This window comes from Pseudomonas sp. Leaf58, assembly GCF_003627215.1.
Taxonomy (GTDB): Bacteria; Pseudomonadota; Gammaproteobacteria; order Pseudomonadales; family Pseudomonadaceae; genus Aquipseudomonas.
This window is the reverse complement of the sequence record NZ_CP032677.1, coordinates 745,172-1,203,688: the sequence shown is the minus strand read 5'-3', so window position 1 is coordinate 1,203,688 and position 458,517 is coordinate 745,172. Positions and strand designations below refer to the sequence as shown.

Below are 458,517 nucleotides of genomic sequence, written 5' to 3'. Positions count from 1 at the left end.
GAAGGTGCGCGAGCGCGGGTCGGCCGCCGGTGACAGCTCGCGTATGCGCCCCTGGAAGCGCTCTTGCGGGTGCGACCACAGCTCCACGCTCACCGGCTGGCCGACAGCAAAACGGGCGAACTGTTGTTCCGGCAGGCCGATGGCCACTTCCCGCTCGCCGTCGGCGGCCAGGGTAAACACCGTTTGCCCGGCGGCAACCACCTGGCCCACTTCGACCTGACGCTTGGCGATCACCCCGGCCTGCGGAGCGCGCAGCACGGCGTATTCAGCCTGGTTACCGGCCACATCGAACTCGGCCTTGGCCTGCTTCAGGCGGGCTAGACCGGCGCGGTAGAGGTTTTCGGCATTGTCATACTGGGAATGGCTGACCATTTGCCGGTCCAACAGCTTCTGGTAGCGATCGCGCTCGGCGCGCACCAGCGCCAGGTTGGCCTCGGCGGCGGCCAGTTGGGCGCGGTTGGCTTCCAGCTGCAGGCGCACGTCCTGTGGGTCGAGCTCGGCCAGTGGCTGGTCGGCCTTGACCCGCTGGCCCTCCTCGACCAGGCGCTTGCTAACCTTGCCGCCAATGCGGAAGGCCAGCTCCGGCTCGAAGCGCGCACGCACTTCACCGGGGTAACTGTCGGCAGCGGCTTCGGCCGGCTGCGGTTGCACCACCAGCGCCGGGCGGGGCGCGGCAGGCGGGGCGGCTTGCTGGCCGCAAGCAGCCAGAAGCAGTGCGGCAGCGGCGGGCAAAGCGATGGACAAGGCATGGCGCAACATGATGAATCCTTTCCGATGTGCACATTCAATATTTGTACTGACGGGTATATTAAGTCAGCGACGCGGTGCCGGGAAGGGTGTAGGGTGGCTTTTTGCAGGCGTGGCTTTTCACCTTACCCAAGATTCTTTTCATCCAGATTGGACTCACGGTATCAGGCTTGTGGTGTGCTGAGCTGGAACTGATCGTCCGGGCCGTAACTGAATAACAAAAACCACCTCAGCTTGCAGTGCATCTTGGTAACGGACAGACAGCTAATTGCCTTCCAGCACCGACGCCTTAACTTCAGGAGTGTCAGCTCAGCCTTTGGCTACTGGGCGTTTGCTGGCCGGATCCGTATCAATTACGCCCCGCCCAACTGAGTGCTACCAAGGGAATCGGTAGATGGGCTTCAGAGCGCAGAATTCAGAATTCTTATTATTAACAAATAGCCAGACAACTTTATGGCCGGCTCATTTTTCTTAAATCCAACCTCCCAGCGACACACATAAGCCACAGTTCAACAAACGAAAGCTTGATATACAACACGCACAATTAAACGGTTACCCTTCTCACTATCTATTTACTCAATCACCGCTTGCAACCTCGTCATGGCAAACACTTGAGCACCTTATGATGACGAAACTTTTACCGCAAAACCATTACGTTAGACGCTCCTCGAGACACACCCTACGGAACAGCAGCCTATCAGCAGGTGCTTGGTAGCACAGGCAACTCATTAAGATATTCTTTCCAACTAAAGGAAAACTCTACGGATGCCTATCGCCCCCTTTTTCACTTATCGCCAGCCTCAATCAATTAAATAAGAATCGTCTTATGTTTATGTGCGCCACCCTACCGTATCGTGCTCTGGCATTTCGTATCAACTCCCCTTAACCAACATAAGGACATCATAATGAAAAAGCTTTCCCTGGCACTCTTGACCCTGTCTATCCTTTCTGCATCGGGCAGTGTACTGGCTGAAGAACCACCAACTCCAACTAAAGGTGGCAGCGGCAAAATCACCTTCACCGGCAACATCAACAACGACGCCTGTACAGTGGACGGCGCCAATGCTGATCGCTCGATCGCTGTGGATATGGGCAACGTATCGATCAAAGACATGGGGAGTGTTGAAAGCCCGGCGTCTGGCCGTGTAACCACCAGTGCCTTCAATCTCAACGTAAACTGCAATGCGGGCACAAAAGTCTCGATGATTTTCAATGCCAAAGATGGCACGGGCCTGGTCGCCGGCAAGGGAGTCCTAGCTCTGAAGGCAAGCAGCGCCAGTGCAACTGGCGTGGCTATCGCCTTGCTCGATAGCAATGGCAATCTGATCGATCTGGAAAAGAGCCCTAAGATCCAGAGCACTATGCACGGCACCGAAGCTGCGGGTGGTGATACCGAACTCAACTTCTCCGCCGCATACGTGACCACAGGCGCCAAGGGCACCGCTACTGCCGGTGATGGTTCCGCTAGCCTGCCGTTCATCCTGCAATACGAATAAGTCGCAGCGCCTGAACTGTTTTGCGCGAGGCCGTTAGGCCTCGCCGCTGATCTTTTAATACCCCTTTGAATTAAACGGTACACACTATGTTGCGTCGTTCTATTCCCGCATGTCTAGGGTTAGTCAGCATACTCATGGCAAGCCAGGCTATGGCCAGTATTTCGCTGAGCGCCACGCGGATTATATTTGATGGCAACCACAAAGAAGCCAACGTCACCGTGCGCAATGGCGGGAAGGATGTGCTGATTCAATCGTGGGTCGACAACAATGACACCAAGCGCAGCGTACCTTTTTCCGTTACCCCGCCTCTAGTGCGCGTGTTCGCACAGGGACAACAGTTGCTACGCGTGCTGTATGAGGGTGCTGGCATGCCCTCGGACAAAGAATCGGTGGTCTGGCTCAATGTCCAGGAAATTCCCCACGCTGCGCCTGGTGCCAACACCCTGCAACTTGCTGTGCGCCAGCGCATCAAGATTTTCTTTCGGCCTACCGGCCTAACAGGCAATGCCCTGATAGCGCCGACCGAATTGCAGTGGCAATTGCTGCGCCAAGGCGACAATACTTTGTTGCAGGTTATTAATCCAACTTCTTATCACGTATCGATGTCTGACGTAAAACTTGAGACAGATAACAAAACAGAATTAGCAGCTGATTCAGCCATGGTAGCGCCCGGCGAAATGATGACGTTCCGGGTCAAAAAACTCATCAACCACAACAACGTGCGCTTGAGCTTCGGCAGCATCAATGATTATGGCGCACAAAATCATTACACCACAACATTAGCAGACGGCCAGAGCAATACTGCCACCGAAGCGCCGCGAAAGTTCTAACGATTACCGCCAAAGCGTTAACGCCGTGTTCTCGCCATTCGGGATGAAACAGGTTTCCTCGCATGTCTTTCTCTTCCAGCAACAAGCCAACTTATTGCGCCACCCCACGCGCGCGCGCTGCAACTGCTTGCCTGTCGAAGTTGAGCACACTGTCGCTGGCGGTATTTACCGCGCTCCCCGCTCTGGCTGGGCAGAGCGGCAGCGAAGAACAACAACTGTTCGCCTTCAATACTACCTTTCTGCAAGGCGCACCGTCCTCGGTTGACTTGCAACTACTGCTGTCTGCCAACAACGTATTGCCCGGTAACTACCGGGTCGACCTGTACAGCAACGAAGTGCTGGTGGGGCGACGGGATATAGATTTCAACCGCAACCCGACCAGCGGCCGTGTCGAGCCGTGCCTGACTCTGGAGTTGTTGCAACAGTTGGGTATTGACCTGGACAAACTCCAGGCCCAGGGCAAGTTCGACCCGAGCAAACCGCAAAGCTGCTACGACCTGCCGGCGCTGATAGATCAGGCCAGCGTGCGCTATGATTCCGCCCGCCTGCAATTGGCGACCAGCGTACCGCAGGTAGCGATGAAGCGCGGTGCTCGCGGCTACGTCGACCCTGCTTTATGGGATGCTGGTGTACCGGCTGCGTTTATCAACTACCAGTTCAACAGCAGCCGCAGTGCCGGCGATGCCGAAACGCGCATCGTCAACAACCTGGGCCTGCGAAACGGAATCAACCTTGGTGCCTGGCGCTTTCGTAACGAGTCGAACCTGACCAATAGCACCGGTAGCCCGAGCACCTTCAGAAGCAACCGCAGCTACCTGCAGCATGACGTCACGGCCATCAAAGGTCAGTTCAGCGCCGGTGATATTTTCAGCGACGCCGATCTGTTCGACAGCGTGCGCTATCGTGGCGTAAAACTGGCTTCGGACGAAGGCATGCGCGCCGACAGCGAACGAGGCTACGCGCCGATCATCCGTGGCGTGGCGCAGACCAATGCTACTGTAGAAATCCGCCAGAACGACTACATCCTGTACACCGCCAGCGTGCCACCAGGACCGTTCGAGATCAGCGACATCTACCCATCCGGCTCTAACGGCGACCTGCAGATCACCATCATCGAAGCGGACGGCCGCCGCCATGTAACCACCCAAGCTTTTTCGAGCTTGCCTATCATGGTTCGCGAAGGCCAGATCAAATACAGTGTCTCGGCCGGTCGCTACAACAGCAACGCCGACGGCATGGCTACGCCAAATATACTCAGCAGCACGCTGGCCTACGGCATAAACAGCCAGCTCACCGGGATCATTGGCGTACAGGCCAGCGACAATTACAAAGCGCTGTCGCTTGGCGCTGGCAAAAACACGCTGCTAGGCGCCGTATCCCTCGACGTCACTCATTCGAACAGCCGTACCCAGGGGCAAACAACCCAGGGTAATAGCGTGCGCGCCTTGTACGCGAAAACCTTCACGGGTACCGACACCAGCTTCACTCTCGCGGCGTATCGATACTCCACCGAAGGGTTCCGCACGCTGACTGACCATATTCAAGACTTGAGCACCGATCCCAAGCAACGCTCGAGCAACGCGAAGACCCGCACCGACCTGACCATCAACCAGAACATGGGCCGTGACCGCGAACTCGGCAGCCTTTATGTCAACGCCAGCGACCAGCGCTACTGGAACCGCAGCGGCTCGCAGAGCTATTCGGCCGGTTACAGCAATAACTGGGGGAATGCCACCTTCAACGTCGGCATCACCCACACAAGAGACATGGGCTCGCGTTACAGCTCTCCAAACAGCGATACCCAACTCAACCTGTCGGTATCTTTCCCGCTAGGTAGCCGTGCCCGTGCTCCGCACGCGTTCGTCACCACCAGCACGCAAAAAAGCGGCGATAGCACTCAGGTCGGCGTGAACGGCTACCTGTCCGAAACCAGCGACACTTTCTATTCGGTTCAGGGCGGCAACAGCAGCTCCGGCGGCAATAATGCCTCGGTCAACCTGAACACACGCACTTCAGTGGCCGATATCAACTTGGGCTACAGCCAGGGCCGCGGCTACGATTCGCAAAACCTCAACGTTTCCGGCTCGGTAGTTGCCCATGAAGGCGGCATTAACCTTGGCCAGACCGTCGCTGAAACCTTCGCCCTGGCCCAGATACCGGGTGTCAAAGGCGCCAAGATCAGCAGCTACAGTGGCGTTGAGACTGGGCGCAACGGCTATGCAATCATACCCAGCGCGCAACCTTATCGGGTGAACTGGATCAGCCTGGATACCCGCGAACTGGGCGGCGACATCGAAATTGACAATGCGACCCAGCAAATGGTGCCGCGTCGCGGGGCCGTGGTGGTAGCACGTTATACCGGCAAGAGCGGACGGCGGGTGCAATTCGAGCTGATTGACGAACAGGGTAGTAGCATTCCGTTCGGAGCCTCGCTTGAAGATGAGCGAGGTAAACAACTGGCCATCTCCGACCCCACCGGAAAGGCGCTAGTGCTGCTGCAAGAGGACCAGGGCAATTTGACCATCAAGTGGGGCGAGCGCCAGTGCAGCGCACCTTATAACCTGCCTGAGCGGAACAAGGCACTGAACTACGAAAACCATCGCTTGATGTGCCAGCCCCTGACGATGTAGTGCGCCATAAATGATGGCCAATCGAAGCCAGCGACGTTTAGCACCAGGCAATGTAAAGCGGTAGCCAAGACAACACTGCACATCCGATCGACTGGCGCGACAAAGCGCCAGTATGCCCACAACGCGCCGCAGTTTTTAAGGTTCGTCTTATATCTACGTGCCCAAATTGAAACTAGAGTCGCGTGATGCGACTGAAAAGCTATTTGCGAAGAATCAACCCCCTCCTCTCCAACCCAGAAGCAGCGCGTCGGCTACTGCGGCTGCTCGCGCTCGTGTTGTTGGCGGGCATACTGAGCGGCATCTACAACTTTTTGATGTTCACGTTCAACGCTGAAGTATCGCGCCGCCGTGGCTACATGAGCACTGAGATTGCCGAGGCGCACACATTCTTCACAAACCGTGAAGCCTTGCTGGAAAGCCTGAGTTTGTCGGCGGTGCACCACCCGGGTAGCGTATTGGTCGATCTGGCCCCAGTTGATGAGGTCCATTTGCAACTGGACGAATGGAGCCTTTGGTTGACGCAGCGCATGCGTACCTACCTAGAAGAAAAACGTGTCAACCTGCTGTACATCAGCACCGGCCTTCAGCCGCAAGTACACCAGCTCTACAGCGTTCAACCTCAGGCGCACATCCCATCGTACCGCGTACTGGCCAAACTGCAAAAAGCCGAGCAAACATCACTAGACGAATTGTGGTTAGATGACCGAGAAGGCCAACTTTCGCATCTCTTCGTTTTCATTCGACTGGATAAACGGGCCCCAAGCTCAGGCTGGTTAGGCCTCGAAATCGACACCCATGCACTTTCACCTTCATTGACAGATGAAAGTGCCGGGGAATTCATGATGCTCAATGCTGACGGCATGCTGGTCTTTACCAGTAGCTCCGATCCGATGCTACAACAACGGGCATTCGATCATTACGGTAGCGATTTCTTCGGATTTGTCGGTAGCGGTTGGCTGCCGGAATATCTGATCATCAGTAAAAAATTGAATTCAACCGACTGGAAACTCGTGTATTCGATCAGCCTTCTGGATATTTTGAGAAGCCTATGGAAGCAATTACTGGGAGCGACTGTTTTCTGCCTGATCAGCCTCGCACTCACTGGGCTAATGACACGTCGTCTCGAACAGCGCTTCATTACCCCAACCATACAGCGTATCCGCGCGCTGATAGAAAGCGAAATATTCAACCGCGACGTCATCGAAACAGCGCCAGTTGCACTGTGTGTGCTGCGGCGCACCGACGGCCAGGTTGTACTTGAAAACCATTTGGCACAACAATGGCTGGGCCAAGATGAAAACAATAATGAAAGAAGCCGGCGATGGATTCGACAAGCCTTCGACCGAGAATTAAATGACTTCAGTGAATACTTCGAAAACGATGAAGGACGCCACCTCTATCTCACCTCCGCACGCACTCGCTATAAGGGTGAAGAAGTATTGCTATGCGCAGTCAGCGACATAACGGCTCGAAAGCAGATCGAATCAGCGCTGGAACAGGCCAAGTGCGCTGCCGATATTGCAAATGAAGCCAAGACGCAATTCCTGGCGACAATGAGCCACGAAATCCGCACGCCACTTTATGGTGTACTTGGGACCCTGGAACTTTTATCGCGCAGCCCTCTGGGCACCCAACAACGGGATTATGTACAAGCCATCGAAAATTCCTCGCGCATCTTATTACAGTTGCTTTGCGACGCGCTGGATTTATCAAAAATCGAGTCAGACCAACTCGAAATGGAGCTTCAGGAGTTTTCCATTACCGGCCTTGCCTTCGAGGTCATCCAAGGCTTCAGTGCTACCGCCAAAAATAAAGGCCTGCAGCTGAACTGCTATCTGGACCCAAGACTGCCTGATCGTTTGATGGGCGACATAAACCGCATTCGGCAAATTCTCAATAATTTGCTAGGTAACGCAGTCAAATTTACCGATTGCGGCTCGGTGATACTTCGAGTGAAAGCTTCGAGCCTTGATGAGGAACATTCAAGTTTGCTCTGGCAAGTGTCAGATACTGGCAAAGGCATTGCCCAGGAAGACCAAGGTCATATTTTCGAGCCTTTTTACCAAACCGGAAACCATACTCAAGGAATTCTCGGAACAGGTTTGGGCCTGTCTATCTGCCAGCGCTTGACACAGCTAATGGACGGCCAGTTAAGTCTGGTCAGTGAACTGGGGCTGGGTAGCAGTTTCACTCTGTCCTTACCGCTAAAACTAGCCCCTGCTGGCGAGCTCTCAAGCAAAGACCCCTGCAAGCTGCTACCTGAGCGGATACACGTTGTGTCACCGGTACCGGAATTAGCCAAGACCATCTCCGGATGGCTTTGCCGATGGGGCGCGCGCGCCCAAACTGGCGTCCCATCGGCTGCCAAAGCGAGCGCCGACGAACTGTTGATAGAGGTGCATCCCGGGGTCATCAAAGAGCGGTTGGTCGCCGAGTGGCATGGCCCACGAATTCTATCCAGTGCCTACGGGTGCCGAGAGATTGATAACGCCCCTCGTGTAGGGTATGTAAATTTCAACAACCTGGAAGCCCTATACCAGACAGTTAGCCGCGCTCAAGGCATGCGCCCTCCCGACAATGCAGCCCTGGCTGCCCCTGTCGGTATATCCCCTCTCAAATTGCACATACTTGTCGCCGAAGACAATGTAATCAATCAGCTAATCCTGCGTGACCAGCTTGAAAAACTTGGCTGCACTGTGAAGTTGGCCCATGATGGCGTGCAAGCAATACAGTGCTGGCAGAGAGAGCGCTTTGATCTAATTATTACCGATGTGAACATGCCACACATGAACGGCTACGAGCTGGCACGAGATCTTCGGCTACAGGGCTGTTCGCTGCCGATTATAGGTGCTACTGCCAACGCTCTGCGCGAAGAAGAGGAATTCTGCTTATCTGCCGGCATGGACCGCTGCTTGATTAAACCCTTCAATCTGAAAGCACTATTCGACTGCTTGGTGCATTATCGAGAAAACTAACTTGAATCCTATTAGTATCCTGATCGTTGAAGACCATGCATTCCTGCACGCCTATCTGCAACACCTGTTCAGTGAACTTGGTACGTTCAGCACCGATGCGGTACAGGACGGGCATCAAGCTCTGGAACGACTGCATAAACGTGATTATGATTTGGTCCTGACAGATCTTATGATGCCAGGCATGGATGGCGTGCAGTTTATTCAGTATCTGTCGAAAATAAGTAACAAGCCTGCTTTGGCGATCATGAGCGCTGCTTCCGAACGACTGATTCTGGCGGCGAGCCTGGCCGCACGAAATCACGGCCTTGACGTGCTGGGCACGTTTCCCAAACCAATCAAAGCCACTGATTTATGCCGCTTGGTCGACCGGCTTAAAATGAGGCGAAAGGCCGCTAGGCAAGCTGCGCCTTCGCCGCTCGCACTAGACCGCCAGACACTCATCTGTGCACTAAACAATTTTGATTTTCAACCTTGGTTTCAACCTCAAAAAAACCTGAAAGATGGCACCATCGTTGGGGCGGAGGCATTGGTACGCTGGGTACAGCCTTCGCAAAAAGTGCTATTGCCAGGTAGTTTTTTGCCATCTATACAATCCTTGGGTCTGGAGGAGCACCTGTTATGGGTCGTTCTGAAGCAGGCCATACACACTCAGGCCTGCTGGCGTGCGCTCGGCCATGACATTACAGTCTCGATAAACCTACCTACTCATCTACTCGACAATCAGGACCTCGCTGACCGCCTACTGGATTTCGTTAAGTATCACCAAGGAATTCCTAGTAAGCTATGCTTCGAGCTGATGGAATGCTCTGTACCCAAAAACATGGGTAATTTTTTCGCAGGGGCGTGCCGCCTGCGGATGAAAGGCTTTGGCTTGGCCCAGGATGACTTCGGCAAAGGATACAGCTCGTATAAACACTTGCTTTCGACGCCTTTTACCGAATTGAAGGTTGATCGGGCACTCGTACAGCGTTGTGATGAGAGCAACACCCGGATAGCTGCCCTGGCCAGCATTGTCGCCCTAGGTCGCGAGCTTGGATTGACCGTTGTGGCTGAAGGTGTCGAAACGCGTCATGAACTCGATGTTTTACGTAAAATCGGGTGCAATAGAATACAGGGATTTCTGATATCTGATGCCGTTCCCGCCGAGCAGTTGACGCGGTTACTGCACATCAATGGCACTCCAGCCTGCAAATGAAGCTCATTAGCTGCAGCACATGCCGAGTCCTGGAGCATGCCCATCCGCCACGGCGCACCCGGTCTCGAGTCTCCAATTGTCGATGAAACACGAAAAAGCCCAACTGGAAAACCTCGCGCGCAGTTCCTCGCGCTTAAACATGAGCATGACGATTCTGCTCGGACTGACCTTGGTGCTGGCAGGGTTCAGCGCATGGTCCATTAAACGCCTGATCGGAGAGTACAATGATCTGGTCAGCATACACTTCACTCGTCTAATGGTGGACATTCGAGAGCAGGATAGCTTCCTCAAGGCCTTGGTAAGGCAAAGCCTAAAAGAGGGGCTGCTTGATCATCAACGCATTGAGCACACCGCCTTTACGCCGCTACCCGAAATGGGGCCAAATATATTTCAAGGTCAGGCCTTCCCGTTCTCCCTGCCGTTCACCGTTAAGCTTGATGGCCCCACTTTTAGAGCCAGCGACGCCGAGGAAGTATTCAGTCAAGGTGCAAATCTTGCTGATTTTTATACTACTTTCTGGTCCGCGTCTCATTATAGTTCGCCTCAAATGTTCCTATTTTCGCCTGAGCGTGGGTACGCTATCGCGATACCGGCTGCCGGACGTGGCGGCATTACAAACGTGGAGGGTGATATTCCTTTCATCGATATCATCAGACAGGTCGATATACGGCGGCCCTTGATGGACGAGACAAGTGCAAATGGTGAAATCGCCTGGCGCAGTTATGCCGAATCGACGAGTTACACCCCCCCTGGTCGAGTAGTCGCCTACACCTCCATCTCGCCAACCAGCGGTATGAATGGTAAACGTACGTTTGTGGCTGTCTCACTCGTTGACCTAAGTCAGGTCAATGTTTACGAGCAAATTATGGCCCGGTCGCTATATGACGGTCTCACATTATTCGGTCCTTCCGGAGCGGTCCTGATAGGCCAGAGGTCTACACTGTCGGACTTACACCATGGTGTGAATTTCACACTAGCGGGCTTGGTATTCAAACTGTACGAGCCAACCTTAGGCGGCTGGACCGCTGTCTATACCGTCACTTATCAGCATATCTTCCACTATGCGTTCTGGTCTTTGGTTACTCTGGGCATTACGTTGCTAGTCATTACCGGAATGGGCCTAGCTGCGAACCGCTGGTACCAGCGAAACGTCATCTTTCCAGCTCGCGACGCACATGAAACCATTGTTGAAAGCGAAGCCTTCAGTCGCGCGGTTATCGATGCCGCGCCGACGGGGTTGTGCCTGGTCCGTAGTGCTGACCATGAAGTGCTTCTGGAAAATCAGCGGGCCCAACAATGGGATTCGAAGGAGCTTACACGCATACTAGCCTCACAACCCGATAGCTCCAGTACAAATGAGCATCGCTTGCAAATCAGTGGTCGTTATTTACAGGTCGGATTCGTATCCACCCGCTACCATGGCGAAGATGTTCGTTTGTATGCGTTCAATGACGTAACCCGCCATGTAGAAGATGCGCAAGCGCTTGAAGATGCAAGGCGGTCAGCCGATGCTGCCAATGAGGCCAAGACATTATTCCTCGCAACTATGACCCACGAGATCCGCACCCCATTGTATGGGGTATTAGGGACGCTTGAACTACTCGGTCTCACCCACCTGGACCTGCGTCAGCAAACCTATCTGCAGACAATCCAGCGTTCTTCGGCGACCCTGTTCCAACTGATCAGTGATGTGCTGGACGTCTCGAAAATCGAGTCTGGGCAGATGGCCCTGGAAACGACGGCATTCTGCCCACTGGACATCATCCAAGACACGATGCGCACCTACTCCGCGCTTGCTGCGCACAAGGGGCTGTTGTTCTATGCGTGCACAGATCCTCACCTGCCCGCTCAGATAGTGGGCGACCCAATACGCATCCGCCAGATACTTAACAACTTTCTAAGCAATGCCATCAAATTTACCGATGCCGGCCGGGTCGTTCTACATACCCGGGTAATCTCTTTCGAACACGAACACGTCTGCCTGGAATGGCAAGTCATTGACAGTGGTATAGGTATTTCCAAAACACAACAAAACAGATTGTTCGAATTGTTTTTCCAAGTGCCGGAGGCATCAATCGAGGGTGGAGCAGGCTTGGGCTTATCTATCTGTGGACGGCTGGCCGAGATGATGGATGGCGACATCAAGGTGGTCAGCGAGCCAGGCTTGGGCAGTAGCTTCTCATTTAACGTCCGCTTACCATTAGCCCAAGGCAAATTTCATAATTGCGCTCTTACTCCACCCGATCCATCTCCGGTGTATGTACGCGCACCAATACCACAGCTGGCCGAGTCTTTCGTAGGCTGGCTGCAGCGCTTGGGCTATACCGCAATGCTCACGATTCCAACGGAGGAACACTATAATCCCGAAGCTCTGCTAGTAGACATGCTCGACTGTTCGAAAGTCGCTACATGGAATGGTCAGCGCATTTGCGCCACTGGCGATGGGCCAGTCCTCGGTACACTCACCGAAAACGGTTGGCGAGTCGAAATGCACGATGTACGGGGAATCGCTCGTCTAATCGACTGCATCCGTCAAGGTCGTTGTTCAAACGACGAAGCACTGGCTCCACAGCTTCTCACCTCACTCGATCTGCAGATTCTCGTGGCAGAAGACAATCCAATAAATCAGGCTATCTTAAAAGAGCAACTCGAGGCGCTGGGTTGCAGTACGGTCGTCGCAGCAAATGGCGAACAAGCGGTGCAATACTGGCAACCAGGGCTGTTTGACGTAGTTTTGACTGATGTGAACATGCCTCTCATGAATGGATATGAATTGGCAAGAGCACTGCGCCAAATCGATACACAGATACCAATCATCGGCGTAACCGCCAATGCATTGCGTGACGAGGGCCAACGCTGTTTTGAAGCGGGCATGAATGCCTGTATAGTAAAGCCGCTAGACATTCAGACTCTGCGCACCCACTTGATCAGCTTGTGCCGGCCGGCCCAGCACGACGACCCGGGCAGGGCCTATCTTGAAACCGCGCAGGCTTACCCCTCAAATGTTGACATAGTGCAGCTATCCCCAGCGATGCGCGAACTGTTTGCAAGTACTATGCATGACGATATGCAGAAGTTACGTCTAGCCTTGGAGCAGAGGAATAGCCAACGCTTGAGCGAACTCATGCACAGTATTGCTGGCGCCTTGGGAGCGGTCCAGGACATCTCCCTAGCCAACCAATGTTGCGCATTGGAAATCAAGCTGGCCGACACGTTGCTGGATGATGACCTGATCGAGAGCGTGCGCGCGCTGCTGGACAAGTTATCGAGAATGTTGAGCAACCTCACATAATTAATATCTTGATCCGTCTTCCGGCGGATATCAAGCTCACAACGTATGGCGGTTTCATGAAAAAATTGAAAGTCATCGTCGCTGACGATCACCCCATTGTACTGCTGGGTGTCAGAGAACTGGTCGAGCGCCATCCAAGCTTCAGCATTGCCGGGGAAGCCATTTGCTCACAAAGCCTTGTGGATAAGCTAAGCCAGCAGCCCGTAGACTTGGTAATAACCGACTACAACATGCCGGCAGACTCGCCTTATGGTGATGGCCTAAAACTAATAACCTATCTTAAGCGCACTTACCCGAGATTGAAGATCTTGGTCCTGACCATGATTTCAAACGCACTTATACTAGAGCGTCTACACGAACTTGGCGTCTCTGGGATTATTCAGAAGAACCAGCTGCATACTGAAATAGAAAAAGCACTCAATGCGATCGCCATGCATCGCCCATACCATACTCCTGACACACCGAGAAATTCGGTGCTATCGACCTCAACCACCATTGACGAACGGATAAACAGCCTGTCACTCAAAGAGCATGAAGTGTTGCGACTATTCGTATCAGGACTAAGTGTGAGTGATATTGCTCAGCTCCAGAACAGAAGCAGAAAAACAATCAGCGCGCAAAAAATCTCTGCGATGCGAAAGCTGGCTGCACACAGTGATCAAGAACTACTCGCCTATTGCCAAGAACAACAAATATTTAACTGAAACTCAATCACAATGGGTGGCTTAATCGGCGGTCTTCGCTAGCTGGATGCTCTGGTTCTGGCCTGAGCAGTTGGCATCAGAGCCCCGCATGTGGCTAAGCGTGCTGGGTGGCTCAGCAGTCCCTTCAAGAAATCGTGGCTTGAGCACGAACCTGCACAAGCGAAGGATAGGTACTCGATTACCTGAGCAACTCGACGTATTGGCTTCCGGTGCGCGAAGTCCGCCACTAAGAATCTGCTCAGTCGAAGGGTGATTGTATGGAAGTTCGAGCTGGCATTTACATGCTATAGGGCTACCTGATAGCAGCCCTGTTTACAGTCCTCACTTTCGGGGGAAGGGGGATCATCGCCTTATTGATAGTACATATCTATCTGCGCTTCTGCTTTGAACTCCCCCGGAATCGGCGTTCCGCGCCATATCAGATCTGCCCGAAGGTCGATTCTGCTTTGTCCACTGGTTGTTAGATTCGCGAGTTTGAACCAACTGTTGTACGGAACGGGAGAATTATTTTCCTCGCGGACTAGCGAAATGCCAACAGAATTATTATTGCTCGGCACCAAAAGGTTGTTAATGACGCTGCCTGTGACCGGCCTGAAGCGAGCGTTGACGGTGTAGGGAGTATCGCAAGTCTTCACCAGGTCAAGTTTGAAGCTGGCTGAACTTGCAACCTGGCCTGTTACCGCGGTACTGGAGAGAGCGCGGCGAAAGTTGATAACACTAGGAATAATCATTAGCTCCGGCGAGCAGGGGATAAAACGGATATTGCTCAGCCCGCTGATGATATAGTTAACGTTCGTATTGGGATTGTTATTTAGACCGCTTTTACCATCCAACTGAAAAACTCTATATTCACTCAGCTGGATGGCTTTTCCAGAACTTGGCGTAGGGCCAAATTTTTCGATGAATATAGTGAATTTTAGAGGGAATTTCGCCCAATTTCCTTTGCACGACCAGATGCTGGTACAGCCATACCAGGAGTCGTAACCGGTTTCAACTCTTGTCTTGCTCTGGGTGTAGGATACGCCCTTATAGCGCAGACCAATCCGTATACCGGAACCAATATCGACTGCGGCAGGGTTCGTATATAAATAGATATTTTCGGCGCTGCCCGAGTTCCACTCATCATTACACTTAACATTGGCCGTATACTCTTCTGACTCCCAAATAATCGTTCCGTCTGGCGCATCGGCTGGTATAGCAAGTGCAGTATTTAATGACTCCCTTATCACCGCTGAACCATCGCTCTGATTCTTGCAAGTAAGCGCGAAAGCAGGGACAGGACTAACGCTTCCTATAAACAGGAGACATACCAGGGTTTTTTTGGCTAGAAACATAAAATACTCCTGGAAATAAGATGAAAATTGCTGAAAACGGAATCATTGAAGCTGTACACTGTGATAATTTTGCAGACCGCCGTCGGTTATTTCCTTGAAGCTTATACGGCTCAAATACTCAAAAGCTGAGACGGGAACCTCCAGCATGCGGGTTTCACCAGGGGACAAAAACACGTAGTCAGCAATTTTCTGCCGAGACGTGCCCGCACCTACTTCAAGGTCAATCAAAGAGACGTGAAACAAACTGGGATTATTGACTTGAATCTTTTGATGCTGGAGTCTTTTCCAAACTAGCTTTGGTATCGCGTCGCTCGTGGAACCTACAAGTCCAGGAGGGCGGTAGAACAACTTCAACCGCTGACGAACTGCGAATTGGATATTTCCTGACTGCTCTGAGTGCTCTGGCTTGGGTGGGATATCCATAATATTCAGCCAAACTACAGACTCTTTATTCTCGGGCAAACCCCATCCGGCATAAAATACACGGAGTAGGTGGCGGCCATTAGGTTCGAGATACACCAATGGTTGTGCAACCGCAAAGGGAATATCGCTTTTGTCGTTGTCTTCTTCTTCGCTGACCCAGCTCTGTACCAAGGCACCTCGCTCACTCTTGTTTAGGATGCTGATACTGGCCTCTCTTGCCGAGCCGGAATAAATCAATCGAGTCCCCTCCACTATCAGCGCTGCTCTGGCACTGGGTAAGACCGTACACATCGTCAAAAAAAACGCTAACGGTATCCGCAAAGAGCTTTTTGCACTGGAGCGCCGTGAGTCGTTGAGCATGGGCAAACGTCGGTTCCTGCAAAGTGGAGGGTGATCCAGCTGAGGTTAAGGTTCCGAGGTAGACCTGTCTTTCAGACAGTTCTTAAAATACGTGTTGCGCTCGCCCACAGTGTGCAACGTCGTCAGAACAGTTTTTTGTTGTTTAGCGCCAGCCAACTAGGGAACCTGCGCCGATGTCGAGTTCGCTAGCAAGCGCAAGCAGACCCGCAAGGAGTTGTTCCTGATCAAGTGAGTCAGGTGGTACCGTGGAAGGGCTTGATTGCCCTAGACGAGCTGCACGACCCAATGGCTTGAGCCTTGTGGCGCCTGACCCGTTAAGATGAGCGACTCTTCAACCAGATGCAGACCACAATGTCCAACGACGCACCCATCGGCCCGGGCCGGCCCAAGGACTTGGCCAAACGCGAGGCGATTCTCGAAGCGGCCAAGTCGCTATTCCTCAGCCTTGGTTACGCCAACACCAGCATGGATGCGGTCGCTGCGGCGGCAGGTGTTTCAAAGCTCACCGTGTACAGCCACTTCACCGACAAGCAGACACTGTTCTGCTCGGCGGTCATGGCCACCTGCCAAATCCAGTTGCCCGACCTGCTGTTCGAGTACCCCGAGGGGGTGCCAGTGGACGAGGTACTGCTGACCATCGCCCGTGGTTTCCAGGCGCTGATCAGCAGTGATGAAGCGGTCAAGCTCAGCCGCCTGATCATGGCCCAGGGCAGCCTGGACCGCAGTTTTGGCGAGTACTTCTACGAGGCCGGGCCCAAGCGCGTGCTGGCAGGTATGGAAGCGCTGCTGCGCGGTGCAGATGAGCGCGGGTTGCTGCGTATCGACAACCCCCTGCGCGCGGCGGAGCACTTCTTCTGTTTGGTCAAAGGTGCCCCGGATTACCGGTTGTTGCTGGGGTGTGCGGGGCCGCTGCAAGGTGAAGAAGCCGAGGCGCATGTGCGCGAGGTGGTGGGGGTGTTCGTGCGGGCATTCCAACCCTGAAGCCTATGCGGACATCGGGAGCACTGTCTTGATCAAAACCTGAATGCTTGCGCGATTACTGTGGGAGCGGGCTTGCCCGCGAACACCGGCAAAGCCGGTGCCATTCACCACGTTGCCTGCTTCGCGGGCACACCCGCTCCCATAATGACCGCGCTGGCCGGCCACATCGGGACAGGTCAGGCCTTCAGGGCCTTTTTCGGGTAGATGTCATACCGGCTCGACTTGCCCTCCAGGCTATGGCTTGGCTTCGGCCCGTCGATGATCGGCGCCTTGCGCGGGCGCTTCACCACCACCCGGTGGCTGGCCAGCGCCAGGGCAGCTTCGAGCAGGGCCGGGGCGTCCAGGTCATCACCCACCAATGGCCGGAACACGCGCATTTCCTTTTTCACCAGTGCACTCTTGTCCCGGTGCGGGAACATCGGGTCGAGGTAGATCACCTGCGGCGCCTCGCCTTCCCAGGTGCGCATGCGCTCGATGGCGTTGCCAGTCAGCAGGCGCATGCGCCCAACAATAGGCCCGACCTCTGCATCCGACCGTGCCCGCGCCAAGCCATCTTCCAACAGCGCAGCAATCAGCGGCTGGCGCTCGATCAGGGTCATCTGACAGCCCAGGCTGGCTAGCACGAACGCGTCCTTGCCCAGCCCGGCAGTGGCGTCGAGCACCTGCGGCCGTACGCCTTGGGCAATACCCACGGCCTTGGCGATCATCTGCCCGTTGCCACCGCCAAACTGCCGCCGGTGCGCGGCCTGGCCTTCAACAAAGTCCACCCGTACCGGCCCCGGGGCCTGCGGGCCCAACTGCTGGATTTGCAAACCATCGGCGCCCACCTGCACGGCAAACTCGGCGGCATCGTCCTGCAGCGGTAGCTCAAGGCGCTCGGCCCACGCAGTAGCTTGCGCCTCGAATTCAGCCGACAACGCCTCGACCCGGATACCTGTGCCCTGCTCTTCCATCACTCACACCTGAAAATGTTAACCCAGCCCTTAATGAATCAGCAGCCACGGCCGATACAGGCAATATCCCGCTATTCTGCCAGAGCGCAACGCGCAAGACTGCCATGACAGATACTCTTCCCATCGGCTTGACCTACCTGTCGCCTGTCGGCAACTACGGTCGGCAGAATACCCAGGCACTCGGGGGCGTCAGCCACCTGTGGCAGGATTTCTTTGCCCGGGCCATGGCCGAGCAGCAGGAAGAGCCCGCAGACACTGTCAGCCAGTCGTTGGTGCAGTACGACCAGGCAAGCGGCGAGCCCATCGGCGGCGCCCGGGCGCTAGCCCTGATTGACGCGCAGCGCGCCTGCCCGGTACAGGACACCGTGGTGACACCGCCAGAGCCGCTGTTCCTGCCCAAGGCAGAACTGGAGGCCAAGCTACTGCCAGCGGCCCCCGAACCGTTCAGCGCCGTCGAGTTGATCGAGCAACAGCGCCAGCTCGATATCAACAACAACTGGCTGCGCCCGGTGGTGATGAGCCAGGGCCAGCCGCTTGCCGAGCCCGGCCCCGGCCCTGCCCCACGGTCGCTGTTCCTGCCCATCGCCGAGTTCGAGCCCCACCTGCTGGAGGCGGCACCCGAACCATTCGACGAACCCACCCTGGCCGAGCAGCAGCACGACCTGGCATTCGACCTGCACTGGGCGCGCCCGGTGGTGCTGAACAACGTGCGCGTTCACGCCTGATCAGCGGCAGATCTGCCAGCGCCCCATGTCCAGGTGAAAATGGTTGCGGTGCGCAGCGTTGTAGTCCGGCCCCAGCACCGTGCTGAAACTTTCGCAGGCCGCCTGCTGCACCTGACGCAAGAATTCAGCCTTTTGCCCACCCGCAGGCCAATCCCGCGCCAGCACAATGCGCTGGCCGTCCTGCATGCGAAAACCGCTGATATCCAGGGCATTGGCCGTGGCGTGCTGGCTCAAGCGGCCCTGCTTGCGGTGGTACATATTGCGGCAGGCAAAACTGCCCAGGTGGTCGACCTGCGCCACCGGCTGGCCCAGCACCCGTTGCGCCACCGGCTGCAAGCCATGGTTTTCAAACAGCGCGTAAGCCACCGCCAGCGGGCAACTGGCCAGAAAGCTGCTACTGAGCCGCGCTTGGCCGCCTTGGATACGCCACACATTCTGCAACGGGCAGTTGGCCGAAGGCGGGCTGTCGGCTTGTGCCTGGTAGCGCAGGTGGCTAGCTTCCAGCGCCTGGCGGCACAACGCCGGGTCATCGCGCAGCCGCGACAGTTTGTAGGGGGTCAGCAGGTTGGGGGCCTGGCGCACGTCCAGCGGTGCCCACGGGTTCCACGTGGCGGGCAGGCGCCAGCCGAAGTGCCAGACCAGGCCGGCCAGCAGCAGCAAGCCGCCCAGCAGCGCCAGCACAACCCGCATCAGCGGCGGAACAAGTCGTTGAGCTGGGCGAACGGCAGTGCCTGCTCCCCGTAACCAAACGTGCCCTCATCGCGAATTTCCAACGCGGCCCGGTGAAAAGCCCCTAGCGCGGCACGGGCCAAGGATGAGCCGACGCTGATGCGGCGTACGCCCAAGTCCTGCAATTGGTTGACGCTCAGCGGCACGCCGGCCAGGCCCATCAGCACATTGACTGGCCGTGGCGCCACCGCCTGCACCACCGCGCGGATTTCTTCGACAGTGCGCAGCCCGGGCGCGTAGAGCACGTCGGCGCCGGCCTCGGCATAGGCCTGCAGGCGCCGGATGGTGTCGTCCAGGTCCAGGCGACCGTGCAGCAGGTTTTCCGCCCGCGCGCACAAGGTGAACGGGAACGGCAAACTGCGCGCCGCCTGCACCGCCGCGCGAACACGCTCTAGCGCTAGCCCGAAGTCATAGATGGGTGCTTCGCGACGGCCACTGGCATCTTCGATAGAGCCGCCCACCAAACCGGCCTCGGCGGCGCGCAGGATGGTTTGGGCACAATCCTCGGGCAGGTCAGCAAAGCCGTTCTCCAGGTCGGCGGCCACCGGCAACGGGGTGGCATCGGCGATCACCCTGGCGTTGTCCAAGGTCTCGTCCAGGCTCAAGGCGCCTTCGGCGTCCGGCCGGCCTAGGCTGAAGGCCAGCCCGGCACTGGTAGTGGCCAGCGCCTCGTAACCCAGGCTAGCCAGTAACTTGGCCGAGCCAGCATCCCACGGGTTGGGGATGACGAAGGCACTGTTGCGCTCGTGCAGGGCCTTGAAGGCTTCGGCTCGCAGAGTTTGCACATCCATGGTTCAACCTCCGGCAGTCAGGGACAGGTCAGAGTAGCCCCAGTTGTTCGACCTCGGGGGCGCGCGGCAATTCCGGCAGTGCGGCAAGCCCCGGCAGGCGCCGCATCAGCCTCTGGTGAAAGCGTTGCGCCAGCGCCGCCGCCAGGCGGTTGTCGGAGGTATGCAGGAAGATGTAAGGATTGCGGCCCTCCTCGACCCAGGCAGCCACCTTGGCCACCCAGGGGGTAAGGAAGGCCTCGTTGGCGTCAAGCTGCGGGTGGCCGATAAAACGTACCTGCGGATGCTGGCTGAAGGCTGCGGGGCGCGGCGGCACCTTGGGCTTCTTCGCTTGTGCATGCAGTACCGCGGGGTCGCGCGAGGTGCAACTGAACAGGGCACGCGGGTCGAGGCAGATACGCTCTACGCCGCGTTCGTGCAGCAGGCGGTTGAGCAGCCGCTCCTCCTCCCCCTTGGCAAAAAACGCCTGGTTGCGCACTTCCACGGCGACCGGCACGGCGATGTGGTCGAGGAAGTGGCAAAGCTCGCCCAGCCGTGCGGGGCCAAACTGGGCCGGCAACTGCAGCCAGTACGGCGCTACGCGCTGACCCAGCGGGGCCATCAGGCGGGTGAAGTCGAAGGCAGGCTCAAGCTGGTCACGCAGGTCGCCCTCATGGCTGATGTCCCTGGGGAACTTGGCAGTAAAACGAAAGTGTTCGGGCATCACCTGTGCCCAGCGCGCGAGGGTGCCTGGGGCAGGACGTGCGTAGAAGGTGGTATTACCCTCGACAGCGTTGAACACCTGGCTGTAGTAACCAAGCATTTCACTGCTATTGGCGTCGGCGGGGTATAGGTAGTCGCGCCAGGCGTTTTCGCTCCAGGACGGGCAACCGAGAAAATAAGGCAGGGGTGATGGCGTCATGCCTCAAATGTACAGGTCGAGCCCCAGTACTTCCATGTCCCAGTCGGTAAAACCGGCAGTGCTCAGGTAGCTGGCCAGCGCGTTGGCGGTGCGCCGGTCACGGGCGCGGGGAAAGACCATGTCTTGCTGCCGGGCTGGCAGGCCAGCGCTGCGACGGCGGGCGGTGGCTTCCTGCGGGACGGCTTCAGCCTCTTCGATCACCTCGGCATCGTCGATCGCATCGTCACGCACCGCTGCCTTGCGCGGCGTGCGTTTGACCGGATAAGACTGGGGTGAGAAACCGTCGATACGCATGGCATGAGCACTCAGGACCAATGATGGCAATCTAGCAGCATCAGGGGTCCATCGCTAATGCTTTAGTGCTAACTGGACCACAGACCGCGCAAAAGGTTTTGGGTCACCATCGCTAACCGACGAACAGCACTCAGTGCTTCTTGGGTGTGGCTACGTTATCGCGCAGGTACACCGGTTGCGCCTGCTCGGCGGCCACCGCTTCGCCGCGGGCCCAGGCAAAGCTGGCCAGGCTGAGAATGTCCAAGGCGTTGGGCAAGGCACTGGCATTGCTGGCCGCCACCTGCACGGCCAGGCGCTCGGCGTAGCCCCAGCCGGTACCGGCGCCGAACCATTCGCCGCTGCAGCCAACTGGCAGCGCCACCTGCTCGGGCGGCAGTACCGCCTCCGCGCCGACCAAGCGCATTTCACCGGCCGTGGCCTGGTAGCAGCCCCAGTACACTTCATCCATGCGCGCATCGATGGCGGCCGCCACCTGCTGCACGCCCTGCTCGCGCAATGCGCCCTGCGCCAGTGCAGCCAGGTTGGATACCGGCAGCACCGGGCGTTCGAGGGCGAACGCCAGGCCCTGGACCACGCCAATGGCAATGCGCACACCAGTGAACGCGCCCGGGCCACGGCCAAAGGCAATGGCATCCAGCGCATTCAGGGCTACGCCAGACTCGGCCAGCAGCTGCTTGATCATCGGCAGCAGCTTCTGGGCATGCATGCGCGGGATCACCTCGTAATGGCTGGTTACCTTGCCGTCATGCAGCAGCGCGACGGAACAGGCTTCGGTGGCGGTATCCAGGGCCAGCAGGGTGGTCATTGAACGGGTATCCAGGTGCTAATGAAAAGAGCGGCATTATAGAGCAGCTACGGCGTTGTGTCCCCAAAGGGCCGCTGTGCGGCCCAAAACGACAACGGCCCGCTAGCGGGCCGTTGTCGAGGTGCGTCAGGCGCTGGATCAGCTCAGGGCTGCCAGGACCTTGGCAGTGATGGCGTCGACCGAGCCGACACCTTCGATGTGGCTGTACTTAGGCTTGCCGGCATTGGCAGCCGACAGCTTCTGGTAGAAATCTACCAGTGGCTTGGTCTGGCTGTGGTAGACCGACAGGCGATGACGAACGGTTTCTTCCTTGTCATCGTCGCGCTGGATCAGCTCTTCGCCAGTCTCGTCGTCCTTGCCAGCCACTTTTGGCGGGTTGTACTGAACGTGGTAGGTGCGGCCCGAAGCCAAGTGCACGCGGCGGCCAGCCATACGGCCAACGATTTCCTCGTCGTCCACGGCGATTTCGACCACGGCGTCGATGTCGACACCAGCAGCGACCATGGCTTCGGCTTGCGGGATAGTGCGTGGGAAGCCGTCGAACAGGCAGCCGTTGGCGCAATCAGGCTGGGCAATGCGCTCCTTGACCAGGCTGATGATCAACTCGTCGGAGACCAGCTGGCCGGCATCCATGACTTTCTTCAGTTCCAGGCCTAGCGGGGTACCGGCCTTTACGGCGGCACGCAGCATGTCACCGGTGGAAATCTGGGGGATACCGAACTTTTCGGTGATGAACTTTGCCTGAGTACCTTTACCGGCCCCGGGAGCTCCCAGCAGAATTACGCGCATCTCGTGCTCCTCAAATTTTGTTATGAAATTCAATGGATTCGGCGACCAGGGCCAAGTCCGGAAAATCGGGTATGACCATAAATCGGTCAGAAGGCTGCTCAAGATACACAGCGCCCGGCAGCCAGACAAGCGTCCCAAAGTTGCAGGAATGCGCCACCTACGGCTGGCCTGGCAGGCGGTTGCGCCCGGCGCAACCACCCTTCCCGTTCACTTGCAGGGCCTGCACGGCGCACCGGCAGGCCTGCCTTGGCACACGCTCAGCCGGTGTTGCGCAAGCCGGCGGCGATACCTGCCACGGTCACCAGCAAGGCCTGCTCCAACGGGCTGTCCAGAGCGGCTTCGCGGCTGCGCGAGCGGGCCAGTAACTCGGCCTGCAGGCGGTGCAGTGGGTCCAGGTAGGTGTTGCGCAGGCGGATGAATTCCAGGGTCTCGGGGCTGTGCGCGAGTAGCACCGGCTGCCCGGTCAGGCCCAGCACCACCTGGCAGGACTGCGACAATAGGTCGCGCAGGTGCGCACCCAAAGGCAGCAAGTGCGGTTGCACCAGACGTTCGTCGTAGGCTTCGGCAATTTGCGCATCGGCTTTGGCCAGCACCATCTCCAGCATGTCGATGCGGGTGCGGAAGAACGGCCACTGCTCGCGCATCTGCGCCAGCAACTCACCCTGGCCGCGGGCCAGGGCATTATTAAGCGCCGTTTCCCAGCCCAGCCAAGCCGGCAGCATCAGGCGGGTTTGGGTCCAGCCGAAAATCCACGGGATCGCCCGTAGGCTTTCGATACCACCGGCGCGGCGCTTGGCCGGGCGGCTGCCTAGCGGCAGGCGCCCCAGTTCCTGTTCCGGTGTCGACTGGCGGAAGTACTCGACAAAATCAGGGTTCTCCCGCACCACGCTGCGGTAGGCCTTGACGCCGTCGGCAGCCAGCTGGTCCATCACCGCGCGCCAAGCCGGCTGCGGCGGTGGTGGTGGCAACAAGGTGGCTTCGAGTACGGCGGCCAGGTACAGGTTGAGGTTTTGCTCAGCGATGCCCGGCAAGCCGAACTTGAAGCGGATCATCTCGCCTTGCTCGGTGGTGCGAAAACGCCCCGCCACCGAACCCGGTGGCTGCGACAGGATCGCCGCATGCGCCGGGCCGCCGCCGCGGCCTACCGTGCCCCCACGGCCATGGAACAGCAGCAGCTCGACCTGATGCTCGGCGCAAATGCGCACCAGGTTTTCCTGGGCCCGGTACTGCGCCCAGGCGGCTGCCGTGGTACCGGCGTCCTTGGCCGAGTCGGAGTAGCCGATCATCACTTCCTGCGGGCCGCGCAGGGCGGCACGGTAGCCTGGCAGGCCGAGCAGGCGCTGCATCACCGGGCCGGCGTTATCGAGGTCAGCCAGGGTCTCGAACAGCGGTACCACGCGCATCGGGCGGGTCAGGCCGGCTTCTTTGAGCAGCAGTTGCACGGCCAGCACGTCCGACGCGGCACCGGCCATGGAGATGACATAAGAGCCCAGCGAGGCCGCCGGTGCTGCAGCAATTTCCCGGCAGGTCGCCAGCACCTCGGCGGTATCGGCTTGCGGCTTGAAGTGCGCGGGCAGCAACGGCCGACGGTTTTTCAGTTCGGCCTGAAGGAAGGCGATGCGCTGTTCTTCATCCCAATCGGCATAGCGCCCCAGGCCCAGGTAGTCGGTAATCTCGGTCAGCGCATCACGGTGACGGGCGGCGTCCTGGCGCACGTCCAGGCGGCCCAGGAACAAGCCGAAAGTAACGGCGCGGCGCAGGCAGTCGAGCAGCGGGCCTTCGGCGATTACACCCATGCCGGATTCGTGCAAGGACTGGTAACACAGCTCCAGCGGCGCGATCAGGTCACGGTTGTCCAGCAGCACCTCGGCGCTGGCCGGCTGGTGGCTGGTCAGCGCCGAATGCGCCCAGGCGCGCGTTGCCCGCAAGCGGTCGCGTAGCTGCTTGAGCACAGCGCGGTAGGGTTCGGCGCTATCGCCGACCCGCTCGCGCACAGCGTCGTTGGCCTGCTGCATGGACAACTCGGAAGCCAGTGCATCGATGTCACGCAGGAACAGGTCGGCGGCCATCCAGCGCGCCAGCAGCAAGACTTCACGGGTGACAGCTGCGGTCACGTTGGGGTTGCCGTCACGGTCACCGCCCATCCATGAGGCAAAGCGAATCGGTGCGGCTTCCAGTGGCAGACGCAGGCCGGTGGCCTCCAGCAGGGCCTTGTCCACCTTGCGCAGGTGGCTGGGGATGGCGTGCCACAGCGAGTGCTCGATCACCGCGAAGCCCCACTTGGCTTCGTCGACCGGGGTTGGCCGGGTGCGCCGGATCTCTTCGGTGTGCCAGGCCTCGGCGATCAACCGGCGCAGGCGCTCGCGCACCTGCTGGCGTTCGGCTGGGGTCAGGTCGCGGTGGTCCTGGGCGGCCAGTTGGCCGGCGATGGCATCGTACTTCTGGATCAGCGTGCGCCGGGCCACCTCGGTGGGGTGTGCGGTCAGCACCAACTGGATATCGAGCTTGGCCAGCTGCCGGGCCAGGGCATCATTGCTGTGGCCGGCCAGCTTCAGGCGCGCCAGCAGCTCGGGCAGTACCCGCGCCTCGAAAGGCTCGGGCTGGCCGGCGTCGCGGCGGCGGATCAGCTGGTACTGCTCGGCCATGTTGGCCAGGTTGAGAAACTGGTTGAAGGCCCTGGCCACAGGCAGCAGGTCTTCTTCGCCGAGGTCGGCCAGGGTCGAGCTCAGTTGCTCACCGGGGCCACGGCGGTCGGCCTTGGCACTGTGGCGAATGCCCTCGATTTTCTGCAGGAATGCCTCGCCATGCTGCTGGCGAATGGTGTCGCCCAGCAACTCACCCAGTACATGGACATCTTCACGCAAACGCACATCGATATCGGTCATTGGCCCACTCCGTTGCATCCCTTTCAGCCTCAGCGCCTGCACGGGGGCGCGGTATCGTCCAAGAGTGCCCACAGCCGAGCGACGATGGCAAGCCGTGATCGGCCAAAGCAAACTAAAGTGAAAGCACAGTACTCCCCTGCCATGCAGCCTTAGCAGGCGTTGATTGAGGTCATCATGAAAATTCGTGAACTCGCCCAGCACTGGGAACAGAATGCCGCCGGCACACTCAGCCGCACAGGCCATGTGTTGCACCTGGACCTGGAGTCCGAGGCACGCCTGGCCGCGCTGATAGACATGTACCCCAAGCGCACCGCCGAGGAACTGCTCGGCGAACTGGTGGCAGCCGCCCTCGAGGAGCTGGAAGCCAGCTTCCCTTATGTGCAGGGCCGGCAGGTCATCGCCACCGACGAAGAAGGCGACCCGCTGTACGAGGATGTTGGCCCTACGCCGCGCTTTCTGTCCCTGTCGCGGCAGCACCTGCACAGCCTGAGCAACAGTGCTGCTGATAGCGAATAGCGTGTGCCCGCTGTGCAGGGCTTGGGTTTTACAGCGCCTGTGAGATCGAGCGCCGCCCGCGCGGCGCTTCGCGGGGCAAGCCCGCTCCCACATTTGTTTCGGGCCAGTTACTCCTGTAACAGGCCCACGCGCCCCTTTGGCGCATGACTCGATATCGAGCCGTACAAACCAAGCAGACAGAGGTGACCTGACAGGAATGACTGGCCCGAAACAAATGTGGGAGCGGGCTTGCCCCGCGAAGCGCCGCGCGGGCGGCGCTCGATCTCACAGGCGATGCAAAACCTGAGGCATGAATACCCAAATCCAAGGCATCAACCAAAACACTCCTCCCCTGAGCAGAATTTTTCTGAACTATCCGAAAACCGCCTCAGTCCCAGCCAATAGCCATCACGCTAAAACCCTGCACACCTGCCGTTGTGCACCGTTGAGCTGAAGCGCACGGATTTGTCAGGGAATAAGCGATGGACTGCTACGGACATCGTCGTAAACAGGAGTGACCCAATGGAACTGACCACCAACAAAATCCGCACTTGCAAACCCTCATCCACTCAGGTGCGCGGGTTCAAGCTGGCCGCGCTGGCCCTGGGCAGTAGCCTGGTCCTGGCCGGCTGTGCAGGCAACCCGCCCACCGAGCAGTACGCCGTCACCCAGTCCGCCGTGAACTCCGCCGTTAGCGCTGGCGGCACCGAGTTTGCCGCCGTGGAAATGAAAGCGGCTCAGGACAAGTTCAAGCAGGCCGAGATCGCCATGCACGATAAACAGTATGACGACGCCAAACGCCTGGCCGAGCAGGCCGAATGGGACGCCCGTCTTGCCGAGCGCAAGGCCCAGGCAGCCAAGGCCCAGAAGGCCGTACAGGATGCCCGCCAGGGCGTTCAGGACGTACGTGAGGAAGGCCTGCGCAGCGCTCAGTGAGCCCAGCCACGCCAACCTTAGCCTTCGCACACGATTAAAGGATGAACACTATGCGCAATTACGTCATGATCCCCGCCCTGCTGGCCCTGAGCGTCGGCCTTGCTGCCTGCTCGCACGACCCGAATGCCAACCTCGAATCGGCCCGCAGCAACTTCTCCTCCCTGCAGAGCGACCCGCAATCGAGCAAGGTCGCGGCGTTGGAAACCAAGGACGCCCAGGATTGGCTGAACAAGGCCGACAAGGCCTACATGGAGCGTGAAGACCAGAACAAGGTCGACCAGTTGGCCTACCTGACCAACCAGCGCATCGAAGTGGCCAAGCAGACCATCGCCCTGCGCACCGCCGAGGCCGACCTGAAAAACGCCTCGGCCCAGCGCGCCCAGGCCAAGCTGGACGCCCGCGACGCACAAATCGCCAAACTGCAGGACAGCCTCAACGCCAAGCAGACCGACCGCGGTACGCTGGTCACCTTCGGCGACGTGCTGTTCGACTTCAACAAGGCCGAACTCAAGAGCAACGCCTACCCGAACGTCACCAAGCTGGCACAGTTCCTTCAGGAAAACCCGGAACGCAAGGTGATCGTCGAGGGTTACACCGACAGCGTCGGCTCGGCCAATTACAACCAGACCCTGTCCGAGCGCCGCGCCAACAGCGTGCGCATGGCGCTGGTGCGTGCCGGCGTCGACCCGGCGCGCATCGTTTCCCAGGGCTATGGCAAGGAGTACCCGGTAGCGAGCAACTCGAACAACTCGGGGCGTGCGCAAAACCGTCGGGTGGAGGTAACTATCTCCAACGACAATCAGCCGGTAGCGCCACGTTCGGTGAGCCAGGTGCAGCGGTAAGGCTGGCTGAAACGACAAGCCCCGCGATCGATGCGGGGCTTTCTTGTGCCTGTCCCGGCCCTTTCGCGGCTAAAGCCGCTCCCACAGAGAACGCGCAAAACTCGAAACCGGCGCGGTCCCTGTGGGAGCGGCTTTAGCCGCGAAAGGGCCAGTGCAGACAATAGAGGAGCCGGCTCACTGCACTTGCTGCGGGGTGTCCTCGCCCATGCAGCGCACCGCACGCTTGCGGTTGTCCACCAGCACGCCGGTCAGGCCTTTTTGCTGGGTATCGAACAGCACCAGCACGCCATCCACGCACTGCGCCACCTGCGCCGCAGGGTCCAAGGAAACCTTGTAGTCCTCGCCCGGGAGGGTCTTGAGCATGGTGAAGTCCTGCAGCAACAGGGCATCCTCGGGTTTGGCGAAATGCAGGTAACCGTAATACCACAAGGCCCCCACCGTCACGATGATGCTGCCGACACCGGTCAGGATCAGCGGGATGGCGTTGCGTTCTTCACTCATTGCTTGTTCTTCTCGTCAGGGTAGTTGGGCACTTCGGCAAGCCGCCGCAGGCCGTTGAAATGGCTGGGGTCATCGAGGAAACGCAGCATCACCTGGCGCCAGGTCGGGTCAGCGAAGGTCTGCACATGGCCACCACGGGTCAGTTGCAGCACGCGCGGCGCTGGCGCGTGCTGGTACAGGCGAATGCCGTTGTCCATGGGCACCAGGGTGTCGTCGATGCTGTGGAAGAACAGCTTGGGCGGGTTGCTCAGCTGCTCGACCGAGCGGATTGCGCTGTCACCGTCCGGCACCAGCCACGACAGCGGCACCTGCAGCGGCCAGGTCATCCACGACGTGCTGAGGGCAAAACGCCCGACCGCACGGTAGCTGGCCGGCACACCGTCGAACACCAACGCGCTGAAGCGCTGGCGCTGCTCGGGGTGGGCCGCCAGGTAGTGGATGGCCATGGCCCCACCAAGGCTCTGCCCCAGCAGCGCCAGCGGCTTGCCCTTGGCCTCGGGCGCCTGGTCCAGCCAGGCGATGGCCGCGGCGATGTCCTCGTACACTGCAGGCAGGCTCGGCGCGCCTTCGGACAGGCCATAGCCGCGGTAATCGACCATCAACACTTGGTAGCCCTGCTCCGGCAGCCAATAGCTGCCACCCAGGTGCCCAGGCAGGTTGCCACCGTTGCCGTGCAGGTGCAGCACCGTCCCCTTCACCTCGACCCCAGGCTTGGCCGGCAACCACCAGCCGTGCAGGCGAATGCCATCGGCAGTGGTCAAGGTGACGTCGCGGTACTCGAGCTTGGCTCGCTCAGGTGTGAACGCCTGGCCACGCTCGGGGTAGAACAGCAGGCTGCTGCAACCGCTCAGGCCCAGCAGCACCGAGCCCAAGGCCAGCAGGCGGCAGCACTCAGAGAATGTTCGCGTAGTCAGCTTCAATACGGTCCAGGCTCAGGTGGTTGAGGAAGTTGGAGAAGCACATCCAGGCCGACAGCGCGTTAAGGTCGCGGAACTGTTCGGGCAGGTACTTGGGCGGCTCGACCAAGCCTTCCTCGACCAGCTGGCGCAAGGTACGCATGTCTTCCAAGGTGGTCTTGCCACAGAACAGCAGCGGGATCTGTTCGAGCTTGCCCTTCTTCACGGCCAACTGAATGTAGTTGTAAACCATGATGAAGCCCTTGAGGTAGGACAAGTCCTTGGTAAATGGCAGGCCATTAGGCACCGAACCGCGGAACACCCGGCTGGCATTGCTGTAGCTCTGCGCCATCTCGAAGCCCTGCTCGCGGAAGAACCCGTAAACCTGCATGAAATCGGCGCCCTCCTCGACCATGTGAATGGCGCGGGTGCGGTTGGTGAGCTTGCGCAGGCGGCTGGGGTACGAGGCGAAGGCGATCACCTCCATGAGGATGGCCAGGCCTTCCTGGGTCACCGTCGACGACGGTGGGCCCTTGGCCAGGAAGGTGCAGATCGGCTGGTTCAGGCCGTTGAGCGTGGTGCCGACGTGCACCAGCCCTTCGTGCACCTCCAGGGCGCGCACGTCGCGGGCGTTGAACATGGCGTCGGCGCGCACCTTGATATAGTCGGCCCCGGCCGCGGCATCGGCAACGATGCCGTCGGACTCGAACACGCGGATGGTTTCTTCGGCTTCACCGAACACCTTGTTCAGCCGCCGCTGGAGGATGTCGACGGCCTCCTTGGCAGTCAGGTTCTTCGGCTCGTCCTTGAGGTCGCCACGGCCATCGATGTTGTTCAGGTAGTCCGACAGCATCAGGCCGAGGTCGGCAAGGGTCGGGTCACCGGCATGGAAGGCATCCGAGGCAGCGCCGTACAACTCTTGGGAGATCAGGCCGAAATCCTCGGTGCCACGCGCTTCGAGCATGCGCACCACCATGCGGTATTCGCGGCACATGCGCTTCATGATCTGGCCGACCGGGTTGAACTGGCCGAGCTGACGAATGATGTCGCGCTCGATGCCCTGGAACTCGGCCTTGACCGCGCTGGAGTCGAACGACAACGGGCGTGATTGGTAATAGGCGCGGTCGACGGCTGGCGGCTCCTTGCCCTTGGCTTTGAGGAAGCCCTGGCGAATATTGTCGTCCCACTTCACCGCGTCCAGAACCCGGATGGGGGTTTGCGCCGCAACGATGCGGTCGGACAAGGCGCGGATGGTTTGCTGGTATTCGTCCACCGGGGGACTCCTTATTGGAACAAAGTGCCAAGCCTTGCTTTGCCTGTACCGGCCTCTTCGTGGCTAAAGCCGCTCCTACAGGGGTATCACAGCCCTCAAGCCTGATGCAGCCCCTGTGGGAGCGGCTTTAGCCGCGAAGAAGCCAACGCCGTCATTTGCCGGAGCGCTGGAACCGCGCCACCTCGACGAACAGGTCGGAGTTGGCCGGGTCGTCCAGGTAGGCCAACACCCGCGCCGAAGGGCTGTCGATCAGCACGCCGTCGCCGTTGTCTTCCGGCACCTCGGTGCTGCGCCCGGTGAGTTCCTTCTTGTCCACCGCTTGCTGCACCTGCTCGACATCCAGGTTGTAGACCACCAGTTCCTTGCCATCGACGATGTCGAAACCGCCAATCAGGAAGTTGCCACCCAGGCGCTTGGGCACGCCCGCCGACAGGTACCAGCGGTTGCCATGGCGCGACACGGTGAACACGTACTCCTCAGGGGCCTTGCCCTTGGCCGTGGCCACCGCCTTGTAGGCATCGCCACCACTACGGCTGATGGTAAGTTTCAGCGGCTCGCCCCAGGCGTCCTTGCTGCTCCACTTGCCGAGCAGGGCCTTGGGCGCTGCCTGGTTGCTGGGCAACGGCTCGTGGAAGGTCACCAGACAACCGCCCAGCAGTAGGAATGACAGCGTCAACAACACCACACGCCAGGCTTTCATCAGGTTCTCCTTGAAAAGTCGGTCTCGGCTCAGGCCGACGCCAGCACCAGCTGCAGGTATCGGGTAAGCATAGCGAGCATCTGCCCATCGGCTTGCACGTTGGCATCCGTGAGCAGGCCCTGATATTCCATCTGCTCGATAATCGCCGTCAACATTTGCGCGTCTTGTTCTGGTTGCCGCGAGCCCACTACCTGCAGCAATTGCCGGGTGCCATGCAGCAGGATCTGCTCATGGGCGCACACCAGCTCGGCCAGGCGCGGGCACAGCAACGCCTCTTGGCGGAAGGCCTGCTCGGCCATCAGGAAGTCACGGCGGTTGAGTAATTGCCGCTGGACGTAGTCGGCGGTCATGCGCGCCACTTCATCCGCCAAACGCGCCCGCGCCTGCGGGCTGCCATCGCCCTGGGCGAGCATTTGGCGCAGCACCACTTCGGTGTTGGCCCACAGTTTGGCCATGTAGGCGGCGCTGCGCTCGACGTACTGGGCAAAGGTATCGGTGAGCAGGTCCTCGATGTCCTTGAAGTAGTAGGTGGTGGCCGACAGTGGCACACCGGCCTCGGCGGCCACGGCGCGGTGGCGCACACCGCGTACGCCATCGCGTACGACGATGCGCATGGCAGCATCGAGGATCAGTTGGCGGCGCTGTTCGCTGCCTTGGCGGGCAGTCTTGCGGCCTTGGTATTGCACGCTTTCGGCGACGGCGGTGGCGATGCCGGCGGCGCCTTGGTGAGGCATGGCGGGTGTCACGGGGGTACCTCATGGACAGTGTTTCGTCAGTGCTGGCCCTTTTGCGGCAAAACCCGCGCCTACAAGGACCGCACAGCATTCAGGCCCTGCGCAACCCTTGTAGAAGCGGCTTTAGCCGCGAAGAGGCCAGTACTGACAACATAAAGCTTCAGGCAAGAAAAAGCCGCCTCGAAAGGCGGCTTTTTCAATTCACTCAGGCCTGCGGACGCATGTGCGGGAACAGGATCACGTCGCGGATCGACGGCGAGTTGGTCAGCAGCATCACCAGGCGGTCAATGCCAATGCCTTCACCAGCGGTTGGCGGCATGCCGTACTCCAGGGCGCGAACGAAGTCGGCGTCATAGTGCATCGCTTCGTCGTCACCGGCGTCCTTCTCGGCCACCTGGGCCAGGAAGCGCTCGGCCTGGTCTTCGGCATCGTTGAGCTCGGAGTAGGCGTTGGCGATTTCACGGCCACCGATGAACAGCTCGAAACGGTCGGTAACAGCCGGGTTGTCGTCGTTGCGACGGGCCAGCGGCGACACTTCGAACGGGTACTCGGTGATGAAGTGCGGCTGCTCCAGCTTGTGCTCGACCAGCTCCTCGAAAATCATCACCTGCAGCTTGCCCAGGCCTTCATGGCCCAGCACCTTGGCACCGGCCTTCTTGGCGATGTCGCGGGCGCGGTCGACGTCCTGCAGGTCGGCAGCGGTCAGCTCCGGGTTGTACTTGAGAATCGAGTCGAACACCGACAGACGCGCGAACGGCTCGCCGAAGTGGAACACCTTGTCGCCGTAAGGCACATCGGTGCTGCCCAGTACCAGCAGCGCCAGCTCGCGGAACAGTTCCTCGGTGAGGTCCATGTTGTCGCGGTAGTCGGCGTAGGCCTGGTAGAACTCAAGCATGGTGAATTCTGGGTTGTGACGAGTCGAAACGCCTTCGTTACGGAAGTTGCGGTTGATCTCGAACACTTTCTCGAAGCCACCTACCACCAGGCGCTTGAGGTACAGCTCCGGCGCGATACGCAGGAACATGGCCATGTCCAGCGCATTGTGGTGGGTTTCAAATGGCTTGGCTGCGGCACCACCTGGGATGGTTTGCAGCATCGGCGTCTCGACTTCGAGGAAGTCACGCTCGATGAGGAACTTGCGGATGTGCGAGATCACCTGCGAACGCACACGGAACGTGTTGCGGGTGTCTTCGTTGACCATCAGGTCGACGTAGCGCTGGCGATAGCGCTGCTCGGTATCGGTCAGGCCGTGGTGCTTGTCGGGCAGCGGGCGCAGCGACTTGGTCAGCAGGCGCACGTTGGTCATTTCGACGTACAGGTCGCCCTTGCCGGAACGGGCCAGGGTGCCTTCGGCGCTGATGATATCGCCCAGGTCCCAGGTTTTGACCGCGGCCAGGGTTTCTTCTGGCAGGGTCTTGCGGTTGACGTAGACCTGGATGCGACCGGTCATGTCCTGGATGACCATGAACGAGCCACGGTTGAGCATGATGCGGCCGGCTACCTTGACCGGGATCGCTGCAGCTTCCAGTTCTTCCTTGGTCTTGTCCGCGTACTGTTTCTGCAGGTCGTTGCAGTAGCTGTCGCGACGGAAGTCATTGGGGAAGGCATTGCCCTTGGCGCGCTCGGCGGCAAGTTTTTCCTTGCGCAGGGCGATCAGGGCGTTTTCTTCCTGTTGCAGGTCTTGCGCTTCGGTCTTCAGGTCGCTCATTTCGTCATTCTTTCCATCAGGTGTTCGTTGCCCCTTTCGGGCAGGGCACGCGGTACCGGCCCCAGGCCTGGTACCGCGGCGGTTGGGTGCGGCTTACAGCCCCTGCTTGAGGCTCGCTTCCAGGTACTGGTCGAGGTCGCCGTCCAGGACCTTCTGGCAATCGCTACGCTCGACGCCGGTACGCAAGTCCTTGATGCGCGAGTCATCCAGTACGTAGGAGCGGATCTGGTGGCCCCAGCCGATGTCCGACTTGCTGTCTTCCAGCGCCTGTGAAGCGGCGTTGCGCTTCTGCATCTCCAGCTCGTACAACTTGGCCCGCAGCATTTTCATGGCGGTGTCTTTGTTGGCGTGCTGCGAGCGTTCATTCTGGCAGGCCACCACGGTGTTGGTCGGCACGTGGGTGATACGGACCGCCGAGTCGGTGGTGTTCACGTGCTGGCCACCGGCACCGGAGGAGCGGTAGGTGTCGACGCGCAGGTCGGCCGGGTTGATCTCGATTTCGACCTTGTCGTCGATTTCGGGCGACACGAACACCGCCGAGAACGAGGTGTGGCGACGGGCACCGGAGTCGAACGGGCTCTTGCGCACCAGGCGGTGGACACCGATTTCGGTGCGCAGCCAGCCGAACGCGTACTCGCCCTTGATGTGCACGGTGGCGCCTTTGATGCCGGCGACTTCACCTTCGGACAGCTCGATGATGGTGGCATCGAAACCGCGCTTGTCGGCCCAGCGCAGGTACATGCGCAGCAGGATGTTGGCCCAGTCCTGTGCTTCGGTACCACCGGAACCGGCCTGGATGTCCAGGTAGGCGTTGTTCATGTCCATCTCGCCGCTGAACATGCGACGGAACTCAAGCTGGGCCAGGGATTCTTCAAGGGCCTGCAGCTCGGTCTCGACGTCGCTGACGGCGCCTTCATCACCTTCCTCGACCGCCATGTCGAGCAAGTCTTTGCAGTCGGCCAGGCCGTTGGACATCTTGTCCAGGGTCTCGACGACCTGCGCCAGCATGGCCCGCTCGCGGCCCAGGCTCTGGGCGTACTCGGGCTTGTTCCAGACGTTAGGGTCTTCCAGCTCGCGGTTGACTTCGATCAGGCGGTCATGCTTGTGATCGTAGTCAAAGATACCCCCGAATAGACTGGGAACGCTCGGTGAGGTCCTTGATGGTGTTCAGGATCGGTTGGATTTCCATGGGCGGGCGGCTCTCGTGCGAATTCGGTGAAAAGCCCGCGAGTATAACCGAGTCCACCGCACGGCGGCAGACCCGCCGGGCGGTAGAAGTGGTATCGGCAGAACCCTATTGAGCACAGGGCCTCATCGCCGTTGAGGCCCTGTCAGGCGATACCAACCTGGTTGCGCCCACCATCCTTGGCCTGGTATAGGCCCTTGTCCGCCGCCGAGATCAGCTGCCGGCAAACACTGCCGATGGCAGGGGTTTGGGTGGCCAGGCCGATGCTCACGGTCAGGTGTGAGCCGGCCACCGGGGCGGTGTGCGGGATGCCCAGGCCGAGCACGGTCTGGCGCAGCTTCTCGGCCACCAGGCGGGCTCCGCCGGGCGAGGTGTTGGGCAGCACCAGGGCGAACTCCTCGCCGCCATAGCGCGCCGGCAGGTCGGTGGGCCGCGAGCACGAGCCGCGCAGCGCTTCGGCGACCTGGCGCAAGGCCTCGTCACCGGCCAAGTGGCCAAAGCTGTCGTTGTAAGCCTTGAAGTAATCCACATCGATCATCAGCAGCGACAACTGCTGCTGCTCACGCATGGCCCGGCGCCATTCCAGCTCCAGGTACTCGTCGAAGTGGCGGCGGTTGGACAACCCGGTCAGGCCATCGGAGTTCATCAGCCGCTGCAGCATCAGGTTCGAGTCGAGCAACTGCTGCTGACTGACGCGCAGGGCACGGTAGGCCTCGTCCCGTTGCAACAAGGTCAGGTAGGAGCGCGAATGGTAGCGGATGCGCGCTACCAACTCGATATTGTCCGGCAACTTGACCAGGTAATCGTTGGCCCCGGCGGCAAACGCCGCGCTCTTGACCAATGGGTCTTCCTTGGTCGACAGGACGATGATCGGGATGTCCTGGGTAGCCGGGTTGTTGCGGTACTCACGAACCAGGGTCAGCCCGTCCAGGCCAGGCATGATCAGGTCCTGGAGGATTACCGTGGGCTTGATGCGCATGGCCTGGGCCACCGCCTGGTGCGGGTCGGCGCAAAAGTGAAAATCGATGTTCTCTTCATTGGCCAGACCACGCCGCACCGCCTCGCCGATCATGGCCTGGTCGTCGACCAGCAGCACCATCGCCGAGTTTTCGTTGGTGGTGGCAAAACCTTCGATCGGTAAATCATTCATACCTGTTCACCCGATCACTGCCGGCCAGGCGGCGTGATTCAATACACATCGTCATTTTGCGAAAATTTCCATCAAGCGCCCGGCGATTCGCTCCAGCGGGCGAACTTCCACTGCGGCATCGATGGCCACGGCGGCTTTAGGCATGCCGTACACCGCACTGCTGGCCTGGTCCTGGGCAATGGTCAGGAAGCCCTGCTGACGCATCAGCTTCAGGCCTTGGGCCCCGTCGCGGCCCATACCGGTGAGCAACACGCCCACCGCATCACCGCTCCAGTAACGCGCCACACTCTCGAAGAACACATCGATCGAGGGCCGGTAGATTTCATTCACCGGTTCGGCAGTGTAGGCCAGTTGGCCATTCTGTAGCAGGCGAATGTGGTGGTTGGTGCCGGCCAGCAACACCTGCCCCGGCTGCGGCGGCTCACCTTCACGGGCCAGGCGTACCGGCAGGCCGGCAGCGCTGCTAAGCCATTCGGCCATGCCTGCGGCAAACACCTGGTCCACATGCTGGACCAGCACGATAGCGGCCGGAAACGCCGCCGGCAGGCTCTTGAGCAGCACTTCGAGGGCTGCCGGGCCACCCGCGGACGAGCCGATCGCCACCAGCCCACGGTGCGCGGACGCCGCCCGCACTGGCGCGGCGACCGGGCGGGCGGCCGGTGCACGCTGCTGGCCAATCAACCAGCTTATGTTGAGGATCTTGCGCAGCAGTGGCGCTGCTGCTTCACGCGGATCGCCCGCCCCCAGCGCTGGCGTATCGACCACATCCAGGGCGCCGTGGCCCATGGCCTCGAACACCCGGTGCACGTTCTGTTTACGGTCGACCGTGACGATGACGATGGCGCACGGGGTTTCGGCCATGATTCGCCGGGTCGCCTCCACGCCGTCCATCACCGGCATGATCAGGTCCATGAGGATCAGGTCCGGCAACTGCTCGCTGCAGCGCTGCACCGCCTCGGCGCCATTGCTGGCGACCCACACCACTTGGTGCGCGGGCTCCAGGGCGACCGCCCGGCGCAGCGCCTCGACGGCCATGGGCATGTCATTGACGATGGCGATCTTCATCCTTGAGCACCTCCAATCAACTCAACTACAGCATCCAGCAACGCATCGTCGTGGAAACTGGCCTTTGCCAAATAGTAGTCGGCTCCGGCATCCAGGCCACGCCTTCGGTCTTCCTCGCGGTCCTTGTAGGACACCACCATTACCGGCAGCGATTGCAGGCGCTGGTCGCGGCGCACCAGGGTGACCAGCTCGATGCCGTCCATGCGCGGCATGTCGATGTCGGTGATCAACAGGTCGAAGTCCTCGCCGCGCAGGGCGTTCCAGCCGTCCATGCCGTCCACCGCCACGGCCACCTCGTAACCGCGGTGGCCCAGCAGCTTGCGCTGCAGCTCACGCACGGTCAGCGAATCGTCGACCACCAGGATGCGCTTGCGGACCACGCCACGCGCGCCACTGCTGCCGCGCGCGATGCGCTCCAGGCTGCCCGTACTGAGCAGTTTCTCGAGCGAACGCAACAAGTCCTCGACATCAACGATCAGCACCACCGAGCCATCATCGAGCAAAGCGCCGGAGGATATGTCCTGCACCTTGCCCAGCCGCGGGTCAAGCGGCATCACCACCAGCACCCGCTCGCCTATCAGGCGCTCCACGGCCACGCCATACAGTTGCTCGCGCTCTCGGATCACCACCACCCGCAGGCTACTTTCCTCAGTTTGCCCAGCCGGGCGGTTGAGCAGCTGGCTGGCCGCTACCAGGCCGATATGCCGGCCTTCGTGCCAGAAATGCTGGCGCCCTTCGATCTGCACGATCGCTTCGGCAGCCACTTCCAGCGTGCGTTCGATATGGGCCAGCGGGAAGGCATAGGCTTCGCCACCCACTTCGACCACCAGGCTGCGCACTACCGACAGGGTCAGCGGCACCTGCAGGTGGAAGCGGCAGCCCTGCCCGGCCACCTGGGTCAGCTCGATCGAACCGCGCAGCTCACGGATCATATGCTGCACCGCATCCAGGCCCACACCACGCCCAGACACCTCGGTGACCTTGTCACGCAGGCTGAACCCGGGCAGGAACAGAAACGTCAGCAGCTCTGCCTCACTCATCCGCGCCACCGTGTCGGCGGGCGACAGCGCCCGCTCGACGATGTTGCTGCGCAAGCGCTCCAGGTCGATGCCGGCGCCATCGTCGATCAACTCCAGGCTGAGCATGCCAGCCTGGTGCGAGGCACGCAGGCGAATCACGCCCTCCTCTGGCTTGCCTGCCAGCAGGCGCCGCTCCGGCAGCTCGATGCCGTGGTCGACGGCATTGCGCAACAGGTGGGTCAGTGGCGCTTCGAGCTTTTCCAGTACATCGCGGTCGACTTGAGTCTTATCCCCTTCCACCAGCAACCCCACCGGCTTGCCCAGCGAGCGGCCAAGGTCACGGACCATGCGGCTCTGGCCGGTCAACACATCGGCAAACGGGCGCATTCGGCAGGCCAGCGCGGTGTCGTACAACAGTTGCGCGCGCTGGCTGGCCTGCCAGCCGAATTCGTCGAGGTCGGCAGCCTGCTGCTGCAAAATCTGCTGGGTTTCCGCCAGCAGGCGCTGGGTTTGGGCCAAGGCTTCGAGTACCTCGCTGCTCTGGCCACTGTCCTCCAGTTGCAGGCGCAAGCTGTCGAGTGCCTGCATGCCCTGGCCATGCATGCGCTTGAGGCGCTGCAGGGTGGCCAGGTAAGGCTTGAGCCGCTGGGTTTCCACCAGCGATTTGCTGGACAGGTCGAGCAGGCTGTTGAGGCGATCGGCGGTTACCCGCAATACCCGCTCCGCGCCCTCACCGGCGCGCTTGCCGGCCCTGCGCCGCGGGGCCGGCTCGGGTTCGGGCGGTGGCTCGAGGAGGTCAGCGGGCAGCGACAATGGCGCGGGCAGTACGAGGGGTAGCGATGTTGCTGGCAGCGCGGGCACAGCAGGGGTTGCGGCAGGCATGGCCGGCGCACCCGGGTCGAGCAGGCTGGCCATTTGCGCGAGGAACACCGGCAGGGTCGCCTGCGCCCCGGCATCCCCCGGCGTGGCGATGCGCATCAGCAGGTCGGTGCCCTGCAGCAGGGCGTCGATATGCTCGGCGCTCAGGCGCAAGCGGCCTTCCTGGGCGGCTACCAGGCAGTCTTCCATGACGTGGGCGACGCTGACGCCAGCGTCCACCCCGACGATCCGTGCGGCGCCCTTCAAGGAGTGGGCGGCGCGCATGCAGGCCTCGAGCTGGTCGGCCTGGGTGGGGTTGCGCTCCAGCGCCATCAGGCCGGCGCTGAGCACCTGGGTTTGTGCCTCGGCCTCCAGGCTGAACAGTTCGAGCAACGATGCGTCGCGCATTTGCTCTGGGGTCATGACAGGCTCCGCTGCACGGCAGAAAGTAAGTGTTGATCGTCCAGAACCCGCACGCTGCGGCCACGCCATTGCAGCACTGCGGCGGTGAAGTGGGTGGCGTCCTGGCCGCTGCCAAGCAGTAGCGGGTCGAGCCGGTGAATGCCATCAATTTCTTCGACCGCCATCACTACCGGCCCGCCTTCAGCCGCCAAAATCAGCATGCGCGGCAACGCCCGGCCGCCACGCTGCTCGGCGCCGCTGGCCTGCACGCCCAGCAGGTCGGCCAGCGACAGGCACGGCACCAGCGCACCGCGCACGTTGGCCACGCCCTGCAGCAACCGCGAGCGCTGGTGCGGCAAGGAATGCACCGCCTGCAGCGGGGCGATTTCGGCCAGGCAGGCGGTGGCCAGAGCCAGCCACTCTTCGCCCAGGCGAAACAGCAGCATGGAGCGGCCGGTGTTTTCCTCGACAGGCAAGGCCACCGCCGCCTGGTGCTCCTGCATCAGCGCGTAGCGGTCGAGCAACCGCGTCGCCGCGGCGGCATACACCTCGCAATTGCGGCAGTGAACATGCCGCGGCAGCAACGGGCACTGCTTGTCACCATGCACACCGATGCGGTTCCAGCAATCGTCGATGTGCGCATCTTCTTCGGCGAGCAACTGCATCGCAGAGGTACCCTTCATCGTTCAGGCTCCCGGCCAACCCGCGCGGCACGTTCCTGCAGGCGCCGGGCACCGGCCAAATCGCCCTGGGCCGCCAGCAAGGCCGCCAGGTGCACCAGCGCCTCGGGGTGCTGCGGCTCCAGGTACAGGGCTTTGCGATAGTGGCTCAGCGCCTGCTGCGCATCGCCATCGGTATCGCTGAGCAGCCCCAGCCAGTAATACACCTGCGCCGAAGGCGCGAACTGGCCCAGGTAACGCTGGCATTCGGCACGCGCCTGCTGGCTGGCGCCGGCATTGGCAAGCCGGGCAATACTGGCCAGCAACTCGCTGGCTTCCTCGCGCTTTTGCTCGCGCGCTGGCGCTGGCCTGGCGGCCACAGGCAGCACACGCAGTGGGCGTGGCAACGCAGCGCTCGGCGGCGGATAGGCCGGCGCTGCCATGGCCGGCAAGGTGCGTCGCGCTGGCTGGGGCGGGGCCAGCGCGGCGTCACCGCCCTGCTGGCGCACGTAAGCGAATGACTGGGCAATCCCCAGCGGGCGCATGCCCAACCGCGCCAGCAAGCTGCCTTCGGCTGGGCCGATGAACAACACGCCCTGCGGGTGCAGCAGGCGCTTGAGCACTTCGAACACTCGCTGTTGGGTAGGCACGTCGAAATAGATCAACAGGTTGCGGCAGAACACGAAGTCGTACAGGCCATCGCGGGTGGCCAGCCCTGGGTCGAGCACATTGCCCACCTGCAGGCTGACCTGTTCGCGCACCCGTTCATGCAGGCGGTGGCCTTCGTCGACGGCCTCGAAGTAGCGCTCGCGAAAGCCCAGCTCATTGCCGCGGAAGGCATTGCGCCCATAAACGGCTTGCCCGGCCTTGGCCACCGAAAGGGGGCTGATGTCCATGCCGTCGATCAGGAACGCCCCTGGCGCGATGCCAGCGTCAAGCAGGGCCATGGCCAGCGAATAAGGTTCCTCACCGGTTGAGCATGGCAGGCTGAGCAAGCGCAGCGGGCGTGCACCGGCCAGCTCGGCCAGGCGCTTATGCGCCAGGCTGGCCAGGGCAGTGAAGGATTCGGGATAACGGAAAAACCAGGTTTCCGGGACGATGACTGCCTCGATCAGCGCCTGTTGCTCATCCATCGACTGCTGCAGGCACACCCAGTAATCGTCCAGGCCCGTGGCGTTCACAGCCTCGCAACGCTGGCGCAGTGCACGCTCGACCATGGGCGCCCCAACCGACTCCACGTCCAGGCCAATGCGCTCGCGCAAGAAGCGGAAAAAATGCTGTTCGTTCATCTCGGCATCCCTGTCGGGGCATCGGCGTACAGTAGCCGATGCACGGCGTCGGGCAGCAGGTCATCGACTTCGATGCGCTGCAACAGGCCCTGGTCATCCTGACGCACCGGGCCCAGGTAAGGGGCTTCGCCGCTGTCCACGCCGTAAGGTTGGAACTCGTCGGGGTGGCAGCGCAGGGTTTCGGTGGCCTGTTCCAGGATCAGGCCAAGCTGCAGGCCGCCGCGGTAATGCACCAGCACCAGGCGCGTACTGGTACGTTGCGCCGCCGGCTGGCCAAAGCTCAACGCCGCCAGGTCGACCACCGGCACCAGCCAGCCACGGTGCGCAAGAAGCCCCGCCACCCAGGCCGGCGCCTGGGCGATGGGCTTGAGCGGCTGGCGCGGCAGCACCTCGATCACCTCGTGCACGCTCAGGGCAAAGCGCTGTTCCTGGATGCGAAACTGTAGGTACAACGCCCCCTTGGCGCTGCCCGCCCGCGCAGCGTGCGGTTGCAAGTGGTTCATCGCAGTCAGACTTTGAAGCGCGACACGCCGCCGCGCAAACCGGCGGCCACCTGGCTCAGCTCATCGATGGCGAAACTGGCCTGGCGTAGCGACTCGACGGTCTGGGTGCTGGCATCGCTGAGCTGCGCCAGCGCCTGGTTGATCTGCTCGGCACCGGTAGCCTGGGCCTGCATGCCTTCATTAACCATCAGCACGCGCGGCGCCAAGGCCTGCACCTGGTGAATGATCTGGCTGAGCTGCTCGCCCACCTGCTGCACTTCGAACATGCCACGGCGCACTTCTTCGGAGAACTTGTCCATGCCCATGACCCCGGCCGACACTGCCGACTGGATTTCGCGCACCATCTGCTCGATGTCGTAGGTGGCTACGGCGGTCTGGTCGGCCAAGCGGCGCACTTCGGTGGCCACCACGGCAAAGCCACGGCCGTACTCGCCGGCCTTTTCCGCTTCGATGGCGGCGTTGAGCGACAGCAGGTTGGTCTGGTCGGCGACCTTGACGATGGTCACCACCATCTGGGTGATGTTGCTGGCTTTTTCGTTGAGGATGCCCAGCTTGGCGTTGACCAGATCGGCGGCGCCCATTACCTGGTGCATGGTTTCTTCCATGCGCGCCAGGCCCTGCTGGCCAGAGCCGGCCAGGCTGGAGGCTTGGTCGGCGGCCGAGGTGACTTCGGTCATGGTGCGCACCAGGTCACGCGAGGTAGCAGCGATTTCCCGCGAGGTGGCGCCAATTTCGGTGGTGGTGGCGGCCGTTTCGGTAGCGGTGGCCTGCTGTTGCTTGGAGGTGGCGGCAATTTCGGTCACCGACGTGGTCACCTGTACCGACGAGCGCTGGGCCTGGGCGACCAGGTTGGCCAGGGCCTCGGCCATTTCGTTGAAGCCACTTTCGATGGCGCCGAACTCGTCCTTGCGGTCCAGGTTCAGGCGCATGCTCAGGTCGCCCGAGCGCAGTTTGTCGAGGGCATGGACAATGCGCTGAACCGGCGCGGTAATGGCGCGCAACAGCAACAGGCCGCAAATACCGGCGGCGATAATCGCCAACAGCAGGGAAACGATCATGCTGCCCTTGGCCGTGCTCACGGCGCCGACAATTTCGGCGGTGTCGGTGGCGGCGGAAGCACGGTTGTGGTCAATCACTTCGTTCAGCAGCTTGCGGCCGTCCGTCCAGGCCGGGGTGAGCACCTCGGTGATCAGCCGCTGGGCTTCGGCGTAGTTGTGCTGGCGATAGGCGTCCAAAACCTGATCAACAATCTTGAGGTAGTTGGCCTCCATCTGGACGAAGGTGTCGAAGCGCGCCTGGTCGTCATCGTCCTGTATGGTGCTTTGGTAGCTGGCCATGTGCTGCCTGAGCCGGTCCTGAAAACTTTTGAACAGCTCCGCGTCGGCCGAAGTGAATTCACGGTGGTTGGACAGGCCCACCAATTGCTGGCTGTTGACGTAGCCGTCGACCCAAGCACTGCGGAGCATCGAGCTGTAGTAGAGGCCGGGGATACTGTCGGTGCCCACCGCTTGCTCAGCGGAAGCGATGGTTACCAACCGCGAGTAGGCGGCCACGATCATCAGCAGCATGATGGCGATGATCACGGCGAAACTTGCCAGGATCCGTTGGCGCAAAGTCCAGTTCTTCACATTCAGCCCTCAGGAATTCACAACGAGCGGGAAAAATCGCCGAAGTATAGCCCAGGCTTCCTACGCATTTGCGGCTGAAATGTGGAGTTATCAGGCATCCTTGCTGATAGACAGGCCACTGGGGCTGCTGCGCAGCCCTTCGCGGGCGAGCCCGCGCCTACAAAGGCAGCACAACCTTCGAGCAGCGGGCGGCCCCGTTCGCCGCAATCACTGGCCGGCGGCAAGCCTTGCCTGGCTTTCCAGCTCTTGGCGCAGGGCTGGGTCCAGGCGCAGTTGGCGGGCCAGTTCATCCAGGTAGGCACGCTCCATGAAGTTTTCCTGGTCGACCATCATCACGCTGGCCAGGTACATCTCGGCGGCCATCTCCGGGGTTTGTGCGGCACGCGCCACTTCGGCCGGGTCCAGCGGCTTGTTGAGCTCGGCATGCAGCCAATGCTGCAGTTCGCGGTCGCTGTCCAGGCGGGTGAATTCGCCCTCGATCAGCGCCCGCTCGCGCTCGTCGATATGGCCATCGGACTTGGCCGCCGCCACCAGCGCCCGCAGCACGGCCTGGCTGTGCTGCTCGACCTGGGCTGGCGGCAGGCGGTCGACGGTTTGCGGCTCGGCGCCAGCCAGCTGCTGGTTGGCCTGCCAGTTGCCGTAGGCTTTGTAAGCCAGCACGCCCAGTGCCGCCAGGCCACCGTAAGTCAACGCCTTGCCACCGTATTTGCGAGCCTTCTTGCTACCCAGCAAAAGGCCCAGAGCGCCCCCACCCAACAGCCCGCCACCCGCACCGGACAACAGCCCGCCAAGCCCGCTGGGAGCACTCCCTGGCTTGCTGCTGCCGCCCTGTTTTTCTAGTAATTGCTGGCCGGACTTGAGGAGTTGATCGAGCAGGCCCCGGGTATTCATGCGCGTGTCTCCACGTAAGAAAATTCAAGCGCCAGAGTAAGGCTTGGCAGACCACACGCCACTGTGGATTTGCTTCCGGATGTTGCATTAGCGGGCAAAAAGCCAACTAGACTCGATATCGCCAATACTTCGCGCCACCGTTGAAAACTGCCCCGACCAAGATCTCCAAGAAGAGGGAACACCATGTCAGTGCACGACACCGCATTGCTCGGCGCCATCACCGCTGCCGTGCTGGCCAGCGCCAGCCTGCAGGCTGCCGAAACGCCCAAGGCCCTGGGGCCCGGCGAGGGGCGTTTGGACATCGTTGCCTGGCCCGGCTACATCGAGCGCGGTGAAAGCGACAAGGCCTACGACTGGGTCACCGGCTTCGAGAAGCAAACCGGCTGCAAGGTCAGCGTCAAGACCGCCGCCACCTCGGACGAAATGGTCAGCTTGATGACCAAGGGCGGCTACGACCTGGTCACGGCCTCGGGCGATGCCTCGCTGCGGCTGATCGCCGGCAAGCGGGTGCAGCCGATCAACACCGCGCTGATCCCCAACTGGAAGAACATCGACCCACGCCTGCAGAACGGTGGCTGGTACGTGGTCGACAAGCAGGTCTACGGCACCCCGTACCAGTGGGGGCCAAACGTACTGCTGTACAACACCGACGTGTTCAAGCAGGCGCCCACCAGTTGGGGCGTACTGTTCGAGCCGCAGAACCTGCCCGACGGCAAGCCGAACAAGGGCCGCGTCCAGGCCTACGACGGGCCGATCTACATTGCCGACGCGGCGCTGTACCTGAAGACGGCCAAGCCGGAACTGGGCATCCAGGACCCCTATGAGCTTAACGAAGCCCAATACACAGCCGTACTGGAACTGCTGCGCCAACAGCAACCGCTGATCCACCGCTACTGGCATGACGCCACGGTGCAGATGAGCGACGTGAAAAACGAAGGCGTGGTCGCCTCCAGCTCCTGGGGCTACATGGTCAATGGCCTGAAGGCCGAGAAGCAGCCTGTGGCCTCGACCATTCCCAAGGAAGGCGCGACCGGCTGGGCCGACACCACCATGCTGCACAGTGAGGCCAAGCACCCCAACTGTGCCTACCAGTGGATGGATTGGTCACTGCAGCCGAAGGTACAGGGTGACGTCGCGGCTTGGTTCGGCTCGTTGCCGGCGGTGCCGGCGGCGTGTACCGGCAGCGAGCTGCTGGGCGCCGACGGTTGCAAGACTAACGGTTTCGACAACTTCGACAAGATCGCCTTCTGGAAAACCCCGCAGGCCCAGGGCGGCAAGTTCGTGCCGTATAGCCGCTGGACCCAGGATTACATTGCCATCATGGGTGGGCGCTGACGTTGCCTGAATGTCTGCCCGACCTCTTCGCGGGCTCGCCCGTTCCTACAGGTTCATCACCGCCTGCGAGGGTGGCGCTGTACCTGTAGGAGCGGGCTTGCCCGCGAAGAGGCCGGCACAGGAGAAATATCGTTGTCCGGAGCCCGCGCATGCCCCTAGCCGTCCAGTTCACCCAAGTTTCCCGCACCTTCGGCGAGGTCAAAGCCGTCGACCAGGTCAGCATCGACATCATCGATGGCGAGTTTTTCTCCATGCTTGGCCCTTCCGGCTCGGGCAAGACCACCTGCCTGCGCCTGATCGCCGGCTTCGAGCAACCCAGCAGCGGCTCGATCCGCATCCACGGCGTCGAAGCTGCCGGTGTGCCGCCCTACCAGCGCGACGTCAACACGGTGTTCCAGGACTACGCACTGTTCCCGCACATGAACGTACTGGACAACATTGCCTACGGCCTCAAGGTAAAAGGCGTGGCCAAGGCCGAACGCCGCAGCCGCGCCGAGGAAGCCCTGGCGATGGTGGCCTTGGCCGGCTACGGCGCGCGCAAGCCGGCGCAGCTGTCCGGCGGCCAGCGCCAGCGCGTGGCCTTGGCCCGGGCGCTAGTCAACCGACCACGGGTACTGCTGCTGGACGAGCCATTGGGCGCGCTGGACCTGAAACTGCGCGAGCAGATGCAGGGCGAGCTGAAAAAGCTGCAGCGCCAACTGGGCATCACCTTCATTTTCGTCACCCACGACCAGACCGAAGCGCTGTCAATGTCCGACCGGGTAGCGGTGTTCAACCGCGGCCGTATCGAGCAGGTCGACACACCACGCAACCTGTACATGCAACCGGCCACCACCTTCGTCGCCGAATTCGTCGGCACCTCCAACGTGGTGCGCGGCGAAATAGCCATGGCGCTGAATGGCAACCCAGCGCCCTTCTCTATCCGCCCCGAACACATTCGCCTGGGCGAGCTGGCCACGGCCAGCGACCACGTGCAGGTCAGCGGCCTGTTGCGCGATATCCAATACCAAGGCAGCGCCACCCGCTACGAGTTGCAACTGGACAGCGGCCAGCTGCTGGCGGTGAGCCAGGCCAATGACCGCTGGCAGGCACAGGCACAGGCCTGGCAAGCCGGGCAACGGGTAGCGGCGCACTGGCCGCGTGAAGCCATGACCGTGTTGCAGGAAACCGAGGGCCGCTGACATGAGCACATTGCGCGGTTTGTCCAACCTGCTGTACCGGCGCCCCAACCTGTACCTGGCCCTGCTGCTGGTCGCGCCGCTGACCTGGTTTGGCGCGATCTACCTGGGCTCGCTGCTGAACCTGCTGTGGCAAGGTTTCTATACCTTCGACGACTTCACCATGGCGGTGACCCCGGACCTGACCCTGGGCAACTTCGTCGCCCTGTTCAACCCGTCAAACTTCGACATCATCCTGCGTACCCTGGGCATGGCGGTGGCCGTATCACTGGCCAGCGCGGTGCTGGCCTTCCCCATCGCCTACTACATGGCGCGCTATACCAGCGGCAAGACCAAGGCGTTTTTCTACATCGCGGTGATGATGCCGATGTGGGCCAGCTACATCGTCAAGACCTACGCCTGGACCCTGCTGCTGGCCAAGGGCGGCGTGGCCCAGTGGTTCGTCCAGCAGCTGCACCTGGATGCCCTGCTGCAAACCGTGCTGGCGCTGCCCGGCGTGGGCGGCAGCACCCTGTCAACCTCGCACCTGGGGCGTTTCATGGTGTTCGTGTACATCTGGCTGCCGTTCATGATCTTGCCGATCCAGGCCTCGCTGGAGCGCCTGCCGCCGTCGCTGCTGCAGGCCTCGGCAGACCTCGGCGCCCGGCCCGGGCAAACGTTTGTGCAAGTGATTCTGCCGCTGTCGATCCCAGGCATTGCCGCCGGCTCGATTTTCACCTTCTCGCTGACCCTGGGCGACTTCATCGTGCCGCAACTGGTCGGCCCGCCCGGTTACTTCATTGGCAGCATGGTCTATGCCCAGCAGGGGGCGATCGGCAACATGCCGATGGCTGCCGCGTTCACCCTGGTGCCGATCGTGCTGATCGCGGTGTACCTGTCCATCGTCAAGCGCCTGGGGGCCTTCGATGCACTCTGAAAAAGCCTCGATCGGGCTGCGCCTGGCCGCTTGGGGCGGGCTGGTGTTTCTGCATTTTCCGATCCTGATCATCTTGCTGTACGCCTTCAACACCGAAGACGCGGCGTTCAGCTTCCCCCCCAAAGGCTTTACCCTGAAATGGATCGCCGTGGCCTTCGCCCGGCCCGATGTACTGGAAGCGATCAAGCTGTCGCTGCAGGTGGCCTGCCTGGCCACGCTGATCGCCCTGGTGCTCGGCACACTGGCCTCGGCGGCGCTGTACCGGCGCAGCTTTTTCGGCAAAGAAAGCATTTCGCTGATGCTGATCCTACCCATCGCCCTGCCCGGCATCATCACCGGTATCGCCCTGCTCTCAGCGTTCAAGCGTTTGGGGATCGAGCCTGGGGTATTCACCATCGTGGTTGGCCACGCCACGTTCTGCGTGGTGATTGTCTACAACAACGTGATCGCCCGCCTGCGGCGGACTTCGCAGAGCCTGATCGAAGCTTCGATGGACCTTGGTGCCGACGGCTGGCAAACCTTCCGCTACATCATCCTGCCCAACCTTGGTTCGGCGCTGCTCGCCGGCGGCATGCTGGCCTTTGCCCTGTCGTTCGATGAAATCATTGTCACTACCTTCACCGCCGGCCACGAACGCACCCTGCCAATCTGGCTGCTCAACCAGCTCAGCCGCCCGCGCGACGTGCCGGTGACCAATGTGGTCGCCATGCTGGTGATGCTGGTGACCATGCTGCCGATCCTTGGCGCCTATTACCTGACCCGTGGCGGCGAAAGCGTCGCGGGCAGTGGCAAATGACCCCGGAGGAGTCCCCGATGCAAACGCAGATGCTCATCAATGGCCAGCTGGTCGCTGGCGAAGGCCCGGCCTGGACCGTGCTCAACCCGGCGCAGGGCACTGCCCTGGCGCAGATCAACGAAGCCAGCGAGGCCCAGGTGGACAGCGCCGTCCGCGCCGCCGACCAGGCCTTCGACAGTTGGTCGCAAACCAGCCCCAAGGACCGCGCGCAAACCTTGCTGGCGCTGGCTGACACCATCGAAGCCCATGGTGATGAACTGGCCCGGCTGGAGTCGCAAAACTGCGGCAAGCCCCTGAGCGCCGCACTGAATGACGAGATCCCGGCGATTGCCGATGTGTTTCGCTATTTCGCCGGCGCGTCCCGCTGCCTGGGCGGTTTGGCGGCGGGCGAATACCTGCCGGGCCACACCTCGATGATCCGCCGCGACCCGCTAGGCGTGGTCGCCTCCATCGCACCGTGGAACTACCCGTTGATGATGCTGGCGTGGAAGATCGCCCCGGCCCTGGCTGCCGGCAACACGGTCGTGATCAAGCCCTCCGAGCTGACCCCGCTGACCGCCCTGCGCTTGGGCGAACTGGCCCAGGACCTGCTGCCACCGGGGGTGCTGAACATCCTCTTCGGCCGTGGCCAAACCGTCGGCAACCCGCTGGTCAACCACCCTAAGGTACGCATGGTGTCGCTGACCGGCTCGATCCCCACCGGCACGCACATCATCAGCGCCACCGCCGACAGCGTGAAACGCATGCACATGGAACTGGGCGGTAAGGCTCCGGTACTGGTGTTCGACGATGCTGACATGGATGCGGCCATCGACGGCATCCGCACCTTTGGCTTTTACAACGCAGGCCAAGACTGCACCGCGGCCTGCCGCCTGTATGTGCAGGAGGGTATCTACGAGCGCTTCGTCGAGCGCCTGGGTGAAGCCGTAGCCAGCCTCAAGCCGGGCTTGCAGGAAGCCGAAGACACCGAATTGGGCCCCCTGATCAGTGCTCAGCACCGTGACAAGGTGGCTGGGCTGGTACAACGGGCCGTTGCCCAGCCACACATTCGCCTGGTGACCGGCGGCAAGGCCATTGCGGGTGACGGCTTCTTCTTCGAGCCGACCGTACTGGCCGATGCCCTGCAGGACGACGAGATCGTGCGTAACGAAGTGTTCGGCCCGGTGGTGTCGGTCACCCGCTTCACCGACGAGGCGCAGGCGCTGGAGTGGGCCAACGACTCCAACTACGGCCTGGCTTCATCGGTATGGACCCGCGACACGGGCCGCGCCCACCGCCTGGCGGCGCGCCTGCAGTATGGCTGCACCTGGGTGAACACCCACTTCATGCTGGTCAGCGAAATGCCCCATGGCGGGCAGAAACACTCGGGGTATGGCAAGGACCTGTCGATGTATGGGCTGGAGGACTACACCTGTGTGCGGCATGTGATGATCAAGCATTAGTACACATGCTAAATCTACTGGCCTCTTCGCGGGCAAGCCCGCTGCTACAGGGTGTGATGTACCTGTAGGCGCGGGCTTGCCCGCGAAGAGGCCAGTACAGGTAAAACCTAGTCGCGCAGGTCCGACTCGTGAATTGGGTTGGCCCGGCTGGTCGCACGCTGGTATTGCGCCGGCCAAGTGGCCTTGTTACCGCCCAGGTCGTCATCGGCATGCAGCGGCCAGTACGGGTCGCGCAGCAGTTCGCGGGCGAGGAAGATGATGTCGGCCTGGCCGGTGCGCAGAATGTGCTCGGCCTGGGCCGGTTCGGTGATCATGCCCACGGTGCCGGTGGCAATTTCCGATTCCTTGCGCACGCGCTCGGCGAAGCGGGTCTGGTAGCCGGGGCCGGTGGGGATTTCGGCGTTGACCGACGTGCCACCAGACGATACGTCGATCAGGTCGACACCCAAGCTCCGCAGGCGGCGGGCCAGTTCGACGGTTTCATCCGGGTTCCAGCCATCCTCCACCCAATCGGTCGCCGATACCCGCACGAACAGTGGCAGCTCGGCAGGCCAGACCTTGCGCACGGCCTCCACCACCTGCAGGGTCAGGCGAATACGGTTTTCGAAGCAGCTGCCGTATTCGTCGCGGCGCTGGTTGCTCAGTGGCGACAGGAACTGGTGCAGCAGGTAGCCATGGGCGGCGTGGATTTCCACTACCTTGAAGCCGGCACTCAAGGCACGCTTGGTCGAGGCGACGAAGGCGGCGATCACATCCTGGATCTCGTCATGGTTCAACTCGCGCGGTGCCGTGTGTTGCGGGTCGAAGGCGATCTTCGACGGCCCCACCGGCTGCCAACCGCCCTCTTCAGGCTTGACGCTGCCTTGCTTGCCCAGCCACGGGCGATAGGTGCTGGCCTTGCGCCCGGCGTGGGCCAGCTGGATACCGGGTACGGCGCCTTGGGCGGTGATGAAACGTGTGATGCGTTGCAACGGGGCGACCTGGGCATCGTTCCACAGGCCCAGGTCTTCAGCGGTGATGCGGCCATCGGCGGTCACGGCCACGGCTTCAGTGATTACCAGGCCAGCACCACCCACGGCGCGGCTGCCTAAGTGAACAAGGTGCCAGTCGTTGGCCAGGCCATCGACAGCGGAATACTGGCACATCGGCGAAACGGCGATGCGGTTGGGCAGGGTCAGCTGACGCAGGGTGTAAGGCTCGAGCAGCAGGCTCATGAGGGCACCTCCCAAGGACTCCAATGGTGATCCGGCCCGGACACTCAATTGCACGTCCCTGGCCCGGGTCCGGTCATTAATCAGACTAGACCAGAATGATGGGGCGGAAGGTTCCCTGGGATTTTGGGTAGGCATCTAGCAACCCGTGCGATGGCCACAGTCAGCGCGGCTCCATATGCGCAATCATCAACTGCACGCTTTCATTACCACGAAACTCGTTCACATCCAGCTTGTAGGCCAGTTCCACCCAGCGCACCGTCGGGTTCGGCCACACTTCGCGGTCAATGCCAAAGGCAATCCCATCCAGCCGCAGCGACCCGCACTCGCTCTTGAGCACCACCTTCAAATGCCGCTCGCCCACCACGCGCTGCTCCACCAGCTGGAACACGCCATGGAACAGCGGCTCGGGGAAGTGCTGGCCCCAAGGCCCGGCATGGCGCAGGGCCTTGGCCAGGTCGAGGTGGAACTCTTCCACCGCCAGGCTGCCATCGGACAACAACCGGCCCGTCAGGTCTTCTTCGCGCAGCTGGCGGCGCACTTCTTCGTCAAACGCCTCGGCAAATGCAGGGAAATTGGCCTCGGGTAACGATAAACCGGCGGCCATGGCGTGGCCGCCGAACTTACTGATCAGTTGTGGCTGGCGCGCTGCCACAGCATCCAGCGCATCGCGAATATGAAACCCCGGCACCGACCGCGCCGAGCCTTTGAGCATGCCGTCACCGGCGTCGGCGAACGCGATGGTCGGCCGGTGATAACGCTCCTTCAGACGCGAAGCCAGAATACCAATCACACCCTGGTGCCAGTCGCCATCGAACAAGCACAAGCCGTACGGCATCGACTCGACCGGCAAGTCCTTGAGCTGGGCCAGCGCCTCGCGCTGCATACCCTGTTCAATGGACTTGCGATCCTGGTTCAGGTCGTCCAGTTGCTGGGCCATGTCCTGGGCCAAAGCCGCGTCTTCGCACAGCAGGCATTCGATGCCCAGGCTCATGTCATCCAGGCGCCCGGCAGCATTTAGCCGCGGGCCGAGGATGAAGCCGAGGTCGGTTGAGGTGATACGCCGGTGATCGCGGCGAGCCACTTCAAGAATGGCCTTCAGCCCTGGCCGGGCGCGACCGGCGCGGATACGTTCCAGGCCCTGGTGCACCAGAATGCGGTTGTTGGCGTCTAGCGGCACCACGTCGGCGACGCTGCCCAGCGCCACCAGGTCGAGCAGCTCGCCGATGTTCGGCTGTGGTTGCGCTTGGTAGCGCCCGAGGCTGCGCAAGCGCGCACGCAGGGCCATCAGTACGTAGAAAATTACCCCTACCCCGGCCAGCGCCTTGCTCGGGAAGCTACAACCCGGCTGGTTGGGGTTGATAATGGCGTCGGCGTCGGGCAACTGCGCGCCCGGCAGGTGGTGGTCGGTGACCAGCACCTTGAGCCCGGCGGCCTTGGCGGCCGCCACACCTTCGACGCTGGAAATGCCGTTGTCCACGGTGATCAGCAGCTGCGGCTGGCGCTGCAGCGCCACTTCGACGATTTCTGGGGTCAGGCCGTAGCCATATTCGAAGCGGTTGGGCACCAGGTAATCGACATGGGCCGCACCCAGCAGACGCAGGCCCAGCACGCCGACGGTACTGGCGGTGGCACCGTCGGCATCGAAGTCACCGACGATGAGGATACGCTGGCGCTGGTCGAGGGCTTCGACCAACAGGTCGACACCAGCCTCGATGCCCTTGAGCTGCTGGTACGGCAGCAGGCGCGCCAGGCTTTTGTCCAGTTCGGCTTCGCTCTGCACGCCGCGCGCGGCGTACAAGCGGGTCAGCAAAGGGGGCAGGTTACCCAGGAATGGCAGGGTCGACGGCAGGGGGCGAGGTTCGATACGCATGGGTTGCTTCAGCCACGCTCACCGAGCAGCCACTGCAGTTGTACTTCATGCTGGCCACGGTCGTCGGTCACGAATACCGTACCTTCACTGATCATCACGTCCCACTTGATACTGCGCGGCATGTCGGTCGCCAGGGTTTCCAGGACCTCTTGCGGCACCGCGGCAATGCTCAGGTTCTTCAGGTTTTTGACCGCACCCACCACTTTGCCCTCCCACACCCGCAGGCTGCCGTAGGCCAGCAGGCTGGTGCGTTCGGTGCGCCGTGAGCACCAGGTCAGGCGGTCGGCATCCGGTTGGCCGACCTCAATCCAATGCAGCACGCGATCGTCCAGGCTTTTTTCCCACAGCGCCGGTTCATCGACATCCGACAGACCGCGGCCAAACGACAGGTTTTCGTTGTACCAGAGCGCATACGCCAACAGACGAACCGCCATACGCTCTTCGGTTTCCGAAGGGTGGCGGGCGATGGTCTGCTTGACGCTTTGGTAGACGTTACGGTCGAGGTCGGTCAGATTCAGTTCGAACTTGTAGGTGGTGGACGGCTGGGCCATGGTCGACGGGCTTCGTGCAAAAGAAAAGTGCCACAGTCTAACCCATCCACACCTTCCATGCGCCGCAGCAGTACCCGGCGAAACCGACGTGTGATAAAACCACGGCTCTGCCCAGCTGCCACGGATGCCCCATGTCGACGCCCAGCAAACCCCTTACCGGCCTCAAAGTTGTCGAACTCGGCACCCTGATCGCCGGGCCGTTCGCCTCGCGTATCTGTGCCGAGTTCGGCGCCGAGGTGGTCAAGGTCGAATCGCCCGATGGCGGCGACCCGCTGCGCAAATGGCGCAAGCTGTACGAGGGCACATCGCTGTGGTGGTTCGTGCAGGCCCGCAACAAGCAGTCGCTCACCCTCAACCTCAAGCACCCTGAGGGCCGCGAGATTCTCAAGAAGCTGCTGGCCGAGGCCGACATCCTGATCGAAAACTTCCGCCCGGGCGTGTTGGAAAAACTTGGCTTGGGCTGGGACGTGCTGCATGCGCTCAACCCACGCCTGGTGATGGTGCGCCTGTCGGGCTTTGGCCAGACCGGGCCAATGAAGGACCAGCCAGGCTTCGGTGCCGTTGGCGAGTCGATGGGCGGCCTGCGCTACATTACCGGCTTCGACGACCGCCCGCCGGTGCGCACGGGTATTTCCATCGGTGACTCGATTGCCGCCCTGTGGGGGGTGATCGGCGCGCTGATGGCGCTGCGCCACCGGGAAGTGAACGGCGGCCAGGGCCAGGTGGTGGATGTGGCGCTGTACGAGGCGATCTTCGCCATGATGGAAAGCATGGTTCCGGAGTTCGATGTGTTCGGCTTTATCCGCGAACGCAGCGGCAACATCATGCCGGGCATTACCCCCTCCTCCATCCACACCAGCGCCGATGGCAAGCATGTGCAGATCGGTGCCAACGGTGACGCGATCTTCAAGCGTTTCATGCTGGCTATTGGCCGCACCGACCTCGCCGATGACCCAACGTTGGCCACCAACGATGGCCGCGACCTGCGCCGCGACGAGCTGTACGGGGTGATCGACCGCTGGGCCAACAGCCTGCCGCTGGAGCAACTGCTGCAGGTGTTGAACACCGCCGAAGTACCGGCCAGCCGCATCTATTCTGCCGAAGACATGTTCAACGACCCGCAGTACCTGGCACGCGAAATGTTCCTGCAGGCCAAACTGCCGGACGGCAAACCCTTCCGCATGCCGGGCATTGTGCCCAAGCTGTCGGACACTCCCGGTTCCGCCGAGTGGGTCGGCCCGGCGCTGGGCGAACACACCGAGGCATTGCTTAGCGGCCTGGGCTATGACGCGGCAGCCATTGCAGGCTTGCGCGCGGCAGGCACGGTCTGACCCCTGGCGCTGCCGCCCATGCCTACTGCCCGTCGCCTACGCCAACTGGTCCTGTTGTGCTGGCTGCTACCGGCCTTGTTGCTGCAGCCTGCCAGCGCCAAGGAACGCATTTTCTGGCTGGTGCGTGACCTGCCGCCGTTTACCGTTTTTGAAGGGCCGCAACAAGGCCAAGGGGTGATCGACCAGCTATTGCCCCTACTGATCGAGCAGATGCCCGAGTACGACCACAGCATCGTGCGGGTCAACCGCGCGCGCGGCATCCAGATGCTGCAGGACCCGAACAGCTTCACCTGCGACCCGACCCTGCTGTGGACCGCCGAACGCGCCGAGTACGTGCGTTTTTCCATGCCGTCCTTAGGGGTGCTCAGCGGTGGCTTGGTGCTCCGCAAGGAAAACCAAGCACTGGTGGCGCGGTACCTCGAAGACCAGGAGGTGGACCTGCATGGCCTGCTGAGCAACAACACACTGAAGCTGGGGATCGTCGCCGAGCGCAGCTACGGCACGCAGATCGACAGCATCCTGCGCCAATTGCCCGACAGCGCGCTCAGCCGCCACTACGGCAATGAAGCCACCGCCAACCTGCTACAGATGCAACAGCTGGGGCGCCTGCGCCTAGTACTCGGCTATTGGCCTGAAGTGCGCTACCTGATCCAGCAGCAAGGCGGGTCGCTGGCTGACTACCAGTTTCATCCGGTGCAGGGGGTTGAGCGCTATCAGTTTCTCCATGTGGGGTGTTCCGACAGCGAATTGGGGCGCGCGGCGGTTGCCCATATTGATCAGTTGCTGCCTGCCTTGCGCCGGGATGTATTGCCGGGGTTGTATGCGCGCTGGCTGGACCCTGCACTGCAGGAAGACTATCTGCAAGAAAGCCGGCGCTTCTTCGAGGAAAAGTAGCTGCGGACCACGCAGTCCGTGGTGGGCGCGACGCAAGGCCGCGCCCCAAAAGGGCAAGCTGTAGATGCAAAAAAGAAACCCCGGACGCTGGGGAAGACGCCCGGGGCCAAGCGAAAGCCCTTGGGCTTCCAGTGGCAACCTAGCCAGCGCCGGAGCAAAGCACTGGCTGGCTGCCCCTACAGCGTCTGATAAGCCACTCAGGCAAAGGTTCCCTGGGGTGGCTGGCGCTGCTGCAGTGCTGCGATCACACAAGGCTGCAACCGCCCTTCGGCTATTTGCAAGTCACGGTGCAGGCCATCTACCACATCGATCAACAGGCGGTGCTCGTGCAACTGCCGCTCGTTGACCGTGCGCCGCAAGGTGATGCCGGCGAGGTGGTCGTGAACGGTCAATTGGCGATTACCCTGGGCATCGGCGATGCCAAGGTGGGTCTGGTAGGGGGCCAAGGCTTCGTTGAGCAGTCTGCAGATTCTTTCCATCCGGATCACTCGCTGCGTGGTGGGAGATAGAGAAACTGACCAACAGACGCAGCGGAAAGTTCGTTACACCGCGGCTGCTTCAGTGAGCATGCGGGGTGCACGTGACAGTTTGAATACACCGCCACGGGCGCACTTGCAGTGCTTGCAAAGCACGCTGCAGCTTGGGCGTCGACAGAGGCCAGGGTAGTTCGGCGAGCACCCACATGCCGTGGTCCTTGGCTGCTTGGGCAAGGTTTTGACGCGTGGGGCTGGCCTGGCCGACAAACAGCAACGCGCGGGCACAGTGCTGCTGTGCGAGCAAGGCAAGCCCGGTACCGGTTGGCATGGCATGATCGAGGATCAGTAGGTCGGGACGGCATTCAGCGACAAGGCAGGCGTCGAGGTCGGCGCTGGTTTCGCTGATGCGCACATTGAAGATGCCCTGGGCGTTCAGCGCCTGGTGCAGGAGGATCTGGTGGGATGGGCGAGCCTGGTGAATCAACACGTAGGGCTGGTGCATGAGCCGCTCCTGATGGGAGGACCGGCTAATCTAGGCGTTGCTCTAGGCGTGCCTGAATAGGACCTTTCTGATAAGGCTGACGGAAAAGTCGAAGAATCAGGACTGCTTTGCAGCCCATCGCTGGCTGGCGGCGATGGGCCGCAGAGCGGCCCCAATTTTTACAGCGGCTTGCCGCGGTTACCATGCTGGCTGACAAAGCCCTGTACAGCCTTCAGGTCATTGGCCAGCACCGTGCAACGCTCTTCACGGCTAAACAGGTCGGTGAGGTGCGCCGGCAACTCCAGTGCCTTACCTACACCGGCCTTCTCCACCGCTTCCGGGAACTTGACCGGGTGCGCGGTACCCAGCACCACCATCGGCGTGTCCAGGCTGCGGCGGCACTCGCGGGCGGCCTTGACGCCAATTGCAGTATGCGGGTCGAGCACTTCCCCAGTGGCCGCGAACACCTCGGCGATCGTCTCGCAGGTTTGCTCGTCGCTCACAGCCAGCGAGTCGAACAGCTTGCGGGCTTCAGTCCAGCGGTCTTGCTCGACGCTGAAACCGCCGCCTTGCTTGAAGTTGTCCATCAGCTCGGCAATTGCAGCACCGTTGCGCCCGTGCAGGTCGAACAGCAGGCGCTCGAAGTTGGACGAGACCATGATGTCCATCGACGGCGACAGGGTCGCGTGCAGGGTTTCCTTGACGTACTGGTTGCCGCTCATGAAGCGGTGCAGGATGTCGTTGCGGTTGGTGGCGACGATCAGCTGGCTGACCGGCAGGCCCATGTTGCGCGCCAGGTAGCCGGCGAAGATGTCGCCGAAGTTGCCAGTCGGCACCGAGAACGCCACCGAGCGCGCTGGGCCACCCAGCTGCAGGGCTGCATGGAAGTAGTAGACGATCTGGGCCATGATCCGCGCCCAGTTGATCGAGTTGACCGCTACCAGGCGGGTGCCCTTGAGGAACGACTGGTCGGCGAAGCTGGCCTTGACCATTTCCTGGCAGTCATCGAAGTTGCCTTCGATGGCGATGTTGTGGATGTTGTCACCGAAGATAGTGGTCATCTGCCGGCGCTGCACTTCCGACACGCGCTGGTGCGGGTGCAGGATGAAGATGTCGACGTTGTCGCAACGGCGGCAGCCTTCGATGGCGGCGGAGCCGGTGTCACCGCTGGTGGCGCCGACAATCACTACGCGTTCGTTGCGCTTGGCCAGCACATGGTCGAGCAGGCGGCCGAGCAGCTGCAGGGCAAAGTCCTTGAACGCCAGGGTTGGGCCGTGGAACAGCTCCAGCACCCACTCGTTGCTGTTCAGCTGACGCAGCGGGGCCACCGCGGCATGGGCGAACTCACCGTAGGTTTCTTCGAGGATTTTCTTGAAGTCAGCGTCGGCGATGCTGCCTTCGACGAACGGGCGCATCACGCGGAAGGCCAGTTCGTGGTACGGCAGACCGGCCCACGAAGCGATTTCTTCCTGAGTGAAGCGTGGCAGGTTTTCTGGGACGTATAGCCCGCCGTCACTGGCCAGGCCAGCCAGCAGCACATCTTCGAAATTCAGGGCCGGTGCCTGGCCGCGAGTACTGATATAGCGCATGGGTGCAAAACCTTCGATGCTGGGGCCGGGGCCGCGCTGGCGGCCCGACGGCAAAATTTGTTAATTGAGCTGTTCGACGCGGATGCGCACGACCTTGCCAACTACGTCCTGCAGGGCTTCCAGCGCGACAATGGCGTCGTTAATACCCCGTTCGACCACGCGATGGGTCAGCAGGATCATCGGCACCAGGCCGTCTTGCTCCTCAGCTTCCTTCTGCATGATCGACTCGATGTTGATGCCACGCTCCGACAGAATGCTGGCCACCTGGGCCAGCACGCCTGGATGATCCTTGGCCTGGATGCGCAGGTAGTAAGCGCTTTCGCAGGCTTCGATCGGCAGGATCGGATGGGCCGACAGCGAGTCCGGCTGGAAGGCCAGGTGCGGTACGCGGTTTTCCGGGTCGGAGGTCATGGCACGGACCACGTCGACCAGGTCGCCGACCACCGACGAAGCGGTAGGCTCCATACCGGCACCGGCGCCGTAGTACAGGGTAGAACCTGCGGCGTCACCGTTGACCATGACCGCGTTCATCACACCGTTGACGTTGGCGATCAGGCGGTCGGCCGGGATCAACGTTGGGTGTACGCGCAGCTCGATGCCTTCGGCGGTGCGACGGGCCACGCCCAGATGCTTGATGCGATAGCCCAGGGCCTCGGCGTAGTTCACGTCAGCGGTGGTCAGCTGGGTGATGCCTTCGGTGTAGGCCTTGTCGAATTGCAGCGGGATGCCAAACGCGATCGAGGCCAGGATGGTCAGCTTGTGCGCGGCATCGATGCCTTCGACGTCGAAGGTTGGGTCGGCTTCGGCGTAGCCCAGCGCCTGGGCTTCGGCCAGCACGTCCGGGAACGCACGGCCCTTCTCACGCATTTCGGTGAGGATAAAGTTGCCGGTACCGTTGATGATGCCGGCCAGCCAATTGATGCGGTTGGCCGACAGGCCTTCGCGAATGGCCTTGATCACCGGGATGCCACCGGCCACGGCCGCTTCGAAGGCGACGATCACGCCCTTCTCGCGGGCCTTGGCGAAGATTTCATTGCCGTGCACGGCGATCAGCGCCTTGTTGGCGGTGACCACGTGCTTGCCGTTTTCGATGGCCTTGAGCACCAGGTCGCGGGCCACGGTGTAGCCACCGATCAGCTCGATGACAATGTCGATCTCCGGGTTGCTCGCAACTTCGAACACGTCAGCGGTAATGGGGGTACCGGTAATCTGGCAGTTCGGGTTCGGCGAGCGCATGGCGATCTGTGCCACTTCAATACCGCGCCCGGCACGGCGGGCAATCTCCTCGGCGTTGCGCTGAAGTACATTGAAGGTTCCGCCACCGACGGTCCCCAACCCACAGATGCCTACTTTGACCGGTTTCACTGTGAACTCCCCATTGAACGGCCGACACGTTTGCCGACCGTGAAACATGCCGTCACCCCATGACGACGGCGTACTGAATTGGTTTACTTGGCAAGTGCCAGCTTGGCAACCTGCGGTGCCGGCTGGTAGCCCGGAATGACCTGGCCGCTTTCCAACACGATCGCCGGCGTGCCGTTGACACCGATCGACTGGCCAAGCTCGAACTGCTTGCCGACTGGGTTGGCGCACTTGGCGGCCTTGATTTCTTCACCCTCGACCATCTTGTCCATTGCCGCACGGCGATCGCTGGAGCACCACACCGCCTGCAACTGTTGGTCACCCGCCGAGCCGAGCCCCTGGCGTGGGAAGGCGACATAGCGCACTTCGATACCACGGCGGTTGAGCTCAGGCACTTCGGCGTGCAGCTTGTGGCAGTACGGGCAGGTGGTGTCGGTGAATACGGTGATGTGCGACTTGGTCTCGCCCTTGGCAGGATAAACCACCATCTCGGCAGCTGGAATGCCGTTGATGAGCTTGGCGATACCCAAGCGCTCGGTCTTCTCGGTGAGGTTTACCGGCTTGCCGTCCTGGATCTGGAACAGGTAGCCCTGCATCACGAACTGGCCGTCGCCACTGGCGTACAGCACACGGCCGCCCTGCAGCTTGACTTCATACAGGCCACTGACCGGGCTGCTGGCCACGCTTTCGACGGGCACCTCCAGCTCGAGGTTCTGCAACGATTTACGAATGGCCTGCTCGGCACCGGCATTGCTGTCGGTTGCCGCGGCAACCGCCAAGGTACTGGCCAGCGCCAACATGGCGGCGGCGAAAAACTGGGTCACGCGCATGGGAACTCCTGAAGGCGGACAGGGACCGGAAGGCGCCACCTGGGGAAAATACCCGGTGACTGTGCGGCCCTTGGTGCAAACCGCCCAAGCCTACCACATCACACACCCGGTGAAGGGCCCCGCAAGGACCGGTCGATGAAACATGAAAAACATTCATCCACGCGGGTGATGCTGGGCGTGCAGTTGCTGCAGGCGGGCCTTGGCGACGTGGGTGTAGATCTGCGTGGTCGACAGGTCGCTGTGGCCCAGCAGCATCTGCACCACCCGCAGGTCGGCGCCGTGGTTGAGCAGGTGGGTGGCGAAAGCATGGCGCAAGGTGTGAGGCGACAGTGACTTGTCGATGCCGGCCACTTGGGCGTGGTGCTTGATGCGGTGCCAGAAGGTCTGTCGGGTCATCTGTTCGCCGCGCAAGCTGGGGAACAAGACGTCGCTGGGGCGGCCATTAAGCAATTCGGCGCGGCCGTCGCGCAGGTAGCGCTGCAACCATAGCACTGCCTCTTCGCCCATGGGCACCAAACGCTCCTTGCTACCCTTGCCCATCACCCGCAGCACGCCTTGGCGCAGGTTGACTTGGTCGAGGGTCAAGCTGACCAGTTCGGTAACACGCAGGCCGCAGGCGTAGAGCACTTCGAGCATGGCGCGGTCACGCTGGCCGATGGCTTCGCCCAGGTCCGGAGCTTGCAACAAGGCTTCGACGTCGGCTTCGGACAGCGACTTGGGCAGTGGTTTACCCAGTTGCGGCATGTCGACTTGCAGGGTCGGGTCGATGGCCACCAGCTTTTCCCGCAGCAGATAACGGAAGAAACCGCGCAGGCCCGACAGAAAGCGTGCGGTAGAGCGTGGTTTGTAGCCCTGGTCGATGCGCCAGGCCAGGTGGTCGAGGATCAGCTCGCGACCGGCGTCGGGTAGGCTGACCGAACGCTCCTGCAACCAGCCATTGAACAGGGCCAGGTCGCTGCGGTAGGACACGCGCGTGTTGTCGGACAGGCCCTTTTCAAGCCACAGGGCGTCAAGAAACTGGTCGATCAGGGGGTGGTCTAGGGCGGGCATTCGGGGCTGCTGGGTGTTGGAGATGGGGCTAGTGTTTCACAGCAGCTTAGGGGTTGTCTGTACTGGCCTCTTCGCGGCTAAAGCCGCTCCTACAAGGAAGGCTCAGGCATGAAGGCCGCGCGCGAAGAGGCCGGAGCATGAGAACTCAAGCCTGTGGCAGCACCGGCACCGGGCGCTTGTCTTCATCGATGGCAACGAAGCTGAACACCCCGTGGATCGCCCGCTCGCGCCCGTCCAGGTACATGTTCTCGACGAACACATCCACCTGCACCTGCAAACTGGTATTACCGACCTTGATTACCGTACCTACCAGCTCGACGATCGAGCCCGCCGGGATCGGGTGCTTGAAGTCGATGCGGTCGGTGGACACCGTTACCAGCGGCAGGCGACAGAAGCGGGTGGCAGCGATGAACGACACTTCGTCCATCCAGGCCAATGCAGTGCCGCCGAACAGGGTGTTGTGGTGGTTGGTGGTATTGGGGAACACCGCCTTGGTCACGCGGGTCACCGACAGCTCGGTGCGGCGCTGGATTTCCTGGTCTCGGGTAGTCATGACAAATCACATCTTTTTCGGGGTTTCAAAACGCAAAAAAGCAGCCCGAAGGCTGCTTTTTTCTCGCTAGGCGGCCTTGGCCACCGGGCAAACTGTACTCAGGACAGTTTTTCCTTGATGCGAGCGGCTTTGCCGGACAGGTCGCGCAGGTAGTACAGCTTGGCTTTACGCACGTCACCACGACGTTTCACGGCCAGGCTGTCGATTTGCGGGCTGTAGGTCTGGAAGGTACGTTCTACACCAACGCCGCTCGAGATCTTGCGCACGGTGAAGGCGCTGTTCAGACCACGGTTACGCTTGGCGATAACAACGCCTTCGAACGCCTGCAGACGGGAACGCTCACCTTCCTTCACTTTAACCTGGACGACAACGGTGTCGCCTGGTGCGAAGGTTGGGATTTCCTTGCTCATCTGCTCGGCTTCGAGCTGCTGGATGATCTTGTTGGTCATGCTGTGCTCCTAAGATGGATACGCGATCCACCATCGATACGTTTAACTATCGTCCCGCTCGTGGAGATATTCCTCGAGCAGCTTCTTCTCTTCTCCAGAAAGTGAGCGACTTTCCAGAAGATCGGCGCGTCGTTCGAAGGTCCTACCAAGGGACTGCTTCATCCTCCAACGCCGGATATGTGCATGGTTGCCACTTAGCAACACGTCGGGAACACGCTGATCCGCATACACCTCAGGTCGGGTGTAATGCGGGCAATCGAGCAGACCGTCGGTAAAGGAATCTTCCTCCGCCGAGTCCACATGCCCTAAAGCTCCGGGCAGCAGCCGCGTAACCGCATCGATCAGAACCATGGCCGGCAGCTCGCCACCGGAAAGCACATAGTCACCAATCGACCACTCCTCATCGACATGAGCCTCGATAAAGCGCTCGTCGATGCCTTCATAACGACCGGCGATCAGGATCAACGATTCCTGTTCGGCCAGGCCTTTGACCGCCTGCTGAGTCAGCTTGCGGCCTTGCGGCGAAAGGTAGATCACCTTTGCCGATGCTCCGGTCGCTTGCCTGGCGCTAACCAGTGCGTCTTCCAGAGGCTTGATTTTCATCACCATGCCCGGACCACCGCCAAACGGCCGATCATCTACCGTATGGTGACGATCTGTGGTGTAGTCCCGCGGGTTCCAGCACGTTACCTGAAGCAACCCCTGTTTTACCGCGCGGCTGGTAATGCCGTACTCGGTGATGGCCGAGAACATCTCGGGGAACAACGTGATGACGTCTACGCGAAGGTTACCCATCGTTTAGAAGTCCGCGTCCCACTCAACCCGCATCACGCCTGCTTCCAGATCGACTGCCAGCACGCATTGCTCCGTATAGGGCAACAGACGCTCGCGATCATCCAGGCTGCCTGCGCACGGCTTGACCACCATTACATCGTTCGCACCGGTCTCCAACAGGTGATCGACCTTGCCGAACAGCTGTTCGTCCTGGTTGATGACCTTCAAGCCCTGCAACTGGTACCAGTAGTACTCGTCGACGGGCAGGTTGGGCAAAAGGCTCCGCGCAATGCAGATTTCGTGACCACTCAGAAGACGGGCTTCATCACGATCATCGAGGCCTTTCAGTTTCACGACCAGGCCCTTTGGGGAGCCACGACCGCTGACCAGCTCGACCTGCTTTACCTTGCCTTCGTGCCGAAGCGTCCAGCGCGGGTAATCCAACAGGTTTTCAACCGGATCGGTAAAGGAATACACCTTCACCTCGCCGCGAACGCCGTGAACCGAAAAAATCTTGCCAACGACGATGAGGTCGTCAGCCTTTTCTGGCGTCGCGTTCATACTAATTAGGCAGCAGCCTTGGCAGCGTCCTTCAGCAGCTGAGCAACGCGCTCAGACGGCTGTGCACCCTGGCTCAGCCAGTAGGTAACGCGCTCTTGGTTGACCGACAGCTTGACTTCGGCGCCCGATGCGATCGGGTTGAAGAAGCCTACGCGCTCAACGAAACGGCCATCACGGGCGTTACGCGAGTTGGTCACGGTCAGGTGGTAGAATGGGCGCTTTTTCGAGCCGCCACGGGCAAGACGAATGGTTACCATGTGAACATTGTTCCTATAGTCGGTACAGCAAATCTGAATGCCAAATAGGCACACGGGTGCCCAAAAGGCCGCATATTCTCAGGGAATACACGGACATTTGCAAATGACTTTTTCGGCAAGGCCTTGCCTTACCGATCAGATTTGCTGGTTAAGCCGCGAAATCCACGGCCGTTGGCCCGCCGTAGCGGGGTTCTGGGCGCCTGCCTCTGCAGAGGCAGGCGCCCGAATCAGGTGTTACAGCTTCGGCATGCCGCCGCCTGGCAGCATCCCGCCCAGGCCGCGCATCATCTTGGCCATGCCGCCCTTTGCAGAGAACTTCTTCATCATCTTCTGCATCTGCTTGTGCTGTTTGATCAGCCGGCCGATGTCCTGCACCTGGGTACCGGAACCCAGGGCGATACGGCGCTTGCGCGAACCGCTGATCAGGTCGGGGTCGCGGCGCTCGGCCGGGGTCATGGAGTTGATGATCGCTTCCATCTGCTTGAACTGCTTCTCGGCCGCGCCCTGGGCGTTGCCCATCTGCGACAAGTTGACCCCGCCGATGCTCGGCAGCTTGTCCATCAAGCCGCCAAGGCCGCCCATGTTCTTCATTTGTTGCAGCTGGTCGCGGAAGTCTTCGAGGTCGAAGCCCTTGCCTTTCTTAAGCTTCTTGGCCAGCTTGTCGGCCTTGGCCTTGTCGATGTTCTGCTCGGCCTGCTCGATCAGGCTGAGCACGTCACCCATGCCGAGGATGCGCGAGGCGACACGGTCGGGGTGGAACGGCTCGAGGGCCTCGGTCTTCTCGCCCATACCAATGAACTTGATCGGCTTGCCGGTAATGGCCCGCACCGACAGCGCCGCACCACCACGGGCATCACCGTCGACCTTGGTCAGCACCACGCCGGTCAGCGGCAGCGCCTCGCCAAACGCCTTGGCGGTGTTGGCGGCGTCCTGGCCGGTCATGGCATCGACCACGAACAGGGTCTCGATCGGCTTGACCGCGGCGTGCAGGGCCTTGATCTCGTGCATCATGTCGGCGTCGATGTGCAAACGGCCGGCGGTGTCGACGATGACCACGTCGATGAACTTGAGCTTGGCTTCGCGAATGGCCGCTTCAGCGATGGCCACCGGTTTCTGGCTGATGTCGGACGGGAAGAAGGTAACGCCGATGTCGTTGGCCAGGGTTTCCAGCTGTTTGATCGCCGCCGGGCGGTAGACGTCGGCGGACACCACCATCACGCTCTTTTTCTTGCGCTCTTTAAGGAAGCGCGCAAGCTTGCCGGCGGTGGTGGTCTTGCCCGCACCCTGCAGGCCGGCCATCAGCACCACGGCGGGCGGGGCGGCATTCAGTGCGAGGTCTTCGTTGGCCGCGCCCATCAGGCTTTCCAGCTCAGCCTGGACGATTTTCACGAACGCCTGGCCCGGGGTCAGGCTGCGCGACACTTCGGTGCCGACCGCACGGTCCTTGACGCTGTTGACGAAATCCTTGACCACCGGCAGGGCAACGTCGGCTTCGAGCAGGGCCATGCGCACTTCGCGCAGCGTGTCCTTGATGTTGTCTTCGGTCAGCTTGGCCTTGCCGGTGACATGGCGCAGCGTCTGTGACAGGCGGTCGGTCAGGTTTTCGAACATGGTGATCCTTTCAGGCCCAGTAAAAGCCGAGGTTTGTCAGGTGCCCAAGGGGAATGCATACCCGCGGGGCACAGCAAGGCGGCGATTATAGCGAAGTGCGGCGGCGGCGCACACCTTGGCTTCCGAGCGGCATGCTGCAAGCCTCAAGAAAAGCAGCCCTACCGCGCATCGGCCCTCGCTTGTGGCTTGCGGCTTCCAGCTTGCAGCTCACTATGCCAAACTCCGTCTCTTTAAAGGCTCGCCATTCAGGACTTATGTTCTCCTCACCCAGCCTCATCCCCAACCTGATCGCCGCCGGCCTCTATATAGCTGCGGCCATATACCAGGGCTCGCACCTGGCCCAGAACCGTAAGGCCGACAAACGGCTGCTTGCCCTGCTGGGTGCCGTAGCGGTGCTCGCCCAGGCCGGAGCGCTGTTCTTCCAGCTGCTCACCCCGCTGGGCCTGAGCCTGGACTTCTTCAGTGCTGCCAGCCTGATCGCCGTAGCGGTCATCACCCTGACCCTGCTGGCGTGCTTGCGTATACCGGTGGAAAACCTGCTGGTGCTGCTGTTCCCGCTGGGCGCGGTGACCGCGCTGCTGGCCCAGTTCGCGCCCCCCGGCACGGTGCCACTGATTAACGAAGAGCCGGGCATCCTCGCGCATATCCTGCTGTCGATCCTGGCCTACGGGCTGTTCACCATTGCGGTGTTCCAGGCGCTGCTGTTGCTGCTGCAGGACCGCCAGCTGAAAAACAAGCACCCGTCCGGCATGATCCGCAACTTCCCACCGCTGCAAACCATGGAAAGCCTGCTGTTCGGCTTCCTTTGGGCTGGCTGGTGCCTGTTGTCGTTGTCGCTGATTTCCGGCTGGCTGTTCCTCGACAACCTGTTCGCCCAACACCTGGTGCACAAAACCTTGCTGGCCTGTGTCGCCTGGGTGGTGTTCAGCGTGCTGCTGTGGGGCCGCACCCGCCTGGGCTGGCGAGGGCACATGGCCATCCGCTGGACGCTGGCCGGTTTCTGCCTGCTGATGCTGGCCTATTTCGGCAGCAAGCTGGTTCGCGAATTCATCCTGCATATCTGACTGCGGCCCATGGACACCCTGCCCTACGCACCGCTACTGGGTACCTTGGCACTGGCGCTGCTCTGGGCGGCGCTGTTCACCGCCGTGGATGCCGCCCGCGTGCAGCTCAATGGCTCGTTGCGCAATGGCGACGATGGGCACCCACCCTTGCAAGCCCAGGCGCTGGTACTGTGCGCCAGCCTCGGCAAATTGCTGGTACTGGGCCTGGCCTGCCTGATCGGCCAGCGCTACAGCGGTGAGCACGGCTTCTGGCTGGCCGGCCTGGGCGCCTCTTTGGCCTTGCTGGTTTTTGCCGAGTTCTTGCCTCGGCGCCTGGCCCGGCGCAACCCGCAGGCACTGGTGAGCCTGGGTGTCAGCTTGCTGAAGGCGCCCCTTGCGCTGCTGCAACCCTTTGCCTGCCTGCTCGACGGCTGCGCCAAGCTGATCTTGCGGCCGTTCCGGGTGCAGCCGACAGCGGTCGCCCTGCACCCACAGGAAAACGACCACTTCGACGAGGACGAAGAGCGCGAGCCGCCCCGGCACAGCCTGCTCGACGGCCTGCAATCGCTGGACAAAGTTACCGTCAACGACATCCTGGTGCCGCGCAACGAAGTCGATGGCATCAACCTGGACGAGCCACTCCAGCGCATCATCGAGCAACTGATCGTCAGCCGCCACACTCGCCTGCCGGTCTACCACAACGATATCAACCAGGTAGAGGCGATCCTCAATACCAAGCTGATCAGCCACCTGCTACCCAAAGCCGAGCTCACCCTCGAAGCCCTTCATGGCGCCTGCTACGAGCCGTACTTCGTCCCGGAAAGCACGCCCCTGCAAATGCAACTGCTGAATTTCCACAAACAGCAACGCCGCCTGGGCGTGGTGGTGGACGAGTACGGCGAGGTGCAGGGCATCGTTACCCTGGAAGACATCCTCGAAGAGATCGTCGGCGAGTTCGAGGACGAGCAGAGCCTTGAGAACCCGCATGTTCACCCACAGCCCGATGGCACCTTCGTCATCGACGGCACCGCTTCGCTGCGCGAGATCAACCGCACCCTGGGCTGGCACCTGCCCTGCGACGGCGGGCCAAAAACCCTCAACGGGCTGGTCACCGAAGCGCTGGAGAGCATCCCGGAAAGCGCCGTTTGCCTGAAGATCGGCCGCTATCGCCTGGAAATCCTCGAAACCGAGGACAATTGCGCCAGCAAGGTGCTGGTGTGGACCGTGAGCCGATAGCTATACTCGGGTCACGCTTACCCAGCCCCGCCGTAACGCCTGCTACCCGCACTCGGCGCCCCACGGCCAGTCCGCTCCACTGACACGCCCTGCGGTCCTGCTTCAACACCCCGAACAGTGCCCGCGCCCGCCCCTACCCCCCTGGGGCTATCGTCAGTCGGGCGCACACAACAACAAAACGCTCCGGCGCCCGCGCAAGCGTGCCTGCCCTTTGCAGCACACCGTCGCGAGGCTAACCCATGGAGCCGGACCAGACTGTTAGGGACCTACTTAATGACTACCAGCAGCACCTATGCCCAAGCGCCCACCGCGCCGGTGAATTCGCCCGCGCGGGTAGCCACTGCCAGCTTCATCGGCACCGCCATCGAGTTCTACGATTTCTACGTTTACGCTACCGCCGCTGCCCTGGTAATCGGCCCGGTGTTCTTCCCCTCCGAGTCGGGCACCGCGCAGATGCTGGCGGCCTTCCTCACCTTCGGCATCGCCTTCCTCGCCCGGCCGCTGGGCTCGGCACTGTTCGGCCACTTTGGCGACCGCATCGGCCGCAAGTCGACCCTGGTCGCCTCGCTGTTGCTAATGGGCGTGTCCACCACGGCCATCGGCGTGTTGCCCGGCTATGACAGCATTGGCGTGTGGGCGCCGATCATTCTCTGCCTGCTGCGCTTTGGCCAAGGCCTGGGCCTGGGTGGCGAATGGGGTGGTGCGGCCTTGCTGGCCACCGAAAACGCACCCGCAGGCAAGCGTGCCTGGTTTGGCATGTTCCCGCAGCTTGGCCCCTCCATCGGCTTCCTGGCCGCCAACGGCCTGTTCCTGACCTTGGCGTTGACGCTCAGCGACGAACAGTTCCGCGACTGGGGCTGGCGCATTCCGTTCTTGCTCAGTGCCGCGCTGGTGCTGGTAGGCTTGTATGTGCGCCTCAAGCTTGAAGAGAGCCCGGTGTTCGCCAAAGCCGTAGCGCGCCAGGAGCGCGTGAAAATGCCGGTGGTAGACCTGTTCGCCAAGCACTGGTGCCCGACCCTGCTCGGCGCTGCCGCGATGGTGGTGTGTTATGCACTGTTCTACATTTCCACGGTGTTCTCGCTGAGCTACGGCGTGACCACGCTGGGCTACAGCCGCGAGACGTTCCTAGGCCTGCTGTGTTTCGCCGTGGTGTTCATGGCCCTGGCTACGCCGTTGTCGGCCTGGCTCAGTGACCGTTACGGGCGTAAGCCGGTGTTGCTGGTTGGCGGCCTGCTGGCAGTCGCTTCGGGCTTTACCATGGAGCCGCTACTGACTTCGGGCTCGACCACTGGCGTAGCGCTGTTCCTGGCCATCGAGCTGTTCCTTATGGGCGTGACCTTTGCGCCAATGGGGGCCTTGCTGCCTGAGCTGTTCCCTACTCACGTGCGTTATACCGGCGCTTCGGCGGCGTACAACCTGGGCGGCATCGTCGGGGCCTCGGCAGCGCCGTTCTTTGCCCAGAAGCTGGTGAGCATGGGTGGGTTGAGCTGGGTGGGGGGGTATGTGTCGGCGGCGGCGGTGATCAGCTTGATTGCTGTGCTGTGCCTGAAAGAGACCCGCGATAGCGAGCTGTAAGCCTCAAGCCTCAAGCTGCAAGAGATGCGCATCCTCTTGCAGCTTGCAGCTTGCAGCTTGCAGCTTGCAGCTTAGAACTCGACCTTGACCGCCTGCGCAGCGCGGGTCGCCTTGGCCCGCGCCAGTTCGACCGACTCGTCACGTGCCAGGCACACGCCCATGCGCCGGGTACCGTTGATTTCCGGTTTGCCGAACAGGCGAATAGCGGTGTCCGGCTCGCTCAGGGCAGCGCCCAGGTTGGCGAAGCTGGTCTGCTGCGATTGGCCTTCCGGCAAAATCACCGCCGAAGCCGACGGGCCGAACTGGCGCACGGTCGGAATCGGCAAGCCGAGAATGGCCCGAGCATGCAGGGCGAACTGCGACAGGTCCTGGGAAATCAGGGTCACCAGGCCGGTGTCATGCGGGCGTGGCGAGACTTCGCTGAACCACACCTGGTCGCCCTTCACGAACAATTCCACGCCAAACAGGCCGCGACCGCCCAGGGCATCGGTGACCGCCTTGGCCACGCGCTGCGACTCGGCCAGCGCCTTCGGGCTCATGGCCTGCGGCTGCCACGACTCCTGATAATCGCCCTTCTCCTGACGGTGGCCGACCGGCTCGAGGAAAGTGGTGCCGCCCGCGTGGCGCACGGTCAGCAGGGTGATTTCGTATTCGAAGTCGATGAAGCCCTCGACGATCACCCGGCCCTTGCCGGCACGGCCGCCTTCCTGGGCGTAGTCCCACGCCTTCTGCAGATCGGCATCGCTGCGCAGCAGGCTCTGGCCCTTGCCCGACGAACTCATTACTGGCTTGACCACGCATGGGTAGCCGACATCGGCCACGCCCTTGGCGAAATCTTCATAAGTGTCGGCAAAGTGGTACGGCGACGTTGGCAGCTCCAACTCTTCGGCGGCCAGGCGGCGGATGCCTTCTCGGTTCATGGTCAGCTGGGTGGCGCGGGCGGTGGGCACCACGTTGAAGCCTTCGTTTTCCAGCTCGACCAGCGTGGCGGTGGCGATGGCTTCGATTTCCGGGACGATGTAGTGCGGCTTCTCGGCCTCGATCACTGCACGCAGGGCAACGCCATCGAGCATGTTGACCACGTGGCTGCGATGCGCCACCTGCATCGCCGGGGCATTGGCGTAGCGGTCGACGGCGATCACCTCGACGCCCAGGCGCTGCAGCTCGATCACCACTTCCTTGCCCAGCTCGCCACAGCCGCACAGCAGTACACGGGTCGCGGTGGGCGACAAAGGGGTTCCGATACGGGTCATTTCAGGTCCTCGAAGGCATCCGGGGCCACACCAAGCTTGGCGCCGCCCGCTGAAAAAGGACCGCTATTCTACACCATCAGCCCGCCGCGGCAGCCCGCCGGGCACGAAATGCCATGGCCAACCACACAGCGGTGACACCGGCGAATTTCGACGCCATGGCAGTACCGATCACGGCTGGGGTCAGGGCACCGATCATGCCGAAGAAGATGAAGGTATCCACTGGGATGCTCAGTGCCGAGCTCAGCCACAGGCGGTCGCGCAGTGGCCGACGGGTGATGCTGAACACCAGCCAGTCGATCAGCTCGGAGATGAAGAACGCAGTGGCGCTGGCCAGGGCGATGGCCGGTTCCGAGGTGACATAAGACAGCACCAGAGCCACTAGCATGGCCACCAGGGCGCCGTGGCCGAAGCGGGTTTGCACCATGTCACGCAGGATGAACACCAGGCCGCCCCAGGCGGACCAGATGATGTCCAGGTGCGGGGCACTGGAGAAGGCGTAGTTGATCAGCACTACGCTGCTGATATAGGCAATTAGATAGAACATGGCGGGTAGTCTGCGGGCAAGCCGCACAGATTACCGTTGGCTTGTTCGCGGGTAAACCCGCTCCTACAGGGCTGCGCGTCGGCCTACAGGATGAGGCCGGCCTCTACTGCCCGTTGATGGCACAGCTTCAGCACCGCCCGGCGCTCGTCGTTGTCCATCCGCCCCCAGCGGCCAATTTCCGCCACACTTCGCTGGCACCCGGTACAGATATCCTGCTCGTCCAATGCGCAGATGCTTACGCACGGCGAGGCCACCGGCCGCTCTACAACGTCACTCATGGTCTACCACCAACTCCTGCGCATAACGCTGGGCATTGTGTACGTAATGCGCGGCGCTGGCTTCGAGCATGCGCTTCTGCTGCTCGGTCAGTTCGCGCACGACCTTGCCCGGCGAGCCCATCACCAACGAACCGTCTGGAATTTCCTTGCCCTCGGCAATCAGCGCGTTGGCGCCGATGATGCAGTGCTTGCCGATACGCGCACCGTTAAGGATCACCGCGTTGATGCCGACCAGGCTGTAGTCGCCCACCGTGCAGCCATGCAGCATGGCGTTGTGGCCGACGGTGACGCCCTTGCCCAGGGTCAGCGGCGAGCCCATGTCGGTGTGCATCACCGTACCATCCTGCACATTGCTACCCTCGCCGATGTCGATCAGCTCGTTGTCGCCGCGCAACACGGCGCCAAACCACACGCTGGCATGGGCCTGCAGGCGCACATTGCCGATCAGCGTGGCGTTGGGTGCAGCCCAACTGGTGGGGTGGCTCTCGACCCGCAGGTCGCCCAGGCGGTATTTCATGGTTGCTCCTCAGGCTGCAACGCAGACGGCAGGGTAAGGCCCCGCTCAGTTTTCGATGTATCGCTCAGGGGGCTGGTGCAGGCTGATGCCGGCATCGAACAGCAGGTTGACCAGCTCGACGATCATGATCGCCGACAACCCCCAGATTTTGTATTCGCCATAGCGATAGCTGGGCACATACCAACTGCGACCCTGGTAATCGATACGGTGTGTATGGTCGCGCGGGTCTTGGCGGAAGAACTCCAATGGCACGGTAAATACTGCCGCGATCTCGGCATCATTGGCGCGGTATTCGACAAAATCAGGGATGAGCCCGACGAATGGTGTCACTTTCAGGCCATGCAACGAAATCAATGGGCTGAGTGGGCCGATCACTTCCACCAGCCCCGGCGGCAGGCCTATTTCCTCTTCCGCTTCGCGCAAGGCGGTGAACACCAGGTCCGGGTCTTCCGGGTCGCGGCGGCCACCCGGGAAGGCGACTTCGCCGCCATGGGTGGACAGGCCCTTGGCGCGCAGGGTCAGGACCAGTTCGGGCGCTTCGCTACGGGTAATGGGCAAAAGGACCGCCGCTTCGGGGAACCGTCGGTCGGTTACCAGTGATGCGGGTTGGTGGTTGCTCATTCGGCGAAGTAGCTCGTCCAGCATTGCGCACGCTCGTATCCAAGGCCTGCCTTGCATGATGCACCAAAGCCGCGAAGCACCCAAGCCCCGTGCGCTTGCGGTGACCTGGCTGTCGCGCCAAGATAAGCCTGAGCCAAAGGAACCCCACATGAAATTTTGCAGCGCGTGCGGCCAGCCGGTCACTCAACGCATCCCCGAGGGCGACAGCCGCCTGCGGTATGTTTGCGGGGCCTGCCAGACCATCCACTACCAGAACCCCAACATCGTTGCCGGTGTGTTGCCCACCTGGGGCAGCCAGGTGCTGCTGTGCCGGCGCGCCATCGAGCCGCGCCGGGGCTTCTGGACCCTGCCCGCCGGGTTCATGGAAAACGGCGAAACCCTCGACCAGGCCGCCCGTCGCGAAACCGTCGAAGAGGCCTGCGCGCGGGTCGGGCCCATGAGCCTGTACCAGCTGTTCGACCTGCCGCACATCAACCAGGTGCATGTGTTCTTCCGCGCCGAACTGGCGGACCTTGGGTTCGCTGTGGGGGTCGAAAGCCTGGAAGTGCGGCTTTTCGAAGAACATGAGGTGCCGTGGGGCGAGCTGGCTTTTCGCACCGTCACACGCACACTAGAATGCTACTATCGCGACCGCATCGGGCAGCACTACCCCATAGGCCATGAATACCTGCCGCCGATGAACGTCTCGACCACTACCTAGAAGCCTTTAGAGATACCCTTACATGCGCTGGTTGCTTGCCCTTTTTTGCCTTTGCGTTACCTCGGTGTCCCAGGCGGCCTTCACCGAGACCATCCTCCGCAAGCCACAGCCGGCAGCGCAAACCCTGTCGCCCTCGCAGCAGGCCATGCAACCGCTGATCGACAAGGTGCTGGTGATCAAGTCCGAGCGCCGCCTGCAACTGATCAGCCGTGGCGAGCCGCTGAAAACCTACCGCATCTCGCTGGGCAAACAGCCCAAGGGCGCCAAGGAACGCGAAGGCGACAAAAAAACCCCCGAGGGCCTCTACTGGCTGGACTGGCGCAAGCAAAGCGACCGCTTCAACCTGGCCATGCACATCAATTACCCAAACATCAGCGATGCGGCCCGGGCGACCCGTGAAGGGGTGAGTGCCGGCAGCATGATCATGATTCATGGCACGCCGATCAACGACGATTACCCGGAATGGTACTTCCATACGCTGGACTGGACCGATGGCTGCATTGCCATGCGCAACCGCGACATGCAGGAAGTATGGGACCTCGTACGGGACGGGACGTTGATCGAAATTCGGCCTTGATAGCGGGCCTTTCAACTGACGCTGTAGGAACCTTCCCACCCTAAAGCACGAACGAGCCTTACAAGCGCCTAGGCTGGGTACTGCATCCAGGGCGAGCACTTAATTTTTAGCATTGCCGCAGACGAGTACGAAATCCGTACATCATTTGCGGGGTGCTTCAATGCGGTGCCACATTCGCCTCTGCGCCGGTTGGGCGCTCACCTGCAGCCTATCAGTGTTACTGGTCGCGCCCCAGGCGCTGGCCGACGACCCCGCCAGCCAGCAACTGCGCGATCAGCAGCACGGGCTGCGGCAGCTAGAACAACAACAGCGGCTGGACCGCTGGCAGCGCCAGCCCTCCCCAGCGGAAAACCACGACGCCACCGCCCCCCTTGCGCACAACGAGCGCTGCTGGGACATCGACGGCGTACGCGTGGCCGGCAATCGCCTGCTGTCCAACCCGTCGTTGGCGCCAACCATTCGCAGCCTGATCAGCCCGTGCATGGGCCTTGCGCAAATCAACCGGCTGCTGAAAGCCATCACGCAACGCTACGTGCAAGCCGGTTACCCAACCAGCCGGCCTTACCTGCGGCAACCGCCTCAACAAGGTGCACCGCTGGACCTGGTCATCGTCGAGGGTTTCGTCGAGTCCATCGAGCTGGCCGGCCCCGAGCTGCCCCTGTCGCTCTCCGGCGCCTTTCCCGGCCTGCTCGGGCAGCCGTTGTACCTGCCAGCCTTGGAACAAGGCCTCGACCAGCTCAACCGCCTGCGTGCCTATGACCTGACGGCCGCCTTGCTGCCCGGCGAACTGCAGGGGGGCACCCGGGTTGTGCTGCAACCGCACAAGGTGGCCTCGCGTTGGCACCTGGACAGCCGCTTCGACAACCGCGGCAGCGAGCTGACCGGGCGCCACCGCCTGAACCTTGGCTTCGGCCTCGACAGCCCGCTGGGCATCAATGACGACCTGCGCCTGTCGCTGACCAGCACGGTGCTCGATGCGCCTGGGCAAAGCCAAGGTATCTCGTTGTACTACAGCGTCCCCTACGGTGCCTGGGCCTTCGCGCTCAGCGCCAGCCAGCTGCGCTACCAGGCGCCCCTTCCCCACAGCCACCAGGTAGCCGACGGCAATAGCCGCTACCAGGGTTTGAGCGTCGAACGGGTACTGTGGCGCAATCAGCAAGGCATGCTCAGCGCCAGCGCCCGGTTGGACCGCAAGCAACTGACCAACCGCAGTGCGGGCGCGGTGATCGTCCAACAGAGCCCCACCCTGGTCTCCGTGGAGGCAGGTATCAACCTGCTGTGGCTCGAAGGTGGCTTGTGGAATGGCTTTGTCGGAGTCGCCCAGGGGGTGGACGCCTTTGGCGCCGACCGCTCGCCGCTGGGCGCGGAACGCTTGCGCCCAGATTTTCGCAAGTACCGCGCCAACCTGCTGCACCTGCGTCAGGGCCCGGCCGACCGCCCATGGCGCTGGCAGAGCGAGCTGGGCCTGCAATACAGCAGTGACCCGCTACCCGCCGTCGAGCAGTTGCTGGCCAGTGACGACTCGGCTGTGCGCGGGTTTCGCCTGCGCACCTACTCCGGCGCCAGCAGCGCTGTCTGGCGCAACACCGTCGGCCAGCAGCTGCCCGGCGCCTGGACCCAACCCTTGCAAATACGCCCCTACGTTGGCCTGGACCTGGGCTGGGCCCGCACCGCCAAAGGCAAGCCCTCCCAACGCCTTGCCGGGGCTACCGCCGGCGCCGAACTGAGCCTGCCTGGCAGCCATCTGCGCCTGGGCTACCAACGCGCCCTGTACGCCAGCGACCTGCATCGCCCACAACTGGAGCCCGGCTTCTGGGTAGTGGAGTGGGCGCTGAATATCTGATTCACCCACAACAAAGAGAACGAGAAAATGCAAACACTCTCGCAGTCACCGTGCATCCGCCCAGACGCTTTGCGCTGGGCCATCTTCCTCGCCTTGCTCGGCCCCGCCACTGCCCTGGCCCAGGGCGGCCTGGAAGCAACCAGCGGCCCTGGCGGCACGCCCGTGATCAACGACGGCCACGGCGTCCCTGTCATCGATATCGTCGCGCCAAACAGCCACGGGCTGTCGCACAACCAGTTCCTCGACTACAACGTCAATCACCCTGGGGTGGTGCTGAACAATGCCACTCAGGCCGGGCACTCGGAGCTGGCCGGCGCCCTGGCAGCCAACCCACAATTTCAGGGCCAGGCCGCCGCGACCATTCTCAACGAGGTGGTCAGCCGCAATGCATCGCTGATCGAAGGGCCACAGGAAATCTTTGGCCGCCCGGCCGATTACATCCTGGCCAACCCCAACGGCATCACCCTCAACGGCGGTAGCTTCATCAACACCACCCAAGCCGGTTTCGTAGTGGGCACGCCGCAGTTCGAGGACCAACAACTCAAGTACCTCGACACGCTCAATGCCAGCGGTACCTTGCAGGTGCTCGAGGGCGGCCAGAGCAACGCCAACGGCGCCCTTGAACTGATTGCCCCGCGAGTGGACAGCAAAGGGCTGCTCATGGCAGGCAAAGCGCTCGCTATCACCGTCGGTCGCAACCGCATCGACAGCACCAGCGGCGACATTGTCGAGCACTTGCCGGGCACCCCGTCGAGCATCGATGCCAGCCTGTTCGGTGCCATGCGCGCCGGGCGCATTCGCGTGGCGGCGCCACAGGTGCTCGGCATCGAGGGCGTCGAGATCCGCTCGGCCGGCGCCCTGCAGGTCGGCGGCAAAGCCGACCAGCCCGCCGAACTGCACAGCACACGGGGCGACTTGCGGCTAATGGCCACCGACGACCTGACGCTCGACACCATCGATGGGCAAGCATTGCGCATCGAGGCCAGGGCCGGCAACAAGCTGACCCTGGACGCCACCGCCCGCGACCAGATCGAGCGCGACAGCGACAGCTGGAAAAAGAAGTTTCTGTTCGTCACCCGCGAAACCTACGACAGCAAAACCACTACCAGCCAACGCAATCAACAAGGCAGCCAATTACAGGGCAGCGACAGTGTGCTGCTGCAATCCGGCGGCGACATGCGCTTGGTCGCCGCTACCGTGACAGCAGGCAATCAGATGACCCTCGACAGCGGCGCCAACCTGGACATAATCGCCGGCATCGACAGCCAGCGCACCGAACAGCAGGTGCGCCATCGCAAGGACTTGTGGCGCGGCGATAGCGACATTGACCAGTACCAGGAAACGGCACGCGGCAGCACCCTCGATGCCCTGCACCTTACGGTCAAGGCAAGCGGTGCAGTCAATGTGAAGGGCAGCAACTTGCACAGCCGCGGCGACATGCTGATCGCGGCCAAGCAGGCGGACATCGACACCACCACCCTGCAGCAGCGCGGTACACGGCGCAATTACCGTGGCGACCTGGTGTCCGGCAGCTTTTTTGGCGATCGCAACGGCAACGATACCCAAGGCGATGCCGTCGCCGGCAGCAGTATCAGTGCCGATGGCAAGCTCAGTGTGACAGCCGACCAGGTCACCATCAAAGGCAGCACCGTGCAGGGTAAACAGGACGCTGTGCTCTACAGCAAGGACGGCTCGCTGGCCATCGAGGCAGACCATGGCAACACCACGTCCACCGACCACGCACGCGATAGCAAGCTGTTCGGCTTGATCGGCAGTGACCGCAAAACTACCGACCGTAACCAGCAGGTGCTGGTCAGCGACGTCAGCTCGGCCAGCAACCTGCGCTTGGCCAGCGCCAAAGAAATGCGCCTCCAGGGCGCCAAGGTCGAAGCTGGCGGGCAGCTGCAGGTGGACGCCAAAGGCGACCTGCTGATAGCCAGCACGCAAGCGGTCGCTGAGCGTGAAAGCCGCGAGCAGCAACGCAGCTTCACCGCCAGCGCCCAGCAAACCCAGGACGCCGAGGATGGCAAACCCGAGTCCCGCCAGTACTCGGCCGGGGTGGCCTATGACGTTGCTACCACCAGCCAAAAGCAGCGCACGAGCGATCAGGTTGCCAGTGAGCTCAAGGGCGCCTCGGTGCACCTCGGCAGTGGCGCTCACCTGCAGGTCAATGGCTCCACGGTAACGGCCATCGCCGGCGACCTCAATGTGCAGGCCAAACAGGTGAGCCTGGGCGCAACCCGCAATGACCGCGACGTGACCAACAGCACCACACGCAGCGGTGGCGGCTTGACGGTGACTGGCGGCATCGACCGGCTGGGCAGCGTGGTGGAAGGCCATCACCCGCGCCAGGTGCATACCGAACGCGACAGCAAGGTCCAGCGCAGCACCTTGCAGGCCAGCGGAAACCTGAAGCTTGGTAGCGACAAGCTGGTGACCGAAGCCGCGCGCGTCGAGGCCGGCAAAACCCTTCAGGTAGCCGCCAAAACCATCGACAACCGGGCCGTACAGAATACCGAGGAACGCGAACAGCAACGCAGCAACTGGGCGGGCAGCCTCGGCGCCAGCGTCGAGTACCGCGACCTTACCCGCCCCATCGAGCGCCTGGTGCTGGGCGAAGAAGCCGCGCGCTTCCAGCAAGCCTCGCCTGAGGACGCCATGGCGCCACCCAGCGTTGGCGCAGACATGAGCGCAGAACATCTCAAACGCCTGGAAAACCAGCGCCGTGGCTTTGCCCATGTGAGCGAGTTGTCCGCGGCCAAAGTCGAGGTCAAGGCCGACAGCATCGCCGACCAAGGCACAGCCTGGCGCGCCAACGCCGGCACGCTGCAGATCGACGCCCGGCAACACCACCTGCAGGCCGCCGAGAGCTCCCAGGCTACTACCGTACAACGCCTGGCCTATGGCGGCGATGCGCGCCTGGACACCAGCACCGGCGAAGACCTGAATGTTCGCGCCGCTGGCAAAGGCGGCTCGCAGGCCAAACAGGACAGCGCCAGCACCGCCGTACCCGGCAGCCTGTATGGCCAACAGGGTATCCAGGTGCAGTTGGGCAGCGATGGCCGTTATGAAGGGGCGCGCATCGATGGCGGCGAAGGCAGCGTGGTCATGCACAGTGCCGGTTCGCTGGCATTACCGCAGGCAACCGACCATGCCCACCAGCAGTCTCGTCAGCTCGACGGCAATGCCTGGACCAAAGTCGGCAACCGCCCGGGCAGCACCGGTGTCGATGGCCGGGGCTACCTCGACCACGGCCAGGCGCTGGGCACCCAGAGCAAGGCCCAGGTGGCCCAAGTCGACGCCAAGGGCCAGGTACAACTGACCAGTGCCGGCGACCTGTTGCTTGAAGGCACCCGCATTGGCAGCCGCGCGGCCAAGACTGGCGACATCCTGGTACACAGCGGCGGCCGGCTGCAGGTCAAGGCCGCCAGCGATACCCAGCACGCCACGGGCACCAACCTGGGCGGCGGCCTGGAGCTGGCGGTCAAGGCTGGCAACACCAACGGCGGTGCCATTGGCGGCCACTTCAGCCACGGCAAGCAGGACCAGGATGCCCGTCAGGCTGTCGATGCCCGGTTTGTCAGCAACGGCAAACTGACGTTGAGCAGCAGCGCCCGCGAGGATATTGCCGTGCATCTGCAAGGCCTGCAGGCCAAGGCCGAACAGATCGCCCTCGACGCTTCGAACGGCGGCATGCGGGTGGAAGCGTCGGCTAACCAGGAGCGCCGCAACGACCTCGCCATCACTGCCGGGGCCGGTTTCGACATGGCCAAGGGCGCGCTCGACACCCGCGGCCTGCACGGCCGCGTCAAGGTCGACCTCGACAAGCGCGATAACCAAACCTGGAACGCCAGCAACCTGCGCGCCGAACGCATCGCCCTGCGAAGCCGCGGCGACAGCCACATCGAAGGCGCCAGCCTGGAGGCCGGGCATATCCGCGGCATGATCGATGGCGACCTGCGCATCGCCAGCCGCAAAGACAGCATCGATACCCTGAGCGTGAGCGGCGATGCCCGCCTGAGCCAGGAGAAAAACCCCCAGGGTTACGTCAACGCGGTCGGCGCGATGGCCGGACCATTGGCGGGCAAGGTCAAGGACAAGGCCGGTGCCACCCTGGGCAAGGCAGACCCAGGGCTGTCGCCAACGTTCAGCCTCGACGTGTCGCAGGTACAACGCGACAGCGTCGGCCAACAGGCCACGCTCAAAGGTAGCGACGGCATCGACCTGCAAGTCGCTGGCAGCGCTCACCTGGTAGGTGCACGCTTGCAGTCGGCCAAAGGTGATGTGGCGCTCGACGCCCACTCGGTGACCCGCGAAACGCTGAGCGGCAATGACTACCGCCGGGACCTGTCGATCGACGCGTCCAACTCAGCGGTGGACCTGGGCACGGCATTGGCCGAGTTGGCCAAGGGCAAGGGCGCTGCGGAGGGGGAAAATGCGCTGGACCTGGGGTTATTGAGGACCAGTGGCCATAGCCGCAGCGAGCAGTGGGCTTCGACTGTGCAGGGCAAGAAAAATTGAGACATGGGCGCGGCTAGTCAGGCCGCGCCTTCCTGCCAGGGCACCCGCTCACCATCCGATCAGCTCAGGCGATAAATGCGAAATCGCTCTTTGTTTTAAAGCCCGCTTTAATATTTCTGCCAATGAATCGTCATATTTGCCCACTAAAGTCGCGCTTTTCTCTAACTCAGCCAACATAAGGACGCCCTGATGAGTCGAGATACCGGCGACAACCTGAAGCGGAACCACAGCGGCAACGTGCCGATGGCCACCATAATGGACGCCTACCTCAGCCGCCGCAGCGTGATGCGCGGTAGCCTGGGCGCCGCCATCGCCATGATCGCCGGTACCGGGCTGACAGGTTGCTTCGACGGTGGTGGTTCCGAGCACGATGATCCGGTCAGCGAACCGCCGGTGCCCCAGCCCCCAGTGACAGCACCGGAAGTGCCGAAACTGGCGCTGGGCTTCCAGTCCATCCCAGGCTCACGCACCGATGCGTGCGTGGTTGCCGCCGGCTACAGCGCTTATGTGCTGGCGCCATGGGGCACGCCGATCAACAGCAACGGCAACCCGTGGAAGTCCGACGGCAGCAACACCTCGGCTGACCAGGCCAACGCCATGGGCATGCACCACGACGGCATGCACTTCTTCCCCATCAACGGCAGCTCCGAAGACGGCCTGCTGGCGATCAACTTCGAATACATCGACACCGCCGCCCTGCACCCGGCCGGCCCTACCACTGATGTGAACGGCAAGCGCCCGGTCGAGGAAGTGCGCAAGGAAATCAACGCCCACGGCGCCGGTGTGGTGCGCCTGCAGAAGGCCAACGGCCGCTGGCAAGTGGTCGACAACGACCCGTTGAACCGCCGCTTTACCACCGCCTCGCGCATGGAAATCACCGGCCCGCTGCGTGGCACCGAGCACGTCAAGAGCAAATACTCCCCCGCCGGTACCCACTGCCGCGGCACCAACAACAACTGCGGCAACGGCTACACGCCATGGGGCACCTACCTGACCTGTGAAGAAAACTGGCCGGGCATCTTCGTCAACAAGGGCACCCGCCCCGAAGACCAGCGCCGCATTGGTGTGGGCACCTCCAGCGGCCAGTACCAGTGGGAAACCGCTGCTGGTGACAGCACTGAAGTGGCCGACGAGTTCGCCCGTTTCGACGTAACTGCGAAGGGCGCCAGCGCCCTCGACGACTACCGCAACGAAGCCAGCACCTACGGCTACATCGTCGAGATCGACCCCTACAACAGCAGCACCCTGGCTACCAAGCGCACCGCGCTGGGCCGCTTCCGCCATGAAGGCTGCTGCCCAGGCCTGCCCGTCGCTGGCAAGCCGCTGGTGTGGTACATGGGCGACGATTCCAACAACGAGTACTTGTACAAGTGGGTATCCACCGCCGTCTGGGACGCCGCCGACGCCACCCCAGCCGACCGCCTGGCAACCGGCGCCAAGTACCTGGACCAGGGTAAGCTCTACGTGGCCCGCTTCAATGCTGACGGCACCGGCGTCTGGCTGCTGCTGGACGTGGCCACCACGACCACCGGCGGCAGCACCCTGGGCGCGCTGTATGGCAACCTGCCGGGCATCATCCTCAATACCCGGGGTGCGGGCGATGCGGTGGGTGCAACGCCGATGGACCGCCCGGAATGGACCACGGTCAACCCGCTGAATGGCGATGTATACCTAACCCTGACCAACAACAGCGCACGCCCCCCGGAAAAGGTCGATGCTGCCAACCCACGCGGCCCGAACCGGCACGGCCACATCATCCGCTGGCACGACAGCGACGACCAACTGAGCTTCACCTGGGACATCTTCGTGTTCGGCGCCAACGCTGCCGGCAGCGCCGACATCAACCGCTCCGGCCTGACCGAACTGAACCAGTTCGCCAGCCCTGACGGCATGAGCTTCGATAGCCGTGGCGTGCTGTGGTTCGAGACCGACAACGGTGAGAGCAGCGTGACCGACTACACCAACGACCAACTGCTGGCGGTAATCCCCACCAACCTCGTGGGCGTCAGCGGCAAACAGGTGCCGGTAAACGCGCAGAACCAGGTGGACCTGCGCCGCTTCTTCGTTGGCCCTAATGACTGCGAGGTGACTGGGATTACCTTTACCCCGGACAACAAGACGCTGTTCGTCAACATCCAGCACCCGGGTAACTGGCCGTATACCGACAAGGCCACTGATGCCACTCCGGCAGGCGCCACGGTAAGGCCGCGAGCTGCGACAGTAGTGATTCAGCGTATTGATGGCGGGGAGATCGGCACCGTCTGACAGGGTGCCCGTCAGTTGGCCTTGTGCTGGCTTGCCCGCGAAGCCACCGGCACCCGCACCTGCTGTTGCCTGCCACCCATTCGTGCCTCTGCGCCGACTAAAAAATTTCAGTCAACACCCGGGTTGTTGCAGACAGATGGCAGTGCCCGTTCGTCATGTGCCCGTCATCTGCACGAGGCAGGATTGTCGTTCCTTTTCATGGCCTTACAGGAGTGGTCGCAATGGGTGGCATTGGAATCTGGCAACTGGTGATCGTATTGCTGATCGTCTTGCTGCTGTTTGGTAGCAAGCGCCTCAAGGGCTTGGGCAGTGATGTCGGCGAAGCGATCCAGGGTTTTCGCAAGTCCATGGGCGGTGACCATGACACCCGCGCCCCCGGCCACACGCAGGTCCAGCAGCAGTGCCCGCTGACCGGCCCAGCTGCCCAGCAGCAACAGCAACCGGACCGCCAGGCCTGATGGCGGGATGAACCGGCCTATTCGCGGGCAAGCCCGCTCCCACAGGGATCTCACACTATGCAGCACCTGTGAAATCCCTGTGGGAGCGGGCTTGCCCGCGAATAGCCTTGCTGCGCTCTAGAACTCGGCGAGCCGCCAAACCTCATAGGCTGGCGTCTCGTACGGATGGCTTTGCTTGAGCGCAACGACGACCTGGGTGATTAGGTCGTCAGCCACCACCAGCTCCACCTTCCACTCCTCGACCACCTCGACCTGGCCGGTTTGCCCGAGGTACGGCTGGCTGCCGTGCAACGGGCGAAACTGGCCTTGGCCCAGGGTTTGCCAGGCGCATTGGTCATAGTCGCCGATACGCCCACCACCTGCGGCGAACACGGCAGCCTTGACCACTTCGACATGGCTGGGCGGGACGAAGAAGGCGAGCTTGTACACGCCTTAGTTCACCCAAACCCGTGCGTTACGGAACATACGCATCAGCGCGGCGTCTTCTTGCCAATCATCCGGGCGCCAGGAGTTCTGTACAGCACGGAACATACGCTCCGGGTGCGGCATCATGATGGTCACACGGCCATCGCGGCTGGTGAGGCCAGTGATACCGCGCGGCGAGCCGTTCGGGTTGGCTGGGTAGGCTTCGGTGACCTTGCCGTGGTTGTCGACGTAGCGCAGCGCCACGCAACCGGACAGGTCGGCTGCCAGCAAGGCTTCTTCGCTGGCGAACTCGGCATGGCCTTCACCGTGGGCGATGGCGATCGGCATGCGCGAACCGGCCATGCCCTGCAGGAAGATCGAGTTGGACTTCTGCACTTCGACCATGGCCACCCGTGCCTCGAACTGCTCCGAGCGGTTGCGCACGAAGTGCGGCCAGTGCTCGGTGCCCGGGATCAGTTCGTGCAGGTTGGACATCATCTGGCAACCGTTGCACACGCCCAGGGCGAAGCTGTCGGTACGCTCGAAGAAGGCCTGGAAGGCATCGCGGGCGCGGCTGTTGAACAGCGCCGACTTGGCCCAGCCTTCACCGGCACCCAGCACGTCACCGTAGGAGAAGCCACCGCAGGCAACCAGGCCCTTGAAGGCTTCGAAGTCGACACGGCCAGCGAGGATGTCGCTCATGTGCACGTCGATAGCGGCGAAGCCGGCGCGGTCGAAGGCGGCTGCCATCTCGACCTGGCCGTTGACGCCCTGCTCGCGCAGGATCGCCACTTGCGGGCGGATGCCCTTCTTGATGTACGGTGCGGCGATGTCGTCGTTGACGTCGAAGCCCAGCTTCACCGACAGGCCCGGGTTATCTTCCTCGAGCAGCAGGTCGAATTCCTGATCGGCGCAGTCGGCGTTGTCGCGCAGGCGCTGGATCTGGTAGCTGGTTTCGGCCCACTGGCGCTGCAGCATGCGGCGGTCGTCATCGAACAGCACTTCGCCGTTCAGGCTGATGGACACTTCAGCGTTGTTGACCGGCTTGCCGATCACCGCAACGCAACCTTCGCCCAGGCCAGCAGCGCTGAACTGTGCCAGTACGTCCGGGGTGGCATCCTGGCGAACCTGGATCACTGCACCCAGCTCTTCGTTGAACAGGATGGCCGGCACGTCGCCCTTGCTGTCGGTCAGCGGGTCGAGGTGCAGGTCGAGGCCGCAGTGGCCGGCAAAGGCCATTTCCAGCACGGTGGTGGCCAGGCCGCCGTCAGAACGGTCGTGGTAGGCCAGCAGGTGGCCATCTTCGTTCAAGCCCTGGATCACGGCGAAGAAGGCTTTCAGGTCCTCGGCGTCGTCGACGTCTGGTGCCTGGGCAGCGATCTTGCCGTAGGTCTGGGCCAGGATCGAGGCGCCCATGCGGTTCTTGCCGCGGCCCAGGTCGATCAGGATAAGGTCGGTTTCGCCCTTGTCCATGCGCAGTTCCGGGGTGAGGGTTTTGCGGATGTCGGTGACCGGGGCAAAGCCGGTGATGATCAGCGACATCGGCGAGGTGACGCTCTTGTCGACGCCCTCTTCACTCCACTTGGTCTTCATCGACATCGAGTCTTTGCCGACCGGGATGGTAATGCCCAGCTCCGGGCACAGCTCCATGCCGACGGCCTTGACGGTGTCGTACAGGCGAGCATCTTCGCCTGGGTGACCGGCGGCGGACATCCAGTTGGCCGACAGTTTGATGTCGGACAGTTTCTCGATGCGCGAAGCGGCCAGGTTGGTCAGGGTCTCGCCAATCGCCATACGACCGGACGCCGGAGCATCCAGCAGGGCCAGCGGGGTACGCTCGCCCATGGCCATGGCTTCACCGGTATAAACGTCGAAGCTGGTGGCGGTGACGGCGCAGTCGGCCACCGGTACCTGCCACGGGCCGACCATTTGGTCGCGGGCAACCAGGCCGGTGATGGTGCGGTCGCCGATGGTGATCAGGAAGCTCTTGCTGGCCACAGCCGGGTGGTTGAGCACGCGCTGGACGGCGTTGTCCAGGTCCAGTTCGCTCGGGTCGAAGTCATCGCCCAGCTCGGCTTCACGGGTAACCGAACGGTGCATGCGCGGCGGCTTGCCCAGCAGCACGTCGAGCGGCATGTCCACCGGGGTGTTGCCGAAGTGGCTGTCGCTGACGGTCAGGTGCGGCTCTTCAGTCGCTTCCCCCACCACGGCGAACGGGCAGCGCTCACGTTCGCAGATGGCCTGGAAACGCTCGAAGTCGACCGCGCTGACGGCCAGCACGTAGCGTTCCTGCGATTCGTTGCTCCAGATTTCGTGCGGGGCCATGCCCGGCTCGTCGTTGGGCACGTTGCGCAGCTCGAAGCGGCCACCACGGCCACCGTCGTTGACCAGCTCGGGGAAGGCGTTGGAGATACCGCCGGCGCCGACGTCGTGGATGAAGGCGATCGGGTTAGCATCGCCCAGCTGCCAGCAGCGGTCGATGACCTCCTGGCAACGGCGCTCCATCTCAGGGTTTTCACGCTGTACCGAAGCGAAGTCCAGGTCTGCCGAGCTGGCACCGGTGGCAACCGACGAAGCAGCACCGCCGCCCAGGCCGATCAGCATGGCCGGGCCGCCAAGCACGATCAGCTTGGCGCCGACGGTGATCTCGCCCTTCTGCACGTGGTCTTCACGGATATTGCCCATGCCACCGGCGAGCATGATCGGCTTGTGGTAGCCGCGCACTTCTTCACCGTGCGGGGTGTTGATGGCTTGCTCGAAGGTGCGGAAGTAACCGGTCAGGGCCGGGCGACCGAATTCGTTGTTGAACGCCGCGCCGCCCAGAGGGCCTTCGATCATGATGTCGAGGGCATCGACGATGCGCTCAGGTTTGCCGTAGGCCTTTTCCCATGGCTGTTCGAAGCCTGGGATACGCAGGTTGGACACGGTGAAACCGGTCAGGCCAGCCTTTGGCTTGGCGCCACGGCCGGTAGCACCCTCGTCGCGGATTTCGCCGCCGGAGCCAGTGGAGGCGCCGGAGAACGGGGCGATGGCGGTTGGGTGGTTGTGCGTTTCCACCTTCATCAGGATGTGCACCGGCTCCTGCACCGCACCGTACTGGCGGGTTTCAGGGTTCGGGAAGAAACGGCCAGCAACATTGCCGACGATGACCGAGGCGTTGTCCTTGTATGCCGACAGTACGCCTTCGCTGTGCATCTGGTAGGTGTTCTTGATCATGCCGAACAGGCTCTTTTCCTGAGCCTGGCCGTCGATGTCCCAACTGGCGTTGAAAATCTTGTGGCGGCAGTGCTCGGAGTTGGCCTGGGCGAACATCATCAGTTCGATGTCGTTCGGGTTGCGCGCAAGGCCTTGGAAGGCATTGACCAGGTAGTCGATCTCGTCTTCGGCCAGGGCCAGGCCCAGGTCGATGTTGGCCTTGGCCAGGGCGTCGCGGCCGCCCGCCAGGATATCGACCGAGGTCATCGGCTTGGGCTGGGCGTGGCTGAACAGGTCAGCGGCCTGCTCCAGCTGGCCGAGCACACGCTGGGTCATGCGGTCGTGCAGTTCGGCGGCGATCAGGGCGACGTCAGCGTCGCTCAGGGTGCCGGCAACGTAGTAGGCGATACCGCGCTCCAGGCGCTGGATCGACTGCAGGCCGCAGTTGTGGGCGATGTCGCTGGCCTTGCTGGCCCAAGGCGAAATGGTGCCCAGGCGCGGCACGACCAGGAACAGGCGACCGCTAGGTTCCTGTACCGGCACGCTCGGGCCGTACTTGAGCAGACGGCCCAGCACCTGCTGCTGCTCGGCGGTCAGCTCGCCGTCGACATCGGCGAAGTGGGCAAATTCGGCATACAAACCAGTAACAGCGGGGACTTTCTGGCTCAGTTGCTCGAGTAATTTACCGTGGCGAAAGGCAGAAAGGGCAGGAGCGCCGCGCAGGATCAACATCGTCGGGACAGCCTCAGGAAGGGGTGTGCTTAGAGGCCGTGCATTCTAGCCTAATTCGAAGGGTTTCGGCACCCGCTCTACACCACGGCTGCCGGGCGGCGGAACCGGACTTCGGAGTCAAATTTTCGAGGGGTTCGCCTTGAGTAATTCAGCGCCTGGGAGATCGAGCGCCGCGCGGGCGGCGCTCGATCTCCCAGGCGCTGAACCTCTAAAGGCAAGCCCCCACAGCACAGAACCCGCTACCAGACAAGCTAACAGTTGTCGAGATATGGCACGGCCAGTCCTTTGCGTATACTGCAACCTATGTTCGCCCACACTGCTTTGCGCCAGCGTTGCGCCAAATGGCTCCTCGCAACCGGACTCTTTCTGCTGCTCGGTGCCTGCGTTGAAAAACCCAGCACCCTCGAGCGCGTGAAGGAGGATGGGGTGCTGCGCGTAATCACCCGCAACAGCCCGGCCACCTACTTCCAGGACCGCAACGGCGAAACCGGCTTCGAATACGAGTTGGTCCAGCATTTCGCCGAAGATCTCGGCGTTAAGCTGCAAATCGAGACTGCCGACAACCTCGACGAACTGTACGGCTCCCTCGGCAAGCCGTCCGGCCCGGTGCTGGCGGCGGCCGGCTTGGTCAGCAGCGAGCGGCGCAAGGCCCAGGTGAGGTACTCCCACCCTTACCTGGAAGTGACCCCACAAGTCATCTACCGCAACGGCCGCCCGCGCCCCACCAACGCCAAGAGCTTGGTCGGCAAGAAAATCATGGTGCTCAAGGGCAGCAGCCACGCCGACCAGTTGGCCGAACTGAAAAAACAGTACCCTGGCCTGGATTACGAAGAGTCGGACGCCGTCGAGGTGGTCGACCTGTTGCGCATGGTCGACGAAGGCCAGATCGACCTGACCCTTGTCGATTCCAACGAACTGGCAATGAACCAGGTGTACTTCCCCAACGTGCGGGTCGCCTTCGACCTGGGCGACACCCGCGACCAGCGCTGGGCGGTGGCGGCAGGCGAAGACAACAGCCTGCTCAACGAGATCAACGAGTTCCTCGACAAGGCGCAGAAGAACGGCACCTTGCAACGCCTGAAGGACCGTTACTACGGCCATGTAGACGTACTGGGCTATGTCGGCGCCTATACCTTCGCCCAGCACCTGCAGCAGCGCCTGCCCAAGTACGAGAAACACTTCAAGAGCTACGCCAAGGTCGAGCAGGTGGACTGGCGCCTGCTGGCGGCCATCGGTTACCAGGAATCGATGTGGCAGCCGGAGGTCACCTCCAAGACGGGCGTACGCGGCCTGATGATGCTGACCCAGCGCACCGCCCAGGCCATGGGCGTGTCCAACCGCCTGGACCCGAAGCAGAGCATCCAGGGCGGCGCCAAGTACTTCATGAAGATCAAGGAAGAGCTCGACGACAGCATCCAGGAACCAGACCGCACCTGGTTCGCCCTGGCCGCCTACAACGTCGGCAGCGGCCACCTGGAAGACGCACGCACCCTGGCCAAGCGCGAGAAGCTCAACCCCAACAAGTGGCTGGACGTGAAAAAGATGCTGCCGCGCCTGGCGCAGAAGCAGTGGTATCGGCAGACCAAGTACGGCTACGCCCGTGGCGGCGAGCCGGTGCACTTCGTGGCCAACATTCGCCGTTACTACGACATCCTCACCTGGGTGACCCAGCCACAGCTCGAAGGCCAGGTAGCCGAGGGCAACCTGCATGTGCCTGGGGTGAACAAGGACAAGCCGGCGGAACAGTCGCCGCCGATGTAAACCTTTCAGCTTGCGCGGTCTTTGCTGGCTGTACGTGCATCTTCGCAGGTAAACCCACCCCTACAGGAAACCTTGAGCCCGTGTAGGAGCGGGTTTACCCGCGAAGAGGCCGGCGCAGGTTAGCCCTTGGCCCGGCGCGCCTTGAAGAAGTCGCTGAGAATCTGCCCGCACTCCTCCGCCAGCACCCCACCCTCCACCATCACCCGGTGATTGAGGAAGCCCTGGCCAAAGAACTGCCCCTGGCTCTGCACGATCCCCGCCTTGGGCTCCAGCGCGCCATACACCACCCGCATCACCCGCGAATGCACGATCAGCCCCGCACACATGCTGCACGGTTCCAGGGTCACGTACAGGGTGCTGCCAGGCAGCCGGTAATTACTGGCGGATTTCGCCGCCGCCCTGATTGCCACCATCTCGGCATGCGCACTCGGGTCACTGTCGATGATCGGCCGGTTGAACCCTTGCCCGATCACCTGCCCATGCTGCACCAACACCGCGCCCACCGGCACCTCGCCCATGGCCGCGCCCTCGGCGGCCAAGGCCAGGGCCAGGCGCATGAATTCCTGATCGCGGCTGCGATCGATGATCTGCGGACGCATCAGACCACCGTGATCGCGGCCATCAGGCCGGTTTCCATGTGGTCGATGACGTGGCAATGGAACATCCAAGTCCCCGGGTTATCCGCCACCAGCGCCACTTGGGCGCGCTCGTTCTTACCCAGCAGGTAGGTGTCGGTAAACCACGGCTCCTTGATATCGTGGCGGTTGGAGGCGATCACCTTGAAGCTCATACCGTGCAGGTGGATCGGGTGCTGGTACTGGGTCATGTTTTTCAGCTCGAAGATGTAGCTCTTGCCCTTCTGCAGCGTGGCGATCGGCCGGTCGGCGCAGGTTTTGTCAGTGATATCCCAAGCCTGGCCGTTGATTTGCCACATGCTCGACGGTTTATCCTGGTCCGTGGTGACAGCAACTTTGGCTGCCCACTCGAAATTGAAGTTAAGCTTTTCGGCATTCTCCAGGTCCGGCTCGGCGATCGGGTTGGGCGGCAGCGCCGGCGGCCAGTCACTGGGCGCGTCGTTGCTGGCCACCGAACGCAAGGTGCCCAGGCGCACGAAACCGTCACGCAGGGAAATCTCCTCACCGGCCTCGGGTATTCGAATGGCCAGGCAGATACGCATGCCGGGGCCGAGCCAGTAGTCGTCCTTCAGTGGCCGCGGCGTGATCGGATTACCATCCAGCGCATACACCCGCGCCTCGCAGTTGCCTTTGAGGTTGATGCGGTAAGTCCAGGTGTTATCCAGGTTCAGCAGGCGTACCCGTACCACCTGGCCGGCCGGCAACTCGGTGACCGAGTCAGCCTGGCCATTGATGGTGATCAAACGCCCGGCCGTGCCATTGCGCGCGGCCTCGCGCGGGATACTGAAGGGCAGCCAGGCGCCCTGCTCGTCCACGTGCCAGTTTTTCAGGCTTAGCGTGCGCTCATGCTGGAAGCCGGTCGGCTCGCGCTCCTCGACGATCAGCGGGCCGACCAGGCCGCGCCCCAACTCCTCGGAGCTGCTGACATGCGGGTGGTACCAGTAGCTGCCGGCATCCGGCACGCGGAACTTGTAGTCGAAGTACTCACCTGGCTTGACCGGCAACTGTGAAACATACGGCACGCCATCCATTTCCAACGGCAGGCGTATGCCGTGCCAATGAATGGTGGTCTCGACCGGCAGGTGGTTGATGAAGCGCACCCGCAGCCACGTGCCCTGGCGCACGCGCAGTTCGGTGCCCGGTGCAGACGGGCCGAAGGCCCAGGCTTGGGTCTTGAAGCCCGGTACTAACTCGACGTCAAGGGGCGCGGCGATCAGCTCGTAATCATGCCCGGCATTGTCGTCTTCGACCTTGCCCAGCCAGTAACGCGCCGCGCCACCGGCGCCCAGGCCAACCACAACCAGGCCGGTCAGGCCCTTGAGCATTTGTCGACGGGTGAAGGACATCGCTGCGGGTACCTCGTGTTCTGCGCAATCAAGCTGCCAGCATGGCTGGCAATGAAGGGCGAATACGATACACCTGCAAATGCGAAAGATTAAGTGAAGTGTTGTATTGCCTGTGCCGGCCTCTTCGCGGGTAAACCCGCTCCTACAGGGATCGCAGAAACAAAAAGGGCGCCTTGCGGCGCCCTTGTGGCTCAACTTATTCCCACTCGATGGTGGCCGGCGGCTTGCTCGACACGTCGTAGGTAACGCGCGAGATGCCTTCGATTTCGTTGATGATACGGCCGCTGACGGTTTCCAGCAGCTCGTACGGCAGGTGTGCCCAACGCGCGGTCATGAAGTCCACGGTCTCGACGGCACGCAGGGCCACGACCCAGGCGTAGCGACGGCCATCGCCAACAACACCAACCGACTTCACTGGCTGGAACACCACGAATGCCTGGCTGGTCTTGTGGTACCAGTCAGCCTTGCGCAGCTCTTCGATGAAGATGTGGTCGGCGCGACGCAGGATGTCGGCGTATTCCTTCTTCACTTCACCGAGGATACGCACACCCAGGCCCGGGCCCGGGAACGGGTGGCGATAGACCATGTCGTACGGCAGGCCCAGCTCCAGGCCGATCTTGCGTACTTCGTCCTTGAACAGCTCACGCAGTGGCTCGACCAGCTTGAGGTTCATTTCCTCTGGCAGGCCGCCGACGTTGTGGTGCGACTTGATCACGTGGGCCTTGCCGCTCTTGGCGCCAGCCGACTCGATCACGTCTGGGTAGATGGTGCCCTGGGCGAGGAACTGGATGTTGTCCAGCTTGCTGGCTTCGGCATCGAAGATGTCGATGAAGGTGCGGCCGATGATCTTGCGCTTCTTCTCCGGGTCGGCTTCGCCTTCCAGGTTGTCGAGGAACTGCTTTTCAGCGTCGGCGCGGATTACCTTGACGCCCATGTTCTCCTTGAACATGGCCATCACCTGGTCGCCTTCGTGCAGGCGCAGCAGGCCGTTGTCGACAAACACGCAGGTCAGCTGGTCGCCGATGGCGCGGTGCAGCAGCGCGGCAACCACCGAGCTGTCGACGCCGCCAGACAGGCCCAGCAGGACGTTGGCCGAACCCACTTGCTCACGCACCTGGGCGATGGCGTCTTCGACGATGTTGGACGGGGTCCACAGGGCTTCACAGCCGCAGATGTCTTGCACGAAGCGGGACAGAATGCGACCGCCCTGCTTGGTGTGGGTCACTTCCGGGTGGAATTGCACACCGTAGTAGCCGCGGGCATCGTCGAACATGCCGGCGATCGGGCAGCTCGGAGTGCTGGCCAGCACGTGGAAGTCAGCCGGCATCTGGGTGACCTTGTCACCGTGGCTCATCCACACGTCCAGGCCCAGCACGCCGTCAGCGTCAACGTGGTCTTCGATGCCGTCGAGCAGGCGGCTCTTGCCGACCACGTCTACGCGGGCATAACCGAATTCACGCAGGTCGGAACCTGCGACCTTGCCGCCCATCTGCTCGGCCATGGTCTGCATGCCGTAGCAGATGCCCAGCACCGGTACGTTCAGGTCGAACACGGCCTGCGGGGCACGCGGGCTATTGGCTTGGTGGACCGACTCGGGGCCGCCGGCGAGGATGATGCCGCGCGGGTTGAATTCGCGGATCGCTTCATCGGCCATGTCGAACGGGTGCAGTTCGCAATACACGCCGATTTCGCGCACGCGGCGGGCGATCAGCTGGGTGTACTGCGAACCGAAATCGAGGATCAGGATGCGGTGAGCGTGAATGTCGAGGGCCATGACTCAATCTCGTCAGTGGAAATCGGAAACGACGCGGGGCTGTCGTGACAGCCCCGCATGCTTATATTGCTGGAAGCCTCAGCCTACGCGGTAGTTAGGGGCTTCTTTGGTGATCTGCACGTCATGCACGTGGGACTCGGCCATGCCGGCACCGGTGATGCGCACGAATTCCGGCTTGGTGCGCATCTCTTCGATGGTTGCGCTGCCGGTGTAACCCATGGACGAACGCAGGCCGCCCATCAGCTGGTGGATGATCGCAGCCAGGGCGCCCTTGTAGGGAACGCGGCCTTCGATGCCTTCCGGTACCAGCTTCTCGGCGCCGGCCGAGGAGTCCTGGAAGTAACGGTCGGACGAGCCTTGCGCCTGTGCCATGGCGCCCAGCGAGCCCATGCCGCGGTAGGCCTTGTAGGAACGGCCCTGGAACAGCTCGACTTCACCCGGTGCTTCTTCGGTACCGGCGAACATCGAACCCATCATCACGCAGGAAGCACCGGCAACGATGGCCTTGGACAGGTCACCGGAGAAGCGGATGCCGCCGTCGGCGATCAGTGGGACGCCAGTGCCTTCCAGTGCTGCGGCAACGTTGGCGATGGCGCTGATTTGCGGCACGCCGACACCGGCAACGATACGGGTGGTGCAGATGGAGCCTGGGCCGATACCGACCTTGACGGCGTCGGCGCCGGCTTCAGCCAGGGCCTTGGCAGCGGCGCCGGTGGCGATGTTGCCGCCGATCACCTGCACTTGCGGGTAGGTTTCCTTCACCCAGCGCACGCGATCGATCACGCCTTTGGAGTGACCGTGGGCGGTGTCGACTACCACCACGTCAACGCCAGCAGCCACCAGGGCGGCAACGCGCTCACCGGTGTCCTTGCCGGTGCCGACGGCGGCGCCAACACGCAGGCGACCCTGGTCGTCCTTGCTGGCCAGCGGGTAGGCCTTGGCCTTTTCGATGTCCTTGACGGTCATCATGCCCTTGAGGTTGAACTTGTCGTCAACGATCAGGACTTTTTCCAGGCGGTGCTTGTGCAGCAGCTCGCGGACTTCGTTTTTGTTGGCGCCTTCGCGGACGGTGACCAGACGCTCTTTCGGCGTCATCACGTCGCGAACCTTGGCTTCCAGACGGTTTTCGAAGCGCACGTCACGGGAGGTGACGATGCCGACCAGGTCGCCGTTCGCCAGCACCGGCACGCCGGAGATGTTGTTCAGGCGGGTCAGCTCGAACAGGTCGCGCACGGTGGCGTCGGCGTCGATGGTGATCGGGTCCTTGACCACGCCAGCCTCGAACTTCTTGACCTTGCGAACTTCGCTGGCCTGCTGCTCGATGGTCATGTTCTTGTGGATGATGCCGATGCCGCCTTCCTGGGCCATGGCAATGGCCAGGCGCGCTTCGGTCACGGTATCCATGGCGGCGGAAACCAGCGGAATGTTCAGCTCGATGCCACGGGTCAAACGGGTCTTGAGACTGACTTCATTAGGCAGTACCTCGGAATAACCTGGTACAAGGAGGATATCGTCGAAGGTCAGGGCTTCTTGGCTGATACGCAGCATCGCGGGGGCTCCCGGGCGGGAAAAATGGAAGCGCGCCATTATACTCATGCACGGCGCGCCGCTCAATGCAAAATAAGGGCCTTCGGTCAGCCTTGTGGCAGTTTTACCTGCACAACCGCCACTGGCTGGTCGAGCCAGTCGGCGAAGCTGTCGAGAAAGGCCTGGGTAAACCCGGCCTCGCCCCAGTTGTTGAAGATGAACCCCAGGTTGGAAAAGGCACATGGCTGCAGGTAAATGAAGCCATTGATGTCATCTTCGAAGCCGCACAGCGGGCAGGTGAAGTTGTCGCTCACCGCCGGCATCCACTCTTCCAGGCTGTCGAACAGGGGCTCGCCGACCTCGCGCCGGCACTCTGGGCAGCCGGCTTCTTCCAGGAAACCCTCGGTGGGCGTGTAGATGCAGCGTTTGAGCATCACCTCCAGGCCATTGACCTGCTCGCCAAAGGGCAGTTTTTCCGGATGCAGGGCCACTTTGCGCGCCCCTTGGGCCAAGGCGTGGGCCATGCGGTTACCGGTGCGACCACAGGTGGTCAATTGCTCCTCGACGATTTTCTCGCGCACCAACCAGCGCAGGATGGCCCGCGAACGGGCTTCATGCGAGGGGACGGTGGACAGCTTGGGGACGATGATGCTTTGGGTGTTCATGAACGAAGCAAGCCTGAAAAACTGCGGTAATGACGCAATTCTACCGCCTGCTCAGGCACTCAGGTAGCGACCGATAAGTGCCAGGCCACTGGCTAGCACCAGCCAGGTGACCAGGCGCACGAAGGCTTCGCGGGACAGCCGGTGGGTCAACCTGCGCCCTACCCAGAGGCCGATGAACATGACCGGCAACAGGCAGCCGGCGAGTAACAGCAGGCTTTGGTCGGCATATACGCCGGCGATCAGGAACAGTGACAGGCGCACCACCGTGCTGCAACTGATTAGCGCGCTCTGCGTGGCGCGCACCTGCTCCTTTACCTCCAACCGTGCGCTCAGGTAGAGCGCATAAAGGAACCCTCCACTGCCGAACATGGCGCCGAACAAGCCACCGGCGGTGCCCATCGGCACCGCCCAGAAGCCAGACAGACTGGCCGGCCGCACCTTCACCGCCAGCCCGTAAAGCGCATATGCCGTGACGAACACCCCCATCAGCAGCAACAACAGGTCGGACTTAAGCTGCAGCAAGAACACCACGCCCAGTGCGCAGCCTACGGCCATGAACGGCAGCAACCGCAGCAGCTCGCCGCGCACCACATCGCGGCGCGACGGCAATAGGTTGCCGAAGGCGGCGACGAAGTCCAGCAATACCAGCAGCGGAATGATCTGCGACAGCGGCATGAAGTGGATCAGCACCGGGCCGGCCACCAGTGCAGTACCAAAGCCGGCAATGCCAAAGACGATATAGGCGGCACCGACACCGAGCAAGATAGGCAGCCAGTCAAGGCCGGAGAACGATAGCTGGGCGAGCATGGCAACAGTTCCTGGGAAGACAGGCAAAAGGTTAGCCAGCTATGAGCCATGCCGACTAATATGCTTTTATCGCCATAGCTATCTGGAAAAGGCATGACATGACGTCGATTCGCCAGCTGCGTTATTTCGTGGAAATCGCCGAATGCGGCAGCTTCAGTGGTGCCGCCGAACGGCTGTACATTGCCCAGTCGGCACTCAGCCGGCAGATCAAGGAGCTGGAGCAGCACCTGGGCACGCCGATGTTTGAACGCACCGCTCGCCTGCCGCGCCTGACGCTGGCCGGCCAGGCCTTCCTGGAACGGGCGCGGCGTTTGCTGGCCGACCTGGCGCAAGCCGAACGGGTGACCCGCGACATTGGCGAAGGGCTGCAAGGCAGCCTGCGCCTGAACCATTCCAGTACGGTGCCGTTGACCGGCCCGTTGCTGGCTCGCCTGGGCGCTTACCTGCGGGACAACCCTGGGGTTGCGCTGGAAATTGCCCAGCAGTCGTCGGAGGCGCAGCTGGCGGATATCGCCGCCGGGCGCCTGGATATAGGCCTGTTGCGCTTACCAGTGCTGCGCCAGCATGAAGGCGTGGTACTGCATGAGTTGTTCAGCGAACCGTTGCTGCTGGCGGTCGCCGCCGACCACCCCTTGGCCAGCGCGCCACAAGTGACATTGGCGCAGTTGCGGGAAGAACGCTTCATTTCCATCCCGCACCGGGACCGTGGCGGGCTGAGTTACCTGTCGGCTTCGTTGTGCATGGAGGCAGGCTTTTTCCCCCAGGCGGCGCAGGTGTTGTCGCGCAAAACCACCCAGCTGCAATTGATTCAAGCCGGGTTCGGGGTGGCGTTGCTGCCGGAGTGCATGCGCGAGATTGCCCCAGCGTCGGTCAGCTTCGTGGCGCTGGAGGGGGGCTGCGAGAGCACCGTGGCACTGGCTTGTCGGCGTGATGCGGGGCAGATGGTTAGCCAGTTCGTAGCGGCGATGCAGGGCTGACAGGCCCCATCGCCGGCACAGACAACCGGGGCGGATGTCCTTTATGATGCCCGCCATGATCAGAGACCCCTTCGAACGACTCGGCCTGGACCGCGAAGTCCTTACCGTCAGCCAACTCAACGGCCGCGCCCGCGTGCTGCTGGAAGACGTGTTCCGCAGTGTATGGGTGGAAGGCGAGATTTCCAACCTCGCCCGCCCGGCGTCCGGCCACCTGTACTTCACCCTCAAGGACAGCGGCGCCCAAGTGCGTTGTGCGTTGTTCCGGCAGAACGCCACGCGGGTGCGGCAAGCGCTGCGCGACGGCCTGGCAGTGCGGGTGCGCGGCAAAGTTTCGCTGTTCGAAGGGCGTGGCGACTACCAACTGATTCTCGACACGGTCGAGCCGGCCGGCGATGGCGCCTTGCGCCTGGCCTTCGAGGCGCTAAAGGAAAAGCTCAGTGCCGAGGGGCTGTTCAGCGCCGAAGGCAAGAAGCCGCTGCCGGCCCACCCGCAGCGCATTGGCATCATCACCTCGCCTACCGGTGCGGTGATCCGCGACATCATCAGCGTATTCGGCCGCCGTGCCCCGCAAGTGGAACTGAACCTGATTCCCACCGCAGTACAGGGCCGCGAAGCCATTGCACAGATCGTGCGCGCTATTCGCTTGGCCGACAGCCTCGGGTTCGATGCGCTGATCGTGGCCCGGGGTGGCGGCTCGCTGGAAGACCTCTGGTGCTTCAACGAAGAAGCCGTGGCACGGGCCGTGGCCGCCTGCGTCACCCCGATCGTCAGCGCCGTAGGCCATGAAACCGATGTGTCGATTTGCGATTTCGTCGCCGACGTACGCGCCCCCACACCATCTGCTGCCGCCGAACTGCTGGCCCCCGATAACAGCGGCCTGCAGCAGCGCCTGGATGGCCTGCAGCGGCGCCTGCTGCTGCGCATGCAAAACCGCCTGACCCACGACCGCCTGCGCCTGGAGTCGCTGACCCGGCGCCTGCGCCACCCGGGCGAGCGCCTGCGCCAGCAGGCCCAGCGCCTAGACGACCTGGACATGCGTCTGCGCCGCGCGTTCATGCTTAGCCTCAACCAGCGCCACGAGCGCCTGGCGCGCCTGGACACCCGCCTGGCGGCGCAGCACCCCGGGCGCACCCTGAAACTGCTGGGGCAACGCCTGGACAGCCTGGCCGAGCGCCTGCCACGGGCCATGCGCGAGGTCCTCAAGGACCGCCGCCAGCGCTTCCAGGCCCAGCTACAGACGCTGCAGGTGGTCAGCCCGCTGGCCACCCTCGCCCGTGGCTACAGCATCTTGCTCGACGAGCATGGCCAGGCCATCCGCAGCGCCGAACAAACCCGCAACGGCCAGCGCCTGAGCGCCCGCCTGAACGACGGCGAGCTGCTGGTGCGGGTCGAAGATAACCACCTGACTCCGGTCACCCTCTCACTTCTGGACTGACACATGCCCCGCCTGCTCGCGCCCCTGCTTGCCCTTTCGCTTCTGCTGCTGGCCGGCGCTGCCCAGGCCAGCTACATCACCCGCGCGCTGAACAAGCCGGTGCCTGGCGGCGTCGCGGTGGTTGACCTCGGCCCCGCCGCCAGCGCGCCCAGCGCCCGCTTCGACGGCAAGCCGGTGCTGGTGGTGAAGGAGCAGGACAACTGGCTGGCCATCGTCGGCATCCCGTTGACCCAAAAGCCTGGCACCGCAGTACTGAGCCAGGGTGAGCGCAGCCTGCCGTTCAGCGTAGGCAACAAAAAGTACCCCGAGCAGCGCATCACCCTGAAGAACACCCGCCAGGTCAACCCGAACCCGGCCGACCTCAAGCGCATCGACCGCGAACTGGCCGAACAGATCAACGCCTACCGCAGCTTCAGCCCAAGCCTGCCGAGCAACCTGATCCTCGACAAGCCGGTCAGTGGCCCGCTGTCGAGCAAGTTCGGTGTGCGGCGCTTTTTCAATGGTGAAGAACGTAACCCGCATGCCGGGCTCGACTTTGCGGTGCCAGCCGGTACGCCAATCAAGACCCCGGCCAATGGCAAGGTGATTCTGGTGGGGGATTACTTCTTCAATGGCCGCACGGTGTTCGTCGACCATGGGCAAGGCTTTATCAGCATGTTCTGCCACATGTCGAAGATCGATGTGCAGGTCGGCCAGCAGTTGCGCCGGGGCGAAGTGGTCGGCCGGGTGGGCTCGACCGGGCGGGCTACCGGGCCGCACATGCACTGGAATGTCAGCCTGAACGATGCACGGGTGGACCCGGCGATTTTCATTGGCGCGTTCCAGCCTTGAGATGTGTGTTGGCAGTGCTGGCCTCTTCGCGGGTAAACCCGCTCCTACAGGGTTCGTGCCGCATCTGAAGGCTGCGCTGTCCTTTGTAGTAGCGGGTTTACCCGCGAACAGGCCAGCACTGCCACCCCAATTCCAGTCTGTTGCGCCATCGAAAAATACCGCGCAACAAACAATAACCAAGCACCATATTCCAGCCATAAAATCTCGCCTAATAGCTTTTTTTAAGCATTCCTCTCAATTTTTGGCGAACGCTTGCCATCCCCCACCCCACTGGTTAAGTTTGAAGGCATGAAAACCTTCAGCACCCTCATTCTGCTCCGACAACATCGCAGCCTCTGCCTGGTCAGCGCCCGACTACCAGGCTGAATCGCGTCGCCTCGCCCTTTCATCTCGTTATCGCTCGGCAGGCCCGATCTCGGCCGCACACAAAAGGATTGCTTCCATGACCATGCTCAAAGACCCTTCGAAGAAATACCGCGCGTTCCCGACCATCGACCTGCCTGATCGTACCTGGCCGTCGAAGTCCATCACCGCCGCGCCGATCTGGTGCAGTTCCGACCTGCGTGATGGCAACCAGTCGCTGATCGAGCCGATGGATTCGGAGAAGAAACTGCGCTTCTGGAAGACCTTGGTGCAGGTTGGCGTGAAGCAGATCGAAGCGTCGTTCCCATCCGCTTCGCAGACCGATTTTGACTTCGTCCGCACGTTGATCGAAGACGGCCACATCCCGGATGACACCACCATTCAGGTCCTCACCCAAGCTCGTGAAGACCTCATCGCGCGCACCTTCGAGTCGCTGCGCGGGGCCAAAAAGGCCATTGTTCACCTGTACAACGCCACCAGCCCGTCGTTCCGCCGCATCGTCTTCAACCAGGACAAGCAAGGCGTGAAGGACATCGCGGTGAACGCGGCCAAACTGTTCGTCAAATATGCCGCCCAGCAGCCGGAAACCCACTGGACCTTCCAGTACTCGCCGGAAACCTTCAGCGCCACCGAACTGGACTTCGCCAAAGAGGTCTGTGACGCGGTGATCGAGGTGTGGAACCCGACGCCCGAGCACAAGGTCATCCTCAACCTGCCGGCGACCGTAGAAAATGCCACGCCAAACATCTACGCCGACCAGATCGAGTGGTTCTGCCGCAACGTCAACCGCCGTGACAGCGTGATCATCAGCCTGCACTGCCACAACGACCGTGGCACTGGCATCGCCGCCACCGAACTGGGCCTGATGGCTGGCGCCGACCGTGCCGAAGGCTGCCTGTTCGGCAACGGCGAGCGTACCGGCAACGTCGACCTGGTGACCCTGGCGTTGAACCTCTACACCCAAGGCATTGACCCGCAACTGGATTTCTCCGACATCGACGGCGTGCGCAAGGTGGTCGAAGAGTGCAACCAGCTGCCGGTGCACCCGCGTCACCCGTATGTCGGCGACCTGGTCCACACCGCATTCTCCGGCTCGCACCAGGATGCCATCCGCAAGGGCTTCGCCAAGCAGCAGGACGGTGAGCTGTGGGAAGTGCCCTACCTGCCAATCGACCCGGCCGACATCGGCCGCAGCTACGAGGCGGTGATCCGCGTCAACAGCCAGTCGGGTAAAGGCGGCATTACCTACCTGCTCGAGCAGGAATACGGCATCAGCCTGCCGCGCCGCATGCAAATCGAATTCAGCCAAGTGGTACAAGGTGAAACCGACCGCCTGGGCCTGGAAATGACCGCTCAGCAGATCTACAGCCTGCTGCACAAGGAATACCTCCAGGCTAACGCCCCGTATGCACTGGTCAGCCATCGCCTGCAGGAAGAAAACGGCCATAGCGCCGTGGAAGTGGAAGTCGCCGGTGAAGGCGAGACCACCCTGCACTGGCGCGGCAAGGGCAACGGCGCACTGGAAGCGCTGGTAGCCGGCCTGCCGATTGCCGTGGAAATCATGGACTATAACGAGCACGCCATTGGTGCAGGCACCAACGCCAAGGCGGCGGCGTATATCGAACTGCGCGTGGCCGGTGGCCGCCCAGTGCACGGTGTGGGTATCGATGAAAACATCACCACCGCCAGCTTCAAGGCCCTGTTCAGTGCGCTGAACCGCTCGCTTAGCCAGCAGGAAGCCAAGGCGGCCTGAGCCCTCGCATGATGAATGAGAAAGCCCGCATCGTTTGATGCGGGCTTTTTTGTTGGCCTTGTCCCGGCCTCTTCGCGGGTAAGCCCGCGCCTACAGGCGTTTTGCAGCCCCTGTAGGAGCGGGCTTGCCCGCGAAAGGGCCAGTACAGGCAACACAACAATTGCAGGCAAAAAAAGGGGCGCCGACCAAGCGCCCCATAAGCCGTAAAGCACACAACAAATTCAGTTAGCGTCCAGCAGCGCCATCGCCTCCGCACTGCACGCTTCGATCCGCGCCCAGTCACCGTTCTTGATCCAGCTGCTGTCGAGCATCCATGTCCCGCCCACACACATCACATTGGGCAATGCCATGTAGTTGCGCACATTGGCGGGGTTCACGCCGCCGGTTGGGCAGAAACGAATGTCGCCGAACGGGCCGCCAAAGGCCTTGATCGCCGCGACGCCGCCGCTAATCTCTGCCGGGAACAGCTTGAAGCGGCGATAGCCCAGGGCATAGCCCATCATGATCTCGGACGGCGTGCTGATACCCGGCAGCAGTGGGATTTCGCTGTCCACGCCAGCCTCGAGAATGTCCTGGGTAATACCCGGGGTAACAACGAATTGTGCGCCTGCGGCTTCAACGGCGGCGAACATGCTGCGATCGAGCACGGTGCCGGCGCCGACACACAGCTCCGGGCGCTGTTCGCGCAGCACCTGGATAGCCTTTAGGCCATGCTGCGAGCGCAAGGTTACTTCCAAAGTACGGATACCGCCGGCAGCCAGGGCATCAGCCAGCGGCAGGATGTCTTCTTCGCGGGCGATGGTGATCACCGGCAAAATGCGCGCTTTTTCGCAGATGGCGTCGATCCGTGCGGCCTTGTCGGCCATCGAGAGCATAGGCTGTGGGCGTTCGAGGGTGGTCATGATTGTGGATCCTTGGCTCATGGGCACCAGTAGATGTCCAGGGGGTCGTGAAGAAAAGCACGAATCGGCATTTCAGTAAGGTCGTTGCCAGCCAGCGCAGCGCGCAGGGTAGCGAGTTTGCTCTGCCCTTGTACGGACAGCGCGGTGAAAGCGGCGCTGGCAAGCAGCGAGCGAGTCATCGACAAGCGCTGGTGCGGCACGCTCGGCGCCAGCAAGGGCAGGCAGCGGCGTGGGCAGGACAGGTCGAGGCCTGCCTCCAGGTTGGGGCTGGCGGGGAACAGCGAGGCGGTATGGCCATCGTCACCCATGCCCAGCACCAGTACGTCGATCGGCGGCAGGTTGGCCAAGGCCTGATCGGCCTTGGCCGCCGCGGCATCGAGGTTCTCCGCCTGCTGGTACAGGCCAACGAAACTGGCCTTGGCCGCCGCGCCCTTGAACAGGTGGCGAGCGAGCAGGCCGGCGTTGCTGTCGGCGTGCTCGACCGGCACCCAGCGCTCATCGGCCAGGCTGACGGTGACCTTGGCCCAGTCCAGCTGTTCGCTGGCCAGCTTCTCCAGGAACGGCACCGGGCTGCGGCCACCAGACAGCACCACACAGGCCTGGCCCTTGGCGGCAATGGCTGCGCGCAGGCGTTCGGCCACATCATGGGCCTGGGTTGCGGCCAACGTTTTGGCATCTGCCAGTGCGTGCACCTTCACAGTTACTGGCAGTTTCAGTTCAGATATCCCCATACCACGCCCTCCCATCGCGTGTGATCAGTGCAATCGAGCTCATCGGCCCCCAGGAGCCCGCTGCATAAGGCTTGGGCGCATCGCCCGCGTTACGCCAGCCGGCGATCAACTGGTCGCACCACTTCCAGGCATATTCGATTTCGTCCTTGCGCACGAACAGGTTCTGATTGCCGCGCATGACCTCGAGCAAAAGCCGCTCGTAGGCATCCGGAATCCTTGTACTGCGCCAGGTGTCGGAAAAATTCAGCTGCAACGGGCCGCTGCGCAGTTGCATGCCCTTGTCCAGGCCCTGCTCCTTGGTCATCACCCGTAAAGAAATGCCTTCGTCCGGTTGCAGGCGGATGATCAGCTTGTTACCGATCTGCAAACGCTGTTCCGGGGCGAAGATGTAATGCGGCGTTTCTTTGAAGTGAATGACGATTTGCGACAGCTTTTGCGGCATGCGTTTGCCGGTACGCAGGTAGAACGGCACGCCCGACCAGCGCCAGTTGCGGATGTCGGCACGCAGGGCGACGAAAGTTTCGGTGTCGCTCTGGGCGTTGGCGTTGTCTTCTTCCAGGTAACCCGGTACCGGCTTGCCTTCGCTGTAGCCGGCGATGTACTGCCCGCGCACCACACGGGTGCTCAACCCGTCGCCAGTGATCGGTGCCAGTGCCTTTAGCACCTTTACCTTCTCGTCGCGAATGGCATCGGCGGACAGTTCGCTGGGCGGGTCCATGGCGATCAGGCACAGCAGCTGCAACAGGTGGTTCTGGATCATGTCGCGCAGCTGGCCGGCCTTGTCGAAATAGCCCCAACGGCCTTCGATACCCACCTTTTCAGCGACGGTAATCTCCACATGGGAGATGGAATTCTGGTTCCACTGGGTTTCGAACAGGCTATTGGCAAAGCGCAGGGCAATCAGGTTTTGCACCGTTTCTTTGCCCAGGTAGTGGTCGATGCGGTAGACCCGGCTCTCGGGGAAGAACCGCGCCACGGCATCGTTGACCCGGCGCGACGACTCTAGGTCGTGGCCGATGGGTTTTTCCAGCACCACCCGAGTACGCGCGGCCAGCCCGGCCTTGTCGAGGTTTTCGCAAATGGCCCCGTACACCGCCGCAGCGGTGGCGAAGTAGGCGATCAGCGGCAATTCACCGGGCAATTGCTCGGCCAGGGCTTGATAACCTTCGGGCTGGAGGAAGTCCAGGTGCTGGTAGCCCAGCCGGGCAAGGAATCGGCCGAGTGCAGCGGGCTCGATATCGGCCTCGGGCACATGCCGGCGCAAGTGCGCTTCAATGGTGTTCAGGTGATCCTGTGCACTACCGGCCTCGCGGGCCAGCGCCAGCAGACGGGTATCCGGGTGCAACAGGTTGGCCCGGTCGAGCTGGTAAAGCGCGGGAAACAGCTTGCGCAATGCCAGGTCGCCGAGGGCGCCAAACAGGGCAAAGGTGCAAGGTTCTACACTGATCGAAGCCATGATGTTGGTTCTTTCCTAAAGTTGGTCTAGGAATACCGCTTTCAGATACGGTTTTCAAGGGTAAATGTAGTAAAAACCACAACATTACACACAAGTGTTACAGACAAGTGGTACGCCAACCGCGCCGACAGTACGATAGACGACCGTGCAAAAAGCCTGCTGCTACCACAGCCGGCTGTCTTCCCGACCCAAGGACACACCCATGGACCGCGTGCGAAACCTCCTGGAACAGATCCAGGGACGCCTCGACGAGCTGAACAAGGCCGAACGCAAAGTCGCCGAAGTCATCCTGCTCAACCCGCAACAAGCCACCCGCTTCAGCATCGCTGCGCTGGCCCAGGCGGCCAAGGTCAGCGAACCAACCGTCAACCGCTTCTGCCGCTCGTTTGGCGTCAGCGGCTACCCCGAGCTCAAGCTGCAGCTGGCACAGAGCCTGGCCAGCGGCGCTGCCTACGTCAGCCGCGCAGTGGAGGCCGACGACGACCCGGCGGCCTACACCCAGAAAATTTTCGCCAGTGCCATCGCCTCGCTCGACAGCGCCTGCCAGCAACTCGACCCGCAGCAAGTCAGCCGTGCCGTGGACATGATGATCCAGGCCCGGCAAATCCACTTCTTCGGCCTGGGCGCCTCGGCCCCAGTGGCTCTGGATGCACAGCACAAGTTCTTCCGCTTCAACCTGGCAGTGTCGGCCCACGCCGACGTGTTGATGCAGCGCATGCTGGCCTCGGTGGCGCACACCGGCGACCTGTTTGTGATCATTTCCTACACCGGGCGTACCCGCGAACTGGTGGACGTGGCCCGCCTGGCCCGGGAAAACGGGGCTTCGGTGCTGGGCTTGACCGCCGCCGGCTCGCCATTGGCCAATGCCTGCAGCCTGAGCCTGCATATTCCGCTGCCGGAAGACACCGACATCTATATGCCGATGACCTCGCGGATCATCCAGCTGACCGTGCTCGACGTGTTGGCCACGGGCATGACCCTGCGCCGCGGGGTGGACTTCCAGCCGCACCTGCGCAAGATCAAGGAAAGCCTCAACGCCAGCCGTTACCCAATCGAGGACGACGAACTCAACTAAGCCGGTGCGCCTGCAGGCGCAGGTGCGCACGCTGCCCTGGTGCCAGGCTTAAACCCTCGCCACTGCCGCTGGCAGCCTCGACGCAGACGAAGCCAAGGCATTCACGGCCAGTCACGCCCAGCAGCGGGCGGTTGCCCGGGTGCCAGACCACGGTGTCGTCGCTGTCACCGGTGTCGATGCACAGCTCGCGCTGCCAGGCCGAGTCCTGCAATTGCACCCGCGGCGTGCCGGGGTAAACCTTTTGGCAGCCGCCCTTGAGTTTCAGTGCGCCGTCTTCACGGCAAACCTGGCGGTTGAGGCGGTCATAGCCTTCAATGTCTTCGAGCCCAGACAGCGCTATCTCAGACACGTCACTGATCCGCCAGTAGGCCAGCAGCGCATGGCTCAGCTGGCACGGTTCGCTGTCTTGGTGCTCGGTGCTCAGGCTCAGTTCCATGCGGCTACCCAGCCGCGCATGCAGGTCGACCTGCCAGTCGCACAGCTCCAGCCGCCATTTCAGGGTCACGCCCTCCTCGTCCTCGCGGCTGTCTACCAGCTTCCAGTCCAGCAACCGCGCCCAGCCATGCGCCGGCCACAGGTCTTCGCTGGGGTGGCGGCCATACCACGGCCAGCACACCGGCACGCCCCCCCGTATCGCGCCCACCTGCGGCCATTGCTCGGCGCACCACAGCCAGGGCCGTTCACCCGCTGGCTGAAAATGCAGCAGCTGCGCGCCCTGGCGGCTGAACACTGCCTGGCAACGGGGATGATCGATGATCAGCACATCGCGCTGCTGGTAACGCTCCCACCCGAATGTCGGCCGCGGCCGCTGCGAGGTGAAGAAGCGATGGAGCGGATGTTCGGGCATGGTTCAGAGCTCTTGTTGTTTGAGATAGCGCTGTCTCGGCCTATCCCCGACAACCACTGCAAGCCAGTGGGTGCCGGGAACCGAAAATGGATTGGCGTAAATTTACAACAATTGCCCTCAGAATGACGACTGAATCTTCAAACCTGCGACCAGCGCGTTGTCCACCTCATCCACCCCGCCGGGGCTCTTGATGTACTGCAGGTTGGGCCGCACGGTCAGCCAGTTGGTGACGTGGAAGCCGTAGTACAGCTCGGCGTTGTACTCGGTGCGCTGCAGCGGCACGAAGCCTGGGTTGTCGTAATCGCCGATGCCGCTCTGGGCGTTGAGCAGTTCGGCGCGCTTTTTCACGTCGTCATTCACATGAATTCGGGCCACGCCGAAGCCGATGTCATCCTTGGGCCGCGCATCGAAGGCACCCTTGTACACCACCCCCACCTGCTGGTAGTTGTCGACTACGTTGGTGGCCTTGTCGTGCACGGTGAAGTTGGCGAACAGGCTGAGGCCACGGTTGATGTCGCCACCATGGGCGGTGACTTGCTGCTGCGCCACCACCCACCAGCCATGCTTGCTGGAGTGCGACTTGAAGGCTTCGCCGGTCAGCGCCTGCGGGTTGCCATTGACGTCGTCGAACACATCGTCGGCCTTGGCCGTGCTGTAGTAGTAACCCAGGCGGTACTCGCCCGGCAGGCCGTTGACCTGGGGTGACCACACCGCCTCCACCGGCAAGATCGCGCCCTTGGTACCGCTGCCGCTGAGCTTGAAGCCATTGCCGGTTTCCAGGTTCGACGGGTTCTGCTCGAAGGCACCGACCTGGACGAAGAATTCCGGGGTGATGTTGTATTTGACCCGCAGTGCCCACTGGCTGACCGGCCAGTTGTACCAGATGCCGCCCACCCAGTTACCCACTTGCGAGCCGCAGAACGCCAGGTTCTGGAAGTCGCAGGGGAAGCTGTTGAAATCCTCGCCCTCGCCGAAGCGGCCAAATTTCACATCCAGCGCACCGTCGAAGTACTTCTGCTTGATCCACATCTGGGTCAGGCGCCAGGTCTGGCCGCGGCCCCACACTTCCTGCACCGAGCTGAACTGCCCGGCGCGCGGGTCGCTGATGCGATCGTTGGACAGGTTGCGGCCGCTACGCTCGGTGATCGCCAGCTTGAACTCGGCATCGTGCCAGCCAAGGATTTTCTGCAGGTCCAAGTGTGCACCCAGGGCAAACTGATCGCTGTAGCGCGCGGTCTTGTCGTCGTTGTAGCCGCCGTGCAGGTTGCCGGCCACCTCACCGACATAGTCGAGGGTGAAGTCATAGCCCTTTTCCAGCAGTTCGGTGCGGGTCCCCCCCCAATCGCCGGTCATCCACTTCGATTCGCTGGAAAAGGCCTCGGCAGCCTGCGCGCCGCTGCTACCGACGATGGCAAGCAAGGCCAACGAGCCCAATGTCCTGATGCGTTTGCGCTGTTCCATCCCTTTGCGTCCTCTTTTTCTTATTGATGGTGTAGACGAGTTAACGGCCTTTGAAGTGGGCCACGTTGTCCTTTACGGTTGCGGCAGTAGTGGCCAGATGCACGCGCTCGCCGCTGGCGGCGTCGAACAGCAGCACCCGGGCTGGGTCGAATTGCAGGTTCAGGCTGTCGCCAACCCGGCACGCCACATCCGGCGCCAGGCGGCAGCACACCTTGGTCTGGTTGAGGGTGACGAACACCAGCAGGTCTGGCCCGGTGGGTTCGGTCACCTGCACCTCGGCGCGGATGCCGGGCAGGCCGTTGCCCTCTGCGGCGCCCAGGGCGATCTGCTCGGGGCGGATGCCCAGGATGATCTCGCGGCCATCCAGTTCATCAGCGCCCATCCCCAAGGGCAGCTCGCAACGCGCCTGGCCGCTGTCGAGCAGCGCCAACAGGCGCCCGTCCTGCTGCGTGAGGCGTACCGGGATAAAGTTCATTGGCGGCGAACCGATAAAGCTGGCGACGAACTGGTTGGCCGGGTCGTTGTAGATCTGCTGCGGGGTGCCGAACTGCTGGATGATGCCGTCCTTCATCACCGCCACCTTGTCGCCCAGGGTCATGGCCTCGATCTGGTCGTGGGTGACGTACACGGTGGTGGTCTTCAGGCGCTGGTGCATCAATTTCATTTCGGTACGCATCTCGACGCGCAGCTTGGCATCCAGGTTGGACAGCGGCTCATCGAACAGGTAGATCTTCGGCCGCCGCGCCAGCGCCCGGCCCATAGCCACGCGCTGCTGCTGGCCGCCGGACAGCTGCGCCGGTTTGCGCGCCAGCAGGTGCTCGATCTGCAACAGCTTGGCCACCCGCGCCACCTCCTCGTCGATGGCGGCCTGGGGCAGCTTGCGGATCTTCAGCCCGAACTCGATGTTCTCGCGCACGCTCATGGTCGGGTACAGTGCGTAGGACTGGAACACCATGGCAATGTCGCGGTCCTTGGGGCTCATGCCGCTGACGTCTTGTTGGTCGATGAGGATCGCACCGCCGGTGATCTGCTCCAGGCCAGCGATACAGTTCATCAAGGTCGATTTGCCGCAGCCCGACGGGCCGACCAAGATCAGGAACTCGCCATCCTTGATCGACAGCTGTATGTCCTTGAGGGTGTCCGGCAGGCCGCTGCCGTAGGTTTTGTTGACATTGCGAAGTTCAAGCGTTGCCATGACTTACCCCTTAACCGCGCCAGCCGTCAGCCCGCGGACGAAATATTTGCCTGCCACCACGTAGACCAGCAGGGTTGGCAGGCCGGCGATCATCGCCGCCGCCATGTCGACGTTGTATTCCTTGGCCCCGGTGCTGGTGTTGACCAAGTTGTTCAGGGCCACGGTAATCGGTTGTGAATCACCGCTGGAAAACACCACCCCGAACAAGAAGTCGTTCCAGATCTGGGTGAACTGCCAAATCAGGCAGACCATGATGATCGGCGTGGACATCGGCAGGATGATGCGGCGCAAGATGGTGAAGAACCCGGCACCGTCCAGGCGTGCGGCCTTGACCAGCGCATCGGGGATGCTCACGTAGAAGTTGCGGAAAAACAGCGTGGTAAAGGCCAGGCCGTAGACCACGTGCACCAGCACCAGGCCAGCCGTGGTGCTGGCCAGGCCAAGCTTGCCGAGGGTGAACGAGGCCGGCAGCAGCACGGTTTGAAACGGCAGGAAGCAACCGAACAGCAGCAGGCCGAAAAACAGCTGCGAACCGCGAAAACGCCACATCGACAGCACATAGCCGTTCAGCGCGCCGATGGCGGTGGAGATCAGCACCGCTGGCACGGTGATCAGGATCGAGTTCCAGAAGTAACCGCTGACCGTACCCCAGGCCTTGACCCAGCCGATGGCGGTAATGACTGTCGGCCAGCTCAGCAGGTTGCCCGTGCTGATGTCTTCGGGGGTTTTGAAGCTGGTCAGCAGCATCACCACCAGCGGCACCAGGTACAGCAGCACGGCAAGCAGCAACAGCGCGTGGATGGCGATGCGGCTGGGGCTCAGCGCCGGTTTATCGACAGGGCTATGCATGGCGTTTGCTCCGCAGCTCCGAGTACAGGTAAGGCACAAGAATCGCCAGGATTGCCCCGAGCATGAGAATGGCGCTGGCCGAGCCCATGCCCATCTGGCCGCGGCTGAAGGTGAACGAATACATGAACATCGCCGGCAGGTCGGACGAATACCCCGGGCCGCCGGCAGTCATCGCCGCTACCAGGTCGAAGCTTTTGATGGCGATGTGCGAAAGGATCATTAGCGCGCTGAAGAACACCGGGCGTAGGCTGGGCAGCACCACCCGCCAGTAGATGCGCGGCAGGCTGGCGCCGTCGATTTGCGCGGCGCGGATGATCGACGGGTCGACGCCACGCAGGCCGGCGAGGAACATCGCCATGATAAAGCCCGAGGCTTGCCACACGGCGGCGATGACCAGGCAGTACACCACCCGGTCGGGGTCGATCAGCCAGTCCAGGCGAAAGCCCTCCCAGCCCCAGTCGCGCAGCAGCTTGTCCAGGCCCATGCCAGGGTTGAGCAACCACTTCCAGGCAGTGCCGGTGACGATCATCGACAGCGCCATGGGGTAGAGGTAAATGGTGCGAATGAAACCTTCGCGGCGGATACGCTGGTCCAGCAACACCGCCAGCAGGACGCCGATGACCAGGCTAATGCTGATGAACAGGCCGCCGAACAGCAGCAGGTTCTTGCTCGCCACCCACCAGCGGTCGTTGTCGAATAACCGGGCGTATTGTGCAAGGCCGGCCCACTTGTAGGTGGGCAGAAAAGTCGAGGTGGTGAAGGACAGGACCAAGGTCCAGAGGATGTAGCCGTAGAAGCCCACCAGGACGATGAACATGCTCGGCGCCAGCACCAGCTTGGGCAGCCAGCGCTGTAGCGCGTCCAGGGGTGAGGCCCGCAGTTGGGCGGTAAGTGTGGTCATGGTTCACCTCAAAGGCGCCGCACTCCCCTGTAGGAGCGGCCTTGCGTCGCGATAGGGCTGCAACGCAGCCGCAAAGGACTCAAGGTCGACACCTACCGGAAAGATCGAGTGCGCAGGTTTTGGGGCTGCTGCGCAGCCCTATCGCGACACAAGGCCGCTCCTACAACGAAGATCGCGTCTGCTTTACTGGGCAGCCTTGATCGCCGCTGCCAGCTTCTTCGCCGCATCGGCCGGGTCGGCCTTGGGGTCGTTGATGTAGTTGGTCACCACATCGAAGAACGCGCCCTGCACGGCCAGCGTGGTGGCCATGTTGTGCGCCATGCTCGGCTGCAGGCCGCCCGTTTTGGCGTCGGCCAAAAAGTCCTTGGCGGAGGTTTGCGCGCAGGCGTCGAAGCCGTGCTTGCCCATGTCGGCCAGCATGTCGTTACGCACCGGGATCGAGCCTTTGTTGGTGCTGAAGACCTTCTGGAAGTCCTCGCCCAACACCTTGCGGGCAATGTCCTGCTGGCCGGCAGACGTGCCAGCATTGTTCTGCTTGAACACCACCAGCGAGTCGATGTTGTAGAGGAAGGCCTTGTCGGTACCGGGGAAGGACACGCACTGGTAATCCTTGCCAGCGGTCTTGTTCGCCAAGGTCCATTCGCTCTTGGCCCAGTCGCCCATGATTTGCATGCCGGCCTTGCCGTTGATGACCTTGGCCGCTTCCAGGTTCCAGTCCTGGCCTTTGCCATCCGGGTCCATGTAGGTGGCAACCTTTTTCAGCGCGGTCAGCGCCTCGATCATCTGCGGGCCGGTCAGGGTCGTGCTGTCGAGGTCGACCATGGCCTTTTTGTAGCCGTCCACGCCCATCACCGCCAGCACCACGTTTTCGAACACCGTGCTGTCCTGCCACGGCTGGCCGCCATGGGCCAGCGGGATGAAACCGGCAGCTTTCAGCTTATCGGCGGCGGCGAAGAATTCGTCGAGGGTGACCGGCGCCTTGGCGATGCCGGCCTTCTTGAATACGTCGGGGTTGATCCATAGCCAGTTGGTACGGTGGATGTTCACCGGCACGGCGACATAGTCACCGTCGTACTTCACGGTGTCGGCAACTTTCTGATCGAGCAACCTGTCCCACTGCTCGTCCTTGGCCACGTCCTTGAGCACATCGGCGTCGAGCAGGCCGGTGGCCGCCCACTCATGGATGTCCGGGCCCTTGATCTGCGCGACACCTGGCGGGTTGCCGGCCACTGCACGGCTTTTCAGTACGGTCATGGCCGTGGCACCACCACCGCCAGCGACAGCGCCGTCCTTCCAAGTGAAGCCATCTTTTTCAACTTGTGCCTTGAGCACGTCCACCGCGGCCTTCTCACCACCAGAAGTCCACCAGTGCACCACCTCGACAGTGCCTTTGGAGTCGGCAGCATGGGCACTCAGCGGGGCTACAGAGGCAGTTATCGAGGCAACGGAGATCGCGCCAGCGAGACGGAGCATGGAATTCATCGAAGCACCTTTCTTGTTGTTATGCCGTGCAAGTCGATCGCTTGCGTTGCATGAAGTCTAAAGCCGGCGGGGTTGGGTGGGGTGTCACGAAGGACGGTGGGATTGTCACCAGGTAGTGACATTTTGCGGGCCCGCGAACAGGCCAGCACAGGCAAGGCGAAAACTCAGTCCATACCTCGCGGCAGGTACAACGTCACCCGCAAGCCGCCCTCACGCAGGTTGAGCAAGCTCACCTCACCACTATGGCTGTGGGCGATGTTGCGCGCGATCCCCAGCCCCAGCCCGTACCCCTGCTGCTGCCCAGCCAGGCGGAAATGCGGCTCGAACACTTGCTCCAGTTGTTGCTGCGGCACCCCCGGCCCTTGGTCATCCACCTGCAGGACAAACCCCTCGGCACTGTCGATGATGCGCAAGCGTGCGCGCTCGCCATACTTGATGGCGTTGTCGATCAGGTTGCCAATGCAACGCCGCAGTGCCAGCGGTTTGCCTGGGTAGGCTGCCTGTGCCCGCCCCTCTAGGGTGATACGGCCGTCGCGCAGGTAAGGCTCAGCGAGGATTTCCAGCACCTGGTTAAGGTCGACCGGTTCGATGTTTTCGTGGATGTCGGTGTCTTTCACGCACTGCAACGCACCTTTAACCAGCAACTCCAGTTCATCCAGGTCCTGGCTGAACTTGGCCTGCAGGTGTTCGTCCTCCAGCAGTTCGACGCGCAGCCGTAAACGGGTGATCGGCGTGCGCAGATCGTGGGAAATGGCACTGAACAGCTGGCTGCGCTCGGTCAGGTAACGGCTGATACGTTCGCGCATGCTGTTGAACGCCCGCCCCACCTCGATTACCTCACTGCCGCCACCTTCGGCCACCGGCGCCACATCCGCACCTAGCGACATCTCCCGCGCGGCCCGCGCCAGGCGCTTGAGCGGCCAGCTTTGCCAGTGCACCAGCAAGCCAATGAACAACAGCAACAAGGCGGTAGTGAGTACGATGAAACCAATTTGCTGACGCGGCAGGCGCTCGGCCTCCAGGCTGGTATATGGCTCGGGCAGCAGCGAGGCGATGTACAACCACTCGCCCTCATCGAGGCGAATCTGCGTAACCAGCACCGGCGGGTTCAACGGCTCCAGGGTGAGCGAGTAGTGCGCCCAGGAACGGGGCAGTTCGTCGAGCTTGAGGCCGCTGTTGAAGATGCGCAGGTCATCGGGGCCGACGAACTCGACGGAAATTTCCATCTGCGAGCCGAGCCGCTCGTGCAGCACCTGCTGGAACACCTCGATCACCGCCTGCTTGCGCGGGGTGATAGGCAGCACCGGCATGTCCAGCGGTTTGGCGTTGAGCGACACGAAAAAGCGCGTACCGCCCATACTGCGTAGCTGGTCGAGCACCATTGGCCGGTAGGCCACCGGCAACGAACGGAAGTAGCTGACGCTGGCGCTCATCGAATGGGCCAGGCTACTGGCGCTGGCGCGTAGGCCCTGCAACTGGCTGGCACGCAATTGGGCCACCCAGATGATACTGGACAGGCCTTGGGCCAGCAGCACTACCAACAAGGTAAGCAACAGCATGCGCCCCAGTAGCGAGCGCGGCAGCACGCGCCAGCGCCGCTCAGGAAGCACTGCAGACATGGGCAGCCAACAGGTAGCCACTGCCGCGCACGGTGCGGATCAGCCGGGGTGGTTTAGCGGTATCGCGCAGGCGCTGACGCAGGCGGCTGACTGCCATGTCGACGATGCGGTCCAGCGGCATCGGCTCGCGGCCACGGGTGGCATTACCGATGGTGTCGCGGTCGAGGATTTGCTGGGGGCGGTCGAGGAACAGCTTGAGCAGGGCGAAGTCGGCGCCAGAGAGAATCACCTCCTCGCCGTCGCGATGGAACAGGCGGTGGCTGACCGTGTCCAGGCGCCACTCGTCGAAGGCCAGCACCGCCCCACCCGGCGCCGCTTGGCCGAACTCGGCGCGACGCAGCAAGGCCTTGATCCGCGCTTGCAGTTCACGGGGGCTGAACGGCTTGCCCAGGTAGTCGTCGGCGCCCAGCTCTAGGCCGATGACCCGATCGGCTTCGTCTGAGCTGGCGGTAAGCATGATGATTGGCACCCGCGCCTGACGCGGGTGCTGACGTACCCAGCGGCACAGGCTGAAGCCGTCTTCGTCGGGCAGCATGACATCGAGGATGACCAGGTCGCAGGGGGTGGTTTCCAGGGCGCGGCGGAAGCCTTGGCCGTCGGCTTCGGCATGCACCTGGAAGCCCGAGCGGCTCAGGTAGGTTTGCAGCAGTTCGCGGATTTCCTGGTCGTCGTCGACCATCAGGATCGATTTACCGGCAGTGCTCAAAGTGGTCCTTCCTCTTGTTGTTTGCAGGTCTTTTTGCCTGCTACGGGGTGTTGCCTTCTGGGGCTGCTTTGCAGCCCATCGCGGCCCCCTTCAGCTAAGGGTGATCCAGCGCCTGCTGCAACGCTACACCAGCCCCCAGCAACCCGGAAAACTCCGCCGTCACCAGCCACACCGGCACGCCAGCGAAATAGCCACTCATGCAGCCCTTGTCGGCAAAACTCGCAGCAAACCCACTGCGCAAGAACAGCTCGGCAAACCGCGGGATCACGCCGCCGACAATATAGACCCCGCCCCGCGCCCCCAACGTCAGCACATTGTTACCCGCGACGCGGCCAAGGAACCGGCAGAACTGCTCGATCACCGCCAGCGCCCGAGGCTCGCCGCCCAGCGCGGCATCGGTAATATGTGCCGGGGTCTTGTGTCGAGGTATGTCGCCATCCAGCGCGCAGATGGCCTGGTACAGGCGCAGCAGGCCGCCGCCACTGAGCACGGTCTCGGCGCTGACGTGGCCCATTTGGCCGTGAATGTGTTGTTGAATTGCCGCTTCGCGTGCATTGCCTACCGGCAGGTCGACATGCCCGCCCTCGCCCGGCAGGGCTTGCCAGTGTCGCTCGCCCAGGCGCAGCAGCGTGCCCACGCCCAGCCCGGTGCCTGGGCCGATGACCAGGGCCGGGCGCGCCCGGTCTGCCTGGCCCGGGCACACTTCGCGGAACTCGCCTGGGCGCAGGCGGGTCATGCCCAGCGCCATGGCGGTAAAATCATTGATCAGCAGCAGCCGCTGCACCTGCAATGCCTGGCAGAACGCCGTGCGGCTCAGGCGCCAGTGGTTGTTGGTGAAGCGGAACTCATCACCATCGACCGGCCCCGCCACCGCCAGGCACACCGCCGCCAGGCCGCCACGGCCGATGCCGTGGCCTTCCAGGTAGGCCTCGATGGCCTGCTCTGGGCAGGTGTAGTCCGCGGTGGCGAAGACTTTCACTTCATGCAGCTGGTTGTCACGCCACAACGCAAAACGGGCATTGGTGCCGCCGATGTCGCCAACCAGCAGGTCCTTCATTTGAGGTTCTCCAGGGCCGAGGTGAAGGCACTGGCACCCTGCTCTGCCGAGCTGAACGCCATGCGCATGAAGCCGAACAGCTCGCGCCCGCAGCCCAGGTCGTTGCCTTGGGGCGCTGGCGGCAGGTTACGGCTGGCCAGCTGTTCGGCTGACACCATCACCCGCAGCGTGCCTTCGACACCATCGACCCGCACGATATCACCATCGCGCACCCGCGCCAGCGGGCCGCCATCATAAGCCTCGGGGCACACGTGGATGGCCGCCGGGATCTTGCCCGAGGCACCCGACATGCGCCCGTCGGTGACCAGCGCCACCTTGTAGCCACGGTCCTGCAGCACACCGAGGAACGGCGTGAGCTTGTGCAGCTCCGGCATGCCGTTGCAGCGCGGGCCCTGGAAGCGCACCACGGCGACGAAGTCGCATTCCAGTTCGCCGGCCTTGAACGCATCAGCCAGCGACTGCTGGTCGTGGAATACCCGCGCCGGGGCCTCGACCACCTGGTGCTCGCGGGCAACGGCAGACACCTTCATCACCCCACGGCCAAGGTTGCCCTCCATCACTCGCAAGCCACCTTCGGCCGAGAACGGCCGCGCCACTGGGCGCAGGATGCTTTCGTCCAGGCTGTGCTGGGGCCCTTCACGCCATACCAGCTTGCCGTCGTCGAGGAACGGCTCCTGGGTGTAGCGGCGCAGGCCGTGGCCAGCCACGGTGTTGACGTCTTCGTGCAGCAGCCCGGCATCGAGCAGCTCGCGGATCAGGAAGGCCATGCCGCCCGCGGCCTGGAAGTGGTTGATGTCGGCTTTGCCGTTGGGGTAAACGTGCGACAGGGTTGGCACCACCTCGGACAGGTCGGCCATGTCTTGCCAGGTCAGCTGAATACCCGCTGCCTGGGCAATCGCCGGGATGTGCAGGGTGTGGTTGGTCGAGCCACCAGTGGCATGCAGGGCGACAATGGCGTTGACCAGCGCCTTTTCATCGACGATTTCGCCCAGCGGCATGAAGCTGCCGCTGGCCTTGGTCATGCGCGTGACCTGTTGCGCGGCCTCGGCCGTGAGCGCGTCGCGCAGCGGCGTGTACGGGTTGACGAACGAGGCGCCCGGCAAGTGCAGGCCCATCACTTCCATCACCAACTGGTTGGTGTTGGCGGTGCCGTAGAAGGTGCAGGTGCCAGGGCTGTGGTAGGAGTTCATCTCCGATTCCAGCAACTCTTCGCGGCTGGCCTTGCCCTCGGCGTAGCGCTGGCGCACGTCGGCCTTCTGCTTGTTGGAGATGCCGGAGACCATCGGCCCACCGGGCACGAAAATGGTCGGCAAGTGGCCAAAGCGCAGCGCGCCCATCATCAGGCCGGGGACGATCTTGTCGCAGATACCCAACATCAGCGCGGCGTCGAACATGTTGTGCGACAGCGCCACAGCGGTGGACATGGCGATTACTTCACGGCTGGCAATGGCCAGCTCCATGCCCGGCTCGCCCTGGGTTACGCCATCGCACATGGCCGGTACGCCACCGGCGAACTGGCCAACCGAACCGACCTCACGCAGGGCTTGTTTGATCTGCTCGGGGAAGTGCAGGTACGGCTGGTGCGCCGAAAGCATGTCGTTGTACGCCGAGACGATGGCCACGTTGGCCGCGTTCATCAAGCGCAGGGTTTGCTTGTCGTCGCTGCCACAACCGGCCACGCCGTGGGCGAAGTTGGCGCACTGCAGGCTGGCACGCATGGGGCCTTCACTGGCCGCGCCACGAATCAACTGCAGGTAGCGTTCGCGGGTGGCACGGCTGCGTTCGATCAGCCGCTGGGTGACCTCAAGGATGCGCGGATGCATGTACTGGACTCCAAGCTAATTGTAAGGGCGGTTTACCCGGCATTTCCCCTCCAAACGATTGCGGCCTAGGCTCAAGGTAGAGGAGCCCGCTGCATCGATGGTGGCATGTAGCCTAACCACTCGTTGTATGTTTAAACAAAATACTGCCACTAAAAAGGCTTGTTTTCTATCCGCCAGTGAATAATCTTGTAATTCCAACAACAAAACCGTTTCAGTGAAGCTCCTTTTTGCCACAGGTTTCACTCGGACTGCCAGAGGTACTGCCATGACCCTACGCATCGCTATCAATGGATTCGGCCGCATCGGGCGCAACGTCCTGCGCGCACTGTATACCCAAGGCTACCGCCAGGACCTGCAGGTCGTCGCCATCAATGACCTGGGCGACAGCGCCATGAATGCCCACCTGCTCAAGTACGACAGCGTGCATGGCACGTTCGACGCCAGCGTCGAGGCCGACCATGAGAGCCTGACGGTCAATGGTGACCGTATCGCGGTCAGTGCCATCCGCAACCCGGCCGAACTGCCCTGGAAGGCCGAAGCGATCGACGTAGTGTTCGAGTGCACCGGGCTGTTCACCGACCGCGCCAAGGCTGCCGCGCACCTGGCCGCAGGCGCTGGCAAGGTGATTGTCTCGGCACCGGCCAAAGGCGCCGATGCCACCGTGGTGTACGGGGTTAACCACGACGTCCTGCGGGCCTCGCACCAGATTATTTCCAACGCCTCCTGCACCACCAACTGCCTGGCGCCGATTGCCCAGGTGCTGCACCGCGAGTTCGGCATCGAACAAGGCCTGATGACCACCATCCACGCCTACACCAATGACCAGGTACTGACCGATGTGTACCACGGCGACCCGTACCGTGCGCGTTCAGCGACCCAGTCGATGATCCCCAGCAAAACCGGTGCCGCCGAGGCCGTGGGCCTGGTGCTGCCGGAACTGGCCGGTAAGCTGACCGGCATGGCGGTACGGGTGCCGGTGATCAACGTGTCGCTGGTGGACCTCACCGTCAACCTCAAGCGCGAAGCCACGGCCGAGCAGGTCAACCAACTGTTCCTCGAAGCCAGCCAGCATTCCAAGGTATTGGGCTACAACGCCTTGCCGTTGGTTTCCTGCGATTTCAACCATAACCCGCTGTCGTCGATCTTCGATGCCAACCATACCCGGGCCAACGGGCGCATGCTCAAGGTACTGGCTTGGTACGACAACGAGTGGGGGTTCAGCAACCGCATGCTGGATAACTGCCTGGCGTTGTGCAGCGCCCGCTGAGCATGGCGTGGCATTTTTGCCGCCTGTGAGATCGAGCGCTGCGCGGGCGGCGCTCGATGTCAACCACAAAAAACCTCCGTCCTACGCCCTCCCCACTCACAATCTTTACCTTTTCCTAACATTTCCGCGCTTGACCTTCGATACAGATGATAAGCATTATCATTAACCATTCGTCGGCCAGGTCCCCCCGTGAGTCAGTCCCGGTTCAACTCCGTCTTCCTCGTCCAGCGCCTGCCCCTGCTGCGCACCCTGCAGCGCATGGTGGGCAACCCCAGCACAGCCGAGGACTTGCTGCAAGAAACCTACCTGCGGGTGTCCCGCGCCGTGGGTGAGCGGCCCATCGAACACATTGAGCCGTTCGTGTTCCAGACCGCCCGCAACCTGGCCCTTGACCACCTGCGCACGCGCCGGGTGCAGGCGCGCCTACTGGTCGACGACGTACCCGACGACGTTCTGCATAGCGTGGCCGCGCCAGCCACCAGCAGCGAAGATGCCGCCCATGCCCAACAGTTGCTCAAACACCTGAGCGTCAGCCTCAACCAGCTAAGCGAGCGCCAGCAGCGCATCTTTATCCTCAGCCGCCTGCACGGCGCCACCTACCTGGAAATCGCCGAACAACTGGCTGTGTCGCCTAGCACGGTACAGAAAGAGTTGAAGCTGATCATGGCGATCTGCATGGGTGTTGCCGACCGCCTCAAGTGAGCTGCTCACTAACGAGCGGCTTCGCAAAGCCCTTGCCACACCCCGCCCTAGCCTTGATCATTCGCCAAAAAGCCTTCAAGGATTCCCCGTGACCGACTGCCCCGCCCCTCGCCCGTCACCCGCTGGGCCCAGCGCCCGTGCTCGTGCCATGGACGAGGCGCTGGACTGGCTGGTGCGCCTGCAATGTGCCGATGACCAGAGCACCCAAGCCTTCGAAGCCTGGCTGGGCGCAGCGCCGGAAAACGCCGAGGCCTATGTCGAGGCGGAAGCACTGTGGAACGGCGCGCCCTTGCACCAGGCGGCCAGGCAACTGCACCAGCAACAGCGCCGCTCGTGGCGCGGGCGTCTGCGCAGCCACTGGAAACCCCTGGCCACTGCCGCCGTGCTGCTGGTGGGGCTGTTCACCGTTGGCAACCTGCCGTTGCGCCTGCAGGCCGACCACCTGACCGTGGTCGGTGAGCGTCAGCGCTTGCAGTTGGAAGACGGGGCAAAAGTGCTGCTCAACACCAATTCGGCCTTTGCCAGCGACAGGCGGAATGGCCAGCAGGTCGCCCGGTTGCTTCAAGGCGAAGCCTATTTCCAGGTCCCTGAGGATGTGCTGCTACCGCTGGAAGTGCAGGCCGGGCCGTTACGGGCGCAGGTGCGCGACACCGACTTTGCCGTGCGCTACCTCGACGGCGAGGCACAGTTGCGGGTGCAGCGCGGCGATATCGACCTGCAGGGGGCCCGCGACCAGCGCATCCGCCTTAGCGCTGGCGACAGCATCAGCGTTGGCCCGCAGGGCTTTGGCCAGCGCCAGCGCCCTGACATGCACAAGGACCTGGCCTGGGTCGACGGCCGCCTGGTGTTCGAAAACTGCCCGCTGAGCCAGGTGCTGGCCGAAGTGCGGCGCTACTATCCGGGCTGGATCATTAACTCCAACGCGCAACTGGCAAAGGTTACGGTCACCGGTAACTACCGCCTCGACCAGCCGCTGGAGACCCTCCGCGCACTGGCCCACATCACCTCTGCACAACTGCATGAGTACCCGGCACTGGTCATCCTGAACTAACCGCACAACTATTTTTACGCGACCGCGCTGCCCCGCCCGTCTCGTTATAGCCAATGCAACTGATTCTTGTTTAAAGGCAAGAACAGCCAGCACCTATAACAGCCCGCGCGTCAGGGAGCGCTTTCGATGTCTACAGGTCAAATTCGCCCTTCCACCCTTCCCCGCCGTACAGGGCAATTGTCCCTGCTGACCCTGGCCTTGCTCGCCAGCGGTGCTTGCAGCCTGCCTGTGCTGGCCGCCGAGCCGGCCCAAGCCAGCAGCCCACGCAGCGGTGACTACCGCTTCACCATCGGCCAGCAGCCGCTGGTGTCAGCGATCAATGCCTTCAGCCAGGTCACTGGCTGGCAGGTCGGTTTCAGCGCCGAACTGGCCGACGGCGTCGCCTCGCCAGGGGTGCAGGGCTCGCTGTCAGCGGACGCCGCCCTCAAGCGCTTGCTGCACGGTACCGGGTTGAGTTTTCGCAAGATCAGCAACGCCAATGTGGTGCTTGAACGCCAAACCGGCAGCAACGTAATTGCCTTGCAGCAGGTCACCGTCAGCGCCACCCGTAGCGCCCAAGACGTCAGCCAGGTGCCCAGCACCGTCAGCGTGCAAACCCGCGAGCAACTGGACCGGCAGAACGTCAACAATATTCACGATCTGGTGCGCTACGAGCCGGGTGTATCGGTGGCCGGCACCGGCCAGCGTAGTGGCCTTAACGGCTACAACATCCGCGGCATCGACGGTGAACGCATCCTCACCCAGGTCGACGGCGTGTCGATCCCTGACAGCTTCTTCTACGGTCCCTACGCCCAAACCCAGCGCAACTACGTTGACCCGGAAATCGTCAAACGCGTAGAAATACTGCGCGGCCCGGCCTCGGTGCTGTACGGCAGCAATGCCATCGGTGGCGCAGTCAGCTACTTCACCCTCGACCCGGACGACATCATCAAGCCTGGCAAGGACGTCGGTGCACGCTTGAAGACCGGCTACAGTTCGGAAGACGAAAGCTGGCTGACCTCCGCCACCATCGCCGGCCGCGAAGGTGATTTCGACGGCCTGCTGCACCTCAGCCAACGCAACGGCCACGAAACCGAGACCCACGGCAGCCACGGCGGTGATGGCCTGTCGCGCACCGAAGCCAACCCGATGGATGTGCGCACCACCAACGTGCTGGCCAAGCTAGGCTGGAACTATGCCGACGATGCGCGGCTGGGCTTCACCTACGAGCGCTACAAGGATGACCGCGACCAGAACGTCCTCAGTGCCGTGGGCGGGCCGTTCAACCAAGGTACTGCGCTAGGCATGTATCGCAGTCGCACCGGCAACGACACCGTTACCCGTGAGCGGTTCGGCCTCAACCACGCGTTCGGCCTGGACTCGCCAGTGGCCGACCAGGTCAACTGGAGCCTCAACTACCAGCTTGCCAAGACTGACCAGCGTACCGAGGAAGTCTACTTCCCCTTCAACCGCACGGTGCTGCGCACCCGGGACACCACCTACAAAGATCGCCAGTGGGTATTCGACGTACAGTTGGACAAGTCATTCAGTGTCGGCCAAACCGATCACCTGCTGACCTACGGCACTACGCTCAAGCACGAGAAGGTTACCGGCTCGCGCAGTGGCACCGGTACCTGCCTGGTGGTTGGCGGCGCCTGCCGGGCCGTCGGCCAGGTCAGCAGCAGCGACTCGCAGGCCCTGGTCAGCGACTTCCCGGACCCGACCGTGAACACCTACAGCCTGTTCGTGCAGGATGAGATCCGCTGGAACAACTGGACCTTCCTGCCGGGCGCACGCTACGACTACACGCGCATGGAACCCACGTTCACCGAGGCATTCCTGCGTGGCCTGGCCACCTCCGGCAGCGGCCCGACCGAGCAGGACGACGCGGACAAAAAATGGCACCGCGTCTCGCCCAAGTTCGGCCTCACCTATGCCTTCAACGACAATTACACCTGGTACGGCCAGTACGCCGAAGGCTTCCGGACACCGACCGCCAAGGCCATGTATGGCCGCTTCGAGAACGTGGGTGAAGGCTACCGCGTGGAAGGCAACCCGAACCTTGAACCTGAGAAAAGCAAAAGCTACGAAACCGGCCTGCGGGGCAACTTCGACGCCGGTAACTTCGATGTGGCGGTGTTCTACAACAAGTACCGCGACTTCATTGACGAAGACGCTGTGCAAAGCGCCAACCTGGCGCAGACCTTCCAGGCCAACAATATCGAGCACGCCACCATCAAAGGTGCCGAGGTCAAGGGCCGCCTGAACCTCGACCACTTCGGCGCGCCGCAGGGCCTGTATACCCAGGGTTCGATTGCCTACACCTACGGCCGCAACGACGACAGTGGCCAGCCACTCAACAGCGTCAATCCGCTGAAGGGGGTGTTCGGCCTGGGTTACGAGCAACAACACTACGGCGCTCTGCTGAGCTGGACGCTGGTCAAGCGCAAGACCCGCGTCGACGACAGCACCTTCTACTCGCCCGATGGCTCGACGTCCAAGTTCCGTACCCCGGGCTACGGCGTGCTGGACCTGACCGGCTATTACAAAGTCAGCGACGACGTCACCCTCAATGCCGGCCTGTACAACCTCACCGACAAGCAGTACTGGCAGTGGGATTCGGTACGCAGCTACGACGGCCAGGGTGAAGCGGGTGTAACCCAGCCGGCCAACCTCGACCGCCTGAGCATGCCGGGGCGCAACTTCGCTATCAATGTGGTCTGGGATATCTAAGCCCTTGCGCCTGTACCGGCCTCTTCGCGGGCAAGCCCGCTCCTACAGCGTGCGCAGTCCCTATGGGAGCGGGCTTGCCCGCGAAGAGGCCGGTGAAAATAACCCCAAACAGCAGTTTTTTTACGCTGCCGCCCGCGCTGTTTCGTCTTGTTTCTAGCCCTCCCTTTTTTCCAAGGACACCCCCATGACCGAACGCCCAGCCCTGCGCTCCCAGCGCCTGAACCAGATCACCCACGCCCCGCACGCCGAGTTGGATGCGCTGGTCAAATCCCACGCGCCCTTCGACAGCCGTGACAGCTTTGCCCGCTTCGTCGTCGCCCAATACCTGTTCCAGTCCGAGCTGCAAGCCCTGTACAACGACCCGCAACTGATCGCCATCGTCCCCGACCTGGCCGAGCGCTGCCGTGCCGAGCAGGCCCGCCTGGACCTCGCCGACCTCGACACCGAAGTACCGGCAGCCGTGCCGGGCGCCGTGGGCAACCTGGGCCTGGGCGAGGCAATGGGCTGGATCTTCGTCTCCGAAGGCTCCAAACTGGGCGCTGCGTTTCTGATCAAGCGTGCACTGGCCCTGGGGCTGTCCGACAGCTTCGGTGCCCGTCACCTGGGCGAACCGGCCGGTGGCCGTGCCGAAGGCTGGAAGCAGTTCACCCGCATCCTCGATGGCCTCGAGCTGCCGGCCGACCAAGAGGCCGCTGCCGAACGCGGTGCGGTAGCCGCCTTCGAGCGCTTCACCGAACTGCTCAAGCACGCCTATGCTGCAGATGCGGCGCTGGTTTGATACGCCGTACCCGGCCACCGTACCGGTGGCCGAACCGTTTTATGCAGTGAGACCATGACCCGACCCGCCCGCTCGAAACTTGCCCGCCTGCTGTATGCGATCCTGGCTTACGTGAGCCTGGGCGTGGGCCTGGTCGCGATCGTCATCCCCGGCCTGCCGACCACCGAGTTCATCTTGCTGGCCGCCTGGGCAGCGACGCGCAGTTCTCCGCGCCTGTCCGCCTGGCTGGAAAACCACCGGTTGTTCGGGCCAATTTTGTACAACTGGCGCAACGGCAAAGTGATCCAGCGGCGGGCCAAGGTCAGCGCGACGCTCAGCATGCTGGTATGTGCGGGGATCATGCTGACGTTTCTCGACCACCACTGGCCTGTGTTTCTGGCAATCTTCGGCATGGCCTTGGGCAACCTGTGGATCTGGTCACGGCCCGAACAGCCGTGCCCTCCTGCGTCACAAGCTCAGCAGCCCTGAATACAGGGCATAGGCTGCCAACGCCGCACCCGCCAGCACAGCCGCGAAAATCAGCTTTTCCCAGACGGTGAACAGCGTTTGCCCTTGCTCGTGCTTGGCCCTGGCGAACAGGATCACGCCCGGCGCGTACAACAGCGCCGACAGCAACAGGTATTTGAGCCCGCCGGCATACAACAGCCACACCGCATACAATAGGGCAACCAGCCCCACTATCAGGTCCTTACGGCGCAGGGCCGGCTGCCCACCGTAACTTTCCCCCCGCACCGCCAGCAGCACGGCATAGGCCGCCGACCATAGGTAAGGCACCAGGATCATCGACGAAGCCAGGTAGATAAGGCTGGTGTAGGTACCGGCGGAAAACAAAGTGATCAGCAGGAAACCCTGGATCATGCAGTTGGTCAGCCACAGGGCATTGGCCGGCACGTGGTTGGCGTTTTCCTTGGCCAGGAAGCGCGGCATGGTCTTGTCCCGCGCCGTGGCGTACAGGATCTCGGCGCACAGCAGCGCCCATGACAGCAATGCACCGAGTAGCGAAACCGCAAGGCCCAGGCTGATCAGCAAAGCGCCCCAAGGCCCGACGATATGTTCCAGCACCGAGGCCAATGACGGGTTCTGCAGCCCGGCCAGCTCCGGCTGGGTCATCACCCCCAGTGACAGTACGTTGACCAGCACCAGCAGTGCCAGCACCCCCAGAAAACCAATCACCGTCGCCTTGCCCACATCCGAACGGCGCTGGGCCCGCCCGGAATACACGCTGGCGCCCTCGATACCGATGAACACGAATACGGTCACCAGCATCATGTTGCGCACTTGCTCCAGCACGCTACCGAACTGCGGGTTGCTCAAGCCCCAGATGTCACGGGTAAAAATATCGGCACGGAACGCAAACGCTGCGATCACCACAAAAATCAGCAACGGCACCACCTTGGCCACGGTGGTCACTTGGTTGATGAACGCCGCTTCTTTGATGCCGCGCAGTACCAGGAAGTGCACCGCCCACAACAGCAACGACGCGCAGCCGATGGCAATTGGCGTGTTGCCTTCGCCGAACACCGGGAAGTAGAACCCCAGTGTGCTGAACAGCAGCACGAAGTAACCGACGTTGCCCAACCAGGCGCTGATCCAGTAGCCCCAAGCCGAGGAGAAACCCATGTAATCGCCAAAGCCAGCCTTGGCGTAGGCGTACACCCCCGAATCGAGCTCTGGCTTGCGGTTGGCCAAGGTCTGGAACACGAACGCCAGCGCCAGCATGCCAATGGCGGTGATGCCCCAGCCGATCAGCACTGCGCCCACGTCGGCACGCGCCGCCATGTTCTGCGGCAACGAAAAAATCCCGCCGCCAATCATCGAGCCGACCACCAACGCGATCAGCGCACCCAGGCGCAGCTTCTGTCCCGGTTCGCTCATGAGCCTTCCTTTTTTTGCGCGCTGTCATGGGTTTGAAACAACCTTGCAGGCCATATACACGCTGTTACTTATAATACTCCTGCCCCCTCTAGCTATAGCACTCATAACTACTTTGTCTATGCGCCCCTGCCTAAAAAACTAGCAGCTAACCGGCAACTAGAAAAGCACCTAATAAAACTCGAAATTCTTGTGAAAAATTTGCGAATGCGGCAAAAGCGGCTAGCTTCAAGCATCGCAGGCTGAACAGAGCGTTTGCTCTAGAAGGACATGGAGGTGCCAGCGCGCAAGGCCTACAGCAAAGCTGTCGGCACTCTCCAGGGAGCACCGTGAAGGAATTTTCCTACTTCACGTCGCCAGGAGCTGACCTAAGTCAGCGAATGGCAACGGCGTCAGATTTATTCTGGCGTCAACTTTCTCCTGGCAGGAGTTGTTAAATGTCTGATTCATCCGGAAAGCTAAAACTCGGCGCGTTAGTTGCACTTGTAGTCGGTTCGATGATTGGTGGCGGGATCTTCTCGCTGCCGCAAAACATGGCCGCCAGCGCGGGGGTTGGCGCAGTACTGATCGGCTGGGCCATCACCGCGGTCGGCATGCTGACCTTGGCGTTCGTGTTCCAGACCCTGGCCAACCGCAAGCCTGACCTGGATGGCGGGGTATATGCCTACGCCAAGGCCGGTTTCGGCGATTACATGGGCTTCTCCTCGGCCTGGGGCTACTGGATCAGTGCCTGGCTGGGCAACGTCGGCTACTTCGTGCTGCTGTTCAGTACCTTGGGCTATTTCTTCCCAATCTTCGGTGAAGGCAACACCCCGGCGGCCATCATTGGCGCGTCGGTGCTACTGTGGGCGGTGCACTTCCTGGTGCTGCGCGGCATCAAGGAAGCAGCGTTCATCAACCTGGTCACCACCGTGGCCAAAGTGGTGCCGCTGGTGCTGTTCGCCCTGATCTGCCTATTCGCCTTCAGGCTCGACATCTTCACCGCCGACATCTGGGCGCTGGGCACACCAGAACTGGGTAGTGTGATGAATCAGGTGCGCAACATGATGCTGGTCACCGTGTGGGTGTTCATCGGCATCGAGGGCGCGAGCATCTTCTCGGCGCGAGCCGAAAAACGCTCCGACGTGGGCAAGGCAACGGTGATCGGCTTCGTGACCGTGCTGCTGTTCCTGGTGCTGGTCAACGTGCTGTCGCTGGGCATCATGACTCAACCGGAACTGGCCAAGCTGCAGAACCCCTCGATGGCTGCCGTGCTGGAACATGTGGTCGGCCACTGGGGGGCAGTGCTGATCAGCGTCGGCCTGGTCATCTCGCTGCTCGGGGCCCTGCTGTCGTGGGTGCTGCTGTGCGCCGAAATCATGTTCGCCGCCGCTAAAGACCACACCATGCCGGAGTTCCTGCGCCGCGAAAACGCCAACCAGGTGCCGGCCAACGCCCTGTGGCTGACCAACGCCATGGTGCAGATCTTCCTGGTGATCACGCTGTTCTCCAGCAGTACCTACCTGTCGCTGATCTACCTGGCCACCTCGATGATCCTGGTGCCCTACCTGTGGTCGGCGGCCTACGCCTTCTTGCTGGCACTGCGCAGTGAAACCTACGAACAAGCCCTGGCCGAGCGCAAGAAAGACCTGATCATCGGTGGTATCGCCCTGCTGTACGCCATCTGGCTGCTGTACGCCGGCGGCGTGAAATACCTGCTGCTTTCGGCCCTGCTCTACGCACCTGGCGTGATCTTGTTCGCCAAGGCCAAGCGCGAGGTGGGCCAGCCTGTCTTTACCAACGTGGAAAAACTGATCTTTGCAGCCGTGGTCATCGGCGCCCTGGTGGCAGCCTTTGGCTTGTACGACGGCTTCCTGACCCTGTGACCCACGTTTTCGTTCAATTGGAGGAATGAAACCATGTCCGCTGAAAAACAGAAGTACGGTGTCCACTCCGAAGCCGGCAAACTGCGCAAAGTGATGGTTTGCTCGCCGGGCCTGGCGCACAAGCGCCTGACGCCGAGCAACTGTGACGAGCTGCTGTTTGACGATGTAATTTGGGTCGACCAAGCCAAGCGTGACCATTTCGACTTCGTCACCAAGATGCGCGAGCGTGGCGTGGATGTGCTGGAGATGCACAACCTGCTGACCGACATCGTCCAGCAGCCCGACGCCCTGAAGTGGATCCTCGATCGCAAGATCACCGCCGACACCGTCGGTGTCGGCCTGACCAACGAAGTGCGTAGCTGGCTCGAAGGCCTGGAACCGCGTCACCTGGCCGAATTCCTGATCGGCGGCGTGGCAGGCCAGGACCTGCCGCAGAGCGAAGGCGCCGATGTGGTCAAGATGTACAACGACTACCTGGGCCACTCCAGCTTCATCCTGCCGCCACTGCCCAACACCCAGTTCACCCGCGACACCACCTGCTGGATCTACGGCGGGGTGACGCTGAACCCGATGTACTGGCCGGCACGCCGCCAGGAAACCCTGCTGACCACCGCCATCTACAAGTTCCACAAGGAGTTCACCGGCGCTGACTTCCAGGTGTGGTACGGCGACCCGGACAAGGACCATGGCAATGCCACCCTTGAAGGCGGTGACGTGATGCCGATCGGCAATGGCATCGTGCTGATCGGCATGGGCGAGCGCACCTCGCGCCAGGCCATCGGCCAGCTGGCACAGAACCTGTTCGCCAAAGGTGCGGTCAAGGAAGTCATCGTCGCCGGCCTGCCGAAGTCCCGTGCCGCCATGCACCTCGACACCGTGTTCAGCTTCTGCGACCGCGACTTGGTCACGGTCTTCCCGGAAGTGGTGAAAGAGATCGTGCCCTTCATCATCCGCCCGGACGAAAGCAAGCCCTACGGCATGGACGTGCGCCGCATCAACAAGTCGTTCATCGAGGTGGTGGGCGAACAGCTGGGTGTACAACTGCGCGTGGTCGAGACCGGCGGCAACAGCTTCGCTGCCGAGCGCGAACAGTGGGATGACGGCAACAACGTGGTGGCCATCGAACCGGGTGTGGTCATCGGCTACGACCGCAATACCTACACCAACACCCTGTTGCGCAAGGCCGGCATCGAGGTCATCACCATCAGCGCCGGCGAACTGGGCCGCGGCCGGGGCGGTGGCCACTGCATGACCTGCCCAATCATCCGCGACCCAATCGACTACTAACGACCATTACCCCCGGCCGCCCTCACGAAGCGGCGGCCGGTGCGTTCACCAAACTCAAGGAGAAAAGTCATGGCGTTCAACATTCACAACCGCAACCTGCTCAGCCTGGAACACCACACCACCCGCGAGCTGCGCTACCTGCTGGACCTGTCCCGCGACCTCAAGCGCGCCAAATACACCGGCACCGAGCAACAGCACCTGAAGGGTAACAACATTGCCCTGATCTTCGAGAAAACCTCTACCCGTACCCGCTGCGCCTTCGAAGTCGCCGCCTATGACCAAGGCGCCAACGTCACCTACATCGACCCTAACTCTTCGCAGATCGGTCACAAGGAGAGCATGAAGGACACCGCCCGCGTACTCGGGCGCATGTACGACGCCATCGAGTACCGTGGCTTCAAGCAGGAAATCGTCGAAGAGCTGGCCAAGTTTGCCGGCGTGCCAGTATTCAACGGCCTGACCGACGAATACCACCCCACCCAGATGATCGCCGACGTGCTGACCATGCGTGAAAACAGCGACAAGCCGCTGCACGACATCAGCTACGCCTACCTGGGCGATGCCCGCAACAACATGGGCAACTCGCTGCTGCTGATCGGTGCCAAGCTGGGCATGGACGTGCGCATTGCCGCGCCCAAGGCGCTGTGGCCGCATGACGACCTGGTCGAGCGTTGCCACAAGTACGCCGAGGAAAGCGGCGCCCGCATTACCCTCACCGAAGACCCAGTTGCCGCGGTCAAGGGCGTGGACTTCGTGCACACCGACGTGTGGGTATCGATGGGCGAGCCGATCGAAGCCTGGGGTGAGCGTATCAAGCAGCTCAAGCCTTACCAGGTGAATGCGCAGTTGATGAAAGCCACTGGCAACCCGCGGACCAAGTTCATGCACTGCCTGCCGGCGTTCCACAACTCTGAAACCAAGGTGGGCAAGCAGATTGCCGAACAGTACCCAGACCTGGCCAATGGCATCGAAGTGACCGATGACGTGTTCGAGTCGCCGGCCTGCATCGCCTTCGAGCAGGCGGAAAACCGCATGCACACGATCAAGGCGATCCTGGTGTCGACCCTGGCCGACCTCTGAACCTCAGTAGCTGCAAGCTACAAGCTGCAAGCTACAAGAGAAGCGGCGCACTCCGATCCGCCTCTGATTGAAGCTTGAGGCTTGCAGCTTGCAACTAACTACACAAGGACATTCCCCATGCGTATCGTTGTTGCATTGGGCGGCAACGCCCTGCTGCGCCGCGGCGAGCCAATGACCGCTGACAACCAGCGCGCCAATATCCGCACCGCCACCGAACAGATCGCCAAGATCCACCCTGGCAACGAGCTGGTCATCGCCCACGGCAACGGCCCGCAAGTCGGCCTGTTATCTCTGCAGGGCCTGTCCTACAAGCCCGACGAGGCCTACCCGCTGGATGTGCTGGGTGCCGAGACCGAGGGCATGATCGGCTACATGATCGAACAGGAACTGGGCAACCTGCTGGCCTTCGAAGTGCCGTTCGCCACCTTGCTGACGCAAGTGGAAGTGGACGCCAACGACCCCGCCTTCCAGGACCCGACCAAATTCATCGGCCCGGTCTACGCCAAGGAAGAGGCCGAGCGCCTGGCCAAGGAAAAAGGCTGGGTGGTCAAGCCCGACGGCGACAAATACCGCCGCGTGGTGGCCAGCCCGAAACCCAAGCGCATCTTTGAAATCCGCCCGATCAAGTGGCTGCTGGAAAAGAACAGCATCGTGATTTGCGCCGGCGGCGGTGGCATCCCCACCATGTACGACGAAAACCGCAAGCTCAAAGGCATCGAGGCGGTGATCGACAAGGACCTGTGCTCGGCCTTGCTGGCAGAGCAGCTGGATGCCGACCTTCTGATAATCGCCACCGACGTCGATGCAGCCTACATTGACTGGGGCAAACCCACGCAGAAAGCCATCGCCCAGGCACACCCCGACGAACTCGAACGCCTCGGTTTTGCCGCCGGTTCCATGGGGCCGAAGGTGCAGGCCGCGTGCGACTTTGCCCGCAACACCGGCAAAGTGGCGGTGATCAGTTCGCTGGAAAACATCGAAGACATCGTCAAAGGCACCGCCGGCACACGGGTTTCCACCGCCAAGCCGGGGATCAGCTACCGTTGAATGCAGTGGGCGGGCCTACGGTGCCCGCCATTTTCGACCTTCCAAAGGAGCTTGCCATGGCCCAGTACCACCCTGGTCATGTACACATCGAGCGCACCGCGCTGAACAAGAACGACCACAGCTATGACCTGAACATCGAATACGAGGCCGCGTCGGATCCCAGGGAAGGCAGAGGCATCCAGTTCACCATGCATGGCAGCATCGAGGGCAAGCCGGTAGAAGAAAAGTTCTTCCTGGCCAAGGACCAAGTGTTACCCAGCTTCCTCATGCTGCTGACCCGCAAGGCCCAGTCGTACCTGACGCCGCCGAAGAAATTCGAAAACCTGAGTTCGCCGCACAAGCTGTATGACTATATGTTCGCGGACATTCGCGCAAAACTCGATGTGAAGTCGGGCGACCCGATCAAGCCTGAGCATCTGGAGTAGTTACAGGATTCTGGGGCTGCTTTGCGCCGCACAAGGGCCGCAAAGCAGCCCCAGCAATGTTGAGGCATACTAGCGCCCTCTCCCAGCCACAACCTCACCTCCCCATGCGCATCCACGTCAGCTTCATCGACCGCGTCGGCATCACCCAGGAAGTCCTCGCCCTGCTCGGTGCCCGCAACCTCAACCTGGACGCCGTGGAGATGGTCCCGCCGAACGTCTACATCGATGCCCCCACCCTTAGCCCCGCCGTGCTCGAAGAACTGCACGACGCACTGTTCGAGGTCCACGGCGTGCAATCGGTGGATGTGGTCGACATTCTTCCTGGCCAACGTCGTCACCTGCAGCTCGATGCCCTGCTGGCGGCGATGAGCGACCCGGTGCTGGCCGTGGACAGTGCCGGTACGGTGCTGCTGGCCAACCCGGCACTGATCGCGCTGTGCGGTCGCGAATCTGCTGGGCGCTCGGTGGGTGAACTGTTCGGCGACGCGGCGCTGCTGCAAGCCCTGCTGGACAACAACTTCCATTTACCCATGCGCGAGATGCAGCTTAACGGCCAAAGCCTGCTGCTGGACGCCATGCCGATCACCAACGCCGGTGGCCTGTTGACGCTGTACCCACCCAAGCGCATGGGCGAACGCCTGTCGGCCCTGCACCACGACCACGCCGAAGGCTTCGATGCCTTGCTCGGCGAGTCGCCGGCCATCCGCACCCTCAAAGCCCGGGCCCTGCGCGTGGCGGCGCTCGATGCACCGTTGTTGGTGCATGGCGAAACCGGCACCGGGAAAGAACTGGTAGCCCGCGCCTGCCACGCCATCAGCAGCCGCCACGCGGCGCCATTCCTGGCCCTGAACTGCGCCGCGCTGCCCGAGAGCCTGGCCGAGAGCGAACTGTTCGGTTACGCCCCGGGCGCCTTTACCGGCGCGCAACGGGGTGGCAAGCCCGGGCTGATGGAACTGGCCAACCAGGGCACGGTGTTCCTCGATGAAATCGGTGAAATGTCGCCGTACTTGCAGGCCAAGCTGCTGCGTTTTCTCAGCGATGGCAGCTTCCGCCGGGTGGGTGGCGACCGCGAAGTGAAAGTGGATGTACGCATCATCAGCGCCACCCACCGTGACCTGGAGCGTATGGTCGCCGACGGCAGCTTCCGCGAGGACCTGTTCTACCGGCTCAACGTACTCAACCTGCAGGTGCCGCCACTGCGCGATCGTGGCCAGGACATCCTGATGCTCGCGCATTACTTCATGCAGCAGGCCTGCACGCAGATCCAGCGCCCGTCTTGCCGGCTAACCCCCGCCACCCATTCGGCACTGCTGGCCAACCCCTGGCCGGGTAATGTGCGCCAATTGCAGAACGTGATTTTCCGCGCGGCGGCCATCTGCGAGGGCAACTTGGTGGATATCGGTGACCTGGACATCGCCGGCACTTCGGTAGCCCGAGGCCAGGATGGCGAAGTCGCGAGCCTGGAGCAGGCGGTGGGTGACTTCGAGCGGGAACTGCTGCAACGCTTGTATGCCAGTTACCCGTCGACCCGGCAACTGGCGGGACGTTTGCAAACATCACACACCGCGATTGCACAACGTTTGCGCAAGTACGGCATTCCGGGCAAAAGCTAAACCTTTACGCCGCCAGGTTTCAGAATAACCCTACGGGCCTGGCCAATACTTCATCGAGCACTGCTGCGAAAATGGCGTTCATCCCTGTTGCTGGAAAGAACGCCTCTTATGCTGGAACTCGATTTCTACGGCACGCTGGTCGCCGCTTCTCTCGTCCTGTTATTAGGGCATGGCCTGGTGACGCGTGTCGCCCTCCTGCGAACTTACAATATTCCCGAACCGGTTGCCGGCGGGCTGGTCGTTGCGCTCGTTTTACTAGGGCTGCGAAGTGTCGAGCTGAAAGTACAGTTCGATACCTCCCTCCAAGCTCCGTTGATGCTGGCCTTCTTCGCCACCATCGGGCTGAACGCGGACTTCGCCAGCTTGAAAAAAGGCGGACGTGTGGTCGGCATTTTCCTGCTCACGGTAACCGGGCTGCTGCTGGTACAGAATGCCATGGGTATCGGCCTGGCCACGGCGTTGGGGCTAGACCCACTGATGGGGCTGCTGACCGGCTCGATCACGCTGTCCGGCGGCCATGGGACCGGCGCCGCTTGGGGCACCACTTTCAGCGAAAAATATGGCCTGGCTTCGGCCTCGGAACTGGCCCTGGCATCCGCCACCTTCGGCTTGGTGCTGGGTGGCCTGATCGGCGGCCCGGTCGCCCGCCTGCTGATCAAGCGCGTACACACGCCGGGTGTCGAACCGACGATGGCGCACCTGCCCAAAGGGTTTGAGGTACCCGGGAAGGAGCGCTTGATCACCCCCTTGTCGTTTATCGAAACCTTGGCGCTGATCGCGGTGAGCCTGCTCGGTGGCACGCTGTTGAACGGCCAACTTCTCGGCACCGCGTTCGAGCTACCGACCTTCGTCTGCGTCTTGTTTGTCGGGGTGTTGTTGCGTAACGGGCTTTCAGCGTTGGGGCTTTATCAAGTATTCGAGCGCGAAGTTTCGGTGCTCGGCAATGTCAGCTTGTCGCTGTTCCTGGCCATTGCGCTGATGTCGCTGAAGTTGTGGGACCTGGCCGCGCTGGCCCTGCCCTTCCTGATTATTCTGGCGGCGCAAACGTTGCTCATGGCACTGTTCGCGGTATTCGTCACCTTTCGGGTCATGGGCAGTAACTACGACGCCGCGGTACTGGCAGCCGGGCATTGCGGGTTCGGCTTGGGCGCTACGCCAACCGCCATTGCCAACATGCAGGCCGTGACGCATCGCTTCGGCCCTTCGCAATTAGCGTTTCTGGTAGTGCCGATGGTGGGAGCGTTCTTTATCGACATCATCAATGTCGTGGTGATCAAGCTGTACTTGGCGCTGCCATTTTTTGCAGCCTGAACCTTGGGCAGCGCTGACGCAGGCTATGGCGTCGAGGATTACTCAGCGTCAGGAAGGCGAGGAATAGTCTGGCCGTTGGCTATGGCACTGGCTTCAAGCTTTGCACGCTCTGAATCCAGAAAACCATAGGTGGCTTGCAGCGTGGCGATCTTCGCTTTAATTTCGGCCATCTTGCTGGCGACCAAGAATGCGCCTTGCGCGCAATCGATCGTATTACCCCGCTTGGCCGCAAGGATGTCGCCGATTTCCGCGAGTGTAAAACCTACGCCCTGGGCACTTTGAATAAAGGCCAAGTCAACTACCGTCTGATCGCTATAGCTGCGGTAGTTGTTGGCTTGGCGCTGGGCCGCGATAAGCCCGAGCTGCTCGTAATAACGCAGTGCATGGCGGCCGACCCCACTCCGGCGCTCCAATTCTCCAATGTTCACGGTAAAAACTCCTTGACTGTAGAGCTGGCTCTATACCTTAGCCTGCGTCAATCATCCAAACAAGGAGTCAGACATGAGCGTGGAATGCTTGGTTACCGGCGGCAGTGGCTTTGTGGGGCAACATTTACTGGCCCGTCTAACGGCGACGGGGCACAAGACCTGGGTGTTAATGCGCAGCCCGGAAAACCTTGAGCAGCTCAAAGAACAGGTAAGCCAACTGGGCGGTAACCCTGCGTATATCCATGCCGTTGAGGGAGATATCAGCAGGGAGGGCCTTGGCCTCAGCGAAGCAGACCAGCAACGCGTGGCTTCGGCCGCCGTGGTCTTTCACCTCGCGGCACAGTTCTCCTGGGGGCTGACCATGGAGCGCGCCCGCGCAGTCAATGTACAAGGGGCGCTGAGAGTCGCCAGGCTTGCGGCGAGCCAGCGCAGCCGCTTGCTGATGGTGGGCGGCTATATGCTGCAAAACCTTACCCACCTGGCGAGTATCGGAGTTGATCATGAGCACCCGGAAAACACCAATTGGCCCGCCGTGTATGAGCGTGTAGGTGGCTACGAAGGCAGCAAGCTGGAGTCCCATTTTGCAGTCATCCGCTATATGCAGGAAGTGGCTGCGGATTACGCCATCGTTCATCCTGCTACGGTGTGTGGCCATAGCGAAAGTGGGCACATTCTCGAAGGGCAACCTTTGGCCGAACTTATTCGAAATCTGGCGCTGGGCCGTTTCAAGGCTATCCCTGGCTCCCCCAGCCATTGGTTGCCAATGGTCAGCGTCGATTACCTGGTGACGATGATAACCTGCGTGGCGTTCGACCCCTCAATGGCCAACCGGCAGGTGCTGGCGCTCTATGAGCAGACACCGAACTTACAAGGTGTGCTCAAGCAGTTGGCAGCAACGCTGAAAGTAAAGGCGCCCCGCCGTCATGTCGCGATAGGCGTGCTCAGGTGGCTATTGAAAATTCCCGGGTTGGCAGCCCGACTGGCGATCAGCGCCGAGACATTGAATTTTATTCAGACGCAGCGTTTCGACATGAGTAACAGCAAGCAACTGGAACAGAAGTATCAACTCACCCACCCCGACATGGCACGAACTTTGGAAAAGACGGTGCACTGGGTCAAAGGCTACTTACCCAATTGAAGCAACTCGGGGGCGACCCACTATTGTAATTTATGGGACACCCCAACAGTTCAGGTGCTATATTTTTACACCGTGATCAGAGAGTTAATTTTTGACCGTTCGGTTAGTTAAGAGGGTGTCAAAGCCTAGCGTCAGGATCGCGACTTTTGTTCCTGACCACAGACAAGAACAAGCCGCAAGAGAAACCGGAATCTCAGTCAGGTATTGACGTGAAGCGTGACATCTATCTCGTTGTTCTACTGCTATTGATCATCGGTTGTTCTCTCGCGTCGTTAACGCTGTGGAAGGTCATGGCCTCTCGCGAGCGCGCCCTGGAAGATGTCAACACCCATGGCCTGAACCTGACCCAGGCCCTGTCCACCTATTCGGAAGGTATTGTCCGTCAAAGCTCACTGCTGTTGCTCGGCCTGGTCGAACGCCTGGAAACCGAGGGTGCCGGGCCTGCACAAATCGAACGGCTAAGTCAGTTGGTCAAGCGTCAGCACCCCTTGATGTTGCAGATGAGCGGCATCACCATCTACGCGAAAGATGGGCGCTGGCTAATGTCGTCTAACCGCCCGACACCGGTAGGCGCCAACAGCAGCGACCGGGCCTTTTTCATCCACCACCGCGATGACCCGTCCCGCGAGCCCTTTATCGGCCTGCCCATCCGTAGCCGCGCCACCCATCAATGGGTAATCACCATCAGCCGGCGCTTCAACGATGACCGCGGCGAGTTCGCCGGCGTGGTTGCCGTGACCCTTGGCGTGGAGAACTTCTTGCAGCTTTTCGGCAAGCTGGACGTCGGCCATGACGGCGCCATCGGGCTGTCATTTAGCGACGGTTCGATGCTGGTGCGCTATCCGTTCCGGGAACAGGACATGGGGCGCAATTTTTCGAAGTCGCCGATCTTCGCCAAGTACCTGGTCGACCAATCGGTGGGCACTGCGTCGTTCACCTCCAGCCTGGACGGCGTGGAGCGCCTGTATGCATTTCGCAAGAGTGACAAGCTCCCCTTGGTGACAACCGTAGCGCTGGGCAAGCATGAGGCACTCGCAGCCTGGCGGTTCGAGGCACTGTTGTCTTCGTTGGTGGTGTCTGCGCTGCTCGCCCTGACAGGTGCCATTGGCTGGCTGCTGATTCGTGCCATGAGCCGGCGGGACGCGATCGAAAGCGAGCTTCGACTGACCCAACAGCAGTTGCTGGACAGCAACCAGCAGCTCGAACGCCAAGCGATGCACGATTCGCTGACGGGGCTTGCCAACCGGCGCTGCTTTGACGAGACGCTGGCCCAGGAGATCCGCAGGGCCCATCGCAATAGCACGGCGCTGGCGTTGCTGATGATCGACATCGACCATTTCAAAAGCTTCAACGACACCTACGGGCATCCGGCTGGGGACGCCTGCCTACAGCAGATGGCAGTTCTGCTTTCTGCCTGCATCCGCCGCCCTCACGACCTGCTCGCCCGCTACGGGGGGGAAGAACTGGCGGTGATCCTGCCCGATACCGACAACGACGGAGCGGCCGTCGTCGCCAGGTTGATGCTCGAGCGTTTGGCCTTGGAATCTATCCCCCACAAAGGCAGCCCTTTTGGGCACATGACCGTCAGTATCGGCATCGCTTGCGCCGATGGAACGGACCTCGACAGCTCGGCATCGCTACTTGAACGCGCCGACCAAGCGCTCTATATCGCCAAGCAAACGGGCCGCAATCGCCTGCATGCCGAACGAGAGAAGGTATAGCAGCAAACGTGCCGGTGTTAATCCAAACACAAACCTAGGCCGCTGCTGCCCAAAGACCAATGACAAGGAATGTAATAATGCAATCTCACTTCGGCAAAGGCGTCCTCTTTGCACTCTGCGCCGCTGCACTGAATGCGACAATTGGCGTACTCAGCAAGGTGTTAATGAGCAGTGGCTTCAGCTCCAGCAGTATCGCCTTGATAAAAACCGTACTTGGCTGCCTATTACTGTCCGGCTTGCTGCTGTTTCTCAAGCGGCCCGAGCATACGGCTAAGTGGCTCCCGGCAGCGGTTTGTGCCTTTCTCGGCATTTTCGTGTTGTTCCACTTTGAAACCGCTGCCTATAGCCATTACGCCGCGGCCGGGGTGGTGGTGATTTTGATGGCTAGCGCATCCATTTCTTCGATATTACTGGGCCGGCTAGTCCTGAAGGACCCAATCACCGCCAACGCAACGGTAGGCGCCGGCTTGACCATAGCCGGTATTGCAGTGATTTTTGGCGCCGACCTGGGCCAAGGCTTCACCCTGCAAGGCGCAGTGCTCGCAGCAATTGGGGGCTGCGGTTATGGCGCATTTTCAGTTGCGATGAAGCGTATGGGCGTTTCTGGGGGCCTGCACTTCACGCGGCAACTCTTGTTTTTCGGCAGTCTTTACCTGCTGATGCCAGCGGCGACCGATGGGTTCATCGTGGGGGAGTTGTCGCTGGTGGCGGCCCTGGCATTGTTGGCGCTGGCTGCGTTGCCGACCATTCTCGGTTTCTTCTGTACCACCAAAGCCATCGAATATTTAAAGCCGTCCCAAGTTCAAGCATTGGAACTGACTGAACCGCTGTTTGCCGCACTGTTGGCGTTCGTCATCCTCAATGAGGTACCGCGCGACACGTTGTACGTAGGGGCTGGGTTGATTCTCGCGGGGTTGGGTTTTTCCAACGAGCTGATCCGTCTAGGCAAAAAAGCGCCACAGCCATCCGGCGTGTAATGGGTATTTACCGTAGGCACTCGGGAGCCCAGCGTAAGCGCCGGGCCAACCCAAGGTACTTCTATCGCTCACTTGGCATCTGTTCACCAGCACGCTGGCGATAGACCGCCGCACTCCAATACTGGCTGCCATTACGCGCTTGCCGCGTCCATCCGTCTGCCGTTAATTGCTTGGCAATCATTCGATTCATAACACCGTGACCCACCAGTAAAACGGGCCCTTCGCTGGCAAGGGATTGCAATCGCTGCGCGGCCATGCGGGCGCGCACCCTCGCCGTATCAACCGATTCGACATGGCGTGAGTAACCGCACAACCATAACACCCGCAGAATAAAGGCCCAGGTAAACGGCGATAGCCGCGGCAGTTTCCAGCGGGCATAAGGCAACTGCGCTTCACAGAACAGCGCGTCGACAAGTGTCGGCTGCAAACCGAGCGCTTGCAGGGAGCTCAGCGCACGGGGGGCACTGCTAGAGACAATCACCGTGGCGGTGGCGGCGAGTTGCAGGCTGGCATCCGGGACGGGCTGTTTGGTAATTTCAGATTGGTCGTACTGTTCGATCCACTTTTTCATATCCAGCGCCGACATCTTGTCGGTTGCGCCCAGCTCTGGCTGGCCGTGACGCATCAAAATTATTTCCCTACTCACAGTACCTTTACGTCCTTGGCTTGGTTGGCAATGAATGCACATAAGTGCCGCCGCGGAACGCGGCCCAGCGTGGTTTAAAACCAGCCGTGATCACGGTACCACGCCACGGTATCGGCGATTGTCAGCTCTAGCGCTCGGAAGCTCAGGCCAAGCTCCTGTTCACTCTTGCTATGGTTGAAGCGGGTACGGTCCCGCTCTCTCACCAAGAGCCGCACCGTGGCCATACTCAGCAAAATGGGCTGGCGGGTCAGCCGCGCGTACACCTCCTGCACAGCCGCCAAGCTGTACAGCAGGGTGAGCGGTAGCCGCCGGACGGGGGGGCGAACACCCGCTATACGCCCTAGCACAGGCACCAACTCGGGCATGGTGATATGCCGGCCCGCCGCTAGATAGCGCTCGCCTCGTCGCCCGTGCTTGGCCGCGGCAATTTGTGCCAGCGCCACATCGCGGGCATCGACAAGCGAGAAGCTACCTGGGATCAAGCCGGGCAACTTGCCGTGCACAACGTCGTTGACCAACTGCCCCGAGGAGGTCGGCCCCATGTCGGCAGGCCCCCACATCCAGCCAGGCAGCACCATACAAGCATGCATCTCGGGGTAAGCCTTTAGAAACGATAGGACCGCACGGTCGGCGAGGATCTTGCTACGGTAGTAGTCATCCGCGTCGGCTTCGGCCCGCAGGCAGGATTCATCGATGGAGGTGCCCGGTGCGCCGTCGAGCACGGCAATGGATGAGGTATGAACAAAACGGCGTATGCCGGCGCGGTAGGCGTGGTCTAGTAGCCGCTGCGTACCCGCCACGTTAATCCGTTCGAGTTCTTTCCAGTGGCTGCCGCCCTTGTAGTTGTCACGGAAGTACGCCGCGGTGTGAAACACCGTATCGCAACCCTGCAGCGCCGCTGCGAACCCGCCGACATCGGCCATGTCCCCAACCACCAGTTCCACACCCGGCAGATCTTTGAACTGCTGTTCACCTTTAGCTCTTGAGCGGACCAGGCCTTTGACCGCGTAACCACCCGCGACCAATTCACGCACCAGGTTGTTGCCCAGCAAACCGGTTGCTCCGGTAACGAAAGCGCTGCGCATGGCTCAAGCCTCACCCTGTACGGCTAACGGCATCAACACGGCACTGTCGAAGAACGCCTCTTCACGGATGGCCAGCCCATTTTTGAAGGTGAAGTGGGCGGCGTAGTGCACGGTAATGCTCCGGCCATGGGCTGGAATCACCCGGGTTGGAAGCACCAAGGGCGCGGCGAAGGTGCCGGTGAGTACGGCCGTTAAAGCCAAACGATCGTCACAGACCATGAATGGGCTGAAGGTCACGTGAGCATCAGGGATCGCTTCGAACAGCGAATGCTCTCGTTTGCGCATCGCTTCGCGACCGCTTTGCGCGCCCATGCTATCGAGGTAGATGAAGTCTTCGCCAACCAACGCAAGCATCGCCTCCACATCACGGCGATTGAAGGCGTTTGAGGCGCGCTGCGCATAGTCGTAGGCGTTAGCAGTCATACAGTCCATTCCATTCGTTTCGAAGGCCTGCAGATATACCTGTGACAACTCGCCGGAAAAACAACGCCTACTGCATAATGGTTTTGCACATTCGCAGACCAGGGATGATAGGGCGCATGGCGTTGGAGGCAAATTGGGACGATCTTCGTCTGCTGCTGGCAGTTTCGCGGCGTGGAAGCTTTCTTCAAGCCGGCCAGTTGCTAGGTATTGCCGCATCCACGGTGTCCCGGCGCTTGACCCAACTTGAGGTCGCGCTAGGCGAACCGCTGGTTGAGCGGGGCGTTGAGGGCTGTTGGTTGACCTCGAGGGGCCAAGCCCTGGTGGAGGTTGCCTTGGCTGCAGAAGCTGGCTTAAGGCGTCAAACCGCTGCTGGGCTAGCCGAGGTGCCCACTGAGTTGGAAGGCACGGTGTTGGTCAGTACCGGGGAAGGGTTCTCGTCTTACGTGTTGGAGGCAGCAAGCCGCTTCACGGCATTGCACCCGCGTTGCTCGGTAGAGCTGGTGGTAACAGCCGACTTCCACAAAATCGTCCGCGGTGTGGCAGACATTGCCGTACGTACAGCCCACCTGGGTGAGCCGTCGCTGATTTATCGACCACTAGGCCGGCTTGCCTACGGCGTCTTTGCCAATGCGGTTTATTTGCAGCGATTTCCAGCGGTAACCGCAACGACTGCGCACACTATTGCCTTGTTACCGCCGCTGGACACATTGCCGCAAATGCGCGCGGCAAAAGCAGGTGGCCTAGGCCACGCGCAGTTCAGTGTGAACTCATTCGCCGCGCAACTGGAATCCGTCAGGCGAGGCATGGGTGTTGCCGTCCTGCCCCGGATACTGGCGAACGATCTGATCAGGCTGTTCCCGGACCTTCACCTACCCGATATGCAGGTTTATCTGGTGACCCGACCTCAAGCATTGAAGCAGGCCCATATCAGGTGCTTTTTTGCCATTTTGGAGCGGGTACTGTGCGAAGCACTGTCCTTGGAACATTGTCAGGTTTAGCCGGTTAGGCCACTGCCCTATCCAAATGGAGCGAATTCAATACGTCGTAATGAAAACAATACATACGACAGCGAGGGCGTACTGCAAGGGTTTGATCACCCAGTTCTTTTCAGAACCGTCGATTATGTATCGATTTCGTTCCACTTAACGCGACCGGCAATCTTGAAATTAGTATAACTATTTGTTTTTTATAGTTTTTTTAATGATGGCTAATTTATTGCTAGGAGGTTAGCAACCCCAAGAGCGCGGAGCCACCGCGCCCAACGCCCTGCTTCCCGAGGATTCCCCATGAGCGAGTTGCGTTTCACTGAAGATCACGAATGGCTGCGCGTCGAAGCCGATGGCAGCGTCACCGTGGGCATCACCGCCTACGCCCAGAACGCCCTTGGCGATGTGGTTTTCGTGCAACTGCCAGAGTTGCAGCCGTATGAGAAAGGCAGCGAAGCGTCCACCGTCGAATCGGTCAAGGCCGCCAGCGGCGTGTACATGCCCCTGACTGGCGAAGTGGTGCAGATCAACGACCAGCTTGAAGACAGCCCGGAACTGGTCAACGAAGACCCGATGGGCGAAGGCTGGTTCTTCCGCTTCATCCCTGCCGATGCCGGCGCCGTAGCTACCCTGCTCGATCAGGACGCCTACGACCGCTTGATCAAAGCCAACGACGACGCCTGAGGATCCCCGCCATGACCATCAACCTCGGCACCGCCAACGAATTCATCGCCCGTCACATCGGCCCACGCGCTGACGACGAGCAGGCCATGCTGGCCACCCTCGGCTTCGACTCGCTGGACGCCATGAGCGCCGCAGTCATCCCCGACAGCATCAAGGGCACCAGCGTACTCGGCGCGCACGACGGCCAGAGCGAAGCCGACGCACTTGCCGCACTCAAGGCCATCGCCGGCAAAAACCAGCTGTTCAAGAGCTACATCGGCCAGGGCTACTACAACACCCATACCCCGGCGCCGATCCTGCGCAACCTGCTGGAAAACCCGGCCTGGTACACCGCCTACACCCCGTACCAGCCAGAAATTTCCCAGGGCCGCCTGGAAGCGCTGCTGAACTTCCAGACCCTGATCAGCGACCTGACCGGCCTGCCGATCGCCAACGCCTCCCTGCTCGACGAAGCCACCGCCGCGGCCGAGGCCATGACCTTCTGCAAGCGCCTGTCGAAGAACAAGGCCAGCCACGCCTTCTTCGCCTCCGTGCACTGCCACCCGCAAACCCTCGACGTGCTGCGCACCCGTGCCGAGCCGCTGGGTATCGAGATCGTGGTTGGCGACGAGCGTGAACTGGGCGATGTCAGCGCCTTCTTCGGCGCCCTGCTGCAATACCCCGCCAGCAACGGTGAAGTGTTCGACTACCGCGACGTGGTGCAACGCTTCCACGCCGCCAATGCCCTGGTCGCCGTGGCCGCCGACCTGCTGGCCTTGACCCTGCTGACCCCGCCGGGCGAATTCGACGCCGACGTGGCCATCGGTAGCGCGCAGCGCTTCGGCGTGCCGCTGGGCTTCGGTGGCCCGCACGCGGCCTACTTCGCCACGCGTGATGCATTCAAGCGCGACATGCCGGGCCGCCTGGTCGGCGTGTCGATCGACCGCTTTGGCAAGACCGCTCTGCGTCTGGCCATGCAAACCCGCGAGCAACACATCCGCCGCGAAAAAGCCACCAGCAACATCTGCACCGCCCAGGTGCTGCTGGCCAACATCGCCAGCATGTTCGCCGTGTACCACGGCCCGGCCGGCCTCAAGCGCATTGCCGAGCGTACCCATGCGCTGACCGCGATCCTGGCCTCCGGCCTGAAGACGCTGGGCGTACACGTGGTGGGCGCCAGCGCCTTCGACACCCTGACCCTGGCCACCGGCAGCAGCACTGCCAGCCTGCATGAACAAGCGCGCACCCAGGGCATTAACCTGCGCCAGGTCGACGCCACCCACCTGGGCCTGTCGCTGGACGAAACCAGCAGCCAGGCTGACGTCGAGTGCCTGTGGCAGCTGTTCGCGGGCGACCAGGCCCAACCTGACTTCGCTACCCTGGCCGCCAGCAGCGGCTCGCTGCTGCCTACCGCCCTGCTGCGCCAGTCGGCCATCCTCGAACACCCGGTATTCAACCGCTACCACAGCGAAACCGAGCTGATGCGTTACCTGCGCCGCCTGGCCGACAAGGACCTGGCGCTGGACCGCAGCATGATCCCGCTGGGCTCGTGCACCATGAAGCTGAACGCCGCCAGCGAAATGATCCCGGTCACCTGGGCCGAGTTCGGCAACCTGCACCCGTTTGCCCCGGCTGAACAAAGCCAGGGCTACCTGCAGATGACTACCGAGCTGGAAGCCATGCTGTGCGCCGCCACCGGCTACGACGCCGTGTCGCTGCAGCCCAACGCGGGTTCGCAGGGCGAGTACGCCGGCCTGTTGGCCATCCGCGCCTACCACCGCAGCCGTGGCGAAGGCCACCGCGACATCTGCCTGATCCCGTCGTCGGCCCACGGCACCAACCCTGCAACCGCGCACATGGCCGGCATGCGCGTGGTGGTCACCGCCTGTGACGACCGCGGCAACGTCGATGTCGAGGACCTGCGCGCCAAGGCCATCGAGCACCGCGAGCGCCTGGCCGCGATCATGATCACCTACCCGTCGACCCACGGTGTGTTCGAGGAAGCGATCGGCGAAATCTGCGCGATCATCCACGACAACGGTGGCCAGGTGTACATCGACGGCGCCAACATGAACGCCATGGTCGGCCTGTGCGCCCCGGGCAAGTTCGGCGGCGACGTGTCCCACCTGAACCTGCACAAGACCTTCTGCATCCCACACGGCGGTGGCGGCCCGGGCGTCGGCCCAATCGGCGTCAAGTCGCACCTGGCAGCGTTCCTGCCAGGCCATGCGCAACTGGAAAACACCGCGGGTGCGGTGTGCGCCGCACCGTTCGGCAGCGCCAGCATCCTGCCGATCACCTGGATGTACATTCGCATGATGGGCGGTGCCGGCCTCAAGCGTGCCTCGCAGATGGCAATCCTCAACGCCAACTACATCGCCCGCCGCCTGGAAGAGCACTATCCTGTTCTGTATACCGGCGGCAATGGCCTGGTAGCCCACGAGTGCATCCTCGACCTGCGTCCGCTGAAGGACACCAGCGGCATCAGCGTCGACGACGTGGCCAAGCGCTTGATCGACTTCGGCTTCCACGCCCCGACCATGTCCTTCCCGGTGGCCGGCACGCTGATGATCGAACCGACCGAAAGCGAGTCCAAGGAAGAACTGGACCGCTTCTGCGACGCGATGATCCAGATTCGCGAAGAAATCCGCGCGGTCGAGAACGGTAGCTTGGACAAAGACGACAACCCGCTTAAAAACGCCCCGCACACGGCGGCCGAGCTGGTTGGCGAATGGGCCCATGGTTACAGCCGCGAGCAGGCGGTATACCCGCTGCCGAGCCTGGTGGAAGGCAAGTACTGGCCGCCGGTCGGCCGCGTCGACAACGTGTTCGGCGACCGCAACCTGGTGTGCGCCTGCCCGTCGATCGAGAGCTATCAGGAGGCCTGATAGCCGCTGCCCCGCCACCTACCCTTGGGTGGCGGGCTCTGTGGGGGCGGGTTTACCCGCGAATGCGGCAGTGGCTTCACCGACGTATTCGCGGGTAAACCCGCTCCTACAGGGTTCACCGTCCGCCCCATAAACTTGGCAGGAGGTCATCATGTCTTTGAGCGTCTTCGACCTGTTCAAGATCGGCATCGGCCCCTCCAGCTCCCACACGGTCGGCCCAATGCGCGCTGCCGCGCGTTTCGCCGAAGGGCTGCGCCGCGATGGCCTGCTTACCCAAACCGCCAGCGTCAAGGCCGAGCTGTATGGCTCGCTCGGCGCTACCGGCAAGGGCCACGGCAGCGACAAGGCCGTGCTGCTTGGCCTTGAAGGCGAACACCCCGACACCGTCGATACCGACGCCATCCCCGCCCGCCTGCAGGCCATCCGTGACAGCGGGCGCCTGGCTTTGCTCGGCGAGCACACCATCGCGTTCATCGAGAAGCAGCACTTGGCGATGATCCGCAAGCCGCTGGACTACCACCCCAACGGCATGATTTTCCGCGCCTTCGATGACGCCGGCCTGCAAATCCGCAGCCGCGAGTACTACTCGGTGGGGGGTGGTTTCGTGGTCGACGAAGAGGCCGCCGGCCACGACCGCATCGTCGAGGACAGCACGGTGCTGGTCTACCCGTTCAAGACCGCCAAGGAATTGCTCGGCCATTGCAGCGCACACAACCTGTCAGTCAGCCAGGTGATGTTGGCCAACGAGGCCGCTTGGCGCCCGGAAACGCAAACCCGCGCCGGGCTGCTGCGCATCTGGCAGGTGATGCAGGATTGCGTGCAAGCCGGCTGCCGGCACGAAGGCATTCTGCCCGGCGGGCTGAAGGTCAAACGCCGGGCACCAGCGCTGTACCGCCAGCTGAGCGGCCACCCCGAAGCCAGCCTGCGCGACGCCCTGTCGGTACTCGATTGGGTCAACCTCTACGCGCTGGCGGTGAACGAGGAAAACGCCAACGGCGGCCGCGTGGTCACTGCGCCTACCAACGGTGCGGCGGGCATCGTCCCGGCGGTGCTGCACTACTACATGCGCTTCGTCCCGGGTGCCAGCGAGGACGGGGTGGTGCGCTTTCTGCTCACCGCCGCGGCCATTGGCATTTTGTACAAGGAAAACGCCTCCATCTCCGGCGCCGAAGTGGGCTGCCAGGGCGAAGTCGGCGTGGCCTGTTCAATGGCCGCTGGGGCGCTCTGCGAAGTGATGGGCGGCAGTGTGCAACAGGTCGAAAACGCCGCCGAAATTGGCATGGAACACAACCTGGGCCTGACCTGCGACCCGATCGGCGGGTTGGTCCAGGTGCCTTGCATCGAGCGCAACGCCATGGGCTCGGTGAAAGCGATCAACGCGGTGCGCATGGCCTTGCGCGGCGACGGGCAGCACTACGTGTCGCTCGACAAGGTCATCCGCACCATGCGCCAGACCGGCGCCGACATGAAAAGCAAATACAAAGAGACCGCCCGTGGCGGCCTGGCCGTCAACATCATCGAATGTTGACCCGACAACAACAGCAAGGAGTCACCGATGTCCGAAACACTGCTCAAGACCCCACTGCACGCCCTGCACCTGGAACTGGGTGCGCGCATGGTGCCGTTCGCCGGCTACGACATGCCAGTGCAGTACCCGCTGGGCGTGCTCAAGGAACACTTGCACACCCGCGAGCAGGCCGGCCTGTTCGATGTCTCGCACATGGGCCAGATCATCCTGCGCGGCAGCGATGCCGCCAAGGCCCTGGAAAGCCTGGTGCCGGTGGATATCATCGACCTGCCGGTGGGCATGCAGCGCTATGCCATGTTCACCAATGAGCAAGGTGGCATCCTCGACGACTTGATGGTGGCCAACTTGGGTAACGACACCCTGTTCCTGGTGGTCAACGCCGCCTGCAAGGAGCAGGACCTGGCCCACCTGCAAGCGCACATTGGCAACCGTTGCGACGTGCAGCCACTGTTCGAGCAACGCGCCCTGCTCGCCCTGCAAGGCCCGGCGGCGGTCAAGGTACTGGAGCGCCTGGCCCCGGACGTGGCCGGCATGACCTTCATGCAGTTCCGCCCAGTGCAACTGCTGGGAGAAGACTGCTTCGTCAGCCGCTCGGGCTACACCGGGGAAGACGGCTACGAGATCTCGGTACCGGTCAATGCGGCCGATGCCCTGGCCCGCCGCCTGCTGGCCGAACCCGAAGTGCAGCCAATCGGCCTGGGCGCACGCGATTCGCTGCGCCTGGAAGCTGGCCTGTGCCTGTATGGCCACGACATGAACAGCGAAACCACCCCGGTCGAAGCCAGCCTGTTGTGGGCGATTTCCAAGGTGCGCCGTGCCGATGGCGCGCGTGCCGCCGGCTTCCCGGGCGCCGAAGCCATCTTCGCCCATCAACGCGATGGCGTGGCGCGCAAACGTGTGGGTTTGTTGCCGCAGGAACGTACGCCCGTGCGCGAAGGCGCGGATATTGTCGATGCTAACGATAAACGGGTAGGCAAAGTGTGCAGTGGCGGCTTTGGCCCGACACTCGGTGCACCTGTCGCAATGGGTTATATCGATAGTGAACATACTGCAATCGACACCCCACTGTTTGCTGTGGTGCGGGGCAAGAAGGTTGCCTTGAAAGTCAGCAAAATGCCTTTCGTGGCACAGCGTTACTACCGAGGCTGAAGCCGCTTTGTGAAGGTTGTGAGCAGGTTCGAAATATTCGTTTTCGAACCTACTCAATAACTTTTGAACATAGCGCCAGACCAGACGCCATGCCGTTTCCGACAAGTCTGTCGGCGGTTGGCAAACGGCTGATTTTCCATACGACCAAGGGCTTGTTTTTCGCTCAGGAGTTGGCGTAGAGTCACTGGACTGTGTTTGCATGGGTCGCAACAGTTCGTGACCTGGGCCAGTAGCCGAGATTTGCTACAACCCGTTCGACGTCTCTTACTTCCTGCAACCCAGCCCAGTAATCTTTTGCTAACTAATTAATGCAAAAGAAACTGTCATCAAAATTCAAGCTTCATAGGAAATAAGACAATGGCTGAGCGTCAGAACGGTACCGTCAAGTGGTTCAATGACGAAAAAGGTTACGGTTTCATCACCCCAGAAAGCGGTGCTGATCTGTTCGTGCACTTCCGCGCTATTGAAGGCAACGGCTTCAAGAGCCTGAAAGAAGGCCAGAAGGTCACCTTCGAAGCCGTTCAGGGCCAGAAAGGCCTGCAGGCTGACAAAGTCCAGGTCCTCGGCTAAGCCGAACCCGACTTCGAAGAAAAGCCCCTGCCAAGTGCAGGGGCTTTTTTTTGCCCGTAGAATAGCGGCTTCGTCTTTTGGAGTCGTCCTGCATGTCCAAGCCTTCGCTCACACCCCAGGGTGACTTTCCGCCAGCCGGCCTGGGCCGGCGCCTGGCGGCGATGTTCTATGACTTTTTGCTGTGCACGGCGCTGCTGATCGTGACTGCTGGCGCTTACAAGCTGATTCAGATGGCGATCATCGGCGAAGCCCGTATGCGTGAGCTGACCGAGGCCGGCGCCCTGGATGGCGACCCGCTGCTGTCGACGGTGCTGCTGTTTGCCTTGTTCGGCTTCTTTGCCAAGTTCTGGACCCATGGCGGGCAGACTCTGGGTATGCAGGTGTGGGGGGTGCGGGTGCAGAACGCCGATGGCTCGGCCATCAGCCTGTGGCAGGCGCTGTTGCGCTTTGTGGTGTCGATTGCTTCGTGGCTGTGCCTGGGGCTGGGCTTTTTCTGGGTGCTGGTCGACAAGCGCAAGCGCGGTTGGCATGACATCTATTCCGAGAGCCAGCTGGTGCGGGTGCCGAAGCAGAAGAAATGAATTGAGTGTTGTGTTGCCTCTTCGCGGGTAAACCCGCTCCTAAACGGATCGTGCGGCTCTTGAAACTTGCGCTGTACCTGTAGGAGCGGGTTTACCCGCGAAGAGGCCGGGGCAGGTAAAGCCCATGAAAAAGCCGACCCTGGGGTCGGCTTTTTTGGGCAGCTCAGGCTATCAACCCGCCCGGCGCAACAACCACACACCCGCCAGCGCACAAATGCCCGCCGGGATCACCACCGCCAGCAGCGGCGGGAAACCGAACACTTGGCTCGACGGCCCCAGCAGGTCCTGGCCGATGCGGAACACGAAGCCCACCAGCACACCGGTGAACACGCGCTGGCCGAGGGTCACCGAGCGCAGTGGGCCGAAGATGAACGAAATCGCCATCAGTACCAGCGCCGCGGTCACCATCGGCTGCAACACCTTGGTCCAGAACGCCAGCCAGTAACGGGCGTTGTTCAGGCCCTGATCGGACAGGTAGTGGATGTAATCCCACAGCCCGGTGATGGAGAGCGACTCCGGCGCCAGGATCACGGTATTGAGCAGTTGCGGCGTGAGCGAAACGTCCCAGCGCTCTTCCGGCGTCGTGACCACTTCGGTGTGGTCGCCCCGGAAGAAGGTGGTGCGAACATCGCTCAGTTGCCAGTGATCGTCGTTGTACTGCGCACGGCGGGCGAAACTGGAGGTGACGATCTTGCGCTCGCTGTCGAAACGGTAACGGGTCACCCCCAACAGCAAGCCATTGGGCTGCACGGCGTTGATGTGCACGAATTCTTCGCCCTGGCGGTGCCACATGCCGCGCTTGGAGCTCTGCGCCTCGCCACCACCCTGGGCCAGGGAACGGTCGGCCTGGGCCTTGTTCTCGGTTACCGGGGCGACGTACTCGCCAATCAGGACGCCGACCAGCATCAACACCAGCATCGGCTTCATCACCGCCCAGACGATACGGCCGATGGACACCCCGGCGGCGCGCATGATGGTCAGTTCGCTGCTGCTGGCCAGGCTGCCCAGGCCGATCAGGCAGCCAATCAGCGCGGCCATCGGCAGCATTTCGTACAGGCGCCGTGGGGCGGTCAGCAGGACAAAGTTGCCCGCCTCCATCACCGTGTAGGTATCACTCAGGTCGCTCATCTCATCGATGAAGGCGAACAGAGAGGCCAAGCCGAGGATGATCCCCAGCACGGCCAGAATGGCCAGCAGCACGCTCTGGCCGATATAGCGGTCGAGCTTAGCCATGGGCCACCTCCGCACGGCGGGCGGCCAGCTTCAGACGCAGCGGCTCCCAGTACATCAGCCCCAGGCCGATCAACAGGAACAGGCCATGCACCCACCACATGCCCAAGGCGATCGGCAATTTGCCCTTCTCGAGGGCGCCGCGTACGGAAATCAGCATTGTCAGGTAAGCCATGTACAAAAGAATTGCCGGCAGCAGCTTGAGGAAGCGGCCCTGGCGCGGGTTGACCCGGGATAACGGCACCGCCAGCAGGGTCACGACGAACACCAGAATGGGCAACGACAGCCGCCATTGCAGCTCGGCGCGCTCACGCAAGCCCTCCTGGCCGAACAGTTGCGAGGTAGGGATGGCTTCGCGCTCGGTCACTTCTTCACTGACTTCCGGCTTGGGCAACAGCACGCCATAAGTGTCGTACTTGATCGCCCGGTAGTCGGCCTGGCCAGGGTTGCCGTCGTAGCGGTAGCCGTTCTCCAGGACCAGGTAGCGGTTACCGTCCGCCTGGATTTCCTGGTGGCCTTTTTCGGCAACCAGCACCGAGGGGGCGCGGTCTTTGGTCTTGTCCTGGTTGAAGCGCTTCTCGGAAATGAACACCCCGCCCAGGTTGACGCGATCGTCCGACAACTGCTCGGTATAGGTCACCCGCGAACCGTCGCGCAGGGTCTGGAAGCGCCCGGGCACCAGGGTATCGAACTCGGTCAGGGCGTCCTGTTGGCTGATGATCTGCTGCACCTGGGCTACGCCCAGCGGCGCCAGGCTCAGGCTCAGCCAGGCCACCAGCACGGCCACCAGGCCAGCCGGAGCCATGGTCAGGCCCAGCAGGCGCTGCTGGCTCATGCCAGTGGCCGACAGCACGGTCATCTCGCTTTCCAGGTACAGCCGCCCGTACGCCAGGAGAATACCGAGGAACAGCCCCAGCGGCAGGATCAGCTGCAGGAAGCCCGGCATGCGGAAGCCCATGATCAGGAACAGCACGCTCGGGTCGAGCACGCCTTGGGCGGCCTGGGCCAGGTATTTGATGAAACGCCCGCTCATGATGATCACCAGCAGCACTGCGCTGACGGCGCTCAAGGTCACCAGGACCTCGCGGGACAGATAACGAAAGACGATCAAACCAGACACTCCTGGGTTGTCAGGGCGGACTGCCATTCAATGGCGCCAAACAATGACTTAGTACATCCAAGACCAATGCCGGTTCGCCAAAGGCGAACCTCCATGTAAAGTGCGCGCATTATCCTGTGATTGGTCGCCCCTGTCACTTGGCCGCGCATGAAGGCGCATATCGGGGTTGTCAGCGCGCTTGCCGCAGGCTCAAACTGGCAGCTTTTCCACTGGTGCGCGACGACGCGGCCAGGCCCGTCCAGAGCGCTGGAGCACACAGCGCCATACGTATCGATCATTCGGGGACCCTGACATGGAACTGGTTGTAAAAAGCGTAGCTGCTGCATCTGTAAAAACTGCCACCCTGGTTATTGCGGTAGCGGAAAACCGCAAGCTTGGCGCCGTCGCCAAGGCCGTCGACGAGGCCAGCGAGGGCGCCATCAGCGCCGTACTCAAGCGTGGCGACCTGGCCGGCAAGCCGGGCCAGACCCTGCTACTGCAGAACCTGCCGGGCCTGAAAGCCGAGCGCGTGCTGCTGGTGGGTAGCGGCAAGGACGAAGCTCTGGGCGAGCGCGCCTGGCGCAAACTGGTCACCAGCGTTGCCGGCGTGCTCAAGGGGCTGAACGGCGCTGATGCGGTGCTGGCCCTGGACGACATCGCAGTCAGCAACCGCGACGCCCACTACGGCAAGTACCGCCTGCTGGCCGAAACCCTGCTCGACGGCGCCTACGTATTCGACCGCTTCAAAAGCCAGAAGGCCGAGCCGCGCGCCCTGAAAAAGGTCACCCTGTTGGCCGGCAAGGCGGGCCAGGCTGAGGTCGAGCGCGCCGTCAAGCACGCCAGCGCCATTGCCACCGGCATGGCCTTTACCCGTGACCTGGGCAACCTGCCGCCCAACCTGTGCCACCCAAGCTTCCTGGCCGAGCAGGCCAAGGACCTGGGCAAGGGCCACAAGGCGCTGAAGGTCGAAGTGCTGGACGAGAAGAAAATCAAGGACCTGGGCATGGGCGCGTTCTACGCCGTGGGCCAGGGCAGCGACCAGCCGCCTCGCCTGATCGTGCTCAACTACCAGGGCGGCAAGAAGGCTGACAAGCCATTCGTGCTGGTGGGCAAGGGCATTACCTTCGACACCGGCGGCATTAGCCTCAAGCCCGGTGCCGGCATGGACGAGATGAAGTACGACATGTGCGGCGCCGCCAGCGTGCTCGGCACCCTGCGTGCCGTGCTCGAACTGCAGCTGCCAATCAACCTGGTATGCCTGTTGGCCTGCGCCGAGAACATGCCGAGCGGCGGCGCCACCCGCCCGGGTGACATCGTCACCACCATGAGCGGCCAAACCGTCGAAATTCTCAACACCGACGCCGAAGGCCGCTTGGTGCTGTGCGACACCCTGACCTACGCCGAGCGCTTTAAACCGCAGGCAGTAATCGACATCGCCACCCTGACCGGCGCCTGCATCGTTGCTTTGGGCAGCCACACCACCGGCCTCATGGGCAACAACGACGACCTGGTCGGCCAGTTGCTCGACGCCGGCAAGCGCGCCGACGACCGTGCCTGGCAGCTGCCGCTGTTCGACGAGTACCAGGAACAACTGGACAGCCCGTTCGCCGACATGGGCAACATCGGCGGGCCCAAGGCTGGCACCATCACCGCTGGCTGCTTCCTGTCGCGCTTCGCCAAAGCCTATGACTGGGCGCACATGGACATTGCCGGTACTGCCTGGGTCAGCGGTGGCAAGGACAAGGGCGCCACCGGCCGCCCGGTGCCCCTGCTGACCCAGTACCTGCTGGACCGCGCTGGCGCCTGACGCCGTGACGCCGGTGGCGCCCCGCGCGCCACTGGCCGGCGAAACCACCATGAGCAAAGTCGACTTCTACATCCTGCCCACCGACTCGCTGTCGGCGCGGCTCGATTTCGCCTGCAAGCTGTGCGAAAAGGCCTGGCGCCTTGGCCACCGGGTCTACCTGCACTGCCAGGATGCCGAGCAGCGCAGCGAGCTGGATCAACGCCTGTGGCGCTTCAAGGGCGAAGCCTTCGTGCCCCACGACCTGGCGGAGGTACAAGCCGATGCCAGCGTGGCATTGGGCCTGGCCGCCGACAATGCCGGCGATCACCACGGCCTGCTGATCAACCTGGGCGCCAGCGTGCCGGGCTTCGTCAGCCAGTTCGAGCGGGTGGCCGAAATCGTCGTCGAAGAGCCTGGCATCCGCCAATCGGCCCGTGAGCGGTTCCGTTTCTACCGTGAACAGGGCTATGCTCTGCAAGACCACCGCTTACAGCGACTTTGACGACGATGGACAAACCCTCCGCCCTACCCGAATCCGCCCATCTGCTCGATGACCTTGAGTCAATTCGCCAGTTGCTTGGCGACGCCGACCTGCAACCACCGCTGCTGACCGAGACGGTGGAGCAGATTCCGCTGTTGCGCGAAGAAGCGCACCCTGCGCCTGCCGCTGAACCTGTGGCCAGCGAGCCAGTGGAAGACTCGCAAACGCGCCGGCAAGACACCCTGCTGCACCTGGAAAGCGAGCTGCGCGCGGCGGCGCAAATGATCATGCAGGATGTGATCAACGACTTTACCCCGCATATCGAGAACGAGATCAAGCGCCGGCTGGATGCGCGGATCGAGCGGCTGATCAAACGTTCCGAGTAAAACAGAAAGTCGGCGGAGCCTTCTTCGCGGGCAAACCCGCTCCTACAGGACCTGCGCAAGCTTCGAGACTTGCGCCGTACCTGTAGGAGCGGGTTTACCCGCGCATAGGCCACCTCTGCCCTGCCAGATAGCAGCAGCTTGTCGCCTGCGGCCCCCAGCTTGGTTATACTTCCCGGCTTTCCCGAATAAATGCACAGGGTCCCGCCGCGCATGGATAAGACCTACCAGCCGCACGCCATCGAAACTTCCTGGTACAACACCTGGGAGTCCGAGAACTATTTCGCCCCACAAGGTGCAGGCGAGTCCTACACCATCATGATCCCGCCGCCGAACGTGACCGGCAGCCTGCACATGGGCCACGGTTTCAACAACGCGATCATGGATGCCCTGATCCGTTTCCGCCGCATGCAAGGCCGCGATACCCTGTGGCAGCCAGGCACCGACCACGCCGGTATCGCCACGCAGATGCTGGTCGAGCGCCAGCTCGAAGCCAAGGGCCAGAACCGGCATGACCTGGGCCGCGAAAAGTTCCTGGAAAAAGTCTGGGAATGGAAGGACCAGTCCGGCGGCAACATCAGCCGCCAGATCCGCCGCCTGGGCTCGTCGGTAGACTGGAGCCGCGAGCGCTTCACCATGGACGATGGCCTGTCCGAAGCCGTAAAAGAAGCCTTCGTGCGCCTGCACGAGGACGGCCTGATCTACCGCGGCAAGCGCCTGGTCAACTGGGACACCAAGCTGCACACGGCCATCTCCGACCTCGAAGTGGAAAACCATGACGAGAAGGGCCACCTGTGGAACCTGCGCTACCCGCTGGCCGACGGCGCCAAGACCGCCGAAGGCAAGGACTACCTGGTGGTTGCCACCACCCGTCCAGAAACCCTGCTGGGTGACGCCGCCGTGGCGGTCAACCCGAACGACGAACGCTACCAGGCACTGATCGGCAAGTTTGTCGAACTGCCGCTGGTGGGCCGTCGCATCCCGATCATCGCCGACGACTACTGCGACCCTGAGTTCGGTACCGGCTGCGTTAAGATCACCCCAGCTCACGACTTCAACGACTACGAAGTCGGCAAGCGCCACAATCTGCCGTTGCTGAACATCTTCGACAAGAACGCCTTCGTGCTGGCCAGCGCCCAGGCCTTCAACCTCGACGGCAGCGTCAACGAGCAGGTCGACACCAGCCTGCCAGCCCAGTACGCCAACCTTGATCGTTTCGTCGCGCGCAAGCAAATCGTCGCCGACCTGGACGCACAAGGCTTGCTGGTGAGCATCGACGACCATGCCCTGAAGGTGCCAAAAGGCGACCGTTCGGGCACCGTCATCGAGCCATGGCTGACCGACCAATGGTACGTTTCCACCAAGCCACTGGCCGAGCCAGCCATCGCCGCCGTGGAAGATGGCCGCATTCAGTTCGTGCCCAAGCAATACGAAAACATGTACTTCTCCTGGATGCGTGACATCCAGGACTGGTGCATCAGCCGCCAGCTGTGGTGGGGCCACCGCATCCCGGCGTGGTACGACGAGGCCGGCCAGGTCTATGTCGGCCGCAACGAGGACGAAGTGCGCGCCAAGCACAAGCTGGGCGCCGACGTGGCCCTGCGCCAGGACGACGACGTGCTCGACACCTGGTTCAGCTCGGGCCTGTGGACCTTCTCCACCCTGGGCTGGCCGGAGCAGACCGAGTTCCTCAAGAAGTTCCACTCCACCGATGTGCTGGTGACCGGCTTCGACATCATCTTCTTCTGGGTTGCGCGCATGATCATGCTGACCATGCACCTGATCAAGAACGAAGACGGCACCCCGCAGGTACCGTTCAAGACTGTGTACGTGCACGGCCTGGTGCGTGACGGCCAGGGCCAGAAGATGTCCAAGTCCAAAGGCAACGTACTGGACCCGCTGGACATCGTCGACGGCATCACCCTCGACGCCCTGCTGGAAAAACGCACCAGCGGCATGATGCAGCCGAAGCTGGCCGAGAAGATCGCCAAGCAGACCAAGGCTGAGTTCCCCGAAGGTATCGCCAGCTACGGCACCGACGCCCTGCGCTTCACCTTCTGCTCGCTGGCTTCTACCGGCCGCGACATCAAGTTCGACATGGGCCGCGTCGAAGGCTACCGCAACTTCTGCAACAAAATCTGGAACGCTGCCCGCTACGTGCTGGACAAGGGCGAAGACTGCGGCCAGAACGGCGAAGCCTACGAGCTGTCGCTGGCTGACCGCTGGATCATCTCGCAGCTGCAGCGCACCGAAGCCGAAGTGACCCGCCAGCTGGAGCAATTCCGCTTCGACCTCGCCAGCCAGGCGCTGTACGAGTTCATCTGGAACCAGTACTGCGACTGGTACCTGGAGCTGTCCAAGCCGGTACTGTGGGACGAGAACGCCCCGGTCGAGCGCGCCCGTGGCACTCGCCGCACCTTGGTGCGCGTGCTGGAAGTGGCGCTGCGCCTGGCGCACCCGTTCATGCCGTTCATCACCGAAGAAATCTGGCAGCGCATCGCGCCGCTGGCCGGCATCCAAGGCAAGACCATCATGCTGCAGCCGTGGCCGGTGGCCAACGAAAGCCGCATCGACGCTGCCGCCGAAGGTGACATCGAGTGGCTCAAGGAGCTGATGGTCGGCCTGCGCAACATCCGCGCCGAGATGAACATCGGCCCGGGCAAGCCACTGCCGCTGTTCCTGAAAAACGCCAACGCCGACGACCAGCGTCGCCTGCAGGAAAACGAAGCCCTGCTGAAGAAGCTGGCCAAGGTCGAGTCGTTCACCGTGCTTGGCGATGCCGACGAGGCACCGCTGTCGGCCACCGCCCTGGTCGGTGACCTGCAAGTGCTGGTGCCAATGGCCGGCTTGATCGACAAGGATGCCGAGCTGGCGCGCCTGAACAAGGAAATCCAGCGCCTGCAGGGTGAAGTGGCCCGCGTGGGGGGCAAACTGTCCAACGCCGCCTTCGTCGACAAGGCACCGCCTGCAGTGATCGACAAGGAGCGCGCCAAGCTGGCTGAGTCCGAGCAGGCCCTGGCCAACTTCACCGAGCAACATGCGCGGATTGCTGCGCTGTAATCAAAAGTGAAGCCATAGCGGGCTGCTTAGCAGCCCATCGCCGGCAAGCCAGCTCCCACAGGAAAGCGCTGTACCTGGGGGAGCTGGCTTGCCGGCGATGCTTTTCAGGACCCAACGATGACCCAGAAACCCACCCTGCACCCGCGCAACCGCCACCAAGGCCGCTACGACTTCCCCAGCCTGATCAAGGCCCACCCTGACCTGGCGCGCTTCACCATCACCAACCCCCACGGCAAACCCAGTATCGACTTCGCCAACCCCGAAGCGGTGCGGGTGTTCAACCGTGCCTTGCTCAAGGCCCAGTACGGTATCCAGCACTGGGATATCCCCGCTGACTACCTGTGCCCACCCATTCCCGGTCGCGCCGACTACATCCACGTTGCCGCCGACCTGCTGGCCGATGACAATGCCGGCGAGATCCCCAAGGGTGCCCAGGTGCGCGCACTGGACATCGGCGTGGGCGCCAACTGCATCTATCCGCTGCTGGGCCACAGCGACTACCGCTGGCGCTTCCTCGGTTCAGACATCGACCCGCTGGCCCTGGCGTCGGCCAAAGCCATCGTCCAGGCCAATGGCCTGGGCAAGGCCATCAACCTGCGCCAACAGACCAACCGTGCGCACATCCTCAGCGGCCTGCTGCAGGAGGACGAACGCTTCGACCTGACGCTGTGCAACCCGCCCTTCCATGCCTCGCGCGACGAAGCCACCCGGGGTAGTCAGCGCAAGTGGAAGAACCTCGGCAAGCAAGACCCCAAGCGCAAGCTGCCGGTGCTCAACTTCGGTGGGCAGAACAATGAGCTGTGGTGCGAAGGTGGCGAGATCCGCTTCGTCACCCAACTGGTTGGCGAAAGCGTGCAATACGCTGAGCGGGTACTGTGGTTTACCACCCTGGTATCCAAGGCCAGCAACCTGCCAGGCATCGAAGCCGCGCTGAAGAAGGCCGGCGCCAAGGCCGTGCGCATTGTCGAAATGGGCCAAGGGCAGAAACACAGCCGCATGGTCGCCTGGAGCTTCCAGGACGACACTGCGCGCCAGGCCTGGCACGCCCGGCGTAAACCACAGGCATAAAAAAACCGCGCCCGGGCAAGCCGGGCGCGGTTTGCTCAACGCTGCAACAATTACTTGTTGATGGCGTCGGTCAGCACTTTGGCTGGAACGAACTTGACGACTTTCTTGGCAGCGATTTCGATGGCAGCGCCAGTCGAAGGGTTGCGGCCGGTACGGGCAGGACGCTCGGAGACTTTCAGCTTGCCGATGCCTGGCAGGGTGATTTCAGCGCCGTTTTCCAGTTGGTCGGCAACGATCTGGCCCAGTTGCTCCAGTGCGTTCTTGGCGGTGGCTTTTGGCGCGGCGATCGATTCGGCGATGTCGGCAATCAGTTGGTCTTTGGTCAATGCCATGGTGATGTTCCTTCCCTATCAAATTCGATGGTTATGCAGCGAACGACGACGTTATCGGGCCAGCCCCTGAAAGTGGAGGGCCGCGCCAATCGCGTATGTAGATACGTAAATCGGCGTTTGGTTCGACACGACGACAGCACGCTGCCAGCAATGCGCCACAGGAGGGGGCACAAGACCGCGCAAAGCTACCACAGGAGCGGATAAATATCCGCTGCGCACTTCGATTTAATGCAGGTTTTTCGGGGGTTTTAGCCTAAAACGCACAAAACTGAACAAAAAACGAACAACCGGCATTTCTGCCAACATCCGGCCACTGCATCACCTGGTGTCTAGGTTAAACTGGGCGCCTTTTGCAGCTCGCCGAGAATTTCATGCCAATCCGTCATTGCATCGTTCACCTGATCGACAAGAAGCCTGATGGCAGCCCCGCCGTGCTGCATGCCCGCGACTCAGAACTGGCCGCCTCCGACGCCATCGAAAACCTGCTGGCCGACCTCAACGACAGCTACAACGCCAAGCAAGGCAAGGCCTGGGGCTTTTTCCACGGCGAGTCGGGCGCCTACCCGCTGAGCGGCTGGCTGAAGCAGTACCTGGACCAAGAAAAGGACTTCACCGCCTTCAGCCGCGTGGCTGTGGAGCACCTGCAAAAGCTGATGGAAGAGTCCAACCTGTCCACCGGCGGCCACATCCTGTTTGCTCACTACCAGCAAGGCATGACCGAGTACCTGGCGATCGCCCTGCTGCACCACAGCGAAGGCGTGGCAGTGAACGCCGAGCTCGACGTGACACCTTCGCGTCACCTCGACCTTGGGCAGCTGCACCTGGCGGCGCGCATCAATCTCTCGGAGTGGAAGAACAACCAGAACTCCAAACAGTACATTTCGTTTATCAAAGGCAAGAACGGCAAGAAGGTTTCCGATTACTTCCGCGACTTCATCGGTTGCCAGGAAGGCGTCGACGGCCCAGGCGAAACGCGCACCCTGCTCAAGGCTTTCAGCGACTTTGTCGAGAGCGAAGACCTGCCGGAAGAATCCGCCCGCGAAAAAACCCAGACCCTGGTCGAATACGCCACTACCCAGACCAAGCTGGGCGAACCGGTCACGCTGGAAGAGCTGTCCAGCCTGATCGACGAGGACCGGCCAAAGGCGTTCTACGACCACATCCGCAACAAGGACTACGGCCTGTCGCCGGAAATTCCCGCAGACAAGCGCACCCTCAACCAGTTCCGCCGTTTCACCGGCCGCGCCGAGGGGCTGTCGATCAGCTTCGAGGCGCATCTGCTGGGAGACAAGGTGGAGTATGACGAGGCAGCAGGGACTTTGATCATCAAGGGGCTGCCGACCACCCTGGTCGATCAGCTCAAACGCCGTAAGGACTGATAACCCCGGGGCTGCTGCGCAGCCCATCGCCGTAAGCCAGCTCCCGCAGGTACTGCGCAGGCCTTGAGGTCTTCACGGTCGGGGGGGGCGTTGGCTTGCCGACGATCGGGCGCGAAGCGGCGCTAGATCGCGGTAGAGGCGCCATAAGATGCCACCAGCGCCTCCTTGGCCGACTTGCGCAGCCGCTTCACCAGCCGTTCCTGGCGCAGGGCCTCGCCCTTGTCCGGCCATTGCTCCACATACACCAGTGCCTGGGCCGGGCTGGTCTTGAAATAACGTGCGCCCTGCCCTTTCTGATGCGCCAGAAAGCGCCGCTGCGGATCATCGCTGATGCCGCAATACAACGAACCATTGGCGGCCCGCACCAGGTAGACATACCAAGGTTTGCCAACAGCGGTTTCGACCACTTCGCTCAGCCCTGAGTCTGCTGGAAGGCGCGCAACCCCTTGAACGCCTGCAGGCGTACCTTGTTCTGCACCAGCGGCGACCAGCCCAACAGCATGCCGGGCACGCCCAGCGCCTGCCGCGACCAGCGCCACAGGTCGAAGTGGTCATCATGCTGGCAAATCAGCCCATCGCGGATCACGAAACGCGCCTGGATATCGTTGACCACCGTGCGGCCGGTTTGGCTGAACAGGTAGGTGGCCACCCAGTGCGCCCCACCAGTGCGCTCATCGGCGCGGACGTTGTCGAAGGTCAGGGTGAAGTCCTTTGCTCGCGAGGTCAGCATTCGCCACATATCGCCAGCATCCTTACCGCGCAGGGTGCCGAATACCGGGTCGCTGAAAACGATATCGTCGCTGTAGCAGGCCACCATGGCCTCGGCGTCCAGGCGCTTGAAGGCCTGGTAAAAACGGGTAATCAGGTCGCGGTTGGCGTCGCTCATTGGGGGCTGGTCCGTCCTGGGGGTAGAAAGCAGCACGATAATCTGCCCCGCTTTCTTATACCAGTACCGGCCCTATCGCCGGGGCTGCCAACATCAGCTTCAAACTCTTTCGCTGGTCACCTGCACGTGCAAAGCCCGCCCAGCCCCTAGCCCGAACACGATGGCGCCAAGCCCCAACACGGCAAAGATCCAACCCACTGCCGCCCAGCCCCCGGTCAGGTCATGCACCAGGCCCACCGCGAACGGCCCCAACGACGCCAGCGTGTAGCCCACCCCTTGGGCCATGCTCGACAGGTTCGCCGCCACGTGGGCATCCTTCGAGCGCAGCACGATCAAGGTTAGCGCCAGCGCAAAGGTACCGCCCTGCCCCAGGCCCAACACCACCGCCCAACCCCAAAGCCCGGAAAGCGGTGCGTACAGGCAGCCGAACAAGCCAGCCAAGGTAATCAACATGACCAGCACGATCGCCAGGCGCTGGTCCTTGCCGCGCGTGGCCAGCCAAGGCGCACTGAGCGAGCTGACCAACTGCACGATCACCGAGCCCGACAGCACCAGCCCCGCCTCGGTCGGGCTCAGGCCACGGCCAATCAGGATCGACGGTAACCAGCCGAAGACGATGTAGGCCAGCGACGACTGCAGGCCCATGTAAAAGGTCACCTGCCAGGCCAGCGGGTCACGCCACAGGCCACGCACCCGATAGGCCACCTTGTGCAGGCCATGGCCATGGCGGGCTTGCGGCAGCCATACCAGCATGGCCAGCAGGGCCGGCAGCACCCAAAAGCCCAGCCCCAACGCCCAGCTGCCGTTAAAATGCTGGGCCAAAGGTACTGTGGCACCCGCCGCCATGGCCGCACCCAGGCACAAAGCCATGGTGTACACCCCAGTCAGCGCGCCAGCGTGCTGCGGGAAGTCGCGCTTGACGATACCCGGCAACAACACGCCAATGATCCCGATACTGGCCCCCGCCATCAGGCTGCCGAGAAACACCCCGGTTGCCCCTAGGCTGCTGCGTAACACAATACCCAGTGCCAAGGTTACCAGGATGCCGAGGATCACCCGTTCGCTGCCAAAGCGCCGCGCCAGCAGCGGCGCCAAGGGGGCGAACAAGCCCAGGCACAGCACCGGCAAGGTGGTCAGCAAGCCTGCCTGCGAAGCATTGAGCCCCAGGCCTTCGGCTACCTGGCCCAGCACCGGTGCCATGCTCGACAGTGCCGGGCGCAGGTTCAACGCCACCAGCACCAGGCCGAGCAACAACAGCCAGGGCCGCTGCAGCGGCGGCGGCTGGTGCTGGACCTGCTCGTCGTCAGCCTCGGCGTCTATCAGCAACTCATCGAGGTTCCGCTCGCTCGGCGGGGTATTACGGGTGATGGATTCAGCCATGGCCTTCTCGGGGTCAGGATTCGATAAGGGTGCGGCTCAGGCGCTTGGCCCGCTCCGCATCACGTTGCTCGATGGCGTCGAGGATCTGCCCATGCAGGTCGAACGTGGCCTGGCAGCGTGGCACGGTCGCCATGTTGTGCTGCAGCGCGGCAGCCACCACCCCGGAAAAGTACCGGTACAGCTCGCTCAAGGCGGGGTTGTGGGCTGCATCCACCAGCCGCTGGTGGAACACCAGGTCACAGGCCACATAGGCATCGACATCACCGTGAAAGTGCCCAGCACTGTTGGCCAAAGCGTCATGCAGGGTTTGCAGGTCGGCATCCGTACGGCGCAAGGCGGCCAGGCCGATGGCCTCGGCTTCGAGGATGTGACGGGTTTCACGGGCCTGCTCGGCGGTGCAACGGGACATCGCCTGCACGGCCTGCAGCGGGTCCTGGGCCGTGCGCAGATAACTGCCGTCGCCTTGGCGGACTTCCACCAGGCCGCTGAACGCCAGCACGCGCATCGCTTCACGCACGGTATTGCGGCTGATGCCCAACTGCAGGGCCAGTTCCGGCTCGGTAGGCAAACGCTGGCCGACCAGCCAATCGCCCAGCACGATACGCTCGCGCAGGCGCTCAACCGCCAGTTCGACCAGGGAGCGCTTGGTCAACTCGGTACGCATTACACTCACCCAATCATCCGATGAATTGGCGCAGCTTACTGGATCTCGAGCGAATCGGTAAAGCCAGCGTTCTTGGGGCTGCTACGCAGCCCATCGCCGGCAGCTCCCACAGGGACGCGCAGGGTTTGAGGGCGATGGGCCGCAACGCGGCCCCAGGATTTCAGCTTTGATGCAAAGATTGCTGGGGCGGCGTGCGGCAGTTGGCGATACCGTCAGTTCAACGCATCGAGCAGCGCTTGGTTCATCTCTGGCGTGCCGATGGTAATGCGCAGGAACTGGGCGATGCGCGGCTGTTTGAAGTGGCGCACGATCACGCCCTGCTCGCGCAGGCGTGCTGCCAGCTCGCCGGCATCCTGCTGTGGGTGGCGGGCGAAGATGAAGTTGGCCGCCGATGGCAGCACTTCGAAGCCCTTGGCCTGCAGCTGCCCGACCAGCACCTCGCGGCTGTCGATCACCTTGCGGCAGGTTTCGTCGAAATACGCGCGGTCTTCAAACGCCACCGCTGCACCCACGATCGCCGCACGGTCCAGCGGGTAGGAGTTGAAGCTGTTCTTGATCCGCTCCAACGCCTCGATCAGGTCCGGGTGGCCCACTGCCAGGCCAACCCGCAGCCCAGCCAGCGAGCGCGACTTCGACAAGGTTTGGGTAACCAGCAGGTTGTCGTAGCGGTGCACCAGGCTGATGGCAGTTTCGCCACCGAAGTCGATGTACGCCTCATCGACCACCACCACCGAATCGCGGTTGGCCTGCAGCAACTGCTCCACCACCTGCAGCGGCATCAGGCAGCCGGTCGGTGCATTGGGGTTGGGGAAGATGATGCCGGCGTTGGGCTTGTTGTAGTCCTCGATGCGGATCTGGAACTGTTCATCCAGCGCTACTTGCTCGAAGGCGATGCCGTACAGGCCGCAGTAGACCGGGTAGAAGCTGTAGCTGATATCCGGGAACAACAGCGGTGCATCGTGCTGGAACAAACCGTGGAAAATGTGCGCTAGCACCTCATCCGAGCCGTTGCCGACAAACACGTGCGCCGGGGTAACCCCGTAGTACTCAGCCACCGCCTGCTTCAGCCGGTCACCGTTCGGGTCTGGGTACAGGCGCAGGTTGTCGTTCAGTTCACCGCGCATGGCCTCCAGCGCCTTGGGCGACGGGCCATAGGGGTTTTCGTTGGTGTTGAGCTTGACCAGGCGGGCCAGCTTGGGCTGCTCGCCCGGCACGTAAGGCACCAGGTCCTTGACGAAGGGGCTCCAGAATCGACTCATGCTCAGTTCCCCTTCTCTTGGGACAGGATACGGTATTCAGCGCTGCGGGCATGGGCGGTCAGCGACTCGCCTCGGGCCAGGACCGAGGCCGTGTGGCCCAGCTCGGACGCACCCTCCTCGGAACAGAAGATGATCGACGAACGCTTCTGGAAGTCATACACCCCCAGTGGCGAGGAGAAACGTGCGGTGCCGGAAGTGGGCAGTACGTGGTTGGGGCCAGCGCAGTAGTCGCCCAGCGCTTCACTGGTGTGGCGGCCCATGAAGATCGCGCCAGCGTGGCGAATGTGCGGCAACCAAGCCTGCGGGTCGGCCACCGACAGCTCCAGGTGCTCCGGTGCGATACGGTTTGCCACTTCCATGGCCTGCTGCATGTCACGTACCTGGATCAGCGCGCCACGGCCATTGATCGATTTTTCAATGATCTCGGCACGTTCCATGGTCGGCAGCAACCTGTCGATACTGGCAGCAACGCGATCGAGGAACGCGGCATCCGGGCTGACCAGAATGGCCTGGGCGTCTTCGTCGTGCTCGGCCTGGGAGAACAGGTCCATGGCGATCCAGTCCGGGTCGGTCTGGCCGTCGCACACCACGAGGATTTCCGATGGGCCGGCAATCATGTCAATGCCCACCTGGCCGAACACGTGGCGCTTGGCGGTGGCGACGTAGATGTTGCCCGGGCCGACGATCTTGTCCACCTGCGGCACGCTTTCAGTACCGTAGGCCAACGCGGCGACGGCTTGAGCGCCGCCCACGGTGAACACACGGTCGACACCGGCGATGCAGGCAGCCGCCAGCACCAGCTCATTGACCTCGCCACGCGGGGTCGGCACCACCATCACCACTTCTGTCACCCCGGCAACCTTGGCCGGGATGGCGTTCATCAGCACCGACGATGGGTACGAGGCCTTGCCACCCGGCACGTACAGGCCAGCGCGGTCCAGCGGGGTTACCTTCTGGCCAAGCACGGTGCCATCGGCTTCGGTGTACTGCCAGGAGTCCTGCTTCTGCCGCTCGTGGTACATGCGCACACGGTTGGCGGCCTTTTCCAGGGCTTCGCGCTGGGCCGGGGTAATGCGGGTCAGGGCCAGTTCCAGGCGCTCGCGGCCGAGGATCAGGTCATCGATGCTGTTGGCGGCAACGCCGTCGAAACGCTGGGTGAACTCCACCAGTGCCGCATCGCCACGCTCGCGCACGGCCTTGATGATGTCGAGCACGCGCTGGTTGACCGCGTCATCGGACACACTTTCCCAGCTCAGCAGATGATCCAGATGTCGGGCGAAATCCGGATCAGCAGCGTTGAGACGGGCAATTGCAGTGGACACGGTCATGGCGAGGGCCTCGATTATTAGCGAATGCTCAGGCGCCCTAGGCTACCAGTCCATCCGCGCGGGCACCCGAGAAAAATGGCTATGACGCGGATAGACGGGCGCGACAGCGAAGGTCGCGCGCAGGTGTCAGCCGCGGTGTCGCGATTCGACCGCTTGGCGCAGCGTGTCGATCAGGCTTTGGATGCGCGCGTGCTGCATTTTCATGGAGGCCTTGTTGACCACCAGGCGCGAACTGATCGTGGCGATCAGTTCCTGGGGTTCCAGACCGTTGGCACGCAGGGTATTGCCGGTGTCGACCACGTCGATGATCTTGTCGGCGAGGTTGATCAGCGGCGCCAGCTCCATCGAGCCATACAGCTTGATGATGTCGACCTGGCGGCCCTGTTCGGCGTAATAGCGCTTGGCTACGTTGACGAACTTGGTAGCCACGCGCAAACGGCCCTTGGGCTCAGGTGCGCCGACCACGCCAGCAGTCATCAGCTTGCACTGGGCAATCTGCAAGTCCAGGGGCTCGTACAGGCCCTGGCCGCCGTACTCCATCAGCACGTCCTTGCCGGCCACACCCAGGTCGGCAGCACCGTGCTCGACATAGGTCGGCACGTCGGTGGCACGCACGATCAGCAGGCGCACATCGTCCTGCGTGGTAGGAATGATCAGTTTGCGGCTCTTGTCCGGGTTCTCGGTAGGCACGATACCGGCCTCGGCCAGCAACGGCAGGGTATCGTCGAGAATACGGCCTTTGGAAAGCGCGATGGTCAACATTGGAACGTCGGTCCTTAAGCGGCTACTGCCAGCCGGGCGTATGTTGCCCGACCACATTCAATTCGTTAGGCACTGGCTGTGGATGCCGGCAAGCCCGCCCCACAGCCAGTACCAGCGGGCTACTAACCCGGTACGCGGCGGATCTTCGCGCCGAGCATCTGCAGCTTCTCTTCGATGCACTCGTAACCACGGTCGATGTGGTAGATGCGATCGATGAGGGTATCGCCTTCGGCAACCAGCGCCGACAGCACCAGGCTGGCGGAAGCACGCAGGTCGGTGGCCATTACCGGGGCACCTTTCAGCGCCTTGACGCCAGTGACGATGGCTGTGTTGCCTTCGACCTGGATCTGCGCGCCCATGCGGTGCATTTCATACACGTGCATGAAACGATTTTCGAAGATTGTCTCGATCACTGCGCCAGTACCTTCGGCAATGGCGTTCAGCGAGACAAACTGTGCCTGCATGTCGGTCGGGAACGCCGGGTACGGGGCGGTACGCAGGTTGACGGCTTTTGGCCGCTTGTTGTGCATGTCCAGCTCGATCCAGTCTTCACCGGTGGTGATGTCGGCGCCGGCTTCCTTGAGTTTTTCCAATACGGCTTCAAGGATGGTCGGGTCGGTGTCCTTGACCTTGACGCGGCCACCGGTTACGGCAGCAGCGACCAGGTAAGTGCCGGTCTCGATACGGTCCGGCATCACGCGGTAGTTGGCCGAGCCCAGGCGTTCAACGCCATCGATGGTGATGGTGTCGGTGCCCGCGCCTTGAACGTTGCCGCCCATGGCGTTGATGAAGTTGGCCAGGTCGACCACTTCCGGCTCACGCGCGGCGTTCTGCAGCACGCTGCGGCCCTTGGCCAGGGCTGCGGCCATCATGATGTTCTCGGTACCGGTGACGCTCACGGTATCGAAGAAGAAGTGCGCACCGCGCAAGCCACCTTCAGGCGCCTTGGCCTTGATGTAGCCAGCTTCGACTTCGATCTTCGCGCCCATGGCCTCGAGGCCACGGATGTGCAGGTCGACCGGGCGCGAGCCAATGGCGCAACCGCCCGGCAAGGCCACTTCGGCTTCACCGAAACGGGCGACCATCGGCCCCAGTACCAGGATCGAGGCGCGCATGGTCTTGACCAGCTCGTAAGGCGCCACCAGGGTCTTGATGGTGCGTGGGTCGATCTCCACCGCCAGCTTTTCGTCGATCACCGGCTCGATGCCCATGCGGCCGAACAGCTCAATCATGGTGGTGATGTCGTGCAGGTGCGGCAGGTTGCCCACGGTGACGGGGCCATCGGCCAGCAGGGTCGCCGCCAGGATTGGCAGGGCTGCGTTCTTCGCGCCCGAAATGCGGATCTCGCCGTCAAGGCGAGCGCCGCCAGTAATAATCAGTTTGTCCATTGGAATCTCGCCGCCAAGTTGGCTCAGGTGCGCTCAGCCCAGGCTGCGCTGCTGAAAAATTTCATGGTTACCGCATGGATGCTGCCATTGGCGATCCACGGATTCAGGTGAGCATAGATCGCCTGCTGGCGTTTGACCGGGCTCAAGCCAGCCAACTCGTCGCTGATCACGTTCAACTGGAAGTTGCAGCCTTCGCCTTCAACTTCGACCCGGGAACCCGGCAATTTCTCTTCAAGGAAGCTTTTAACTTCTACGGCCTGCATGCTCAACCTCAATCGGCGCCCGATGCGCACGGGTCGGCCATCATACAAAAAAGCCCCCCGCCTGCGAAGCCCAACGAAGGCTTCGCTGACCGAGGGGCCATCACCCGCTCAGGGCCATCAGCTTGCCAGCACCTCGTCGAGGTCATAAACCCCGGCGATTTCGCGCATGTCATCAGGCATGCTGCGCACCTGGCAGCCCTTGCCGGCAGCCTGTGCATCCCGCATGAAAGCCAGCAGCAGCGACAGGCCAACGCTGGTGGAATGCTGCACCTGGGAGCAGTCGAGCACCAACTGCGCCTCGCGGCAAGCCGCGATCAGCGCCTTGCCCTGCTTGCGCAGGACTGGCCCGCTGCGGTAGTCCAGCACACCCGCCAGGCACAACACGCCCGGTGCGGCCATGCTTACGCCGGCCTCACTCATTTGACGGTCTTCTCTGGCGAGACGTCGGCAGCTTGCTTGGCCTTGGCCACTTCACCGGCCCAACCGTCGATGGTTTTGTCCAGGTCGTTGCCATTGCGCTGCATGGCATCGGCGAATTGGTCACGGAACAACTTGCCGATGTTGATGCCGTTGACGATCACGTTACGCACCTTCCATTCGCCACCGATGTTTTCCATGGTGTATTGCACCGGGTACACCGCACCGTTGTTGCCGGTGACCTTCATGCCCACGCTGGCGCGCTTGCCGTCATCGGCCTTGGCCGGGTCGACGGTGATGCCCTGGTTGTTGTATTCGAGCAGGGCGTTGCCATAGAACTGCAACAGGCTGCGCTTGAAGTTTTCCTGGAAGCGCTGCATCTGCGCAGGGGTGGCCTTGCGCGAATACTTGACGGTCATGATGCTGCGGGAAATGCCGTCAGCGTCCACTACCGGGCCAAGGATACGGTTCAGCGAATCGTAGAAGGCGTTGGGGTTGGTCTTGTACTGCTCCTTGTTCGCCTTGAGGTCGCCGAGCAGTTCGGTGGTGGTGCCCTGAATCACGTCGTGGGGCGATTGCGCGGCCATGGTCAGCAGGGGGAAGGCCGCCAGCAGGACCAGCAGGCCACGTCGCAGGATGGAAATCATGGAAACTCCTTAATTAGCCGGTTGCGCTTCTTTCGGTTCCTTGCCAACGGAGTTGAGCAGGAACTTGCCAATCAGATCTTCAAGCACCAGTGCCGACTGGGTGTCGTGGATGGTCGCGCCGTCCTTGAGCACTTCTTCTTCACCGCCCACGCTGATGCCGATGTACTTCTCGCCAAGCAACCCAGCGGTCAGGATCGAAGCAGTGGAGTCGTTCGGCAGGTTGTCCACCGACTTGTCCAGTTGCAAAGTCACCCGACCGGTGTAGGAATCACGGTCCAGATCGATGGCGGTGACCTTGCCGATGGTCACACCGGCCATGGTCACTTTAGCTCTGACCGTCAAACCGGCGATATTGTCGAAGTAGGCATAAACTTTATAGGTATCGCTGCTCGGGCTGGCCGACAGCCCGCTGACACGCAGGGCCAGCAGCAGCAGCGCCAGGATCCCGGCCAGGAGGAACAGGCCGACACCGATTTCCAGGGTGCGGTTTTGCATCAGAAATCTCCAAACATCAAGGCGGTCAGAATAAAGTCCAGACCCAGCACTGCCAACGAGGCATAGACCACGGTCTTGGTGGTGGCACGGCTGATCCCTTCTGAGGTGGGTTCACAGTCGTACCCCTGGAATACGGCGATCCAGGTTGTGACAAAGGCGAATACCAGGCTCTTTACCAGCCCGTTAAGCACGTCATCGGTGAAAGAAACACTGTTCTGCATGTTGGCCCAGAACGAACCCTCGTAGACGCCAAGCCAGTCCACCGCCACCCACGAGCCACCCCAGATACCAACCACACTGAAGATCAGCGCCAGCAGCGGCAACGAGATGAAACCGGCCCACAGGCGTGGCGCAACGATGTACTTGAGCGGGTCGACGCCGATCATTTCCAGGCTCGACAGCTGCTCGGTGGACTTCATGTTGCCAATCTCGGCGGTCAGTGCCGAGCCGGCACGGCCAGCGAACAGCAGCGCCGTCACCACCGGGCCGAGCTCGCGCAGCAGGGTCAGGGCAACCATCTGCCCTACCGCCTGCTCCGAGCCGTACTTGGTCAGGATGCTGTAGCCCTGCAGCGCCAGCACCATGCCGATGAACACACCGGACACGACCACGATCGCCAACGACAGCACGCCCACCGAGTACAGCTGCTTGGTCAGCAGCTGAAAACCGCCGCCAATGCCGCCGCGCCCGACCAGTGCATGGAACAAGAACAGGCAGGAACGCCCCAGTACCGCCAGCACGTCGATCGCCGAGCGGCCCAGCAGGCGCACCCGCTCGAGTAAGGATTTTCTGCGCATCAACGCGCCCCCAACAGGTCGGCGCGGTAATCAGGCGCGGGAAAGTGGAAAGGTACCGGGCCGTCCGGGTCGCCCTTCATGAACTGGCGAATGCGCGGGTTGTCCGAGCCCATCAGTTCGTCAGGCGTGCCCTGGCCAAGCACCTGGCCATCACCCACCACGTAGATGTAGTCGGCGATGCTGGCGGTTTCGGCCAGGTCGTGGGAAACGACGATGCTGGTGATGCCCAGGGCATCGTTGAGCAGGCGGATCAGCCGCACCAACACCCCCATGGCAATCGGGTCCTGACCGACGAACGGCTCGTCGTACATGAGAATCTGCGGGTCCAGGGCAATCGCCCGCGCCAGCGCCACACGGCGCTTCATGCCGCCAGACAGCTCGTCAGGCATCAGGTCGATGGCACCGCGCAGGCCTACGGCCTGCAGCTTCATCAGCACGATGTCGCGGATCATTTCGTCCGACAGCTGAGTGTGCACGCGCAACGGAAACGCGACGTTCTCGAACACATCGAGGTCGGTGAACAACGCGCCGCTCTGAAACAGCACGCCCATTTGCTTGCGGGCGTCGAACAGGTCGCTGCGCGACAGCGTCGGCAGGTTTTGCCCGGCAACCCATACCTCACCGCTGGATGGGCGCAGTTGCGCGCCCATCAGCCGGAGCAACGTGGTCTTGCCGCAACCCGATGGCCCCATGATACCGGTGACCTTGCCGCGCGGGATGCGAATGTCGACGTTGCTGAAAATGCTGCGCGAACCGCGTTTGAAGGTAACCCCCTTCAACTCGACCGCGTAGGCGCTATCCACACTCATCTAGACTCCTTGCTAGTGCAGCCTCGTCCTAATGGACGCCGGCCTTCGTCTGGAAGGCACACGCGCCCCCTGGCTGGCCGAATAGCGGCGAACTATAGCACCGCTCACAGCGCCTCCCCAAGGCCGGGCAACGAGTCGTTCAGCCCTACGACAGGCATGAAGGACATTCGCCACGGCAATCGAAAGGGTGAGGGTTTCTTTCATTGCGGCTATAATCGCCGCCTTTTTACCAGGCATTGCTTTTTTGACATGAGCCAATCCAGCGAGCTGATCCAATCCGCCCAGCGCACCTTGCGCCTGGAACTCGAGGCCGTCGAGGGCCTGCTGGCGCGTATCGATGAAAACTTTGTCAAAGCCTGCGAGCTGATCCTGGCGATCAAGGGACGGGTTATCGTGCTTGGCATGGGCAAGTCCGGGCACATCGGCAACAAGATTGCCGCCACCCTGGCAAGCACAGGCACCCCGGCGTTTTTCGTCCATCCCGCGGAAGCCAGCCATGGCGACATGGGCATGATCACCCGCAACGATATCATCCTGGCCCTGTCGAACTCCGGCAGCACCGCCGAAATCGTTACGCTGTTGCCGCTGATCAAGCGCATGGGCATCCCGCTGATCAGCCTTACCGGCAACCCTGACTCGGTCCTGGCCCAGGCTGCCGAGGTTAACCTCGATGCCCGCGTCGCCCAGGAGGCATGCCCACTCAACCTGGCCCCCACCTCCTCCACCACGGCCTCGCTGGTGCTGGGCGACGCCCTGGCCATCGCACTGCTCGAAGCCCGTGGTTTCACGGCGGAAGACTTCGCCTTTTCGCACCCAGGGGGTGCGCTTGGGCGGCGCTTGCTGCTCAAGGTCGAAAACATCATGCACGCCGGCGACGACCTGCCACAGGTCCAGCGCGGCACCTTGCTGAAGGACGCCTTGCTTGAAATGTCCCACAAAGGCCTGGGCATGACCGCCATCCTCGAAGCGGATGGCAAGTTGGCCGGGATCTTCACCGACGGCGACCTGCGTCGCAGCCTGGACCGCAACATCGACGTGCACACCACGCTGATCGACCAGGTAATGACCGTGCATGGCAAAACCGCACGCGCCGAAATGCTCGCAGCCGAAGCATTGAAGATTATGGAAGACCACAAGATCAACGCACTGGTTGTCGTAGACCAGGACGACCGGCCTACCGGCGCCCTGAACATGCACGACCTGTTGCGCGCTGGTGTAATGTAAGGAGCGATGGAATGAGCCAGAACCTCATGCAGCGCGGCAAGGCCATCAAGCTGGCGGTGTTCGACGTCGATGGCGTACTGACCGATGGCCGCCTGTACTTCCTCGAAGACGGCAGCGAGTTCAAGACCTTCAACACCCTCGATGGCCAGGGCATCAAGATGCTCATGGCGTCGGGCGTGACCACGGCGATCATCAGCGGGCGCAACACGCCGGTGGTCGAGCGCCGCGCCAAAAACCTCGGCATCCCGCACCTTTACCAGGGCCGCGAGGACAAATTGGTGGTACTTGACGGCCTGCTGACCGAACTGGGCCTAAGCTATGAACAGGTCGCCTACCTGGGCGATGACCTGCCTGACCTGCCGGTGATTCGCCGGGTCGGCCTGGGAATGGCGGTGGCCAATGCCGCACCCTTTGTTCGCCAACACGCCCATGGCGTGACCCAGGCTCGCGGTGGCGAAGGCGCCGCCCGTGAGTTCTGCGAACTGATCATGCAGGCCCAGGGCACCCTGGACGCTGCCAACGCCAATTACCTTTAAGGCTGCCCATGTCCAGCAAGAAAGTTCGCAATATCGCGCTGCTGGCGGTGATCGCCGCCGTGCTGGTAGCCATCGGCTACTGGAATGTCAGCCCGGAAAGCTTCCTCGACCAGCCGGTGGCCCAGGTCGATGAAAGCGCCATCGACTACTATGCGATCAATGCCCACAGCGTGCAGTACCTGCCTGACGGCAAGCTGCAATATGAAATGACCGCCGACAAGGTCGAACATATGAAGGCCAGTGAAATCACCTTGGTGACCACACCGGACCTGCACATGTACCGCGGTACCCAATACCCCTGGCACGTCCAGAGCGAGCGTGCCGAGGTAAACCCGGACGGCACCGAGGTCGAATTGATCAACCAGGTACGCGTTGCACGCACCGACGAAAAGCAACGCGAAACCATTATCACCAGCTCACGCATGACCGTATTCCCGCAGAAGCAATATGCGCAGACCGAGCAAGCCGTTAGAATCGACGGCGCCGGTGGCACAACCACGGGCAAGGGCATGAAAGCGTATTTGAAAGAAGGCAGGATGGACCTGCTCTCTAACGTAAGAGGACAGTATGAGGCTCGTTAAAACCCTCCCCCTTTTGCTCAGCCTGAGCGCTGCACTGGGAAGCGCGAGCGCCTTCGCCCTGCCGAATGACCGTGACCAGCCGATTCGTATTCAGGCCGACAACGCGCACCTGGACGACAAGCAAGGCGTGGCCACCTATACCGGTGACGTGATCATCACCCAAGGGTCGATGATGATCAAAGGCAATACGGTGACCATGACGCGCGCCACCAATGGTGACATCGACGTTGTCACCTCGGTAGGCAACCTGGCCTACTTCGAGCAGCAGCAGAGCACTGACAAGCCTGACAAGATGAAAGGCTGGGCGGTGACTATTCAGTACCAAGCACAGAAAGACACCGTGATCCTCACCGATCGCGCCAAGGTCGAGAACGAGGGCAACACCACCGAAGGCGAGAAAATCGTCTACAACACCAAGACCCAGGTGGCGACTGCCGGGCGAGGTGGCAACGTCACCCAACCACGTCAGCGTATCGACATGGTGATCCAGCCCAAGAAGAAGGCCGAGTAAATGGCAACCCTCAAAGCCCAGCACCTGGCCAAGAGCTACAAGGGGCGGCAAGTCGTACGTGACGTCAGCCTGTCGATCGACAGCGGCCAGATCGTCGGCCTGCTCGGCCCCAACGGCGCCGGCAAGACCACCTGTTTCTACATGATCGTCGGCCTGGTCCAGGCCGAGCAGGGTCGCGTACTGATCGACAACCTGGACGTCAGCCACCAGCCCATGCACGGTCGCGCCCGCGCCGGCATCGGCTACCTGCCGCAGGAAGCCTCGATCTTCCGCAAGCTGTCGGTGGCCGACAACATCATGGCTATCCTCGAGACCCGCAAGGACCTCGACCGCGATGGTAGGCGCAAGGAGCTGGAAAGCCTGCTGCAGGAATTCCACATCAGCCACATTCGCGACAACCTCGGCATGAGCTTGTCCGGCGGTGAACGCCGCCGCGTCGAGATTGCCCGGGCCCTGGCGACCGCACCCAAATTCATCTTGCTGGACGAACCGTTCGCGGGTGTAGACCCGATTTCGGTCGGCGACATCAAGCAGATCATCCATCACCTCAAGGCCAAGGGCATCGGTGTACTGATCACCGACCACAACGTGCGTGAAACACTGGATATCTGCGAAACCGCCTATATCGTCAATGATGGCCGGTTAATCGCCGAAGGCGATGCCGAAACCATCCTGGCCAACGACTTGGTTAAAGAGGTTTACCTGGGCCACGAGTTCCGGCTCTGACCCCAGCACGCGCCTGGAGTACTGGCGAATCGCCCTGAAACCGGGGTTAAGTTGTTACGGTACTCTAGGCAAACGCTACAATTTAAGGCATAAAACTTGCTTGATCTGGCGCCTCGGCGCCCTCGTGTAGTGGATGGCGCATGCGCGCCGGCGAACAAGGTATTAGCCCCAGCCATGAAACCATCGCTCGTCCTAAAAATGGGCCAGCAACTGACGATGACACCGCAGTTGCAACAGGCCATCCGCCTGCTCCAGCTCTCTACCCTGGACCTCCAACAGGAAATCCAGGAAGCGCTGGAGTCGAACCCGATGCTCGAACGTCAGGAAGACGGCGAAGACTTCGACAACAGCGACCCGATGGCGGACAACGCCGAGAACAAACCAGCCGCCGAAGCCCAGGACAACAGCTTCCAGGAAAGCACCGTCAGTGCCGACAACCTGGAAGACGGTGAGTGGGGCGAACGTATTCCCAACGAGCTGCCGGTCGACACTGCCTGGGAAGACATCTACCAGACCAGCGCCAGCAGCCTGCCGAGCAATGATGACGACGAGTGGGATTTCACCACCCGTACATCAGCCGGCGAAAGCCTGCAAAGCCACTTGCTGTGGCAGCTCAACCTGGCACCGATGTCCGACACCGACCGCCTGATCGCCGTGACCCTGATCGACAGCATCAACGGCCAGGGCTACCTGGAAGACACCCTCGAGGAAATCTGCGCCGGTTTTGACCCCGAGCTGGATATCGAGCTGGACGAAGTCGAAGCGGTCCTGCACCGCATCCAGCAGTTCGAGCCGGCCGGCGTCGGCGCCCGCACCTTGGGCGAATGCTTGCTGCTGCAGCTGCGCCAACTGCCCGCCAATACCCCGTGGATGAGCGAAGCCAAGCGCCTGGTCAGCGATTTCATCGACCTGCTTGGCGGCCGTGACTACAGCCAGTTGATGCGGCGCATGAAAATCAAGGAAGACGAGCTGCGCCAAGTCATCGAGCTGGTGCAAAGCCTCAACCCGCGCCCCGGTTCACAGATCGAGTCCAGCGAGCCTGAGTACGTAGTGCCCGACGTCATCGTGCGCAAAGACAGTGAGCGCTGGCTGGTGGAGCTGAACCAGGAGGCCATCCCGCGCTTGCGCGTCAACCCGCAATACGCCGGGTTTGTGCGCCGCGCCGACACCAGCGCCGACAACACCTTCATGCGTAACCAGTTGCAGGAAGCGCGCTGGTTCATCAAGAGCCTGCAAAGCCGCAACGAAACCCTGATGAAGGTCGCCACGCAGATCGTCGAGCACCAGCGTGGCTTCCTCGACCACGGCGACGAAGCGATGAAACCGTTGGTACTGCATGACATCGCCGAAGCGGTGGGCATGCACGAATCGACCATTTCACGGGTTACCACGCAGAAATACATGCACACACCGCGCGGTATCTACGAACTGAAATACTTTTTCTCCAGCCACGTCAGCACCTCCGAAGGCGGAGAGTGCTCGTCCACGGCGATCCGCGCGATCATCAAAAAACTGGTTGCAGCGGAAAATCAGAAAAAGCCATTGAGTGACAGCAAGATCGCTGGTTTACTGGAGGCACAAGGCATCCAGGTAGCCCGTCGCACCGTCGCCAAGTACCGCGAGTCCCTCGGCATTGCACCGTCGAGCGAGCGCAAGCGACTGATGTAGCCCCTGAGATGAGCCACAGCGTTTGCGGGGCAGGTGCAAGACCTGCCTCTTTATGCACGGGCAACAAAGGAGAAGCTGTATGCAAGTCAATATCAGTGGACAGCATGTAGAAGTCACCCAACCACTGCGCGATTACGTGCTTGAAAAACTCGCTCGCGTGGAAAGTCACTTCGATAAGATCACCAACGTGCAGGTCATCATGAAAGTCGAGAAGTTGCAGCAGAAGGTCGAGGCGACCCTGCAGATTCCCGGCGGCGAAGTGGTTGCCAACGCCGAACACGAAGACATGTATGCAGCGATCGACGCCTTGGCTGACAAGCTCGACCGCCAACTGAAAAAACACAAGGAAAAACAGCAAAGCCTGCTGCAAGGTGCAGCTGCCCGCTGATCCCCCTCATCCATGATCCGACTTGAAACCATCCTGACCCCCGGCCGTTCCCTCGTGAACGTGCCGGGCGGCAGTAAGAAGCGCGCCCTGGAAAAGGTCGCCACCGTCATCGCCGACCAAGTGCCAGAACTGGAGATGCAAGACGTCTTCGAAAAATTGGTCGCCCGGGAAAAGCTCGGTTCGACCGGTTTCGGTAATGGTATCGCCATTCCGCACTGCCGGCTTGAAGGTTGTTCTGCTCCGGTCAGCGCCCTGCTGCACCTGGAAGCACCTATCGACTACGACGCCATCGATGGCGCGCCTGTGGACCTGCTGTTCGTACTGCTGGTGCCAGAAGCCGCCACCGATGCCCATCTGGAACTGCTGCGCCAGATTGCCAGCATGCTCGATCGCAAAGAGGTGCGTGATCGCCTGCGTGCGGCCACCAGCAGCGAGGCCCTGTTCCAGGTTGTCCTGGACGTACAGAACGAGCACTGAACATGCGCCTGATCATCGTCAGCGGCCGGTCCGGCTCCGGCAAGAGCACCGCCCTCGATGTCCTGGAAGACAACGGTTTCTACTGCATCGACAACCTGCCTGCCGGGCTGCTACCGCAGCTGGCGGAAAGCGCGCTGATCAACACCGAGCTGCAGCAACCCAAGGTCGCCGTGTCGATCGACGCGCGCAACCTGCCCAGCCACCTGACGCGCTTCCCCGAACTGCTTGAAGAAGCCCGTGCCCGGCATATCCACTGCGACGTGCTGTACCTGGATGCTGATGAAGACACGCTGCTCAAGCGCTTCTCGGAAACCCGCCGACGCCACCCGCTGACCAATGCCAATCGCTCGCTGGCAGAGGCGATCCGCGTGGAGAGCGACCTGCTGGGGCCGATTTCCGACCTGGCCGACCTGAAGATCGACACCACCAACCTGAACCTTTACCAGTTGCGTGATTCGATCAAGCTACGCCTGCTCAACCAGCCCGAGCCTGGTACCGCATTCCTGGTCGAGTCGTTCGGTTTCAAGCGCGGCATGCCGGTGGACGCAGACCTGGTGTTCGATGTGCGCTGCCTGCCCAACCCCTACTGGAAGCCCGAGTTGCGCGAGCACTCCGGCCTTGAGCAACCGGTAATCGACTACCTGGCTGCCCAGCCGGATGTCGAAGACATGTTCAACGACATTTCCAGCTACCTGCTCAAGTGGCTGCCCCGCTTCGCCGCCAGTAATCGCGCCTACGTCACCATCGCGATTGGCTGCACCGGCGGCCACCACCGCTCGGTATACATCACCGAACGCCTTGGCCAGTTGCTGCAGCAATCCCTGAAAAACGTCCAGGTCCGCCACCGCGACCTCTAGCCCAAGGATCCGCCCCACCATGCCCGCCCGTGAAATCACCATCATCAACAAGCTGGGGCTGCATGCTCGGGCGGCAGCCAAGTTTGTCGGCGTTGCCGGCCGTTTCCCCTGCCAGGTGCGGGTTGGTCGTGCACCGGACAAGCTGGTGGATGGCAAAAGCATCATGGCGGTTATGATGCTTGCGGCCGGCAAAGGCACCCAGGTGCACCTGCATACCGAAGGCGAGCAGGACACCGACGCCATGGACGCGCTGGTCGAGTTGATCAACAACTTCTTCGACGAAGGCGAATAAGCGAGCGCGTGTCTGCGAACACCGGCGCAGCCGGTAGCAGGCACCGCGTTGGTTTCTTCGCGGGCATGCCCGCTCCTACATCCAACGTTGTAGGCGCGCGCGTGCCCGCGAAGGGGCCGGTACTGGCAGTAGACTAGCTACCGGCAACCGTCATTCGCTCAATCAACACCGACCCCGTGTGGATATTGCTGCGGGTCTCCAGATCGCTACCGATCGCGACAATCTGTTGGAACATGTCTTTCATGTTGCCAGCAATGGTCACTTCCTGCACCGCGTGCTGGATCTCGCCATTTTCCACCCAGAACCCCGCCGCGCCACGGGAGTAATCCCCCGTCACCATGTTCAGGCCATGCCCCATCAGTTCGGTTACCAGCAGCCCGCGGCCCATGCGCCGGATCAGCGCCGCCTGATCTTCGACACCATGGCTGACAAACAGGTTATGCACGCCGCCGGCGTTGGCGGTGCTTGGCAGCCCCAGCTTGCGCCCGGAATAAGTACCCAGCAGGTACGACACCAGCTCGCCCTTGTCGACGAATGGCTTGGCATAGGTCGCCAGGCCGTCACCATCGAATGCCGCACTGGCCAGTGCACGCGGAATGTGCGGGCGCTCGTCGAGGGTCAGCCAGGCGGGGAACAGGCGCTGGCCGAGGGTCCCCTCAAGGAATGACGATTTGCGGTACAAGTTGCCACCGGAAATGGCCGACAGGAAGCTGCCAAACAGGCCACCAGCCAGCTCGGCCGAAAACAGCACCGGCACCTCGCAGGTCGGCACCGGCCGCGCACCCAGCCGGCTGGCGGCACGTTGCGCAGCACGCACACCAATGCTGCGAGGGTCGGCCAGCAGGTTGCCCTGGCGGTTCACGTCGTACCAGTAGTCACGCTGCATCTGCCCATCGCCTTCGGCGATCATCACGCAGCTTAGGCTGTGCCGGGTCGACGCGTAGCCACCGATGAAGCCATGGCTGTTGCCATACACGCGACAGCCCTGGTGGGTATTGAAGGTGGTGCCATCGGCGTTGAGGATGCGCGGGTCGGCGTCGAACGCCGCCGCCTCACAGGTCAGGGCCATCTCGATGGCCTTCTCGGGCTCCAGATCCCAGTCGTGGTACAAGTCCAGGTCTGGAATCTCGCGGGCCATCAGTGCCGCGTCGGCCAGGCCGGAACATTCGTCCTCGGAAGTATGCTTGGCAATTGCCAAGGCTGCGGCGACGGTTTCACGGATCGCTTCAGGGCCGCTGGCCGAGGTGCTGGCCGACCCCTTGCGCTGGCCGACATAGAGGGTGATACCAAAGCCCTGGTCGCGGTTGAACTCAACCGTTTCGACCTCACGCTGGCGTACTGTGGTGGACAAGCCCTGCTCCAGCGATACTGCCACTTCGCAGGCGCTGGCCCCCTGGCGGCGCGCTTCGGCGATGATCGCCTCGACCTGCTCCTGCAATGCTGGCAGGTCTTTTGGACCTACGCTCTGGACTGCACTCATGGTTCTCTCCACTCAAATTCTGCGTTCGGCGAGGGTCATTCTACGACCGGGCCGGACAAGCGGCCCCCGACTGGTTATCATGGCGGCGATTTCTAGCGGACTGCCACCATGGTTGATTCAAACGACGACGCCTTCGACGGCGAAAAAAGCAAAACCCAGATCAAGCGCGAACTGCATGCGCTGGTCGAACTCGGCGAGCGCCTTACCACGCTCAAGGCCGATACCCTGGCACGCCTGCCGTTGACCGACGAGCTGCGCAAGGCCCTGGCCGAGGCCAGCAAGCACACCGCTCATGGTGCCCGCAAACGCCACATGTCGTTTGTCGGCAAGCTGATGCGCGTGCAGGACCTGGATGCCATCCACGCCTTGCTCGAGCAGATGGACAGCTCGACCCGCCAGTACAACGAGCGTTTCCACGGCCTAGAGCGCTGGCGTGACCGGTTGATCGATGGTAACGACGAAGACCTCGAGCGCTTCGTTAACGAATACCCGGAAACCGATCGCCAGCAGATGCGCTCGCTGATACGCCATGCCCAGCACGAGAAGGCGCGGAACAAGCCGCCTGCAGCTGCGCGCAAGGTGTTCAAGTACATCCGCGACCTCGACGAGTTGCAGCGCGGGTTGCGCTGAGCCTTGTCGTGAGGCCCTGTGGGAGCGGGCTTGCCCGCTCTCACATCGGCCCCCGAAGCCATCACGCCCCAGTACCGCCTACGGTAATTGCATCCAGCTTCAAGGTAGGCTGGCCCACCCCGACTGGCACCGACTGCCCGTCCTTGCCGCACGTCCCTACCCCGCTGTCCAGCGCCAGGTCGTTACCGACCATCGATACCCGGCTCATTGCCTCCGGCCCATTGCCGATCAGGGTCGCGCCCTTGACTGGTGCGGTAATCTTGCCGTCTTCGATCAGGTAGGCCTCACTGGTCGAGAACACGAACTTGCCACTGGTGATGTCCACCTGGCCACCGCCCAGGTTGGCGCAGTAAATACCCTTCTTCACTGACGCGATGATTTCCTGCGGGTCGCTTTCGCCGGCACGCATGTAGGTGTTGGTCATGCGCGGCATCGGCAGGTGCGCGTAGGATTCACGCCGGCCGTTGCCGGTCACCGCCATGCCCATCAGCCGCGCGTTCAGCTTGTCCTGCATGTAGCCCTTGAGTACACCGTTCTCGATCAGCGTGGTGCACTCGGTTGGGGTGCCTTCGTCATCGACGCTCAGTGAGCCACGGCGGCCTTCCAGCGTACCGTCGTCGACGATGGTGCACAGCTTCGATGCTACCTGCTGGCCAATCCGGCCACTGAACGCCGAACTGCCTTTGCGGTTGAAATCGCCTTCCAAGCCGTGGCCGACAGCTTCGTGCAGCAGTACGCCCGACCAGCCCGAACCGAGCACAACCGGCAAGGTGCCGGCAGGCGCCGGGATCGCCTCCAAGTTAACCAGCGCTTGGCGCAAGGCTTCCCGGGCATAACCCATGACCTTTTCCTCGGTGAAGAACCGGTAGTCGGTACGCCCGCCACCGCCGTGCCCGCCGCGTTCGCGACGGCCGTTTTGCTCGACGATGACACTGACATTGAAGCGCACCAGCGGGCGCACATCGGCAGCGAGGCTGCCATCGGCCGCAGCGATCAGAATGCGCTCCCAGACCCCGGCCATGCTCACGCTGACCTGCTGGATACGCGGGTCCAGGGCGCGCGTAGCGACGTCGACGCGCTTGAGCAGCTCGACCTTCTCGGCGCGGGTCAGCACCGCCAGCGGGTTATCCTGGGCATACAGCGCAGCCACCTCCTGGCTACGGAAAGCCTGCACGGTGCCGTTTTGCCCGGCGCGGGAAATTGAACGGGCGGCGCGGGCGGCGGAAGTCAGCGCTTCGAGGTTGATTGCGTTGCTGTAGGCAAAACCGGTCTTTTCACCGGACTGGGCGCGCACGCCCACGCCTTGGTCGAGGTTGAAGCTGCCCTCTTTGACGATGCCGTCTTCCAGCGCCCAGGTTTCCGAAATCTGGCCCTGGAAATACAGGTCGGCGGCGTCGATGCCGGGGCCGGCCAACTCACCCAGCACGCTCTGCAGGCTGTCCAGGGTCAAGCCGCCTGGGGCCAGGAGCTGCTCGCTGACGGTGGATAACATCTGGCTCATAGTCACTCCGAGGTGTGCGCAGGCCGCAACGCGCCCTGCGAGAAAAAGCGCCGGTGCGATACCACCGGCATGCGCGCCCGGATGGACGCCTGTTCGTCAATGTCGCGCTCGGCGAGCAGTACCGCTTCGCCTTGCGCTTGTTGCGCGACGATACGCCCCCAAGGGTCGACGATCGCCGCATGGCCATGGGTTTCCCGTGGGCCGGGGTGGGTACCGCCCTGCGCCGCAGCCAACAGATAGCACTGGGTTTCGATAGCACGGGCACGCACCAGCACCTCCCAGTGCGCCGCCCCCGTTACCGCAGTAAAGGCAGCGGGCGCGGTGATCAGTTCCGCACCGGCAGCACGCAGTGCGCTGTACAGTTCGGGGAAGCGCAGGTCGTAGCACACGCTCAGCCCGAGCCGCCCCAGCGGTGTATCGGCCACCACCACCTGGGCACCATGGGCGTAGTCGTCAGACTCGCGGTAACGGCCACGGTTGTCGGCAACGTCCACATCGAACAGATGCAGCTTGTCATAGCGTGCCGCCACCTCGCCGTGCTCGTCGATCAGCAGCGAGCACGCATGGGCCTTGGCCTCGGGCTGGCCAATCGGTGGCAAGGGCAAGGTACCGGCGACAATCCATAACTTGAGGTCGCGGGCGGTCCGTTTCAACCATGGCAGGATCGGCCCAGCGCCCAATGCTTCGGCGCGGCCGATGGCAGCGGCGTCCTTGCGGCCCATGGCAGCGAAGTTTTCTGGCAGCACGGCCAGGCGTGCGCCGCCGAACGCGGCCTGCTCCAGCAGAGCACCGGCACGCTGCAGGTTGGCCAACACATCGTCCTGGCTGACCATCTGGATTACCGCTGCCTTCATGGGCACTCCTAGCGGGATTTCTCGAAAGGTTTCACAAATGTGATTCTAGGCTCTTTCCATGGTCCTTCGACACGGTAGTTCACACTGGCAAAGCGCGACACGCGGTCACCGATCAACCGGTCAACCAGGAACAGCGCCCCACCCACGGCCGGCGCGCCAACGATCAGCGCCGCCAGCGGCAGGTTGTTGGTTACCGGCAAGGTCACCTGCAAATTGGCATCGACCCGGTCACGCACCATGTCCAGGGTGCCATCGAGCTCGAAGTTGCTCGACGGGCCGGTCACGCTGATCGGCTCGCGGGTCACATAGACGCCGCTGCTGGCAACCAGCAAGCCTTTGACCCGGTCATAGGCCAGGCCTTTGTCGAACAGGTCGGAGAAGTCCAGGCGCAGGCGCCGACCGATAGAGTTGAAGTTGAGCAGGCCAAACACCCGCAGCGCCTGAGCGCTGCCTTCGACCTCGACGAACTGGCCGGTGCGCAGCGCCGCGTCCATGCTGCCGGAAAACCGCTCCAGGCTCACCGCAGCCGGCGAGCCAGGCCAGCGACCATCGACATCCAGGCGGAAGTCACGGCTGGTCACGGTCGGGGCAAAGCCCCAGGCCTTGAGCACATCCGCCAGATTCTTGCCGTCCAGGCGCCCTTTGTACCAACTGCTGGCGCTGCCCGGCTGGCCTTCCCAGCCGCCACCGCCATCGATACGCAGGCCTTTGAAGTCAAGGTCGATATCACTGGCGGTAACGCCCTGCGCAGTCGGCCGCAGCTTGAGTGACGCGCTGCCGAACAGGTCATCGCCGCGGTACAGTTTGTCGATGCTCAGGTCCAGCGCCGGTACCTTGCGCGGATCGAACGAGGCCAGCGGGTCCGGGCCCTCTTCAGCCTGCTTTTCTGCAGCGCTGGCAGCGGGCAGGCGCAGGGTTTGCAGGCGCACGACCATGGGCGCGGTTTTGGTATCCGGCAGCCGGGCATTGCCGATGACTTCCTTGCTATCGAGGCGCAAATCCCAGGCCGCGCCGCCGCGGGCCAAGCGCACCACAGCCTGGTTCAGGTCCATGCCAAACGCTTTCAACTGGCCGATGCTCAGGTCGACGCTTTGCAGGTTCTGCCGAGCACTGCCGCCCGGGTCGTCGCCAGCCAACCGTGCCGCCTGCTCTTGCCAGGGCGCCAGGTCCAGCGCCTCGAGGCGCCCGCGCACCCGCAGGCCTTGGGCGCCAGGCACCTGGGCGTCACCTGCGCCCAGCAGCAACTCGCCACGGCCCTGGTTCAGCTTTTCGGCCGGCGCAGCGTAGGCAAAGCGGGCAAAGTCGCTGTACGCAGCATCAAAGCGCCGCTCCGCGCCCTGCAGGTTCATGCTAAAACGGCTGTCGCGGGTTTCTGCTGCTGTTTTGCCGAACGGAGCCGGCAGGTCGATGGCCAGGCCCTTGAGGTTGGAGGCGACGCTCAGGCGGTTATCCCGGCTACCAAGGCTGACCTGCAATTGGTACGGCAAGTCGCCGGAAGCCGGCAGGGCCTGGTTGAACTGCAGCCAGTCGGTCAGCGCTTTGAGCGGCACTTGGCCATTGGCGTTGATGCGGGTCTGCATCTGCCCTGGCTGGCCTTCGGCGGTGATCTGCGCTGTCACCGGCTTGCCGAAGGCCTGCAGGCTGATGCCCTTGCCGCTCAGGCCCTTGTCGAAATCGAAACTGAAGTCGCCCTTCAGGCGGCTCAACTCCAGGCTCGGCGGCGCGACCTTCAAGCGCGCATCATGGGTGGCGAAGTCCACCAGCACTTTCGGCCGCTGCCCGTGGGCCAGCGGGATGTCGAGTTTGAGTTTACCCTTGAGCGGCCCCTCGCCTTCCCAGCCGGCGAAGATCTCGCCCGTGCCGATAGGGGCTTCCCTGAGGATTTTCAAGCCATCGCCCAGGCCGCCGTCAAAGTCGCCATCGAGGTACAGGTGGCTGTGCTGGCCCTCGTCGACATGCGGGATATTGACATTCACATCGCTGACTTTGGTGTCGAGCAGTACGCCACGCTGGGCCTTGATGCGCACACCGCTGTCCTCGATCAACACATCGCCATCCACGTGTTGCACCTGCGGCCAGCCCGGCTGGAAATCCAGGGCCGCATCACGCACCTTGAAGAACAAGCTGATGCTGCGGGCTTCCGGTGCAACGCCATGGTTCAGCGAGCCTTGGTACTGGAAGTAGCCTTCGTCCACCGTGCCTTTGACGATGGCGCTGCGCAGCCATTCGTCGAGGGCCGGGCTGAGCACCTCTGGCAAGTACTTGGCCGTGTAGCGGCCATCGCCCTCGGTCAGGCCAACGCGCAAGTCCATGTAGTCTTCACGGCCTTCGTCGAACAACAACCGAATGAGGAAGTCACCGGCGATCTTGCCCTCCTCGCCCAGCACCTTCAGGTAGGGCGCAACCAGGGTAAAGCCTTCCTTGTCCAAGGCCCAGGTCAGGCGCGCATTGGCCTTTTGGTAATGCCAGGGTTTGGCGAAGATTGGGTACAAGTGCAGCATGAAGGCGTCGGTATCCAGGCGCAGTTCACCGTGGCCCAGGTCACCGCTGATGCTGCCGCTGACATTACCGGCAGCTGGGGCATTGTGATACGCATCAAAACCGACCTTCTCCAGGTTGGCTTCGAACTGCAGACGCTGGTCGCCTTCGGCCTTGGGCCGGGCCTGCAACCGCACATTGCGCAGCGCACCGGTCACTTGCAGGCCATCGATCACGGCCATGACCTGGTCCGGCAGCGGCGCCAAGGCATGGATCAACGGGGTCAAGGGCGTGAGGTCGAGGCGATCGGCCTGCACCTGCCAGCGTTCATCGGCAGCGTTTTCGCCAGGACGCTGCTGCAACTGCAGGTGCGACTCCCAACGAGTTTTGCCGATGTCCATGGCCAGGGAGTCGAGCACCACATCGAAGCCTTGATCGCGGCGCTGGAACCAGGCTGCTAGGGCCAGGTTGTTCAATTTGACAGCCTTGCGCCCGGCATAGGCGCCTTGCAGCTCAGGTGCATTGAGGCGTACCACCGCCTGCTGCAACTGCCCCTTGCCCCAGTCGACCCAAAACTCGCCGCCTGCACGCAATGCATTAGCTTGCCACTGGCCCAGCAGGCGTGGCGGTAGCCAGCGCGCCCAGTCACTCTGGGGCAGGCTCAGGTAGGCTTCGACCTCACCGTCGCGCCAGGCATCAGCCGACGCACGGCTGCGCAGGCTCAGCGCCAGGGGCTGGCCATCGGGCAGGGTCGCGCGCAGATCCAAGGCCTGCCGCGAAGCCCCGGCCTGCAAGCCGGCGCTCACATAAGTCAGCGTCAGCGGGTCGCGCTGCCAGGGGTGCAGGGTAACTTGGCTGTCGAACACATCGATGCGGCCCAGCTGGCGTAGGCGCTGTAGCAGCGCAGCAGGGTCGAGCGGCGTGTCGTCCTTCTTCGGTAGGCCTTCGAGCTGCCAGGCGCCCTGCTCGTTCTCTCGCAGGATCAGTTGCAGGCCGCCCAGTTGAATGCGTGCCAGGCGTACTTCACGGGCAGTAAGGCTGGCCCAGACGTCGGGTACCACCTTGACGTCGTCCAGGCGCAGCGCCGTTGCCCCCTCGCCCAATTGCAGGTCGCGCACCTGCAGCACCGGCGCCAGGCCGCTCCAGCGGCCTTCCAGCGCACCGACGTGCACCGGCAGGCCCAGCGCTTGTTCAGCCTTGCTTTGCACATCGGCGCGATACTCGGCCACCAACGGCACCAATTCGCGGCCCAAGCTCACATACAGCGCCACCAGTACCGCCAGCAGAGCGCAAATGCCCAGCCCCCAGCGGGTCAAGGCAACAAGAACGCGAGTCAGACGTCCCATAGCCGTGGCCCTCCAAGTCGTTTATCCATGATGGCCGGTGATGCCGCTTTTGCCAGCTCGGCCCACCCGCACCGCGTTTCAAAAAGCCTCAGAGCAACACCACATCGTACTGTTCCTGCGAATACATCGACTCGACCTGGAAGCGAATGGTTCGGCCAATGAAGGCTTCCAGCTCGGCCACATTGCCAGACTCCTCATCCAGCAGCCGGTCGACCACCTTCTGGTTGGCAAGCACGCGATAGCCCTCAGCCTGATAGGCTCGCGCCTCGCGCAGGATCTCGCGGAAGATTTCGTAGCATATCGTCTCAGGGGTTTTCAGCTTGCCGCGCCCCTGGCACGCCAGGCACGGCTCGCACAGCACCTGCTCCAGGCTTTCCCGCGTGCGCTTGCGGGTCATCTGCACCAGGCCCAGTTCGGTAATGCCGATGATGTTGGTCTTGGCGTGATCGCGTTCCAGCTGCTTTTCCAGGGTTCGCAGCACCTGGCGCTGGTGTTCTTCATCTTCCATGTCGATGAAGTCGATGATGATGATGCCGCCGATGTTGCGCAGGCGCAGCTGCCGGGCGATAGCAGTGGCGGCCTCGAGGTTGGTCTTGAAGATAGTCTCTTCAAGGTTGCGGTGGCCGACGAACGCACCGGTGTTCACATCGATAGTGGTCATCGCTTCAGCCGGGTCAACCACCAGGTAACCGCCGGACTTGAGCGGCACCTTGCGCTCCAGGGCGCGCTGGATTTCGTCCTCGACCCCGTACAGGTCGAAAATCGGCCGTTCACCTGGGTAATGCTCAAGGCGGTCGGCGATTTCCGGCATCAGCTCGCCAACAAACTGCGTGGTCTTCTGGAAGGTTTCGCGCGAGTCGATGCGAATTTTTTCGATCTTCGGGTTGACCAGATCGCGCAGGGTACGCAAGGCCAGGCCCAGGTCCTCGTAGATGACCGTGGGCGCACCACACGTGTTGATCTGGGTACCGATCTGCTCCCACAGGCGGCGCAGGTAGCGGATGTCCTGCAGGATCTCTTCCGCGCGTGCGCCTTCGGCGGCGGTGCGCAGGATGAAGCCGCCGGCGTCCTTGATGTTCTCGCTTTCCATGCAGTTGCTAACCACCTGCTTGAGGCGATCACGCTCGGCTTCGTCCTCGATTTTCAGGGAGATACCCACATGGCTGCTGCGTGGCATGTACACCAGGTAGCGGGACGGGATGGAAAGCTGGGTGGTCAGGCGCGCGCCCTTGGTGCCGATCGGGTCCTTGGTCACTTGCACCACCAGGGCCTGGCCTTCGTGCACCAGGGCCGTGATGTTCTCGACCGCCGAGCCTTCGCGCTGGGATATTTCCGAGGCATGGATGAACGCGGCGCGCTCCAGGCCAATGTCGATGAAGGCCGCCTGCATGCCCGGCAGCACGCGCACCACCTTGCCCTTGTAGATATTGCCGACGATGCCGCGGCGCTGGGTGCGCTCGACGTGCACTTCCTGCAGTACCCCGTTTTCCACCACCGCCACGCGTGACTCCATTGGGGTGATGTTGATCAGGATCTCTTCACTCATGGCAGGCTCTCGTCAAAGATTTTTTGTAATGATGGATCGGGTCTGCAGTGCTGGCTACCGCGGGTTTGTTACCTCTGGCGTATGCACAGGCGATTGCCAGCAGGCGATACCGAATTGGCCGAGCAGTTCTGCCGTTTCACTGAGGGGCAAGCCGACTACCGCCGAGTAGCTGCCGGAAAGCTCGGTGACGAACACTGCGCCCAGGCCCTGGATGGCATAGCCCCCGGCCTTGTCTGCAGGTTCACCGCTGGCCCAGTAGCGCTGCGCCTCATCCGCACTGATTACCCGGAAGCGCACCTTGCTGGTAACGCACAGGCTGTGCACACGCTGGCCATCACTGAGGGCGACCGCAGTCAGCACCTGATGCTCGCGGCCCGACAGCTCGGCCAGCATGGCCAGGGCATCTTCGCGGTTTTCCGGCTTGCCGAGAATACGCCCGTCGAGCACCACGGCGGTGTCTGCGCCCAGCACCACAGCTTCTTCCAGTGCCGCGGTGCTGCCCTTCGCGGGCATGCCCGCCCCCACAGGGGCGGCGCCGCCCTCAGGAACAGCATCGGACCTGTGGGAGCGGGCATGCCCGCGAAGACCCTGCACTGGGTCCTTCAGGCTGGCCAGGCCGGCGGCGGCCTTGGCCCGGGCCAGGCGTTCGACGTAGGCCGAGGCGCTTTCGCTGGGCAGCGGGGTTTCATCGATGGGGGCGCTGACGACGTTGAAGGGTACGCCGATCTGGGTCAGCAGTTCACGACGACGGGGCGAGCCAGAGGCCAGGTAAAGCGGGGGCATGCAGACATCTCCCTGTCAGTCGCGGCGTTGCCGTCAGTTGATATGTAGGCGTCGGCGCAGGTCGCGCAGGGCGAAGCTGATCCACGGCCAGAGCAAGGCACTGATCACCGCCGACCAGACCAGCGCCAAAGTGGGCAGGCGGTTGCCGGTGAGCGCGCTGAGCCACAACTGGATCAGTTGGGCGATGCCGAAGATCACCAGGATCACCAGGCTCTGCTGCCACATGGGGAACATGCGCAGGCGCTGCTGCAAGGACAACACCAGGAAGGTGATCAGGGTGAGGACCAAGGCGTTCTGCCCCAGCAGGGTGCCATACAGCACGTCCTCGGCCAGGCCCAGCAAGAAGGCGGTGGTCATGCCCACCTTGTTCGGTACCGCGAGGGTCCAGAACGACACCAGCAAGGCCAGCCACATGGGCCGGAACACTTCCATGAATTGCGGCAGGGGCGAGACGCTGAACAGCAGGCCAATGGCGAATGTCAGCCAGATGACCCAGCCGTTGTTGCGGCGTGATACAGCCATCATTGCCTCCGGGGGTGAGCGGTTGCGGCAGGCGCCGCGGCCGGCGTGGCGGGCACGGGCGCGGCCGCCGCGGCAGCAGGCTGCGGTGCCGCGGGTGTTACCGGCGTGGCAGGTGCGCTTGCAGTGGGGGCAGCCTGCTCGCCACTAGCGGCCGGCTGGGCAGGCGCCGCAGCGCCCTTGCGGTCAGCTTCTTCCTGGGCGATGGCGGCATCGGTGGCGCGCTGCTCCGGGCTACGCCGGTCGCTGAACACCAGCAGCATGTAGCGGCTGCGGTTGAGCGCGGCAGTGGGGATGGCGCGAACGATGGCGAATGGCTGGCCGGAATCGTGGATCACTTCGTTGACCGTGGCCACCGGGTAGCCGGCCGGGAAACGTTGGCCCATGCCAGAACTGACCAACAGATCGCCTTCCTTGATGTCGGCAGTATCGGCCACATGGCGCAGTTCCAGGCGCTCCGGGTTACCGGTACCGCTGGCAATGGCGCGCAGGCCGTTGCGGTTGACCTGCACCGGGATGCTGTGGGTGGTATCGGTCAGCAGCAGCACCCGCGAGGTGTAGGGCATCAGCTCGACCACCTGGCCCATCAGGCCGCGGGCATCGAGCACTGGCTGGCCGAGGAACACGCCATCACGCTCGCCCTTGTTGATCAGGATGCGATGGGTGAACGGGTTGGGGTCGACCCCAATCAGCTCCGCCACTTCGACCTTTTCGTTGACCAGCGCCGAGGAGTTCAGCAATTCGCGCAGACGCACGTTCTGCTCGGTCAGGGCGGCCAGCTTTTGCAGGCGCCCCTGCAGCAGCAGGGCTTCGGTCTTGAGCTTTTCGTTTTCGGCGATCAGTTCGGTACGGCTGCCGAACTGGCCGGCCACACCTTGCCAGGCACGCTGCGGCAGATCGGTGATCCAGTACGACTCCATCAGCACCATGCCCATCTGGCTGCGCACGGGTTTGAGCACGTCGAAACGCGCGTCGACCACCATCAAGGCGACCGACATCACCACCAGAACGAGCAGGCGAACGCCCAGCGAAGGGCCCTTGGAGAAAAGCGGTTTAATGGGCCGTTCCTCGTGGACGACTCAGGAGGTCATTGGACATGGGACAACGCACCAGCCTGGTTGCGGATTGACGGAAACGGCGCCCTAAACGGGCGCCAGCCCAGCACATACAGGTAGCACTGTGCGTACTACCTGTAAACCGGGCGCTCGTGAACAGCGAGCGGGATCACTCGCTGGAGAGCAGGTCCATCGCGTGCTTGTCCATCATTTCCAGGGCGCGACCGCCGCCACGGGCAACACAGGTCAGCGGGTCCTCGGCGACGATCACCGGCAGGCCGGTTTCCTGGGCCAACAGCTTGTCCAGGTCACGCAGCAACGCGCCACCGCCGGTCAGCACCAGGCCACGCTCGGCGATGTCCGAAGCCAGCTCGGGCGGCGATTGCTCCAAGGCGCTCTTGACCGCCTGGACGATGGTCGCCAGGGACTCCTGCAGCGCTTCGAGCACTTCGTTGGAGTTCAGGGTGAAAGCACGCGGTACGCCCTCGGCCAGGTTACGGCCACGCACGTCGACTTCGCGAACTTCGCCGCCCGGGTAGGCGGTACCGATTTCCTGCTTGATGCGCTCGGCGGTGGATTCGCCGATCAGGCTGCCGTAGTTGCGCCGCACGTAGGTGACGATGGCTTCGTCGAAGCGGTCGCCGCCAACACGGACGGATTCGGCATAGACCACGCCGTTCAGGGAGATCAGCGCGATTTCAGTGGTACCACCACCGATATCGACGACCATCGAACCGCGGGCCTCTTCGACCGGCAAGCCGGCACCGATAGCGGCGGCCATCGGCTCTTCGATCAGGAACACTTCACGGGCACCAGCACCCAGGGCCGATTCGCGAATGGCGCGGCGCTCGACCTGGGTCGACTTGCACGGTACGCAGATCAGCACACGCGGGCTAGGCTGCAGGAAGCTGTTCTCGTGAACTTTGTTGATAAAATATTGCAACATTTTTTCGCAGACGCTGAAGTCGGCGATGACGCCGTCCTTCATCGGACGAATGGCAGCAATGTTGCCAGGCGTACGGCCCAGCATGCGCTTGGCTTCGGTACCGACGGCGACGACGCTTTTCTGATTGCCATGGGTACGGATGGCAACAACCGAGGGCTCATTCAGGACGATACCGCGCTCACGCACGTAAATAAGGGTGTTGGCAGTACCCAGGTCGATGGACAGATCGCTGGAAAACATGCCACGCAGTTTCTTGAACATGGGAAAGTGACCCTGGGAAAGCGTGGGTAAAAAAGTGCGGCAAACTCTAACAATGGCAGGGATTTTGGGCAAGGAGCCAATATGTTAAATTGGCTGTTTTTCCGAGCACGCCAGCAGATGATCGCGGCCGTTAGACCGCCAGAAAGCTGACATGTTCCTCACCGCGGACCCAAATTCCGTTCTTTGTTTCCCTTGGAGATCCCCATGGCGCTTGAACGCTGCGACGTGGAAAAGATCGCCCATTTGGCCCGCCTGGGGCTGAATGATGGCGAACTGCCACGCATTACCGACGCCCTGAACAGCATTCTCGGGCTGGTCGACCAGATGCAAGCGGTCGATACCACCGGCATCGAGCCCTTGGCCCACCCCCTGGAGGCCAGCCAACGCCTGCGTCCCGACCAGGTTACCGAAAGCAACCAGCGCGACACCTACCAGGCGATTGCACCATCGACCGAAAGCGGTCTGTACCTGGTTCCCAAAGTCATCGAGTAAGGGATAGAGCCTGCCATGCATCAATTGACCCTGGCCGAGATCGCCCGCGGACTCGCCGACAAGTCGTTTTCCTCCGAAGAGCTGACCGGCGCGCTACTGTCGCGCATCAAGCAACTCGACCCACAAATCAACAGTTTCATCAGCGTCACCGAAGACCTGGCCCTGGGCCAGGCGCGTGCCGCTGACGCCCGTCGCGCCGCAGGCGAAACCGGCGCACTGCTGGGGGCCCCGGTGGCCCACAAGGACCTGTTCTGCACCAACGGCGTACGTACCAGCTGCGGCTCGAAGATGCTCGACAACTTCAAGGCGCCATATGACGCCACGGTGGTTGCCAAGCTGGCCGAAGCCGGCATGGTTACTCTGGGCAAGACCAACATGGACGAATTCGCCATGGGTTCGGCCAACGAATCCAGCCACTACGGCCCGGTGAAGAACCCCTGGAACCTCGAGCACGTCCCGGGCGGCTCGTCGGGCGGTTCGGCCGCGGCCGTGGCTGCACGCCTGCTGCCAGCCAGCACCGGCACCGATACCGGTGGCTCGATCCGCCAGCCGGCGGCGCTGACCAACCTCACCGGCCTCAAACCGACGTACGGTCGCGTGTCGCGCTGGGGCATGATCGCCTACGCCTCCAGCCTCGACCAGGGTGGCCCGCTGGCCCGCACCGCCGAAGACTGTGCCCTGCTGCTGCAAGGCATGGCCGGTTTCGACGCCAAGGACTCCACCAGCATCGAAGAGCCGGTGCCGGACTACAGCACCAACCTCAATGCCTCGCTGCAGGGCCTGCGCATCGGCCTGCCGAAGGAATACTTCGGTGCCGGCCTGGACCCGCGCATCGCCGACCTGGTCCATGCCAGCGTCAAAGAGCTGGAAAAGCTCGGCGCGGTGGTCAAGGAAATCAGCCTGCCGAACATGCAGCACGCCATCCCGGCCTACTACGTGATCGCCCCAGCTGAAGCCTCCTCCAACCTGTCGCGTTTCGACGGCGTACGCTTCGGCTACCGCTGCGAAGACCCAAAAGACCTCACCGACCTGTACAAGCGCTCGCGTGGCGAAGGCTTCGGCGTGGAAGTGCAGCGGCGCATCATGGTCGGCACCTACGCCCTGTCGGCCGGCTACTATGACGCCTACTACGTGAAGGCGCAGCAGATTCGCCGCCTGATCAAGAACGACTTCATGGCCGCCTTCAACGACGTCGACCTGATCCTTGGCCCAACCACGCCAAACCCGGCCTGGAAGCTCGGCGCCAAGAGCAGCGACCCGGTCGCCGCCTACCTGGAAGACGTCTACACCATCACCGCCAACCTGGCGGGCCTGCCAGGCTTGTCGATGCCAGCCGGCTTCGTCGATGGCCTGCCGGTCGGCGTGCAACTGCTGGCGCCGTACTTCCAGGAAGGCCGCCTGCTGAATGTCGCGCACCGCTACCAGCAAGTGACCGACTGGCACACCCGCGCCCCCAACGGCTTCTGAGGAATTCACACATGCAATGGGAAGTTGTGATCGGGCTGGAAATCCACACTCAGCTCGCCACCCAGTCGAAGATTTTCTCCGGCAGCGCCACCACCTTCGGTTCCGAGCCGAACACCCAGGCCAGCCTGGTCGACTTGGGCATGCCCGGCGTGCTGCCGGTGCTGAACCAGGAAGCCGTGCGCATGGCGTGCATGTTCGGCCTGGCCATCGATGCCGAGATCGGCAAGCGCAACGTGTTCGCACGCAAGAACTACTTCTACCCCGACTTGCCCAAGGGCTACCAGATCAGCCAGATGGAGCTGCCGATCGTCGGCAAGGGCCACCTGGATATCGCCTTGGAAGACGGCACCATCAAGCGCATCGGGGTCACCCGCGCGCACCTTGAAGAAGACGCCGGCAAGAGCCTGCACGAAGATTTCAGCGGCGCCACCGGCATCGACCTGAATCGTGCCGGCACCCCGCTGCTGGAAATCGTCTCCGAGCCTGACATGCGCAGTGCCAAGGAGGCCGTGGCCTACGTCAAGGCGATCCATGCGCTGGTGCGTTACCTGGGCATCTGCGACGGCAACATGGCCGAAGGCTCGCTGCGTTGCGACTGCAACGTGTCGATCCGCCCGAAAGGCCAGGCCGAGTTCGGCACCCGCTGCGAGATCAAGAACGTCAACTCGTTCCGCTTCATCGAGCGCGCGATCAACAGCGAGATTCAGCGCCAGATCGACCTGATCGAAGACGGCGGCAAGGTGGTACAGGAAACCCGCCTGTACGACCCGAACAAGGACGAAACCCGGTCCATGCGCAGCAAAGAGGAAGCCAACGACTACCGTTACTTCCCCGACCCAGACCTGCTACCGGTGGTGATCGAGGACAGCTTCCTTGAAACCGTGCGCGCCGGCCTGCCAGAGCTGCCGCCACAGAAGGTCGAGCGCTTCCAGAGCCAATACGGCCTGTCGGCCTACGACGCCAACGTGCTGGCATCCAGCCGCGAACAGGCAGATTACTTCGAAGAGGTGGTAAAGATTGGTGGCGACGCCAAGCTGGCTGCCAACTGGGTCATGGTCGAACTGGGCAGCCTGCTGAACAAGCTGGGCATCGAGATCGACCAGGCGCCGGTCAACGCCGCGCAATTGGGTGGCATGCTGCTGCGTATTCGCGACAACACCATCAGCGGCAAAATCGCCAAAACCGTGTTCGAGGCCATGGCCGCCGGTGAAGGCGATGCTGACAGCATCATCGAGAGCAAAGGCCTGAAGCAGGTCACCGACACGGGTGCGATCGACAAGATGCTCGACGAAGTGCTGGCGGCCAACGCCGAGCAGGTCGAACAGTACCGTGCGGCCGACGAGGCCAAGCGCGGTAAAATGTTCGGCTTCTTCGTCGGCCAGGCCATGAAAGCCTCCAAAGGCAAGGCCAACCCGGGGCAAGTGAACCAATTGCTCAAAGCCAAGCTCGAAGGGTGATGTAAAAAAGCGGCGAGGGCTCTGCCCTCGATCGCCGGCAAGTCAGCCCCCACAGCTACAGCACCGCCCTCAAGGGCCGTGGGGCGGCTGTGGGAGCTGGCTTGCCGGCGGTGGGCCGCACAGCGGCCCCACTTCCAGTATCGGAGCATTCACTTGCTAAAACGATCCTTGGGCACCCTCGCCCTCTTCTCCCTGCTGGCCGGCTGCGCCAGCCATGACATCGACCCGCGCGGCTACGACCAGACGGGCACCGCTTCCTATTACGGCTCGCGCCACCACGGCAAACGCACCGCCAGCGGCGAACCGTTCAACCAGCACGGCCTTACCGCCGCCCACCGCAGCCTGCCCTTCGGCACCCGCGTACGGGTCACCAACACGGCCAACCAACGCAGCGTGGTGGTACGCATCAACGACCGTGGCCCACACACCCGTGGCCGTCTGATCGACCTGTCACGCGCAGCAGCAGAAAAAATCGGCATGCTCCGTAGCGGAACGGCGCGCGTGCGAGTACAAGGGCTTAGCGACTGACGCGACAGGAGTCCGACCATTTTCGACCTGGCCACCCTTCCTACCTTTAGCCTGCTGCAACTGGGCATTGCCCTGCTATTGCTGGTAGCTGGTGCTGAGTTGCTGGTGCGGGCAGCCCTGCGCCTGGCGCAACGCCTTCACGTACGCCCGCTGATCATCGGCCTGAGCCTGGTGGCGTTCGGCAGCACCGCGCCACAGCTGACTGTCAGCCTGCAGGCCGCCTATCAAGGCGCGCCGGATGTGGCGGTGGGCAGCGTGATCGGCAGCAACATCTTCAACGTACTGGTCATTCTCGGCCTGGCTGCATTGGTCATCCCACTGCGCGTGTCGCGCCAACTGGTGCGCTTGGACCTCCCATTGATGATCGTCGCCAGCGGCTTGGTCTACGCGCTGTCCGCCAACGGCCACTTGGGCCGCGCCGAAGGGGTATTGCTGCTACTCGGCCTGGCCGGCTACCTGATGACACTCTGGCATCAGTCGCGCCACTACGCCCGCACTTATCCCGCCCCGGGCACCGTCACAAGCGGTGCCGGGCGCTTCTGGTCGGGGACGCTGCTGCAAGTGCTGGCCGGCTTCGGCCTGCTGAGCCTGGCCGGCCACCTGCTGCTGGAGGCCGCCGTGGAGGTCGCCACCGACCTTGGCCTGTCCGAGCGCATCATTGGCCTGACCGTCGTCGCCATCTGCACCTCGCTGCCGGAACTGGCCGCTGCACTGATCGCCGCCCTGCGTGGTGAGCGGGAAATCGCCGTGGGCACGGTGATCGGTAGCAACCTGTTCAACCTGCTGGCGGTATTGGGCCTGACCGCGCTAATAACCCCCGAACCGCTATCAATCTCGCCCAATGCCCTGGCCTTCGACCTGCCGGTGATGCTTGGCGTTGCCGCGCTGAGCCTGCCAGTGTTCTATTCCGGTTACCGAATTACCCGCGCCGAAGGCCTGGTGTTCCTGTGCCTGTACCTGGCCTACGGCCTGCATGTGGCCGCGTTTACCATGGGCATGCCACTGGCCGGTCGCCTGGAGCGGTTGATGCTGTTCTATGTACTGCCGGTGCTCGCCATGGTGTTGCTGTACACCACCGTGCGTGCCTGGCGCCGCCAACACTAAGGAAAACAACATGGCTGATAGCAACAAGACCGGCGAGCAGATTCGCCGCCAGGTAATGGGCGATGCCTTCGTCGACCGCGCCCTGAGCAATGCCACCGACTTTACCCAGCCGCTGCAGGACTTCGTCAATGAACATGCCTGGGGTAGCGTGTGGGCGCGCGATGGGCTGCCGCTGAAAACCCGCAGCCTGATTACCCTGGCCACGCTGACCGCACTCAAGTGCCCGCAAGAGCTCAAGGGGCATGTGCGTGGCGCATTGAACAATGGCTGTACGGTGGAGGAGATTCGCGAGGCGCTGTTGCACTGCGCGGTGTATGCAGGGGTGCCAGCGGCGATCGATGCATTTCGTGCGGCGCAGGAAGTGATCGACAGTTACCAATAGGTTGCCGGTACCGGCCTCTTCGTGGGTTTACCCGCGAAGAGGCCGGGCCTGCCTTGCTTATTTAGCCTGGCGGGCCTTCTTCAGCTTGAAGGCCACCCACAGCACGGCAATCCATCCTGGGATCAGCATCACCGAAATGCGAATCGGCGGGGTCAGGTACATCACCACCAAGATCAGCACGATGAATGCCAGGCACAGGTAGTTGGTAAGCGGGTGCCCCCAACTCTTGTAGAAGGGGGTAATGCCGGCCGCCAGCTTGGCCTTGCGGAACTTCAGGTGGGTAATGCTGATGCTCGCCCAGTTGATCACCAATGCCGACACCGCCAGGGCCATCAGCAAACCAAAGGCCTCCCCCGGCATCAGGTAGTTGATCAGCACGCACAGGCCAGTCGCCAAAGCCGATACACCCAGCGCGGTCAGCGGCACGCCGCTGCGGCTTACTTTCAGCAATTGGCGTGGCGCATCGCCCTGGCTGGCCAGGCCAAACAGCATGCGGCTGTTGGCGTATACGCAGCTGTTGTACACCGACAGCGCGGCCGTCAGCACCACGATATTGAGGATGGTCGCCACCAGGTCGCTGTCCAGCTCGTGGAAGATCATCACGAACGGGCTACCGCCCTGCACCACCTTCTGCCACGGGTACAGCGACAGCAATACCGCCAGTGCCCCGATGTAGAAGATGAGGATGCGGTACACCACCTGGTTGGTAGCCTTGGGAATGCTCTGCCGCGGGTTATCGGCTTCGGCAGCGGTAATACCCACCAACTCCAGGCCACCGAACGAGAACATGATCACCGCCAGGGCCATCACCAGGCCGGTGACGCCGTTAGGGAAAAAGCCACCGTACTGCCACAGGTTGGCCACGCTGGCATCCGGGCCGCCATGGCCACTGGTCAGCAGCCAGGCGCCGAAGCCGATCATGCTGACAATAGCCACCACCTTGACCAAGGCGAACCAGAACTCCATTTCGCCATAGACCTTCACCTGCGTCAGGTTGATCAGGTTGATTACCACGAAGAAGATCGCCGCCGTGGCCCAGGTAGGGAAGTCCGGCCACCAGTACTGCACATAGATGCCCACCGCTGTCAGCTCGGCCATGCCGACCAGCACATAGACCACCCAGTAGTTCCAGCCCGAGACAAAGCCGGCGAACTCGCTCCAATACTGGTGGGCGAAGTGACTGAAGCTACCGGCTACTGGCTCTTCCACCACCATTTCACCCAGCTGGCGCATGATGAAGAACGCCATCAGGCCGGCAACGGCATAGCCCAGCAGCACCGAGGGGCCAGCCAGCTGAATGGTCTGGGCGATGCCCAGGAACAACCCGGTGCCAATGGCCCCGCCCAGCGCGATCAGCTGGATATGACGATTCTTCAGCCCGCGCTGTAACCGTTCGGGCGTGCTCTGGTCTTGCATGAAGTGTCCTTTAGTTCAGTGAGGCAGTGTTATTGCTGTTGTTTGCAGTCAAGGATCTAGATCCATCCGCCCCACTGCAAGATGAAAATACCAATATTCGTGGTGATCGCTGCCATTAGCGTGGTAATCACGATAATTGACGCCGCCAGCTGATGGTTACCGTTGGCCGCCCGCGCCATCACGTAGCTGGCCGCGGCCGTGGGGCTGCCGATGTACAGGAACAAAATGCCCAGTTCGGCGCCGCGAAAGCCACACAGCCAAGCACCAAGGGTACCCAACAGCGGCAGCCAGACCATTTTCACCAGGCTGACATCGAACGCCAACCTGCCACTGTCGCGCAGGGCAGCCAACGATAGGGTGCCACCGATACAGATCAGCGCCAGCGGCAAGGTCATCTGCGCCAGGTAGTCGCCCGAAGTCAGCAGCCAGTTGGGCAGCGGCACCTGGCCGTAAGCCATGGGTGTGGCCAGCAGCACACTGATGATCAGCGGGTTGCTGAAGATGCTCTTGCAGATGCTCCACGGGTCGGATTTGAGGTCTGGGCTGTAAACCGCCAGCACCACCGCCGACAGCGAGTTGTACAGGAGGATGACCAGGCCGGCGAGTACGGCTCCCAGGGAGATCCCATAGTCGCCATACAGGCTGGCGGCCAGCGCCAGGCCAATGACGCCGTTGTTGCCGCGGAACGCGCCCTGGGTATAGATGCCCCGGTCCGCCAGCGGGCTGCGCCAAATGGCCAGGCCCCAGGCAATGGCGAAGCCGACCAGGGTGGCAACGATGAAATAGAGGAGTACCCCGGGTTTGACCGCTGCCCCTAGGTCGGCGTGGTAGATGCCGAGGAACAGTAGCGCCGGCATGCAGACGTTGAATACCAGTTGCGAGGCAACGCGGTTGAAATTGTCGTCGATCAGGTGAATGCGTTTAAGCAGCACGCCCATGAACAGCATGGCGAAAACCGGTGCCGTGATGTTCAGCGTCTGGATAAGAAGGGCGAGCATGCGCAAGCGATCCTGAAAGGGGTTGCCATTAGGGGGCTAATGATACGCCAACATGTCAGGAATTGCGGAGATCGCGGGGGATTATCAAGAAGTTTCTGTCAGGACCAACCTCTTCGCGGGCAAGCCCGCCCCTACAAAACCTGTAGGAGCGGGCTTGCCCGCGAAGAGGCCACCGCCGAATCAACGGCGAACCGGGCGCTTCTGCAATTTGCGCTGCAAGGTCCGACGGTGCATGCCCAACGCCCGCGCAGTCGCCGAAATATTGCCCTCATGCTCGTTGAGCACGCGCTGGATGTGCTCCCACTGCAAGCGGTCGACCGACATGGGGTTTTCCGGCACCAGGGTATCCAGGTCGGTGTGTTCGGAAAGCAGCGCCGCCAGCACATCGTCGGCGTCGGCAGGTTTGCACAGGTAGTTGCAGGCGCCCCGCTTCACCGCTTCCACGGCGGTGGCAATGCTCGAGTAACCGGTCAGGATCACCACGCGCATTTCCGGGTCCAGCTCCAGCAACTTGGGCAGCAGCACCAGGCCGGAATCGCCGTCCATCTTCAGGTCCAGCGTGGCGTAGTCCGGCAGGTCCTGCTGGGCCAGGATCAGCCCCTCCTCGGCAGAGCCGGCCGTGCTCACTCGGAAACCCCGACGGCTCATGGCACGGGCCATGACCCGGGTGAAGGTGGCATCGTCATCCACCAGCAGTAGGTGCGGCAGCTCTTCGCTTTCGACCTGGTTTTCTTCGCTCATCATTCATCTCCTCGCTTACCGTAGGGCAGGCGCAGTTCGGTCAGGGTGCCACCCTGTTCATGACTATAGAGTTTCACCGAACCGCCCGCACGGGTCACGCTGGCCTTGCTCAAGAACAGGCCAAGGCCGAAGCCTTTGCCCTTGGTGGTAATGAAGGGCTTGCCGATGGCTTCGGCAATGGCCGGCGGCACGCCTGGGCCGTGGTCGCGGATGCTGATGACGATGTCATGGGTGTCCCAGTCCAGGCGCACTTCCAGGTCATCGGGGCAGGCATCGGCTGCATTGTTCAACAGGTTAAGCAGCGCCTGGGTCAGGTCTGGTGGCGGGATCAGGCGGGGCACCTGGCCGTCACGCAGGCGCTGGAAGCGGTAGCTGGCTTCCGGGCGCATCAGGTGCCAGCGGTTCAGCGCCTCATCCAGCCAGGCGGTCACATCTTGCTCGACGATGGCCAGGCGGCGGTTGGCTTCGGCTGCCCGCACCAGCTGCTGCAAGGTCTCTTTGCACAGCTTCACCTGGTCCTGCAGAATTTGCAGGTCTTCCTGCAACAGCGGGTCGGTGTGGTCCTGGCGCATCTCGTTGATCAGCACGCTCATGGTCGCCAACGGCGTACCCAGCTCATGGGCAGCGCCGGCAGCTTGGGTGGCCACAGCCAGCAATTGTTCGTCGCGCAGGCTCTCTTCACGCCGTTCGGAGCGCAGCTGCTCCTGGCGACGCAACTCTTCGGCCATGCGCGCGGCAAAGAAGGTGATCACAGCGGCGGCCAGGGCGATGCTCAGCCACATGCCGTAAACCTGCATCTTGTCGCGGGCCATTGGCAGGCCTTCGAGCGGGTAGAACTGCACCAGCAGCAAGCTGTAGGCGGTTAGGGCGATACCCGAGAGAATTAGCGAATACAGCCACGGCAGGGTCACCGCAGCAATCGCCAGCGGCACCAGGTAGTAGGACACGAACGGGTTGGTCGAACCGCCGGAGTAATACAGCAAGGCACTGTGGATCAGCAGGTCACAGGCCAGCTGCAGGGCGTACTCCATTTCGGTGACCGGCAGCGACAGGCGCAGGCGCAGGGCCGTGAACGCGCACAGCAGCGAGGACAAGGCCAAGGTGCCGGCCAGCGACAACCACGGCAATGGCAGCAGTTCGGTCCAGTAGGCGACGCCCACGGAGCCGGCCTGGGCAGCCAGGACCAAGACCCGAATGACGGTCAGGCGCCAGAGGTTCTGGCGAGTAGCAGACAACGGTTGTACGGCAGCGAGCATGAGCTCTCCTGATGAGTGCTCCAGAAAATCGGCTGGAGTATACCGAAGCCGGGCGCCTCGCTGCAGCGATGCGGCAAAGCGCCACACTTTGTCACAGCTTGATGATGGCACTTTTGAACCCACTACACTGTTGCCGGTCTGATCGGCCATGCGTGGAATGGATGGCCACAACCCACGCCTTTAATTGCCAAGGAGTACCTTATGCACATCCCACGTCGCGGCGCCGCCCTGATCCTGTCCTGCGGCCTGCTCGCCAGCCTGCCGGTGCTGGCTGCCGATGAGCCGCGCTACAACCAGGTCTCGCTGCGTGCCGAGGTCAGCAAGGAAGTACCGCGCGACCTGATGGTGGTGACGGTGTACAGCGAAGCGCAGAACACCGACCCAGGCAAGCTCGCCAAGCAGATCACCGAAACCATGAACACAGCGCTACAGCAGGCACGCCAAGTCAAGGACGTGAAGATCAGCCAGGGCAGCCGCAACAGCTACCCGGTGTATGACAGCAAAGGCCAGACGATCACCGGCTGGCGCGAGCGCGCCGAACTGCGTCTGGAAAGCGCTAACTTCCCAGCCCTGTCGCAGCTGACCGCCGACCTGCTGCAAACGCTGAAAATGGGCGGCATGGACTTCTCCATCGCCCCGGCCACGCGCAAGGCCAGCGAGGACGAACTGCTCAAGGACGCGGTGAATGCCTTCAAGGCCCGCGCACAACTGGCCACCGAGGCGCTGGGCGGCAAGGGCTATAAAGTGGTCAGCCTGAACCTCAACAGCAGCGGTTACCCACGCCCCTACCTGCGCAGTGCACCGATGGCGATGAAGGCTATGGGGGCTGACGAGGCGGCACCGGCACCAGATATTGAAGCCGGAACCAGTGAAGTGAGCATGAATGCTGATGGCTTGATCGAAGTGCAGATGCCATAACAGATCCACGAAACACTTGTGGGTGCGGGCATGCCCGCGAAAAACCACCTCGGCGGATGGCACGGGCTTCGCCCGTGTTCGCGGGCGTGCCCGCTCCCACTGGGACCGCCCCTCAAGCTAAGCATTTTCAGACACTTCCTACGCACCTAAAAGGTGCTTCCTACATTTATCCCCGCTCCGCAAAATTCTGCAAAAAGCCATCATTTTGCCCACGCAAACGTTTAACTTCGACGAAAGTTACACCGATGCGACATCCATGTACGATCGTGCCACTTTTCCGGCGCCAACTATCCTTCTGCGTATTGCATTGGGAACACCCCCTGCATAAGTATCCGCAGGTCGGCTCACGAGGCCACCTCATCCGAAAAATGACAACAATGAGGCCACCATGCTCAAACACGCAGTCATTCCGTTCCTGCTTGGCGCAGGCTTGCTTTCCGGCGCACCGTCGGCACTCGCGGCATCCAACCTGGTGTTCTGCTCCGAAGGCAGCCCGGCCGGCTTCGACCCAGGGCAATACACCACAGGGACTGACTTCGACGCCTCGGCCGAGACCGTGTTCAACCGCCTGACGCAGTTCGAGCGCGGCGGCACTGCAGTCATCCCGGGCCTGGCGACCCAGTGGGAAGTATCCGACGACGGCAAGGCGTACACCTTCCACCTGCGTGAAGGGGTCAAGTTCCACACCACCGACTACTTCAAACCCACCCGCCCGTTCAACGCCGACGACGTGCTGTTCACCTTCAACCGCATGCTCGACACCAACCACCCGTTCCGCAAGGCCTACCCCACCGAGTTCCCGTACTTCACCGACATGGGCATGGACAAGAACATCGCCAAGCTGGAGAAGCTCGACGAGCACACGGTGAAGTTCACCCTCAACGAGGTGGACGCCGCGTTCATCCAGAACCTGGCCATGAGCTTCGCCTCGATCCAGTCCGCCGAATACGCCGACCAGTTGCTCAAGGACGGCAAGGCTGCCGACATCAACCAGAAACCGATCGGCACCGGCCCGTTCGTATTCAGCAAGTACCAGAAGGACGCGCAGATCCGCTTCAAGGGTAACAAGGACTACTGGCAACCCGATGACGTGAAGATCGACAACCTGATCTTCGCTATCACCACCGATGCTTCGGTGCGCATGCAGAAGCTGAAGAAAAACGAATGCCAGGTCACCCTGTTCCCGCGCCCGGCCGATATCCAGCCGCTAAAGCAGGACCCCAAGCTACAAATGCCGCAGCAGGCCGGCTTCAACCTCGGCTACATCGCCTACAACGTGATGGACAAGGTCAAGGGCAGCAACCAAGCCAACCCGCTAGCCCAACTGAAAGTCCGCCAGGCGCTGGACATGGCCGTGGACAAGAAAAAGATCATCGAGTCGGTTTACCAGGGCGCCGGCCAGCTGGCAGTCAACGGCATGCCACCGACCCAGTGGTCCTATGACGACAGCATCAAGGACGCCGCCTTCGACCCCGAGAAGGCCAAACAACTGCTCAAGGAAGCCGGCATCAAGGAAGGCACCGAGATTACCCTGTGGGCCATGCCGGTGCAGCGCCCCTACAACCCCAATGCCAAGCTGATGGCCGAAATGCTGCAATCCGACTGGGCCAAGGTCGGCATCAAGGCCAAGATCGTCAGCTATGAATGGGGTGAATACATCAAACGCTCCAAAGGTGGCGAACAAGGCGCCATGCTGATTGGCTGGAGCGGTGACAACGGTGACCCGGACAACTGGCTGGGTACCCTGTACGGCTGCGATGCCATGAACGGCAACAACTTCTCCAAGTGGTGCTACAAGCCCTACGACGATTTGATCAAGCAGGCCAAGGCCACGTCCAACCAGGCCAAGCGCACCGAGCTGTACCAGCAGGCGCAGCACATTCTCAAAGAGCAGGTGCCGATCACCCCGATCGCCCACTCCACCGTGTACCAGCCCATGAGTGCCAAGGTGAAGGACTTCAAGATCAGCCCGTTCTCGCTGAACTCCTTCTACGGCGTCAGTGTGGACAAATAGGCTAGCCAGGGCACCCGCCAAACAGCGGGTGCCCCACCAACTTAACCCGCTCTTCATGCCGTCCCGCCGCTATCCGCAGCGGGGTCGGCGAACTGTTGCCGCCATTCTTACCCCGAGGCGGTGCAAACAGACGTAAAGGACTTGCCATGCGCCACGCCGCCCGCCTTTCCACCCTGCTGGCCCTGGGCCTGTTCAGCCAATCCCCGGCCGTGTTGGCCAACAACCTGGTGTTCTGCTCCGAAGGCAGCCCCGCCGGCTTCGACACCGCCCAATACACCAGCGCCACCGACAACGACGCTGCCGAACCCCTGTACAACCGCCTGGTCGAGTTCGAGCGCGGCGGCACCGCCGTGCACCCGGCCCTGGCGACCGCCTGGGAGGTGTCCGACGACGGCCTGCGCTACACCTTCCACCTGCGCGAAGGGGTGAAGTTCCACAGCAACAAGGCGTTTAGCCCAAGCCGCGACTTCAATGCCGACGACGTGCTGTTTACCTTCAACCGCATGCTCGACAAAGGCCACCCGTTCCGCCAGGCCTACCCCACCGAGTTCCCCTATTTCGTCAGCATGGGGCTGGACAAGAACATTGCCCGGGTCGAAAAAACCGACCCGATGACCGTGGTGTTCACCTTGAACAAAGTTGACGCCGCGTTCGTCCAGAACCTGGCCATGAGCTTCGCCTCCATTCTTTCCGCCGAATACGCCGGCCTGCTATTGGCCAGCGGCCGCCCCAGCGCCATCAACCAGCAACCGATCGGCACCGGGCCGTTCGTGTTCCAGCGTTACCAGAAGGATTCGCAAATCCGCTACAAGGGCAATCCGCACTACTGGGCGCCGGATGAGGTGAAGCTCGACAACCTGGTGTTCGCGATCAACACCGACCCCTCGGTGCGCATCCAGAAGCTGCGCCGCAACGAATGCCAAGTCACCCTGCACCCGCGCCCGGCCGACCTGCCGGCGCTCAAGGCCGACAGCAAGCTGCAGGTGCTGCAACAGCCTGGCTTCAACCTCGGCTACATCGCCTACAACACCCAGCACCCACCGTTCGACCGCCTGGAAGTGCGCCAGGCGATGGACATGGCGGTGAACAAGCAGGCGATTCTCCAGGCGGTGTACCAGGACTCCGGCCAACTGGCGGTCAACGCCATGCCGCCCACCCAGTGGTCCTATGACAACAGCCTCAAAGATGCGCCTTACAACCCGGACAAAGCCCGGCAACTGCTGCAGCAGGCGGGGGTCAAGCCAGGCACCGAAGTCACCTTGTGGGCAATGCCCGTGCAGCGCCCCTATAACCCCAACGCCAAGCTGATGGCCGAGATGCTCCAGGCCGACTGGAACAAGCTCGGCTTCAAGGTGCGCATCGTTAGTTACGAATGGGGCGAGTACCTCAAGCGCATGAAAAGCGGTGAGCACGACATCGCCCTGATCGGCTGGACCGGTGACAACGGCGACCCAGACAACTGGCTGGGCACCCTCTACAACTGCGATGCCATCGGCAGCAACAACTACTCGCTGTGGTGCGACCCGCAGTACGACAGCCTGGTCAAGCAGGCCAAACAGGTGACCGACCGTACGCAGCGCACTGCCCTGTACCAGCAGGCCCAGCAGCGTCTCAAGCAGCAAGTGCCGATTACCCCAGTGGCGCATTCCACGGTCAACCAGCCACTGAGCGTCAAGGTTTCCCAATTCAATGTCAGCCCGTTTGGGCGCAATGATTTTTCCGGTGTGAGTGTTGATTAGGCATTAGCCGGTACCGGCCTCTTCGCGGGTAAACCCGTCCTACAGGGTTCTCCACAAGCCTGGGGTGTGCACATCCCCTGTAGGAGCGGGTTTACCCGCGAAGAGGCCGGCACAGGCAACACAACTACCCGATTTAGCCCGGAGACCCCGGGCAACCCTGGCAACACCGCAGCAAGAAACCCGGCCCACAAGGTCGGCATAACTAGAAAAGAAAGGGAGCTTCAACCTTGAGAGTATTCACCTTGACTGCACTGGCGTTATCGATCAGTGCCTTATCCACCGTGACCCAGGCCGACCCGCACAGCCAGGAATACGTCCCGCTCACCCTCAAAGACAGCAGCGAACAGGCCCAGGCCAGCGGTTTCATCGGCGGCCAGAGCCTGTCCGGCAGCACCCGCAACTGGTACGCCCGTGAACGCGCGGCGCGCGCCCCGCTGTGGAAGTACTACAAGAGCGACGGCACCCGCCACGACACCCACAGCCGTGACAACTGGGTGCAGGGCAGCATCCTCAACTACAGTTCCGGCTTCACCGAGGGCACCGTCGGTATCGCCGTCGAGGCGGCTGGCTACAACGCCATTGCCCTGGAGCAAGGCCGGGCCGCGATCGCCGGGCCGAACAACCGTACCCTGACCCACAGCGACGGCGACCCGGTCGGCCAGTGGAGCAAGCTGGGCCTGGGCAACATCAAGGCGCGCGTGTCCAACACCACCCTCACCGTCGGCCGCCAATCGGTGGACACGCCGATGATCGCCTACATCGGCAACCGTGCCCTGCCGTCCAGCTTCCAGGGTGCATTCCTGCACAGCGCCGAATTCGACAACCTGAGCTTCGACCTGGGCACCTTCGACCGCGTCTCGCCACGTACCGAACAAAGCCTCAGCAAGTTCCGCAGCGAGTACAGTGCCACCGGCGTGGAAACCGACCGCGCCAGCACCACCGGCATCAACTACCAGCCGTTCAAGAGCCTGACCACCAGCCTGTACGCCACCAAGGTTGACGACTTCTGGAACCAGTACTACTTCGGCGCCAACCATGTGCTCGGCGACAGCGCCGTGCTCAGCCTGAGCACCGGCCTGAACTACTACAAGACCGTCGACGCCGGCAGCCAGAAAATGGGGGAAATCGACAACGACACCTACAGCCTGTCGTTCGGCCTAACCCACCAGGCCCATACCGTCAGCGCCTCGTGGCAGCAGGTCAACGGCAACGAATACTTCGACTACCTGCACGAAACCAATGGCATCTACCTGGCCAACTCGCTGCTGTCGGACTTCAACGGCCCCAACGAGAAATCGCTGCAGCTTTCCTACGTGCTGAACATGGCGCCCTACGGCGTACCGGGGCTCAAGTTCAACCTGTACAACGCCCGCGGCTGGGGCATCGATGGCACCCACTACCGCGGTACCGCCTATGACGTCAACGGCCTGGATGGCGAAACCCACTACGAGTGGGGCATCGGCACCAGCTACGCGGTGCAGAGCGGGCCGCTGAAAGACACCAGCATCCGTGCCACCTACACCGCGCACCGCGCCAGCAAGGCCCAGGGCGATGGCAGCCTGGACGAGTTCCGGGTCGTTACCACCATTCCATTCAACATTCTCTGACCGCTGGCGCCACGGCCCACTTCGCTACGGGCCGTGGCGGCTACGCTGGGTCAATGCAAGCAGGGAGACTTCCACCCATGCACAGAGCTTTCATCAAACGGCTACCGCTACGCCTGGCCCTGGCCGCGCTGGTGCTGGGCAGCGTCACGCAGCTAGCGGCCAAACCGCTGGTGGTGTGCACCGAAGCCAGCCCGGAAGGGTTCGACGTGGTGCAGTACACAACGGGGGTCACGTTTGATGCCACCTCCGAAACACTGTTCAACCGCCTGGTCGACTTCAAGCCCGGCACCACCGACATCCAGCCGGCACTGGCCGAAAGCTGGGACATCTCGCCAGACGGCCTGACCTACACCTTTCACCTGCGCAAGGGAGTGAAGTTCCACACCACCGACTATTTCAAGCCAACCCGCGACTTCAATGCTGACGACGTACTCTGGAGCCTGAACCGCCAGTTGGACCCGAACCACCCATGGCACGACAAGACCAGCGTCGGCTACCCGTACTTCGAAAGCATGGCCTTCAAGAGCCTACTCAAGAGCGTGGACAAAACCGACGACCATACGGTGGTCATCACCCTCACCCGCCCAGAAGCGCCGTTCCTGCGTGACATGGCCATGGGGTTCACTTCGATCTATTCCGCCGAATACGGCGACCAGTTGCTCAAGGCCGGCAAGACCGCAGAGCTGAACAACAAGCCGATCGGCACAGGTCCGTTCATCTTTCAGCGTTACAACAAGGACGCCCAGGTCCGCTTCAAGCCCAATCCGGACTACTTCCGTGGCAAGCCACCGGCCGACGCCCTGGTTTTCGCCATCGCCACCGACAGCAATGTGCGCCTGCAGAAGCTGCGCGCCAACGAGTGTCAGATCGCGCTTTACCCCAAGCCGGAAGACGTACCGTCGATCAAGGCTGACCCCAAACTCAAGGTGGCCGAGATCGAAGCACTGGTCACCGGCTACATCGCCATGAACACCCAGCACAAGTACCTGAACGATGTGCGCGTGCGCAAAGCCATCAACATGGCCTTCGACCGCCAAGCCCACGTTGACCAGTTATTTGGCAAAGGCAACGCACTGGTGGGCGTGAACCCCTACCCACCGACCATGATCGGCTACAACAGGAACAACCAGAACCCGCCGCGTGACCTCGACCAGGCGCGCGCCCTGCTGAAGGCGGCTGGCGTACCGGAGGGCACGGTCATCACCCTGTTCACCCGCAACGGTGGCGGCATGACCAACCCGAACCCGCGTCTGTCAGCCGAAATGCTGCAGGCCGACCTGAAGCAGATCGGCCTGAAGCTGGACATCCGCGTGATGGAATGGGCCGAAATGCTGCGCCGTGCCAAGAAAGGTGAAGCCGACCTGGTGTCTACCGGCTGGGCCGGCGACAACGGCGACCCGGATAACTTCCTGGGCCCGCTGCTCAGTTGCGAGGCCGCCACGAACGGCGAGAACTACGCCCGCTGGTGCAATTCTAAATTCCAGACGCTGATCACCCGCGCCCGCGAAGTGATCGACAACGATGAGCGTGCAAGGCTCTATAGCGAGGCATTGAAAGTGTACGATGACGACCAACCCTGGATCAGCATGGCCCACCCGAAGGTATTCGCGGTCATGCGTGACAACGTGGAGGGCTACGTCATCAGCCCTCTGACCAACAACAACTTCGCCACTACCCAGGTGAAGTAGAACAACAACGACCGCCGGCAACCCACACGGGGACCGGCGGCGCTGCCGCAGCGCGCTGCTTGCCGCGCGGCCTGATGAGGTAACCCCGACAATGTTGAGTTTTATTGCCCGGCGCCTTGGCCTGCTGATACCGACCTTCTTCGGTATCACCTTGCTGACCTTCGCGCTCATACGCCTGATCCCCGGCGACCCGGTGGAAGTGATGATGGGCGAGCGCAGGGTCGACCCCGAAATGCATGCCCAGGCCATGGAGCGCCTGGGCCTGAACAAGCCGCTGCCGGTCCAGTACCTGGACTATGTCGGCAAGTTGGCCCAAGGTGACCTCGGTGAATCGCTGCGCACCCGCGAGAGCGTGTGGAGCGAGTTCCTCACCCTGTTCCCGGCCACCCTCGAACTGGCCTTCGCCGCCCTGCTGTTCGCCGGCATCTTCGGCCTGTTGGCCGGGGTGATTGCCGCGCTCAAGCGCGGTTCGCTGTTCGACCACGGGGTGATGGGCATATCGCTGGCCGGCTACTCGATGCCGATCTTCTGGTGGGGCCTGATCCTGATCATGTTCTTCTCGGTAAGCCTGGGCTGGACCCCGGTGTCCGGGCGCATCGACCTGCTCTACGACATCGAACCGAAGACCGGCTTCATGCTCATCGACACCCTGCTCAGCGACGAACAAGGTGCGTTCAAGGATGCCGTGATGCACCTGATCCTGCCGTCCATCGTGCTGGGTACCATCCCCCTGGCGGTGATCGCCCGCATGACCCGTTCGTCAATGCTCGAAGTGCTGCGCGAGGACTACATCCGTACCGCCCGCGCCAAGGGCCTGTCACCGGCCCGGGTAGTGTTCGTGCATGGCCTGCGCAACGCGCTGATCCCGGTGCTGACCGTGTTCGGCCTGCAGGTCGGTACGTTGCTGGCCGGTGCGGTGCTGACTGAAACCATCTTCTCCTGGCCGGGCATCGGCAAGTGGCTGATCGAAGCCATCGGCGCCCGTGACTACCCCGTGGTCCAGAACGGCATCCTGTTAATTGCCTGCCTGGTGATCCTGGTCAACTTCGTCGTGGACATCCTCTACGGCCTGGCCAACCCACGCATCCGTCATCAGCGCTGAGGCCCCCGCCATGACTAGCCCGATTCCAAACTCCGTCACCCCGGCCAGCCCGGTGGACCAGAGCCTGCTCTACCCCTCACCGTACAAAGAATTCTGGCAGGCCTTCGCGCGTAACAAGGGCGCGGTAATGGGCCTGGCTTTCATGTGCCTGGTGGTGTTCTGCGCGCTGTTTGCGCCATGGGTCGCCCCGCACGATCCGAGCGAGCAATACCGCGACTTCCTGTTAACCCCACCGGTATGGCTGGAAGGCGGCAACTGGCAGTTCATCCTCGGCACCGACGAACTGGGCCGCGACCTGCTTTCGCGGTTGATCCAAGGCGCGCGCCTGTCGCTGCTGATTGGCCTGTCGTCGGTGGTAATGTCGCTGCTGCCGGGCATCCTGCTGGGCCTGCTGGCTGGCTTTTTCCCGCAGCTGCTCGGCCCGTCGATCATGCGCCTGATGGACGTGATGCTGGCCCTACCCTCACTGCTGTTGGCGGTGGCCATCGTCGCCATCCTTGGCCCTGGCCTGATCAACACGGTGATCGCCATCGCCATCGTGTCGTTGCCCTCCTACGTGCGCCTGACCCGTGCCGCGGTGATGGGCGAGCTGAACCGCGATTACGTGACCGCCGCACGCCTGGCCGGTGCCGGGCTGCCACGGCTGATGTTCGTCACCGTGCTGCCCAACTGCATGGCACCGTTGATCGTGCAGGCCACCCTCAGCTTCTCCTCGGCCATCCTCGACGCTGCCGCCCTAGGCTTCCTCGGCCTTGGCGTACAACCGCCTACCCCCGAGTGGGGCACCATGCTGGCTTCGGCCCGTGACTACATCGAGCGCGCCTGGTGGGTAGTCAGCCTGCCCGGCCTGACCATTCTGCTCAGTGTGCTGGCAATCAACCTGATGGGCGACGGCCTGCGCGATGCGCTGGACCCGAAACTCAAGAACGCCGCCTGAGGAGAACGCCATGTCACTGTTGCAGATCAACAACCTGAACGTGCGCTTCGGCGACGCCCATGCAGTACCGGTGGTCGATGGCCTGGACCTGGCCGTGGACGCCGGCGAAATCCTGGCCATCGTCGGCGAATCCGGCTCGGGCAAGTCGGTGACCATGATGGCCCTGATGGGCCTGATCGACGCCCCCGGGCGCATCACCGCCGACGCGCTTACCTTCGACGGCACCAATATGCTCAAGCTCAGCGGCCGTCAGCGGCGCAAGGTGGTGGGCAAGGACATCGCCATGGTCTTCCAAGACCCGATGACCGCGCTCAACCCCAGCTTCACCGTGGGCTACCAAATCGAGGAAGTGCTGCGCCAGCACCTGGGCCTGAAGGGCAAGGCCGCGCGCCAACGTGCCCTGGAGCTGCTGAAAAAAGTCGAGATCCCGGCAGCGGAAAGCCGCCTGGACGCCTACCCGCACCAGTTGTCCGGCGGCATGAGCCAGCGCGTGGCGATTGCCATGGCGATTGCTGGCGAGCCCAAGTTGCTGATCGCCGACGAACCGACCACCGCGCTGGACGTGACCATCCAGGCTCAGATCATGGAGCTGCTGGTCAACCTGCAGAAAGAGCGCAACATGGCACTCATCCTGATCACCCACGACTTGGCCGTGGTGGCCGAAACGGCCAAGCGGGTGTGCGTGATGTACGCCGGCCAAGCCGTCGAGGTGGGCCAGGTGCCGCAGCTGTTCGAGGTGCCCGCGCACCCTTACAGCGAAGCGCTGCTGGCGGCGATCCCCGAACACAGCATCGGCGCCGAGCGCCTGGCCACCCTGCCTGGCATAGTCCCCGGTCGCTACGACCGCCCCGTCGGTTGCCTGCTGTCACCGCGCTGCCCGTACGTGCAGGACAACTGCCGGCGCCAGCGCCCGCCCCTCGATCCTCAGGCCCATAGCCTGGTGCGTTGCTTCTACCCGTTGAACCAGGAGGTGGCGTGATGGCCGTCGTTCTATCCGCCCGGGAGCTGACCCGGCATTACGAAGTCTCCCGTGGGCTGTTCAAAGGCCACGCACTGGTTCGCGCGCTCAATGGTGTGTCGTTCGAACTGGAGGCCGGCAAGACCCTGGCCGTGGTCGGCGAGTCCGGCTGCGGCAAGTCGACCCTGGCCCGCGCCCTGACACTGATCGAAGAGCCGTCGTCCGGCTCGCTGCAAATCGCCGGCACCGAGGTGAAAGGCGCCAGCAAAGCCGAGCGCAAGCAACTGCGCCGCGACGTGCAGATGGTGTTTCAAAGCCCCTACGCCTCACTCAACCCGCGGCAGAAGATTGGTGACCAGTTGGCTGAGCCGCTGCTGATCAACACCTCACTGAGCAAGGCCGAGCGGCGCGAAAAAGTGCAGAAAATGATGGAGCAGGTTGGCCTGCGCCCCGAGCATTACCAGCGCTACCCGCACATGTTCTCCGGTGGCCAGCGCCAGCGTATCGCCCTGGCCCGGGCAATGATGCTACAGCCCAAGGTGCTGGTGGCGGACGAACCGACCTCGGCGCTGGACGTGTCGATCCAGGCCCAGGTGCTGAACCTGTTCATGGATTTGCAAAAGGAGTTCAACACCGCCTACGTGTTCATCTCGCACAACCTGGCGGTGGTGCGGCATGTGGCCGATCAGGTGCTGGTGATGTACCTGGGGCGGCCGGCGGAAATGGGGCCGAAGGGCGATATCTACGAAAAGCCGCTGCACCCATATACCCAGGCGCTGCTGTCGGCGACACCGGCGATTCATCCAGACCCGCTGAAACCGAAGATCCGCATCGTCGGGGAGCTGCCTAACCCGCTTAACCCGCCGGATGGGTGCGCGTTTCACAAGCGCTGCCCGTATGCCACTGAGCGTTGTGCGAAGGAGGTACCGGCGTTGCGACAGGTCAGTACCCGGCAGGTGGCTTGCCACTATGCCGAGCAGTTTCTCTAAATTGGTGTGAAATTCATCGCGGATAAATCCGCTCCTACAGCGCTACCTTTGTAGGAGCGGATTTAGCCGCGATGGGCCGCAAAGCGGCCCCAAAAAAATCTCAATGCATAAAGAACCAGATCAGGATGATCACCGGAATCGGCACCCCAATCATCCACAGCAATATCGAGCGCATGGCGTTTCTCCTTGTTCGATGGTGAACAAACCGCTGCACGCGTCATGCCATTGGTATCAAAAAATTACATTCATATGAATCAACGGCTTACCCCATAAACCGCTTGCCTAAACCGTGCAATTTGCCAGATTCTCGCCCTTGCACCTGGGTGTTCTGCAATGCACTATCAGGCGCATGACCGCCACCACCCTACCCGACGGCCCCGAGCAAACCCCGCTCACCGCCGACACCGTGCTGCGCTACCACCTGTGCTGGAAGCACCGCGACCTCGACGGCGTCATCGCGCTTTACCACCCCGACATCCAGTACCACGATTTCTTCCAGAACCGCGTGCTCCGCTACCAGGAACTGCGCGACTACGTGCGTGCCTGCCTGCCCCACGAAGCCGGCGAGGACATCGTCCACAGCGACCGTATCCGCGTCGATGGCTGCACCGCGTTCATCCAGTATCAAGTCACGGTGCAGGGTGGCGATGGCCTGGTGGCGTTCCAGTCCAGCGAGGCGATCACCGTCAAGGACGGCCTGATCTGGCGGGTCAACGAATATGCCACGCTGGTCCGCCAGCGCGGCAGCGGCCACGCCAGCACAGGCCCGCGCCCGGCCACCAGCCGCCTGGGCCTGTCGCCAAGGCAGCTGTCGACCATGGCCCAGGACCTGGAGCATTACTTCCAGCGCCAACGCCCGTACCTGGACCCGGAGCTGGACCTGCAACAGGTGGCCGACGCCAGCGGCTACAGCCGCAACCAGATCTCCTACCTGCTTAACCAGGTGCTCGGGCAAAGCTTCTACCGCTACGTCAACCAGGCGCGCCTGCAACACCTGATGGCCAGCCTCGACGACGACAGCGTCGCAGTACCGATCGACGACCTGGCATTCAACGCCGGTTTCAACTCACTGTCGGCGTTTTACAAGTGCTTCCGGGAACACACCGGGCTCACGCCCAAGGCGTACCTGAAGCAAATTTCCCTACGTGCACGCATGTAAGACAGCGGCCCGCCGCCCCCACTAGGATCGCCCACAGACCTTGACGGATGTGGAGCCGAACCCGATGCAACCCCTGCGCACGCTCAGCCTGTGGATGGACCAGCTAGACGAGCCACTGTGCGCCCGCCCGGCCCTGCGCGAAGACCTGGTAGCGGATGTGTGCATCATCGGCGCCGGCTACACCGGCCTGTGGACCGCTTACTACCTCAAGCGCCAAGCGCCGCAACTGACCATCGCGGTGATCGACGCCAACATCGCCGGCTTCGGCGCCTCGGGGCGCAACGGCGGCTGGCTGATGGGCAACCTGCTGGGCGAAGACCGCTTGCTCGCCACCCTGTCACCGCAACAGCGCCGCACCAGCATTGACCTGCTGCACGGTATTCCCGATGAAGTGCACAGCGTATTGCAGCGCGAAGGCATCGATTGCGACTACCGCAAGGGCGGCGTGCTGTACTGCGCCGCGCGTTACCCGGAACAGGAACGCAGCCTGCGCGCCTACCTCGACGGCCTGTACCGCCAAGGCATGACCGAGGATGACTACCGCTGGCTACGCCCCGAGCAGTTGGACGCCCAACTGCGGGTCAGCAACGCCTACGGCGCCATCTACAGCCCGCACACCGCGACCATTCAGCCGGCCAAGCTGGTGCGAGGCCTGGCCCGGGCGGTGCAAGCGTTGGGCGTAACGATCTACGAAAACACCCCGGCCATCGACTGGCAACCCGGTGAGGTGCGCACCCCGCTGGCACGCATTCGCTGCCAGTGGGTGGTGCCCGCCGTGGAAGGCTATGCCGCCAGCCTGCCACCGCTGGGCAAGCACCAGTTACCGGTGCAAAGCCTGCTGGTAGCCACCGAGCCGCTACCGGAAGCCACCTGGGCGCAGATCGGCCTGAGCCAAGGCCAGGCGTTCAGCGAAAGCAGCCGCCAGGTCACCTACGGCCAGCGCACCGCTGACAACCGCCTGGTATTCGGCGCCCGCGGTGGCTACCGCTTCGGCGGCCGCCTGCGCGAAAACTTCAACCTTGACCCACACGAAATCGAACTGCGCCGCTACTTGTTCGGTGAGCTATTCCCACAGCTGAAGCACGCCCGCATCACGCACACCTGGGGCGGCAACCTGGGCATGGCGCGGCGCTTCCACCCACACATGCTCTGCGACCGCCAGCGCGGTATCGCCCTGGCCGGCGGTTACGGCGGTGAAGGCGTCGGTGCCACCAACCTGGGCGGGCGCACCCTGGCGGCGCTGATCCTCAACCAGCACAACCAACTGACCGCGCAACCTTGGGTGCTCGACAACCGCCCGGTCTCGAGCCTGGCCAGTTGGCCGCCCGAGCCCTGCCGCTGGCTGGGCTACAACGCGATCATCCAGAGCTTCGTCCACGAGGACCAAACCCTCGCCAACCCCGCCAGCGCGCCCTGGAGGCGGCGCCTGGCCAGCTCGCTTGCGGACTTCATGGAAGGCTTCATGCACTGACTTCCCACTCACCGACACAGGATTTACCGGTCATGAGCATTACCCAGTTCAAGAACACCGACAGCGCCGTGCTCGACAGCTCCAACCCGGTCGCGGTACCGCTCGGAGCCCCCGTGGCGTTGACCTCGGTCACCTGCGTGGAACGCAGCGACGGCGTCGAAACCGGCATCTGGGAGTGCACCCCCGGGCGCTGGCGGCGGCAGATCGTGCAGCAGGAGTTCTGCCATTTCATCAAGGGCCGCTGCACCTTCACCCCCGACGGTGGCGAAACCCTGGTCATAGAAGCCGGAGACGCATTGATGCTACCGGCCAATAGCACCGGCACCTGGGACATCCAGGAGACCGTGCGCAAGACCTACGTACTCATCTTCTGATCCGCTGATCGCCTGCCTTCGATAACAACAGACAAAGCAAGGTATCCCGATATGCGCACGCTCCTGTTCGCCCCCCTGCTGCTGGCCGCCAGCGTGGCCAGCGCCGCCGAAACGGTGAAGATCTACAACTGGTCCAGCTACGTCGCCCCCGACACGCTGAAGAACTTCCAGCAAGCCAGCGGCATCGTGCCCACCTACGACGTATACGACAGTAACGAAACCCTCGACGGCAAGCTGATGACCGGCAACTCAGGCTACGACGTGGTGTTCCCCTCCAACCACTTCATGGCCCGGCAGATCCAGGGCAAGGCCCTCAAACGCCTGGACAAGTCGCAGCTGCCCAATTGGCAAAACCTCAACCCGGTGCTACTCAAGGCGCTAGAGGTGAACGACCCGGGCAACCAGTACGGCTTCCCGTACCTGTGGGGTAGCACCGGCATCGGCTACAACATCGACAAGGTCAAGGCGGTGCTCGGCGAAAATGCGCCACTGGACTCGTGGGACCTGATCTTCAAGCCCGAATACATGAGCAAGCTGAAAAGCTGCGGCGTCGCAGTGCTGGACAACGGCCCCGAACTGCTGCCGATCGCCCTGCATTACCTCGGCCTGCCGCACCACAGCCAGAACCCGGCGGATTACGACAAGGCCAAGGCGTTGCTGATGCAGGTGCGCCCGTACATCAGCTACTTCCACTCATCGAAGTACACCGGCGACCTGGCCAATGGCGATATCTGCGTGGTGGTGGGCTTCTCGGGGGATGTGCTGCAGGCGAAAAACCGCGCCGAAGAGGCGAACAACGGGGTGAAAGTGGGCTATTCGATACCCAAGGAGGGCGCGCCGATGTGGTTTGACATGGTCGCCATGCCAGCCGATGCGCCGGATGAAAAGGCCGGGTATGCCTACATGAACTATCTGCTGCAACCGGAAGTGATGGCCAACATCAGCAACCATGTGCAGTACGCCAACGGCAACCTCAAGGCGGACGGGCTGGTGGAGCCGGCGATGAAGGGGAATACGATGATTTACCCGAGCGCGGACGTGATGGGCAAGCTGTATGCGCTGGAGGCGATGCCGGCCAAGATCGACCGCATCAGGACCCGGGTCTGGACCAGTATCAAGGCAGGCAACTGACCTTCGTCAGTTGCAAAGCCTCAAGCTGCAAGCGGCAAGAAAAAAGCGGGCCAATTCGGGCCCGCTTTTTCTTATAGCTTGCCGCTTGAAACTTGCCGCGGCTCTTAGTGGTGCTCGCGGGTAGCGCGGAACTTGATGTCCGGCCAACGCTCTTCCATCAGCGCCAGGTTGACCCGGGTCGGCGCCAGGTAGGTCAGGTGCCCACCGCCGTCAATGGCCAGGTTTTCCATGGCCTTGTTCTGGAATTCCTCGAGCTTCTTCTTGTCGTCACAGCCGATCCAGCGCGCCGACCATACGGTGATTGGCTCGTAGGCGCACTCGACCTTGTACTCTTCCTTCAGGCGGCTGGCGACCACGTCGAACTGCAGCACACCGACCGCACCGAGGATGATGTCGTTGCTTCGCTCAGGGAAGAACACCTGGGTCGCACCCTCTTCAGCCAGCTGCTGCAGGCCCTGGCGCAGTTGCTTGGATTTCAGCGGGTCCTTCAGGCGCACGCGGCGGAACAGCTCTGGGGCGAAGTGCGGGATACCGGTGAAGCCCAGCGCCTCGCCTTCGGTGAAGGTGTCGCCAATCTGGATGGTGCCGTGGTTGTGCAGGCCGATGATGTCGCCGGCATAGGCCTCTTCCAGCTGCTCACGCTCGGAAGAGAAGAAGGTCAGCGCATCGCCGATGCGCAAGTCCTTGTTGATACGCACATGGCGCATCTTCATGCCCTTTTCGTACTTGCCCGAGCAGATACGCATGAAGGCGATGCGGTCGCGGTGTTTCGGGTCCATGTTCGCCTGGATCTTGAACACGAAACCGGTGAACTTCTCTTCCACGGGCTCCACGGTACGCTCGTGGGCAACACGGCCCAGCGGGCGCGGCGCCCAGTCGACCACCGCATCGAGCACATGGTCGACACCGAAGTTGCCCAGCGCGGTACCGAAGAACACCGGGGTCAGTTGACCGTTGATGAACTCTTCCTGGTTGAACTCGTGGCAGGCACCCTGCACCAGCTCCAGCTGGTCAACGAACGAATCGTACTGGTCGCCCAGGTGCGCGCGGGCCTCGTCCGAGTCCAGGTTCTGGATGATCTTGGCTTCGGTGCGTTCGTGGCCATGGCCCGGGGTGTACACCACGATGTAGTCACCGGTCAGGTGGTACACGCCCTTGAAGTCGCGGTAGCAACCGATCGGCCAGGTGATCGGCGCGGCCTTGATCTTCAGCACAGCTTCGATCTCGTCCAACAGCTCGATGGGGTCGCGGATGTCCCGGTCGAGTTTGTTGATGAAGCTGACGATTGGCGTGTCGCGCAGGCGGCACACGTCCATCAGGGCGATGGTACGTGGCTCTACACCTTTACCGCCGTCGAGCACCATCAGCGCCGAGTCCACCGCGGTCAGGGTGCGGTAGGTGTCTTCCGAGAAGTCTTCGTGGCCGGGGGTGTCGAGCAGGTTGATCATGTGCTCGCGGTACGGGAACTGCATCACCGAGGTGGTGATGGAGATGCCGCGCTGCTTCTCCATTTCCATCCAGTCGGAGGTGGCGTGGCGGTCGGACTTGCGCGACTTCACGGTACCGGCGACGGCAATGGCCTTGCCCATCAGCAGCAGCTTTTCGGTGATGGTGGTCTTACCGGCGTCGGGGTGGGAAATAATTGCGAAAGTGCGGCGCTTCGCGACTTCGGCGGCCTGGTTGGTCATGGGAAATCGCCTGACTGGGGGATTTAAAAAGGGGCGATATCATACCTGAAGTTGGGCCTGGACCAAAATCGGCTGAATGAGTGGTTGCAGGTCCGGCCTCTTCGCGGGCAAGCCTGCTCCTACAGGCACTGCACACGGTTTCAGGGCAATGAAGATCCCTGTAGGAGCGGGTTCACCCGCGAAAGGGCTGGCCCAGGCACTACAAAATTTTCAGGCAATCGATTTATCACGACAACAGGCCGCATGGCAGTTATTTCAACGCCTACAGCGCACTTACCCGCTATTTTATCTCGCCATCATTACAGCCAACCAGTGATTAGCGCTGGCCAAATGCCGCTTCAGGTGGGAACCTTTACACCCACGGAGACGTCCACTCCCCTGCAACCCGCTTCGGTTGGGGGCTGGTTTCATCAGCATTTTCGGGCCCGACGGGGTTCGGCTCATGGCCTGATCGCAGCCTTCGGCGTGCGTCACGCTGCTACTCGCGAACACACCAGCCGCCGCCAGGATTGGCCGGCTCTCAAGCAGTGTGCTCGCCGACTACACAAGGAGTCCGCCTGTGGCTAAACGCTACGGTAAAGGGCTGTTGGGATGCGCCACCGTGCTCGTCATCCTGGCCCTGCTGGTCCACTGGATCGGCATCGACACGATCGCCCGCTATCGCGACGATCTTGGGTTCTACCTGCAAGCGCACCTGGTGCTGGTGCTGGCTTCGATGGCGGCGGCGTTGGCCGTGGGCATACCTGCCGGCATTGCGCTCAGTCGACCGCACCGGGTCGACAAAGCCGAGCGCTTCATGCAGCTGTTCAACGTTGGCAACACCATCCCTCCCCTGGCCGTTCTGGCCATCGCGCTCAGTATCCTGGGCATCGGCGCCGGGCCTGCGATCTTCGCGCTGTTCCTCGCCTCCCTTCTGCCCATCGTGCGCAACACCTACGAGGGCCTGAAGAACGTCCCCGCCTCACTCAAGGAAGCCGCAACCGGCATCGGCATGACCCCGCGCCAACAGCTGTGGCAAGTGGAGTTGCCCAACGCGGTGCCAATCATTGTCGGCGGCGTACGGGTGGCGCTGGCGCTGAACGTGGGCACCGCACCGCTGGCCTTCCTGATCGGCGCCAACAGCCTGGGCAGCCTGATCTTCCCCGGCATTGCCCTGAACAACCAGCCACAGCTGTTGCTGGGGGCCGCCTGCACCGCACTGCTAGCACTGGTGCTGGACGCCGCCGTGAGTTTTACCAGCAAGCGCTGGTTGGAACGTGGCCTGGCCCAATAAGGATAGGGAACGTATGAACAAGACAATCGCCTTGCTGCTGGGCGCGGCCCTGCTGTTCGCAGGATTCACCCAAGCAGCGGAAAAACCACTGGTGCGCATCGGCGCGCGGGTGTTCACCGAGCAAACCGTGCTCGCCGAAATCACTGCGCAATACCTACGCGCCAACGGCTTCGACGTGCGCGTCACCAGCGGCCTGGGCAGCAACATCGCGCGCCAGGCTCAGGAAACCGGCCAGCTCGACCTGATGTGGGAATACACCGGCGTGTCACTGGTGTCGTACAACCACATCGACGAGCGCATGCCCAGTGCCGAAGCCACCTATGCACGGGTGAAGGCACTGGACGCGAAAAAAGACCTGGTCTGGCTGACCCCGTCGAATTTCAGCAACACCTACGCACTGGGCCTGCCCAAGCAAGTGGCCGCGGCCTACCCGCAGGTCAACACCATCAGTGACCTCAACCGGGTATTGCGTGATGAGCGCCAGCGTAGCCACCTGGTGGCGCTGGATACCGAGTTCGCCAACCGCCCTGACGGCCTGGTTGGCCTGCGCGAGATGTACGGCCTGCCGCTGGACCGGCGCAACATCCGCCAGATGGACAGCGGGCTGGTGTACACCGCCATGCGCAACAACCAGGTGTTCGCCGGCCTGGTGTACACCACCGACGGGCGCCTGAACGCCTTCGACCTCAAGCTGCTGGAGGACGACAAGCACTATTTCCCTGACTACACCGCCGCACCAGTGGTGCGCAAGGCCGTGCTCGACGCCAACCCGCAGCTGGCCGGCCTGCTCAAGCCGCTGGCCGAACAGCTGGATGACCAAACCATGCGCCGGCTCAATGCCAAGGTTGACGTCGAACACCAGAACCCGACCGCAGTGGCCGCCGCGTTCCTGCGCGAGCACCCACTGCACAGCGAGGTACAGCCATGAGCCTGCTCGACACGTTCGCCCACCTCGACTGGGCCCAGGTGCTGCAACTGACTTGGCAGCACATCATGCTGGTAGGCGTTGCCGTCAGCCTGGCAATCCTGGTTGGGGTACCGCTGGGTATCCTGATGACCCGTTTCCAGGCGTTGGCCGGCCCGCTGCAAGCCAGCGCCACCGTGCTGCTGACCATTCCGTCGATTGCCCTGTTTGGCCTGCTGCTGCCGTTCTACTCCAAATTTGGCCAGGGCCTGGGGCCACTGCCGGCGATCACCGCCGTGTTCCTGTATTCGCTGCTGCCGATCATGCGCAACACCTACCTGGCCCTGACCAACGTCGAGCCCGGCATTCGTGAAGCCGCACGCGGCATCGGCATGACCTTCGGCCAGCGCCTGCGCATGGTCGAGTTGCCCATCGCGGTACCGGTAATCCTCGCTGGGGTGCGCACCGCCGTGGTCATGAACATCGGCGTCATGACCATCGCCGCCACTATCGGTGCCGGCGGCCTCGGCGTACTCATCCTTACCTCCATCAGCCGCAGCGACATGTCGATGCTGCTGGTCGGCGCAGTGCTGGTCAGCTTGCTGGCGATCATCGCCGACCTGCTTCTGCAAACCTTGCAACGTGCCCTGACTCCAGAAGGACTGCGCTCATGATCGAACTGAACAACCTCAGCAAAACCTTCAACGTCAACGGCAAGGACGTCAAAGCCGTCGACGCGGTAAGCCTCACCGTCAACGAAGGGGAAATCTGCGTGTTCCTCGGCCCTTCGGGCTGCGGCAAGAGCACCACGCTGAAAATGATCAACCGCCTGATCACGCCCACCTCTGGCCAGGTGTTCATCAATGGCGCAGACACCACTGGGCTGGACGAAGTGACCCTGCGCCGGCACATCGGCTATGTGATCCAGCAAATTGGCCTGTTCCCCAACATGACCATCGAGGAGAACATCACCGTGGTCCCGCGCCTGCTCGGCTGGGACAAGCACAAGTGCCATGAACGCGCCCGCGAACTGATGCACATGATCAAGCTGGAGCCCAAGCAGTACCTGCAGCGCTACCCACGCGAGCTGTCTGGGGGCCAGCAGCAGCGCATTGGGGTGATCCGCGCCTTGGCAGCAGAAGCGCCGGTGCTGTTGATGGACGAACCGTTCGGCGCGGTCGACCCGATCAACCGCGAGATGATCCAGAACGAGTTCTTCGAGATGCAGCGGGCCTTGAACAAAACCGTGATCATGGTCAGCCACGACATCGACGAAGCGATCAAGCTGGCTGACAAGATTGCCATCTTCCGCGCCGGCAAGCTGCTGCAACTGGACCACCCGGACACCTTGCTGGCGCACCCGGCGGATGAGTTCGTAAGCAATTTCGTCGGCCAGGACAGCACCCTCAAGCGCCTGTTGCTGGTGCGTGCCGAAGATGCGGCGGACAACGCGCCGTCGGTAAGCCCGCAAACGCCAGTAAGCGATGCGCTGGAGTTGCTCGACGAGCACGACCGCCGCTATGTGGTGGTGACCGATACGCAGAACAAGGCGCTGGGTTATGTACGCCGGCGCGACATGCACCGCCAGCAAGGTACCTGTGGCGACTTCCTGAGGCCGTTCAATGCCACGGCATCGCACGATGAGCATTTGCGCATCCTGCTGTCACGCATGTACGAGTTCAACCGCGCGTGGTTGCCGGTGCTGGATGCCGAGCAGGTGTTTCTGGGTGAGGTGACGCAGGAATCGATTGCGGCCTACCTGAGCTCGGGGCGTTCGCGGGGGGCCAAGACCAGCATCGTTTCGCCGGCTGAGGCGGTGACTGCATAACTGCCGGGGCAATTCGCGCCCCTTCGCGGGCAAGCCCGCGAAGAGGGCTACGCAAATGTCAGAACCCTACACTGGCCTGCACATAGAACGTCCGCGGCTCACCCACATAGATGCCGGCGTTGTTGTCGCTGGAGCGGGTGAAGTACTGCTTGTCGAACAGGTTCTTCACCCCCGCCGCCAGTTTCAGGTTGGACAACTGCGGCCCGAACTCATACCCACCACGTGCATGCCAAGTCACGTAACCCGGTATGTCGCCGTACTGCCCATCGGCACTTGGCTCGGTGATGTAGTCACCATTGAAGCTGCCATCGGCGTTAATCCCGGTACCCGGCGCGCGCTGCTTGGATTGGGCATAGGCATCCAGGTTCCAGGTCCAGCGGTTGACCGTATAGCGCACCCCCGCAGTAGCCACTTGCCGTGAATAGAACGGCAGGTCACGGCCCTTGAAGCCAGGAATGTCCCCTTCATAAGTAGCGCGGGTATAGGTGTAGCCACCGTTCACCGACAGCCCGTCCAGGCGCGGGTCCAGCCCGGCCAGATCGTAGCGCACCGAGGCCTCGATACCTTGGTGCTTGGTCGCGCCGAGGTTGGTCCAGCCCACATCGTTGCTGATGTACTGCAACTCGTCATCAAAGTCGATGTAGAACGCCGTCAGCTCACCGGCAAAACCGCCGTTGTCGTAGCGCGTGCCAACCTCGTAGGTCTTGGCCTTTTCCGGTTCCAAGCCATTGGCCGTGCTGTTGCCAGTACCACCCTGGCCCAACTGGAAGTACTGCAGGCTGCCGAACGAGGTCTCGTAATTGGCGAACACCTTCCACGCATCGGAGAGGTGATACATCACGCTCAACGCCGGCAGCGGTTCGTTGCTGGTAATGCTGCGTTTTTTCTCCGCTACCGGCTGGCCGTTAGCGCCAATCACCGGGCGGTCGCGCCAATCGGTATTGATGTGCTCGAAACGGATGCCCGGGGTGATGGTCCAGTTACCCACGTCGATTTTGTCGTCGATGTAGTAGGCGCTGGCTTCGGTACCACCGCTGCGGTCCTGAAACACATGGCCGTCGGAGGTCGGGGTGGGCGTCGGCACGTTGTCGACCAGCGCCAAGCGGGTCGACTGCTCACGCATCGCTTCCTTCAAGTAGCGGTAACCGACACTGACTTCCTGAGTGGTCGGGCCGGCGAAGAAGATGCGCGACAGCCGTGGTTCGATGGCGAAGGTGTGGTAGTTGCGCGGGTATGACGACAGGGTCTTCATGTCGCGCGCGGCAATGGCACTGCCACGGAAGCTGTCGGTGTAGTAAGTGAGCACTTCAAACTGGGTGGCGTCGTCGATCTGCCGTTGCCACTTGAACGACACGTCTTTGCGCCGGCCGGCAAAGTAGTCGTAGTCGCGCAACGACTGGTACGGGTTGCTGTCGTACTGGGCCTGGGTCAGGCCGCCGGGCATGTCGGCGCGGCCATCATAGTAGTGGAAGTTGAGCCAGAACTCGTCGACGTCGGTCGGCGCCCAGTGGGTTTTGAGGATCACGTCGTCGATGTCATTGCCGTTGTTGCTTTCGCGGTAGCCGTTGCCATTCACCCCGGTGTACAGCAGCGCCACACCCATGCCGTTGTCCGCCGTGCCGCCGACGAAGGCCGACTCGGTGTGCTTCCAGCCGCCGCGCTGAGAGGTCTCCAGGGTGGTGGACAGTTCGGCCGAGGCCTTTTCCGGGATCGCCCGGGTAACGAAGTTGATCACCCCGCCGACGTTCTGCGGGCCATAGCGCACAGAACCAGCGCCACGCACCACGTCGATGCTGTCGAGGTTGCCCGAGGAAATCGGCGCCATCGACAGCTGCGGCTGGCCATACGGCGCGAAAGCGGCTGGGATGCCATCGATCAGTACCGTGGAGCGTGGCGACAGGCGCGAGGTTAGGCCGCGCACGCCGACGTTCAGCGACAGGTCACTGCCGCCGGTGCCGTTGGAATCCTGCACCTGCACACCGGGGATGCCGCGCAGCACATCGCGTACGTTCATTGCGCCCTTCTCCACCATCGCCTCGCGGCGCACCACGGTGCGCGCGCCGGGGTGGTTCTGCACCACGCTCTGCTGGGCATCGCCCAGCCAGTCACCAACCACCTTGATGTCGGTAGGCGCCAGCTCGAGGCTGCCGGTGGTGAGGGTGCCATCGGCCGGGGCCGGTTTGATTACCACGGTGCCCTGGGACATCTCGTAGGTCAGACCGCTGCCTTGCAGCAACTGTTGCAGTGCCTGCTCGGGCGCCAGCTGGCCGGCCACCGCCGGAGCCTGCTTGCCGGCCACCAGTTCGGGGCTGAAGAACAGCTGCAGGTTGGCCTGCTGGCTAAGCTGGTTCAGCGCCGAAGCCAGCGGCTGAGCCTGGATTTGGACGGTATTGGCGGCCTCTGCGGCCTGGCTTGTGCCGGCCACGGCACTGACCGCTAGGGCCAGCGCCAGGGTGCGCAAGCGTGGGAAGGGCTTGTTGTTGTTCACGTCGTCGAAACATCCTGGAATACGGAATAAACGCCAATCGCATGCAAATGGAAATGCTTGGCAGTTGCAGCTGGCGGAGAAGACGAACGAGCGGAAAAAAACCTGAATCTATTTCGCGATTATTTCGCGGGAGCCGTCTTCATGAGCCTTGATGGCCACCGGCAGGATGCTCGGCAAGGCGCGCAGCAGGGCGTCGGTATCGCCGGTGCTGAAGGTGCTGGACAGGCGCATCTGGGCCACTTTGCCAGGGGCGACCCGCAATGGCTGGCCGCGGTAACGGGACGCTTCGGCGACCACCTCGGCGAGGGTGGCGTTGTCGAACACCAGCTTGCCCTGGCGCCAGGCGGTCAAGGCAGCGGCATTCACCGCATAGGGCGCAGACACCCGGCCTTGTGCATCGATATGCGAGCCCTGGCCAGTCGTCAGCTGCGCCAACGAAGCGTCCTTGCCCTGCACCCGTACCGAGCCCTGCTCTACCGCCACACGGGTGCTGGCCGGGTCAAGGCGTACGTCGAAGCGGGTACCGGTAACGGTGACGCTGCCTTGCGCGGTGTCGACCACGAACGGCCTGCTGCTGTCATGGGCGACGGTGAACATCACCTCACCCGCGCGCAGGCGGATACGCCGCTGGCCGGCGCTGAAGTCAACCTGCACTTGCGTACCACCGTTGAGCTCTAACTGCGAGCCATCCGGTAGCTCGACTTGGCGGCGTTCATCGAAAGCTGTCTGCAAATTGCCTTGGTGATTCAGCGACTGATAATGCCAGCCGGCCCAGCCCAGGCCCAACGCCATTACCATCACACTGGCGGCCAGGGCCCGGTGCAGGAAGCGTCGACGCGGCAACTGGCGCATCGGTGCCGGGTGACACAGCGCTTCCAAGCGCTGGCGCGGGATGAAGGCGGCGGCCTGCCACAAGCGCGCGAGTGTTTCGTACTCTTCCCGGTGCCGCGCATCGCCTTCCAGCCAAGCACGCAACTGCGTCTGTAGCCCGGCATCTCGAGGCGCATCCTGCACGCGGGCAAACCATGCGGCCGCCTGCTCGCGGACGGTGTCGGTACCGTGCTGATTCATCGAAAAGGTCTCCTGACTCATTCTGCCGACACATCCAAGTGCTCACGCAGATGCCGGAGCGTGCGGATCATATACTTTTCCACCATGTTCTTGCTCAACCCCATGCGCTCGGCGATCTCGGCCTGGGTCAGGCCTTCAAGCTTCTGCCAGATGAACACCTGGCGGCAGTTGAGCGGCAACTCGGCCAGCGCTCGCTCGACGCTGTCGGCCAACTCCAGAGCATGCACGTAGGCCTCCGGGTCACTGCCGGCCACACCTTGCTCGAATGCTTCCAGTTCAAAGGCCTGGCGTCGGTCTTCGCGGCGAAAACCGTCCACGGCAATGTTGCGCGCGGTCTGGTGCAAGTAGGCCCGCGGCTGCGTGACCTGCCCGCGTGGGTTTTCCAACACCCGGACAAAGGCATCGTGGGTGAGGTCCTCGGCCTGCTGTCGACTGCGCAGCTTGCGCGTCCAGGTGCCGATCAGCTCATGGTAGTGGTCAAGGAAGCCTTTGTGTCCAGCCACGGTCAGGGGTCATCAGGGAGGCCAATAAGGGTGCGAATAGTAATGTTTCTCATCAATAACGGCAAATCCGCCAGTCGGTAACAAAAAATTTATGGGTGATTTCCTGTACGTGGGTACCAGGAAAATGTGGCCATAAATATGAACACCTGAGGCCTTTTCGTCGGCAAGCCCGCTGCCCCAGGAACCCCGTGGTGCCTATAGCAGCGGGCTTGCCGGCGAAGCGACCGGCAACGTCCATTCCACAATTTTTTACGTTTGAAACACCGTAGGGAACATCAGCCAGTCACACGAGTCGGTTATTCAAATGGCTGGTCGTCGATCCACGTCGATCACGCCCGGATTACCTGTTGATTCTGCATTCTTCACGCCCTACAGTGCGCGCCGAACGTCCATGCTGGAAACGATCCATCCGGCTCAAGTACTGAGTAGGCGAACCAAAGTGGGGATACGGAGGACGTTCAGTTTGCAGCCACTTAATCTTTCAGTTTGCCCATGGAGTCCCTGAGCATGTCGATCCAGGTCGAAGACTATTTCGCGCGTGACACCTTCCAGAAAATGAAGGCGTTCGCCGACAAGCAGGAAACCCCTTTCGTACTCATCGACACCCAGATGATCAGCAAGGCCTATGACGACCTGCGCGCGGGTTTCGAGTTCGCCAAGGTGTACTACGCAGTCAAGGCCAACCCAGCCGTCGAAATCATCGACCTGCTTAAAGAGAAAGGTTCGAGCTTCGACATCGCTTCGATCTACGAGTTGGACAAAGTGCTGGGCCGCGGTGTCAGCGCTGACCGTATCAGCTATGGCAACACCATCAAGAAGTCCAAGGACATCCGTTACTTCTACGAGAAGGGCGTGCGTCTGTATGCCACCGACTCGGAAGCCGACCTGCGCAACATCGCCAAGGCCGCCCCAGGCTCGAAAGTGTACGTGCGTATCCTCACCGAAGGCTCCACCACTGCCGACTGGCCGCTGTCGCGCAAGTTCGGTTGCCAAACCGACATGGCCATGGACCTGCTGATCCTCGCCCGCGACTTGGGCCTGGTGCCTTACGGCATCTCCTTCCACGTGGGCTCGCAGCAGCGCGACATCAGCGTGTGGGACGCAGCTATTGCCAAGGTCAAGGTGATCTTCGAGCGCCTGAAAGAAGAAGACGGCATCGAGCTGAAGCTGATCAACATGGGTGGTGGCTTCCCGGCCAACTACATCACCCGTACCAACAGCCTGGAAACCTACGCCGAAGAAATCATCCGCTTCCTGAAGGAAGACTTCGGTGACGACCTGCCGGAAATCATCCTTGAGCCAGGCCGTTCGCTGATCGCCAACGCCGGCATCCTGGTCAGCGAAGTGGTGCTGGTAGCGCGCAAATCGCGTACCGCCGTCGAGCGCTGGATCTACACCGACGTGGGCAAATTCTCCGGCCTGATCGAAACCATGGACGAAGCCATCAAGTTCCCGATCTGGACCGAGAAGAAAGGCGAAGCCGAAGAAGTGGTCATTGCCGGCCCAACCTGCGACAGCGCCGACATCATGTATGAAAACTACAAGTACGGGCTGCCGCTGAACCTGGCCATCGGTGACCGCCTGTACTGGCTGTCGACCGGTGCCTACACCACCAGCTACAGCGCAGTGGAATTCAACGGCTTCCCGCCGCTGAAGGCTTACTACCTGTAATGCACAACGGGGCCGCAAGGCCCCGTTTTCATTTGTGCTTTCCTGCACCGGCCTTATCGCCGGCACAGGCAGCCTCACGCCCCACGCCGTTCGATTTCTTCGGCATAACGTGCCGCAAAGGCCATCAATACCGGCCCCGCTCCCTGCAAGGTCACCAGCGCAGCGCGCAGGAAATTCAAGTTGCCCTCGACCCGCGCCCGCTCCAGCCAGGGCCCCGCCTCCGCCACCTGACCGCGCTCGACCAGCACCAGCGCCAAGCTGAACATGCCACGGAAATCCCCCGCCTCGGCTGAACGCCGATACCAGCGCAGCGCCCGCGCCGGGTTGGGCGCAGTGGCAATGCCCTGCTCCAAATAACGCCCATACAGGTTCATCGACTTGGCATGCCCCAGGTGCGCGGCCTTCTCGTAACACATCAGCGCCTGCGCCTGATTGGCCGCTACCCCACGCCCGGTAGCCAGCAGGTTGCCCAGGTTATACAACCCCCAGTCCAGCCCCGCGTCAGCCGCACGTGCATAGTGAATGGCCGCCTGGGTCAAGCTTGGCTCGCCACCCCAGCCATGCTCCAGGCAACGCCCGAGCATGTTGTGCGCCATGGCGCTGCCACCCTGCGCGGCGATGCCGAACCAGCGCCGGGCCACGCCGGCATCCGCTTCGATACCGCGCCCGTCGAGCAGGATCTGCCCCAACAACAACTGTGCCTCGACCGCGCCCTGCCCTGCTGCTGCCAGAATCGCCTGGGCGGCTTTGCCAGGGCTGTCCTCGAGCATGGCCTGCAAACCGGCCACATCCACCACTTCTTCACGCCGCAACTGATAGGACACGGCTCAGACCTCAGCCCAGCGGCGCAGCAGGTTGTGGTAGGTACCCGTCAGCTGCAGCAGCGAAGGATGGTCCGGTACATCGGCGGTGAGCTGCTGGATGGCATTGTCCATCTCGAACAGCAGCGCCCGCTGGCTGTCCTCGCGCACCAGGCTCTGGGTCCAGAAGAATGCCGCGTAACGCTGGCCACGGGTCACCGGGTTGACCTTGTGCAGGCTGGTGCCCGGGTACAGCACCAGGTCACCGGCGGCGAGCTTGACCTGCTGCACGCCATAGGTGTCCTGAATAACCAGCTCGCCGCCGTCGTAACTGTGCGGGTCGCTGAGGAACAGCGTCGAGGACAGGTCGGTGCGCACCCGCTCCGGGCTGCCCTTGGGCTGGCGCAGGGCATTGTCGATATGAAAGCCGAAATTACCGCCTTCGCGATAGCAGTTGATCAGCGGCGGGAACACCTTGTGCGGGAGGGCCGCCGACATGAACCGTGGGGTTTTCCACAGGCGCTCGATCAGCGCGCTGCCGATCTCCTTGGCCAGCGGGTGGCCTTCCGGCAGCTGCAGGTTGTGCTTGGCCTTGGCCGACTGGTAGCCGGCCGTGACCTTGCCATCGGCCCAGTCGGCCTGCTCCAGCGCCTCGCGGATACGGGCCAGTTCATCGACGTCGAACAGGCCAGGGATGTGAAGCAGCATGGCAGCAGCACCGTCAGCAAATGTGAAGGGGCCAATGATATTGATTCCCTTTTGCACTTCACAAGTCCCATTCGCCGCTTAAGACGTTTCAGCTTGATGAAACCGTAAAGGCAAAATGTAAAGAATGTAAATTCTTCACAAATGGTAACCGCTCTCAATTGTGACTCACAATCGCTTACATTAACATCCGTCGCATTAACACCTTGGGGAAGGTCCTAAGCAATGCGCCAGTACGTACCATCTGCAGTGAGCTCACCACGCCTGATCGTATCCGCCATCGGCGTTGCCCTCAGCGCCTCGTCGGCCTACGCCGCCGACCCGGCCGCCAGCAGCGCGATCACCCTCGACGCCACTAGCATCAATGGCAAGGCGGAACAGGCCAGCACCGACTACAAGGTCGAGAAAGCTTCCTCGCAGAAGTACACCGCGCCGCTGGTAGACACCCCGCGCTCGGTTACCGTGATCCCGCAGCAGGTGATCAAGGACACCAACGCCCTGACCCTGCAGGATGCCCTGCGCACCGTGCCGGGCATTACCTTCGGCGCTGGCGAAGGCGGCAACCCGCAAGGCGACCGCCCGTTCATCCGCGGCTTCGACGCCCAGGGCGACACTTATTTGGACGGCGTGCGTGACACCGGTGCGCAAACCCGCGAAATCTTCGCCATCGAATCGGTGGAAGTGGCCAAGGGCCCTAACTCGGCCATTGGTGGCCGTGGCGCCGCTGGCGGCACCATCAACTTGGTGAGCAAGCGCGCCCACTTGGGCAACTCGCTGGACGGAGCCTGGACCTGGGGCAGTGACCAGACCCAGCGCTACACCTTCGATGGCAACTACCAGTTCAGCGATAGCGTGGCTGGCCGCCTGAACCTGATGACCCATGAAAGCAACGTTGCTGGCCGCGACAAGGTCAACTACGACCGTTGGGGTATCGCCCCGTCCCTGGCCTTCGGCCTGGGCACGCCGACCCGCGTCAACCTCGATTATTACCACCTGGAAAGCGACGACCTGCCAGATTCGGGCATCCCGTACACCATCCCGACCGGCGGCAGCACTGCCCGTACCTCCGCGCACCCGAGCAAGCCGTATGACGGTGGCGACAGCGACAACTTCTATGGCCTGACCGGTCGCGACTTCCGCAAGGCACGCGTGGACATCGCCACCTTCGCCATCGAGCACGACCTGACCGACTCGCTGACCATCAAGAACACTCTGCGTCACGGCAACAGCATGCAGGACTACATCCTCACCCAGCCCGATGACAGCAAGGGCAACGTCAACAACGGCAGCGTCTGGCGCCGTGCCAACAGCCGTGTAGGCAACACTGCCACCACCACTAACCAAACCGACCTGTTCGGCGAGTTTTATGTCGGCGGCCTGAAGAACAGCTTCTCGACCGGTATCGAGCTGAGCCGTGAAGAGAGCAAGCGGTCGAGCTATACCGTCGACACCGACACCGTGCCAGGCGGCACCGCCAACACCAACTGCACCCCTGGCATGATCGGTGCCACCAGCGGTTACAACTGCACCTCGCTGAGCAACCCGAACCCGGATGACCCTTGGAACGGCAGCATCGCCCGCGACTACGCAGGCACCGACACCAAGAGCAACACCCGCGCGATCTACGTCTTCGACACCCTTGAGCTGTCGCCGCAGTGGCTGTTGAACATGGGCCTGCGTTATGACCACTTCGACACCCAGTACCGCAGCCACGACGCCACTGGCGCCACCGCGGTGAACAGCAAGGGCGTGGTCGCCAAGGGTAAAGACACCAGCGAGTTCGTCACGGGCCAGCTGGGCCTGGTATGGAAACCTGCTGAAAACGGCAGCATCTACGTTTCCTACGCCACCTCCGCTACCCCGCCGGGTGCGATGTTGGGCGAAGGCACTGAGGGCAACCCACTGGGTAACACCACCGACCGCGGCGGCAACCTGCTGAGCAGCGACCTGGAGCCGGAAGAAACCACCAACTACGAAATCGGTACCAAGTGGGACTTGCTCGACCAGCGCCTGTCCTTGGCCGCCGCGCTGTTCCGCACCGAAAAGGACAACGCCCGTGTGCAGGTGGACACCACCACCTACGAGAACGTCGGCGAAACCCGCGTGCAGGGCATCGAGCTGTCGGCCAGCGGCAAACTGACCGAAAAATGGCAAGTGTTCGCCGGCTACACCTACATGGAAGCTCGCCAGATCGACGGCGGCGCGGTGGGCAAGGTTAACGACGGCAACCAGCTGCCGAACACTCCGAATAACAGCGCCAGCTTGTGGACCACCTACTCCATTACCCCAAGGCTAACGATCGGTGGCGGTGCGTTCTACATGGATGAGGTATACGGCAGCGTGGCCAACACCACCGTGGTCGACAGCTACGTGCGCTACGACGCCATGGCCGCCTACAAGCTGACCAAGAACGTCGACCTGCAGTTGAACGTGCAGAACCTGACCAACGAGGTGTACTACGACAAGACCTTCTCCACCCACTTCGCCAACCAAGCGGCCGGGCGGACAGCACTGTTGACCACCAGCGTGCACTTCTGATGTCTGGGCTGGGTTGAGCTGTTGAATGGGCTGCGCCTGTGCCGGCCCTTTCGCGGGTAAACCCGCTCCTACATCAGGGGCGTGTGACCAGGCTGCGGTTTGCCGGTGTAGGAGCGGGCTTGCCCGCGAAGAGGCCGGCACCGACAACACCAGCCTGACAACTAGCCCCCGCCCCGTTCATTGCCTATGAGCGGGGCGTTCGCGTATCAAGGCATAATGCACGCCGCGCAGGTAGCGGCAGCCATTCAAGGTGAGAGACGTGGTGAAGAAGACGCTGTTCCAATTGCACTGGTTCTTTGGCATCACCGCGGGCCTGGTGCTGGCCTTGATGGGTATCACCGGTGCCTTGTACTCGTTTCAGGAAGAACTGCTACGCGCGTTCAATGCCGATGTACTCAAGGTAGAGGTACGCGCCGAAGGCGTGCTGCCCCCGGCCGCGCTGGTTCAGCGGGTCGAGGCCCAGCAACAGGACAAGGTGGCGATGCTGTGGGTGGACATACGCGATGGCAATGCCGCGCGGGTCTTCTTCACGCCAGCCCCGGGCGAACGCCGCGGCCAGCTGCGCTATGCCGACCCGTACACCGGCGAACTCAAGGGCGAAGTGGCCGGGCAAGGCTTCTTCAACCTCATGCTCAACCTGCACCGTTTCCTGGCCATGGGCGATACCGGCCGGCAGATCACCGGTGCTTGCACACTGATGCTGGTGTTCTTCTGCCTCTCTGGCTTGTACCTGCGCTGGCCGCGCAAGGCACTGGACTGGCGTACCTGGCTAACCTTCGACTGGGCCAAGAAAGGTCGCGCTTTCAATTGGGACCTGCACGCCGTGGCTGGCACTTGGTGCCTGCTGTTTTACTTGCTGTTCGCCCTGACGGGGCTGTTCTGGTCCTACGAGTGGTACCGCGAAGGCCTGAACAAGCTGCTGGCCGACGCCCCAGCCGCCGGCCAACAGCAAAAACGCGGCGAAGGCCGTGGCCGCCACGGGCCGCAGAAAAGCGACAACAACGCCCCGCCGCTGGTGGTCGACTACGATGCGATCTGGGCCAACCTCAAGGCCGCCGCCGGCCCGAGCCTGGCCATGTACAACCTGCGCCTGCCACCGGCTGGCGGCCAGCCGGCCAACCTGTTCTACCTGCTGGACGACGCCGACCACCCACGCGCCTTCAACACTCTGGTGCTGGACCCGGCCACCGGCCAGGTGAAAAAACATGACCGCTACCGCGACAAGTCCTTCAAGGCCCAGCTGCTGCAGAGCGTCTATGCCCTGCACGTGGGCGAATACTTCGGCCTGCCGGGGCGCATTATCGTCACCCTCGCCAGCCTGACCATGCCGCTGTTCTTCGTCACCGGCTGGCTGCTGTACCTCGACCGCCGCCGCAAAAAGCGCCAGGCACGCACTGCCCGTGGCAACGTTGCCAGCAGCGACGCCAGCAGCGACGGCTGGCTGATTGGTTTTGCCAGCCAGAGCGGCTTTGCCGAACAACTGGCCTGGCAGAGCGCCGGCCAACTGCAAGCCGCCGGGCTGCCGGTGCAGGTGCGCGCCCTGGCAGAACTGGGTGAAAACGACTTGCGCCAAGCCCGCCGCGCGTTGTTTGTGGTCAGCACCTTTGGTGACGGCGAGGCGCCTGACAGTGCACGCGGCTTCGAGCGCAAAGTACTCGGCCAGCCCTGGGCGCTGAGCAACCTGAGCTACGCCGTGCTCGCCCTTGGCGACCGCCAATACCCGCACTTCTGCGGCTTTGCCCGCCGCCTGCAAGCCTGGCTAGGTGAGCGTGGTGCCAGCAGCGCGTTCAGCCCGGTGGAAGTGGACAATGCCGACCAGGCCGCCCTGCAGCAGTGGCAACAGGAACTGGCGCAACTGACCGGTGCCCAGCCGGTGGCCGCCTGGCAGCCACCGAGTTTTGGCAACTGGTCGCTGGTGCGCCGCGAGTTGCTCAACCCGGGCAGCCTAGGCCAGCCGGTGTACCTGCTCGGCCTGCAACCGGCACAACCCGCCAGCTGGGAGGCCGGTGACTTGGTGGAAATCCTGCCACTCAACGGCCAGGCACGGATCGATGCGTTTCTCCACGGCATGGCCTTGGCCCCCGGGGCCAAGGTGCAGGTAAATGGCCTGAGCGAAACCCTTGCCCAGGCCCTGGCCGGTCGCCAGCTGCCGGCCCGTCGCGATCACCTGATCGGCTTGCAGCCACAAGCGCTGGTCGACGCACTGGTGCCGATCGGCAGCCGCGAATACTCGATCGCCTCGATCGCCAGCGATGGCGTGCTGGAGCTGATCGTGCGCCAGGAACGCCACACCGATGGCCACCTAGGCCTAGGCTCCGGCTGGCTCACCGAGTACCTGCCACTGAACGGTACGCTGAGCCTGCGCCTGCGGCGCAACGGCGCCTTCCACCTGCCCGAAGCTGCTGCACCAATGATCCTGATCGGCAACGGTACTGGCCTGGCCGGCCTGCGTAGCCTGATCCGCGCACGAGTGAATGTTGGGGAGCAACGCAACTGGCTGCTGTTCGGCGAGCGCAACCGGGCGCATGACCTGCTGTGTGGTGACGAGCTTCAAGGCTGGTTGGACAGCGGCGACCTGGCACGCCTGGACCTGGCGTTTTCGCGGGATCAGGCCGAGAAGGTGTATGTGCAGGATGTGTTGCTGCAGCAGGCCGATGAGTTCAAGCGCTGGGTGGCGGATGGCGCCTGTGTGTATGTTTGCGGCAGCCTGCAAGGGATGGCGGCGGGGGTCGACGCAGCGCTTAATGGCATTCTCGGAGCAGCGGTAGTACAGCAGCTGATCGAGGATGGGCGGTATCGGCGAGACGTGTATTGATCGAAAATTGATGTAACCAGCACCGGCCCCTTCGCGGGTATACCCACAGGTACAGCACAGAATTCGAAAGCTGTGAGGATCCTGTAGGAGCGGGTTTACCCGCGAAGAGGCCGGTAGCGGGCTGTCAGTGCAGCTCGAAGGTATCGGCATCCAGGTTGGCCGGGAACTTGGCCCGGTACGCCGCCAATTCCGCCGCACTCAGCACCGCAGTAAACACCCCATCCGCCTCCCCGGCACTGAGCAGGCTCTCGCCCTGGAAGTCCAGCACCTGGCTGTCGCCGGAATAGGCAAAGCCCTTGCCGTCCGTGCCCACTCGGTTGACCGCTGCCACATAGCACAGGTTCTCGATACCCCGCGCCGGCAGCAGGCGGTTCCAGTGCTGGCGGCGCGCGGCGGGCCAGTTGGCGGTGTACAGCAGCAGGTCGGTGTCCTGGGCGTCGCGGCTCCACACTGGGAAGCGCAGGTCGTAGCAGATCAGCGGGCGAATCCGCCAGCCCTTCAATTCGAACTGCACCTGGCGCTCGCCCGGGGTGTAATGCTTGTGTTCACCGGCCATGCGGAAGAGGTGGCGCTTGTCATAATGCAAAATCTCGCCGTCCGGCCGCGCCCACAGCAGGCGGTTGCGGTGGCTGCCATCGGCGGCCTGAATGATCACGCTGCCAGTAATCACCGCGTTGTACTTCTTCGCCTGAGCCTTAAGCCATTTGTAGGTTGGGCCATGCTCCGGTTCGGCCAGGCTTTCCGACTGCATCGAGAAACCGGTGGTGAACATTTCCGGCAAGATTACCAGGTCCACCTCGCCCGCCTGCTCCAGCAGCACCTCGAAGTGCGCATAGTTGGCCTCACGGTCGTGCCAGGCCAGGGTGGTCTGCACCAGGGCAACTTTCAGGTTTGGCAGTTCACTCAGATCGCGCATAGTTTTTCCGCTGCCTGACGCAGCGTCTCCTCTCGTTTGGCAAAGCACAGGCGGACCAGGCGTTGCTCGGGGATGGGTTGCTGGTAGAACACCGACACCGGGATGGTCGCCACGCCGTGCTCACGGGTCAGCCACAGCGACATGTCAACATCGTTCAGGTCCGGGCGGATCTGCGAATAGTCCACCAGCTGGAAATAAGTGCCCGCCGTGCGGGTAAAACTGAATCGCGAACCCTCCAGCAAGCCGCAGAACAGGTCGCGCTTGGCCTGGTAGAAGGCCGGCAATTCGTCGATATGCTCGGGGTGCGCAGCCATGAAATCGGCCAGGGCGCACTGCAATGGCGTCACGCCGCAGAAGTTGACGTACTGGTGCACTTTGCGCAACTCGGCGCTCAGCGCGGGCGGGGCGATCACGTAACCGGTCTTCCAGCCGGTGACGTGGTAGGTTTTGCCGAATGAGCTGACCACGAAGGCGCGTTGATACAGCTGCTCATGGGCCAGCACGCTGGCGTGGCGCACGCCGTCAAACAGCAGGTGCTCGTAGACTTCGTCGCTGACCAGGTAGATATCGCGGTCGGCGATAAGGCGGGCGAGCTGGTCAAGGTCTTCGCGGGTGATCAGCGCACCGCTGGGGTTATGCGGCGAATTGAGGATGACCATGCGTGTGCGCGGGCTGAGGGCATCGCTGAACGTCTGCCAGTCGATACGGAAGTCGCCATCGCTCAGTTGCACATGCACGCAGCGGCCACCGGCCAGTTCCACGGACGGCTCGTAGCTGTCGTAGCAAGGGTCGAAGACGATCACTTCGTCACCGGCATGGACCACCGCCTGGATGGCACAGAAGATCGCCTCGGTGGCGCCGGGGGTGACGGTCACTTCTTGGTCGGCATCCACCCTGGCCCCGTACAAGCGTTCGACCTTGGCCGCCACTTGCTGGCGCAGCGCCGGCAAGCCGGTCATCGGCGAATACTGGTTATGCCCGGCAGCCACATGCCGGCCGACTGCGTCGAGCAGCGCCTGTGGGCCATTGAAGTCGGGGAAGCCCTGGGACAGGTTGAGCGCGCCAGTCTGCATGGCGAGCTGGGACATGGTAGTGAAGATGGTCGTGCCGACATTCGGCAGTTTGCTGCGGATCATGAAGCCCTCTTTCCTGGGGTGTATCCGGCACGGGGTAGAGTCCGAGCATAGCGGATCGAGCGGTCAGGAAAAAGGTTGAAACGATGGGGGTATTGCGCTGGGTCAAAGGGGCTCTTCGCGGGTTCACCCGCGCCCACAGGGACCTCACAGATTTCAAATACTGTGCAGTACCTGTGGGAGCGGGTTCACCCGCGAAGAAGCTGACGCGGAATCAGCGCTTGTCGCGGCGCTTCTTCTCGGCCTTCTTGTGGTGCGACATCAAGCGGCGTTTCTTGTTGACCTGGCGGTCGGTGAGGGTGTTCTTCTTGCCCTCGTACGGGTTCTCACCGCCCTTGTACTCGATGCGGATCGGCGTACCAACCAGCTTCAGCACACGGCGGTAGGTGTTTTCCAGGTAGCGCGAGTACGACTTGGGAATGCTCTCGGTCTGGTTGCCGTGGATCACGATCAGCGGCGGGTTGGCACCACCGAGGTGGGCGTAACGCAGCTTGATGCGGCGGCCGTTAACCAGCGGTGGCTGGTGCTCGCTGACAGCATCTTCGAGGATCTGCGTCAGGCGGCTGGTTGGCCAGCGGGTCACAGCAGAGGTGAACGCGGCCTGCACCGACTTGTACAGGTTGCCCACGCCGGTGCCGTGCAAGGCGGAGATGAAGTGGATGTCGGCGAAGTCGACGAAGAACAGCCGGCGCTCCAGCTCGGTCTTCACGTAAGCGCGCTCACCCGGCTCCATGCCATCCCACTTGTTCAGGGCGATGACGATGGCGCGGCCGGCCTCGAGGGCGAAGCCCAGCAGGTTCAGGTCATGGTCGACCACCCCTTCACGGGCGTCCATTACGAAGATGACGACGTTGGCGTCCTTGATCGCCTGCAGCGTCTTGACCACCGAGAACTTCTCGACTTCCTCGTGGATCTTGCCGCGCTTGCGCACCCCGGCGGTGTCGATGAAGGTGTACTTGTCGCCATCACGCTCGAACGGGATGTAGATACTGTCGCGGGTGGTACCCGGCTCGTCGTACACCACCACGCGCTCTTCGCCGAGCATGCGGTTGACCAGGGTCGACTTGCCCACGTTCGGGCGGCCGATGATGGCAATTTTGATACCATCTTTCTCGCTCGGGCCTGGAATGCGAACAGCTTCTTCGCCTTCGGCGACGTCCTGCTCGAGCGCTTCTTCGTCGGCGTCACGCGGTATATGGCCGAGCAGCGATTCCATCAAGGCGTTGATACCACGGCCCTGCGAGCCGGCTACCGGAATCGCGTTACCCATGCCCAACGGCGAGAACTCGGCGCGGGCGATGTCCGGGTCGATGTTGTCGATCTTGTTGGCTACCAGGATGGCCGATTTGTTGCGCTTGCGCAGGTGGTCGGCAATCATCTGGTCGGCCGCGGTCATGCCGGCACGGGCATCGACCAGGAACAGCACATAGTCGGCTTCTTCGATGGCCATGAGCGACTGCTCGGCCATTTTCTCGTCCATGCCCACTTCGTCGCCGGTGATACCACCGGTGTCGATCAGGATGAAGGAGCGACCCTGCCAGCTGGCATCACCGTACTGGCGGTCACGGGTCAGGCCCGACAGGTCACCGACGATGGCATCGCGGGTTTTGGTCAAGCGGTTGAACATGGTGGATTTGCCGACGTTCGGGCGGCCCACCAAGGCGATTACGGGAACCATTCGGCTCTCCACTCTTGAATTCTTGAAAATGCAAAGGCCGCTGCAAGGCAGCGGCCGGAGTTCGGGCGGCGTGTCCTACGCCGCGGCTTGAAACCCGCCAAGGCTTCAAGCATAGCTTCAGCGGATGGTCAGTGCCTCGAGCTTGCCGCTGTTGCCAAAGACGTAGATGGTGTCGCCGACCACAAGTGGGCGGGCACGCAGGCCATCACTGTCGATTCGCTCACGGCCGACGAAGCGGCCATCGACCTGGCTCAGCAGGTGCAGGTAACCCTCGAAGTCACCCACCGCCACGTAGCTGGAGAACACTTCAGGTGCCGACAACTGGCGGCGGGCCATGCTGTCGTTGGTCCACAGCGCGCTGGACGAGCGCTCGTCGACGCTTTCTACAGTCCCCGAAGCTTCGCTGACGTAGACGTTACCGAAGCCCTGAGCGACACCCACATAGCTGGAGGCATCGCGCTGCCACAGCACACGGCCGCTTTCCAGGTCCAGGCCCGCAACGCGGCCCTGGTAGGTGCTGACGTACAGGGTACCACCAGACAGCAGCATACCGCCGTCAATGTCGACGACACGGTCCAGCTCGGAACGACCCTGCGGAATCGCCACGCGGCTTTCCCACACCGGCACGCCGTTGTTGATGTCCACCGCCACCACCTTGCCGGTGGACAGGCCAGCAACCGCCAGGCGGTTAGTAGCGATCGGCGCACCGGTGCCACGCAGGGTCAGCACGGCCGGGGTATTTTCGTAGATCCAGCGGCGGTCGCCAGTGGCGGCATCCAGGCCGATCAGGCGGTCGTCCTGGGTCTGCACCACCACCACATCACCGTTGTTGGCAGGCGGGGCCAGCACTTCGCTGGTCACGCGGGAGCGCCAGCGCTCCTCACCGGTGCTGGAGTCCAGGGCAATGACTTCACCCTTCAGGGTGCCAAGCATGACCAGGCCATAGCCAACGCCGACAGCGCCGGATACCGGCAGCTCGAGGTCCTGCTTCCACACCACGTCGCCGCTGATGCGGTCGAGGGCGAAAACTTCACCGTTGACGTCAGACGCGTAGATACGGTCGTTTTCGATGGCCGGTACCAGGGTGTTGTAAGTTTCACCCTGGCCGTCACCGATCGAACGGCTCCACTGCTTTTTCAGCACCACTTCCTCGGTGAACTTGGTCAGCTCGGCCGGGGGCAGTTCCTTCTTGCTGTTGCTGCTGCAACCTGCGGCCAGTACGGCCAGGGTCAGCACTGCTGCATGTTTCCAACCGATCACTTACGCGTCCCCTTTGGCCAGGTCATCCAGCTTCAATTGCAGGCCACCGACCGCCGCCTCATCGGACAACGCAGCCTTGGCTTTCTCGTAAGCGCTGTGCGCGTCGTCGGCGCGACCCAACTGCACCAGCAGGTCACCCTTCAATTCTTCACGGCTGGCCAGGAAGGCTTTTTCGGCGTCGCCGTCGAGCAGTTTGAGGGCGTCCTCGGCCTTGTTCTGGGCGGCCAGCACACGTGCCAGGCGCTGGCGCGAAATTTCACCCAGGGTGACGTCGGCCGGCTTGTCCAGCACGCTCTTCAGCTCGGCAGCAGCGTCGTCGAGCTTGCCGCTCTCGACCGCGACCTTGGCCACGAACAGGCTGCCGTACTGGGCATAGGCGGTACCGCCGAACTCGCTCTTGAGCTTGCCGGCCAGTTCCGCGACCTTGGTCGCATCCGGTTGGCCGGTCGGCGTCAGGCTGGTTTCCAGCAAGGCCTGATACAGCTGCGAGGCACCTTGCGACTGATTGTTCTGGTATTTGTGCCAGGTATTCCAGCCCAACACCACCACGCCAGCCAGCAGGGCACCGGTCAGCAGCGGCTTGCCGTTGCGGTTCCACCAGTCCTTGACCCCTACCAGATCATCATCGGTACTCGACACCCCAATACTCCTTTTCGCCTATTCGCTTGTTGAACCGCGTTACGCCTGGGCGATCGCGGTTTCCAGGTGCTCAGCCAGAGCATCCCAGGCAATGTTCTGTTGTTCGCCCTGGCCACGCAGGGGCTTGACGCCGATCTCTTGCTTGGCCAGCTCGTCGTCACCGAGGATCAGGGCGAACAGCGCGCCGCTCTTGTCGGCTTTCTTGAACTGGCTCTTGAAGCTGCCGCCACCGGCGTTGACCGCCAGGCGCAAGCCCGGTAGGCGATCACGCAGGCCTTCGGAAAGGCGCAGGCCAGCGATTTCTGCCTGCTCGCCAAAGGCACACAGGTAGACGTCGATCTGGCGGCTGATGGACTCGGGCACCTTGCCCAGGGTTTCCAGCAGCAGAATCAGGCGCTCGATGCCCATGGCGAAACCCACGCCGGTGGTCGGCTTGCCGCCCATCTGCTCGACCAGGCCATCGTAGCGGCCACCTGCGCACACGGTGCCCTGGGCGCCGAGCTTGTCGGTCACCCACTCGAACACGGTCTTGCTGTAGTAGTCGAGGCCGCGCACCAGCTTGGTGTTGATCACGAACGGAATGCCGGCGGCGTCCAGGCGGGCCTTGAGGCCCTCGAAGTGTACGCGCGATTCTTCGTCCAGGTAGTCTTCCAACTTCGGCGCGCCAATCAATACCGCCTGGGTATTCTGGTCCTTGCTGTCGAGGATGCGCAGCGGGTTGCTCTTCAAGCGGCGCTGGCTGTCTTCGTCCAACTGCTCCAGGCGTGCCGACAGAAACTCGACCAACGCATCACGGTAGCGCGCGCGGGCTTCGCTGGTGCCCAGGCTATTGAGCTCGAGCTTGACTGCGTCCTGAATGCCCAGCAGGCCCCACAGGCGCCAGGTCAGCATGATCAGCTCAGCGTCGATGTCCGGGCCGTCCAGGTTGAACACTTCGACGCCAATCTGGTGGAACTGGCGGTAGCGGCCCTTCTGTGGGCGCTCGTGGCGGAACATCTGGCCGATGTACCACAGCTTCTGCACCTGGCCGTTGCCGGTGATGCCATGCTCGAGCACGGCACGCACGCAGGCGGCAGTGCCTTCGGGGCGCAGGGTCAGCGAATCGCCGTTGCGGTCCTCGAAGGTGTACATCTCTTTTTCGACGATGTCGGTCACTTCACCGATAGAGCGCTTGAACAGCTCGGTGAACTCGACGATGGGCGTGCGGATCTGGCTGTACCCGTAGGTGTCCAGCAGGCCGGCCACAGTGCCTTCGAAGTAGCGCCACAGCGGCGACTGTTCAGGCAGGATGTCGTTCATGCCACGGATGGCTTGCAGCGATTTGCTCACGAATAATCCTTACGAATTCTGTGTGTCAGCCACGGGCGATCAGCGCCGCGTCGGCTTCGGCCTTTTCGGCCGCTTTCTGGCGGATGAGTTTTTCCAGCTCATCGACCAGGTTGTCATTGGTCAGTTTTTGCGCAGGCTTGCCGTCGATGTAGATCAGGTTGGGCGTACCGCCGGTCAACCCAACATGGGCTTCCTTGGCTTCGCCCGGGCCGTTGACCACACAACCGATTACCGCCACGTCCAGCGGCACCAGCAGGTCCTCCAAGCGCCCTTCCAGCTCGTTCATGGTCTTGACCACATCGAAGTTCTGCCGCGAGCAGCTTGGGCAGGCGATGAAGTTGATGCCACGCGAGCGCAGGTGCAGCGACTTGAGGATGTCGTAGCCGACCTTCACTTCTTCGACCGGGTCGGCCGCCAGCGAGATACGGATGGTATCGCCAATGCCTTCGGCCAGCAGCATACCGAGGCCGACAGCGGATTTCACCGTCCCCGAACGCAGGCCACCGGCTTCGGTGATGCCTAGATGCAGCGGCTGCACGATCTGCTTGGCCAGCAGGCGGTAGGCTTCGACGGCCATGAACACGTCAGAGGCCTTGACGCTGACTTTGAAGTCCTGGAAGTCCAGGCGATCGAGGTGCTCGACGTGGCGCAGGGCCGACTCTACCAGCGCGGCTGGGGTCGGCTCGCCGTACTTCTTCTGCAGGTCTTTTTCCAGGGAGCCGGCGTTGACGCCGATACGGATCGGGATGCCACGGTCACGGGCGGCATCGACCACGGCACGCACACGGTCTTCACGGCCGATATTGCCCGGGTTGATACGCAGGCAGTCGACGCCGAGTTCGGCTACGCGCAGGGCGATTTTGTAGTCGAAGTGGATGTCGGCGACCAGCGGCACACTGACCCGTTGCTTGATCTTGCCGAAAGCTTCGGCGGCGTCCATGTCTGGCACCGATACCCGCACGATGTCCACGCCGGCATCGACCAGGCGCTGGATTTGCGCCACGGTAGCCGCCACATCGTTGGTGTCGGTATTGGTCATGCTCTGCACCGCGATGGGGGCATCACCACCCACCGGCACATTGCCAACCCAGATTTTGCGGGATTCGCGACGTTTGATCGGAGATTCACCGTGCATGGCTTACTGTCCCAACTTCAGGCGAGCGGTCTCGCCACTTGTGAACGGGGCAACATCGACGGCTTGGCCGTTGTAGCTGATCTGTGCACCACGGGCAAAGCCCAGGCGTACCGAGAACGGCGGTTTGCCGGTCAGCTCGAGGTTGTCCCCCTTGCGCTTGACGGCGCTGAACAACACTTTGCCGTTGCCGTCACTCACCTGGGTCCAGCAATCGGCGGTGAACTGGATGGCAACTTTGGCGCTGCCCGCCGGCACCGCGGCGGGTGCGGGTGCAGGTGCAGGTGCAGGTGCAACGGGGGCCGCAGCGGCCAGCGCCGGCGCAGCCGGTGCTACCGGGGCAGGCACAACGGCAGGCGCGCTGGCGGCTGGCTGTGCAGGCGCCTGCTGGGCGGTTGCCGGGGCTGGCGCTGCGCCGGCGACGGGTGCCGGGCTGGCTACTGCCGGTTCGGTGGCAGGCTGCTCGGGTGCCGCCTGCTCCAGCGGCAGCGGCGCGCTTTCGGGCTGCTGGCCTGCGGAAACGGCTTGGTCTTCAGGCTCATCGAGCGGGTGAATTTGAGTGGTGCCGTCGGCGCTTTCGACTTCGACGTGTTCCAGGGCGATCTTGGCCAGGTCCTTGCCACGCAGGCTGCCTTGGTCTTGCCACCAGACGAAGCCGCCGCCGACCACTGCCACCAGCAGCAGCAGGCTGACGCCGCGCAGGATGTTGTGCGACAAGCGAACCGGCTCTTCGATGCGGCCCAGCGAGTGCACGTCGCTGCCTTTGGCATGGGTGCCAGTGTAGCGGTCGAAGGCCTCTACCAAGGCGGCTTGGTCCAGCTCCATCAGCTTGGCATAGGCGCGGATGTAGCCACGGGCAAAGGTATGCCCGGGCAGCTTGTCGAAGGCGCCGGTTTCCACGTGGTTCAACGAACTGACAGTGAGGTTGAGCTTGCGGGCCACCTCGGCTTGTGACCAGTCCCGTTTCTCACGGGCCTGGCGCAAAAGCTCACCGGGGTTCTGGCCAGGCGCTACTGCTACTTCGGGATGCGCGGCGTTCATCGTTGCTCCGACAGGTATTGCTGATATTCCGGCGTACCGGGATAAAGTCGTTGTAATTGCTGGCCCAGCTCGGCCAGTGTGCCCTGCTCGTCGAATACTCGAGCAAGGCGGCTGCCCAGCAGCAGGCTACGGGCATCGTGGTCGCTCAACTGGCTGAAACGATCGTAGTAGTCCCGGGCTGGCACATAATGCCTGTTTTCGTAGGCCAACTCAGCCATTTCCAGCAACGCTCTCGGTTGCCGTTGGTTGAGTTGCAAAGCTTTTAGCAGATACGTGTGCGCCTGGTCGCGGCGCTCAAGTTTCAACGCGGTCAGGCCCAGGTTCTCGTACACACGTGAACGCTCAGGATACAGGGTATCGCCGCTGGCTAGGCGAAACATCTGCTCGGCCTCGGCAAATCGCCCTTGAGCATAAAGGAAACTGCCGTAATTGTTGCGAATTCGCGTGTCGCCCGTGCGTGCCTGCAGCGCCTTGCCGAAGTGGCTTTCGGCCAGCGCCGGTTCGCCTTCGGCCTGGAACACCAGCGCAAGGGCGGCGTGCGCATCGGCATCACGGCTGTCCAGGGCCAGGGCTTTGCCCAGCGGCGCCTTGGCCTGCTCGGTCAAACCCTGTTGCAAATAACCCAGCCCAAGCTGCACGTAGGCCCGACCCGCCTCTACCCTGCCCTGTCGGCTGGCCAGAGGGTCGCCTGCGCCGCCCGACACGCAGCCAGCCAGCAGCGAAAGCGCAAGGATCGATAGCGCGGCGCGCAGGCTCATGGGCAAAGTCCCGGTCAGTGGCTAGCGGTGCTGTCTTGCAGCTCAACGTCTGCGGAAAGCTGGCGCACGGCAATGTAGCGTTCGCTGCGGCGGGTGCGGTCGTTGACCTGGCCGACCAGCTGGCCACAGGCGGCGTCGATGTCGTCGCCACGGGTGGTGCGGGTAGTGACGTTGAAGCCACCGTGGTGCAACAGGTCCTGGAAGCGGCGAATGGCGTTATTGCTTGGCCGCTCGTAGCCGGAATGCGGGAACGGGTTGAACGGGATCAGGTTGATCTTGCACGGTACGTCACGCAGCAGTTCGATCATCTGCGCGGCATGCTCAGGCTGGTCATTGACGTCCTTGAGCAGGGTGTACTCGACGGTGAGCACGCGCTTGCCACCCAGCGTGGACATATAGCCCATGCACGATTCCAGCAGCATTTTCAGCGGATACTTCTTGTTGATCGGTACCAGCTTGTTGCGCAGTTCGTCGTTCGGTGCGTGCAGCGACAGGGCCAGCGACACGTCGATGTGCTTGGCCAGTTCGTCGATCATCGGCACCACGCCCGACGTGGACAGGGTGACGCGACGCTTGGAAATGCCATAGCCCAAGTCATCCATCATGATTTTCATGGCAGCGATGACGTTGTCGAAGTTCAGCAAAGGCTCGCCCATGCCCATCATGACCACGTTGGTAATAGCGCGGTCGACTTTGGCAGGAACGGTCCCGAAGGATTTGTTGGCAAGCCACACCTGGCCGATCACTTCAGCGGCGGTGAGGTTGCTGTTGAAGCCTTGCTTGCCGGTGGAGCAGAAGCTGCAGTCCAGGGCACAGCCGGCTTGCGACGATACGCACAAGGTGCCGCGATCGTCGGTGGGGATGTAGACGGTCTCGACGCAGCTGCCAGAGGCAACGCGGATCACCCACTTGCGGGTGCCGTCGGCGGAAATGTCTTCACTGACCACTTCCGGTGGGCGAATTTCGGCAACAGCCTCGAGCTTTTCACGCAAGACCTTGCCGACGTTCGTCATGGCGGCGAAATCATCGACGCCAAAATGGTGAATCCATTTCATCACCTGGCCGGCACGGAAGCGCTTCTCCCCGATTGAGTCGAAGAATTGTTCCATTTCCGGCTGGGTCAGACCCAACAGGTTGATTTTGCCAGTAGATGTCGTCATGGATTCACCCTCACCCGTAAGCTTTCGCTTAGCGAGTGGTTACCTCGGTAGCAGCGAAGAAGTAAGCGATTTCGCGAGCAGCAGCAGCTTCGGAGTCCGAACCGTGAACGGCGTTGGCGTCGATCGACTCGGCGAAGTCAGCGCGGATGGTGCCGGCAGCAGCTTCTTTAGGGTTGGTAGCGCCCATCAGCTCACGGTTCAGAGCGATGGCGTTTTCGCCTTCCAGAACCTGAACAACGACTGGGCCGGAAGTCATGAAGGCAACCAGGTCGGCGAAGAAGCCGCGCTCGCTGTGCTCAGCGTAGAAGCCTTCGGCTTCGGCTTTGGACAGTTGCTTGATTTTCGAGGCAACGATTTTCAGGCCAGCTTCTTCGAAGCGAGTGGTGATCTTGCCGATGACGTTTTTGGCAACAGCGTCAGGCTTGATGATCGAGAAAGTACGTTGAACAGCCATGGAAAACTCCAGAATATGAGTGTTACGAAAAATTAAACCCGCGAATTATACGCGGGTTCTGGGGGATTGCCTAACCTGCAGATGACGCTTAGTCGGCTTCGTCGATCCAGGCGGCCTGGATTGCCTCGAGCACTTTCTCACCGCCGCGTGACGGATCGTCGCTGAACGCTGGCAATGCCAACACCCAGCGGTGCAGGTCGACGAAATTTACATAACGAGGATCGACCTCCGGCTTGCTTTCTGCAAGCTGGATTGCGATTTCAAGTACATCAACCCATTTCAGACTCATGTACAGGCCCTCAGTGCGGTGCTTCGGCAGCGTGGTTGAGTGAATACTTGGGGATCTCGATGGTCAGGTCCTGATCACCGACGACCACCTGGCAGCCAAGGCGCGACTGCGCCTCCAGGCCCCAGGCCTTGTCCAGCATGTCCTCTTCCAGCTCGTCGGCTTCTTCCAACGAGTCGAAGCCCTTGCGCACGATGCAATGGCAAGTGGTGCAGGCTTTGACGCCGCCGCAGGCGCTTTCCATCTCGATGTGATGGTCGTGGGCCAGTTCCAGGATGTTGGTCCCGGGCTTGACCTCCACGCTCAGCCCTTCGGGGCAGAACTTCTCGTGCGGCAGGAATGTCACCAGCGGCATCGGTTACTCCTCGATCTCATTCAGGTTGCGCCCGGCCAGTGCGGCTTTGACCGTCGAATCAAGGCGACGGGCGGCAAATGCGTCGGTCACCTGCGACAGACGCTTGGTCTGTTGCTCGATGGCTGCGCCATCGGTGCCGGTCAGCAAATCACGTAGTTCCTGCATCTGGTATTCGATGGCGTCGCGCTCGTCGCTGCTGAGCAGGCGCTCGCCGTCGGCGTCCAGGGCGCCCTGTACCGCTTCAAGCAGGCGTTCACCGTCCACCTGGTGCTCGCGCAACTGGCGGGCCTGCTTGTCGGAACCTGCGTGTTCGAAGGAGTCCTTGAGCATGCGGGCGATTTCGCCGTCGGTCAGGCCGTAGGATGGCTTGACCTGGATGCTGGCCTCAACGCCCGAGCCCAGTTCACGGGCCGCGACGCTGAGCAGGCCGTCGGCATCAACCTGGAAGGTGACGCGAATTTTTGCCGCACCGGCAACCATCGCCGGAATGCCGCGCAGCTCGAAGCGCGCCAGTGAGCGGCAGTCGCTGATCAGCTCGCGCTCGCCCTGCAGCACATGAATCATCATGGCCGTCTGGCCATCTTTATAGGTGGTGAACTCCTGGGCGCGCGCTACCGGAATGGTGGTATTGCGGGGGATCACCTTCTCCATCAACCCGCCCATGGTCTCGAGACCGAGCGACAACGGGATGACATCGAGCAGCAGCAGCTCGCCACCTTCGCGACGGTTGCCGGCCAGGGTATCGGCCTGGATGGCGGCACCGATGGCCACCACCTGGTCGGGGTCGATCGAGGTCAGCGGGGTGCGGCCAAACAACGTGCCCACGGCTTCGCGCACACGCGGGACGCGGGTCGAGCCACCGACCATGACCACGGCGCTGACCTCTTCCAGCTCGACGCCACTGTCGCGCACCGCGCGGCGGCAGGCCTTGAGGCTACGAGCGACCAGCGGTTCGATCATGGCCTCGAAGCCGGCGCGGCTCAGCTCACCCTGCCAGGCACCATGGCTAACGCTGACCACGTCGGCGTCGGTCAGGGCTTCCTTGGCGGCGCAGGCAGTTTGCAGCAGCGTGCGCTGGGTGGCCGGGTCGAGGTCGGACGACAGGCCGGCCTGTTCGATGATCCAGCCAGCGATCGCGTGATCGAAATCATCACCACCCAGGGCTGTATCGCCACCGGTGGCCAGCACTTCGAACACGCCAGCCGTCAGGCGCAGGATGGAAATATCGAAGGTACCGCCGCCCAGGTCATAGATGGCCACAACGCCTTCGGCGTTCTGGTCCAGGCCATAGGCCACGGCGGCAGCGGTCGGTTCGTTGAGCAGGCGCAACACGTTCAGGCCGGCCAGGCGCGCAGCGTCCTTGGTGGCCTGGCGCTGGGCGTCGTCGAAATAGGCCGGCACGGTGATCACCGCGCCCACCAGCTCACCGCCCAGGGTAGCCTCGGCACGCTCGCGCAGCACCTTGAGGATGTCGGCGGACACTTCTACCGGGCTTTTCGGGCCTTGCACGGTATCGATGAACGGCATGTGCGACTCGCCGCCAACAAAGCGGTACGGCAGCTGTTCGCCCAGTTGCTTGACGTCGGCCAGGCCGCGCCCCATCAGGCGTTTGACCGAAAGCACGGTGTTCAGCGGGTCGCTGGAAGCGGCGTCACGCGCAGCCTGCCCCACTTCGTTACGCCCTTCGAGGTAGCGCACCGCGGACGGCAGAATGACGTTACCCTGCACGTCGGGCAGGGGCTCGCTACGGCCGCTGCGCAGTGCGGCGACCAGAGAGTTGGTGGTACCCAGGTCGATCCCCACCGCCAGGCGGCGCTGGTGCGGCTGGGGGCTTTGACCGGGTTCGGCAATCTGCAGTAGGGCCATGCTTATCTGAATACCTTAGGTGCCATCACGGGCAGCACCGGGTTAATCGTCGAGGCGCTCTTCCAGTTGGCGCACTTCTTGGGCGAGCTTGTCGAGGAACTGCATGCGGCGCATCAGGCGTTCGGCCTTTTCCCGCTCACCCGGGGCATCCCAGCAAGCGGCAAAGTCCTCGTTCAGCGTGTCTTGGGCAGCCTTCAGGCGCTTCTTGAACACACCAACACCGTCAAGGTCGGCTTCGTCCTGCAACTCTTCCAGTTCTTCACGCCACTGCATTTGCTGCATCAAAAAGTCCGGGTCGCGGACGGTGACTTCCTGAGGCACTTCGTGGCCGCCAATGGCCAGCAAATAGCGGGCACGACGCGGCGCGCTGCGCAAGGTCTGGTAGGCGTCGTTGAGGGCTGCGGACTTTTCCAGTGCCACGCGCTGCTCACGCTCGGAGGCGTCGGCAAAACGATCGGGATGGACTTCGCGGGCCAACTCGCGATAGCGAGTGGCCAGCTTGTCTAGATCCAGGCGGAAGCTAGGCTGGAGGTCAAACAATGCGTAGTGACAAAGAGTACCCACAGTTCAGCCTCAAACGTTGAAGCTTTCGCCGCAGCCACACTCACCGCGCACGTTGGGGTTGTTGAACTTGAAGCCTTCGTTCAACCCTTCCTTGACAAAGTCCAGCTCGGTGCCGTCGAGGTAGACCAGGCTCTTGGGATCGATGATCACCTTGACGCCATGGTTCTCGAACACCTGGTCCTCGTCCGCCAGTTCGTCGACGAACTCCAGCACGTAGGCCAAGCCCGAGCAACCGGTGGTGCGCACGCCCAGGCGAATGCCCTCACCTTTGCCGCGCCCATCAAGGGAGCGGCGAATGTGGTTGGCGGCGGCTTCTGTCATGCTGATAGCCATCAGAACTCCTTACCTCGCAACAGGCGGCTTAGATCAAGCCTTTCTTCTGCTTGTAATCGCGTACAGCTGCCTTGATGGCATCTTCGGCGAGTACCGAGCAGTGGATCTTGACCGGCGGCAACGCCAGTTCTTCGGCCAACTGGGTGTTCTTGATGGTTTCGGCTTCGTCCAGGGTCTTGCCCTTCATCCACTCAGTGGCGAGGGAGCTGGAAGCGATGGCCGAACCGCAGCCATAGGTTTTGAACTTGGCGTCTTCGATAACGCCCTGCTCGTTGACCTTGATCTGCAGGCGCATCACGTCACCGCAGGCCGGAGCGCCGACCATGCCGGTACCGACATCCGGGTCTTCGGCGTTCATCTTGCCGACGTTGCGCGGGTTTTCGTAGTGGTCGATGACCTTTTCACTGTATGCCATGGTGCAATTCCTTCCTCATCAGGGAGCCGCTCTTGCCGGCGACTGCTTAGTGGGCGGCCCACTCGATCTTGGAGATGTCAACGCCGTCTTTGTACATGTCCCACAGCGGCGACAGCTCACGCAGTTTGTTTACGGCCTCGCAGACTTTCTGCGCGGCGTAGTCAACTTCTTCTTCGGTAGTGAAGCGGCCGAAGGAGAAGCGGATCGAGCTGTGCGCCAGCTCGTCGTTGCGGCCCAGAGCGCGCAGTACGTACGACGGCTCGAGCGACGCAGAGGTGCACGCCGAACCGGACGATACAGCGATGTCCTTCAGCGACATCAGCAGCGACTCGCCTTCGACGTAGTTGAAGCTCAGGTTCAGGTTGTGTGGCACGCGGGCGGTCTGGCTGCCGTTGACGTACAGCTCTTCAAGGTTCGAAACCTGCTTGAAGAAGCGGTCGCTCAGGGCCTTGATGCGTGCGTTTTCAGCGGCCATTTCCTGCTTGGCGATGGCGAAGGCTTCGCCCATACCGACGATCTGGTGGGTCGGCAGGGTGCCCGAACGCATGCCGCGCTCATGGCCACCGCCGTGAATGATGGCCTCCAGGCGTACGCGCGGCTTGCGGCTGACGTACAGCGCGCCAATGCCCTTCGGGCCGTAAACCTTGTGCGCCGAGAACGACATCAGGTCGACTTTCAGCTTTTGCAGGTCGATTTCTACCTTGCCGGCCGACTGCGCGGCGTCAACGTGGAACAACACACCGCGCGCACGGGTCAGTTCACCGATGGCGGCGATGTCGTTGATCGAGCCGACTTCGTTGTTCACGTGCATCAGCGAGACCAGGATGGTGTCGTCGCGCAGCACTGCCTCGACCATGGCCGGGGTAACGATGCCGTCTTCGCCCGGTTCCAGGTAGGTGACTTCGAAACCTTCACGCTCCAGCTGGCGAGCAGTGTCCAGCACTGCCTTGTGCTCGATCTTGGAGGTGATGATGTGCTTGCCCTTGGTCTGATAGAAGTGCGCGACGCCTTTCAGTGCGAGGTTGTCGGACTCGGTGGCACCGCTGGTCCAGACGATTTCGCGCGGATCGGCGTTGATCAGTTCGGCAACCTGACGGCGACCGTTCTCAACCGCTTCTTCGGCTTTCCAGCCAAAGACGTGGGAGCGCGAAGCCGGGTTACCGAAGTTCCCGTCAACCAGCAGGCAGTCGGCCATCTTCTGGGCCACGCGCGGGTCGACCGGGGTGGTCGCGGAGTAATCGAGGTAGATCGGCAACTTCATTTGTCTCTCCTATCAGGCGGTGGCGTCGCTCGTCGTCCCAGGGGGATCAATCGACGGCGGACGTCTCAATCTTGTCCAGCTGGGCGGATCGGCCTGCGACACGACGCAGGTCCTGGCGCTGAGCGACTTCCTGCACCTCACGGCGCATGACGAGGTCGGCCAGGCTGATGCCGCTGAGGAATTCATGGATCTGCTGGCTGAGGTCGCACCACAGGTGGTGGGTCAGGCAGGTATCACCGGCATGGCAGTCCCCGAGGCCCTGGCAGCGGGTGGCATCGACCGATTCGTTGACCGCATCGATAACCTGGGCCACCTGGATGGTTTCCATGCCCCGCGACAGCTGATAACCACCGCCTGGACCGCGCACACTGGAAACCAGGCTGCTACGGCGCAGCTTGGCGAACAGCTGTTCCAAATAAGAGAGGGATATGCCCTGGCGCTCGGAAATGTCGGCCAAAGACACCGGCCCATGCTGCGCGTGCAACGCCAGGTCGAGCATGGCGGTCACGGCGTATCGGCCTTTGGTAGTCAGTCGCATGGCTATTGGGTACCACGGGAGTTTCGGGATGTGTGCGAGTATGCGATTCCCGAGCATTTAAGTCAACTATTAGACCTAGTGCTTTAGTCGGGTTTGTACTCGGGAGGCGGCGCGATTGTAGCAGACGAGGGGCGTGCGCACACGCCCCGTATGTCACTATGATTTCAACGCGGCGCAATCAATGCGACTGAGTGTCGCGCTGGGCCACCTGGGCAAGCTCTTTAAAGGCGTCCTCTGGCAAGGCCGGCAGCTCTTTGGCGCAATAGTCGCTGCCCATCTTGGTCAAGGCACCGCACATACCCTCCAACCGCTCGTCGACCGCCTGCAGGTGGTCGAGCATCTGGCCGATGGCGCGAGCCACCGGGTCGGGCATGTCGCCGCTGACACCATAGGCATCGAAGCCGATTTTCTCGGCCATCGCCTTGCGCTTGGCCTCGACCTCGTTATCTTCACTCTTGACGATGATCCGCCCGGGGATGCCCACCGCCGTGGCGCCGGCTGGCACCGCCTTGGTCACCACCGCATTCGAGCCGATCTTGGCCCCGGCACCGACCGTGAACGGCCCTAGCACCTTGGCCCCCGCCCCTACCACCACGCCGTCCTCCAGCGTGGGATGGCGCTTGCCTTTGTTCCAGCTGGTGCCGCCCAGCGTGACCCCCTGGTAAAGGGTGACATCGTCGCCGATCTCAGCGGTTTCACCGATGACGATGCCCATGCCATGGTCGATGAAGAAACGGCGACCGATGGTGGCACCAGGGTGGATCTCGATGCCGGTCAGCCAGCGACCGAAGTTCGATACCAAGCGGGCTAGCCACTTGAAGTCACGCTTCCACAGGGCATTGCCCAGGCGGTGCAGCCAGATGGCATGCATACCCGGGTAGCACGTCAGCACCTCGAAGGCGTTACGCGCAGCCGGGTCGCGGTGGAATACGCTTTGAATATCTTCACGCAGGCGTTCGAACATCTGTCAGTCCTTCCGTTTATGCGGCTCGCCCCGGACCACTTTCTGGGTCTCGGTGAGGATGCCGCGCAAAATGCTCATTTCCGTACGCTCGACCGCCACCCGCCCATATAGCCGGCGCAGGCGCGGCATCAGGTGCTTGGGCTTGTCGGGGTCGAGGAAGCCGATGCCCACCAGGGTTTTTTCCAGGTGGTCGTAGAACAGCTCCATTTCGTCCATCGTCGCCAGCTCACTGGCGTCAACCTTCTCGACTTTGTCCGGCGCCTCACCAGCAGCCAGCGAAGCCATGCGCACCTCGTACGAGAGCACCTGCACGGCGGCAGCCAGGTTCAGCGAGCTGAAATCGGGGTTGGAGGGAATGTGCACGTGGAAGTGACATCGCTGCAGTTCTTCGTTGGTCAGGCCGGCGTGTTCGCGCCCGAACACCAGGGCGATCTCCTCGCCATCGTTGGCATGCTCCACCGCCTTGGCACCGCACTCGCGGGGGCCGATCAACGGCCAGGGGATGCTGCGCTCGCGGGCGCTGGTGCCCATCACCAGATTACAGCCGACCAGCGCCTGCTCGAGGCTGTCGACCACCTGGGCGCTGTCCAGCACATCGTCGGCGCCCGAGGCACGGGCACTGGCATCCGCCGCGGGGAACTCTTTCGGCTGCACCAGCACCAAACGCGACAAGCCCATGTTTTTCATGGCACGCGCAGCGCCGCCGATGTTGCCGGGGTGGCTGGTATTGACTAGAACAACACGAATATTTTGCAGCAAGGTGTTGTGCTCACAGATGCAGGAATCAGGGCCTTCGATCTTACAGAACCGACAGACGTAACGCCAAGAAAGCGAACGTGACACTTCTGCCTTCAAAGATTTCTGCTAGAATGGCCGGCTTTCCTCTTTAACATCTCCAGGTGACCCGCCCATGCAGCCTATGCTGAATATCGCCCTGCGCGCCGCTCGCAGCGCCAGTGAACTGATTTTCCGCTCCATCGAACGCCTGGATACTATCAAGGTCGATGAGAAAGAGGCCAAGGATTACGTTTCTGAAGTCGATCGCGCTGCCGAACAAAAAATTGTCGACGCACTGCGCAAGGCTTACCCGAACCACTCTATTCAGGGTGAAGAAACCGGCATGCACGCGGGCACCGGCGAAGAAGGCAAGGACTACCTGTGGGTCATCGACCCGCTGGACGGCACCACCAACTTCCTGCGCGGCATCCCGCATTTCGCGGTAAGCATCGCCTGCAAATACCGTGGCCGCCTTGAGCACGCCGTGATCGTCGACCCGGTTCGCCAAGAAGAATTCACCGCCAGCCGTGGCCGTGGCGCCCAGCTCAACGGTCGCCGCCTGCGTGTCAGCTCGCGCACCAGCCTGGAAGGCGCCCTGCTGGGTACCGGTTTCCCGTTCCGTGACAACCAGATGGCTGACATGGACAACTACCTGGGTATGTTCCGCGCCCTGACGGGCCAAACCGCCGGCATCCGCCGCGCCGGCTCTGCCAGCCTCGACCTGGCCTACGTGGCTGCCGGCCGCTTCGACGCCTTCTGGGAGTCGGGCCTGTCCGAATGGGACATGGCTGCTGGCGTGCTGCTGATCCAGGAAGCCGGTGGCTTGGTAAGTGACTTCAACGGCGGCCATGACTTCCTCGACAAGGGCCATATCGTTGCGGGCAACATCAAATGCTTCAAGGCCGTGCTGACTGCTATCCAGCCGCACCTGCCAGAGAGCATGAAGCGCTAAAGCGCGTATTGCCAGCCAACAAAAAGCACCCCGCGGGGTGCTTTCTTTGTGCCTGAAGCTAAACCCAGGGCTTGCGCGGGCTCTATTGCTCGGCTTCGCTGAGGATCAGTTTGCCATTCTTGTCCACGGGAATGGTCGACCCCGGCTCGTGATCCATCTTCACCTGCCCGGCCTTGTCACCCAGGGTGTACTTGACGTTGTACCCGACCACCTTGTCACTGATGTCATGGACCGTGGTGCAACGGGTTTGCGTGGTGGTATAGGTGTCACGCTCTTGCATACCTTCCTGCACCTTGTTACCGGCATAACCCCCACCCACCGCACCGGCCACCGTGGCGATCTTTTTACCGGTACCACCACCAATCTGGTTACCCAACAGGCCACCCGCCAGCGCACCCACTACAGTACCGGCGATCTGATGCTGGTCCTTGACCGGTGCCTGCCGGGTCACCGCCACATCCTTGCAAACCTCACGCGGCGTCTTGATCTGCTGCTTGATCGGCTGCACGTCGGTGACTTGGGCATACTCAGGCCCTTTGTTCACCAAGCTGTAGGTCGCCACAGCACCTCCGGCAGTTACACCGACAGCACCCAGCACCGCACCCACCAGCATTGATTTATTCACGTGAACCTCCTGATCGCACCTGCGGGGCCTGGCCCGCCTTCTCCCTGCCTTGGAGCAAAAAAAAAGGCGCGAGTTCAATACTCGCGCCTTTTGATTCGCCAAACGGCGTAGGACGATTCCTTACGGACGCTCGTCAACACCCTCAGCCTTGACCGGCGGGATCAGGTCTTCACTGTTCAGGTTCAGCCAGATCAATACCACGTTGGCGATGTAGATCGACGAGTAGGTACCAGCCATGACGCCGATGAACAGTGCCAGCGAGAAGCCAAACAGGTTGTCGCCACCAAAGAACAGCAGCGCGGCAATGGCCAGCAAGGTCGAAACCGAGGTGGCGATGGTACGCAGCAGGGTCTGGGTGGTGGAAACGTTGATGTTCTCGATCAGCGAAGCCTTGCGCATGACGCGGAAGTTCTCACGCACCCGGTCGAACACGACGATGGTGTCGTTCAGCGAGTAGCCGATGATTGCCAACACTGCCGCCAGCACCGTCAGGTCGAAGGTGATCTGGAAGAACGACAAGATGCCCAGGGTCACCACCACGTCGTGGACCAGTGAAACGATCGCGCCCACGGCGAACTTCCACTGGAAGCGGAACGCCAAGTAGATAAGGATGCCGCCCAGGGCCAGCAGCATGCCCATGCCACCCTGGTCGCGCAGCTCTTCACCCACTTGCGGGCCGACGAACTCGACACGCTTGAGCGTGGCCGGGTTGTCGCCGCCAGCCTTTTGCAGGGCTGCAGCCACCTTGTTGCCCAGTTGCGGGTCGTCGCCCGGCATACGCACCAGCAGGTCGGTGGTGGCGCCGAAGCTCTGCACCACGGCCTCATGGAAACCGGAATCGACCAGCTCGGCACGCACCGCCTGGAGGTCGGCCGGGCGCTCGTAGGTCAGCTCGATCAGCGTACCGCCGGTGAAGTCCAGGCCAAAGTTCAGGCCCTTCTGCCACCAGCTGAACAACGCCAGTACGGTGAGGAGCACGGTAATGGCGAACGCGACATTGCGCACGCCCATGAAATTGATGGTTTTCATCGCAGCTCCCTCAAACCCACAGCTTCTTGATGTCACGCCCGCCGCAGGTCAGGTTGACCATTGCGCGGGTCACCATGACGGCGGTGAACATCGAGGTGAAAATCCCGAGGGACATGGTGACCGCAAAGCCTTTGACCGGGCCGGTACCCATGGCGAACAGGATACCGCCGACCAGCAGGCTGGTCAGGTTGGCGTCGATGATCGCGGTGTAGGCGCGGTTGAAGCCTTCGTGAATGGCGCGCTGCACCGACATGCCGGCATTCAGCTCTTCGCGAATACGCGAGAAGATCAGCACGTTGGCGTCCACCGCCATACCCATGGTCAACACGATACCGGCAATACCCGGCAGGGTCAGGGTGGCACCCAGCAGCGACATCAGCGCCAGCAGCAACACCATGTTGCCCGCCAGGGCGACGGTAGCGATCACGCCGAAACCGCGGTAGATAGCGATGATGAACAGCGAGACGAACAGCATGCCCCACAGCGACGCATCGATACCCTTGGTGATGTTGTCGGCACCCAGGCTTGGGCCAATGGTACGTTCTTCAGCGAAGTACATCGGCGCGGCCAGACCACCGGCACGCAGCAGCAGGGCCAGCTCGGACGATTCGCCCTGGCCGTTCAAGCCGGTGATGCGGAACTGGCTGCCCAGCGGCGACTGGATGGTCGCCAGGCTGATGATTTTCTTCTCCTCCACAAAGCTCTGCACGGCAACGTCTTTCTCAACGCCGTTGACGGTCTGCTTGGTGTAGCGGGTAACCGGCTTTTGCTCAATGAAGATTACCGCCATGCTGCGGCCAACGTTGCTACGCGTGGCGCGGCTCATCAGCTCGCCACCGTGGCCATCCAGGCGGATGTTCACTTGTGGCCGGCCATGCTCGTCAAAGCTGGCCTGGGCGTCGGTCACCTGGTCACCGGTGATAATCAGGCCGCGCTCGACCGCAGCGGAGCGGCCGCCTTCACGGAACTCAAACACTTCGGTAGTGGCCTTGGACGCGCCCGGCTCGGCACCGAAGCGGAACTCCAGGTTGGCGGTTTTACCGAGAATACGTTTGGCTTCGGCAGTGTCCTGCACGCCTGGCAGCTCGACCACGATGCGGTTGGCGCCCTGGCGCTGTACCAGCGGCTCGGCCACGCCCAGCTCGTTCACGCGGTTGCGCACGGTGGTGAGGTTCTGCTTGATCGAGTATTCGCGGATCTCGGCGACTTTCGCCTGGGTCAGCGCCAGACGCAGCACGGCGAGCTCGTTGCGCTCGGTGGTGGTCAGCTCGAAGTCATTGAAATTCTTGCGGATCAGGGCACGTGCCTGTTCGCGGGTTGCATCGTCTGCAAAGCCCAGCATGATGCCGCCATCCTGCTGCGGCAGGCTGCGGTAGCGGACGCGCTCTTTGCGCAGCAAGGTCTTGACCTCGCCTTCATAGACTTTCATGCGGGCGCTCATGGCCTTGTCCATGTCCACTTCCAGCAGGAAGTGCACACCACCGGACAGGTCCAGGCCCAGCTTCATTGGGCTTGCGCCGAGGTTGCGTAGCCATTGCGGGGTAGTCTGAGCGAGGTTCAGGGCCACGACGTAATCATCGCCCAGTGCCTTGCGCACTACATCCTTGGCTGGCAGCTGGTCTTCCTGATTGGTCAGGCGGATCAGCCCGCTGCCCTTCTCACCCAGGCTCGCGCCCTTGACGGCAATCTTGGCATCGACCAGCGCCTTGCTGACGCGATCGAGGTCGGCCTGGTTCACCTGCAGCGCCGAGCTGGCACCACTAATCTGTACCGCCGGATCATCCGGGTAGAGGTTGGGAGCGGAATAAATGAAACCGACCACCAGTACCAGCACGATCAGTGCATATTTCCACAGAGGGTATTTGTTCAGCATCACGCCGCCCGTTCAAGACGCGGGGCGCGTTGCGCGCCCCGACTGGAAAATAAAACCGGTAACTCAGATAGCCTTGAGCGTACCTTTTGGCAGGGTAGCCGCGATGGCACCCTTCTGGAACTTCAGCTCGACAGTGTCGGAAACTTCCAGCACCACGAAATCATCGGAAACCTTGACGATCTTGCCGGCGATACCGCCGTTGGTGACAACTTCATCACCTTTCTGCAAGTTGCCCAGCAGGTTCTTCTGCTCTTTGGCACGCTTGGCTTGTGGGCGCCAGATCATCAGGTAGAAGATGACCAGGAAACCGACCAGGAAAATCCACTCGAAGCCGGTACCGGCTGGGCCAGCGGCAGGTGCAGCAGCGTCCGCGTATGCGGCGGGGATCAAGAAGCTCATTGGGCACTCCTAAGGTAATTTTCTAATAATGGATGCAGACAGTTAGTCCAAGGGCGGCACAGGCAGCCCGCGCTTGGCGTAGAAGGCGTCGACAAAGGCGGCCAATTTACCCTGTTGAATAGCCTCGCGTAAACCGGCCATCAAGCGCTGGTAATGGCGCAAGTTGTGGATGGTATTCAGCATGCTGCTCAGCATTTCGCCGCACTTGTCCAGGTGATGGAGATAGGCGCGCGAGAAGTTGGTGCAGGTATAGCAGTCACAGGTCGGGTCCAGCGGCGAATCATCATGGCGATGGAACGCATTGCGGATCTTGATCACCCCTGTATCGACGAACAGATGCCCGTTGCGCGCGTTACGCGTAGGCATCACGCAGTCGAACATGTCGACGCCGCGGCGCACACCCTCAACGAGATCTTCCGGTTTGCCTACCCCCATAAGGTAACGAGGTTTGTCAGCAGGCATCTGACCCGGCAGGTAGTCCAGCACCTTGATCATTTCGTGCTTGGGCTCGCCCACCGACAGGCCGCCGATGGCCAGGCCGTCGAAACCGATGTTTTCCAGGCCCTCCAGCGAGCGCATGCGCAAGTCCTGGTACATGCCCCCCTGGACAATACCGAACAGCGCCGCCGTGTTGTCGGCGTGGGCGTTTTTCGAGCGTTGGGCCCAGCGCAGCGACAGCTCCATGGAGGTGCGCGCCACATCGTGCTCGGCCGGGTACGGGGTGCACTCGTCGAAGATCATTACCACGTCCGAGCCCAGGTCACGCTGCACCTGCATCGACTCTTCCGGGCCCATGAACACTTTGGAACCATCGACCGGCGAGGCGAAGGTCACGCCCTCTTCCTTGATCTTGCGCATGGCACCCAGGCTGAACACCTGGAAGCCACCGGAATCGGTGAGGATCGGGCCTTTCCATTGCATGAAGTCGTGCAGGCCATTGTGCTTCTTGATCACCTCGGTACCTGGACGCAGCCACAGGTGGAAGGTGTTGCCCAGGATCATCTCGGCGCCGATGGCCTCGATATCGCGCGGCAGCATGCCCTTGACCGTGCCATAGGTACCCACCGGCATGAACGCCGGGGTTTCCACGGTGCCCCGTGGGAAGGTGATGCGACCACGACGGGCCTTGCCGTCGGTGGCCAGCAGTTCGAAGGACATTCGACAGGTGCGACTCATGCTTGATCCTCGGGCCCGCGTGGCGCCGGATTGCGGGTGATGAACATGGCATCACCGTAACTGAAGAAGCGGTACCCCTGCTCGACCGCCGCCGCGTAGGCGGCCATGGTCTCGGGGTAGCCGGCGAAGGCCGAGACCAGCATCAACAGCGTGGACTCCGGCAGGTGGAAGTTGGTGACCAGGGCATCGACCACATGGAACGGGCGCCCCGGGTAGATGAAGATGTCGGTGTCGCCACTAAAGGCCTTGAGCACGCCATCGCGCGCCGCGCTTTCCAGCGAACGCACGCTGGTAGTGCCGACCGCGATCACCCGACCGCCACGGGCGCGGCAGGCCTCAATGGCATCGACCACATCCTGGCCCACTTCGAGCCACTCTTTATGCATGTGGTGGTCTTCGATCTTGTCGACCCGCACCGGCTGGAAGGTGCCCGCGCCTACATGCAGGGTGACGAAGGCACGCTCGACGCCCTTGGCGGCGATTTTCTCCAGCAGCGCCTCGTCGAAGTGCAGGCCTGCGGTCGGCGCGGCGACCGCACCGGCGCGCTCGGCGTACACGGTCTGGTAGCGTTCACGGTCGGCGCCCTCATCGGGGCGGTCGATGTAGGGCGGCAGCGGCATATGGCCGACGCGGTCGAGCAGTGGCAGCACCTCTTCGGTGAAGCGCAGCTCGAACAGCGTGTCGTGGCGCGCGACCATTTCGGCCTCGCCACCGCCATCGATGAGGATGACCGCGCCTACTTTCGGCGCCTTGCTGGCACGTACATGGGCCAGTACCCGGTGGCTATCGAGCACGCGTTCGACCAGCACTTCCAGCTTGCCGCCGGAGGCCTTCTGGCCAAACAAGCGCGCAGGGATTACCCGGGTGTTGTTGAACACCATCAGGTCGCCGGGGCGCAGATAGTCGAGCAGATCGGGAAATTTCTGATGCGCCAGCACGCCGCTCGGCCCATCGAGGACCAGCAGACGGCTGCCATGGCGCTCGGCCAGTGGGTGGCGGGCGATCAGGGAATCGGGGAGTTCGAAGGAAAAATCGGCGACGCGCATGATGAAGTTCGGTTCGGCAGGGCCGGGAAGTTTAGCCCAATGTGTGAAAATTGACCATGAAAGCCGATTGACCGACTAGCGGTAGGTCTCTATACTGCGCGCCACAGCCCTGATGGCGGAATTGGTAGACGCGGCGGATTCAAAATCCGTTTTCGAAAGGAGTGGGAGTTCGAGTCTCCCTCGGGGCACCAATACGTGTACATAGACGTCCAAGGACGGCTACGCAATACCCAAGAAGCCCGCTAACTGCGGGCTTTTTGGTCTCTGGGATTCCGCCCCCGTCTCTTGTCAGCCACTCTCTTTTTGGTACATTTTCTGTACAGATTCCAGTTCGAGAATTGGAGGTGTACAGACATGCCGCTCACAGCCTTGCAGATCAAAGGTTCCAAGCCGACCGACAAGCAGTACATGCTTGGTGATAGTTCGGGTCTTGGCCTATTGGTTCACCCAAACGGAAGCAAGTATTGGCATTTTCGGTACACCTACCGTGGTCGAGCGATGAAAATGTCACTTGGTGTCTGGCCGGTAGTGTCGCTGCAGGAAGCTCGTGACAAGGCCGCAGAGTGCCGCCGACTCGTGAAAAGCGACATCAACCCAGGCGCTAAGGCTCGGGCAGATAAACGTGAGAAACGAGAAACCGGACTCAACACATTCAAACGTGCAGCCGAATATTGGTATCAGTTCAAAGCCGACTCTGGCCGCGCTCAGGCGACGCTGAAGAAGATTCGTGACTACCTAGACAAGGACCTCATTCCAGCATTGGGTTCGAAGCAATTGGAAGAAATCACGCGGGCTGACTGCGCACGATTACAGGCAAGCATCGAAAAGCGTGGCGCGTTCAATGTCGCCGACAAAGCACGGACTTGGCTCAAGCAGATTTTCAGTCAGGCAATTGCTCGCGGATTGTGCGAACACAATCCAGCGTCAGAGCTCCACACGATCGCCCTCGCTCCTCCTCCCACTCTGCACTATCCTCACCTGCACGAAAACGAGCTCCCAGAATTTCTCCAAGCACTAAGTAGAACCACTAGCCGCTTACCCGCGCGGGTAGCTGCTTGGATGGCAATACTGACTGCTGCTCGCCCCGGTATGGTTCGCTACGCGACTTGGGAAGACATCGATTTTGAGGAGGGAACGTGGACAGTTCCCGCAGAGCGTATGAAGATGCGCCGAGATTACGTCACTCCCCTACCCCATCAGCTCGTTGCGAAGTTGGTTGAGCTTCACCGACTAACCGGGCGCAGTCGCTACCTGTTTCCGGGCAATGGCAACAAACGTGCTGTGCTGTGTGAAAACACTATAAATCTAGTCTTCGTGAAAATTGGCTATCAGGGCCGGCTAGTCAGCCACGGAGTTCGTCACACAGCGAGCACGCTCCTCCGGGAGCATGGCTGGCTGAAGGATCACGTTGAGAGCCAGCTTGCCCATGTCGAGGGCGGTATAGCTGGCGAATACAACCAAGCCCTTTACATGACACAGAGGCGAATCATGATGCAGTGGTACGCTGATTACCTTGATGCACTCCGTGAAGGAATGACCCTGGATCTGCGAGACCAGCTTGACGCGAGGGTAAACCAATTCCTATCGCACAAGGCGACAGCACTCTTGGAGATTAACGCCATCAGTTTTGGTCCCAATGGAATGGAAGGACAACGCGGCTCACTTCAGCGATAGTTCTGCCGCAAGATTTGCACCGACTTTGCTTTGTTCGCGGGTCCATCCAAACAGGGCTGCGAAGCCGCCCTGTTTGGATGGACCTTACCTAAAAAGATCAAAGGCACCACATCTGGCACTGGGAGCCATGGGATTCCGTACCCGCCCATTATCATTTCAACCGCGAAGCCATGCGGGACACATCGCTTGACCCTCTCGCATTGCGGGCGTAGAAAAGACAGTGCAAAGGCTGTCGTTGACAGCACCCCAGGTGACCCGAGCCTTCAAGGTCACGCCGCTCCTGCGGTGGCTCTTCCCCCCAAATGGCGATTCGCGTCCGGCAGCTCGCCCGGTCACCTCCCCGGTGATGGATGCTCTTACACATATAGCGCTCGTGCGCCAGATACTCCGTACCTCGCTGCCCTGCAGCAACCTATCCGCTTGGCCGAATCCTGCGCCAACCTGCGCCCGTCTCTTTCTCCTGTGGAAAGAGACGGGCGCTTCTAGCACTGCTGCAGCCCTCATCGCATTTGGCTTTGCGGCAACTTACCTCGTGACAATCGGCGTGACAAACGCCGATGTCACCAGCAACAGCCATGCAGATGATGGTGCCGCAGACCAAGGAATGGACTGCATCTGACTGACAGTCAGGCACGCCCCGGTCATCGCATTGCTGCTTGCACCTGGCTCAAGATCTCGCGGCGCTGGTCTCGTCAGCCAATGCAGCCTCCACCCGCCCACCGGTAACGGTGCTCAGGAGGCCAGATCATGAGATGCCCTTGCTCTTGGTCGTAAGGAGCCGCCGGTCCCGCGTTAGAGGACATCCCCACAGGTCGCAGGGGCCTTGATCCCTGATAACACTCAGCACTCTTGGCGGGATGACGTGGGGCGAGGATTGGAGAAGCGGCGATGAGGTGATCGACATGGCATTGGTAGGTAAACGCGATGGCCGCAATTTCGGTTACGGCAGGCAATTGAGTTACGCAGGGCCGCAGGCGCTGAAAGACATGTTTGGTGGTGGCCACTACGGCACGGTCAAGGCGCACTGTGATCGGTGGCAGGCATTCGTCAAATGGTGCCGCTCCGAACAGGGGCCCGGTATCAATGATGCGCGGCAGATTGATCGGAAGGTGTTGGCCGAATATGCCGCGTATCTGCACGACCTGGTTGGCCGCGGTGACCTCGCCGTCAGCACCGCACAAAACCGGCTATCTAGCGTTAACAGGACCATGGCAGCGCTTCGCGGTGATCAGTACGTGAAATTGCCCAACCCGAGCAAGGCGTTGGGCATGCAGCGCACCGGGGTCCGTCATTCGGTGCCGCAGGGCCAAGACCGTGAACAGGTTAAGCAGATCGTCAATGCACTTTGCAGCCAACATCATCAACGCGCCGCCGCGCTTGTTCTGTTGGCGCGAGCCACCGGCATGCGCTTGCGTGAGGCCATCTTGGCTGACCTGCCACGGCTTAGCCGTGAGGCTGATGATCTAGGAAGGCTTAACATTCAGGATGGCACCAAAGGCGGTCGCGCCGGTGCCTCGGCGCCGCGTTGGATTCCGGTAGACGGCCATGTTCGAGATGCACTTGAGTTTGCACGCCAGATTTCGCCTGCGGGTAGCCGCAACCTGATTGCGCCAAACGAAAGCTACCTGGATGTATTGCAGAAAATCTTCCGCCCTGCTCGCTGTATCCTCCAGGCGTACAACCTAAAAGGTCTTCACGAATTACGAGCTGCTTATGCTTGCGAGCGCTACGTAAAAATCACAGGACAGTCTGCCCCCGTCAACGGTGGGTCGCTCTCAATGACGAATCGCCAACTGGATCACCTAGCGCGCAAACAAATTAGCCTTGAGCTAGGGCATGGACGAATCGATGTTGTAGCGGCCTACATAGGAGGCGTACGTGGCTAAGTCATTTGACATGTCAGTCTTCCTTGCAGGCGTTCTACGCGGCGCTCAGGTAACGCGCAATAGGCATATCAGGCAGGCAATAGCTATCCAAGCAGCGATTTACGATCGATGGGGGAAAGAAAATCCGTGGAATTGGAAGCGGAAGCATATCGTGTGGATCTGGGCTCATCACTTAACGCGTCACTCAGCGTCCACCCGCTATTACTACCTACTAACGATACGCTTGATTGAGCAACGGATGGAGAGGACTTGGCTGACTTGACATAGAAAGCGATGTGAAGCCCCCGCTCCTCTACGGCCCGCTCAATGCACAGGACCACCACGTAACCCAAAAGCTCGAAGCTGATAGTCTGTGACAGACTGGAACATTGACTCTGCGACCTGCCTCAATCGCTCCACCTCCACGGCAGGTGCTCCGGCATCCTTCGCTTCCTGCCAGCGACGCATGGCTTCTACAGCATGATTGTACGCAGGATGATCTGGGTACAGGATTACAGGCGTATTGGGCATTTACCATCATGCTCCTTAGTGGATCGATTCCGACAGACCGCCAGCTTTAAAAAGTTGGTAGTCCACGACTGTCTGAAAAAGCGAATCTGCCATAAGACGCAGTCTGTCAATTTCATCCTCAGGAGCTCCACGCTCGACGGCTCTGCGGTGAGCTCTGATTGCTCCTAGCGCCTGCTGCAAAAGCGGTTCGCCAGCTAACGCCATGCCTTCCACGGTTCGTTTCATGCCCTGCACCTACCTTAATCATCAAGATCCTAAAGTGCACAGCAGGAACTTCCAACTATCAAAGGCGATATCAAGCCTCGGAGCAAGGCCGCTAGGCGTCTTGGGATAGCTACCTGTAACTGCTCGACGTACCTCCCACCTACCATCTCAACCCTCGTGACTTGATGGGTGCGAGCTAGGGCCAAGGCATGCATCAATCAGCTCAGCAGTGTCAAGCAAGCGCTGCCTCAAGGCAGGTAGCAGGACTCCAGCAACCATGGATTTCCTTTGCGCCAACTCAAGCACGGTATGAAGGACCGTATCAGAGTGCCTCATGATCTCTATCAAATGCAGACCGCTAGGGCCATTGGTACCAGCCAGCCAATTTTTTGCAGTTCTCTCACTCGCACTAGTCCAGTTTCGCAGCGTTTTTATAGCACGATGCGATGCTCCAAGCTCATCCAAAAGCGCGGATGCTAAAGCGTGAGCATAGACATCTGTGCTAAGAGGAAATGAAATGCCCATTTTCGCGATCATTTTTCCACCTCCACTTCCTAAATTTATTATTTGATGATTACAGAAAGGCATACCGCAAGCCTGCCATTTCTGTACCGGTGTGGCAGAAAACCACCAGATAGGTCCGCCAATGCGACAGGTCAAATCGTTTAGCGCAGAAGCTAATAATAAGGCGGCAGCTTATGTCCGGATGTCGACGGAGCACCAGCAATATTCTACAGAAAACCAATTGGATACCATCAAAATCTATGCGCAGACACATAACCTTAACATTGTAAAAATTTACACGGACTCTGGGAAAAGTGGACTCAGTCTAGAAGGGCGCGAAGCGCTTCAGCACCTGCTATCGGACGTAGAATTTAAACATAATGATTTTTCGACTGTTCTCGTTTATGACGTAAGCCGCTGGGGGCGTTTTCAAGACCCTGATGTCAGTGCAAGCTATGAAGTACGCTGCCGGCAGGCGGGAGTGCGAGTAGAATACTGCGCGGAACAATTTGTCAATGATGGCTCTCCTGTATCCAGCATAATCAAAAGCGTTAAGCGAATGATGGCTGGAGAATACAGCCGGGAGCTTTCTGTAAAAGTATTTGCCGGACAGTCTCGTTTAATTCAACTAGGTTACCGGCAAGGCGGCGCTGCAGGATATGGCTTGCGCCGCCAATTGATAGATCAAACAGGAAAACCCAAAGCAACCCTAAGCTACAAAGAATACAAAAGCCTTCAAACTGATAGGGTAGTTCTCACTCCCGGCCCGATCCCTGAGCAAGAAGTCATTTTAGAAATATACAACTCATTCATAAAAAAAGCGCTAACCGAAAAAGAGATCGCCGACAAACTAAACAAACGCGGCATGCTCACCGACTTAAATAGGCCATGGACACGTGGAGTAGTTCATCAAATACTAGTCAACGAAAAATACATAGGGAACAATGTATGGAACCATACATCAGCAAAGCTTAAGATGCCGCGCACGGCAAACCCTACGAATGAATGGATCCGGGCAGACGCCGCATTCCCAGCGATAGTTGATCACTCCCTATTCATTGCTGCCCAAGCTATCATCCAAGCTCGCGCACGGTTTTGGTCCAATGAGGAAATGCTCTCAAGCTTGAAGGACTTATTTCAACAAAGGGGCTGCCTATCAGGTCTTATTATAGATGAACAGGAAGATCTGCCCTCAAGCAGCTGTTATAGAAAACGTTTCGGAAGCCTTATTGATAGTTACCGATTAATCGGATACGAACCCGCAAGAGATTATGGATACATAGAGGCCAATCGACATCTACGCGAACGATTCCCCGCAATCCTTTCTGATACCCTACAAAAAATTGAGGCTGTAGGTGGTCGAATTTCCGTAGATCCTAATACACAACTGATACTGGTGAACGAGGAGTTTACTGTTTCCGTTGTGCTCTGTCGCTGCCTACAAGTAGCTACCGGGCGCCGACGCTGGCAGGTGCGCTTTGATTTTAGTCTCTTCCCGGACATTACCGTTGCTGTCCGCATGCTACCCGGCGAAACAGAAATTCTAGATTACTACCTTTTCCCAATGATTGATTTAGTCGCCCCTAATCTTAGACTTGGCGACACTAATCCTCGCGAGTTGGAACTCTATCGTTTTGAAAATTTGGAAATCTTGTCCACGCTAAGCAAACGATTCAGCTTGTTGAGCGCGGCATAATGAACGCCCCTCAAGAGACGCCATTGACGCTGCACGTCGCCCGAGCCTCAGCGATTGAAAAAATTCCCGTTGAGTCAATAAGGGTTATCAACCCACGACAACGAAACAAGAAAGTTTTTGCAAGACTGGTAGAAAATATTGCGAACTTGGGCTTAAAAAGACCAATAACTGTAGTTCGAACCGACTCAGGCTATGATCTTGTGTGCGGCCAGGGGCGATTCGAGGCTTTCAAAGTGCTCGGAGAACTAAACATACCTTGCGTCATCATAACAGCCAGCGAGGCCGACAGGTACTTGATCAGTCTAGTTGAGAATTTAGCTAGAAGAAAGCATTCAAATCGCGACCTCTTGGCAGCAATAAGCTCACTACATGACCGAGGTTATTCCACCAAGCAAATCGCTCAAAAAACCTGTCTAGACCCTCACTACATCGGCGGAATTCTCATCCTATTACGACAGGGAGAAGAACGGCTAATTAGCGCCGTGGAAAAAGGCTGGTTACCAATTAAGATTGCTATAACAGTTGCACGCTCTGATGACACTGTAATTCAGGCCGCAATGCTTGAGGCATACGAAAATGGTCTCTTAAAGGGCGAGCAGCTAATGAAAGTTCGTCGCTTGATTGACAATCGACGCGCCACCGGAAAATGTTTCAACCATCAGAAAAGACCCGAAAAAATAACTACTTCACGCCAACTCTTAAATGCTTATCAGTCGGAGGTTCGCAGGCAAAGGCTTATGGTAAAAAAAGCTGACATCGGCGAGCAACGCCTGCTGTTCGTAGTCACTGCATTGAGAAAGCTCCTCTCAGACGAATATTTCTGCTCTTTATTGAAAAGTGAAGGGATTGAAGACATGCCACAAGTCTTAGCCGTACGAGTTAAGGGGGAAGCATGAGCGAGGTAAAAAATGCGTTCGATAGCAGATTAATAACCATTTCCTTATCGCAGCTACTACCTTCTAGAATAGTTCAACCAAACGCTCTCGGCACTCCCAAATACCTCTCAATTCTGGCATCAATTCGAGAACTTGGGGTTATTGAGCCGCTCGCCGTTCACCATGAGCCAGTTAGGTCAGCCGAGCAACCACCAAAATACTTAATTCTTGATGGCCACCTGCGGCTATCTGCATTAAAACAGCTTGGAGCAGAACACGCACTCTGCTTACTTTCAACAGACGACGAAGGATTCACGTACAACAGGCAGATAAATAGACTGACACCAATCCAAGAAAGCAAGATGATCATCCAAGCAATCGACAGAGGTGTGTCAGCCGAAAGAATTGCCGAGGTCCTCAATGTAAACATTGATCGTATCAGAGTGCGTCAAAACCTTTTAAAGGGCATAGCACCCGAGGTCATAGATCTACTGAAAACGCGAATGGTTGGGCAACCAGTGTTCCAAATATTGCGAAAAATGAAGCCGATGCGCCAAATTGAGGTTGCAGAGATGATGATTTCGGCGAATTGCTATACGGGCCGTTATGCACAAATGGTGTTAACTGCTACTAGGCCTGAGGATTTAACGGATTCTAAAAACTCAACTGAAGGAGTATCCGCCGAAAATATTATAAAAATGGAAAGAGAAATGGAGAGGCTGTATCACGACTACCGACTGGTTGAAGATACATTGGGCGAAACCATGCTAGTTCTGGTTGTAGCCAAAGGTTACTTATCGAGACTCCTTCGCAACGAAGCAATATCTGCTTACTTACAGCGTTTCGAACCTGATTTAGAGCGTGAGCTAGTAGGTATAATGGATGCTGTAACGGCTGACGCTAGAAACTTGGAACGTGAGTAATCAGAGCAAAAACTGAAAAACTCTAATCACTTATAACAAACTGCTATTTCATTCTGACTAATCGAATATAAGGTATGCCAACTATGGATCCGTTTGTCGGATGATCTACCATCCAGCGCCAAGAAAAAGCATTAAACGCCACAAAAATCAAAAAGCATGCCAAATATTAAATTATCCGTACACATTCTTATATACTTCAAAAATAGCTCAATTAATTCAACGAGATAACTTAAACTACGAGTTCCCATCGGGGCACCAAAATCCAGAAAAAACCGACCTTATGGTCGGTTTTTTTGTGCCTGCGTTTTCAGTTTCCAATCAGCGCCAACGATCCAGTTGCCCCTGCGCACGGCTGCTGAAGAGGGTCAGCAGTTCGCTCAGGGTATGCGGTGGCGGTTCGGCATTGCGGGTCACCGCGTACAAGGTGATCGCCAGCGCCGGGGCCAGCGGACGAATCGCGGTCGCCCCAGGCGCCGCGCCAAGCGCGGTGAAGGGGTCGATCACCGCCAGCCCCGCACCGGATTCCACCATCGCTCTGGCCAGTGAATAGGTTTGCACCGCGATGCGCACCCGCGGCGGCGGCTCTACTGCCTTGAGGTAGCTGTCGAGGCGGACCGACAGCGGGTCGGCGCTGGACAGCCCGATCAAGGGCGCATCGGCCAGGGCCATCAACGGCAGCGGCTTACCTTCATCCTCCAACGGCCAATAACCCGCCGGAGCCAACGCCACCAACACCCCGCTGGCCAGTGCCTGGGCCTTGAGCGCGGGGTGATCGGGCTGTTGCAGGGTCAAGGCAACATCGATCTCACGCATCAGCAAGTTCTGCACCAGTTCGCGACTGTGAGCGCTGGACAGCTCGCAGGCGATGTCTGGATAACGCTGGGTCCACTCATGAATGGCCGGCGGCAGCAACGACAGAGCCAGTGCCGGGGTCGCTCCGATCCGCAGACTGTGGCCTGGCTCACGGCGCAGGCTTTGCGCCAGGCGTCGCACCCCTTGCAGGCTCTCCGTGACCTTGTCGACCTCACGCTCCAGCTCCAGCGCTTCAGGCGTGGGCTGCAGTTTGCCACGCACCCGCAGAAACAACGGGAAGCCCAGTTGCTGCTCGGCATGTTGCAGCACCTTGGTCACGGCAGGCTGGGAAACGTGCAGCAACTGCGCGGCAGCACTGACCGAGCCGGTCTGGCGAATGGCCTGAAAAATCTCGATATGGCGAAGGCGCATGGCAAACCTATAACCTTTGTTTATGGCTTAGCGATCTTTATTCATTTTTCGCCACCTGTCACCAGGCCCTAACCTCGAGCTCGTTCCAACAACGCTTAAGGACTGACATGGCTCAGCATGTATGCATCATCGGCGGTGGCGTGATTGGCCTGGCAACGGCTTACGCGCTGGTGCGCGATGGGCTTGACGTGACGCTCGTCGAGGCGCGCGATTCACTGGGCAGTGAAACCAGCTTCGCCAACGGCGGCCAGTTGTCCTATCGCTACGTGGCGCCCCTGGCCGATGCTGGCGTGCCATTGCAGGCCATTGGCTGGATGCTGCGCGGTGACTCACCGCTGAGGCTGCGGCCGCGATTCGATCCGGCACAGTGGCGATGGATGGCATCATTCCTCGGGGCTTGCCGCACCTCAGTCAACCGCACCAACGCAGGCCATTTGTTGCGCCTCGCGCTGTTGAGCCAGTCCACCTTGCAAACCTGGCGTGAAGAGGATGGCCTGGACGGTTTCCACTGGCGGCGCAACGGCAAGCTGGTCACCTTTCGCCAGGCCAGCAGCTTCGAACATGCGCGCAAGAGCCTTGCCGCCCCCCAGCAACAACAGGTGCTGTCGCACGCTGACTGCGCCCGCCTGGACCCGGCGCTGGCGGAGGCGCCCTTCGTCGGCGCCATCTATACCCCGGATGAAGAAGTCGGTGACTGCCACGGCTTTTGCCAGCAACTGGCGGCGCGTTTGCAGGCATCGGGACGTTGCCAGTTCCGCCTGGGCCAGGGCGTGACCGGAATTCGTCATGCGCATGGCGTGGCGAGTGCTATTGAACTGGGCGACGAAGTGCTGCCGGTGGAGCAATTGGTCATTGCCGCCGGCCATCGCAGCCCGTTGCTGGCGCTGCCCGGGGTCGACCTGCCGCTGTATCCGCTAAAGGGTTATAGCCTGACAGTACCGATCGGCGCCCAGCACCGGGCGCCGGACCTGAGCATCACCGACTATGACCGCAAGATCGTCTACGCCCGGATCGGTGAGCAGTTGCGGGTGGCGGCGATGGTCGACATCGTCGGTTTCGATCCATCGCTGGCCCCCAAGCGCCTGGCCCTGCTCAAACGCCAGGCGCGCGAGACTTTCGCCCAGGCCGGTGACTACGACCAGGCCATCGAATGGGCCGGCATGCGTCCGGCGACCCCCAGCGGCGTGCCGCTGCTGGGCGCAACGGCGTATCGCAATGTGTGGCTGAACCTTGGCCATGGTGCGCTGGGTTTCACCCTGGCCTGCGCCAGCGCATGCGTGCTGAGCGAATTGATCGGCCAGCGTCGCCCCTCCATCGACCTACAGGGCTTTACGCCCCGTGCAGCCTGACCCCTCCCCCCCTGAAAGGATCACCCGATGACCATTGAGCGCATTCAGCCCAACCCCCGCTTGTCCGCTGCCGTGACCTTTGGCGAGCTGGTGTTCGTCTCCGGCCAGGTGCCGGGTGACGCCACCGATGCCGCCAGCCAGACGGTGCAGGTACTGGAAAAAATCGATGTATTGCTGGCCGAAGCGGGCAGCGACAAAGACCACTTGCTCAGCGCGACCATCTACCTGAAGGACATCGACAACGATTTCGCAGCGATGAACGACGTCTGGTCTGCCTGGTTGTCGCCCGGCCAGGCACCCAGTCGCACCACCTTGCAGGCCGCACTGGCGCGCCCGCAAGTGTTGGTGGAAATATCCGTGATCGCGGCACGTCGCTGACCCAGTTACCCACAACGGAGAACAACAATGCAAAAAATCACGTTGATCGGCTGCACCCTTGCCCTTTTGCTAGGTACTCAGGCCCATGCTGACGAAGCAGCGCTTGGGCCTACCTTGAGCAAGATTGCCAAAAACAACAGCATCACCCTGGGCTATCGCGATGCTTCAGTGCCGTTCTCCTACGTGGGCGATCACTCAGGCCAACCCATGGGCTACTCGGTAGACCTGGCGAGCAAGGTCGTCGAGCGGGTCCAGCAGAAGCTGGCGTTACCCCAGCTCAAGGTGAAGTACAACCTGGTGACATCGCAAACCCGCATTCCGCTGGTGCAGAACGGTACCGTTGACCTCGAGTGCGGCTCGACCGGCGTCACCGCCGAACGGCAGAAGCAGGTGGCGTTTTCCTATGGGTTCATCTATGTCAAAGGTCAGTTGCTGACGGCCAAAGACAGCGGGATCAAGCGCTTTGCCGACCTGCGCGGCAAGAATGTGGTCACCACCGCTGGCACCACCAACGAACGCTATCTGAAAAGCTACAACGTCGATCACAAGATGGACATGTCCGTGATCAGTGCCAAGGACCACGGTGAAGCCTTCCAGATGTTGCAATCCGGTCGGGCGGCGGCGTTCTACATGGACGATGCGCTGCTCTACGGCGAACGCGCCAAGGCCCGCGACCCGCACAACTGGGTGGTGGTGGGGGAAGAGCAGTCGCGGGAAATCTATAGTTGCATGGTGCGCAAGGATGACCCGCAGTTCCTCGCGCTGGTGAACGCGTCGCTGGGCGAGCTGTACAGTTCGGGCGAAATCAACACCATCTACCAGCGCTGGTTCGAACAGCCGATTCCGCCTAAAGGCTTGAACCTTGAATTCCCGATGACCAGCGAACTCAAGGCCATCATTGCCAAGCCGATGAGTGATCCGGTGCAGTAGTTGATCACGGCGTCCATCCCGGTAAAGATCACGGGTCGGCAGTGACCTGCAAGCGTCACTGCCAAACGTGCCAGTACATAAGGATTTGCCATGCACCTGACCCTCCGCCCGGTACAGCCCGACGACATCCCGGCGATCTGCAGCTTCCCGCAGAGCCCGGACGAGCTGTTCTACATGTTCCCCAAAGCCACCTCCCCTCTAAACCCCGCCCAGCTAAGCGATGCCATCGCCCAGCGCAGCGGCTCCTCGGTAGTCGAAAGCAACGGCTCGGTGTTGGCCTTCGCCAACTTCTACAAAACCGAACACGGTGGCGTGTGCGCCCTGGGCAATGTCGTCGTGGCCCCAGCCGCCCGCGGCCAGGGCGTGGCCCGCTACCTGGTAACCGCCATGATCGACCTCGCCCGCCAGCAATACGCTGCCCGGGAGGTTTGGGTGTCATGCTTCAACCACAACACCGCAGGCTTGCTGCTTTATCCACAGCTGGGCTTTGTGCCGTTCGGCATCGAGGAACGGCAGGCGTGGGATGGCACGCGGGTGGCATTGGTACAGATGAAGCAGGTGCTCAGCTAACGGGGCACGGCATGAGGCTGATCGAGAAGGTCGACGCCCAAGGCACGAATGACTTGCAAAACAGTGTCAATTCGAGGCTTTTCGCCCAGACTCAGCGCCTTGGGAGGCGCAATGTGCCGAGGTTGTGTCAGGCCCGCACATAGCGCTGGCGCAACACATCACTCAACGCATCCACCAGCAACACCAGCACCAGCATGCCGATGATCACCGTGCTGGCCTGGGCCTCCTGGAACAGGCTCAAGGTGGTGTACAGCATCTGCCCCAACCCGCCCGCCCCGACAAAGCCCAGCACACTGGCCATGCGGATGTTGTTCTCCCAACGGTACAAGCTATAGGCCAGTAACTGCGGCCAGAGGTTAGGCAAGGTGCCAAAGCAGAACGCCGCCACTTGGCTACCACCCTGCAAACGGATCGCCGCCGCTGGCTCCACTGGCGCATTCTCCAGGGCCTCGGCAAACAGCCGCCCCAGCACGCCAGCGGTGTGCAGCGCCAACGCCAGGGTACCGGCATTCGGCCCAAGCCCAGCCGCCAGCACCGTCAGCGCTGCCCATACCAGCTCTGGAATGGCGCGCAGGGCATTGAGCAGCAACCGCGCTGCGCCCTGTAACGGCCAACCGAAGCGACCGGCCGCCGGCAGTGCCAACAACATCCCCAGGACCATCGCCAACAACGTACCCAGGCCAGACATAGCCAGGGTCTCCAGCGCCCCATGCCACACCGCCTTCAGGTGCCCGGCAGACAGGTCCGGGTGCAGGAAGCGCCCGGCGTACTCGCCCATCTGCCCCAACCCACCGTTGCTGACCACGGCTTGCAGGTCTAGCTCCAGGTAGGCGAACGAAGCCAGCACTGCCGCCACGATGGCGCCCAGCAGCAACAAGTTGATTGCCCGGTTCATGCCAGCCTCCAGCGCAACAAGCGGCTGAGCAGGTCGGCCAGGATCACCAGCAGCAGGAATGTCAGCAGCATGCTTGCCACTTCTGCACCGGCAAACATCCGCATCGACAGGTCGATCTGCTGCCCCAGCCCGCCAGCACCGACAAAGCCCATCACCACCGAAGCCCGCACCGCACACTCCCAGCGGTACACGGTGTAGGACACCACTTCGGGTGCAGCATTCGGCAAAATGCCGTAGAGAAATGCCGCCAGTCGGCCACTGCCAGCCTGCAACAAGGCATGGGCCGGGCGCTGGTCGACCGACTCGAAAATTTCGGCGTAGACCTTGCCCAGCATGCCGCTGTAGGTGATGGCGATGGCCAGCACGCCCGCCGTCGGCCCCAGCCCCACGGCGCGCACGAACAACAGTGCCCAAACAATCTCCGGCACGCTACGCAGGAAAATCAGCAACCCGCGTACCGGCAGGCGCAACAACCGTGACCACAACCCGGGCCGCCCGCCACGCGAGGCAGCACGCAGCGACAAGGCTCGGCTGGCCAACAGGCTGGTAGGGACCGCCAGCAACAACGCCAGCGCCATGCCGGCAGTGGCCACGGCCAGGGTCTGCAAGGTGGCTTCGTACAACAGCGAAAGAAAATCGGCAGCGTGTGCCGGCGGCCAGAACGCGCGGGTGAAACTGGCAATCTGCTGCCGGTTTTCCGCCTGCAGCAGCACCCAGGGGTTCAGCTCGCTCAACCGAATACCCGGCCACAGTACGGCCACGGCCAGCAAGGCCAGCAGCAACCGCGGCAACAAGGCCGGGTCGCGGGCATCACGCTTCAGCATCGCGGTATCTGCACAGTCAGGGTCGGGCCCTGGCTTGGCGGCGAGGGCAGTTGTTCATTGGCGTACAGCGCATCCAGCAATTGCTCGGTCACCGCTTGCGCCGGGCAGTCGAACGCCACCTGCCCTTCGCGGATACCGATTACCCGCGGGAAGTGCGCCAATGCCATCTCCACGGCATGCAAACTCGCCACCAGGGTCACGCCATTGGCCTGGGCGTGGCGGTTGAGCAAGGCCAGGCTATGGTCGGCCAGCACCGGGTCCATGGCCGACACCGGCTCGTCGGTCAACAGCAGCTGCGGCCGCTGGTACAACGCGCGGGCAATGCCCACCCGCTGCAGCTGGCCACCAGACAATTGAGCACACTGCACGAACAACTTGTCAGCCAGGCCGAGCTCGGCCAACACCTGCCGGGCCCCCGGCACATCGCTGGGGTACAGCAAGTTGAGCAAGCCTCGCAGCACGCCCCACTGCCCCAGGCGGCCGGCCAGCACTGCCGTGACTACCCGCTGGCGTGGCGGCAAGGGCGGTGCTTGGTGCACCAGGCCCACGCGCGCGCGTAGGCGCTGGCGTGCACTGGCCGACAACGCCCACGGCTGCTCGCCGAGCAGCTCCAGGCGCCCGCTGCTAGGTTGGATGGCGGTGGCCATCAGGTGCAGCAAGCTGGACTTGCCCGCCCCCGAAGGCCCGATGATAGCCACGCGCTCGCCCTGGCCGATGCGCAGGGAAACCGCGTCAAGCGCACGCACCTGGCCATGCCGCAGCCCCGCCCCGTGCAGCTGGATAGCCACGCTGGAAGCTACTGTAGACGTCACTTGAGCAGGCCGGCCTCGCGTGCCGCCTGCTCGGTGCCCGCGTAGTTTTCAGGCTTGGTCTCGATGAAGCGGCTGGCGGCCTGCAGGTCGAGGATCGCCTTGTGCTCCGGGTTGGCCGGGTCGAGGTCGAGGAAGGCCTTTTTGATCTTGTCTTTCAGCGCCGGGGCCATGTTGCCGCGCACGGTCCAGTTGTAGTCGTAGTAGGTCGGGGTGGTGGCGAACACTTTGACCTTGCTGGTGTCGACCTTGCCGGCATCCACCAGCTTCTGCCAGACACTGGCGTTGAGCACGCCGCCATCGACCTTGCCGGCCTGCACCCAGGCTACGGTAGCGTCATGGGCACCCGAGTAGGCAACGCGGCTGAAGTAGTCTTCAGGCTTGATGTTGTCCTGTTTGAGCATGAAGTAACGCGGCATCAGGCTGCCCGAAGTTGACGAGATGGAACCGAAGGCAAACGACTTGCCCTTGAGGTCGGCCAGGCTCTTCACGTCGGGGTTGGCAGTGATGAACTTAGAGGTGAATTGCGCATCCTGCTCACGCTGTACCAGCGGCGTGGCGGTCGGGTCCTTGAGGTGCACCTGAACGAACGTGAAACCACCCAGCCAGGCCAGGTCCAGGCGGTCGGAGGCCAACGATTCGACCACTGCCGGGTAGTCGGCTACCGGCACGAACTTCACGTCCATGCCCAGCTGCTTGGCCAGGTACTCACCCAACGGCTTGAACTTGCGCTGCAGTTCGGTTGGCGCTTCGTCAGGGATGGCACTGACCCGCAGGGTGTCAGCGGCCTGGGCGACAACGGCACAGCAAGACAGCACGAGGCCGGCGGCGAGCGCCAAGGGGCGTTTGAGCATGGGTGTTCTCCGGTTCAATAGCGGGGAAAGGCCGGCTATGCGCCGACAACGGGAATTATAAGAGGCGCAGGCGCAAAGGCCAGCTTTGCTACAATCGCGCAACAAATTGACCTGCCGAGGTACACATGAGCGCGCCGATTCGCCTGACCCAGTACAGCCATGGTGCCGGCTGTGGCTGCAAGATCTCCCCCAAGGTGTTGGATGTCATCCTCGCCGAAAGCGGCGCCCAGGCCCTGGACCCGAAGCTGTGGGTTGGCAACGCCTCGCGCGACGATGCTGCCGTTTACGCGCTGGACGACGAGCGCGGCGTGGTCTCGACCACCGACTTTTTCATGCCAATCGTCGATGACCCGTACGACTTCGGCCGCATCGCCGCCACCAACGCCATCAGTGACATATACGCCATGGGCGGCGACCCGCTGATGGCCATTGCCATCCTCGGCTGGCCGGTCAACGTGCTGCCGCCGGAAGTAGCCCGCGAAGTGATCCGGGGTGGCCGTGCAGTGTGCGCCGAAGCCGGCATCCCGCTGGCCGGCGGCCACTCCATCGACGCCCCCGAACCCATCTTCGGCCTGGCCGTCACCGGCGTGGTCAGCAAGCGCCACCTCAAGCGCAACGACACAGCCACTGCAGGCTGCCGCCTGTACCTGACCAAGCCGCTGGGCATTGGCATCCTCACCACCGCCGAGAAAAAGGCCAAGCTGCGCGCCCAGGACCAAGGCCTGGCCCGCGACTGGATGTGTACCCTCAACACCCCCGGCAGCCGCTTCGGCAAGCTCGATGGGGTCAAGGCCATGACGGATGTCACCGGTTTCGGCCTGCTCGGCCACCTGGTGGAGCTGGCCGAAGGCAGTGGCCTCACCGCGCACCTGGACTACACCGCCGTACCGCGCCTGCCCAGCGTCGACCACTACCTGGCCGAGGGCTGCATACCCGGCGGCACCCTGCGCAACTTCGACAGCTACGGCCACAAGATCGGCGCCCTCAGCGACGATCAGAAGCACCTGCTGTGCGACCCGCAGACCAGCGGTGGCCTGCTGGTGGCGGTTACCCCGGAGGGTGAAGCCGAGTTCCTGGCGATGGCCAGCGAGCTGGGCCTGCAACTGTCGCCAATCGGCCAACTGGTCGAGCGACAGCGCCACGCGGTCGAGGTGGTCTGATGCGCCCCGACTGCACCGACTTCCGCCAGCTGTTTCTCGACGACGTGCCGATGATGGACATGCGCGCCCCGGTCGAATTTGCCAAAGGTGCCTTCCCCGGCGTGGTCAACTTGCCGCTGATGAACGACCAGGAGCGGCAAAAAGTCGGCACCTGCTACAAGCAACAGGGCCAGGCTGCGGCCATCGCCCTGGGCCACCAACTGGTCAGCGGCACCACCAAGCAGGTACGCCTGGAGGCCTGGGCAGCGTTCGCCCAGGCTCACCCTGAGGGCTACCTGTACTGCTTCCGTGGCGGCCTGCGCTCGCAGATCGTGCAAGGCTGGCTGCGCGATGAGGCGGGCATCCAGTACTCACGCGTCAAAGGCGGCTACAAGGCCATGCGTACCTTCTTGCTGGAAACCACCCAGCAGGCAGTGGCGCAATGCGATTTCGTGCTGGTCGGCGGCTTGACCGGCACCGGCAAGACCGAGGTGCTGCACCAGCTGGGTAATGTGCTTGACCTCGAAGGCCACGCCAACCATCGCGGCTCCAGCTTTGGCAAGCGCGCCACTGCGCAGCCGGCGCAGATCGACTTTGAAAACCAGCTGGCCATCGACGTTCTGAAAAAGCGCGACCGGGGCATCGAGCAGTTCGTGCTGGAGGATGAAGGCCGCATCGTAGGCAGTTGCACGGTGCCGCTTGAGCTGTACCAGGGCATGCAGCAGTACCCGCTGGTGTGGCTGGAAGACAGCTTCGCCAACCGTGTTGAGCGCATCCTGCGCGACTATGTGATCAACCTCAGCGCCGAGTTCGTCAGCGTGCATGGCGAAGAACACGGCCGCCAGCTGTTTGCCGAGCGCATGCTGCAGAGCATGGCCAATATCTACAAGCGTTTAGGGGGCGAGCGCTACCAGCGCTTGTCCGAGATCCTCCGCGAAGCCCTGGAAGAGCAGCAGCGCAGTGGCGCGGTAGACCTGCACCGGGGCTGGATCGAAGGCTTGCTGAACGAGTACTACGACCCGATGTACGCCTACCAACGCGATGCGAAGGCAGAGCGTATCGAATTTGCTGGGGATGCAGTGGAAGTGCGCGAATACCTCAAGGCCCGAGCACTGCGCGAACCGCGCAAGTAGAAACGGCGCCGCTCCGCGGCCCCATCGCCGGCAAGCCTGCTCCCACCTCGACCGCATGGGCCTCAAGCCTTGCGCACTCCTGTAGGAGCGGGTTTACCCGCGAAGAGGCCGGAACAGGCAACCTCAATGCCCCAGGCTGAGCACCCGCTCCAGCTCCGCTGCGCGGTCACGGCTCATGTCCATCACACAGGAGCCAACCTCCAGCTGCGCCATGGCCCCGCCAGGTAATGCTTGATCATGCCGAACCTCCTGTGGGCATCAAAGCGTCTGCGGCTGCTCTGGCGGCATCAATACCTTGCCAGGCTCGAAGCGCAATGTTGGCATCTGCGTCGCCGCATAGAACGCCACACCCAACGCCGCGATCAACACCACATCGAGCCACGTCCAGCCAGGCATGTCACTGGCGCTGCGTGCCTTCCAGCAATGCCAGGCCTGGCCCGCACAGAACACCAGCATCGCTGTCAGCCACAGGTAAAAGCCAGCACCGAAGCCGGTCAGGTCATGGAACTCGTAGCTCTGGTTGTCTGGCAAACGGTCAATTCCGAAGCTGCTCGCTGCCAGGTACAGCGCAACCAACCCTGCCAGCAGTGCCAACCGGCGAAAACGCCGATGGGCAAGAACCGCCAGCGCCAGCAGCGGGTTGGCAAACCATTGGTACAAGCCGAAGGGCACACCCCACGGCCCATACAACAACATCTGCAAAGCCGGCATGTAGCGCTCGCCGCTCATCAGCGCGCCATCGAAAAACAGTGCGAGCAAATACAGCAGCAGGCTGACGCTCAGGTAGAAAACGGGCAAGGGGGGCACCTGGGGGAAACGGAACAGGCTGTGACCATAACCCAGGCCCTGCCCCGCTTCCAAACCTGCACTGTACCGATAACCCGGTCAGGCAACCGGCGGTTCCAGCAGCAAACCGTAAATACCCGAGTCCGATAGCTCGCCGGCTACGCACCAACGTGCCCGCAACGTGCCTTCGAGCACGAAGCCTTGGCGCTCCAGGGTGCGTGCCGAGCCTTGGTTACGGGGGTCGATCTCACCTTCCAGGCGGCGCATGTGCAGGGTGTGCGCCAGGTAGTCGATGAAGCAGGTCAAAGCTTCGTCCATGTAGCCCCTGCCTTGCACCGCACTTGCCAGGCAGTAGCCGATCTCGCCACGGCGGGAGACATCGTCGATGTTGAACAGCTGAACCATGCCGATCAGTTCGCCGTTGTCACGTCGGTACATGCCGAGCTTGAGCTGGTCGCCATTGGCATAGGCTTCGCGGTCGGCGGCCAGGGCGCTTTCGGCTTCGGCCAGGTTTTGCCAGGGGGCATGGTGCCAATAACGCATGACCTCGGGGTCGGCCATGATCGCCAGCCACTGCGCAGCATCGGCATGGCGCATAGGGCGCAATTGCAGGCGCGGGCTGTCGAGGCAGAGGTCACTGGGGAAACTGCGGGGTGGGGTCACGCCGGATCTCCTGTCCATTGCTGGGGAGATGACAGTTTAACGTCAAGCGCACGGTTCAGGCATCCCGAGGCTGCTACGCAGCCCATCGCGACACAAGGCCGCGCCCACCCAGGCACCCCGTATGATTCAGGCCACCTCGGCCCCATCATCCGGCCAATGCGGCTCGTTGGCCTCCGGCGGAGTCAGCGGTGGCAGCCCATACGCGGCCCGCGCATCGTCGCAGCTGGGGTTGTGCACCCCACCCACCCACGACGCCTCGAACTCGCGGCAGGGGCTGGAGCGGTTGGCGTAGATGCTGCACGCCACCTGCTGGCCAATCTCGCCCTGCAGGCTGATGCAGCGGCTAGGCTTGGCGTCGGTGCCAATCATGGCAACGCGGGTGGGGTTGATCTGTACCACCAGGTCGTCCGGCACAACGCCCCCGGAAGACTGGCATTCGCCCCAGAAGAAGGACACACGGAAGTACCCGCAGCAAGCGCCGCAGTCAAGGCAAGGGTTATATTCGGACATGATGGCACGGAGGGAAGGTTGTTGTTATCGGGGCTAGCCCGCAGCGCCATTTTCAATCCAAGCGGGGGCGGCTGGATAGAGGGGAAATGGAAAAAATATTTACCGCTGATCCGGCGGTCGAGCAAGGGCAGCCAGCGCCTTTGCCGACCGCCCGTTGCGCTTAGCACAATGGCTTGTAGGTAGTGGCATCCCAGCGCTGCAGGCCCAGGCCCTCGCGCGGGTCATAACCCTCACCGCACACCTTGCTGAAATTCGTGCGAGCCTCGCCGCAATGCACCAGCCGATCATCCATCTCGCCCTCGGTGAGTACGGTATAGGACTCGCTGCGCATGGCCTGGTAGCGATCTTCGGCATCGGCCATGGCCAAGTGATGGGCCATCAACTGGCTGTCGTCCAGGCCCAGGCATTGGTCCAGCTGCACCCCCCAGCGGGCCAGGCACACTTCGGCAAAATGCCGAACGATCAACCCCGGCTCCACCAGCACCTTGCCGTCGCCCGCACCATCGACCGAGGCGTTGCCCACCAGCGTGGCATGGCGACCCGGCATAGGGTAGAGGCAAACCCGCGTGCCAGGTGCGAACGACGGAACCACACAGGCAAAGCCCCTCGAGCGTTCGTCCCGCGAGTAGAAACCGACATATTCGCGGACGTTGCTAGCCAGGGATACCCGCTCGCTTTGCAGGTTGCCGACACCGGGCACCGGGTCGATCGCAAAGATGTTCACCGGTACCCCCTGCAATTCGGGATCTTGCGCCATGGCATTGGCCAGCATGTGGCAGCTGATCCCTCCCCGGCTCCAACCCACCAGGTTGACCTGGGTCGGCAGGCGCGGTTTGCGGAACAGGTTTATGACCTGCTCTTGCAGTTCTTGCGGGGCTGGGTGGCGCTCGCCGTAGTCGTAGGTGCGCCAGAACCAAGAGGCTGAAGAAGTTGCGTCTGGAATAGGTACGCCGGCGCTTTTAAGGCGCTGGTATTCTTCTTCGTTCAGCCGAGTGCGCTGCCAGCTGCTTTGCCCTTTGATCACCCGCAGCACGTGGTTGACGTTCTCCTCCCAACCGCGACCGAACAACTGGCCGCTCCAGTTGAAGTAGCCACCCGGCTCGACGAACAGCTGGTCATCCTGAAGGTTGCCGCTGCCGGGGCCGTCGACGGCGATCCAGTGAGCAAACTCGCGGCCTTGGTCGTTGCAGGCCAAAGTCGAGACCAGTTCACCATTCCAGAAGTTGGGGTTGGCGTCGTCGAAACGGTGGGAACCGGTGCCACAGAAATAGGCAGTGAAGACACTCATTCGTGGGTCTCTGTGGTGAGAAATGAGTGCAGAAGATAGGTAGGTAAATCGGTGGGATGCAGGCGGAAAGCTCGCCGTTGTGCGTCAGGGGCTGCTTTGCAGCCCCTCGCGACACAACGGCCGCTCCTACAGGAGATCTGGCGATGCCTGCGGGAGCGGCCCAATGGCTTACTTGCGGGCTAACCCGTCAGCCCGGAACATCTGCCGGATCCCGCGAATGGCCTGGCGGATGCGGTCCTGGTTCTCGATCAGGGCAAAGCGCACATGGTCATCGCCATAGTCACCAAAGCCGATCCCTGGCGATACACACACCTTGGCTTCGGCCAGCAGCTTCTTGGAAAACTCCAGCGAGCCTAGGTGCGCGTACTCCGGCGGGATCTTCGCCCACACGTACATCGACGCCTTGGGGTTCTCGACCATCCAGCCCAGCTCGTGCAGCCCTTTCACCAGCAAGTTACGCCGCTGGCGGTACTGCTCGGCAATGTCGCGCACGCACTGCTGGTCGCCTTCCAGCGCAGCAATGGCCGCCACCTGCAGCGGGGTGAAGGTGCCGTAGTCGTGGTAGCTCTTGATTCGCGCCAAGGCACTGACCAGCTCGGGGTTGCCGACCATGAAACCGATTCGCCAGCCAGCCATGTTGTAGCTTTTGGAGAGGGTGAAGAACTCCACCGCGATGTCCTTGGCGCCTGGCACCTGCATGATCGACGGGGCTTTCCAACCGTCGTAGACGATGTCCGCATAAGCCAGATCGTGAATCACCAGCACGCCATATTGCTTGGCCAGCGCCACCACGCGCTCGAAGAAGTCCAGCTCCACGCACTGCGCGGTGGGGTTGGACGGGAAGCCAAGAATCATCATCTTCGGCTTGGGGATCGACTCGCGAATGGCCCGCTCCAGTTCATTGAAGAAGTCCACACCCGGCACCAGCGGCACCGAACGCACCTGGGCACCGGCGATCACCGCACCGTAGATATGGATCGGGTAGCTGGGGTTGGGCACCAGTACCGTGTCGCCTTGGTCCAGGGTAGCCAGCATCAGGTGTGCCAGGCCTTCCTTCGAGCCGATGGTAACGATGGCTTCGTTTTCCGGGTCGATGTCGACCTCGTAGCGCTCTTTGTACCAGTTGGAGATGGCCCGGCGCAGGCGCGGGATACCGCGCGAGGTGGAGTAGCCGTGGGTGTCTTCACGCTGGGCAACCTGCACCAGCTTCTCGACGATGTGCGGCGGGGTGGCGCCATCGGGGTTGCCCATGCTCAGGTCGATGATGTCCTCGCCACGGCGGCGGGCAGCCATCTTGAGCTCGGCAGTGATGTTGAAGACGTAAGGGGGGAGACGATCGATGCGCGCAAAGCGGCGCGGCGAACCTGGGTTGGCCATGGCTTCCTCTGAATACGTAAGCGCCCGGAACCGTCCGAGCGACGCTGGCCGATGTGGCGGCCTGATTCAGAAGATAGTGCCGAAACAGCACGCTTGTAAAGGATGATTTCCTGTTTTATTAGATTTTTTCAGATCTATTTTTTGAAAATCCGATATTTATGTTTTCAGGCCTGGCTTCTTCGCGGGTAAACCCGCTCCTACAAGCACCGCACCACATTCAAAGCCCGCGAATAGGCCCGCGCAGGAAAAAAGCCAATAAAAAACCCCGGCACATGGCCGGGGTTTTCGTGAAACAGGCAGCAATTTCAGCGGGCGTAAGTCATCAGCACGTCGGCAGCGGTCTGGCTGTCCACACCCATCATCACGCTCAGGGCAGTAACGGTGAGGATGGAGAAGCCGAACACCTTGCGGGCCCACTTGCTGTCGTCCTCGGCCTTGTAGCCACCCCAGGCCATGTACAGCCAGTACAGGCCCATGGCTGCTGCCACGGCCAGGTAGCCGAGGCCGGCGTAACCGCCGAGGGTAAGCATCAGGGTCGCGAGCACGAAGGCCAGCACGTAAAGCACGATCTGCTTCTTCGCCGCGAGGATACCGCGAGCCACTGGCAACACCGGAATGTTGGCAGCGCTGTAATCCTTGAAGCGGAAGATGGCGATGGCAAAGCTGTGCGGCATCTGCCACAGGCTGAACATCACCAGCAGGGTGACCGCAGCCAGGTCGAAGCTGTTGCTCACGGCGCAGTAGCCGATCACCGGAGGCATGGCACCCGACAGGCTGCCGACCAAGGTGCCGTGCACCGATTTACGCTTCAGCCACAGGCTGTAGAAACCGACGTAGACGATGAAGCCGATCAGCGCACAGAACGCCGACAGCGGGTTGGCCTGGACATACAGCAGGCTGAAACCCGCCACCCCAAGCAGGGTGGCGTAAATCAGCGCGAGGGGCAGCGACATGCCGCCCTGGACCATGACGCGGTTTTTAGTGCGCTCCATCTTCAGGTCGATGTCGCGGTCGATGCAGTTGTTGAACACACAACCGGACGCCACCACCAAAGAAGTACCCACTACCACCGCCAGGAACAAGGCGAAATCCACATGGCCCTTCGCGGCAAGGAAGAATCCGCCTGCCACGGAAAGCACGTTACCGAAAATGATCCCCGGTTTGGTGATTTGGATAAAGTGCTTAACGGACATGCAGTCTTACCTCACTTGGCCATCATTTCGATGTGGATGTTGAACATGATCCACAGCGACAGGCCGACCAGCAGTGCAATAACCAGGACGGTGAACAGGAACGTCGACACGTTGTTGCGTTGCTCTTTCGAGCGGTCCATGTGCAGGAAGTACACCAGGTGTACGACTACCTGGATCACGGCCATGGCAACAATGATCAGAACGGTCAGGTTCTTCGGCAGGCTGGCGGTCATCGCCAGGCCGAACGGGATCGCGGTCAGGATGATCGACAGTACAAAGCCGATCATGTACGACTTGACGCTGCCGTGATTACCTTCGTGATGAGTGTCGTGTGCGTTAGCCATTACAGAACCCCCAGCAGGTAAACGACGGTGAATACGCAGATCCAGACCACGTCCAGGAAGTGCCAGAACAGGCTCAGGCAGCTCATGCGGGTCTTGGCGGTCGGCGTGATGCCGTGCTTATTGATCTGGTACATCATGATTGCCATCCAGATCAGGCCGGCGGTCACGTGCAGACCGTGGGTACCTACCAGCGCGAAGAACGCCGACAGGAAGCCACTGCGCTGCGGGCCGAAGCCCTCAGTGATCAGGTGATGGAATTCATAGATTTCCATCGCGATGAAGCCTGCACCGAACAGGAAGGTCACAGCCAACCAGCCCAGTACGCCCGCTTTCTTGCCATCGAACATCTTCAGCATGGCGAAGCCGAAGGTGATCGAGGACAGCAACAGGAACAGCGTTTCAACAGCTACGAAATCGAGCTGGAAGATGTCATGACCCGACGGGCCGCCGGCAAAACTGCCGGACAGCACCGCGTAGGTAGCGAAGAGCGACGCAAACAGGATGCAGTCGGTCATCAGGTACAGCCAGAAACCGAGTACGGTCATCTGGCCCGAGTCGTGGTGGTGGTCGTCATGCCCATGGTCGTGACCATGAGCAGCGCCGTGCATTACTTGACTGGACATTGATTACACCCGCTCAAACGATTCGACACGTGCGCCGGCAGGCAGAGCACCTGCTTTGGCCAGCGCTTTCATACGCTCGCCTTCGATGCGCGCCACTTCTTCGGCCGGAACCATGTAGCCCTGGTCGTCACGGGCAGCGTGGCGAACGAAGACAGCGATGGTTGCAACCAGGCTCGCACCCACCAGCCACCAGATGTGCCAGATGAAGGCGAAGCCGAAGACGGTCAGGAACAGGCCCATGAACAGACCGGTAGCGGTGTTGCTCGGCATGTGGATGGCTTCGTACTTGGCCGGGGCCTTGTACGCAACGCCTGCTTCCTTGGCTTCGTGCCAGCAGTCCAGGCCAACTTTCTCAGGCATGTGAGCGAAGTTGTAGAACGGAGGTGGCGAAGAAGTCGACCATTCCAGAGTACGGCCACCCCATGGGTCGCCGGTCACGTCCAGGTTCTGGTTGCGGTCGCGGACCGAAACGAAGATCTGGATCAGCTGGCAAGCGATACCGAACAGGATCAGCACGGCGCCGACAACGGCTACGTACAGGTAGGGTTCCCACAGTGGGTTGTCGGAGTGGTTCAGACGACGGGTCATGCCCATGAAGCCCAGGGCGTACAGCGGCATGAACGCAACGTAGAAGCCCGACAGCCAGAACCAGAAGGCAGCTTTGCCCCACTTCTCGTTCAGGGTGAAGCCGAAGGCTTTCGGGAACCAGAAGGCGAAACCGGCGATGTAGCCGAATACCGCGCCACCGATGATCACGTTGTGGAAGTGCGCAATGACGAACAGGCTGTTGTGCAGGACGAAGTCAGCACCCGGAACGGCCAGCAGTACGCCGGTCATGCCACCGATGGAGAAGGTGACCATGAAGCCCAGGGTCCAGAGCATCGGCGCGGTGAAGCGCACGCGGCCTTGGTACATGGTGAACAGCCAGTTGAACAGCTTCACACCGGTCGGGATGGAGATCAGCATCGTCGCCAAGCCGAAGAAGGTGTTGACGCTGGCGCCGGCGCCCATGGTGAAGAAGTGGTGCAGCCAAACCGCAAAGCCGAGGATGGCGATCGCGCCCGATGCGTAGATCATCGAGTGGTGGCCGAACAGGCGTTTGCCAGAGAACGTCGAAGTTACTTCCGAGAACACGCCGAAGGCCGGCAGGATCAGGATGTAAACCTCAGGGTGACCCCACGCCCAGAACAGGTTGACGTACATCATCGGGTTCCCACCAAGCTCGTTGGTGAAAATGTGGAAGTCCAGATAACGGTCAACAGTCAGCAGTGCGAGTGCAGCAGTCAGAATCGGGAACGAAGCAACGATCAGTACGTTGGCCCAGGTGCAGGTCCAGGTGAAGATCGGCATGTCCATCAGCTTCATGCCAGGTGCGCGCATCTTCATCACGGTGACGAGGAAGTTCACACCGGTAAGCGTCGTACCCAATCCGGATAGCTGTAGCGCCCAGATGTAGTAGTCGACACCCACCCCAGGGCTGTACTGAATGCCCGCGAGCGGCGGATAGGCAACCCAGCCGGTCTTGGCGAATTCACCAACGCCCAGCGAGATGTTGACCAGCAGCACGCCTGCCAGCAGCAGGTAGAAGCTCAGGGAGTTCAGGAACGGGAAGGCAACGTCACGTGCACCGATCTGCAGAGGAACCGCCAGGTTCATCAGGCCGGTGAAGAACGGCATCGCCATGAAGATGATCATGATCACACCGTGAGCGGTGAAGATCTGGTCATAGTGTTCAGGCGGCAGGTAGCCTTCGGAGCCACCGGTAGCGGCAGCCAGCTGGGTACGCATCATGATGGCGTCGGCAAAGCCGCGCAGCAGCATGACCATCGCGACGATGATGTACATCACGCCGATCTTTTTGTGGTCGACAGTAGTCAGCCACTCGCTCCACAAGTAGGTCCACTTGCGGAAATAGGTGATAAGACCGACGACAGCGATACCGCCGAGCGCGATCATGGCAAGCGTCACCATGACTATCGGCTCGTGATAGGGTATCGCCTCCAGGCTTAGTTTACCGAACATCTCTTACTCCTCTGCACCGGCAGCTGGTTGCATACTCGATTCCACACCCTTGGTGGTGGCCAGATCTTTGCTGCCTGCTTCTTCGTGGACCGGCTTGCCGCGGTTCATGCCTTCGTACTTGTCGACGATGGACTGGAACAGCTCTGCTGGCGCCTCGCTGTACAGCGCGACTGGGTTGTATTCGCTAGGCTTGGCCAGAGCTTCGTACTCGGCTTTGCCCAGTTTCAACGGCGACTGCTTGACCTCGGCGACCCATGCATCGAAGTCGGCCTGGGAAGTGGCAGTAGCCTTGAATTTCATGCCGGTGAAACCAGCACCGCTGTAGTTGGCGCTGATACCGTCAAACACACCGTTCTCGTTGGCGATCAGGTGCAGCTTGGTGGTCATGCCGGCCATCGCGTAGATCTGCCCACCCAGGCCCGGGATGAAGAACGAGTTCATCACGGCGTCGGAGGTGACGCGGAAGTTCACCGGGGTATTGGCCGGGAAGTTGATCTTGTTGACGGTGGCAATGCCCTGTTCTGGGTAGATGAACAGCCACTTCCAGTCCAGTGCGACCACGTCGATCTGAATCGGCTTGACGTCCGAATCCAGCGGACGGTATGGGTCCAGCTTGTGGGTGGACTTGTAGGTGACGTAACCCAGGGCAATGATGATCAGGATCGGGATGATCCACACCGCGGCCTCGATCTTGGTCGAGTGCGACCAGTCAGGGGTGTAGGTGGCTGCCTTGTTGGAAGCACGGTACTTCCAGGCGAACGCCAGGGTCATGATGATGACCGGAATCACCACCAGCAGCATCAAGCCGGTTGCGATCAGGATCAGGTTCTTTTGCTCAATGCCGACCTGGCCCTTCGGGTCGAGCAGGGTCCAGTTGCACCCACTGAGTAAAAGCATGCCTAAAAAGGGCAATATGCCAAACAGTCTGGGGTAACGCTTTTTACTCATCTCACGACCTCTAGATCAGCTTGCTTCAATGCAATTTGTGTTTTGGTAGCCAACACTTCGTCCTGCCAAGTGAGGCATTTCGCGCCCGTACTCGCTCCTGCCTGGGTCCGACTGCAGGACCTTGGCGTCAAGCGGGTTAGCGGTGCTTATGGTTTCGTAGGCAACAGGCCTGTACTTCAGACCAAGTCCATTTGGTGCGGGAAAACGCGGAGGGGGGTCCGCCCGGTATCGCCGTTGGGCGAAACTTGACGAAGTCAGCAAAAAGGAGCGCTGGGGCTTCCTTCAATCCTGCGACTCGCAAGCAGTGCCGAACGGAAATTGGGGGCGATTGTAGATAGGTCGCCAACCCTTGACTATGACTTATTGAGCAACAGTCTTTTACAGATTACGCAACAATAGCACCCAATAATTCAACTTCGCGACAGTTTGTCGCACCCCGCTTGTTAGGCGCCAAAGCCGCATTCTGCAAGGCCTCTGGGTTGATCTGGATCAAGCGGGGAGCAACTTTTCGCTCTTCTCATGCGGCGTAAAAGACCCGACGTAATTCGGGACTTTTGTCTAAGCCTGGCGTCGGTTGCGGTAAATCCCGAGCGGAACCAGGACAGCGGTCAGCACAAACGCCACAAGCGCCCATTGCGCCAGCGACAGGCCGAGGATCGGCGGGTACGGTGTGCTGCAGAAGCCGTCGACCTGGAACGCCAGCGGCCACAGCTTGGCCAGCGGCAGGTCGTCAACGATCGGCTGCAGGGTATCGATACCGCAACTGACCATGGGGTTGGCGAGTATATACACATGGTTGCCGGCCGCAACGATTCCGCCAATGGCGCTGAGCACCACCAGGGCCTCGAAGAAAGTCAGGCTGCGGCGCCCGGGCATCGCGGCGGCGAGGAAGGCGAACAGCGCAATGAACAACAGCGCGTAGCGCTGCAGGATGCACAACGGGCACGGTGCCTCACCCAGCACCACCTGCATGTAGAGGGCGCCCCCGATCAACGAGAGGCAGATCAGGCCTAACAGCACTAGGAAGCGCCGTTCCCGATTCAGGCGCGATGTTTGTTCGTTCATTGCCGGTTCCTTCGATGGATAGTGGCTGCGGGTCCGCCTGCCTGGGCGCAAGTCTACACGCTGGGCAGGGCCTTTGAGCGTGCCGAGGAAGCGGCGTGACTGCACTGCGAGGGCTATCCGGTGTGGCTGAGACCGGCCGTAACGACGTCGGTTCAACCGCAGGCGGCAAAAAACGGCTGCCCGAGTGCCGCGCAGGGGCAAGCCCCTCGACACCCGGGAGTGAAGGATACCGTGATTAAAGGAGGATTAACGTTGAACGCAGCACAGCCGCTTTCAACTCTCCTTATATAGAGGCAGGAAAGTCAGGTGCGGCCCAGCCGCTGGCAAGACAGCCCCCAGGCGGCGAATGCGATCGACCGTTTCGTTCTCGATTACCCACGGGCGGGAGCACTGCTGCAAGGGAGCTGGCTTGCCAGCGGCTGGGATGAAGATGCTGTGAGCCTGTAGCGGCCTCTTCGCGGGCAAGCCCGCTCCTACAAAAGCCTCTGGGGGCATGCCTGTAGGAGCGGGCTTGCCCGCGAAGAGGCCAGTACAGACGCTACATCACTCCAGTGCAGCCGCTGGCCCGAAGAACTCGTAGCGGCTCTGCTTCTCTGGCACACCCAGGCCCTTCAGCTGGCGCTTGACCGCCGCCATGAAGCCCTTGGGCCCGAGGAAGTAGGCGTCCACGTCACGCGCTTGTGGCAGCCATTCGGCCAACAGGTCCTCGCTCAGCAGGCCCACGGCATCGGCTGCGGCGCCACCTTCCAGCTCGGCATAGCAGTAGAAGCGCTTGAGCTGCGGGTGACGCGCGGCCAAGCCGTCGATCCAGTCACGGAAGGCATGCACGGCACCGTTACGCGCGCAGTGAATGAAATGCACCTCGCGCTGGGTCTGCAGCGCTGCCTGCAGCATCGCCAGGGTCGGGGTAATGCCCACGCCACCGCTAATCAGCACCAGCGGTTTGTCGCTGGCAGCCAGGGTGAAATCACCCGCCGGCGGGAACAGTTGCAAGGTATCGCCCACTGCCAACTGATCGTGCAGGTAGTTGGAGACCTTACCGCCCTCCTCGCGCTTGACACTGATGCGGTACTCCTTGCCATCGCACAGCGAAGACAAGGAATAGTTGCGACGCTGCTCGGCACCGTCGATGTCAAGCTTCAGGCCGATGTACTGGCCTGGCTCGGCCTTGAGCACCGCTTTACCATCCACCGGGGCGAAGTAGAACGAGACGATCTCGCTGCTTTCCTGCTCACGGCGTACCAGGCGGAATTCGCGGGTGCCGCGCCAGCCGCCTTCGGCCTCTTCCTTCTCTTTATAGAGGTTTTCTTCTGCACCGATCAGGATGTCGGCCAGTTGCCCGTAGGCGGCACCCCAAGCGTCGATCACGGCGGGGGTGGCAATGTCCTTGCCCAGCACTTCTTCGATGGCGCGCAGCAGGCAGCTGCCGACGATCGGGTAGTGCTCCGGCAAAATCTGCAGGGCAACGTGCTTATTGATGATCTGGCCAACCAAGCCGCCCAGCTGCTCCAGCTGGTCGATGTGACGGGCATACATCAGCACGCCATTGGCCAGGGCTCGCGGCTGGTCGCCGCTGGCCTGGTGGGCCTGGTTGAACAGCGGGCGCACTTCTGGGTACTCACTGAGCATCATTTTGTAGAAGTGAGTGGTCAGCGCTTCGCCGCCGCTTTCCAGCAGGGGCACAGTGGCTTTGATGATTGCACGTTGTTCGGCATTGAGCATTGCAACAACTCCTGAGCCTATGGCTTCAAATGACTGCGCTTGCTATTACAGCAATCGTGCCAACTTTTATCGCCAGTAAAATCAGGGTGTTGACGCCGGTCATGTCAAAACGACCCCGCCGCGCGTATAGTCAAATCGACTTACAGGAGTCTATATGACCACAACGCCGCTGCTTACCACCTTGCTGCCCCTGGTCAGCGACCTGTCCCGCGACTTGCCCGACCAGGAACGCTACCGTCGCCTGTTGCAAGCCATGCGTAGGCTGCTGCCCTGCGATGCCGCCGCGCTGCTGCGCCTGGACGGTGAGTGGTTGGTACCGCTGGCGGTGGACGGCCTGAGCCCCGATACCCTGGGGCGGCGCTTTCGAGTCAGCGAGCATCCGCGCTTTCAAATATTGCTCAGCCGCCCAGAGCCCACCCGCTTCGCCAGCGACTCCGAACTGCCCGACCCTTACGACGGCCTGGTCAACGCACCCGATGCCAGCCTGGAAGTACACGACTGCATGGGCTGCCCATTGATGGTCGATGAACGCCCTTGGGGCCTGGTCACGCTCGATGCCCTCACCCCGGGGCAGTTCCAGAGCCTGGAGTTGGGTGCCTTGCAAGCCTTCGCCAGCCTGGCTGCCGCCACCGTCACCGTGGCCGAGCGCATCGAGCACCTGGCCCTGCGTGCCGAAGACGAGCACCACCGCGCCGAAATTTACCGGCAGGCCAGCGGCCAGGATAAAGAGCTGATAGGCCAGAGCCCGGCGCACAAGCGCCTGGTTGAGGAAATTCGCCTGGTCGGTGGCAGCGACCTGACCGTGCTGATCACCGGCGAAACCGGCGTCGGCAAGGAACTGGTGGCCCTGGCTCTGCATCAGGCCAGCAACCGTGCCGACAAACCGCTGGTCAGCCTCAACTGTGCTGCGCTGCCCGACACCTTGGTGGAAAGCGAACTGTTCGGCCATGTGCGCGGCGCGTTCACTGGCGCCCATGGCGAGCGCCGGGGCAAGTTCGAGCTGGCCAACGGCGGCACGCTGTTCCTCGACGAAGTGGGTGAATTGCCACTGGCCGTACAGGCCAAGTTGTTGCGCGTGCTGCAGAGCGGCCAGCTGCAGCGCCTGGGCTCGGACCGCGAACACCGGGTGGACGTGCGCCTGATCGCCGCCACCAACCGCGACTTGGCGGAGGAAGTACGCACGGGCAACTTCCGCGCCGACTTCTATCACCGCCTCAGCGTGTACCCACTGCACGTACCGCCGCTGCGCGAACGGGGGCGTGATGTGCTGCTATTAGCCGGCTATTTCCTCGAACAAAATCGTTCTCGCCTGGGTTTGAACAGCCTGCGCCTGAGCAGCGATGCCCAGGCCGCGCTACTGGCCTATGGCTGGCCGGGCAACGTGCGTGAGCTGGAACATTTGATTGGCCGCTCGGCGCTCAAGGCGCTGGGCCAGCACCCCGATCGGCCGCGCATCCTCACCCTGGAGGCCGCCGACCTGGACCTGCGCGTAACAACACTGCCGGGCACCCCGCCCTCCCCGACCGTGCCATTGCCGGCGGTAGTGCTGCCCGAAGGCGGGCTGCGTGAGGCCATCGATCTCTACCAACGCCAAGTGATAGAAGCCTGCCTGCAACGGCACCAGGAAAACTGGGCGGCAGCGGCCCGCGAGTTGGGCCTGGACCGCGCCAACCTTAGCCGCCTGGCGCGGCGGCTGGGGCTGCGCTGAGTGGTGAGGGGGCTGCACAGCAAGCGCAGAATCCCCGCCTCGCTAAAGCCCGAGTGAAACAGGCCGATAACCGGTTACCCCCTGTTCCCGACGAAGGTCACCATGGCCACGCAAAATGCCCGCGCGGACTCGCTGTCCCTGCTGCTGTTCACCCTGCGCAGCGGCAAGTTGATGGCAATCAACCTGCTCAAGGTCAGCGAAATCATTCCCTGCCCGCCGCTGACCAAGCTGCCTGAATCGCACCCCAACGTGAAAGGCGTGGCGACCTTGCGCGGCCACTCGCTGTCGGTCATCGACCTGTCCCGCGCCATCGGCGAACGGCCGCTGGCCGACCCCGCCGGCGGCTGCCTGATCGTCACCGAGATCAGCCGCTCGCGCCAGGGCCTGCATGTGCAGGCAGTCAGCCGCATCGTGCACTGCCTGAGCACCGACATCAAACCGCCGCCCTATGGCTCGGGCAACCGCTCGTTCATCACCGGCGTGACCCGGGTCGACAACACCCTGGTGCAGGTGCTGGACATCGAAAAAGTCATCCACGCCATCGCCCCACCCGTGGCCGAGCCCCATCACGGCACATTAAGCGAAGAAGACGCCAGCCTACTGGCTGCCACCAACATCCTGGTGGTGGATGACAGCAACGTGGCCCTGCAGCAGTCGGTGCACACCCTGCGCAACCTTGGCGTTGAATGCCACACCGCGCGCAGTGCCAAGGACGCCATCAACGTGCTGCTGGAACTACAAGGCACCGCGCAGGAAATCAACGTGATCGTTTCCGACATCGAAATGAGCGAAATGGACGGCTATGCCTTCACCCGTACCCTGCGCGAAACCCCCGACTTTCAGCACCTGTACGTGCTGCTGCATACCTCGTTGGACAGCGCCATGAGCAGCGAGAAGGCAACCCAGGCCGGAGCCAATGCCATCCTCACCAAGTTCTCCTCGCCGGAGCTCACCGATTGCCTGGTGCTGGCGGCGCGTACCGTGGTGTTCGCCGAGCGCTGATATATTAAGCGACAAACTCCCCGGCTTGCCGTCAGGGTCGAGTCGGGCATAATTCGCGCCCTTCGCAAGCAATCTGCCGGAACCGCGTATGAAGTTTTTCAGCTCTATCCTGATCGCCTGCGCCCTCTTCAGCGGCATCGCCCAGGCCTCCAGCAGCCAGGCCTGGAACGAGCAGCGCCAACAGATGCTCAAGGCCTGCCTGGCCGCCAGCCAGTTCAAGGACGCCCACGCCCGCGGCAAGCCTGCCGAATTCGATGACCAGCTGGGCATCAGCGCCCTCCTGATCGAAGGCGTCTACCCACAGAAACACATGCAGCAACGCACCGGCACCGAGCTGTGCCTGTACGACCGCCAGCAGCAGCGCGCCTTCGTCAGCGAATGGAGCCCGGAAGCCAAGTGAGCGACAATTTGCGTTTCGCTTGTACCGGCTGTGGCAAATGCTGCACCGGCCACCACGTTCCCTTGACCCTGGCCGAAGCACGCCGCTGGGCGGACGCCGCCGGCCAGGTGGTGGTGCTGATCGAAGCGTTCGTCGCCGATGGCCCGGGCATGCCACCGGAGCAGCGCGACCATGTGCTGCGCCGTTCCCAGGCGGTGGCCTGCGGCGATGGCCAAGCGCGGGTGTCAGTGACCTTTGCCGCATTCAACCCCGGGCGCTGCCGCAACCTCGATGACAACGACCTGTGCACCATCTATGACCAGCGCCCCTTGGTCTGCCGCATCTATCCGGTGGAAATCAACCCGCATATTCCGCTGCGGCCAGGCAACAAGGACTGCCCGCCTGAGGCCTGGCAGCAGGGTCCGCAACTGATTCATGGCACGCAACTGGTCGATGCCGAACTGCAGGCGCTGGTACAGGCTTCGCGCCAGGCCGATCGGGATGACATCGCCGCCAAGGTGGCGGTGTGCCAAGCGCTGGGTATGACCACCAGTGCGCTCAAGGGCAATGGCTTTACTGCCTACCTGCCAGATATGGGCGCGTTTGCTGGGGCCCTGGCGCAGGTGCCGGGTGATGACGGCGCACAGTGGACCTTGCATGTGGAGGATGAGGCGCTGGTGGCGAGTTTGCACGGGCATGGCTTGCGTACCACCCGCGAACCCCCGGTGTATTACGCTTTCATCGGTTTCTAGGGAAGCCACGGCTTGCCTTGAATTGTTCTGGGGCTGCGAGGTCGAGCGCCGCCCGGGTGGCGCTCGACCTCGCAGCCCCAGAAAAACTCAAGACAACCACCTGCAAACGCCCGAAACTGACACGGCTGTCAGCCAGCGGTCACGCAGCCGACCCGCTTCAGGGGTTATAAGCTGAATATTGACAACCGCGCCCCTCCCCTCTGGCCAAGGTGCCCGCACCGATGCGACGTCCGCCCCGCTCTGTCACCCTCGCCGCCCTGGCGCTTCTGGCCCTGGCGGTAGCGGGCATCTGGTTCGGCCAGCACCAGCCCGCGCCTGCCGCGCGCGCGCAAACTGCCATCCCGGTGCGCGTGGTCAGCGTCGCGCAACAAGACGTGCCGCGCTATGCCAGCGCCATCGGTGCGGTGCTGTCGCTGCACAGCGTCGAGGTACGCCCACAAGTGGAGGGCGTGCTGACCCAGGTGCTGGTCAAGGAAGGCCAGTGGGTGAAAGAAGGCGACCTGCTGGCCACCCTCGACGACCGCGCCATCCGCGCCAGCCTCGACCAGGCCCGCGCCGAACTTGGCCAGAGCCAAGCGCAAATTCAGGTGGCCAATGTCGACCTGCAGCGCTACCGCCTGCTGAGCACCGACAACGGCGTGTCGAAGCAGACCCTCGACCAGCAACAGGCCCTGGTCAACCGCTTGCAGGCCACGGTCAAGGGCAACCAGGCGGCCATCGCCAATGCCGAGGTGCAACTGTCGTACACGCAAATCCGCTCGCCGGTGACCGGCCGGGTGGGCATCCGCAACATTGACCCCGGCAACCTGATACGCAGCAGCGATACCCGCAGCCTGTTCAGCGTCACCCAAATCGACCCGATCGCCGTCGAATTTGCCTTGCCGCAGCAGATGCTGCCGACCCTGCAGAACCTGCTGAAGGCGCCCACCCCCGCACAGGTGCAGGCCTACATGGATGCCGACGGCGAGCGCAGCCTGCTGGGCGAGGGCCACCTAGCGCTAATCGACAACCAGATCTCCGCCACCACCGGCACCGTGCGGGTCAAGGCGGAGTTCGACAACAAAGACGGCCACCTGTGGCCGGGCCAGTTGGTCACTGTTCGCCTGCTCACGGCCGTGGCAGAAAACGCCTTGGTGGTGCCGCCCCCGGTGGTACAACGCGGCGTCGACGGGCACTTTGTCTACCGTTTGGACGGCGACAAGGTCACCAGCGTAGCGGTCAAGGTGTTGTACCAGGACAGCGGGCTGACCGTCATTGCCGGGGTCAAACCGGGCGAGCGCCTGGTGCTCGACGGCCAGTCGCGGCTCAAGCCCGGGTCGCGGGTGGAGGTGGCCCCCGACGCCCCCGCGCCATCGGAAATGGCCGACCGCCGGAGCCAGCCATGAATACACGCAACGGTGTTTCGGCCTGGTGCATCGACCACCCCATCGCCACCCTGTTGCTAACCTTCGCCCTGGTGCTGCTGGGGGCTATCGCGTTCCCGCGCCTGCCGGTGGCACCGCTGCCTGAAGCAGACTTTCCCACCATCCAGGTCACCGCTCAGTTGCCAGGGGCCAGCCCGGAAACCATGGCCTCGTCAGTGGCCACACCGTTGGAAGTGCAGTTCAGCGCCATCCCCGGCATGACCCAGATGACCAGCAGCAGCGCGCTGGGCTCAACCACGTTGATTCTGCAGTTCACCCTCGACAAGAACATCGACACTGCCGCCCAGGAAGTGCAAGCGGCGATCAACACCGCCACCGCTCGCCTGCCACAAGACCTGCCCAACCCGCCAACGTGGCGCAAGGTCAACCCGGCCGACAGCCCGGTGCTGGTGCTGACGGTCAGCTCCAAGCAGATGCCCGGCAACGACCTCAGCGACTACGCCGAAACCCTGCTGGCCCGCCAACTGAGCCAAATCGACGGGGTTGGCCTAATCAACATCACTGGGCAACTGCGCCCGGCGATCCGCGTGCAGGCGCAACCAGAAAAACTGGCAGCCATCGGCCTGACCTTGGCTGACCTGCGCGTGGCCATCCAGCAGACCAGCCTGAACCTGGCCAAGGGCGCGCTGTACGGCGAGCACAGCGTGTCGACCCTCGCCGCCAACGACCAGTTGTTCCACCCCGAGGACTACGCCCAGCTGATTGTCTCGTACCGCGACGGCGCCCCCGTGCACCTCAAGGACGTGGCCAAGGTGATCAACGGTGCCGAAAACGCCTACGTCAAGGCCTGGTCCGGCGACCAGCCAGGGCTTAACCTGGTTGTGTTTCGCCAGCCTGGCGCCAACATCGTCGATACCGTTGACCGGGTACTGGCCGCCCTGCCCAAGTTGCAGGAAATGCTCCCGGCCTCGGTCGAGGTGTCGGTGCTGCAAGACCGCACCCAAACCATCCGCGCCTCGTTGCACGAAGTGGAGCTGACCCTGATGATTGCCGTGGCCTTGGTGATCGGGGTGATGGCGCTGTTCCTGCGCCAATGGTCGGCGACCATGGTGGTGTCCAGCGTACTCGGCGTGTCGCTGATCGCCAGTTGCGCGCTGATGTACCTCTTCGGCTTCAGCCTGAACAACCTGACCCTGGTGGCCATCGTCATCTCGGTGGGCTTCGTGGTCGACGACGCCATCGTGGTGGTAGAGAACATTCACCGCCACCTGGAGGCCGGCGACGACAGCCGCACGGCGGCGCTCAAGGGTGCCGGGGAAATTGGCTTCACCGTGGTGTCGATCAGTTTCTCGCTGATCGCCGCGTTCATCCCGCTGCTGTTCATGGGCGGCGTAGTCGGTCGGCTGTTCAAGGAGTTCGCCCTCACCGCCACTGCCACCATCCTGGTTTCGGTGGTGGTTTCGCTGACCCTGGCGCCCACCCTGTGCGCGCTGTTCATGCGCCGCCCACCGGCGCAGCCCAAGGGCGGCTTCGGAGAACGCCTGGTCACGTGCTACGAAAAGGGCCTGGACCACGCCCTCGCCCACCAGCGCCTGACCCTCGGCGTGTTCGGCTTGACCCTAGCCCTGGCGGTGGCCGGTTACGTGGCTATCCCTAAGGGCTTCTTCCCGCTGCAGGACACCGGTTTTATCCTCGGCACCAGCGAAGCGGCGGCGGATGTGTCGTACCCGTCGATGATCGACAAGCACCAGGCGCTGGCCAAGATCATCGAGGCCGACCCAGCGGTGCGTGCGTTCTCCCATTCGGTGGGCGTCACCGGCAGCAACCAGACCATCGCCAACGGCCGCTTCTGGATCGCCCTCAAGCCACGTGGCGAGCGCGATGTGTCAGCCAGCGAACTGATTGACCAGCTGCGGCCGAAACTGGCCCAGGTGCCGGGCATCGTCCTGTACATGCGCGCCGGCCAGGACATCAACCTCAGCTCTGGCCCGTCGCGCACTCAGTACCAGTACGTATTGAAAAGCAACGACGGCGTGGCGCTGAACCTGTGGACCCAGCGCCTGACCGACCGCCTGCGCGAAAACCCGGCGCTGCGCGATTTGTCCAACGACCTGCAATTGGGCGCCAGCGTCACCCGCATCGACATTGACCGCCAGGCCGCAGCACGTTTTGGCCTGACAACCAACGACGTCGACCAAGCGCTGTACGACGCCTTTGGCCAGCGGCAGATCAGCGAATTCCAGACCGAGACCAACCAATACAAGGTGATCCTCGAACTGGACGCCCGTCAGCGCGGCAAAGCCGAAAGCCTCAACTACTTTTACCTGCGCTCACCGCTGACCAACCAAATGGTGCCGCTGTCGGCAGTGGCCCACGTGGCGCCGCCCAGCACCGGCCCCCTGTCGATCAGCCACGACGGCCTGTTCCCGGCGGCCAACCTGTCGTTCAACCTGGCACCCGGGGTGGCCCTGGGTGATGCACTGAGCATCCTTGAGCGCACCCAGCGCGAGCTGGGCATGCCCGACGCCATCAGCGGCAACTTCCAGGGTGCGGCGCAAGCCTTCCAGAGTTCGCTGTCGAGCCAACCGTGGTTGATCCTGGCCGCGCTGGTGGCGGTCTATATCATCCTGGGGGTGCTGTACGAAAGCTTCGTCCACCCGCTGACGATCATCTCCACCCTGCCGTCAGCAGGCCTCGGTGCGCTGATTTTGCTGTGGGCCATGGGCCAGGACTTCAGCATCATGGGGCTCATCGGCGTGGTGCTGTTGATTGGCATCGTCAAAAAGAACGGCATCCTGCTGATCGATTTCGCCCTCGACGCCCAGCGCCGTCAGGGCCTGACCCCGGAACAGGCCATTCATCAGGCCTGCCTGACGCGCTTCCGGCCGATCATCATGACCACCCTGGCCGCCTTGCTTGGCGCAGTGCCGCTGATGTTCGGCTTCGGCACCGGCGCCGAACTGCGCCAGCCACTGGGCATCGCCGTGGTTGGTGGCCTGCTGGTGAGCCAGGCGCTGACGCTGTTCACCACCCCGGTCATATACTTGGCCCTGGAGCGCCTGTTCCACCGCCGCCAGGCCGCCCGGGCGGCGGCGCCCAGTGCCCATTAGGACAAGACCATGCGCGTGCTGATCATCGAAGACGAAGAGAAAACCGCCGACTACCTGCATCGCGGCCTGAGCGAACAGGGTTTTACCGTCGACCTGGCGCGGGACGGCGTCGATGGCCTGCACCTGGCGCTAGAGGGTGACTACGCGGTTGTCGTGCTGGATGTGATGCTACCCGGCCTGGACGGTTATGGCGTGCTGCGCGCCTTGCGCGCGCGCAAGCAGACACCGGTGATCATGCTGACCGCCCGCGAACGGGTCGAAGACCGCATTCATGGCCTGCGCGAGGGTGCCGACGACTACCTGGGCAAACCATTCTCCTTCCTCGAGCTGGTCGCCCGCCTGCAGGCCCTGACCCGCCGTAGCAACAGCCATGAACCGCTGCAGGTGCAGGTTGGTGACCTGTGGATCGACCTGATAGCACGCAAGGCCAGCCGTGCCGGCCAGCGCCTGGAGCTGACTGCCAAGGAGTTCTCGCTACTAAGCGTACTGGCCCGCCGGCAGGGCGAAATTTTGTCGAAGACGGCGATTGCCGAGCTGGTTTGGGACATCAACTTCGACAGTGACGCCAACGTCGTCGAAGTGGCAATCAAGCGCCTGCGCGCCAAGCTGGACGGGCCGTTTGACAACAAGCTGCTGCACACCATCCGAGGCATGGGCTATGTCCTGGAAAACCGCGCGGGGTAATTCCATCGCGCTGCGTTTGTCGGCGCTGTTCATTCTGGTGGCGCTGGGCGTATTCCTGCTGATCGGCTCGGCGCTGTACCGCCAGGTCGAGCGCAGCCTCGACCTGCTGCCGCAGGCTGAGCTGGACGCACGCTTCAGCGTGCTCGAGTCCACCCTCAACCGCTTCGGTACGCCGGAGCACTGGGCCAAGATCAGCAACAAGCTCAACCTGCTCAGCGAAGAGGACAAACGCATACGCTTCTGGGTGGTCAGCAGCGACCCGGCTTATGAATACGGCCACCCCAGCCAGTTGGTGCGTGCGTTCGCCGAAGGTGCACAAGGCATGCACGACCTGCGCCTGCCCGACCGCCCCTACCCGTACAAAGTGCTGGTCAGCGCGCTGCCAGCGCTGGGCGAGCGGCCGCCACTGCGCTTTCTGATCGGCATTGACACCGAAACCTTCTGGCAGGCCCAACACAGCCTGCTGGTGGCGATTGTCGGGTTGGCGGTGCTCGGTGTGCTGCTGGCCTCGCTGCTGGGTTACTGGGTGGCGCGCATCGGCCTACGCCCACTGCTGGCGTTGTCCACCGAAGCCCAGGCCCTGGCCCCGCCGCGCCTGGATGGGCGCCTGCAAACCCAGGCCCTGGCCCCGGAACTGGCGCAGTTCGCCGGCGCCTTCAACGCCGCGCTCGACCGGGTCAGCCAGGCCTACTCAAGGCTGGAGGCGTTCAACGCCGATGTCGCCCACGAACTGCGCTCGCCGCTGACCAACCTGATCGGCCAAACCCAAGTGGCGCTGACCCGCGGGCGCAGTGCCGAGCACTACTTCGAAGTGCTGCAATCGAACCTGGAAGAGCTGGAGCGCCTGCGCAGTATCATCAACGACATGCTGTTCCTGGCCAGTGCCGACCAGGGCAGCAAGGCCACTGCCCTGACTCAGGCCTCGCTGGCCGAAGAGGTGGCGACCACCCTGGATTACCTGGACTACATTCTCGAAGACGCGCAGGTCAGCGTGTGCGTGAGCGGCGACGCCCAAGCGCCCATCGAAAAAGCGCAGTTGCGCCGGGCACTGATCAACCTGTTGAACAACGCGGTGCAGCACACTGCGCCGCACCAGGTAATCCACGTGCAGATCGACGCCGGGCCGGAACAGGTCAGCATCGCCGTCAGCAACCCCGGGCCGGCAATTGACGATGAGCACCTGCCTTTGCTGTTCGAGCGCTTCTACCGGGTGGATGTAGCGCGCAGCAACAGTGGTGGAGGTAACCATGGGTTGGGCCTGGCGATCGTCAAGGCGATTGCCGTGATGCATGGCGGGGAGGTGTTCGTGCGCAGTGCGGCGGGGGCCAATACCTTCGGAATCAGCCTGCCGGCTCATAGCTGACTGCCGCGCAACCGCAAACGCAGGCGCGGGCTGTCTAACATAAGGGTTTGCGGCGAAAGTTCTATTGCTTTTCTATGGATCATTACCTTTTGCGCAACAGTGCTTATCGCACTTCGCTCTGTTTCAAGTGCAGGGAAAGGACTAACTTTACCCCCGTCCTCATTAGCACTTGCACCGCAAGAAGGTAGTTTCAAATGTCCAACAGTATGGGTATTGCCAGCGTCTTCGTCCTGTCTTCCCTGTTGTTGTCGCCCCTGGCCATGGCCGAAGAATCGCAAGCTTTCGTCACCCGTAATGCCGAGTTCGCCGCGGTCCATCAAGACGCCCGCAACGCCGTCGCCGCACAGAAGGCTGACGCCACGCAAGACGCGAAACAGACCGCTTCCAAAGTCTCTGTCGATGCCAACGCCGACAGCTGATCAAGCATTGTCGCTGCTCCCGTTTTCCCTTGGCTAGGCAATGGGCACCCTCGGTGCCGATATGTTAGCCTTTTAAAGCCGCTGCCGATCAGCGGCTTTTTTTATGTGCTTTAACTATCAGCCCCGCTGCAACGTACACCTCTAAAAAGACGCACATTGAAAAATAAAAACTGCCCCACCGTCAGACCAAAGGAGCTAGTACCGGTGCCTTCCGCGTTTCGTTTCACCCCGCTTTTCATTGCATTTACTGCAACGATCTCTTTCGCCGCCCAGGCAGATGAAGACAAGGCTGATGGCTTCATCGAAGGCTCGTCCTTCAACCTGCATTTTCGTAATGCCTACTTCAACCGCGACAACCACAACGCCGGCGTGCGCGACACCCGCGAATGGGGCCAGGGCGCGGTTGCACGTTTCGAATCCGGGTACACCCCGGGCGTAGTCGGCGTTGGCCTGGACGCCCATGCCATGCTGGGCTTGAAGCTCGACGGCGGTGGCGGCCATGCTGGCACCAGCATCCTGCCCGAGCACATCAAGGACGACGGCGAGCTGGGGGCAGCGCCACACGCGTTCTCCACTGCCGGTGCCGCCGTCAAGCTCAAGGCCTTCGACACCGAGCTCAAAGCCGGTGACCTGTTCCTCACCAACCCGGTGATCGCCGGCGGTGAGTCCCGCATGCTGCCGCAAACCTTCCGGGGTGTGAGCCTGACCAACGCCAGCATCGACGGCCTGCTGCTCGAGGGCGGTCAGGTGAGTTTCACCAAGCCCTACAACCAGAGCGGCCACCGCCGCATCGACACTTACTACGGCTCGCTGGACGAACACGACAAGAGCAAGCACCTGAACTGGGCCGGCGCGTCGTGGAGCGGTACCCCGAACATCACCGCCAACCTGTACGCGGCCGAGCTGAAGGACATCTGGAACCAGTACTACGCTGACTTCGACTACACCTACGTGGTCAACGACCTGGTCAGCCTTAACCCGGGCGTGCACTTCTATCACACCCAGGACACCGGCCAGGCCCTGCTGGGCAAGATCGACAACAACACCTACAGCCTGCACTTCACCGTCAACGCCGGGTTCCACAGCGTCACCGCCGCTTACCAGCGGGTCAATGGCAACACGCCGTTCGACTACATCAACCTGGGCGACAGCATCTACCTGGACAACTCGCGCATGTATTCGGACTTCAACGCCCCCAACGAGCGGTCGTGGAAGCTGCAGTACAACTATGACTTCGCCGGCGTGGGCGTGCCGGGCCTAAGCACATCGCTGTCGTACTCGCGCGGTGAGGCGGACCTGACCAAGGCCACGCAGGACACCACGCACTACGATTACTACCGTGCCGATGGCAAGAACGCCACGCACTGGGAACGCGACCTGGATGTGAAGTACGTGTTCCAGGAAGGTGACCTCAAGGACCTGTCGGTGCTGGTGCGCTATGCCGCCCACCGTGGCAGCCAGGGTTATGCATCAATCGACAGCAACAGCGACAACGATGAACTGCGGGTGATCGTCGACTACCCACTAAACGTGTTCTGAGCCTGGTTTGCGGGCCGCTTTGCGGCCCATTGCGACACCAAGCCGCGCCTACACAAGCAGTGCAAAGGTGATAAACCCGTGATTCCGTCGGACAAATCTTGTCCGACAATCCCCACTTCCCTAGAATATCGCCGCCGCGAATGGCCCTGCCCACTTAGTAGCGAGCATGCCCACCCAATCCCCGCGTTTCGCATTCCACAGGTCACACCCCGAACTGGCTCTCAACCTGGGCAGTTGCCTTGCCGTGCTCGCCATCGTGACGATTGTCAGCTACCTGCTGGCCCGTGAGCGCGACAGCGTCGAGCTGTCGGCCATTCGGTCGTCCAACAACATTGTCCAGCTGATCGAAAGTGACATCCTGCGCAACGTCGAACTCTATGACCAGTCCCTGCAGGGCCTGATCTGGGCGGTCGGGCGCAAGGAGCTGCCGGAAATCCCCGGCCCGCTGCGCCAACGCCTGCTATTCAACGAAGCCTTCGTCGACCGCAAGCGCGGTGATGTGCTGTGGCTGGACAAACTCGGCAATGTAGTGGGCGACTCCACTAGCAGCGTGCCGCGCAAAGCCAACTTCGCCGACACTGGAGTGTTCCAGGCACACCAGCGCAATGCCCACCTCGGTTTGCTGGTGGGCCCACCGTTCAAGGCCAAGCTTGGCGACCTGGACTGGTGTATCAGTTTCACCCGGCGTATCTCCGGCCCCAATGGCGAGTTTGCCGGCCTGGCTGCGGGTGCGCTGCGGCTGTCGTACTTCAGCGAACTGTTTCAGCGCTTGGACATTGGCGACGACAGCAGTATTAACCTGCTTAACACCGACGGCCAATTGCTCGCGCGCCAGCCATCACGCACACAGGATCCGCTGATTGGCACCAATTACGCCGATCGGCCCAATTTCAAGCGCATTCTCAGCGAACAGAGCGGCAGCTTCACTGCCCGCTCGGGCAGCAGCGCGAAACAGCGCATATACACCTTTGCCCGGGTCCCGCAGTTGCCGCTGATCGTGCTGGTGGCACACTCGGCCGACGAGGTTTTCCAGTCTTGGCGCCGTACTGCGATCCTGGTCAGCGTCGCCACCGGGGTACTGTGCGTGGGTATTCTATGGCTGACCTTGCTGCTGGGCCGCGAATTGCGCCGCCGGCAAGAAGCCGAACAAGGCTTGGCGGCGCTGGCCGCCACCGACAGCCTGACCGGCCTGGCCAACCGTCGGCGCCTGGACCAGGTGTTGCGCCAGGAATGGGCCCGCGCCCAACGCAACCGCAAACCGTTGGCGGTGTTGATGGTGGATGTCGACCATTTCAAGGCGTTCAACCAGCGCCACGGCCACGCCGGTGGCGACCATGCCTTGCGCGAAGTAGCCAAGACCATCGAGGCGTGCATTCGCCGCCCTGCGGATTTGGCGGCACGTTATGGCGGTGAGGAGTTCCAGGTGGTGCTACCGGAAACCGACCTGGCCGGCGCCCGGCTGTTGGCCGAGCGTATCCGCGCCAGTGTCGAGGCATTGGCCCCCTTCGCCGATGACACCCATGCGGTGACGGTGAGCATCGGTATTGGCCTGTCGGGCTCCCAGCACGACCTGGCGAGCGTGCTGGGAGCCGCAGATGAAGCGCTCTATCGGGCCAAGGCCAATGGCCGTAACCGGGTAGAGGGGCCTACCTACTAAGAGCGGGCGCGGGCAGCGTTGCGCAGGGCCCGGACCTGGTCATGGTTACGCTGCACACCTTGCAGCTGGTTTTCCACCAGGTTGTAGGTATGGTCGCTGGCGGTACGGCCCAGTTTCACAAGTTTCTCACGGGCTTCCTTGTAGGCCTTGAGGGCGTGGTCCTCGCCCCGCTCCACCTCGTTCAACACTGCCTCCTCATCCTTGCCGGTGACCATTGCCTTGAGGTTGACCCAACCGCGATGCAGGTCACCGCTGATGCTGGTGGAGGTTTCCGGGTCGCCGCCCAGGCGGCGCACTTCGCTTTGCAGTTCACCCGCAGCGCTGGCGCACTCACCTGCGCGCTGCACGAAGAACGCTTTCAGTTCAGGGTTTTTCACATCATCGGCCGAGGCCTTGAAGCCTTTCTCGCCATCCTTGCTGTACTCAATCAGGTCGTTGAGCACGTCGATCACGTCTTTATTGGGGTTGCTCATGGTACGAACTCCTTGGCAGGTGATAGTCATCTGTAAGGGAGCAGCGTTCGTGCCAAGCTTTGCCTGTTTATAAATTCGTTAAAAATCAATTAGTTAAAATACACTAAGGGCAATTTGATAACGGCGTTCTGCATGATTGCCGCTTGGGTGCTCGTGCAGATTGCAGTATGGTCGGCGCTTTTCCATTGCCAGGTGCGCCGAAAATGAAAGCGGAAACCCTCGAACTGCTGGTGACCCGCACCATGCCGTTTGGCAAGTATCAGGGGCGGATCATTGCCGACCTGCCAGGGGACTACCTGGCATGGTTCGCGCGCAAGGGGTTCCCGACCGGCGAGCTGGGCGGGTTGTTAGCGTTAATGCTCGAGATCGATCACAACGGGCTGGGTGATCTACTGGTGCCATTGCGGCAGAAGCATCGGCGCTAGCCTGGACCGGCCTCTTCAAGGTAAAACCGCAAACCAACACTGTGCAGTAACCTGTAGGAGCGGGTTTACCCGCGAAGAGGCCACTGAAGCTCACCGAGGGCTCTAGCCCTTCACCGGCGCCACCGCCAGCTCCACCCGCTCGCTCTTCTTGATCAGCGCATACACCACCGCCGTCAGCAAGCTGCCCGCCACAATCGCCAGCAGGTACAGCAGCGCATGGTTGATCGCATTGGGGATCAGCAGCACGAACAAGCCGCCATGCGGCGCCATCAGTTTGCAGCCGAAGTACATCGACAAGGCCCCGGTCAGCGCACCACCCGCAATACTGGCAGGGATCACCCGCAGCGGGTCCTTGGCGGCAAACGGGATCGCCCCTTCGGAGATAAAGCACAACCCCAGCGCCAACGCTGCCTTGCCGGCTTCGCGCTCGCTTTGGGCGAACTTGCGCCGGGCCAGGAAAGTGGCGATGCCCAGGCCAATGGGCGGCACCATGCCGGCAGCCATGGTCGCCGCCATCGGCGCATAGCTCGACGAGGCCAGTAGCCCCACCGAGAAGGCATAGGCCGCCTTGTTGATCGGCCCGCCGAGGTCGACGCACATCATGCCGCCCAGCAACAGGCCGAGCAAAATGGCGTTGGTCGTGCCCATGCTGTCGAGAAAGTGCGTGAGGCCTTCAAGCATCGCCGCCACCGGCTGGCCAACCACGTAAATCATCACCAGGCCGGTAAACAGGCTAGCCAGCAACGGGATGATCAGGATTGGCTTGAGCGCCTCCAGGCTGCTGGGTAGGCGTGCCCAACGGGCAATGGCCTTGGCACTGTAGCCAGCGAGAAAGCCGGCGACGATACCGCCGATGAAGCCTGCGCCCAGGGTGCTGGCCAGTAGGCCGCCGATCATGCCGGGTGCCAGCCCCGGGCGGTCGGCGATAGACCAGGCGATATAACCCGCCAGCAACGGCACCATCAGCTTGAAGGCGGCCTCACCGCCAATCTGCATCAACGCCGCCGGCAGGGTGCCCGGCTGTTTATAAGCTTCAATGCCGAACACGAACGACAGGGCAATCAGCAGGCCGCCGGCCACCACCATCGGCAGCATGAACGACACGCCGGTGAGCAGGTGCTTGTACACCCCGGTTTTTTCGCCCTTTGCCGGCGTGGTCGCCGCTGCGGCATCCGCGCTGCTTTCCACTTTGGCTTCGACCAGGGCCTTGTCCAGCGTGGCACGCGCCTGCTTGAGGGCGATGCCGGTGCCACAGCGGTAAATACGCTTGCCGGCGAAACGCGCGGTGGGCACTTCGATGTCTGCAGCCAGCAGCACCACATCGGCGTCAGCAATGGCCTCGGCAGACAAGGGGTTGCGGGCACCGACCGAGCCCTGCGTTTCCACAGTGAGCTGGTAGCCCAACTGTTGTGCGGCCTGCTGCAAGGCTTCCGCAGCCATGAAGGTGTGTGCGACGCCGGTCGGGCAAGCTGTGACCGCGACGATGCGTGCACCTGCACTGCCCGCTGCGGCCGGGCTATCGGGCACTGCTGCCAGCAGTTGGGCGCTGGCTGCCGCTTCATCAAGGAAGCCCTCACGGTCAGCCAATGCCTGGGACGGTGTGCTCTGGTACACGCGCTTGCCAACGAAGCGGGCCAGGTCCACCGGGCCGGTGCTAACCACCAGTACCCAGTCGGCCTCGGCGACTTGCGCGGCGCTCAGTTGCCGCTCAGGGTGCCCGGCGTCCTGCACCTCGACGCTGGTGCTCCAGCCACGCCGCTGGGCGGCGGCGGACAGCAAACGCGCGCTCAGCACGCTCGACACCTGGCCGTTGGGGCAGGCGGTGACAATGGCAATGTTCATCGGCAACCCTCTTGTTGTTCTGTCAGTTGCACAGCGGCTTGCAGACGCGCCAGTTGCTCGCGGTCACGGATGCCGAACCCAACTTGGGTAACGGCCTGGGCAGCGATGGCGGTGGCCCGGGCCAAGGTTTGCGCAGGGGCTTCGCCTTGCAGCAAGCCATGGACCATGCCGGCCACCAGCGAATCACCCGCCCCCACCGTGCTGGCAACCTGCACCTTGGGCGGGCGGGCATGCACGGCCAGGTCGCGAGCGAACCAACTGACACCCTGCTCGCCCGCCGACACCACCACGTGTTCGACGCCACTGGCCAACAGGCGCTGGGCAGCGGCACGCTGCTGCGCGGGGTTATCCACCGCTAGGCCAAGCACCTCGCACAGCTCTTCGGTATTGGGCTTGACCAGCCAGGGCGCACTTTGCAGGCCGGCACGCAGGGCTTCGCCGCTGCTGTCCAGGGCTACCTTCAGGCCTTGCGCCTTGAGTTGCTCGAGCAACTGGCGGAACCACTCAGCACTGATCCCGCGCGGCAGGCTACCGGCCACCACCACCGCATCGTGGCCTGGGGCAATCTGCTCCAGGCGGCGCAGTAAGGCACTGCGTGCCGCTTCATCGACTTGCGGGCCCTGGCCATTGATGTCGGTAACCCGGCCATCGGCCTCGACCAACTTGATGTTGCTGCGGGTTTCGCCGGGCACCCGGACAAAGCAGTCGGCAAAGCCGCGCGCGCTGATCAGGGCCTCGAACGGCTGCAGGTTATCGCGCCCCAGGAAGCCAGCAACGGTCACGCTGTGCCCAAGGTCGGCCAGTACCTGGGCAACGTTAAGCCCCTTGCCGGCGGCGTGGCTGTGTTGTGCCTGGCTGCGGTTGACCTGCCCTGGGCGCAGGGTATCCAGGCCAATGGTGATATCCAGCGCAGGGTTCAGGGTAAGGGTGAGGATCTTGGCCATTCAATAACGCTCCACCAGCGCGCGAACCGCCGCGGCGCTGTCCTGTTGCAGGGCCTCGCGCGCCAGGGCGCGGGCCGTCTGGTGATCGGCCTGGCGGACCAGGGCCTTGACTTCGGCAATGCTGCGCGCGGCGACGCTGAGTTCGTCCACGTCCAGGCCAAGCAGCACAGCCACCGCCTGCGGATCAGCAGCCAGTTCACCGCACACCCCCACCCACTTGCCATGGGCATGGGCGGCGCGCACGGTCATGTCGATCAGGTTGAGCACCGCCGGGTGCAGGCCATCGGCCTGGGCCGAAAGGCTCGGGTGGCCACGGTCGATGGCCAGGGTGTACTGGGTCAGGTCGTTGGTACCGATGCTGAAGAAGTCCACTTCACGCGCCAGTTGTGGCGCCAGCAGGGCCGCCGACGGTACTTCGACCATGATGCCCAGTTGCAAATCGGCTACCGGGATCTCGGCGCGCAAACGCTCGACCATGGCACGCGCCTCACGCCACTCGTGCACTTGGCCAACCATTGGGAACATGATGCGCAGCGGGCGTTGGTCAGCTGCGCGCAGCAAGGCGCGCAGTTGGTCCTCCATCACCTGCGGACGCTGCAGGGTCAGGCGGATGCCGCGCACGCCGAGAAACGGGTTTTCCTCGGCGGCGATTGGCCAATACGGCAGCGGCTTGTCGCCGCCCACATCGAGGGTGCGTACCACCAGCGGGCGCCCATCGAGGCCATCGAGCACACGGCGGTACTCGGCTTCCTGGGTGACCACGTCCGGGGCTTGCGGGTGGGCCATGAAAATCAGCTCGGTGCGCAGCAGGCCGACGCCTTCGGCGCCCTGCTCCACCACCTTGGCGATACCCTTGCTCTCACCAATGTTGGCGAATACTTCCACAGCATGGCCATCGCGGGTAACCGCCGGTTCGAAACGATTGGCCCAGGCGGCCTGTAAACGTTGCTCGCGCAGGTCTCGTTCGGCCAATGCCCGTTGCAGTTCATCTGCTGGCGGCGACACGCTGACCACCCCGCGCTGGCCATCGAGCAGCAACGGCGTACCGGCCTCCAGCAACAGAATCGCCGCGCCCGCGCCAACTACCGCCGGGATGCCCAGAGCACGCGCGACAATGGCGCTGTGGGCGGTGGCACCGCCCTGCGCGGTAACGATACCGGCAACCCGGCTCGGGTCCAGCCGGGCGACATCGGACGGGCCGACTTCGGTCATCACCAACACATAAGGTTGCTCGGGCTCTACCTGCGCCTGCACACCACACAGCTGCGCCAGCACCCGGCGGCCGATGTCACGCAGGTCGGCGGCGCGTTCGGCCAGCAAGGCGTCGTGCAGCGACTCCTGCTGGCGGGCTGCCGCCTCGATCACCACCATCCACGCCGCCGCAGCGCTTTCACCTTGGACCAAGCGCTGTTCGACATCGTCGCTCAGGGCTGGGTCGGCGAGCATTTCCTGGTGGGTGACGAAGATTTCGCCAATGGCCTTGTCGCTGCGCTGGACCAAGGCCTGCAGCTCGCCATTCACCGTCGCCATGGCTGCACGCAGCTTGTGCCGCTCCTGGGCGCAGGACTCGCCACGCAGGGGGTAGTCGAACTCACGCTCGACGCACACATGCGCCGGGCCGCTGGCAATACCTGGGGAGGCGCCCACACCCTGGATGCGGCTACCGGCCTCGGGGGCTTGCCGCACTTCGGCCGCGGTATCGGCCACAGCCCCGGCAGCCTGTGGCAGCGGCTCCACGTCTTCACCCAGGCCTTGTTCGATGGCGGCCAGCAGCACCGGCAAGGCATCAGCGGCGATGCTAGGCTCGGCCAGCAGTTCCAGCGCCTGGCCACGGCGGGCGCCGAGGCTGAGCAGCTTGCTCAAGCTCTTTACCGACACCGCCGGCTGTGCACTGTCGACCAGCCGTACACGGATTTCCCCCTCGAAGCCTTTGGCCAGTTGCGCCAGCACCTTGGCCGGGCGGGCATGCAAGCCATGCGGGTTGGCCAGCACGATACGTGCGCTGGGCCAGTCCACCGGTGCCTCACCGCCTAGCACTTCAAGTACCGCACGGCTGCTGGTGGCCTGGTAGAGCATCTGCCCGCGGCCTTCGATCAACACTTCGCACAAACGTTCGAGCAAGGCCTGGTGGGCAGCCCCGAGGCTGGCCAGGCAGAACAGGCCGTTGAGCGGCTGCTCGCGGTAACGCAGCGGCTGCTGCGGGGTAATGAAGGCCAGGCCGGGCTGGCGCACCTGGCGCTCGCTGTGCAGCCACCACAGGCCCTCGCCCAGCGGCAGCGGCTCGGCCTGCTGCAGCAGCGCAGCAAACCCGCTGTCGACGCAGTCGGCCCGCTGCAACAGGCGCGCGCCGCGCCAGGCCAGTTCGTCGAAATCATCGGCTGGCAGGTTCAAGCCGACCAATTGCGCATCCAGCGCCAGTTCTTGTGGCGCGCCCTGCAACAGCTTCAGCAACGCCTCGGCGGACCCCGCGCGGCGCAGTGCTTCGGCCAGGTCGGTCTCGCCCAGGGCACGGGTTAGCAATTGCAGCAGGCGCAGGTGCTCGTCGGAGCGGGCGGCGATGCCGATGGCCAGGTAGACCATTTGCCCATCGCCCCAGTCCACGCCTTCCGGGAACTGCAGCAGGCGCACGCCGGTGGCGTACACCAGGTCGCGGGTCTGCGGCGTGCCATGGGGGATGGCAATGCCCTGGCCAAGGAAGGTAGAGCCTTGCGCCTCACGGGCCTGCAGCCCTTGCAGGTACCCCTCGGCGACCAAGCCGTCAGCGACCAGCCGGTCGGCCAGTAGGCCCAATGCCTCGGCCTTGTCGGCGGCCTTCTGGCCCATGGCTATCTGCTCCTTGGCGAGCTCGAGCATGACCTTCTCCTTTTGCAGTTCCCGGTTGGGTACTGGAGTATTGTTGTGAAATTCACATGAACGGCCAGTTCAACAGCCTTGCACGGGTGGCAGCCGAGGCAGAAAATTCGGCAGCTGAAACGTTTAACCTGACCAGACGGCCACGTTACTCGATAATCTGCCGAGGAAAAAGCCCCATCCTGTCGGACAATTGCGACAATGGTCGTCTGCGCGTGGCGCCCCCATCGGGTCAAACTACCCGGTCCGGCCTCACAGCCAGCCCCGGTAATAATAAGGAAAATTCGGTGAAACTCAGCGATATCGCCCGTCTGGCCGGTGTGTCCGTGACCACTGCCAGCTACGTCATCAATGGCAAGGCTGAACAGCAGCGCATCAGCAACAGCACTGTCGAGCGGGTGCGCGCGGTAGTCGATGCCCACGGCTTCACGCCCAACCCCCAGGCCGCTGGCCTGCGCAGCCGGCATACCCGCACCCTGGGCTTCATTCTCCCGGATCTGGAGAACCCCAGCTACGCCCGTATCGCCAAACAGTTGGAGCAAGGCGCCCGCGCTCGCGGCTATCAGTTGCTGATCGCCAGCAGCGACGACCAGCCCGACAGCGAGCGCCAGTTGCAGCAGTTGTTCCGCGCCCGCCGTTGCGATGCGCTGTTTGTCGCCAGCTGCCTGCCGCCAGAAGATGACAGCTACCGCGAACTGCAGGACAAAGGCCTGCCGGTGATCGCCATCGACCGTCGTCTGGACCCTGCGCACTTCTGCTCGGTGATCAGCGACGACCGCGACGCCAGCCGCCAACTGGCTGCCAGCCTGCTCAGCGCAGCCCCGCGCAGCATTGCCCTGATCGGCGCACGCCCGGAGTTGTCGGTCAGCCAGGCGCGTGCCGGCGGCTTCGATGAAGCCCTGCAAGGCTATACCGGCGAAGTTCGCCGCTACCAAGGCGAAGCGTTCAGCCGTGAATGCGGCCAGCACCTGATGCAGCAGCTGATCGACGACTTGGGCGGCCTGCCGGATGCCCTGGTGACTACCTCGTACGTGCTGCTGCAAGGGGTGTTCGACACCTTGCAGGCATGCCCGGCCGACGCGCGCCAGCTGCAACTGGGCACCTTCGGTGACAACCAATTGCTCGACTTCCTGCCGCTGCCGGTCAATGCCATGGCCCAGCAACATGGCTTGATTGCCGCCACCGCCCTGGAACTGGCGCTGGCCGCGATTGAAGAACAACGCTACCAACCTGGCGTGCACGCCGTTGGTCGAACGTTCAAGCAACGCATCACAGCGGCCTGAACATGCGCCTGATCGACACCCACACCCACCTCGACTTCCCCGACTTCGACGCCGACCGCCCGCGCCTGCTGGCCAACGCGACGGCGCGCGGGGTGGCGCGGATGGTGGTGCTGGGGGTGTACCAGGCGAATTTCCAGCGGGTGTGGGATTTGGCCTGCGCTGATCAGCGCCTGTTTGCCGCGCTTGGTCTGCACCCGATCTACCTCGACCAGCATCGCCCGCAGCACCTGGCGCAGTTGCGTGAGTGGCTGGAGCGCCTGCACGGCGACCCACGCCTGTGCGCGGTGGGCGAGTTCGGCCTGGACTACTACCTCGAAGACCTGGACAAAGCTCGCCAGCAGGACCTGTTTGAAGCGCAACTGCAAATGGCCTGCGACTTCCAACTGCCCGCCCTGCTGCACGTGCGCCGCAGCCATGCCCAAGTGATCGCCACGCTCAAGCGTTACCAGCCGGTGCGCGCAGGGGTGATTCATGCCTTTGCTGGCAGTTACGAGGAAGCCCGCGAGTACATCAAGCTGGGCTTTCGGCTAGGGCTGGGCGGCGCGGCTACCTGGCCGCAGGCGCTGCGGCTGCGCAAAACCTTGGCGCGGCTACCGCTGGACAGCGTGGTGCTGGAGACCGACGCGCCGGACATGGCACCGGTGATGTACCCAGGGGTAAGGAACAGCCCGGAACATCTGCCAGAGATTGCCGGGGCGCTGGCGGAAGTGATGGGGGTGGAGGTCACGGCGCTGGCTGATGCCAGCAGCCGCAATGCTTGCCAGGTGTTTGGCTGGTAACTGAGCGCTCTGTTGCCTGTATGGGCCTTTCGCGGGCAAGCCCGCGAAGAAGCCAACGCGTCAGTTCAGACCAGCACCGTCCACAACGCAAACCCGGCATACCACAGCACCGCACAGCGCAGCAGCAGCTCCCACAGGCTGTCCAGCCGCCCCAGCCCGCGCTGGCTGTCTTCTTCCTCGGGAATGTCATCGGCAATGCGCCCGACCCTGGCCACCAGGTGCGCGGCGCTGATGTGCCAGTTGAGCAGCTCGTGCAGCATCACCCGAGTGACCGCGAGGAAGTTGCCGACAAGGGCAAAACTCAAGGCCAGTACACGCACCGGCAGCCAGTCCATGATGTGCCGCAACTGCTCGGCACGGGCCTTCAACGCCGGTTGCTTGCTGTGCTCGCCACACAGCGCCAGCAGGCGATAGGCCAGCGCTGCACCTGGGCCTAGCATGAAGTACCAGAAGATCACCGCGAAAAAGCCTTGGTACACCTGCCATAGCAAGTTGCCCTGCACCCGTACCAGCAGGCTGTGCGGATCGTCAGCCACCAGCCCCAGATCGCGCTCGGCCACGTGCAGCGCAGCCTGGTCATCACCCCGCCGCCAGGCATCACGGAACGGCCCCAGCGAAGCCTTGGCATCACCGCGGCCCAGGCTATAAATCAGCACCAGCAGGTGCACCGGCAAGGCCAGCAGGCCATACGCCACCGGGTCCAGCACATGCAGCAGCAACACCAGCAGCGCTACCGGTGCCATTACCAGGATGGCCAGCGTCCACCACGGCTGCACCTTGCCACTGCGCTCCAGGCGCACCAGTTCGCCCAGGAAAAACCCATCGCGCTGCACTTGGTGGCGCAGCGCCGAGAACTTCTCGACCCACAGCGCCAGCAACAACACCAGAAAACTCATGCCTTGTCCTCGTTGTGCTGCAGCGCTTGGCGGTAGCGCGGCCAGTCGAAAGCCGGGCCGGGGTCGGTCTTGCGCTGCGGGGCAATGTCGCTATGGCCTTGGATGCGGCCCACATCGATGGCCGGCCAGGCCCTGCAGATGTGCCGAGTGAGTTGCTCCAGCACCGAGTACTGGGCATCGGTATAGGGCAGCTCGTCGGTGCCTTCCAGTTCGATCCCGATAGAAAAGTCGTTGCAGCCATCGCGCCCGTCGAAGCAGGACACACCCGCGTGCCAGGCGCGGTCAAGCAACGAAACGAACTGGGTCACCGCACCGTCACGCTCGACGAACAGGTGCGCCGATACCGTCAGGTGGTTGATGCTGGCGAAGTACGGGTGTTCGTCAGGGTCCAGGCAATTCTGGAAAAACTGCTGCACCTTGCCAGTGCCGAAGCACGCCGGCGGCAGGCTGATGTTGTGGATCACCAGCAGGGAAATCGATTCGCCTTCGGGGCGGGCATTGAAGTTCGGCGAGGGGCAGTGGGTGATTCCGATTCCGTGGAACCAGCCGGTGGCACGGTCCAATTGCATGAGGCAGATCCTGAAAACGCCGTGAACAGGGCACCAGTATGCCCTGCGGCCAACGGCGTTTGCATGTGAATGATTGTAATACCCGCCCGCCGCTACAGCCGCAGGCCCTCGACAACTGCCTGCAGCGCCCGCTCGAACAACAGCCCGTCATCCAGCACCCGCACTTCGCCGCGGTGCAGTGCTTGAGCCAGGCTGGCAGCGTTCCACTCGCGCACTTTCATGCCGGTGCGGTTGGCGAACACCAGCCTATCGCTGCTGTCGATGCGTGCCACCAGTTTGCAGCGCAGTGGTTGGTCTTCATCCAACACTTCTACCCAGGTACCGATACGCAGGCGTTGTACTTGGCGTAGCGCCGCAGCCTGCCCGCCGGCACCTTGCACCGGCGCACAGGCGGGTTCTTCGGCAATCGTCAATACGATGTCCGCGGCCACCCATACGTCGCTCAGCGGCGGCCCCTCACCGCCGGGCTGCTGCTCGGTACCGGCGCAGGCGCGCAGGTGCAATTGCTCCAGCTGCAGGAAGAATTCGCGGGTCGCTGCCGAGTCCAGGGCCACGCTGGCTAAACCCTCGCGCAGCGCCTTGAGCAGGCCCGGCACCTGCTGCAACAAGGCTTGCGGTTCATGTGGCGGGGTGATGCTGGCCAGCAACGTGTCCACGGTGAGCAACGCATCCCGCCAGGCCTGGGATGCTTCGCCCTGCTTGAGCCAGGCCAGCAACAGTACCTGGCTCCACACCTGCACCAGCATCTCTACCACTACTTGCGGCAGCATCCGACCGCGCAGGCGCTGGTTAAGCACGTGCTGCACCTGTTGCCTGGCCTGCTGGGCGCGGGCACGCCCTTCTTCGGCATCGCGGGTGCGTTGTTCAAGCAACTCGTGGCGCCGCCGCTCGTCCTGGCTAAAGGCGAGGAAGTCGTCAAGCAGTTCGGCAAACAGGCCGATATCTTCGGCAAAATCGTTGAGCAAGCGCTGGACGACACGCTCCACCCGCAAATGCAGGCTGTCGCGCAGGCCTTCGCTGGCGCTCTGCCAACCGATGGCCGCGCTAGCGATCTCGTTGAGCAGCCGACGGGCCGGGTGGTTGGCCCGGCTGAACAAGCCCTTGTCCAGCAGCGCCACTTTCAGCAGCGGAATATGCAGGCGTGCGATCAGCACGCGCAGGCTGGCCGGCAAGTTGTCATCGTTTTGAATGAAGGCGAACAGCAGGCCAACCAGGTTGATCATGTCCTCGTCGGCCACCTCGATGCGCCGGCGTACGCCGCTACGCACGCTAACCCGCATCAGCAATTGTTCAAGCTGTGGGCCGAGTTCGAAATCGTCGACCTCTTCAGTGGCGGGCACGTAGTGTTGCAAATGGGAAAGCAGGCGCAGCAGGTCGGCGGTACTGATCGGTTGGGCGGCGGCCACCGCCTGCACACGCGGTGCAAACTGCCCCCGCGCCGGGGCCAGCAGCGTTTGCAACGAGGCAAACACGGCCTGCCCTGCCGCGTCCGCGCCCACCACTTGCCCCAGGTTCGCCGGCCCCCGCCGTGTGTTAATGCGCCGGTCTTCGGCTCGCCGACGCGGTGCCTGCGGTAACTCGGGCAGCACACCGGCAGCGGCCATTAATTGGTTGGCTTCGCCATAGAACACGTCTGCTTCGCGCAGCACATAGCGCTCAAACAGCCTGAGCAGGACCAGCTTGACCCGCAGGCCCACCCCCAAGTTGCGCCCAGCATCAAGGAAGTAACCGCATAACGCCGCGGGCGCCAAAGGGTTGTGCTGTTCGTGCAAGGGCCGCTCCAGCAGTGCTTGCAAGCGCAGGCCCAGTTGCTGCAGGGCAATGCCGTTCTGTGACAGTACCCGCGCGACCATGCCTTCAACCGCGCTGGCGCGCTCCCCCTGGGCCTTGCCGTGCATGTTGCCCGGCTCGACCAGTGGCGCCAGCAGGTCTAGCTGGCCGATGCGGGCGAAAGCGTCATAGAACCTGTCGAGGAAACCCCGCTCGATGCTCTTGCGCTTCAGGCGCAGGTCGCGCATGGCCTCGAAGTAAAGGTTCTGATCACTGCGATCGAAGGCCTTGTCGGCCATCTCGAAGAGGGTGTCATCGGCATTGTCGAACAACGCCTGCAGGCCTTGGCGCAACTGCAAGGCGGCCTTGTCGCGTACCTGCAGGAGCACCACCGGAAGGCAAGGCAGAGGCGCACGCCCCCCGCGGTCGATGGCTGCCGCCAAGGGCACCACCTTGCCTTCTTTGTGCATCCTGAACTCCTTGCAGGTGTCTTGCCCGAAGGGGCTGCGACTCGTCAAAGCTATGACGCCAAATACTGGGCGTTATTATCGGTAAAAATCCACACGGCTGCCAGCGCCGTTTCAGCGACTGGTTAGTGACCTTGATTTGCCCCGGTTGCTCACACCCGCCGACCAAAGGTCATTCCTTGCCAAGGCGGCTGTACACACCGGCCCCCTGCCCTATAATCGCGGGCATCTAGCTTGTGGAGCCGACCATGCCGAACCTACGCCTTGCCGACCTGACCGCTGAAATCGAAGCCAACGTGCGCCGCGCGCTGTTGGAGGACATCGGCAGTGGCGATATCACCGCGCAACTGATCCCGGCCGAGCGCCTGGCCAAGGCCACCATCATCACCCGCGAAGATTGCGTCATCGCCGGTACCGCCTGGGTCGATGCCGTGTTCCGCCAACTCGACCCACGTGTGGCGGTGCATTGGCAGGTGGCCGATGGTGACCGCGCCACGGCCAACCAGCCGCTGTTCCACCTGGAAGGCCCCGCGCGTTCGCTGCTGAGTGGTGAGCGCAGTGCCCTGAATTTCTTGCAGATGCTGTCGGGGGTCGCTACCCGCGCACGCTTCCTGGCCGATTTGGTGGACGGCACCCAGGTACGCCTGCTCGACACCCGTAAAACTTTGCCGGGCCTGCGCTTGGCGCAGAAGTACGCGGTTACCTGTGGCGGATGCGACAACCACCGCATCGGCCTATACGACGCCTTCCTGATCAAAGAAAACCACATTGCCGCCAGCGGTGGCGTGGCCGAGGCCGTGGCAGCGGCACACCGTATTGCGCCGGGCAAGCCGGTGGAGATCGAAGTAGAAAGCCTGGACGAGCTACGCCAAGCGCTGGCCGCCGGCGCCGACATCATCATGCTCGACGAACTGAACCTGGACGAAATGCGCGAAGCTGTGCGTATTACTGCAGGCAAGGCCAAGCTCGAAGCCAGTGGCGGGGTCAACGAGAGCACCTTGCGGGTGATTGCCGAGACTGGGGTGGATTACATCTCGATTGGTGCCATGACCAAGGATGTGAAGGCGGTGGACCTGTCGATGCGGCTGAGCCTGTGAGCGGCTTGCAGAACCAAAAAACCGGCCATTGAGCCGGTTTTTTGTGGGGTGGCGATAGGGCTGCGAAGCAGCCCCGGCGCTCTCAGATCAGAACGAGGCGTTGGCCAAACCGTCCAGGTAACGCTCGACGTCCAGCGCCGCCATGCAGCCAGCACCGGCCGAGGTGATGGCCTGACGGTAAACGTGATCAGCCACGTCGCCAGCAGCGAACACGCCCTCGACGTTAGTGGCGGTGGCGTTGCCCTCACGGCCGCCATTCACCACCAGGTAACCGTCCTTCAGGGTCAGCTGGCCTTCGAACAGCGAAGTGTTCGGGGTGTGACCAATCGCGATGAACACGCCATCGACCTTGATTTCGTCGCTGCTGCCGTCGTTGTTCTTCAGGCGCGCACCGGTCACCCCCATGTTGTCACCCAGCACTTCGTCCAAGGTGGCGTTGAGCTTGAGCTCGATCTTGCCTTCGGCAACACGGGCGTTGAGCTTGTCGACCAGGATCTTCTCGGCGCGGAAAGTTTCGCGACGGTGCACCAAGGTCACCTTGCTGGCGATGTTGGCCAGGTACAGCGCCTCTTCAACGGCGGTGTTGCCGCCGCCAACCACGGCGACCGGCTTGTTACGGTAGAAGAAGCCGTCGCAGGTGGCGCAGGCCGAAACACCCTTGCCCATGAAGGTTTCTTCCGACGGCAGGCCCAGGTAGCGGGCGCTGGCGCCAGTGGCGATGATCAGCGCGTCGCAGGTGTACTTGCCGCTGTCCCCTTGCAGGGTGAACGGCTTGTTGGCCAGATCGACGGCGTTGATGTGGTCGAAGACGATTTCAGTTTCGAAGCGCTCGGCGTGCTCCTGCATGCGCTGCATCAGGGCCGGGCCGGTCAGGCCATGGGGGTCGCCCGGCCAGTTGTCGACTTCAGTCGTGGTGGTCAGCTGACCGCCAGCCTGCATGCCGGTGATCAGCAACGGCTTGAGGTTGGCACGGGCGGCATACACCGCAGCGCTATAACCGGCAGGGCCGGAACCGAGAATGATGACGCGCGAATGACGTACTTCAGACATGTCGAACTCCTGTCGAGCGGGCCGCAGGGGCCGGCATCGGTGTACCGGCTGCGCCAGCTGGAAAATTAAAAAGGGCCCACGCAGCACTTGGGGAAGTACTACAACGCGCAAGCCCGAAAAGCGAAAAGTTGAGCGCACTGTAGCGAGGTCGCAAAGATTAAGGAAATATCCTTCGACAATCCACCTCATAGGCATCGTCTATTCAGCGATTTCATCGGTAGCCAAGGCGCTGGGCTTTTGTTACCGCCCGTTTCCCGCCCGCTGCGTGCCTTTCGTCGGCGCGGCAAACTCGGTAAGGTCAGCGCGTTTTCCTTCTCTGCGGAGTATCTTCATGCAAGCCCCTGTCCTCTCTGGCCCCCAGTACCTGCGCGAAGGCCTGAAACTGGTGCTGAGCCCCAACCTGCGGTTGTTCGTGCTGTTGCCGCTGGCAGTCAACCTGCTGCTGTTCGGCGGCCTTATCTACTTCGCCGGCCATCAGTTCAGCTTGTGGGTCGACGCCCTGATGCCAAGCTTGCCAAGCTGGCTGGACTTCCTTACCTACCTCCTCTGGCCGCTGTTCGTCGCTTTGGTGGTGCTGATGGTGTTCTTCACCTTCACCCTGGTGGCCAACATCATTGCCGCGCCGTTCAATGGCTTTCTGGCGGAAAAGGTGGAGGTGGTAGTGCGTGGCCAGGACAACTTCCCGGCATTCAGCTGGGGCGAGCTGGTGGCCATGGTGCCGCGTACCTTTGGCCGTGAAATGCGCAAGCTGGGTTACTTCCTGCCACGGGCGATTGCCCTGTTCATCCTGTCGCTGATCCCGGTGGTCAACGTGGTGGCCGCGCCGCTGTGGCTGATCTTCGGGGTGTGGATGATGGCGATTCAGTACATCGACTACCCGGCGGACAACAACAAGATGAGCTGGCAGGACATGCTCGCTTGGCTGCGCAGCAAGCGCTGGCAGTCGCTGGGCTTTGGCGGGATTACCTACCTTGCGCTGATGGTGCCGTTAGTGAACGTGCTGATGATGCCGGCGGCGGTAGCCGGGGCTACCTTGTTCTGGGTGCGGGAGCGCAACTGATCCCTCTGCGCCCAGTTGGGAGCGGCTCTTTCGCGACAAAAGGCCGCTCTTACAAATAGCAAAGCGTGTCTGGCCTTGGTGTCACTGCCCCAACCGACTGGAAAACTGCCCCACCACATCCACCACCCGCTGCGCCCCGTCCTGGATCTCGACGATCACATTCCCCGTCTGGTCAGCCAGCGCCAGCCCCTGTTCGGCTTGGCGCTTGCTGGTGTCGATGATCGCCACCGCCGCCTGGGCCAGTTGCTCGTTCTGCTGCACCACCCGGGCGATTTCCTCGGTGGCGGTACTGGTGCGCGAGGCCAGCTGGCGCACCTCATCGGCGACCACGGCAAAGCCTCGCCCCTGTTCACCGGCGCGGGCCGCTTCGATGGCCGCGTTAAGCGCCAGGAGGTTGGTCTGCCCGGCAATGTCGCTGATGGTCTTGATGATCGAGCCAATCACCCGTGACTGGGTGTCCAACGCCTGGATGCCTTCGGCGGCTTCCTGCATCGAGGCCTCCAGCCCGCGCATCACGCTGACGGTCTGGGTAACCACCTCGGTGGCTTTGCGGGCGCTGGCATCCGTGCCCAGCGAGGTGTTGTAAGCCACGTCCGCTGCCTCGGCCACCGCTTGCTCCTGGTTGACCTGGTGGGTGATCACGGTGGCGAACTTGACCACCTTGTACAGTACGTCATGGGGGTCGAAGATCGGGTTGTACGAGGCCTCCAGCCAAACTACCCGGCCATGGGCATCAATACGCTTGAAACGCTCGGCAACGTACTCGCCACGGCGCAGCCTGTCCCAAAAGGCCTGGTAGGCCACCGAGTTGGCCTCCGCTGGGTCACAGAACAGGCGGTGATGCTTGCCACGGATCTGTTCCAGGCGATAGCCGACCGATGCCAGGAAGCGCTCGTTGGCAGTCAGGATAGTGCCGTCCAGGTCGAACTCGATCACGGCGGTAGAGCGCATCAACGCCTTGATCAGGCTTTCGTGCTCGCGGGAAGTCTCGATGGTGCGGGTAAGGTCGCTGGAGTGCAGCGTGAAGTACTTGATGCGCCCTTCACTGTTCTTGACCGGCTGCAGGATCGACCGCAGCCAGGCTTCCTGGCCATTGCCGCGCAGCAGGCGGAAGGCACCGTTCAGGTGTTCACCGCGGCTGATCGCGTTTTTCATGCGCTGGTAGAAATCCAGCGATTTCACGTGAGCGGGGACGATGTCCTCCAGTTTGCGGCCAAGCAATTGTTCGCCCCGGTAGAGCATCTCGCTTTCGAAGTTGCCATTGGCCATCTCGATCCGCCCCTGAGGGTCGAGTTGCAGCACCAGCATCTCGCTGTCGAGGCTACTCTTGACCTGCTCGATGGACATCAGGTCTTCGCGCAACTGCCGGATTTCTTGCTTGAGCTTGTTGTTGAACATCACCGCTCTCCCGGAGCGCATCAGCTAGTCGAATGCATCTTCATCGGCTGGCGGTGAGGCCTTCTTGAGTGCCCTGCGGGAAATATTCACAAAGCCAAACGTGTCGCCGGTCAGCTGTCATCTGTACGTCACACGGCAGTCACATTTGCGCAACCCAGCAGGCGGACACTTTTTGTCATGAATACACCCGCCCTACGCATTACCCTGGTCAGCGAAACCTTCCCACCCGAAATCAACGGCGTGGCCAACACCCTTGGCCGCCTCAGCGAAGGGTTGCGCCAACGCGGCCATGAGATTGAGGTGGTGCGCCCGCGCCAGGCCGGCGAAGGCCCCGTGCACAACGACCCGAAGCTGATGCTGTGCCGTGGCTGGGCCCTGCCCGGCTACCCCGGTTTGCAGTGGGGCGAGGTGTCGATGCACAAGCTGTTGCGCCGCTGGCGCCGGCAGCGCCCCGATGTGCTGTATATCGCCACCGAGGGGCCATTGGGGCTCAGCGCACTGCGCGCGGCGCGGCGCCTGGGGGTAGCGGTGGTCAGTGGCTTTCACACCAATTTCCCGCAGTACTCAGGCCAGTACGGCCTAGGCCTGCTGGCACGCATGCTCACCCATTACCTGCGCTGGTTCCATCGGCGCACGGCCACTACGCTGGTGCCCAGCCTCAGCCAGCGCTTGGAGCTTGAACGCCGTGGTTTCGAGCGCCTGGCGCTGTTGGCCCGGGGGGTCGATGCCTGCCTGTTCAACCCGGCCCGGCGCAGTGCGGCATTGCGCGAAAGCTGGGGGCTTGGCCCGGACGATGTCGCCGTGCTGCATGTTGGGCGGCTGGCCGCAGAAAAGAACCTGGGTTTACTGCGCCCATGCCTTGAAGCCCTGCAAAAGGCTTACCCACAGAAGCGCCTGCGCTTGATACTGGTGGGCGATGGCCCGCAGCGCGCCGCCCTCGCACAGCAAGTACCGGATGCCGTGGTCTGCGGCGCCCAGCGCGGCGAAGTGCTGGCCGAGCACTATGCCAGTGGTGACCTGTTCCTGTTCCCGAGCCTGACCGAAACTTTTGGCAATGTGGTGCTCGAAGCCATGGCTTCGGGGTTGGCGGTGGTCGCTTATGACGAGGCGGCCGCTGCACAGCATATTCGCCATGGTCACAGTGGTGCGCTGGCCATGCCGGGGGACCAGGCGGCGTTCGTCGATGCGGCCTGCTGGCTGCTTGAAGAACAGGAAACCTTGCGCAGGGTGCGCCTAAATGCGCGGCAACACGCTAGCCGCCAGGGCTGGGCGGCGATTGTCGAGCAGTTTGAGGGATATTTGTATAGCACTTGTCGGGAGCCTGGGGTTGCGGCTGAGCGGTCGACGCAACATATGCAGCGCCTGTGAGACCGAGCGCCGCGCGGGCGGCGCTGTGTCTCACAGGCGCCGCACATGGCATGCCAGGCGCTATCAGCCCAACGCCTTCTCTATAGCCTGCACCACCGCCGGGTCATCCGGCGCAGTGCGTGGCGAAAAACGCGCCAACACCCGCCCATCCTTGCCGACCAGGAACTTCTCGAAGTTCCAGGTAATGTCACCCGGGAACTCAGCCCCCTCGCCCGCCAGCAGGCGATACAGCGAATGCCGCTGCGGCCCGTTGACCTCCAGCTTTCCCCCCAGCGGGAAGCTCACCCCGTAATTCAGGCTGCAGAACTCGCGGATTTCCTTTTCGCTGCCCGGTTCCTGCCCGGCAAACTGGTTGCACGGCAGGCCAAGCACATTGAAGCCCTGGTCCTTGTACACCTGATAGAGGTTCTCCAGGGCTTTGTACTGCGGCGTGAGGCCACATTTGGAGGCAACGTTGACCACCAGCACCACTTGGCCCTTGAATGGTGCGAGGGGCAGCTCCCCGCCGTTCAGCGCGTCCAACTTCAGGTCGTGAAATGCACTCATGATGAATCCCCTCTCAGGTTCCCGGTTGCCGCGCAGGCGAATTCCGCCCACTAAAAAGGCGCTCGTCCAAACCGTCCACCTCCCGTAGGAAGGCAAATCGGCTTGCCCGAGCGCCTGGCGACTTTCTGAGCTTAGCGCAGAAAATCAGTGGTGATGGCCACCTTCACCGTGGATGTGGCGGTGAGCGATTTCTTCGTCGCTGGCGTCACGCACGTCGACCACCTTGACCTGGAAGGTCAGGCGCTGGCCGGCCAGCGGGTGGTTGCCGTCAACAGTGACGTCGTCACCATCGACGTCACGGATGGTGACGATCTGCATCTGGCCATCCGGCGCCGAAGCGTGGAACTGCATGCCGACTTCCAGCTCGTCGACGCCTTCGAACAGGCTGCGGTTCAGGGTGCTGACCAGCTCGGCCAGGTATTCGCCGTAGGCATCTTCCGGCTCGATGGAAACGTTCAGTTCGTCACCGGCCTGCTTGCCTTCCAGGGCTTTTTCCAGGCCTGGGATAATGTTGCCGGCACCGTGCAGGTAAACCAGCGGCGCACCACCGGCGGAGCTGTCGATGGTCTCCCCGGCGTCGTTGGTCAGGGTATAGTCGATGGAGACAGCCTTGTTGGCGGCGATCAGCATGGGGCAAGACCTTTTGCAAAAGTATGTAGAGCGGACAAGTGTAACCAAGCCATCGCCCGATTGCGAACGCACCGCAGACGAGCAACGGCCCATCAGTCGGATCACCGGCTTCCACCAGGACGAAGAAGGCCACTGGGTGGCCGAACTGTCCTGCGGCCACACCCAGCACCTGCGCCACCAGCCGCCGTGGCAGGCGCGCCCCTGGGTGCTCGACCCGGCCCAACGTGCGCAGCGCATCGGCCAGCCTTTCGCTTGCGGCTGGTGCGCGCAAGGGGCCGATAGCGCTACCCTTGGCCGTTAATTTCTTGCAACGCTTATTCCGAGAAGCACGCATGCAGACATTTTTCATTGCGCCGACCGACTTTGGTGTCGGCCTGACCTCCATCAGCCTGGGCCTGGTGCGTACCCTGGAGCGCGCCGGCCTCAAGGTCGGCTTCTTCAAGCCGATTGCCCAGCCCCACCCGGGCGACACCGGCCCCGAGCGCTCCACCGAGCTGGTCGCCCGCACCCACGGCATCAAGCCCCCGGTACCGCTGAGCCTGGCCCACGTCGAGCGTATGCTGGGTGATGGCCAGTTGGACGAGCTGCTCGAAGAAATCATCCGCCTCTACCAGCAAGCCTGCATCGGCAACGACGTGGTGGTGGTCGAGGGCATGGTGCCCACACGCCACGCGAGCTATGCGGCGCGGGTCAACCTGCACCTGGCCAAGAGCCTGGATGCCGAGGTGATCCTGGTGTCGGCACCGGAAAACGAAGTGCTCAGCGAGCTGTCCGGCCGGGTCGAACTGCAAGCCCAGCTGTTCGGCGGCCCGCGCGACCCGAAAGTGCTCGGGGTAATCCTCAACAAGGTGCGCACCGATGAAAGCATGGCCGACTTTGCCACCCGCCTGCGCGAGCATTCGCCGCTGCTGCGGGGCAATGACTTCCGCCTGCTCGGCTGCATCCCCTACCAGCCCGAACTGAATGCCCCGCGCACCCGCGACGTGGCCGAACTGCTCGGCGCCCAGGTGCTCAATGCCGGCGACTACGAGCAGCGGCGCATGAGCAAGATCATCATCTGCGCACGTACCGTGGCCAATACGGTACCGCTGCTCACCTCGGGCACCCTGGTGGTAACCCCAGGCGACCGCGACGACATCATCCTGGCGGTCAGCCTGGCGGCGATCAACGGCGTACCGCTGGCCGGCCTGTTGCTGACCAGTGACAGCAAGCCCGACGCGCGCATCCTCGGCTTGTGCCGTGGCGCCCTGCAGGCCGGCCTACCGATCCTGTCGGTCAGCACCGGTTCGTACGACACCGCCAACCAGCTCAACTCGCTGAACCGCGAAATCCCGGTGGACGACCGCGAGCGCGCCGAATTCATCACCGACTTCGTCGCCAGCCACCTCGACGCGGCCTGGTTGCACCAGCGTTGCGGCACCCCACGCGAGCTGCGCCTGTCACCGGCGGTGTTCCGCTACCAGCTGATTCAGCGCGCGCAGCAGGCCAACAAACGTATCGTCCTGCCAGAAGGCGCCGAACCGCTGCTGGTGCAGGCTGCGGCCATTTGCCAGGCCCGCGGCATCGCCCGTTGCGTGCTGCTGGCCAAGCCTGAGGATGTCGACGCCGTGGCTCGCGCCCAAGGCATCACCTTGCCGCCAGGCCTCGAGATTCTCGACCCAGAGCTGATTCGCGGGCGCTATGTAGAGCCGATGGTCGAACTGCGCAAAAGCAAAAACCTCAATGCGCCCATGGCCGAGCAGCAACTGGAAGACCCGGTAGTGATAGGCACCATGATGTTGGCCCTGGACGAAGTGGACGGCCTGGTTTCGGGCCTGGTCCACTCCACCGCCAACACCATCCGCCCCGCCCTGCAACTGATCAAGACCGCGCCGGGCTCAAGCTTGGTGTCATCGGTGTTCTTCATGCTGTTCCCCGAACAGGTGCTGGTGTACGGCGACTGCGTGATGAACCCGCACCCGAGCGCCGCGGAACTGGCCGAGATCGCCCGGCAGAGTGCCGAATCGGCGCACGCCTTCGGTATCGCGCCGCGGGTAGCGATGATCAGTTATTCAAGTGATTCGGCCAGTGACGAGGAAGTCGAGAAGGTGCGCGAAGCGACTCGCCTGGCACAGGGTGCTGAGCAAGCGCTGCTGATCGATGGGCCGTTGCAGTACGACGCGGCGGCCAACCCGGCAATCGCCCGCGAATTGGCGCCGGGCAGCCCGGTGGCCGGGCGCGCCACGGTGTTCGTGTTCCCCGACCTGAATACCGGCAATACCACGCACAAGGCGGTGCAGCGCAGCACCGACGGGGTCAGCCTGGGGCCAATGCTGCAGGGCTTGCGCAAGCCGGTGAACGACTTGCCGCGTGGGGCTCAGGTCGACGATATCGTGCATACCATTGCCCTGACGGCGATACAGGCAAGCGTGGTGCGCTAAAAACTGGGGCCGCTTTGCGGCCCCAGGATTGATGCCTTACTGCTGAACCTGCCCTTGGTCATACTGCTGACCCGGAATAGGCTTCAGGTTCACTTCAACCCGGCGGTTCTGGGCACGGCCATTGGCGTCGGCATTGCTGGCGATAGGCTGGTCCGGGCCCATGCCGCGCGCGGAGATACGCGAGGCGTCCACACCTTGCGAGGTCAGGTAGGTGCTGACCGCCTGCGCACGGCGCTGGGACAGGTCCATGTTGTGCTGGCGGCTGCCGGTGCTGTCGGTGAAACCAACCACTTCGATGGTGTTCTGGTTGAACTGCTTGAACGAGCCAGCCAGGTTGTTCAGCGGCGAGTAGAAGCTTGGCGCGATGTTGGCCGAGTCGGTGGCGAAGGTGATGTTGCCCGGCATGATCAGCTTGATCTGGTCACCCTGGCGCTGCACTTCGACACCGGTGTTGGCCATTTGCGCGCGCAGTTCGGCTTCCTGCTTGTCGGCGTAGTAGCCATAACCGGCGGCGGCGGCACCCACCGCGGCGGCGCCAATCAGTGCGCCCTTGCCACGGTTGTTGTGATCGATGGCGGCACCGGCAATAGCACCGGCTAGCGCGCCGAGGCCGCCGTACTTGGCGGTTTTGCTCATCCCGGTGGAGCCCTGCGCTTGACCCTGATTGTCATAAGGACTCTGGCCGGCACAACCGGTCATCAGGGCAGCGGCGGTTGCGACGATAATCAGACGACGCATGGTGAACATGGACAAGCTCCTACTAAATTCATGAATGCGGCAGATCGTAAAGGGATCTATGCCTGCCTTGGATTACAACGGTAAGAAAAAATTCCATGAAAGTGCCTTCATGTGCCATCAGGCCCGCACGAAGGGGTTTTCACGCATTTCGTCGCCCAAGCGGGTATCGGGACCGTGGCCGGTCACCACGGTAGCCTCCTCGTCCAGCCGGTACAGCCGCTCCTTGATGGAACGCACGATGGCCCGCTGGTCGCCGCCCCACAAATCGGTACGGCCGATGCCACGGCGGAACAGGGTATCGCCGGCGATCAGCAGCTTGGCATCGGCAAACCAGAAACTCATCGACCCCGGTGTGTGGCCGGGGGTATGCAGGGCCACACCACAGCCACAGGCCAGCGCTTCGTCATCACCCAGCCAGCGGTCTGGCGCAGGCACCGGCGTGTAGGGCACGCCGAACATCTGGCACTGCATTTCCAGGTTATCCCACAGCGCCTGGTCATCCTTGTGCAGGTGCAACGTGGCGCCGGTCAGCTCCTTGAGCTTGCCCGAAGCGAGAAAGTGATCGAAGTGCGCATGGGTATGGATGATGCTCACCAGCGTCAGGCCATGGGCCTGCAGGCGGGCAAGGATTTTGTCTGGGTCACCGCCCGGGTCGACGACGATGGCCTTTTTGGTCAGCGGGTCGCCGATCAGGGTGCAATTGCATTGCAAGGGGCCTACGGGGAAGGTTTCACGGATGAGCGCAGGCGGGGCTTGGGTCATTGTGTACTCGGTGGCAAAACTAGGGTTTTGCCAAGAGCCTGACAGGAAAATACGGCGGGTGCACGAGGTTCATGCCTTGACCGGTTTGTCGCCTGCAAGATCGAGCACCACGCGGGGCGGCGCTCGATCTTGCAGGCGACACAACAATCAAGCCCTACCCCACAAGCCACACGACATGCTTACGGCAAGAACAACCTGAACAAGCCACCCCCAAGCGCCCCACCATTAGAGATCTCAATCCGCCCACGCACCCCGCCGCTTTCATGCAACGCGGCGATTCGCGCCGCAAAATACAGACCTAGGCCGGTGCTGCCGCTGTTCGAATCGATACCTTGAATAAACTCTTCCTGGCGTTCAAGCATGCGCTGTGGATAACCTGGGCCGTCATCGTTGACGCAGATGACCAACTGGTTGTCCGCTTCCTCGATGGTGATCAGCAAAGCATGCGCCGCAAAGCGGGTGGCGTTGGTGATCACGTTGGCGATGACCGAGGCCACCAGTTCACGGTCGAAGAAGCCCAATGGGTTATCGGTGTCGATGCGCCAGGTAGCCAGGATGTCCTTGTGCTTGAGGACTTCCTCGTGCGCGGCCAATTGGGCTTCGATGAAGTCGTCCAGTTCGTGGTAGTCCGGGCACACCGGCAGTTGGTTCACCCCCAGTTTGTACAGCCCCAGCAGCTGCACCAGCATGCCGTTGAGGTGACGGAACTCGTGCTCCATCACCCCTTGCTCAGCCCCCCCGCGCAGCTCCTCGGGCAAGCGCTGCACCCACTGGCTGTGGGACTGGATCAGCGCGGACAGGGTGTTCTTCAGGTCGTGCACGGTGGAGGCGATCACCGTGGAAAAATCCAGCCCCTGATTGTCTTGATTCATGCGCCGAACACTCGGATGTGCAGTTTGCGGTAGCGGTCGTAGCGGTTGTCGCTGGCGGGGATACCGGCCACGCTGGTCAAGGCGTCGCGGCATTCCTGCATGATCGCGGGCTGAGGGTTGTCACCACCAATGCGCAGCAGCGCCTGGGCGGTGTTGAGGGCGATGCTGATGTTCTTCGGCTGCATACCCAGTGCCTTGCGGAACATCTGCAACGCCTCGCCGAGCTGGCCTCCCTGGTAACTGCGCACACCCTGGCGGTTGAGGGTGACCGCTTCGGTGATGGCGTTGAGCACGCTGGGGTCGTCCGTCAGCTTGCCCACTTTTTCCATGACCTTGGGGTCATCGCCATAACTTTCCACACAGTTCTTCAGCACGCCGATGGCGGCAGCTTCCTGGCCCATGGCCTGCAACTGCGCGGCAACGGTCAGGGCCGAATCGACCGAGAAGAACTGGTTCATCTTGTCCAAGCGTTGAATCGCCTGCTCGGTCAGCTTGGCGGCCGTTTCCGGGTCGCCAGCCTGCTGCAGGCTGGCGGCCTTCATCATCCGCGCGCGTACCTGCAGGCCTTGGTCCTCGGGGTTTTCCTTGGCCACTTCGCTGAGCGTGGTATTGATCTCGACCCGGGTGCGCGCATCCAGGCCAAAACCTGCGTTCTTGCTCATCAGCGCCTGCACCAAGCCAAGGTTGTTTTCAGCATCCTTGTAGCGCGAGCTCTGCCCCTGGTTCACCGCATGCCGGAATGCCTTCGATGCGCTCTCGAAGTCTTCGTTTTCCAGCGCCAGCTTGCCCAGTGTCGACTGCCGGCGCACCGACAGTGGCGACAGGCGCACGGCTTCTTCAAGCAAGTTTTGCGCACGCCGGGTATCGCCCTGGGCCACCAGCACCTCGGCCATGCCATCGTACAGGCCTGGCATGATCGGGAACGCCTTGAGCGCTTGCTCATACACACCCTGGGCCTGCGCGTTCTGGCCACGCTTGTGCATCAGGCTGCCCAACGCCGCATACACCCACGGCTGCGGGCGGCTAGCCAGAATGGCCTTGAGGAACTTCTCCAGTTCGTCGAAGCGGTTGAGATTGCGCAGGGCGTCGGCCCGGTAACGCAGGCACAGCGGGGCCAGGCGAGGGTCCCGCTTGCACAGCTCGGCGCACGCTGCCAGCACTTCGGCCGGGCGATTGCGGTCCAGCGCCTGCAGAATTGGCTTGAGCAAGGTCTTGCGCTGGTACAGTTTCTCGACGCGCTGGGCCAGGCCAACCCGGTTGAACGGCTTGGTCAGGTACGCATCGGGCTCGTGCTCGATGGCACTGAGCACAATGGCCTGGCTGCTCTCGGCCGTGACCATGATGAACACGCACTCATGACTGATGTGCTTGTCGATGATCAGGTCTTCGAGCACCTGCTGGCCGTTCTTCTTGCCATCGCCCAGGTGGAAGTCCTGCAGAATGAAGTCATAGCGTTTCTGCGCACACATGCGCAGCGCCTGCTCGCCGCTGTCGGCGGTGTCCACATCGCGCACGCCCAACTCGCGCAGCATGGAACGGGTCGACGTGCGGAAGTCGGTAAAGTCGTCGACGATCAGAAAGCTCTTTTGCCCGAACTGCAGCATCAACACGACCTGCCTTGGAATGATTGAAAAATCGCGCGAGGCGATGCCACCGATCGCTGTATCGGCAGCCGGTCGAACAACATGAGGGTAGAGCGCGTGCAGCCACCAACCATGGCCTCAGGCCATCACTTTAGCGGGCAAAACCCCGCACGGCCAGTGTCACGCCAGTAAGCCGAGGGATTTGGCTTTGGCCACTGCTTGCGTGCGCCGCTCCACCCCCAGCTTGCTATTGATGTGGCTGGCGTGGGTTTTCACAGTGTGCAAGGAAATGAACAACCGCTCGCTGATTTGCTGGTTGGAGCAGCCTTGGGCAATTAGCTCGAGCACGGCCAGTTCTCGGCCGCTCAGGGCTTCACCGCTGCCTGTGCTGGCACTGGGCAGCGCGGGCAGGCGTTTGAGCAGCTCGGCCTGTACCGGGCAAGCGGCAGCGGCGTGCAACTGCTCGTGTAGCCACTGCGGGTGCTGCTGCAGCAATGGTTGGAAGGGTTGCAACACGCCACCCTGGGCAGCCTCCAGCAGCTTGGGCAACAGCTGCGCGGCCTGCGCTTCGCGGCCTTCGCCCAGCAACAAGGCAAGCCATTGGCACAAAGCGCTGACGCTGAGCAGCATGCAGCCACTGGCCTGGCCGCGCTCGACCAGGCCGGCCAGGCGCTGTGCCGCGTCGTCGCTACGCGACTGGATACGTTCAAGCAACGCCTGCTGCAAGGCGATGTGCAGTGGCAACAACGGGTGAAACTCCGGGGCCGCTGCCGGTTGCTCGCCGCCATAGGTCTGGCCCAGGCGCAGCAACCATGACTCGGCCAGGTCGATGCGCCCCTGGGCCAGCCACAGCTCGCATTTGACCAAGGTAATCATGGCCAGGTAGTACACCGGCGGCACATCCCAGATGTGCATCAGCCGCTCAGCCTCGGCCAGCTCGGCAAAGGCCTCAGCAAACTGCCCTTCCCGGCCGTCGAGCGTCGCGATCACGCAGTGGCCGATGAGCACACTGATATCCCGACACGCCCGCGCCTCGCCTAGCCCAGCGCGCAAGCGGGCACGGCCTTGGGCCGGCTGCAGGCGCGAGACCAGCAGGTAACCTTCGTACAGGGTCAAGCGGGCGCGCACGGCATACAGGCGCTGTGCCGAAAGCCCTTGCAGGCGCTGCAGCCCGTGGCGCACCTCATCCAACGCGCGCAACACCTCGCCACGGGCATGCAGCACCCGCGCCCGGTCGTAATGGGCCAGGGCCTCGAACAACGGGTTGTCGACACGCTGGGCCAGCTCCAGGGCCTCGCGGTTCCAGCCACGGGCCCGCCAGAAATCACCGTCGGCAATGGCCAGGTTGGACAATGTCGACAAGCACACCAAGCGTTGGCCATAACGCTTGCTCGGCAGGCTCTGCAGCGCTTCGCCGCAATAGGCCAGGGTGCGCTCACGGTCGCCACGGCCACGGGCGATGACACCGCTCAGCGCCAGCCATTGGGCCAGCATGGACTTTTGCGCGGTGGCCGAGGGCGCAGGCAGGAAGCGGCTGAGGTAACCGGCAAGCTCCTCGGCGGCATCCAGCTGGCAGGCCAGGCCCAGCGCCCAGCTGTACAACACGATCAGCCGCGGCGTGCTGATCAGCAAGCTGTCGGGCAGGTCCATCTTCCAGCGCAGCAACATGCCGACGTTCTGTTCGGCCAGCAACTGCTCCTCTGACAGGCTCTGCACCAGGTCGGCGGCAACGTCGAGGTGGCCGGCACGCAGCGCCTGCTCCACCGCCTCGTCCAGCAAGCCCTGGCTTTCGAACCAGCGGCAAGCACGCAACTGCAAAGCTGCCAGCGGCTCGCTGGCCTGGCGGCTGCGCAACAGGTCGGAGAACAGGTGGTGATAGCGGAACCAGTGGCCATGCTCGTCCAGCGGCACCAAAAACACTTGGTGCGCCTGCAGGAAGCGCAGGATTGCCGCACTGTCGTGGCGGCCCCGCACGGCATCGCACAGCGGGGCGCAAAAGCGCTCCTGGCAGGCCGTATCGTCCAGAAAGGCCTGCACGTCGGCGGGCAGCATGTCGATGACTTCTTCAAGCAGGTAGTCGCGGATCAGGCCTTCGCCGCCATGCAGGGCCTGGGGCAAGGCTTGTTCGTCAGCGCACTCGCTGGCCGCCAACTGCCAGAAGCGCAAGCCGGCCACCCAGCCGTCGCTGCGCTGGATCAGATTGTCCAGGGCCTGGCCCCGCAGGCCGGTGGGCTGGCGGCCGATTACCGCCAGCGACTCTTCGGCGGTAAGGCGCAAGTCCTGCTCGTTGAGTTCGACCAGTTGCCGCGACAGGCGCAGGCGCGCCAAGTGCCAGTCCGGGCGCTGGCGGCTGGTGACCAGCAGCACCAGGCCGGGGGGCAGGTGATTGAGGAAGAACTGCAAGCAACGGTCCAGCACGGCCCCCTGGGCCAGGTGATAGTCATCCAGCACCAGCAACAACGGGGTATCGGCTTGCAGGTACTGCGCCAGCTCGTCGAGCAGGCCGTCGAGCCATTCCTCGAAGGCGAACGGCTGGTGGCGCTGGCGCATTTTCAGTAGGCCCATGGCCTGGCCGCCCAGCGCCGGGCAGTACTGCTGCAGGCCTTCGAGCAGGCGTTCGAGGAAGCGCCCAGGGTCAGCATCGCGCTGGCTGAGGCCCAGCCACAGGCTACGCCAGTGTTCGGGTAGCGCTTGGCAAAATTCGATGGCCAGGGAGCTTTTGCCAAAACCCGCTGGGGCATTGACCAGCAGCAGCCGCCCAGCGAGCCCCGTATGCAAACGCTGACACAGGCGCAAGCGCGGCACATGGCCATCCGGCAGTGGCGGCCGGAAGAAACGCCCGTCCAGCAGGCCCAGGGCCTGGCTGGCGAATCCATGCGTACGGGACAGATCTGTCATGGCCGGCTCATTCTGGTTGGAAGACTACGGCGGTATGGATGCTTGCGAGACTAGCGGGTAACGCTGCGCATTTGAAGATGATGGGCGCAATTGGGTTGTAAAAGACTACGACAAAAAGCAACAGCGCTGATTGACCGGGGCTGGGCCGGGGGTTTGGGGAGGTATTCAGCAGGTTTATGTTATTGCCTGTACCGGCCTCTTCGCGGGCGTGCCCGCGAAGAGGCCGGTACAGAAAATGGAAACGCCCCGGCAAGCCGGGGCGTTCTGGGGTCACACGGAGTTGAACACGTTCAGCTTAGCGAATACCGGACTGACGCAGTGCCGCTGGCTGGAAGTCAGCCTTGCTGGCGCTGAAACCGAAGTCGTAGGCGCGCTTCTCTTCGTTCTTCATGCCCAAGGCCAGGTAGCGGCCCGACTGCAGGTCGTAGATGGTTTCCAGGGTGTACCACGGCACCTCCACGTTGTAGTACTGCTGGGCGTGGGCCTCGGACACGCGCCACAGCTGGCCGCGGCCGTCGTACTGGTCGATCACCGCAGCCTGCCAAGTGTCCTCGTCGATGTAGAAGTCACGCTTGGCATAAATGTGCCGCTGGCCCGGTTTGAGGGTTGCGACCACATGCCAGACACGGCGCAGCTCGTAACGGGCCAGGTCCTGGTTAATGTGCCCGGCCTTGATGATGTCGGTGTACTTGAGCTTGGGATCGTCGAGCTTGAAGGCGTTGGACGCGATGTACAGCTCCTTCTTGCCTTCCAGCTTCCAGTCATACCGGTCTGGCGCACCGTTGAACATGTCCAGGTTGTCCGAGGTGCGCAAGCCATCGGCGGCGGTGCCCGGGCCGTCGTACGACACTTGCGGCGCCTGGCGCACGCGGCGTTGGCCGGCGTTATAAATCCATGCCTTGCGCGGTTCTTTCACCTGGTCGAGGGTTTCGTGCACCAGCAGCACGGTACCCGCCAGGCGCGCGGGGGCGGTCACTTCCTGCTTGAAGTAGAACAGGATGTTGCCTGGGTTGTTCTGGTCGTAATCCTTCATCTTGTCGCGGAAGACGAACTGGTCGGAGAAGTACACCGGGTTGAAAGAGCCATTCTGTTGCGGCGTGGCCTGGGTGACCAGGCGGCTGACACTGCCCCCGCGGTAGCGGGTGATGTGGTTCCAAATCACTTCCAGGCCGCTTTGCGGGATGGGGAACGGTATGGCGGTGCGGAAGTTGTTCAGGCCGTTGCCGCCTTCGACCAGGGTGGTCTTGGTGGCGTTTTCCTTGATGGCTGCGAACACGTCGGCCGGCGCCGTGGAACCGCGATGGGTTTTGAATACCGGGATCTTGAAGGTGTCCGGGTAGCGCTTGAGCATGGCCAGCTGGCCCGGCGAAAGCTTGTCCTTGTACTGGTCGGCGTTTTGCGCGGTGATGGTGAACAGCGGCTTTTCACTGCCGTAAGGGTCGGACAGGAAGCCCTTGGCGTCGGCACTGCCGGCGCTCTTTGACAGCGGCTCCCACGGGCCAATCGAACCATCGGCGTTGCCCGCCTTTTCGGCGCCCATCGGGGTCAGGGTAGTGCCCAGTTTGGCCGCTTGGTCGGCCGATACCGCAGCCATGACGCTGGTCGCCAGCAGGGACAGGCCCAGCACACCGGCTTGCAGAAGACTTCTGGTCTTGTTCATGTCGTGTCGTCCCGGATCTGTATGCTTAGAAGTTCACGCCAAAGCTGAGCGCGACGAAGTCGCGGTCATCTACGGTGCTGTACTTGCCGTCGAAGAAGTTGGTGTACGACAGGCTTGCCGTGTAGGTGTTCTGGTACTCGGCGTCCAGGCCCAGGCTGACAGCCTTGCGGCCCTCCTCGAAGTTGGCGCCAGGGCCCGGTGAGTAACCGGAGACGTCATGCGACCAGGCTACGCTGGGTTTCAGGTTGATCCCGGCGAAGACGTCGTTGTAGTCCCAGATGACACGGCCGCGGTAACCCCAGGACGTACTGGTGGCGTAGCCGTCGTTCTCGCATTTGCGGTTCAGGTTGGCGGTGGACGCACCTGCACCGGCGCCGGCAATAGTGCTGGCGTTGAGCGCCTGGCAGGTATCGGCACCACCGGTAGAGGGCAACGGACCTGGGCCGAACACCGGGTCGCGACCGTAGCGAGTATCGTGTGCATTCTCCAGGCCGCCGATGTGGGTGACACCCAGCTCACCCACCACGGTCATGCGGCTGGCGCCCATCACCTGGTCGAAGAAGTGCGTCAGGGTGGTCTGGAACTGAGTGATCTCTTTACGGCGATAGCCGTGCAGGTCCTGCCCTGGGGTACCGGTCAGCAGCGAAGCATTGCTCAACGCGCCGCCAATCGGGCGGACACCAGAGAACAAGATATCCGTGGTGTTGAGCTGCACTGGGGCATTCGGGCGGTAGCTGACTTCGCCGCTCCACGCGGTGCCGGTGGGCAACGTGGTGGAGAAGCTCAAGCCATACAGGCGGATGTCCTCGGGGTATTCGACAAAGTACTCGGAATTACCCGCCACGATCAGTGGGGCCAAGGCGCGCAGCTGCGCAGGCAGGGCGCTCAACCCACCAAACACTGAAGGCGCGGCGCCGGTAGCACTGAAGATTGGCGCACGGCTGTGGTAATTCATGAAATAGGCGCCAAACTCGGTGTCCAGCGGCTCGAACATGTAGCGCATGGCCACGCCGAACTGGCCGCTGTCACGCGCATCGCGGTCGGCGCCACGGCGCACCAGCACCCCTTCTTCGTTGATGTTCACGCCCTGTGTAGCAAGGAACTGCTGCGCAGCACCCGGCACCGTGCGGCTGCTGTTGAGCACGCGCAGGTTGTCGGTACAGCCGTCGGCAATGATGTCTGGCTGGGAGAAGAAGGTGCCGCAGTTGTCGACGACTGTCTGGTCCCATTCGATCTGGTAGAAGGCTTCGGCCGACAAGTTGTCGGTCAGGCTCTGCGAGACATAGAACATGTTGACCGGGATCAGGCCTTCCTTGACCTCGGCCCCAGGGCGGCGGAAGGCCGCTACGTCGATGGGGTTGATCGAGTTGATACCGCCGCCGATGAAGGTACTTTCACCCCAGCTCACCACCTGCTTGCCCAGGCGCACCGAGCCTGGCTGATCGCCAATGGCATAGTTGTGATAGACGAAGGCATCGAGCATTTCGGCGCCGGACGACTTGGCGCCTTCCTTGCGGTTGGAGTCACTGATGTCCTTGAACGGGCGGCTTTCGTCCTTCAGCTCGAAGTCGTACCAGTACTTGCCACGGACGAACACACCGGTGTCGCCGTACTTGAGCTCCAGGTCATGGATACCCTTGAATATCTTGGAGAAGGTCTCGCCCTTCTTGAAGTTCAGGTGGCCATCGTCGGAGGTCTGCGACAGGCCCTTGCCGCCGTTGTTCACCCCTATCAGGTTCTGGTTGGGGTTGGCCGTCGACCAACTGGCGCCGATGGAGAGCGACGAGTCGAACTGGCCTTCGATTTCACCCATGTTGAAACTGACAGCGAAAGCAGGACTTGCGAGCGTGGAAGCAAGGCTGACAGCCAGGGGCAACTTGGCCCGGCGCCAGAACAGGTTTGCAGATTTCATCGACGCTACTCCATGTACTTTTTTTGTTATGGCAGTGAGTCCTTTCAAGAACGGCCCGAGCGACCGGTTTGCAGGCTTGCGCCCGCAGCGACACGGCTTGCGCATGTCGCCTCCCCCATTCCTGAAAAACCCCTGGCCCCGACTATAGCCAGCAAGGCACAGGCGCTTGATCCCTCTAAAGTGTGATTTGCGCTCCATGCTGCCAACGCGCTGTCTTCGCGTATCGATTGCGCGCTGGCAGTGCTCAAGGATGGCGTATTTTTGCCGTTTGGCAAGGCGCCAGCCCGTCTAGCATGCGGGTCCCGTTCTGGCGCACGGGACCCGCAGCGGGGTTACAGGGTGGACAGGAAGGCGCTGTTGCTGGCTTGCCAGTGGACGATGTCCTGGCGAATGCGTTTCTTGTCGAGTTTACCGACACTGGTCTTGGGAATTTCAGTAACAACGGCGATTTGGCTTGGAATCGCCCACTTGTTGATGTGCCCTTGCTCGACGAATGGCTTGAGGTGTTCCTTGAGTGCCTTGGCATCGATGGTTTGGCCTTCGCGCACCACCAGCAGGGCAAACGGGCGCTCGCCCCATTGCGGGTCGGCCACCCCCACCACCGCCACTTCGCGCACTGCCGGGTGGCGGCTGACCAGGTCTTCGAGGTCCAGCGAGGACACCCACTCGCCACCGGTCTTGATCACATCCTTGATCCGGTCGCGGATGTCGATGTAGCCCATGCCATCGAGGGTGGCGACGTCACCGGTGTGCAGCCAGCCTCCCTGCCACAACTCCTCGCTTTTCTCCGGTTCCTTGAAGTAGCCCATGGTAAGCCACGGTGCACGCAGCACCAGTTCGCCCTGGGTTTCGCCATCGGCGGGCAGGAAGTTGCCGTCACCATCGACGATGGCCGCCTCGACCAGCGGCACCGGCACACCGGCTTTGATGCGGTAGGTAACGCGCTCATCCTCACTGCCGGCCTGCAGTTCGTCGTTCAGGTGTGCTGCAGAAATCAGCGGGCAGGTCTCGGACATGCCATACGCTGCGGTCAGCTGGATGCCGCGTGCCAGGGCGGCCTGGTACAACGAGCGGTTGAGCGCGCTGCCGCCGATGATGATCTTCCAGCCGGCGAAGTCCTGCCCTTGGGCAGTCGGGCAGTTGAGCAGCATCTGCAGGATGGTCGGCACGCAGTGCGAGAAGGTGACCTTTTCTTCGCGCCACAGCTTGACCAGCATGTCCGGCTCGTAGCGGCCCGGGTACACCTGCTTCATGCCGAGCATGGTGGCGGCGTAGGGAATGCCCCAGGCGTGCACATGGAACATCGGCGTGATGGGCATGTACACATCGTTGCTGCCCAGCAGGCGTACGCTGTCGATGCTGCCGGTCACCGACGCCTCGGCCAGGGTGTGCAGCACCAGTTGCCGGTGGGTGAAGTACACGCCTTTGGGGTTGCCGGTGGTGCCGGTGGTGTAGAAGGTGGTGGCCACCGAGTTTTCGTCGAAGTCCGGGAAGTCGTAGCGCGGGCTGGCGGCGGCCAGCAGTTGCTCGTACTCGCCGACCAGGTTGGGCAGCTCGGCGGTCTTGTTCGGGCCGTCGGTCAGCAGCAGGGTCTTGTCGACGGTGGTCAACTGCCCGGCAATGCCTTGGTACAGGCCGACGAAGTCGCTGTTGACCAGCACCACGCGGTCTTCGGCGTGGTTCATGGTGTAGAGGATCTGCTCGGGCGACAGGCGCACATTGATGGTGTGCACCACCGCACCGATCATCGGGATGGCGAACATGCATTCCAGGTAGCGGTGGCTGTCCCAGTCCATCACCGCCACGGTGTCACCGGCCTTTACCCCGGCTGCGGTCAGCACGTTGGCCAAGCGCGCGATGCGCTCGTTGAGCTGTGGATAGGTCAACCGCAATTGGTCGCGGTAGACGATTTCGCGGGTTTTTTCATAACGGCTGCCAGACATCAGCAGGCGCTTGATCAGCAGAGGGAAGGCGTAGGCGCCCTCGGCGGGCTTGATGATGCGGGTCTGCAACATGGGTATCCCTTTTCTGAAAGCGGGCCGGACAAGTCTGGCAACTACTGTAGTTCGCCAATGTGACGGCTAAATCAGCCGAAGGAATGATTTGCTCGGCAGAGGTATGAGTGGCGGGCGTTGACGGGTGGTAACCGCGGGCTAGACACTGCGCTGAAAGCTTCAGAATTTGTACTGGAGCTAAGGGCCTGTTCGCGGGCAAGCCCGCTCCTACAGGGACAGCAATGGTTTCCAGAGTGGTGGAGACCTGTGGGGGTTTGCCCGCGAATGGCCACGACAGCGAAATCTCGCCCTGCACCGGAGAACTTCATGCCCAGCCCGCGTCGCGCCGTGTTTCTCGATCACCAGTCCCTGGACCTTGGCGACCTCGACCTCTCGCCCCTGAAGCAGCAGTTCGATGAGTTCGAATTGTTCGCCGCCACCGGCCCGGACCAGGTCGCCGAACGCCTGCAGGGCGCAGTGGCAGTCGTCAGCAACAAGGTCCTGCTCGACGCCGCGACCCTGGCCGCCAACCCGCAACTGAAGCTGATCCTGGTGGCCGCCACCGGCACCAACAATGTCGACCTGGTGGCGGCGCGCGCCCAAGGCATTACCGTGTGCAACTGCCAAGGCTATGGCACACCGTCCGTTGCCCAGCACACCGTCGCCCTGCTGCTGGCCCTCGCCACCCGGCTGTGCGATTACAACCAGGCGGTGGCCGACGGCCAATGGGCCAAGGCCAACCAGTTCTGCCTGCTGGATTTCCCGATCATCGAACTGGAGGGCAAAACCCTCGGCCTGCTCGGCCATGGCGAACTGGGTGGCGCGGTGGCGCGGCTGGCCGAAGCCTTCGGCATGCGCGTGCTCAGCGGGCAGATACCCGGTCGCCCGGAGCGGGCCGACCGCTTGCCGCTTGAAGAGCTGTTGCCGCAGGTCGACGCACTGACCCTGCACTGCCCGCTCAACGAACACACCCGGCACATGCTCGGGGCCCGCGAGCTGGCCCTGCTCAAGCCCAATGCGCTGGTGGTGAACACCGCCCGTGGCGGCCTGATCGACGAACAAGCACTGGCCGACGCCCTGCGCGGCGGCCAGCTAGGCGGCGCCGCCACCGACGTGTTGAGCGTGGAGCCGCCGGTAAATGGCAACCCGTTGCTCGAACCCGGTATCCCGCGCTTGATCATCACCCCGCACAGCGCCTGGGGCGCAGTGGAGTCGCGGCAGCGCATCGTCGGCCAACTCAGCGAGAACGCCCAGGCCTTCTTCGCCGGGCAACCCCGCCGCGTGGTCAGCTGAGCCCGAGGCCTGCCTCTGCTACACTGCGCCACTTTTTTCCAGGAGGCGTTGTCCATGGACCCGCGCAGTGAAGTGTTGCTCCGCCAGGCAGAGCTGTTCCAGGGGCCGCTGCTGATTGCCGGCGCCCCCGCCGATGACCTGCTCGGCCAGCTGCCCCAGGCCCAGGCCTGGACCTGGCATGCGGGCGATCAGGCCATGCTCGACAGCCGCTTTGCCGGCCGTAGCCATTTCGGTGTCGAGGCCCCTGACGTGGCCTTCGACGGCGCCGTGCTGTTCCTGCCCAAGTCGCGTGAACTGGCGGCCTACCTGCTCAACGCCCTGGCGTCGCGCCTGGCGGGCCGTGAGTTGTACCTGGTTGGCGAGAAACGCGGCGGCATCGAAGGTGCAGCCAAACAACTTCAGGCCTTTGGCAAACCACGCAAGCTCGACAGCGCCCGGCATTGCCAACTGTGGCAAGTGACCGTCGAACACGCCCCCGCAGGCAAACCGCTGGAAAGCCTGGCCGAACGCTTCGAGCTCGCGCTTGAAGATGGCCCGTTGCAGGTCGTCAGCCTACCTGGGGTGTTCAGCCATGGCCGTCTCGACCGCGGTACCGCCCTGTTGCTCAAGCACCTCGACGGCCTGCCGACCGGCCATGTACTGGACTTCGGTTGCGGCGCCGGGGTTTTGGGCGCCACGGTCAAACGCCGTTACCCTCAGAGCCGGCTAACGCTGCTGGACGTCGACGCCTTCGCGGCGGCAGCTAGCCGCCTGACGCTGGCTGCCAATGGCCTGGCAGGCGAGGTGATCATCGGTGACGGCATTGACGCAGCGCCCGCCGACCTGAGCGTGATTCTGAGCAACCCGCCGTTCCACACCGGGGTGCACACCCACTACCAGGCCTCGGAAACTTTGCTAAAAAAATCAGCCATTCATCTGCGAAAAGGTGGCGAAATCCGCTTGGTTGCCAACAGCTTCCTGCGCTATCGGCCGCTGATCGAAGCGGCGCTTGGCAACTGCCAAGTGCGTGAGGAAGCCGACGGCTTCCGCATCTACCAGGCAACACGCGGGTAAAATCAGCGCTTGCCGAAAGCGTTTCGGCTAGGCAGAATCCGCACCGTCCTAGGGGAGTAGTCTCCCGCGAGCACCCAGCTCGCCCGGCACGCGTCAACATACTTGGTCCACAGACCATGGCGCGTGCGACCCACCATGCCAGCCTGCATGGCGAGATCCGCATAGACGGGTCCAGGGTTTGACAAGACCTATGACACGCACACCTTACCCGGGGCGGGGAGGCTGTACGTGTCATAGCCGTGTCGACCCGCCCCCGTAGGAATCCTGATGCTGGAATCTCTGTTGGTCCCCACCGCCATCGTTGCCCTCGCCGAAATTGGCGACAAGACGCAACTGCTCGCGCTCATTCTGGCTGCTCGCTTCCGCAAGCCCTGGCCAATCATCGCCGGCATCATTGCCGCCACCCTGGCCAACCATGCTGCCGCCGGTGCCGTAGGGGCGTGGGTCGGTAGCTTCTTCAGCAATTCGGCACTGCACTGGGTGCTGGCCGCCAGCTTCACCGCCACGGCGCTGTGGACGCTGGTACCGGACAAGATGGATGACGACGAGAACCCGGCACGCCGCTTTGGGCCATTCCTGACGACGCTGATCGCGTTTTTCCTGGCAGAAATCGGTGACAAGACCCAGGTCGCCACGGTGATGCTGGCGGCGCAGTATCCGCACCTGATCATGGTTATTATCGGCACCACCTTGGGCATGCTGATTGCCAACGTGCCGGTGGTACTGGCGGGTAATTTTGCGGCGGACAAACTGCCGCTGACGCTGATTCGTCGCCTGGCGGCCACGGCGTTCTTCGTGCTGGCGATCGTGGCCGTGTACTCGGCGATGAAGGCCAGTGGCTGGGTGGGCTGAAAGCTGCAAGCTGCAAGCTGCAAGCTGCAAGCTGCAAGCTGCAAGCTGCAAGCTGCAAGCTGCAAGCTGCAAGCTGCAAGCGAAGCACATTCTGCTTTGACTTGTTGCTTGCAGCTTGAAACTTGTAGCTGCTGTTACTGCTTGGCCGCCTGATACAACGGCATCACCTTGGGAATGGCCGCCTGCAACGAAGCAATGCGGCTTTGCGACGCCGGGTGAGTGCTCATGAACTCGGGCGGCGCGCCTTCGGAAGCCTTGCTCATCTTGTTCCACAAGGTGATCGCGGCATTCGGGTCGTAGCCGGCACGCGCCGACAGCTCCAGGCCAATCAGGTCGGCTTCGTTTTCGTTGGCGCGGCTGTTGGGCAGAGTCATGGCGTAGTTCACCACGGTGTCAGCCATGGCCATGCCACCCTGGCCCAGGCCAAACAGCGCCCCGGCACCCTGGCGGGCCATTTCTACCCCGTACGCCTTGGACATCGCCTCGCGGCTGTGCTCACGCAGGGCGTGCGCAATCTCGTGGCCCACCACTGCAGCAATTTCTGCATCGGTGAGCTGGAGCTGATCGATCAGCCCGGTGTAAACGATGATCTTGCCGCCTGGGCCGCAGTTGGCATTGAGCTCGTCACTCTTGATCACGTTGACTTCCCAGTTCCATTGCGCGGCATCCGGGCGGAACTTGGGCGCCTGGGCGATCAGGCGGTTGGCGATTACCTGCACCCGCTTGGCATCGGCGCTGGACTTGTCGAGCACACCCTTGTTCGATGCCTCACCCAGGGTCTGCTGGTACGACTGGGCGTACATCTGGTTGACCTCAGCGGTCGAGAGCATGCTGAACATGTATTGCTGGCGCTCGACGCCGACAGCACCGCCGCTAGTGGTATTCACCGCCTGGCAGCCGGCTAGCAGGATGCCAGCACTCAACAGGCTGATGACAAAAGACTTACGCATGACAACACTCCCTTTCTACATGCGCCGTATCCTAGGCCTAGTCACCAGTGGGCCGCCATAGCCGCAGGGAAGATTTTCTGTGCCTGATCATCAAGCCGGGGTCAGGCACTCCGGCGCATCCAGCTTCGGGTCATTGACGAAGTTCGCCAAGGCCCGCTCACGCAGCGGTGCCGACGGGCTAGCCAGCAGCTCATGCAAGCGGGTGACCGGCGTATCCGGGTCAAGCCAGGCCGCCTGCCCCGCCTCGTCCAGTATCAGCGGCCGCCGCTGATTCATCGCCGCCTGGGTCACCACCGCGCAACTCAGCCATACCTGGTCTTGCACCGGGTAAGCCTCCCACACCGCCGCGAAGTACAGCGACGAGCCCTCCCCCGGGGTCAGCCAGTACGGGCGTTTGCGCACATTGCCGCGCCACTCGTAAAAGCCGTTGGCCGGCATTAGGCAACGGCGCTGGCGAAACGCGTCACGAAACATCGGTTGCTCGGCCAGGGTTTCGGCGCGGGCATGGGCAGGGGTGCGGGACAAGTCGGTGAGCCAGGCCGGGGTCAGCCCCCAACGCGCCTTGGCCAATTGCTGCTGGCCGTCGAGCTGGCGCTGGATCAGCACCGAAGCCCCCGGCGCGATGTTCCATTGGGCCGGCTGGCCGACGGGAAAGCCCGGCAGACTGGCAAGGGCCTGGGGCCAGCGAAACAGGGCGTAACGTCCACACATGGGCGAATTCAGAACCTAGCAGATCAAGGTACCGGGGAAACTCTCCGGTTCGTCGCCAACCAGTGGCTGGGCGTCATTGTACGCATCGATTAGCTGGCGTGCGTACTCGGCCTGCTCGTCGGCCACGGCAAGCCCCAGCAGGCCCTGCAACGGCAGCTCGCCCGCAGCACCCACCAGGTCACGGCCAACCAGGTACACCTCCACCCCTTCACTGGCGAGCATGCCCGCCAGCATTTCTGCCTCGAGCAGGCTTTCCGGCTCGTAGATGCGCTGCATCAGTCATTCTCACCGTAAACATCCAGCATCCACTCCTCACCATGAACCTGCAGCACGAAGCGGATAGGCTTGCAGCACACCTGACAGTCCTCGATGTACTCCTGATCGCCAGCGGACAGGTCCACCGTGGTTTCGACTTCTTCGCCACAATAGGGGCAATCGTAGATCGCAGTTTCCAGCATCGCGGCCTCCGGGGTGACTTATGCGTATAATTGCCGGTCTATTTACAGGGCCTGTGTGTGTCCGAGCCGTTTTTCGGAGCCCGCCCCTACCTTATTACCCTAGCCGTTTCCAACAAGAGAGCATGATGGGCGAATTCGATGCCATCCGACCGTACGACGACGCTGAGGTCCCTGCCGTTCTGGCACGCCTGCTCAGCGACCCGGCATTCCTCGATATCCTCACCCACTTCCGCTTCCCGCGTGCGGCCGGTACTCTCGGCTGGTTGCTCAAACCACTGATCGCCCGCCGCCTGCGCAAGGAATTCGCCGGTGTCACCTGCGTCTCGACCTTGCAAGACAAAGTCGAGTACTACGTCGACCAAACCATCGACCGCGCCACCGACGGCGTCACCTATTCGGGCGTGGAGCAGCTCAAGGCCGGCACCGCTTACCTGTTCCTGGCCAACCACCGTGACATCGTCATGGACCCGGCCTTCGTCAACTACGCGGTGTACCACGCCGGCCTGCCCACGCCGCGCATCGCCATTGGTGACAACCTGCTGCAAAAGCCCTTTGTCAGCGACATGATGCGCCTGAACAAGAGCTTCATCGTGCACCGCTCGATCAGTGGGCGGCGTGAAAAGCTGGCGGCCTACCAGCTGCTTTCGGCCTACATCAACCATTCGATCCGCAACGACGCCACGTCGATCTGGATTGCCCAGGCCGAAGGCCGCGCCAAGGACGGTGACGACCGCACCGATTCGGCGATCCTCAAGATGTTCCACATGAGCCGCAAGGACGAGCCGTTCGGCGCGGTGATCCAGAGCCTGAACCTGACACCGGTGTCGATCAGCTACGAATACGACCCGTGCGACCAGGCCAAGGCCCGCGAGCTGTATATCCGTGCCACTACCGGCACCTACAAAAAGGCGCCGGGCGAGGACGACAACAGCATTGCCAAAGGCATTACCGGCTACAAGGGCCGGGTGCACATCAACTTCGCCCCACCGGTGACCGAATACCACGAGGACACCAAGCAGCTGGCGGCGCAAATCGACCGGCAGATCCTGGGTGGCTACCGGCTGTTCCCGGTGCATTACCTGGCTTATGCGATGTGGGAAAGCAAGGACGACGCCCTGCAGGTGCCGAGCGCCGACAAGGTGTTTCCGGCGGATGAATTGGCCAAGGCCAAGGAAGAATGGCAGCGCCGCCTGGATGCTTGCCCTGAAGAGCAGCGACCGTACCTGGTGTTGCAGTATGCGACGCCGGTGCGTAACCAGTATCAGGTCCGGCAGCAAGCTTCGGTAGCCTGATCGAATGTGGGGCTGCTTTGCAGCCCGCAACCCTGTAGGCGCTGGCTTGCCTGCGATGGGCCGCAAAGCGGCCCCGATATCTCAGACCCAGGTGCTGAACCAGGACAGCAGCAGCGCCATCGCCAGGCAGGCAAACCCGAGAATGTAGAAGTACTTGGGCACCCGCCGGTCGAACGCGTCCACCACCCCTTCCTCCAGCGCCAGGCTCTCGCGGGTCTCGGCCTCACGCCGCCGTGCGCTGTGCAGCAGCAACCCGCCCGGGCACGTCAGCAGTAGCGCCAGCAGATTGATCAGCTTGGTGGGATGGGCGGCCAAAAACCCCCAGAGCACTTGCAAGGACATCACGCAACCTCGGTGTAGACGACGGCAAAGGCCCGCATTCTAACCAAGTCGTTGCCCGTCGCCCCGCCCGAGCGACCAAGTGCATTAAATTTCATCTGTCATGCGCCCGTCATCAGAACAGGCCACCCTGTCGGCCTTCCCATGATCCGGAGCTCGCTCATGCTGCACGCCGAAAACCAGGACCGCCTCTACCTTGTTGCCCAGAGCGACGAACAACAGGCGCTGATCGATGGTTTTGCCATCAATGTGCAAGACCGCCAGTGGCTGGTCTATTGCGCGCTGGGCGGGCATGCACATGAGCATTTGCCGGATATCGACCCCCATACCGGCCTCAGCCTGCTGGATTTCCAGATAGAAGCTGCGTAAGCCGGTAGCGGCCTGTTCGCGGGCAAACCCGCCACTACAGCGAAGAGCCCGGTACAAACAACAAAAAACCCGCTGCCTGGCACACAGGCAGCGGGTTTTGTTTAACAGCTAGAAAGCTTACTGCCCCAGCACCTGCCCGATGGTCGGGTCCTTGAACAGACGGGTCAGGGCGTCGCTCAGCACATCACCTACCAGCTGGGTGTTGGTGTCCTGGTTCGGTGCCATGCCGAAACGCTGGTCCAGCGAGGCGCCGTAACGGCCGCTGTAGCGACGGCCGCCATTGGCCACGTCGGCACGGAAGGTGGCGCCGATGGTGGCCTCGGTCACGTACAGGTTGTCTTTCGGCGACTGGTACTTCAGCTCGGCCAGGGTCACGGTCAGCTGCGGGGCGTTGTAGGCGTTCGGCGTCGGGGTGAAGCCGAGCAAGCGCACGGCGGCTTCGGCCTGGGCCTGCAGCTTTGGCACCAAGTCGTTACCGCTGACACTGATGGTGCTGGTTTCGGGGTACATGCCACCGCGCGTCCCCAACGATTGCGAAGGCCGGCCATCAACCACCCGGACCACAACCGGCTGGCCATGGCCGACCGGGGCGAGCTGGGCCTTGAGCGTGGGCTGCGGGTTGAGTTGTTGCGGGCTGTGGGCACAACCGACCAGGCTAAGGCTGGCCACGGCGATCAAACCGAACAACAGACGTTGCAACATGCGGGTTACTCCAGAAAATGCGGCGAAGGCCCACAGTATACCTAGCCACGCATCGACCAGTCATCGGTCCGACCCGCTTGTCACAATCGTTTCATCGCTGCGCCCTTATCCTTGCGCCAAGCCCTCACGCACAGGACTCGCTGCCATGGCTTCGCTCTGGACCTTGCTCTTCCAACGCCCACGCCACAACGCCTATGCCCGCGTCGATGCCGAGGGCAAATGCCTGGCTTTCAAGCAATGCCACCAGGCGCCCAGCAGCAGCGGCTGGGTGCAGATCAACGAAATTCAGCTGGCCTGGCTGGGCCGCGAGCTACCCGCCAGCGCCCGGGTTTGCGCCCGCGCCAGCCGCCGTTGGCACCAGCGCATTCTCGCAACCTGACAAACGCTGCAATAAAAACCACGAATGGCGACATTTCTCCCCGCGACATCGCTATAATCTCCCCCCGATTATAAGGACGTCTCCTGATCGGGCCCCGCATTCGCCGATTGACCCCGGCAACTTCACCGCTTCGCCCACAGAGAGCCTTCCACTCAGGTCTTGCATCGCCTGTCGTGCCTGCTTTTCCGGCCTTCACACTGCATGAACCTGCGGGTTGCCATCGCGCAGTCCCTTTTTGAGGTTCACGTCTCCAAAAGAGCGTGAAAAAACGGTTTTCACAACTTCACAAGAGTGTGGCGAGCAAATGAACAGTCTGGCATGTGCAAAAGCGGCAGATGTGTCCCGAACAGCCCTGAACAGGCGGCAAATTCGCTCATCGCGTATGAGTGTTTAAGCCGTTCCATAACGCACGCACGACACCTTGACCATAAGTCGAATTGCCGCACCGGTGGCAAACGGCGTTCAATACCGAACCCGAAGACTGATTGGCGGTGTCCGCGGAAGTTGCAAGAACTGCGAAAAGTCGGACATGGCGACCTTGGCGAACCCAGGTCCTATGCTGTCAATTAGGTAGCTGTAGATTGTGGAGACGCGTTAAATGGCGCAGAACGAATCGGTTGATGTGGTACTGGTAGGCGCGGGCATCATGAGTGCCACCCTGGCCGTACTACTCAAGGAGCTCGACCCGACCCTGAAGCTTGAGGTCGTGGAGGCGATGGACTCCGGAGCCGCGGAAAGCTCCAACCCCTGGAACAACGCAGGCACAGGCCACGCGGGCCTGTGCGAGCTTAACTACACGCCGCAGGCCGCCGATGGCAGCATCGACATCAAGAAGGCCGTGCACATCAACACCCAGTTCGAGGTTTCGCGCCAGTTCTGGGCTTACCTGAGCAAGAAGGGCAACTTCGGCTCGGCGCGTGCTTTCATCAACCCTGTCCCACACCTGAGCTACGTCGAAGGTGACAAGGGTGTTTCCTTCCTCAAGAAGCGCTTTGAGCTGCTCAAGCAGCATCATGCCTTCGCTGACATGGAATACACCGAAGACAAGGCCGTGATGAACGACTGGATGCCGCTGATGATGCCTGGCCGCCCGGCCGACCAGCACATCGCCGCTACCCGTGTGGCCAAAGGCACCGACGTGAACTTCGGCGCACTGACCAACAAGCTGCTGAAACTGCTGGGCGACTCGCCGGACACGCAGGTCAAGTACAGCAAGAAGGTCGTCGGCCTGCGCCGTAACGGCAGCGGCTGGACCGTGAGCATCAAGGACGTCAACAGCGGCGGCAGCCGTGAAGTGGACGCCCGTTTCGTCTTCCTCGGTGCCGGTGGCGCGGCCCTGCCGCTGCTGCAGTTGTCCGGCATCCCGGAAAGCAAAGGCTTCGGCGGCTTCCCGGTCAGCGGCCAGTGGCTGCGTTGCGACAACCCGGAAATCGTCAAGCAGCACCAGGCCAAGGTCTACAGCCAGGCCGCCGTCGGTGCCCCGCCGATGTCGGTACCGCACCTGGACACCCGCGTCGTGGACGGCAAGACTTCGCTGCTGTTCGGCCCGTATGCCGGCTTCACCACCAAGTTCCTCAAGCACGGTTCGCTGATGGACCTGCCGCTTTCGGTGCGCATGGGCAACATCGGCCCGATGCTGGCCGTGGCTCGCGACAACATGGACCTGACCAAGTACCTGGTCAGCGAAGTGATGCAGTCGATGGAGCAGCGCCTGGAAGCCCTGCGTCGCTTCTACCCGCAGGCCAAGGCCGAAGACTGGCGCCTGGAAGTAGCAGGCCAGCGCGTGCAGATCATCAAGAAAGACCCGAAAAAAGGCGGTGTGCTGCAGTTCGGTACCGAGTTGGTCTCGGCCCAGGACGGCAGCCTGGCAGCACTGCTTGGCGCATCGCCGGGGGCTTCGGTAACCGTATCGATCATGCTGGAACTGATCGAACGCTGCTTCCCCGAGCAAGCCAAAGGTGCCTGGGCTGCCAAGCTCAAGGAAATCTTCCCGGCACGCGAGAAGACCCTGGCGACCGATGCAGCCCTGTACCACAAGATCAGCGCCGACAACGACGTGGCACTGGATTTGGTGGAAAGCAGCCCAGCGGCCAAGCATTACGCCTGAACCGGCCAGTAACGAAAAAACGCCCCTCGGGGCGTTTTTTTGTGCCTGGATTTCTATCAACCTGTTCCGGCCCTTCGCGGCTAAAGCCGCTCCTACAACAATCGCATATCCCTTGTAGGAGCGGGTTCACCCGCGAAGAGGCCGGCACTGGTTCACAAATCAGCCACGGGCGTTGGCGATGATCTCGATGTACTCCGGCGCATTGCGCTGGTCGGCAATCTGCTCGATGAAGGTCTTGCCGTGCTCGTCCTTGCCATCCAGGTCCAGGCCAGCCTCGACGAAGAAGCCGACAAAACGTTCGAAGTCGTCGACGCGCAGGCCACGGTAGGCCTTCACCAGCTTGTGCAGCGACGGCGAAGTCACGCCATCGGCCGGTTCGAACTGAAGGAACGCCTTGATGTAGTCGTCGCTGATCTCGTCACCGATTACCTGTTTCTTGTCTTTACGCATTGCCGACTCCAACTGGACCATCACGAAATTTCCAAGGCCGGCAGTGTACCCCCCACAGGCTGCGCGCCTCAACGCGTACGTACGGTACCGGTGTGCAGGTCGGCCCAGATGTGGCCGTTGGCGTAAGTGAGGAACTGCACGTACAGCGTTTCGTTGCGCAGCAGGTCCATGATCACCCGGTAGTCGCTAAGCGGGTAATTCAAGCTCAGGGTGCGGGTTTTCTCGTCGTACACGGGCTTTTTCAGGCTCTTGGCCGCTTCACCGTCGAAGGTCAGCAACACCTGGCCGATGGTCGCGCCCTTGCTCAGCGGCTTGCCCTTGAGGCGCACCTGCAACGACGAGGTGATCGGGATCGGCTGCTGGTCGGACTGACGCTGAGTGCCCACGACCACCGAGTAATCGGTCACTTGCAGGAGTTGCTGGCCGGTCGGCGCTTGCTGGCGCAGGGACTGGTCGTCAGGCGGCAGGAACTGGCTGTGCAGTGGCGCGGCGGCAAGCGGCAGGCTGACCGCCAGCAGAATGGGAAGAAACGCACGCATGTGAGGCTCCTTGAATGAAGGAGCACTCTAGCATGCCGTGTTTGGGCTGTATGGCGCTGTCAATCGAACTGCGCGCGCATCCAGGCCTGGTAGGCGGCCACGCCTTCTTCCCCCTCACGCGGCGCCCAATGTGCATGCTCGCCCTCACCCACCGGCCGGTACGGCCCCGCCTTGCACTCGAACAGAATGCTGTCCGGCTCCAGCACCACCAGCCCATGGTAGGTACCGGGCGCCAGGTCTACACCCAGGCAATCGCCGCCCGCTTGCAGCACCCGCTTGTCAGTCACCGTGCCCTGCTCATCGAAAATCAGCAGGCCCAGGCGGCCTTTGAGTACGATCAGGGCCTCAGCCTTGTCGTCGTTCAGGTGCCGGTGCGGCGGAATATAGGTACTTGGCTGCAGCCCGACCGCCATACGGTGGCAGGGCTCTTCCATCGCATGGAAGTTATGGTGCTGCCGCCCGCGCGGGTTGGCGGCAGCCTTTGCCGCCAGCCCAGCGAACAGCGATTGGTCGATGAACGCAGGCTGGCGCATGATCACAGCCCCTTGACGGCGAAGATGCCGTTGGCGTTACGCCAGTAGCCTTTATAGTCCATGCCGTAACCGAAGATGTAGCGGTCGATACAGGGCAGGCCCACGTAGTTGGCCTTGAGGTCTGGGCTGGCCTTGCGGTCGTGGTCCTTGTCGATCAGCACGGCGGTGTGCACGGAGCGTGCGCCGGCATGTTTGCAGAACTCGATGATGGCGCTGAGGGTGTGGCCCTCGTCGAGAATGTCATCGACAATCAGCACGTCACGGTCGATGAACGACACTTCTGGCTTGGCCTTCCAGAACAGCTCGCCGCCGCTGGTCTGGTTACGGTAGCGGGTGGCGTGCAGGTAGCTGGCTTCCAACGGGAACTGCAGGTGGGTAAGCAGCTTGCCGGCGAAGATCAGGCCGCCGTTCATCACGCAGAACACCACCGGGTTCTTGTCATGCAGGTCTGTGCAGATCTGCTCGCCGACTTTGGCGATGGCCGCTTCGACTTCGGCTTCGGTGTACAGGCAGTCTGCTTCACGCATGACTTGGCGGATGTGCTCGAGATCGGCGGACATGGCGCTCTCCGGGGGGCATTTTGGAAAAGCGGGCAAAGGTACGCATCCGCTCGTCACAGATCAAGCATTTTGGACTAACGTCCAGAATGACCAGACGACAGCACAGGCTGAATAGATTAATCTAGCGCGGTTTTTTTGCCCGCCTTTCGGAGCCCCCCTATGCCCACTCGTGAGATCCGCCATCCGCTGATCCGCCACAAGCTCGGCCTGATGCGCCGTGCCGATATCAGCACCAAGAATTTTCGCGAACTCGCCCAGGAAGTCGGCGCGCTCCTGACGTATGAAGCCACCCAGGACCTGCCGCTCGAAAACTACGAGATCGATGGCTGGTGTGGCAAGGTTTCGGTAGAGAAAATCGCCGGCAAGAAGATCACTGTAGTACCTATCCTGCGCGCCGGTATCGGCATGCTCGACGGCGTGCTCAGCCTGATCCCGGGGGCCAAGGTCAGCGCCGTCGGCGTTGCCCGCAACGAAGAAACCCTCGAAGCCCACACCTATCTGGAAAAGCTCGCGCCGGACATCAACCAGCGCCTGGCCCTGATCATCGACCCGATGCTGGCCACCGGCGGTTCGATGGTCGCTACCATCGACCTGCTGAAAAAAGCCGGCTGCAAAGAGATCCGCGCTATGGTGTTGGTCGCCGCGCCAGAAGGCATCGAAGTGGTGGAAAAAGCTCACCCCGATGTGCAGATCTACACCGCCTCGATCGACCAGCGCCTGAACGAACACGGCTACATCGTGCCGGGCCTGGGCGACGCCGGTGACAAGATCTTCGGCACCAAGCAAAAGGACGCCTGACCATGCAGGACGGCTTCAACGACCCGCTCTGGCGCCAGGTCGTTTCGGGCGCGCAGATGCTCTTCGTGGCATTCGGCGCGCTGGTGCTGATGCCGCTGATCACCGGCCTCGATCCGAACGTCGCGCTGTTCACCGCGGGCATCGGCACCCTGCTGTTCCAGCTGGTCACCGGCCGCCAAGTACCGGTGTTTTTGGCCTCGAGCTTTGCCTTCATCACCCCGATCATTCTCGCCAAGGGCCAGTTCGGCCTGGCTGAGACCATGGGCGGCGTGATGGCCGCAGGCTTCGTGTACACCTTCATGGGCCTGATGGTGAAAATCAAAGGCACCGGCTTCATCGACCGCATGCTGCCGCCGGTGGTGATCGGCCCGGTGATCATCTCCATTGGCTTGGCCATGGCACCGATCGCCGCCAACATGGCGATGGGTAAAGGTGGCGACGGCGCAGCCCTGATGCCGTACAAAACCGCCATGCTGATCTCCATGCCAGCGCTGCTGACAACCTTGATCGTCGCCGTATTCGGCAAAGGCATTTTCCGCCTGGTACCGATCATCTCCGGCGTGCTGGTGGGCTTTGCCCTGGCGTTCGCCTTTGGCGTGGTCGATACCGCCAAGATCGCCGCCGCACCGTGGTTGGAAATCCCCAACTTCACCGCACCGGCGTTCAACTGGCAGGCTATTTTGTTTATCGTCCCGGTAGCCTTGGCACCGGCGATCGAGCACATCGGCGGGGTAATCGCAGTCGGCAGCGTGACCGGCCGTGACTACCTGAAAAAGCCCGGCCTGCACCGCACCCTGCTGGGTGACGGCCTGGCCACCACCGCAGCCGGCCTGTTCGGCGGGCCGCCTAACACCACCTATGCCGAAGTGACCGGCGCAGTGATGCTGACCAAGAACTACAACCCGAAAATCATGACCTGGGCGGCGGTGTTCGCCATCACCCTGGCGTTCATCGGCAAGTTCGGCGCACTGCTGCAGAGCATCCCGGTGCCCGTGATGGGCGGCATTCTATGCCTGCTGTTCGGCTCAATCGCGGCGGTAGGCATGAACACCATGATCCGCCACAAGATCGACCTGGCCGAAGCGCGCAACCTGGTGATCGTCTCGGTGACCCTGGTGTTCGGTATCGGCGGCGTGCTGATCGGCAGCGGTGACGGCCCGGATGACTGGGGCCTGAAGGGCATCGCCCTGTGCGCCATCGTGGCTATTGCCCTGAACCTGATTCTGCCGGGCAATGATGGCTGGAAGCACAAGAAACTGGATGATCAGTTGCCTTGATCCGGCGTTAACCTGAGCCGGCCCATGCGCGGGCAAGCCCGCTCCTACAGTGATATGCCACCTATTGTAGGAGCGGGCTTGCCCGCGAAGAAGCCGGTTCAGGCGACCTTCAAATCAGGCCTTTTCACACATCCCGGCCAACACCCTCACCCACGCTGGGTGATCATTCAGGCACGGCATCAGCACCAGCTCCCGCCCGCCTGCCTCGACAAACTGCTCGCTGCCACGCATGCCAATCTCTTCCAGTGTCTCGATGCAATCGGCAACGAACGCCGGGCACATCACCAGCAGCTTCTTTACCCCCGCCTGGGCCAGTTCGTCCAGCCGCGTTTCAGTGTACGGTTCGATCCACTTGTCGCGCCCAAGCCGCGACTGGAACGATACCGACCACTTGCCGTCTGGTATGCCTAACCGCTGCGCGAACGCTTTGGCCGTGGCCTGGCACTGCCCCCGATAACAAACCGCACGCACCTCGGCGCTGGCGTCTTTGCAACAATCCGCTGCGCGCAGATCATGTTTCCCAGCCGGGTACAGCTTCCTCAGGTGCCGCTCAGGCAACCCATGGAAGCTCAACAACAGGTGGTCGTAATCCTGCTCGAGGTAAGGCCTGGCGCTTTGCGCCAGTGCCTCAATGTAATTTGGGTGCTCGTAGAACGGCTGCAGTACCCGCATCTGCAAAGGTAAATGGCGTTGGTTGATGGTCTGTTTTGCCAGCTCCACCACCGTCGTCACCGTGCTGTCGGCAAACTGTGGATAAAGCGGTGCCAAGGTCACCTTGCGCACGCCTTGCGCTGCCAGGCGCTCCAGAACCTCGGGCAAGGCCGGCTGGCCATAGCGCATGGCAATTTCCACCGGGCCATGGGGCCAGTGCTCGACCATCGCCGTTTGCAAGCGACGGGTCAGCACCACCAACGGCGAGCCCTCGTCCCACCAGATCGAGCCGTAGGCGTGTGCCGACTGCTCTGGGCGCTTGATCAGAATCAGCGACACCAGCAGGCGCCGCACCGGCCAGGGCAGGTCGACCACATACGGGTCCATGAGGAACTGGTTGAGGTAACGGCGCACATCGGCCACCGAGGTGGAGGCCGGGGAACCCAGGTTGACCAGCAGCAGGGCATGATCGGTCATGCAGCGTCCTATGTCAGAGGCGGCTGGACAGGTTGTCCAAGGCCGATTGCAAATCGTTGAAGCGGAAGGTGAAGCCCGCCGCCAACAAGCGTACCGGGCGGGCGCGCTGGCCGCCGAGCAGCAAGGTCGACATCTCGCCCAGCCCGGCCTTCAGCAACAGTGCCGGCACCGGCAACAGCGCCGGCCGGTGTAGGGTGCGGCCCAGGCGCTTGGCGAACTCTCGGTTGCGCACTGGCTCTGGCGCGCAGGCATTATAAGGACCGCTGGCATCCTTGTGCTGCAAGAGAAAATCAATCAGGGCGACCTGGTCGTCTATATGCACCCACGGCATCCACTGCCGCCCATCACCCAAAGGCCCGCCGAGCCCGAGCTTGAAGGGCACCCGCAGGCGCGACAAAAAGCCGCCATCACCGGCCAGCACCAGGCCGGTACGCACCAGCACCACGCGCAGGCCCTGAGCCTGGGAGCGCAAGGCTGTCTCTTCCCAGGCAATGCACAGCTGGCTGGCGAAATCTTCACGCACCGGGGGTGACGCCTCGGTCAGCTCGCGCTCGCCACCGTCCCCGTACCAGCCCACCGCAGAGCCGGAAATCAGCACTTCCGGGCGCTGCTCGCGGGTGCCCAACCAACTCAGCAACTGCTCAGTGAGGGTGACGCGGCTGGCCCACAGCAGGTTGCGCCGGGTTGCCGTCCACGGTCGGTCGGCAATGGGGGCACCGGCCAGGTTGACCACCGCATCCAACGGGTCGTCCGCCGCCAGTTGCTCCAGGCGGGCAATACCCCGCACGCCAGTGCCACAGATTTTCGGCACCTGCTCTGGTCGCCGGCTCCACACCGTCAGCCGATGGCCTTGGGCAAGCCAGTACTGGCAAAGGTGTCTGCCAATCAACCCAGTGCCGCCTGTCAGCAATATATGCATGGCTGTGTCCTCGCAGAATGCGGCGGTGGTCTATTTTTAACATCAAGGCACTTTTTTGACCCGACGCTCTCGGATAAACATAGGCCAACCTGTCCGCCCTAGCGGAATATACTTATACAAAAATTGTGCATTGTACAGGTTTGCCTGACAGCGTAGTCTGCTTACAGCAAGGTTTGAAGAGGCCATCATGACAGTACCTATTGCCATCATCGGGGCCGGAATCGCCGGCCTGTCAGCCGCCCAGGCTTTGCAGAAGGCCGGGCAATCCGTGCACTTGTTCGATAAAGGCCACGGCAGTGGCGGGCGCATGGCCAGCAAGCGCAGCGAAGCCGGTGCGCTGGACCTTGGCGCTCAGTACTTCACCGCCCGTGACCGGCGCTTCGTCGAGCAGGTACAGCAATGGGTGGCCGCCGGCTGGGCCGAGCAGTGGAAACCACAGCTGTACAATTACCGCGATGGCGAACTCAGCCCCTCCCCCGACGAGCAGACGCGCTGGGTGGGCGTGCCGCGCATGAGCGCTATCACCCGCGGCCTGCTCAAGGACATGACGGTCAACTTCGGCTGCCGCATCGCCGAGGTGTTCCGCGGCAAGCAGTACTGGCACCTGCAGGACACCGAAGGCTGCAGCCACGGCCCCTACAGCCGCGTGGTGATCGCCGTGCCAGCCCCGCAGGCCACGCCACTGCTGGCCGCCACCCCAAAACTGGCTGCCGTGGCCGCCGGCGTGCAAATGGACCCCACCTGGGCCGTAGCCCTCGCCTTCCAAACCCCGCTGGACACGCCGATGCAAGGCTGCTTCGTGCAGGACAACCCGCTCGACTGGTTGGCCCGCAACCGCAGCAAGCCAGGCCGTGACGAGCAGCTCGACACCTGGGTGCTGCACGCCACCTCGAACTGGAGCCGGCAACACATCGATCTGGCAAAGGAAGAGGTGATCGAACAGCTGTGGGGCGAATTCGCCGAGCTGGTGGGCTGCGTTGTGCCGGCGCCTAGCTTCGCGTTGGCGCACCGCTGGCTGTATGCGCGGCCAAGCGGCAACCATGAATGGGGGGCCTTGGCCGATGCCGACCAAGGCTTGTACGCCTGTGGCGACTGGTGCCTGTCCGGGCGCGTCGAAGGCGCTTGGCTCAGCGGCCAGGAAGCCGCGCGGCGGCTGCTCGAACATCTCGATTGAATTAGAGCTATACAAAAAAACTTGTTTGCATAACTTCCAGGCTGTGCTGGAATAAACCTATACAAAGTAAAAAGCACGTATAGGTTTTCCGGAGGCAGCCATGCACGACCCTTCCGCGCACAGCAAGCCGCGTATCGCCATCAGCGCCTGCCTGAACGGGCAAAGCGTGCGCTATAACGGCGGCCACAAGGCTTCCGACCTGTGCCGTGCGCAGCTTGAGGAACACTTCGCCTGGGTGCCGGTGTGCCCAGAGGTCGCCATTGGCCTCGGCATACCGCGCGACCCGATTCGCCTGGTTGGCGACCCTGAGCAACCGGAAGTGGTCGGCACCCGCAACCCCGGCATGGACCTGACCGGCCCGCTGCGCAGCTACGGCGAGCAAATGGCCGGCGAACTCGACGGTATCTGCGGCTACATCTTCATGCAGAAGTCGCCGTCTTGTGGCCTGGAGCGTGTCAAGGTGTACCAAAGCAATGGCCACCCCGCCTTGCACGTGGGACGTGGCGTGTATGCACAAGCGTTCTGCGCACAGCGCCCGGACCTGCCGGTAGAGGAAGAGGGCCGCCTGCACGACGCCGTGCTGCGCGAGAACTTCATCAGCCGCGTGTACGCTTACGCCGACTGGCAGCGGCTGCTGGCCGAGGGCCTGAGCCGCGGGGCACTGGTGCGCTTCCACTCACGCTACAAGTACCTGCTGATGGCCAATAATCCCCAGGCCTACCGCACCCTGGGGCGCCTGCTCGGCAGCATGAGCCGCGATGACGACCCGCAAAGCATAGGCCCGCGTTACTTCAGCCAACTGATGCAGGCGCTACGCCGCTGCGCCAGCCGCGGCACCCACTGCAACGTACTGCAGCACCTGAGTGGTTACTTCAAGGATGCCCTTACACCGCAGGACAAGGCCGAGTTGCAGACACTCATCGGCCAATACCAGCAGGGGGTGGTGCCGCTGGTGGTGCCACTGACCCTGCTCAAGCACCACCTGCGCAAACACCCCGACCCCTACCTGCAGCAGCAGGCCTATCTGCAGCCGCACCCCGAAAGCCTTGGGCTGCGTAATGCTGTCTGAAACACTACTGCCCATTGGCGAATTGGCCCGCCGTACCGGCGTCAACCCAGTGACCTTGCGCGCCTGGGAGCGGCGCTACGGCTTGCTCCAGCCGCAGCGCACGGCAAAGGGGCATCGCCTGTACCCGTTGCACCAGGTCGAGCGGGTCGAGGCGATCCTCGCCTGGCTGCAACGCGGCGCATCGGTCGGCCAAGTACGCGAGCTACTCGACAAACCCTCCAGCACACCGCCCAAAGGTGACTGGCAGGCCAGGCAATTCCAGTTGATCGAGGCCATTGCCACTCTGTCGCAACGTGCGCTCGACCAACAGCTCAACCAGGCCATGGCGCTGTACCCGGCCGTTACCCTGTGCGAGCAACTGCTGTTGCCGCTGCTCGACCTCCTCGACCTGCGCTGGCGCAACTACTTCAATGCGCAGCTGGAGCAGGTGTTTTTCCACAGCTGGCTGCGCAGCAAGCTCGGCGCCCGGGTCTGCCACGATAACCAACTGCTGGTGGGCCCGGCCGTACTGCTGGCCGAAGACAGTGAGCGCACCTTCAACCCCGGGTTGTGGCTGTGCGCCTGGTTGTTCACCAGCAACGGCATCCCGGTCGAAGTGCTGGAACACAGCGTCGCCGGCGCGCAACTGCAACGTGCCGTCAACACACTCAAGCCGCGCGCGGTGCTGCTGTACCTGGGGCCACGCATCGATGAAAAGGCGTTGCTGCGTACCCTGCAAGGGCTGCCAGGCACAAAGCTGCTGGGCGGCGCCACGGTTGCCCTGCACGAAGCCCGATTGAAGACTTGTGCGCTTCCCGATCTTTTCCTGTTCGATACCCCGCAGGCGGCATTGCGCTTGCTTCAAGGCCATGACCGCCAGCCCGTAGAGATGAATGCCCCATGCACCTGACCTGGCTGCGCAGCGACCTGCGCATCGATGACAACACTGCGCTCAGCGCCGCCAGTGAGCGCGGCCCAACCATCGCCCTGTGGCTGCTAAGCCCCGGGCAGTGGCAGGCTCATGACGACGCCGCCTGCAAGGTCGACTTCTGGCTGCGTAACCTACGTGAGCTGCGCCAGTCGCTGGAACGCCTGAACATCCCCCTGCTGATCCGCACCATCGACACCTGGGACCAGGCGCCACAGGCCATACTCGAGGTATGCCGCCAGCACCAGGTGCAAAGCGTGCACTGGAACGAGGAATACGGCCTCAACGAGCAGCGCCGTGACGACGCCACTCGTGCCCTGCTGGAAAAATCGGCCATTCAGGCCCACAGCCATCTCGATCAGCTGTTGTTCCGCCCGGGCACCATCCTTACCCGCAGTGGCGACTACTTCCAGGTCTTCAGCCAGTTCAAGAAGAGCTGCCTGGAGCACCTGCACCGCAGCCTGCCGGCCATGGCCCCGCGGGTGAAGCGCCAGGCCCCGCTGCAGGTCAGCAGTGACCCCATTCCCCAGCAAGTAGAGGGGTTCGACAAGCCGCAAGCTGCCCTGCGCGAGCACTGGCCTGCCGGCGAAGCGCAGGCGCAAGCGCGGCTGGCACGTTTTCTCGATGAAACCATCGACGACTACCACCAACTGCGCGACTTGCCGGCCAAGCCCGGCACCAGCCAGCTCTCCACCTACCTGGCCGCCGGCGTGATCTCGCCCCGCCAGTGCCTGCACGGCGCGTTGGCCAGCAACCAAGGCGAGTTCGACAGTGGCAGCAGCGGTGTGCAAACCTGGATCAACGAGCTGCTCTGGCGCGAATTCTACAAGCACATCCTGACCGGTTATCCACAGGTCTCACGCCACCGCGCCTTCCGCGCCCAGACCGAAGCCCTGCCCTGGCGCGACGCACCGGCCGACCTTGAGGCCTGGGAACAAGGCCGCACCGGCTTCCCGATCATCGACGCCGCCATGCGCCAGTTGCTACACACCGGGTGGATGCACAACCGCCTGCGCATGGTCGTGGCCATGTTCCTCAGCAAGAACCTGCTGATCGATTGGCGCAAGGGTGAGCGGCATTTCATGCGCCACCTGATAGACGGCGACCTGGCCGCCAACAACGGCGGCTGGCAGTGGAGCGCGTCCACCGGCACCGATGCAGTGCCGTATTTCCGCATCTTCAACCCGGTTTCGCAGTCGCAGCGTTTCGATCCACAGGGGCACTTCATTCGTCACTGGCTACCGGAATTGCAGGGGCTGGATGAAAAAGCCATTCATCTCCCCGTGAAGTCAGCCGATCTCTTTGCTAAACATGATTATCACAATCCAATTGTCGATCTCGGCAGCAGTCGCCAGCGCGCATTGGAGGCATTCAAAGGCCTCCCGCGCCGGCAGGATCAGAGGGCAGTATCGTGAACCACGCACGCAGTATCTGGGTGACGGGCGCCGGCAATGGATTAGGCCTGGCATTGGTGGAAGGGTTGCTCGGTCAGGGACATCGGGTAGCTGCAAGTGGCAAACCGAGCGAGGCACTGGCGGCCTTGAGCGCACGTTTTGGCAGCCAGCTGTTGTGCCTGCCCTGGCAGTTGCATGACGAACAGCAGGCGGCCCTTGCCAGCCAACAGATCTGCCACGCCTGGTGTTCACTGGACGGTTTGATCCTTAACGCGGGTACCAGTGACTATGCGGCGGACGGTTTGGCGGACAGTGAACTGTTCGAGGCCATCGTTACCAGCAACCAGCTGGCCGTCGAGCATTGCTTGGCTCATGCCCGGCCTTTACTGGCGACGGGTAATGCAGCGCAGGTGATGGCGGTGTTCAACCGCTATTCGGCGTTGCAGCTGTATGCGCCAACCCAGACGACTGCGGGCTGGAACAACCTGCCGCAATGGCTGCGCGAGCAGCGTCAGGCGTTGAAGGCTCAGGGGGTAGCACTGACGGTGGTGGGGCCACAGTCTTTGAAAACACCGGTGACCTCGGCGCAGGCGATACCGGAGGCGTGGACACCGCAAAGTGCGGCAGAAGAGCTGCTGCAGCGGTGGCCGCAAGGGGAGCCAGAACTTGTGCTGGAGGCCTTGGACCTGAGTGAATTATGGCCTTTGCCACGCAAGTAGAAAGGGCGCTACCCCCTGTAGGAGCGGACGGGTGTCGCGCCTACAGGGGTAAATTGCCTGTGCGGCTGGCTCAAAGCGCCATGCGGTAATGCAGGCTGTAGCTTTCCACCCCATCGTTGGGCTGCTTGATCCCCGCGTTGGAATAATGAATCGCCCGTACGCCAATTTCATGCCCACCGGCAAAGCGCAAACCAAAGCCGATGCGGTCCTCGAACTGGAACGCCGAGCCCAGCTCGTTGTCTTTCAGTTCGGTGCTGGAGAACGCCGCCACGCCGATCCCCGCCTCGATGTAAGGCTTCACTGACTGCCCGGCAAACTCATAGACGAACACCGGCGCAAACGACAGGCTGTGGTTACTGGCAGTTTTGTCCCCATCCCAGTAGCTGTAGGCCCCATCCCAGTACCCCGTCAGGCGACCCACGCTGGTCTGCCACCAGCTTGCGTCCCAGTTCGATTGCAGCCCCAGCCGGTAGACCATGGTCGACTCACCGGTCTGCCCCACCGAAAACGAAACGTCGGCAGCCTGTGCCGACAGCGCTTGCCCCAGGGTTAAGGCAGCAACCGCCGCCAAGCCGAGCAGCTTCTTCATGAGCAACATCCTTCTTTGCTGTTATTAGTGTCCGCCTTATCTCAGGCAAAGCGGTAGAAAACGGCAACGATGCGATAGTTCAGCTGCTTTTCACGGTTTTTTCACAATGAAAAGCTTTGCACACTGTCGGACTTATGCCACAGCAAAGGTAGGATTTTTCTCATTAATTGCGGGTCGCCACTGGTCCAGAAACGGGTATCCGCTGCCGGCCCATCGGCCAACAAGTCATGCGCGCCCAGCAGCCGCTGCAGTTGGCGCGCCACCGCGGCACCGGTGTCGATAATGGCCACGTCGGCAGGCATCATGTCGGCCAACAACGGACGCAGGAAGGGGTAATGGGTGCAGCCGAGGATCAGCGTGTCGCAACCCGCCGCCAGCAACGGCTGCACGTAGCCCAACAGCAGTTGGCGCAGCGCCGGGCTGCCCAGGTCACCGGCCTCGATTAGCTCGACCAGCCCTGGGCAGGGCCGGGTAATCACCTGCACATCGTTGGCGAAGCGGTCGAGCAAAGCAGCGAATTTGGCGCTTTGCAGGGTACCGGTAGTAGCCAGCACACCGACCACGCCCGAGCGCGTGGCGGCCGCCGCGGGCTTTACCGCGGGCTCCATGCCCACCAGCGGCCAGCTTGGATACAACTCGCGCAAGTCGGCCGCCGCAGCCACCGTGGCAGTATTGCAGGCCAGCACCATGGCCTTGGCGCCCTGTTCATGGAAGAACGCAGCAATGCGCCTTAGACGCTCACGGATATAGTCCGGCGACTTCTCGCCGTAGGGTATGTGGCCGCAATCGGCCACATACAGCAGCGTCTCGTTGGGCAGCAGGCGCTGTATTTCGGCGAGCACCGACAAGCCGCCGACCCCCGAGTCCATGACGCCAACCGGCGCTGCGCGCTCAGCCATCACGCTTGCCACAGACGGCGCATGCCGGGTCGCGCTTGACCCGCAATTCGCGGATGCGCGTACCGAGGGCATCGATCAACAACAGGCGCCCGACCAACGGCTCACCAAACCCGGCCAGCAGTTTCATCGCCTCCAAGGCTTGCAGGCTGCCCACCAGGCCCACCAGCGGGCCAATCACCCCGGCTTCACTGCAGGTCAGTTCGGCTTCGCTGCCATGGCCGTACAAGCAGTGGTAGCACGGGCTGTAGTCGCGCCGCGGGTCGAACACCGACAGCTGGCCTTCCAGGCGGATCGCCGCACCACTTACCAGTGGCTTGCCAGCCGCGACACAGGCCGCGTTGACCGCCTCGCGGGTGCCGAAGTTGTCGGAGCAGTCCAGCACCAGGTCGACTGCCGCCACCGCAGCGGCCAACGAGTCCTCGTCCAGTGCTTGCCGATGGGCGACCAAGTTGATTTCCGGGTTGATCGCCTGCAAGCGCAGCAAGGCCGAATCGACTTTGCTCATGCCGACGCTAGCACTGTCGTGGATCACTTGGCGTTGCAGGTTGGTCAGGTCGACAGTGTCGAAATCCGCCAGGTGCAGTTCACCCACACCGGCGGCGGCCAGGTATAAGGCGACTGGCGAGCCAAGGCCACCGAGGCCGACGATCAGCGCCTTGCTCTGCTTGAGCCGCAGCTGGCCGTCGATATCGATTTGGGCCAGCAATACCTGCCGGCTGTAACGCAGCAGTTCCTGATCACTCAGCATGGCAGGCGCCCCAGGGTAATGCGTTCATGGCCGCCCAGGTCCGTGCGGCTGGCGACCTCGATGAAGCCTTGTTCAGCCAGCAAGGCGCGTACCGCCGCTGCCTGATCGTAGCCATGTTCCAGCAGCAACCAGCCACCTGGCAGCAGGTGCGCGGGGGCCTGAGCAGCAATCACGCGTAAGTCGTCCAGCCCGTCAGCACCGGCCACCAGCGCGCTGCTGGGCTCGAAGCGCACATCGCCGGCGACCAGGTGCGGGTCTGCAGCAGCGATGTAGGGCGGGTTGCTGACAATCAGGTCGAAACGCTCGCCGGCCAGGCTGTCGAACCAGTGGCTAACCCGTACCTGGGCATTTGCCAGGCCCAGGCGCTGGCGGTTGCGCTCGGCCAGGGCCGCGGCCTCTTCCACCCGGTCAACCGCCGTCACCTGCCAGGCTGGGCGATCGCCGGCCAAGGCCAAAGCGATGGCGCCGGTGCCCGTGCCCAGGTCAAGCACCTTGGCCGGCGAGGCGGGTTGCAGCTCAAGGGCGGCCTCAACCAGCAGCTCAGTATCTGGCCGCGGGATCAGGGTATGCGGCGCCACTTCCAGGTCGATCTTCCAGAAACCCTGCTGCCCGAGGATGTAGGCAACCGGCTCACCAGCACGGCGGCGCTGCAGGTAACCGGCATAAGTCTCGGCATCTTCGCTGCTGACAATACGCTCGGGCCAGGTGTGCAGGTAGCTGCGCGACTTGCCGATGGCCGCGGCCAACAGCAGTTCGGCATCCAATCGCTCGGTGGGCGATTCTGGCAGCTGCGCATTGCGCAGCAGGCTGGCGATGATGGTCATCAGTCCCCCAGGGCGGCCAGTTGATCGGCCTGGTATTCGGCCAGCAGTGGTTCGATCACCGACTCCACGCCACCGCTGAGAATGTCGTCCAGCGAGTACAGGGTCAGGTTGATACGGTGATCGGTCACTCGCCCCTGTGGATAATTGTAGGTGCGGATGCGCTCGGAACGGTCGCCAGAGCCCACCAGCAGCTTGCGCTCACTGGCAATGGCATTCTGTGCTGCACTGGTCTGCATGTCGTTGAGCTTGGCCGACAGCCAGGACATCGCGCGGGCACGGTTCTTGTGCTGCGAACGTTCTTCCTGGCACTCGACCACGATACCGGTGGGCAAGTGGGTGATGCGGATCGCCGAGTCGGTCTTGTTGACGTGCTGGCCGCCGGCACCGGAGGCGCGGTAGGTGTCCACACGCAAGTCGGCCGGGTTGATCTCGATGGCCGCTTGTTCGTCGGGCTCGGGCAGCACCGCCACGGTGCAGGCGGAGGTGTGCACGCGGCCTTGGGATTCGGTCTCGGGCACGCGCTGAACGCGATGTGCACCGGACTCGAATTTGAGCTTGCCGTAGACGTTCTCGCCCTCGACACGGGCGATGATTTCCTTGTAGCCGCCGTGCTCGCCTTCGTTCTCGGAGAGAATTTCCAGGCGCCAGCCGCGTTTTTCGGCGTAGCGCGAGTACATGCGGAACAGGTCGCCGGAGAAGATCGCCGCCTCGTCACCACCGGTGCCGGCGCGGATTTCGAGGAACACGTTGCGGCCGTCGTTGGGGTCTTTGGGCAGCAGCATGCGTTGCAGGTTGGACTCCAGCGTCAGCAGTTGCTCCTTGGCTTCACGCACTTCTTCTACGGCCATTTCGCGCAGGTCCGGGTCGCTGTCCTTGAGCAGCGCCTGGGCACCTTCGAGGTCGCCCTGGACTTTGCGCCACTCTTTATAAGCAGCGTAGACCGGCTCGACTTCGGCATATTCACGGGAATAAGCGCGAAAGCGCGTCTGGTCGGAAATGACCTCGGCATCACCAAGCAATGCGGTGAGTTCTTCGAAACGGTCCTGGAGGATGTCCAGTTTGTTCAGCAGCGACGCTTTCATTGCGGGGATTTGTCCGTCGAGCCCTCGTTGAGGGCAAAGAGTTCCTGGGCCATGGCCAGCGCATCAAGGCGGCCCTCGGCCGAGAGCCTTTTCAGTTGCACGCTGGGCGCATGCAGAAGTTTGTTGGTCAGCCCGCGGGCCAGTTGGGCCAATACGTCTTCGGGGTTGCCGCCGTTGGCCAGCAGGCGCTGGGCCTTTTGCAGTTCTTCGTCGCGCAGGCGCTCGCTTTGCTGGCGATAGGCCCTGAGCACATCCACTGCGGCCAGCTCGCGCAGGCGCAGCATGAAGTCTTCGGCACCCACCGCGACCAGCTCTTCGGCGGCTTGGGCCGCGCCCTGGCGGCTCTTGAGGTTTTCTGCCACCACGTCGTGCAGGTCGTCGACGGTGTACAGGTAGACGTCGTCCAGCTCGCCCACTTCAGGTTCGATATCGCGCGGTACGGCGATGTCGACCATGAAGATCGGCTTGTGCCGGCGCTGCTTCAGCGCGCTTTCGACCGCGCCCTTGCCAAGGATTGGCAGTTGGCTGGCGGTGGAGCTGATGACGATGTCGCTGTTGGCCAGTTCCTGGGGGATATCGGCCAGCAGCACGGCGTGGGCGCCGAACTGCTCGGCCAGGATACTGGCCCGCTCCAGGGTACGGTTAGCCACGACGATGCGCCGTACGCCCTGCTCGTGCAGGTGACGGGCGACCAGGGTGATGGTTTCGCCGGCGCCGATCAGCAGGGCCTGGCTGCGGCCCAGGTCGGCGAAGATCTGTTTGGCCAGGCTGACGGCGGCAAACGCCACCGACACCGGGTTTTCGCCAATGGCGGTGTCGGTGCGTACCTGCTTGGCGGCGCTGAAAGTGGCCTGGAACAGGCGCCCGAGCAATGGCCCGACGGTACCGGCCTCGCGCGCCACGGCGTAGGCCGACTTCATTTGGCCGAGGATTTGCGGCTCACCGAGCACCAGCGAGTCCAGGCCCGAGGCCACGCGCATCATGTGCTTCACCGCGTCGTGTTCTTCGTGGACGTAGGCGCTGGCGCGCAGCTCGTCCAGGCTGAGGCGGTGGTAGTCGGCTAGCCATTGCAGCACCGCATCGGCGGACAGGTGGTCCTGCTCTATATAGAGCTCGCTACGGTTGCAGGTCGACAGGATCGCCGCTTCGCGGCTGGATGTCAGTCGGCAGAGCTGCTGCAGGGCGTCTACCAGCTGCTCTGGGGTAAACGCCACGCGCTCGCGTACGTCTACCGAGGCAGTCTTATGGTTGATACCAAGTGCAAGAAAGGCCATGCAAGGTCGCTGGTTGTGACGGGAAGCCGATAATTGTCCTCTTTCGCAGGTATTAGAACAACCACCGTTCGCTATTGGGGTGATAGTAGGAAGGTGTATGGCGATGGAGTTCGGGGAGGCAGAAAGTGTATGCCGATAAGATTTGAGGGAGCCCGAAGGTGTATGCCGATAGAGTTGCGGCGCTTATGAGATCGAGCGCCGCCCGCGCGGCGCTTCGCGGGGCAAGCCCGCTCCCACGTTTGTTTCGGGCCAGTCATTCCTGTGGGATTTGCGCGCGAACGCCTTGGCGCATACCTCGCTATCACGTCGTACAAACAAGGCGGTCGCGCGCGTCTGGCACAGGCAATACTGGCCCGAAACAAACGTGGGAGCGGGCTTGCCCCGCGAAGCGCCGCGCGGGCGGCGCTCGATCTCATAGGCGCCACACCTGCCAAGCCAAACACCTGGCACAGCCCACACCCCGCCAAGCCAAACACCCAGCACAGCCCCCATTCGGGAACCCTCGCCCCCCTCAAAGGTCGCACTTAACCAGCCACAGCACAGGTGGGTTTGCCCCCGCGCTTGTGTCATCATGCTCCGACCGCCGGTGAGTCCTCCAATAAGCCTTCTTATGAACAAACCATACGCATTGCTGCTTGCCTTCGCCCTGCTCCAGGGCTGCCAAAGCCTGGCCCCGCAAAAGGCCGAGCCCCCCACCGCCGAGGCCGGCAAGGGCGAGGCGGAAACGCCCGTGGTGTATGGCTCGTTCAAACAGGACACACTCTATAGCCTGCTGGTGGCAGAGCTGGCCGGCCAGCGCAACCGCTTCGACATCGCCCTGGCCAACTACACCGACCAAGCCGCAAAAACCCAGGACCCGGCCGTTTCCGAACGCGCCTACCGCATCGCCGAATACCTCGGCGCCGACGAACCTGCGCTGGACAACGCACTGGTCTGGGCCCGCAACGACCCGCAAAACCTCGACGCTCAGCGCGCCGCCGCCATCCAGCTGGCCCGTGCCGGCCGTTATGATGACTCCATGGCGTACATGGAAAAGGTCTTGCAGGGCCAGGGTGACACCCATTTCGACTTCCTCGCCCTGTCCGCCGCAGAAACCGACCAAAGCACTCGCGACGGCCTGTTGCAAAGCTTCGAGCGCCTGTTGGTGAAGTACCCGAACAATAGCCAGCTGGTGTTCGGCAAGGCCCTGCTGCTGAATCAGGACGGCAAGGCCGAAGAAGCCCTGAACCTGCTCGAGTCGCACCCGCCGCAAAACGGCGAAATCGCCCCCATCCTGCTGCGCGCCCGCTTGTTGCAAGCCCTGGACCGCGGCTCGGAGGCCCTGCCATTGCTGCGCGGGGCAATCCGCGACAACCCCGACGACAAGCGCCTGCGCCTGACCTACGCGCGCACCCTGGTCGAACAGGACCGCATCGCCGATGCCAAGGGCGAGTTCCTCAGTTTGGTCCAGCAATACCCCGACGACGACGAACTGCGCTACTCGCTGGCCCTGATTTGCCTGGAAAACAAAGACTGGGACGAAGCCGAGGGCTACCTGGAAGAACTGGTCGAGCGCGACAGCAACGTCGACGCCGCGCACTTGAACCTGGGCCGCATCCGCGAGGAGCGCCACGACCCCGCCGGCGCCCTGCGTGAGTACGCCCTGGTCGGCCCAGGCCCCGATTACCTGCCAGCACAACTGCGTCAGGCCGACATCTTGATTGCCAACGGCCGTGGCACCGAGGCCTCACGCCTGCTCGCCGATGCCCGCGAAGCCCAGCCGGACTATGCCATTCAGCTGTTCCTGATCGAATCGGAAAGCTACAGCAACAACAACAAGGACGCCCAGGCCGGCCAGGTGCTGCAGCAAGCCATCCAGCGCTACCCGGACGACCTCAACCTGCTGTACACCCGCGCCATGCTGGCCGAAAAGCGGGACGACCTGCCGCAGATGGAAAAGGACCTGCGCGCCATCATCGCCCGCGAGCCGGAAAACGCCATGGCCCTGAACGCCCTGGGCTACACCCTGGCCGACCGCACCACCCGCTACAGCGAAGCCAAGGCGCTGATCGACAAGGCCCACCAGCTGACCCCAGATGACCCGGCGGTGCTCGACAGCCTGGGTTGGGTCAACTACCGCCTGGGCAACCTCGACGAGGCTGAAACCTACCTGCGCCGCGCCTTCGCCAGCTTCCCCGACCACGAAGTGGCCGCCCACCTGGGCGAAGTGCTGTGGGCCAACGGCAAGCGTCGCGAAGCCCGCCGAATCTGGGCCAAAGGCTTCGAAGCCCAGGCCGACAGCGCCATCCTGCGCAAGACCCTCCTGCGCCTGACCGGATCCGAGACCCTTTAACGTTATGTTTCTGCGCCATTGCATCACCTTTACCCTGATCGCCCTGCTGGCCGGCTGTGCCGGCTTCGGTAGCCGCGAGGCCCTGCAGGGCCACGGCGACCCGCAGCAGTGGCGCGCCCATAAAGAACAGCTGAGCAGCCTCGATGGCTGGCAGATCAACGGCAAAGTCGGCATCCGTGCCCCGCGCGACTCGGGTAGCGGCACGTTGTTCTGGCTGCAACGCCAGGACTACTACGACATTCGCCTGGCTGGCCCGCTGGGCCGTGGCGCTGCCCGCTTGACCGGCCGCCCCGGTGGCGTGGTGCTGGAAGTAGCCAACCAGGGCCGCTACGAGGCCGCCAGCCCCGAAGCCCTGCTGGAAGAACAACTGGGCTGGCAGCTACCGGTTTCGCACCTGGTCTGGTGGGTACGCGGCCTGCCCGCGCCCGACAGCAAGAGCAAACTGACCCTGGACAGCGACAGCCGCCTGGCCAGCCTCGACCAGGATGGCTGGCAGGTGCAATACCTGAGCTATACCGAACAGAATGGCTACTGGCTGCCCGAGCGCCTGAAGCTGCACGGCAAGAACATCGACGTGACTCTGGTGGTCAAGGACTGGCAGCCGCGCCAGCTGGGGCACTGATACATGCAAACGCTCACCCTCCCCGCCCCGGCCAAGCTCAACCTGTGGCTACACATCATCGGCCGCCGCCCGGACGGCTATCACGAACTGGAAACGGTGTTTCAGTTTCTCGACCACGGTGACGAACTGAGCTTCGCCGTGCGTGATGACGGCGTGATCAAGCTGCACACCGAGATCGAGGCGGTGCCTCACGACAGCAACCTGATCGTGCGCGCCGCGCGCAAGCTACAGGAATTGTCCGGCACGCCATTGGGCGCCGACATCTGGCTGACCAAAGTGCTGCCCATGGGCGGCGGTATCGGCGGCGGCAGTTCGGACGCCGCCACCACCTTGCTGGCCCTCGCCCACCTGTGGCAGTTGGGCTGGGACGAAGACCGCCTGGCCGCACTGGGCCTGAGCCTGGGCGCCGACGTGCCGGTATTCGTGCGCGGCCACGCCGCGTTCGCCCAAGGCGTGGGCGAGCAACTGACCCCGGTCGACCCAAGCGAACCTTGGTATGTCGTGCTGGTGCCGCAAGTGTCTGTCAGCACAGTAGAAATTTTTTCACATCCGCTGTTGACACGTGATTCACTGCCCCTTAAGATGCGCCCCGTTCCCGAGGGAAACAGTCGAAATGACTGCCAACCGGTGGTAGAGCAGAATTACCCAGAAGTTCGCAATGCGTTGAATTCATTGGGTAAATTCACTGAAGCTCGGCTAACCGGAACTGGAAGTTGTGTGTTTGGGGCCTTCCCAAGCAAAGCCGAAGCTGATAAAGTTCTGGCCCTTCTTTCAGCGACCCAAACAGGGTTTGTGGCGAAAGGAAGCAATATTTCGATGTTGCATCGCAAGCTGCAAAGTCTGGTCAAGAAGTCGAGCGCATAAGCGTTCGCAGCAACAGATACAGGGGCGTCGCCAAGCGGTAAGGCAGCAGGTTTTGATCCTGCCATGCGTTGGTTCGAATCCAGCCGCCCCTGCCATTTTCCTTATACTCATCCAGGTATACCCTCAGCCTTCAGGTACTGCGCGTGTCCAAGATGATGGTCTTTACGGGGAACGCTAACCCCGATCTGGCTCGGCGTGTCGTACGTCAGCTGCATATCCCTCTCGGTGACGTCTCTGTCGGTAAATTCTCCGACGGCGAAATCAGCACTGAGATCAATGAAAATGTCCGCGGTAAAGACGTCTTCATTATTCAGCCGACCTGTGCCCCGACCAACGATAACCTGATGGAACTGGTAGTGATGGCCGACGCCTTCCGCCGCTCCTCAGCATCCCGAATCACCGCCGTGATTCCTTACTTCGGATATGCCCGCCAGGACCGCCGTCCGCGTTCGGCACGTGTAGCCATCAGCGCCAAAGTGGTTGCTGACATGCTCACTGTCGTAGGTATCGACCGTGTTCTCACCGTCGACCTGCACGCAGACCAGATCCAAGGCTTCTTCGATATCCCCGTCGACAACATCTACGGCTCGCCCGTACTGGTTGACGACATCGAAGACCAGCGTTTCGAGAACCTGATGATCGTCTCCCCGGACATCGGTGGCGTTGTGCGTGCACGCGCTGTCGCCAAGTCCCTGGGCGTCGACCTGGGTATCATCGACAAACGCCGCGAAAAGGCTAACCACTCCGAGGTTATGCACATCATCGGCGACGTCGAAGGGCGCACTTGCATCCTGGTAGACGACATGGTCGACACCGCTGGCACCCTGTGCCACGCGGCCAAAGCCCTGAAAGAACATGGTGCTGCCAAGGTTTACGCCTACTGCACGCACCCTGTCCTGTCGGGCCGCGCGATCGAGAACATCGAGAAGTCGGTACTGGACGAGCTGGTGGTGACCAACACCGTTCCGCTGTCCGCCGCTGCTCAAGCCTGTGACCGTATCCGCCAGTTGGATATTGCACCGGTTGTCGCTGAAGCGGTTCGCCGTATCAGCAACGAAGAATCGATCAGTGCGATGTTCCGCTAAGCGGACCACGTGTTGATGTGAAGCGCCCCGCCCCAACCTATGTTGGGGCGGGGCTTTTTTGCCATCCCCGTCTGGCGCTGGTCGCAAACGCCTTTCGGGAGGCTATTTTGGAGAAACAAAATGACTGATTTCATCCTGAACGCCCAAGCGCGTACTGACCTGGGGAAAGGTGCGAGCCGCCGCCTGCGTCACGCGCTGAGCATCCCTGCCGTAGTTTACGGTGGTGATAAAGAAGCCCAATCCCTGACCATCGTGGCCAAGGAAATCGCCAAGCTGTTCGAAAACGAAGCTGCCTACAGCCACGTTATCGAACTGAACGTCGACGGCGCCAAGCAGAACGTCGTAGTCAAGGCCATGCAGCGCCACCCGGCCAAAGGCTTCATCATGCACGCCGACTTCGTTCGCGTCGTTGCTGGCCAGAAGCTGACCGCTGTTGTTCCAGTGCACTTCATCAACGAAGAAGCACCGGTCAAGAAAGGCGGCGAGATCTCGCACGTTGAATCGCAGATCGAAGTTTCCTGCGAAGCCAAAGACCTGCCTGAGTTCATCGAAGTCGACCTGGCCAACGCTGAAATCGGCACCATCATCCACCTGTCGGACCTGAAAGCTCCGAAAGGCGTAGAGTTCGTAGCTCTGGCCCACGGTGATGACAAAGCTATTGCCAACGTTCACGCTCCACGCGTTGCTCCAGAAGCAGAAGGCGCTGCCGAGTAATCCACTCGCACGCCGGCGTTGATCGGGTTACAGTGCCGCGCGCACTGTGACCCACCAACTCCAAGGAAGAGCCCCTGACGTGACCGCCATCCAGTTGATCGTTGGCCTGGGTAACCCCGGCCCCGAATACGAACAGACCCGGCATAACGCAGGGGCTCTTTTCGTTGAACGCATTGCCAGCGCCCAGCGTGTTTCGCTAACCGCTGACAAAAAGTATTTCGGCCTGACGGCTAAATTCAGCCATCAGGGCAACGACGTTCGTTTGTTGATCCCCACCACCTACATGAACCGCAGCGGCCAGTCCGTGGCGGCCTTGGCCAATTTCTTCCGCATCAAGCCGGAAGCGATCCTGGTGGCACACGACGAACTCGACCTACCTCCCGGCGTTGCCAAGCTCAAGCGCGGCGGCGGCCATGGTGGGCACAACGGCCTGCGCGACATCATCGCGCAGCTCGGTAACCAGAACGACTTCCACCGCCTGCGGCTTGGCATCGGCCACCCGGGCGACGCCAAACTGGTCTCCAACTTCGTCCTGGGCCGCGCGCCGCGCGCCGAGCAGGAGAAGCTCGACGCCAGCATCGATTTTGCCCTCGGCGTGCTGCCGGACGTGCTTGCCGGCGACTTCGCCAAGGCGATGCGCGAGCTGCACAGCCAGAAGGCCTGATTTCCTTTAGAGAGGGGAATACCCATGGGTTTCAATTGCGGCATCGTCGGCCTGCCCAACGTCGGCAAGTCCACTCTGTTCAACGCCTTGACCAAGTCTGGCATTGCAGCGGAGAACTTCCCGTTCTGCACCATCGAGCCGAACAGCGGTATCGTGCCGATGCCCGATGCGCGCCTGGCTGCGCTGGCTGAAATCGTCAAGCCGAACCGCATCCTGCCGACCACCATGGAGTTCGTCGACATCGCCGGCCTGGTTGCCGGTGCCTCGAAAGGTGAAGGCCTGGGCAACAAGTTCCTCGCCAACATCCGCGAGACCGATGCAATTGCCCACGTGGTGCGCTGCTTCGAAGACGAGAACGTGATCCACGTCTCCAACAGCGTCGACCCCAAGCGTGACATCGAGATCATCGACCTCGAGCTGATCTTCGCCGACCTCGACAGCTGCGAAAAGCAACTGCAGAAGGTTGCCCGCAACGCCAAAGGCGGCGACAAGGAAGCCCTTGCGCAAAAGGCCATTCTGGAAAAGCTGATCCCGCACTTCACCGAAGGCAAGCCTGCGCGCAGCCTGATGAAGAACATGGCTGACGACGAAAAGGCCGTCATTCGTGGCTTCCACCTGCTAACCAGCAAACCGGTCATGTACATCGCCAACGTGGCCGAAGACGGCTTCGACAACAACCCGCACCTGGACGTGGTCAAGGCCATTGCCGAGGAAGAAGGCGCGGTGGTGGTGCCGGTGTGCAACAAGATCGAAGCAGAAATCGCCGAGCTTGAAGACGGTGAAGAAAAGGACATGTTCCTCGAGGCCTTGGGCCTGGAAGAGCCTGGCCTGAACCGTGTGATCCGTGCCGGTTACGAGCTGCTGAACCTGCAAACCTACTTCACTGCCGGCGTGCAGGAAGTACGCGCCTGGACCGTACGCGTCGGTGCCACCGCACCGCAGGCGGCCGGGGTTATCCACACCGACTTCGAAAAAGGCTTCATCCGCGCTGAAGTGGTGGCCTATGACGACTTCATCCAGTTCAAGGGTGAGAGCGGTGCCAAGGAAGCCGGTAAGTGGCGCCTGGAAGGCAAGGACTACATCGTTAAAGACGGCGATGTGATGCACTTCCGCTTCAACGTCTGATGGGTGCCGTGGAATTCCACGGTACTTGAAAGACTTCAAAACCCCCGTGATCGCCAGGCGTTACGGGGATTTTGTGTTTTTTTGCCACCATTTTCATCCATTGAGATCCGAGCGTTCCTTGACTAGTCTTCCGGGTACGACGCCCATAACCCGATTTCAAAAAACGGGTATGGCGAAAACCGGAGATCAGACGATGCTTACTGATACCCAATGCCGCACCGCAAAGCCCAAGGACAAGCCTTACAAACTCACGGATGGAAAAGGCCTGTATCTCGAGGTCAAACCCAACGGCACCAAAGCGTGGCGTTACCGCTTCAGCATCCGTATCACAGACACCGCCAAGGAAAGCACCTTCGCGGTGGGTGACTACGCCATTGCGCCCCGTGGCGAGAGTGATGAGGACGCCTTGGCACGTCGTAAAGGCCGACGTTTCACACTGGCAGAAGCACGCGAAGAACGCCTCAAAGCCCGAGACCTGGTGAAACAAGGCATCAATCCCGCCAGACATCGACAACTGCTGCGCATCAAGCAGCAGCAAGACAACGCCACTACATTCGAGGTGGTCGCGCGGGAGTGGCTGGCACTCAAAGACTGGGAAGACATCACAAAGGTCAAGCGCCTGGAAATGCTCGAGCGCGTAGTGTTTCCGAAGATTGGTCCGTGGCCGATCAAAAGCATCACACCCGCCCACATCCTGGACGTGCTCACCACCTCAGCGAAGAAAAACGGCCTGACGGTCGCTGCGGCGGCCAAACGGAGCATGTCCGGTATTTTTGAACTCGCCGTCTCGACGCTGCGAGCAGATACAGACCCGGTCTATCCAGTCCGCCGCGCCCTGCCCGCTAACAAAACGCAGCACAAACGTCCGCTGACGACCGATGAAATTGGCCAGCTTTTACGCGACGTGGAAGGCCACTGCGGGCGCCATGAAACCGAAGTCGCCTTTCGCCTGATGTGGCTAACGTTATGCCGCCCAAATGAAGCGGTCGAAGCCCGCTGGGAAGAGTTCGACCTAGACGCGGCTCGCTGGCGTATCCCGGCTGAGCGAATGAAGAAGCGCAAGGAGCACAACCTGCCTCTGCCGACGCAGGCCGTAGCTATGTTAAGGGGTTTGCACACCGTTACTGGTAAATACGAGCATCTGTTTCCCCATCGAGATGAACGTTCAAAACCCATGGTCGCGGCATCATTCCGCCAGATGTTGAAATCACTGGGGTGGAGTGGCAAGTACAGTCCGCACGCCACCAGAGCCACGGGCAGCACTCGACTCAATGAAATGGGTTATCCGGGTGACTGGATTGAGCGTCAGCTTGCCCATGCTGAACCCAACGCAGTGCGGCGCACCTACAATCAGGCGGAGTACCTGGCGGATCGTAGAGTGATGATGCAGCAGTGGGCGGATATGCTCGAAACATGGAGGCGTGGGGAAACGAATATTACGCCAATCGCCAAAACCATGATCCGATAAGGATGAACCGCAGATATGGCGAGAGCGGCGACACTGCCGACACCCCACATTCGACTTGGCCGGGGGTCTGGTAACGTCGAAGGCAATTGTCGCCGCGACACCCCTCGGCCTCGTTGGTTTTCAAGTCAAAGTCCCCGAAGCTGGGAAGGCTCCGCATTCCCAGCTTCGGGGACTCACCGGTGAGATCGACGAACGGCCTCGGTTCCCAAGAAATACATCACTGCCCTAGCTGTTCCACCGCCGCGGACTGGTGCCAATCAAACGCCCTGAGCACTGTTGACCAAAGCCAGTACAAACGTTACACAAGAGTCTTAAGAGCGCTGTCCACGACAGCACCCCAGGTGACCCGAACCTTCAAGGTCACGCCGCTCTCGCGGTGGTTCTCCCCTAAATGGCGACTCGCATCCGGCAGCTCGCCCGGTCACCTCCCCCGGTGATGGATGCCTACTTCAGATCATGACCTTCGTGCGCCAGACGACACGTGTTACTTCGCTGCCCTGCAGCAACCTATCCGCTTGGCCGAATCTTGCGCCAACCTGCGCCCGTCTCTTTCTCCTGGAAAGAGACGGGCGCTCCTGACACTGCTGCAGCCCTCATCGCACTTGGCTTTGCGGCAACTCCCCTCGTGACAATAGGCGTGACAAACGCCGATGTCACCAGCAACAGCAATGCAGATGATGGTGCCGCAGACCAGGGAATGGACTGCACCTGACTGACAGTTAGGCATGCCCCGGTCATCGCATCGCTGCTTTCACCTTGCTCAGGATCTCGCGGCGCTGGTCTCGTCAGCCAGCGTAGCCTCCACCCGCCCACCGGTAACGGTGCTCAGGAGGCCAGATCATGAGATGCCCTCGCTCCCGGTCGTAAGGAGCCGCCAGTCCCGCGTCAGTGGACATCCTCACAGGTCGCAGGGGCCTTGATCCCTGATAACACTCAACATTCTTGGCGGGATGAAGTGAGGAAGGGCTTCAGGCTAGGTAAGAGAAGACACAGATCATGGCTGTAGTTGAAACGCGAGATGGGTGGAAGGTCAGTCCCAAGACTAGCGAAGCCGGCTCCATTCAAGCTTCATGAAAACCTGAGGTTGGACACCTCGTCATCGCAAGGGCTATTGTTTGGTAACCTCAGTGCTTACTGGTTCATTGAAGATTGTAGCGAGAGGCTACAGCTTCACCTGGGACGTAGGGGCTGAAGACGGTGATAGATACTAGCCTGGTGGCGAAGCTAAAGGCTGAGAATGCAAGATTGGTCGCCTTGCTGGATGCTCACGGCATTGATTGGCGTCTGCCGGCCGAGCCAGTCAAGATCGAGGTTGTTCAAGCAGAACACACACAACAGTTCGGCACAGAAGCAAAGCTTGCCCTATTCCGGAGCTTGTTTCGTGGTAGGACAGACGTTTATCCAATTCGCTGGGAAAGCAAGGCAGGCAAATCAGGATACACACCCGCCTGCGCAAATGAATGGAAACCTGGCGTTTGTGAAAAGCCCCGAATTAAATGCGGCGACTGCGGTAACCGTCAGCTACTTCCTCTCACTGATGAGGTCGTCTATCGTCATCTAGCTGGTGAAGTGGTTATTGGCATCTACCCTCTGCTCCCGGATGACACCTGCTATCTTCTGGCGGTCGACTTTGATGAAGCCGAATGGCGAGATGATGCACGAGCCTTCGCTCAGTCGTGTCATGAACTGAACGTACCGATGGCACTGGAAATATCCCGTTCAGGTAAAGGCGCTCATTGCTGGATTTTCTTCAAGCAAAGTGTTCCCGCTCATGATGCCCGACGTCTTGGTGCGGCAATCATCAGCCATGCATGTGAACGTACACGCCAATTGGCACTCACTTCTTATGATCGGTTGTTCCCAAATCAGGACTACATGCCTAAAGGCGGATTCGGAAATCTCATCGCGCTTCCATTGCAAAAGCGAGCCAGAGCTCACAACCACAGCGTTTTTGTCGACAGCGAACTCAAACCTTATCTCGATCAGTGGGCCTTCTTAGCATCGGTTCAGAAAATGCCTCCGGAGGATATTCCGTTCGTTGTCACCCAGGCGATGGGGAAGCAGGACCCTACGGGAGTCATGTATGTTGACGACGACGGCGATGCAGAACCTTGGAAGGCTCGTGAGTCAAAGTCATCTAAATTGACGTGCCCATTGCCAGCCTCTATCAACATCACGCTGGCTAACATGATTTACTTTGAAAAGTCGGCGTTGCCGCAACCATTAGCAAACCAGCTTGTCCGACTAGCCGCGTTTCAAAATCCTGAATTCTACAAAGCTCAAGCCATGCGCATGTCGGTGTGGAACAAGCCGAGAATCATCGGTTGCGCCCAGAACTTCCCCAAACATATTGCGCTGCCCCGAGGCTGCTTGGATGCTGCGCTGGAGCTGCTAGAGATAAATGGCATAACTCCTGAGTTTCAAGATGAACGCTTCGCCGGTAACCCGATTGACGTGAGTTTCCTCGGGACGTTGCGTCCAGACCAGGAAGATGCCATCGGCAAAATGCTGAATCATGATACCGGAATTCTTTGCGCACCTACGGCGTTCGGTAAAACGGTCAGCGCAGCTGCATTGATTGCTAGACGTGGCGTTAACACATTAATACTTGTGCATCGGACCGAATTATTAAGACAGTGGCAAGAACGCGTTCAAGCGTTCTTGGGTGTTGGCAAGGGTGTGGTCGGAACGATTGGGGGCGGAAAAGCAAAACCTACAGGCATCATCGATATTGCCGTAATGCAATCGTTATCGCGAAAAGGTGAGATCAGCGATCACGTAAAAAACTACGGACAAATTATCGTCGATGAGTGTCATCACCTATCAGCAGTGTCATTCGAGGCATTACTGAGAACCGCGACTGCGCGATACGTGCTGGGCCTCACGGCAACCCCAGTGCGACGAGATGGGCAACAACCAATCATTTTCATGCAATGCGGACCGATCCGACACTCTGCTGCTCGACCGGCGAGCGCACCTCATGATCTATCTGTCGTACCTCGACTGCTGCCAAAGCCTGTGGTGGTCCCCGACGGTTCTGGAATCCAAGACGTTTTTCGGAAGTTAGCAGACGACTTTGAGCGCACAGCCAAAATCGTCTCGGAAATCGAGCTGGCGTACAGCCAAGGTAGAAAAATTCTGGTGCTAACAGAGCGGACGGAGCATGTGGATACATTGGAGTTGGAGTTGAAGCAGCGCGTGAACAACCTTTTCACACTTCATGGGCGAGTGCCTAAAAAACAACGAATTGCCCGTATGCATGAGCTTGAGAGCCTCCCTCCTGATGCACCACGAGTACTCTTGGCGACGGGAAAACTGGTCGGTGAAGGCTTCGATCATCCGCCATTGGACACGCTGGTGCTGGCAATGCCTATCTCATGGAAGGGAATCCTCCAGCAGTATGCAGGACGGTTGCATCGATCACATGCCGACAAAGCCGACGTGCGAGTGATCGACTTCGTTGACGAGGGGAATGTCGCGCTGATGAGAATGTGGGATAAGCGCCAAGCTGGTTACAAAGCGATGGGCTACCGTATGGCCGACGCCCTGGTTACCATGGATCTACTTTAAACGTGATTCGACGGCTCATAAGGCACCACTCCTTTGTAATCGCGTAACCATAAGCATCTTCAAAAGCGGGTTTCAAAGCGGGTACACATCCAGCTTGATAGCACCCAAGTCCGGACTTCATAAGGCCTGCACCCAATGACTTCCGGTTTAACGTCTAAGCGGCAGCGTGCTGTACCCACAAACCCCTTGAGGCTCACGCCTCAGGGGGTTTTGTTTTTTTGCGCTGTCTGTACCGTCGCTGGTGCTCTTATAGGTAGGGCGTGGGAAGCGTCAGCAAGCTTGAGACTTCAGGGACCGCACAGCGCCCCCGGAATTCAGCATCTAAGCTGTGATTCAGCACTCTCCCTGGACACGCGCACTATGCCTGAAAAACCCCGCTTCGACTGGCAACGCTGGCTCCCCGGCCTGGTCACCCTGCTCCACTACCAACCCGCCTGGCTGCCTAAGGACATCGCCGCCGGCCTGGTGCTTACCACCATGCTGGTGCCGGTGGGCATCGCCTATGCCGAAGCATCCGGCGTACCCGGCATCTACGGCCTGTACGCCACCATCATCCCGCTGCTGGCCTATGCCCTGTTTGGCCCCAGCCGCATCCTGGTGCTGGGCCCCGACTCGGCGCTGGCTGCGCCGATCCTGGCGGTGGTGGTGCAGTACGCTGCCAGCGACCCACAACGGGCCATCGCCATCGCCAGCATGATGGCCCTGGTTGCCGGGGCGTTCTGCGTAATCGCCGGGCTGCTGCGCCTGGGCTTCATCACCGAACTGCTGTCCAAGCCGATCCGCTATGGCTACATGAACGGTATCGCACTGACCGTGCTGATCAGTCAGTTACCCAAACTGTTCGGTATTTCCGTCGACAGCCAGGGCCCGCTGCGGGACATCTGGAACCTGATCCAGGCCCTGCTCGCCGGCCAGGGCCATTGGCCAAGCTTCGTGATCGGTGGCGGCAGCCTGGCGCTGATCCTGCTGCTCAAGCCATTCAAGCGCTTGCCGGGCATCCTCATCGCAGTGGTGCTGGCCACGCTGGCGGTCAGCCTGCTGGGGCTCGACCAGCAGGGCGTCAAAGTGCTCGGCGAACTGCCCCAAGGCTTGCCCAGCTTTGTCTTCCCCTGGGTCAGCGATATCGACCTGGTGGAGGTGCTGCTCGGCGGCATCGCGGTGGCGCTGGTGTCGTTCGCCGATACCAGTGTGCTGTCACGCTCCTACGCTGCACGCATGAAAAGCCCAGTAAACCCGAACCAGGAAATGTTCGGCCTTGGGGTAGCCAACCTGGCCTCGGGGCTGTTCCAGGGCATCCCCATCAGCAGCAGCTCATCGCGCACCCCCGTGGCCGAAGCGGCCGGTTCGCAGACGCAGCTCACCGGCATCATCGGCGCGCTGGCGGTGACCCTGCTGCTGCTGGTGGCGCCCAACCTGATGCAGCACCTGCCCAACAGCGCCCTGGCGGCGGTAGTGATTGCCGCGGCGCTGGGCCTGTTCGAGTTCGCCGACCTCAAGCGCATCTTCCGCATGCAGCAATGGGAGTTCTGGCTGTCGTTCACCTGCTTTGTCGGTGTGGCAGTATTCGGCGCCATTCCCGGTATTTGCATTGCCGTGGCAGTGTCGGTGATCGAGTTCCTATGGGACGGTTGGCGGCCGCACCATGCGGTGCTGGGCCGGGTAGATGGCACGCGCGGCTACCATGATGTGCAACGTTACCCACAGGCCCGACGCATTCCGGGGCTGGTGCTGCTGCGCTGGGACGCGCCGCTGTTCTTTGCCAATGCCGAGCAGTTCCAGAGCACGGTGATGGCAGCTGTGGATGCGTCGCCGACGCCGGTGCAACGGCTGGTGATTGCAGCGGAACCGGTGACCAGCATCGATATCACCTCGGCGGACATGCTGGCCGAGCTCGACCGCGCGCTAGAGGCGCGGGGCGTGGAATTGCAGTTTGCCGAGATGAAGGACCCGGTGAAGGACAAGATGCGCCAGTTCGAGTTGTTCGAACATATGGGGGAAAAGGCATTTCACCCCACAGTGGGCGCGGCGGTGGATGCCTACCTGGAAGACAGCGGGGTTGACTGGCAGCCCTAGGTTTTTCTGTACTGGCCTCTTCGCGGGCAAGCCCGCTCCTACAAAAAACAGCGAGTACACGCAAACCTCTGTAGGAGCGGGCTGGCCCGCGAAGAGGCCGGTGCAGGAGCGCTAGGCAGTCCGAACCCGACGCCGATCCATCCAGATCAGCATGGCACTGGCATACACCGACACTGCCAAAAACAGCGCCATGCGCACCGCAAAGGCGCGGTACACATCCTGCCCCCCTGCACTGTCCTGCACCGACTGCCCCAGCAAAATCAGCATGGTAGTCAGGCAACTTACCCAGTACGCCGGGCTTTGCCCGGTCTGCACCGCTCGGTAAAGCCGGCGCCCCTGCCATAGGACGAACAACAACACCCACAAAAAAAACATCCACAGGTGCACGAACAGGCTCAACGCGCCCCATAGCAATATCGCCAACAAGCCGGCAAGCAAGGTCGAACCAATCAACTCACGGCTGGCATGCCTGGCGCGGGTTTCGCCGGCCTGCTGCCCCAGGCTCACGGCCTTCATGATCAGCGGCATGTACGAGTCGGGGGCAATCAACGCCAACAGAAACGCCGGCATCACGATCAGCGTGGCGCGCAACGCCACCCAACTGACATGCTCGCTGCCAAGCAGCGGCGGCACCGGTTGCGCCGGCGCATCGGCAGGCTCTGGAAAAAGCACATGCGCCACCGCGCTGCCCAGCACCGCCAGCAGCATGCCCTTAGCCAGCGCTTCGACCACCGACAGGGCCAGGGTAAAGTCGCTGGTACCGGCGGCGGCAATCATGGTCAGGCCGACCACCAGCAGGTTCGCCAACAGGCCGTTGCCGCCCATCAGCGCGTAGCGCAAGGTCAAGAAAACACCCACCCCCACCAGCAATACCCCGCTCACCGGAGCATGCCGCAGCAACGGAATCAGCAACAGCCCGCTGCCGCAACTGAGCAGCACCAGTACCGCCAAGGCCGGGGCCGCACGCAAAGGTAAAGGCTGGCTGCGCATGGCCAGCAACAGTACCGCGAATACCGGTGCCAGGATCGGCACCGGCAGGCCGATGCCAAAGCTCACCGCCAGGCACAGCGCCACACCCCAGGCCAGGCGCAGGGCGCGCAGGCGGCGCAACTCAATAGGCATACGACAGCCAGCTCATCAGCCACATGAACAACCGGCCCAGCAGGTTCAGCGGGTTGCCTTCACTGGGCAGGGCCATGACCTCGGCCTGGCCACCAACCCGTAGCCCGGTCTTGTCTTGCAACTGCTCACGCTCCAGTTCGACGATCACCGGGAAGCGCTGCGCCGAGCGCAGCCACTCGCGGCTGTTCTGTACGGTCGGCAGCGTGCCCGGTGGGTTACCCTGGCCCACGCTGACGCCGTACCCGATGCTGCGTATACGCCCTTTCAACACGGTGCCAGGCAGCGCATCGAGCACGACCAGCACCGGCGTGTCAGGGCGCAAGCGGCCCAAGTTGTTCTCGGTCATGTCGGCACTTATCCACACGTCATGGATAGCGATCAGGGTCATCATCGGGCTGCCGGCCCCGACATAGTGGCCAACGTCGGTGCGCAGGTCGGTGATCAGCCCGTTGGCGTCGGCGCGCACCACGGTGCGGGCCAGGTCGAGGCGGGCCTTTTCGACATTGGCCGCGGCGCTGCGCAGTTGCGCGTTGTCATCCTGCGCCCCACCCTGCTGTTCTCGGGCCCGTTCCACTTCGGCACGGGCTGCCGCGACCTGGCTGATGGCCTGGTCGCGGCTGGCCTGGGCGCCTTCCAGGCGGCGCACCGACACCGTGCCCGGGTCTTCATCGATCAGGCGCTTGAGCCGCTCGGCGTCCTGCCGCGCCTTGCGCTCATTGGCCTGGGCTGCCACCAGCGCGGCCTGGGCCGAGTCGATCCCGGCGGTGTGGGCGCCGATCTGCCGGCGCACCGTGTCCAGGTCGGCCTCGGCACGGCCTAGGGCGATGCGGTACTGCTCCTGGTCCAGCTCAAACAGCACATCACCCTGGCGAACTTCCTGGTTATTGCCCACCGCCACACGCTTCACCTGCCCGGCCACTTCGGCGCTCACCGGTACCACGTAGGCCTGCAGGCGCGCCTGCTGGGTGTAGGGCGTGAAGCGGTCGGCCAGCAGGTACCAGAACAGGCTCACAGCAATCAGCAGCAGCACCCAGAGCATGCCGCGATCGGGGGCTGGCGGGGGCGGCGTTGGCGCAGCGTCACTCATTTCGTTTCACCTTGTGCGTGTGCGCTGGGGGCTGGCTCGTCGAGCAGCTCGCCCCAGTCGGTCCGTTGCTGCATTTGCTGGCGCGTGGCCGGGTCGATCGGCGCGCGGCTGGCGTCCCAACCACCACCCAGGGCCTTGTACAACGTCACTAGGCTGCTGACAGCATTGCCGCGGCTGACCAGGTAGCCGTCCTGTTGCTGCAGCAACAGTTGCTGGGCGTCGAGCACCCGCTGGAAGTCGGCAAAGCCTTCGCGGTACTGCGAGCTGGCCAGGTTCAGCGAGCGCTGCGCAGCCTGCGAAGCCTGCTCGCGAATGCTCGCACTCTGCAGCGAGCGCACCAGCCCACTGGCGGCATCGTCGGCCTCGCGGGCGGCTTCGCGCACGCCCTGGTGATACAACTCGATCAATTGCTGCAAGCGGGCATCTTCCACGCGCACGGCATTCTTGCGCCGGCCGTAGTCGAACGGGTTCCAGAGCAGGCTGGGCCCGGCAGCGACGTCGAAGGTGTTGGGCAGCTGGTTGGCCGTAACCAAGGTCCAGCCAATGCTGCCCAGCAGGCTCAGCTGTGGATAAAGGTCGGCCTCGGCCACCCCGACCAGCGCCGACTGCGCCGCCACCGCTTGCTCGGCGGCGCGGATGTCTGGGCGGCGCTGCAACAGGTTGGCAGGCACGTCCTGCAGCACTGCGCGGTCGGGCAACGGCAGCTGGCCGTGGCCTGCATCCAGCTGTGGCAACGGCCCGGGTGGGCGGCCCAACAGTGAGCACAGCACGTTGCGCAGGGCGTTGAGCTGGTTCTGGAACTCGGGGATGGTGGCTTGGGTGGCCAGGTATTGGGTGCGCGCCTGTTGCCAGTCGAGTTCGTCATTCTCGCCATGGCGGAACAGCCGCTCGGTAATCTCCAGGCTGCGTGCCTGGCGGCGGGCGTTTTCTTCAGCAATAGCCAGCCGCGCCTCGGCGGTGCGCAGGGCAAAATAGGTGTCGGCCACCTGCGCCCGTAACAGCAACATGGCATCGGCGTAGTTGGCCTGAGAGGCGAAGTAGACAGCATCGGCACTTTCGATGGCGCGGCTGAAGCGCCCCCAGAAGTCGATTTCCCAGCCGATGTCAAAGCCCACGCTGGATTGCCAGAACACCGAATCGCGGGCACTGGCGATGCCCGATTGGTCCTGCTTCAGGTACAGGCTCTGGGCGCGCAGTTGCTGCAGCTGTGGGTAACGCCCGGTCTGCACGATGGCCAACTGGGCGCGCGCCTCGGCAATGCGCAAGCCGGCCACGCGCAGATTGCTGTTGTTGGCGTCGGCCTCAGCAATCAGCGCATCCAGGGCCGGGTCAGCAAACACCGCCCACCACTGGCGCAGGTCGGGCGCCGCGGCCTGCTGCCCGGCCTGCTCCAGCAGCGGCGTGTGCCAGTTGTGCAACCAAGGGTCCTGCAGCGGCTGGAAATCCGGGCCGACCTGGGTGCACCCCACCAACAGGGCAGCCAGGCTCAGGGCACAACCATAGACGCGTCCGGGCATGGCAGGCCTTAGCTCACGCCGTCGGTTCGACGGGGTTTTCTGGCACCTGCAGCGCCACCCACTGCCAGAACAGCACATAAGTCACGCCAAGAATCACCGGGCCAATGAACAAGCCGATGATGCCTTTGACCACCATGCCGCCCAGTGCCCCAATCAGCACCACCGGCATCGGCACGTCCACCCCGCGCCCCAGCAACAATGGCTTGAGCACGTTGTCGGCAAGCCCGGCGACGAAGGTGTAAATGGCGAAGATGATGGTCACTACGGTGAAGCCCTCGACGTTGAACACATAGATGATCACCGGTACGGTAATCAACGTGGCGGGAGCCTGGGCAATCCCCAGCATGAGGATGACGATGGCCAGCATCCCGGCCCCCGGCACCCCTTTGATCACGAAACCAACGCCAATCAGCAGCATCTGGATGAAGGCGATGCCAATCACGCCCTGGGCCACCGCGCGAATGGTGGCGGTACACAGGTTGGCCAACGGCTTGCCCCGCTCCTCACCTGATACCCGGATGGCAATGCGTTGCGCAGCAATCTCGCCGCGGTCGCCGAAAGCCATGATCACCCCAGAGATGATGATCGCGCCGAAGAACAGCAGGAACGCCCCGCCGGCACTCGCCGCGGCCCCCAGCACCGTGCGCCCGGCACCTTTGAGTTGGGGCATCCACTGGTTCAGCACATTGGCCAGGTTTTCCGAGGCAGCCAGCCATAAGGCATACACTTTTGGCCCGATCAAAGGCCAGGTCGCCACCGACTCAGGGGGTACCGGCACGCTCCAGGCGCCGCTTTTAAGCAAGGTCACCAAGCTGTCCACCGATTCGCCGATAGACATCACCACCAGGTAGATCGGTACCAGCAGCACGACCAGTACCAATAACACCACCAACGTCGCCGAAAGCCCGTCCTTGAGCCCTGTACGACGCTGAATGCGGCGATGCAACGGGTACAAGGTCACCGCCAGGATCACCCCCCACAGCATCAACTCCAGAAACGGCTGGAACGTCTGGAAGGCAAAAATAACCAGGGCCGCCACCAGGCCGGCCTTGATGAGCACATCGAGCAAGCCCCGTGACAGGGCGCTGTCCAGCTTGAAACTCGGCTGCATGCTTCACCTCAATACATGAGTGCGCCGTCGGCGCGATTCAGTGGTTCGTCTCAGGGCTTGCCTGCGTTGGGCTGTCGTCACGCAACTGGCGCGCCAGGGCCATCATTACCAAGGGCACTACTGCCATCGACAAGGTGATGGCCAGCACCAACAGGTCATGCACCTGTTGCGCCAGCACCTGATGGTCAAGCGCCAGCTTGAACACCACGAAGGCGAACTCGCCACCAGACGCCAACACCACACCCAGGCACAGCGCCTGAGAAGGGTTGAGCCCGCCAGCCATGCGCCCCAAGCCATACAACAGCGGCAGCTTCACGACCACCAACAGCAGCGTCAGCGCCAACACCACCCACGGCATGCCAAACAGCAAGCGCAGGTCGGCGCTCATGCCCACCCCCACGAAGAACAACCCCAGCAACAGGCCCTTGATCGGTTCGATCTGGGTTTCCAGTTCGTGGCGAAAAGGCGACTCGGCCATCAGCACCCCGGCCAGGAATGCCCCTAGCGCCATGGAAACGCCGACGTGCTCCATCACCCAGGCAGTGCCCAGTACCACCAGCAAAGCGGTAGCGGTCGACAGTTCGGGCAAGCCAGAGCCGACTGTCCATTTGAACACCGGGGTGAACAGATAACGGCCAAAGACAATCACCACGCCGATACCCGCCATCACCGCCAGCACCGGCCAGGCGCCTTCGTCGGCGGTGCTGACGTTGCCACCGAGCAACGGCACCACGGCAATCAGTGGGATGGCGGCAATGTCCTGGAACAACAGAATGGCCACCGCCAGGCGGCCGTGCGGCTTGCCCAGGTCCTTGCGTTCGGCCAGCACCTGCAGGCCAAACGCGGTGGACGACAACGCCAGGCCCAGCCCCAGTACGATGGCAGCAGGCTTCGACTGGCCGAACAGCCAGTACGCCAGCAGGCCAAGCAGCACGGCTGTCAGCCCCACCTGCAAGCTGCCGATGCCAAACAGCGCCCGGCGCATGGTCCATAAACGCCGTGGTGAAAGCTCCAGACCGATGACGAACAACAGCATCACCACGCCCATCTCCGACAGGCGCGCGACGTTGTCTGGGTTGTTAAGCAGGCCCAGAACCGAGGGGCCGATCAACATGCCGGCCAACAGGTAGCCCGGCACCGCCCCCATTTTCAAACGCTGAGCCAACGGCACCAAAAGCACCACGGCCAGCAGGAACACCACCGTCGCCTGCAACAGGCTGCCATCATGTGGCATAGGCTCACACCCTCGCTGCTCCCCGCAGGGAAGGGATCAGAAACGTTGGTCAACGACCTTGAACGGGTAGGCCACGGCCTGGTACTTGCCGATCTTGCCGCGCTTGGGCAGTTTCACCGCCTGGTCCTGGGTGATGTCCTTGTAGGGGATGCGGCTGAGCATGTGGCTGATGATGTTCAGCCGGGCACGCCGCTTGTCGTCGGAGTGGGCCATGAACCAGGGCGCCCAGGCGGTATCCGACGCGGCGAACATGTCATCGCGGGCCTGGGTATAGTCATCCCAGCGGGTGTAGGACTTAAGGTCCATCGGCGACAGCTTCCACAGCTTGCGGCCGTCATTTATTCGGTCCTGCAGGCGCCGAGTCTGCTCTTCGGCGCTGACCTCAAGCCAGTACTTGATGACGATGATGCCCGACTCGACCATGACCTTCTCGAACAGCGGCACGCCCTCGAGGAACCTCTGGACCTGTTCGCGCGAGCAGAAACCCATCACCCGTTCGACCCCAGCACGGTTGTACCAGCTGCGATCAAAGATCACCACTTCACCCGCAGCAGGCAGATGGCTCACATAGCGCTGCAGGTACATCTGGGTTTTTTCTCGCTCGGTCGGTGCCGGCAGCGCCACCACCCGGAACACTCGCGGGCTGACGCGCTCGGTAATGGCCTTGATGGTGCCGCCCTTGCCAGCGCCGTCGCGGCCCTCGAAGACGATGCACACCTTCAGGCCCTTGGCGACCACCCACTCCTGCAACTTCACCAGTTCCACATGCAGTTGCTTGAGTTCTTTTTCGTAGGCCTTGCCGCCCAGTTTTTCCAATGGGTCTTCAGAGTCTTTCTTCCTGGACGACTTCGACATGGCACTCTCCTAAGGGCGATTGAAGAGTGAGTATGGTCGATCCATGGCGCTTTGCCGCTTCGCTTGTGGTTTCGCCAGCATTTGCTTCTAAACCATTGATTCTGCGAAGTACTGTTGGCTGCTCGGAAGACTGTGGGAGCGGGTTTACCCGCTCCCACAGGGTATGCGGTGGCCTTGAGGTCGGGTTATTTGGCCAGTTTGTTGTAGCTGGTCATCAGGTTGCGGTAGTCCGGAATATGGTTGGCGAACAGCGTTCCCAGCCCTTCGATGTCGTTGCGCCAGTCGCGGTGCAGCTCGCAGGCTACGCCGAACCAGGTCATCAGCTGCGCCCCGGCCGCCTCCATGCGCCGCCAGGCCGAGTCACGGGTTAGCTCGTTGAAGGTGCCGGAGGCATCGGTGACGACGAACACCTCGAAGCCCTCCTCCAGCGCCGACAGTGCCGGGAATGCCACGCACACTTCGGTGACCACACCGGCGATCAGCAGCTGCTTCTTGCCGGTAGCCTTTACCGCCTTGACGAAGTCCTCGTTGTCCCAGGCGTTGATGTTGCCGGGCCGGGCGATGTACGGGGCATCTGGGAACTGCTCTTTCAGTTCGGGCACCAGCGGGCCGTTGGGGCCGGTCTCGAAACTGGTGGTAAGAATGGTCGGCAGCTTGAAGTACTTGGCCAGGTCCGACAGGGCCAGGACGTTGTTCTTGAAGCGGTCGGGGTCGATGTCCCTTACCAGCGAGAGCAGGCCGGTTTGGTGGTCGACCAGCAGCACCGCAGCGTTGTTCTTGTCCAGACGCTTGTATTGGAAGGCCATGACAGATTTCCTTGCTTGAGCGGGTTGGGATTATCAGCGTAGGCAAGGATGGAAGAAGAGAAGGACCGTCAGTCGGGGGCTATTATTCACGCCGCTTGCGAAACGCCCAGCGCCCCACCAGCACACACCACCGACGTTCATACCGAAGAAGCCGGCAATGATGTTGATGGGCAGCGCCAGTACGGTCACCACGACCAGGGTGAACAAGGTACGTTGCCAACGACAGCAGACGTTGCAGACACTGCCCCCTGTGGGAGCGGGCATGCCCGCGAACACCGGCGAAGCCGGTGCCACGCACCACGTTGCATGCTGCGCAGGCAAGCCGACGCCCACAGGATGCACAGCGCGAAACCTACCTTACAACCCGCCGATATTGCTGTTTTGGGCTGCGAGGTGATTCGGGGTCGGTCATTTCGATCAAGCCTGCAGCAAGGGCCGGGTGCAAATAGCTCTTACGGAACGTGGCCCGGTGCGAAAGGCCCAACTGGCCCATCAGCTCGCTGCTCTTCAAAGCAACACCCGCGGGGAGCACCTTCAAGAGACTCGCTACTTGGTCGGTTACTTGGTCGGTTACTTGGTCGCTCTCTTCTGCTTCGACAAGCGCTCGCAGCAAAGCTTCGAGCATGTACTCGACAAATGGGGTTGCTTCAGCAGCCTGGTCGGCCGCGGCCAGCGCAACGTAATACGCATCCTGCTGCTCACGGATAACGGTTTCTACCGGCAGATATGCCAACACCGGCCGCCACTGGCTCAGCAGCAGCGTCTGCCACAGTCGCCCCATCCGCCCATTACCGTCAGCAAACGGGTGGATGAATTCAAACTCGTAGTGGAATACACAGCTCACAATTAGCGGGTGCCAATCGCTGTTGGCAAGCCAATGCAACAAATCCTGCACCAGTGTCGCCACCCGGCTGGCCGGTGGCGCCATATGCAGCAGCCGAGAGCCCCGATAGATGCCCAGACCACCGCGCCGGTAGCGGCCGGCGTCATCTATCAGCCCATGCATCAGCATGCCGTGCGCAGCAAGCAGATCGCCCTGTGACTCGGCGCGCCAGCTGGGCATTGCGTCGTAGGTCGCGAACGCGTTGCGGACTTCCTGGATCTCGCGCGGTAACCCCAAAACCCGCTTGCCATCCAGCAAGGCGGTGACCTGCTCCACGCTCAGGGTGTTGTTCTCTATGGCAAGCGATGCCTGGATGGTGCGAATACGATTGCCTCGGCGCAGTTGCGGCGTCAGCGTGGCATCGCGGTAGGCAGTCAACAACCCCACTTGCTCACTGATCTCGGCAACCAAGGCCAGAATGCGGGGTGTCACCGTCAGCGCTGGGTGGTAATTGCTCATTGCCTGCAGCCCGTAGGGAACAGCCGCCACCTTAATCCACCGATCGCGCGAGGGTAAAGAAAGCGCAGCCATCACTTCACAAATTCCTGAACTGATTATTTGCCCTGAGCGATTTTTCTCCTCGCCAAGCGCCACCAGAATCGCTTCACCACAATCACAAAAACCGTGAGGCCACTCCCGTGGACCAGACACTCCAGGTACGGCAAGCCGCCGCCGACCTCGTTGCCGCATTCGCCAGCAACGACACCGCCCGCTACTTCGCCTGTTTCAGCGAAGACGCCAGCTTCCTTTTCCACACCTTGCCGCAACCCCTGCTGTCGCGCCGTGCCTACGAGGAACTCTGGGCCCAGTGGCAGGCCGACGGTTTTGCCGTGCTCGCCTGCGAATCGGGCAATGCCCAGGTGAGCCTGCAAGGGGACATGGCGATCTTCATGCATGACGTGGCCACGCACATCCGTGTCGCCGGCGAAGAACACCAGCTGAGCGAACGCGAGACCATCGTTTTCCGCCGCCACGGCGAACAATGGCTGGCCTGCCACGAGCACCTGTCGGTCGTATCGCCGGCCTGATCGCCCTTTTACGCGGCCCTGCCGCCCTGCCATCGCACCCACAAGAAGGCCCGCGCACTGCGCCGGCCCACAACAACCGCGCTGGAGCATCAGCATGAGCCACTCGACCGGTATCGAGACCAACGGCGTCGAACAGATCCCTGACGATCAACGCGACGCCACCCCGCTGGACCTGTTCCGCCTGATCTTCGGCGGCGCCAATACCTTTGCCACGGCGGTGCTGGGCAGCTTCCCGGTGCTGTTCGGGCTGTCGTTCCAGGCGGGGGTATGGGCAATTCTGCTCGGCGTCGGCGTGGGTGCGTTGATCCTCGCGCCGATGGGCCTGTTCGGCGCACTCAATGGCACCAACAACGCGGTGTCGTCGGGCGCGCACTTTGGCGTGCACGGGCGCATCGTCGGGTCGTTCCTGTCACTGCTCACGGCGGTGGCGTTCTTCTCGCTGTCGGTGTGGAGTTCGGGCGATGCCTTGGTCGGCGGCGCCAAGCGCCTGGCCGGCCTGCCGGAAACCGACCTGACCCTGGGCCTGGCCTACGGTTTGTTCGCGGTGCTGGTACTGGTGGTGTGCATCTTCGGTTTCCGCTTCATGCTGTGGGTCAACAAGATTGCCGTGTGGGCCTCGAGCTTGCTGTTCCTGCTGGGCATCGTGGCCTTTGCCGGGCCGTTCGATGCGGGCTACGCCGGCAGCGTCAACCTCGGCCAGGCGGGCTTCTGGGCGGCGTTCGTCGGTGCGGCGATCCTGGCCATGAGCAACCCGGTGTCGTTCGGTGCATTCCTAGGCGACTGGTCGCGCTACATCCCGCGAAAAACGCCCAAGTCGCGCATCATGCTGGCAGTGATCGCGGCGCAGGGCGCAACGTTGATCCCGTTCCTGTTTGGCCTGTGCACAGCCACCTTGGTGGCGACCCAGGCCCCGGACTACATCGCTGCCAACAATTACGTCGGTGGCCTGCTGGCGGTGGCGCCTAGCTGGTTCTTCCTGCCGGTGTGCCTGATTGCCGTGATCGGCGGCATGTCCACCGGCACCACCGCGCTGTACGGCACTGGCCTGGACATGTCCAGCGTGTTCCCGCGGCTGCTCAGCCGTGCTGGCGCCACGCTGTTGATCGGCGTGCTGGCGATTGGCTTCATCTTCATCGGCCGCTTCACCTTCAACCTGGTACAGAGCGTGTCGACCTTCGCCGTGCTGATCATCACCTGCACCAGCCCATGGATGGTGATCATGATCCTCGGCCTGGTCACCCGCCGCGGCTTCTACCATGCCGATGACCTGCAGGTATTCACCCGCGGCCAGCGCGGTGGCCACTACTGGTTCCTGCATGGCTGGAATTGGCGTGGCATGGGGGCGTGGCTCCCCAGCGCGGCAGTCGGCCTGTGCTTCGTCAACCTGCCCGGGCAGTTCGTCGGGCCGCTGGGCGACCTGGCCGGCGGCATCGACCTGAGCCTGCCGGTAACCCTGGGCTTGGCCGGCCTGTTGTACCTGGTGCTGCTCAATCTGTTCCCCGAACCTGCTGGCGTGTACGGCCCCCAAGGCCCGCGTTGGGTGCGTTGCAAAAGCACCACGCACACGCCGGTAACCACTGCCGAAATGGCCTGACTGGAAACGACCATGACCACTTCCCACTACATCGCCGGCCGCTGGGTCGAAGGCCAAGGCAGCGACTGCATCCGCGTCAACGACCCTGCGCTGGGCCAACCGTTCGCCGAACTGATGGCCGCGAGCATCGCCCAGGTCGACCAAGCCGTGACCGCCGCCCGCGCCGCCCTGCCCGCCTGGAAAGCCACCAGCGCCAGCGAGCGTGCTGCCTACCTGCGCGGTTTTGCCGAGCAGCTCGACCAGCGCCGCGAAGCGCTGATCACCTTGCAGATGCGCAACAGCGGCAAGCCCCGCCACGAGGCGGAAATCGACCTGGATGACGCCATCGCTACCTTCAGCTACTACGCCGAACTGGCCGAGCAACTGCCGTCGAAAAACCGTGAGGTACCGCTGGCAGCGGCGGGCTTCAGCGCGCGCACCCGCCTGGAGCCGGTAGGTGTAGTGGGCCTGATCGTGCCGTGGAACTTCCCGCTGGTGACCAGCGCATGGAAGCTCGCCCCAGCACTGGCGGCGGGCTGCACTGTGGTGCTCAAACCTTCAGAAATCACCCCGCTGATCGAACAGGCCTACGGCCACATTGCCGACAGCCTGGGCCTGCCGGCGGGCGTGTTGAACATCGTCAACGGCAAGGCCGAGACCGGCGCCGCGCTGAGCAACCACAACGGCCTGGACAAGCTGTCGTTCACCGGTAGCAACAGTGTCGGCAGCCAAGTGATGCGCAGCGCGTCGGTGCAGTGCAGGCCGGTGACACTGGAGCTGGGCGGCAAGTCGGCGATCGTGGTGTTCGATGATTGCGATGTCGACCAAGCGGTGGAGTGGATCGTTGCTGGCATTACCTGGAACGCTGGGCAAATGTGTTCGGCTACTTCGCGGCTGCTGGTGCAAGACGGCATTGCCGATGCCCTGTTGCCACGCTTGCAAGCGGCACTGGAAAACCTGCGCGTGGGTAATCCGCTGACCGAAGAGGTCGCGATGGGGCCGCTGACCAGCCAGGCGCAGTGGTTGAAGGTGGCCGGCTACTTTGCTACCGCGCGGGAAGAAGGTTTGCAATGCCTGGTCGGCGGCAGAGCGCTGGACCGTGACGGCTGGTTCGTCAGCCCGACGCTGTATGCCGAAGTCCCCAAAAGCAGCCGTTTGTGGAGTGAGGAGATCTTTGGCCCGGTGCTGTGCGCGCGTCGCTTTGCCACCGAGGAACAGGCGATTGCCGAGGCCAACGACAGCCGCTTCGGGCTGGTAGCGACGGTGTGCAGCGCCGACCTGGCGCGCGCCGAGCGGGTAGCCGATGCGCTGGAGGTTGGCCATGTGTGGATCAACTCGGTGCAGGCGGTGTTCGTCGAGACCTCGTGGGGCGGCACCAAGGGCAGCGGGATTGGGCGTGAGCTGGGGCCTTGGGGGTTGTCGGCCTATCAGTCGGTGAAACACGTGACACGGTGTTTGGGCTGAGGGTTCGTCGATAGATTTTCTGCGCCTGTGAGATCGAGCGCCGCGCGGGCGGTGCTCGACCTCACAGGCGCAGAAAAGCCCGCGCCGGGCATTTGGCCGCCCCTACTCCAGGCGGTGATATACCACGGCTTCATAACCCGGCTTGTTGTCGAGCAACTCGAACCCCAGCCCGAGCACCTGAAACCCCACCCGGCTCAAGACCTTGGCAGAAGCAATGTTCCGATGCAGGCAACTGGCCGCCAAGGCATGAATCTGCAACTCATCAATGGCATAGCGGCAAACTCGCCTGGCAGCTTGCGTGGCATGGCCGCTGCCCCAGAAAGCTTTGCCCAGCCAATACCCTAACTCGGGGGCTGCCCCGCCTAGCCCGCGCAACGAAATCACCCCCATCAGGGTTCCCTCAGTGCGGCAGCAGATGCCCCACACCGCCCCTTCCCTGGTCGCCCAGAGCTGGGGGTGCTGGCCAATCCAGGTGCTCGCCAGGCCGGGCGGGTATGGAAAGGGAATGAGCGAGGTCATCTGGGCGATTTCCCGGTCCTGCAGCAAACGCTCGATGGCAGACGCATCGCGCTGGGCAAGCGGGCGAAGCTGCAACTGTGGTGTATTCAGTGTGGGCTGCATTCGGTGTTCCCCTGCTCTTCGCTATCCAGGCCAGCCACTGTATGCGCTATTTCCCAGTAGATGTCGGCTACCTTCAGCCAATAACTGTCACTGGAAATGTATCACCGGCAGGTCACTTTGATCGGCAGGCCAAACAGCATTGAGGCAATTGGGGGCGCTTTGCGCCCCCGGCACTTACACCGACTCCCCGGCCGGCCGCGTGCCCTCTTGCACCAGCACCATGCTCTGCGGTGAAGACAGGGCAATACCTTCGTCACGCAACCGCCCAAGGATGGTGAACAACAGGTCGCTACGGGTGCCCGAAACCTGCCGCGGCCCCGCCACATAACCACTCACACCGATCACCATGCCACTGGTGGTCAGGTCTTTGAACGACACCGATGTGGCCGGCGCATCCAGAATCGCCTCATGCTCCTGGTACGCCGTCAGCAACAGCTCACGCACATGGTTGGCATCGGTTTCCAGCGGCAAGGTCAGGGTAATGCCCACCACGCCCAGCGCATTGCCCATGGTCACGTTGCGCACGTTTTGGGATATGAATTGCGAGTTGGGCACGATCACCGTCGAACGGTCGGACATCTGGATCTCGGTGGCGCGCACGTTGATGCGGCGAATATCGCCCTCGACGCCTGCCAGGCTGACCCAGTCGCCCACCTTCACCGGGCGCTCGGTCAGCAGGATCAGGCCGGAGATAAAGTTCTGCACGATCTGCTGCAAGCCGAAACCGATACCCACCGACAAGGCACTGACCACCCAGGTCAGGCTGGTGAGGTTGATGCGCAGGGTCGACATCACCAACATGGCCAGGAAGATGAAGCCCAGGTAACCCACCAAGGTCACCAGCGAAGCGCGCATGCCGGCGTCCATGTCGGTTTCCGGCAGCAGGCGATCGCTCAGCCAGCGCTTGACCACGCGGATGGCGAACAGGCCGCCAAGGAACATGATCACCGCCAACAGGATGTCCTGCGGGACGATGTTCATGTTGCCGAGCAGTTTGCCACCGGTGCCATCCCAGTCGCCCAGGCTCAGCAGCAGTTCGCTGGGGCTGGTGCCCGACGGCATCAATGCCAGCAACAGCGCCAGGAACAGCACCACGGTGCGGCCGATGCCGGCCAGGATGGTGCTGGCCTGCGCCTGGTGGCGTGGCGCCAGGCCCAGGGTCGAGGCCAGCGCCAGGCCACCGGGCTGGCGCGGCGACAGCAGGGTTTCGCACAGGTCGCCAAGGAAGGTGGTCAGCAGGTAGGCACAGGTGACCACCAGGCTGACCCACAGTAGCTTGGCGGTAAGGAAGTAGGCGAGCGTCAGGTAGCCGGCAAGCAGAGCCAGCAGGATCAGCGTCAACCAGATGACCATCAGGAACGGGATCAGCCCGGCCAGGCCCGTGGGGCGCTCCAGGTCATGCTTGCGCAGAGTACGGCGGTAACGCAGCAGCGCCCCGGCGAAGGTTATCGCCACCACCAGCGCGGTCAGGCCGTTGACCGCCACGGTCAGCGCCAGGCTGGCGCCGATCACGCTGTTGATGCGCTCCATGGTCATCATGACCATCAGTGCCAACGCCAGTACCTTGGGGAACCAGCCCAGCGCGCTAGCCACGTCGTCGTGAATTGGCGGCAGGCGCCAGGAGGGGCGCTGCAGCATCAGCATCGCCCGGCCCAAGCCCGTGATGAAGGCGCTGAACACCACCAGGGCGAGCACATGGTTGGCCAGGCTTGCAATATCGGAGCCCAGCTCGGCGCTGCTCTCCAGCCCCCAACGCAGCAACGAAACCGAACCGGCGATAGTACCCAAGGTTGCCAGGCTCACGCCCAATGCCAACGCGCTGCGACGCAGGCGGCCTTCGGGCAGCCAGCTGACCATGGCACTGGCCAGCACGCGCTCAAGTAGGCCACGCACCAGGGTCCAGACCAGGATTGCTGCCACCAGGCTGGTAATGAACAGCCAGCGATGCTCGGCGCTGAAAGCACTGCCAATGGCATCGACCGCCTCGCCACGCAGATCACGCAGGCGCGCCACATCGTCCTGGGTGGGGCGAATGATGCTCTGCCAGAACGCCGGACTCAGCGGCGAGGCCGCGCGGCTGGTGATCTGTGAGTTGAACTGGCTGCGGCGCAGGTTGACGATTTGCGTGGACAGGTCGCGGGCCGACTGAGTCAGTTTTATCGCCTGGTCCTGCTGGGTTACCAAGGCCTTCTTCTCGGCCTCCAGCTCTTTGCGCTGCTGGGTCAGGGTAGCGGCCTCGTCCGGCTGGACCGGGCCAATGACCTTGAGCTTGTCCTCGAGTTTTTCCACGTCTGCGGTGCGCAGGGCGCTCAATGCATCGGCCTGGCGCTGAACCTGCATTGCGCCCAGGCGCAACTGCGACAGTAGGTCGTCGTTGGCATCACTGGTAACGCCCTGGCGGATCTGGTCCAGGCGCTCACTCAGCTGCTCGAAGCTGGCGTTTTCATCCAGCACGGGCGCTTCGGCAACCGCCAGGTTGGACAACGGCGTGGCCGGGGCCGACCAGGCCGGGCTGGCAAGCGCCAGCATCAAGGCCATCAGGCCTGGGCAATAACGGGCAAGGCTTACACGCCTCATCGAATATTCCTCTATACAATTCGATCTGGCGGTGGATTCTACGCGGCTTCAGGCGATCAGGAGAGTGCCGTTTCTCGCGTGAGCAATTGCTGTTTGCGCTCGACGCCCCAGCGGTAGCCGCTGATGTCGCCGTCCCGGCGCACCACCCGATGACAGGGGATGGCCACCGCGATGTGGTTGGCCGCGCAGGCCATGGCCACCGCGCGCACGGCCTTGGGTGCGCCGATGCGCTCGGCGATGTCGCTGTAGCTGACCCGGCTACCGGCCGGCACCTCGCGCAGGGCCTGCCACACCCGCTCCTGGAACGCCGTGCCTTGCACGTCCAACGGCAGGGCCAGGCCCAGCGCCGGGGCCTCGACAAACCCCACCACTTCAGCGACCTGCCGTTCATAGGCGCTGTCGCCGCCGATCAGTTGGGCCTTGGGAAACTGGTCCTGCAGGTCATGCAACAGGGCCTCTGGGTCGTCGCCCAGCAAGATCGCGCAGATGCCTTTGGCACTCTGGGCCACCAGGATTGCGCCCAGTGAGCACTGGCCGAGGGCGAAGTGGATGGTGGCCCCGGCACCACCGGCGCGGTATTGCCGGGGGCGCATGCCCAGGCGCTGGTCGGCGTTTTGGTAGAAGCGGCTGTTGGAGTTGTAGCCTGCGTCGTAGATGGCATCGGTGACCGAGCGCTGGCCGTCTTCCAGGTGCGCGCGCAGGCGCCGGGCGCGGTAGGCCGTGGCGTAGGCCTTGGGGGTAACGCCGGTTTCGGCCTTGAACAGACGGTGCAGGTGGAAGGCGCTGACGGCCAGTTGGGCGCTGAGCTGGCTGAGGCTGGGCGCAGGGTCGCTGGCTTCGATGAGGCGGCAGGCGCGGGTGACCAATTGGCTGTGACGGGTGGTGCAGCCACGGGGGTTGCCAGCGCAACGTTTGCAGGCGCGATAGCCGGCGGCTTCGGCGGCGCTGGGGGTTTCGTAGAATTCGACGTTACTGCGCTTAGCCAGGCGTGATTTGCAGCCGGGGTGGCAGTAGATACCGGTGGTGCGCACGGCGTAGACGAAGTGGCCGGTGGCGGCGGTGTCGCGGGCCTCTACGGCTTGCCAACGTTGGTCGGGGGTGGTGTAGGGGTTCATTGGTAAGTGTCCAGATAGGTTGTTGCCAGTGCCGGCCTCTTCGCGGGCTTGCCCGCTCCCACAGGGATCGTGCCTGCTTTGAGAAGCGCGCTGTACCTGTGGGAGCGGGCACGCCCGCGAAAGGGCCGGTACAGGCCATGCAAAAACCTCAAGCCCGCCACAGGTACCAGGCCGCCACGGTGCGATAAGGCCGCCAGCCAGCGCCCAGCGAACGCATCTGCGCTGGCGTCGGCGCCTTGTCCAGCCCCTTCAGCCGCCGATACCCCTCGCGCACGCCAAAATCGTCCACCGGTAGGATGTCCGAACGCTCCAGGCAATAAATCAACAGCATCTCCACCGTCCAGCGCCCTACCCCGCGCAACGCCACCAGGCGCTCGATCAAGGCCTCGTCGGCCATGGCCAGTGCCTCTTGCCGAGTCGGCACCAAGCCCTCCTGGCGGGCCTGGGCAATGCCCTGAATGGTTGCCATCTTGCTGGCGGAAAAACCACAGGCGCGCAGTGCTTCCGAGCTTACCGCCAACAACTGCTCTGGGCGGGGAAACGCCCCCTGCGGGAACAGCGCCAGCAACCGCCCAAGAATCGCCTCGGCGGCTCGGGCATGCAGCTGTTGGTAGGCAATCGCCCGCACCAACGCCTCGTAAGGCTCACGCCCCGGCGTGGCCTGGTGCAAGCAAGGCCCGGTCGCCGCGATGTGCCGCGACCAGTCCGGGTCGAGCGCTGCCAGGTGTTCGCTAGCTTCGCGGTACGCGTCAGGGGAAAGGTCGGTCAGAATCATGGCACCTCCAAGTAGCTTGCAGGTCCAGCTTAGCGCAGCCGTTTAGCCAGTAAACGCCGGTTCTTGCGCGGCAAATTGCTAGCAGGCCGACGTGGCCAAAAGACTGCGCAGCAGCGCCAAACGTCAGTCCGCCAACGCCCGCAAGCGCCCCGCGCGCCGGTACGACTGCCGGGCAAAGCACACAAACAACCCGGCCATTAGCGCCAGCGCCATCGGTAGACCATGCGGCGCCACATCCATCGCCGCACCGCTCACCAACGGCCCGACCAAACTACCCACGCCCCACAGCAAGCCCACACTGGCATTGGCGGTAACCAGGTCCGGCCCCTTGAAGCGCTGCCCAATGAGCACCAGGGCCAGCGTATAGATGCCCCCCGCCACTGCCCCCAGCAGCACCAACAACGGCCACAACAGCCAGGTCATGTTCAGCAGCCAGGGCAAGCCAATACCAATCGACATCGCCAGCAACCCGCACACCAGGTGCAGCCCGGTGCGCTCCACCCGGTCGGCCAACCAGCCCAGCGGCAGCTGGAACAGCATGTCGCCGGCAAACACCACGGTCACCATCAGCGCCGCCACGCCCACGGCAAAGCCATGGTTGGTGGCATACACCGGTAGTAGCGACAGCACCACGGCATCGAAGAACGAGAAGAACAGCACCGCCACGCACAACGCCGGCGCCACGCGGAAGAACCCCGCCAGGCCGAAGCTCTTTTCGTCCTCTGCATGTTCGACATAGTCGTTGGGCACGGTCAGCACGATGCACAGCAGCGCCAAGCCATAGCAGGCGGTGACCACCCCGGTGATCCACGGGCTATCGGCGCCCAGCACCGCCAGCATGGCCGGGCCGAGCACCTGGAAGCCGGTAAAGCTGGTGGCGTACAGCGCCATGATCTTGCCACGGCTGTGCTCTGGGCACAGTTCGTTGACCCACGACTCGCCAAGGATGATGGCGATCCCCATGCCAAGCCCCAGGCATAGGCGCAACAGCGCCAGCAGCCACAGTGTGCCGAACGCCGACTCGAGCAAGGCAATGCTCACCGTGCACAAGCTGAAGCACAGCAAATAGAGGGTGCGCCGGGTGAAGTGGCGGCAGCAGGCATCGACCAGAAACGCCGATAGCATCATGCCGGCGGCGGGGATAGCCGAGACGATGCCGATTTCCAGGGTGCTCGCTCCTGCTTCATGCAGGCGCAACGACACCAGTGGCAGGCTGGCCCCCAGGCTGAAACCCACGACCGAAACGGCGAACAATAGGCCCGCCAGCAAACGCATGTTCATGTACCACTCCTTGCAAACCGAAAAGACGTGCAGACACAGGCGCGCACGCCGCAATGGCGCGCGTCGCGAAAGCGCAGATCAATTCAGCCGAGGTGTGGCGAGAAGGTGAAGGCAAACAATACGCTGCGGCGGCGCTTGAGCACCGTGTCGCTCGGCCACGCACGACGCAGTGCCTGGAGAGCAGGCTGGCGGGTGTTTGGGAGGGACTGGGTACGGCGCATTGCTTTGGCTACTACACAGGTGGCTGGAAAAAGAGGCGGCACTCTAGGCCAAGGGTGTCAGGTCGTCAATCGTCGGGGCTGCTTTGCAGCCCCGGTGATATCAGCGTTTATCGGTAGAAGGCAAAAGCACCGCCAGCACCCCGAGCAACGGCAGGAACGAGCACAGCCCATAGACATATTCGATGCCACGCAGGTCCGCCACATACCCCAGCAGCGCCGCGCCAATGCCGCCAAAGCCGAACATCAGCCCGAAGAAGACACCGGCGATCATGCCCACGCTACCCGGCACCAACTCCTGTGCATACACTACAATCGCGGAAAACGCCGATGCCAAGATGAAGCCGATCACCACGCTCAACACCGTGGTCCAGAACAAGTCGGCATACGGCAGCGCCAGGGTGAACGGCGCCACGCCCAGGATCGAGAACCAAATCACCGCCTTGCGGCCGATGCGGTCACCGATCGGCCCGCCAAAGAAGGTACCCGCCGCCACCGCGCCCAGGAACAGGAACAGATGCAACTGCGAACTGGCCACCGACACCTCGAACTTCTCGATCAGGTAGAAGGTGAAGTAGCTGGTGAAGCTGGCCATGTAAAAGTACTTGGAGAACACCAGCAGCCCCAACACGATCAGCGCCGCGATCACGCGCCTGCGGGAAATGCCGTGGGTGGCCTGCACCGCCTTGCGCGCCTTGGCCTGGCTGAGGTGTTCCTTGTACCAGCCGCGCAGCATCAGGGTAACGCCGAGGAAGAACAGCGCGGCCAGGCCGAACCAGGCTACGTGGGTCTGACCGAACGGAATGACGATGGCCGCCGCCAGCAGCGGGCCCAGCGCGGAACCTGTATTGCCACCCACCTGAAAGGTCGATTGGGCCAGGCCGAAGCGCCCGCCCGAGGCCAACCGTGCAATGCGTGAAGTTTCCGGGTGAAAGGTTGACGAGCCAATACCCACCAGGGCCGAGGCCAGCAAGATCATCGGGAAGCTGCCGACGAAGGCCAGCATGACGATACCGACCAGGGTGCACAGGGTGCCCAACGGCAGCAGGTTCGGGGCCGGTCGGCGGTCGGTGAAAAAGCCCACCCAAGGCTGCAGCAGCGAGGCAGTGATCTGAAACGTCAGGGTGATCATGCCGATCTGGGCGAAGCTCAGGTCGTAGTTGGCCTTGAGCATCGGATAGATCGCCGGCAGCACCGACTGGATCAGGTCATTGATCAGGTGCGCCAGGGCGCAGAAACCGATGATGCGCATCACCAGCGGCGTGGCTTGGCTCGCTGCCGCACTGGTGGTTGCCGTGGAGGCGCTACTGGTAGCCATGTGCCTGGATCTCCATCCGCAGTTTGGGATCCAATTATCGGGATACTAATAGATACATAGCTAGCTTTTTTATCGCTCGACGGCGCCTGTAAGCCACTGGCCGTCCCTAGAGCAAAGGTAGAAACCGAGCCTGACCGCTAAGTTTTTGAATGCGTGCAAATTTTTTTTGAAATGAGTGTTGACAGGGGGGCCGCTCAAGGGAATAATGCGCGCCATCGGCTACATAGCTCAGTTGGTTAGAGCATAGCATTCATAATGCTGGGGTCCGGGGTTCAAGTCCCTGTGTAGCCACCAAACAAGACGAAGGGCTTACCGCAAGGTAAGCCCTTTTTCTTTGCCTGCGAAAAATACTCCAGGCTAGATACCTCCCTGTTTACTTCGCCCCCACAGCGCTCAGCCAGCCGTGATCAACGCATGCCGGTTACTGCCACCGCCAGGCCAAGCCCGATCAGCGCCAGGCCGATCACACGGTCCACCAGTGTTTGCCGCTCGATCATTGCTTTGCGCAGTGCGGTGCTGGAAAACAACACCGCCACCAGACTGAACCACAACCAGTGGGCCACGGACATGAAAGCGCCGTAGGCAAAATCCAGCATCAACGGGCTGCCGGGTTGTACCACCTGAGTGTAAGCGCTGATCACGAACAACATCGTCTTGGGGTTGAACGCATTGGTCAGAAAGCCAGTGCGCAGGGCCTGCAGCACGCTGGCAGCGGATGGGGCGACCCCGTCGAGGCTGATGCGCTGGGTGTTGGTCAGCGACTGGTAGCCCAGGTAGATCAGGTAACCCGCCCCTAGCACTTTCATGCTCAGGAACAGCGCCGGGCTCTGGCTGATGATCAGCGCAATGCCCAGCACCGTATACAACACGTGCACCTGCACCCCTAGGGCGATACCCACGGCGGCAGCCAACCCGGCCTTGCGGCCCTGGGCATAACTGCTGCGGGTGACCATGGCGAAATCGGCGCCGGGGCTGATGACGGCGAGCAGGGTGAACAGGGCGACGGCGATGAGTTCGGTCATGCTGAGGGCTCTCGATAGGTGATGAAAATGCACAGACCGGGGGATTATCGAGTGCTTATGGGTGGGTAAAAATCGATTTATAGTGGGCTATATCTGCTCGTTTTTTTCACAGAGGTGAAGTGCCGCTACCGGCCTCTTCGTGGGCAAGCCCGCTCCCACAGATATCACTGTAGGAGCGGGCTTGCCCGCGAAGAGGCCGGCACTGGCAACACAAATGCCATGAAACTGCCCCCCCTCAACACCTTCCGCTATTTCGACATCGCCGCCCAAACCGAGAGCTTCGTACGCGCCGCCGAGCACCTGCATGTGACCCACGGCGCGGTCAGCCGCCAGGTGCGCCTGCTTGAAGAAAGCCTTGGCGTGGAACTGTTCGAGCGCCGCAACCGGGCCATTTTCCTTACCCCGGCCGGCCGTGCCCTGCAGGGCACTACCCAAGCAATCTTCGAGCAGCTCGAAGGCGCCGTGCAGCGCCTGCAGCAACAGGCGCGTGACAATGTGCTGGTACTGTCCTGCGAGCCGACCATCGCCATGCGCTGGCTGATCCCGCGCCTGCCCCGGTTCCACGCCGCCCACCCCGACCTGCAGTTGCACCTGGTGGCGGCCGGCGGGGCGCTGGACTTCGCCCGCAGCGGTGTCGACTTGGCCATTCGCCGCGACGACTTCCACTGGGGCAATCAGCTGTACAGCCTGAAAATGTGTGACGAATGGATCGGCCCGGTATGCCACCCCGCCGCCCGCCCCCAACTCGACCACCAGCGCCTGCTGCACAGCAGCACCCGCCCGAGTGCCTGGGCCACCTGGCTGCGCTTGAGCGGTAAGCAAGCGCGGCACACCGAGCGCAGCGACTACGAGCACTTCTACTTGTCGATCCAAGCTGCCAGCGCCGGCCTGGGCCTGGCCATGGCCTCAGCCCTGATGGTGCGTGACGAACTCGACAGTGGGCAGTTGCAGGCACCGTTCGGCTTTGTGCGCGACGGTTCGGCCTACCATCTACTCAGCCCCCAGCCGGTGGCAGACGGCGGCAAGCGCCAGCGCTTCGCCGCCTGGGTGAAGGGCGAATGCCGCGACTGCCTGGCTCACTTGGGCTTGATACAGAACGACGAGCCCGAACTGCCGTCACCGCCCCAGGTGCGATAGCCCGCGGTATCGACATGAATACGCCCGGAGGGATAACGGCCCAAACCCATGTTCCAAGCCTGGCCATACTGTTGCCAGAAACGGCACAGTGGGTTGGGGTCCGCCCAGCCAGGTAACAGGATATCGACGGCGAAGGCCCGGGTATGGGCGCTGTTGGCTGCCCCGCCAGCGCAGCTGTTCAGGCGTGGGTCGCGGTAGGCCGAAACCACCTCGAACTGGCGCAGCATGCCCTGCTCGTCCAGCGTCTTGATCAGCGAGAGGGTCGAGCGCACGGCTGGCCAGTTGCTGGCAGGCGGCACGGCAAACGGCGACGCACGGCACACCTTCCAGTCCGAGGCCGAACGCAGCAACTGATGGATCGGCACTACGCCGTAAAGGCGGGCATCCACCAGCATTTCACGGAAAGGACGGGTGTGATGGTCGCCAGCCCATTGGGCGAACATCCACAAGTCGCGTTCGTCGCCATGGGTTGTGGCCGCTAGCAGGAGGCCTGCTGCCAGGAGCAGTTTTTTCATCCCTTTACTCTCCCTGTATAGAGACTGCTATACGCCCTTACAAGGCCCGTGCGGGCTTGCTACTCCAATGCCCGCAAGCGATATTGCGGAGGCAACTGGGCGAAGCCGCTGATGGTGGTGTCCAGGCTCTTCCAGCGGCCATCCTTGATGCCATAGATGCAGCCATGCACCGACAGCTCCTGGCCACGGTGCCAGGCGTTCTGCACGATGCTGGTGTGGGCCACGTTGGCCACTTGCTGGATCACGTTCAGTTCGCACAGGCGGTCGACCTTGGCCTCCTCGCTGTCGAGCTTGGCCAGTTCGCCACGCTTTTCGTAATACAGGTCGCGAATCGAGCGCAGCCAGCCATCGATCAGGCCCAGCTGGCGGTCCTGCATGGCGGCGCGCACACCGCCGCAACCGTAGTGGCCGGTGACCAGGATGTGCCGCACCTTCAACACCTCTACCGCGTACTGGATCACCGACAAGCAGTTGAGGTCAGTGTGCAGTACCACGTTGGCGACGTTGCGGTGGACGAACAGGTCGCCCGGCAGCATGCCGACAATTTCGTTGGCCGGCACGCGGGCATCAGAACAGCCGATCCAGAGGAACTCCGGGGTCTGCTGGCGGGCCAGCTTGGCGAAGAAATCGGGGTCGCGCTGGTTGATCGCGTCGGCCCAGCGGGCGTTGTTGTCGATCAGTTCCTGCAGGTCGTGCATGGTCGTTGCCTCATCAGGGTTTGCCTGGGTGACAGGGCCGCGCCCGCAAGGTCACTCGGCGAATAGGGTGCAGGCCATCACCAGGGCGTCTTCACGACCGCCAGCAACCGGATAATAGTCGCGGCGGCGGCCGATTTCGTTAAAACCGTAGCGCTCGTACAAACGATAGGCCGACTGGTTACTGGCGCGCACTTCCAGGAAGCATTCGCGGCCATTGAGCTGGTAGGCCCGAGCCATCAGGTGCTCCAGCAGGCGCAGGCCCAGGCCGCGGCCCTGGTTTTCCGGCTTGACGGTAATGTTGAGCAGGTGCGCTTCGTCGATGATCACGTTGATCACGCCATGGCCCACTTGCTGCTGGCCGTCGAACATCAGCCAGACTTCGTACGATTTGAGCGCATCTTGAAAGATCCCACGGGTCCAGGGATGACTGAACGCGGCATATTCGATCTTAAGCACGGCATCCAGATCCGCCTCGGTCATTGGGCGGAAGCTGATCGATTCACTCATTCAACGCTCTTCCAGCGCGCCATCAGCTGGCGCATGGCTTTCCAGACGTCCGCCTTGCGCTGCGGCTCGTCCATCAACAGTTCAAGGCCCGGCAAGGCCCAGGCGTCGCCCAGGCCGCCGAGCTTCAGGGTTTGGTAATAGGCTTCGGCGTCGGCATTGGCGGCAAAGCGCAGCGCCGGCAGGCCAATCAGCCACAGGCAGGTGCAGGGGGCGTCTTCCAGGCGCGCCTGGACAAAGCCCTGGACGAAATCGCGCGCCGCCTCCGGGCCCTGGTCCATGTTGCCGCGCACCAGCAGCGGCCAGCGCACCGGTTCGCCGATGATCTGCGGGGCGTCGGGCAGCCCGGCGGCGCGCAGCATGTCTTTGAGCAGCAGGTAGGACGGGTCGCGGCTCTGGAACGGCTGGCCGGTCGCCAGCTCCACCAGTAGCAGGCAGTTGCCGGCACGCAGCAGCTGCAGCGAGAAACGCGGTGGTGGCACAGGGGCCGGGCGCGGGGGCGCGGCCTGCTCCTCGGCTTCGACGGGTTTGGCAACTGGCTTGGGCGCACTGACCGGGCGCGGGATCTCGATTTTCGGCCGCTCGCCGCCGCGCGCCTGGGGCGTGGCGGGGGCGGCGGTGGTAGCCGGTGCCGGCTTGACCTCGAAATCGATGTCCTCGAGCGGCGCTACCGGCAGCAGCAGCTCGGGCCGCGACGGTGCGGCGAACGGCAGTTCGGCGCGCGGCAGCCAGTGCACCACCTGCATGGCGGAAAGGTAGGCGCGGCGACGGGGTTCGGTGAGCACGTTGCGGGGTTCCGAGGGGCAAAAACAATTGGCCATTCTAACGCTGTTGGCATTCGAGTGCCGCAACTGGTCGGCGGATTTTATTGCCTGTACCGGCTCTTTCGCGGGCAAGCTCGCTTGTGTAGGAGCGGGTTTACCTGCGAAGGGGCCAGCGACCCCCTATAAGGCTCAAGGTTATCGCTCAATACAGACCAAGGGGTGAAATCCTCCTCCCTGGATGCAGTACAATCGCCCCCTTTTTCTTGGCAACGAGTCGCAGCCAATGATCGAACCCAAGCGCGTCCTGCGCGCCCTAGCCGAACACTGGGCCCTGCTCGAGCCGCTGTGCGAGCGTTTCGACCAGGGCACCCTGAGCCTGGTCGAACTGCGTCAGCATGTGGCCCGCCAGCAGGTCGAAAGCACCCCACAGGACATCACCCAGCTGCTCGACGTGTGGATCCGCCTGGATATCCTGGTGCCGGTGGCCAAAAGCCCGAACCGCTTCGAGCTGAACGCACAGATCCACGACTTCCTCGCCTACCTGCGCCGCGAACACCGGCTGGGCTTGTGCCTGGAGATCGAGGCCTATCTGCGCCACCTGGAGCGCCTCGCCGGGCATATCCAGGATGCCTTCGACAACCGCGACAGCGACGACCTGGCGCGCCAGCTGCGCTTGCTCGACATGCGCGTGCGCGATGTGCTGAAAAAGCTCGACAACGACGAGCAGGCCCTGGTGGCCGTGGCCGAACGGGCCAAAACCAGCAACCGCCAGATTCCGCTGCGCCAGCGTTATGCCGAAGTGCTGGCAACCTGGGACGAGTACGTCGAGCCGATGATCCAGCTGGTCAATGCCGACGGCGCCTTCGAGCAAGGCGTGCGCAAGGTCGAGACCGTGCTGCTGAAGCTGCTGGGCGAACAGGCCCGCCTGGGCCACCTGGTCGACGACGACATGCTGCTGCGCACCCACGCGCGCATCCTGGAAATGCAGACCACCGCCCAGCTGACCCTGCGCCACGCCCGCGAACTGCTGCTGCCACTGCGCGAAGAGGCCCGCCGGCACAACGCCGTGACCCGTGGCGCCGCACTGGCCCTGTCGGTGATCCGGCGCAAGGGCATCGATGCCGTGCCGCAAGCCGCCATGCCGCTGTTCACCCGCCCGCAAAGCACCTTCCTCGGCAGCGCCAGCCAAGTCGAGGCCTACGTCTATGCCCTGGCCCGCTTCGAGCCCAAGCCGGCGCGCTTCCCCAAGGCGCATAAACCGCAAGGTGGTGAGGCGCCGCGCGCACCGCGCACGGTCAAGGAAATGCTCGAACGCTGCGAACAGGCCCTGCCGTTGCCCGACCTGATGGTCTGGTTGCTGGAGCAGGAACCCGAAGGCGCCACCGACGAGCTGCTGTACTGGTTCTCGCGCCTGTCGCGGGAAAAGCGCTTCAAGCGCGAACGCCTCGACCGCCGCGAGTACACCACCCAGGAACACTTGGTCAGCCTGCGCTCGTTCGCCCTGACCTCCAGCCGCGAAGGCGCCGCCAGCGCGCCTACCGAACCCAACGCGAGCCCAGCCCATGCATCTTGATCTTTCCGAACTGTCCCAGCTCGCGCCAATCTTCCGCGAGCTGTTCAAAGGCTTTCACGTCAGCCGCCGCGACCCGGAGCTGTACGCCCAGTTGTCGAACTTCCAGGACCAGTACCGCACCCTGTTCAAGGCCTTGGGCTTCGAGCTGGTGTGCGATACCCGCGGCTTCTACTACTTCGTCCCGGACATGACCGCCGCGCAGGTCAACAAGACCGCGCAGCGCCTGTCGCTGTTCACCTTCATCCTGGTCGAGCACCTGGCCGACCAGGGCCGCGACCCGATGGCCGTGCTCGACGGCGGCAGCATCGGCCGTGACGAACTGCCCTCGCTGCTGGACAAGTACCGCGACCTGTTCCTGCAGGCCGAAGTGCAGACCGTGGAGGAGCTGGAAGAAAAAATCCTGCGCCGCATGACCCAGCTCGGCTTCGCCCATGAAGAAGGCGGCATCTACCGCTTCCTGCCGCCGATGCACCGCTTCCTCGATGTGTGCCTTGCCGTGCAACAGGACCGCGACCTGGCGGCCACCCTGCACAGCGACCTGCCGCTGCCAACCCCAGTACTGGTCGTGGAAGAAAGCCCCGAAGAACTCAACCGCACCGACGACCCGCTCGACCTCACGCCCTTCGACGGCGAGGAAAGCGAAGAGGACGCCCTGGCCCGGGCCATCCGCGAAGAGCAACAGGAGATTGACGCATGAGCCAGGAACGCTACGGCATCCGCCGCTTCGCACTGCTCAACACCGCTGGCTACAGCCTTGGCCTGTTCCCCCTGGAACATCCGCTGTCGGTATACGGCGCCAACAACCTGGGTAAATCGGCGTCGATCAACGCCTTGCAGTTCCCAATCCTGGCGCGCATGTCGGACATGAGCTTTGGCAAGTACAGCCTGGAGCAGTCACGCCGCTTCTACTTCGCCAGCGACACTTCGTACATTCTTTGCGAACTGAGCCTGCCGCATGGCCCCCACGTGATCGGCGTGGTCGGCCGTGGCCCGGGCGGTGGTTTCGGCCACCAGTTCTTCGCCTACAAAGGCGAACTGGACCTGGCCCATTACCAGAAGAACGACACCTGCCTGCGCCAGAAAGAGCTGTTCACCAACCTCGAGCGGTTGGGGATCAAGGCCTACGAGCTGAAGCCGGACGAACTGCGTCGGTTGCTGGTTGGTGGCCACACTTCGGTGCCGCTGGACCTGACCATGATCCCGCTGCGCTCGACCAGTGAGCAAAGCCTGAAAACCTTCCGCGCGCTGTTCATCAACCTGCTGCACATGCGCGAGATCACCGCCGCCAAGCTCAAGCAGCTGTTCCTCGATGCCTTCGAGCACAGCCTGCGTTCGGGCAGCGTCGACTACATTGCCGCCTGCGAAGAAGCCTTCCGCGACGTGCGCCGCATGGAGCAGGACTACAACGCCTTGGTCGCCGCCGGCCCGCTGGTCGAGGCCCTGGCTGGCGGGGTGGCCCAGCGCGACATCCTGCGCGGCAAGCTGCACCGCATTTCGCCGGTGCTCGACACCCTGCTGGGCACCTGGCAGGAATACGCCATGGCGCGCAAAGAAGAGCTGGTGATCCAGTCTGAGCACTACCGTGGCGAGCAGGACCGCCTACAAAACGACCAGCGCGGTGGTACCCAGGAACTGATGCGCCTGGAGCGTGAAATCACCGGCATCCAGCGTTGGCTGGGCGAGCTTTCGGTGCTCAAGCACCGCTTTGCCCTGGTCGATGACGTCAAGGTGCTGGAGCAGCAGCTGCTGGCCGCCAAGGATGCCCACGACGAACTGGCCGGCGCCCTGGCGCAGTCACGCCAGTTCAGTGCCGAAGACCTCGACGAGCGCGTACGCGACCTGGAAAAACGCCTGAAGCAGGTCAAGCAGCAGCTCGACCACGCTGACAACAACAGCTACGCCCGCCTGCGCGAAGAGTTCTCGCAGCAGGACGTCGACCGCCTGATGCGCCTGTTCAACGGCGCGCTGTTCAGCCTGCCGTTGGGCGAGCGTGGCATCGAACTGGACGACAGCGACCTGTGGGTGAAGTCGCTCGAAGCCGTACTGGACGGCTTCAAGGGCGAGCGTTTCGAAGCCCCTGGCCTGGCCATCGACCTTTCGAATATCGACCCGCCGGCCCTGCAAGCCCTGGCCGACCGCGCCGCCCTGCGCGACCAGAAAGAGCGCTTGGAAAAAGAGCTGAAGCAGCTCAAGACCCAGCAGGCAGTCACTGCTGACCGCTCCGCCTCCAAGGCCCAGACCGAAACCCTGTACCAGCAGGTGCTGGACGCGCAGAAAGCGCTGGAAGACTTCCGCCGCAGTGAAACCCTGGCGGCCGAAGAGCCCGAGAAGCTGGAACAGCTGTCGCAGCTGGAAGCCGCCCAGGACGAACTCAAGCGCTCCAGCGACGCTTTCACCGAACGCGTCCAGCAGTTGTCGGCCAAGCTGCAACTGGTCGGCCGTCAGCTCGGCGACCTCGAGTCCAAGCAACGCACCTTGGAAGACGCCCTGCGCCGTCGCCAGTTGCTGCCAACCGACCTGCCCTACGGCACGCCATTCATGGAAGCCATCGACGACTCGATGGACAACCTGCTGCCGCTGCTCAACGACTACCAGGACAGCTGGCAGGGCCTGCAGCGGGTGGACAACCAGATCGAGGCGCTGTACGCCCAGGTACGCCTGAAAGGCGTTGCCAAGTTCGACAGCGAAGACGATATGGAACGCCGCCTGCAACTGCTGGTGAACGCCTACGCGCACCGTACCGACGAAGCCCTGACCCTGGCCAAGGCTCGCCGTGCCGCTGTCACCGACATCGCGCGCACCCTGCGCAACATCCGCAGCGACTACGACAGCCTCGAGCATCAGCTGGCCCTGTTCAACCGCGAGATCAACAAGCGCCAGGTGTCCAACCTGGAGAGCTTCCGCGTGGTGCTGGCACCGAACAAGGAAGCACTCAAGCACATTGACCAGATCATCCACAGCGCCGGCCAGTACGAAGAAGGCGAAACCCTGTCGGTGTTCGACCTGACCCAGAGCGCCGATCAGGACAACAAGAACGAAGAAGCCAAGGAGTACCTGGCACGGCTGGTGGCGGCCAACCATAACCAGCTGGGTTTGAAGGACCTGTTCGAGCTGGCGTTCGAGATCACCAAGGTCAATGGCCAGCCGATCATCCACGCCGACATCGATGGCGCCGCGTCCAACGGCACCACCATGACCATCAAGGCGCTGACCAACATGTACCTGTTGCTGCACCTGATGGACCGTGACCTGGCTGGGCGCATCCGCCTGCCGTACTACCTGGACGAAGCGGCCGACATCGACGAACGCAACCAGGCGGCACTGCTGGAAACCAGCTTGCAGCTGGGCTTTGTGCCGATTCTGGCGAGTGTGAAACCACAGGTGTCGGCGCACGTGGCGATCGACCTGGAAGGTGGCAGCGGGCCGAATGGCATCTACATCGACGAGGCGGACTGGAAGTTCATCAGCCGGCTGGATGAAGTGAAGGCGGTGGTGCGTGAGGGTCAAGCCGAAGAGTTGGCCTGAGATCGTAGTACGGGGGCCGCTTTGCGGCCCATTCGCAGGTAAACCCGCTCCTACAGGGATATACGGCACCCTGTAGGAGCGGGTTTACCCGCGAATGGAGGCCGAAGGCCTCCTGGCGATCTACCAGGCTATCAATGCGCCCAAGGCAGAATCGGAATAGCCGTCACCGCATTCTGCGGGCTGCCTTCAACGATGCGGTCGCTGTACACCAGGTACACCAGCGTATTGCGCTTCTTGTCGAGGAAACGCACCACCTGCATGGTCTTGAACACCAGCGAGGTGCGTTCCTTGAACACCTCCTCGCCATCCTTCAGCTCACCCTTGAAGTTGATCGGCCCAACCTGACGGCAGGCAATCGAGGCCTCCGCCCGGTCTTCGGCCAGCCCCAACCCACCTTTCACACCGCCAGTCTTGGCCCGCGACAGGTAACAGGTCACGCCGTCGACCTTGGGGTCGTCGAACGCCTCGACCACAATACGATCGTTCGGCCCAAGAAACTTGAACACGGTGGATACCTGGCCGATCTCCTCGGCGCCAGCCAGCATCGGCAGAGCAAGTGCGGCTACGGCAATCATCCTTTTCAGCACAAGTACACCCTCAGACCAGAACCAGGTTGTCGCGGTGCACCAGTTCAGGCTCGGCAATGTAGCCCAGGGTGCTTTCGATGGCATCGGACGGCTGGCCAATGATCTTCTGCGCTTCCAGCGCGCTGTAGTTAGCCAGGCCGCGTGCCACTTCAATACCATCTGGGCCCACGCACACCACCATCTCGCCACGGCGGAAGCTGCCCTGCACGGTCTTCACGCCGACCGGCAACAGGCTCTTGTTGGCCTGGCGCAGCGCCTGCACGGCACCGGCATCCAGCACCAAGGTGCCACGGGTTTGCAGGTGACCCGCCAGCCACTGCTTGCGTGCCGCCAGCATGCCGCGCTCGGGCGACAGCAGGGTGCCCAGGCGCTCACCGGTTTTCAGGCGGTCCAACACGCGTTCGATACGGCCACCGATGATGATGGTGTGGGCACCGGAGCGGGCAGCCAGGCGTGCAGCGCGCAACTTGGTTTGCATGCCGCCACGGCCCAGGGCACCACCGGTACCACCGGCCACGGCATCCAACGCCGGGTCATCGGCACGGGCTTCGTAGATCAGCTGGGCTTCGGGGTTGTTGCGCGGGTCGGCGTCGAACATGCCGTCGCGGTCGGTGAGGATCACCAGCAGGTCGGCCTCGACCAGGTTGGCCACCAGCGCCGCCAGGGTGTCGTTGTCGCCGAAGCGGATCTCGTCGGTGACCACGGTGTCGTTTTCGTTGATCACCGGCACCACGCCCAGGTCGACCAGCGTGCGCAGGGTGCTGCGGGCGTTCAGGTAACGCTTGCGGTCGGACAGGTCGTCATGGGTCAGCAGGATTTGCGCAGTGTGCTTGCCGTGCTCGCCGAAGCTCGACTCCCAGGCCTGCACCAGGCGCATTTGGCCGATCGAGGCAGCTGCCTGCAGCTCGTTCATCGCACTCGGTCGCGACGTCCAGCCCAACTGGCTCATGCCGGCAGCCACGGCCCCGGAAGAGACCAGTACCAACTCCACGCCTGCCTCACGCAGCGCGACCATCTGCTCGACCCAAACGGCCATGGCACCGCGGTCGAGGCCCTTGCCATCGGCGGTCAGCAGAGCACTGCCAATCTTCACGACCCAGCGCTTGGCGCCCGTCACCTTGCTTCGCATCTTCTTCCAACCTATGTCGAATCTGTAGATACCGTGGATACAAAAACGCCGCTCCTGGGAGCGGCGTTTAGTGTACTGCAACCGGTCAGTCGCGCACGTAAATGATTTCTGGGCCGTCTTCGTCGTCCTCGAAATCATCGTCCCAACCATCGTCGTCGCCGATGTCGTGCACGCTCTTGACGCCGGTGCGGCGCAAGGTGCGGGCATCGTCCAGGGCCTGCAACTGGGCACGGGCTTCGTCTTCGATGCGCTGGTCGAGGTCGGCCAGCTCGGCGGCGTAGGCCGGGTCGTTGGCCAGGCGGTCGGCGCGGTCTTCGAGGTAGCGCATCAGGTCGTGGCTGAGCTTGTCGGTACCCTGCTTGGAAATGGCCGAGATCACGTAGACCGGGCCTTCCCATTCCAGGCGGTCAATCACTTCTTGAACGCGCTCATCGCGCTCGTCGTCCATGACCATGTCCGCCTTGTTCAGCACCAGCCAACGCTCACGTTCGGCCAGCGACGGGCTGAAGCGGGTCAACTCGTTGACGATCACTTCGGCAGCATCGGCTGGGCTGCTTTCATCCAGCGGCGCGATGTCCACCAGGTGCAGCAGCACGCGGGTACGCGCCAGGTGCTTGAGGAAGCGGATACCCAGGCCAGCACCCTCCGAAGCCCCTTCGATCAAGCCGGGGATGTCAGCGATGACGAAGCTCTTCCAGCGGTCGACGCTGACCACGCCCAGGTTTGGCACCAGGGTGGTGAACGGGTAGTCGGCGACTTTCGGCTTGGCAGCCGAGACCGAGCGGATGAAGGTACTTTTGCCGGCGTTCGGCAGGCCCAGCAGGCCGACGTCGGCCAGTACCTTCATTTCCATCTTCAGGTCGCGCTGGTCACCAGGCTTGCCTGGGGTGGTCTGGCGCGGCGCACGGTTGGTGCTGGACTTGAAGCGGGTGTTGCCCAGGCCGTGCCAGCCGCCTTGGGCGACCATCAGCTTTTGGCCCGGGGTGACCAGGTCACCGATCACTTCCTGGGTGGAGGCATCGATCACGGTGGTGCCGACCGGCACACGCAGGTACAGGTCTTCACCCTTCTTGCCGGTGCAATCGGTGCTGCCACCGTTGGAGCCGCGCTGGGCTTCGTGGTGACGGGTGTAGCGGTAGTCGACCAGGGTGTTCAGGTTTTCGTCGGCAACCATGTACACCGAGCCGCCGTCGCCACCATCACCGCCGTTGGGGCCACCGTTCTCGATGAATTTTTCGCGACGGAAGCTCATGCAACCGTTGCCGCCGTCACCGGCCTTTACCCGAATCGATACTTCGTCAACAAACTTCATTAAAACCGCCTCTCGTCGGCAGACGAGCTGAATGACTCAAAAACATGAGGCTCTTGCAAAAATGAGCGCGGCGGCCCCGTACGACCGTAGAAACCAACGCCGGCAACCCAGACAAACAGCTTTGCAAGAGGCTCACCACACAAACGAAAAAGCCCCGTCGCATGACGGGGCTTCTGGAGCGACGTCGCGATTAAGCGGCGACGATGCTCACGTAACGGCGCATGAACTCGCCTTTCTTCTCGAACTTGATCACGCCTTCGATCTTGGCGAACAAGGTGTGATCCTTGCCCATGCCAACGCCGTAGCCAGCGTGGAATTCGGTGCCGCGCTGACGGACGATGATGTTGCCTGGCTTGATAACCTGGCCGCCATACATCTTCACGCCAAGGCGTTTAGATTCTGAGTCGCGACCGTTACGAGTACTACCACCAGCCTTCTTGTGAGCCATGGTTCAATTCTCCAAATAAATTCAGGGGATCTAGGGGATTAAGCCTGGATGCCGGTGATTTTGATCTCGGTGAACCACTGGCGGTGGCCCATACGCTTCATGTGGTGCTTACGACGACGGAACTTGATGATGCGAACCTTGTCGTGGCGGCCTTGCGAAACGACTTCGGCCACTACTTTAGCGCCAGCAACAACTGGAGCACCGATGGTGACTTCTTCACCGTTGGCGACCAGCAGGACGCGATCGAAGGTCACGGATTCGCCAGTGGCGACTTCCAGTTTTTCGATCTTGAGGAATTCACCTTCAGCGACTTTGTACTGCTTGCCGCCGGTAACGATTACTGCGTAAGACATGGTATTTCTCCGATAATCCTGCTCACCCAGCGCTTTATATGATGAGTATTGGCTGGCATGGCTGCATAGGGCTGGAACGGCCCGGTGCAATTGCGTAAGGCAGGTGCTGCCCAGGAAGTTAGGGTGCGCGATTGTACGCAACCGCGGTTTTGCATGCAAGTGCCGCCCCCGGCCAGCTGGCACCGCGCCTTGACACACCGGGGCCTGCGACCTAGCATGCCGCGCAACCTCACTGGAGCAGCCGATGCAACCCCAAACCTTCTACCGCGCGGTGGCTGATGACTTCAGCGCCGTCGACGAGATCATCAAGAAGCAGCTGACCTCGCGCGTGCCGCTGGTATCGAAGATCGGCGACTATATCACGTCGGCCGGTGGCAAGCGCCTGCGCCCCCTGCTGGTGCTGCTGTGTGGCAAAGCTTTGGGCCGCGAGGGCGACGACCTGCGCCTGTTGGCCGCCACCATCGAATTCCTGCACACCGCCACCCTGCTGCACGACGACGTGGTCGACATGTCGGGCATGCGCCGTGGCCGTTCCACCGCCAATGCCCTGTGGGGCAACGCACCGAGCGTGCTGGTGGGCGATTTCCTCTATTCGCGCTCGTTCGAGATGATGGTCGAACTGGGCTCGATGCCGGTCATGCAGATCCTGTCCAAGGCCACCCGTGTGATTGCCGAAGGTGAAGTGCTGCAGCTGTCGCGGGTACGCGACGCCAGCACGTCCGAGGAAGTCTACATGGAGGTCATTCGCGGCAAGACCGCCATGCTGTTCGAAGCCTCCACCCACAGCGCCGCCGCCCTGGCCCAAGCCAGCGACGAGCAGCGCGAAGCCCTGCGCACCTTCGGTGACCACCTGGGCGTGGCCTTCCAGCTGGTCGACGACCTGCTGGACTACAAGGGTGACTCGCAAACCCTGGGCAAGAACGTCGGTGACGACCTGGCCGAAGGCAAGCCTACCCTGCCGCTGATCTACACCATGCGCGAAGGTACTGCCGAGCAGGCTGCGCTGGTGCGCCAGGCGATTCAGAAGGGTGGCCTGGAAGACCTGGAGCAGATTCGTGTAGCGGTCGAGGAATCGGGTGCACTGAAGTACACCGCCGAGCTGGCACGTGACTACGTGAAGCGTGCCATCGCATGCCTCGAAGTGCTGCCAGCTAGCGAATACCGCGACGCACTGGTTGAGCTGAGTGAATTTGCTGTAGCGCGTACTCACTGACAGACCGAGTCGTCTTCTTCGCGGGCAAGCCCGCTCCTACAGGGATAGCATCGCTGGTAGGAGCGGGCTTGCCCGCGAATGCTTTTGTCCGGACATAATCACTTCTGAGTAAATACCTTATACAATTTGGGTTTTTAACCGCCCGTCTGTTTGTTTGAGGAACCGAAGTGAGCACTCTGCCACCCTGCCCAAAATGCAACTCCGAATACACCTATGAGGATGGCACTCAGCTGATCTGCCCTGAATGCGCCCACGAATGGTCGGCGAGCGCTGACGCCGAAGCGGCCAGCGACGAGGCGGTGAAGAAGGACTCGGTCGGCAACATCCTGCAGGACGGCGACACCGTCACCGTGATCAAGGACCTCAAGGTCAAGGGCTCGTCCCTGGTGGTCAAAGTCGGCACCAAGGTCAAGAACATCCGCCTGTGCGACGGCGACCACGACATCGACTGCAAAATCGACGGCATCGGCGCCATGAAGCTGAAGTCCGAGTTCGTACGCAAAGTCTGATTACAGGCTTCGCCCTCGATTACGACACAAGGCCGCTCTACAGGGGAACGCATATCCCTGTAGAAGCGGCCTTGTGTGGTGATAGGGCCGCAAAGCGGCCCTGCGGTATTACAGAACGTCGAGCAGCTCGACGTCGAACACCAGCACGCTGTGCGGCGGGATGCTGCCAACGCCTTGGGCGCCGTAGGCCAGCTCGCTCGGCACGTACAGGCGCCATTTGCTGCCTGCGTTCATCAGCTGCAGGGCTTCGGTCCAGCCAGCGATCACGCCACCTACCGGGAATTCAGCCGGCTGACCACGGTCGTAGGAGCTGTCGAATACGGTGCCATCGATCAGGGTGCCGTGGTAGTGCGTGCGCACGTTGTCTTCGCGAGTCGGCTTGGCGCCCTCGCCAGCGGTCAGCACTTCAAACTGCAGGCCCGAAGCCAGGGTGGTGATGCCTTCACGCTTGGCGTTTTCGGCCAGGAATTGCTTACCGGCACCGGCAGCGGCTTCAGCCTTGGCCGCAGCTTCAGCCTGCATGATGTCGCGGATTACTTTGAAGCTAGCCGACAGGTCGGCTTCGCTGACGCGGCTGTCGGCGCCGTTGAAGGCGTCGGTCAGGCCGGCCAGGATAGCTTCCAGGCTAACGCCTGGTGGCGGGTTGTCGCGCAGCTGGCCGCCCAGCTGGCGGCCAATGCCGTAGCTAACGCGAGTTTCGTCGGTGGACAGGTTGAGTTCGGACATCGTCGTGCTCCACTGCAGGGCGCAGTGCGGCCGCGCCCTTGATGAAAAGGGCGAGCAGCCTAGCACACTGGGGCGCTGCGAGCAGCTACCAGGCCGAACGCTGGGAAATCGGCACTTTCAAGTCTTCTTCCGGGTGCGTGCCCATGCCACACATCTCGTCCTGCACGGACCAGTGCACCAGGTTCATCGAGACCATGGGGATGGTTTGCAGCAACTTGCGCGCATCCTCCACCGAATGCACACGCAAGCGTTCACCACGGGTGTCGGACAGGGGGTGGGGGTGGCCTTTGACCCGGGCCTCGAGCAGGTAGTCACCGCCTTCGATGGCGATCAGGTTCAGTTCGTCGACATGGCCAGCCCTGGCCTCGGTGTTGAGCTGATGCAGGTTCATGAGAGCACCTCGCTGGTGGAACCACGCATGAGAGCTCATTTTTTGTACAGGACGAGGGAATACACAAGGCGTGACGGGTGCCGCTCGTCAGTTGGGCCAGGGAGGCCTCTTCGCGGGCATGCCGGCGAAAAGGCCCGCAACGACTCAGTGCTTGGTCAGTTTGTCCAAATAGCCCATGCAGAACGCCGAGATCACGAAGGTCATGTGGATGATCACGTACCACATCAGGTAATCGGTGGAGATGTTTTGCGCGTCCATGAACACCCGCAGCAGGTGGATGGACGAAATGGCCACGATCGACGCAGCCACCTTCATCTTCAGCGACGAAGAATCCATCTTGCCCAACCAGTTGAGCTTTTCTTTGCTTTCGTCGATGTCCAGTTGCGAGACGAAGTTCTCGTAGCCGGAGATCATCACCATCACCAACAGGCCGCCCACCAGCGACATGTCGATTAGCGACAGGATCACCAGGATCAGGTCGGCTTCACTCAGGGCGAACACGTTGGGCAGGACGTGGACCACTTCCTGGAAGAATTTTAGCGCCAGGGCCAGCAGCCCGAGGGACAGGCCAAAGTAGATGGGGGCGAGCAGCCAGCGCGAGGCATACATCGCGTTTTCGAGAATACGTTCCATGGAGGGTTTTGGACTCGTCAGGTGACTAAAAAAACGACCGCGAGTATAGCCAGCCACCTGTTACAGCAAAAGCCCGCTGAAGGGGGGCCGCTTGGCAGCCCCACCAATCGTTCAGGTCTCAGGATGAAATTGGTAATCCCCCAGGTTCCGGGACCGCTCGCCATTGATCCGCCGCAACTGCGCCTGCAGGTGCAAGCACCAGATTTGCGGATCCTCGGCCACCTGGTACCCATGCAGGGTCAGGCTGTCGACAATGGCATTGAGCACCGATTCGGCCACCAGCGGCCCATGGAACGGCCCTTGGGCCTTGATTGCGGAGGGTTGTTCACCGGCCATGCCGGCGGCAAACAGCAACGTCCACATGCCGTTATCCCCGGCCAGTGGGCGAATGCTGCATTCGATGCGGGTCACCAGGCCCAGGCACTGGCGTGTGAGGCTGAGGTTGCGCATGGCCGCGTCCCCCTCCAAAAAAGCCTTGTTCAGCCTGAACCTCAGGCTGTTTCCATCCTGAACGCTGTACCGTCCTTAAGTTCCAGCATAGAAGAACAGCGCGCAAAGATGGAAAACCGGCGCTAAACGGTAGCACATCGCCGCTAGCGCCGGTTTATTGACTCAGGCCGGTTTGGCCTGGGCAATCACCTCTTCCAGGCGTTCCTTTTCCGCCTTCTCGATGTCTTCCTCACTGATCATCTCGGCGATCTCACGCAGGCGCTCCACCACCCGGGCGTTGACGCTGCCCTCAGTGAACAGGCCCTGGTCATCCAGCACGCCAGCCTCCTCGCCCACCAGCAGGCTCAGCGCCTCGTCAGCCTGGCTGACGGCATAGACGTGGAACTGGCCATACTCCACCGCTTGCAGCACACGCTCGTCGAGCATCAGGGTGGCCACGTTGGCTTTCGGAATGATCACCCCCTGCTCGCCGGTCAAGCCGCGTGCTTCGCAAAGGCGGAAGAAGCCCTCGATCTTTTCGTTGACCCCACCCACCGCCTGCACTTCACCAAACTGGTTGATCGAGCCGGTGATGGCGAAGCACTGCTTGAGCGGGGTACGCGACAAGGCCGAGATCAGCGTGCAAGCTTCGCCCAGCGAGGCACTGTCACCGTCCACGTAGCCGTAGGACTGCTCCAGGGCGATGCTCGCGGAAATCGCCAACGGGAATTCCTGGGCATAACGGCTGCCCAGGTAGCCCGTGAGGATCATCACGCCCTTGGAATGGATCGGCTGGCCGAGGTTGACCTCGCGCTCGATGTCGACGATGCCGCTGCCGCCCGGGTACACGGTGGCGGAGATACGCGCCGGCATGCCGAACGCCGAGTCGCCCACTTCCAGCACGGTCAGGCCATTGCACTTGCCGATGGCCGCGCCTTCCGTGTCGATCAGGATGATGCCGGCAAGCATGTCGTCCAGCACCCGCTGCGAAACACGCCCGGTACGAGTGGCCTTGGCCTTGAGCGCACGTTCTATGTGCCCGGCGTCGGTCATTTCGTCACTGGCCAGCTGGCGAATGAAATCGGCTTCGCTGACCAACTGGAACAGGTCACCAATGCGCGCCGACAGGCGCGATTGGTTCTCTGCCAGGCGGGCGCTATAGGTGGCCAGGCGCGCTACCGCGTCACTGGTCAGCGGCGCCATGCCTTCTTCGTTGGTGCGGGTGCGCAACAGCTGGGCGAACTGCTCGAGGTTCTCGTCGACCATCGGCATGTCTTCGTCGAAGTCCACCAGCACCCGGAACATCTCCTGGAAGTCCGGGTCGTGGTCCTGCAGGGCGTAGTACAACTGACGCGAACCGATGATCACCAGTTTGACGTTGAGCGGGATCATTTGCGGCTGCAGGCTGACGGTAGCGACACGGCCCAATTCACCGATCGGCGATTCCATCTTCAGCTTGCGCGACTGCAGGGCGCGCTTGAGCGCATCCCATACGAACGGCTCACCGAGCATTTTTTCGGCTTCAAGAATCAGGAAACCGCCGTTGGCACGGTGCAGCGCGCCGGGGCGCAACTGACGGTACGAGGTGTACAGCGCGCCTTGGTCGGTGCTGTATTCGATACGGCCGAACAAGTTGTCGTAGGTTGGGTGCGGCTCGAACACCACCGGCGCCCCGCCGTCAGCGTGATGGCCCACCACCAGGCTTGGCGCGTATTGCTCTTCGAGCAGCTTGCGGGCCACGGCATCGGTCTTGCTGTCATCGACCAACTGCTCGACCACGGTTCGCAGCAGGTTCAACTGCACCGATTGCAGGTAGGCGCAAACCGCGGCGTTTTCCGCATACTTTTCCGACAGCGGCGCCAGCAGCGGCTGCAGGGCCAAGGTAATGGTTTCTTCGTTGAGCTGGCGCAGCTGGTTGTTCGATTCGCGCTTCCACTGCGGCAGGCTGGCGAGTTCTTCGTTGAGCTGCTCTTCAAGCAGGGCGATGTCTTCGTGGAACTGCTCGCGCACCTCCTCCGGCAATTGGGCGAACTCGGCCTCATCCAATGCCTTGCCGTCGGCCATCGGGGTGAATGCGACGTTGCTCGCGTCGCGGTACAAGGCCACATCCTTCTCCAGCGACGCCCGCTCGATCACATCCAGGGCGCGGTCGTAGCGCTGGTTGAAGGCGCGGTCGATGGCGCCCTTCTTTTGCTGATAGGACGGGTGTTCAAACACGGCAGGGAAGGTAGCCAGCAGGTTGTCGATCAACCCGCCCATGTCGGTGATGAACTCGGCAGCGCTACCGGAGGGCAGCTCCAGTGCGCGCGGCTCACGGGTGTCGTCGAAATGGTTGACGTAAACCCAGTCGGCGGGGGTGTGCTGGCGCTTGCCCTCGGCCTTGAGGTAGCGTTTGACGAACGAGAAGCGGCCAGTGCCAGGCTCGCCCATGACGTACACGTTGTAACCGGGGCGCGGCATGGCCACGCCGAACTGCAGGGCCTCGACAGCACGCTCCTGGCCCAGGACTCCGCGAAACGGCTCCAGATCGTCGGTATGGGTAAAGGCAAACTGCTCGGGGGAGAAACGCCGGGTCAGGGCTTCAGGCGCAAGACGCAGGCGCGCAGCGACAGGATCGGGCATTGGGTTTCCTTACTTCGGCGGGCAGATACGCAGCATTCTGGCGCTGGCGAAGCGCGCCTTGCAAGGCTCCACCGGACTTTATGTCGCAGCAGGTCGCAGCCAGAGCGGGTGGCTAGCAGCAAATTTTTCGCAATCAACAACGCAACCTTTAGATCGTGCCTAAACTCCAAGCTGCGCGGGTGGGTGAAAAGCTTTCCCGACCTGGCAACCGAGTTGCCAGAAACCCTGACCCTTGGTTAAGACAAAGAGAACAAATGCTATGAAACGGATTCTTCTGGGTACTCTGTTCACCGTGGTTTCGCTGAATGCCATGGCCGAAGCGCCAGGCGGCCCGAACTGCGGCTGGGGCAACATGTTGTTCGAAGGCCAGCGCGGCACTCCGGCACACTTCCTGGCTTCCACCACCAACGGCACCTCCGGTAACGCCACCTTCGGCATGACTTCCGGCACCAACGGCTGCTCGACCAAGGCTTCGCTGACCTACGGCGGCAAGTCCTGGTTCGCCATGAACGGCATGATGAACGAGCTGTCCGAAGACATGGCCATGGGCCAGGGCGAAGCACTGACCACCTACGCCGTAGTACTGGGTGTGGCCCCGGAAGACCGCGGCTACTTCAACTCGGTCACCCATCAGCATTTCAACCAGATCTTCAGCAGCGCCGACGTCACGGCCGAAACGGTCCACAGCAACACCCTGGCCGTTTTGAAGAGCGACCCACGCCTGGCCAAATACGCTACCGAGGCCTAAACACAGCTGCTCCCGCCCCACCCCTGGGGCGGGTTTCGCCTTTTTTCGGCATCGTTAAGAAGTAGTTGCCCGATATGCTTAAACGCCTCGCTTGCCTGGCGCTGTGTGCTTGCGCCCCTGTTCATGCCGCGCCTGTGCTGGACCAAGGCCGTCTCCAGCAGCTGGCCAATACCCCTTACTGGATTGCCCTGGGCCATTACGAAACCGCCAAGCTCGGTGGCTGGCGCAGCTATGTCGACGATGATGCGTTCTTCCTCGCCGAAGACGGCGCGCACCACCCCGACCACGAGCTGCAAGCCACGCTCAAGGCGCTGTACGCCCCGGCAAGCCTGGGCGACAAGCATGCCCAGTGCGTATTCCCAGCGCGCACCCGCTGGCTGCGTGAGCAACTTGACCTGCAGGGCTTGCCACAACCGGATTGCCAGGAGTTCAAGACCTGGTACCAGTCGATCGACCCGCACAGCGCGGCGCTGATCTTCCCGGCGGCGTACCTGAACAGCCCATCATCGATGTTCGGCCACACCTTGCTGCGCATCGACCAGTCCAACACCCGCAGCGACGACACCACGCTGCTCAGTTATGCGATCAATTTTGGCGCCTACATCGAGGGCAGCGACAACAGCATCCTGTACGCCTGGAAGGGCCTGATGGGCGGCTACCCGGGCCTGTTCGCACTGATGCCCTACCAGGAAAAACTGTCCGAATACCGCAGCCTGGAAAACCGTGACCTGTGGGAGTACCAGTTGGACCTGACGCCAGCAGAAACCGGGCGCATGGTCGAGCATGTGTGGGAACTGAAGCAGGTTCAATTCGATTACTTCTTCTTCGACGAGAACTGCTCGTATCGCCTGCTGGAATTGCTGCAAGTCGCCCGGCCCAACCTGGACCTGACCTCGCAGTTCCCGCTGACTGCCATCCCCACCGACACGGTCAAGGCGGTGAAGCAGTCGGGCTTGGTCGCCCGCGAGACCTACCGCCCGTCTCGCGAACGTGAGCTGCTGGCCCGCGCCGAGCCGCTGAACCACGAAGAAAAACGCCAGGTGCTGGCCGTCAGTGCCGACACCGCGCAATTGCACAGCCCCGAATTCACCGCCCTCCCCCACGAGCGCCAGGCGCTGGTGCAGGATGCCGCCTACCGCCTGGAGCGCTACCGGGCCAACGGCCAGGAACGCGACCCCGGGCGCGCCAAACGCAGCTTCGAGCTGCTACGGGCGATCAATACCAACCCGCCACCGCCACTGCAAATCGAGCGCCCAGGCCTGCCTGAGGACGGCCATGACTCGCGCACCTGGCAGCTGGGTGTGGGCAGCCGTGAAGACCGCGCCTACGCCGAGTACGGCTTGCGCATGGCCTACCACGACCTGAATGACAACGCCTATGGCTTCCCCTTGGGCGCGCAGATCGAAATCCTGCAATTAAAGGTTCGCCAGTACGAAGGCAACGACTGGCAAGTGCAGCGCCTGGACCTGGCCACCATCCGCTCGCTGACCCCGCGCAATGAACTGCTCAAGCCCTGGTCATGGCAGGTAGCCGGCGGGCTGGAGCGGGTGCCCGGCAAGCATGATGACGAAGTGCTGGTGAGCCATGTGAACGGCGGGGCCGGCGGTACTTGGCAACTGGCCGACGGGTTGCTGGGCTTTGCCTTGGGTACGGTACGGGTTGAGCATCACAATGATTTTGCCCAGTTCATCGCCCCTGCGGCGGGGTTCAATAGCGGGCTGCTGTGGCGCAATGGGCTGGGTAATATGACACTGGAGGCCAAGGGCGATTACTTCACCAATGGTGAGGTACGGCGCAGCGTGAGCCTTAACCAACAGTGGGAGATCAGCCAGAACCTGGGGCTGCGCTTGAGTGCTTCGCGCGAGTTCAGCCACCTGGCGACAGCACAGAACGAAGTGATGCTGGAGCTGAAGTGGTATCACTACTGACACCGACTCTTTGACACTGTTTTGACAGCCCCCCGACAAATCGCCCTCTAGATTTTCCACTGTCAACTGAAGGGTCGAGTGGTTATGTCGCGGTACTGGTTAGGCGTGTGCATGGCGTTGATGCTGTCCGGTTGCGAAACCACCCACGAGCAGATGCTCCACCAAGGTTACCCCCCCGCCTATGCCGATGGCTTCCAGGCTGGCTGCAGCAGCGGCCGCCAGGCGGCCGGGCTGATGGCGGGCGAGTTTCGCAAGGACGTAACGCGCTACCTGCATGAACGCCAATACGAAAGCGGCTGGGACGATGGCTTCCGCCAGTGCCAAGCCATGCAAAACAGCGAAGAGCAGCGCCAATACCACGAGCGCTTCTGGGACCAGCGCGACCGCGAGTGGCAACAGGAAAAGGACCGCGGCGCCGCCAAGGCCTATCGCCATAACTGAGTCGCAAACGGACATCCCTTGAAACCGGCAGCCTGCCATGATGGTCTCCTGCACAAGGAGGCCCTGCATGAGCCGAGCATTCGTCAACGAAGACCAGGCCGCCGCCCAAGCCGACCAACCGGTTGAGCGGCGGGTCAGCGAACAACCCAACTATGTGACTAGCAGTGGCCTGCGCCAGCTGCAAGCGCGCGTGGCCGAGCTTAATGACGTGCGCAGCCAACTGCAGGCGCAAGGCGAGTATGGCGACAAACAGCAGCTGGCGGATACCGAGCGGGATCTGCGCTACTTCAACGCGCGAGTGCAGAGCGCCCAAGTGGTGCCGCCAGCGACGTCGCGCAGCAAGGTGCAGATTGGTAGCCGGGTGCGCTTTGTCGATGCGCAGGACCAGGAACATGTGGTGCGGCTGGTGGGCGAGGATGAAGCCGATGCGGCGCGCGGGCTGATCAACTGGGGTTCGCCGTTGGGGCATGCGTTGCTGGGGGCGGGGCCGGGAGATGAGGTGGTTTGGCGGCGGCCGGTGGGGGAGCAGGTCATTGAAGTGGTCGAGGTCGAGGGTGAGCCCTAAAAGGGGCCGCTGTGCGGCCCATCGCCGGCAAGCCAGCTGCCACAAGTACACCGTAGGTCTCGAGGACAGCGATATCCCTGTAGGAGCTGGCTTGCCGGCGCTGGGCTGCGAAGCAGCCCCAAAGGCCTCGAATCAGACCACCCCCTGCGCCAGCATTGCATCCGCCACTTTCACGAAGCCGGCGATGTTCGCACCTTTCACGTAGTTGATACGGCCGTCAGCCTCTTCACCGTAGTGCACGCACGCATGGTGAATCGACTGCATGATGTTGTGCAGCTTGCTGTCCACCTCACCGGCAGTCCACAGCAGGCGCATGGCGTTCTGCGACATCTCCAGGCCCGATACAGCCACGCCGCCGGCGTTGGAGGCCTTGCCTGGGGCGTACAGAATGCCGGCTTCGAGGAAGATGTCCACTGCCTCGAGGGTGGTCGGCATGTTGGCGCCTTCGGCCACGCAGATGCAGCCGTTGCGCAGCAGGGTGCGGGCGTCTTCGACGTCCAGTTCGTTCTGCGTGGCGCACGGCAGGGCGATGTCACACGGCAGGCTCCACGGGGTTTGGCCTTTGCGGAACTCCAGGCCAAACTGCCCGGCCAGCTCGCTGAGACGGCCACGCTTGACGTTCTTCAGCGCCATGACCGCATCCCACTGGGCATCGGTGAGGCCGGCTTCGGCATACAGGGTGCCTTCGGAATCGGACAGCGAGATCACCTTGCCGCCCAGGTCCATGACCTTGCGCGCGGCATACTGGGCGACGTTACCCGAACCGGAAATTGCCACGCGGCAGCCGTCGATACGCTTGTCCTGGCGCTTGAGCATTTCTTCGGCAAAGTACACGCAGCCGTAGCCGGTGGCTTCCGGGCGGATCAGGCTGCCGCCGTAGGTCATGCCCTTGCCGGTCAGCACCGAAGTGAAATGGTTGGCCAGGCGCTTGTACTGGCCGAACATGAAGCCGATTTCGCGGGCACCTACACCAATGTCGCCGGCCGGCACGTCGCAGTCAGCGCCAATGTGGCGGTACAGCTCGCTCATGAAGGCCTGGCAGAAGCGCATCACTTCGGCGTCGCTCTTGCCTTTCGGGTCGAAGTCCGAGCCACCCTTGCCGCCGCCCATGGGCAGTGAGGTGAGGGAGTTCTTAAACACTTGCTCGAAGGCCAGGAACTTGAGCACGCTGAGGTTTACCGACGGGTGGAAGCGCAGGCCGCCCTTGTATGGGCCGATGGCGCTGCTCATCTGAATGCGGTAGCCGCGGTTGACCTGCACCTTGCCCTGGTCATCGACCCAGGATACGCGGAACAGCACAGCGCGCTCGGGCTCGACCATGCGCTCGAGGATGCCGGCCTGCAGGTAGTGTGGGTTGGCTTCAAGGAATGGCCACAGGGTGCGCAGCACCTCTTCCACCGCCTGGTGGAATTCGGGTTGGCCTGGGTCACGCTGCTGCAGGCGCGCGAGGAAATTGTCGACGGATTCGATCATGCTAGACATCTCACCAAGAGGATTGGACTTATTGGTTTTTTTCAGGAATGTACCAAGAAGCAATCGCACGGGAATAGGGCGAAATGTCGTTTTTTTGAAATTATTTGGTGCGTTTTCTATAACTGTATACAACTTAACACTGCTAGGGCCGCGAATTCAGCCCACTCCACGTTGTAGCCAGGCACAAAAATGGGGCCGCTAAGGGCCCCATTTTTGTGCAACAGAAAACCGGCTTACTGGGCCAGCTTCTTGTGCCGTACACGGTGCGGTTGGGCAGCAGCATCGCCCAGGCGCTTCTTGCGGTCAGCTTCGTACTCGGTGTAGTTGCCCTCGAAGAACACCACGTTCGAGTCGTCTTCGTACGCCAGAATGTGGGTGGCTACACGGTCCAGGAACCAACGGTCGTGGGAAATCACGATCGCGGCGCCGGGGAAGTCCAGCAGGGCTTCTTCCAGCGAACGCAGGGTTTCGACGTCAAGGTCGTTGGACGGTTCGTCGAGCAGCAGGACGTTACCGCCCTCCTTCAGGGTCAGGGCCAGGTGCAGGCGGCCACGCTCACCACCGGACAGGTCCTTGACGAACTTCTGCTGGTCGCCACCTTTGAAGTTGAAGCGGCCAACGTAGGTACGCGATGGGATCTCGTAGCTGCCGATGCGGATCATGTCGGAACCGTCGGAAATCTGCTGGAACACGGTCTTGGCACCGTCCAGGTCCTCACGGCTCTGGTCCACGCAGGCCAGCTGCACGGTTTCACCGATCTCGATGCTGCCCGAGTCTGGTTGTTCCTTGCCCATCAGCATGCGGAACAGGGTCGACTTACCGGCGCCGTTACCACCGATCACACCGACGATGGCGCCTTTAGGCATGGCGAACGACAGATTGTCGATCAACACGCGGTCGCCGTAACCCTTGGTGACGTTCTTGAACTCGATGACCTTGTCACCCAGGCGTGGACCGGCCGGGATGTAGATCTCGTTGGTTTCGCTGCGCTTCTGGAATTCCTGCGACTGCATTTCTTCAAAGCGCTGCAGACGGGCCTTGGACTTGGACTGGCGGGCCTTGGCGCCTTTGCGCACCCATTCCAGTTCCTCTTTCATGGCCTTTTCGTGGGCGCTCTGCTGCTTGGATTCCTGCGCCAGGCGGTCCGACTTGGCTTCCAACCAGCCCGAGTAGTTGCCTTCGTACGGGATGCCGGCGCCGCGGTCCAGTTCCAGGATCCAGCCAGCGACGTTGTCGAGGAAGTAACGGTCGTGGGTAATCGCGACCACGGTGCCTGGGAAGTCGTGCAGGAAGCGCTCCAGCCAGGCGACCGAATCGGCGTCCAGGTGGTTGGTCGGTTCGTCCAGCAGCAGCATGTCGGGGGCCGACAGCAGCAGGCGGCACAGGGCCACGCGGCGCTTTTCACCACCGGACAGGTGCTCGATGCGTGCATCCCAGGCTGGCAGGCGCAGGGCGTCGGCGGCGACGTCCAGCTGGCGCTCCAGGTTGTGGCCATCGGCGGCCTGCAGAATGGCTTCGAGCTTGGCCTGTTCGGCGGCCAGCTTGTCGAAGTCGGCATCCGGTTCGGCGTAGGCCGCGTAAACCTCGTCCAGGCGTGCCTGGGCGTCCTTGATCACACTGACCGCTTCCTCGACCACTTCGCGCACCGACTTGTTAGGGTCCAGTTGCGGTTCCTGTGGCAGGTAGCCAACGTTGATGTCGGGCATCGGACGGGCTTCGCCGTCGAATTCCTTGTCGACGCCCGCCATGATCCGCAGCAGGGTCGATTTACCGGCGCCGTTCAGGCCGAGCACGCCAATCTTGGCGCCTGGGAAGAACGACAGGGAAATATTCTTGAGAATTTCCCGCTTCGGCGGCACGACTTTGCTCAGCCGATGCATGGTGTAGACGTATTGAGCCAAAACCAAGCCCTCTAATTCAGATAGGTAAAGACATCGACGATCGCCCCGGCATGTTGGCCAGGGGGATGTATTTACGGGGTGTCATTGAACAAAGTCGACCATTCTACGCCAACGCGCGGCGTTGCATAGGAGGGGCGGATGGTGGGGTGGGATCGGTGTGATCTCCAGGCGGACCCTATTAGCTGTACCGGCCTCTTCGCGGGCAAGCCCGCTCCAAGGTTCGCCACAGGGCCTGAGCGATCAGGGGGCACTTGTGGGAGCGGGCTTGCCCGCGAAAGGGCCGGCATAGCAGCCGAGATGGCTCAGACGTGACGCTGCTTGGCCCTGCCCCGCGGCAACCGGCAACGGTCGCCCTGCTCGGCCAGGCGCGTGGCCCAGGCGGACTTCACGCTGAAGCCACTGCTGGGGGCAGGCTGCTGCTTGGCAACCTTGGCCGCCTTGGCAGTCTTGCGCAGTTCAGCCAGCGATGGGGCTTTACTCTTGGCGGTGGCGGCCGCCTCGGGTTTGCTCAGCGAACGCTGGCAAGTCTTGCAGGATACGTCCTCGGTCACGGCAGTGCTGACAAGGGTCTGACTGCTGCGCCCGCAGGCGGAATCGAGGCCATTGGTGGAAAAGTGAGTAACCAAAACCGAACATCTCCGATGCGTTGTCATTTGAAGCGGGTGCTATTCTCGCACAGCTTGCAGGGGCTTGCCGCACCACCGGGCAGCCGCCATCGGTCACATTGGCTGGCACTTTGCCATAATCCTAGGCATGCTAGCCCGTTTCGCATGCTCGGCCTTATAGTGCGCAACCGCGGTCTGGCAACCAGACACCGGCACACACCGTGCATGCTCCATCCCTGCCATCGCCAGCCCAATCGCAGGATCAACGCTTGACCAATCTCACTCATCCGTCGTCATTGCGTTCCGCACCACAGGCCCCCGCCGCTTCACTGCACGGGACGATCAAAGGTGCGCTGGCGCTGCTGGCCTTGATCCTGCTGGGCCTGCTGCTGTGGCAGCTGTTCGCCCAGTTCAACCATACCCAGGCCGACCTGCGCAAACAGCGCTTGGACGCTACCGCCGAACTGGCCGACCACCTGAGCCTGAACATGGCGTTCAAGGCCCAGCAGGCCGTGAACGTGGTGCAACCCTACGCCAAGGCGCCGGCGCCCGCGGCCCTGCCCAGCCTGCTGCGCACCCTGCGCGGGCGCCTGCCCGCCCTGCAGAGCATGGCCTGGCTGGGCAGCGCCGGGCAGGTGCTGGCCGACAGCCTGGCCGGCAGCCCCGACCGCCAGTTGCTTGACGAGTTGCTCACGCTGAACCAGGGCCGCGCCTACTTCTTCAGCAACTCGGCCGACAACCGCACCCTCTACCTGTTGCTGCGCCAAGCCACCGAACAGGGCGGCGGCTACTGGCTGCTGCGCCTGTCGCCGGACTACTACAACGCCCTCACCAGCCCCCTGGACACTGCCGCCCGCCCACTGTGGTTGCTGGAAAACAGCCGCAGTGGCGAGGTGCTGCAGCGCCATACGCCGACCGATACCAGCAACGAGCCACTGCAAAGCGTGATGCTGGCCTTCATCGACAACAGCACCTGGCAACTGCGCGGCTTGTTCGATGCCAAGCTGACCCGGCAGAACCTGCTGCCGGCGCTGCTCGGCAAATGCCTGCTGGTGCTGCTATGCGCCCTGCTGCCAGTGCTGGCCCTGATCAACATGCGTCGCCGCCAACGGGCGCTGCAAGAAGACCGGCGGCGCTACCAGGAAATTTTCGAAGGCACCGGCGTGGCCTTGTGTGTGCTCGACCTGTCCAGCCTGCCTGGCCATCTTGACCGCTACCACCTGCGCAACCGCGCCGCACTGAAGCACAGCCTGGCGCTAGACCCGAGCCTGCGCCGCTCATTGCTGCTGGAGCTGAAGATCACCGAGATCAACCAAGTGGCACGCCAGTTGTTGAATATCGAATGCCACCAAGGTGCCTGGCAGCGCCTGATCGACGGCAGTGGCGATGGCCGCGACAGCGTCGGCATGCAGCTGATCGACGCACTGATCGAACAACGCCCGCTGCTAGAGCTGGAGGTACGCCTGCCGGCGCCGCTGGGTGGCGACCTGCACCTGTGGCTGATGGCCCGCATGCCGCAACAGCGCCGTGATTACCAGGCGGTAATTCTTAGCATCAGCGACATCACCAGCCGCAAGCAGGTGGAGCTGTCGCTGCTGGAGCGCGAAAGCTTTTGGTCGGATGTGGTGCGCACCGTGCCTGACCAGTTGTACGTGCAGGACGTGGCCAGCCAGCGGATGATCTTCAGCAACCGTCATCTGGGCCAGACCCTGGGCTACGACCGTACCGAGCTGGCGCAGATGGGCGACCGCTTCTGGGAGCTGCTGCTGCACCCTGAGGATGCCGCGCACTATCAGGCCCTGCGCCAGCAGCAGCGCGACAGTGGCCATGACCAGCCGCTGCACTGCCAACTGCGCTTCCGCCACCGTGATTGCGGCTGGCGCTGCTACGACATCCGCGAACAGGTGCTGACCCGGGACGACGATGGCCTGGTGACGCGCATCATTGGCGTGGGCAAGGACGTGACGGTGCAGATCGAAGCCAGCCAGTCGCTGCGCGACAGTGAGCAGCGCTACCGCATGCTCGCTGAAAGCATCAGCGACGTGATCTTCTCCACCGACAGCCTGCTCAAACTCAACTACGTCAGCCCCTCGGTGCAGAGCGTGCTGGGCTACCAGGCGGACTGGATCTTCGCCAACGGCTGGCAGTCGATCATCGCCAACCCAGCCCAGCTCACCGGCATCTACAGCCTGATGGAGCGCGTCAGCAAGGCGATGGGCGACCCAGCCCAACTGGCCCAGCTGCGCAACCAGCTGCCGACCCAGCTGTTCCTGTTCGACTGCCTGCGCGCCGATGGCCGCAAGATCCCCATCGAACTGCGCCTGGTACTGGTGTGGGACGATGAAGAGCGCTTTGAAGGTGTGCTGGGGGTGGGCCGCGACATCAGCCAGCAACGCCGTGCCGAGAAAGACCTGCGCATGGCCGCGACGGTATTCGAGCACTCCACTTCGGCGATTCTCATCACCGACCCGGCCGGCTATATCGTCCAGGCCAACGAAGCGTTCAGCCGCGTCAGTGGTTACGCGGTCAGCGAGGTGCTGGACCAGTTACCAGGCATGCTGACCGTCGACGAGCAGCAAGAAGGCCACCTGCGCTACGTGGTCAAGCAGCTGCACCAGCGCGGCAGCTGGGAGGGTGAGGTATGGCTGAGGCGCCGTGACGGCGACCACTACCCGGCCTGGGTCGGCATTACCGCAGTGCTAGACGACGAAGGCGACCTGGCCAGCTACGTGTGCTTCTTCACCGATATTAGTGAGCGCAAGGCCAGCGAACAGCGCATCCACCGCTTGGCCTACTACGACGCCCTCACCCACCTGCCCAACCGCACCTTGTTCCAGGACCGCCTGTACAACGCCCTGCAACAAGCCGAGCGGCAAAAGGCCTGGGTGGTGCTGATGTTCCTCGACCTCGACCGCTTCAAGCCGATCAACGATTCGCTCGGCCATGCCGCTGGCGACCGCATGCTCAAGGACATGGCTCAGCGCCTACTCGCCTGCGTCGATAACGACGACACCGTGGCGCGCATGGGCGGCGACGAATTCACCTTGCTGCTGCAACCGCGCCCTACCCGCGAAATGGCCCTCAACCGTGCCATCCACGTGGCCGAAAACATCCTCGGCAGCCTGGTGCGACCGTTCGTGCTGGAAAACCGCGAGTTCTTCGTCACCGCCAGTATCGGCATCGCCCTCAGCCCGCAGGATGGCAGCGAGCTGAGCCAACTGATGAAAAACGCCGACACCGCCATGTACCACGCCAAGGAGCGCGGCAAGAACAACTTCCAGTTCTACCAGGCCGAAATGAACGCCAGTGCCCTGGAACGCCTGGAGCTGGAAAGTGACCTACGCCACGCGCTGGAGCAGAACGAGTTCATCCTCTACTACCAGCCGCAATTCAGCGGCGACGGCAAGCGCCTGACGGGGGCCGAAGCCTTGCTACGTTGGCGCCACCCCACCCGCGGCCTGGTGCCGCCGGGCGACTTCATCCCGGTGATAGAAGAACTGGGCCTGGTGGTGGACGTGGGTGACTGGGTGCTGCGCGAGGCCAGCCGCCAGCTCAAAGCCTGGCACAAGGCCAAGGTGCGCGTGCCGAAGGTGTCGGTGAATATCTCGGCTCGGCAGTTTTCCGACGGCCAACTGGGCACGCGCATCGCCACCATTCTGGAAGAAATCGGCCTGCCACCGGCGTGCCTGGAGCTGGAGCTGACCGAGAGCATCCTGATGCGCGAAGTGAACGAGGCCCTGCAGATTCTCGCCAGCCTGAAAAACCTCGGCCTGAGCATCGCGGTGGACGACTTTGGCACCGGTTACTCATCGCTCAACTACCTCAAGCAGTTCCCTATCGACGTGCTGAAAATCGACCGTACCTTCGTCGACGGCCTGCCTGAAGGCGAGCAGGATGCGCAAATTGCCCGGGCGATCATCGCCATGGCCCACAGCCTCAACCTGGCGGTGATCGCCGAAGGGGTAGAGACCCATGAGCAGCTGGAATTCCTGCGCGAACATGGTTGCGACGAGGTGCAGGGCTACCTGTTCGGGCGACCGATGCCGGCGCATCAGTTCGAGGCGCAGTTCGCCAACGAGACGTTGTTCATGTTCAATTGATGCGTTGCCGGCGATGGGGCGCAACGCCCCCGCAAAAACGGACTTTCAAGTCAACTCAGACCCCCGCCCAGCCCAGACGTGGCGCGGGATACAACATGAAGCCCATTGGTCCGCGACTTGATGCCACTTCATATGCCAGGCGCGAAGCAATCGGTTAGAATGCCCGCCTAACTCACCCCCGATCCTTGAGGACCGCCATGTTCAGCCGTGATTTGACCATTGCCAAGTACGACGCCGAGCTCTTCGAAGCCATGCAGCAAGAAGCTCTGCGCCAGGAAGAGCATATCGAGCTGATCGCTTCGGAAAACTACACCAGCCCGGCAGTCATGGAAGCCCAGGGCTCGGTGCTGACCAACAAGTACGCCGAAGGTTACCCAGGCAAGCGCTACTACGGTGGTTGCGAGTACGTCGACGTCGTCGAGCAACTGGCCATCGACCGTGCCAAAGAGCTGTTCGGCGCCGACTACGCCAACGTCCAGCCGCACGCTGGCTCCCAGGCCAACGCTGCCGTCTACCTGGCCCTGCTGTCGGCCGGTGACACCATCCTGGGCATGAGCCTGGCACACGGTGGCCACCTGACCCACGGTGCTTCCGTCAGCTCCTCGGGCAAGCTGTACAATGCCATTCAGTACGGCATCGATGGCAACGGCCTGATCGACTACGACGAAGTCGAGCGCCTGGCTGTCGAGCACAAGCCAAAGATGATCGTTGCCGGCTTCTCGGCTTACTCGCAGGTTCTGGACTTCGCCCGCTTCCGCGCCATCGCTGACAAGGTCGGTGCCTACCTGTTCGTCGACATGGCCCACGTTGCCGGCCTGGTTGCCGCTGGCGTGTACCCGAACCCGGTTCCGTTCGCCGACGTGGTGACCACCACTACCCACAAGACCCTGCGCGGCCCGCGTGGCGGCCTGATCCTGGCCCGTGCCAACGCCGACATCGAGAAGAAGCTGAACTCCGCTGTCTTCCCCGGCGCACAAGGCGGCCCACTGGAGCACGTCATCGCCGCCAAGGCCATCTGCTTCAAGGAAGCCCTGCAGCCTGAGTTCAAGGCTTACCAGCAGCAGGTCGTGAAAAACGCCCAGGCCATGGCCAGCGTGTTCATCGAGCGTGGTTTCGACGTGGTTTCCGGTGGTACCCAAAACCACCTGTTCCTGCTGTCGCTGATCAAGCAGGAAATCTCCGGTAAGGACGCTGACGCTGCCCTGGGCAAAGCCTTCATCACCGTCAACAAGAACTCGGTACCGAACGACCCACGCTCCCCGTTCGTTACCTCGGGCCTGCGTTTCGGCACCCCAGCCGTGACCACCCGTGGCTTCAAGGAAGCTGAGTGCAAGGAACTGGCCGGCTGGATCTGCGACATCCTGGCTGACCTGAACAACGAAGCGGTGATCGACGCCGTGCGTGAGAAGGTCAAGGCCATCTGCAAGAAGCTGCCGGTTTACGGCAACTGATAGGCGTTTTGCCTGAAGTGAATAAGCCCGGCCTAGCGCCGGGCTTTTTCGTTTTCGGGCGGTGAACCAAGTTCGCAGGCTGGCCCGCTCCCACAGGTTATGATTGCGTTCCGCCCTTAAAGCACAGGCCGTACCTTGACCAGAGAGCAACTCGAAACCCAGCAAGTTCCCATCTACTTGGCCGCCGTGCTCGCCGCCGTCGCTTTCGGCCTGCTAGCCAGCGACACTGCACGCCACCTGGAAGCCCTGGTCACCCCCGCCATCGCCGTGCTGATGTATGCGATGTTCTTGCAAATCCCCTTCCTCGACCTGCGCCAGGGCCTGGGCAAGCGCCGCTTCATGGCCGCCCTGCTGCTCGCCAACTTCGTGTTCGTACCGCTGCTGGTTTGGGCCATCACCCGCGGGCTGGTCGAACACCCGGCAATCCTCGTCGGTGCGTTGCTGGTGTTGCTTACGCCGTGCATCGACTACGTGGTGGTGTTCACCCACATCGGCAAAGGCGACGCCCGCCTGACCCTGGCCGCTACGCCCATACTTTTGCTGGCGCAACTGGCGCTGCTGCCGCTGTATCTGGGGCTAATGCTGGGCGACAACGTGCCCCTCGCCACTGCCCCGTTCGTGGAAGCCTTCGTGCTACTGATCGTGGTGCCAATGGCCCTGGCCGTATTCACCAGCGCTGGCGCCCGTCGCTCATCGGCAATCGCGGCCTGGAACAGCGCCTGGGCATGGCTGCCGGTACCGGCGATGGCATGGGTACTGGTAGTGGTGATCGCCTCACAGATCGCCGTGGTGCTGCGCGACTTCGACCGTTTGCTGCCGGTGATTCCGGTGTACATCGGCTTCATGCTGCTGGCACCGGTGCTAGGCGTACTCACAGCGCGCCTGCTGCGCCTACCGGCCACCGCAGCACGCTCGGTGACCTTCAGCGCTGCCACGCGCAACTCGCTGGTGGTGCTGCCGCTGGCGCTGGCATTGCCGCAAGAGCTGCGCGGCTTGGCAGCCGCCGCAGTGATTACCCAAACATTGCTGGAGCTGCTGAGCGAGCTCGTTTACGTACGGGTTGTGCCACGGCTGGTGCGCTGAGCCGTTGCCGGTCAAGGGCACTCAGCGCACACGGCAAACACCTGCACCTCGACCAGGTAACCTTCACCCAGGTCGGCGCCCACGCAAGCCCGTACCGGTTTTGCACAGCCCTGCAACCAAGCGTCATACACCTCGTTGACCCGGTCGAAGTCACGGTAGTCGGCGATCCACATCTGCACCCGGGTCAACTGGTCCTTGGTCACCTTGGCCTCGGCCATCAGCCCATCGATCGTATTCAGTGCCTGGCGCAACTGCCCCTGCACATCCTGTTGCAGGTCGTCGGCGACCACGCCGGCCGTTTCGAACAGGCCCCTGTAGCTGACCGCCAGCGACATCCGCTGGCCTACGCCATAACGTTTGATCATACGTTTCCCTCTCACCCCATCTGGTTAAGGCACACGACTTTGGGCTGGGTCATGTCCTCATAAGCAAACCGCACTCCCTCGCGCCCAAGGCTCCCATACTTGGAGCCACCGAATGGCATGGCATCGAAGCGGTAGTCGGACGAGTCATTGATCATCACGCCGCCGGCCTCGATGCGCTTGGCCAGGCTCAACGCCAAGGACAGGTCACGGGTGAACACACCCGCATGCAAGCTGTACTCCGGGGCATTGGCCAGGGCTACCGCTTGCTCGATATCCTCGAAAGGCGCCAGCATCACCACCGGGGCGAATACCTCTTCGCGCCACAACCGGCTGGTGTGGTCCACGCCTTCCAGCACCGTCGCGGCATAGCTGGCCCCTTGGCGCTTGTGGCCGCAAAGCAGGCGGGCACCGCCTTGAAGGGCTTGGTTGACCCGCTCCTCGATGTGCCGTGCAGCGGCTTCACTGATCATTGGCCCCATGTCGGTTTCACGCAGGCCAGGATCGCCGAGCACCATGGCCTGGGTCAAGGCGACGAAACGCTGGCGAAACGCCTCGTAGATCGAAGCGTCCACCAGGATGCGCTGGGTGCCGATGCAGTTCTGCCCGGCAGCCCAGAACGCGCCGGATACACACGACTCGACAGTGGCTTCAAGGTCGCAGTCCTTGAGCACCAGCACCGGGGCGTTGCCGCCCAGGTCCATGGCGAGTTTCTTCAGGCCAGCCCCATGGGCAATCTGCTCGCCCGTGGCGAAGCCGCCCGTGAAGGAAATCATCCGCACTTCACGCACGCCCACCAGGGCCTTGCCCAGTTCAGCGCCGCCGGTGGCAACGCTGACGACGGCCTCCGGCAGCCCTGCCTCGACCAGGTACTGCACCAGCTTCAAGGCAGAAAGCGGGGCCAGTTCCGAGGGCTTCAGAATGACCGCATTGCCGCCGGCAATGGCCGGCCCCAACTTGTGCGCGACCAGGTTGAGCGGGTCGTTGTACGGCGTGATGGCCAGGATCAGCCCCAGCGGCTCGCGGGTGAACCAGCCCTGGCGCGATTCGGAGCCTTCATAGGCATCGAACGGCACCACTTCGCCAGCGTTGCGCCGCGCTTCCTCGGCCGACAGCTTCAGCGTGTTGATGCAGCGTTTTACCTCCTTTTCGGCCTGGCGCAGGGTCTTGCCTGCTTCATCGACAATCAGGCCGGCAAAATCGGCAGCATCACGTTCAATGAGGCGAGCGGCCTGTTCAAGAATGCTGGCGCGACGATGCCGGGGCAGCGCGGCGCTTTCGCGCACGCCCTGGCGGGCACGGGCCAGCAAGCCTGGCACCGCGTCAGCGGCAAGATTGGCGACACTGCCGACCAGGCTGCCGTCAAAGGGGCTGTACACATCGATCAAGGCGGGCTGCTGGAAGGCTACTCGGGACACGGAAGTCAGGCTCATGAACGTTGCTCCTCAGGCCGAACGGCCAGCGGTGTGGATGGCGACGATATCCGACAGCAGGGCAAAGGCCGTTTCGATACGCCCTGCACCCGGACCGGACACGGTCACAGCGCCGAGCAACTCGGTGTTGAACGCAAGTGCATTGGTGGCACCGGAAATACCTGCCAGGGGGTGATTGCCAGGCAGCAAGCGCGCTTCAACGCTGGCCCGCACCGAACCATCGGTTTCACGGCTGGCGCTGCCGATCAGTTTCCAACGCTGGCCCGCCGCCTGCGCTTGCTGGATAGCCGCGCTGTCGAGGCTGCTGATGCCGCTGCAGGTGACATCGCTGACCTGCAAACAAGCGCCGAGCAGTTCGTTGGCCAGAATCACCACTTTCAGGCGCACGTCATAGCCCTCCACATCGGCGCTCGGGTCGGCCTCGGCATAGCCCAGCGCTTGTGCCTGGGCCACCGCATCGGCAAAGCCAAGCCCCTCTTCCATGCGCGTCAGCACATAGTTCGAGGTGCCGTTGAGGATGCCCTCGAAGCCCACCAGGCCGGCGCCGGCCAAGGTCTGGCGCGCCATGCGCAACACTGGCGTACCGCTCATCACCGCGCCTTCGTACTCGAACGACACGCCATTGGCCTTGGCCAAGGCCTTCAGCGCCGGGGCATGCAGGGCAATCGGCCCCTTGTTGGTGGTGACTACATGCTTGCCCGCTTCCAGTGCCCAGCGGCAGAAGGTGGCTGCTGGCTCACCGTCCTTGGGGTTGGTGAAGGTGGCCTCGGCGATGATGTCGGCGCCAGACTGCTTGATCACCGCCTCGTTGAATGCTTCTGCCGAGCCCTGCGGGATCTGCGCCAAGGCGCCCTTCTGAGCGGGCAGTGCCGCCAGCATGGCCGCATCCAGGCCATCGCGGTCGATCACCGAGCCCAGGAACAGGTCGGTGACACCCACGATCTTCAGGCCAAAGCCCAGCTCTTGCTGCCAGCGCGCATTGCGTTCGGCGATCAGTTGGGCCAGGGCCCGGTTGACGCCGCCAAAGCCAACGAGTGCGATTTTGTATTCGGTCATGGTGTGCTGTCCTTTCCAGACGATGGGTCGATGGGGACAAGCGTAAGAGCCGGGCAATGCCAGTTGAATATGGCAAACCGCTGTATTTACTGGCCAATCTGACCAGTGCCCGACGCACGCCTGAGCGCGCCCGGAAATGCACAACGCCGCCAGGGCGAGAGCCCGGGCGGCGTTGTTGTAGCGCTGGTTATCCAGGGTAACGGCGCGGCTCAGATCACCGTGGCCAACACGAACGATGTCACGGTGTTCTCGACACCCGGCATGGCGGCAATTTCCTTCCACACATGGTGCACCCGCTCTGGGCTGGAGGCCTCGACGCGCAGCAGCAGGTCGAATTCGCCGCTGAGCACTTCACACTGGATCACCTCGGGGATCTGGCGCAGCGCATCGAGCACCGTTTCGCCGCGCATGCGGTCGTAGCGGTAAACGAAGATCACCGCGTTGATCAACGACGTCGGCCGGCGCCCCTCGCCGATGCGCAGGGTGTAGCCCTGGATGGCACCGTCACGCTCCAGGCGCTCGATGCGCTGGCGTACCGCATTGCGCGACAGGTTTACCTTCAGCCCCAGCTCGGCATGGGCAATGCGGGCATTGGCGGTGAGTTCGGCGAGAATCCGCTCGTCCAGGGGGTCGAGGATGCGCTTCATCGGCCTGCCTGCAACCGGGCCAACAACTCATGAACCCCCGCCAGGTCCTCGGGCGCCAGCAGCGGCCCGCCGCCTGCGGCGCCCGCCACGCTGGCCGGCAGCTCACCGTGCCAGGCGCCCAGCTCGGCCAGCAGCGCGGCGGACTTTTCGGGGGCGAACTGCCCCAGCGTGACGATCGGCGCGCCGATGTTGCGCCGGTGCAGGCGCCCGGCGAACGCCCCGGTGGCCGCGTGTGGGTCTACCGCGCTGCCGGTTTCGTGGAACAGCGTGACGATTTCGTCGCGGATCAGCGCATCGTCCACGGCATAGGAGTCGAACAGCATGCGCGCATGCAGCCATTGGCGGTTGCCGATGCTCAATTCGCCACACGCCTCGAAGTGCTCCATCAGCGCCCGGGTCGCCCCGCCATCGCGGTCGTACAGTTCCCAGACGAAACGCTCTATGTTGGAGAACAGCGAAAAATCCATCACCGGCGACAAGGTTTGGCTGGTGGAGCCCCGGCTGTAGCGATTGCCGTGGATGAACCGGTGCAAGGCATCGTTGCGGTTGGTGGAGACGATGATCTGGTTGATCGGCAGGCCCATTTTCTGGGCAATGAAGCCTGCGTATATTTCGGCAAAACTGGCCGTGGGGATGCTGAAGCCCACCGGCCGAGTCCCCCCACCCAGCTGCAGCGCCGCATGGAAATAGAACACGATCTGCGCCAGCACGCCGACCCAGTTGGTTGAGTTGAAACTTACCGGAATCAGCCCGGGGCTTGGCCATGCCCGCAGCAGCGCCGAGACCAGCGACTGGCAGTCATCGAAGCTGCCGTCCACGGCCACGCAACTTACGCTTTCGCCACTGGCATTGCGCATCACCGCGGCGCGGTCGGCCGGCGTCCCGGCGCTGGGGTACAGCGCCAGCAAGCGCGCCGTAGGGCAGTGCTGCATGGCTTCAATAGCGGCCACTGCCGTATCGCCGTTGCTGGCACCGACCAGCATCACCCGCTCGCAATCGCCCCCCAAAAAATGGCGGATCAGCCGCGCCTGCAACTGCGCGGCAAAATCCTTGGAGGACCGGGTAGGCCCGTGAAACAGCTGCAGGATCCATTCGTTATGGCCAATCTGCTGCAACGGCGCGATGCCCCGGTGCCGAAAGCCACGGTAGCTGTCGCTGACCAGCGCCCTGAGGGTCGGCTCATCGAGGGTATCGCCAACAAACGGGGCCATCACCCGCCAGGCCAGTTCGTCGAACGGCAACCACGACCAGCTGGCAATTTCTTGCTGGCTGAACGTCGGCACCGCCGTCGGCACGTAAAGCCCGCCATCGTCGGCCAGCCCGGAAAGCAGCGCCGTGCGGAAATCAACCCGTGTCTCGTTGCCTCGCGTGGATGTGTACTGCATCGGTGCTCCAGGTAATTACTTTGATAAACGGTGCGCCATGGCCACTAGCCAATGGCTGAAGGCCTGCGCATCGGCAGACAACGCTTCGCCCAGGCCGCGCACCAGGAAAAACGACTCACTGGCCTCGATGCGCTGGGCAAAGGGCGCAACCAGCCGCCCTTCCTGCAACAAGTCCTCGATCAGCGACGAGCGCGCCAGCGCCACCCCCAACCCCAACTCGGCCATGCGCAAGGTCGCCACCAGGGTGTCGAACTGCAGGCCGCTGGAAGAATCGACCTGCTCGGCGCCCACCCGCTCCAGCCAGTAGCCCCAGCCCTCCTCGTAACCCAGCACATGCAACAGCGGCACACGCGCCAGGTCACGCGGCTCGCGCAGTGGGTAGTCGGCGATCAGCGCGGGCGAGCAAACCGGCACCAGCAGGTCGCGGGTTAGCCGCTGCGCCTCCACACCGGGCCATTGGCCGCTGCCCCAGCGGATTTCCAAGTCATCTTCGGCATCCAGCTCCTTGACCCACAGGTTGCTGATGTAGCGGATATCCACCTGTGGGTGCGCACGCCGAAAGTCAGCCAGCCGCGGCGCCAGCCAGAAGTGCAAAAACGACAGGCTGCCGCGCACCTTCAACGGCCGGCGCTGGCGCTGCCCGAAGATTTCGTTGGTGCCTACGGCCAGGCGGCTGATCGCGTCCTGCACCACCGGCAGGTACGACTGCCCCTCCTCGGTCAGCCCCAGCCCACGGGGCAAGCGCTTGAACAGCGCCACCCCCAGTTGGCTTTCCAGGTGACGAATCTGCTGGCTCACCGCCCCCTGGGTAAGGTGCAGTTCCTCTGCTGCGTGGGTGAAGTTCAGGTAACGCGCCGACACTTCGAAGGCTCTGAGCCAATTCAACGGGGGCAGGGTTTTCTGGGTCATCGGCGGTTTCTCATGGCAACGTTCCGGTGGCCTAGTATCACCCTGCTCAGGCAGCCTCGGAACCTGGCGCCACGACATCCAGCGGCAGCGGGCGAGCTTCGCGGTATTTGCGGGTTAGCCAGAACGCCAGGTAGCACCAGGCGATGAAGGGCAAACCGAAATACAGGGCCACGCGCTGGGCCGGGTCGAAGGCGATACCCACGCAGGCCAGCACACAGCAGACAATCGCGGCCAGCGGCACGAACGGGTAGCCGCGCACGCGGAACTTAAGGTCTTCGAGCTTGCCGCCATTGGCGAGGTAGTGGCGACGGAAGGCCATTTGGCTAATCGCGATGCTGATCCACACCACCACCACCGCCAGCCCGGAAATGGACACCAGCGCGAGGTAAATGGTGTCGGGGGCAAACACGCCGCTCAGCAGCGAAGCCATGCCGCCGGCCATGCTCAGGACGATGGCGTTGAACGGTGTGCCACGGCGGGACAATGCGGCATAGCGGCGTGGCATGTTGCCTTGGTCACTGAGGGTCCAGAGCATGCGGGCGGCAGCGTAAAGGCCGGAGTTGGCGGCGGACAACAGCGCGGTGATGATGACGAAGTTCATGATGTCCGCCGCGTAGGGGATACCAATCATTGCAAAGACCATCACGAACGGGCTCTCCACCACACCGGCTTGCTCACGCGGCAGCAATGTGGCGAGGACGAAGATGGTGCCGACGAAGAACAATGCCAGGCGCAACACGGTGGTACGGATGGCCTTGGGCACGTTCTTTTCCGGGTCGCGGGTTTCGCCGGCGGCAATGCCGATCAGCTCGGTACCCGAGAAGGCGAAGGCCACCGCCAACAGGGTCATGGCAATTGACCAAAAGCCAGTGGGGAACAGCCCTTCGCGCGTGAAGTTGCCCAACCCGACACTGTGCGCCTGGCTAATTTCGAACACACCCAGGATCGCCCCGCCGCCAATCACCAGGAAGGCAACCACCGCCAGCACCTTGATCAGCGACAACCAGAATTCGGTTTCGGCAAACGAGCGCACCGAAATGATATTGCTGAAGAACACCACCGCGCCGAACAGCGCACTCCATAACCACACCGGCGTTTCGGGGAACCAGCGCACCATCAGAATGCCGGCGGCGGTGAACTCGGAGCCGATGGCCACGGTCCAGGTCAGCCAGTACATCCAGGCCACCATGTAGCCTGTGCCCGGCCCGATGTAGCGGGTGGCGTAACTACTGAACGAGCCGACTTCCGGCATGTGTACGGCCAGTTCGCCCAGGCACATCATCACCAGGTAGACCATGATCGCGCCCAGGATATAGGCGATGACCGCGCCCAACGGCCCGGCCTGGTTGACGGTGTAGCCCGAGGTCAGGAACAGGCCAGTACCGATGACACCGCCCAGCGCCAGCATGACGATATGGCGGGTTTGCATATCCTGCTTGAAGCTATGCGTAGCTGCATTTCTGGTTGTCGTTGTCTGCAGGGACATTGTGGTTTACTCATGAAAGTTGGCGGGCAAGGGCGTTGCAACGACCTCGTCTTGGCAGAGCGAAGCAAATTGCCTTGCATATTGTTTTTGTTCGACTTCATGAAGTGGCACCCACCGCAAGAGGTGGGTGCTACGCGCCTACTTCAGGCCTGTACTTCGCCCAGGCCCGCGTACGCGTCACCGTGCAATTCCTTTGCTGCGGCCAACTCCTGGCGCACCGATGCACAGGCCTGTGCCAGGTCTGCCAGCAGGTCCTCGGTGTCTTCGATGCCCACCGAAATACGCACCAGCCCTTCGGAAATACCCAGGGCCAGGCGTTCTTCGAGGGTGTTCTCCACATGGCTGGTGGTACGCGCCGGGCCATAGATGGTCTCTACCGCGCCCAGGTTGCCGGCCCGATGGGCGTACTTCAGGCGCGGCAGCAGGCGCGCCACGGTGGGCATGCCGCCCTTGAGCACGAAGCTGACAATGGCGCCGAAACCGCGCATTTGCGCCTTGGCGATGGCATGGCCCGCATGCTGTGGCAAACCGGGGTAGTTCACCGCTTCAACCAGCGGCTCGGTCACCAAGTACTCGGCCAACGCCATGGCACTGGCTTGTTGCTGGCGCAGGCGCACGGCCAAGGTCTTGATGCCGCGAATGATCAGGAAGGCGGAGAATGGGTCCAGCGCCGCGCCGTTGATTTCCCGGTAATGGCGTACCTGGGCCATCAACGCCTCTGCACCGCAAGCCACCCCACCCAGCACGTCACCGTGCCCGGACAGGAACTTGGTGGCGCTGTGCACCACCACATCCACGCCCAGGGCCAGTGGGTTCTGGTTCAGCGGCGTGGCGAAAGTATTGTCGGCCACCACCAGCGCCCCCACCTTGTGCGCCGCAGCGCTCAGACGGCGAATGTCCAGCACCTTCAGCGTGGGGTTGGTGGGGGTTTCGAGGTACAGCAGGTCACAACCGGCGGCGATCTCGCGCTCCAGAGCCTCGGTGTCGAGGGTGTCGCACAGGCACACTTGCACGCCCATGCGTGGCAGGAATTCTTCAAAAATCTTGTTGGTGCCGCCATAGCTGTCGCGGGTCGACACCACGCGCTTGCCGCTGGACAGGAAGGTATGCAGCACCGCGCTGATGGCGGCCATGCCGCTGCTGAACGCGACTGACGATTCGGCTTGCTCCAGCTCGGACAGTTTGGCTTCCAGCGTGGCGACGGTGGGGTTGCTCATGCGGCTGTAGATGAAGCCCGGCTGTTTGCCCAGGGCCACGTCGTACCAGGTGTCGATGTCGTTGTAGCCGTAGGCGGCGCTGACCACGATCGGGGTTTGCGTAGCGTTGTACGGGTGCTGCACCTGCTCCCCGCTCCACACCACTCGCGTACCGACACCGGCCGCTGCAATACCCTCGTTTTTTTCGTTGTTGTTCATATCCGGTTCCCGCACGGCTGAGTTGTGTACGCCGATTGAGCATCGGCTTTCAGCGGACTATAGGGGCATGGCGGGGGACTGAAAAACGATGGAATACGGGTCTGAGTGGCGTTTTTTTTAATGGCTGGGGGCCAGCCGCTTGCGTAAGCCGCCCAGCCCCCGGGTGGCGTCAGGCCAAATTACGTTTCAGCTCGGCGATGTGCTCTGGGCCGATGCCACAGCAGCCGCCAACCATGCTGGCGCCGCGCTGGCGCCAGTCTTTGGCCCATGCCAGGTAGCCCGGCGGGTCGAGGTCGGCGCGCAGCTCATCCAGGCCATCGTTGGCGGTGGCTTCCTTCGGCTGCGGCGGGAAGGCATTGGCATAGACACCAATGGCGATGTCGGCGTTGTGCTGGGCAATCACGGCCTGCGCCACATCCACCGCCGCGCCAATGACCTCGGGCTGGCTGCAGTTGAACAGCACCGCTGCCACACCCAAGCCAACCGCGGCTTCAATGGCCTCGGCTACCGGCTCGCCAGAACGCAGGCGCGGCACTTCGTCGACCTCTTCGTCCTGCAAGGTGAACGACACCCAGAACGGTTTGCCATCTGCCGGCAAATGGGCGTGGATGGCACGCACCTCGGCAACCGCGCTTTGGGTTTCTGCCAGCCACAAGTCGACATGGGGCGCCAGGCCCTGCAGCAGCGGCAACAGCACCTCGGCTACGCGCTCAGGCTGGAACAGGTCTGGGCGGTAGGAGCCGAACAACGGCGGCAGCGAGCCCGCGACCTTGACCGGCTGCGCAGCGGTATCTGCCGCGTGACGCGCCAGCTGGCCGGCGATATTGGCCAGTTGTCGCCCTTCCTGGGCAAAGCGCTCCTCGCCAATGTGGAAAGGCACCACCGCATAGCTGTTGCTGGTAATAACCTGGGCACCGGCAGCGATGTACGCCGCGTGCACGCCCACCACCGCCTCCGGCGCCTCGCTCAGCGCCAGCGCCGACCACTCGGGCTGACGAAACGGCGCCCCACTGCGTTGCAGCTCACGGCCCATGCCACCGTCGAGAATTACCATCGCTCGCTGTTTCATATAACTACTCTGAAGGTACTTATGAATAAAATTCATTATGTTGGCGACACTTATAACTATTAAATACGGTTTCTAACAATTGGCCAAATTTTCAGGTATGTATATGCGATTTTCTAGTGTGCTCGGTGCGGGCCTCGTGCTGCTCGCAACTGCTTCCCAAGCCTTTGCTGGCGCCACGCTGGAGCGGGTTGAATCGCGCAAGGAACTGGTCAACGTGTTGATGGAAAGCTACCCGCCGTTTTCCTTCCTCAACGACCAGAACCAACTGGACGGTTACGACGTCGATGTCGCCAAGGCCGTGGCAGAGCGGCTGGGCGTCAAGCTGCGCCTGGAAACCCCGTCGTGGGACGTGATCGCCGCAGGCCGCTGGAGCGGCCGTTACGACATCTGCATTTGCTCGATGACCCCGAGCAAGGCTCGCGCCGAAGTGTTCGACTTCCCGGTGGAGTACTACGCATCGCCTGCGGTGCTGGTGGTCAACGCCAAGGATGACCGCATCCATGGCGCAAAAGACCTGGAAGGCCGCAAGGTGGGCTCGATCAGCGCATCGAGCTACGAAAGCTACCTGAACAAGAACCTGGTGATTGAAGGCAAGGAAGAGCAGAAGATCGAATACCCGTTCGAGTTCGTTCAGGTTGCCCCTTACGACACCGAAAACGTCGCCTTCCAGGACTTGGGCCTGGGCACCGGCGTGCGCCTGGACGCGATCATCACCAACCTGGTGACCGCACAGCCGCGCCTGGCCCAGGACAAGCGCTTTAAGCTGGCCGGCGCCCCGCTGTATGAAGAGCCGAACGCAGTGGCCATCGAAAAAGGCGACCCCGAGTGGGATGCCAAGGTGCGCCAGGTGTTTGCCGAATTGAAGGCTGACGGCACCCTGGCCAAGCTGTCGCAAAAATGGATTGGCGCCGATATCAGCAAATGAGCACCTTCCCCCCGTCCCCCAAGCCCGCGGCCAAAACCGCGGGCGCCGGCTTGTTCGGCTTTCGTACCCGGTTGCTGCTGACCTGGCTGGCGCTGTTTGGCCTGTTCGTTGCGTTTTTCCTCAGCTTCGACCTGAAGTTTTCCATCATCCTGGAGAAGTTCCCCAACCTCGCCGGCTTCAAGCTGGGGCCTAACGGCTTCCTGCAAGGTGCCGCGCTCACCCTGTTCCTGTGCCTGTGCTCGATGGTGGTGTCGGTGCTGTTCGGCTTTGCCGCCGCGTTGGCGCGCTTGTCGAACAGCGCGGTGCTGGTGGGCGTCGCCAGTTTTTACACCTCGTTCTTCCGTGGTACACCGCTGCTGATCCAGATTCTGCTGATTTACCTGGGGCTACCGCAGCTGGGCCTGGTACCGGGCGCCATCAGCGCCGGCATCATCGCCCTGTCGCTTAACTACGGTGCCTACCTGAGCGAAATCTTCCGCGCCGGCATCCTCGGCGTCGCACGCGGGCAGCGTGAAGCGGCACTGGCGCTGGGCATGCGCACGCCGCAGATCTTCTGGCACATCATCCTGCCCCAGGCCATGCGGGTGATCATTCCGCCCACAGCCAACCAGTTCATCTCGATGCTGAAAGATTCATCGCTGATATCGGTGATGGGGGTGTGGGAAGTGATGTTTCTGGCGCAGTCGTACGGGCGATCGAGCTATCGGTACCTGGAGATGCTGACCACGGCGGCGGTGATTTACTGGGTATTGTCGATTTTGCTGGAGCTGGTGCAGGCGCGGCTGGAACGGCATTTTGGCAAGGCTTATCAGCGCTAGCGGCTACGCGCAATGATGACCAGGATACTGGGGCCGGCGCTGCCGTCGGCCCCAGGTGGCCCACACTTACAAAGCTTTCATTTCAGCTATATCCCGCGCCACCTGATCGGCAGACTGGTCGAACATCGCCTGCTCCTGCGCATCCAGCGGCAACTCGATCACCCGCGCCAGCCCCTCTTCTGCCAGTACGCAAGGCACGCCCATGGCAATATCCTTGCGCCCGTACTCGCCTTGCAGAATCGCCACCGCCGGCAGAATGCGATTTCGCCCATTGGCGATCGCATCCACCATCTGCGCAATGGCCACGCCTGGCGCATCGCAGGCGCTGCCCAGCTTCTTCAAGCCTAGAATCTCGCCGCCGCCCTTGCGCGTGCGCTCCACGATCTGCTCGATTTGCGCGTTGGACAAGAAGTGCGACAACGGCACCGAGCCGATCTGGCAGTAGCGCATCAGCGGCACCATGCTGTCGCCATGCCCGCCCAGCACCAGCGCCGTGATATCGCGGGCAGAAAACCCGGTTTGCTCGGCAATGAAGCACTTCATGCGCGCGGTATCCAGCACCCCCGCCTGGCCGAACACCTTGTTGCGTCCCTGCCCGCTGAGGCTCCAGGCGCGGTAGGTGAGCACATCGACCGGGTTCGAGACCACCAACACCGTCGCGGTGGGTGCATGGCGTTTGATGTCTGCCATGATGCCGTCGATGATTGGCAGGTTGGTGCTGAGTACATCCTGGCGCGACTGGCCGGGCTTGCGCGGCACGCCTGCGGTAATGACCACGAGCTCGGAACCCTGCAGCATGTCGGCCTTGCCGCCGCCGTGAACGCGGGTATCGGAGCCCGACTCCACTGCGGCTTGCCACACATCCAGCGCCTTGCCCTGGGCCAGTTCGCCTTGTACATCCATCAACACCAGCTCACGGCACAACTCTTCCCGGGCGATGACCTGCGCCGCCGCCTCGCCGACGATGCCGGCACCTACGATTGATAGTTTGTTCACCTGACACCTCCTAGCGGCGCGCGCCACCAGGAACACGCCTGCAGTACAGAGAAGTATCGCCTGCTGAGGCTAAAAGGCTACCCAAAGGTGGATGCCCGCCCCGTGCTGCCTCGCGAGCAGCAGTCATCTGATAACGAACTGGCGCCCCACCGGCACCGTAGCGACACTACAAGGAGTTGAATTTGATGATTAATATTTCTAGCGACCCGCGCTTTTTCCTCTGCAACTATTGAGGTATCCACCTGATGATAGGAATACCCATTTTAACGCTGAGTGTTAGTTGATCGTTTAAGTAGAAACCGCAATTAACCAGCCAGTACGCAAATCCCCCCAAGCCCGACGACCGCCGGTCTGCCGGCGCCTCCGAGGCTTTTGACATATTTAGTTACCCAACTTTACTTGTCCAAACGCCCACGAGCACTGCCGCCTATTCGCTATAAGCGTCTGAATTTAATGACGTAAACAGCGAGTTGCCTGCATGCGCCTGCGCGTCCGTAGCCACCTACTAGAAAAGGATACGAATATGCATGCCCCTCGCGTGAATAAATATTCCGTGGTCCGTACTTTATTACTGTTGTTTTGTTCGGTGTTGACACTTAGCGGGGTACTTGCCTTACCCAAGGTGTACGCCGACATCCTCTATATCGGTGATGCCGCCGACAAAACCATCAAACGCTTCGACGCCAGCTCGGGGGCTTTCCTGGATGGCGACCTTGACCCTTCCAATAACCCGGACGCCTTCGTACGCGCCAAAAGCGGCGGGCTGGCCGGGCCCCGCGGCATGTTCGTAGACGGCCAACAGCTGATAGTCGCCAACGAAAATGTCGACAACAAAGGGCCTGGGGCAGTGTTGCGCTACAACCTCAATACCGGCGCCTTTATCGCTGCCTGGGTGCCTGCCACGGACAACAACGCGCCCTTCACGCCTTTTGGCATCGTCCGTGAGTCCTTCCCCGAAGAGGTTCTTTACGTCGGCAGCAGTACCTCCAGTAACGGTAACTCGCCTGGCAAACTGCTGACTTACAACGCGACTGGTGCATTCTTGGCCGCCTTCAGGAGTGCGTCGTCACACGGTGAATTCCACCCTAGGGGCCTAGTGTTCGGCCCTGACGGTGTGCTTTACGTTGCCGTGCAAAACTTTAGAAGTGATGGCCTGGGCGGGCAAATCATGCGCTTTGCCGCTGATGGCAAGTTCCTGGGTGCTTTCATATCCGACAAAGGCGGCGTCGGCCAGCTTAACAGGCCAGAAGGCCTGGTTTTCGGCCCGGACGGTCGGTTGTATGTCACCAGTTTCAGGGCTGATGCCAATGACCGAGACTCGATCCGCATCTATGACCAGGCCGGCAAGTTCGTCGACAAGATCAACCTCTCCGAACTTGGCAAAGACCGCGCGTTTGCCCAAGCCCTGCTATTTGGGCCAGACAAGAAACTGTTCGTGCCCATTACCAATACCGGTGAAGTGCGTCGCTACGATGTGGTAACCAAACAATATCTGATGCTGGTCCCACCGGCCAAGAGCGGCGGCCAACTGCGCGAGCCGTGGTACCTGACTTTTGGTTCTACCGATGCAAAAACCTTGAGTTACCAAGAGGTGGTTGTCGGTGGGCCTAACTTGGTGCGGTGTTTCTGCGGGGACGGGTCGACTGTGGACCAGTGTGCAACGCTGGATTGCTTCTCCAGTGCCGAACAAGATGCGATTTGCGCCCCTGCCTGTGAAAACCGCGGCGGTGAGTTAGGAACAGCCTGTTTCGGGGGTGATCCGCAATGTGCAACCCAGTCCCAGGCGCCGGCTACGGGTGCAGCTGCGCTCGGGAAAAGGCAACCTCCAGGCCAGCTTGGACGTTGAGTTGGCATAAGTAACTGGTGCAGCCTGCGCGACTGCCGGTCATTCTCCGGGGCAACCTGTGTTATCCCGGAGAATGTATTTTGACAGCATAAACATTGGGCCACCGCCCACCACTGCCATCCGATATGACTATTCCACGGCGGCGCATTCCACACGCAAGAAGGGGAACAGTTCGTCCGGATTACGGCACTCGCTATTCATCTTCAGGCGTGCTGCCTCTGCGAGCGACCTGGTTGCGTAGCTGGGCTTTAGCCGTAATTTTTCTTGGTTGTCGTAGATATCGAAGCCACCTGACACGGTAGCCGCATAAAACCGAGCCCCAGATTGGAAGGATTCTTTTTCTATCGGTACGGCTGGAACGATAACAAATCTTGTTTGCATAGTTTGTGCCTCCCCAGACAGATACTTAGTATTAGCCTGAGGAGTGATAGGCATCAATATGACTCATCGAGACGATTCACTGACGCGGCGTGTCACTGGCCGTGGCAGGCATCGCCTCGCAGCTAGCGCATCCCACAGCCAGCGCCTATACCGCAATAACTACGCGGTCCGTGTAGGAGCTGGCTTGCCTGCGATGGGCTGCGCAGCAGCCCCACTAACGCGACCTAACAGGCTTATCCCAAAGCAGCCCCTCAACAAGCCGTGACACCGCCCCGCCGCCCTTTCAAAGACACCGCCTACTCAGCCGGCCCCTGCCCGTTTAGCGCCATCACCTTCCCACACTGCTCACTGGCCAAACGGCTGATGATGCGGATCGCCTGATGGATACCGGCCGTGTTACGAAAGCTCAGCCGCGGGTTGTGTTCGCATTCCAGCATTTCGTCGTGCTGGACCAGGGCTTCGCCTAGTAGCTCGAGGGTCCAGGCGTAGCTTTGGAGGGTGGATAGGCGTTCTTGGTCAGTCATGGGGCACCTCCGTTGGGGTGGCGGCGGAGGGGGCATGACTGGGGGTTTGTTTGCTGAAGGCGGCCAATGAATGGCGGTGGAGAACGGATGCGTGGATCCTGGATGGGCTTGAGATAAGCATGCATGACACTCCAAGTTTTAGTTGAAGCTGCCACGGTCCTTCCTACGGGATTGGGTGGCAGCTGTGTATGGGGTAGGAATACCGGGAAACTTGGTAACCCGGCCAAGCCGAAGCCTGCCCACACACAGCCGCCATGACACAGCACGGCAAGCACAAAAAAAGCGCCAGCTTTGGTGCAGGGGCGCCTTGCTGCAGAGCAGCGAGATACGGTCTGTTTGGCGCACGAGCGACCATGATCGTTACAAGCATGAAGCCGTCGTGGTTCGGAACCACTGCGAGCTACCAAACTTAATGCCGTAACCGATCATTTAGAGGAAAACGGGATGAGACTTTATTTGCATCCCACATCAACTTCACTGTTCCTGACTGCTTTTCCGTGCCCGTGACGCTGCCGGCCTCGACACTGCCTTCTTCGCTTTGGCTGCCGCAGGGCTTTTCCCTCGTTTCGGTCCGGCCACCACGTAGGAACTGGCCAGCGCCGCGCCCACAGCGATTGGCCCACCAGCCTTCAACTGGCCGACAGTGTTGCCGACGAGCGTTGCAGTGGGCTTATCTTTGGCAGTCATCACCATGCCCATCCGCACGCCAAAGAGACGCAGCACGGCCTCTAAAGTGCTGAGCTTCGGATTCGACTTCCCGCTTTCCAGTTCGTACAGGCTTTTCGTGGACATCTTGCACATGGCCGCGAAGGTCTCTTGGTCAAGCCCGGTGACTTCGAGCCGCAGACGGCGGATGGACGTGCCAATTGGATCGAGCCCCGCCGCGTTGCGCTTGACGATATCTTCCACGAGCTGGGCGCGCTCTTCAGGCTGTAGTTTTTTCATCGCAGTCCCCACTCCACGAGTCGCTTGTCCAGGTTATTCACGGGTAGAGAGGCTGCATTGCGCAAATTCGCTCGTCCTGTCCACGACCTCAGCATGCGCGAAAGCCTCGTTCCGATCCGGCTGAAGGCCTTCCACCGACTCCTTGATGCGCAGATGCCCAACAGGGGGCGGCGTGAAGCGCTCTAAGGTACAGCCCCATTTCCACACCTTCGGGCTTAAGACGCCCGTAGCGGGATTCAAGAGAGTCCTTGGCAGCACCAGAGGGAATGATGTCGTAGAGGAATGCTGGATACCCTTTGACGTCATGGTGGTCCCAGTTCAACGGAAGGTTAACGCTTAGGGCGAGTTCGCAACGATCTTCCATGCGATCAACGTTCGCGATGATGTAGTCGCCGTCGTAGGCCACAAGGCACCTTCCATCAGCAACACGCTCGGGGTTCTCAACCGTGAGTGTCGCGGCATCGCGCCATGCACCATCGGAGAAAGCCTGGGTCGTAAGTCTGAGCGGCATCACGACACCATTAATCAGTATTTCAATGCTGATTATCATAGTGTTCGTGGCAGGAACCGGCAATATTTTGCTGATTAAAAGCTCTCACATGGGAAAAACCGGCACTACACTACCGAATATGCATTCAGAGCGCGCAGGAGGGGCTAGGGTTAGGTCACGGCCTGTCGAGTGGCTCTGGAATGAACCCCTGCTCTTTCAACGCCTTGATGACCCCGCGCATCAGGTAATTGTTGGAGAAGCCAATGGTGTATTGCCTAGAGCCTGGCTTAACCGGCAGAAGCATACCTTGCTCTACCAGATTTTTAATCTGATAAGTCCGTTGGTTAGCCGTGAGCGAGGGGTGCCTGAGCAATGTCACTCGACTTCACAACTTTCAGCTTTATCGCGCTGGCCAGAATCTGTTCCTCTGTAGACACAAAAAAAACCGCACAAGGCGGGATTCTCTTGGTGCCAAGCAGCGTGAAATCGCCATCTGGCCAATCTGTATGGTGCGGAGACAGACAGACGGTTGTTGGACGTGAGGGCCCGGTTTTCGCGGGGCTGGAATTTAGTGGTTTTTTTGATGTACCTCATAGGGTATCTATAAATAAATCAGCTATTTATGGCTTTCAATGGAATCGAACCGGGACTTCTTGGACTTCTATGAGAGCTACCCCCCCCCCGCCTCAAATACCAACTGGCTAGCGATAGAAAACGCCTCAAAGCTGCCCTTGTCGGGCGCAGTTAATGGCCAACGGAGGCTCTTGCAGTTGGTCTCCATTTGGGCGTCCTGAATCGCCCTAGGCAGGTCTGAACAAGCGGTCCGTTTCAGCAGTACTGGCACAATGGTATGATACTCCGCATTGATCAGCACGCTATGGGAGTCTTGGATGCCAGATAATAAGAAAGGAATGCGTGATCTTCAAATATACAAAAAAACAGGTTTGTCTTTCCCAGCAACCACCCTTCCCCAAGCGATGCACTCGCTACCAATCGACATATTTGAAATCACTGGGGTATACACCGCACCAGCATTGAGCATCAGTAAGGAAGACTCTAGGAAAAACATGGCAAAGAAAAGGGTGGACTACACTCCAAACGAGCAGAGCATTCTTTATGGAGAGACTGGCGGGGCCTGTCCACTCTGCACATTACCTATTATTTTCAAGAAAGCAACATCAAAGCATCCCGAGAAAGGGTATGAGATTGCTCACATTTACCCGCTCAATCCAACACCCTTGCAAGCTAAAGCCCTAGTAGGATATTCGCCCCCTGCGGATAGCAATGCTCTCGAAAATGTAATATGCCTGTGTCCAAGTTGCCATAGAAAATATGACAAAGACTTCAAAATCGAAGAATACCTCAATATTCAAGAAATTAAGAAAAGGTATCTACAAGAGGCGCGAGCAAAGCTCGTCACAGCCGAGTGCCACCTAAAGGAAGAAATCAAAGAGCTGCTGCAAACGATTATTGAGCTAACACCTGAAGACATAGAAGCAACCGAGGTAGAACTGGATATAGCGAGCGTTACGGACAAGTTGAAAACTCATGCGAGCCCTCTACTAAAACGCAATATCAAAAGAGATGTACTTGACTACTACGTAACGATAAGAGATGAAATAAAAATTTTAGAACAATACGACCAACTAACGGTGAGAATTCTGCAAAACCAGATCAATACGTACTTCTTGGAAATGCAGCGAATAATCCCAAACAACAAAGACTTGGTATTTACTTACATCACTCAATGGATGAGCAAAAGGTCTGGCAAGTCAGTCGATGCCGCCAAGATCCTGACCTCATTTTTCGTGCAGAACTGCGAGGTCTTCGATGTTAGTCCCGAGTAAATTCACTAAACTCGAAGATTCAACCATTTTCAAGATGCGTACTATTTTGGCTAAGGGAGAGCAAGGAGAAAGTGTCGCTCAGTTGCTAGCCAAGACAAATGAAGATTTTCAAGACGCGTCAGAATTTCTATCCGCGCTGGATATTTTATTTTTCTTGGGGTATTTAAATGTACTGGACAACGGAGTGATTGAGTATGCTTAAAAAAATCAAGTGCGAACTGTTTAATCATAAGGAAATCATCTTCCACGAAGGACTAAATATTATTCTCGGTGATGACGATGCGAAAAACTCCATCGGAAAATCATCTGCCCTCATGGTGGTCGACTTCGCAATGGGCGGTAATAGCCTTTTAAACGACAAGGCCGGTGTAATTCAGTCCCTAGGCCATCACGAATACTTTATTGAATTCCAATTCGACAAGAAACCGCTTTACATTTGCCGCTCCACCGCTGAACCCGACCTAGTAGACATTTGCGATGATCAATATAAAGTCAGCAATACCATTCCACTCGAAGATTACAAGGATGCTTTGAAGTTCCATTACGGGATATTCGTGCAGGAAAGTCCTTTCCGTTCAATTGTCAGCGCCTTTAGCAGAATCTGGAACAAGGGAGAACTTGATCCAGAACATCCGTTCTCAGGGTCACCAAAAGAATCCCAAGGAACATCGATCAGCCGTCTAATTGATGTCTTCGGACGCACAAGTGATATTGCCGAAGAGAGGGCCATTCTAGAATCTTTTATCAGCAGAAAAAATCTGATGATGAAGTCCATGGCAGCAGAAATCATCCCCAACATCAAAAAATCACAATATAAGCGAAATGAGAAACTCATCTCTGATAACGCCAAGCTAATTGAGGACATGAAGCATAGCTTTTCCGGGGCTCTCTCTGCTTATGAGGCTCTATTTGACGAAAATATCCGTAGCTTGCAGCAGAGCAAGAATGATTTAAGCCAGCAAAAAACCCTTCTTCAGGTCAGATCTGAGAGGTTGAGCAAGGATATCTCCGGCGTAAATCCAAGAGTTGCTGCGAATATTGCACTCGTTGTAGAGTTTTTCCCAAACGCAGACATTTCTAGGCTTGAACAGATAGAGGCCTTTCATCAGAAAATCTCTTCCCTTGTTAAGAAAGAACTGAGAGCAGAACTCACCGCATTACAAGGTAAGGAACTTGAACTTTCGGGTGAAATAGACCAGTTAGATAAGCAAGTTCGTGATACCCTCACTGCCAAAGGAACCCCTAGCGACCTGTTTTCTCGCGTTTTTGAACTCAAAGAGCTTACGGACAAGGCCATAGAAGAGAATAAATTTTACGACCAAAAAACAGGACTTCAAGAAAGCGCCCGCCGTTCCAAGGAACGACTTGAGAGCATATTTACTCGCATATTTATCGATATCGAATCAGCAATTAATAAAAAGCTAATTAAATTTAATCGAGTTGTATACGGAAAAAATCGAAACCCGTCACAACTGAGACTACATACCTCAGCTTCGTACAGTTTTACCTCCCCCGAAGACACAGGAACTGGTAAATCTTACACAGGACTGATTGGCTTT

412 protein-coding genes, 3 tRNA genes, 6 pseudogenes and 1 riboswitch (2 of these 422 only partly in view) are annotated in these 458,517 nt (G+C 62.0%); of the genes and pseudogenes, 181 read left to right on the top strand and 240 right to left on the bottom strand.

Annotated features, from left to right (window positions below; translation table 11 throughout):
- On the bottom strand, positions 1-759 hold the 5' portion of the coding sequence (locus DV532_RS05630; protein ID WP_056796356.1) for an efflux RND transporter periplasmic adaptor subunit. The gene continues 342 nt to the left of window position 1, outside the view; only the first 759 of its 1,101 coding nucleotides appear in the window; it begins with the start codon at positions 757-759; its stop codon lies off the left edge, out of view.
- An 893-nt stretch (positions 760-1,652) separates the two neighbouring features.
- Here DV532_RS05630 and DV532_RS05625 point away from each other — a divergent pair.
- From DV532_RS05625 to DV532_RS05595, 7 genes are all read left to right on the top strand, one after another.
- Complete coding sequence (locus DV532_RS05625; protein ID WP_056796353.1) at positions 1,653-2,243, top strand: fimbrial protein; 591 nt, start codon at positions 1,653-1,655, stop codon at positions 2,241-2,243.
- Positions 2,244-2,329: 86 nt separating this feature from the next.
- A complete protein-coding gene (locus tag DV532_RS05620; RefSeq protein WP_056796349.1) occupies positions 2,330-3,073 on the top strand; it encodes a molecular chaperone in 744 nt (247 codons plus the stop codon).
- 62 nt (positions 3,074-3,135) lie between these two features.
- Positions 3,136-5,703, top strand: a complete 2,568-nt coding sequence (locus tag DV532_RS05615; RefSeq protein WP_082476753.1) for a fimbria/pilus outer membrane usher protein — start codon at positions 3,136-3,138, stop codon at positions 5,701-5,703.
- 185 nt (positions 5,704-5,888) lie between these two features.
- On the top strand, positions 5,889-8,678 hold the full coding sequence (locus DV532_RS05610) for an ATP-binding protein (protein WP_056796346.1): 2,790 nt from the start codon (positions 5,889-5,891) through the stop codon (positions 8,676-8,678).
- 1 nt (position 8,679) lies between these two features.
- Complete coding sequence (locus tag DV532_RS05605; protein ID WP_056796343.1) at positions 8,680-9,873, top strand: EAL domain-containing protein; 1,194 nt, start codon at positions 8,680-8,682, stop codon at positions 9,871-9,873.
- Positions 9,874-9,955: 82 nt separating this feature from the next.
- Positions 9,956-13,165 (top strand): response regulator, encoded by a 3,210-nt coding sequence (locus tag DV532_RS05600; protein ID WP_056796341.1) that lies wholly within the window; start codon positions 9,956-9,958, stop codon positions 13,163-13,165.
- A gap of 56 nt (positions 13,166-13,221) precedes the next feature.
- On the top strand, positions 13,222-13,869 hold the full coding sequence (locus tag DV532_RS05595) for a response regulator (RefSeq protein ID WP_056796338.1): 648 nt from the start codon (positions 13,222-13,224) through the stop codon (positions 13,867-13,869).
- 350 nt (positions 13,870-14,219) lie between these two features.
- Here DV532_RS05595 and DV532_RS05590 read toward each other — a convergent pair whose 3' ends face one another.
- Both DV532_RS05590 and DV532_RS05585 read right to left on the bottom strand, forming a co-directional pair.
- Entirely contained in the window at positions 14,220-15,203 is a 984-nt protein-coding gene (locus DV532_RS05590) for a fimbrial protein (protein WP_056796335.1), read from the bottom strand.
- Between the two features lie 42 nt (positions 15,204-15,245).
- Complete coding sequence (locus DV532_RS05585) at positions 15,246-15,986, bottom strand: molecular chaperone (protein WP_236707480.1); 741 nt, start codon at positions 15,984-15,986, stop codon at positions 15,246-15,248.
- Positions 15,987-16,149: 163 nt separating this feature from the next.
- Between DV532_RS05585 and DV532_RS05580 the strand changes: the two are divergent.
- Both DV532_RS05580 and DV532_RS05575 read left to right on the top strand, forming a co-directional pair.
- Positions 16,150-16,271: pseudogene (locus DV532_RS05580) on the top strand (IS5/IS1182 family transposase); the annotation flags it as partial.
- 54 nt (positions 16,272-16,325) lie between these two features.
- Positions 16,326-16,967: a TetR/AcrR family transcriptional regulator gene (locus tag DV532_RS05575; RefSeq protein WP_056796333.1), complete on the top strand. Its 642-nt coding sequence runs from the start codon at positions 16,326-16,328 to the stop codon at positions 16,965-16,967.
- Positions 16,968-17,143: 176 nt separating this feature from the next.
- On the opposite strand, the gene DV532_RS05565 is transcribed toward DV532_RS05575, so the two are convergent.
- The gene (locus DV532_RS05565) at positions 17,144-17,920 is read right to left on the bottom strand and encodes a class I SAM-dependent methyltransferase (protein WP_056796330.1); all 777 of its coding nucleotides are present in this window, start codon (positions 17,918-17,920) and stop codon (positions 17,144-17,146) included.
- A 104-nt stretch (positions 17,921-18,024) separates the two neighbouring features.
- On the opposite strand from DV532_RS05565, the gene DV532_RS05560 reads away from it, so the two are divergent.
- The gene (locus DV532_RS05560) at positions 18,025-18,645 is read left to right on the top strand and encodes a hypothetical protein (RefSeq protein ID WP_056796327.1); all 621 of its coding nucleotides are present in this window, start codon (positions 18,025-18,027) and stop codon (positions 18,643-18,645) included.
- On the opposite strand, the gene DV532_RS05555 is transcribed toward DV532_RS05560, so the two are convergent.
- The 7 genes from DV532_RS05555 to ppc all read right to left on the bottom strand — a co-directional run bounded on the left by DV532_RS05555 (position 18,646) and on the right by ppc (position 25,836).
- A complete protein-coding gene (locus DV532_RS05555; protein WP_056796325.1) occupies positions 18,646-19,335 on the bottom strand; it encodes an extensin family protein in 690 nt (229 codons plus the stop codon).
- Positions 19,335-20,165, bottom strand: coding sequence for an oxaloacetate decarboxylase (locus DV532_RS05550; RefSeq protein ID WP_056796322.1), 831 nt, complete (start codon positions 20,163-20,165; stop codon positions 19,335-19,337). Before DV532_RS05550 ends, DV532_RS05555 begins: the two co-directional genes overlap by 1 nt.
- A 28-nt stretch (positions 20,166-20,193) precedes the next feature.
- Complete coding sequence (locus tag DV532_RS05545; protein ID WP_056796319.1) at positions 20,194-21,063, bottom strand: DUF72 domain-containing protein; 870 nt, start codon at positions 21,061-21,063, stop codon at positions 20,194-20,196.
- A gap of 3 nt (positions 21,064-21,066) precedes the next feature.
- Entirely contained in the window at positions 21,067-21,357 is a 291-nt protein-coding gene (locus tag DV532_RS05540) for a hypothetical protein (RefSeq protein WP_056796314.1), read from the bottom strand.
- Between the two features lie 130 nt (positions 21,358-21,487).
- On the bottom strand, positions 21,488-22,162 hold the full coding sequence (tsaB, locus tag DV532_RS05535; RefSeq protein WP_056796312.1) for a tRNA (adenosine(37)-N6)-threonylcarbamoyltransferase complex dimerization subunit type 1 TsaB: 675 nt from the start codon (positions 22,160-22,162) through the stop codon (positions 21,488-21,490).
- Between the two features lie 138 nt (positions 22,163-22,300).
- Positions 22,301-22,951 carry an adenylate kinase gene (adk, locus tag DV532_RS05530; RefSeq protein WP_056796308.1) on the bottom strand — a complete coding sequence of 217 codons (651 nt, stop codon included), beginning with the start codon at positions 22,949-22,951 and terminating at the stop codon, positions 22,301-22,303.
- Positions 22,952-23,208: 257 nt separating this feature from the next.
- On the bottom strand, positions 23,209-25,836 hold the full coding sequence (gene ppc / locus DV532_RS05525) for a phosphoenolpyruvate carboxylase (protein WP_056796306.1): 2,628 nt from the start codon (positions 25,834-25,836) through the stop codon (positions 23,209-23,211).
- A gap of 174 nt (positions 25,837-26,010) precedes the next feature.
- Here ppc and DV532_RS05520 point away from each other — a divergent pair, with 174 nt between their 5' ends.
- The 3 genes from DV532_RS05520 (at position 26,011) to DV532_RS05510 (ending at position 28,109) form a co-directional block, all read left to right on the top strand.
- Positions 26,011-26,352, top strand: coding sequence for a hypothetical protein (locus DV532_RS05520; protein ID WP_056796305.1), 342 nt, complete (start codon positions 26,011-26,013; stop codon positions 26,350-26,352).
- Between the two features lie 501 nt (positions 26,353-26,853).
- Positions 26,854-27,267 carry a DUF4398 domain-containing protein gene (locus DV532_RS05515; RefSeq protein WP_056796304.1) on the top strand — a complete coding sequence of 138 codons (414 nt, stop codon included), beginning with the start codon at positions 26,854-26,856 and terminating at the stop codon, positions 27,265-27,267.
- A gap of 50 nt (positions 27,268-27,317) precedes the next feature.
- Positions 27,318-28,109, top strand: coding sequence for an OmpA family protein (locus tag DV532_RS05510; protein WP_056796303.1), 792 nt, complete (start codon positions 27,318-27,320; stop codon positions 28,107-28,109).
- 174 nt (positions 28,110-28,283) lie between these two features.
- On the opposite strand, the gene DV532_RS05505 is transcribed toward DV532_RS05510, so the two are convergent.
- The 15 genes from DV532_RS05505 to DV532_RS05435 all read right to left on the bottom strand — a co-directional run bounded on the left by DV532_RS05505 (position 28,284) and on the right by DV532_RS05435 (position 44,571).
- Entirely contained in the window at positions 28,284-28,610 is a 327-nt protein-coding gene (locus tag DV532_RS05505) for a hypothetical protein (RefSeq protein WP_056796302.1), read from the bottom strand.
- Entirely contained in the window at positions 28,607-29,530 is a 924-nt protein-coding gene (locus tag DV532_RS05500; RefSeq protein ID WP_056796301.1) for an alpha/beta hydrolase, read from the bottom strand. The genes DV532_RS05505 and DV532_RS05500 overlap by 4 nt, the downstream gene beginning before the upstream one ends.
- Complete coding sequence (locus DV532_RS05495; protein ID WP_056796300.1) at positions 29,502-30,779, bottom strand: flavohemoglobin expression-modulating QEGLA motif protein; 1,278 nt, start codon at positions 30,777-30,779, stop codon at positions 29,502-29,504. The genes DV532_RS05500 and DV532_RS05495 overlap by 29 nt, the downstream gene beginning before the upstream one ends.
- A 151-nt stretch (positions 30,780-30,930) precedes the next feature.
- A complete protein-coding gene (locus tag DV532_RS05490) occupies positions 30,931-31,479 on the bottom strand; it encodes a hypothetical protein (RefSeq protein WP_056796298.1) in 549 nt (182 codons plus the stop codon).
- A 29-nt stretch (positions 31,480-31,508) separates the two neighbouring features.
- Positions 31,509-32,213 (bottom strand): TetR/AcrR family transcriptional regulator, encoded by a 705-nt coding sequence (locus DV532_RS05485; protein WP_056796294.1) that lies wholly within the window; start codon positions 32,211-32,213, stop codon positions 31,509-31,511.
- A 205-nt stretch (positions 32,214-32,418) separates the two neighbouring features.
- A complete protein-coding gene (gene lysS, locus DV532_RS05480; RefSeq protein ID WP_056796292.1) occupies positions 32,419-33,921 on the bottom strand; it encodes a lysine--tRNA ligase in 1,503 nt (500 codons plus the stop codon).
- Positions 33,922-34,014: 93 nt separating this feature from the next.
- Positions 34,015-35,110, bottom strand: a protein-coding gene (gene prfB, locus DV532_RS05475; protein WP_120715304.1) for a peptide chain release factor 2 whose coding sequence is annotated in 2 segments (ribosomal slippage) — positions 34,015-35,037 and positions 35,039-35,110 — 1,095 coding nt in all. Because the reading frame shifts where the segments join, the coding sequence is not laid out codon by codon here.
- A 142-nt stretch (positions 35,111-35,252) separates the two neighbouring features.
- On the bottom strand, positions 35,253-36,257 hold the full coding sequence (gene wspR / locus DV532_RS05470; protein WP_056796288.1) for a Wsp signal transduction system regulator diguanylate cyclase WspR: 1,005 nt from the start codon (positions 36,255-36,257) through the stop codon (positions 35,253-35,255).
- A 51-nt stretch (positions 36,258-36,308) separates the two neighbouring features.
- A complete protein-coding gene (gene wspF, locus DV532_RS05465) occupies positions 36,309-37,322 on the bottom strand; it encodes a Wsp signal transduction system protein-glutamate methylesterase WspF (RefSeq protein ID WP_056796283.1) in 1,014 nt (337 codons plus the stop codon).
- Positions 37,319-39,622, bottom strand: a complete 2,304-nt coding sequence (locus DV532_RS05460; RefSeq protein WP_056796279.1) for a hybrid sensor histidine kinase/response regulator — start codon at positions 39,620-39,622, stop codon at positions 37,319-37,321. The genes wspF and DV532_RS05460 overlap by 4 nt, the downstream gene beginning before the upstream one ends.
- Positions 39,619-40,284, bottom strand: a complete 666-nt coding sequence (locus DV532_RS05455) for a chemotaxis protein CheW (RefSeq protein ID WP_056796277.1) — start codon at positions 40,282-40,284, stop codon at positions 39,619-39,621. Before DV532_RS05455 ends, DV532_RS05460 begins: the two co-directional genes overlap by 4 nt.
- Positions 40,281-41,549, bottom strand: a complete 1,269-nt coding sequence (locus tag DV532_RS05450) for a protein-glutamate O-methyltransferase CheR (protein WP_056796272.1) — start codon at positions 41,547-41,549, stop codon at positions 40,281-40,283. The genes DV532_RS05455 and DV532_RS05450 overlap by 4 nt, the downstream gene beginning before the upstream one ends.
- The gene (locus DV532_RS05445; protein WP_056796269.1) at positions 41,546-42,052 is read right to left on the bottom strand and encodes a chemotaxis protein CheW; all 507 of its coding nucleotides are present in this window, start codon (positions 42,050-42,052) and stop codon (positions 41,546-41,548) included. The genes DV532_RS05450 and DV532_RS05445 overlap by 4 nt, the downstream gene beginning before the upstream one ends.
- Before the next feature lie 5 nt (positions 42,053-42,057).
- Entirely contained in the window at positions 42,058-43,680 is a 1,623-nt protein-coding gene (locus DV532_RS05440; RefSeq protein WP_056796266.1) for a methyl-accepting chemotaxis protein, read from the bottom strand.
- 207 nt (positions 43,681-43,887) lie between these two features.
- Entirely contained in the window at positions 43,888-44,571 is a 684-nt protein-coding gene (locus tag DV532_RS05435; RefSeq protein WP_056796263.1) for a tellurite resistance TerB family protein, read from the bottom strand.
- A gap of 183 nt (positions 44,572-44,754) precedes the next feature.
- Between DV532_RS05435 and ydcS the strand changes: the two genes are divergently transcribed.
- The 5 genes from ydcS (at position 44,755) to DV532_RS05405 (ending at position 50,238) form a co-directional block, all read left to right on the top strand.
- A complete protein-coding gene (gene ydcS, locus DV532_RS05430) occupies positions 44,755-45,906 on the top strand; it encodes a putative ABC transporter substrate-binding protein YdcS (RefSeq protein WP_056796261.1) in 1,152 nt (383 codons plus the stop codon).
- Between the two features lie 149 nt (positions 45,907-46,055).
- Positions 46,056-47,087: an ABC transporter ATP-binding protein gene (locus DV532_RS05420; RefSeq protein WP_056796258.1), complete on the top strand. Its 1,032-nt coding sequence runs from the start codon at positions 46,056-46,058 to the stop codon at positions 47,085-47,087.
- Position 47,088: 1 nt separating this feature from the next.
- Complete coding sequence (locus DV532_RS05415; protein WP_056796257.1) at positions 47,089-48,000, top strand: ABC transporter permease; 912 nt, start codon at positions 47,089-47,091, stop codon at positions 47,998-48,000.
- On the top strand, positions 47,990-48,796 hold the full coding sequence (locus DV532_RS05410; RefSeq protein WP_056796254.1) for an ABC transporter permease: 807 nt from the start codon (positions 47,990-47,992) through the stop codon (positions 48,794-48,796). The genes DV532_RS05415 and DV532_RS05410 overlap by 11 nt, the downstream gene beginning before the upstream one ends.
- Before the next feature lie 17 nt (positions 48,797-48,813).
- Complete coding sequence (locus DV532_RS05405) at positions 48,814-50,238, top strand: gamma-aminobutyraldehyde dehydrogenase (RefSeq protein WP_056796250.1); 1,425 nt, start codon at positions 48,814-48,816, stop codon at positions 50,236-50,238.
- Positions 50,239-50,345: 107 nt separating this feature from the next.
- Here the strand turns inward: DV532_RS05405 and DV532_RS05400 are convergent, their stop codons facing one another.
- From DV532_RS05400 to DV532_RS05390, 3 genes are all read right to left on the bottom strand, one after another.
- Positions 50,346-51,452, bottom strand: a complete 1,107-nt coding sequence (locus DV532_RS05400; RefSeq protein WP_056796247.1) for an NADH:flavin oxidoreductase/NADH oxidase — start codon at positions 51,450-51,452, stop codon at positions 50,346-50,348.
- A 160-nt stretch (positions 51,453-51,612) separates the two neighbouring features.
- Positions 51,613-53,322, bottom strand: coding sequence for a single-stranded-DNA-specific exonuclease RecJ (gene recJ / locus DV532_RS05395; RefSeq protein WP_056796243.1), 1,710 nt, complete (start codon positions 53,320-53,322; stop codon positions 51,613-51,615).
- 8 nt (positions 53,323-53,330) lie between these two features.
- Positions 53,331-53,873, bottom strand: coding sequence for a YaeQ family protein (locus DV532_RS05390; RefSeq protein ID WP_056796240.1), 543 nt, complete (start codon positions 53,871-53,873; stop codon positions 53,331-53,333).
- A gap of 131 nt (positions 53,874-54,004) precedes the next feature.
- On the opposite strand from DV532_RS05390, the gene DV532_RS05385 reads away from it, so the two are divergent.
- Both DV532_RS05385 and DV532_RS05380 read left to right on the top strand, forming a co-directional pair.
- Entirely contained in the window at positions 54,005-55,204 is a 1,200-nt protein-coding gene (locus tag DV532_RS05385) for a CaiB/BaiF CoA-transferase family protein (RefSeq protein ID WP_056796237.1), read from the top strand.
- Between the two features lie 18 nt (positions 55,205-55,222).
- Entirely contained in the window at positions 55,223-56,098 is an 876-nt protein-coding gene (locus tag DV532_RS05380; protein WP_056796234.1) for a TIGR02285 family protein, read from the top strand.
- A gap of 197 nt (positions 56,099-56,295) precedes the next feature.
- On the opposite strand, the gene DV532_RS05375 is transcribed toward DV532_RS05380, so the two are convergent.
- The 12 genes from DV532_RS05375 to ffh form a co-directional block, all read right to left on the bottom strand.
- Positions 56,296-56,577, bottom strand: coding sequence for a DUF3509 domain-containing protein (locus tag DV532_RS05375; RefSeq protein WP_056796231.1), 282 nt, complete (start codon positions 56,575-56,577; stop codon positions 56,296-56,298).
- 79 nt (positions 56,578-56,656) lie between these two features.
- Positions 56,657-57,076, bottom strand: coding sequence for a histidine kinase (locus DV532_RS05370; RefSeq protein ID WP_056796226.1), 420 nt, complete (start codon positions 57,074-57,076; stop codon positions 56,657-56,659).
- Between the two features lie 158 nt (positions 57,077-57,234).
- Positions 57,235-58,644 carry a threonine synthase gene (gene thrC, locus DV532_RS05365; RefSeq protein ID WP_056796224.1) on the bottom strand — a complete coding sequence of 470 codons (1,410 nt, stop codon included), beginning with the start codon at positions 58,642-58,644 and terminating at the stop codon, positions 57,235-57,237.
- A 60-nt stretch (positions 58,645-58,704) separates the two neighbouring features.
- Positions 58,705-60,009, bottom strand: a complete 1,305-nt coding sequence (locus tag DV532_RS05360) for a homoserine dehydrogenase (protein ID WP_056796222.1) — start codon at positions 60,007-60,009, stop codon at positions 58,705-58,707.
- Between the two features lie 83 nt (positions 60,010-60,092).
- Positions 60,093-60,836 carry a thioredoxin fold domain-containing protein gene (locus DV532_RS05355; RefSeq protein WP_056796220.1) on the bottom strand — a complete coding sequence of 248 codons (744 nt, stop codon included), beginning with the start codon at positions 60,834-60,836 and terminating at the stop codon, positions 60,093-60,095.
- Between the two features lie 153 nt (positions 60,837-60,989).
- Positions 60,990-61,886, bottom strand: a complete 897-nt coding sequence (xerD, locus tag DV532_RS05350; RefSeq protein ID WP_056796217.1) for a site-specific tyrosine recombinase XerD — start codon at positions 61,884-61,886, stop codon at positions 60,990-60,992.
- Between the two features lie 145 nt (positions 61,887-62,031).
- Positions 62,032-62,439, bottom strand: coding sequence for an acyl-CoA thioesterase (locus tag DV532_RS05345; protein ID WP_009683444.1), 408 nt, complete (start codon positions 62,437-62,439; stop codon positions 62,032-62,034).
- A gap of 98 nt (positions 62,440-62,537) precedes the next feature.
- Positions 62,538-62,888: a 50S ribosomal protein L19 gene (rplS, locus tag DV532_RS05340; protein ID WP_003252148.1), complete on the bottom strand. Its 351-nt coding sequence runs from the start codon at positions 62,886-62,888 to the stop codon at positions 62,538-62,540.
- Between the two features lie 42 nt (positions 62,889-62,930).
- The gene (gene trmD / locus DV532_RS05335) at positions 62,931-63,683 is read right to left on the bottom strand and encodes a tRNA (guanosine(37)-N1)-methyltransferase TrmD (protein WP_027920104.1); all 753 of its coding nucleotides are present in this window, start codon (positions 63,681-63,683) and stop codon (positions 62,931-62,933) included.
- 3 nt (positions 63,684-63,686) lie between these two features.
- Positions 63,687-64,223: a ribosome maturation factor RimM gene (gene rimM / locus DV532_RS05330; RefSeq protein WP_056796214.1), complete on the bottom strand. Its 537-nt coding sequence runs from the start codon at positions 64,221-64,223 to the stop codon at positions 63,687-63,689.
- A 5-nt stretch (positions 64,224-64,228) separates the two neighbouring features.
- On the bottom strand, positions 64,229-64,480 hold the full coding sequence (gene rpsP, locus DV532_RS05325) for a 30S ribosomal protein S16 (protein ID WP_008094480.1): 252 nt from the start codon (positions 64,478-64,480) through the stop codon (positions 64,229-64,231).
- Between the two features lie 234 nt (positions 64,481-64,714).
- The gene (ffh, locus tag DV532_RS05320; RefSeq protein WP_056796211.1) at positions 64,715-66,091 is read right to left on the bottom strand and encodes a signal recognition particle protein; all 1,377 of its coding nucleotides are present in this window, start codon (positions 66,089-66,091) and stop codon (positions 64,715-64,717) included.
- Positions 66,092-66,345: 254 nt separating this feature from the next.
- On the opposite strand from ffh, the gene DV532_RS05315 reads away from it, so the two are divergent.
- The 3 genes from DV532_RS05315 (at position 66,346) to DV532_RS05305 (ending at position 69,945) form a co-directional block, all read left to right on the top strand.
- Positions 66,346-67,155 carry an inner membrane protein YpjD gene (locus DV532_RS05315; RefSeq protein WP_056796209.1) on the top strand — a complete coding sequence of 270 codons (810 nt, stop codon included), beginning with the start codon at positions 66,346-66,348 and terminating at the stop codon, positions 67,153-67,155.
- Between the two features lie 9 nt (positions 67,156-67,164).
- The gene (locus DV532_RS05310; RefSeq protein WP_056796207.1) at positions 67,165-68,370 is read left to right on the top strand and encodes a transporter associated domain-containing protein; all 1,206 of its coding nucleotides are present in this window, start codon (positions 67,165-67,167) and stop codon (positions 68,368-68,370) included.
- 273 nt (positions 68,371-68,643) lie between these two features.
- Positions 68,644-69,945 (top strand): MFS transporter, encoded by a 1,302-nt coding sequence (locus DV532_RS05305; RefSeq protein WP_056796203.1) that lies wholly within the window; start codon positions 68,644-68,646, stop codon positions 69,943-69,945.
- 71 nt (positions 69,946-70,016) lie between these two features.
- Here DV532_RS05305 and purT read toward each other — a convergent pair whose 3' ends face one another.
- The 5 genes from purT to DV532_RS05280 all read right to left on the bottom strand — a co-directional run bounded on the left by purT (position 70,017) and on the right by DV532_RS05280 (position 73,182).
- Positions 70,017-71,198, bottom strand: coding sequence for a formate-dependent phosphoribosylglycinamide formyltransferase (gene purT / locus DV532_RS05300; RefSeq protein WP_056796200.1), 1,182 nt, complete (start codon positions 71,196-71,198; stop codon positions 70,017-70,019).
- Positions 71,199-71,274: 76 nt separating this feature from the next.
- Positions 71,275-71,742: a VUT family protein gene (locus tag DV532_RS05295; RefSeq protein WP_056796198.1), complete on the bottom strand. Its 468-nt coding sequence runs from the start codon at positions 71,740-71,742 to the stop codon at positions 71,275-71,277.
- Between the two features lie 83 nt (positions 71,743-71,825).
- A complete protein-coding gene (locus DV532_RS05290; protein ID WP_056796195.1) occupies positions 71,826-72,020 on the bottom strand; it encodes a DUF1289 domain-containing protein in 195 nt (64 codons plus the stop codon).
- Positions 72,013-72,537: a gamma carbonic anhydrase family protein gene (locus DV532_RS05285; protein WP_056796192.1), complete on the bottom strand. Its 525-nt coding sequence runs from the start codon at positions 72,535-72,537 to the stop codon at positions 72,013-72,015. Before DV532_RS05285 ends, DV532_RS05290 begins: the two co-directional genes overlap by 8 nt.
- 45 nt (positions 72,538-72,582) lie before the next feature.
- A complete protein-coding gene (locus DV532_RS05280; RefSeq protein WP_056796190.1) occupies positions 72,583-73,182 on the bottom strand; it encodes a CoA pyrophosphatase in 600 nt (199 codons plus the stop codon).
- Positions 73,183-73,306: 124 nt separating this feature from the next.
- On the opposite strand from DV532_RS05280, the gene DV532_RS05275 reads away from it, so the two are divergent.
- The 6 genes from DV532_RS05275 (at position 73,307) to tatA (ending at position 83,522) form a co-directional block, all read left to right on the top strand.
- Entirely contained in the window at positions 73,307-73,858 is a 552-nt protein-coding gene (locus tag DV532_RS05275) for an NUDIX hydrolase (protein WP_056796725.1), read from the top strand.
- Positions 73,859-73,880: 22 nt separating this feature from the next.
- On the top strand, positions 73,881-74,435 hold the full coding sequence (locus tag DV532_RS05270) for a murein L,D-transpeptidase family protein (RefSeq protein WP_056796187.1): 555 nt from the start codon (positions 73,881-73,883) through the stop codon (positions 74,433-74,435).
- A gap of 160 nt (positions 74,436-74,595) precedes the next feature.
- A complete protein-coding gene (locus DV532_RS05265; protein WP_056796184.1) occupies positions 74,596-76,278 on the top strand; it encodes a ShlB/FhaC/HecB family hemolysin secretion/activation protein in 1,683 nt (560 codons plus the stop codon).
- A 27-nt stretch (positions 76,279-76,305) separates the two neighbouring features.
- Complete coding sequence (locus DV532_RS05260; protein WP_056796182.1) at positions 76,306-80,799, top strand: hemagglutinin repeat-containing protein; 4,494 nt, start codon at positions 76,306-76,308, stop codon at positions 80,797-80,799.
- A 189-nt stretch (positions 80,800-80,988) separates the two neighbouring features.
- Positions 80,989-83,064, top strand: a complete 2,076-nt coding sequence (locus DV532_RS05255) for a PhoX family phosphatase (protein ID WP_056796178.1) — start codon at positions 80,989-80,991, stop codon at positions 83,062-83,064.
- 221 nt (positions 83,065-83,285) lie between these two features.
- The gene (tatA, locus tag DV532_RS05250) at positions 83,286-83,522 is read left to right on the top strand and encodes a twin-arginine translocase TatA/TatE family subunit (protein WP_056796174.1); all 237 of its coding nucleotides are present in this window, start codon (positions 83,286-83,288) and stop codon (positions 83,520-83,522) included.
- 117 nt (positions 83,523-83,639) lie between these two features.
- On the opposite strand, the gene DV532_RS05245 is transcribed toward tatA, so the two are convergent.
- Both DV532_RS05245 and purL read right to left on the bottom strand, forming a co-directional pair.
- Positions 83,640-83,951: a hypothetical protein gene (locus tag DV532_RS05245; RefSeq protein WP_056796171.1), complete on the bottom strand. Its 312-nt coding sequence runs from the start codon at positions 83,949-83,951 to the stop codon at positions 83,640-83,642.
- A 3-nt stretch (positions 83,952-83,954) separates the two neighbouring features.
- The gene (gene purL, locus DV532_RS05240) at positions 83,955-87,854 is read right to left on the bottom strand and encodes a phosphoribosylformylglycinamidine synthase (RefSeq protein WP_056796169.1); all 3,900 of its coding nucleotides are present in this window, start codon (positions 87,852-87,854) and stop codon (positions 83,955-83,957) included.
- Between the two features lie 303 nt (positions 87,855-88,157).
- Here purL and mltF point away from each other — a divergent pair, with 303 nt between their 5' ends.
- Positions 88,158-89,615 (top strand): membrane-bound lytic murein transglycosylase MltF, encoded by a 1,458-nt coding sequence (gene mltF, locus DV532_RS05235; protein WP_056796166.1) that lies wholly within the window; start codon positions 88,158-88,160, stop codon positions 89,613-89,615.
- A gap of 119 nt (positions 89,616-89,734) precedes the next feature.
- Here the strand turns inward: mltF and tadA are convergent, their stop codons facing one another.
- The 6 genes from tadA to DV532_RS05200 all read right to left on the bottom strand — a co-directional run bounded on the left by tadA (position 89,735) and on the right by DV532_RS05200 (position 96,369).
- Positions 89,735-90,214 (bottom strand): tRNA adenosine(34) deaminase TadA, encoded by a 480-nt coding sequence (tadA, locus tag DV532_RS05225; protein WP_056796162.1) that lies wholly within the window; start codon positions 90,212-90,214, stop codon positions 89,735-89,737.
- A complete protein-coding gene (locus tag DV532_RS05220; protein ID WP_056796159.1) occupies positions 90,214-91,596 on the bottom strand; it encodes a multicopper oxidase family protein in 1,383 nt (460 codons plus the stop codon). Before DV532_RS05220 ends, tadA begins: the two co-directional genes overlap by 1 nt.
- Before the next feature lie 196 nt (positions 91,597-91,792).
- Positions 91,793-93,370 (bottom strand): glutamine-hydrolyzing GMP synthase, encoded by a 1,578-nt coding sequence (gene guaA, locus DV532_RS05215; RefSeq protein ID WP_056796155.1) that lies wholly within the window; start codon positions 93,368-93,370, stop codon positions 91,793-91,795.
- Positions 93,371-93,448: 78 nt separating this feature from the next.
- A complete protein-coding gene (gene guaB / locus DV532_RS05210) occupies positions 93,449-94,918 on the bottom strand; it encodes an IMP dehydrogenase (protein ID WP_056796153.1) in 1,470 nt (489 codons plus the stop codon).
- A gap of 86 nt (positions 94,919-95,004) precedes the next feature.
- Complete coding sequence (locus DV532_RS05205; protein WP_056796151.1) at positions 95,005-95,562, bottom strand: hypothetical protein; 558 nt, start codon at positions 95,560-95,562, stop codon at positions 95,005-95,007.
- 51 nt (positions 95,563-95,613) lie between these two features.
- Positions 95,614-96,369, bottom strand: a complete 756-nt coding sequence (locus tag DV532_RS05200; RefSeq protein WP_056796146.1) for a sulfite exporter TauE/SafE family protein — start codon at positions 96,367-96,369, stop codon at positions 95,614-95,616.
- Positions 96,370-96,467: 98 nt separating this feature from the next.
- On the opposite strand from DV532_RS05200, the gene DV532_RS05195 reads away from it, so the two are divergent.
- The 4 genes from DV532_RS05195 to leuA all read left to right on the top strand — a co-directional run bounded on the left by DV532_RS05195 (position 96,468) and on the right by leuA (position 101,728).
- A complete protein-coding gene (locus DV532_RS05195; protein ID WP_056796145.1) occupies positions 96,468-97,346 on the top strand; it encodes a LysR substrate-binding domain-containing protein in 879 nt (292 codons plus the stop codon).
- A gap of 55 nt (positions 97,347-97,401) precedes the next feature.
- A complete protein-coding gene (xseA, locus tag DV532_RS05190; RefSeq protein ID WP_056796723.1) occupies positions 97,402-98,781 on the top strand; it encodes an exodeoxyribonuclease VII large subunit in 1,380 nt (459 codons plus the stop codon).
- A 3-nt stretch (positions 98,782-98,784) separates the two neighbouring features.
- Positions 98,785-99,612, top strand: a complete 828-nt coding sequence (locus DV532_RS05185; protein ID WP_056796142.1) for a M23 family metallopeptidase — start codon at positions 98,785-98,787, stop codon at positions 99,610-99,612.
- A 442-nt stretch (positions 99,613-100,054) separates the two neighbouring features.
- Positions 100,055-101,728 (top strand): 2-isopropylmalate synthase, encoded by a 1,674-nt coding sequence (gene leuA, locus DV532_RS05180; RefSeq protein ID WP_056796139.1) that lies wholly within the window; start codon positions 100,055-100,057, stop codon positions 101,726-101,728.
- Positions 101,729-101,949: 221 nt separating this feature from the next.
- Here leuA and DV532_RS05175 read toward each other — a convergent pair whose 3' ends face one another.
- From DV532_RS05175 to zwf, 3 genes are read right to left on the bottom strand one after another with little or no spacing between them, the layout of a single operon-like run.
- Entirely contained in the window at positions 101,950-102,630 is a 681-nt protein-coding gene (locus tag DV532_RS05175; RefSeq protein WP_056796136.1) for a bifunctional 4-hydroxy-2-oxoglutarate aldolase/2-dehydro-3-deoxy-phosphogluconate aldolase, read from the bottom strand.
- A gap of 17 nt (positions 102,631-102,647) precedes the next feature.
- The gene (gene pgl, locus DV532_RS05170; protein WP_056796134.1) at positions 102,648-103,361 is read right to left on the bottom strand and encodes a 6-phosphogluconolactonase; all 714 of its coding nucleotides are present in this window, start codon (positions 103,359-103,361) and stop codon (positions 102,648-102,650) included.
- The gene (gene zwf / locus DV532_RS05165) at positions 103,348-104,817 is read right to left on the bottom strand and encodes a glucose-6-phosphate dehydrogenase (protein WP_056796131.1); all 1,470 of its coding nucleotides are present in this window, start codon (positions 104,815-104,817) and stop codon (positions 103,348-103,350) included. The genes pgl and zwf overlap by 14 nt, the downstream gene beginning before the upstream one ends.
- Positions 104,818-105,028: 211 nt before the next feature.
- Here zwf and hexR point away from each other — a divergent pair, with 211 nt between their 5' ends.
- Positions 105,029-105,892 carry a DNA-binding transcriptional regulator HexR gene (gene hexR, locus DV532_RS05160; RefSeq protein WP_172830949.1) on the top strand — a complete coding sequence of 288 codons (864 nt, stop codon included), beginning with the start codon at positions 105,029-105,031 and terminating at the stop codon, positions 105,890-105,892.
- On the opposite strand, the gene DV532_RS05155 is transcribed toward hexR, so the two are convergent.
- From DV532_RS05155 to edd, 10 genes are all read right to left on the bottom strand, one after another.
- Complete coding sequence (locus DV532_RS05155) at positions 105,885-106,739, bottom strand: D-hexose-6-phosphate mutarotase (RefSeq protein WP_056796128.1); 855 nt, start codon at positions 106,737-106,739, stop codon at positions 105,885-105,887. The two genes, hexR and DV532_RS05155, sit on opposite strands and share 8 nt — an antisense overlap.
- Positions 106,740-106,856: 117 nt before the next feature.
- Positions 106,857-108,200, bottom strand: a complete 1,344-nt coding sequence (locus DV532_RS05150) for a carbohydrate porin (RefSeq protein ID WP_056796127.1) — start codon at positions 108,198-108,200, stop codon at positions 106,857-106,859.
- 40 nt (positions 108,201-108,240) lie between these two features.
- Positions 108,241-109,395: an ABC transporter ATP-binding protein gene (locus tag DV532_RS05145; protein WP_056796124.1), complete on the bottom strand. Its 1,155-nt coding sequence runs from the start codon at positions 109,393-109,395 to the stop codon at positions 108,241-108,243.
- A gap of 3 nt (positions 109,396-109,398) precedes the next feature.
- Positions 109,399-110,244 carry a carbohydrate ABC transporter permease gene (locus DV532_RS05140; RefSeq protein WP_056796120.1) on the bottom strand — a complete coding sequence of 282 codons (846 nt, stop codon included), beginning with the start codon at positions 110,242-110,244 and terminating at the stop codon, positions 109,399-109,401.
- Positions 110,237-111,145, bottom strand: a complete 909-nt coding sequence (locus tag DV532_RS05135; protein WP_056796117.1) for a carbohydrate ABC transporter permease — start codon at positions 111,143-111,145, stop codon at positions 110,237-110,239. The genes DV532_RS05140 and DV532_RS05135 overlap by 8 nt, the downstream gene beginning before the upstream one ends.
- Positions 111,146-111,328: 183 nt before the next feature.
- Positions 111,329-112,627, bottom strand: coding sequence for an ABC transporter substrate-binding protein (locus DV532_RS05130; protein ID WP_056796115.1), 1,299 nt, complete (start codon positions 112,625-112,627; stop codon positions 111,329-111,331).
- Between the two features lie 164 nt (positions 112,628-112,791).
- A complete protein-coding gene (locus tag DV532_RS05125) occupies positions 112,792-114,246 on the bottom strand; it encodes an ATP-binding protein (protein ID WP_056796112.1) in 1,455 nt (484 codons plus the stop codon).
- The gene (gltR, locus tag DV532_RS05120; RefSeq protein ID WP_056796109.1) at positions 114,227-114,952 is read right to left on the bottom strand and encodes a two-component system response regulator GltR; all 726 of its coding nucleotides are present in this window, start codon (positions 114,950-114,952) and stop codon (positions 114,227-114,229) included. The genes DV532_RS05125 and gltR overlap by 20 nt, the downstream gene beginning before the upstream one ends.
- A gap of 94 nt (positions 114,953-115,046) precedes the next feature.
- Positions 115,047-116,009, bottom strand: a complete 963-nt coding sequence (locus DV532_RS05115; protein ID WP_056796106.1) for a glucokinase — start codon at positions 116,007-116,009, stop codon at positions 115,047-115,049.
- Positions 116,006-117,832, bottom strand: coding sequence for a phosphogluconate dehydratase (gene edd / locus DV532_RS05110; RefSeq protein ID WP_056796104.1), 1,827 nt, complete (start codon positions 117,830-117,832; stop codon positions 116,006-116,008). Before edd ends, DV532_RS05115 begins: the two co-directional genes overlap by 4 nt.
- A 265-nt stretch (positions 117,833-118,097) precedes the next feature.
- Here edd and gap point away from each other — a divergent pair, with 265 nt between their 5' ends.
- The 6 genes from gap to DV532_RS05075 all read left to right on the top strand — a co-directional run bounded on the left by gap (position 118,098) and on the right by DV532_RS05075 (position 124,810).
- Positions 118,098-119,099 carry a type I glyceraldehyde-3-phosphate dehydrogenase gene (gene gap / locus DV532_RS05105; protein WP_056796099.1) on the top strand — a complete coding sequence of 334 codons (1,002 nt, stop codon included), beginning with the start codon at positions 118,098-118,100 and terminating at the stop codon, positions 119,097-119,099.
- Positions 119,100-119,288: 189 nt separating this feature from the next.
- Positions 119,289-119,801 (top strand): RNA polymerase sigma factor, encoded by a 513-nt coding sequence (locus DV532_RS05100; RefSeq protein WP_056796095.1) that lies wholly within the window; start codon positions 119,289-119,291, stop codon positions 119,799-119,801.
- Positions 119,802-119,889: 88 nt separating this feature from the next.
- Complete coding sequence (locus tag DV532_RS05095) at positions 119,890-120,852, top strand: FecR domain-containing protein (protein ID WP_056796092.1); 963 nt, start codon at positions 119,890-119,892, stop codon at positions 120,850-120,852.
- A 126-nt stretch (positions 120,853-120,978) separates the two neighbouring features.
- Positions 120,979-123,564, top strand: a complete 2,586-nt coding sequence (locus tag DV532_RS05090) for a TonB-dependent receptor (protein ID WP_056796089.1) — start codon at positions 120,979-120,981, stop codon at positions 123,562-123,564.
- A 184-nt stretch (positions 123,565-123,748) separates the two neighbouring features.
- Positions 123,749-124,342: a biliverdin-producing heme oxygenase gene (locus DV532_RS05080; RefSeq protein ID WP_056796086.1), complete on the top strand. Its 594-nt coding sequence runs from the start codon at positions 123,749-123,751 to the stop codon at positions 124,340-124,342.
- A gap of 54 nt (positions 124,343-124,396) precedes the next feature.
- The gene (locus DV532_RS05075; RefSeq protein ID WP_056796083.1) at positions 124,397-124,810 is read left to right on the top strand and encodes a YbaN family protein; all 414 of its coding nucleotides are present in this window, start codon (positions 124,397-124,399) and stop codon (positions 124,808-124,810) included.
- On the opposite strand, the gene arcD (DV532_RS05070) is transcribed toward DV532_RS05075, so the two are convergent.
- Complete coding sequence (gene arcD, locus DV532_RS05070; RefSeq protein ID WP_056796081.1) at positions 124,790-126,217, bottom strand: arginine-ornithine antiporter; 1,428 nt, start codon at positions 126,215-126,217, stop codon at positions 124,790-124,792. The two genes, DV532_RS05075 and arcD (DV532_RS05070), sit on opposite strands and share 21 nt — an antisense overlap.
- Before the next feature lie 434 nt (positions 126,218-126,651).
- Here arcD (DV532_RS05070) and arcD (DV532_RS05060) point away from each other — a divergent pair, with 434 nt between their 5' ends.
- The 7 genes from arcD (DV532_RS05060) (at position 126,652) to gltS (ending at position 134,842) form a co-directional block, all read left to right on the top strand.
- Positions 126,652-128,079 (top strand): arginine-ornithine antiporter, encoded by a 1,428-nt coding sequence (gene arcD / locus DV532_RS05060; RefSeq protein WP_056796078.1) that lies wholly within the window; start codon positions 126,652-126,654, stop codon positions 128,077-128,079.
- Between the two features lie 33 nt (positions 128,080-128,112).
- Positions 128,113-129,366 carry an arginine deiminase gene (arcA, locus tag DV532_RS05055; protein WP_056796075.1) on the top strand — a complete coding sequence of 418 codons (1,254 nt, stop codon included), beginning with the start codon at positions 128,113-128,115 and terminating at the stop codon, positions 129,364-129,366.
- Between the two features lie 69 nt (positions 129,367-129,435).
- Positions 129,436-130,446 carry an ornithine carbamoyltransferase gene (locus tag DV532_RS05050; RefSeq protein ID WP_056796072.1) on the top strand — a complete coding sequence of 337 codons (1,011 nt, stop codon included), beginning with the start codon at positions 129,436-129,438 and terminating at the stop codon, positions 130,444-130,446.
- A 117-nt stretch (positions 130,447-130,563) separates the two neighbouring features.
- Positions 130,564-131,493 carry a carbamate kinase gene (gene arcC / locus DV532_RS05045; protein WP_056796069.1) on the top strand — a complete coding sequence of 310 codons (930 nt, stop codon included), beginning with the start codon at positions 130,564-130,566 and terminating at the stop codon, positions 131,491-131,493.
- A 56-nt stretch (positions 131,494-131,549) separates the two neighbouring features.
- The gene (locus DV532_RS05040) at positions 131,550-131,918 is read left to right on the top strand and encodes a DUF5064 family protein (RefSeq protein WP_056796066.1); all 369 of its coding nucleotides are present in this window, start codon (positions 131,550-131,552) and stop codon (positions 131,916-131,918) included.
- Positions 131,919-132,022: 104 nt separating this feature from the next.
- Positions 132,023-133,531 carry a sigma-54-dependent transcriptional regulator gene (locus DV532_RS05035; protein ID WP_056796061.1) on the top strand — a complete coding sequence of 503 codons (1,509 nt, stop codon included), beginning with the start codon at positions 132,023-132,025 and terminating at the stop codon, positions 133,529-133,531.
- 108 nt (positions 133,532-133,639) lie between these two features.
- Positions 133,640-134,842, top strand: coding sequence for a sodium/glutamate symporter (gene gltS, locus DV532_RS05030; protein WP_056796059.1), 1,203 nt, complete (start codon positions 133,640-133,642; stop codon positions 134,840-134,842).
- A 38-nt stretch (positions 134,843-134,880) separates the two neighbouring features.
- Here the strand turns inward: gltS and DV532_RS05025 are convergent, their stop codons facing one another.
- Positions 134,881-135,270: a MerR family transcriptional regulator gene (locus DV532_RS05025; protein WP_056796056.1), complete on the bottom strand. Its 390-nt coding sequence runs from the start codon at positions 135,268-135,270 to the stop codon at positions 134,881-134,883.
- 73 nt (positions 135,271-135,343) lie between these two features.
- Between DV532_RS05025 and DV532_RS05020 the strand changes: the two genes are divergently transcribed.
- From DV532_RS05020 to DV532_RS05010, 3 genes are all read left to right on the top strand, one after another.
- Positions 135,344-136,408 carry an SDR family oxidoreductase gene (locus DV532_RS05020; RefSeq protein WP_056796053.1) on the top strand — a complete coding sequence of 355 codons (1,065 nt, stop codon included), beginning with the start codon at positions 135,344-135,346 and terminating at the stop codon, positions 136,406-136,408.
- 209 nt (positions 136,409-136,617) lie between these two features.
- A complete protein-coding gene (locus DV532_RS05015) occupies positions 136,618-138,129 on the top strand; it encodes a sensor domain-containing diguanylate cyclase (RefSeq protein ID WP_082476759.1) in 1,512 nt (503 codons plus the stop codon).
- A gap of 77 nt (positions 138,130-138,206) precedes the next feature.
- Entirely contained in the window at positions 138,207-139,106 is a 900-nt protein-coding gene (locus tag DV532_RS05010; RefSeq protein ID WP_056796047.1) for a DMT family transporter, read from the top strand.
- Between the two features lie 61 nt (positions 139,107-139,167).
- Here the strand turns inward: DV532_RS05010 and DV532_RS05005 are convergent, their stop codons facing one another.
- From DV532_RS05005 to DV532_RS04995, 3 genes are all read right to left on the bottom strand, one after another.
- Positions 139,168-139,731 carry a histidine phosphatase family protein gene (locus DV532_RS05005; RefSeq protein WP_082476752.1) on the bottom strand — a complete coding sequence of 188 codons (564 nt, stop codon included), beginning with the start codon at positions 139,729-139,731 and terminating at the stop codon, positions 139,168-139,170.
- 95 nt (positions 139,732-139,826) lie between these two features.
- Complete coding sequence (locus tag DV532_RS05000; RefSeq protein WP_056796041.1) at positions 139,827-140,837, bottom strand: SDR family oxidoreductase; 1,011 nt, start codon at positions 140,835-140,837, stop codon at positions 139,827-139,829.
- A 3-nt stretch (positions 140,838-140,840) separates the two neighbouring features.
- Entirely contained in the window at positions 140,841-141,260 is a 420-nt protein-coding gene (locus tag DV532_RS04995; protein WP_056796039.1) for an ester cyclase, read from the bottom strand.
- Between the two features lie 116 nt (positions 141,261-141,376).
- Between DV532_RS04995 and DV532_RS04990 the strand changes: the two genes are divergently transcribed.
- The 7 genes from DV532_RS04990 to DV532_RS04960 all read left to right on the top strand — a co-directional run bounded on the left by DV532_RS04990 (position 141,377) and on the right by DV532_RS04960 (position 149,625).
- Entirely contained in the window at positions 141,377-142,258 is an 882-nt protein-coding gene (locus tag DV532_RS04990; protein WP_056796034.1) for a LysR family transcriptional regulator, read from the top strand.
- Positions 142,259-142,546: 288 nt separating this feature from the next.
- On the top strand, positions 142,547-142,930 hold the full coding sequence (gene gcvH / locus DV532_RS04985; RefSeq protein ID WP_056796031.1) for a glycine cleavage system protein GcvH: 384 nt from the start codon (positions 142,547-142,549) through the stop codon (positions 142,928-142,930).
- Between the two features lie 11 nt (positions 142,931-142,941).
- Positions 142,942-145,797, top strand: a complete 2,856-nt coding sequence (gene gcvP / locus DV532_RS04980) for an aminomethyl-transferring glycine dehydrogenase (RefSeq protein WP_056796028.1) — start codon at positions 142,942-142,944, stop codon at positions 145,795-145,797.
- 151 nt (positions 145,798-145,948) lie between these two features.
- Positions 145,949-147,325: an L-serine ammonia-lyase gene (locus DV532_RS04975; protein WP_056796025.1), complete on the top strand. Its 1,377-nt coding sequence runs from the start codon at positions 145,949-145,951 to the stop codon at positions 147,323-147,325.
- A gap of 27 nt (positions 147,326-147,352) precedes the next feature.
- Positions 147,353-148,474: a glycine cleavage system aminomethyltransferase GcvT gene (gcvT, locus tag DV532_RS04970; RefSeq protein ID WP_056796023.1), complete on the top strand. Its 1,122-nt coding sequence runs from the start codon at positions 147,353-147,355 to the stop codon at positions 148,472-148,474.
- Positions 148,475-148,831: 357 nt separating this feature from the next.
- The gene (locus DV532_RS04965; protein WP_012316046.1) at positions 148,832-149,044 is read left to right on the top strand and encodes a cold-shock protein; all 213 of its coding nucleotides are present in this window, start codon (positions 148,832-148,834) and stop codon (positions 149,042-149,044) included.
- A 92-nt stretch (positions 149,045-149,136) separates the two neighbouring features.
- On the top strand, positions 149,137-149,625 hold the full coding sequence (locus DV532_RS04960; RefSeq protein ID WP_056796021.1) for an RDD family protein: 489 nt from the start codon (positions 149,137-149,139) through the stop codon (positions 149,623-149,625).
- Positions 149,626-149,796: 171 nt separating this feature from the next.
- On the opposite strand, the gene lptG is transcribed toward DV532_RS04960, so the two are convergent.
- Both lptG and lptF read right to left on the bottom strand, forming a co-directional pair.
- Positions 149,797-150,858 (bottom strand): LPS export ABC transporter permease LptG, encoded by a 1,062-nt coding sequence (gene lptG / locus DV532_RS04950; RefSeq protein ID WP_056796017.1) that lies wholly within the window; start codon positions 150,856-150,858, stop codon positions 149,797-149,799.
- On the bottom strand, positions 150,851-151,966 hold the full coding sequence (gene lptF / locus DV532_RS04945) for an LPS export ABC transporter permease LptF (protein ID WP_056796014.1): 1,116 nt from the start codon (positions 151,964-151,966) through the stop codon (positions 150,851-150,853). Before lptF ends, lptG begins: the two co-directional genes overlap by 8 nt.
- Before the next feature lie 301 nt (positions 151,967-152,267).
- Here lptF and DV532_RS04935 point away from each other — a divergent pair, with 301 nt between their 5' ends.
- The 5 genes from DV532_RS04935 (at position 152,268) to rlmF (ending at position 158,732) form a co-directional block, all read left to right on the top strand.
- A complete protein-coding gene (locus DV532_RS04935) occupies positions 152,268-153,761 on the top strand; it encodes a leucyl aminopeptidase (protein WP_056796009.1) in 1,494 nt (497 codons plus the stop codon).
- Between the two features lie 49 nt (positions 153,762-153,810).
- Positions 153,811-154,242, top strand: a complete 432-nt coding sequence (locus DV532_RS04930; RefSeq protein ID WP_056796720.1) for a DNA polymerase III subunit chi — start codon at positions 153,811-153,813, stop codon at positions 154,240-154,242.
- Between the two features lie 5 nt (positions 154,243-154,247).
- The gene (locus DV532_RS04925; protein ID WP_056796006.1) at positions 154,248-154,607 is read left to right on the top strand and encodes a hypothetical protein; all 360 of its coding nucleotides are present in this window, start codon (positions 154,248-154,250) and stop codon (positions 154,605-154,607) included.
- Between the two features lie 210 nt (positions 154,608-154,817).
- Positions 154,818-157,664 (top strand): valine--tRNA ligase, encoded by a 2,847-nt coding sequence (locus DV532_RS04920; protein ID WP_056796003.1) that lies wholly within the window; start codon positions 154,818-154,820, stop codon positions 157,662-157,664.
- Between the two features lie 117 nt (positions 157,665-157,781).
- Complete coding sequence (gene rlmF, locus DV532_RS04915; RefSeq protein ID WP_056796000.1) at positions 157,782-158,732, top strand: 23S rRNA (adenine(1618)-N(6))-methyltransferase RlmF; 951 nt, start codon at positions 157,782-157,784, stop codon at positions 158,730-158,732.
- Between the two features lie 50 nt (positions 158,733-158,782).
- On the opposite strand, the gene DV532_RS04910 is transcribed toward rlmF, so the two are convergent.
- A complete protein-coding gene (locus DV532_RS04910) occupies positions 158,783-159,064 on the bottom strand; it encodes an HU family DNA-binding protein (RefSeq protein WP_003255106.1) in 282 nt (93 codons plus the stop codon).
- Between the two features lie 371 nt (positions 159,065-159,435).
- Here DV532_RS04910 and yejK point away from each other — a divergent pair, with 371 nt between their 5' ends.
- Positions 159,436-160,443: a nucleoid-associated protein YejK gene (gene yejK, locus DV532_RS04905; protein ID WP_056796717.1), complete on the top strand. Its 1,008-nt coding sequence runs from the start codon at positions 159,436-159,438 to the stop codon at positions 160,441-160,443.
- Between the two features lie 122 nt (positions 160,444-160,565).
- Here yejK and DV532_RS04900 read toward each other — a convergent pair whose 3' ends face one another.
- The 14 genes from DV532_RS04900 to DV532_RS04835 all read right to left on the bottom strand — a co-directional run bounded on the left by DV532_RS04900 (position 160,566) and on the right by DV532_RS04835 (position 171,538).
- Entirely contained in the window at positions 160,566-160,859 is a 294-nt protein-coding gene (locus DV532_RS04900) for a GIY-YIG nuclease family protein (RefSeq protein ID WP_056796714.1), read from the bottom strand.
- Positions 160,856-161,329 carry a nuclear transport factor 2 family protein gene (locus DV532_RS04895; protein WP_056795997.1) on the bottom strand — a complete coding sequence of 158 codons (474 nt, stop codon included), beginning with the start codon at positions 161,327-161,329 and terminating at the stop codon, positions 160,856-160,858. Before DV532_RS04895 ends, DV532_RS04900 begins: the two co-directional genes overlap by 4 nt.
- Positions 161,330-161,428: 99 nt before the next feature.
- A complete protein-coding gene (locus DV532_RS04890; protein ID WP_056795994.1) occupies positions 161,429-162,709 on the bottom strand; it encodes an MFS transporter in 1,281 nt (426 codons plus the stop codon).
- A 13-nt stretch (positions 162,710-162,722) separates the two neighbouring features.
- A complete protein-coding gene (locus tag DV532_RS04885) occupies positions 162,723-163,373 on the bottom strand; it encodes a FadR/GntR family transcriptional regulator (protein WP_056795991.1) in 651 nt (216 codons plus the stop codon).
- Between the two features lie 212 nt (positions 163,374-163,585).
- Positions 163,586-164,632 (bottom strand): histidinol-phosphate transaminase, encoded by a 1,047-nt coding sequence (gene hisC / locus DV532_RS04880; RefSeq protein ID WP_056795983.1) that lies wholly within the window; start codon positions 164,630-164,632, stop codon positions 163,586-163,588.
- A gap of 2 nt (positions 164,633-164,634) precedes the next feature.
- Positions 164,635-165,960 (bottom strand): histidinol dehydrogenase, encoded by a 1,326-nt coding sequence (gene hisD, locus DV532_RS04875; protein ID WP_056795980.1) that lies wholly within the window; start codon positions 165,958-165,960, stop codon positions 164,635-164,637.
- Positions 165,961-166,086: 126 nt separating this feature from the next.
- A complete protein-coding gene (gene hisG, locus DV532_RS04870; protein WP_056795978.1) occupies positions 166,087-166,722 on the bottom strand; it encodes an ATP phosphoribosyltransferase in 636 nt (211 codons plus the stop codon).
- A 122-nt stretch (positions 166,723-166,844) separates the two neighbouring features.
- Positions 166,845-168,110, bottom strand: coding sequence for a UDP-N-acetylglucosamine 1-carboxyvinyltransferase (murA, locus tag DV532_RS04865; RefSeq protein ID WP_056795975.1), 1,266 nt, complete (start codon positions 168,108-168,110; stop codon positions 166,845-166,847).
- Positions 168,111-168,133: 23 nt separating this feature from the next.
- Positions 168,134-168,373 (bottom strand): BolA family protein, encoded by a 240-nt coding sequence (locus DV532_RS04860; protein ID WP_003255121.1) that lies wholly within the window; start codon positions 168,371-168,373, stop codon positions 168,134-168,136.
- Between the two features lie 117 nt (positions 168,374-168,490).
- Complete coding sequence (locus tag DV532_RS04855; protein ID WP_056795972.1) at positions 168,491-168,793, bottom strand: lipid asymmetry maintenance protein MlaB; 303 nt, start codon at positions 168,791-168,793, stop codon at positions 168,491-168,493.
- Positions 168,790-169,437, bottom strand: coding sequence for a phospholipid-binding protein MlaC (locus DV532_RS04850; protein ID WP_056795969.1), 648 nt, complete (start codon positions 169,435-169,437; stop codon positions 168,790-168,792). Before DV532_RS04850 ends, DV532_RS04855 begins: the two co-directional genes overlap by 4 nt.
- A gap of 9 nt (positions 169,438-169,446) precedes the next feature.
- Positions 169,447-169,932 (bottom strand): outer membrane lipid asymmetry maintenance protein MlaD, encoded by a 486-nt coding sequence (gene mlaD, locus DV532_RS04845; RefSeq protein WP_056795957.1) that lies wholly within the window; start codon positions 169,930-169,932, stop codon positions 169,447-169,449.
- Complete coding sequence (mlaE, locus tag DV532_RS04840; RefSeq protein ID WP_012270663.1) at positions 169,932-170,729, bottom strand: lipid asymmetry maintenance ABC transporter permease subunit MlaE; 798 nt, start codon at positions 170,727-170,729, stop codon at positions 169,932-169,934. Before mlaE ends, mlaD begins: the two co-directional genes overlap by 1 nt.
- Positions 170,729-171,538 carry an ATP-binding cassette domain-containing protein gene (locus DV532_RS04835; protein WP_012270662.1) on the bottom strand — a complete coding sequence of 270 codons (810 nt, stop codon included), beginning with the start codon at positions 171,536-171,538 and terminating at the stop codon, positions 170,729-170,731. Before DV532_RS04835 ends, mlaE begins: the two co-directional genes overlap by 1 nt.
- 249 nt (positions 171,539-171,787) lie before the next feature.
- On the opposite strand from DV532_RS04835, the gene DV532_RS04830 reads away from it, so the two are divergent.
- From DV532_RS04830 to DV532_RS04785, 10 genes are all read left to right on the top strand, one after another.
- The gene (locus tag DV532_RS04830) at positions 171,788-172,762 is read left to right on the top strand and encodes a KpsF/GutQ family sugar-phosphate isomerase (RefSeq protein WP_056795955.1); all 975 of its coding nucleotides are present in this window, start codon (positions 171,788-171,790) and stop codon (positions 172,760-172,762) included.
- Positions 172,763-172,773: 11 nt separating this feature from the next.
- Entirely contained in the window at positions 172,774-173,298 is a 525-nt protein-coding gene (locus tag DV532_RS04825; protein ID WP_056795953.1) for an HAD family hydrolase, read from the top strand.
- Between the two features lie 8 nt (positions 173,299-173,306).
- A complete protein-coding gene (gene lptC, locus DV532_RS04820) occupies positions 173,307-173,879 on the top strand; it encodes an LPS export ABC transporter periplasmic protein LptC (RefSeq protein WP_056795951.1) in 573 nt (190 codons plus the stop codon).
- Entirely contained in the window at positions 173,866-174,390 is a 525-nt protein-coding gene (gene lptA, locus DV532_RS04815; RefSeq protein ID WP_056795949.1) for a lipopolysaccharide transport periplasmic protein LptA, read from the top strand. The genes lptC and lptA overlap by 14 nt, the downstream gene beginning before the upstream one ends.
- Positions 174,391-175,116: an LPS export ABC transporter ATP-binding protein gene (lptB, locus tag DV532_RS04810; RefSeq protein WP_003255132.1), complete on the top strand. Its 726-nt coding sequence runs from the start codon at positions 174,391-174,393 to the stop codon at positions 175,114-175,116.
- Positions 175,117-175,290: 174 nt separating this feature from the next.
- On the top strand, positions 175,291-176,784 hold the full coding sequence (locus DV532_RS04805; RefSeq protein WP_056795946.1) for an RNA polymerase factor sigma-54: 1,494 nt from the start codon (positions 175,291-175,293) through the stop codon (positions 176,782-176,784).
- A 79-nt stretch (positions 176,785-176,863) separates the two neighbouring features.
- Positions 176,864-177,172 (top strand): ribosome hibernation-promoting factor, HPF/YfiA family, encoded by a 309-nt coding sequence (gene hpf / locus DV532_RS04800; protein ID WP_003255135.1) that lies wholly within the window; start codon positions 176,864-176,866, stop codon positions 177,170-177,172.
- A gap of 12 nt (positions 177,173-177,184) precedes the next feature.
- Positions 177,185-177,649 (top strand): PTS IIA-like nitrogen regulatory protein PtsN, encoded by a 465-nt coding sequence (gene ptsN / locus DV532_RS04795; RefSeq protein WP_016713139.1) that lies wholly within the window; start codon positions 177,185-177,187, stop codon positions 177,647-177,649.
- A 2-nt stretch (positions 177,650-177,651) separates the two neighbouring features.
- The gene (gene rapZ, locus DV532_RS04790; protein WP_056795944.1) at positions 177,652-178,506 is read left to right on the top strand and encodes an RNase adapter RapZ; all 855 of its coding nucleotides are present in this window, start codon (positions 177,652-177,654) and stop codon (positions 178,504-178,506) included.
- A gap of 19 nt (positions 178,507-178,525) precedes the next feature.
- On the top strand, positions 178,526-178,798 hold the full coding sequence (locus DV532_RS04785; protein ID WP_056795941.1) for an HPr family phosphocarrier protein: 273 nt from the start codon (positions 178,526-178,528) through the stop codon (positions 178,796-178,798).
- Positions 178,799-178,931: 133 nt separating this feature from the next.
- Here DV532_RS04785 and pmbA read toward each other — a convergent pair whose 3' ends face one another.
- Positions 178,932-180,278 (bottom strand): metalloprotease PmbA, encoded by a 1,347-nt coding sequence (gene pmbA, locus DV532_RS04780; protein ID WP_056795938.1) that lies wholly within the window; start codon positions 180,276-180,278, stop codon positions 178,932-178,934.
- A 108-nt stretch (positions 180,279-180,386) separates the two neighbouring features.
- Between pmbA and yjgA the strand changes: the two genes are divergently transcribed.
- Positions 180,387-180,908, top strand: a complete 522-nt coding sequence (gene yjgA / locus DV532_RS04775) for a ribosome biogenesis factor YjgA (RefSeq protein ID WP_056795935.1) — start codon at positions 180,387-180,389, stop codon at positions 180,906-180,908.
- Between the two features lie 61 nt (positions 180,909-180,969).
- Here the strand turns inward: yjgA and tldD are convergent, their stop codons facing one another.
- The 8 genes from tldD to mreB all read right to left on the bottom strand — a co-directional run bounded on the left by tldD (position 180,970) and on the right by mreB (position 192,197).
- Complete coding sequence (gene tldD, locus DV532_RS04770) at positions 180,970-182,409, bottom strand: metalloprotease TldD (RefSeq protein ID WP_056795933.1); 1,440 nt, start codon at positions 182,407-182,409, stop codon at positions 180,970-180,972.
- Between the two features lie 2 nt (positions 182,410-182,411).
- Entirely contained in the window at positions 182,412-183,263 is an 852-nt protein-coding gene (locus tag DV532_RS04765) for a carbon-nitrogen hydrolase family protein (RefSeq protein ID WP_056795930.1), read from the bottom strand.
- An 8-nt stretch (positions 183,264-183,271) separates the two neighbouring features.
- Entirely contained in the window at positions 183,272-187,087 is a 3,816-nt protein-coding gene (locus DV532_RS04760; RefSeq protein ID WP_056795927.1) for a YhdP family protein, read from the bottom strand.
- A gap of 88 nt (positions 187,088-187,175) precedes the next feature.
- Complete coding sequence (gene rng / locus DV532_RS04755; RefSeq protein WP_056795925.1) at positions 187,176-188,633, bottom strand: ribonuclease G; 1,458 nt, start codon at positions 188,631-188,633, stop codon at positions 187,176-187,178.
- 54 nt (positions 188,634-188,687) lie between these two features.
- Entirely contained in the window at positions 188,688-189,416 is a 729-nt protein-coding gene (locus DV532_RS04750) for a nucleoside triphosphate pyrophosphatase (protein WP_056795923.1), read from the bottom strand.
- A gap of 33 nt (positions 189,417-189,449) precedes the next feature.
- Entirely contained in the window at positions 189,450-189,938 is a 489-nt protein-coding gene (mreD, locus tag DV532_RS04745) for a rod shape-determining protein MreD (protein WP_056795920.1), read from the bottom strand.
- A complete protein-coding gene (gene mreC, locus DV532_RS04740) occupies positions 189,938-190,933 on the bottom strand; it encodes a rod shape-determining protein MreC (protein WP_056795917.1) in 996 nt (331 codons plus the stop codon). The genes mreD and mreC overlap by 1 nt, the downstream gene beginning before the upstream one ends.
- Before the next feature lie 226 nt (positions 190,934-191,159).
- Complete coding sequence (mreB, locus tag DV532_RS04735) at positions 191,160-192,197, bottom strand: rod shape-determining protein MreB (RefSeq protein WP_003255163.1); 1,038 nt, start codon at positions 192,195-192,197, stop codon at positions 191,160-191,162.
- Between the two features lie 204 nt (positions 192,198-192,401).
- Here mreB and gatC point away from each other — a divergent pair, with 204 nt between their 5' ends.
- From gatC to DV532_RS04705, 6 genes are all read left to right on the top strand, one after another.
- On the top strand, positions 192,402-192,689 hold the full coding sequence (gatC, locus tag DV532_RS04730; RefSeq protein ID WP_056795914.1) for an Asp-tRNA(Asn)/Glu-tRNA(Gln) amidotransferase subunit GatC: 288 nt from the start codon (positions 192,402-192,404) through the stop codon (positions 192,687-192,689).
- Between the two features lie 15 nt (positions 192,690-192,704).
- Entirely contained in the window at positions 192,705-194,156 is a 1,452-nt protein-coding gene (gatA, locus tag DV532_RS04725) for an Asp-tRNA(Asn)/Glu-tRNA(Gln) amidotransferase subunit GatA (protein WP_056795913.1), read from the top strand.
- An 11-nt stretch (positions 194,157-194,167) separates the two neighbouring features.
- Entirely contained in the window at positions 194,168-195,613 is a 1,446-nt protein-coding gene (gene gatB, locus DV532_RS04720) for an Asp-tRNA(Asn)/Glu-tRNA(Gln) amidotransferase subunit GatB (protein ID WP_056795911.1), read from the top strand.
- 153 nt (positions 195,614-195,766) lie between these two features.
- On the top strand, positions 195,767-196,141 hold the full coding sequence (locus DV532_RS04715; RefSeq protein ID WP_056795908.1) for a septal ring lytic transglycosylase RlpA family protein: 375 nt from the start codon (positions 195,767-195,769) through the stop codon (positions 196,139-196,141).
- Between the two features lie 60 nt (positions 196,142-196,201).
- Positions 196,202-197,245: a calcium/sodium antiporter gene (locus tag DV532_RS04710; protein WP_056795898.1), complete on the top strand. Its 1,044-nt coding sequence runs from the start codon at positions 196,202-196,204 to the stop codon at positions 197,243-197,245.
- Positions 197,246-197,255: 10 nt separating this feature from the next.
- Positions 197,256-197,627, top strand: a complete 372-nt coding sequence (locus DV532_RS04705) for a carboxymuconolactone decarboxylase family protein (protein ID WP_056795896.1) — start codon at positions 197,256-197,258, stop codon at positions 197,625-197,627.
- 57 nt (positions 197,628-197,684) lie between these two features.
- On the opposite strand, the gene DV532_RS04700 is transcribed toward DV532_RS04705, so the two are convergent.
- From DV532_RS04700 to DV532_RS04685, 4 genes are all read right to left on the bottom strand, one after another.
- Positions 197,685-199,043 carry an amino acid permease gene (locus tag DV532_RS04700; protein ID WP_056795895.1) on the bottom strand — a complete coding sequence of 453 codons (1,359 nt, stop codon included), beginning with the start codon at positions 199,041-199,043 and terminating at the stop codon, positions 197,685-197,687.
- A gap of 56 nt (positions 199,044-199,099) precedes the next feature.
- Positions 199,100-200,041: an AEC family transporter gene (locus tag DV532_RS04695; RefSeq protein WP_056795894.1), complete on the bottom strand. Its 942-nt coding sequence runs from the start codon at positions 200,039-200,041 to the stop codon at positions 199,100-199,102.
- A 180-nt stretch (positions 200,042-200,221) separates the two neighbouring features.
- Positions 200,222-200,782 carry a response regulator transcription factor gene (locus DV532_RS04690; protein ID WP_056795893.1) on the bottom strand — a complete coding sequence of 187 codons (561 nt, stop codon included), beginning with the start codon at positions 200,780-200,782 and terminating at the stop codon, positions 200,222-200,224.
- Positions 200,782-202,038, bottom strand: coding sequence for an ATP-binding protein (locus DV532_RS04685; RefSeq protein WP_056795891.1), 1,257 nt, complete (start codon positions 202,036-202,038; stop codon positions 200,782-200,784). Before DV532_RS04685 ends, DV532_RS04690 begins: the two co-directional genes overlap by 1 nt.
- A gap of 201 nt (positions 202,039-202,239) precedes the next feature.
- Here DV532_RS04685 and DV532_RS04680 point away from each other — a divergent pair, with 201 nt between their 5' ends.
- The 13 genes from DV532_RS04680 (at position 202,240) to DV532_RS04620 (ending at position 218,125) form a co-directional block, all read left to right on the top strand.
- Positions 202,240-202,956: an SIMPL domain-containing protein gene (locus tag DV532_RS04680; protein ID WP_056795888.1), complete on the top strand. Its 717-nt coding sequence runs from the start codon at positions 202,240-202,242 to the stop codon at positions 202,954-202,956.
- A 388-nt stretch (positions 202,957-203,344) separates the two neighbouring features.
- The gene (locus tag DV532_RS04675; RefSeq protein ID WP_056795886.1) at positions 203,345-204,970 is read left to right on the top strand and encodes an ABC transporter substrate-binding protein; all 1,626 of its coding nucleotides are present in this window, start codon (positions 203,345-203,347) and stop codon (positions 204,968-204,970) included.
- 146 nt (positions 204,971-205,116) lie between these two features.
- Positions 205,117-206,709, top strand: a complete 1,593-nt coding sequence (locus DV532_RS04670) for an ABC transporter substrate-binding protein (protein ID WP_056795884.1) — start codon at positions 205,117-205,119, stop codon at positions 206,707-206,709.
- A 227-nt stretch (positions 206,710-206,936) separates the two neighbouring features.
- On the top strand, positions 206,937-208,316 hold the full coding sequence (locus DV532_RS04665) for an OprD family porin (protein WP_056795881.1): 1,380 nt from the start codon (positions 206,937-206,939) through the stop codon (positions 208,314-208,316).
- A gap of 77 nt (positions 208,317-208,393) precedes the next feature.
- Positions 208,394-210,004: an ABC transporter substrate-binding protein gene (locus DV532_RS04660; RefSeq protein ID WP_056795879.1), complete on the top strand. Its 1,611-nt coding sequence runs from the start codon at positions 208,394-208,396 to the stop codon at positions 210,002-210,004.
- A 91-nt stretch (positions 210,005-210,095) separates the two neighbouring features.
- Positions 210,096-211,106, top strand: coding sequence for an ABC transporter permease subunit (locus DV532_RS04655; RefSeq protein WP_056795876.1), 1,011 nt, complete (start codon positions 210,096-210,098; stop codon positions 211,104-211,106).
- A 10-nt stretch (positions 211,107-211,116) separates the two neighbouring features.
- Positions 211,117-212,043, top strand: coding sequence for an ABC transporter permease subunit (locus DV532_RS04650; protein ID WP_056795873.1), 927 nt, complete (start codon positions 211,117-211,119; stop codon positions 212,041-212,043).
- 10 nt (positions 212,044-212,053) lie between these two features.
- Positions 212,054-213,022 carry an ABC transporter ATP-binding protein gene (locus tag DV532_RS04645; RefSeq protein ID WP_056795870.1) on the top strand — a complete coding sequence of 323 codons (969 nt, stop codon included), beginning with the start codon at positions 212,054-212,056 and terminating at the stop codon, positions 213,020-213,022.
- Positions 213,022-213,990 (top strand): peptide ABC transporter ATP-binding protein, encoded by a 969-nt coding sequence (locus DV532_RS04640; RefSeq protein WP_056795868.1) that lies wholly within the window; start codon positions 213,022-213,024, stop codon positions 213,988-213,990. The genes DV532_RS04645 and DV532_RS04640 overlap by 1 nt, the downstream gene beginning before the upstream one ends.
- A gap of 349 nt (positions 213,991-214,339) precedes the next feature.
- Complete coding sequence (locus DV532_RS04635; protein ID WP_056795865.1) at positions 214,340-215,149, top strand: nuclear transport factor 2 family protein; 810 nt, start codon at positions 214,340-214,342, stop codon at positions 215,147-215,149.
- A 64-nt stretch (positions 215,150-215,213) separates the two neighbouring features.
- The gene (locus DV532_RS04630; protein ID WP_056795863.1) at positions 215,214-216,620 is read left to right on the top strand and encodes an FAD-binding oxidoreductase; all 1,407 of its coding nucleotides are present in this window, start codon (positions 215,214-215,216) and stop codon (positions 216,618-216,620) included.
- A gap of 32 nt (positions 216,621-216,652) precedes the next feature.
- Positions 216,653-216,994 (top strand): cupin domain-containing protein, encoded by a 342-nt coding sequence (locus DV532_RS04625; RefSeq protein WP_056795859.1) that lies wholly within the window; start codon positions 216,653-216,655, stop codon positions 216,992-216,994.
- A 51-nt stretch (positions 216,995-217,045) separates the two neighbouring features.
- The gene (locus DV532_RS04620) at positions 217,046-218,125 is read left to right on the top strand and encodes a polyamine ABC transporter substrate-binding protein (protein WP_056795856.1); all 1,080 of its coding nucleotides are present in this window, start codon (positions 217,046-217,048) and stop codon (positions 218,123-218,125) included.
- 104 nt (positions 218,126-218,229) lie between these two features.
- Here DV532_RS04620 and DV532_RS04615 read toward each other — a convergent pair whose 3' ends face one another.
- Positions 218,230-219,813, bottom strand: a complete 1,584-nt coding sequence (locus tag DV532_RS04615) for a peptide chain release factor 3 (RefSeq protein WP_056795853.1) — start codon at positions 219,811-219,813, stop codon at positions 218,230-218,232.
- A gap of 559 nt (positions 219,814-220,372) precedes the next feature.
- Here DV532_RS04615 and DV532_RS04610 point away from each other — a divergent pair.
- Genes DV532_RS04610 through DV532_RS04595 form a run of 4 tightly spaced genes read left to right on the top strand, consistent with a single transcriptional unit; the run spans position 220,373 to position 223,818 of the window.
- Positions 220,373-221,086, top strand: coding sequence for an ABC transporter permease (locus tag DV532_RS04610; protein WP_056795850.1), 714 nt, complete (start codon positions 220,373-220,375; stop codon positions 221,084-221,086).
- 13 nt (positions 221,087-221,099) lie between these two features.
- Positions 221,100-222,014 carry a glycine betaine ABC transporter substrate-binding protein gene (locus DV532_RS04605; protein WP_056795848.1) on the top strand — a complete coding sequence of 305 codons (915 nt, stop codon included), beginning with the start codon at positions 221,100-221,102 and terminating at the stop codon, positions 222,012-222,014.
- The gene (locus tag DV532_RS04600; protein ID WP_056795845.1) at positions 222,011-222,664 is read left to right on the top strand and encodes an ABC transporter permease; all 654 of its coding nucleotides are present in this window, start codon (positions 222,011-222,013) and stop codon (positions 222,662-222,664) included. The genes DV532_RS04605 and DV532_RS04600 overlap by 4 nt, the downstream gene beginning before the upstream one ends.
- Positions 222,661-223,818 carry a betaine/proline/choline family ABC transporter ATP-binding protein gene (locus DV532_RS04595; RefSeq protein WP_056795844.1) on the top strand — a complete coding sequence of 386 codons (1,158 nt, stop codon included), beginning with the start codon at positions 222,661-222,663 and terminating at the stop codon, positions 223,816-223,818. The genes DV532_RS04600 and DV532_RS04595 overlap by 4 nt, the downstream gene beginning before the upstream one ends.
- A 58-nt stretch (positions 223,819-223,876) precedes the next feature.
- Here DV532_RS04595 and DV532_RS04590 read toward each other — a convergent pair whose 3' ends face one another.
- The 3 genes from DV532_RS04590 to DV532_RS04580 form a co-directional block, all read right to left on the bottom strand.
- Entirely contained in the window at positions 223,877-226,306 is a 2,430-nt protein-coding gene (locus tag DV532_RS04590) for a TonB-dependent siderophore receptor (protein ID WP_056795841.1), read from the bottom strand.
- A gap of 108 nt (positions 226,307-226,414) precedes the next feature.
- The gene (locus tag DV532_RS04585) at positions 226,415-227,377 is read right to left on the bottom strand and encodes a FecR family protein (RefSeq protein ID WP_056795839.1); all 963 of its coding nucleotides are present in this window, start codon (positions 227,375-227,377) and stop codon (positions 226,415-226,417) included.
- Between the two features lie 17 nt (positions 227,378-227,394).
- On the bottom strand, positions 227,395-227,880 hold the full coding sequence (locus tag DV532_RS04580; protein WP_056795836.1) for a sigma-70 family RNA polymerase sigma factor: 486 nt from the start codon (positions 227,878-227,880) through the stop codon (positions 227,395-227,397).
- A 507-nt stretch (positions 227,881-228,387) separates the two neighbouring features.
- Between DV532_RS04580 and DV532_RS04575 the strand changes: the two genes are divergently transcribed.
- The gene (locus DV532_RS04575; protein WP_056795833.1) at positions 228,388-229,551 is read left to right on the top strand and encodes a type III PLP-dependent enzyme; all 1,164 of its coding nucleotides are present in this window, start codon (positions 228,388-228,390) and stop codon (positions 229,549-229,551) included.
- Between the two features lie 74 nt (positions 229,552-229,625).
- Here DV532_RS04575 and DV532_RS04570 read toward each other — a convergent pair whose 3' ends face one another.
- On the bottom strand, positions 229,626-230,375 hold the full coding sequence (locus DV532_RS04570; protein ID WP_056795832.1) for a tetratricopeptide repeat protein: 750 nt from the start codon (positions 230,373-230,375) through the stop codon (positions 229,626-229,628).
- Positions 230,376-230,378: 3 nt separating this feature from the next.
- Positions 230,379-231,059: a Fe2+-dependent dioxygenase gene (locus DV532_RS04565; RefSeq protein ID WP_056796711.1), complete on the bottom strand. Its 681-nt coding sequence runs from the start codon at positions 231,057-231,059 to the stop codon at positions 230,379-230,381.
- Positions 231,060-231,281: 222 nt separating this feature from the next.
- On the opposite strand from DV532_RS04565, the gene DV532_RS04560 reads away from it, so the two are divergent.
- Together DV532_RS04560 and DV532_RS04555 are read left to right on the top strand one after the other, a co-directional pair.
- Positions 231,282-233,594, top strand: coding sequence for a TonB-dependent siderophore receptor (locus tag DV532_RS04560; protein ID WP_056795828.1), 2,313 nt, complete (start codon positions 231,282-231,284; stop codon positions 233,592-233,594).
- Positions 233,595-233,853: 259 nt separating this feature from the next.
- Entirely contained in the window at positions 233,854-236,409 is a 2,556-nt protein-coding gene (locus DV532_RS04555) for a sulfite reductase flavoprotein subunit alpha (RefSeq protein ID WP_056795827.1), read from the top strand.
- Positions 236,410-236,533: 124 nt separating this feature from the next.
- Here the strand turns inward: DV532_RS04555 and DV532_RS04550 are convergent, their stop codons facing one another.
- The 21 genes from DV532_RS04550 to trmJ form a co-directional block, all read right to left on the bottom strand.
- Positions 236,534-237,325: an amidohydrolase gene (locus DV532_RS04550; RefSeq protein WP_056795825.1), complete on the bottom strand. Its 792-nt coding sequence runs from the start codon at positions 237,323-237,325 to the stop codon at positions 236,534-236,536.
- On the bottom strand, positions 237,313-238,461 hold the full coding sequence (locus tag DV532_RS04545) for a pyridoxal phosphate-dependent aminotransferase (protein WP_056795823.1): 1,149 nt from the start codon (positions 238,459-238,461) through the stop codon (positions 237,313-237,315). Before DV532_RS04545 ends, DV532_RS04550 begins: the two co-directional genes overlap by 13 nt.
- Before the next feature lie 211 nt (positions 238,462-238,672).
- Complete coding sequence (gene der, locus DV532_RS04535) at positions 238,673-240,136, bottom strand: ribosome biogenesis GTPase Der (RefSeq protein WP_056795821.1); 1,464 nt, start codon at positions 240,134-240,136, stop codon at positions 238,673-238,675.
- Positions 240,137-240,253: 117 nt separating this feature from the next.
- Positions 240,254-241,396, bottom strand: a complete 1,143-nt coding sequence (gene bamB, locus DV532_RS04530) for an outer membrane protein assembly factor BamB (RefSeq protein WP_056795815.1) — start codon at positions 241,394-241,396, stop codon at positions 240,254-240,256.
- On the bottom strand, positions 241,397-242,035 hold the full coding sequence (locus DV532_RS04525; RefSeq protein ID WP_056795813.1) for a tetratricopeptide repeat protein: 639 nt from the start codon (positions 242,033-242,035) through the stop codon (positions 241,397-241,399). It abuts the gene before it with no gap.
- Between the two features lie 39 nt (positions 242,036-242,074).
- The gene (gene hisS / locus DV532_RS04520) at positions 242,075-243,364 is read right to left on the bottom strand and encodes a histidine--tRNA ligase (RefSeq protein WP_056795810.1); all 1,290 of its coding nucleotides are present in this window, start codon (positions 243,362-243,364) and stop codon (positions 242,075-242,077) included.
- A gap of 25 nt (positions 243,365-243,389) precedes the next feature.
- Entirely contained in the window at positions 243,390-244,499 is a 1,110-nt protein-coding gene (gene ispG, locus DV532_RS04515; RefSeq protein WP_010952070.1) for a flavodoxin-dependent (E)-4-hydroxy-3-methylbut-2-enyl-diphosphate synthase, read from the bottom strand.
- 3 nt (positions 244,500-244,502) lie between these two features.
- On the bottom strand, positions 244,503-245,537 hold the full coding sequence (locus DV532_RS04510; protein WP_056795807.1) for a RodZ domain-containing protein: 1,035 nt from the start codon (positions 245,535-245,537) through the stop codon (positions 244,503-244,505).
- The gene (gene pilW / locus DV532_RS04505) at positions 245,534-246,295 is read right to left on the bottom strand and encodes a type IV pilus biogenesis/stability protein PilW (RefSeq protein WP_056795804.1); all 762 of its coding nucleotides are present in this window, start codon (positions 246,293-246,295) and stop codon (positions 245,534-245,536) included. Before pilW ends, DV532_RS04510 begins: the two co-directional genes overlap by 4 nt.
- Positions 246,296-246,309: 14 nt before the next feature.
- Positions 246,310-247,455 carry a 23S rRNA (adenine(2503)-C(2))-methyltransferase RlmN gene (gene rlmN / locus DV532_RS04500; RefSeq protein WP_056795801.1) on the bottom strand — a complete coding sequence of 382 codons (1,146 nt, stop codon included), beginning with the start codon at positions 247,453-247,455 and terminating at the stop codon, positions 246,310-246,312.
- 28 nt (positions 247,456-247,483) lie between these two features.
- On the bottom strand, positions 247,484-247,909 hold the full coding sequence (gene ndk, locus DV532_RS04495) for a nucleoside-diphosphate kinase (RefSeq protein ID WP_056795798.1): 426 nt from the start codon (positions 247,907-247,909) through the stop codon (positions 247,484-247,486).
- A gap of 88 nt (positions 247,910-247,997) precedes the next feature.
- Entirely contained in the window at positions 247,998-248,198 is a 201-nt protein-coding gene (gene iscX / locus DV532_RS04490; protein ID WP_056795795.1) for a Fe-S cluster assembly protein IscX, read from the bottom strand.
- 10 nt (positions 248,199-248,208) lie between these two features.
- Positions 248,209-248,550: an ISC system 2Fe-2S type ferredoxin gene (gene fdx, locus DV532_RS04485; protein WP_056795792.1), complete on the bottom strand. Its 342-nt coding sequence runs from the start codon at positions 248,548-248,550 to the stop codon at positions 248,209-248,211.
- Between the two features lie 3 nt (positions 248,551-248,553).
- Positions 248,554-250,416, bottom strand: a complete 1,863-nt coding sequence (gene hscA / locus DV532_RS04480; protein ID WP_056795789.1) for a Fe-S protein assembly chaperone HscA — start codon at positions 250,414-250,416, stop codon at positions 248,554-248,556.
- A 42-nt stretch (positions 250,417-250,458) separates the two neighbouring features.
- Complete coding sequence (hscB, locus tag DV532_RS04475) at positions 250,459-250,980, bottom strand: co-chaperone HscB (RefSeq protein ID WP_056795787.1); 522 nt, start codon at positions 250,978-250,980, stop codon at positions 250,459-250,461.
- 9 nt (positions 250,981-250,989) lie between these two features.
- Positions 250,990-251,313 carry an iron-sulfur cluster assembly protein IscA gene (gene iscA, locus DV532_RS04470; RefSeq protein ID WP_003248536.1) on the bottom strand — a complete coding sequence of 108 codons (324 nt, stop codon included), beginning with the start codon at positions 251,311-251,313 and terminating at the stop codon, positions 250,990-250,992.
- Between the two features lie 28 nt (positions 251,314-251,341).
- Complete coding sequence (gene iscU, locus DV532_RS04465) at positions 251,342-251,728, bottom strand: Fe-S cluster assembly scaffold IscU (RefSeq protein ID WP_003248539.1); 387 nt, start codon at positions 251,726-251,728, stop codon at positions 251,342-251,344.
- 46 nt (positions 251,729-251,774) lie between these two features.
- Positions 251,775-252,989 carry an IscS subfamily cysteine desulfurase gene (locus DV532_RS04460; RefSeq protein ID WP_056795784.1) on the bottom strand — a complete coding sequence of 405 codons (1,215 nt, stop codon included), beginning with the start codon at positions 252,987-252,989 and terminating at the stop codon, positions 251,775-251,777.
- Positions 252,990-253,035: 46 nt separating this feature from the next.
- On the bottom strand, positions 253,036-253,527 hold the full coding sequence (iscR, locus tag DV532_RS04455; protein ID WP_042111731.1) for a Fe-S cluster assembly transcriptional regulator IscR: 492 nt from the start codon (positions 253,525-253,527) through the stop codon (positions 253,036-253,038).
- A 178-nt stretch (positions 253,528-253,705) separates the two neighbouring features.
- Entirely contained in the window at positions 253,706-254,491 is a 786-nt protein-coding gene (gene cysE, locus DV532_RS04450) for a serine O-acetyltransferase (RefSeq protein WP_056795782.1), read from the bottom strand.
- A 3-nt stretch (positions 254,492-254,494) separates the two neighbouring features.
- Positions 254,495-255,250 carry a tRNA (cytosine(32)/uridine(32)-2'-O)-methyltransferase TrmJ gene (gene trmJ, locus DV532_RS04445; protein ID WP_056796709.1) on the bottom strand — a complete coding sequence of 252 codons (756 nt, stop codon included), beginning with the start codon at positions 255,248-255,250 and terminating at the stop codon, positions 254,495-254,497.
- Positions 255,251-255,401: 151 nt separating this feature from the next.
- Here trmJ and suhB point away from each other — a divergent pair, with 151 nt between their 5' ends.
- On the top strand, positions 255,402-256,220 hold the full coding sequence (gene suhB / locus DV532_RS04440) for an inositol-phosphate phosphatase (protein ID WP_056795779.1): 819 nt from the start codon (positions 255,402-255,404) through the stop codon (positions 256,218-256,220).
- A gap of 82 nt (positions 256,221-256,302) precedes the next feature.
- Here the strand turns inward: suhB and DV532_RS04435 are convergent, their stop codons facing one another.
- From DV532_RS04435 to queA, 6 genes are all read right to left on the bottom strand, one after another.
- The gene (locus tag DV532_RS04435) at positions 256,303-256,845 is read right to left on the bottom strand and encodes a glycine zipper 2TM domain-containing protein (RefSeq protein WP_056795777.1); all 543 of its coding nucleotides are present in this window, start codon (positions 256,843-256,845) and stop codon (positions 256,303-256,305) included.
- A gap of 120 nt (positions 256,846-256,965) precedes the next feature.
- Entirely contained in the window at positions 256,966-257,874 is a 909-nt protein-coding gene (secF, locus tag DV532_RS04430; protein ID WP_056795774.1) for a protein translocase subunit SecF, read from the bottom strand.
- 10 nt (positions 257,875-257,884) lie between these two features.
- Entirely contained in the window at positions 257,885-259,747 is a 1,863-nt protein-coding gene (secD, locus tag DV532_RS04425) for a protein translocase subunit SecD (protein WP_056795771.1), read from the bottom strand.
- A 63-nt stretch (positions 259,748-259,810) separates the two neighbouring features.
- Positions 259,811-260,146 (bottom strand): preprotein translocase subunit YajC, encoded by a 336-nt coding sequence (gene yajC, locus DV532_RS04420; protein WP_056795769.1) that lies wholly within the window; start codon positions 260,144-260,146, stop codon positions 259,811-259,813.
- A gap of 42 nt (positions 260,147-260,188) precedes the next feature.
- On the bottom strand, positions 260,189-261,304 hold the full coding sequence (gene tgt / locus DV532_RS04415) for a tRNA guanosine(34) transglycosylase Tgt (RefSeq protein WP_162241110.1): 1,116 nt from the start codon (positions 261,302-261,304) through the stop codon (positions 260,189-260,191).
- A gap of 14 nt (positions 261,305-261,318) precedes the next feature.
- Complete coding sequence (gene queA / locus DV532_RS04410; protein WP_056795763.1) at positions 261,319-262,368, bottom strand: tRNA preQ1(34) S-adenosylmethionine ribosyltransferase-isomerase QueA; 1,050 nt, start codon at positions 262,366-262,368, stop codon at positions 261,319-261,321.
- Between the two features lie 106 nt (positions 262,369-262,474).
- On the opposite strand from queA, the gene DV532_RS04405 reads away from it, so the two are divergent.
- The 3 genes from DV532_RS04405 to DV532_RS04390 all read left to right on the top strand — a co-directional run bounded on the left by DV532_RS04405 (position 262,475) and on the right by DV532_RS04390 (position 265,928).
- Positions 262,475-262,559: transfer RNA gene (locus DV532_RS04405), tRNA-Leu, on the top strand.
- A gap of 163 nt (positions 262,560-262,722) precedes the next feature.
- Complete coding sequence (locus DV532_RS04400) at positions 262,723-264,042, top strand: integrase arm-type DNA-binding domain-containing protein (protein WP_056795761.1); 1,320 nt, start codon at positions 262,723-262,725, stop codon at positions 264,040-264,042.
- A 902-nt stretch (positions 264,043-264,944) separates the two neighbouring features.
- Positions 264,945-265,928: an integrase domain-containing protein gene (locus DV532_RS04390; RefSeq protein ID WP_056796707.1), complete on the top strand. Its 984-nt coding sequence runs from the start codon at positions 264,945-264,947 to the stop codon at positions 265,926-265,928.
- 525 nt (positions 265,929-266,453) lie between these two features.
- On the opposite strand, the gene DV532_RS04375 is transcribed toward DV532_RS04390, so the two are convergent.
- Entirely contained in the window at positions 266,454-266,663 is a 210-nt protein-coding gene (locus DV532_RS04375; RefSeq protein ID WP_056795758.1) for a hypothetical protein, read from the bottom strand.
- A gap of 625 nt (positions 266,664-267,288) precedes the next feature.
- Here DV532_RS04375 and DV532_RS04365 point away from each other — a divergent pair.
- From DV532_RS04365 to DV532_RS04355, 3 genes are read left to right on the top strand one after another with little or no spacing between them, the layout of a single operon-like run.
- Entirely contained in the window at positions 267,289-268,842 is a 1,554-nt protein-coding gene (locus DV532_RS04365; protein ID WP_082476747.1) for a recombinase family protein, read from the top strand.
- Positions 268,842-269,738, top strand: a complete 897-nt coding sequence (locus DV532_RS04360; RefSeq protein WP_056795751.1) for a ParB/RepB/Spo0J family partition protein — start codon at positions 268,842-268,844, stop codon at positions 269,736-269,738. Before DV532_RS04365 ends, DV532_RS04360 begins: the two co-directional genes overlap by 1 nt.
- Positions 269,735-270,640, top strand: a complete 906-nt coding sequence (locus DV532_RS04355) for a plasmid partitioning protein RepB C-terminal domain-containing protein (protein WP_056795748.1) — start codon at positions 269,735-269,737, stop codon at positions 270,638-270,640. Before DV532_RS04360 ends, DV532_RS04355 begins: the two co-directional genes overlap by 4 nt.
- 318 nt (positions 270,641-270,958) lie before the next feature.
- Here the strand turns inward: DV532_RS04355 and DV532_RS04350 are convergent, their stop codons facing one another.
- Entirely contained in the window at positions 270,959-271,864 is a 906-nt protein-coding gene (locus DV532_RS04350; RefSeq protein WP_056795745.1) for a LysR family transcriptional regulator, read from the bottom strand.
- A gap of 107 nt (positions 271,865-271,971) precedes the next feature.
- Here DV532_RS04350 and DV532_RS04345 point away from each other — a divergent pair, with 107 nt between their 5' ends.
- The 4 genes from DV532_RS04345 (at position 271,972) to DV532_RS04330 (ending at position 275,091) form a co-directional block, all read left to right on the top strand.
- On the top strand, positions 271,972-273,213 hold the full coding sequence (locus tag DV532_RS04345; RefSeq protein ID WP_056795741.1) for a D-amino acid dehydrogenase: 1,242 nt from the start codon (positions 271,972-271,974) through the stop codon (positions 273,211-273,213).
- A gap of 27 nt (positions 273,214-273,240) precedes the next feature.
- The gene (locus tag DV532_RS04340) at positions 273,241-273,591 is read left to right on the top strand and encodes a RidA family protein (protein ID WP_056795738.1); all 351 of its coding nucleotides are present in this window, start codon (positions 273,241-273,243) and stop codon (positions 273,589-273,591) included.
- A 27-nt stretch (positions 273,592-273,618) separates the two neighbouring features.
- A complete protein-coding gene (locus tag DV532_RS04335) occupies positions 273,619-274,521 on the top strand; it encodes a transporter substrate-binding domain-containing protein (protein ID WP_056795735.1) in 903 nt (300 codons plus the stop codon).
- A 90-nt stretch (positions 274,522-274,611) separates the two neighbouring features.
- Positions 274,612-275,091 carry a GNAT family N-acetyltransferase gene (locus tag DV532_RS04330; RefSeq protein ID WP_056795732.1) on the top strand — a complete coding sequence of 160 codons (480 nt, stop codon included), beginning with the start codon at positions 274,612-274,614 and terminating at the stop codon, positions 275,089-275,091.
- On the opposite strand, the pseudogene DV532_RS30825 reads toward DV532_RS04330, so the two are convergent.
- The 5 genes and pseudogenes from DV532_RS30825 to DV532_RS04305 form a co-directional block, all read right to left on the bottom strand.
- A pseudogene (locus DV532_RS30825) lies at positions 275,088-275,192 on the bottom strand (transcriptional regulator); the annotation flags it as partial. The gene DV532_RS04330 and the pseudogene DV532_RS30825 sit on opposite strands and share 4 nt — an antisense overlap.
- A gap of 26 nt (positions 275,193-275,218) precedes the next feature.
- Positions 275,219-275,986: a phosphonate ABC transporter, permease protein PhnE gene (gene phnE / locus DV532_RS04320; protein ID WP_056795728.1), complete on the bottom strand. Its 768-nt coding sequence runs from the start codon at positions 275,984-275,986 to the stop codon at positions 275,219-275,221.
- The gene (locus DV532_RS04315) at positions 275,983-276,810 is read right to left on the bottom strand and encodes an ABC transporter permease (protein WP_056795725.1); all 828 of its coding nucleotides are present in this window, start codon (positions 276,808-276,810) and stop codon (positions 275,983-275,985) included. Before DV532_RS04315 ends, phnE begins: the two co-directional genes overlap by 4 nt.
- On the bottom strand, positions 276,804-277,598 hold the full coding sequence (locus DV532_RS04310; RefSeq protein WP_056795722.1) for a phosphonate ABC transporter ATP-binding protein: 795 nt from the start codon (positions 277,596-277,598) through the stop codon (positions 276,804-276,806). The genes DV532_RS04315 and DV532_RS04310 overlap by 7 nt, the downstream gene beginning before the upstream one ends.
- 20 nt (positions 277,599-277,618) lie before the next feature.
- Positions 277,619-278,473, bottom strand: a complete 855-nt coding sequence (locus DV532_RS04305) for a putative selenate ABC transporter substrate-binding protein (protein WP_056795720.1) — start codon at positions 278,471-278,473, stop codon at positions 277,619-277,621.
- 125 nt (positions 278,474-278,598) lie between these two features.
- Here DV532_RS04305 and selD point away from each other — a divergent pair, with 125 nt between their 5' ends.
- Together selD and mnmH are read left to right on the top strand one after the other, a co-directional pair.
- Complete coding sequence (gene selD, locus DV532_RS04300; protein ID WP_056795718.1) at positions 278,599-279,633, top strand: selenide, water dikinase SelD; 1,035 nt, start codon at positions 278,599-278,601, stop codon at positions 279,631-279,633.
- Positions 279,633-280,745 carry a tRNA 2-selenouridine(34) synthase MnmH gene (gene mnmH / locus DV532_RS04295; protein ID WP_056795716.1) on the top strand — a complete coding sequence of 371 codons (1,113 nt, stop codon included), beginning with the start codon at positions 279,633-279,635 and terminating at the stop codon, positions 280,743-280,745. The genes selD and mnmH overlap by 1 nt, the downstream gene beginning before the upstream one ends.
- 258 nt (positions 280,746-281,003) lie before the next feature.
- Here mnmH and DV532_RS04290 read toward each other — a convergent pair whose 3' ends face one another.
- The 12 genes from DV532_RS04290 to hmpA all read right to left on the bottom strand — a co-directional run bounded on the left by DV532_RS04290 (position 281,004) and on the right by hmpA (position 293,286).
- Positions 281,004-281,543: a hypothetical protein gene (locus DV532_RS04290; protein ID WP_056796705.1), complete on the bottom strand. Its 540-nt coding sequence runs from the start codon at positions 281,541-281,543 to the stop codon at positions 281,004-281,006.
- An 87-nt stretch (positions 281,544-281,630) separates the two neighbouring features.
- Positions 281,631-282,194 carry a GNAT family N-acetyltransferase gene (locus DV532_RS04285; protein WP_008093840.1) on the bottom strand — a complete coding sequence of 188 codons (564 nt, stop codon included), beginning with the start codon at positions 282,192-282,194 and terminating at the stop codon, positions 281,631-281,633.
- 126 nt (positions 282,195-282,320) lie between these two features.
- Positions 282,321-282,704: a YkgJ family cysteine cluster protein gene (locus tag DV532_RS04280; protein ID WP_056795713.1), complete on the bottom strand. Its 384-nt coding sequence runs from the start codon at positions 282,702-282,704 to the stop codon at positions 282,321-282,323.
- A 160-nt stretch (positions 282,705-282,864) separates the two neighbouring features.
- The gene (locus DV532_RS04275) at positions 282,865-283,992 is read right to left on the bottom strand and encodes a hypothetical protein (RefSeq protein WP_056795711.1); all 1,128 of its coding nucleotides are present in this window, start codon (positions 283,990-283,992) and stop codon (positions 282,865-282,867) included.
- A gap of 168 nt (positions 283,993-284,160) precedes the next feature.
- On the bottom strand, positions 284,161-285,369 hold the full coding sequence (alaC, locus tag DV532_RS04270; RefSeq protein WP_056795709.1) for an alanine transaminase: 1,209 nt from the start codon (positions 285,367-285,369) through the stop codon (positions 284,161-284,163).
- Positions 285,370-285,674: 305 nt separating this feature from the next.
- Positions 285,675-286,562, bottom strand: a complete 888-nt coding sequence (gene cyoE, locus DV532_RS04265; RefSeq protein WP_056795706.1) for a heme o synthase — start codon at positions 286,560-286,562, stop codon at positions 285,675-285,677.
- Between the two features lie 11 nt (positions 286,563-286,573).
- On the bottom strand, positions 286,574-286,906 hold the full coding sequence (cyoD, locus tag DV532_RS04260; protein ID WP_056795704.1) for a cytochrome o ubiquinol oxidase subunit IV: 333 nt from the start codon (positions 286,904-286,906) through the stop codon (positions 286,574-286,576).
- On the bottom strand, positions 286,906-287,529 hold the full coding sequence (cyoC, locus tag DV532_RS04255; RefSeq protein ID WP_056795701.1) for a cytochrome o ubiquinol oxidase subunit III: 624 nt from the start codon (positions 287,527-287,529) through the stop codon (positions 286,906-286,908). The genes cyoD and cyoC overlap by 1 nt, the downstream gene beginning before the upstream one ends.
- Before the next feature lie 3 nt (positions 287,530-287,532).
- Positions 287,533-289,551, bottom strand: coding sequence for a cytochrome o ubiquinol oxidase subunit I (gene cyoB, locus DV532_RS04250; RefSeq protein ID WP_003248603.1), 2,019 nt, complete (start codon positions 289,549-289,551; stop codon positions 287,533-287,535).
- Positions 289,552-289,554: 3 nt separating this feature from the next.
- Positions 289,555-290,499: a ubiquinol oxidase subunit II gene (gene cyoA / locus DV532_RS04245; protein ID WP_056795698.1), complete on the bottom strand. Its 945-nt coding sequence runs from the start codon at positions 290,497-290,499 to the stop codon at positions 289,555-289,557.
- A 558-nt stretch (positions 290,500-291,057) separates the two neighbouring features.
- Positions 291,058-291,564 carry a disulfide bond formation protein B gene (locus tag DV532_RS04235; protein WP_056795695.1) on the bottom strand — a complete coding sequence of 169 codons (507 nt, stop codon included), beginning with the start codon at positions 291,562-291,564 and terminating at the stop codon, positions 291,058-291,060.
- Between the two features lie 543 nt (positions 291,565-292,107).
- Positions 292,108-293,286 carry an NO-inducible flavohemoprotein gene (hmpA, locus tag DV532_RS04230; protein ID WP_056795689.1) on the bottom strand — a complete coding sequence of 393 codons (1,179 nt, stop codon included), beginning with the start codon at positions 293,284-293,286 and terminating at the stop codon, positions 292,108-292,110.
- Positions 293,287-293,440: 154 nt separating this feature from the next.
- Here hmpA and norR point away from each other — a divergent pair, with 154 nt between their 5' ends.
- The 11 genes from norR (at position 293,441) to DV532_RS04175 (ending at position 307,263) form a co-directional block, all read left to right on the top strand.
- Entirely contained in the window at positions 293,441-294,994 is a 1,554-nt protein-coding gene (norR, locus tag DV532_RS04225) for a nitric oxide reductase transcriptional regulator NorR (protein ID WP_056795685.1), read from the top strand.
- 102 nt (positions 294,995-295,096) lie between these two features.
- Positions 295,097-295,996 carry a chemotaxis protein gene (locus tag DV532_RS04220; protein ID WP_056795682.1) on the top strand — a complete coding sequence of 300 codons (900 nt, stop codon included), beginning with the start codon at positions 295,097-295,099 and terminating at the stop codon, positions 295,994-295,996.
- Positions 295,997-296,084: 88 nt separating this feature from the next.
- A complete protein-coding gene (locus tag DV532_RS04215; protein ID WP_056795679.1) occupies positions 296,085-296,396 on the top strand; it encodes a hypothetical protein in 312 nt (103 codons plus the stop codon).
- Positions 296,393-297,127, top strand: a complete 735-nt coding sequence (locus DV532_RS04210; RefSeq protein WP_056795678.1) for a YkgJ family cysteine cluster protein — start codon at positions 296,393-296,395, stop codon at positions 297,125-297,127. The genes DV532_RS04215 and DV532_RS04210 overlap by 4 nt, the downstream gene beginning before the upstream one ends.
- Positions 297,128-297,348: 221 nt before the next feature.
- A complete protein-coding gene (locus DV532_RS04205) occupies positions 297,349-298,512 on the top strand; it encodes an efflux RND transporter periplasmic adaptor subunit (protein ID WP_056795675.1) in 1,164 nt (387 codons plus the stop codon).
- Positions 298,509-301,601, top strand: coding sequence for a multidrug efflux RND transporter permease subunit (locus DV532_RS04200; protein WP_056795672.1), 3,093 nt, complete (start codon positions 298,509-298,511; stop codon positions 301,599-301,601). Before DV532_RS04205 ends, DV532_RS04200 begins: the two co-directional genes overlap by 4 nt.
- A gap of 9 nt (positions 301,602-301,610) precedes the next feature.
- Positions 301,611-302,285: a heavy metal response regulator transcription factor gene (locus tag DV532_RS04195; RefSeq protein WP_056795670.1), complete on the top strand. Its 675-nt coding sequence runs from the start codon at positions 301,611-301,613 to the stop codon at positions 302,283-302,285.
- Complete coding sequence (locus DV532_RS04190; protein WP_056795667.1) at positions 302,260-303,648, top strand: heavy metal sensor histidine kinase; 1,389 nt, start codon at positions 302,260-302,262, stop codon at positions 303,646-303,648. The genes DV532_RS04195 and DV532_RS04190 overlap by 26 nt, the downstream gene beginning before the upstream one ends.
- A gap of 194 nt (positions 303,649-303,842) precedes the next feature.
- Complete coding sequence (locus DV532_RS04185; protein ID WP_056795666.1) at positions 303,843-304,067, top strand: hypothetical protein; 225 nt, start codon at positions 303,843-303,845, stop codon at positions 304,065-304,067.
- Between the two features lie 204 nt (positions 304,068-304,271).
- Positions 304,272-305,606, top strand: coding sequence for an OprD family porin (locus tag DV532_RS04180; protein WP_056795663.1), 1,335 nt, complete (start codon positions 304,272-304,274; stop codon positions 305,604-305,606).
- Positions 305,607-305,772: 166 nt separating this feature from the next.
- On the top strand, positions 305,773-307,263 hold the full coding sequence (locus DV532_RS04175) for a sensor domain-containing diguanylate cyclase (RefSeq protein ID WP_056795661.1): 1,491 nt from the start codon (positions 305,773-305,775) through the stop codon (positions 307,261-307,263).
- Here DV532_RS04175 and DV532_RS04170 read toward each other — a convergent pair.
- Positions 307,260-307,736 carry a PA2169 family four-helix-bundle protein gene (locus DV532_RS04170; protein ID WP_056795659.1) on the bottom strand — a complete coding sequence of 159 codons (477 nt, stop codon included), beginning with the start codon at positions 307,734-307,736 and terminating at the stop codon, positions 307,260-307,262. The genes DV532_RS04175 and DV532_RS04170 overlap by 4 nt on opposite strands.
- Positions 307,737-307,939: 203 nt before the next feature.
- Between DV532_RS04170 and DV532_RS04165 the strand changes: the two genes are divergently transcribed.
- The gene (locus DV532_RS04165) at positions 307,940-308,161 is read left to right on the top strand and encodes a DUF3820 family protein (RefSeq protein ID WP_056795656.1); all 222 of its coding nucleotides are present in this window, start codon (positions 307,940-307,942) and stop codon (positions 308,159-308,161) included.
- Positions 308,162-308,263: 102 nt separating this feature from the next.
- On the opposite strand, the gene DV532_RS04160 is transcribed toward DV532_RS04165, so the two are convergent.
- The 3 genes from DV532_RS04160 to ptsP are packed head-to-tail and all read right to left on the bottom strand — an operon-like array spanning position 308,264 to position 313,800.
- Positions 308,264-310,003 (bottom strand): PTS fructose-like transporter subunit IIB, encoded by a 1,740-nt coding sequence (locus DV532_RS04160; RefSeq protein ID WP_056795653.1) that lies wholly within the window; start codon positions 310,001-310,003, stop codon positions 308,264-308,266.
- Positions 310,000-310,947 carry a 1-phosphofructokinase gene (gene pfkB / locus DV532_RS04155; protein WP_056795650.1) on the bottom strand — a complete coding sequence of 316 codons (948 nt, stop codon included), beginning with the start codon at positions 310,945-310,947 and terminating at the stop codon, positions 310,000-310,002. Before pfkB ends, DV532_RS04160 begins: the two co-directional genes overlap by 4 nt.
- Positions 310,948-313,800 (bottom strand): phosphoenolpyruvate--protein phosphotransferase, encoded by a 2,853-nt coding sequence (gene ptsP / locus DV532_RS04150; protein WP_056795648.1) that lies wholly within the window; start codon positions 313,798-313,800, stop codon positions 310,948-310,950.
- Positions 313,801-314,084: 284 nt separating this feature from the next.
- On the opposite strand from ptsP, the gene cra reads away from it, so the two are divergent.
- Positions 314,085-315,080 (top strand): catabolite repressor/activator, encoded by a 996-nt coding sequence (gene cra, locus DV532_RS04145; protein ID WP_056795645.1) that lies wholly within the window; start codon positions 314,085-314,087, stop codon positions 315,078-315,080.
- Positions 315,081-315,082: 2 nt separating this feature from the next.
- Positions 315,083-315,859, top strand: coding sequence for a TatD family hydrolase (locus DV532_RS04140; protein ID WP_056795642.1), 777 nt, complete (start codon positions 315,083-315,085; stop codon positions 315,857-315,859).
- Between the two features lie 65 nt (positions 315,860-315,924).
- Here the strand turns inward: DV532_RS04140 and ampE are convergent, their stop codons facing one another.
- The 3 genes from ampE to DV532_RS04125 all read right to left on the bottom strand — a co-directional run bounded on the left by ampE (position 315,925) and on the right by DV532_RS04125 (position 319,564).
- A complete protein-coding gene (gene ampE, locus DV532_RS04135) occupies positions 315,925-316,755 on the bottom strand; it encodes a regulatory signaling modulator protein AmpE (RefSeq protein ID WP_056795639.1) in 831 nt (276 codons plus the stop codon).
- A complete protein-coding gene (ampD, locus tag DV532_RS04130) occupies positions 316,752-317,324 on the bottom strand; it encodes a 1,6-anhydro-N-acetylmuramyl-L-alanine amidase AmpD (RefSeq protein ID WP_056795637.1) in 573 nt (190 codons plus the stop codon). Before ampD ends, ampE begins: the two co-directional genes overlap by 4 nt.
- Before the next feature lie 92 nt (positions 317,325-317,416).
- Positions 317,417-319,564 carry a DUF1631 domain-containing protein gene (locus DV532_RS04125; protein ID WP_056795634.1) on the bottom strand — a complete coding sequence of 716 codons (2,148 nt, stop codon included), beginning with the start codon at positions 319,562-319,564 and terminating at the stop codon, positions 317,417-317,419.
- A 245-nt stretch (positions 319,565-319,809) separates the two neighbouring features.
- Between DV532_RS04125 and nadC the strand changes: the two genes are divergently transcribed.
- On the top strand, positions 319,810-320,658 hold the full coding sequence (gene nadC / locus DV532_RS04120) for a carboxylating nicotinate-nucleotide diphosphorylase (RefSeq protein ID WP_056795631.1): 849 nt from the start codon (positions 319,810-319,812) through the stop codon (positions 320,656-320,658).
- 87 nt (positions 320,659-320,745) lie between these two features.
- Here nadC and trxB read toward each other — a convergent pair whose 3' ends face one another.
- The gene (gene trxB / locus DV532_RS04115) at positions 320,746-321,708 is read right to left on the bottom strand and encodes a thioredoxin-disulfide reductase (RefSeq protein WP_003247318.1); all 963 of its coding nucleotides are present in this window, start codon (positions 321,706-321,708) and stop codon (positions 320,746-320,748) included.
- A gap of 331 nt (positions 321,709-322,039) precedes the next feature.
- On the opposite strand from trxB, the gene cysZ reads away from it, so the two are divergent.
- Positions 322,040-322,768 carry a sulfate transporter CysZ gene (gene cysZ, locus DV532_RS04110; RefSeq protein ID WP_056795628.1) on the top strand — a complete coding sequence of 243 codons (729 nt, stop codon included), beginning with the start codon at positions 322,040-322,042 and terminating at the stop codon, positions 322,766-322,768.
- A gap of 81 nt (positions 322,769-322,849) precedes the next feature.
- Here cysZ and DV532_RS31140 read toward each other — a convergent pair.
- Both DV532_RS31140 and DV532_RS31135 read right to left on the bottom strand, forming a co-directional pair.
- Positions 322,850-323,269: pseudogene (locus DV532_RS31140) on the bottom strand (methyl-accepting chemotaxis protein); the annotation flags it as partial.
- Between the two features lie 120 nt (positions 323,270-323,389).
- Positions 323,390-324,076, bottom strand: a pseudogene (locus DV532_RS31135) (PAS domain-containing protein); the annotation flags it as partial.
- A 267-nt stretch (positions 324,077-324,343) separates the two neighbouring features.
- Between DV532_RS31135 and DV532_RS04100 the strand changes: the two are divergent.
- Complete coding sequence (locus tag DV532_RS04100; protein WP_056795623.1) at positions 324,344-325,534, top strand: glycosyltransferase family 1 protein; 1,191 nt, start codon at positions 324,344-324,346, stop codon at positions 325,532-325,534.
- A 63-nt stretch (positions 325,535-325,597) separates the two neighbouring features.
- On the opposite strand, the gene DV532_RS04095 is transcribed toward DV532_RS04100, so the two are convergent.
- Complete coding sequence (locus DV532_RS04095; protein ID WP_056795620.1) at positions 325,598-326,080, bottom strand: glutathione peroxidase; 483 nt, start codon at positions 326,078-326,080, stop codon at positions 325,598-325,600.
- A gap of 144 nt (positions 326,081-326,224) precedes the next feature.
- Positions 326,225-326,710 carry a peptidylprolyl isomerase gene (locus DV532_RS04090; RefSeq protein ID WP_056795616.1) on the bottom strand — a complete coding sequence of 162 codons (486 nt, stop codon included), beginning with the start codon at positions 326,708-326,710 and terminating at the stop codon, positions 326,225-326,227.
- Here DV532_RS04090 and DV532_RS04085 point away from each other — a divergent pair.
- Together DV532_RS04085 and pta are read left to right on the top strand one after the other, a co-directional pair.
- The gene (locus DV532_RS04085) at positions 326,709-327,011 is read left to right on the top strand and encodes a DUF3565 domain-containing protein (protein WP_015268965.1); all 303 of its coding nucleotides are present in this window, start codon (positions 326,709-326,711) and stop codon (positions 327,009-327,011) included. The two genes, DV532_RS04090 and DV532_RS04085, sit on opposite strands and share 2 nt — an antisense overlap.
- Positions 327,012-327,042: 31 nt before the next feature.
- A complete protein-coding gene (gene pta, locus DV532_RS04080) occupies positions 327,043-329,130 on the top strand; it encodes a phosphate acetyltransferase (RefSeq protein WP_056795612.1) in 2,088 nt (695 codons plus the stop codon).
- 36 nt (positions 329,131-329,166) lie between these two features.
- On the opposite strand, the gene DV532_RS04075 is transcribed toward pta, so the two are convergent.
- From DV532_RS04075 to DV532_RS04035, 8 genes are all read right to left on the bottom strand, one after another.
- Positions 329,167-329,877: an OmpA family protein gene (locus DV532_RS04075; protein WP_056795609.1), complete on the bottom strand. Its 711-nt coding sequence runs from the start codon at positions 329,875-329,877 to the stop codon at positions 329,167-329,169.
- 108 nt (positions 329,878-329,985) lie between these two features.
- A complete protein-coding gene (locus DV532_RS04070) occupies positions 329,986-330,630 on the bottom strand; it encodes an MBL fold metallo-hydrolase (RefSeq protein WP_056795606.1) in 645 nt (214 codons plus the stop codon).
- 179 nt (positions 330,631-330,809) lie between these two features.
- Positions 330,810-331,502 (bottom strand): sensor histidine kinase KdpD, encoded by a 693-nt coding sequence (locus DV532_RS04065; protein ID WP_056795603.1) that lies wholly within the window; start codon positions 331,500-331,502, stop codon positions 330,810-330,812.
- Positions 331,499-333,106: a response regulator gene (locus DV532_RS04060; protein ID WP_056795601.1), complete on the bottom strand. Its 1,608-nt coding sequence runs from the start codon at positions 333,104-333,106 to the stop codon at positions 331,499-331,501. The genes DV532_RS04065 and DV532_RS04060 overlap by 4 nt, the downstream gene beginning before the upstream one ends.
- A gap of 159 nt (positions 333,107-333,265) precedes the next feature.
- Entirely contained in the window at positions 333,266-335,983 is a 2,718-nt protein-coding gene (locus DV532_RS04055) for a LuxR C-terminal-related transcriptional regulator (protein WP_056795598.1), read from the bottom strand.
- A 295-nt stretch (positions 335,984-336,278) separates the two neighbouring features.
- Entirely contained in the window at positions 336,279-337,643 is a 1,365-nt protein-coding gene (locus tag DV532_RS04045; protein WP_056795595.1) for a DUF1329 domain-containing protein, read from the bottom strand.
- A gap of 25 nt (positions 337,644-337,668) precedes the next feature.
- A complete protein-coding gene (locus DV532_RS04040) occupies positions 337,669-339,555 on the bottom strand; it encodes a DUF1302 domain-containing protein (protein ID WP_056795593.1) in 1,887 nt (628 codons plus the stop codon).
- A gap of 332 nt (positions 339,556-339,887) precedes the next feature.
- Positions 339,888-341,570 carry a fatty acid--CoA ligase gene (locus DV532_RS04035; RefSeq protein WP_056795591.1) on the bottom strand — a complete coding sequence of 561 codons (1,683 nt, stop codon included), beginning with the start codon at positions 341,568-341,570 and terminating at the stop codon, positions 339,888-339,890.
- Between the two features lie 306 nt (positions 341,571-341,876).
- On the opposite strand from DV532_RS04035, the gene DV532_RS04025 reads away from it, so the two are divergent.
- From DV532_RS04025 to DV532_RS04015, 3 genes are all read left to right on the top strand, one after another.
- The gene (locus DV532_RS04025) at positions 341,877-342,842 is read left to right on the top strand and encodes a 2-hydroxyacid dehydrogenase (protein ID WP_056795588.1); all 966 of its coding nucleotides are present in this window, start codon (positions 341,877-341,879) and stop codon (positions 342,840-342,842) included.
- Positions 342,843-342,896: 54 nt separating this feature from the next.
- Positions 342,897-343,895, top strand: a complete 999-nt coding sequence (locus DV532_RS04020) for a class I SAM-dependent methyltransferase (RefSeq protein WP_056795585.1) — start codon at positions 342,897-342,899, stop codon at positions 343,893-343,895.
- Between the two features lie 39 nt (positions 343,896-343,934).
- A riboswitch (yybP-ykoY riboswitch) is annotated at positions 343,935-344,074 on the top strand.
- A gap of 91 nt (positions 344,075-344,165) precedes the next feature.
- Complete coding sequence (locus DV532_RS04015) at positions 344,166-344,747, top strand: TMEM165/GDT1 family protein (protein ID WP_177339523.1); 582 nt, start codon at positions 344,166-344,168, stop codon at positions 344,745-344,747.
- 134 nt (positions 344,748-344,881) lie between these two features.
- Here DV532_RS04015 and DV532_RS04010 read toward each other — a convergent pair whose 3' ends face one another.
- The 4 genes from DV532_RS04010 to DV532_RS03995 form a co-directional block, all read right to left on the bottom strand.
- Positions 344,882-345,697 (bottom strand): M48 family metallopeptidase, encoded by an 816-nt coding sequence (locus DV532_RS04010; RefSeq protein WP_056795580.1) that lies wholly within the window; start codon positions 345,695-345,697, stop codon positions 344,882-344,884.
- 90 nt (positions 345,698-345,787) lie between these two features.
- Complete coding sequence (locus DV532_RS04005) at positions 345,788-346,408, bottom strand: SOS response-associated peptidase (protein ID WP_056795577.1); 621 nt, start codon at positions 346,406-346,408, stop codon at positions 345,788-345,790.
- Between the two features lie 15 nt (positions 346,409-346,423).
- The gene (locus DV532_RS04000) at positions 346,424-346,684 is read right to left on the bottom strand and encodes a putative signal transducing protein (RefSeq protein ID WP_056795574.1); all 261 of its coding nucleotides are present in this window, start codon (positions 346,682-346,684) and stop codon (positions 346,424-346,426) included.
- Complete coding sequence (locus tag DV532_RS03995; protein WP_056795571.1) at positions 346,684-346,866, bottom strand: CPXCG motif-containing cysteine-rich protein; 183 nt, start codon at positions 346,864-346,866, stop codon at positions 346,684-346,686. Before DV532_RS03995 ends, DV532_RS04000 begins: the two co-directional genes overlap by 1 nt.
- A 125-nt stretch (positions 346,867-346,991) precedes the next feature.
- On the opposite strand from DV532_RS03995, the gene DV532_RS03990 reads away from it, so the two are divergent.
- The gene (locus tag DV532_RS03990; RefSeq protein ID WP_056795569.1) at positions 346,992-348,158 is read left to right on the top strand and encodes a 1-acyl-sn-glycerol-3-phosphate acyltransferase; all 1,167 of its coding nucleotides are present in this window, start codon (positions 346,992-346,994) and stop codon (positions 348,156-348,158) included.
- 81 nt (positions 348,159-348,239) lie between these two features.
- Here the strand turns inward: DV532_RS03990 and DV532_RS03985 are convergent, their stop codons facing one another.
- Positions 348,240-348,500 carry a hypothetical protein gene (locus tag DV532_RS03985; protein ID WP_056795566.1) on the bottom strand — a complete coding sequence of 87 codons (261 nt, stop codon included), beginning with the start codon at positions 348,498-348,500 and terminating at the stop codon, positions 348,240-348,242.
- Between the two features lie 159 nt (positions 348,501-348,659).
- Here DV532_RS03985 and DV532_RS03980 point away from each other — a divergent pair, with 159 nt between their 5' ends.
- Positions 348,660-348,866: a hypothetical protein gene (locus tag DV532_RS03980; RefSeq protein WP_056795563.1), complete on the top strand. Its 207-nt coding sequence runs from the start codon at positions 348,660-348,662 to the stop codon at positions 348,864-348,866.
- Positions 348,867-348,983: 117 nt separating this feature from the next.
- On the opposite strand, the gene DV532_RS03975 is transcribed toward DV532_RS03980, so the two are convergent.
- Positions 348,984-349,568, bottom strand: a complete 585-nt coding sequence (locus DV532_RS03975; protein WP_056795560.1) for a YajG family lipoprotein — start codon at positions 349,566-349,568, stop codon at positions 348,984-348,986.
- A gap of 145 nt (positions 349,569-349,713) precedes the next feature.
- Here DV532_RS03975 and DV532_RS03970 point away from each other — a divergent pair, with 145 nt between their 5' ends.
- Positions 349,714-349,947 (top strand): hypothetical protein, encoded by a 234-nt coding sequence (locus tag DV532_RS03970; RefSeq protein ID WP_056795556.1) that lies wholly within the window; start codon positions 349,714-349,716, stop codon positions 349,945-349,947.
- Positions 349,948-350,545: 598 nt separating this feature from the next.
- Positions 350,546-352,054, top strand: coding sequence for a malate dehydrogenase (quinone) (gene mqo / locus DV532_RS03965; protein WP_056795553.1), 1,509 nt, complete (start codon positions 350,546-350,548; stop codon positions 352,052-352,054).
- A 159-nt stretch (positions 352,055-352,213) separates the two neighbouring features.
- On the opposite strand, the gene DV532_RS03960 is transcribed toward mqo, so the two are convergent.
- The 4 genes from DV532_RS03960 to DV532_RS03945 all read right to left on the bottom strand — a co-directional run bounded on the left by DV532_RS03960 (position 352,214) and on the right by DV532_RS03945 (position 354,136).
- Positions 352,214-352,504, bottom strand: coding sequence for a PA4642 family protein (locus DV532_RS03960; RefSeq protein ID WP_056796702.1), 291 nt, complete (start codon positions 352,502-352,504; stop codon positions 352,214-352,216).
- A gap of 68 nt (positions 352,505-352,572) precedes the next feature.
- On the bottom strand, positions 352,573-353,043 hold the full coding sequence (locus DV532_RS03955) for a hypothetical protein (protein WP_056795550.1): 471 nt from the start codon (positions 353,041-353,043) through the stop codon (positions 352,573-352,575).
- Positions 353,044-353,102: 59 nt separating this feature from the next.
- Entirely contained in the window at positions 353,103-353,576 is a 474-nt protein-coding gene (locus DV532_RS03950) for a WbuC family cupin fold metalloprotein (protein ID WP_056795547.1), read from the bottom strand.
- Positions 353,577-353,578: 2 nt separating this feature from the next.
- Positions 353,579-354,136, bottom strand: coding sequence for a hypoxanthine-guanine phosphoribosyltransferase (locus DV532_RS03945; RefSeq protein WP_056795542.1), 558 nt, complete (start codon positions 354,134-354,136; stop codon positions 353,579-353,581).
- A gap of 159 nt (positions 354,137-354,295) precedes the next feature.
- On the opposite strand from DV532_RS03945, the gene upp reads away from it, so the two are divergent.
- Both upp and DV532_RS03935 read left to right on the top strand, forming a co-directional pair.
- Positions 354,296-354,934, top strand: coding sequence for a uracil phosphoribosyltransferase (gene upp, locus DV532_RS03940; RefSeq protein WP_056795539.1), 639 nt, complete (start codon positions 354,296-354,298; stop codon positions 354,932-354,934).
- Positions 354,935-354,936: 2 nt separating this feature from the next.
- Entirely contained in the window at positions 354,937-356,211 is a 1,275-nt protein-coding gene (locus DV532_RS03935; protein WP_016501493.1) for a uracil-xanthine permease family protein, read from the top strand.
- A 114-nt stretch (positions 356,212-356,325) separates the two neighbouring features.
- Here the strand turns inward: DV532_RS03935 and hemH are convergent, their stop codons facing one another.
- Entirely contained in the window at positions 356,326-357,339 is a 1,014-nt protein-coding gene (gene hemH / locus DV532_RS03930; protein WP_056795536.1) for a ferrochelatase, read from the bottom strand.
- Between the two features lie 13 nt (positions 357,340-357,352).
- On the bottom strand, positions 357,353-358,258 hold the full coding sequence (locus DV532_RS03925) for a TIGR01777 family oxidoreductase (protein WP_056795534.1): 906 nt from the start codon (positions 358,256-358,258) through the stop codon (positions 357,353-357,355).
- A gap of 187 nt (positions 358,259-358,445) precedes the next feature.
- Between DV532_RS03925 and DV532_RS03920 the strand changes: the two genes are divergently transcribed.
- From DV532_RS03920 to DV532_RS03900, 5 genes are all read left to right on the top strand, one after another.
- Positions 358,446-359,432 (top strand): NAD(P)/FAD-dependent oxidoreductase, encoded by a 987-nt coding sequence (locus tag DV532_RS03920; RefSeq protein ID WP_056795531.1) that lies wholly within the window; start codon positions 358,446-358,448, stop codon positions 359,430-359,432.
- Positions 359,433-359,532: 100 nt separating this feature from the next.
- Entirely contained in the window at positions 359,533-360,501 is a 969-nt protein-coding gene (locus DV532_RS03915) for a DUF523 and DUF1722 domain-containing protein (protein ID WP_056795529.1), read from the top strand.
- A complete protein-coding gene (locus DV532_RS03910; RefSeq protein ID WP_056795526.1) occupies positions 360,491-361,390 on the top strand; it encodes a MerR family transcriptional regulator in 900 nt (299 codons plus the stop codon). Before DV532_RS03915 ends, DV532_RS03910 begins: the two co-directional genes overlap by 11 nt.
- The gene (phrB, locus tag DV532_RS03905; RefSeq protein WP_056795523.1) at positions 361,381-362,823 is read left to right on the top strand and encodes a deoxyribodipyrimidine photo-lyase; all 1,443 of its coding nucleotides are present in this window, start codon (positions 361,381-361,383) and stop codon (positions 362,821-362,823) included. The genes DV532_RS03910 and phrB overlap by 10 nt, the downstream gene beginning before the upstream one ends.
- Positions 362,820-363,521 (top strand): SDR family oxidoreductase, encoded by a 702-nt coding sequence (locus DV532_RS03900; protein ID WP_056795520.1) that lies wholly within the window; start codon positions 362,820-362,822, stop codon positions 363,519-363,521. Before phrB ends, DV532_RS03900 begins: the two co-directional genes overlap by 4 nt.
- Positions 363,522-363,591: 70 nt before the next feature.
- On the opposite strand, the gene DV532_RS03895 is transcribed toward DV532_RS03900, so the two are convergent.
- From DV532_RS03895 to hemA, 6 genes are all read right to left on the bottom strand, one after another.
- Positions 363,592-364,110: an acyloxyacyl hydrolase gene (locus DV532_RS03895; protein ID WP_056795517.1), complete on the bottom strand. Its 519-nt coding sequence runs from the start codon at positions 364,108-364,110 to the stop codon at positions 363,592-363,594.
- Positions 364,111-364,211: 101 nt separating this feature from the next.
- Complete coding sequence (murI, locus tag DV532_RS03890) at positions 364,212-365,009, bottom strand: glutamate racemase (protein ID WP_056795515.1); 798 nt, start codon at positions 365,007-365,009, stop codon at positions 364,212-364,214.
- A complete protein-coding gene (locus DV532_RS03885; protein ID WP_056795512.1) occupies positions 365,002-365,757 on the bottom strand; it encodes a molybdopterin-synthase adenylyltransferase MoeB in 756 nt (251 codons plus the stop codon). Before DV532_RS03885 ends, murI begins: the two co-directional genes overlap by 8 nt.
- Positions 365,751-366,581, bottom strand: coding sequence for a peptide chain release factor N(5)-glutamine methyltransferase (gene prmC / locus DV532_RS03880; RefSeq protein ID WP_056795508.1), 831 nt, complete (start codon positions 366,579-366,581; stop codon positions 365,751-365,753). Before prmC ends, DV532_RS03885 begins: the two co-directional genes overlap by 7 nt.
- Entirely contained in the window at positions 366,581-367,663 is a 1,083-nt protein-coding gene (gene prfA / locus DV532_RS03875) for a peptide chain release factor 1 (protein ID WP_056795505.1), read from the bottom strand. Before prfA ends, prmC begins: the two co-directional genes overlap by 1 nt.
- The gene (gene hemA, locus DV532_RS03870) at positions 367,660-368,937 is read right to left on the bottom strand and encodes a glutamyl-tRNA reductase (protein ID WP_056795502.1); all 1,278 of its coding nucleotides are present in this window, start codon (positions 368,935-368,937) and stop codon (positions 367,660-367,662) included. The genes prfA and hemA overlap by 4 nt, the downstream gene beginning before the upstream one ends.
- 610 nt (positions 368,938-369,547) lie before the next feature.
- On the opposite strand from hemA, the gene DV532_RS03865 reads away from it, so the two are divergent.
- The 11 genes from DV532_RS03865 to DV532_RS03810 all read left to right on the top strand — a co-directional run bounded on the left by DV532_RS03865 (position 369,548) and on the right by DV532_RS03810 (position 383,454).
- A complete protein-coding gene (locus tag DV532_RS03865) occupies positions 369,548-371,269 on the top strand; it encodes a tetratricopeptide repeat protein (protein ID WP_056795499.1) in 1,722 nt (573 codons plus the stop codon).
- Positions 371,270-371,273: 4 nt separating this feature from the next.
- Entirely contained in the window at positions 371,274-371,891 is a 618-nt protein-coding gene (lolB, locus tag DV532_RS03860) for a lipoprotein insertase outer membrane protein LolB (RefSeq protein ID WP_056795496.1), read from the top strand.
- A gap of 3 nt (positions 371,892-371,894) precedes the next feature.
- Positions 371,895-372,755: a 4-(cytidine 5'-diphospho)-2-C-methyl-D-erythritol kinase gene (gene ispE, locus DV532_RS03855; protein WP_056795492.1), complete on the top strand. Its 861-nt coding sequence runs from the start codon at positions 371,895-371,897 to the stop codon at positions 372,753-372,755.
- 20 nt (positions 372,756-372,775) lie between these two features.
- Positions 372,776-372,850: transfer RNA gene (locus DV532_RS03850), tRNA-Gln, on the top strand.
- 48 nt (positions 372,851-372,898) lie between these two features.
- Entirely contained in the window at positions 372,899-373,840 is a 942-nt protein-coding gene (locus tag DV532_RS03845) for a ribose-phosphate pyrophosphokinase (RefSeq protein ID WP_003247410.1), read from the top strand.
- A gap of 120 nt (positions 373,841-373,960) precedes the next feature.
- On the top strand, positions 373,961-374,554 hold the full coding sequence (locus tag DV532_RS03840; RefSeq protein ID WP_056795489.1) for a 50S ribosomal protein L25/general stress protein Ctc: 594 nt from the start codon (positions 373,961-373,963) through the stop codon (positions 374,552-374,554).
- A 79-nt stretch (positions 374,555-374,633) separates the two neighbouring features.
- Positions 374,634-375,218: an aminoacyl-tRNA hydrolase gene (gene pth / locus DV532_RS03835; RefSeq protein ID WP_012270476.1), complete on the top strand. Its 585-nt coding sequence runs from the start codon at positions 374,634-374,636 to the stop codon at positions 375,216-375,218.
- Between the two features lie 24 nt (positions 375,219-375,242).
- On the top strand, positions 375,243-376,343 hold the full coding sequence (ychF, locus tag DV532_RS03830) for a redox-regulated ATPase YchF (protein WP_056795486.1): 1,101 nt from the start codon (positions 375,243-375,245) through the stop codon (positions 376,341-376,343).
- Between the two features lie 193 nt (positions 376,344-376,536).
- On the top strand, positions 376,537-377,811 hold the full coding sequence (locus tag DV532_RS03825; protein WP_056795483.1) for a tyrosine-type recombinase/integrase: 1,275 nt from the start codon (positions 376,537-376,539) through the stop codon (positions 377,809-377,811).
- A 1,197-nt stretch (positions 377,812-379,008) separates the two neighbouring features.
- Complete coding sequence (locus tag DV532_RS03815; protein ID WP_056795481.1) at positions 379,009-381,381, top strand: DEAD/DEAH box helicase family protein; 2,373 nt, start codon at positions 379,009-379,011, stop codon at positions 381,379-381,381.
- A gap of 360 nt (positions 381,382-381,741) precedes the next feature.
- Positions 381,742-383,454, top strand: a complete 1,713-nt coding sequence (locus tag DV532_RS03810) for a SulP family inorganic anion transporter (RefSeq protein ID WP_056795478.1) — start codon at positions 381,742-381,744, stop codon at positions 383,452-383,454.
- 111 nt (positions 383,455-383,565) lie between these two features.
- Here the strand turns inward: DV532_RS03810 and DV532_RS03805 are convergent, their stop codons facing one another.
- The 9 genes and pseudogenes from DV532_RS03805 to DV532_RS03765 all read right to left on the bottom strand — a co-directional run bounded on the left by DV532_RS03805 (position 383,566) and on the right by DV532_RS03765 (position 392,528).
- A complete protein-coding gene (locus DV532_RS03805) occupies positions 383,566-384,576 on the bottom strand; it encodes a DUF2955 domain-containing protein (RefSeq protein WP_056795476.1) in 1,011 nt (336 codons plus the stop codon).
- Positions 384,566-385,663, bottom strand: a complete 1,098-nt coding sequence (locus DV532_RS03800) for an HlyD family secretion protein (RefSeq protein ID WP_056795475.1) — start codon at positions 385,661-385,663, stop codon at positions 384,566-384,568. The genes DV532_RS03805 and DV532_RS03800 overlap by 11 nt, the downstream gene beginning before the upstream one ends.
- The gene (locus tag DV532_RS03795) at positions 385,660-387,180 is read right to left on the bottom strand and encodes an efflux transporter outer membrane subunit (RefSeq protein ID WP_056795472.1); all 1,521 of its coding nucleotides are present in this window, start codon (positions 387,178-387,180) and stop codon (positions 385,660-385,662) included. The genes DV532_RS03800 and DV532_RS03795 overlap by 4 nt, the downstream gene beginning before the upstream one ends.
- A gap of 13 nt (positions 387,181-387,193) precedes the next feature.
- Positions 387,194-388,291 (bottom strand): AI-2E family transporter, encoded by a 1,098-nt coding sequence (locus DV532_RS03790; protein ID WP_056795469.1) that lies wholly within the window; start codon positions 388,289-388,291, stop codon positions 387,194-387,196.
- Positions 388,292-388,328: 37 nt separating this feature from the next.
- A complete protein-coding gene (locus tag DV532_RS03785) occupies positions 388,329-389,525 on the bottom strand; it encodes a monovalent cation:proton antiporter-2 (CPA2) family protein (RefSeq protein WP_056795467.1) in 1,197 nt (398 codons plus the stop codon).
- A gap of 36 nt (positions 389,526-389,561) precedes the next feature.
- Entirely contained in the window at positions 389,562-390,380 is an 819-nt protein-coding gene (gene ppk2, locus DV532_RS03780; RefSeq protein WP_056795466.1) for a polyphosphate kinase 2, read from the bottom strand.
- A gap of 185 nt (positions 390,381-390,565) precedes the next feature.
- Entirely contained in the window at positions 390,566-391,186 is a 621-nt protein-coding gene (gene ycaC / locus DV532_RS03775; protein ID WP_056795463.1) for an isochorismate family cysteine hydrolase YcaC, read from the bottom strand.
- An 82-nt stretch (positions 391,187-391,268) separates the two neighbouring features.
- Positions 391,269-391,399 (bottom strand): annotated as a pseudogene (locus tag DV532_RS30810) (CorA family divalent cation transporter); the annotation flags it as partial.
- 139 nt (positions 391,400-391,538) lie between these two features.
- Positions 391,539-392,528, bottom strand: a complete 990-nt coding sequence (locus DV532_RS03765; protein WP_056795460.1) for a Fic family protein — start codon at positions 392,526-392,528, stop codon at positions 391,539-391,541.
- Positions 392,529-392,707: 179 nt separating this feature from the next.
- Here DV532_RS03765 and DV532_RS03760 point away from each other — a divergent pair, with 179 nt between their 5' ends.
- The 3 genes from DV532_RS03760 (at position 392,708) to DV532_RS03750 (ending at position 396,134) form a co-directional block, all read left to right on the top strand.
- Positions 392,708-393,097, top strand: coding sequence for a nuclear transport factor 2 family protein (locus DV532_RS03760; RefSeq protein ID WP_056795457.1), 390 nt, complete (start codon positions 392,708-392,710; stop codon positions 393,095-393,097).
- Between the two features lie 94 nt (positions 393,098-393,191).
- Positions 393,192-394,691, top strand: a complete 1,500-nt coding sequence (locus DV532_RS03755) for a cytosine permease (protein ID WP_056795455.1) — start codon at positions 393,192-393,194, stop codon at positions 394,689-394,691.
- A 12-nt stretch (positions 394,692-394,703) separates the two neighbouring features.
- The gene (locus DV532_RS03750; RefSeq protein WP_056795453.1) at positions 394,704-396,134 is read left to right on the top strand and encodes an aldehyde dehydrogenase family protein; all 1,431 of its coding nucleotides are present in this window, start codon (positions 394,704-394,706) and stop codon (positions 396,132-396,134) included.
- Positions 396,135-396,236: 102 nt separating this feature from the next.
- Here the strand turns inward: DV532_RS03750 and DV532_RS03745 are convergent, their stop codons facing one another.
- From DV532_RS03745 to DV532_RS03720, 6 genes are all read right to left on the bottom strand, one after another.
- Complete coding sequence (locus DV532_RS03745; RefSeq protein ID WP_056795450.1) at positions 396,237-396,755, bottom strand: GNAT family N-acetyltransferase; 519 nt, start codon at positions 396,753-396,755, stop codon at positions 396,237-396,239.
- A 174-nt stretch (positions 396,756-396,929) separates the two neighbouring features.
- Positions 396,930-399,332: a DUF3772 domain-containing protein gene (locus DV532_RS03740; protein WP_056795447.1), complete on the bottom strand. Its 2,403-nt coding sequence runs from the start codon at positions 399,330-399,332 to the stop codon at positions 396,930-396,932.
- A 56-nt stretch (positions 399,333-399,388) separates the two neighbouring features.
- Positions 399,389-400,447 carry a bifunctional DNA-binding transcriptional regulator/O6-methylguanine-DNA methyltransferase Ada gene (ada, locus tag DV532_RS03735; protein ID WP_056795445.1) on the bottom strand — a complete coding sequence of 353 codons (1,059 nt, stop codon included), beginning with the start codon at positions 400,445-400,447 and terminating at the stop codon, positions 399,389-399,391.
- A 148-nt stretch (positions 400,448-400,595) separates the two neighbouring features.
- Positions 400,596-401,222 (bottom strand): DNA-3-methyladenine glycosylase, encoded by a 627-nt coding sequence (locus DV532_RS03730; protein WP_056795443.1) that lies wholly within the window; start codon positions 401,220-401,222, stop codon positions 400,596-400,598.
- 123 nt (positions 401,223-401,345) lie between these two features.
- Positions 401,346-402,503, bottom strand: a complete 1,158-nt coding sequence (locus DV532_RS03725; protein WP_056795441.1) for an MFS transporter — start codon at positions 402,501-402,503, stop codon at positions 401,346-401,348.
- Positions 402,504-402,824: 321 nt separating this feature from the next.
- Positions 402,825-404,039, bottom strand: coding sequence for an MFS transporter (locus tag DV532_RS03720; RefSeq protein ID WP_056795438.1), 1,215 nt, complete (start codon positions 404,037-404,039; stop codon positions 402,825-402,827).
- Between the two features lie 217 nt (positions 404,040-404,256).
- Between DV532_RS03720 and DV532_RS03715 the strand changes: the two genes are divergently transcribed.
- Positions 404,257-404,333: transfer RNA gene (locus DV532_RS03715), tRNA-Met, on the top strand.
- A gap of 113 nt (positions 404,334-404,446) precedes the next feature.
- Here the strand turns inward: DV532_RS03715 and DV532_RS03710 are convergent.
- On the bottom strand, positions 404,447-405,061 hold the full coding sequence (locus DV532_RS03710) for a LysE family translocator (RefSeq protein ID WP_056795435.1): 615 nt from the start codon (positions 405,059-405,061) through the stop codon (positions 404,447-404,449).
- Between the two features lie 219 nt (positions 405,062-405,280).
- Between DV532_RS03710 and DV532_RS03705 the strand changes: the two genes are divergently transcribed.
- Positions 405,281-406,198, top strand: a complete 918-nt coding sequence (locus DV532_RS03705; RefSeq protein ID WP_056795433.1) for a LysR substrate-binding domain-containing protein — start codon at positions 405,281-405,283, stop codon at positions 406,196-406,198.
- On the opposite strand, the gene DV532_RS03700 is transcribed toward DV532_RS03705, so the two are convergent.
- The 4 genes from DV532_RS03700 to DV532_RS03685 are packed head-to-tail and all read right to left on the bottom strand — an operon-like array spanning position 406,138 to position 408,700.
- Positions 406,138-406,713 (bottom strand): D-Ala-D-Ala carboxypeptidase family metallohydrolase, encoded by a 576-nt coding sequence (locus DV532_RS03700; RefSeq protein WP_056795431.1) that lies wholly within the window; start codon positions 406,711-406,713, stop codon positions 406,138-406,140. The two genes, DV532_RS03705 and DV532_RS03700, sit on opposite strands and share 61 nt — an antisense overlap.
- A gap of 59 nt (positions 406,714-406,772) precedes the next feature.
- A complete protein-coding gene (gene can / locus DV532_RS03695) occupies positions 406,773-407,411 on the bottom strand; it encodes a carbonate dehydratase (RefSeq protein ID WP_056795429.1) in 639 nt (212 codons plus the stop codon).
- 51 nt (positions 407,412-407,462) lie between these two features.
- Entirely contained in the window at positions 407,463-407,918 is a 456-nt protein-coding gene (gene rimI, locus DV532_RS03690; protein ID WP_056795425.1) for a ribosomal protein S18-alanine N-acetyltransferase, read from the bottom strand.
- Positions 407,915-408,700 carry a hypothetical protein gene (locus DV532_RS03685; protein WP_056796699.1) on the bottom strand — a complete coding sequence of 262 codons (786 nt, stop codon included), beginning with the start codon at positions 408,698-408,700 and terminating at the stop codon, positions 407,915-407,917. Before DV532_RS03685 ends, rimI begins: the two co-directional genes overlap by 4 nt.
- Before the next feature lie 262 nt (positions 408,701-408,962).
- On the opposite strand from DV532_RS03685, the gene mksB reads away from it, so the two are divergent.
- From mksB to mksF, 3 genes are read left to right on the top strand one after another with little or no spacing between them, the layout of a single operon-like run.
- Positions 408,963-410,252: an Mks condensin complex protein MksB gene (gene mksB / locus DV532_RS03680; protein ID WP_056795422.1), complete on the top strand. Its 1,290-nt coding sequence runs from the start codon at positions 408,963-408,965 to the stop codon at positions 410,250-410,252.
- Complete coding sequence (gene mksE, locus DV532_RS03675; RefSeq protein ID WP_056795420.1) at positions 410,242-410,949, top strand: Mks condensin complex protein MksE; 708 nt, start codon at positions 410,242-410,244, stop codon at positions 410,947-410,949. Before mksB ends, mksE begins: the two co-directional genes overlap by 11 nt.
- Positions 410,946-413,777: an Mks condensin complex protein MksF gene (mksF, locus tag DV532_RS03670; protein WP_056795417.1), complete on the top strand. Its 2,832-nt coding sequence runs from the start codon at positions 410,946-410,948 to the stop codon at positions 413,775-413,777. Before mksE ends, mksF begins: the two co-directional genes overlap by 4 nt.
- Positions 413,778-413,908: 131 nt before the next feature.
- On the opposite strand, the gene DV532_RS03665 is transcribed toward mksF, so the two are convergent.
- From DV532_RS03665 to rplU, 5 genes are all read right to left on the bottom strand, one after another.
- Positions 413,909-414,352 (bottom strand): CreA family protein, encoded by a 444-nt coding sequence (locus tag DV532_RS03665; protein WP_056795414.1) that lies wholly within the window; start codon positions 414,350-414,352, stop codon positions 413,909-413,911.
- Between the two features lie 22 nt (positions 414,353-414,374).
- Positions 414,375-415,493: a glutamate 5-kinase gene (gene proB / locus DV532_RS03660; RefSeq protein ID WP_056795412.1), complete on the bottom strand. Its 1,119-nt coding sequence runs from the start codon at positions 415,491-415,493 to the stop codon at positions 414,375-414,377.
- Positions 415,494-415,578: 85 nt separating this feature from the next.
- Positions 415,579-416,805: an Obg family GTPase CgtA gene (gene cgtA / locus DV532_RS03655; protein WP_056795409.1), complete on the bottom strand. Its 1,227-nt coding sequence runs from the start codon at positions 416,803-416,805 to the stop codon at positions 415,579-415,581.
- A gap of 190 nt (positions 416,806-416,995) precedes the next feature.
- A complete protein-coding gene (gene rpmA, locus DV532_RS03650) occupies positions 416,996-417,253 on the bottom strand; it encodes a 50S ribosomal protein L27 (RefSeq protein WP_003247464.1) in 258 nt (85 codons plus the stop codon).
- 38 nt (positions 417,254-417,291) lie between these two features.
- The gene (gene rplU / locus DV532_RS03645; RefSeq protein ID WP_003247466.1) at positions 417,292-417,606 is read right to left on the bottom strand and encodes a 50S ribosomal protein L21; all 315 of its coding nucleotides are present in this window, start codon (positions 417,604-417,606) and stop codon (positions 417,292-417,294) included.
- Between the two features lie 244 nt (positions 417,607-417,850).
- On the opposite strand from rplU, the gene DV532_RS03640 reads away from it, so the two are divergent.
- Entirely contained in the window at positions 417,851-418,819 is a 969-nt protein-coding gene (locus DV532_RS03640; protein ID WP_056795406.1) for a polyprenyl synthetase family protein, read from the top strand.
- A 167-nt stretch (positions 418,820-418,986) separates the two neighbouring features.
- Complete coding sequence (locus DV532_RS03635) at positions 418,987-419,328, top strand: zinc ribbon domain-containing protein YjdM (protein ID WP_056795404.1); 342 nt, start codon at positions 418,987-418,989, stop codon at positions 419,326-419,328.
- Positions 419,329-419,436: 108 nt separating this feature from the next.
- Here DV532_RS03635 and DV532_RS03630 read toward each other — a convergent pair whose 3' ends face one another.
- From DV532_RS03630 to DV532_RS03610, 5 genes are all read right to left on the bottom strand, one after another.
- On the bottom strand, positions 419,437-420,054 hold the full coding sequence (locus tag DV532_RS03630; protein ID WP_056795401.1) for an FKBP-type peptidyl-prolyl cis-trans isomerase: 618 nt from the start codon (positions 420,052-420,054) through the stop codon (positions 419,437-419,439).
- Positions 420,055-420,139: 85 nt separating this feature from the next.
- Positions 420,140-420,445, bottom strand: coding sequence for a DUF6482 family protein (locus DV532_RS03625; protein WP_014589631.1), 306 nt, complete (start codon positions 420,443-420,445; stop codon positions 420,140-420,142).
- Positions 420,446-420,589: 144 nt separating this feature from the next.
- Positions 420,590-421,078 (bottom strand): TIGR00645 family protein, encoded by a 489-nt coding sequence (locus DV532_RS03620; RefSeq protein ID WP_012270428.1) that lies wholly within the window; start codon positions 421,076-421,078, stop codon positions 420,590-420,592.
- 111 nt (positions 421,079-421,189) lie between these two features.
- Positions 421,190-421,528: a hypothetical protein gene (locus tag DV532_RS03615; protein WP_056795399.1), complete on the bottom strand. Its 339-nt coding sequence runs from the start codon at positions 421,526-421,528 to the stop codon at positions 421,190-421,192.
- 162 nt (positions 421,529-421,690) lie between these two features.
- Positions 421,691-424,129, bottom strand: coding sequence for a Lon protease family protein (locus tag DV532_RS03610; protein WP_056795396.1), 2,439 nt, complete (start codon positions 424,127-424,129; stop codon positions 421,691-421,693).
- 259 nt (positions 424,130-424,388) lie between these two features.
- Here DV532_RS03610 and DV532_RS03605 point away from each other — a divergent pair, with 259 nt between their 5' ends.
- From DV532_RS03605 to DV532_RS03590, 4 genes are all read left to right on the top strand, one after another.
- Positions 424,389-424,877 carry a DUF3015 domain-containing protein gene (locus DV532_RS03605; protein WP_012270426.1) on the top strand — a complete coding sequence of 163 codons (489 nt, stop codon included), beginning with the start codon at positions 424,389-424,391 and terminating at the stop codon, positions 424,875-424,877.
- A gap of 74 nt (positions 424,878-424,951) precedes the next feature.
- Positions 424,952-426,805, top strand: a complete 1,854-nt coding sequence (locus tag DV532_RS03600) for a DUF4105 domain-containing protein (RefSeq protein ID WP_056795394.1) — start codon at positions 424,952-424,954, stop codon at positions 426,803-426,805.
- Positions 426,806-426,889: 84 nt separating this feature from the next.
- Positions 426,890-427,246, top strand: coding sequence for a hypothetical protein (locus tag DV532_RS03595; protein ID WP_056795392.1), 357 nt, complete (start codon positions 426,890-426,892; stop codon positions 427,244-427,246).
- A 67-nt stretch (positions 427,247-427,313) separates the two neighbouring features.
- The gene (locus DV532_RS03590) at positions 427,314-427,811 is read left to right on the top strand and encodes a GreA/GreB family elongation factor (protein WP_056795389.1); all 498 of its coding nucleotides are present in this window, start codon (positions 427,314-427,316) and stop codon (positions 427,809-427,811) included.
- Between the two features lie 132 nt (positions 427,812-427,943).
- Here DV532_RS03590 and gdhA read toward each other — a convergent pair whose 3' ends face one another.
- The 3 genes from gdhA to DV532_RS03575 all read right to left on the bottom strand — a co-directional run bounded on the left by gdhA (position 427,944) and on the right by DV532_RS03575 (position 431,811).
- Complete coding sequence (gene gdhA, locus DV532_RS03585) at positions 427,944-429,284, bottom strand: NADP-specific glutamate dehydrogenase (RefSeq protein ID WP_056795386.1); 1,341 nt, start codon at positions 429,282-429,284, stop codon at positions 427,944-427,946.
- A 233-nt stretch (positions 429,285-429,517) separates the two neighbouring features.
- Positions 429,518-431,185: an energy-dependent translational throttle protein EttA gene (ettA, locus tag DV532_RS03580; RefSeq protein WP_056795382.1), complete on the bottom strand. Its 1,668-nt coding sequence runs from the start codon at positions 431,183-431,185 to the stop codon at positions 429,518-429,520.
- A 302-nt stretch (positions 431,186-431,487) separates the two neighbouring features.
- Entirely contained in the window at positions 431,488-431,811 is a 324-nt protein-coding gene (locus tag DV532_RS03575; RefSeq protein WP_056795380.1) for a hypothetical protein, read from the bottom strand.
- 248 nt (positions 431,812-432,059) lie between these two features.
- On the opposite strand from DV532_RS03575, the gene DV532_RS03570 reads away from it, so the two are divergent.
- From DV532_RS03570 to DV532_RS03560, 3 genes are all read left to right on the top strand, one after another.
- Positions 432,060-435,890, top strand: coding sequence for a bifunctional diguanylate cyclase/phosphodiesterase (locus tag DV532_RS03570; protein ID WP_056795377.1), 3,831 nt, complete (start codon positions 432,060-432,062; stop codon positions 435,888-435,890).
- A gap of 197 nt (positions 435,891-436,087) precedes the next feature.
- Positions 436,088-437,341, top strand: a complete 1,254-nt coding sequence (gene glyA / locus DV532_RS03565) for a serine hydroxymethyltransferase (RefSeq protein WP_003247505.1) — start codon at positions 436,088-436,090, stop codon at positions 437,339-437,341.
- 135 nt (positions 437,342-437,476) lie between these two features.
- Positions 437,477-438,424 (top strand): arsenic resistance protein, encoded by a 948-nt coding sequence (locus DV532_RS03560; protein ID WP_056795375.1) that lies wholly within the window; start codon positions 437,477-437,479, stop codon positions 438,422-438,424.
- 11 nt (positions 438,425-438,435) lie between these two features.
- On the opposite strand, the gene DV532_RS03555 is transcribed toward DV532_RS03560, so the two are convergent.
- The 9 genes from DV532_RS03555 to DV532_RS03515 all read right to left on the bottom strand — a co-directional run bounded on the left by DV532_RS03555 (position 438,436) and on the right by DV532_RS03515 (position 448,171).
- Positions 438,436-438,759, bottom strand: a complete 324-nt coding sequence (locus tag DV532_RS03555; RefSeq protein WP_056796696.1) for a RidA family protein — start codon at positions 438,757-438,759, stop codon at positions 438,436-438,438.
- A 41-nt stretch (positions 438,760-438,800) separates the two neighbouring features.
- Positions 438,801-440,219: an aldehyde dehydrogenase family protein gene (locus tag DV532_RS03550; RefSeq protein WP_056795372.1), complete on the bottom strand. Its 1,419-nt coding sequence runs from the start codon at positions 440,217-440,219 to the stop codon at positions 438,801-438,803.
- 12 nt (positions 440,220-440,231) lie between these two features.
- Entirely contained in the window at positions 440,232-441,275 is a 1,044-nt protein-coding gene (locus DV532_RS03545) for a homoserine dehydrogenase (protein ID WP_056795360.1), read from the bottom strand.
- 209 nt (positions 441,276-441,484) lie between these two features.
- On the bottom strand, positions 441,485-441,922 hold the full coding sequence (locus tag DV532_RS03540) for an Lrp/AsnC family transcriptional regulator (RefSeq protein ID WP_056795358.1): 438 nt from the start codon (positions 441,920-441,922) through the stop codon (positions 441,485-441,487).
- Complete coding sequence (locus tag DV532_RS03535; RefSeq protein ID WP_056795356.1) at positions 441,919-443,307, bottom strand: threonine synthase; 1,389 nt, start codon at positions 443,305-443,307, stop codon at positions 441,919-441,921. The genes DV532_RS03540 and DV532_RS03535 overlap by 4 nt, the downstream gene beginning before the upstream one ends.
- 15 nt (positions 443,308-443,322) lie before the next feature.
- The gene (locus DV532_RS03530) at positions 443,323-444,216 is read right to left on the bottom strand and encodes a LysR substrate-binding domain-containing protein (protein ID WP_056795353.1); all 894 of its coding nucleotides are present in this window, start codon (positions 444,214-444,216) and stop codon (positions 443,323-443,325) included.
- Positions 444,217-444,262: 46 nt separating this feature from the next.
- Positions 444,263-445,702, bottom strand: coding sequence for an amino acid permease (locus DV532_RS03525; RefSeq protein WP_056795349.1), 1,440 nt, complete (start codon positions 445,700-445,702; stop codon positions 444,263-444,265).
- A gap of 143 nt (positions 445,703-445,845) precedes the next feature.
- Positions 445,846-447,117 (bottom strand): cystathionine gamma-synthase family protein, encoded by a 1,272-nt coding sequence (locus tag DV532_RS03520; RefSeq protein ID WP_056795347.1) that lies wholly within the window; start codon positions 447,115-447,117, stop codon positions 445,846-445,848.
- Positions 447,118-447,286: 169 nt separating this feature from the next.
- Positions 447,287-448,171 (bottom strand): homocysteine S-methyltransferase family protein, encoded by an 885-nt coding sequence (locus DV532_RS03515; RefSeq protein WP_177339522.1) that lies wholly within the window; start codon positions 448,169-448,171, stop codon positions 447,287-447,289.
- 118 nt (positions 448,172-448,289) lie between these two features.
- Between DV532_RS03515 and DV532_RS03510 the strand changes: the two genes are divergently transcribed.
- A complete protein-coding gene (locus tag DV532_RS03510; RefSeq protein ID WP_056795342.1) occupies positions 448,290-449,111 on the top strand; it encodes an ABC transporter substrate-binding protein in 822 nt (273 codons plus the stop codon).
- Positions 449,108-449,929 carry an amino acid ABC transporter permease gene (locus DV532_RS03505; RefSeq protein ID WP_056795339.1) on the top strand — a complete coding sequence of 274 codons (822 nt, stop codon included), beginning with the start codon at positions 449,108-449,110 and terminating at the stop codon, positions 449,927-449,929. The genes DV532_RS03510 and DV532_RS03505 overlap by 4 nt, the downstream gene beginning before the upstream one ends.
- A gap of 66 nt (positions 449,930-449,995) precedes the next feature.
- On the opposite strand, the gene DV532_RS03500 is transcribed toward DV532_RS03505, so the two are convergent.
- Positions 449,996-450,925 (bottom strand): malate dehydrogenase, encoded by a 930-nt coding sequence (locus tag DV532_RS03500; protein WP_056795335.1) that lies wholly within the window; start codon positions 450,923-450,925, stop codon positions 449,996-449,998.
- Between the two features lie 478 nt (positions 450,926-451,403).
- Here DV532_RS03500 and DV532_RS03495 point away from each other — a divergent pair, with 478 nt between their 5' ends.
- The gene (locus DV532_RS03495; protein ID WP_218571359.1) at positions 451,404-452,771 is read left to right on the top strand and encodes a hypothetical protein; all 1,368 of its coding nucleotides are present in this window, start codon (positions 451,404-451,406) and stop codon (positions 452,769-452,771) included.
- A 129-nt stretch (positions 452,772-452,900) separates the two neighbouring features.
- Here DV532_RS03495 and DV532_RS30805 read toward each other — a convergent pair whose 3' ends face one another.
- The 5 genes and pseudogenes from DV532_RS30805 to DV532_RS03465 form a co-directional block, all read right to left on the bottom strand.
- The gene (locus DV532_RS30805) at positions 452,901-453,152 is read right to left on the bottom strand and encodes a hypothetical protein (RefSeq protein WP_056796693.1); all 252 of its coding nucleotides are present in this window, start codon (positions 453,150-453,152) and stop codon (positions 452,901-452,903) included.
- Positions 453,153-453,448: 296 nt separating this feature from the next.
- A complete protein-coding gene (locus DV532_RS03485) occupies positions 453,449-453,676 on the bottom strand; it encodes a hypothetical protein (RefSeq protein ID WP_056795330.1) in 228 nt (75 codons plus the stop codon).
- Positions 453,677-454,150: 474 nt separating this feature from the next.
- Positions 454,151-454,621 (bottom strand): helix-turn-helix domain-containing protein, encoded by a 471-nt coding sequence (locus DV532_RS03475; RefSeq protein ID WP_056795327.1) that lies wholly within the window; start codon positions 454,619-454,621, stop codon positions 454,151-454,153.
- Positions 454,622-454,709: 88 nt separating this feature from the next.
- Complete coding sequence (locus tag DV532_RS03470) at positions 454,710-455,171, bottom strand: hypothetical protein (RefSeq protein WP_236707472.1); 462 nt, start codon at positions 455,169-455,171, stop codon at positions 454,710-454,712.
- 115 nt (positions 455,172-455,286) lie between these two features.
- Positions 455,287-455,554 (bottom strand): annotated as a pseudogene (locus DV532_RS03465) (Fic family protein); the annotation flags it as partial.
- A 447-nt stretch (positions 455,555-456,001) separates the two neighbouring features.
- On the opposite strand from DV532_RS03465, the gene DV532_RS03460 reads away from it, so the two are divergent.
- The 3 genes in view from DV532_RS03460 to DV532_RS03450 are tightly spaced (at most 34 nt apart) and all read left to right on the top strand, a layout consistent with a single transcriptional unit that may run on beyond the window.
- Positions 456,002-456,958: an ABC-three component system protein gene (locus tag DV532_RS03460; protein ID WP_236707471.1), complete on the top strand. Its 957-nt coding sequence runs from the start codon at positions 456,002-456,004 to the stop codon at positions 456,956-456,958.
- A gap of 34 nt (positions 456,959-456,992) precedes the next feature.
- Entirely contained in the window at positions 456,993-457,160 is a 168-nt protein-coding gene (locus tag DV532_RS03455; protein ID WP_236707470.1) for an ABC-three component system middle component 7, read from the top strand.
- Positions 457,153-458,517, top strand: the 5' portion of a protein-coding gene (locus DV532_RS03450; RefSeq protein WP_056795322.1) for a DUF2326 domain-containing protein. It continues 255 nt past the right edge of the window; 1,365 of the gene's 1,620 nt are visible here — the first part of the coding sequence; its start codon is at positions 457,153-457,155; the stop codon falls past the right edge of the window. Before DV532_RS03455 ends, DV532_RS03450 begins: the two co-directional genes overlap by 8 nt.

What these genes read in the sequence shown, in the direction of transcription:
- purL (WP_056796169.1), bottom strand. Translation starts at nt 87,854, where the DNA reads ATGTTGATCCTGCGCGGCGCTCCTGCCCTTTCTGCCTTTCGCCACGGT.
- mreB (WP_003255163.1), bottom strand. Translation starts at nt 192,197, where the DNA reads ATGTTCAAGAAACTGCGTGGCATGTTTTCCAGCGATCTGTCCATCGAC.
- DV532_RS03730 (WP_056795443.1), bottom strand. Translation starts at nt 401,222, where the DNA reads ATGATTCTGACCGACCTTTCCCCTGACGCGTACCGCGAAGCTAGCGAA.
- DV532_RS04660 (WP_056795879.1), top strand. Translation starts at nt 208,394, where the DNA reads ATGCACAGAGCTTTCATCAAACGGCTACCGCTACGCCTGGCCCTGGCC.
- DV532_RS04655 (WP_056795876.1), top strand. Translation starts at nt 210,096, where the DNA reads ATGTTGAGTTTTATTGCCCGGCGCCTTGGCCTGCTGATACCGACCTTC.
- DV532_RS04305 (WP_056795720.1), bottom strand. Translation starts at nt 278,473, where the DNA reads ATGCTCAAACGCCCCTTGGCGCTCGCCGCCGGCCTCGTGCTGTCTTGC.
- ppc (WP_056796306.1), bottom strand. Translation starts at nt 25,836, where the DNA reads ATGACCGATATCGATGTGCGTTTGCGTGAAGATGTCCATGTACTGGGT.
- gap (WP_056796099.1), top strand. Translation starts at nt 118,098, where the DNA reads ATGACCCTACGCATCGCTATCAATGGATTCGGCCGCATCGGGCGCAAC.
- DV532_RS05255 (WP_056796178.1), top strand. Translation starts at nt 80,989, where the DNA reads ATGAGTCGAGATACCGGCGACAACCTGAAGCGGAACCACAGCGGCAAC.
- DV532_RS04760 (WP_056795927.1), bottom strand. Translation starts at nt 187,087, where the DNA reads ATGGGACGTCTGACTCGCGTTCTTGTTGCCTTGACCCGCTGGGGGCTG.
- DV532_RS04005 (WP_056795577.1), bottom strand. Translation starts at nt 346,408, where the DNA reads ATGTGTGGACGTTACGCCCTGTTTCGCTGGCCCCAGGCCCTTGCCAGT.
- gcvP (WP_056796028.1), top strand. Translation starts at nt 142,942, where the DNA reads ATGACCATCAACCTCGGCACCGCCAACGAATTCATCGCCCGTCACATC.
- DV532_RS05460 (WP_056796279.1), bottom strand. Translation starts at nt 39,622, where the DNA reads ATGACCCCAGAGCAAATGCGCGACGCATCGTTGCTCGAACTGTTCAGC.
- rpsP (WP_008094480.1), bottom strand. Translation starts at nt 64,480, where the DNA reads ATGGTAACCATTCGTCTTGCCCGTGGCGGCTCGAAAAAGCGCCCATTC.
- DV532_RS05485 (WP_056796294.1), bottom strand. Translation starts at nt 32,213, where the DNA reads ATGCCTCACCAAGGCGCCGCCGGCATCGCCACCGCCGTCGCCGAAAGC.
- hpf (WP_003255135.1), top strand. Translation starts at nt 176,864, where the DNA reads ATGCAAGTCAATATCAGTGGACAGCATGTAGAAGTCACCCAACCACTG.
- DV532_RS04330 (WP_056795732.1), top strand. Translation starts at nt 274,612, where the DNA reads ATGCACCTGACCCTCCGCCCGGTACAGCCCGACGACATCCCGGCGATC.
- lysS (WP_056796292.1), bottom strand. Translation starts at nt 33,921, where the DNA reads ATGAGCGACCTGAAGACCGAAGCGCAAGACCTGCAACAGGAAGAAAAC.
- DV532_RS03590 (WP_056795389.1), top strand. Translation starts at nt 427,314, where the DNA reads ATGAGCCGAGCATTCGTCAACGAAGACCAGGCCGCCGCCCAAGCCGAC.
- fdx (WP_056795792.1), bottom strand. Translation starts at nt 248,550, where the DNA reads ATGCCGCTGGTGACATTCCTGCCGCACGAGAAGTTCTGCCCCGAAGGG.
- DV532_RS03915 (WP_056795529.1), top strand. Translation starts at nt 359,533, where the DNA reads ATGCACGACCCTTCCGCGCACAGCAAGCCGCGTATCGCCATCAGCGCC.
- DV532_RS03955 (WP_056795550.1), bottom strand. Translation starts at nt 353,043, where the DNA reads ATGCGTGCGTTTCTTCCCATTCTGCTGGCGGTCAGCCTGCCGCTTGCC.
- rpmA (WP_003247464.1), bottom strand. Translation starts at nt 417,253, where the DNA reads ATGGCTCACAAGAAGGCTGGTGGTAGTACTCGTAACGGTCGCGACTCA.
- rlmN (WP_056795801.1), bottom strand. Translation starts at nt 247,455, where the DNA reads ATGACGACATCTACTGGCAAAATCAACCTGTTGGGTCTGACCCAGCCG.
- DV532_RS05435 (WP_056796263.1), bottom strand. Translation starts at nt 44,571, where the DNA reads ATGAATACCCGGGGCCTGCTCGATCAACTCCTCAAGTCCGGCCAGCAA.
- DV532_RS05090 (WP_056796089.1), top strand. Translation starts at nt 120,979, where the DNA reads ATGTCTACAGGTCAAATTCGCCCTTCCACCCTTCCCCGCCGTACAGGG.
- gcvT (WP_056796023.1), top strand. Translation starts at nt 147,353, where the DNA reads ATGTCCGAAACACTGCTCAAGACCCCACTGCACGCCCTGCACCTGGAA.
- DV532_RS04460 (WP_056795784.1), bottom strand. Translation starts at nt 252,989, where the DNA reads ATGAAGTTGCCGATCTACCTCGATTACTCCGCGACCACCCCGGTCGAC.
- DV532_RS05385 (WP_056796237.1), top strand. Translation starts at nt 54,005, where the DNA reads ATGTCGACGCCCAGCAAACCCCTTACCGGCCTCAAAGTTGTCGAACTC.
- DV532_RS05585 (WP_236707480.1), bottom strand. Translation starts at nt 15,986, where the DNA reads ATGCTCAACGACTCACGGCGCTCCAGTGCAAAAAGCTCTTTGCGGATA.
- cysZ (WP_056795628.1), top strand. Translation starts at nt 322,040, where the DNA reads ATGCAAGCCCCTGTCCTCTCTGGCCCCCAGTACCTGCGCGAAGGCCTG.
- guaB (WP_056796153.1), bottom strand. Translation starts at nt 94,918, where the DNA reads ATGCTGCGTATCAGCCAAGAAGCCCTGACCTTCGACGATATCCTCCTT.
- DV532_RS03740 (WP_056795447.1), bottom strand. Translation starts at nt 399,332, where the DNA reads ATGAGGCGTGTAAGCCTTGCCCGTTATTGCCCAGGCCTGATGGCCTTG.
- lolB (WP_056795496.1), top strand. Translation starts at nt 371,274, where the DNA reads ATGTTTCTGCGCCATTGCATCACCTTTACCCTGATCGCCCTGCTGGCC.
- wspR (WP_056796288.1), bottom strand. Translation starts at nt 36,257, where the DNA reads ATGAATGATTTACCGATCGAAGGTTTTGCCACCACCAACGAAAACTCG.
- DV532_RS05050 (WP_056796072.1), top strand. Translation starts at nt 129,436, where the DNA reads ATGGCGTTCAACATTCACAACCGCAACCTGCTCAGCCTGGAACACCAC.
- DV532_RS05505 (WP_056796302.1), bottom strand. Translation starts at nt 28,610, where the DNA reads ATGAGTGAAGAACGCAACGCCATCCCGCTGATCCTGACCGGTGTCGGC.
- DV532_RS05020 (WP_056796053.1), top strand. Translation starts at nt 135,344, where the DNA reads ATGAGCGTGGAATGCTTGGTTACCGGCGGCAGTGGCTTTGTGGGGCAA.
- DV532_RS05080 (WP_056796086.1), top strand. Translation starts at nt 123,749, where the DNA reads ATGACCGAACGCCCAGCCCTGCGCTCCCAGCGCCTGAACCAGATCACC.
- DV532_RS05510 (WP_056796303.1), top strand. Translation starts at nt 27,318, where the DNA reads ATGCGCAATTACGTCATGATCCCCGCCCTGCTGGCCCTGAGCGTCGGC.
- DV532_RS04025 (WP_056795588.1), top strand. Translation starts at nt 341,877, where the DNA reads ATGCCCAGCCCGCGTCGCGCCGTGTTTCTCGATCACCAGTCCCTGGAC.
- DV532_RS05135 (WP_056796117.1), bottom strand. Translation starts at nt 111,145, where the DNA reads ATGACCACACTTACCGCCCAACTGCGGGCCTCACCCCTGGACGCGCTA.
- cyoB (WP_003248603.1), bottom strand. Translation starts at nt 289,551, where the DNA reads ATGTTCGGTAAACTAAGCCTGGAGGCGATACCCTATCACGAGCCGATA.
- hmpA (WP_056795689.1), bottom strand. Translation starts at nt 293,286, where the DNA reads ATGCTCAATGCCGAACAACGTGCAATCATCAAAGCCACTGTGCCCCTG.
- DV532_RS04280 (WP_056795713.1), bottom strand. Translation starts at nt 282,704, where the DNA reads ATGTCCGAATATAACCCTTGCCTTGACTGCGGCGCTTGCTGCGGGTAC.
- hisG (WP_056795978.1), bottom strand. Translation starts at nt 166,722, where the DNA reads ATGTTGACCATCGCGCTTTCCAAAGGCCGTATTCTCGACGATACCCTG.
- pilW (WP_056795804.1), bottom strand. Translation starts at nt 246,295, where the DNA reads ATGAGCCTGCGCGCCGCGCTATCGATCCTTGCGCTTTCGCTGCTGGCT.
- DV532_RS03710 (WP_056795435.1), bottom strand. Translation starts at nt 405,061, where the DNA reads ATGACCGAACTCATCGCCGTCGCCCTGTTCACCCTGCTCGCCGTCATC.
- lptB (WP_003255132.1), top strand. Translation starts at nt 174,391, where the DNA reads ATGGCAACCCTCAAAGCCCAGCACCTGGCCAAGAGCTACAAGGGGCGG.
- DV532_RS04545 (WP_056795823.1), bottom strand. Translation starts at nt 238,461, where the DNA reads ATGATCCGCAGCAAACTGCCGAATGTCGGCACGACCATCTTCACTACC.
- DV532_RS05040 (WP_056796066.1), top strand. Translation starts at nt 131,550, where the DNA reads ATGGCCCAGTACCACCCTGGTCATGTACACATCGAGCGCACCGCGCTG.
- cyoC (WP_056795701.1), bottom strand. Translation starts at nt 287,529, where the DNA reads ATGTCCAGTCAAGTAATGCACGGCGCTGCTCATGGTCACGACCATGGG.
- DV532_RS03720 (WP_056795438.1), bottom strand. Translation starts at nt 404,039, where the DNA reads ATGGCTACCAGTAGCGCCTCCACGGCAACCACCAGTGCGGCAGCGAGC.
- DV532_RS05005 (WP_082476752.1), bottom strand. Translation starts at nt 139,731, where the DNA reads ATGCGTCACGGCCAGCCAGAGCTGGGCGCAACCGACAAGATGTCGGCG.
- yejK (WP_056796717.1), top strand. Translation starts at nt 159,436, where the DNA reads ATGCCAATCCGTCATTGCATCGTTCACCTGATCGACAAGAAGCCTGAT.
- DV532_RS03630 (WP_056795401.1), bottom strand. Translation starts at nt 420,054, where the DNA reads ATGTCCGAACTCAACCTGTCCACCGACGAAACTCGCGTTAGCTACGGC.
- DV532_RS04645 (WP_056795870.1), top strand. Translation starts at nt 212,054, where the DNA reads ATGTCACTGTTGCAGATCAACAACCTGAACGTGCGCTTCGGCGACGCC.
- gltS (WP_056796059.1), top strand. Translation starts at nt 133,640, where the DNA reads ATGCTGGAACTCGATTTCTACGGCACGCTGGTCGCCGCTTCTCTCGTC.
- norR (WP_056795685.1), top strand. Translation starts at nt 293,441, where the DNA reads ATGACCACAACGCCGCTGCTTACCACCTTGCTGCCCCTGGTCAGCGAC.
- DV532_RS05315 (WP_056796209.1), top strand. Translation starts at nt 66,346, where the DNA reads ATGTTCTCCTCACCCAGCCTCATCCCCAACCTGATCGCCGCCGGCCTC.
- DV532_RS05175 (WP_056796136.1), bottom strand. Translation starts at nt 102,630, where the DNA reads ATGACCACCCTCGAACGCCCACAGCCTATGCTCTCGATGGCCGACAAG.
- DV532_RS04860 (WP_003255121.1), bottom strand. Translation starts at nt 168,373, where the DNA reads ATGCAGGCCGTAGAAGTTAAAAGCTTCCTTGAAGAGAAATTGCCGGGT.
- upp (WP_056795539.1), top strand. Translation starts at nt 354,296, where the DNA reads ATGCCCACTCGTGAGATCCGCCATCCGCTGATCCGCCACAAGCTCGGC.
- DV532_RS03700 (WP_056795431.1), bottom strand. Translation starts at nt 406,713, where the DNA reads ATGAAAAAACTGCTCCTGGCAGCAGGCCTCCTGCTAGCGGCCACAACC.
- DV532_RS05075 (WP_056796083.1), top strand. Translation starts at nt 124,397, where the DNA reads ATGACCCGACCCGCCCGCTCGAAACTTGCCCGCCTGCTGTATGCGATC.
- DV532_RS03885 (WP_056795512.1), bottom strand. Translation starts at nt 365,757, where the DNA reads ATGCTGAGTGATCAGGAACTGCTGCGTTACAGCCGGCAGGTATTGCTG.
- DV532_RS03825 (WP_056795483.1), top strand. Translation starts at nt 376,537, where the DNA reads ATGCTTACTGATACCCAATGCCGCACCGCAAAGCCCAAGGACAAGCCT.
- ychF (WP_056795486.1), top strand. Translation starts at nt 375,243, where the DNA reads ATGGGTTTCAATTGCGGCATCGTCGGCCTGCCCAACGTCGGCAAGTCC.
- DV532_RS04510 (WP_056795807.1), bottom strand. Translation starts at nt 245,537, where the DNA reads ATGAACGCCGCGCATCCCGAAGTAGCAGTAGCGCCTGGCCAGAACCCC.
- DV532_RS05520 (WP_056796305.1), top strand. Translation starts at nt 26,011, where the DNA reads ATGAAAATTCGTGAACTCGCCCAGCACTGGGAACAGAATGCCGCCGGC.
- DV532_RS04960 (WP_056796021.1), top strand. Translation starts at nt 149,137, where the DNA reads ATGTCCAAGCCTTCGCTCACACCCCAGGGTGACTTTCCGCCAGCCGGC.
- DV532_RS05575 (WP_056796333.1), top strand. Translation starts at nt 16,326, where the DNA reads ATGCAGACCACAATGTCCAACGACGCACCCATCGGCCCGGGCCGGCCC.
- DV532_RS05355 (WP_056796220.1), bottom strand. Translation starts at nt 60,836, where the DNA reads ATGCGCGTGACCCAGTTTTTCGCCGCCGCCATGTTGGCGCTGGCCAGT.
- DV532_RS04785 (WP_056795941.1), top strand. Translation starts at nt 178,526, where the DNA reads ATGCCCGCCCGTGAAATCACCATCATCAACAAGCTGGGGCTGCATGCT.
- thrC (WP_056796224.1), bottom strand. Translation starts at nt 58,644, where the DNA reads ATGCGCTATATCAGTACTCGCGGCCAGGCACCGGCCCTGAATTTCGAA.
- DV532_RS04205 (WP_056795675.1), top strand. Translation starts at nt 297,349, where the DNA reads ATGCGACGTCCGCCCCGCTCTGTCACCCTCGCCGCCCTGGCGCTTCTG.
- adk (WP_056796308.1), bottom strand. Translation starts at nt 22,951, where the DNA reads ATGCGCGTAATTCTGCTGGGAGCTCCCGGGGCCGGTAAAGGTACTCAG.
- DV532_RS04550 (WP_056795825.1), bottom strand. Translation starts at nt 237,325, where the DNA reads ATGCGCGATCTGAGTGAACTGCCAAACCTGAAAGTTGCCCTGGTGCAG.
- DV532_RS03950 (WP_056795547.1), bottom strand. Translation starts at nt 353,576, where the DNA reads ATGCGCCAGCCTGCGTTCATCGACCAATCGCTGTTCGCTGGGCTGGCG.
- DV532_RS04640 (WP_056795868.1), top strand. Translation starts at nt 213,022, where the DNA reads ATGGCCGTCGTTCTATCCGCCCGGGAGCTGACCCGGCATTACGAAGTC.
- DV532_RS03745 (WP_056795450.1), bottom strand. Translation starts at nt 396,755, where the DNA reads ATGCAGCCCACACTGAATACACCACAGTTGCAGCTTCGCCCGCTTGCC.
- DV532_RS03790 (WP_056795469.1), bottom strand. Translation starts at nt 388,291, where the DNA reads ATGCAGCCGAGTTTCAAGCTGGACAGCGCCCTGTCACGGGGCTTGCTC.
- ptsP (WP_056795648.1), bottom strand. Translation starts at nt 313,800, where the DNA reads ATGCTCGAGCTCGCCAAGGAGCAGATAGCCATGGGCCAGAAGGCCGCC.
- DV532_RS03640 (WP_056795406.1), top strand. Translation starts at nt 417,851, where the DNA reads ATGCAACCCCAAACCTTCTACCGCGCGGTGGCTGATGACTTCAGCGCC.
- DV532_RS05400 (WP_056796247.1), bottom strand. Translation starts at nt 51,452, where the DNA reads ATGAGCCTGCTGCTCGAGCCTTACACCCTGCGTCAGCTGACCCTGCCC.
- DV532_RS04680 (WP_056795888.1), top strand. Translation starts at nt 202,240, where the DNA reads ATGCACATCCCACGTCGCGGCGCCGCCCTGATCCTGTCCTGCGGCCTG.
- selD (WP_056795718.1), top strand. Translation starts at nt 278,599, where the DNA reads ATGAGCGCGCCGATTCGCCTGACCCAGTACAGCCATGGTGCCGGCTGT.
- DV532_RS04560 (WP_056795828.1), top strand. Translation starts at nt 231,282, where the DNA reads ATGCGCCAGTACGTACCATCTGCAGTGAGCTCACCACGCCTGATCGTA.
- DV532_RS03545 (WP_056795360.1), bottom strand. Translation starts at nt 441,275, where the DNA reads ATGACCGAATACAAAATCGCACTCGTTGGCTTTGGCGGCGTCAACCGG.
- DV532_RS03505 (WP_056795339.1), top strand. Translation starts at nt 449,108, where the DNA reads ATGAGCACCTTCCCCCCGTCCCCCAAGCCCGCGGCCAAAACCGCGGGC.
- DV532_RS04700 (WP_056795895.1), bottom strand. Translation starts at nt 199,043, where the DNA reads ATGCAAGACCAGAGCACGCCCGAACGGTTACAGCGCGGGCTGAAGAAT.
- DV532_RS04165 (WP_056795656.1), top strand. Translation starts at nt 307,940, where the DNA reads ATGAAAGCGGAAACCCTCGAACTGCTGGTGACCCGCACCATGCCGTTT.
- DV532_RS03765 (WP_056795460.1), bottom strand. Translation starts at nt 392,528, where the DNA reads ATGAGCAATTACCACCCAGCGCTGACGGTGACACCCCGCATTCTGGCC.
- DV532_RS05390 (WP_056796240.1), bottom strand. Translation starts at nt 53,873, where the DNA reads ATGGCCCAGCCGTCCACCACCTACAAGTTCGAACTGAATCTGACCGAC.
- DV532_RS05455 (WP_056796277.1), bottom strand. Translation starts at nt 40,284, where the DNA reads ATGAAGGGTACCTCTGCGATGCAGTTGCTCGCCGAAGAAGATGCGCAC.
- purT (WP_056796200.1), bottom strand. Translation starts at nt 71,198, where the DNA reads ATGACCCGTATCGGAACCCCTTTGTCGCCCACCGCGACCCGTGTACTG.
- DV532_RS05205 (WP_056796151.1), bottom strand. Translation starts at nt 95,562, where the DNA reads ATGAACACCCAAAGCATCATCGTCCCCAAGCTGTCCACCGTCCCCTCG.
- arcA (WP_056796075.1), top strand. Translation starts at nt 128,113, where the DNA reads ATGTCCGCTGAAAAACAGAAGTACGGTGTCCACTCCGAAGCCGGCAAA.
- trmD (WP_027920104.1), bottom strand. Translation starts at nt 63,683, where the DNA reads ATGGGTAACCTTCGCGTAGACGTCATCACGTTGTTCCCCGAGATGTTC.
- alaC (WP_056795709.1), bottom strand. Translation starts at nt 285,369, where the DNA reads ATGGCCAACCCAGGTTCGCCGCGCCGCTTTGCGCGCATCGATCGTCTC.
- DV532_RS05515 (WP_056796304.1), top strand. Translation starts at nt 26,854, where the DNA reads ATGGAACTGACCACCAACAAAATCCGCACTTGCAAACCCTCATCCACT.
- rimM (WP_056796214.1), bottom strand. Translation starts at nt 64,223, where the DNA reads ATGAACGCGACGCCAGAAAAGGCTGACGACCTCATCGTCGTTGGCAAG.
- DV532_RS04400 (WP_056795761.1), top strand. Translation starts at nt 262,723, where the DNA reads ATGCCGCTCACAGCCTTGCAGATCAAAGGTTCCAAGCCGACCGACAAG.
- cysE (WP_056795782.1), bottom strand. Translation starts at nt 254,491, where the DNA reads ATGTTCGAACGCCTGCGTGAAGATATTCAAAGCGTATTCCACCGCGAC.
- DV532_RS05140 (WP_056796120.1), bottom strand. Translation starts at nt 110,244, where the DNA reads ATGCATAGCCCTGTCGATAAACCGGCGCTGAGCCCCAGCCGCATCGCC.
- phrB (WP_056795523.1), top strand. Translation starts at nt 361,381, where the DNA reads ATGCACCTGACCTGGCTGCGCAGCGACCTGCGCATCGATGACAACACT.
- DV532_RS05380 (WP_056796234.1), top strand. Translation starts at nt 55,223, where the DNA reads ATGCCTACTGCCCGTCGCCTACGCCAACTGGTCCTGTTGTGCTGGCTG.
- tatA (WP_056796174.1), top strand. Translation starts at nt 83,286, where the DNA reads ATGGGTGGCATTGGAATCTGGCAACTGGTGATCGTATTGCTGATCGTC.
- ispG (WP_010952070.1), bottom strand. Translation starts at nt 244,499, where the DNA reads ATGCACGGTGAATCTCCGATCAAACGTCGCGAATCCCGCAAAATCTGG.
- rlmF (WP_056796000.1), top strand. Translation starts at nt 157,782, where the DNA reads ATGACCCAGAAACCCACCCTGCACCCGCGCAACCGCCACCAAGGCCGC.
- DV532_RS03495 (WP_218571359.1), top strand. Translation starts at nt 451,404, where the DNA reads ATGCGCCTGCGCGTCCGTAGCCACCTACTAGAAAAGGATACGAATATG.
- DV532_RS04635 (WP_056795865.1), top strand. Translation starts at nt 214,340, where the DNA reads ATGACCGCCACCACCCTACCCGACGGCCCCGAGCAAACCCCGCTCACC.
- DV532_RS04600 (WP_056795845.1), top strand. Translation starts at nt 222,011, where the DNA reads ATGAGCCTGCTCGACACGTTCGCCCACCTCGACTGGGCCCAGGTGCTG.
- ampD (WP_056795637.1), bottom strand. Translation starts at nt 317,324, where the DNA reads ATGCAATTGGACCGTGCCACCGGCTGGTTCCACGGAATCGGAATCACC.
- DV532_RS04825 (WP_056795953.1), top strand. Translation starts at nt 172,774, where the DNA reads ATGAGCCAGAACCTCATGCAGCGCGGCAAGGCCATCAAGCTGGCGGTG.
- gatC (WP_056795914.1), top strand. Translation starts at nt 192,402, where the DNA reads ATGGCGCTTGAACGCTGCGACGTGGAAAAGATCGCCCATTTGGCCCGC.
- DV532_RS04925 (WP_056796006.1), top strand. Translation starts at nt 154,248, where the DNA reads ATGGACAAACCCTCCGCCCTACCCGAATCCGCCCATCTGCTCGATGAC.
- DV532_RS04335 (WP_056795735.1), top strand. Translation starts at nt 273,619, where the DNA reads ATGCAAAAAATCACGTTGATCGGCTGCACCCTTGCCCTTTTGCTAGGT.
- mnmH (WP_056795716.1), top strand. Translation starts at nt 279,633, where the DNA reads ATGCGCCCCGACTGCACCGACTTCCGCCAGCTGTTTCTCGACGACGTG.
- mqo (WP_056795553.1), top strand. Translation starts at nt 350,546, where the DNA reads ATGGCGCAGAACGAATCGGTTGATGTGGTACTGGTAGGCGCGGGCATC.
- DV532_RS04185 (WP_056795666.1), top strand. Translation starts at nt 303,843, where the DNA reads ATGTCCAACAGTATGGGTATTGCCAGCGTCTTCGTCCTGTCTTCCCTG.
- DV532_RS05625 (WP_056796353.1), top strand. Translation starts at nt 1,653, where the DNA reads ATGAAAAAGCTTTCCCTGGCACTCTTGACCCTGTCTATCCTTTCTGCA.
- DV532_RS04085 (WP_015268965.1), top strand. Translation starts at nt 326,709, where the DNA reads ATGGGGCAAGACCTTTTGCAAAAGTATGTAGAGCGGACAAGTGTAACC.
- DV532_RS04215 (WP_056795679.1), top strand. Translation starts at nt 296,085, where the DNA reads ATGAAGTTTTTCAGCTCTATCCTGATCGCCTGCGCCCTCTTCAGCGGC.
- DV532_RS04595 (WP_056795844.1), top strand. Translation starts at nt 222,661, where the DNA reads ATGATCGAACTGAACAACCTCAGCAAAACCTTCAACGTCAACGGCAAG.
- DV532_RS03910 (WP_056795526.1), top strand. Translation starts at nt 360,491, where the DNA reads ATGCTGTCTGAAACACTACTGCCCATTGGCGAATTGGCCCGCCGTACC.
- DV532_RS04355 (WP_056795748.1), top strand. Translation starts at nt 269,735, where the DNA reads ATGAGCGAGGTAAAAAATGCGTTCGATAGCAGATTAATAACCATTTCC.
- DV532_RS05560 (WP_056796327.1), top strand. Translation starts at nt 18,025, where the DNA reads ATGACAGATACTCTTCCCATCGGCTTGACCTACCTGTCGCCTGTCGGC.
- ydcS (WP_056796261.1), top strand. Translation starts at nt 44,755, where the DNA reads ATGTCAGTGCACGACACCGCATTGCTCGGCGCCATCACCGCTGCCGTG.
- ffh (WP_056796211.1), bottom strand. Translation starts at nt 66,091, where the DNA reads ATGTTCGAAAACCTGACCGACCGCCTGTCACAGACGCTGCGCCATGTC.
- DV532_RS03595 (WP_056795392.1), top strand. Translation starts at nt 426,890, where the DNA reads ATGTCGCGGTACTGGTTAGGCGTGTGCATGGCGTTGATGCTGTCCGGT.
- DV532_RS05260 (WP_056796182.1), top strand. Translation starts at nt 76,306, where the DNA reads ATGCAAACACTCTCGCAGTCACCGTGCATCCGCCCAGACGCTTTGCGC.
- suhB (WP_056795779.1), top strand. Translation starts at nt 255,402, where the DNA reads ATGCAGCCTATGCTGAATATCGCCCTGCGCGCCGCTCGCAGCGCCAGT.
- DV532_RS04695 (WP_056795894.1), bottom strand. Translation starts at nt 200,041, where the DNA reads ATGCTCGCCCTTCTTATCCAGACGCTGAACATCACGGCACCGGTTTTC.
- pmbA (WP_056795938.1), bottom strand. Translation starts at nt 180,278, where the DNA reads ATGAGTGCAGTCCAGAGCGTAGGTCCAAAAGACCTGCCAGCATTGCAG.
- DV532_RS05445 (WP_056796269.1), bottom strand. Translation starts at nt 42,052, where the DNA reads ATGAACCACTTGCAACCGCACGCTGCGCGGGCGGGCAGCGCCAAGGGG.
- recJ (WP_056796243.1), bottom strand. Translation starts at nt 53,322, where the DNA reads ATGCGTATCGAACCTCGCCCCCTGCCGTCGACCCTGCCATTCCTGGGT.
- der (WP_056795821.1), bottom strand. Translation starts at nt 240,136, where the DNA reads ATGGTTCCCGTAATCGCCTTGGTGGGCCGCCCGAACGTCGGCAAATCC.
- prmC (WP_056795508.1), bottom strand. Translation starts at nt 366,581, where the DNA reads ATGACCATCATCGCCAGCCTGCTGCGCAATGCGCAGCTGCCAGAATCG.
- gatA (WP_056795913.1), top strand. Translation starts at nt 192,705, where the DNA reads ATGCATCAATTGACCCTGGCCGAGATCGCCCGCGGACTCGCCGACAAG.
- DV532_RS03800 (WP_056795475.1), bottom strand. Translation starts at nt 385,663, where the DNA reads ATGAGTGACGCTGCGCCAACGCCGCCCCCGCCAGCCCCCGATCGCGGC.
- ppk2 (WP_056795466.1), bottom strand. Translation starts at nt 390,380, where the DNA reads ATGTCGAAGTCGTCCAGGAAGAAAGACTCTGAAGACCCATTGGAAAAA.
- DV532_RS04650 (WP_056795873.1), top strand. Translation starts at nt 211,117, where the DNA reads ATGACTAGCCCGATTCCAAACTCCGTCACCCCGGCCAGCCCGGTGGAC.
- xerD (WP_056796217.1), bottom strand. Translation starts at nt 61,886, where the DNA reads ATGCCCGCCCTAGACCACCCCCTGATCGACCAGTTTCTTGACGCCCTG.
- DV532_RS04375 (WP_056795758.1), bottom strand. Translation starts at nt 266,663, where the DNA reads ATGAAACGAACCGTGGAAGGCATGGCGTTAGCTGGCGAACCGCTTTTG.
- lptA (WP_056795949.1), top strand. Translation starts at nt 173,866, where the DNA reads ATGAGGCTCGTTAAAACCCTCCCCCTTTTGCTCAGCCTGAGCGCTGCA.
- proB (WP_056795412.1), bottom strand. Translation starts at nt 415,493, where the DNA reads ATGCGAAGCAAGGTGACGGGCGCCAAGCGCTGGGTCGTGAAGATTGGC.
- DV532_RS05595 (WP_056796338.1), top strand. Translation starts at nt 13,222, where the DNA reads ATGAAAAAATTGAAAGTCATCGTCGCTGACGATCACCCCATTGTACTG.
- DV532_RS04835 (WP_012270662.1), bottom strand. Translation starts at nt 171,538, where the DNA reads ATGAGTGTGGATAGCGCCTACGCGGTCGAGTTGAAGGGGGTTACCTTC.
- ada (WP_056795445.1), bottom strand. Translation starts at nt 400,447, where the DNA reads ATGAACCCCTACACCACCCCCGACCAACGTTGGCAAGCCGTAGAGGCC.
- pgl (WP_056796134.1), bottom strand. Translation starts at nt 103,361, where the DNA reads ATGGGGATATCTGAACTGAAACTGCCAGTAACTGTGAAGGTGCACGCA.
- DV532_RS03470 (WP_236707472.1), bottom strand. Translation starts at nt 455,171, where the DNA reads ATGATAATCAGCATTGAAATACTGATTAATGGTGTCGTGATGCCGCTC.
- DV532_RS05220 (WP_056796159.1), bottom strand. Translation starts at nt 91,596, where the DNA reads ATGTCCTTCACCCGTCGACAAATGCTCAAGGGCCTGACCGGCCTGGTT.
- DV532_RS03975 (WP_056795560.1), bottom strand. Translation starts at nt 349,568, where the DNA reads ATGTTGCAACGTCTGTTGTTCGGTTTGATCGCCGTGGCCAGCCTTAGC.
- DV532_RS03925 (WP_056795534.1), bottom strand. Translation starts at nt 358,258, where the DNA reads ATGCATATATTGCTGACAGGCGGCACTGGGTTGATTGGCAGACACCTT.
- DV532_RS05115 (WP_056796106.1), bottom strand. Translation starts at nt 116,009, where the DNA reads ATGAAGGACCTGCTGGTTGGCGACATCGGCGGCACCAATGCCCGTTTT.
- DV532_RS04160 (WP_056795653.1), bottom strand. Translation starts at nt 310,003, where the DNA reads ATGAACATTGCCATTGTCACCGCCTGCCCCAACGGCCAGGTGTCGAGC.
- DV532_RS04750 (WP_056795923.1), bottom strand. Translation starts at nt 189,416, where the DNA reads ATGCCCCCGCTTTACCTGGCCTCTGGCTCGCCCCGTCGTCGTGAACTG.
- DV532_RS03895 (WP_056795517.1), bottom strand. Translation starts at nt 364,110, where the DNA reads ATGAAGAAGCTGCTCGGCTTGGCGGCGGTTGCTGCCTTAACCCTGGGG.
- DV532_RS03810 (WP_056795478.1), top strand. Translation starts at nt 381,742, where the DNA reads ATGCCTGAAAAACCCCGCTTCGACTGGCAACGCTGGCTCCCCGGCCTG.
- DV532_RS04885 (WP_056795991.1), bottom strand. Translation starts at nt 163,373, where the DNA reads ATGCGTACCGAGTTGACCAAGCGCTCCCTGGTCGAACTGGCGGTTGAG.
- DV532_RS04020 (WP_056795585.1), top strand. Translation starts at nt 342,897, where the DNA reads ATGGACCCGCGCAGTGAAGTGTTGCTCCGCCAGGCAGAGCTGTTCCAG.
- DV532_RS04065 (WP_056795603.1), bottom strand. Translation starts at nt 331,502, where the DNA reads ATGAATCAAGACAATCAGGGGCTGGATTTTTCCACGGTGATCGCCTCC.
- secD (WP_056795771.1), bottom strand. Translation starts at nt 259,747, where the DNA reads ATGCTGAACAAATACCCTCTGTGGAAATATGCACTGATCGTGCTGGTA.
- DV532_RS05185 (WP_056796142.1), top strand. Translation starts at nt 98,785, where the DNA reads ATGCCCCGCCTGCTCGCGCCCCTGCTTGCCCTTTCGCTTCTGCTGCTG.
- DV532_RS03610 (WP_056795396.1), bottom strand. Translation starts at nt 424,129, where the DNA reads ATGCCCGATCCTGTCGCTGCGCGCCTGCGTCTTGCGCCTGAAGCCCTG.
- DV532_RS05130 (WP_056796115.1), bottom strand. Translation starts at nt 112,627, where the DNA reads ATGAATTCCATGCTCCGTCTCGCTGGCGCGATCTCCGTTGCCTCGATA.
- DV532_RS04585 (WP_056795839.1), bottom strand. Translation starts at nt 227,377, where the DNA reads ATGAATCAGCACGGTACCGACACCGTCCGCGAGCAGGCGGCCGCATGG.
- DV532_RS04895 (WP_056795997.1), bottom strand. Translation starts at nt 161,329, where the DNA reads ATGAGCGACGCCAACCGCGACCTGATTACCCGTTTTTACCAGGCCTTC.
- DV532_RS05280 (WP_056796190.1), bottom strand. Translation starts at nt 73,182, where the DNA reads ATGCTGGACGAGCTACTTCGCCGAATGAGCAACCACCAACCCGCATCA.
- DV532_RS05550 (WP_056796322.1), bottom strand. Translation starts at nt 20,165, where the DNA reads ATGGATGTGCAAACTCTGCGAGCCGAAGCCTTCAAGGCCCTGCACGAG.
- DV532_RS05310 (WP_056796207.1), top strand. Translation starts at nt 67,165, where the DNA reads ATGGACACCCTGCCCTACGCACCGCTACTGGGTACCTTGGCACTGGCG.
- DV532_RS03550 (WP_056795372.1), bottom strand. Translation starts at nt 440,219, where the DNA reads ATGAGCCTGACTTCCGTGTCCCGAGTAGCCTTCCAGCAGCCCGCCTTG.
- DV532_RS03920 (WP_056795531.1), top strand. Translation starts at nt 358,446, where the DNA reads ATGACAGTACCTATTGCCATCATCGGGGCCGGAATCGCCGGCCTGTCA.
- DV532_RS05620 (WP_056796349.1), top strand. Translation starts at nt 2,330, where the DNA reads ATGTTGCGTCGTTCTATTCCCGCATGTCTAGGGTTAGTCAGCATACTC.
- mreC (WP_056795917.1), bottom strand. Translation starts at nt 190,933, where the DNA reads ATGTCGGTCGCCTTGATGGTGGTCGACGCGCGTTTCGACGTGCTCAAA.
- cyoD (WP_056795704.1), bottom strand. Translation starts at nt 286,906, where the DNA reads ATGGCTAACGCACACGACACTCATCACGAAGGTAATCACGGCAGCGTC.
- iscA (WP_003248536.1), bottom strand. Translation starts at nt 251,313, where the DNA reads ATGGCTATCAGCATGACAGAAGCCGCCGCCAACCACATTCGCCGCTCC.
- DV532_RS04995 (WP_056796039.1), bottom strand. Translation starts at nt 141,260, where the DNA reads ATGACTGCTAACGCCTACGACTATGCGCAGCGCGCCTCAAACGCCTTC.
- DV532_RS05010 (WP_056796047.1), top strand. Translation starts at nt 138,207, where the DNA reads ATGCAATCTCACTTCGGCAAAGGCGTCCTCTTTGCACTCTGCGCCGCT.
- nadC (WP_056795631.1), top strand. Translation starts at nt 319,810, where the DNA reads ATGCCGAACCTACGCCTTGCCGACCTGACCGCTGAAATCGAAGCCAAC.
- DV532_RS05125 (WP_056796112.1), bottom strand. Translation starts at nt 114,246, where the DNA reads ATGTCTGCAGTGCTTCCTGAGCGGCGCTGGCGCGTGCTGCCGCGCTCG.
- queA (WP_056795763.1), bottom strand. Translation starts at nt 262,368, where the DNA reads ATGCGCGTCGCCGATTTTTCCTTCGAACTCCCCGATTCCCTGATCGCC.
- DV532_RS04340 (WP_056795738.1), top strand. Translation starts at nt 273,241, where the DNA reads ATGACCATTGAGCGCATTCAGCCCAACCCCCGCTTGTCCGCTGCCGTG.
- DV532_RS03510 (WP_056795342.1), top strand. Translation starts at nt 448,290, where the DNA reads ATGCGATTTTCTAGTGTGCTCGGTGCGGGCCTCGTGCTGCTCGCAACT.
- DV532_RS03455 (WP_236707470.1), top strand. Translation starts at nt 456,993, where the DNA reads ATGCGTACTATTTTGGCTAAGGGAGAGCAAGGAGAAAGTGTCGCTCAG.
- hisD (WP_056795980.1), bottom strand. Translation starts at nt 165,960, where the DNA reads ATGACCGTGTCCACTGCAATTGCCCGTCTCAACGCTGCTGATCCGGAT.
- DV532_RS03555 (WP_056796696.1), bottom strand. Translation starts at nt 438,759, where the DNA reads ATGTCGCTGGCGGTCAGCTACAGGGGCCTGTTCGAAACGGCCGGCGTG.
- rplS (WP_003252148.1), bottom strand. Translation starts at nt 62,888, where the DNA reads ATGACCAACAAGATCATCCAGCAGCTCGAAGCCGAGCAGATGAGCAAG.
- DV532_RS04830 (WP_056795955.1), top strand. Translation starts at nt 171,788, where the DNA reads ATGAGCCAATCCAGCGAGCTGATCCAATCCGCCCAGCGCACCTTGCGC.
- DV532_RS04675 (WP_056795886.1), top strand. Translation starts at nt 203,345, where the DNA reads ATGCTCAAACACGCAGTCATTCCGTTCCTGCTTGGCGCAGGCTTGCTT.
- DV532_RS03990 (WP_056795569.1), top strand. Translation starts at nt 346,992, where the DNA reads ATGGGCGAATTCGATGCCATCCGACCGTACGACGACGCTGAGGTCCCT.
- DV532_RS04075 (WP_056795609.1), bottom strand. Translation starts at nt 329,877, where the DNA reads ATGTTCACCATGCGTCGTCTGATTATCGTCGCAACCGCCGCTGCCCTG.
- mksF (WP_056795417.1), top strand. Translation starts at nt 410,946, where the DNA reads ATGAGCCAGGAACGCTACGGCATCCGCCGCTTCGCACTGCTCAACACC.
- DV532_RS04365 (WP_082476747.1), top strand. Translation starts at nt 267,289, where the DNA reads ATGCGACAGGTCAAATCGTTTAGCGCAGAAGCTAATAATAAGGCGGCA.
- DV532_RS03605 (WP_012270426.1), top strand. Translation starts at nt 424,389, where the DNA reads ATGAAACGGATTCTTCTGGGTACTCTGTTCACCGTGGTTTCGCTGAAT.
- tgt (WP_162241110.1), bottom strand. Translation starts at nt 261,304, where the DNA reads ATGTCCTTCGAACTGCTGGCCACCGACGGCAAGGCCCGTCGTGGTCGC.
- arcD (WP_056796078.1), top strand. Translation starts at nt 126,652, where the DNA reads ATGTCTGATTCATCCGGAAAGCTAAAACTCGGCGCGTTAGTTGCACTT.
- DV532_RS05490 (WP_056796298.1), bottom strand. Translation starts at nt 31,479, where the DNA reads ATGAAAGCCTGGCGTGTGGTGTTGTTGACGCTGTCATTCCTACTGCTG.
- DV532_RS04765 (WP_056795930.1), bottom strand. Translation starts at nt 183,263, where the DNA reads ATGAAGGCAGCGGTAATCCAGATGGTCAGCCAGGACGATGTGTTGGCC.
- DV532_RS04040 (WP_056795593.1), bottom strand. Translation starts at nt 339,555, where the DNA reads ATGAAATCTGCAAACCTGTTCTGGCGCCGGGCCAAGTTGCCCCTGGCT.
- DV532_RS03840 (WP_056795489.1), top strand. Translation starts at nt 373,961, where the DNA reads ATGACTGATTTCATCCTGAACGCCCAAGCGCGTACTGACCTGGGGAAA.
- secF (WP_056795774.1), bottom strand. Translation starts at nt 257,874, where the DNA reads ATGAAAACCATCAATTTCATGGGCGTGCGCAATGTCGCGTTCGCCATT.
- DV532_RS03980 (WP_056795563.1), top strand. Translation starts at nt 348,660, where the DNA reads ATGCTGCACGCCGAAAACCAGGACCGCCTCTACCTTGTTGCCCAGAGC.
- DV532_RS03785 (WP_056795467.1), bottom strand. Translation starts at nt 389,525, where the DNA reads ATGCCACATGATGGCAGCCTGTTGCAGGCGACGGTGGTGTTCCTGCTG.
- rimI (WP_056795425.1), bottom strand. Translation starts at nt 407,918, where the DNA reads ATGAGTGAATCGATCAGCTTCCGCCCAATGACCGAGGCGGATCTGGAT.
- DV532_RS04175 (WP_056795661.1), top strand. Translation starts at nt 305,773, where the DNA reads ATGCCCACCCAATCCCCGCGTTTCGCATTCCACAGGTCACACCCCGAA.
- DV532_RS04000 (WP_056795574.1), bottom strand. Translation starts at nt 346,684, where the DNA reads ATGCAGCGCATCTACGAGCCGGAAAGCCTGCTCGAGGCAGAAATGCTG.
- DV532_RS04965 (WP_012316046.1), top strand. Translation starts at nt 148,832, where the DNA reads ATGGCTGAGCGTCAGAACGGTACCGTCAAGTGGTTCAATGACGAAAAA.
- tsaB (WP_056796312.1), bottom strand. Translation starts at nt 22,162, where the DNA reads ATGACCACCCTGCTGGCCCTGGATACCGCCACCGAAGCCTGTTCCGTC.
- DV532_RS05145 (WP_056796124.1), bottom strand. Translation starts at nt 109,395, where the DNA reads ATGGCAACGCTTGAACTTCGCAATGTCAACAAAACCTACGGCAGCGGC.
- pfkB (WP_056795650.1), bottom strand. Translation starts at nt 310,947, where the DNA reads ATGGCCAAGATCCTCACCCTTACCCTGAACCCTGCGCTGGATATCACC.
- DV532_RS03935 (WP_016501493.1), top strand. Translation starts at nt 354,937, where the DNA reads ATGCAGGACGGCTTCAACGACCCGCTCTGGCGCCAGGTCGTTTCGGGC.
- mlaE (WP_012270663.1), bottom strand. Translation starts at nt 170,729, where the DNA reads ATGCGCAGAAAATCCTTACTCGAGCGGGTGCGCCTGCTGGGCCGCTCG.
- DV532_RS04275 (WP_056795711.1), bottom strand. Translation starts at nt 283,992, where the DNA reads ATGAGTGTCTTCACTGCCTATTTCTGTGGCACCGGTTCCCACCGTTTC.
- edd (WP_056796104.1), bottom strand. Translation starts at nt 117,832, where the DNA reads ATGCATCCGCGCATCCTTGAGGTCACCCAGCGGCTGATCGAACGCAGC.
- DV532_RS03535 (WP_056795356.1), bottom strand. Translation starts at nt 443,307, where the DNA reads ATGCAGTACACATCCACGCGAGGCAACGAGACACGGGTTGATTTCCGC.
- DV532_RS04690 (WP_056795893.1), bottom strand. Translation starts at nt 200,782, where the DNA reads ATGAGCGAAGAAAACCAGGTCGAAAGCGAAGAGCTGCCGCACCTACTG.
- DV532_RS04910 (WP_003255106.1), bottom strand. Translation starts at nt 159,064, where the DNA reads ATGGCATTGACCAAAGACCAACTGATTGCCGACATCGCCGAATCGATC.
- DV532_RS05295 (WP_056796198.1), bottom strand. Translation starts at nt 71,742, where the DNA reads ATGTTCTATCTAATTGCCTATATCAGCAGCGTAGTGCTGATCAACTAC.
- DV532_RS03460 (WP_236707471.1), top strand. Translation starts at nt 456,002, where the DNA reads ATGCCAGATAATAAGAAAGGAATGCGTGATCTTCAAATATACAAAAAA.
- DV532_RS04190 (WP_056795667.1), top strand. Translation starts at nt 302,260, where the DNA reads ATGTCCTGGAAAACCGCGCGGGGTAATTCCATCGCGCTGCGTTTGTCG.
- hemA (WP_056795502.1), bottom strand. Translation starts at nt 368,937, where the DNA reads ATGGCCTTTCTTGCACTTGGTATCAACCATAAGACTGCCTCGGTAGAC.
- DV532_RS04235 (WP_056795695.1), bottom strand. Translation starts at nt 291,564, where the DNA reads ATGAACGAACAAACATCGCGCCTGAATCGGGAACGGCGCTTCCTAGTG.
- DV532_RS04990 (WP_056796034.1), top strand. Translation starts at nt 141,377, where the DNA reads ATGGCGTTGGAGGCAAATTGGGACGATCTTCGTCTGCTGCTGGCAGTT.
- mksB (WP_056795422.1), top strand. Translation starts at nt 408,963, where the DNA reads ATGATCGAACCCAAGCGCGTCCTGCGCGCCCTAGCCGAACACTGGGCC.
- xseA (WP_056796723.1), top strand. Translation starts at nt 97,402, where the DNA reads ATGATCAGAGACCCCTTCGAACGACTCGGCCTGGACCGCGAAGTCCTT.
- DV532_RS04060 (WP_056795601.1), bottom strand. Translation starts at nt 333,106, where the DNA reads ATGCTGCAGTTCGGGCAAAAGAGCTTTCTGATCGTCGACGACTTTACC.
- ispE (WP_056795492.1), top strand. Translation starts at nt 371,895, where the DNA reads ATGCAAACGCTCACCCTCCCCGCCCCGGCCAAGCTCAACCTGTGGCTA.
- DV532_RS05610 (WP_056796346.1), top strand. Translation starts at nt 5,889, where the DNA reads ATGCGACTGAAAAGCTATTTGCGAAGAATCAACCCCCTCCTCTCCAAC.
- DV532_RS05615 (WP_082476753.1), top strand. Translation starts at nt 3,136, where the DNA reads ATGTCTTTCTCTTCCAGCAACAAGCCAACTTATTGCGCCACCCCACGC.
- DV532_RS05265 (WP_056796184.1), top strand. Translation starts at nt 74,596, where the DNA reads ATGCGGTGCCACATTCGCCTCTGCGCCGGTTGGGCGCTCACCTGCAGC.
- mltF (WP_056796166.1), top strand. Translation starts at nt 88,158, where the DNA reads ATGTTCGCCCACACTGCTTTGCGCCAGCGTTGCGCCAAATGGCTCCTC.
- DV532_RS03960 (WP_056796702.1), bottom strand. Translation starts at nt 352,504, where the DNA reads ATGCGTAAAGACAAGAAACAGGTAATCGGTGACGAGATCAGCGACGAC.
- ampE (WP_056795639.1), bottom strand. Translation starts at nt 316,755, where the DNA reads ATGAGTTTTCTGGTGTTGTTGCTGGCGCTGTGGGTCGAGAAGTTCTCG.
- rng (WP_056795925.1), bottom strand. Translation starts at nt 188,633, where the DNA reads ATGAGTGAAGAGATCCTGATCAACATCACCCCAATGGAGTCACGCGTG.
- DV532_RS04920 (WP_056796003.1), top strand. Translation starts at nt 154,818, where the DNA reads ATGGATAAGACCTACCAGCCGCACGCCATCGAAACTTCCTGGTACAAC.
- DV532_RS04575 (WP_056795833.1), top strand. Translation starts at nt 228,388, where the DNA reads ATGTCGATCCAGGTCGAAGACTATTTCGCGCGTGACACCTTCCAGAAA.
- DV532_RS04170 (WP_056795659.1), bottom strand. Translation starts at nt 307,736, where the DNA reads ATGAGCAACCCCAATAAAGACGTGATCGACGTGCTCAACGACCTGATT.
- DV532_RS05545 (WP_056796319.1), bottom strand. Translation starts at nt 21,063, where the DNA reads ATGACGCCATCACCCCTGCCTTATTTTCTCGGTTGCCCGTCCTGGAGC.
- DV532_RS05195 (WP_056796145.1), top strand. Translation starts at nt 96,468, where the DNA reads ATGACGTCGATTCGCCAGCTGCGTTATTTCGTGGAAATCGCCGAATGC.
- DV532_RS05035 (WP_056796061.1), top strand. Translation starts at nt 132,023, where the DNA reads ATGCGCATCCACGTCAGCTTCATCGACCGCGTCGGCATCACCCAGGAA.
- DV532_RS04010 (WP_056795580.1), bottom strand. Translation starts at nt 345,697, where the DNA reads ATGCGTAAGTCTTTTGTCATCAGCCTGTTGAGTGCTGGCATCCTGCTA.
- DV532_RS03795 (WP_056795472.1), bottom strand. Translation starts at nt 387,180, where the DNA reads ATGCCCGGACGCGTCTATGGTTGTGCCCTGAGCCTGGCTGCCCTGTTG.
- DV532_RS03985 (WP_056795566.1), bottom strand. Translation starts at nt 348,500, where the DNA reads ATGTCCTTGCAAGTGCTCTGGGGGTTTTTGGCCGCCCATCCCACCAAG.
- gcvH (WP_056796031.1), top strand. Translation starts at nt 142,547, where the DNA reads ATGAGCGAGTTGCGTTTCACTGAAGATCACGAATGGCTGCGCGTCGAA.
- DV532_RS04350 (WP_056795745.1), bottom strand. Translation starts at nt 271,864, where the DNA reads ATGCGCCTTCGCCATATCGAGATTTTTCAGGCCATTCGCCAGACCGGC.
- DV532_RS03725 (WP_056795441.1), bottom strand. Translation starts at nt 402,503, where the DNA reads ATGAACATGCGTTTGCTGGCGGGCCTATTGTTCGCCGTTTCGGTCGTG.
- DV532_RS04615 (WP_056795853.1), bottom strand. Translation starts at nt 219,813, where the DNA reads ATGACCAACCAGGCCGCCGAAGTCGCGAAGCGCCGCACTTTCGCAATT.
- DV532_RS04850 (WP_056795969.1), bottom strand. Translation starts at nt 169,437, where the DNA reads ATGATTTCCATCCTGCGACGTGGCCTGCTGGTCCTGCTGGCGGCCTTC.
- DV532_RS04620 (WP_056795856.1), top strand. Translation starts at nt 217,046, where the DNA reads ATGCGCACGCTCCTGTTCGCCCCCCTGCTGCTGGCCGCCAGCGTGGCC.
- DV532_RS05405 (WP_056796250.1), top strand. Translation starts at nt 48,814, where the DNA reads ATGCAAACGCAGATGCTCATCAATGGCCAGCTGGTCGCTGGCGAAGGC.
- lptC (WP_056795951.1), top strand. Translation starts at nt 173,307, where the DNA reads ATGTCCAGCAAGAAAGTTCGCAATATCGCGCTGCTGGCGGTGATCGCC.
- mreD (WP_056795920.1), bottom strand. Translation starts at nt 189,938, where the DNA reads ATGGCTGTATCACGCCGCAACAACGGCTGGGTCATCTGGCTGACATTC.
- DV532_RS04100 (WP_056795623.1), top strand. Translation starts at nt 324,344, where the DNA reads ATGAATACACCCGCCCTACGCATTACCCTGGTCAGCGAAACCTTCCCA.
- ndk (WP_056795798.1), bottom strand. Translation starts at nt 247,909, where the DNA reads ATGGCTGTTCAACGTACTTTCTCGATCATCAAGCCTGACGCTGTTGCC.
- DV532_RS05305 (WP_056796203.1), top strand. Translation starts at nt 68,644, where the DNA reads ATGACTACCAGCAGCACCTATGCCCAAGCGCCCACCGCGCCGGTGAAT.
- rapZ (WP_056795944.1), top strand. Translation starts at nt 177,652, where the DNA reads ATGCGCCTGATCATCGTCAGCGGCCGGTCCGGCTCCGGCAAGAGCACC.
- DV532_RS03995 (WP_056795571.1), bottom strand. Translation starts at nt 346,866, where the DNA reads ATGCTGGAAACTGCGATCTACGATTGCCCCTATTGTGGCGAAGAAGTC.
- iscU (WP_003248539.1), bottom strand. Translation starts at nt 251,728, where the DNA reads ATGGCATACAGTGAAAAGGTCATCGACCACTACGAAAACCCGCGCAAC.
- DV532_RS04890 (WP_056795994.1), bottom strand. Translation starts at nt 162,709, where the DNA reads ATGGCTGAATCCATCACCCGTAATACCCCGCCGAGCGAGCGGAACCTC.
- wspF (WP_056796283.1), bottom strand. Translation starts at nt 37,322, where the DNA reads ATGAAGATCGCCATCGTCAATGACATGCCCATGGCCGTCGAGGCGCTG.
- iscX (WP_056795795.1), bottom strand. Translation starts at nt 248,198, where the DNA reads ATGAGTCTGAAATGGGTTGATGTACTTGAAATCGCAATCCAGCTTGCA.
- DV532_RS03945 (WP_056795542.1), bottom strand. Translation starts at nt 354,136, where the DNA reads ATGTCCGCCGATCTCGAGCACATCCGCCAAGTCATGCGTGAAGCAGAC.
- DV532_RS05420 (WP_056796258.1), top strand. Translation starts at nt 46,056, where the DNA reads ATGCCCCTAGCCGTCCAGTTCACCCAAGTTTCCCGCACCTTCGGCGAG.
- tldD (WP_056795933.1), bottom strand. Translation starts at nt 182,409, where the DNA reads ATGAGCCAGATGTTATCCACCGTCAGCGAGCAGCTCCTGGCCCCAGGC.
- DV532_RS04390 (WP_056796707.1), top strand. Translation starts at nt 264,945, where the DNA reads ATGGCATTGGTAGGTAAACGCGATGGCCGCAATTTCGGTTACGGCAGG.
- phnE (WP_056795728.1), bottom strand. Translation starts at nt 275,986, where the DNA reads ATGAACCGGGCAATCAACTTGTTGCTGCTGGGCGCCATCGTGGCGGCA.
- DV532_RS04670 (WP_056795884.1), top strand. Translation starts at nt 205,117, where the DNA reads ATGCGCCACGCCGCCCGCCTTTCCACCCTGCTGGCCCTGGGCCTGTTC.
- DV532_RS04035 (WP_056795591.1), bottom strand. Translation starts at nt 341,570, where the DNA reads ATGTTGCAGACCCGCATCATCAAGCCCGCCGAGGGCGCCTACGCCTTC.
- DV532_RS03665 (WP_056795414.1), bottom strand. Translation starts at nt 414,352, where the DNA reads ATGATTGCCGTAGCCGCACTTGCTCTGCCGATGCTGGCTGGCGCCGAG.
- guaA (WP_056796155.1), bottom strand. Translation starts at nt 93,370, where the DNA reads ATGGCCCTCGACATTCACGCTCACCGCATCCTGATCCTCGATTTCGGT.
- DV532_RS04630 (WP_056795863.1), top strand. Translation starts at nt 215,214, where the DNA reads ATGCAACCCCTGCGCACGCTCAGCCTGTGGATGGACCAGCTAGACGAG.
- pta (WP_056795612.1), top strand. Translation starts at nt 327,043, where the DNA reads ATGCAGACATTTTTCATTGCGCCGACCGACTTTGGTGTCGGCCTGACC.
- DV532_RS05150 (WP_056796127.1), bottom strand. Translation starts at nt 108,200, where the DNA reads ATGGAACAGCGCAAACGCATCAGGACATTGGGCTCGTTGGCCTTGCTT.
- DV532_RS05345 (WP_009683444.1), bottom strand. Translation starts at nt 62,439, where the DNA reads ATGACTACCCGAGACCAGGAAATCCAGCGCCGCACCGAGCTGTCGGTG.
- DV532_RS05270 (WP_056796187.1), top strand. Translation starts at nt 73,881, where the DNA reads ATGCGCTGGTTGCTTGCCCTTTTTTGCCTTTGCGTTACCTCGGTGTCC.
- DV532_RS03970 (WP_056795556.1), top strand. Translation starts at nt 349,714, where the DNA reads ATGGCTTCGCTCTGGACCTTGCTCTTCCAACGCCCACGCCACAACGCC.
- DV532_RS03705 (WP_056795433.1), top strand. Translation starts at nt 405,281, where the DNA reads ATGAAACTGCCCCCCCTCAACACCTTCCGCTATTTCGACATCGCCGCC.
- leuA (WP_056796139.1), top strand. Translation starts at nt 100,055, where the DNA reads ATGACCATGCTCAAAGACCCTTCGAAGAAATACCGCGCGTTCCCGACC.
- DV532_RS05375 (WP_056796231.1), bottom strand. Translation starts at nt 56,577, where the DNA reads ATGGAAAGAATCTGCAGACTGCTCAACGAAGCCTTGGCCCCCTACCAG.
- DV532_RS04125 (WP_056795634.1), bottom strand. Translation starts at nt 319,564, where the DNA reads ATGCACAAAGAAGGCAAGGTGGTGCCCTTGGCGGCAGCCATCGACCGC.
- DV532_RS04360 (WP_056795751.1), top strand. Translation starts at nt 268,842, where the DNA reads ATGAACGCCCCTCAAGAGACGCCATTGACGCTGCACGTCGCCCGAGCC.
- DV532_RS04855 (WP_056795972.1), bottom strand. Translation starts at nt 168,793, where the DNA reads ATGAGTGAGGCCGGCGTAAGCATGGCCGCACCGGGCGTGTTGTGCCTG.
- DV532_RS03475 (WP_056795327.1), bottom strand. Translation starts at nt 454,621, where the DNA reads ATGAAAAAACTACAGCCTGAAGAGCGCGCCCAGCTCGTGGAAGATATC.
- DV532_RS04070 (WP_056795606.1), bottom strand. Translation starts at nt 330,630, where the DNA reads ATGACCCAAGCCCCGCCTGCGCTCATCCGTGAAACCTTCCCCGTAGGC.
- DV532_RS03805 (WP_056795476.1), bottom strand. Translation starts at nt 384,576, where the DNA reads ATGCCTATTGAGTTGCGCCGCCTGCGCGCCCTGCGCCTGGCCTGGGGT.
- DV532_RS05415 (WP_056796257.1), top strand. Translation starts at nt 47,089, where the DNA reads ATGAGCACATTGCGCGGTTTGTCCAACCTGCTGTACCGGCGCCCCAAC.
- DV532_RS04930 (WP_056796720.1), top strand. Translation starts at nt 153,811, where the DNA reads ATGAGCAAAGTCGACTTCTACATCCTGCCCACCGACTCGCTGTCGGCG.
- DV532_RS05600 (WP_056796341.1), top strand. Translation starts at nt 9,956, where the DNA reads ATGAAACACGAAAAAGCCCAACTGGAAAACCTCGCGCGCAGTTCCTCG.
- glyA (WP_003247505.1), top strand. Translation starts at nt 436,088, where the DNA reads ATGTTCAGCCGTGATTTGACCATTGCCAAGTACGACGCCGAGCTCTTC.
- DV532_RS04685 (WP_056795891.1), bottom strand. Translation starts at nt 202,038, where the DNA reads ATGCTCGCTGCCGTACAACCGTTGTCTGCTACTCGCCAGAACCTCTGG.
- DV532_RS05370 (WP_056796226.1), bottom strand. Translation starts at nt 57,076, where the DNA reads ATGCACCAGCCCTACGTGTTGATTCACCAGGCTCGCCCATCCCACCAG.
- DV532_RS03615 (WP_056795399.1), bottom strand. Translation starts at nt 421,528, where the DNA reads ATGCGCAACCTCAGCCTCACACGCCAGTGCCTGGGCCTGGTGACCCGC.
- DV532_RS04315 (WP_056795725.1), bottom strand. Translation starts at nt 276,810, where the DNA reads ATGCTGAAGCGTGATGCCCGCGACCCGGCCTTGTTGCCGCGGTTGCTG.
- prfA (WP_056795505.1), bottom strand. Translation starts at nt 367,663, where the DNA reads ATGAAAGCGTCGCTGCTGAACAAACTGGACATCCTCCAGGACCGTTTC.
- lptG (WP_056796017.1), bottom strand. Translation starts at nt 150,858, where the DNA reads ATGGCTAAGCTCGACCGCTATATCGGCCAGAGCGTGCTGCTGGCCATT.
- hemH (WP_056795536.1), bottom strand. Translation starts at nt 357,339, where the DNA reads ATGACCGATCATGCCCTGCTGCTGGTCAACCTGGGTTCCCCGGCCTCC.
- DV532_RS04195 (WP_056795670.1), top strand. Translation starts at nt 301,611, where the DNA reads ATGCGCGTGCTGATCATCGAAGACGAAGAGAAAACCGCCGACTACCTG.
- DV532_RS05155 (WP_056796128.1), bottom strand. Translation starts at nt 106,739, where the DNA reads ATGCCCGAACATCCGCTCCATCGCTTCTTCACCTCGCAGCGGCCGCGG.
- DV532_RS03530 (WP_056795353.1), bottom strand. Translation starts at nt 444,216, where the DNA reads ATGACCCAGAAAACCCTGCCCCCGTTGAATTGGCTCAGAGCCTTCGAA.
- DV532_RS05450 (WP_056796272.1), bottom strand. Translation starts at nt 41,549, where the DNA reads ATGAACGAACAGCATTTTTTCCGCTTCTTGCGCGAGCGCATTGGCCTG.
- DV532_RS04095 (WP_056795620.1), bottom strand. Translation starts at nt 326,080, where the DNA reads ATGAGTGCATTTCACGACCTGAAGTTGGACGCGCTGAACGGCGGGGAG.
- gdhA (WP_056795386.1), bottom strand. Translation starts at nt 429,284, where the DNA reads ATGATCGAATCCGTCGACAATTTCCTCGCGCGCCTGCAGCAGCGTGAC.
- mksE (WP_056795420.1), top strand. Translation starts at nt 410,242, where the DNA reads ATGCATCTTGATCTTTCCGAACTGTCCCAGCTCGCGCCAATCTTCCGC.
- hscA (WP_056795789.1), bottom strand. Translation starts at nt 250,416, where the DNA reads ATGGCCCTACTGCAGATTGCCGAACCCGGTCAAAGCCCCCAGCCGCAC.
- DV532_RS03625 (WP_014589631.1), bottom strand. Translation starts at nt 420,445, where the DNA reads ATGAACCTGCATCAGCTCAACACCGAGGCCAGGGCTGGCCATGTCGAC.
- DV532_RS04045 (WP_056795595.1), bottom strand. Translation starts at nt 337,643, where the DNA reads ATGAACAAGACCAGAAGTCTTCTGCAAGCCGGTGTGCTGGGCCTGTCC.
- DV532_RS04625 (WP_056795859.1), top strand. Translation starts at nt 216,653, where the DNA reads ATGAGCATTACCCAGTTCAAGAACACCGACAGCGCCGTGCTCGACAGC.
- cyoA (WP_056795698.1), bottom strand. Translation starts at nt 290,499, where the DNA reads ATGAGTAAAAAGCGTTACCCCAGACTGTTTGGCATATTGCCCTTTTTA.
- DV532_RS03755 (WP_056795455.1), top strand. Translation starts at nt 393,192, where the DNA reads ATGAGCCACTCGACCGGTATCGAGACCAACGGCGTCGAACAGATCCCT.
- DV532_RS04805 (WP_056795946.1), top strand. Translation starts at nt 175,291, where the DNA reads ATGAAACCATCGCTCGTCCTAAAAATGGGCCAGCAACTGACGATGACA.
- zwf (WP_056796131.1), bottom strand. Translation starts at nt 104,817, where the DNA reads ATGGCTTCGATCAGTGTAGAACCTTGCACCTTTGCCCTGTTTGGCGCC.
- DV532_RS04090 (WP_056795616.1), bottom strand. Translation starts at nt 326,710, where the DNA reads ATGCTGATCGCCGCCAACAAGGCTGTCTCCATCGACTATACCCTGACC.
- cyoE (WP_056795706.1), bottom strand. Translation starts at nt 286,562, where the DNA reads ATGTCCGTTAAGCACTTTATCCAAATCACCAAACCGGGGATCATTTTC.
- murA (WP_056795975.1), bottom strand. Translation starts at nt 168,110, where the DNA reads ATGGACAAACTGATTATTACTGGCGGCGCTCGCCTTGACGGCGAGATC.
- DV532_RS05555 (WP_056796325.1), bottom strand. Translation starts at nt 19,335, where the DNA reads ATGCGGGTTGTGCTGGCGCTGCTGGGCGGCTTGCTGCTGCTGGCCGGC.
- DV532_RS05410 (WP_056796254.1), top strand. Translation starts at nt 47,990, where the DNA reads ATGCACTCTGAAAAAGCCTCGATCGGGCTGCGCCTGGCCGCTTGGGGC.
- DV532_RS04935 (WP_056796009.1), top strand. Translation starts at nt 152,268, where the DNA reads ATGGAACTGGTTGTAAAAAGCGTAGCTGCTGCATCTGTAAAAACTGCC.
- iscR (WP_042111731.1), bottom strand. Translation starts at nt 253,527, where the DNA reads ATGCGACTGACTACCAAAGGCCGATACGCCGTGACCGCCATGCTCGAC.
- DV532_RS04605 (WP_056795848.1), top strand. Translation starts at nt 221,100, where the DNA reads ATGAACAAGACAATCGCCTTGCTGCTGGGCGCGGCCCTGCTGTTCGCA.
- yajC (WP_056795769.1), bottom strand. Translation starts at nt 260,146, where the DNA reads ATGAGCTTCTTGATCCCCGCCGCATACGCGGACGCTGCTGCACCTGCC.
- DV532_RS05000 (WP_056796041.1), bottom strand. Translation starts at nt 140,837, where the DNA reads ATGCGCAGCGCTTTCGTTACCGGAGCAACCGGTTTGCTGGGCAACAAC.
- DV532_RS04975 (WP_056796025.1), top strand. Translation starts at nt 145,949, where the DNA reads ATGTCTTTGAGCGTCTTCGACCTGTTCAAGATCGGCATCGGCCCCTCC.
- DV532_RS03515 (WP_177339522.1), bottom strand. Translation starts at nt 448,171, where the DNA reads ATGGTAATTCTCGACGGTGGCATGGGCCGTGAGCTGCAACGCAGTGGG.
- DV532_RS03540 (WP_056795358.1), bottom strand. Translation starts at nt 441,922, where the DNA reads ATGAAGCGCATCCTCGACCCCCTGGACGAGCGGATTCTCGCCGAACTC.
- ycaC (WP_056795463.1), bottom strand. Translation starts at nt 391,186, where the DNA reads ATGGCCTTCCAATACAAGCGTCTGGACAAGAACAACGCTGCGGTGCTG.
- DV532_RS05590 (WP_056796335.1), bottom strand. Translation starts at nt 15,203, where the DNA reads ATGTTTCTAGCCAAAAAAACCCTGGTATGTCTCCTGTTTATAGGAAGC.
- cgtA (WP_056795409.1), bottom strand. Translation starts at nt 416,805, where the DNA reads ATGAAGTTTGTTGACGAAGTATCGATTCGGGTAAAGGCCGGTGACGGC.
- tadA (WP_056796162.1), bottom strand. Translation starts at nt 90,214, where the DNA reads ATGCGTCCGCAGATCATCGATCGCAGCCGCGATCAGGAATTCATGCGC.
- DV532_RS03525 (WP_056795349.1), bottom strand. Translation starts at nt 445,702, where the DNA reads ATGTCCCTGCAGACAACGACAACCAGAAATGCAGCTACGCATAGCTTC.
- DV532_RS05565 (WP_056796330.1), bottom strand. Translation starts at nt 17,920, where the DNA reads ATGGAAGAGCAGGGCACAGGTATCCGGGTCGAGGCGTTGTCGGCTGAA.
- DV532_RS04055 (WP_056795598.1), bottom strand. Translation starts at nt 335,983, where the DNA reads ATGACAGATCTGTCCCGTACGCATGGATTCGCCAGCCAGGCCCTGGGC.
- DV532_RS05275 (WP_056796725.1), top strand. Translation starts at nt 73,307, where the DNA reads ATGAAATTTTGCAGCGCGTGCGGCCAGCCGGTCACTCAACGCATCCCC.
- DV532_RS03865 (WP_056795499.1), top strand. Translation starts at nt 369,548, where the DNA reads ATGAACAAACCATACGCATTGCTGCTTGCCTTCGCCCTGCTCCAGGGC.
- DV532_RS05285 (WP_056796192.1), bottom strand. Translation starts at nt 72,537, where the DNA reads ATGAAATACCGCCTGGGCGACCTGCGGGTCGAGAGCCACCCCACCAGT.
- DV532_RS04345 (WP_056795741.1), top strand. Translation starts at nt 271,972, where the DNA reads ATGGCTCAGCATGTATGCATCATCGGCGGTGGCGTGATTGGCCTGGCA.
- murI (WP_056795515.1), bottom strand. Translation starts at nt 365,009, where the DNA reads ATGGCTGAGCGCGCAGCGCCGGTTGGCGTCATGGACTCGGGGGTCGGC.
- rplU (WP_003247466.1), bottom strand. Translation starts at nt 417,606, where the DNA reads ATGTCTTACGCAGTAATCGTTACCGGCGGCAAGCAGTACAAAGTCGCT.
- DV532_RS05200 (WP_056796146.1), bottom strand. Translation starts at nt 96,369, where the DNA reads ATGCTCGCCCAGCTATCGTTCTCCGGCCTTGACTGGCTGCCTATCTTG.
- gatB (WP_056795911.1), top strand. Translation starts at nt 194,168, where the DNA reads ATGCAATGGGAAGTTGTGATCGGGCTGGAAATCCACACTCAGCTCGCC.
- DV532_RS04565 (WP_056796711.1), bottom strand. Translation starts at nt 231,059, where the DNA reads ATGCTGCTTCACATCCCTGGCCTGTTCGACGTCGATGAACTGGCCCGT.
- DV532_RS04705 (WP_056795896.1), top strand. Translation starts at nt 197,256, where the DNA reads ATGGCTGATAGCAACAAGACCGGCGAGCAGATTCGCCGCCAGGTAATG.
- DV532_RS03620 (WP_012270428.1), bottom strand. Translation starts at nt 421,078, where the DNA reads ATGGAACGTATTCTCGAAAACGCGATGTATGCCTCGCGCTGGCTGCTC.
- DV532_RS04140 (WP_056795642.1), top strand. Translation starts at nt 315,083, where the DNA reads ATGCGCCTGATCGACACCCACACCCACCTCGACTTCCCCGACTTCGAC.
- trxB (WP_003247318.1), bottom strand. Translation starts at nt 321,708, where the DNA reads ATGTCTGAAGTACGTCATTCGCGCGTCATCATTCTCGGTTCCGGCCCT.
- DV532_RS04200 (WP_056795672.1), top strand. Translation starts at nt 298,509, where the DNA reads ATGAATACACGCAACGGTGTTTCGGCCTGGTGCATCGACCACCCCATC.
- DV532_RS05290 (WP_056796195.1), bottom strand. Translation starts at nt 72,020, where the DNA reads ATGAGTGACGTTGTAGAGCGGCCGGTGGCCTCGCCGTGCGTAAGCATC.
- mlaD (WP_056795957.1), bottom strand. Translation starts at nt 169,932, where the DNA reads ATGCAAAACCGCACCCTGGAAATCGGTGTCGGCCTGTTCCTCCTGGCC.
- arcC (WP_056796069.1), top strand. Translation starts at nt 130,564, where the DNA reads ATGCGTATCGTTGTTGCATTGGGCGGCAACGCCCTGCTGCGCCGCGGC.
- can (WP_056795429.1), bottom strand. Translation starts at nt 407,411, where the DNA reads ATGCACGACCTGCAGGAACTGATCGACAACAACGCCCGCTGGGCCGAC.
- DV532_RS03485 (WP_056795330.1), bottom strand. Translation starts at nt 453,676, where the DNA reads ATGACTGACCAAGAACGCCTATCCACCCTCCAAAGCTACGCCTGGACC.
- DV532_RS04220 (WP_056795682.1), top strand. Translation starts at nt 295,097, where the DNA reads ATGGCCACGCAAAATGCCCGCGCGGACTCGCTGTCCCTGCTGCTGTTC.
- yjgA (WP_056795935.1), top strand. Translation starts at nt 180,387, where the DNA reads ATGGTTGATTCAAACGACGACGCCTTCGACGGCGAAAAAAGCAAAACC.
- DV532_RS03520 (WP_056795347.1), bottom strand. Translation starts at nt 447,117, where the DNA reads ATGAACAACAACGAAAAAAACGAGGGTATTGCAGCGGCCGGTGTCGGT.
- DV532_RS03600 (WP_056795394.1), top strand. Translation starts at nt 424,952, where the DNA reads ATGCTTAAACGCCTCGCTTGCCTGGCGCTGTGTGCTTGCGCCCCTGTT.
- DV532_RS30805 (WP_056796693.1), bottom strand. Translation starts at nt 453,152, where the DNA reads ATGCAAACAAGATTTGTTATCGTTCCAGCCGTACCGATAGAAAAAGAA.
- hisC (WP_056795983.1), bottom strand. Translation starts at nt 164,632, where the DNA reads ATGAGTCGATTCTGGAGCCCCTTCGTCAAGGACCTGGTGCCTTACGTG.
- arcD (WP_056796081.1), bottom strand. Translation starts at nt 126,217, where the DNA reads ATGAGCGAACCGGGACAGAAGCTGCGCCTGGGTGCGCTGATCGCGTTG.
- ptsN (WP_016713139.1), top strand. Translation starts at nt 177,185, where the DNA reads ATGATCCGACTTGAAACCATCCTGACCCCCGGCCGTTCCCTCGTGAAC.
- DV532_RS05540 (WP_056796314.1), bottom strand. Translation starts at nt 21,357, where the DNA reads ATGCGTATCGACGGTTTCTCACCCCAGTCTTATCCGGTCAAACGCACG.
- DV532_RS03750 (WP_056795453.1), top strand. Translation starts at nt 394,704, where the DNA reads ATGACCACTTCCCACTACATCGCCGGCCGCTGGGTCGAAGGCCAAGGC.